This is a genomic window from Pseudomonas sp. R4-34-07 (assembly GCF_003852375.1).
In the GTDB taxonomy this organism is placed as follows: Bacteria; Pseudomonadota; Gammaproteobacteria; order Pseudomonadales; family Pseudomonadaceae; genus Aquipseudomonas.
The window spans coordinates 574,154-1,033,624 of sequence record NZ_CP027760.1 but is presented as its reverse complement, the minus strand read 5'-3'; the positions used below and the strand labels follow the sequence as shown (position 1 = coordinate 1,033,624).

The window sequence follows — 459,471 nt, the reverse complement described above, 5'->3', positions numbered from 1 at the left end:
GTTAACGGAAGACGGGTTGGCGTTGTAAGTGTCATCAATCACGCGCATGCCGTTGGTGGCCAATTGCGCGACGGTGCGTCCCTTGACCGGCTGCACCGCGCCCAAGCCTGTGGCGATGCCGAACAACGACACACCCAAGGCGTGGGCGGCAGCGGCAGCGGCCAAGGCGTTGGCGACGTTATGGTTGCCCAGCAGGTTCAGTTGCACGTGTTCACTGCCTTGCGGCGTGTGCAAGGTGAAGGACGGGCAACCACGCGCATCAACGGTGATGTCGCTGGCATGAAAATCGGCTGCGGCGTTGTGCACCGCAAAGGTCAGCACCTTGCGACCGGCAGCGCGTATGCGCCAGGTCTCGAAGGCCTTGTCGTCCAGATTCAGTACAGCGGTGCCCGAAGCGTCGAGGCCTTCAAGAATTTCACCCTTGGCTTCGACGATCTTTTCCGGGCCACCGAATTCACCGACATGGGCGGTACCGGCATTGTTGATAACCGCGACATGGGGCTTGGTCAGCGCCACGGTGTAGGCAATCTCGCCGACGCGGGAAGCGCCCAGCTCGATGACTGCCGCCGTGTGTTCCGGGGCCAGTTCGAGCAGGGTCAGCGGTGCGCCGAAATCATTGTTCAGGTTGCCCCGGGTGGCGAGTACCGGCCCGCGCGTGCGCAGTACGCCGGCCAACAGTTCCTTGACGGTGGTCTTGCCACTGGAGCCGGTGATCGCGGCAATCGGCTTGTCGAACGCGGCACGGTTCAGCGCGCCCAATTGGCCCAAGGCCAAGCGGGTATCGGCGACCAGCAACTGTGGCAGCGTGGCGTGCGCCACTTCACGTTGCACCAGGGCACCCACGGCGCCTTTGGCGGCGACGTCGTTCAGGTAGTCGTGACCGTCAAACCGCGGGCCTGTGAGTGCGATGAACAGCTGGCCGGGCTGGATGTTGCGACTGTCGATACTGACGCCGTCGAACGTGCAATCGCCCGACAGCACCCGGGCCGACAACGCCTGGGCCAGTTCGCTGAAGGTCATCGGCTTAAGCATGGGCGACCTCCCAGGCGGTCAGGGCGTGACCCGCCTCGACCAGATCGGAGAAGGCATGGCGCTCGCCATTGATTTCCTGGTAATCCTCATGCCCCTTGCCGGCCAGCACCACCACGTCATCCGCGCTGGCACTGGCGATCAATTGGGCAATGGCTGCGCCGCGACCCGCCACGAACGTGACGCTGGCAGTGTCTTTGAAGCCTTCGCGTATATCGTCGAAAATCCGGCTGGGGTCTTCGCTGCGCGGATTGTCGTCGGTCACCAGCACGCCGTCGGCCAAGCGCTCGACGATCTCGGCCATCAACGGACGCTTGCCGCGATCACGGTCGCCGCCGCAGCCGAACAGGCACAACAGCTTGCCCTTGGCGTGCGGGCGCAGGGCCAGCAGGACTTTTTCCAGTGCATCAGGGGTGTGGGCATAATCGACCACCACCAACGGTTGCGTGCCGCCACCCAGGCGCTGCATGCGGCCGGCCGGGCCTTCCAGTTTGGGCAGGACTTTCAGAATTTCGTCGAGGGCGTAATCCAGGCCGAGCAAGGCGCCAATGGCTGCCAATACGTTGCTCAGGTTGAAACGCCCAAGCAGCGTACTGCGCAAATGGTGCTCGCCTTGTGGCGTTACCAGGGTGGCGCGCACGCCCTCGTCGCTGAACTGGGCTTCGCGGCAGTACAGGTACGCACGGGTGTCTTCCAGGCTATAGCTGATCAAGCGCGCTTCGCTGTCTTGAGCCGCCAGTTGGCGACCGAAGGCGTCATCCAGGTTCACTACCCGGCACTTCAGGTGATTCCAGGCGAACAGCTTGGCCTTGGCCGCTGCATACGCGTCCATGGTGCCGTGGTAATCGAGGTGGTCGCGGGACAGGTTGGTCATCACCGCCACGTCAAACGCCAGGGCCGTGACACGGCCCTGGTCGAGACCATGGGACGACACTTCCATGGCAACCGCCTTGGCGCCGGCTTTTTTCAGGTCGGCCAGGGTCGCCTGCACGGCAATCGGGTTCGGCGTGGTGTGCAGGCCGCTTTGCAGCGCACCATAGAAGCCGGTGCCCAGGGTACCGACGATGCCGCAGTGCTGACCCAGCAGGTCCAGGGCCTGGGCGACCAGTTGAGTCACGCTGGTCTTGCCGTTGGTGCCGGTCACGCCCACCAGGTTCAGGTGGCGGCTCGGTTCACCGTAGAAGCGCCCGGCAATGTCGGACAACTGCGCAGCCAAGCCCTTGACTGGAATCAACGGCACATCGGTGATCGGCAACACAGTAGCGCCTTCCACTTCATAAGCAACAGCGGCAGCACCACGTTGCAGGGCGTCGGCAATATGCGCACGGCCATCGAACTTGCCACCGGGCACGGCCAGGAACAGGTCACCGGCGCGCACGTTGCGGCTGTCCAGGCTCAACTCGCGAATCAGCAGATCGCGGCCGGCATGGGCAAAAATCTTGTTCAGGCTAAGAGACATCAACCGCGCCCTCCATTGGCTTTGACAGCAGCGGCCGCCGGTGCGGCGTTCGCTTGCTGGGTTGGCGCAAGGTTGTCCGGCGTGATGTTCATCAGGCGCAGGGTGCCGGACATCACTTTGCTGAACACTGGCGCCGAGACCAGGCCACCGAAGTAACCGGCCTTGCTCGGTTCATCGATCACTACGACGATGGCGTAGCGCGGGTCGCTCATCGGGCCAAAACCGGCGAACAATGAACGGTAGGAATTTTCCGCATAACCCTTGGTGCCCACCGAGGTTTTACGCGCAGTACCGGACTTGCCGGCCACGTGATAGGCCGGCACCTGGGCGCGGAATACGCCACGCGGCGCCTCGATCACTTGTTGCAGCATGCCTTGCATGGTCTTGGCGACTTTTTCCGGGATCACCTGGGTGGCTTTCGGAGCTTCGTCCACATGGATCAGGCTCAGCGGAACCATTCGGCCATTATTCGCCAATACCGAGAAAGCATGGGCCAGTTGGATCGCGGTCACCGACAGGCCGTAGCCGTACGACAGCGTGGCGGTCTCGGCCTTTTTCCAGTCGCGGTAGTTCGGCAGGTTGCCGACGCGCTCACCCGGAAAATCGAGCCCGGTAGGCTGGCCCAGGCCGATTTTTTGCGCCAGGTGATAGATGGTTTCACCACCGATATCGAAGGCGACCTTGCTCATCCCTACGTTACTGGAGTTGATCAGGATGCCTGTCAGATCCAGCACCGGGCCCTCGGTGCGCGACACGTCGCGAATGGTGTATTTGCCCAACTGCAAGGTGCCTGGATACACCTCGACCTTGTCGCTGGGCTTCCAGCGTCCGGTTTCCAGGGCGGCACTCATGGAGATGGCTTTCATGGTCGAACCCGGCTCGAACACGTCGATCATTGCGCGGTTGCGCATCATCGCCGGCTGCAGGTTGCGACGGTTGTTCGGGTTGTAGGTCGGCTGGTTGACCATGGCGAGAATCTCGCCGGTCTTCACGTCCATGATCACCAGGCTGCCGGCTTTGGCGCCGTTCTCGATGATCGCGTTACGCAATTCACGGTTGGCCAGGTACTGCAGACGCAAGTCAATCGACAACGCCAAGGGCTTGCCGGCCTTGGCGTTCTTGGTGACCTGAACATCCTTGATCAGTCTGCCGCGCCGGTCCTTGATGACCTGGCGCTTGCCGGGAACGCCGGCCAGCCACTCGTCGTAGGCCAGCTCGACACCTTCGCGGCCATGGTCATCAATATCGGTAAAGCCGACCATGTGCGCGGTGGTTTCACCGGCCGGGTAGAAACGACGAAATTCCTCGATGCCATAGACACCCGGAATTTTCAGGTCGAGCACTTGCTGGCCCTGTTCCGGGGTGAGCCCGCGAACCAGATAGATAAATTCTTTATTGGCCTGGGCTTCCAGGCGTTCGGTCAGCGCTTTGCGGTCTTGCCCCAAGGCAGCCGCGAGTTCGGGCCACTTGTCCTTGGCCACCTGCAGTTCCTTGGCGTTGGCCCACAGGGTGGTCACCGGGGTACTCACGGCCAGAGGCTCGCCGTTGCGGTCGGTAATCAGGCCGCGGTGCGCAGGAATCGGAATATGCCGCAGGCTACGGGCATCGCCCTGGCCGATCAGGAAGTCACGGTCGACGACCTGCAGGTCGAAGATCCGCCAGACGATCGCACCCACCATCAATGCCAGCAAGCCGAGCATCAGGCGGAAGCGCCATGGGTAGAGTGCGCCTTCAAGTTTCATCATGGCGCCACCATGCGTACGTCGGCCGCGCCCGGAATGTGCATTTTCAGTTGTTCGGTGGCCAGCACTTCGATACGGCTATGGGCCGTCCACGTGCTCTGCTCCAGGATCAACCGGCCCCATTCCGCCTGCGCCTTGTCGCGCACGCTCAACTCCCCATAGAGGGTATTGAGCAATTGACGATTCCAATGCGCGCTGTAGGACACCGCAATCGCGGACACCAGCACGCCGATAAACAGCAGCAACATAAAGAAGCTGCCGCCCGGCAGGGGTTTGGCGAAAAGCTTGCTCACCGCAACTTCTCCGCGACGCGCATGACGGCGCTGCGCGAACGTGGGTTGGCCTTGAGTTCGGCTTCGGAGGCGAACTGCGCTTTGCCATGAATTTTGATTTTCGGCACAAAGGCTTCGAAACGCACCGGCAGATTGCGCGGCAGGTTGTCGGACTCGCCCTTGACCAGACGCCGCATGAACAGTTTGACGATACGGTCTTCCAGGGAATGGAAACTGATCACCACCAGGCGACCGCCCACTTCCAACGCGTCCAGGGCCGCCTCGAGGCCAGCCTCCAGATCGCCCAATTCGTTGTTGACGTGAATGCGCAGGCCCTGGAACGCACGGGTCGCCGGGTTCTTGCCCTTCTCCCATGCGGGGTTGGCGACCTTCAGCACTTCGGCCAGGTCAGCGGTGCGTTCGAACGGCTGGATTTCGCGGCGCTCGACCACGGCGCGGGCCATGCGACCGGCGAAGCGTTCTTCGCCGTACTCCTTGAACACCCGGGCAATTTCTTCCACCGGCGCGGTGGCGATGAACTGCGCGGCGCTGACGCCACGGGTAGGGTCCATGCGCATGTCGAGGGGGCCATCGTTCATGAAGCTGAAGCCGCGCTCCGGGTCATCGAGCTGCGGCGAAGACACGCCGAGATCGAGCAGAATCCCGGCCACCTTGCCCGCCATGCCGCGCTCGGCGACTTCGGCGCCCAGCTCGGCAAAGCTGCGCTGCACAACGACAAAGCGGCCGTCTTCGGCCGCTAGCGCTTGCCCGGTGGCAATCGCTTGAGGGTCTTTGTCGAACCCGAGGAGTTTACCGTTGGGCCCGAGCTGGCTGAGTATCAACCGACTGTGCCCGCCCCTGCCGAAGGTGCCATCCAAATAGCAGCCATCCGCGCGTACGGCGAGAGCCTCAACGGCTTCGTCAAGCAGTACGGTGATGTGGTTAAAGCCGCTATCAATAGTCACAGGATCAAATCACGCAGTTCATCAGGCATGGCGCCCGGTTGTTGAATAGCAGCCAGGTCAGCTGCAGAAACAGCATCCCAGGCATCTTCGTCCCACAATTGGAACTTGTTCAGTTGGCCTACCAGCATTGCGCGCTTGTCGAGCCTGGCGTATTCGCGCAAACGCGGCGGCACCAGGAAACGACCGCTGCCATCGAGTTCAAGGTCGACGGCATTACCGATCAGCAAACGCTGCAGGCGGCGGTTTTCTTCACGCAATGAAGGGAGAGCGCGCAATTTGGTTTCGATCAACTCCCACTCGTCGAGGGGGTAAACACACAAACAAGGGTCAACCGCGTCAATCGTGATGATTAACTGCCCCGAACTTCGCGAAATGAGCTCGTCACGATACCGGCTCGGCATGGCGAGACGGCCTTTTGCATCGAGACTGATAGCGTTAGCTCCGCGAAACACAGGTGCGTTTCTCCAATTTTTAGCGTTTTACGTTCAAAAAACCCACTTTGTGCCACTTTCCGCCACTTGCGCACACTATAGGAATGCGCCCACCACACCGTCAAGGCGCGGATACAAGGAAAAGCCTTACAGAACGGAGATTTACGAGCGTAACGGGAGGAGAAACCCGAGTTCAGCGTGGTTTTTGACTTAACAAGCACAGATAACTCAAAGCGCTATGGCCCAAAGTTAAAGTAATTTATTAAGAGTAAGATTTTTTTGGTATTACGAAGACGCATCTGCCAATGATTTGGCAGGGAGGGATTCTTGCGTTGCTACCGGTTTTCTGCCCGAGGTTCGGACGGAAGGAAAAAGGTGGAGAGTCGATCTATAAGCCGGGTTCTGTCTTGAACAGTCATTCGTCTACGATGGCCATCACTGGACATCTTTAGCAACCTACCCGGTCCCAGCGCGGGCCACGCCTTGGGACCCTATTTGGTCTTGCTCCAAGTGGGGTTTACCTAGCCACGAACTGTTGCCAGTCGTGCGGTGCGCTCTTACCGCACCTTTTCACCCTTACCGGCACCGAAGTGCTTAGGCGGTTATTTTCTGTGGCACTTTCCGTAGGCTCACGCCCCCCAGGCATTACCTGGCACTTCGCCCTATGGAGCCCGGACTTTCCTCCCCCCCCTAATTTTCATAGAGGGCAGCGACTGTCCAATCGACTCTCCGCCGCGCAGGTTAACGGCACGACGGCCTCAGGACAAGTATTAAAAGTGCAGCATTGCCATCACCATCGGACGAAACACCGGCCCGGCCCCGGAACTATTCGGCTTTCTGTTTATCCAGCGCCGCCTGATACAACACATTCTTGCGCACCCCGGTAATTTCCGCGGCGAGGGCGGCAGCCCGCTTGAGCGGCATCTCCTTGAGCAGCAGATCGAGGATGCGCATGGCTTCGCTACCGACCGCATCTTCATCCTCTGGAGGCGTCCAGCCGGCCACCAGCACGACGCACTCTCCGCGCTGCTGATTGCTGTCGCCTTCGACGAACCCGCGCAGTTCTTCCAACGGCAAGCCCTTGAGGGTTTCAAAGGTCTTGGTCAACTCGCGCGCGAGCAGCGCCAGGCGCGCGCCGCCGAATACCAACTCCATATCCTGCAGACATTCCAGGATGCGGTGCGGGGCTTCGTAGAAAATCAAGGTGCGCGGCTCTTCCTTCAGCGCCTGCAAGCGCGCGCGACGCCCTACCATCTTGGCGGGCAGGAAGCCTTCGAAGATAAAGCGGTCCGACGGCAAACCCGCTGCAGATAATGCTGCAATCAGCGCGCACGCGCCTGGAACAGGCACTACATTGATACCAGCGGCGCGCGCCTGGCGGACCAGATGGTAGCCCGGGTCGGAAATCAGCGGCGTGCCCGCATCGGAGATCAGCGCAACATCATCACCTGCCAGCAAACGGGTGATAAAACGGCTGCCCTCCTCGCGTTCGTTGTGTTCATGGCAGGCCGCCAGTGGCGTGGGGATTCCAAAATGCTGCATCAACCGCTGGGAGTGTCGCGTGTCTTCCGCCGCGATCAATTTAACCTCGCGCAACACTTTCAATGCCCGGGCACTGATGTCGTCCAGGTTGCCAATGGGCGTCGCCACGACAAAAAGCGAGCCTGCAGTGGAATTCAAAGGACCTGGAGCAGTCAAAACGCACACCTCGATGGTTGGCAAAAGCCACATTGTAGCGCGTCAACGCGCTGAAAATATGCCGTCACGGCGGATGTCGTTTCAGCCATTGTTAGTAAAACGCAACAATTGCACGACCTAAATCCACGGTTTCACGCCACGAACATCGCGCCTGGGCCAGTGCTTGGGTACACTTCCACGCTAATTTGATCGGTATCAGGAACACTTACATGATCGCTTGCCTGCGGCTGCTCTCCGCCCTTTGCCTCGCTGCCTTGCTGGCCGCTTGCGCCAGCTCGCCCTCGTCCAGCCTTGGCGACCTACCACGCACGCCCGACGCCAGTATCGAGCAACTGCTCGAACAGGCCACGGCTGCCAAGACGCCAGAAAAGGCCGCATTGCTGCGCTTGAGTGCGGCTGACCTGGCCTACCAGCAGAACAACCCTGGCCGTTCCTCGCAGATACTTGCGCAGGTGCCCCTGGATGTCCTGAAACCGGCCGCGCAAGTGTTTGCCAGCACCCTGGCCGCCGAGCTGGCGATGACCCGCAACCAGCCCAAGGCTGCATTGACGGCGCTGAACCACCCCAGCCTGCAAAGCCTGAAGGAGCTGCCGGTCGATCAACAAGTGCGCACCGGCACCGTGCATGCCCGCGCCTATGAAGCCGACGGCCAGACCCTGGCGGCAGCGCGGGAGCGTGTTGCCATGGCGCCGCTGCTCACCGGTGACGCCGCCAATAGCAACCACGAAGCGATCTGGGTGTTGATTGCCGCACTGCCCGCCGAGCAACTGCAAGCCACCGGCAACCCGACGCTGGACGGCTGGATCACCCTGGCCCAGGCGGTCAAGGGCGCCGGCACGCTGGAGCAGCAGCAAACCGCCATCGATACCTGGCGTGCGCGCAACCCGGGCCATCCGGCGGCCGTGCAATTACCAACGCCCTTGACCAAACTCAAGGAACTGGCCAGCCAGCCCCTGACCAAGATCGCCCTGCTACTTCCACAGGAAGGCGCCCTGGCGTCGGTCGGCAAGGCATTGCGTGAAGGCTTCATGGCCGCTCACTACCAGGCCGAACAGGCCGGGCAGAAGCCGCCGGTGATTGAGTTCTACGACAGCTCGCGCCTGACCTCCATCGACGACTTCTACGCCAAGGCCCAGGCCGCCGGCGTGCAGCTGGTGGTTGGCCCGCTGGAAAAGCCACTGGTCAAACAGCTCAGTGCACGCCCGCAATTGCCGATCACCACCCTGGCGCTGAACTACAGCGAGGGCGATCAAGCCCCGGCGCAGTTGTTCCAGTTCGGCCTGGCTGCTGAAGACGAAGCCCGTGAAGTGTCGCGCCGCGCCCGTGCCGACGGCCTGCATCGCGCCGCCGCCATGGTGCCCCGTGGCGAATGGGGCGAGCGTGTCTACAAGGCCTTCCGCCAGGACTGGGAAGCCAACGGCGGCACCGTCATGGGCGTCGAATATGTCGACCAGCCTGTGGCCCTGGCCCAGCAGATCGCCGACCTGTTCCAACTGCGCAAAAGCGAAGGCCGCGCCAAGAGCCTGCAAGACACCGTCGGCACTGACGTTGCCGCCCAGCCTTCGCGTCGCCAGGACATCGAGTTCATCTTCCTGGCCGTCACCCCGCAACTGGCCCAGCAGATCAAGCCGACCCTGAACTTCCAGTACGCCGGTGATGTGCCCGTCTATGCGACGTCCCACGTCTTCAGCGCCAGTGGCGACCGCAACCAGTACCTGGACATGACCAACGTGATGTTCTGCGAAACCCCTTGGTTGCTCAACACCACCGACCCGCTGCGCAACCAGGTCGCCGCACAATGGCCGCAGGCCAATGGCAGCCTGGGTCGCCTGTATGCGATGGGCGTCGATGCCTATCGCCTGGCGCCACGCCTGGGCCAGCTCAAGGCGTTGCCGGACACCCGTGTCGACGGCCTCTCCGGTAACCTGGGCATCAGCGCCAACCAGCGCGTTGACCGCCAGATGCCGTGGGCGAAGTTCGTGGGTGGCGAGATCCAACGCCTGCCGGATACCCCGCGCTGATGCCCGAACCGTCCAGCGCACAAAGCGGCAAGGATGCCGAACGCTACGCGCTGAACTATCTGCAACAACAGGGTCTGCGCCTTCTGGCGCAGAACTGGTTATGTAAACGCGGTGAGCTTGATCTGGTCATGCTTGACGGCGATACAGTAGTATTCGTCGAAGTCCGCTACAGAAAACACGCACAATGGGGTGGCGCGCTCGCCAGTATCGATGGGCGCAAGCGTCAAAAGCTGATACTCGCCGCGCAGTTTTTCCTGCACAAAGAGCATCGCTGGGCCGATAGCCCCTGCCGTTTCGATGTGGTTGCCATGGAAAGCACACCGTCGGGCCCATCTGACCTGAATTGGCTCAAAGATGCCTTCGACAGCTGACTCACCCGGCACCTTCACCCCACACTTTTGCTCTTTGCTTTGCGGGCTGCACATTTCTGTGCCAAACAGCCGCGCTCATTAAGGTCACACAGATGGACATGCAATCCCGAATTCGCCAGCTTTTCCAGGCCAGCATCGACACCAAGCAACAGGCGATGGACGTACTTGCACCGCACATCGAGCAAGCCAGTCAGGTCATGGTCAACGCCTTGCTCAACGAAGGCAAAATGCTTTCGTGCGGTAACGGCGGCTCGGCCGGTGACGCCCAGCATTTCTCCTCCGAGCTGCTCAACCGCTTTGAGCGCGAGCGCCCGAGCCTGCCGGCGATCGCCCTGACCACCGATTCGTCGACCATCACCTCGATCGCCAACGACTACAGCTACAACGAAATCTTCTCCAAACAGATCCGCGCCCTCGGCCAGCCGGGCGATGTGTTGCTGGCGATTTCCACCAGTGGCAACTCGGCGAACATCATTCAAGCGATCCAGGCCGCACATGATCGCGAAATGATTGTCGTAGCATTGACCGGGCGCGATGGCGGCGGCATGGCCTCGTTGCTGCTGCCTGAGGACGTGGAGATTCGCGTTCCGGCCAATGTCACTGCACGCATTCAAGAAGTCCACCTGCTGGCGATCCACTGCCTGTGCGATCTGATCGACAGCCAACTGTTCGGGAGTGAAGAATGACCGTTAATCGCCTCAGCCTTTTGGCCATCACGCTGTGCCTCGCCATCAGCGGCTGCAGTACGGCAATCACCGCTACACGGGACACCCCCATCCAGGACGACCGGGGCACACGTACCTTCGGCAGCACCATCGACGACTCGCTGATTGAAACCAAGGTCAAGGTCAACGTCGCCAAAGCGGCTACGGACCTGGGCAACGGCGCGTCGCGCATTGTGGTCACCAGCTTCAACGGCGTCGTGCTGCTGGCCGGGCAAACCCCGCGCGCCGAACTCAAGGCCCAGGCTGAACAGGCCGCCTCGGCGGTGCAACGGGTCAAGAAGGTGCACAACGAACTGCAGGTCATGGACCCGATCACGCTGCTGGCCATCAGCAACGATGCCTTGCTGACCACCAAGATCAAGGCGCAGATGCTCACCGACAGCGCCGTTCCGGGCTCGCGCATCAAGATCGTCACCGACAACGGTATCGTCTACATGATGGGCCTGTTGACCCAGGCGGAAGCCACTCGCGCGGCCAACCTGGTACAGGGTGTGTCCGGTGTGCAGAAAATCGTCAAGGTGTTCGAATACATCGACTGATGTAACCGAAAGCCAAAAAAAGGGCGCCGTGCAGTCAATGCACGGCGCCCTTTTTTGTGGCGGTGTTTACTGGTATTGCGAGTACGGGTTGCCCTGGAACTGGTTGTTCTGTTGTGGCACCTGTTGCTGGGCGCCCGGCTGGCCGTACTGCTGGCCGGGGATCGGGCCGAGGTTCACTTCCACGCGACGGTTCTGGGCACGGCCGTTGACGTCAGCGTTACTGGCGATCGGATTATCCGGGCCGGCGCCGCGTGCGCTCAGGTTGGCAGCACTGACGCCCTGGGAGGTCAGGTAGTTGGCCACGCTCTGCGCACGGCGCTGGGAAAGGTCCATGTTCAACTGACGGCTGCCGGTGCTGTCGGTGTAGCCAACGATCTGGATGGTGTTCTGGTTGAACTGCTTGAGGGAGTTGGCCAGGTTGTTCAGCGGCTGATAGAAGCTGCTGGAGATGGCGTCGGAGTTGGTGGCGAAGGTGATATTGCCGGGCATGATCAGCTTGATCTGGTCACCCTGGCGCTGCACTTCAACTCCGGTATTGGCCATGCTTTCGCGCAGTTTTTTCTCTTGCTGATCGGCGTAGTAGCCATAGCCGGCGGCGCCGGCACCCGCAACGACTGCGCCGATCAGCGCGCCCTTGCCACGGTTGTTATGGTCGATGGCCGCACCGGCCAATGCCCCGGCCAGCGCGCCGAGGCCGCCGTACTTGGCGGTCTTGCTCATGCCGCTTTCGGAACCATTGCCGGCCTGTCCCTGGCTGCCGTCATAAGGGTTGGGTGAAGCGCAGCCGGACAACAGGGCTACGGCGGTGGCGACAACAAGCAGACGACGCGGAGTGAACATGAAGGAAGCTCCTACTTTTGCATTCTGTGATGCAGAGGACATGGGCAACGGACCTGTGCCGGGTTTGGAACATGGCAAGCGGTAAAAATTCCGTGAGCGCGGCCCCGGCAGGATAAAAAGGCCAGACACTCTGGGCGCCAGGTAGACCGTAGCAGACCCCGGCTGAACGCGAGCAGGGGTTTTGTTGCAATGCTTGTTAGACAAACGCCGGCTGGCTACCACTTGGCGCATGAACACCAGAACTGATCGAGCCCGCCGTATGTTTAAGAAGGGTTAATGTTCAGTCCATAAACTTTGAATCTATGACGTTTGTCGTTAATGGTCTGCTATAGATATCGAGCCTCTAAAAGACGTACGGAAATGTCGACGATCCGAAAGGAAGATATCGATCGGGTGACCGCCGCACTACAACGCGCCGCTGATTAATATCACTTCTGACTATCAGACTTTTGATTCCACAAGGAAAGAATCCATGTCTTCACCATCGTCCGCGAGCCACGCAACTGGCAACGGGCTATTCGGCCTGTTTTGCCTGGGCAGCTATCTACTATCCCTGTCCTACGGCACTACGTTCTTATTGGCCATGAAGCTGCGGGACAGCGGCGGCAGTGAGTCCGACGCCGGTACGATTATCTCGGTTGCGATGCTCAGCACGTTCCTGGCAGTCATATTTTCAGGCCACTTGACCGATCTGATCGGTGCTCCCAGAGCCATCGCAGCGGGTGCTGTGCTGCTGGCAGCGGCTTGCCTGGGCTTCGCGACCGTGCCAGCTTTCGGCGTGGCACTGCTGGCCAGCGGCTTGATACTGGGGTTTGGATGGGGCGTTTTCTACACACTTGGGCCGATCATTGTGGCGATGATCATAGAGCCTGCCCGGCGCGTGAAGTATTTTGCATTGCTGTCGGGCAGTATGATGAGTGGCATCGGCACGGGGCCTCTGGTAGGGCGAGCCGCCGAGGCGCTGGGCCATTCGGTGGAGTCCGCATTTATCGTCGCCGCCATTGCCAGCCTGGCTGGAGGGGCATTGTTTTTCCTGCTCGCCCCCAACATCAAGCAGCAGCAAGCACGTCTTGGGCCGGTGACAGTGTGCAAGATCAGCGCCCGGGCGGCACAGGCGGTGCTGGGTTCCAAGGCGGTATTTGCCATCATCATGGTCGGCCTCGGCGGCGCAATCTTCGGCGGGCTTTCGAGCTTCCAAACCTCCTATGCCGCGCTTAACCATCTCGATTATTCCCTGTTTTTCCTGGGTTTCATGAGCGCGGCGATCTCCTGTCGCCTGCTGGTCGCGGGGTATATCGTCAAGCGCGATCCCTACCTGATGTCGAGCCTGTTAAGTGCGCTGATGGTGATTTCGGTATTGATGTTCACCTTCTTCGTACACTCTTCGGCGGCGTATTTGCTGGCCGCCATTGTGCTCGGGGTAGGTTACGGGCTGACTTACTCTGTAATAAACGGGCTGGCAGCCAATGAAGCCCCCGCGGGCCAGACCGCGCAATCATTGGTTTTATTCAGTCTTTCCTACTTTGTCGGCGTGTTCGGCTTTCCGTTATTGGCCGGTAAAATAATCGTCAACCATGGCATGTCGACGTTGCTCTCTATCATCCTGGTTGTCGCCTTGTGCAACTGGTCGATCACGTTGGCGCGTCTGATATGGCGACGCACAATGCTTGGCGCAACAGCGTAACCGTCAATGCCTTACAGAAAGGAGAGGATGCCGAGTAATAGGTAAAACGGTGGCATCGGCTGCTAAGCTACGCAAACGCGATTGGCTCTCCGGCAACGGCCAGCACCCTAGCCAGTCGCTTTTGGAGCAGCCCTATGGCGAATCAACAGGTCATCTGCGAACACTGCGACTGCGTTTATCAGAAAGTCACGCTCGCCAAACATCAGAAAGCCCTGTGCGTACGCTGCGAGGGAGTACTGCAGCGCTATAACGGCCTGTCGGTGCAGCAGCGCCTCGCACTGACGCTCACCGCAGCGGTGTTGTGGGCGTCCGCCAATTTTTATCCGGTGATGAGCATCAGCCTGCAGGGCCTGAAGAACAGCGCGACACTCTGGGATTCGGTGGTCGCGCTGAGCCAGGGGCCGATCACGTTTATCGCCTTGGTGGCAGCAATTTCCATGATTATCGCGCCGGTGTTTCAGCTGCTGCTGCTGATCTGGGTATTGAGTTTTGCCCTATCCGGCAGGCGCTCACCGGCCTTCAAGCTGTGCATGCGCTGGCTGGAAGCCCTCAGGCCCTGGAGCATGCTGGAGGTGTGCCTGTTGGGCGCGATGGTGGCAGTGTTCAAGCTGGCCGGCATGCTCGATGTGATACCCGGCATCGGCTTGTTCGCGCTGGCCGCCCTCAGCCTTTTGCTGATCCGCATCGCCGGGCGCGATGTGCGTGATCTGTGGGACACCCTATGAATTCGCCGCCCACCGCCCGCGAACTCAACCTGTGCCTGTGCCACACCTGCGGCCAGCCGTGCGACATGCGCAACGAACCCGCCGAGTGTGAGCGCTGCGGCGCCCCCTTGCACCGGCGCAAGGTTCAGTCCCTGACCCGCACCTGGGCCTACCTGCTCACGGCACTGGCATTTTATGTGCCGGCGAACATATTGCCGGTGATGAACACCACCATGCTCGGCTCCGGGGCGGACAGCACCATCATGAGCGGCGTGCTGGAATTCTGGCAGCATGGCGCCTGGGACATTGCGCTGATCATTTTCATCGCCAGCATTGCCGTGCCGGGCATCAAGTTCGTGTCCCTGGGGCTGCTGCTGATCACGGTGCAGCGCAATAGCCAGTGGGCGCGCAAGGAGCGCTCGAAGCTGTTCCGGTTTATCGAGCTGATCGGCTATTGGTCGATGCTGGATGTGATCGTGGTGGCACTGGTGGCCGCGCTGGTGAAGTTCCAGGCCCTGGGCGACATCGAGCCGCGCCTGGGCATTCTGTTTTTTGGCCTGGTGGTCGTGTTCACGATGCTCGCGGCCATGAGTTTCGATCCCCGGCTGATCTGGGAAAATCCACACAATGAGGAGACCTCGGATGAGCTCATCCAAGGCTGATGCTGACACCCCTGCGGGAACACCCGTAATCAAGACGCGTCGCTTCAGCGTTTCGCTGGTATGGATCGTGCCGATTGTCGCCGTGCTGGTGGGTATCTCCCTGGTGGTCCATAGCGTGCTGCAACAGGGCCCGACCATCACCCTCAACTTCAAGACCGGCAGCGGGCTGGTCGCCAACAAGACCGAGGTCAAGTACCGCAACGTGGTCATCGGCCAGGTCACCGGTGTCGCCTTGAGCGATGACCAGAAAAGCGTCAACGCCACCGTCGAGTTGGCCAAGCAGGCGCAGAGCTTCACCCGCGAAGACTCGAAGTTCTGGGTGGTGCGCCCGCGCATCGGCGCCGGCGGTGTGTCCGGCATCGACACCTTGCTGTCCGGCGACTACATCGGTGCCGATATCGGCCAGTCCGACACCCGCGCCAAACAATTCAAAGGCCTGGAAAACCCGCCGCCCATCACCTACGGCGAGCCAGGCAAACGCTTCACCCTGCATACCCAGGGCCTGGGGTCGCTGGATATCGGCTCGCCGGTCTATTACCGCAAGATCCCGGTCGGCCAGGTCGTTGCCTATGAATTGGACAGCGAGGGCAAGGGCGTGAATATCGAGGTGTTCGTGCATGCGCCCAATGACGCGTACGTCACCGAGAACACGCGCTTCTGGAACGCCAGCGGTGTCGACCTCAGCGTCGGCGCCAACGGCTTCGCGCTGAAGACCGAATCGTTGTCGTCCATGTTGATGGGCGGCGTCTCCTTCCAGGCACCGCCCTACAACCCCAACGACAAGCCCGCCGAGGAAAACCGCAACTTTGAACTGTTCGAAGACCAGCAAAGTGCCCTCGCCCCGCCCAATGGCAAGGGGCAATACATGGTGCTGCGCTTCGATCAAGCCCTGCGCGGGCTGAAAGTTGACGCCCCGGTGGAATTCCTCGGCGTCGAGTTTGGCAAAGTGGTCTCGATCAACCTGGATTTCGACGCCAAAAAGCGCAGCTTCCCGGTCAACGTCGGCATCGTGATCTACCCGCAACTGCTCGGCCAGGCGCACACCAAGCTGCTCAAGGCGATGAACAATAACCCTGACGATGAAGCGGCCGGCGTGCGCCTGATCGGCAGCTTCATCGAAAACGGCCTGCGCGCCCAGGCGCGCAGCGGCAACCTGCTGACCGGTCAGCTGTACATCGCCCTGGACTTCTACCCCAAGGCCGAGAAAGTCGCGTTTGACCCGAACCAGCGCCCCGTGGGTATCCCCACCCTTCCCGGCAACCTGGAACAATTGCAGGAGAAATTCGAAGGCATCGTCAACAAGATCAGCCAGCTGCCGGTCGAGCGTATCGCCGGCAATCTCGACGCCAGCCTGGTCGAGCTGCGCAAGGGCCTGGCGCAATTCAATGCCAAGACCCTGCCCGGCGTGCAGACGACCCTGGGCGACGTGAGCAAGACCCTGCAGTCGGCCAGTTCCACCCTGGCCGAAGACTCGCCGCAGCGCGAACAACTGACCCAGACCCTGGATGAACTGGCGCGCATGTCGCGCTCCCTGCGCGAGCTTTCGGATTACCTGGGCCGGCATCCGGAGTCGCTGATTCGCGGTCGCGCCGATAATGCCGCACCCCTGGACCTGCAAGGGCCACCCCGCAAATGACCATTGGAGCCGCCATGACAGTGCCGTTGAAAATCACCCTGGTGACTGCCCTGCTGTTGCTCGCGGCATGCCGCAGCGAGCCGATTGCATTCCACACCTTGACCCCGGCGCACTTGAATAACGCCACACGGGCGGATGCCGATTCAGTCCGCATTGAAAGCATCAGCGTGCCGCCCCAGGTCGACCGTGCGCAGATAGTGATCCGCCAGGGCGACAGCGGCCTGGCGATCCTCGAAACCCAGTGGTGGGCCGCCACCCTCGCCGATGAGCTGAGGAGCGCGCTGGTCGACCAGTTGGCCGGCAGCGATGCCCGGCAAGCCGTGTCGTTGCGCGTGGAAGTGCAGCGCTTCGATTCGGTGCCGGGGCAATACGCGCTGCTCGATGTGCGTTGGCGCCTCAGGCCGGCTGGCGGCGGTGATCGCCCTGCGCTGACCTGCCGCTCGACCTTGCAGTCACCGGCCGGCCCGAGCATCGATGACGTGGTGGTGGCGCACCAGAACAACCTCAAGCGCTTCGCCGCGCTGATCAACCACGCCGCAGGTTCTTCCCTGAAGCAGTGCCCGAGCGCGCCATGAACGGTTGTGCACTCAAGCCAGCAAGCCCATCGACTTGGCCCGCGCCACCGCCTGGGTGCGGCGCTCCACGCCCAGCTTGCTGTTGATATGGCTGGCGTGGGTTTTCACTGTGTGCAGGGAAATGAACAACTGGTTGCTGATTTCCTGGTTTGAACAGCCCTGGGCGATCAACTGCAGGACCGCCAGCTCCCGTGTACTCAGGGTTTCATGGTGAGGCGCGATCGCGACGACGGCGCTTGCCGGTAGCAGCGCCAGCAATGCCTGGTGCAACGGCTGATGGGGCGGCTTGCCCAACTGCTCGCGCAGCCAATCCGGATAGTCCTCGAGCAACCGCTGGAACGGTTGCAACGCGCCGCCCGCGCCGGCGTCGAGTGCGCGGGCCAATACCGGCCTGGCCTTGGCTTCCTGGCCACACGCCAGCAGAACATGGGCCTGCTGGGTCAGCGCCATCAGGGCAATCATCTGGCGGCCACTGCCGAGCGCCTGCTGCGCCAGGTCCTCAAGCCGTCGCAATGCCCTATCGGGCTGATGGCGAATGGCGTCCAGCGCGGCCTGTTGCAGCTCCACATGTTGTGGCAAGTGCGGATGAAACTCCGGTGCGGCGGCCGCCTGCTCGCCTGTGTAGGTCTGCCCCAGCCGCGTCAGCCAGGCATCGGCCAGGTCGGTACGGTCCTGGGCCAGCCACAGTTCGCATTTGATCAGGGTGATCATCGCCAGGTAGTAGATCGGCGGCACGTCCCAGATATGCATCAAGCGCTCAGCCTCGGCCAACTCGGCAAAGGCAGCAGAGAAATCGCCTCGCCGCCCTTCGAAGCTGGCGATCACGCAATGTCCGATCAGCACGCTGATATCCCGGCAGGCACGGGCTTCGGTCAGGCCGGCACGCAAACGCGCAAGCCCGGCTTCGGGCTGGTAACGCAGCAGCAGCAGGTAGCCTTCATACAACGACAACCGCGCGCGTACGGCGTACAGCCGCTGGGGTGCCAGCCCCTGCAGGCGCAGCAGGCCCTGGCGCACTTCGTCCAGGGCGCGCAGGATCTCGCCCCGCGCTTGCAGCACCCGGGCCCGGTCGTAATGAGCCAAGGCTTCAAACAGCGGGTTGCCGACGCGCTGCGCCAGTTCCAGGGATTCGCGGTTCAGGCCACGAGCCCGCCACAGATCGGCATCGACGATCGCCAGGTTGGAGAGGGTCGACAGGCACATCAAACGCTGGCCGTAACGCTTGTGCGGCAGGCTCTCCAGCGCCTCGTTGCAATAGCGCTGGGTCAATTCGCGGTCCCCTCGCCCACGGGCGATGATCCCGCTCAGTGCCAGCCATTGGGCCAGCATGGATTTTTGCGCGGTGGCCGACGGCGCCGGCAGGAAGCGACTGAGGTAGCCGGACAGCTCCTGCGCCGCATCCAACTGGCAGGCCAGCCCCAGCGCCCAGCTGTAGAGCACGATCAAGCGCGGGGTGCTGATCAACAGGCTGTCGGGCAAGTCCATCTTCCAGCGCAGCAGCATGCCGACATTCTGCTCGGCCAGCAGCTGTTCTTCGGAGAGGTTCTGCACCAGGTTCGCCGCCACATCCAGGTGCCCGGCCCGCAGCGCCTGCTCCACCGCCTCATCGATCAGGCCCTGGGCGTTGAACCAGCGACAGGCGCGCAGGTGCAGACTGGCCAACGGTAACGTGGCGCTCTTTTCGCGGCGGGCGCGCAGCAGGTCGGAAAACAAATGGTGATAACGGTACCAGTGACCGTGTTCATCCAGCGGCACCAGAAACACCTGATGGGCCTGCAGGTAGCGCAGGATTTCCGGGCTGTCATGGGCCTCGCGGACCGCATCGCACAGCTCGCTGCAAAAGCGCTCCTGGGGTGCGGTGTCGTACAGGAATGCTTGCACCTCCGCAGGCAGGCAATCGATGACTTCTTCCAGCAAGTAATCGCGAATCAGCCCTTCGCCACCGTTCAGACCCTGCGGCAGGGCGCCGTCATTGCCGGCTTCGGAGGCCGCCAGCAGCCAGAAGCGCAGGCCGGCGACCCAGCCCTCGCTGCGCCGAATCAGATTTTCCAGGGCCTCGCCACGTAACGAACTGCTGTGCCGGTCCAACACGGCCAGGGATTCGTCATGGGTCAGGCGCAGGTCTTGCTCATGCAATTCCAACAGGTGCCGCGACAGGCGCAGGCGCGCCAGGTGCCAATTCGGGCGCTGGCGGCTGGTGACCAGCACCACCAGGCCATCGGGCAAATGATTGAGGAAAAATTGCAGGCAACGGTCCAGCACCGGCCCCTGGGCCAAGTGGTAGTCATCCAGCACCAGCAACAGCGGCGCCTTGACGGACAGGTGCACCGTCAGCTCATCGAGCAGGCCATCGAGCCATTCTTCAAAGGCAAAGGGTTGGTGACGCTGACGCATTTTCAGCAGGCCCAGGGACTGGGCGCCGAGTTGCGGAAAATACTGGCGCAAGCCTTCGAGCAGGCGCTCGAGAAAACGGCCAGGGTCGCTGTCCCGTGGGCTCAGGCCCAGCCACAGGTTTTGCCAGTGGGCGGGCAGGCTCTGGCAGAACTCCACCGCCAGGGAGCTCTTGCCGAACCCCGCCGGCGCGCTGACCAGCAACAGTCGCCCTTCCAGGCCGGCACCAAGGCGTTCGCACAGGCGTGGGCGCAGCACGTAGCCATCAGGCAGCGGCGGCCTGTAGAAGCGGCCTTCCAGGGTCGGAATCACCGCGCTGGCAGGCCCTTGGATTCGGGACAGATCAGTCATCGCCGGGCTCTTGTGGAAGGCTGTTGTCGGCATTGCAGATGTCCGCAGACTAGCGGTAAAAGCGGCGGGATTGTAGATCTTTGCAACAAATGCCTGAAAAAGAACTGCGACAAAAAATATCCCCCACGGACACCCCAAACAAAAGTGGGAGGGGGCTTGCTCCCGATAGCGGCGGATCAGTCAATGCATGTGTCGACTGTCAGACCGCTATCGGGAGCAAGCCCCCTCCCACAGGGGTATCAACATAGGTTCAGGTTAGCGCACGCCATCCTGGCGCAGGGCCGCTGGAGTGAAGTCGCTGGTGGTGGCGGTGAAGCCGAAGTCATAGGCCTGTTTCTCTTCGTTCTTCATGCCCAGGGCCAGGTAGCGGCCGGACTGCAGGTCGTAGAGGGTTTCCAGGGCGTACCACGGCACTTGCTTGTCGTAGTAGTTCTCGGCATGGGCTTCGGCGACGCGCCACAGTTGGCCACGGCCGTCGTAGTGATCGATCACCGCTGCTTGCCAGGTGTCTTCGTCAATGAAGAAGTCACGCTTGGCGTAGATGTGGCGCTGGCCTTCCTTCAAGGTGGCGACCACATGCCAGACACGGCGCAGCTCATAGCGCGCCAGGTCCTGGTTGATATGGCCGGCCTTGATGATGTCGGCGTACTTGAGCTTCGGATCATCGATCTTGTAGCTGTTGGAGGCGATGTAGATTTCCTTCTTGCCTTCCAGTTTCCAGTCGTAGCGGTCCGGCGCGCCGTTGTACATGTCGAGGTTGTCGGAGGTACGCAGGCCATCGGCGGCGGTGCCCGGCCCGTCATAGGACACTTGCGGTGCCCGGCGCACACGGCGCTGGCCGGCGTTGTAGACCCACGCCGAACGCGGCTCCTTCACCTGGTCGAGGGTTTCGTGCACCAGCAGTACACCACCGGCCAGGCGCGCCGGCGCGGTGACTTGCTGCTTGAAGTAGAACAGCACGTTGCCTGGGTTTTTCGGGTCGAAGTCCTTCATCTTGTCGCGGAACACGAACTGGTCGCGGAAGTACACCAGGCTGTAGGAACCGTTGGTTTGCGGTGTGGCCTGGGTGACCAGGCGGGTGACGCTGCCACCGCGATAACGGGTGATGTGGTTCCAGATGACTTCCACACCGCTTTTCGGAATCGGGAACGGCACGGCCGTCTCGAAGTTTTCCAGGCCGTTACCGCCAGACACCAGGTTGGTGGTGGTGGCGTTTTTCTTGATCGCAGCGAACACCTCCGCCGGCACCGTGGCGCCGCGATGGGTCGGATAGACGGGCATCTTGAACGAGTCCGGGTAGCGCTTGAACATCGCGTACTGCCCCGGCGCCAGCTTGTCTTTGTATTGCTCGACGTTTTGCGCGGTGATGGTGAACTGCGGTTGTTCGCTGGCATAAGGGTTGGCCAGGAAGCCTTTGGCATCCACGGCGCCGGCGTTGGTCGGCATCGGCGTCCATTTCGGGATGGTGCCGGCCGCGTTACCGGCCATTTCGGCGCCCATTGGGGTCAGGCTGGTGCCGAGCTTGGCTGCTTCATCGGCCGAGACCGCCGCCATGACGTTGCTCGCCAGGATCGACAGCCCAAGCACACCCACGTGCAACAGACTTTTAGTTATTTTCATACTGGTCTTCCTGAATACATGCCACTTGAAAAGAGTGTGCTTAGAAGTTGGCGCCAAAGCTCAACGCGACAAAGTCACGGTCATCCACGGTGCTGAACCTGCCACCAAAGAAGTTGGTGTAGGCCAGGCTCGCGGTGTAGGTGTTCTGGTATTCGGCATCCAGGCCCAGACTGACCGCCTTGCGCCCTTCTTCGAAGTTGGCGCCAGGGCCCGGCGAGTAACCTTTGACGTCATGGGACCAGACCACGTTGGGCTTGAGGTTGACGCCAGCGAACACGTCCGGGTATTCCCAGATGGCACGGGCGCGATAACCCCAGGAGGTTGCGGTGGTGTAGCCGTCGTTGTTGCAGTTGGTGTTCAGGCCAGCCGCGTTGGGCAAGCCGGCGCCGTTGGCGGTGGAGTTGTTAAGCGCGTTGCAGAACCCACCTGGCAAGGTGCCGGGACCGAAGACCGGATCGCGGCCATAGCGCGCCTGGGATTTGCTTTCCAGCCCACCCACATGGGTCACGCCGATTTCACCCACGGTGGTCAGGCGGCTGGCGCCCATTACCTGGTCGAAGAAGTGCGTGAAGGTGGTCTGGAATTGGGTCACTTCCTTGCGGTTGTAACCGTGCAGGTCCTGGCCTGGCGAGCCCTTTAGCACCGACGCGTTGCCAAAGCCCGGAATCGGCGTGACGCCGGCAAACAGGATATCGGTGGTGCTCAACTGCACCGGCGCATTCGGACGGTAGCTCAACTCACCGCTCCAGGCGGTGCCGGTAGGCAGGGTGGTGGAGAAGCTCAAACCGTAGAGGCGGATATCTTCCGGGTACTCCACGAAGTAGTTGGAGCTGCCCGCCACGATCAACGGACGCAAGGCCCCCAGCGGACCCAGTGGACGGGTGTAGGCCGACGACGGCGCGCCCTGTGCACTGAAGATCGGCGCACGGCTGTGGTAGTTCATGAAGTAGGCGCCGAATTCGGTATCCAGCGGCTCGAAGTTGTAGTGCATGGCCATGCCGAACTGGCCGCTGTCGCGGGCATCGCGGTCGGGGCCACGGCGCACGAGCACGCCTTCGCTGTTCACGTCCACACCCAGGGCGCCCAACGTCGGCAATGCTGCGCCGGGGATGGTCGAGCGCTTGTTCAGTACCCGCAGGTTATTGCTGCAGCCATCGGAAATCACGTCCGGCTGGGAGAAGAAGGTGCCGCAGTTATCGGTGACGGTCTGGTCCCATTCCAACTGGTAAAACGCCTCGGCCGACAGGTTGTCGGTGAGCGTCTGGGACACGTAGAACATGTTGACCGGAATCAAGCCTTCCTTGATCTCGGCCCCTGGACGACGAAACGCCGACACGTCGATCGGGTTGATGGAGTTGATACCGCCGCCAATGAAGGTGCTTTCGCCCCAGCTCACCACCTGCTTGCCAAACCGCACGGAACCCGGCGCATCGGCGATCGAGTAGTTGTGGTAGACGAACGCATCGAGGATCTGCCCGCCCGACGACTTGGCGCCTTCCTTGCGGTTGTTGTCGCTGATGTCCTTGAACAGACGGCTTTCGTCCTTGAGCTCAAAGTCGTACCAGTACTTGCCACGCACAAACACACCGGTGTCGCCGTACTTCAGTTCCAGGTCGTGGATGCCCTTGAAGATCTTCGAGAACGTTTCTCCGCGCTTGAAGTTCAGGTGCCCGTCATCGGAGGTCTGGGACAAGCCCTTGCCGCCGTTGTTGGCGCCGATCAGGTCGCGATTGGCCTTGGACGTGCTCCAACTGGCGCCTACCGACAGGGATGAGTCAAAACTCCCTTCGATTTCACCGATGTTGAAACTGACGCCGAATGCGGGCCCGGCGAGCGTAGAAGCGAGACTGACGGCCAGGGGCAGTCGTGCCCGGCGCCAGAACTGGTTTACTGAGGTCATCGACGCTACTCCATGTGCATTTTATTGTTATGGCAGTGAGCTCTTTCGGAAGATGCATGTAACGGCCGGGATACAACGATTCCAATGCCGAGCGACAACCGGGCGACCCTCGCCCGAAGCGCAACATCCACGAAAAACTCTGGAAGGGACTATAGCCAGCAGGGGGTAGTGCTTGATCCCTCTAAAGTGTGATTTGCATCACCAACCCGTCTGCCACAACCCTTTCGCCACGCCGACGAAGGTCGACGCGGCAAGGATGGCTGAAATTCGGCAAATCACAAGTAAAGGCTTGAGATAGAGCAGCGCGCGCCCGAACGGGCGCGGCGAGCGGTGTCAGAGGGTCGACAGGAACGTGCTGTTGTTGGCCTGCCATTGGATGATGTCGATACGGATACGTTTTTTGTCGAGCTTGCCGACGCTGGTCTTGGGAATTTCCGTAACAACGGCGATCTGGCTCGGAATCGCCCACTTGCTCAAGTGGCCCAATTCAACGAACGGCTTGAGGTGCTCCTTGAGCTCACGGGCGCCTATCACATGGCCATCACGCAACACCAACAGGGCAAACGGGCGCTCGCCCCACTGCGGGTCGGCAATGCCCACCACCGCTACTTCGCGTACCGCCGGGTGACGGCTGACCAAGTCTTCCAGGGCCAGGGAGGAGATCCATTCGCCACCGGTCTTGATCACGTCCTTGATGCGGTCACGGATATCGATCACGCCGAACGCGTCCAGGGTGGCGACATCACCGGTGTGCATCCAGCCACCGGCCCACAGCTCGGCGCCCTTTTGCGGCTCGTTGTAATAGCCTTCGGTGAGCCAGGGCGCACGCAGTACCAGTTCGCCCTGGGATTCGCCGTCGGCCGGCAAAAAGTTGCCGTCAGTGTCCATGATCGCCGCTTCAACCAACGGGCCGGGCACGCCAGCCTTGATGCGGTAGGTGGTGCGTTCATCTTCGCTGCCGGCCATCAGCTCGGCATTGAGGTGGGCACAGGACACCAGCGGCCCGGTCTCGGACATCCCGTACGCGGCCGTCAATTGAATGCCACGGGCCTTGGCGGCTTCGTACAGCGAACGGTTGAGCGCGCTGCCGCCGATGACGATTTTCCAACCGCCGAAATCCACGCCCTGGGCGGCCTTGGCATTGAGCAGCATTTGCAGGATGGTCGGCACGCAGTGCGAAAAGGTGACCTTTTCCTGGCGCCACAGCGCCACCAGGTATTCGGGGTCGTATCGGCCGGGGTAGACCTGCTTCAGGCCGAGCATGGTCGCCACATACGGCAGGCCCCAGGCGTGTACGTGGAACATTGGCGTGATCGGCATGTACACGTCGTTGGTGCCAAGCAAACGCACGCTGTCGACGCTGCCCATGATGGTCGCCACGCCGATGGTGTGCAGCACCAGTTGGCGGTGGGTGAAGTACACGCCCTTGGGATTGCCGGTGGTACCGGTGGTGTAGAAGGTGGTGGCGACGGAATTCTCGTCGAAATCCTCGAAGGTGTACTTCGGGCTCGCTGCGGCCAGCAGGGTTTCGTACTCGCCCACCAGGTTGGGCAGGTCGGCGGTCTTGCTGTCGCCGTCGGTGATCAGCAAGGTCTTGTCGACGCTGGTGAGTTGCCCGGCGATGGCCTGGTAAAGCCCCACGAACTCGCTGTTGACCAGCACAAAGCGGTCGTCGGCGTGGTTCATGGTGTAGAGGATCTGTTCCGGCGACAGGCGCACGTTGATGGTGTGGATCACCGCGCCGATCATCGGGATGGCGAACATGCATTCCAGGTAGCGATGGCTGTCCCAGTCCATCACCGCCACCGTGTCACCGGCCTTGACCCCGGCTTCGGTCAGCACATTGGCCAGGCGCGCGACACGCTCGATCAAGGTCGGGTAGGTGTAGCGCAGTTTGTCGCGGTAGATGATTTCCCGGGTCTTTTCGTAACGGGTCCCGGACATCAACAGGCGTTTGATCAACAGCGGGTACTGGTAAGCGCCTTCGGCGGGGGGAATGACACGGGTCTGCAACATACGAATCCCTTTTATGACTGCGCGGTCTTGGCGTGAAGACCTGCACTGTAGAGACGTTATGTTTCAACCAAATCAGCCAAAGGAATGATTTGTAAAGCCCAGCAAATGCTAGCTTTGCGCCATCATTCTGGATTCATGAAGATCAAATGTGGGAGGGGGCTTGCTCCCGATAGCGGTGTGTCAGCCAAGTATTCATTAGCTGATCCACCGCTATCGGGAGCAAGCCCCCTCCCACACAGATCAGGTTTACTTCATGCTGGTAAACGCCAGCTTCACACCAATCGCAATCAGCACAGCGCCCATGGTGCGATCGAACCAATGCCCCATCTTCGCAAACCCGGCGCGCACGCGCTGCTGGCTGAACAGCATGGCCACCAGGCAAAACCACAGCGCCGTCGCCACCGCCAGGTACACGCCATAACCGGCCTGCACCGCCAACGGTGTGTGCGGGTTGATCACCACCGTGAACAGCGACAGGAAAAACAGCGTGGCCTTGGGATTCAAGCCGTTGGTCACAAAACCCGCCGTGAACGCGCCGCGTGGGGTGCGCTCGCCCGCCTCGCGATGCAGCTCGCCTTCGGCCACAGGCTTGGCCGGCTGCGCGCGCAGCGCCTTGAAGCCGATATACAGCAGGTACGCCGCTGCCGCCCATTTCAGCGCATTGAACAGCACGATGGACTGGGACACGATCAAGCCGATGCCCAGCAACGAGTAACCGACATGCAGAAAAATCGCCGAACCGACGCCCAGCGCGGTCCAGGTACCGGCGCGCCGGCCGTGGGTCACGCTTTCGCGCACCACCACGGCGAAGTCCGGCCCGGGACTGGCCACCGCCAACAAGTGAATCAAAGCTACGGTTAAAAACTCGGCGACGTACATGCGCGCTCCATGAAGTAACTGATTATTTCATCTGATAGGCTCAGCAGATTACGCCTTCGAACCTCGTCGCAAAAGGTACAGTTGATCATGAACAATCGCCGCGCCGTCTTCCTCGATCACCCCTCCCTGGACCTCGGCGACCTCGACCTCAGTGGGCTGCGCGACTGCTTCGGCGAGCTGCAGCTGTTCGAGCAGACCACGCCGCAGAATGTGCTCGAACGCTTGCAGGGCGCTCACGTCGCCATCAGCAACAAAATACCGCTCAACGCCGAGACTCTGGCCGCCTGCCCCGACCTCAAGCTGATCCTGGTGTCGGCCACCGGCACCAACAACATCGACCTCGACGCCGCCCGCACCCAAGGCATCACCGTGAGTAACTGTCAGGGCTACGGCACGCCGTCGGTGGCCCAGCACACACTCATGCTGCTGCTCAACCTCGCCACGCGCCTGAACGACTATCAACGGGATGTGGCCGCGGGCAAATGGCAGCAGGCCAGGCAGTTCTGCCTGCTGGACTACCCGATTGTCGAGCTGGAAGGCAAAACCCTCGGCCTGCTCGGGCATGGCGAGCTGGGCAGTGCCGTGGCGCGCCTGGCCGAAGCCTTCGGCATGCGCGTGGTGCTCGGCGCGATTCCCGGGCGCCCTGCCCGCGCCGACCGCGTGCCGCTGGATGAACTGCTGGCGCAGGTCGATGCACTGACCTTGCATTGCCCGCTCAACGAGCACACCCGCGACCTTATCGGCGCGCGCGAACTGGCGCTGCTCAAGCCCGGCGCGTTTATCGTCAACACTGCACGCGGTGGCTTGATCAACGAACAGGCGCTGGCCGATGCGCTGCGCAGCGGGCACCTGGGCGGTGCAGCCACGGATGTGCTGAGTGTCGAGCCTCCGGTCCAGGGCAATCCGCTGCTGGCCGGTGACATTCCTCGGCTGATCGTCACGCCCCATAACGCCTGGGGCAGCCGTGAAGCGCGGCAACGAATCGTCGGGCAATTGCGCGAAAACGCCCTGGGCTTTTTCAACTGTGCCCCGCTTCGCGTCGTCAGTTGATAAACTGCGCCCCTTTTCAAGGAGCAGACCATGGATCCGCGCAGTGAAGTACTGCTTCGCCAGGCCGAACTTTTTCAAGGCAACCTGCTGCTGGTCGGTTTGCCGGCCGACGATTTGCTCGGGCGCCTGCCCAATGCCCACGGTTGGTGCTGGCATGCCGGCGATCAGGCGGCGCTTGCGGCGCGTTTTCCCGAGCGCAGCCAGTTCGGCGTGACCGTGCCTGAGCGCGCATTCGATGCGGCGGTGATTTTCCTGCCCAAGTCCAAAGACCTCACCGACTACCTGCTCAACGCCGTGGCCGCGCGTCTGCCGGGTGCCGAGCTGTTTTTGGTCGGCGAGAAAAAAGCCGGTATCGAAAGCGCCGCCAAGCAGATGATCCCCTTCGGCAAACCGCGCAAACTGGATAACGCGCGGCATTGTCAGCTTTGGCAAGTCACGGTGGGCAACGCGCCGCAAGCGCGCGAACTCGATAGCCTGGCGCAGACCTTCGACGTGCCGCTGGCCGACGGGCCGCTCAAGGTGGTGAGCCTGCCGGGCGTGTTCAGCCATGGTCGCCTGGACCGGGGCACCGAACTGTTGCTGGCGCACCTGGACAAGCTGCCCAGCGGGCATTTGCTCGACTTTGGTTGCGGCGCCGGCGTATTGGGGGCAGCGGTAAAACGTCGCTACCCGCATAACACCGTGACGCTGCTCGATGTGGACGCCTTCGCCGCCGCCAGCAGTCGCCTGACCCTGGCTGCCAATGGCCTGGACGCAGAGGTGTTGACCGGTGACGGCATCGACGCCGCGCCGATGGGCTTGAACGCGATTTTGAGCAACCCACCGTTCCATGTCGGGGTGCACACCGATTACTTCGCTACGGAAAACCTGCTGCGAAAAGCGGCAAAACATCTGGCAAAAGGCGGCGAACTGCGCCTCGTCGCCAACAGCTTCCTGAAGTACCAGCCGCTGATCGAAGAGCATTTGGGCATCTGCGCCGTCAAAGCCGAAGGCAATGGTTTTCGCATCTACCGGGCCAAACGCCCCTGACGGGCGTTTGAAAAAGAAGGCTTGCCGAATGGGTTTTGCCTAGGCAGAATCCGCTCCGTCCTAGGGGAGTAGTCTCCTTTGAGCCCCACGCTCGTCCGGCATACGTCAACATACTTGGTCAGCAGACCATGGCGTATGCGACCCAGGAGTCCGCACAGACGGACCGGGGTTTGACAAGACCTATGACACGCACACCTTACCCGGGGCGGGAAGGCTGTACGTGTCATAGCCGTGTCGACCCGCCCCTGGAAACCTACCTGATGCTGGATTCACTGCTCGTTCCTACCGCAATCGTTGCCCTGGCCGAAATCGGCGACAAGACGCAACTGCTCGCGCTCATTCTCGCTGCTCGCTTTCGCAAGCCCTGGCCCATCATCGCCGGCATCGTCGCCGCGACCCTGGCCAACCATGCGGCGGCCGGTGCGGTAGGCGCCTGGTTCGGGAGTTTCTTCTCCGATGCGGTGCTGCACTGGATTCTCGCGGCCAGCTTCTGTGCCACGGCGCTGTGGACGCTGGTGCCGGACAAACTCGACGATGATGAAGCCAGCACCACGCGCAAGTTCGGGCCGTTCCTGACTACGCTGATTGCGTTCTTCATCGCGGAAATCGGCGACAAGACCCAGATCGCCACGGTGATGCTGGCCGCGCAATACCCGGAACTATGGCTGGTGATTATCGGCACTACGCTGGGGATGCTGATTGCCAACGTACCGGTGGTGCTGGCGGGGAATTTTGCGGCGGAGAAGCTGCCGTTGACGTTGATTCGTCGATTGGCGGCAACGGCGTTTTTCGTACTGGCAATCGTGGCGGTGTACAAGGCCATGCAAAGCAGTGGGTGGATCTAAATCTGCAAACCCAATCCAATGTGAGAGGGGGCAAGCCCTAATGCCAGTCAGTTAAGGCGACACCGAACCTGTGGCGAGGGAGCTTGCTCCCGCTGGACTGCGCAGCAGTCCTTGTTTGCGGCCGCTTCGCGCCCCAGCGGGAGCAAGCTCCCTCGCCACAAGTTATTTCTCGCTCCTGCTACTTCTTAACTGACTGGCATTAGGGCAAGCCCCCTCCCACATTTTGATCCCATCAGGCCTTAGGACTTCTTGGCCTGTTGGTACAGCGGCATGACCTTCGGAATCGCCGCCTGCAACGAAGCAATACGGCTGTCGGACGCCGGGTGCGTGCTCATGAACTCCGGCGGCGCGCCTTCCGAGGCCTTGGCCATCTTGTTCCACAGCGTGATGGCGGCGTTCGGGTTGTAGCCGGCGCGGGCGGCCAGCTCCAGGCCGATCAGGTCGGCTTCGTTCTCATTGCTGCGGCTGTTGGGCAAGGTCATGCCATAGTTAGCCACGGTATCGGCCAGCGCCAGGCTGTCCTGGCCCAGGCCGAACAATGCACCGGCGCCCTGCTTGGCCATCTCGATGCCGTAGGCCTTGGACATGGCTTCGCGGCCGTGTTCACGCAAGGCGTGGGCGATTTCATGGCCCATCACGGCGGCCAGTTCATCATCGGTGAGCTTGAGGTTGTCGATCAACGCGCTGTACACCAGGATCTTGCCACCCGGCCCGCAGTTGGCGTTCATCTCATCGCTCTTGATCAGGTTCACTTCCCACTTCCATTGCGCCGCATCCGGGCGGAAGGTCGGCGCCTGGGCGATCAGGCGATTGGCAATGGCCTGCACGCGCTTGGCGTTGGCGCTGGTCTTGTCCAACACGCCTTTGCCGCTCGCCTCACCCAGGGTCTGCTGATAGGACTGGGCGTACATCTGGTCGACTTCCTGGCTCGACAGCATGCTGAACATGTACTGCTTGCGCTCAACCCCAACCGCGCCGCCGCTGGTGGTATTGACCGACTGACACCCGGCCAGCAGCATCGCTGCCACCAACCCGCTTACCGCCAATGACTTCTTCATGAACACTCTCCCTGAAAACATGGCGCGTATCGTAGGCGTACATTTGTATCGGCGCCAGATACATCAGACATTTAACCGCTGAATGTCGACGGTTCAAGCCGGGGTCAGGCACTCCGGCCCATTGAGCTTGGGATCGTTGACCATATTGGCCAGGACCCGCTCGCGCAAAGCGGCGGGCTCACTGGCCAAAAGACCTTGCAGCACCGCCAGCGGTGTCGCGGGGTCCAGCCAGGCGGCCTGCCCTGCTTCATCCAGGATCAATGGCCGGCGCTGAGCCTGCGCCGCCTGAGTGACCACCGCCGTACTCAACCACACCTGCTCCTGCACCGGATACGCTTCCCAGATCGCCGCAAAAAACAACGTGGATCCCTCCCCCGGCGTCAGCCAGTACGGGCGTTTGCGCTGGGTGCCGCGCCATTCGTAAAACCCGTTGGCCGGCAGCAGGCAACGGCGTTGGCGAAACGCTTCGCGAAACATCGGTTGCTCGGCCAGGGTTTCGGCGCGGGCATGGGCCGGCGTGCGGGACAGGTCAGTGAGCCAGGGCGGCGTCAGGCCCCACCGTGCGCGCGCCAGGGTGAGCTGGCCGTCGAGGGCGCGCTGGATCAGCACCGAATCATTGGGGGAAATATTCCACTGGGCCTGCTGGTCGGCCGGGAACCCCGGCAAGGCAGCAAAAGCGGGGGTCCAGCGAAACAGGGCATAACGTCCACACATGGGGCAACACGACTCTTGGGTAAACCGACCGACAGCCTAACAGACCAATACGTCGGGGAAGCTGTCGGGTTCGTCGCCGGGCAAGGGTTGCGCGGCATTATAGGCGGTGATGAGTTCGCGGGCGTAGGCGGCCTGATCATTGTCGACCTCCAGCCCCAGCAAACCGAAGATCGGCAGTTCACCCGTGCCACCGAGCAAATGGCGCCCCACCAGGTGCGCCTCGATCCCTTCGCTGGCGAGCATCTGTTGCAGCAGCTCGCCTTCCATGAGGTTTTCCGGTTCGTAGATTCGCTGCATGGCGGTACCTGTTGTTTATTCGTTCTCGCTGCGGGTCTCGAGCATCCACTCGTCATCATGCACCTGCAGGTTGAAACTGATCGGCCTGCAGCACACCTGACAGTCCTCGATGTAAACCTGATCACCGCCGGACAAGTCCACCGTCGTTTCGACCGTTTCACCACAATAAGGACAATCGTACAGCGCAGTTTCCAGCATCGCGGTCTCCTGAGTGACTTGTGCGTATAATCGCCGGTCTATTGACAGGGCTATGTTCGGCCAGGCCCATTACCTGGACCGCACCCTGGTGTTTCCTCTACTTACCCTAGCCGTTTCTAACAAGAGAGCATGATGGGCGAATTCGATACCATCCGACCTTACAACGACAGCGAAGTCCCGGCGGTGCTGGACCGGCTGTTCCGTGACAAGGCCTTTCTGGACATCCTGACCCACTTCCGCTTCCCGCGCTTCGCTGGTGCGCTGGGCTGGCTGCTCAAGCCGATGATCGCACGCAAACTGCGTCGTGAATTCGCCGGTGTCACCACCGTGGCGACGCTGCAGGATAAAGTCGAGTATTACGTCGACCATACCATCGACCGCGCGACTGACGGCGTCACCTATACCGGCGTCGAGCAATTGAAATCCGGCAGCGCCTACCTGTTCCTGGCCAACCACCGCGATATCGTGATGGACCCGGCCTTCGTCAACTACGCCGTCTACCATGCCGGTCTGCCGACGCCGCGCATCGCCATCGGCGACAACCTGCTGCAAAAGCCGTTTGTCAGCGACCTGATGCGCTTGAACAAGAGCTTCATCGTGCACCGCTCGATCACCGGGCGAAAGGAAAAGATGGCGGCCTACCAGTTGCTGTCGGCCTACATCAACCATTCGATCCGCAACGACTGCCAGTCGATCTGGATCGCCCAGGCCGAAGGCCGGGCCAAGGATGGGGATGATCGCACCGAATCGGCGATCCTCAAGATGTTCCACGTCAGCCGCAAGGACGAGCCGTTCGCCGAAGTCATCCAGTCGCTGAACCTGACGCCGGTGTCGATCAGCTATGAGTACGACCCGTGCGACGCCGCCAAGGCCCGCGAGCTGTATATCCGCGCTACCACCGGCACCTACTGCAAGGCGCCGGGCGAGGATGACGTCAGCATTGCGCTGGGCATCACCGGCTACAAGGGCCGGGTGCACGTGAACTTCGCGCCGCCGATTACCGAGCGCTTCGAAGACACCAAGGTGCTGGCTGCCGAAATGGACCGGCAGATTCTGGGCGGTTATCGGCTGTTCCCGGTGCACTACCTAGCGTATGCCCAATGGAACGATGCCGACCCACAACTGCAAGTGCCCAAGGCTGCGGACGTATTCCCGGCCGACGAGCTGGCCAAGGCGAAGGCAGAGTGGGAGCGGCGCTTGCACGAATGCCCATCCGAGCACCGCCCGTACCTGGTGACGCAATATGCGATGCCGGTGCGTAATCAGTATCGGGTGAAGGCGGGGATCCCGTTGTAAACACAGGTCAAAAAATGTGGGAGGGGGCTTGCTCCCGATTACGGTGTGTCAGTGCAGGTATTTGCAACTGACCCACCGCTATCGGGAGCAAGCCCCCTCCCACATTTGTTTGGCGGCGTACTTACAAATGGGTACTGAGCCAGGACAACACCAGCGCCAGCCCCAGGCCCGCGAACCCGACGCGGTAAGCCTGGCGATAGGCCCGTTCGGTGCGCGTATCCAGGAACAGCATCGGTTGGTCGATGGCCCGCTCTTCGCTGCGTAGGGCGAGGTCGGCCATCGCACGTTGCGCGCGCAGACGGGTCAGGAACAGCACTACGGCGCCCGAGCAGGCAATCAATAGGGCTACAGCATTGATGAGCAGCGCGGACAACGCCATCGCAAACCTCGGCGAAACAGTATTCGGGTATCGGTCCAGATACAAACCTGAACGATAGTGGCTTCCTGCGCCGTTACTGCTCCCTCCCCGTTGACGGCTAATGTATCCAGTAATTTACAGCGTCACCTGAACGTCACCTTAACAAGCCACTCTGATGCCCTTCGACGTGAGGTGCTTGTCATGCTGCATGCGCAAAACCAGGACCGGCTGTATCTGATTGCCCCAAGCGATGAACAGGAGGCATTGGTCGGCGGCCTTGCGTTCAACGTCCAGGACCGCCACTGGCTGGTGTATTGCGCCCTCGCCGGGCAGGTGCATGCCGACCTGCCGGAGCTGGATTTACTCACTGGCGTGAGCATGTTGGATTTTTATGTCGACACGGCCGCGTGAAAGCGCCAGGCGAAAAAAAACCGGGCTCAGCGATGAGCCCGGTTTTTTTGAACAGCTTATTGCGAACTGAGCAACTGGCCGATGCTTGGGTCCTTGAACAGTCGGGTCAAGGCGTCGCTGAGCACATCGCTGACCAGCTTGGTGTTGGTTTCCTGGTTCGGTGACATACCGAAGCGCTGGTTGAGGGATGCAGCGTAGCGGCCGCTGTAGCGACGCGTACCGGCGCTGACGTCGGACTTGAAGGTTGCGCCGATGGACGCTTCGGTCACATACAGGCCTTCCTTGGGCGACTGGTATTTCAGTTCGGCCAGAGTGACGGTCAGTTGCGGCGCACCCGGCGTGTTGGTCGGCGTAAAGCCCAACAAGCGTACAGCGGCTTCAGCCTGGGCCTGCAGCTTGGGCAGCACGTCCTCGCCGGTCACCGAAATCAGCGCGGTCTCCGGATACAGGCCGCCACGCGAACCCAGCGTAGGTGACGGACGGCCATCCACCACACGCACCGACACCGGCTGGCCGTGACCGACCGGGGCCAACTGCGCCGTGACTTTGGGTTGCGGGCTGAGTTGTTGCGGGCTGTTGGCGCAGCCAACCAAAGCCAAACTGGTCACAGTGATCAAACCGAACAACAGGCGTTGCAACATACTCATTTCTCCAGGACTAGGCGCACACAGGCCGCCAGTATAACGGTGCACGCGCGTCACTCACCAGCAATCCTGAACCGCAGCTGAAGGCATGGGGCAAATTACAATTTCACATAAAAGCGTCATTCCAATGTCATGGCAGACTGAGAACCTTCAAGCATGTAACGCAACCGGTACATCGCCATGCGCCTTCTCAAGTCACTGTTCCTGTCACACGCCCGCCACCGCCACTTTGCCCTGCTCGACGCCCACGGCCATTGCCTGGCGTTCAAGCAATGCAGCCTGCCGCCCGTCGGTGAAGGCTGGGTGGAAGTTGCAGAGACACACCTGGGCTGGATGCACCGCCCGCTGCCGGCCAGTGCACGGGTCAGCCCTGAGTTTGTACGCGCATCTTCACGACAAGCGTTGGCCTCCTGACCAGCGCACTAATAAAAGTCATAAAACACGCCCATTTCCCCGGCGTTCTTCGCTACAATCTCCCCCCGATTATAAGGACGTCTCCTGATCGGGCCCCGCAGCATCGTTATTGCCTCGGCATTAACCTCCCAATTGCCCACAGAGAGCCGCCCACACAGATCGAGTGAAGCTGGCGTGCTTGCTGTTTCCTTTGCAAACCACCCGTCTTTATCGAATCTGCCAGAGCTGCCATTGCGCTCGGCCACTTGAGTTTGTTGCCCGTTTCACGGGCCAGGTGCCAGGCTGGGCAGCCCTTTTTTGAGGTTCACGTCTTCAAAAGAGCGTGAAAAAACGGGTTTTCACAACTTCACAAGAGTGTGGCGAGCAAATGAATAGTTTGGCGTTTGTACAAGCACCATCAGCGTCTGGAACAGCCCAACACAGGACCGAGTACTCCTCAACAACCGGAGCTTGAGCCTGTCCACTACGGATTGGTTGCACGAATCGCACGCTTTGACCATAAGTCGAATTGCCACAGGCGCACATGAATGCGTTCATAGGCAGATTAGCCGGGCAGGAAGCGTGCGCTGAAGTTGCAAAGAATTGCGAAACGGACATGGCGATCCTGGCCATGGGTAACCTGGGGCAACACGTGAACCGCCCCGTCACTCCTGGCAGCCATGCCGTCAATTTGGTGCTGCAGATTTTGGAGACGCGTTAAATGGCGCATAACGAAGCAGTCGACGTAGTTCTGGTAGGGGCCGGCATCATGAGTGCCACCCTGGCCGTACTGCTCAAGGAGCTCGACCCCGGCCTCAAGCTGGAAGTCGTTGAGCTGATGGATTCGGGTGCCGCGGAGAGTTCCAACCCGTGGAACAACGCCGGTACCGGCCACGCCGGGCTGTGTGAGCTGAACTACACGCCGCAGGCCGCCGATGGCTCCATCGACATCAAGAAAGCCGTGCACATCAACACCCAGTTCGAGGTGTCGAAACAGTTCTGGGCGTACCTGACCAAAAAAGGCACCTTTGGCTCGTCCAAATCCTTCATCAGCCCGGTCCCGCACCTGAGTTTCGTGCAGGGCGAAAACGGCGTTGCCTTCCTCAAGAAGCGTTTTGAAACCCTCAGCCAGCACCATGCGTTTTCGGACATGCGCTACACCGAAGACCGCAGCGAGATGGCCGAGTGGATGCCGCTGATGATGCCGGGCCGCCCGCTGGACGAAAAAATCGCCGCGACCCGCGTGATGAACGGTACTGACGTCAACTTCGGCGCCCTGACCAACCAACTGCTCAGCCACCTGACCAGTTCGGCGGACGCCCAGGTCAAGTACTGCAAGCGCGTCACCGGCCTCAAGCGCAATGGTGCCGGCTGGACCGTCAGCATCAAGGACGTCAACAGCGGCAACAGCCGCGACGTGGATGCCAAGTTCGTCTTCCTCGGCGCCGGCGGTGCGGCGTTGCCGCTGCTGCAGGCGTCGGGCATCGAAGAAAGCAAAGGCTTCGGCGGTTTCCCGGTCAGCGGCCAGTGGCTGCGTTGCGACAACCCAGAAGTGGTCAGACAGCATCAGGCCAAGGTCTATAGCCAGGCCGCCGTGGGCTCGCCACCGATGTCCGTACCGCACCTGGATACCCGCGTGGTGGATGGCAAGAAGTCCCTGCTGTTCGGGCCATACGCCGGGTTCACCACCAAATTCCTCAAGCACGGCTCGTTCCTGGACCTGCCGATGTCGATTCGTGCAGGCAACATCGGTCCGATGCTCGCCGTGGCACGCGACAACATGGACCTGACCAAGTACCTGGTCAGCGAAGTGCGCCAGTCCATGGAGCAGCGCCTGGAATCCCTGCGCCGCTTCTACCCCGAGGCGAAAGCCGAAGACTGGCGCCTGGAAGTGGCCGGCCAGCGGGTACAGATCATCAAGAAAGACCCGAAGAAAGGCGGCGTGCTGCAATTCGGCACCGAGCTGGTGGCGGCCAAGGATGGTTCGCTGGCGGCGCTGCTGGGCGCCTCGCCGGGCGCTTCGGTGACGGTGTCGATCATGCTTGACCTGATCGAGCGCTGCTTCCCGGAGAAAGCCAAGGGCGAATGGGCGACCAAGCTGCACGAGATTTTCCCGGCGCGCGAGAAAGTGCTGGAGACGGATGCCGAGCTGTATCGCAAGATCAATACGCAAAACAACATCAGCCTGGAGCTGGTAGATGGAGGTGCGAGCTCGCTCGCGAAAAACGATAACGATAACGCAGCGCATCTGGTTTGACGCGGCGCTCTCAGGTTCTTCGCGAGCAAGCTCGCTCCTACCGTTAAAAGCGAAACGCCCCGGACTCTTATGAGGTCGGGGCGTTTTTTTTTGCTCGGATAAATCAGCTGCGGGCTTTGTCGATCAGCTCGATGTACTCGGCGGCGTTGCGCTGGTCCTTGATCAGGTCGACAAAGGTCTGGCCATGCTCATCCTTGCCATCCAGGTCCAGACCGGCCTCCTTGAAGAAGCCCAGGAAGCGCTCGAAGTCGTCGATACGCAGGCCGCGATAGGCCTTGATCAGTTTGTGCAGGGACGGGGACGTCGCATCGACCGGCTCGAAGTTCAGGAACAATTTGATCTGGTCGTCGCCGATCTCGTCACCGATCACCTGTTTTTTATCTTTACGCATTACCGACTCCAGCCTGCAGACATTGATACGGGGGTTGAAGTCTACCTGTGGTGCACAGGCTTCGAAAGCGCTGAAGAGCCGGTGTTTTGGCTACAGCAGCACTGCAGCTCAATCGAACTGGGCGAGCATCCAGCGTTGGTAGTCAGCCACACCGGCATCGCCCTCGCGGGGCGCCCAATCGGCCAACTCACCCTCACCCACCGGTCGATAGGGCCCGGCCTTGCACTCGAACATCACCGTATCAGGCTCCAGCACGACCAGGCCGTGGAACACGCCCGGCGGCAGGTCGACGCCCGCGCACTCGCCCCCTGCCTGCATCACGCGCTTGGTGATGACCTCACCGGTGTCGCTGAATATCAGCAGGCCCAGTCGCCCCTGGAGCACCAGCAAGGTTTCCGCCTTGTCCGCGCTCAAGTGCCGATGCGGCGGTACATAGGTACTCGGCTGCAGGGCCACGGCGAGCCGATGACACGGCTCTTCCATCTGGTGGAAATTGTGATGGTGCCGGCCACGGGGGCTGGCGCCCGCTTTCTCGGCCAACTCTGCAAATAACGTCTGATCAAGAAAGCGGGCCATCGATTACATTCCTTTAACCGCGTAGATGCCATTGGCGTTGCGCCAGTAGCCCTTGTAGTCCATGCCATAACCGAAGATATAGCGGTCGATGCACGGCAGCCCGACAAAATCGGCTTTGAGCTCAGGGCGCGCCTTGCGGTCGTGGTCTTTGTCGATCAGCACGGCGGTGTGTACTTTGCGCGCGCCGGCATGCTTGCAGAAGTCGATGATCGCGCCCAGGGTGTGCCCTTCGTCGAGGATGTCATCGATGATCAGCACGTCACGGTCGATAAACGAAACTTCCGGCTTGGCCTTCCAGAACAGATCGCCGCCACTGGTTTCGTTGCGATAGCGGGTAGCGTGCAGATAAGAGGCTTCCAGCGGGAATTGCAGGTGAGTGAGCAATTTGCCGGCGAAGATCAGGCCACCGTTCATCACGCAGAACACAACCGGGTTGGTGTCAGCCATTTCGCGGGTGATGTGCGCGCCGACCTTGGCGATCGCTGCTTCGACTTGCGCTTCGGTGTACAGGCAGTCAGCCTCGTGCATGATTTGACGGATATGCTCGAGATCAGCGGACATGGCGCTCTCCAAGGGGTGCTGTGGCAAGAAAAGCGGGCGAAGTTACGCTTCTACTGCGCTCCAATCAAGCCTTTATGGACTAACGTACTTGATGTCTATAGGACAACACCCTCGGATAGATTAATCTAGGCCGGTTTTTTTGCCCGCCGCCGGAGCCTTTCCCATGCCCACTCGCGAGATCCGCCACCCGCTGATCCGACACAAACTCGGCCTTATGCGCCGTGCCGACATCAGCACGAAGAATTTCCGTGAGCTTGCTCAGGAAGTTGGAGCGCTGCTCACTTACGAAGCTACCAAGGATTTACCCTTGGAAACCTACGAGATCCCCGGTTGGGCCGGTCCCGTACAGGTCGAGAAAATCGCCGGTAAGAAAATTACCGTGGTACCGATCCTGCGCGCCGGTATCGGCATGCTCGAAGGCGTGCTCAGCCTGATCCCGGGCGCCAAGGTCAGCGCCGTCGGCGTGGCCCGCAACGAAGAAACATTGCAGGCCCACACGTACCTGGAAAAACTCGTCCCGGAAATCAACGAACGCCTGGCCATGATCATCGACCCGATGCTCGCCACCGGCAGTTCCATGGTCGCCACCATCGACCTGTTGAAAAGAGCCGGCTGCAAGGACATCCGCGCCATGGTGCTGGTCGCCGCGCCCGAAGGCATCGCCGCCGTCGAAAAAGCGCACCCTGACGTACAGATCTACACCGCCTCCATCGACGAGCGCCTGAATGAACACGGCTACATCATCCCAGGCCTGGGCGATGCCGGTGACAAGATCTTCGGCACCAAGCAGAAGGACGCGTGAGCATGCAGGATGATTTCAACGACCCGCTTTGGCGCCAGATCCTGTCTGGCGCACAAATGCTCTTCGTAGCATTTGGCGCGCTGGTGTTGATGCCGCTGATCACAGGCCTTGATCCAAACGTCGCACTGTTCACCGCAGGCTTAGGCACGTTGCTGTTCCAGGTGGTGACCGGGCGGCAGGTGCCGGTGTTCCTGGCCTCGAGCTTTGCATTCATCACCCCGATCATTCTCGCCAAGGGCCAATTCGGCCTGGCAGCGACCATGGGCGGAGTGATGGCGGCGGGTTTCGTCTATACCTTCCTGGGCCTTGCCGTGAAGGTCAAAGGCACCGGTTTCATCGACCGACTGCTGCCGCCGGTAGTGATCGGCCCGGTGATCATTTCCATCGGCCTGGCCATGGCGCCGATCGCCGCAAATATGGCGATGGGCAAGTCCGGCGACGGCGCCGAGCTGATCCACTACCAGACGGCCATGCTGATCTCGATGCCCGCACTGCTGACCACCTTGATCGTGGCGGTGTTCGGCAAGGGCATTTTCCGCCTGGTGCCGATCATCTCCGGCGTGCTGGTGGGGTTTGCCATGTCGTTCTACTTCGGCGTGGTCGACACGGCGAAGATCGCCGCCGCGCCGTGGTTCGCCCTGCCCCACTTCACCGCGCCGGAGTTCAACTGGCAGGCGATCCTGTTTATCGTGCCGGTGGCCCTGGCCCCTGCGATCGAACATATTGGTGGCGTGATAGCGGTCGGCAGCGTGACCGGTCGCGACTACCTGAAGAAGCCCGGCCTGCACCGCACATTGCTGGGTGACGGGATTGCCACCACGGCCGCCGGCCTGTTTGGCGGCCCGCCCAATACCACCTACGCCGAAGTGACGGGCGCGGTGATGCTGACCAAGAACTACAACCCGAAAATCATGACCTGGGCCGCGGTGTTCGCCATCAGCCTGGCGTTCATCGGCAAGTTCGGCGCGCTGTTGCAGAGCATTCCGGTACCGGTGATGGGCGGAATTCTGTGCCTGCTGTTCGGCTCGATTGCGGCGGTGGGGATGAATACGCTGATTCGCCACAGGATCGACCTGGGTGAAGCGCGCAATCTGGTGATTGTGTCGGTGACGCTGGTGTTCGGGATTGGCGGTGTACTGGTGGGTACCGGCACCGGCCCGGACGATTTCAGCCTCAAGGGCATCGCCCTGTGCGCGGTGGTAGCGATTGGCTTGAACCTGCTGCTGCCGGGCAATGATGGTTGGAAGCACAAGAAGCCTGACGAACCGCTGCTCTAACTAAATGTGGGAGGGGGCTTGCCCCCGATAGCGGAGTGTCAGTCACTGATGTATTGACTGAGACACTGCCATCGGGAGCAAGCCCCCTCCCACATTTTTTGATCTTCAGTGTGGCTTAGAGCTCGCCGAGCCCATCGATCAGCGCCTGGTTCTGCTCCGGCGTCCCGATGCTGATCCGCAGGAACTGGGCAATCCGCTCCTGCTTGAAGTGCCGCACGATCACCCCTTGCTCACGCAGCTTGGCCGCCAGGCCCGCCGCATCATGCTGTGGGTGGCGCGCAAAGATGAAGTTGGCTGCCGAAGGCAATACTTCAAACCCCTTGGCCTGCAACTGGCCGGTGAGTTTTTCACGGCTGTCTATCACCCACCCGCAGGTCTTCTCAAAGTATTCACGGTCCTCAAACGCCACGGCAGCGCCGACAATCGCCAGGCGATCCAGCGGGTAGGAGTTGAAGCTGTTCTTGACTCGCTCCAACGCTTCGATCAGGTCCGGATGTCCCACCGCCAGGCCAACCCGCAGACCCGCCAGCGAACGCGACTTGGACAACGTCTGGGTCACCAGCAGGTTCGGGTAATGATCCACCAGGGTGATTGCAGTTTCGCCACCGAAGTCGATATAAGCCTCGTCCACAACCACGACTGATTCCGGGTTGGCCTTGAGGATTTGCTCCACAGCGTCCAGCGCCAGCAGGCAACCGGTTGGCGCGTTAGGGTTGGGAAAGATGATCCCACCATTGGGCTTGGCGTAATCCGCCACGTTGATCTGGAACTGTTCGTCCAGCGGCACAGGATCAGACTTGATGCCATAAAGACCGCAGTAAACCGGATAGAAGCTGTAGCTGATATCCGGGAACAAAAGCGGCAACTCGTGCTGGAACAGGCCGTGAAAGATATGCGCCAGGACTTCGTCGGAGCCGTTACCGAGGAACACCTTGTTCGCCTCGACGCCGTAATACTTCGCCACCGCTTGCTTGAGTCGGTCGCTGTTAGGGTCCGAGTACAGACGCAGGTCGTCGTTCAACTCGGCCCGCATGGCCTCTAACGCTTTGGGCGAAGGGCCATACGGATTTTCGTTAGTATTGAGCTTGATCAGTTTGGTCAGCTTTGGCTGCTCGCCGGGCACGTAAGGCACCAGGTCCTTGACGAAAGGGCTCCAGAATTTGCTCATGCCTTACTCTCCCTTGAGGATGCGGTATTCAGCGCTACGCGCATGGGCGCTCAGCGATTCGCCACGGGCCAGCACCGAGGCGGTCTTGCCCAATTCGGACGCGCCCTGGGGCGAACAGAAGATGATCGACGAACGCTTCTGGAAGTCATACACCCCCAGCGGCGACGAGAAACGCGCGGTGCCGGAGGTCGGCAGTACGTGGTTGGGGCCGGCGCAGTAGTCGCCCAGGGCTTCACTGGTGTGACGGCCCATGAAGATCGCGCCGGCGTGGCGGATCAACGGCAGCCAGGCCTGTGGGTCCGCTACGGACAGCTCAAGGTGCTCCGGCGCGATCCGGTTGGCCACTTCGATGGCTTGCTCCATGTCGCTGACCAGAATCAGTGCGCCACGGCCATTGATCGATTTCTCGATGATCTCGGCGCGCTCCATGGTCGGTAACAGCTTGTTGATGCTGGCCGCGACCTGATCGAGGAACGCGGCGTCGGGGCTGACCAGGATCGCCTGGGCATCTTCGTCATGCTCGGCCTGGGAGAACAGGTCCATGGCAATCCAGTCCGGGTCGGTCTGGCCATCACACACCACGAGGATTTCCGAGGGGCCGGCGATCATGTCGATACCGACCTGGCCAAACACATGGCGCTTGGCGGTGGCGACATAGATATTGCCCGGCCCCACTACTTTGTCGACCTTTGGTACGCTTTCGGTGCCATAGGCCAACGCGGCAACCGCTTGGGCGCCACCGATGGTGAACACGCGGTCGACGCCGGCAATGCAGGCGGCAGCCAGCACCAGCTCGTTGATTTCACCACGCGGGGTCGGCACCACCATGACCACTTCGGTCACGCCTGCCACTTTGGCCGGAATCGCGTTCATCAACACCGACGACGGGTACGAAGCCTTGCCGCCCGGCACGTACAGGCCGGCGCGGTCCAGCGGCGTGACCTTCTGGCCCAGCACGGTACCGTCGGCCTCGGTGTAGCTCCACGAATCCTGCTTCTGTTTTTCGTGATAGCTGCGCACCCGCGCCGCCGCCACTTCCAGGGCTTCACGCTGGGGCGCGGTGATGCGCGTCAGGGCCAGTTCCAGGCGTTCTCGGGGCAGAATCAGGTCCGCCATGGACTTGACGTCCAGGCCGTCGAACTGACGGGTGAAATCCACCAGTGCCGCATCGCCGCGCTCGCGCACGGCTTTGATGATCTCGAGCACCCGCTGGTTGACCGAGTCATCGGACACGCTTTCCCAGCTCAGCAGATGATCCAGATGATCGGCGAAATCCGGGTCGGCAGCGTTGAGTCGGGCGATTGCAGTGGACGTGGTCATAGCGAGGGCCTCAATAGATTGGCAAAAACTCAGGCGCCCTAAACTACCGTTCGCTCCGCTTGGGCACCTGAGAATTCTGGCTATGAGGCGGATAGACGGGCGCAGCCTTTGGGCTACGCGGGTGAGTCAACCGCGGTGTCGCGACTCCACTGCCGTGCGCAGGGTGTCGATCAACGCCTGGATACGGGCATGTTGCATTTTCATCGAAGCTTTGTTGACGATCAGGCGCGAGCTGATGTCGGCAATGAAATCCTGGGGCTCGAGACCGTTGGCGCGCAGGGTGTTGCCGGTGTCGACCACGTCGATGATCTTGTCGGCCAGGCCAATCAGCGGCGCCAGCTCCATCGAGCCATAAAGCTTGATGATATCGACCTGACGGCCTTGTTCGGCGTAGTAGCGTTTGGCGACGTTGACGAACTTGGTCGCCACCCGCAGGCGGCCCTTGGGCTCGACATCGCCGACACGGCCGGCGGTCATCAGTTTGCACAGCGCGATCCGCAGGTCCAGGGGCTCGTAGAGACCCTGGCCGCCGTATTCCATCAGCACGTCCTTACCGGCCACACCGAGGTCGGCGGCGCCATGTTCAACGTAGGTCGGCACGTCGGTAGCCCGCACGATCAGCAGGCGAACATCGTCCTGGGTCGTGGGGATGATCAGCTTGCGGCTCTTGTCCGGATTCTCGGTCGGCACGATGCCCGCTTCAGCCAGAAGCGGCAGCGTGTCGTCAAGGATGCGGCCCTTGGACAGTGCGATGGTCAACATGGGAAATGTCAGTCCTTCATCAGGCTATTGCTGTCCGGTCGCAAACGGCGCCAGACACAGATCGAGGCCCTTACAGCCTCGATTTGAAACAAACCAGTGTGTGCAGGAGCGAGCTTGCTCGCGAAGAACTCATGGGCACCGCGTTGATTCTGGATAAACGCGTTATCGTTGACGTTTTTCGCGAGCAAGCTCGCTCCTACAGAACGTCGGGGGTTAGCCCGGCACGCGGCGGATTTTAGCGCCGAGCATCTGCAGCTTTTCTTCGATGCACTCGTAGCCACGGTCTATGTGGTAGATGCGGTCAATCAGCGTATCGCCTTCGGCGCAGAGTGCCGAGATCACCAGGCTGGCCGAAGCACGCAGGTCGGTCGCCATCACTGGCGCGCCCTTGAGCTTGTCGATGCCGGTAACGATGGCGGTGTTGCCCTCGACCTGGATCTTGGCGCCCATGCGGTGCAGTTCGTACACATGCATGAAACGGTTTTCGAAGATGGTCTCGATCACGGCGCCGGTGCCTTCAGCGATCGCGTTCAGGGAAATGAACTGCGCCTGCATGTCGGTCGGGAATGCCGGGTACGGGGCGGTACGCACGTTGACAGCTTTTGGCCGCTTGCCGTGCATGTTCAGCTCGATCCAGTCTTCACCGGTGGTGATTTCTGCGCCGGCTTCCTTGAGTTTTTCCAGGACGGCTTCGAGGATGGTCGGATCGGTGTCCTTGACCTTCACACGGCCACCGGTAACGGCGGCGGCGACGAGGTAGGTGCCGGTCTCGATGCGGTCCGGCATGACTTTGTAGGTAGCGGTGTGCAGACGTTCTACACCATCAATAGTGATGGTGTCGGTGCCAGCGCCGGAAACCTTCGCGCCCATGGCGTTGAGGAAGTTGGCCAGGTCGACCACTTCGGGCTCGCGCGCGGCGTTTTGCAGGACGCTGCGGCCTTTGGCCAGGGCAGCGGCCATCATGATGTTCTCGGTACCGGTCACGCTGACGGTATCGAAGAAGAAGTTCGCGCCACGCAAGCCGCCTTCCGGCGCCTTGGCCTTGATATAGCCGCCTTCCACGTCGATGACCGCGCCCATGGCTTCAAGGCCACGGATGTGCAGGTCGACCGGACGCGAACCAATGGCGCAACCGCCAGGCAGGGCCACTTCGGCTTCACCGAAACGCGCGACCATCGGGCCAAGCACCAGGATCGACGCACGCATGGTTTTCACCAGCTCGTACGGGGCAATCAGGGTCTTGATGGTGCGTGGGTCGATTTCGACAGACAACTTCTCGTCGATCACCGGCTCGATGCCCATGCGACCGAACAGCTCGATCATCGTGGTGATGTCGTGCAGGTGCGGCAGGTTGGCCACCGTGACAGGGCCGTCGCACAGCAGGGTCGCTGCCAGGATCGGCAAGGCGGAGTTTTTCGCACCGGAAATGCGGATCTCGCCATCGAGGCGGGCACCACCGGTAATAATCAATTTATCCATAAGAATCTCGACGCCTTGGGGGCTCAGGTGCGCTCGGCCCAGGCCGCGCGGCTGAAAAATTTCATAGTGACCGCATGGATGCTGCCATCGGTGATCCATGGGTTCAAATGGGCATAGATCTGCTGCTGACGCTTGACCGGGCTCAATGCCGCCAGTTCATCGCTGATCACGTTCAGCTGGAAATTGCAGCCTTCGCCTTCAACTTCTACAGCCGTGTCCGGCAGCTTTCCTTCAAGGAAGCTCTTAACTTCTAGGGCCTGCATGCTCAACCTCTATCGGCGCCCAGTGCGCACGGGTCGCACATCATACAAAAAAAGCCCCGCGCCTGCGAACCCCGCATAGCAGGACTCTGACGGAGGGCTTCTCTGATAAATGTGTATTACGGGTGTGCCAACAGCTCGGTCAATCCGGAAACCTCGGCGATCTCGCGCATGTCTTCAGGCAACGCACGGAGACTGACCGGCTTTTTTACCGCAGCGGCATCGCGCATGAAGCACAGCAGCAACGACAGACCGACGCTGCTGGACTTGGTTACCGCCGAGCAATCCAGCACCAGCGCAGGCGCGGTGCTGGCCTTGATCAGGGCCTGGCCCTGCTTGCGCAGGTCAGGCCCGGTGCGGTAATCGAGCACGCCGCTGAGGAACAGCTCGCCGGCATCGCCGATACGGACAGCCGACTCGGTCATGGCGCTGGTTTCCCGGCTTCCTTATCGGAAGTTTCCTTGGCCTTGGCCACTTCGCCGGCCCAACCATTGATGGTCTTGTCCAGGTCGTTGCCATTGCGCTGCATCGCGTCGGCGAACTGGTCACGGAACAGCTTGCCGATATTGATGCCGTTGATGATCACGTTACGCAGCTTCCACTCGCCATTGACCTTCTCCAGCGTGTACTGCACAGGGTACACGGCGCCATTGGTGCCTTTGACGGTCATGTTGACGCTGGTGCGATCACCCGACTCATCACCGGCCGGAGCGACGGTAATCCCCTGGTTGTTGTACTCAAGCAAGGCGTTACCGTAGAACTGGAACAGGCCGCGCTTGAAGTTTTCCTGGAAACGCTGCATCTGCGCAGGTGTGGCCTTGCGCGAATACTTGACGGTCATGATGCTTTTGGAGATGCCTTCGGCATCCACCACCGGACCGACAATGGTATTGAGCGCGTTGTAGAACTGGCTCGGGTCTTGTTTGTACTTTTCCTTGTTGGCCGACAGGTCAGCCAACATTTTGTTGGTGGTGTCCTGCACCAGTTCGTGGGCAGAACCGGCTGCGTTGGCCATCAACGGCAGCGCTGCAAGCAGAACCAGAAGGCCACGTCGCAAGGTAGAGAGCATGAACAGATTCCTCATTTGGCGTCTTTATTGACCGTGTTGAGCAGGAATTTACCGATCAGGTCTTCAAGCACCAACGACGACTGTGTGTCGTGGATGGTCGAGCCATCCTTGAGCAGGGCTGTTTCCCCACCTACGCTGACACCGATGTACTTCTCGCCCAGCAGGCCAGCAGTGAGGATAGATGCCGTGGAGTCAGTCGGCAGATTATCTACCTTCTTGTCCAACTGCATCGTCACTCGGCCGGTGAAGCTGTCGCGATCCAGATCGATTGCCGTGACCTTGCCGATGGTCACACCGGCCATGGTCACTTTAGCTCTGACCGTCAAACCGGCGATATTGTCGAAGTACGCATAAAGTTTATATGTGTCGGCGGTGGGGCTGGCCGACAGGCCACTGACCCGCAGGGCCAGCAACAGTAAAGCCAGGATGCCAGCCAGCAAGAAAAGGCCGACACCGATCTCCACAGTGCGGTTTTGCATCAGAAATCTCCAAACATCAAGGCGGTCAAAATGAAGTCAAGGCCCAGTACCGCCAGCGAGGCGTATACAACGGTCTTGGTGGTGGCGCGACTGATCCCTTCTGAAGTGGGCTCACAGTCATAGCCTTGGAATACGGCGATCCAGGTCACTACAAAGGCGAAGACGATGCTCTTTATGATGCCGTTGAGCACGTCACCCGTGAAGGTCACGCTGTTTTGCATGTTGGCCCAGTAGGAACCGTCGTAGACGCCCAACCAGTCCACCGCCACCCACGAACCGCCCCAGATCCCGACCACGCTGAAGATCATCGCCAGCAGCGGAAGGGAAATGAAGCCGGCCCACAGGCGCGGGGCAACAATGTACTTGAGCGGGTCCACGCCGATCATTTCCAGGCTGGACAGCTGTTCGGTGGACTTCATGTTACCGATTTCGGCGGTCAACGCAGAACCTGCACGCCCGGCGAACAGCAACGCGGTGACCACCGGCCCCAGTTCACGCAATAGCGTCAGGGCAACCATCTGCCCTACCGCCTGTTCTGAACCGTAGCTGGACAGAATGTTGAAGCCTTGCAGCGCCAGCACCATGCCGATGAACATCCCGGAGACCACGATGATCACCAGGGACATCACGCCGACCGCATGCAGTTGTTTGAGCAGCAAGCCAAAGCCGCCGCCGATGCCGCCGCGGCCGAGCAAGGCGTGAAACAGGAAAATAGTCGAACGCCCGAGGACTTCGACGATGTCGATGCCCGAGCGACCGAAAAGGCGAACCTTTTCGATAATAGATGTCTTGCGCATCAGCGCTTCCCCAGAAGATCTGCGCGGTAGTCCGCTGCCGGAAAGTGAAAAGGCACCGGGCCATCAGGATCGCCGGTCATGAATTGGCGAATGCGCGGGTTATCGGCGTTCATCAGCTCTTCTGGCGTCCCCTGCCCCAGCACCTGGCCATCACCCACTACATAGAGGTAGTCAGCGATGCTCGCGGTTTCGGCCAGATCGTGAGATACCACGATGCTGGTGATGCCCAAGGCATCGTTGAGCAGACGGATCAGGCGCACCAGTACGCCCATGGCGATGGGGTCCTGGCCTACGAAAGGCTCGTCATACATCAGGATCTGCGGGTCGAGGGCGATGGCTCGCGCCAGGGCGACACGACGCTTCATGCCACCGGACAATTCGTCAGGCATCAGGTCGATGGCCCCGCGAAGCCCTACGGCCTGCAGCTTGAGCAAAACAATGTCACGAATCATCTCGTCGGACAGCTGGGTATGCACCCGCAACGGGAACGCTACGTTTTCGAAAACATCGAGGTCGGTAAACAGCGCACCGCTCTGGAACAGTACCCCCATGTGCTTGCGCGCATCGAACAGATCGCTGCGCGACAGCGTCGGCAGGTTCTGGCCGTTGACCCACACTTCGCCGGCACTGGGGCGCAATTGCATGCCCATCAGGCGCAACAAGGTGGTCTTGCCGCAACCGGAAGGCCCCATGATGCCCGTGACTTTTCCGCGAGGAATGCGAATATCGACGTTATTGAAGATGCTGCGCGTACCGCGCTTGAAGGAAAGGCCCTTCAGCTCGACCGCGTAGGCGTTATCGGCACTCATCTAATCTCCTTGGGATGCAGCCTTTCACTCAGACACCATGTATGCGATTTTGGTTTGCAACGGATGTGCAATAGTTACGCCATGGGTTGGGCGGACCGAACTGGCCGCGAACTATATCACTGCTGGTGCAGAGCCCCCAAGGCCGGAACAGCGCTTGTTCAGATTCAGCACAGCGAAAAACGTTGCCGGCTATGTTATTCAGACGAATCCTGGAGACGCTCAGAATAAAGCCTGACGAACTTATGTGAGCGAATCGATCATTACCGCTATAATCGCCGCCTTTTCGTCAGGCTATACGACTTCAGACATGAGCCAATCCAGCGACCTCATCCAATCCGCACAACGCACCATCCGCCTCGAGCTGGAAGCCGTAGAAGGTTTGCTGGCGCATATCGACGCAGATTTCGTACGCGCCTGCGAGATGATTCTGGCCAGCAAAGGCCGCGTTGTCGTGGTTGGCATGGGCAAGTCCGGCCACGTCGGCAACAAGATCGCCGCTACGCTGGCCAGCACCGGAACCACAGCGTTCTTCGTGCACCCGGCCGAAGCCAGCCATGGTGATATGGGCATGATTACCAAGGATGACGTGATTCTGGCATTGTCCAACTCCGGCACCACCAACGAAATCGTCACCCTGCTGCCGCTGATCAAGCGCCTGGGCATCAAGATGATCAGCGTCACCGGCAACCCGGAATCGACACTGGCCAAGGCCGCCGAAGTGAACTTGAACGTTCATGTCGCCCATGAAGCCTGCCCGCTGAACCTGGCGCCCACCTCGTCGACGACTGCGGCACTGGTCATGGGCGACGCGCTGGCGGTGGCGCTGCTTGAGGCTCGTGGGTTCACCGCTGAAGATTTCGCATTTTCGCACCCCGGTGGCGCCCTGGGCCGTCGCTTGCTGTTGAAGGTGGAAAACGTCATGCATGCGGGCGATGAATTGCCCCACGTGCAACGCGGCACCTTGCTCAAGGACGCGCTGATGGAAATGACCCGCAAGGGCCTGGGCATGACCGTGATCCTGGAAGCCGACGGCCGACTGGCCGGAGTATTCACCGACGGTGATCTGCGGCGCACCCTGGACCGGGCCATCGACATCCATACCGCAACCATCGATGCCGTGATGACGCCCCACGGCAAGACCGCGCGCCCCGAGATGCTTGCAGCCGAAGCCCTGAAGATCATGGAAGACCACAAGATCGGCGCGCTGGTGGTGGTCGATGACCACGACCACCCTATCGGCGCCCTGAACATGCACGACTTGTTGCGTGCAGGAGTGATGTAAATGACCAGCGACCTGTTGCAACGCGGTAAAAACATCAAGTTGGCGATATTCGACGTCGATGGCGTGCTGACCGATGGCCGCCTGTACTTTCTCGAAGACGGCAGCGAATTCAAGACGTTCAACACCCTCGACGGCCAGGGCATCAAGATGCTGATGGCGGCAGGCGTGCAAACAGCGATTATCAGTGGTCGAAAGACCCCCGTTGTGGAACGTCGCGCACAAAACCTCGGAATTGCTCACCTGTATCAAGGCCGCGAGGATAAACTGGTGGTGCTGGACGAGCTTCTTGGCCAACTCAACCTAAGCTATGAACAAGTCGCCTATCTGGGTGACGATCTGCCTGACCTGCCGGTAATCCGTCGGGTAGGCCTGGGCATGGCCGTCGCCAATGCCGCAGCGTTTGTGCGTGAACACGCCCATGGCATTACCGCCGCCCGCGGTGGCGAAGGTGCCGCCCGCGAGTTCTGCGAGTTGATCCTGCGTGCCCAGGGCAGTCTTGAAGCGGCCCACGCCGCCTACTTATAGAGCGTTATATGCTGAGCAAAAAGATTCGCAACTTCCTGCTATTCGGGGTCATCGCCGCGCTGTTGCTCGCGGTGGGCTACTGGAATATCAGCCCGGAGCGCTTTCTCGACAAGCCTGTCGTGCAGGTGGATGAAAGCATCATCGACAACTTCGCCACCAACACCCATACCGTGCAGTTCCTGCCCGATGGCAAGGTGCAGTACGTATTGGTCTCCGACAAGGTCGAGCGCTTGAAAGCCTCGGAAGTCAGCCTGCTGACCAATCCGGACTTGAACATGTACCGTGGCACCGAACTGCCGTGGCACGTCACCAGCCTGCGTGGCGAGGTCAATCCGGACGGCACCGAAATCGAACTGATCGACTCGGTGCGCGTCGCACGTACAGACGCGCAGAACCGGGACACCATTATTACCAGCAGTCGCATGACGGTATTCCCACAACAGCAATATGCGCAGACCGAGCAAGACGTTAGAATCGACGGCGCTGGCGGTGTATCGACCGGCAAGGGAATGAAAGCGTATTTGAAAGAAAGCAGGATACACCTGCTATCGAACGTAAGAGGACAGTATGAGGCTCGTTAAAACCCTCCCTATTTTGCTCGGTCTGGGCGCAGCACTGGGAAGCGTGAGCGCCTGGGCTCTGCCGAACGATAGCCAGCAACCGATCCACATCTCGGCTGACGATGCGCAGCTGGATGACAAGCAAGGCGTCGCGACCTACACCGGTGGCGTGATCATCACCCAGGGTTCGATGAAGATCACCGGTAATACGGTGACACTGACTCGCACCCAGGCCGGCGATATCGACGTCGTGACCTCGGTGGGCAACCTGGCTTACTTCGAGCAGAAGCAAAAGGCAGAAGACCCAGGGCCGATGAAAGGCTACGGCAAGACCATCCAATACCATGCCCAGCAAAATCGCATCGTATTGATCGACCAGGCCAAGGTGCTCAGTGCTGACGGTAACTCCACCGAAGGCGAGAAGATCGTTTACAACACCCAGACCCAGGTCGCCCAGGCGGGTCGCGCCAATGGCAACAAGGTCACCGCGCCTCGCCCACGGATCGACATGGTCATCCAGCCGAAGAAGAAGGCCGAGTAATGGCAACCCTGAAAGCCCAGCATCTGGCCAAAGCCTATAAAAGCCGTCAGGTGGTACGCGATGTGAGCCTGTCGATCGACAGCGGCCAGATCGTCGGCCTGCTCGGCCCCAACGGCGCCGGCAAGACCACTTGCTTCTACATGATCGTCGGGCTGGTCCAGGCGGACCAGGGGCGCGTATTGATCGACGATCTGGACGTCAGCCACCAGCCGATGCATGGTCGTGCGCGCGCAGGTATCGGCTATCTTCCGCAGGAGGCGTCGATCTTCCGCAAACTGTCGGTAGCCGACAACATCATGGCAATCCTCGAGACCCGCAAGGAACTCGACCGCGACGGCCGCCGCAAGGAACTGGAAAGCCTGTTGCAGGAGTTCCACATCAACCACATTCGCGACAACCTCGGCATGAGCTTGTCCGGTGGTGAACGTCGCCGCGTGGAGATCGCCCGCGCCCTGGCGACCGCTCCCAAATTCATCTTGCTGGACGAACCGTTCGCTGGCGTTGACCCGATTTCGGTGGGCGACATCAAGCAGATCATTCACCACCTCAAGGCCAAGGGCATCGGTGTGCTGATCACCGACCACAACGTCCGTGAAACCCTCGATATCTGCGAAACCGCTTACATCGTCAACGATGGGCAGCTGATTGCCGAAGGTGATTCCGCGACTATCCTGGCCAACGAGCTGGTGAAAGAAGTTTATCTGGGTCACGAGTTCCGCCTGTAAACACGGTGATATCGGGCCCTTTGCGAGCGCGCGAGCGAGTCAATAAAAAACTCAGCTTTTTTATTGTTACCGCGCTCTAGGCAAAGGCCTCGATATCAGGCATATAATTTGCTTATGTTGGCGCTCACGCGCCCTGTCGTGGATGGCGCATTGCGCCGGCGAATAAGGTGTTAAGCCCCTGCCATGAAACCATCGCTAGTCCTGAGAATGGGCCAGCAGCTGACGATGACACCGCAGCTGCAACAGGCCATCCGCCTGCTCCAATTGTCGACCCTGGACCTGCAACAGGAAATCCAGGAGGCCCTGGAGTCCAATCCGATGCTCGAACGCCAGGAAGAAGGCGACGACTTCGACAATACCGACCCCTTGGCCGACAATATCGAGCAAAAGCCCAATCCCGATGTACAGGAACCGTCCTATCAGGAAACCGCCCCTACGGTGGACAACCTCGAGGACGGCGAATGGAACGAACGCATTCCCAACGAGCTGCCCGTGGACACCGCATGGGAAGACGTCTACCAGACCAGTGCCAGCAGCCTGCCCAGCAATGACGACGACGAATGGGACTTCACCACCCGTACGTCGGTCGGCGAGAGCCTGCAGAGCCACTTGCTGTGGCAACTGAACCTGGCGCCGATGTCCGACACCGATCGCTTGATCGCCGTCACCCTGATCGACTGCATCAATAACCAGGGTTATCTGGACGAGACGCTCGAAGAAATTCTTGAGGCCTTCGACCCGGAACTGGATATCGAGCTGGACGAGATCGAAGCCGTCCTGCATCGTATCCAGCAATTCGAGCCCGCCGGCATTGGCGCCCGTACGCTCAGCGAGTGCCTGCTGCTGCAATTGCGCCAGCTACCGGCCAAGACCCCCTGGCTCGCTGAAGCCAAGCGCCTGGTCAGCGATTACATCGACTTGCTCGGCAGCCGCGACTACAGCCAGCTGATGCGCCGCATGAAACTCAAGGAAGACGAGCTGCGCCAGGTCATCGAGCTGGTTCAGAGCCTCAATCCTCGGCCGGGCTCGCAGATCGAGTCCAGCGAAGCAGAATATGTCGTGCCTGATGTGATCGTGCGCAAGGACAACGAGCGCTGGCTGGTGGAACTGAACCAGGAGTCGGTGCCACGCCTGCGGGTCAACCCGCAATACGCCGGCTTCGTGCGCCGCGCCGATACCAGCGCCGACAACACCTTCATGCGCAACCAGCTGCAGGAAGCGCGCTGGTTCATCAAAAGCCTGCAGAGCCGCAACGAAACCCTGATGAAAGTGGCTACCCAGATCGTCGAGCACCAGCGCGGCTTCCTGGAATATGGCGACGAGGCGATGAAGCCGCTGGTACTGCACGACATCGCTGAAGCAGTCGGCATGCACGAATCGACGATTTCACGGGTGACCACGCAAAAATTCATGCATACCCCACGGGGTATTTATGAGCTGAAATACTTTTTCTCCAGCCATGTAAGCACCTCCGAAGGCGGCGAATGCTCGTCCACGGCGATCCGCGCGATCATCAAAAAACTGGTTGCCGCGGAAAATCAGAAAAAGCCGTTGAGTGACAGCAAGATCGCTGGTTTACTGGAGGCACAAGGCATTCAGGTCGCCCGTCGAACCGTCGCCAAGTACCGCGAGTCTCTCGGGATCGCGCCTTCCAGCGAGCGAAAGCGTTTGATGTGACGGGCGGGGCACAGCGTTCCAGTGGCAGGCGCTTTTCGCCTGCCGCTTTATGCACTGGCAACGAAGGAGAAGCTGTATGCAAGTCAACATCAGTGGACACCATGTAGAAGTCACCCCACCCATGCGCGAATACGTCGAACAGAAGCTGAAAAAGCTTGAAGGACATTTCGACAAGATCACCAACGTGCAGGTCATCATGAAGGTCGATAAGCTTCAGCAGAAAATTGAAGCGACCCTGCAGATACCCGGTGGCGAAGTGGTTGCTAACGCCGAGCATGAAGACATGTATGCATCGATCGACTTGCTCACCGACAAGCTTGACCGCCAACTCAAAAAGCATAAGGAAAAGAATCTGCACCTGATGCAAGGTACAGGTCGTTAACTCTCCCCCCATGATCCGACTTGAAACCATCCTGACCCCCGGCCGTTCCCTCGTGAACGTGCCGGGCGGCAGCAAGAAAAAAGCCCTCGAACACATCGCCAACCTGATCAGCCGTGAAGTGCCTGAGCTGGATGAGCAAGTTGTGTTCAAGGCCCTGATTGACCGTGAAAAACTGGGCTCCACTGGTTTTGGTAACGGCATCGCAATCCCACATTGCCGTCTTAAAGGCTGCGACACGCCCGTCAGTGCCCTACTGCACTTGGAAAAACCCATCGATTTCGATGCCATCGACGGCGCCCCGGTCGACCTGCTGTTCGTTCTGCTGGTCCCCCAAGCTGCCACCGATGCGCACCTGGAGCTGCTCCGGCAGATCGCCAGCATGCTCGACCGCAAGGAAGTACGCGATAAACTGCGCAGTGCCAAAAGTAATGAGGCGTTGTATCAGGTCGTCCTGGATGAGCAAAGCGGGCAATAATCATGCGTTTGATCATCGTCAGCGGCCGTTCCGGCTCGGGTAAGAGCACTGCCCTCAATGTGCTTGAAGACAGCGGCTTCTATTGCATCGACAACCTGCCCGCCGGGCTGCTGCCGGAATTGGCCGAGCGCGCCCTGATCCACACCGAACTGGCGCAACCGCTGGTCGCCGTGTCGATCGACGCCCGCAACCTGCCCAGCCATCTCTCGCGGTTCCCCGAACTGCTTGAGGAAGTGCGCGCCAAGCATATTCATTGCGACGTGCTGTACCTGGATGCCGACGAAGAAACCCTGCTCAAGCGTTTCTCCGAAACCCGTCGACGCCACCCGCTCAGCAGCGCCAACCGTTCCCTGGCGGAAGCCATCCAGGACGAGACCAAGCTGCTGGGGCCGATCATCGATCTGGCCGACCTCAAGATCAACACCACCAACCTGAACCTGTACCAGCTGCGCGATGCGATCAAACTGCGATTGCTGAACCAGCCGGAGCCTGGCACGGCGTTTCTGGTCGAGTCATTTGGTTTCAAGCGTGGCATGCCGGTGGACGCCGACTTGGTGTTCGACGTGCGCTGCCTGCCCAATCCTTATTGGAAGCCGGAGTTGCGCGATCAGTCCGGGCTCGATCAGCCCGTGATCGACTATCTGGCGGCACAAGCGGATGTGGAAGAGATGTTCCAGGACATCTCCACCTACCTGCTCAAATGGTTGCCGCGCTTTGCCGCGAGCAATCGCGCCTATGTCACCATTGCCATCGGCTGCACCGGTGGCCACCACCGCTCCGTCTACCTGACGGAACGGCTCGGCCAGGTGCTGCAACAAACCCTCAAGAATGTCCAGGTTCGCCACCGCGACCTTAGCTGAAAGGAACACCACTGCGATGCCGGCTCGGGAAATTGAAATCATCAACAAGCTGGGTTTGCACGCCCGAGCCTCAGCCAAGTTTGTCGGCGTTGCCGGGCAGTTCCCCTGCCAGATACGCGCCGGGCGCACGCCAGAATCGATGGTCGACGGTAAAAGCATCATGGCGATGATGATGCTTGCCGCAGGCAAGGGCACCAAAATCCACCTGAAAACCGAGGGTGAGCAGGAGCACGAAGCGATGGAAGCATTGGTGGCGTTGATCAATAACTACTTTGATGAAGGCGAATAAGCTCTTCCCTCCATCAGAGTAAGCTTTACCCTAACGCCGTATCCATCACCATCATCAAGCAAAACCCGATGCACAACCCCAGGCTGGCGAGCTTATCGTGACCGTTTCGGCGCGACTCGGGGATGACCTCATGGGTCACCACCAACAGCATCGCGCCAGCAGCCAGCGCCAGCCCCAGGGGCAACAGCACTTCGGCAAGGCTCACCAGCCACGCGCACAGCACTGCGAAGACCGGTTCGACCAAACCTGACGCAGCGCCGATCAGGAACGCCTTGATCCGCGACATTCCCGCCCCAGCCAGTACCAGCGCGATCACCAGGCCTTCCGGTACGTCCTGCAGGGCAATGCCCATGGCGAGGCTGTCTGCATCCGCCATGCCGCCACCCGCAGAAACCCCCACGGCCATGCCTTCCGGAATGTTGTGGGCAATGATGGCAAACACAAACAGCCAGATGCGCGGCGGGATAACCGGCTTATCCGGCGTGCCCACCAGCATTTCCGGGCTGGCGCCGGAGACCTTGCGGTCCACGAGATAGAGCCCGAATGCACCCAGCATAATGCCGAAGCTGATCAAACCAGCCGCGCCCCAGGGTGACAATCCCAGGCTTTCAGCGGCGGCAATGCCCGGCACGACCAGCGAAAAGGCGGTCGCCGCCAGCATTACCCCCGCCCCAAACCCCAGCAAGGTATCGCTCAGCGCCGCTGGCATTCGGCGGATCACCAGCACCGGCACCGCGCCCAAGGCGGTGCCGAGTGCGCAGATCGCCCCGCCTTGCAAGGCGCGCAAGATGCGCGGCTCCAGGTCGAGCCAGGCCAGCCCATGGGCCACCAGCAATGCCGTACCGACTAATACAAGCAGGGAGCCTAACGCGTAGCGAAATAATCGCACGCTGCTAATCGCCAGTGTTTCAGTACCCATAGTCGGCCTTAGATCTTGTTATAGGGTGAATATCAGGCCAAAGCGTCCTGGTAGCGCACGGCAACCTCCGGCCAATTGATGACGCTATAGAATGCATTGATGTACTCCGGTCGTCGGTTTTGATACAGCAAGTAATAGGCGTGCTCCCAAACGTCCAAACCGAGGATCGGCGTGTTGCCGCTCATCAGCGGGCTGTCCTGGTTGCCGCTGCTTTCCACCACCAAGGTCTTTTGCGGGGTGACGCTCAACCAGGCCCAGCCGCTGCCGAAACGGGTCAACGCCGCTTTGGTAAAGGCCTCCTTGAAACTGTCGAAGCCACCCAGTTGCTCGTCGATCGCCTTGCCCAGTTCCCCCTCAGGTATTCCGCCACCTGTGGGCGACATGACCGCCCAGAACAGCGAATGGTTGGCATGCCCGCCTCCTTGATTGACCACGGCAGCGCGTAATTGCTCCGGTAATTTTTCAACGCTGGAAACCAGCTTCTCCACCGGCCAGCCTGCGAACTCGGTGCCTTCGACGGCGGCATTAAGGTTATTGATGTAGGTTTGGTGATGCTTGGTGTAGTGAATTTCCATGGTTTGCGCATCGATATGGGGTTCGAGGGCGTCGTAGGCGTAAGGCAAAGCCGGCAGGGTGTAGGTCATATCAATGTGCTCCATAGTAAGAGGGGGTCGGTTGCGACGCGGCACCGCCCAGCAAGCGATGGGTGCGCGGGTACTCGCCGTGATCGCTGATGAAATTCAACAGTTCGACATAGGTTTTGCTGCTCTGGCGCAACGCGGCCTCGCGCAACTGCGAACTGAGCCGCGCGTCCTGCATGGCCTGCAGCAGGCGCTGGTGAATGGCGCAGAGGTATTCCGCGCTTTCCTCAGGCTGGTTCAGGCGCAGGTGCAGGTCTGCCAGGTTGTGATGGGAAATGACGCAAGCCGCCACGGCTTCGTCGGCATCCGCCCAGCGTTCGAACAACACCTGGGCGAGGGCCAGGGCTTGCAAGTAGGCCTCGCGGGCGTCTACCAGCTCGCCCGCCATAAAGCAGCGATTGGCCCGTTCGATCGTGCGTTTCCAGTGCTCCATGGTGAGCCTCCAAAGCAGGGTCGGTGATTACACGCCGCCGGCCGTGAGCTTTTCCGGGTCCAGCAGGACTTCCAGTTGGCTGCGCGGCAAGTCGGTGTGTTCGAGGGCGACATCGATCACCGGACGACCCTGCTGATAAGCCTGCTTGGCGATTTCAGCGGCCTTTTGGTAACCAATGATCGGATTGAGGGCAGTGACCAGAATCGGGTTGCGCGATAACGCCTCCTTGAGTTTGGCTTCGTTGACCTTGAAGCTGGCAATGGCCTTGTCCGCCAGCAAACGGCTGGCGTTGGCCAGCAACTCCAGGCTACTGAGCAGGTTCTGGGCGATGATCGGCAGCATCACGTTCAGCTCGAAGTTGCCGGACTGGCCAGCGACAGTGATCACCGTGTCGTTGCCGATGACCTGGGCGGCCACCATGGCCGTGGCTTCCGGAATCACAGGATTGACCTTGCCCGGCATGATCGACGACCCCGGCTGCAGACCTTCCAGCTCGATTTCGCCGAGGCCGGCCAACGGGCCGGAGTTCATCCAGCGCAGGTCATTGGCGATCTTCATCAGCGATACAGCGGTGGCTTTCAACTGGCCGGAGACGGCAACGGCGGTGTCCTGGGAGCCAATCAACGCAAACAGGTTCTTGCCCGGCGTGAACGTCACCTGGGTCAGGTGGCTCAGGTGCTGGCTGAAGCGTGCGGCAAACTCAGGGTGCGCGTTGATGCCAGTGCCCACCGCCGTGCCACCCTGGGCCAGCGCCTGCAGCGCCGGCAGCAGGTCTTGCAGGTGGCCGACATTGGCCTTGAGCTGCTGCGCCCAGCCATTGAGCACCTGGCTCATGCGCACCGGCATGGCATCCATCAAGTGGGTACGGCCGGTCTTGATAAACGGGTGGACCGCTTCGGCCTTTTGCTCGATCACCTGCACCAGGTGCAGCAAGGCCGGCAGTGTTTGCTCGTGCAGCACCAGCGCGGCGCTGACATGAATGGTGGTCGGGATGATGTCGTTGCTGCTTTGTCCGCAGTTGACGTGGTCATTGGGGTTTACCACCTCGCCCAGCAAGCGGCTGGCCAGGGTCGCAATCACTTCGTTGGCATTCATGTTGGAGCTTGTGCCGGAGCCGGTCTGGAAGATATCCACCGGAAAGTGCTGCATGTAGTCGCCTTCCAATAAACCTTGGGCGGCATCGACAATGGCCTTGCCCTGCCCTTCGCTGATTTGCTTGAGGTCGACGTTGGCCCTGGCGGCAGCGGCCTTGGCCAGGATAAGCGCGCGAATGAACTGCGCCGGCATGCGCTGATGGCTGATCGGAAAGTTGTTCACCGCGCGCTGGGTTTGCGCACCGTACAAGGCCTCGGCGGGGACTTGCAGTTCGCCCATGCTGTCGCGTTCGATACGGGTGTTACTCATCGTCAGATCCTTGCACCAAGTCGGCGTGAGAGAGGGATGGCAGCAATTGGCAGGTCGCCAATTGCCAGGCGAAGGCCTGCCAGCGCTTGAGGCGGCAGGCGCAGTGGGAGAGTTTTTCCAGGTCGCGCAGGGGGCGCCAGGCCTGGTCCAGGCACGAGGAGCGCCAATGCCAGGGCAGCGCGACATCATTGGCGGTGTCGATGAGCAATCGAAATGACGTTTCAGCGATCGTCCACGGGTGGGTCGCGGTGCAACACGCCAGATAGCGCCCCTCATTGAGGTAATGTTCGATCAGGCGAGGCTCATTGGGGTCGAGCCCGCAGCGAATCTGACGACTCATCCACCGCCAACTTTCCAGGTAAGGGTCCTCATGCAAGATAGAACTCATGATCCACACTCATTCGGTAATGATATTCATTATTAAATGATATTAAGAATCAAAACAACAACAGCAGATTAATCCTGTCCGCCAGCGGCACAAAAAAAGGCGCGCCATTATCGATATGGCGCGCCTTTTTGCTGAAGCGTCGCAGTTCAGCTACCGGCGACTGTCATCCGTTCGATCAACACGGAGCCCGTGCGAATATTGCTGCGCAATTCCAGGTCGTTACCCACGGCCACGATCTGCTTGAACATATCGCGCATGTTGCCGGCGATCGTCACCTCCTGGACGGCGAACTGAATCTCACCGTTTTCCACCCAGAACCCCGCCGCGCCACGGGAATAGTCACCCGTCACCATGTTCAGCCCTTGGCCCATCAATTCGGTCACCAGCAGGCCGCGCCCCATGCGACGTAACAGCGCCGCCTGGTCTTCATCGCCATGGGTCACGAACAGGTTGTGAACCCCGCCGGAGTTGGCGGTGCTTGGCAGGCCTAGCTTGCGTCCAGCGTAGGTGCCCAATACATAAGACACCAACTCGCCCTTCTCGACGAACGGCTTGGCATACGTGGCCAGGCCGTCGCCGTCGAACGAGGCGCTGCCCATGGCGCGCATCAGGTGCGGGCGCTCATCGATGGTCAACCACTCCGGGAATAGCTTCTGGCCGATTGCGCCTTCAAGGAATGAAGATTTGCGATACAGGTTGCCGCCGGAAATCGCCCCGAGAAAACTACCGAACAAACCACCGGCCAATTCGGCGGAAAACAATACCGGCACTTCGCACGTGGGCACCGGGCGTGCGCCCAAGCGACTGGCTGCACGCTGCGCCGCACGCTGACCAATGCTTACCGGGTCGGCCAGCAACTCGCCTTGGCGGTTCACGTCATACCAGTAATCACGCTGCATCTGGCCGCCGGCTTCGGCGATCATGACGCAACTCAGACTGTGACGCGTGGACGCATAGCCACCGATAAAACCATGGCTGTTACCGTAGACACGGCAGCCCTGATGCGTACTCAGGGTGGTGCCGTCGGCGTTCTTGATACGCGCATCGGCGTCGAACGCCGCGGCTTCGCAGGTCAGCGCCTGTTCGATGGCTTGCTCAGGCGTGATATCCCAGGCGTGGAACAGGTCGAAATCCTGCAGGTCCTTGGCCATCAGCGCTTTGTCGGCCAAGCCTGAACTTTCATCCTCGGAGGTGTGCTTGGCGATTGCCAACGCGGCGGCAACGGTCTCGCGGATCGCCTCCGGGCCACTGGCCGAGGTGCTGGCCGAACCTTTGCGCTGGCCCACATACAAGGTAATCCCAAACCCTTGGTCGCGATTGAATTCTACGGTCTCCACTTCCCGCTGACGCACCGAAGTCGACAGCCCCTGCTCCAGCGACACTGCTACCTCACAGGCGCTGGCCCCCTGGCGCTTGGCTTCGGCAAGGATCTGCTCGACTTGTTCCTGCAGTGCCGGTAACGCTTGCGGACCGACGCTTTGGGCTGCACTCATGGTTTTCTCCACTCAAATTCTGCTCTCGGTTAAGGCCATCGAGCGACCGGGCCGGACAAGCGGCCCCCGACTGGTTATCATGGCGGCGTTTCTTTGCGGACTGCCACCATGGTTGATTCTTACGACGACTCCCTCGATGGGGAGAAAAGCAAAACCCAGGTCAAACGTGAGCTGCATGCTCTGGTTGACCTTGGCGAGCGCCTTACGACGCTCAAAAAGGACTTGATTGCAAAACTGCCACTGACCGACGAAATGCGTCGGGCCTTGGCCGATGCGCCTAAGCACACCGCGAATATCGCGCGCAAACGGCACATCATGTTTATCGGCAAGCTGATGCGCGATCAGGATACTGACGCCATTCTGGCCTTGCTCGATCAAACCGATGCCTCCACTCGCCAGTACAACGAACGCTTCCATAACCTGGAGCGTTGGCGTGACCGCCTGATCGAGGGCGATGACGCCGTGCTGGAGAAATTCGTATTGGACTATCCGGAAGCGGACCGCCAGCAATTGCGCTCCCTGATCCGTCAAGCCCAACATGAAACGGCGCATAACAAGGCGCCGGCCACCAGCCGTAAAATCTTCAAATACATCCGTGAGCTGGACGAGACTCAACGCGGCCTGCGCTGATCCTCTTCCCCGGGTGGCGACCTTCGCCACCCGAAGCTTGCGGGCTTACGAGCCCGTGCCACCCACGGTTATCGCATCGATTTTCAAGGTTGGCTGGCCCACGCCCACCGGCACCGACTGCCCATCCTTCCCGCACGTGCCCACGCCGCTGTCCAGCGACAGGTCGTTACCGACCATCGACACCTTGCTCATGGCCTCCGGCCCATTACCAATCAACGTCGCTCCCTTGACCGGCGCGGTAATCTTGCCGTCTTCGATCAAGTACGCCTCGCTGGTGGAAAACACGAACTTGCCGCTGGTGATATCCACCTGCCCGCCGCCGAGGTTGGCGCAGTAGATGCCGCGCTTCACGGAAGCAATGATTTCTGCCGGATCGCTTTGGCCGCCGAGCATGTAGGTGTTGGTCATGCGTGGCATAGGCAGGTGGGCATAGGATTCGCGGCGACCGTTGCCGGTGCGCGCCACGCCCATCAGGCGGGCGTTGAGCTTGTCTTGCATATAGCCCTTGAGTACGCCGTTTTCGATCAGGGTGGTGCACTCCGTGGGCGTGCCCTCGTCATCCACACTCAACGAACCCCGGCGACCGGCCAAGGTACCGTCATCGACAATGGTGCACAGCTTGGAGGCGACCATCTCGCCCATACGCCCGCTGTAGGCGGAACTGCCCTTGCGGTTGAAGTCGCCTTCCAGCCCATGGCCCACGGCTTCGTGCAGCAGCACACCGGACCAACCCGAACCCAGCACCACCGGCAAGGTACCGGCCGGCGCCGGAATCGCTTCCAGGTTGACCAGCGCCTGGCGCAAGGCTTCACGGGCATAACCCATGGCGCGGTCTTCGGCGAGGAAATAACGGTAGTCGGTACGCCCGCCACCGCCATGGCCGCCGCGCTCGCGGCGGCCGTTCTGCTCGACGATCACACTCACGTTGAAACGCACCAGTGGCCGCACATCTGCCGCCAGCCCGCCGTCGGTAGACGCGACGAGGATGCGCTCCCACACGCCGGCCATGCTCACGGTGACCTGCTGGATACGCGGGTCCAGGGCGCGGGTCGCCGCGTCGACTCGTTTGAGCAACTCGACCTTCTCTGCGCGGCTGATCACTTCCAGCGGATTGTCCGGCGCATACAACTGCGCCACGTCCTGGGTGCTGAACGCCTGCACCGTGCCGTTCTGGCCTGCGCGGGAAATCGAGCGGGCCGCACGCGCAGCCAGCCCCAGGGCCTCCAACGTAATGGCGTTGCTGTAGGCAAAACCGGTTTTTTCCCCGGATTGCGCGCGAACGCCTACACCCTGATCAAGGTTGAAACTGCCTTCCTTGACGATGCCGTCTTCCAACGCCCAGGACTCGGAAATCTGCCCCTGGAAATACAGGTCGGCCGCGTCGATCCCGGGTCCGGCCAGATCGCCCAGCACGGTTTGCAGACTTTCGATGGTCACGCCACCGGGTGCCAGGAGATGTTCACTGACTGAGGACAACAACTCGCTCATAGGTTTGGCCTTAAATTCATCGTTCTGAAGCAGGTCGCTGTGCGCCCTGCGAGAAAAAGCGCCGGTGATTGACCACCGGCATGCGCGCCCGTATCGACGCCTGTTCTTTGCTGTCGCGTTCGGCCACCAACACCGCTTCGCCTTGATCCTGTTGGGCCAACACCCGCCCCCAGGGGTCGATAATTGCCGCGTGCCCGTGGGTTTCCCGTGGCCCCGGGTGCACACCGCCCTGGGCAGCCGCCAGCAGGTAACACTGGGTTTCGATGGCCCGTGCACGAATCAGCACATCCCAATGCGCCGCCCCGGTCACCGCCGTAAACGCCGAGGGCGCGCTGATCAACTCAGCCCCCGCCGCGCGCAGCTCACTGTACAGCTCGGGGAAGCGCAGGTCATAGCACACCGTCAGCCCCAAGCGCCCCACCGGCGTATCCGCCACCACCACGTTGCTTCCGAAAGCATAGTCGTCGGATTCGCGATAACGACCCCGGGCATCCGCCACATCCACATCGAACAAATGCAGCTTGTCGTAGCGAGCGACGATTTCACCGCGGTCATCGATCAACAGCGAACAGGCGTTAGGCTTGGCGTTCGGTTGGTCCTTGGGTGGCAACGGTAGTGTGCCGGCCACTATCCATAAGGTGAGGTCGCGGGCGGCCTGTTTCAACCATGGCAGGATCGGGCCTTCACCCAGGGCCTCGGCCCGACCGATGTCAGCCATGTCACGGCGGCCCATGGCGGCGAAATTTTCCGGCAGTACCGCAAGCCTGGCGCCATCCGCCGCCGCGCGTTCCAGCAGGCGGCGTGCCTGGGCCAGGTTCGCCAGCACATCACTCTGGCTGACCATTTGAATTACCGCAAAGGGCATGGGCCGACACTCCGTAAAGGGCATGGGGCCATGCTACTCCACAGCCTCTCAGTTTGGCTTTTCAAATGGCTTGTCGAAGGTAATTTTCGGGTCTTTCCACGGGCCTTGCACGGTGTACTGCACGCTGGCGAAGCGCGACACCCGATCACCGATCAGCTTGTCGATCAGAAACAATGCGCCGCCAATGGCCGGCGCGCCGACAATCAACGCCGCGATAGGCAGGTTGTTGGTGACCGGCAGCGTCACCAGCAACTTGGCATCGACGCGATCCGCCACCAGATCCAGGGTGCCGTTCAGCTCAAGGTTGGTGGACGGCCCGGTCATGGTGATGGGCTCACGGGTCACGAACACGCCGTTACTGGCTGCGAGCAAGCCCTTGACCCGGTCATAGCTCAGGCCTTTGCCGAGCAAGTCGGAAAAGTCCAGGCGCAAACGGCGGCCGATGGAATTGAAGTTAAGCAGGCCGAATACCCGCAATGCCTGGGCGCCACCTTCCACTTCCACGAACTGGCCTTTACGGAATGCTGCATCCAGGCTACCGGAGAACCGTTTGGGCCCGACCCAGGCGGGCGAACCGGGCCAGCGGCCATCCACGTCCAGGTGGAAGTCCTCGCTGGTTACCGTAGGCGCAAAGCCCCAGCCTTTGAGCACGTCGGCAATGTTCTTGCCGTCCAATCGCCCCTTGTACCAACTGCTGCTGGCCCCTGGCGCGCCTTCCCAACCACCGGCGCCGTTGAGTTGCATGCCCTTGAGGCCCAGGTCCAGGCTGTTGAAGGCCAGGCCCTTGGCGGTCGGCCGGACTTTCAGCGACCACGCGCCCACCAGGTCCGGGCCCTGGAAGAGTTGATCGATGGCGATATCCAATGCCGGAATATCCTTGGGATCGATATCGGCCAACGGGTCCGGCGCATTCTCGTCTGCCTGTACGGTGGGGTCGACCGCAGGCAGCTTCACGTACTGCAGATTGATTGCGATAGGTGCGCCCTTGGCGTCCGGCAGGTTGACCGTGCCCTTGGCTTGCTGGCTGTCGAACTGCAGGCCCCAGGCCACGGGCTTGCGATCCAGCTGCAGTTTGACCTGGTCGAACTGAGTACCGAAACCGGTCAGCTTGCCTACCTTGAAATCAGCGCCACTGAGCAGCTGCTTGGCATTGCCGCCCGGATCGTTACCGGCGTAGCGGTTGGCGAGTTGTTTCCACGGGTCGATGTCAAGTTCGGAGAGCACCCCGCGAATGCGCAAGCCCTTCGCGCCGGGCAACACTGCGTCGCCATCGCCAAGGAACAATTCGCCGCGGCCCTCATTGAAGTTGTCCGGCGGCGCCGCAAACGTGAAGTTCGCCAGCTCACCGTAATCAAACCAGTAACGCCGCTCAGCACCCTGCAAGGTCATGCGGAACGTGCTGTCACGGCCCTGGCTCGCCGGCATGCCAAACGGCGCCGGCAGGTCCACCGCGACGCCCTTGAGATTGGAGTTGACCATCAACTGACTGTCCGCGCCATCCAGGATCACTTGCAACTGGTACGGAATATCGCCGGACACCGGCAGCGGCTGGCTGATTTTCAACCAGTCGGTGAGCCGCTTGACCGTCACCTGCCCCTTGGCGATAACGCGGGTGTTGATATTGCCGGGTGTGCCCTCGGCAAAAATCTGCGCGGTGATCGGACGGTCGAACGCCTGGGCCGAAATATTCTGGCCGCTCAGGCCCTTGGCGCTGTCGAAACGGAAGTCACCCTTGAGCTGGGTCAGGTCCAGGGTAGGTTCCGCCAGTTGCAGGCGCGCTTTATCGGTCTTGAAGTCGACCACGATCTTAGGCTCGGTGCCTTTGGCCAGAGGCACGTCCAGGTCCAGACTGCCTTGCAGGTTGCCCTCGCCCTTCCAGCCCGCAAAGGTGGATGCGGTGCCGATGGGGGCTTCCTGGAGGATTTTCAAACCGTCGCCCAAACCACCGGAAAATCCGCCGGTGAGCAGCAGGTGGCTGTCCTTGCCGGCCGGCGCGTGAGGGATATTGACGTAGACGTCCTTGACCTGGGTATCGAGCAGTTGGCCCTTGCTGGCCAGGATACGCACGCCGCTTTCCTCGACGAACACCTCACCATTGACCTTGTTCACATGGGGCCAACCCGGCTGGAAGGCCAGCTCGGCATCATGCACCTTGAAGAACAGGCTGATATTGCGCGAAGCCGGCACCGCGTTATGGCTCAAGGAGCCCTGGTACTGGAAAAAACCTTCGTCTACCGCGCCTTTGAGGATCGCCGTGCGCAACCATTCATCCAGCGCCGGGCTCAGCACTGCCGGTAGATATTTGGGGGTAAAACGACCATCGCCATCGACCATGCCGACCCGCAGGTCCATGTAGTCCTCCTGGCTATGGTCGAAATGCAGGCGAATCAGGAAATCCGCGGCGACCTTGCCTTCCTCCCCCAGCACCTTGATATACGGCGCGATCAGAGTGAAGCCCTGCTTGTCCAGCGTCCAGGTCAGGCGCGCATTGGCCTGGATGTATTGCCATGGCTTGGCGAAGATCGGGAACAGGTGCAGGGAGAAGTCCTTGCTGTCCATGCGCAACTCGCCATGGCCCAGGTCGCCGCTGATGCTGCCGGACACGTTGCGCGCAGCCGGCGCGCCGAAGTACGCGTCAAAACCGACACGCTCGAGGTTGGCGGCAAAACTGACTTTTTGATCGGTGGTGTCCTGGGGGCGAAAGTCCACCAGCACATTGCGCAACAAGCCGGTGGCTTTCAGGTGCTCGACAGCCTTAGCGAACCCTTCCGGCAGCGGCGCCAGGGCATTGAGTAATGGCGTAATGGGGGTCAGGTCGAGCCGATCGGCCTGAAGCTTCCACACTTCCTGGGCGTCATCGGTGGCCAGACTCTGCTGCAGTTGCATGCGCGATTCCCAACGGGTTTCGCCGATGTTCATCGCCAGCGAATCCAACAGCACCTTGAGGCCGCTGTCGCTGCGTTGCACATACGCGGTCAGGGCCAGGTTTTCGATATGCACCGGCTGGCGCTCGGCGTAGCTGCCCTTTACCTGCGGCGAATTGAGGCGCACCACCGCGCTTTGCACGGTGCCGTTGGCCCAGTTGAGCCAGAACTCACCGCCGGCCTTGAGCTGGGTGAGCTTCCATTGTTGGGTCAGTCGGGACGGAATCCACTTGGCCCAGTCGCTTTGAGGCAGGCTCAGGTAGGCCTCGACCTCAGCGTCTTTCCATTGGCTGGCGCGTATACGGCTGCGCAGGCTCAGGGCGAGCGGTTGGCCGTCGGGTAACGTCAGGCGCGCGTCCAGGCGTTGCCGGGCCATACCGGTGTGCAGGCTCAGGCCCACATACGTCACGGTCACCGGCGCCCGGTCGAACGGTTGCAAGGTCACCTGGCTGTCGAGCACCGAGACGCGCTTGACCATTTGCATACGGGTGAGCAGTTGTTGCGGGTCCAGTGACGGGCTGTCCTGTAACGGCAAGCCCTGCAGCGTCCAGCGACCGTCCTGGTCTTCCTTGACGCTCAACTGCACGCCGCTGACTTGCAGATGGGCGATGCGCACTTCACGGGCCGTCAGGCTGGCCCAGAGGTCGGGCACCACCTCGACCTGGTCCAGGCGCAACGCACTGCTGCCCTCGCCGACCATCACGTCGTGGGCCAGCACTATCGGCGCAAAGCCACTCCAGCGGCCTTCGAGGCTGCCGATATGCACCGGCATCTGCAGCGCAGCCTGGGCCTTGGCCTGGACTTCAACGCGGTATTCGGCCACCAGCGGGGTCAATTCACGCCCCAGGCTCACGTACACCGCAGCCAATACCAGCAGCAAGGCACACAGGCCCAGCCCCCAACGGGTCAAAGCGGCAAAAAAGCGTATCAGACGCTCCATGTCAGGCGACCCTCAAAGCGGTAGTCGGACGACAGATCATTGCCTGTCGGTCTCGGAAAAGAAAAACGAATGGGGATCAGAGCAGCACCACGTCGTATTGTTCCTGGGAATACATGGTTTCGACCTGAAAACGAATAGTGCGCCCGATAAACCCCTCCAGTTCGGCGACGTTGCCCGACTCTTCGTCGAGCAGGCGGTCGACCACTTTCTGGTTGGCGAGCACTCTATAACCTTCGGCCTGATAGGCGCGTGCCTCCCGTAGGATTTCACGGAAAATTTCGTAGCAGACCGTTTCCGGGGTTTTCAATTTACCCCGGCCCTGGCAACTGCTGCAGGGTTCGCACAGCACTTGCTCAAGGCTCTCGCGGGTGCGCTTGCGGGTCATCTGCACCAGGCCCAGCTCAGTGATGCCGATGATGTTGGTCTTGGCGTGGTCGCGTTCCAGCTGTTTTTCGAGGGTGCGCAGTACCTGGCGCTGGTGCTCTGCGTCTTCCATGTCGATGAAGTCGATGATGATGATGCCGCCCAGGTTACGCAGGCGCAGTTGGCGCGCAATCGCCGTGGCAGCTTCGAGGTTGGTCTTGAAGATGGTCTCTTCGAGGTTGCGGTGCCCCACGAACGCGCCCGTGTTGACGTCGATGGTGGTCATGGCTTCTGCCGGGTCCACCACCAGGTAGCCACCGGACTTGAGCGGGACCTTGCGCTCCAGGGCTTTCTGGATTTCGTCTTCGACGCCATACAGGTCGAAGATCGGCCGCTCGCCCGGATAGTGCTCGAGGCGGTCGGCAATTTCCGGCATCAGCTCGGCGACAAATTGCGTGGTGCGCTGGAAGGTTTCCCGCGAGTCGATGCGAATTTTCTCAATTTTCGGGCTGACCAGATCGCGCAAGGTACGCAACGCCAGGCCGAGGTCTTCATAGATGACGCTTGGCGCGCCAATGGTCTGAATCTGCGCCGCGATTTGGTCCCACAGACGCCGCAGGTAGCGGATATCCATCAGGATTTCATCGGCGCCCGCGCCCTCGGCGGCGGTGCGCAGGATAAAACCACCGGCTTCCTTGATGCCCTCGGCGGCGACACAGTCGCTGACCACCTTCTTCAGGCGCTCGCGTTCGGCCTCATCCTCGATCTTGAGGGAAATACCGACATGGGCGGTGCGCGGCATATACACCAGGTACCGCGACGGAATCGACAGTTGGGTAGTCAGCCGGGCGCCCTTGGAACCGATGGGGTCCTTGGTGACCTGCACCACCAGGCTCTGCCCTTCGTGCACCAGGGCGCTGATACTTTCCACCGCCGGGCCTTCACGCAGCGAGATTTCCGAAGCATGGATGAAGGCGGCGCGGTCCAGGCCGATGTCGACGAACGCCGCCTGCATGCCCGGCAATACGCGCACCACCTTGCCTTTATAGATGTTGCCGACGATCCCGCGCTTCTGGGTGCGCTCCACATGCACTTCTTGCAGAACACCGTTCTCTACCACCGCCACGCGCGATTCCATCGGCGTGATATTGATCAGAATCTCTTCACTCATGGCTGGGTCTCGTTCAGGCGTTTTCACAATAGTGACCGATCGCTTATGGCTTGGCGCGCAAGTAGAGGCGTTCAGCGCGCGGTAAGGTTTTGCCAACAGGGTATGCCGAATTGGCCGAGCAGTTGCGCGGTTTCGCACACCGGCAGGCCGACCACGGCGGAATAGCTGCCATTGAGTCCGCTCACGAACACCGAGCCCAGCCCCTGGATAGCATAGCCGCCGGCTTTGTCCTGGGGTTCGCCACTGTGCCAGTAGGTCGTAGCCTCCTGGGCAGAAATCTCACGAAACCCCACGCGACTGCTTACACAGCGGGTTTCACAGCGCTGGCCGTCGGTAAGGGCGATGGCCGTGAGGACTTCATGCTCACGCCCTGCCAACGCCATCAACATCGCCAAGGCATCGGCTTGATCCACCGGTTTGCCAAGAATCTTGCCATCCACGATCACAGCGGTATCGGCACCCAACACGCAGATGCCTGCGCTGTGCTCGAGCGCAGCCAGACCCGCCGCTGCCTTGCTTCGAGCCAGGCGCTCGACATAGGCGACGGGGGTTTCGTCAATAAGAGGCGTTTCATCGATGGCGGCGCTGACCACGGTGAAAGGCACACCGATCTGGGTCAACAACTCACGTCGCCGCGGGGAGCCCGAGGCCAGATAAAGCACATTCATTGCAGACTCTCCCTGTAGGGTTCGGTAACCAGGCAGAGCCTCGCAATCCGTCAATTGATTTTGTAGCGACGACGTAGCCCGCGCAGGCCGAAGCTGACCCAAGGCCACAGCAGTGCACTGACCAGGGCCGGCAATACCAGCGCGAGAGTAGGCTGGCGATTGCCGGTCAGGGCGCTCAGCCAGAGCTGAACCAACTGCGCCAGGCCGAAGATCACCAGGATCACCAAGCACTGCTGCCACATCGGGAACATGCGCAAGCGCTGCTGCAACGACAGCACCAAAAAGGTGATCAGGGTGAGGATCAACGCGTTCTGGCCGAGCAAGGTGCCATAGAGCACATCCTCCGCCAAGCCCAGGCACATCGCCGTGACCATGCCTACCTTGTGCGGCAGGTTCAACGACCAGAACGCCAGCAACAGCGCCAGCCACAGCGGGCGCAGGATTTCCATGAATTGCGGCAGCGGTGAAACGCTGAGCAATAGGCCGATGGCGAAGGTCAGCCAGACAATCCAGCCATTGCGCGAATGAGTACTGGCCATTATTCCTCCCTCTGCCGAGTGGTGGCCGGGGCGGTTGTCGCAGGCCTGGCGGCAGGCGCGGTGGTCGCCGCCGGTTTCGCCGGGCGTGCACTGTGTGCAGCCGGCTTGGCCGGTGTGGCAACAGGCGCTGCGGTTGCGGGTACGGCCGCAGGCGCCGGTGGCCCCACGAACGCCGGTTTCGGCACGGTGGCGGGAATCACCGGCGCGGTGCCGTTCTGCTTGTCTTCCGCTTCCTGGGCCTGCGCGGCGTCATTGGCGCGCTCTTCCGGGGTGCGGTTATCGCTGAACACCAGCAGCAAATAGCGGCTGCGGTTCAGCGCGGCGGTCGGTACGGCACGCACAATGGCAAACGGCTGGCCGGAATCGTGGATGACCTCCTTGACCGTCGCCACCGGGTAGCCCGCCGGGAAGCGCTGACCCAGGCCGGAGCTGACCAGCAGGTCGCCTTCCTTGATGTCAGCGGTATCGGCCACGTGCCGCAACTCCAGGCGTTCCGGGTTACCGGTGCCGCTGGCAATCGCGCGCAAACCGTTGCGATTGACCTGCACCGGAATGCTGTGGGTGGTGTCGGTCAGCAGCAAGACGCGCGAGGTGTAGGGCATCAATTCAACCACCTGGCCCATCAGGCCACGGGCATCGAGCACCGGCTGGCCAAGGACCACGCCGTCGCGCTCACCCTTGTTGATGATGATGCGATGGGTAAAGGGGTTGGGGTCCATGCCGATCAACTCGGCCACTTCGACCTTTTCGTTGACCAATGCCGACGAGTTGAGCAACTCGCGCAGCCGCACGTTCTGCTCGGTGAGGGCCGCGAGCTTTTGCATGCGGCCCTGCAACAGCAGGTTTTCGGTCTTGAGTTTTTCGTTTTCGGCAATCAGCTCGGTGCGGCTGCCGAATTGGCTGGCCACGCCCTGGTAGAGACGTTGCGGCAGGTCGGTGATCCAGTAAGTCTGCATCAACACCAGCGACATCTGGCTACGCACAGGCTTGAGCAGCGCAAAACGGGCGTCGACCACCATCAGCGCGACCGAAAGCACGGTCAGCACCAACAAGCGCACGCCCAATGAGGGGCCTTTGGCGAAGAGCGGTTTAATAGGCCGCTCCTCCCAGGCAAATGTTCTCTTTATTCATACGGCATCAAACCGGCCTGGATGCAGATTGAAGAAGATAAACGCCAGCAGGCAGCACTGCAAAGTGCTGCCTGCCGGCCGAGCATGAACCATCCAGGCAAGCTTATTCGCTGGAGAGCAGGTCCATGGTGTGTTTATCCATCATTTCCAGTGCACGACCACCGCCACGCGCCACGCAGGTCAGCGGGTCTTCGGCGACGATCACCGGCAGGCCGGTTTCCTGGGCCAGCAACTTGTCGAGGTCGCGCAGCAAGGCGCCACCACCGGTCAGTACCAGGCCACGCTCGGCGATATCGGAAGCCAGCTCCGGCGGCGACTGCTCCAGGGCGCTCTTCACCGCCTGAACGATGGTGGCCAGGGACTCTTGCAGAGCCTCCAGCACTTCATTGGAGTTCAGGGTGAACGCACGTGGCACGCCTTCGGCCAGGTTGCGGCCGCGAACATCGACTTCGCGAACTTCGCCGCCCGGGTAAGCGGTGCCGATTTCCTGCTTGATGCGCTCGGCGGTGGATTCGCCGATCAGGCTGCCGTAGTTACGACGCACATAGGTGATGATCGCTTCGTCGAAGCGGTCGCCGCCGACACGCACGGATTCGGCATACACCACACCGTTCAGGGAAATCAGGGCGATCTCGGTGGTACCCCCACCGATATCCACCACCATCGAACCGCGGGCTTCTTCAACCGGCAGGCCGGCGCCGATTGCGGCGGCCATCGGCTCTTCAATCAGGAACACCTCGCGGGCACCGGCACCCAGGGCCGATTCACGGATGGCACGACGCTCCACCTGGGTGGATTTGCACGGGACGCAGATCAGCACACGAGGGCTGGGCTGCAGGAAACTGTTTTCGTGAACCTTGTTGATGAAGTACTGCAGCATCTTCTCGCAGACACTGAAGTCGGCGATCACGCCGTCTTTCATCGGACGAATGGCAGCAATATTGCCTGGTGTTCGGCCGAGCATCCGCTTGGCCTCGGTGCCAACGGCAACGACACTTTTCTGATTACCATGGGTCCGAATGGCCACAACCGATGGCTCATTCAGGACGATACCGCGCTCGCGCACGTAAATAAGGGTGTTGGCAGTGCCCAGGTCAATGGAAAGATCGCTGGAAAACATGCCACGCAGTTTCTTGAACATGGGAAAGGGACCCTAGGCAACGCGTGGGTAAAAAAGTGCGGCAAACTCTAACAACGACAGGGATTTTGGGCAAGGCGCCAATGTGCTAAATTGGCCGACTTTCTGTGCACCAACCCCCACAATCGCGGCCTTATGACCGTAGAAATGCGGTAGTGTTCCGACAATCTAACACACGGACGCCTTCCGTTCTGTTTTCCACTGGAGAATCCCATGGCGCTTGAACGCTCCGACGTGGAAAAAATCGCGCATCTGGCCTCGCTTGGCCTCAATGACGCCGATCTTCCACAGACCACCGCAGCCCTGAACAGCATTCTCGGGCTGGTTGACCAAATGCAGGCCGTCGACACCGACGGCATCGAGCCCCTGGCTCACCCGCTGGAAGCCAGTCAGCGCCTGCGCGCAGACGTCGTGACCGAGCGCAATAACCGCGAGGCCTACCAGTCCATCGCGCCAGCGGTCGAAAACGGCCTGTACCTGGTTCCGAAAGTCATCGACTAAAGGGAAAGAGCCTTTCATGCATCACATGACTCTGGCCGAGATCGCCCGCGGTCTCGCCGACAAAACGTTTTCTTCCGAAGAGCTGACCAAGACCCTGCTGGCGCGCATCGCCGCGCTGGACCCCAAGGTCAACAGCTTCATCAGCCTCACCGAAGAACTGGCCCTGAGCCAGGCCAAGGCCGCCGACGTGCGTCGCGCCAACGGTGAGAACGGCGCGCTGCTGGGCGCTCCGATCGCCCACAAGGACCTGTTCTGCACCCAGGGCATTCGCACCAGTTGCGGCTCAAAGATGCTCGACAACTTCAAGGCGCCCTACGACGCCACCGTGGTGTCCAAGCTGGCCACCGCCGGGGCCGTGACCCTGGGCAAGACCAACATGGACGAATTCGCCATGGGTTCGGCCAACGAGTCGAGTTACTACGGCGCGGTGAAAAACCCGTGGAACCTGGACCACGTACCCGGCGGTTCGTCCGGTGGCTCGGCCGCCGCCGTTGCCGCGCGCTTCCTGCCGGCCGCCACGGCCACCGACACCGGTGGCTCGATCCGCCAACCGGCAGCCTTCACCAACCTCACCGGTTTGAAGCCGACGTACGGTCGCGTATCCCGCTGGGGCATGATCGCCTACGCGTCGAGTCTCGATCAGGGCGGCCCTCTGGCCCGCACGGCTGAAGACTGCGCGATATTGTTACAAGGTATGGCCGGCTTCGATAAACAGGATTCCACCAGCATCGATGAGCCGGTGCCGGACTACAGCGCCAGCCTGAACACGTCGCTCAAGGGCCTGCGCATCGGCGTGCCCAAGGAATACTTCAGCGCCGGTCTCGACCCACGTATCGCCGACTTGGTGCACAACAGCATCAAGGAGCTGGAAAAGCTCGGCGCCGTGATCAAGGACATCAGCCTGCCGAACAACCAGCACGCGATTCCCGCCTACTACGTGATCGCCCCGGCTGAAGCTTCCTCCAACCTGTCGCGTTTCGACGGTGTGCGCTTCGGCTATCGCTGCGAAAACCCGAAAGACCTCACCGACCTGTACAAGCGCTCCCGTGGCGAAGGCTTCGGCGTGGAAGTACAACGCCGGATCATGGTCGGGGCCTACGCCCTGTCGGCTGGCTACTACGACGCGTACTACCTCAAGGCGCAGAAGATCCGCCGCCTGATCAAGAACGACTTCATGGCAGCCTTTGAAGAAGTCGACGTGATCCTCGGCCCAACCACGCCGAACCCGGCCTGGAAGATCGGCGCCAAGACCGGCGACCCGATCGCCGAGTACCTCGAAGACCTCTACACCATCACCGCCAACCTCGCGGGCTTGCCGGGCTTGTCCATGCCCGCCGGTTTCGTCGATGGCCTGCCGGTCGGCGTGCAATTGCTCGCCCCGTATTTCCAGGAAGGCCGCCTGCTCAATGTGGCGCACCAGTACCAGTTGAACACCGACTGGCACACCCGCACCCCTACCGGCTTCTGAGGAGAACACTATGCAATGGGAAGTTGTGATCGGGCTGGAGATTCATACCCAGCTCGCCACCCAATCGAAGATTTTCTCCGGTAGCGCCACCACGTTCGGCGCAGAACCCAACACCCAGGCCAGCCTGGTCGACCTGGGTATGCCCGGCGTGCTGCCGGTGCTGAACCAGGAAGCGGTGCGCATGGCGGTGATGTTCGGCCTGGCGATTGACGCCCAGATCGGCCAGCACAACGTGTTTGCGCGCAAGAACTACTTCTACCCGGACCTGCCCAAGGGCTACCAGATCAGCCAGATGGAACTGCCGATCGTCGGCAAGGGCTACCTGGACATCCCGCTGGAAGACGGCACCATCAAGCGTGTCGGCGTGACCCGTGCGCATCTTGAAGAAGACGCCGGCAAGAGCCTGCACGAAGAATTCCCCGGCGCCACCGGTATCGACCTGAACCGTGCCGGCACGCCGTTGCTGGAGATCGTCTCCGAGCCGGACATGCGCAGCGCCAAGGAAGCCGTGGCCTACGTCAAGACAATCCACGCGCTGGTGCGCTACCTGGGCATCTGCGACGGCAACATGGCCGAAGGCTCGCTGCGTTGCGACTGCAACGTGTCGATCCGCCCCAAGGGCCAGGTCGAGTTCGGCACCCGCTGCGAGATCAAGAACGTCAACTCGTTCCGCTTCATCGAGAAGGCGATCAACAGCGAAGTGCGTCGCCAGATCGAACTGATCGAGGACGGCGGCAAGGTGATCCAGCAAACGCGCCTGTACGACCCGAACAAAGACGAAACCCGCGCCATGCGCAGCAAGGAGGAAGCCAACGACTACCGTTACTTCCCCGATCCGGACCTGCTGCCGGTGGTGCTGGAGGACTCGTTCCTCAACGATATCCGCGCCACCCTGCCGGAATTGCCACAGCAAAAACGCGAACGTTTCCAGGCGCAGTTCGGCCTGTCGGTCTACGATGCCAGCGTCTTGGCGTCCAGCCGTGAGCAAGCCAACTACTTCGAAAAGGTCGTGAGCATTGCCGGCGACGCCAAGCTGGCGGCCAACTGGGTGATGGTCGAACTGGGCAGCCTGTTGAACAAACAGGGCCTGGAAATCGACGAAGCACCGGTGAGCGCCGAACAACTGGGCGGCATGCTGCTGCGCATCAAGGACAACACCATCTCCGGCAAAATCGCCAAGACCGTGTTCGAAGCGATGGCCGCCGGTGAAGGCAGTGCCGATGACATCATCGAGAAGCGTGGCCTCAAGCAAGTCACCGACAGCGGCGCTATTTCGGCCGTACTCGATGAAATGCTCACGGCGAACGCCGAGCAGGTCGAACAATACCGCGCAGCCGACGAAGCCAAGCGCGGCAAGATGTTCGGCTTCTTTGTCGGCCAGGCGATGAAAGCGTCCAAAGGCAAAGCCAACCCGCAACAAGTCAACGAATTGCTCAAAAGCAAGCTTGAGGGCTGATAGCGGTGAAGGAGCCGAGTGAGTGTTCATGCTCGACTCGGACCTCCTGTGGGAGGGGGCTTGCTCCCGATAGCGGTGATTCGGTCAACACACCAGTGACTGGCCCACCGCTATCGGGAGCGAGCCCCCTCCCACATTTGATACGGGAATACCTGGAATGAAGCGTCTACTCGGCCTCCTGGCTGTCTTTTCCCTGCTGACCGGTTGCGCCAACGGCCTCATCGACCCCAACGGCTACGACGAAACCGGCACCGCCTCCTATTACGGCGCCAAGCACCATGGCAAACGCACCGCCAGCGGTGAAGCGTTCAACCAGAACGGCCTGACCGCCGCCCACCGGCGCTTGCCCTTCGGTACCCAGGTCAAGGTCACCAATCTCGACAACAACCGCTCTGTGGTGGTGCGTATCAATGATCGCGGCCCCCATACCCGTGGACGCCTGATCGACCTTTCACGCAAGGCCGCCGAGCAACTGCGTATGCTCGGCAGCGGCACCGCGCGGGTTCGCCTGCAAGCCCTGAACAACTGATCGAGGCAGCCTTGAGCATTTTTGGATTGAACGCCCTCTCACCCTGGAGCCTGCTCGAACTGGTCAGCGGCTTGCTGCTGTTGATCGTCGGCGCCGAAATCCTGGTGCGGGCCGCAGTGCGCCTGGCCGCCAGCCTCAAGGTGCGGCCGTTGATCATCGGCCTGAGCATCGTGGCCTTCGGCAGCAGCGCGCCACAGATGGCCATCAGCCTGCAGGCCACCCTGGCCGGCAACACCGATATTGCCGTGGGCAGCGTGATCGGCAGCAGCATCTTCAATATCCTCGTCACCCTGGGCCTGTCCGCGCTGATCATTCCGTTACGGGTGTCGCGCCATTTGGTGCGCCTGGATATTCCGGTGATGATTGTCGCCGGCCTGCTGGTGTTCGTCCTGGCTGCCAACGAGGCGCTGACGCCGTTCGACGGCCTGGTGCTGCTGGTTGCGCTGTTGGCCTACCTCGGCGTGCTGCACTACCAGACGCGCCACTCGCGTCGCCCACGCACGCTGGCCAGCATGACCAAGGCACCCTGGCTGAGCAGCGTGCTGTTGATGCTCGGCGGGTTGTTGGTGCTGGTGCTGGCCGGGCATTTGCTGCTGGGTGCGGCCGTGGAGGTGGCGGGCGATTTGGGCTTGTCGGAGCGCGTCATCGGCCTGACGCTGATCGGCGTTGGCACCTCATTGCCCTGCCTCGCCACCTCGTTGATTGCCGCCCTGCGTGGCGAGCGCGAGATTGCCGTGGGCAATGTGATCGGCAGCAACCTGTTCAACCTGCTGGGCGTGCTGGGCTTCACCGCCCTGGTGGCGCCTGCGCCGCTGTCGGTCTCGCCCAACGCGCTGGACTTCGACCTGCCGGTCATGCTCGGCGCCATCGTCCTGTGCCTGCCGGTGTTCTATACCGGCTACCGCGTCACGCGGGCAGAAGGCCTGGTGTTGCTGGGGCTGTACCTGGCGTATGGCCTGCATGTCATGGCGTTTACCACCGGCATGCCCTTGGCCACCAAGCTTGAACACTTGATGCTGTTTTACGTCTTGCCGGCGTTAGGGGTGGGGCTGTTGTTCACGTCGTTGCGCGCCTGGCACCGCCAACACAAGAGGGAATCGCAATAACCGCTCAGAAAAGAGCTTAGATCCAGCCACCGGCCTGCAAGACGAAGATCCCGATATTGGTGGTCACCGCCGCCATCAGCGTGGTGATCACGATAATCGCCGCCGCCAGTTCATGATTGCCTTCGGCGGCCCTGGCCATCACGAAGCTCGCGGCCGCCGTGGGCGCGCCAAAGTACAGGAACAAAATCCCCAGCTCCGGCCCACGAAAGCCGAGCAGCCACGCGCCCCCTGTGGCGATCACCGGCAGCCAGACCATCTTCATCAGGCTCGCGCTCAATGCCATCTTGCCGCTCTTGCGCAGCGCCGCCAGGGACAAGGTGCCGCCAATGCAGATCAACGCCAACGGCAAGGTGGTGTCGGCCAGGTACTGCAAGGATTTTTCCAGCCAGCCGGGCAGGCCGATCTCGAAATAGGCGAACGGCGCCGCGACGAACACACTGATGATCAGCGGGTTGGCCACCACACTCTTGAAGATGCTCCATGGGTCGGACTTGATCACCGGGCTGTACACCGCCAGCACAATGGTCGACAGGGTGTTGTAGAACAGGATCACCAGTGCCGCGAGGATCGCCCCGAGGGAGATACCGTAGTCGCCGTACATGCTGGCAGCCAGCGCCAGGCCGATCACCCCGTTATTCCCACGAAACGCGCCCTGGGTGTAGATGCCCCGGTCTTCGCGCTTGCAGCGCAGAATCGCCCAGCCCCACGCCATGGCAAAGCTCACCAGCGTGGCCACGGCAAAGTAGATCAGCAAACCCGGCTTGAGCGCTGAATGCAGGTCGGCATGCAGGATGCCGAGAAACAACAGCGCCGGCATGGTGACGTTGAACACCAGGGACGAGGCGGTATGGATAAAGTTGTCGTTGATCCAGCGGATGCGCTTGAGCAGCACACCGAGGAACAGCATGGCGAACACCGGCGCGGTGATGGTGAGCGTCGTAAGAAAAATGGCGAGCATGCTGTATTAGCCTTGAGTCCTGTTATCAGGGAGTCGTAATAATAAAGCACTGGGTGCGCGGCTGACATTTCATTTAACAATAGGCCTGCAAATAAAATCCAGGATCGGAGAACTGCATCCATTTGTAGGATGTAACTCAGAGTTCTTGGCTAAGCTCAGCCCGTCCCACAAAACGCTACACAAACCCCTACACACTGATAAGAATCCGCGCCTCTGCATTATCGACATCTCCCCTGAAAATCCTCCCTGTAACATTTTAATTATCCGGTAGCGAACCATCATGTGTTCGAAACACAAGGGGTGACTATGCGTAGATCCTTCAGTCAATTGCACAATTTGCATATCAGGAGCTGGGACGATCAGGACATTGAAGGCTATGCCGGCCTGCTCGCTGATCCGGAGGCAATGAAGTTCATTTCGGCCGGTACTACACGGGGCAGAGACGCCGCCGCCAATGAAATTTCGGTATTCACAAAAGAACTTATCGATCAGGACTGGTCACGCTGGGCTGTAAGCCTGGGCGTGGAAGGATCATTTATCGGTTATGCAGGATTCGCAAAAAAAGAATATGGCATCAACTTTGGCAACCGTTTCCTCAGGAAATACTGGGGCACGCCCTACCCCTTTATTGCGATTCATCTGGCGCTCGAATACGGTTTCCAGCGCCTGGGATTTGAGCAGGTCTACACGCTTACCAATATCCACCATCACCGTGCGCTGGAAATGAACAAAGCATTTTTGCATATGCCCGCAGTGGCGGGAGAAGTCATAGATACCGCCTATGGTCCTCACATAAAAATTGATCTTACACGTGAGCGGTTCAAGGAAATAAGCCTGGCAAATCTCGAGCGAATCACACGGTTCTCGCGCCGCATGAAAAAGCCTGAACACACCCAGTCCGCTTAACGAAAATCACCATTGAGTATTCGCGCCCTTGAAAACACAACCGGCTCCCGCTTGCCCTTTGCAATCCGTAGCGGACCTCTGTAGTCGAGAAACCTGGGCTTATCCTAGTTTCCCCAGGCAACTGTATATGCTCTTCGGCTACATGCTGGCCGTCCTTCGCATGTTCTTGATAGTTGTACTAAGCCTGTTAGCCTGGCCATTTCCACTTGCCGTCAAGCGCGTCATATACCGAGGTATTCTCTGGATAATGGGCCTGAGGGTCAGGTGCGCACTTTCACCGCGACAAATCGCAACACTGACCGACGGTTGTGTGGTGGCCGCCAATCACGTAAGCGTTATTGATCCGTTCGCCATACTGGCGATGCCTGGCGCAACACTTGTGGCCTCGAGCGGCTACAACAGGGTTATCAGCGTCACTGCATTCCTTTTGATCAAGTGCGCGGGTGGCCGCGTCTGGAACGGCGCGGATAAAAAGACGTTTTCACGTAACCTGCGTAGTTTGCGAGACGCCCCCCAAGGCACCGCCCTTTACACCAATCCCGAAGCAACCATCAACAATGGCCGTGGCTTGTATCGCTTCCGCCCCGGGCTGCTAAGCCGCGGGTTGCCTGTGGTGCCACTTGCGGGACGCTTGATCCTGCCCTTTGGCCTGGTGGCGAGCCCGCTTCATGCGTCAGGCCTGGCGTGCTTCCTGCGCCTGCTGGCTATGCCTTGGATGACCGTCGAAATGACCTACCTGGAACCGCTGGAGCGCAATGAACACCAAAGCGGCCAGGCATTTTCGGACTTGATACAAGCACGTATCGCCGAGCACCTGGGCATCGCAGCAACCCAGTGGACCCGAGAAGACAAACACCACTACCGTCGCACAGATGCGCAGGCACACCCATGACAACGAACCGCGACACCCATGTCATTTTCGACTTCGACCAAACCCTGGTGAACCACGAAAGCACCCTGGAGATCGTCAAGTCGGCCATTGGCGAAAGCCCGAACGCCCAGCCAATGCTGGAGCAACTGCAACTGATCACGCCCAAGGCGTTGACGGGCAAGGCCAGCTTCTGGGAAATGCTGTGCGTGATGAAAATGATCCCGTATATCCGCAGGCATCATATTCAACGCTATGTCGATACCATCATTGGCAACCTCGACCCGTCCCTGGAGCAGACAGTGCACAACCTGCAACGCGAGGGCACGCACGTGTACATCCTCTCCGGAGGGTACACGGAGTGCATTACCCCAATTGCTCGATCACTGAACATCCAAGCCCATAATGTCATCGCCAACCGTCTTTTCTGGGCCGGTTCGCGCGCAATGTGCCCCAGGCCATCACCGTTGATAAACCCCGGCAGAGGGAAAAGTAGCATCGTGCAGCGATGGCGCAAGGAAGGCCGGCTGACGGGTCGAGCCCTGATAGTCGGAGACGCCAGATCCGACTATCAGGTGTATGCCGATGGTTGGGTCGACGGTTTCGTTTGCGCCGACTATTACACCAGGCAGCCGATGCCCGAGATGTCCGGGCACATCCTTCGAGCTGACGCGCCCATCCAGGTTCACGCGCACATCCAGACGTTGATGAACGAGCGTTGCTGACGGAAACGACAGCCCTAGGTGATTGGCGCGGGGTTGAACAACGTGATGTCGTTATGCAGCTTGTGCCGCTCCGCCCACGTCTGCTTCTTGCCGCTGGCCACATCCAGGTAGAAGTGAAACAACTCCCAGCCCAGCTCTTCGATACTCGCGCGCCCGGTGGCGATACGCCCGGCGTCGATATCGATCAGGTCTGGCCAGCGCTGCGCCAGCTCAGTGCGTGTCGACACCTTGACCACCGGCGCCATCGCCAAGCCGTAAGGTGTGCCGCGCCCGGTGGTGAACACGTGCAGGTTCATGCCCGCCGCCAGTTGCAAGGTGCCGCACACAAAGTCACTGGCCGGGGTCGCGCAGAAAATCAGGCCCTTGCCCTTGACGCGCTCGCCAGGGCCGAGCACGCCGTTGATCGCGCTGCTGCCGGATTTGACGATGGAGCCCAACGACTTCTCGACGATATTCGACAGCCCGCCCTTCTTGTTGCCCGGCGTGGTATTGGCGCTGCGATCCGCCTCGCCCTTGGCCAGGTAACGGTCGTACCAGTCCATTTCCCTGACCAGCTCCTGGGCAACTTCCTTGCTCTCGGCCCGAGACGTCAGCAGGTAAATAGCGTCACGGACTTCCGTCACTTCGGAAAACATCACCGTGGCCCCGGCACGCAACAACAGGTCTGAGGCATAACCCAGCGCCGGATTGGCGGTGATCCCGGAAAATGCATCACTGCCGCCGCATTGCATGCCCAGGATCAGCTCGGACGCAGGCACCGTTTCGCGGCGGCGCTGGTCGAGCTTCTTCAAGCGAACCTCGGCCAGCGCCATGATCTGCTCGATCATCTCGGTAAAGCCGTGGCTGGAATCCTGCAACCGGTACAGCCAGGGCTCGCTCAGGTCGACGGAGCTGTCGTTGTCGTGCATCACTTGCCCGGCCTGCAATTTCTCGCAGCCCAGGCTGATCACCAGGGCTTCGCCGCCCAGGTTCGGGTTGCGCGCCAGGTTGCGCACGGTGCGGATCGGGATGTAGGCATCCGTGGCCGTGATCGCCACGCCGCAGCCGTAGCTATGGGTCAGCGCCACCACGTCATCGACGTGCGGGTACTTGGGCAGCAATTCATCCTTGATGCGCTTGACGGCATGGTCCAGCACGCCGGTCACGCACTGCACCGTGGTGGTGATACCGAGGATATTGCGCGTGCCCACGGTGCCGTCGGCGTTGCGGTAGCCCTCAAAGGTAAAACCCTCCAGCGGCGCCTGGGTTTCAGGCACCTCGGTGGACAACGGCAGGCTGTCCAGCGGCGGCGCGGTGGGCATGCGCAACTGGTCTTCCTGCACCCAGCTGCCACGCGGGATCGGCGCCAGCGCGTAGCCAATGGTCTGGCCATAGCGAATGATCTGGCCGCCTTCGGGAATGTCTTCCAGGGTTACCTTGTGGCTCTGCGGGATGAACTCCACAGTGACCAGGCCGTCCGGAAACTCGGTGCCGGCCGGGACGCCCTGGTCGTTCACCACGATCACTACATTGTCGCGCTCGTGCAAACGAATCGAGCGCGGCGAGTCGGCATGTTCAATCAACTGCATCACACGAACCTCAGGAATGCGCTTCGGTTAGGTTGGTCAACTCAGGGCCCTTGGCTGGCGGCTCTTTGAGTACTACACGCTTGATCGGGCCGACGATGACCAGGTAGCTGAACACCGCCACCAGCGCGTTGGCGCCGACGAACACCAGCGCCCACTTGAACGAACCGGTGGTGGCGATGATGTAGCCGATGACAATCGGCGTGGTGATCGACGCCAGGTTACCGAAGGTGTTGAACAAGCCGCCACTGAGGCCGGCGATTTGTTTCGGCGAGGTGTCAGACACTACCGCCCAGCCCAGTGCGCCAACGCCCTTGCCGAAGAAGGCCAGTGCCATGAAGCCCACCACCATCCATTCAACGTCGACGTAGTTACACGCAATGATGCTGCTGGACACCAGCAGGCCGGCAATGATCGGCGCCTTGCGAGCGAAGGTCAGGGAATGGCCCTTGCGCAGCAGGTAGTCGGAAATCACCCCGCCCAGTACGCCGCCGATAAACCCGCAGATGGCCGGCAGCGAGGCGATGAAACCCGCCTTGAGAATGGTCATGCCCCGATCTTGCACCAGGTACACGGGGAACCAGGTCAGGAAGAAATAAGTGATGCCGTTGATGCAATACTGGCCCAGGTACACGCCAAGCATCATGCGGTTGGTCAGCAACTGGCGGATGTAATCCCACTTCGGGCCGTCGGTTTTCTTACCCTTGCCCTTGTCTTGGTCCATATCGACCATCGCGCCGTTGGCCGCGATGTAATCGAGCTCGGCTGTGTTGATCATCGGGTGCTGGCGCGGGCTGTGGATAACTTTCAGCCAGATCAGCGAGAACACGATGCCGATCGCGCCCATCACGATAAACACGTGCTGCCAGCCGAAGCGGTAAACGATCCAGCCCATCAGCGGTGCAAACAACACCGTGGCGAAGTACTGCGCCGAGTTGAAGATCGCCGACGCCGTACCGCGTTCGGCCGTGGGGAACCAGGCCGCCACAATCCGCGCGTTACCCGGGAAGGATGGCGCTTCGGCCAGGCCCACCATGAAGCGCAGCATGAACAGCGCAACCACGGCCGTGGAGATACCGAACTCACCGACGTAGCCTTGCAGCACGGTGAACAGTGACCAGGTGAAGATGCTCAGGGCATAGACTTTTTTCGAGCCGAACCGGTCGAGCAGCCAACCGCCGGGAATTTGCCCGGCGACATAGGCCCAACCGAATGCAGAGAAGATGTAACCGAGGGTGACCGCGTCGATGCCGAGGTCTTTTTGCAGGCTGGAGCCGGCGATGGCAATAGTTGCACGGTCGGCGTAGTTGATCGTGGTCACCAGGAACAGCATGAGCAGGATCAAATAGCGGACGTGGGTCGGCTTGGTCGCTTGCATAAAGAAGTACTCCCACTAATTATTTTTTTTGCGGGTAATTGTCTTGTTGTGTGCCGCCCCCTGTAGGAGCGAGCTTGCTCGCGAAAAGCGTCAACGAATACGCGGGCATTCAGGATGCACGCGGTGCCCTTGAGTTTTTCGCGAGCAAGCTCGCTCCTACAGGGATGCGAGTCTGTGTTGCGTATTACGAACCGATGTAGCTGGTTTTCACTACGGTGTAGAACTCTTGCGCATAGCGACCCTGCTCACGCGAACCGTAGGACGAACCCTTACGGCCACCGAACGGAACATGGTAATCCACGCCAGCGGTGGGCAAATTGACCATGACCATGCCGGCCTGGGAATGACGCTTGAAGTGGTTGGCATACTTCAACGACGTAGTGGCAATGCCCGCAGACAAACCGAATTCGGTGTCGTTGGCCATGGCCAGCGCCGCCTCGTAGTCGGCCACGCGCACCACGTTGGCCACTGGGCCGAAGATTTCTTCACGGCTGATGCGCATGGCGGCTTCGCTGTCGGCAAACAGCGTCGGCGCCAGGTAGTAGCCTTCGGTATCGCAGGTCACCAAACCGCCACCGCTGACCAGCCGCGCACCTTCGCTCTGGCCGATGTCGATGTACTTCATGTCCTGGTCCAACTGGGCCTGGGAGACCACCGGGCCAATGTCGGTACCGCTGTTGAGTGCGTGGCCGACTTTGATCGACTTCATGCGCTCGGCCATGGCCGCAACAAACTGGTCGTGGATGCCGGCGGTGACGATCAGGCGGCTGGATGCAGTGCAACGCTGGCCGGTGGAGTAGAACGCGCTCTGCACCGACAGCTCGACTGCCTGCTTGAGGTCGGCGTCGTCGAGAATGATCTGCGGGTTCTTGCCGCCCATTTCCAACTGCACCTTGGCCTGGCGCGACACGCAACTGACGGCGATCTGACGGCCCACGCCCACCGAACCGGTGAAGCTGATGCCATCGACTTTCGGGCTGTTGACCAACACATCGCCCACTACGCGGCCGCTGCCCATCACCAGGTTGAACACCCCGGCAGGGAAACCGGCGCGGGAAATGATGTCGGCCAGGGCCCAGGCACAGCCGGGCACCAGTTCGGCCGGCTTGATCACCACACAGTTGCCATAGGCCAGGGCCGGGGCGATTTTCCACGCCGGGATGGCGATCGGGAAGTTCCAGGGGGTGATCAGTCCGACCACGCCGAGGGCTTCGCGGGTAACTTCTACATTGACGCCCGGGCGCACCGACGGCACGTAGTCGCCGGACAGGCGCAGGCATTCACCGGCGAAGAATTTGAAGATGTTACCGGCGCGGGTCACCTCACCGATGGCTTCGGGCAGGGTCTTGCCCTCTTCCCGGGCCAGCAGGGTGCCAAGCTCTTCACGGCGGGCGAGGATTTCGCTGCCGACTTTGTCCAGCGCATCATGGCGCGCCTGGATGCCGGAGGTGGACCAGGCCGGAAATGCGGCGCGGGCGGCCTCGATAGCGGCGTTGACTTGGGCGACGTCGGCCTTGGCGTATTCGCCAATCACATCGGAAAGGTCCGATGGGTTGATATTGGTGCAGTAGTCGGTGCCGGTAACCCACTCACCGTTGATGTAGTTCTCGAAACGTTTTGCTTGGGACACGAATCTTCTCCTGACGCAAAAGGCCGCTGATTGCTCAGCGGCCTTGTTGATAAGTTATTGCGCGCCTTGCTTGTCGATCAGCGCGGCCAGGGCTTCGTATTCTTCCGGCAGCAGGTCGGTCAGCGGGGTGCGCACCGGGCCGGCGTCATAGCCGGCGATTTTCGCACCCGCCTTGACGATGCTCACGGCGTAACCGGCCTTGCGGTTACGGATGTCCAGGTAGGGCAGGAAGAAATCGTCGATGATCCTGGAGACAGTGGCGTGATCATCCTTGGCAATCGCGTGGTAGAAATCCATCGCGGTTTTCGGGATGAAGTTGAACACCGCCGAGGAGTACACCGGCACGCCCAGGGCCTTGTAGGCAGCGGCGTAAACCTCTGCGGTCGGCAGACCGCCGAGGTAGCTGAAACGGTCGCCGAGACGACGGCGGATCGACACCATCAACTCGATGTCACCCAGGCCATCCTTGTAGCCGATCAGGTTCGGGCAACGCTCGGCGAGGCGCTCGAGCAGCGGCGCGGTCAGGCGGCAGACATTGCGGTTGTACACCACCACGCCGATCTTGACCGATTTGCACACCGCTTCAACGTGGGCGGCAACCCCGTCCTGGCTGGCTTCAGTCAAGTAGTGCGGCAGCAGCAGCAAGCCCTTGGCACCCAGGCGCTCGGCCTCTTGAGCGTATTCGATGGCCTGGCGGGTCGCGCCCCCGACACCGGCAAGAATCGGCACGCTGGTGGCGCAGGTATCAACAGCGGTCTTCACCACTTGGGAATATTCGCTGGCGGCCAGGGAGAAAAACTCACCGGTGCCGCCCGCAGCGAACAGCGCGGTGGCGCCGTATGGGGCAAGCCATTCCAGACGCTTGATATAGCCCGCTTGGTGAAAGTCACCCTGGGCGTTGAAATCGGTCACCGGAAAAGACAGCAGACCGTGGGAGAGGATGGACTTCAGCTCTTGTGGATTCATTATTCGAACACCCTGGGGAAAGACTTTCTGTCGAAAGGTTATTGTTGGTTTTGGTGATGTCGTACGTCATCGTACAACTATAAAAAGATTCGTCAACTGCAAATCGTCAGTGTTCACTTAGGGAGGAGTTGAGTGGTGCCTGGTTGACGTGGGAAGTCAGTTGAGAGATCGAGCGGGCAATCCGTGACCTGTGGGCGCAGTACTGGAGGCAGCCCCAATTTTTATTCCAATGCCTCACACGGCATAAACCGTCCGTCGCCACTGTCAATTCTGACAGTAGTGCTCTACTCACTTTCAGTCATAACCTGGATTCGACTTCCCGATCGCCGTGTGAACGAGTCTAGAGACGGTGCGGTATTGGAGGCACGCTACTTCTCATAACGTTGGAGGTGACCCATGAGTAAGAATTTTAAAGTAAGCACCGCAGGTAAAACGCCACGCTCGCTGGATTACGAGCCCCAAATTGGCGACGAGGTCAACGATTCTATAGCTGGCTTACAAATTGTTACGCGCAAGGTTTTTGACGAGGTAAATAACCAAATTGTCATTTATCTGGAGCAGTCCCCTAATCCATTCCCGTAGCCCAACTTTACCCACGCTGCGCCTCTGCCTCTTCATGGGCATGGCGCAGCCGCTCCCGACTGTTCGTCAAGTGCAACCGCATCGCCGCACGCGCCGCGTCCGAATCCTGACGTGCGATAGCCTCATAAATCTCTTCATGTTCGCGGCTCAAACGTCCCATGTAATGCTGCTGGTCATCATGGGCCAGACGCGCCGAATTCAGGCGGGTACGCGGAATGATGCTGGTGCCCAGGTGGGTCATGATGTCGGTGAAATAACGGTTGCCGGTGGACAGCGCTATTTCCAGGTGGAACGCAAAGTCTGACGCCACCGCATCACCCGCATGGGCCGCGCTTTCATTCAAGGCATCGAGGGCCGCACGCATGGCTGCCAACTGCTCGTCACTGCGGCGCAAGGCAGCCAGGCCTGCCGATTCCACTTCCAGGCTGATACGCAACTCCAGAATCGCCAACACATCGCGCAACGTCACCACGGTGGCCGGATCGATCCGGAAACCGCTCGGGCTTGGCGTGTCCAATACAAACGTACCGATACCGTGACGCGTCTCCACCTGCCCCGCCGCCTGCAAGCGCGAGATGGCCTCGCGCACCACGGTACGACTCACACCATGGGCATCCATGATCGCCGACTCAGTGGGCAGCTTGTCGCCACGCTTGAGCTGGCCGTCGCGGATTTGTTCGGACAACACCGTGACCAATTCCTGGGCAAGGCTGCGGCGCTTGCGGGGCAGACGTGGGGCGGCGTTGGCGTTTTCCATGATGGATCATCTTTCTCGGCGAACTGAAGACGCATCATAGCCCATGGCGGTTGTACGATCACCGTTCCTGTCGAGACTTTCACTTCTGCGCGGCAGGCAAAAAAATGCCCCGGCAACCGCCGAGGCATTTTTCAGGCTCGCCCGAAGGCAACAGCCGCTTACTTCACCACTTTCAAGCTCGGCCGGCCCGTAGGACGCGGCGGCTCGTTATCGGGTGGCGGCACATCATCGCCGCCTTCGCCTTCGATCGTTTCGTCATCCTCGAAAGGCGACTCCAGATCGAACACCATGCCTTGGCCATTCTCACGGGCATAAATCCCGAGGATGGCGCCAATCGGCACGAACAGCGTATGCGGCACGCCGCCGAAACGCCCTTCGAAGCTGACCGCTTCGTTGTCCATGTGCAGGTGGCGCACGGCACTGGGCGATACGTTCAATACAATCTGTCCGTCACTGGCAAAACCCTGCGGAACCTGCACCGCAGGAAATTCGGAATTGACCAGCATGTGCGGGGTGCAATCGTTGTCCACAATCCACTCATAGAGCGCGCGGACCAGATAGGGTCGACTGGAGTTCATCAGCGGCTCCTTAAGCCTTAGCGCATATCGCGTTCGACACCAGACAGACTCGCCTGGAAAGCCTCACGCGCAAACTGGCGCTCCATGTAATCAAGCAGCGGCTTGGCAGGCCGCGGCAGTTCAATGCCCATAATCGGCAAGCGCCAGAGTATGGGTAATAGGCAGCAATCCACCAAGCTTTGTTCCTCACTGAGGAAAAAAGGCTTGTCGGCGAACAGCGGCGAAACGCCGGTCAGGCTTTCGCGCAATTCCTTGCGCGCCACGACACGGGCCGGCTCTTTGCTGCGTGAATCCAGAATCACATCCACCAGCCGGCACCAGTCACGCTGGATCCGATGGATCAGCAGGCGGCTGTTGGCGCGCGCCACCGGGTACACCGGCAGCAAGGGCGGATGCGGGTAACGCTCATCCAAGTATTCCATCACCACGGTTGACTCCCACAACGCCAGGTCACGATCGACCAGGGTGGGCAAGCTGCCGTAAGGGTTCACTTCGATCAGTTTCGGCGGCTGACGACCCGCTTCTACACTGATGATCTCGGCGCTGACACCCTTCTCTGCGAGCACGATGCGTACTCGGTGGGAATAGTGGTCGGCGGGGTCGGAGTAACAGGCCAACCGGTTGGTCACGCCCATGGCGGTCCTCCTCGCTTGTTGAAATTATCGAAAGCTCAAAAACGAGCGCGCCCAGGGAGCATCTCTGTAACGTCCGGAACAACCGACGCTACGTGTTCAGAGATGCCGCTGGGCGCGCAAGATTAACAGCAATTGCTTACGGTTGGATCAATGCACATCCTTCCAGTACTCGCGTTTGAGCAGATAGGCGAATACGAAGAAGAAAGCCAGGTACAGCAAGACGTAGGTACCGATGCGCTGGTGCTGCAGTTTGACCGGGTTGGCCGAGTAGGCCAGGAAAGTCACCAGGTTCTTGACCTTCTCGTCGAACTGCTCTTCATTCAGCGTACCGGTCTTGGGCACGATGGTCAGTTGATCGCACGCTTCATGGGTCAGCGGCGTGCCGGTCAACGGATCATATTGCTTCTTGCCGTCTTCAACGACCTGGACCTGCTTGCATCCTACCACTTGGCGCCCCTGCAGGCCGACCAGAACGTTAGGCATGCCGACGTTCGGGAACACTTTGTTGTTCACGCCCCAAGGGCGGGCGGGGTCTTCGTAGAAGGATTTAAGGTAGCCATAGAGCCAGTCGGTGCCACGCACGCGCGCCACCAGGGTCAGGTCGGGCGGTGCTGCGCCGAACCAGGCCTTGGCGTCTGCCGGTTTCATGCCGATGTTCATGTGGTCGCCGATCTTGGCTCCGGTGAACACCAGTTTCTCCAGCATCAACTCATGGGGGATGCCCAAGTCATCGGCAACCCGCTCGTAACGCTGGAACTTGGCGCTATGGCAGCCCATGCAGTAGTTGGCAAAGGTACGTGCACCATCTTGCAAAGCGGCTTTATCGGCGACGTCGATGTCGACTTTTTCCAGTTCCGCGCCATGCTCGGCAGCCAAAGACAGAAGCGGCAGGGCCGCAAGCACTAATGCAACAAATAATTTTTTCATCAGCCAGTCACCCTTTCCGGAACCGGTTTGGTCTTCTCGAGCCGGGTGTAGAACGGCATCAGAATGAAGTAGGCGAAGTACAGGAAGGTGCAGACCTGCGACAGCAACGTGCGCTCAGGGGTCGGCGCCAATACGCCCAGCACGCCCAGGATCACGAATGCAATGCAGAACACCCACAGCCAGATCTTGCTCAGCCAGCCCTTGTAGCGCATGGACTTGACCGGGCTGCGATCCAGCCACGGCAGCACGAACAGCACCGCGATCGCCGCGCCCATGGCGATCACGCCCATGAGTTTGTCGGGGATCGCACGCAGGATTGCGTAGAACGGCGTGAAGTACCAGACCGGGGCAATGTGCTCAGGCGTCTTGAACGCGTTGGCTTGTTCGAAGTTAGGCTTCTCGAGGAAATAACCCCCCATCTCCGGGAAAAAGAACACGATCGAGCAGAACACGAACAGGAACACGACCACGCCGACAATGTCTTTCACGGTGTAATAAGGGTGGAATGGAATGCCATCGAGCGGGATGCCGTTCTCGTCCTTATGCTTCTTGATGTCCACACCATCCGGGTTGTTGGAACCCACTTCATGCAGCGCCAGGATGTGCAACACCACCAGGCCCAGGATCACGATCGGCAAGGCGACGACGTGCAGGGCGAAGAAGCGGTTCAGGGTGATGCCGGAGATCAGGTAGTCGCCACGAATCCACTGGGTCAGGTCGTTGCCGATCACCGGGATCGCCCCGAACAACGAGATGATCACCTGGGCGCCCCAGTACGACATCTGGCCCCACGGCAGCAGATAGCCCATAAAGGCTTCGGCCATCAGCGCCAGGTAGATCAGCATGCCGAACACCCACACCAGTTCGCGCGGCTTCTGGTACGAGCCATAGAGCAAGCCACGGAACATGTGCAGGTAGACGACGATGAAGAACGCCGACGCGCCGGTGGAGTGCAGCAGGCGCAGGATCGAGCCGTACTCGACGTCACGCATGATGTATTCGACGGAGGCAAACGCCTCTTCCGCAGACGGCGTGTAGCTCATCGTCAACCACACACCGGTGACGATCTGGTTGACCAGCACCAGCAGTGCCAGGGAGCCGAAGAAGTAGAAGAAGTTGAAGTTTTTTGGCGCGTAATATTTGCTGAGATGGTCTTCCCACATTTTGGTGGCGGGGAAACGCGCATCCACCCAATCCATGAACTTGCTCATCACGCGTTCTCCTTATCGAGGCCAATGACAATGAGGTCGTCAGTTTCGTAGGTGTGCGGAGGAACCGGCAGGTTCAGGGGCGCGGGCTGAGACTTGTAGACACGGCCGGCAAGGTCGTAATGGGAACCGTGACACGGGCAGAAATAACCGCCGACCCAGTCCTTGCCCAAGTCGACAGGGGCGACTTCCGGGCGGAAGGTGGGTGAGCAACCCAGGTGGGTACACAGACCTACCAGTAACAGAATCTCTGGCTTGATCGAACGCACTTCGTTCTTGGCGTAGGCGGGCTGGTCGGAATTCTCGGATTTAGGGTCAGACAACTGGCCTTCGATCTTTTTCAGATTCCCCAGGATTTCCTCGGTACGACGAACAATGAATACCGGCTGGCCGCGCCATTCAGCAATCATCTGCTGCCCTGGCTCGATCTTGCTGACATTCACCTTCACCGGTGCACCTGCGGCTTTCGCCTTGGCACTGGGAAACCATGACCCCACGAACGGGACCGCAGCCCCCACCGCTCCTGCAGCACCCACCACGGATGTGGCTGCTACCAAGAAGCGACGCCGGCCTGCATTCACGCCGTCATTGCTCATTCAGTCCTCTCCCATCAGCTTTTTTGGCCTGTTAAATCAGGCGTCTACTAAGTGTTGAATCTTTACTTATAAAAATTTTGACGGATGGTAATGAAAAGCCCCACGGATGACAAGGGAATTGCCCGGGCCACCACCCCCAGGCCTTGTAGTATAGGGGGTCTGTGGATGTGGCAAGTTGTCACGGTGAAAAATGTGCATAAATCGCAGGCAATAAAAAACGCCCAGCTCCGTGAGGAGGCTGGGCGTTTTTGTGGAACGTAAAGCGAATTAACGCTTCGAGTACTGCGGACGCTTACGCGCTTTACGCAGACCGACTTTCTTACGTTCAACTTCACGAGCATCGCGAGTAACGAAGCCAGCTTTGCGCAGAGCGCCACGCAGGGTTTCGTCGTACTGCATCAGAGCGCGAGTGATACCGTGGCGGATTGCGCCAGCTTGACCACTTACACCGCCACCGATAACGGTGACGTAGATGTCGAACTTTTCAACAGTCTCGGTCAGTTCCAGCGGCTGACGAACTACCATGCGGGCAGTTTCGCGGCCGAAGAAGTTTTCCAGAGTGCGGTTGTTGATCGAGATGTTACCAGTGCCCGGACGCAGGAAAACGCGTGCGGTTGCGGTTTTGCGACGGCCAGTGCCGTAATTTTGAGTCGCCGACATAATGAACTATTCCGTTAAAACTTCAGTTCTTGGGGCTGCTGAGCAGCATGAGGGTGTACAGCGCCCGCATAGACTTTCAGCTTGCGAAACATATCGCGACCCAGTGGGCCCTTAGGCAGCATGCCTTTGACCGCGATTTCGATCGGGGCTTCAGGCTTCTTGGAGATCAGGCCTTCAAAGTTGGAAGACTTGATACCGCCTGGGAAACCGGAGTGACGGTAGTACATTTTGTCTTGCGCTTTGTTGCCGGTAACACGTACCTGCTCAGCGTTGATGATGACAATGTAGTCACCGGTATCAACGTGCGGGGTGTATTCAGGCTTGTGCTTGCCACGCAGACGGCTGGCGACTTCAGTGGCCAGACGACCCAGGGTCTGACCAGCGGCGTCGACGACAAACCAGTCGCGCTGAACTGTTTCCGGTTTTGCAGTAAAAGTTGTCATTCTTTAATAGCCTCAGGGGCCGCCCTGTAAATTAGACGGCGGATCTTACTGAATAGTGCGTACTTTGACAAGGTCAAAGGCAGCCGGATACAGACGCTATCGGGGGCTCGGGTCAGCGCGTCCGTTCAACGGCAAGATTCTTCGGCAGACGGCGCATCACTTCCACTGCAGAAAGAGGTGGGCAATTATGCAGATTGCGAAAAAAAATTCAACCTGCTTTTATGAATGTTTTCCCCTGAAGGAGTACCCGATGGATTATCGACAGCTGGGCCGGACCGATCTGAACGTGAGCGCGATTGCCTTGGGCACCATGACCTGGGGCGAGCAGAACAGCGAGCCAGAGGCCTTCGCACAGATCGAACGGGCCAAGGCCGCGGGCATCAACTTCCTCGACACGGCAGAAATGTACCCGGTACCGCCCAAGGCCGAGACCTACGCCACCACCGAGCGTTATATCGGTAATTACTTCAAGAGCCGTGGCGATCGCGCCGACTGGATCCTCGCCAGCAAGATCGCGGGCCCCGGCAACACCATCGACTATATCCGCGATGGCTACCTGCGCCACAACCGCAAGCATATCGTCGACGCCCTCGACGCCAGCCTCAAGCGCCTGCAGACCGACTGGATCGACCTCTACCAGCTGCACTGGCCGGAGCGCAGTACCAATTTCTTTGGCCAGTTGAGCTACAAACACAAGGACGAAGACGACCTCACCCCACTGGAGGAAACCCTTGAAGCGCTGGATGAGCAGGTCAAGGCCGGTAAGATCCGCCACATTGGCCTGTCCAACGAAACTCCGTGGGGCACCATGAAATTCCTGGCCCTTGCCGAAGCCCGTGGCTGGACCCGCGCGGTGTCGATCCAGAACCCCTACAACCTGCTCAACCGCAGCTTTGAAGTGGGCCTGGCTGAAATTGCCATCCGCGAACAATGCGGTTTGCTGGCCTACTCGCCACTGGCATTCGGCATGCTCAGCGGCAAGTACGAAGGCGGTGCGCGCCCGGCCAAGGCGCGTCTGACGGAGTACAGCCGTTTCAGTCGTTATTTCAACCCACAGTCGGAAGCGGCGTGCAGCCGTTATGTGGCACTGGCGCGGGAGCATGGGCTGGACCCGGCGCAGATGGCGTTGGCGTTTGTGACGCAACAGCCGTTTGTGACCAGCAATATTATCGGGGCCACGAGCCTGGAGCAGTTGGACAGCAACATTGCCAGTGCCGACCTGAAGCTGTCCAAAGAGGTGCTGGAAGGGATTGAGGCGATTCAGAAGGATCATCCAAATCCGGCGCCTTGATTGATCGTTCCCACGCTCTGCGTGGGAATGCCGGCTTGGACGCTCCGCGTCCGCTGCAAGAGCCATGACGCGGAGCGTCATCTGAGGCATTCCCACGCGGAGCGTGGGAACGAGCATCACAGCGCCCGCGCAATAATCTCCTTCATGATCTCATTGGTCCCCGCATAAATCCGCTGCACCCGCGCGTCCGCCCACGCCCGCGCAATCGGGTATTCCCACATGAAGCCGTAGCCGCCGTGCAGTTGCACGCACTCATCGAGCACCTTGCATTGCAGGTCCGTGGCCCAATACTTGGCCATCGCCGCCGTGGGCACATCCAGCTTGCCTTCCAGGTGCAGCGCCAGGCATTTGTCCACGAACACACGGCCGATCTGAATCTCGGTGGCCATCTCTGCCAGCTTGAAGCGGGTGTTTTGAAAGTCGGCTATTGCCTTGCCAAACGCCTTGCGCTCGCGGGTATATTCCAAGGTCCATTGCAACGCCGCCTCGGCTGACGACAGCGCACCAATCGCCACCGTCAGCCGCTCCTGGGGCAACTCCTGCATCAAATATGCGAAGCCCATGCCGGCCTGGCCCAGCAGGTTTTCCTTGGGCACACGCACGTCCTGGAAGAAAAGCTCAGAGGTGTCCTGGGCCTTCATGCCGACCTTCTCCAGGCGCTTGCCCTTGTCGAAGCCCGGCGTGTCGGCCTCGACCAGGAACAGGCTGGTGCCCTTGGCGCCGGCCTTGGGGTCGGTCTTGGCCACCACAATGACCAGGTCGGCCAGGTAGCCGTTGGTGATGAACGTCTTGGAGCCGTTGATCACATAGTCATCACCGTCCAGCACCGCCGTGGTCTTGACCCCTTGCAGGTCGGAACCGGCCCCAGGCTCGGTCATGGCGATGGCCGTGACCATCTCGCCGGAGATCAACTTGGGCAGGTACTTGTGCTTCAACGCCTCACTGCCGTAATGCAGGATATACGGCGCAACAATGTCCGAATGCAGGGAAAAGCCAATGCCGGTCAGGCCCAGGCGGCTGATCTCTTCGATCACGACCGCGCTGTAAAGGAAATCCGCGCCCAGCCCGCCGTATGCTTCCGGTACGTGCGAACACAGCATCCCCGCCTCCCCCGCCTTGTTCCAGAGGTTGCGGTCGATGTAACCCTGTTTCTCCCACTGCCCATGGAATGGCGCGGCGTCTTTTTCGAGGAAGGTACGCACGCTTTCGCGGAAGAGTTCGTGCTCCGGGCTAAACAAGGTTCTGGGAATCATGGGTCACCTGTGAGGATTGTCGGACAAGGACGGGCTCACAGAGCCTATGCCGCGAATGCGTCACGGGACACTGGACACATGCGACAAAAAATAAGACGATCCAGCCGTCTGGTGACCACTTTCCCCTATAAGAATAAATGAAATTATGTCTAACCAAATCTCCACGCCCTTGCGGCGCGTCAGCATCCTGGCCGTCGATCGGGTCTTCGCTTCAACCCTCATGCAAGCCAAGGATTTCTTCCATCTCGCCAGCCTGCGGTATGGCAAGCAACAGGGCCTGGGCCTGACGCCCGCATTCGAGACGCGCCTGGTCAGCCCCGACGGGCAATCGGTACGCAGCTTCAGCAATGTGATCATGCCGGTGGACGGCGGCCTGGAAGATGCCGACATCATCGTGCTGCCCGCCTTCTGGGACGACTTCGAGGCCTTGTGCACCCGCTATCCACAGGTACTGCCCTGGCTGCGCGAACAGCACGCACGCGGCGCCGTGCTGTGCGGGGAAGCCACCGGTGTGTTCTGGCTGGCCGAAGCCGGCCTGCTCGATGGCAAGGAAGCGACCACCTATTGGCGCTTCTTCACCGCCTTCAGCGAACGGTTCCCCAAGGTGCAGCTCAACCAGGAAAAGCACCTGACCGACGCCGATAACCTGTATTGCGCCGGCGGCACCACCTCCGCCTGCGACCTCTACATTTATTTGATCGAACGCTTCTGCGGCGCCAACATCGCCCAGGCCGTGGCCCGCGACATCCTGTATGAAGTGCAGCGCAGCTACTCGCCAGGGCGCATCGGTTTTGGCGGGCAGAAGCTGCACCAGGATGTGATCATCCTGCAGATCCAGCATTGGCTCGAAGAACACTTCGCCGACAAGTTCCGCTTTGAAGACGTCGCCCGCGAGCACGGCATGAGCATCCGCAACTTCATGCGACGCTTCCAGACCGCCACCGGCGACAAGCCGCTGCATTATCTGCAACGCCTGCGCATCGAGACGGCCAAGGGCCTGCTGTCGGGCAGCCGCAAGAGCATCAAGACCATCAGCTATGAGGTGGGTTATGACGATGCGAGTTTCTTTGCGCGGTTGTTCAGGCAGCACACGGAGTTGTCGCCGAATCAGTATCGCCAGCAGTTCCAGCAGGCGGCATAAGCAGCGGCTTATACGGGACCAATGTGGGAGGGGGCTTGCCCCCGATAGCGGTCTGTCAGTAACAGATGCACTGACTGATCCACCGCAATCGGGGGCAAGCCCCCTCCCACACTTTGATCTACATCGGCCTTACGGTTTGTGTCCGCGCGAAAGGAATTCGTGGGACTGCATTTCCAGCAAACGACTCAAGGTGCGTTGGAATTCGAAGTTCAAGCGACCGCCCGTGTAGAGGTCCTTGAGCTCGACTTCCGCCGAGATGATCAGCTTGACGTTACGGTCGTAGAACTCGTCGACCATGTTGATAAAACGTCGCGCGATGTCGTCGGTGGTCACGCCCATCTGTTCCACACCGCTCAAGATCACCGCATGGAAGATCTTGCCCAATTCGATGTAGTCGTTCTGGCTGCGCGGGCCGTCGCACAGTTGGCGGAATTCGAACCAGGCCACGTCATCGCAAGTACGTAAAGCGATGATTTCGCGGTTTTCGATCATCAATTTGTCGTTTTCCACGGCCTGGGTGCATTCCGGCGTCAATGCGCGGAAGCTTTTCTTCAGGCTGTCGTGGGCCGCCTCGTTGAGCGGAAAGTGGAACAGCTCCGCTTGCTCAAGGTGACGCAAACGATAGTCGACGCCGCTGTCGACGTTGACGATATCGGTGTGCTGCTTGATCAACGCAATGGCCGGCAGGAAGCGTGCGCGCTGCAGGCCATCCTTGTAGAGACCATCGGGCACAATGTTCGAGGTGGCGACCAGGGTCACGCCGTTCTTGAACAGCTCTTCCATCAAGGTGCCGAGGATCATGGCATCGGTGATGTCGGAGACGAAGAACTCATCGAAGCAGATCACCCGCGCTTCGTCGGAGAAACGCTTGGCGATGATCGTCAGCGGGTTCTTCTCCCCCGGCAGGGTCTTCATCTCTTCGTGCACGCGCTTCATGAAGCGGTGGAAGTGGGTGCGGACCTTTTCCTTGAACGGCAGCGCTTCGAAGAAGGTGTCCACCAGGTAAGTCTTGCCCCGGCCGACGCCACCCCAGAAGTACAGGCCCTTGACCGGCGTGCGGTCTTTCTTGCCAAACAGCTTGCTGAGCATGCCCTGCTTGCTTTGCGAAGCCGCGACCAGGTCTTCGTACAGGCGCTGCAAATGACGCACCGCATTTTCCTGGGCAGCGTCATGGAAGAAGTCAGGGCGTTTCAGATCAGCTTGATATCGTTCTAGGGGCGTCATAATTTCGTTAGCAAGGCAACAAAAACGGGCCGTCACTGTAACGACGGCCCTGGATAATGGCAATCAACCCTTGGTCGGGTTAATCCTCGGAGGGGGTCAGCGCGACGCGCAAGGCGGCGATGGCGGCGTCACGGGACGCGCTGTCGGCGAACTCAGCGCTGTCGGCCACGGCCGCGTCGCCCAGCCATACGCTGAAGCCCTGGGCTTGGGTGCGTATGTCCAAGGTACCGCCGCTTTGCAATTGCTTGGTCACCGCGCCCGCCGCCTTGCCGTCGGCGAAGGTGCGCGACAGCAGCAGTTGCTCGCCGTCGGCGGCCAACAGGCGGAAGCGGAAGCTGCCGTCGTCTTCACGAAAGCTCACGAAGCGCGCGGCCTTCGCCGCCTTTTTCTTGGTGGCAACCGGCGCCGCAGTCTGGTTGACGAACGAACGCAAGCCCACCGCTTCGCGCAGTTCGGCGAGGAACGGTGCCGCCACGGCACGGGCCTTCTTGGCGCCGACCAGCAGCAGATCTTCCATGTCTGACGGGCGCGACATCAGTTGGTGATAACGCTCGCGCGCTTCACCCAATTGACCGTCCAGCAACTGGAACAGACGATTCTTCGCCTCACCCCAGCCCAGGCCTTGCAGCAGTTCACTGCGCAGCTCTTGCTCCTGGGCCTTGCTCGCAAATGCCTGGTACAGCGTGAACAGGTGGGACGTGTCCGGGTCCTTCGCCTCGCCTGGCGCGCGCGAGTCGGTGACGATCCGCGAGATCGCCTCTTTCATGTCCTTGGCGCTGGTGAACAACGGGATGGTGTTGTCATAGCTCTTGGACATCTTGCGGCCATCCAGGCCCGGCAAGGTGGCGACGCTTTCTTCGATCAACGCCTCGGGCATGGTGAAGAATTCTTTACCGTTGCCGAACAGATGGTTGAAACGCTGGCCGATATCACGGGCCATTTCCACGTGCTGGATCTGGTCACGGCCCACCGGCACCTTGTGCGCGTTGAACATCAGGATGTCCGCTGCCATCAGCACCGGGTAGCTGTACAAGCCCATGGTGATGCCCGCATCCGGGTCTTCGCCGCCCTCTACGTTCTTGTCCACCGAGGCCTTGTAGGCATGGGCACGGTTGAGCAGGCCCTTGGCGGCCACGCAGGTCAGCAGCCAGGTCAGCTCGGGAATCTCGGGGATGTCGGACTGGCGATAGAACGTCACCCGGTTCACATCCAGGCCACCGGCCAGCCAGGTCGCGGCGATTTCCATACGCGAGCGCTGGATGCGCTGCGGGTCATCGCATTTGATCAGGGCGTGGTAGTCGGCCAGGAAGTAGAAGGAATCGGCATTGGCGTCCTGGCTGGCAAGGATCGCCGGGCGGATCGCACCGGCGTAGTTGCCCAGGTGCGGCGTGCCGGTGGTGGTGATGCCGGTGAGGATACGGGTACGCGTCGTCATGGGTAATCGCTTATCAGACTGCTATCAATTCGAGAGGCGCGGCAGCACCAGATCCTTCAGATCGGTGAGCTTGCCGTGAAAAAAGTGTCCGCATTCTGCCACTTTCAGCAGCTCATGGGGGCGTTTCAGGGCGCCAGACCAGTCGTAGACGACTTGCGGGTCGACCACTTCGTCGGTTTCCGGCTGGATTAGCGTCAACGGGCAATCATGTGGCAGCACATCCGTGTCACGCAGGCGCATCACTGCGGCAGCCACCATGAACAGGTGCGCCAGCTTCTCGCCCTTGGCTTCCAGGCGCCCGCCGAGGCTGGCGGCCACGTAGCCACCGAAGGAAAAGCCCAGCAGGGTGAGCGGTAGATCAGGGTGTTTTTCCCGCAGCCACGTGGCGGCCGCTTCGGCATCGTCAACTTCGCCGCTGGCCATGTCGTGGCTACCGGCACTCGCGCCGACGCCACGATAATTGAAACGCAACGTAATCAAGCCGGCGTCGCGGGCGGTGCGTTGCAGGGTCGAGACAACTTTATTGAGCATGGTCCCGCCCTGCACCGGATTAGGGTGGCAGATCAGCGCCAGGCCGCGTGGGGCGGGGTGATCCAGGTACAGGGCCTCCAATTGACCCACCGGGCCATCGATCAAAACGGGGGTTTCACGCATGAGCAAGGATGAACTCCGTGACCTCTCAAGGGGTCGACTCGTCTAGCTAAAAGTCTGTGCATGGCATCATTGCGAGCTTAATCGCGGTATACAGCGCAGGTTTGAGCCGTTAACGTAAAGCAAAGCCGTTTATAGAGGAAGGACTCGTGGAACACTCGCTCTTAGTTTGGTTGTTGCCGACTCTTGCCCTGGTTGCCGGTGTCGCCATTGGATTCCTGGTTGCTCGCCTGCTGCCGAATGCCGCGCCTAACCGCACGCAGCGTCAGTTGGATGACATTCAGGAACGTTTTGACAGTTATCAGAACGAGGTTGTTACCCACTTCAACAGCACCGCGACCCTGGTCAAGAAGCTCACCCAGAGCTACCAGGAAGTACAGGATCATCTCGCCGATGGCGCTAACCGCCTGGCCCTCGACGACATCACCCGCCAGCGCCTGCTGGCCGCGTTGCATTCCGATGCACCGCAGACCCCACGGGAACGCCTGACCCCGCCCCGGGAAAACCAGGAACCGCCACGGGACTACGCGCCAAAAACGCCGGACGCCCCAGGCATGCTGGATGAGCATTACGGCTTGAAGAAGTAAGTTAGCTTCCAGCAACACAAAGCCCGGCTGATCGATGATCAGCCGGGCTTTTTATTGGGCCTCATTCTCCAGAATAGTGAAGATCCAAATGTGGGAGGGGGCTTGCTCCCGATAGCGGTCGGCCAGTTGATACAGGTGCTGACTGACAGACTGCTATCGGGGGCAAGCCCCCTCCCACATTGATTTTAGGCTAGCTGCTGTTCCTGCAACCGCCCACCCTCGATCCGCACATGCCGCCCATGGAAACGCTTGAGGCTGCTGCGATGACCAACGCTGACGATGCTCAACCCCGGCAGTTCATCGATCAACGCCTGATACAGCGTCGCTTCATCCTCTTCATCCATGGCCGAGGTGGCTTCGTCCATGTACAGCCATTGCGGCGCGAACAACAACGCGCGGGCAAAGGCCAGGCGCTGCTGTTCGCCGGGCGAGAGCATGCGCTGCCAGTGGTTGGCTTCATCCAGACGGCTGACCAGATGCGGCAGGCGGCAGGTTTCCAGTACCTGTGCATAACGTTGCGCAGGGTAAGCGCTGTCCTCTTGTGGATAACTCAACACTGCCTTCAACGTGCCAATCGGTAAATAAGGCTTCTGCGGCAAAAACAGATAACGCGTTGCCGGCAGGCGAATGCTGCCATGCCCTGCTGGCCACAAATGGCCCATTGCGCGCAGCAGCGTACTTTTACCACTGCCGGAACGCCCACTGAGCATCACGCGCTGACCCGGCTCCACGATCATGTCGGCGTCGGTGAGCAAGTGACGACCATCGGCCAGGTCCATGCCCAGATTCTTGATCACCAGGTGTTCGCCTTCAGGGCGCACATCGATGGCCGGGGCGCGCTGCTCGTTGTCGCTCATGGCCTGCTGGAAACTCAGCAGACGGTCGCTGGTGGCACGCCACGCCGCCAGTTCCGAGTAGGCGTTGATGAACCAACTGAAGTTTTCCTGCACATTGCCAAACGCCGAGTTGATTTGCATCAGCTCGCCCAGTTCGATCTTGCCGGTGAAGTAGCGCGGCGCGGCGACGATAAACGGAAAGATAATCGCTATCTGGCTGTAGCCGGCGGTGAAGAAGGTCAGGCGCTTGGACACTTTCATGATGTCCCAGAAGTTGTGCCAGACCTTGCCGAAGCGCGAGCTCAGGCGCTGCTTTTCATTCGGCTCGCCGTTATAGAGGGCGATGCTTTCGGCATTTTCACGCACCCGCACCATGGAGAAACGCAGGTCCGCTTCGAAGCGCTGTTGCTGGTTGTTCAAGCCGATCAAGCGTCGCCCGATCAGGTGCGTCAGCCAACTGCCCACGGCGGCATACAGCAGCGCACACCAGAACATGTAGCCGGGAATGGTGATGCCAAACACTTCGATGCTGCCCGACACGCCCCACAGGATGATCGAGAACGACACCAGGCTGACCACGTTGCGCAGCAGTCCCAGGCCCAGGCTCAAGGTGCTGGTGGTAAAGGTATTGAGGTCTTCGGAGATCCGCTGGTCCGGGTTATCGGTGTAGCCGCCCTGCTCCAGCTGGTAGTAGTTCTTGTGGGCAAGCCAGCGCGCGAAGTGCTTTTCGGTCAGCCAGGCACGCCAGCGAATGGTGAGCATCTGGGTCAGGTACAAGCGATACACCGCGCCGAGGATCGCCACGGCCGCGATGCCGCCGAAGTAACCGATCAATTGCCAGAAGGCGGCCGTGTCCTTCTTTTCCAGGGCGTTGTAGAAATCCTTGTACCAGTGGTTGATCCACACCGAGATCGCCACGCTGAACAGCGACAAACCAATCACGGCAGCCAGCAGCAACCAGGCCCGGCCCTTCTCTTCACTGCGCCAATACGGCGTGATCATCGCCCAGGTTCGGCGGAAGAATTGCCCACGCACCGCATCATTGACCGCGGAGTATTCAGCGTTCTGATTCATCGTTCAGGCTCGGTAGGAAATTATGACAGGCGTTTGAACCGATCATAGGCGATCGGTTCACGGCTCCGTGCAGCCTGAGGCAGATTGTTCAGTCTTCGTTCAGCGCCGTACCGGGCGTTTCTGCAGTTTGCGCTGCAACGTACGCCGGTGCATGCCCAGGGCGCGGGCAGTGGCGGAGATGTTGCCTTCGTGCTCGGTCAGTACGCGCTGGATGTGTTCCCACTGCAGGCGGTCGACCGACATGGGGTTTTCCGGCACCAGGGTGTCGAGGTCGGCGTGCTCGGAAAGCAGCGCGGCGAGCACGTCATCGGCATCCGCCGGCTTGCACAGGTAATTGCACGCGCCACGCTTGATCGCTTCGACGGCGGTGGCGATGCTGGAATAACCGGTGAGGATCACCACGCGCATTTCCGGGTCGAGTTCGAGCAGCTTGGGCAACAGCACCAGGCCTGAGTCGCCGTCCATTTTCAGGTCGAGCGCGGCGTAGTCCGGCAGGTCGGCCTGGGCGATGGCCAGGCCTTCTTCGGCTGAGCCCGCAGTGCTGACGCGAAAACCGCGACGGCTCATGGCGCGGGCCATCACGCGGGTAAAGGTGGCGTCATCATCTACCAGCAACAGATGCGGCAGTTCTTCGCCTTCGACTTGGATCTCGTCACTCATCGATATCTCCTCGTGCGACACGGGGCAGGCGCAGCTCGGTGAGCGTGCCACCTTCCTCATGACTATAGAGCTTCACTGAGCCGCCCGCGCGGGTCACGCTGGCCTTGCTCAAAAACAGGCCGAGGCCGAAGCCTTTGCCCTTGGTGGTAAAGAACGGTTTGCCGATTTGCTCGGCAATGGCCAGCGGCACGCCCGCGCCGTGGTCACGAATGCTGATGGTGACGTTTTCCGCGTCCCAGTCCAACTGCACGCCCAGGCCTTCGGGGCAGGCGTCGGCCGCATTGTTCAGCAGGTTGAGCAAGGCCTGGGTGAGGTCCGGCGGCGGCGCCATGCGTGGCACGCTGCCCTGGCCCAACAGGCTGAACCGGTAACTGGCTTCGGGACGCATCAGGTGCCAACGGTTCAGCGCTTCGTCGAGCCACTGGGTGACATCCTGCATTTCTACCGCCAGGCGTCGATTGGCTTCGGCGGCGCGTACCAGCTGCTGCAGGGTCAATTTGCACTGCTTGACCTGTTCCTGCAGCACGCTGAGGTCATCCTGCAACGCCGGGTCGTGATGGTCCTGGGTCATCTCCTTGAGCAGCACGCTCATGGTCGCCAGCGGCGTCCCCAACTCGTGGGCGGCACCTGCGGCCTGCGTGGCGACGGCCAGCAATTGCTGGTCGCGCAGGCCTTCTTCACGGCGAATTGCGCGCAGTTCTTCCTGGCGGCGCAACTCTTCGGCCATGCGCGCGGCAAAAAAGGTGATCACGGCGGCGGACAGCGCGAAGCTCAGCCACATCCCGTAGATCTGCAGGTTTTCCCGGGCGATGGGAAACGTCTGCAAAGGATAGAACTGCGCCAGCAGCAAGGTGTACAACGTCAGCGCGATGCCCGACAGCACCACCGAATAGCGCCACGGCAACGTCACGGCGGCAATGGTCAGTGGCACCAGGTAATAAGAAACGAACGGGTTGGTGGAACCGCCGGAGAAATACAGCAACACACTGTGGATAAACAGGTCGCACGCCAATTGCAGGGCATATTCCAATTCGGTGACCGGCCATGTGGTGCGCAACCGAATCGCGGTAAACGCACACAACACGGTGGAGAAGCCGAGGGTCACCGCCAGTTGCAGCCAGGGCAGCGGCAACAGGTCGAACCAATAGGCGAGCCCGACGGAACCTGCCTGTGCGGCCAATACCAGGGTGCGAATGAACGTCAGGCGCCAGAGGTTCTGGCGGGTGGCGGAAGTCAGTTTTACGGCGGCGAGCATGAGCTCTCCCGATGAGCGCTGCAGGCGGATCGGCACGAGTATAAACGAAGCAGACCGCCTGGCACGGCGCGTGTGGCTCTTTGACGCAGGCGCGCAGATGACCGCTCGTCGGGGCTGCTGCAAGATGTAGGGAATGTGTAAACCCGAAGAACCCGATGCCACCGTCTACAGTCATACCGAACACGACAATCCCAAGGAGCTTTCATGTCTCGTTTCACTCGCAGTGCAGCGGTTCTCACCCTCGGCGCCAGCGCCCTGGCCAGCCTGCCGGCCATGGCCGCCGATGAACTGCATTACAACCAGATCTCCCTGCGCGCCGAGGTCAGCCAGGAAGTGGCGCGCGACAAGATGATCGTCACTCTTTACACCGAAGCGCAAAACGCCGACCCGGCCAAGCTGGCCGCTGAAATCACCACCACCATGAACCAGGCGTTGGGCCAGGCGCGTGAAGTCAAGGCCGTGACCCTGCGCCAAGGCAGCCGCAACAGCTACCCGATCTACGACAGCAAGAACCAAAAAATCACCGGCTGGCGCGAACGCGCCGAACTGCGCCTGGAAAGCGCGGACTTCCCGGCGCTGTCCAAACTCACCGGCGAGCTGTTGAACACCCTGAAAATGGACAACATGGACTTCGCCATCGCTGACAGCACGCGCAAGGCCAGCGAAGACGCGCTGCTCAAAGACGCGGTTGCCGCGTTCAAGGCTCGCGCGCAACTGGCCACCGATGCGCTGGGCGGCAAGGGCTACAAGATCGTCAACCTGAACTTCAACACCAATGGTTATCCACAGCCGTATGCGCGCGGCGGGATGATGATGAAAGCGGCCATGGCCGATTCAGCGCCCACGCCTGAAGTGGAGGCCGGCACCAGTCAGGTCAACATGAGCGCAGACGGTGTCATTGAAGTTTTGCAATAAGTTTTCGACATACCAACAAGGCGTAATCCTTTAAGGGTTACGCCTTTTTTATTGCCGCCTACGGAACACCAGGACCGTTACGACAAACTCAAGGCTTTAGACTACAGTCACTTTCTCCAACTCCCCTGTTACACCCTAGAGACTTCTCGTTAAAAAGCCTCGATATATGCTCGGAACTTAAGCCGCCTAATTATCCACCCACTGTAGCGACCACAATTACTTTGAAACAGAGCATCGAACAACCATCCAACTAACACACATCCCACCCACAGGACATTGCGCATAACGATTCTTTTGTTTTTCGGTCAACGGCGATTATTAATCCAATCATTAATGTGAGTTGATTATGAATATAGCGGCGGCTCTCGTTCCCACGCCTACCTCCTTCCCCACACCGCCCACGAACAATCGTCAGCAACGGGGAATAGATGACTCGCACACAATGCAAAAAAGGGCACTGGAAGAAAGGGTAGACCCACCCCCTGCTAAAAATTCGCTCGGACTGCATCCAGTTCCAGCACTGACACCCGAGCATGAGCTTGATACTTCCAAGACCGTCATCTACGGTTCAGTCAACGTTATTCCGCCAACGGCGAACTATACGCGGCACGAACGCGAGCAGCGTATCCAAGCCTACGCCGATCGTGTCGCCACACAAATCAAGCACATCGAAAGCGGCAGCGACGGTGAGCGCAATACCAAGTTCCAGCACACTCGCCCGTTCCTCGAACCTGCCGGTTACTTCAGCGGTGGGTTGTTGGCAGCTGGCTACGACCCCCACGAGAAAGTCACGGTCACCTTCTACTCCTATGTAGGAATGGGCGCACCCCAGGAGGAAACCAATAGGGACGTACGCACCTACTTTGCCTGGGAAATTGCAGCCGGAGCATTTGCCCATGACAAGGTTCCAAGGGGTGGCCCGCTGAACTTCCAGGGTATGCAAATCAGTGCGCAAGACAAAAACAAAATCGACGAACTGGAAGTGCTGGGCAGCCATTTGCAAGATCATTGGGAACATGATGTCGCCGCCCCCCTGCGCGACGCTTCGGGAGCACTTGCAAAACGCTCGGGCGAAGCAGACGCCTATGTGTTGCAGGGAACATTGCAAAGTCTACGTAACGACAAACACAGTTATGAACGTTTGTCCCCTGCTGCTCAGGCTGCCATTACTCGCACACTGGAAAACCGTGGAAACGCCGTCATTCCAAACCTATACGGCTATCCATTGGCCGGGTATGCCTTTATTCCCTACATCAATTATCACGGTGATTACGACCACCGCCCCAACAAAGGCCTGATGATCGATTTGAAGAACGGCACCGTCAGTGAAATAGACGGAGATGACAACTTCGCCAACTGGGCTAAACATAACCATGCCCAATTACTCAACCGTTTCAACGCCCGCGATAGGCAAGGCGGTCACGACGCTCACTGGGTAAGCGCCGGCTACGTACTCGACGCTTTGATTCTAGACAAGCATTCCACGTTTCCGGGGAGAAAGGGGCCCCTCTCGGATAAGGCCGTGCCGGTCCGAGAATTATTCAATTACGCACAATCGCGCGACAGCGATTACTACCTGAAATTCGGTGACCTCAAAAACGGCATTGCCCCTCACTATCAGGCGATGAATGCGAAAAATGCATTGTGGGCAGACCAAACCGAGGTATTTGGCGCCTCTCAGCAACACTGGAAAGAGGCAAAAGAGTTTTGGGGCAACACCTTTGGTTACTTACCCATCGTTGGCAATGCAGGCAATATCGTTTTCGGCGTGCACGATGGCCTCTATGGCCAGACTACAGAGGATCGGGTTGGCGGCAATGCCGCGGCAGTCATATCCGGCCTGCAACTGGCGCACGAACTTGCACCCATCGGAGTGCACGGGGCAGAAGAACCGCCGGTGAACTTCTCTAATGGCGCGTATTACAGGTGGCAGTCCGATGAGCAAACACATCAGTTGGAATTAGTGCGGGTGAGGCAGGCTTCAACCCAAACAGACCCCGTCGATGTCGGGCTAACGCCCTCGCCAGACAATGGCATCCCGCCCACACCCACGCTAACCGACGAAAAAATCGCCACCCTCAGACAACTGATTTCACGCCAGGGCTCGCCGAGCATTGATGAGTTATTCTCCGATAAAAACAATTTCAGCACGCTGGATGGAAAAATAAGCCAACTCAAGGAAATCGATGAGCAACTCTATACCTTTGTAGATAGCACCAAGCTGGGCAAGGACACTCGTTTGAACATACTGGTGCATGGCCTATCCGATCCCGCCACAGGTATCGCTAAAGTTATATATGACGGGGAACTTAATACCCCACAGGATTTACTCGACACCTTACGTTTTCAAGGCATAAACCCACAAGACTATGGAAACGTTCGCCTTCTATCATGCGGCTCTGCAGATGGCGGTACCGCATCCTTTGCCGCCGAGTTCCAGCGACTCATAGATCGCCCCGTAAAAGGTTATAAAGGCACGGTAACGGTGGGCGTGACGCCGGAAGCAATAAAGCGCTTCACCGACAAAATTGAAAACCACTATGTACACCAAGCCAAACAAAAAAACATCACGATGACGGACAGCCTCAGAAATGACATCAGGCTTCTCGCCGAACGCGATGTTAATGAAGATGTAATGAAGCACTTCAGAACCTTGAAGAAAAACCCATACTGGAACCCGTGGAAGTGGTGGACCTTTGAATACAACCCCGTTCGCTTCGACCAACGTAGCGCATCACGATGATGGTGGTGCCTCTTTCCATGTACCCCCTTACCTCGTCAAACTCTCGCTTTCCGTGCAATTTTTCATAAGCTGACCCTAAGCGCCTGACTAATACAAGTGCGCTGTCTGAACCGTGCAGACGGCAATTTAACCTATCGTCACTCCCCACATTGACGACAACCTCGGTTATCTTCGTTTGAGTTCGGGCAGCGCTTTATGTCTGTCACTTCAGGGGGAATCATGGAAAGAGTCATCTTCAAACCGCTACTTCTCGCCGTCGGCGTTCTGGCCTTCACGCCACTGGCCCAGGCGGCCACCACCCTGGTCTACTGCTCCGAAGCCAGCCCCGCCGGCTTCGACCCCAGCCAATACACCAGCGGCACCGAGTTCGACGCCTCCGCCGAAACCGTGTTCAACCGCCTTACCCAGTTCAAGCGCGGCGGTACCGAAGTCGAGCCCGGCCTCGCCACCCGCTGGGAGGTGTCCGAAGACGGTCTCACCTATACCTTCCACCTGCGGGACAGCGTCAAGTTCCACACCACCGATTTCTTCACCCCCACCCGCGACTTCAACGCCGATGACGTCGTGTTTACCTTCAACCGCCTGCTGGATGCCGAGAGCCCGTTTCGCAAGGCCTACCCCTCCGAATCGCCCTACTTCACCGACATGGGCTTGAACACCACGATCAAGAGCGTCGACAAACTCGACGAACACACCGTGCGCTTCAACCTGAACAACGTTGATGCATCGTTCGTGCAGAACCTGGCGATGAGTTTCGCTTCGGTGCAATCGGCCGAATATGCCGCCCAGCTCTTGAAGCAGGGCAAGGCCGAGGACATCAATCAGAAACCGGTCGGCACCGGCCCGTTCGTGTTCAAGCGCTACCAGAAAGACTCGCAGATCCGCTACGTTGCCAATAAGCAGTACTGGAAACCCGAGGACGTGAAGCTCGACAACCTGGTATTCGCCATCACCCCTGACGCCGCCGCGCGCGTGCAGAAACTCAAGGCGGGTGAATGTCAGGTCAGCGGCTACCCGCGCCCGTCCGACATCGAGGTGATCAAGCAGGACCCAAACCTGCGCGTGCAGCAGCAGGCCGGCTTCAATTTGGGTTTCCTGGCGTACAACGTCACCCACCCGCCGCTGGACCAACTCAAGGTGCGCCAGGCGCTGGATATGGCCATCGACAAACCGGCCATCATCAAGGCCGTTTACCAAAGCGCCGGACAATTGGCGCAGAACGCTCTCCCTCCCGCGCAATGGTCTTATGACCCGACGATCAAGGACGCCCCCTACGACCCGGCCAAGGCCCGGGCGCTACTAAAAGAAGCAGGGGTTGCACCAGGTACCACCATCAATCTGTGGGCAATGACCGTGCAACGCGCTTCCAACCCGAACGCGCGCATGTCGGCACAAATGATCCAGCAGGATTGGGCCAAGGTCGGCATCAAGGCCAACATCGTCAGCTATGAGTGGGGCGAATACATCAAGCGCGCCAAAAATGGCGAGCATGACGCCATGATCTACGGCTGGACCGGCGATAACGGCGACCCGGATAACTGGCTCGGCGTGCTCTACAGTTGTGCCGCGGTCAAAGGCAGCAATTACGCCAAATGGTGTAACCCGGCCTATGACAAGCTGGTGCAGCAGGCCAAGGTCAGCAACGACCGCGAGCAGCGCATCAAGTGGTATCAGCAGGCTCAACAAATCCTTAAGGAACAAGTACCTATAACGCCTATTGCGAACTCGACGGTTTTCCAGCCGCTGCGCAAGGAAGTTCGCGATTTCAAGATCAGCCCCTTTGGGCTGACACCGTTCTATGGCGTGAGTCTAGATAAGTAACAACAACGCCCCAACCGAGTGCACTAGACACGTCGGTTGGGCCTTTTCGGTGCGCGCGGCGCACCGAAAAAACCCGCCAAATAGATGCATTTATGTCGAAACTTTCATAAATGCGACATTCTTGTACGCCCGTCCCACTGTTTGGCGCTTGCAACCGTTCAACATCTTGCAATGGGTATGGCGCCTGCATAAGTATCCGCAGGCCGACTCACGAGGTCGCCCTCACCACCAAAAATGACAACAAATCATGAGGCCAACATGCTTAAACACGCAGTCCTTCCGTTCTTAGTGAGCGCTGGCCTTATGGCCGCAGCCCCGTTTGCCCAAGCGGCAACTAACCTGGTGTTCTGCTCCGAAGGGAGCCCGGCCGGTTTTGACCCAGGCCAGTACACCACCGGAACAGACTTCGATGCCTCGGCCGAAACCATGTTCAATCGCCTGAGCCAGTTCGAACGTGGCGGCACCGCCGTGATTCCTGGCCTCGCTACCAGCTGGGACGTGTCCCCGGACGGCCTGACGTATACCTTCCACCTTCGGGAAGGCGTCAAGTTCCACACCACTCCGTATTTCAAGCCGACGCGTGAATTCAATGCCGATGACGTGCTCTTCACGTTCAACCGCATGATCAACAAGGACGACCCGTTCCGCAAAGCCTACCCCACTGAGTTCCCGTACTTCTCCGACATGGAGATGGACAAGAACATCAAGAACATCGAAAAAGTCGATGATCACACCGTCAAGTTCACCCTTGGCACCGTGGACGCCGCCTTCATCCAGAACCTGGCGATGAGCTTCGCCTCGATCCAGTCGGCCGAATACGCCGCCCAGCTGTTGAAGGAAGGCAAGGCCAGCGACATCAACCAGAAGCCAATCGGCACTGGCCCGTTCGTGTTCAAGAGCTACCAGAAAGACTCCAATATTCGCTTCACCGGCAACAAGGAATACTGGAAGCCTGAAGACGTCAAGATCGACAACCTGATCTTCGCAATCTCCACGGACCCATCGGTCCGCATCCAGAAACTGAAGAAAAACGAGTGCCAGATCACGGCCTATCCTCGCCCGGCGGACATCAAGCCACTGGAAGCGGACAAGGACATGAAGATGCCGCACCAGGCCGGTTTCAACCTGGGTTACATCGCCTACAACGTGATGCCTGTGCTTAAAGGCCAGACCACGCCGAACCCACTGGCTGACCTGCGGGTTCGCCAGGCGCTGGACATGGCGGTGAACAAGCAGCAGATCATCGACTCCGTGTACCAGGGCGCTGGTCAACTGGCCGTCAACGCCATGCCGCCAACCCAGTGGTCGTATGACACCACTATCAAGGATGCCAAGTACGACCCGGCAAAAGCCAGGGAACTGCTCAAGGAAGCCGGCATCAAGGAAGGCACCGAGATCACCCTGTGGGCCATGCCAGTACAGCGTCCGTACAACCCGAACGCGAAGCTGATGGCCGAGATGCTGCAAAGCGACTGGAAACAGATCGGCCTGAAGGTCAACATCGTCAGCTACGAGTGGGGCGAGTACATCAAGCGTTCCAAAGGTGGTGAGAACCAGGCCATGATCATTGGCTGGAGCGGTGACAATGGTGACCCGGACAACTGGCTGGGCACGCTGTTTTCATCCCCGGCATTGAACGGCAACAACTTCTCCAAATTCGTCAACAAAGACTACGACGCCCTGATCAGCCAGGCCAAGGCGACCACAGACGTTGCCAAGCGCACCGAACTGTACAAACAGGCGCAACAACTGCTTAAACGTGAACTGCCTTACACACCTATCGCGCACTCGACGGTGTATCAACCCATGCGCAACACCGTGCAGGACTTCAAGATCAGCCCGTTTGGCTTGAACTCCTTCTATGGCGTCAGCGTAAGCGGCAAGTAAGGATCGATAGCGGCGACGCTCATAACGTCGCCGTTATTACATCTGCCAGACCCGTAGGAAACAGACCACACCCGCAAGCGTTGCCGCCTTACAGCAATGAACTGCGCTTCGTGCCTCCGTTGCCTACAGGGTCAATCCGATTTGGCGCATTTACTGTGAAGTCCGCGACCCATAACGTCGTAGGACTACAGAGGTACCAATTTGGGAAAGGCACTTACCGCATGTGGGACCAGTGATGTCCCCTTGGCTACAGGCCTGAGGGATTGCTCGCTGTTGATAACTACACACAAGGATCGGAATCGTCATGCGCCATACCACCGTTCTATCCGCAATGTTTGCCGCCAGCCTGCTGGCTGTGGCCACCACGGCTCAGGCCGCCGAAAAGAAGAGCCTGGTGTTCTGCTCCGAGGGCAGCCCGGCGGGCTTTGACACGGCGCAATACACCACCGCCACCGACAACGATGCCGCTGAGCCGTTATACAACCGCCTTGTCGAGTTCGAAAAAGGCGCGACTGACGTAGTGCCTGGGCTGGCAACCAAGTGGGATATTTCCGAAGACGGGCTGACCTACACCTTTCATCTGCGCGAAGGCGTGAAGTTCCACAGCAACAAGGAGTTCAAGCCGACACGCGACTTCAACGCCGACGACGTGCTGTTCACGTTCAACCGCATGCTTGACCCTGACCACCCGTTCCGCAAGGCCTACCCTACCGAGTTTCCGTACTTCAACGGCATGAGCTTGAACAAGAACATTGCCAAGGTTGAAAAAACCGACCCGCACACCGTGGTGATCACCCTGAATACGGTGGATGCCGCGTTCGTGCAAAACATCGCCATGAGCTTCGCCGCAATCCTCTCGGCCGAGTATGCCGAGCAATTGCTCAAGGAAGGCAAACCCAGCGATATCAACCAGAAGCCCATCGGCACTGGCCCGTTCGTGTTCCAGCGTTACCAGAAAGACTCGCAGATTCGCTATGTGGCCAACAAACAGTATTGGGACCCCAGCAAGGTCAAGCTCGACCAGTTGATCTTCGCCATCAATACCGACGCCTCGGTGCGCGTGCAGAAGCTCAAGGCCGGCGAATGCCAAGTCACCCTGCACCCGCGTCCCGCCGACGTCGACGCACTCAAGGCCGACCCGAACCTGCAACTGCTGACCAAGCCTGGTTTCAACCTTGGCTACATCGCCTACAACGTGCGCCACAAACCCTTCGACCAGCTCGAAGTGCGCCAGGCGCTGGACATGGCGGTGAACAAGCAGAGCATCCTCAATGCGGTGTATCAGGGCGCCGGGCAACTGGCGGTCAACGCCATGCCGCCGACCCAGTGGTCCTACGACGACAGCATCAAGGACGCCGCCTACAACCCGGAAAAAGCCAAGGAACTGCTCAAGGCCGCCGGCGTGAAGGAAGGCACTGAGATCACCCTGTGGGCGATGCCGGTGCAACGGCCGTACAACCCCAACGCCAAGCTGATGGCGGAAATGCTGCAGAACGATTGGGCCAAAATCGGCCTCAAAGTAAAAATCGTCAGCTACGAATGGGGCGAATACATCAAGCGCACCAAGAACGGCGAGCACGATGTCAGCCTGATCGGCTGGACCGGTGACAACGGTGACCCGGACAACTGGCTGGGTACCCTCTACAGCTGCGACGCCATCGGCGGGAACAACTACTCCATGTGGTGTGACCCGGCGTACGACAAGCTGGTCAAGCAAGCCAAGGTCGTGACCGACCGCGAACAAAGGACTGTTCTGTATAAACAGGCGCAGCAACTGCTCAAGCAGCAGGTGCCGATCACGCCAATCGCCCACTCGACGGTCAACCAGCCGTTAAGCGCCAAAGTCGAAGGCTTCAAGGTGAGCCCCTTCGGCCGCAACGTATTCTCGGGCGTCAGTATCACCCCATAAGAAAATAACCGGATGGCGAAGGGCCTGGCTGCCCTTCGGCAAACGTGCAGCCTTTTGTTGGGATTTTTCCTACGCCAAACGTTTGCAATAGCTTGAACGAGTTACACACCCAATAGCCGGTTCACCTAAAAAGACCGGCATAAAAAAGAGAACCAAAGGAGCTTCACCCATGAAACTGAGCAGCAAAGCGCTTCTGGCCCTGGCCATCAGCAGCATCACGGCCACCGCCTACGCTGAATCGCAGAGCCAGGACTTCGTTCCTACCACCCTGGCCGGCACCAGCGCGCAAAGCGAGGCCAAAGGCTTTATCGAAGATTTCAGCCTGGGCGGTACCACGCGTAACTGGTACTCCCATGAAAGCAAATACCGTGGGGGCACCTTCGCCTACCAGAAGCATGGCCAGACCCTGACCGACCGTAACCGTACCAACTGGGTACAGGGCACCATCCTCAACGCCAGCTCGGGTTTCACCCAGGGCACTGTTGGCGTCAAGACCGAAGTGGCGGTGTACAACGCGCTGGTGCTGGACCGCAGCAAGCGTGACATCAAAGGCGGCTCCAACCGCACCCTGGCCGACTCCAACGGTGACGCCGTAGACCAGTGGAGCAAACTGGGCCTGGCCAACGTGCAGTTCCGTGTGTCCAACACCACCTTGACCGCCGGTCGCCAGAACTTCAGCAGCGGCATCGTCGATACCATCGGCAACCGTGCGCTGCCTTCCAGCTTCCAGGGTGTGAGCTTCAACAGCGAAGAGTTCAGCAACCTGTCGTTCCAGGGCGGTGTCTTCGATCGCGTGTCACCGCGTAGCGAACAGAGCCTGTCGAAATTCCGCAGCGAATACGGCAATGGCGCAGAAACCGACAAAGTCTCCACCCTGGGTGTGAACTACCAGCCGCTCAAAAGCCTGAAGACCAGCTTCTTCGCCGCCAACGTGAAGGACTTCTGGAACCAGTACTACTTCGGTGCTACCCACGAATTGGGCGACGCCAAGCAACTGGGCCTGACCACCGGTTTCAACTACTACAAGACTGTCGATGAAGGCAAAAAAGAGATGGGGGAAATCGACAACGATACCTTCTCCCTGTCCCTGGGACTGACTCACCAGGCACACAGCCTGACCTTCGCTTACCAGCAAGTGAACGGTAACGAGTACTTCGACTACCTGCACGAAACCAACGGCATTTACCTGGCCAACTCCCTGACCTCGGACTTCAACGGCCCGAACGAGAAGTCCTTCCAGATCGCCTACGCCATCAACATGGCCGAATACGGCGTGCCAGGCCTGAAGTTCAACGCCTACTCGGCGCGCGGCTGGGACATCGACGGCACCCACTACACCGGCAACAACGGCCGGGCCAAGTTCGCCTACGACGGCATCCAGTCCCAGGACGGCGAGAAGCACCAGGAATACGGTGTAGGCGCCTCTTATGCCCTGCAAAGCGGCCCACTCAAAGCCACTACCGTGCGCGCAACCTATGTTGAGCACCGTGGCAGCGAGTTCCAGTCCGACGGCAGCATCAAGGAATTCCGTTTGGTCACCACCATTCCGTTCAACATTCTTTAATTAGCGCCAGGCAGGCGGTGGGCTCAGGACGAGCCCGCCGCCTACGCGTTTCTGGCTCCATCGATTGCAGAGGGCTCTGAATGAAAATGCTCCCGTTACAAGCTGCCATGGCCGCTGCGCTGCTGAGCGTGGCGATCGGCGTATCGGCCAAACCGCTGGTGGTCTGCACCGAAGCCAGCCCGGAAGGTTTTGACCCGGTCCTGTACACCACCGCCGTGACCGCTGACGCCGCTGCGGAAACCATGTTCAACCGCCTGGTGGACTTCAAGCCTGGCACCACCGAAGTCGTTCCCGCGCTGGCCAAAGACCTGCCCGAGATCAGCGCCGATGGCCTGACCTACACCTTTCACCTGCGTGACGACATCAAGTTCCACACCACCGACTATTTCAAACCCACGCGCAACCTGAACGCCGACGACGTGCTTTGGAGTTTCCAGCGTCAGCTGGACCCGAATCACCCTTGGCATAAAAAGTCCCTCGTGGGCTATCCGTATTTCGAAAGCATGGGCTTCAAGGAACTGCTCAAGAGCGTAGAGAAGACCGACGACTACACCGTTGTCTTTACCCTGACGCGTCCTGAAGCCCCCTTCCTGGCCGACCTGGGCATGGCATTCTCTTCAATCCATTCGAAGGAATACGCCGACCAGTTGCTCAAATCCGGCAAGACCGAAGACCTCAACGCCAAGCCTATCGGCACGGGCCCGTTCATCTTCACCCGGTATCAGAAAGACGCCCAGGCGCGCTTCAAGGCCAACCCCGACTACTTCCGTGGCAAACCGGCAGTCGACCCGCTGATCCTGGCGATCAGCACCGATAACAACGTGCGCCTGCAGAAGCTCAAGGCCAACGAATGTCAGATCGCGCTGTTCCCCAAGCCGGATGACATTCCAAGCATCAAGAAAGACCCGAACCTGAAAGTCGATGAACTGGCGGCGATGACCACCAGTTACACCGCGTTGAACACGACCCACAAATACATGAGCGATGCGCGGGTGCGTCACGCGATCAACATCGCGTTCGACAAGGCCGGCTATACCGAAGCGCTGTTCGGCAAAGGCAATGCGGTGGTAGGCACCGGCCCTTATCCGCCGACCTTGCTGGGTTTCAGCGACAAACTGAAGAACCCGCCCCGCGACCTGGACAAGGCCCGCGCCCTGCTCAAGGAAGCCGGCGTGCCGGAAGGCACCGAATTCACCCTGTTCACGCGTAACGGCGGCGGCCCGACCAACCCCAACCCGATGCTCGGCGCCCAGCGCATGCAGGCGGATCTGGCGCAGATTGGCCTGAAGGTGAATATCAAAGTCATGGAATGGGGCGAGATGCTCAAGCGCGCTAAAAACGGCGAGCACGACATGGTTTCGGCCGGCTGGGTCGGTGACAACGGCGACCCTGACAACTTCCTGACGCCAAACCTGAGTTGCGATGCAGCGAAAAACGGCGAAAACTACGCGCGCTGGTGTAACAAAGAGTTTCAAGACTTGATCGACAAAGCGCGCGCCACCGCTGAACCCGCCCAGCGCGCTGTACTCTATGAACAAGCCCAGGACGTTTTCGACAAGGACCAACCATGGCTACCCATGGCTTATCCGAAACTGTTCACCGCCATGCGCAAGAACGTAGAAGGCTTCACCCAAAGCCCTCTGGGGACTAATAACTTCGCCACCACCCAGGTGAAGTAAATAAGAAAAACGCTCGGCGCCGTCGACCCTGACGGCGCCGAACCTGCCTAACCGGCTGATTGAGGTACACACCAAGATGTTTAGTTTTATTGCCCGCCGACTGGGGTTATTGATCCCCACGTTCTTCGGCATCACGTTGCTGACCTTTGCGTTGATTCGCATGATTCCAGGCGACCCCGTAGAAGTCATGATGGGCGAGCGCCGGGTTGACCCCGAAATGCATGCCCAGGCAATGGAGCGCCTTGGCCTTAACAAGCCGCTGTATGCGCAATACCTGGATTACGTCGGCAAGCTCGCCCAGGGCGACCTTGGCGAATCGCTGCGTACCCGCACCAGCGTGTGGACCGAGTTCACCGCACTCTTTCCGGCGACCCTGGAACTGTCCATCGCCGCCCTGTTGTTCGCCGGTATCCTGGGCCTGTTGGCCGGGGTGATCGCGGCCTTGAAACGAGGATCCCTGTTCGACCATGGGGTGATGGGCATCTCCCTGGCGGGATATTCGATGCCGATCTTCTGGTGGGGCCTGATCCTGATCATGTTCTTCTCGGTAAGCCTGGGCTGGACCCCGGTTTCCGGGCGTATCGACCTGCTCTACGACATTGAGCCGCGCACCGGCTTCATGCTCATCGACACCCTGCTGGCCGACGAGCCGGACGCGTTCTGGGACGCACTGCACCACCTGATCCTGCCGGCCATCGTGCTGGGCACCATCCCGCTGGCGGTGATTGCGCGGATGACCCGTTCCTCGATGCTCGAAGTGCTGCGCGAAGACTACATCCGTACCGCCAAGGCCAAGGGCCTGTCGCCGGCGCGCGTGGTGTTCGTACACGGTCTGCGCAACGCGCTGATCCCGGTATTGACCGTGGTCGGCCTGCAAGTCGGCACGTTGCTGGCCGGTGCGGTACTGACCGAAACCATCTTCTCGTGGCCCGGCATCGGCAAATGGCTGATCGAAGCCATTGGCGCGCGGGACTACCCGGTGGTGCAAAACGGCATTCTGTTGATCGCCTGCCTGGTGATCCTGGTGAACTTCGTGGTGGATATCCTCTACGGCTTCGCCAACCCACGCATCCGTCACCAGCGCTGAGATCATGACCATGACTACCTCTACTCCAGTGTCAGCAGTCGATCAGAGCCTGCTGTACCCGTCTCCGTACAAAGAATTCTGGCAAGCCTTCTCCAAGAACAAAGGCGCGGTTGCCGGCCTGCTGTTCATGTTGCTGATCGTGTTCTGCGCGATCTTCGCCCCTTGGGTTGCGCCGCATAACCCGAGCGAGCAATACCGCGACTTCCTGCTCACCCCGCCATCATGGCTGGAAGGCGGGCAGATCCAGTTCCTGCTGGGCACCGATGAACTCGGCCGGGATTTGCTCTCGCGCCTGATTCAGGGTTCGCGCCTGTCGCTGTTGATCGGCTTGTCCTCCGTGGTGATGTCGCTGATCCCGGGCATCCTGCTCGGCCTGTTCGCCGGGTTCTTCCCGCGCCTGCTGGGCCCGACCATCATGCGCTTGATGGATATCATGCTGGCCCTGCCGTCGCTGCTGCTGGCCGTGGCGATTGTCGCCATCCTCGGCCCTGGCCTGATCAACACCGTGATCGCCATCGCCATTGTGTCGCTGCCGTCCTACGTGCGTCTGACCCGCGCCGCGGTGATGGGCGAACTGAACCGCGACTACGTGACCGCCGCGCGCCTGGCCGGTGCCGGCCTGCCCCGCCTGATGTTTATCACCGTGCTGCCCAACTGCATGGCGCCGCTGATCGTGCAGGCCACCTTGAGTTTCTCGTCGGCGATCCTCGATGCCGCCGCCCTGGGCTTCCTCGGCCTTGGCGTACAACCGCCAACGCCGGAGTGGGGCACCATGCTGGCATCGGCCCGCGACTATATCGAACGCGCCTGGTGGGTCGTGAGCTTGCCGGGCTTGACCATTTTGCTCAGCGTGCTGGCAATCAACTTGATGGGTGACGGCCTGCGCGACGCGCTGGACCCGAAACTCAAGAACGCCGCCTGAGGAGATTCCCATGTCACTGTTAGAAATCAAGAATCTCAACGTTCGCTTCGGCGACGAGACCGCCGTGCCAGTGGTCGATGGCCTCGACATTACCGTCGACAAAGGCGAAGTCCTGGCAATCGTTGGCGAGTCGGGCTCGGGTAAATCCGTGACCATGATGGCGCTGATGGGCCTGATCGAGCACCCCGGCATCGTCACCGCCGATGCCCTGAACTTCGACGGCAAGGACATGCTCAAGCTGAGCAACCGCCAGCGCCGCCAGATCGTCGGCAAAGACCTGGCAATGGTGTTTCAGGACCCGATGACCGCGCTGAACCCCAGCTACACCGTGGGTTTCCAGATTGAAGAAGTGCTGCGCCTGCACCTGAAAATGTCTGGCAAGCAAGCGCGCAAGCGCGCCATCGAACTGTTGGAAAAAGTGGAAATCCCTGGCGCTTCCAGCCGTATGGATGCCTACCCGCACCAACTATCCGGCGGTATGAGCCAGCGCGTGGCAATCGCCATGGCGATTGCCGGCGAGCCGAAACTGCTGATCGCCGACGAACCGACCACCGCGTTGGACGTCACGATTCAAGCGCAGATCATGGACCTGCTGCTGGCCCTGCAAAAAGAGCAGAACATGGGCCTGGTGCTGATCACTCACGACCTCGCGGTGGTGGCTGAAACCGCCCAGCGCGTGTGCGTGATGTATGCCGGCCAGGCCGTGGAAGTCGGCCAGGTGCCGCAACTGTTCGACATTCCGGCGCACCCTTACAGCGAAGCGCTGCTCAAGGCGATCCCCGAGCACAGCCTGGGCGCCACACGCCTAGCCACGCTGCCGGGGATCGTGCCCGGCCGCTATGACCGCCCGCAGGGTTGCCTGCTGTCGCCGCGCTGCCCGTATGTGCGTGAGAACTGCCGTACCGAGCGCCCTGCCCTCGACCCGAAAACCAACAGCCTTGCGCGCTGCTTCTACCCCTTGAACCAGGAGGTGGCGTAATGGCCGTCGTTCTTACCGCCCGCGACCTGACCCGTCACTACGAAGTGTCCCGTGGCCTGTTCAAGGGCCACGCTACGGTGCGTGCCCTCAATGGTGTGTCTTTCGAACTGGAAGCCGGCAAGACCCTCGCCGTCGTAGGCGAGTCGGGTTGCGGCAAGTCAACCCTGGCCCGCGCCCTCACGCTGATCGAAGAGCCATCGTCCGGCTCGCTTAAAATCGCCGGCCAGGAAGTGGCCGGTGCCGACAAGGCCCAGCGCAAGCAATTGCGCAAAGACGTGCAGATGGTGTTCCAGAGCCCGTACGCCTCGTTGAACCCACGGCAGAAGGTCGGTGATCAGCTCGGCGAGCCGCTGCTGATCAACACCAACCTGTCCGCCGCCGAACGCCGCGAGAAAGTGCAGGCGATGATGAAGCAAGTGGGCCTGCGCCCCGAGCATTATCAGCGCTACCCGCACATGTTCTCCGGTGGCCAGCGCCAGCGTATCGCCCTGGCCAGGGCGATGATGCTGCAACCCAAAGTGCTGGTGGCGGATGAGCCGACCTCGGCGCTGGACGTGTCGATCCAGGCCCAGGTGCTCAACCTGTTCATGGACCTGCAGCAGGAATTCAACACCGCCTACGTGTTCATCTCCCACAACCTGGCCGTGGTGCAGCACGTTGCCGATGACGTGATGGTGATGTACCTCGGCCGCCCGGTGGAAGTGGGCCCCAAGGAAGACATCTACGCCCGCCCCTTGCACCCGTACACCCAGGCGCTGCTGTCGGCCACGCCGACCATCCACCCAGACCCGAACAAACCGAAGATCAAGATCGTCGGCGAGCTGCCCAACCCACTGAACCCGCCGTCGGGTTGCGCGTTCCACAAGCGTTGCCCGTACGCGACGGCGCGGTGCAGCACCGAGGAGCCGCTGTTGCGGCCGTTGGATAATCGCCAGGTGGCTTGCCACTATGCGGAGCAGTTCGTGGCCTGACGATCGTTCCCACGCTCCGCGTGGGAATGCCGCCTAGGACGCTCCGCGTCCCGCCGTTGAGGTGACGCGGAGCGTCAGGGATGCATTCCCACGCGGAGCGTGGGAACGATCAAAGTCTGAGTTCTACGGCCCTTCCCGCCAGGTTGCGCATCAGCCGGGCGGGAGGGGCTTCTTTTTGCGCACGGTTTATGTCTGGCTGTCGCCTTCATCGTCCGAATCGTCGCTGTCCGGCTCGTGGGTTGTGGCGTCATCGTCATCTTCGCTGCCGCCCTGGCCCTGATCGCCAGGCTCAGCTTCAGACTTGGCCAACTGCAAGTCCATGCTCTGGACGCCCTGCGCGACCGTTGCGCCCTGCACCGGGTTATGCGCCCAGGCTGTCGACATCCCCAAGGACAACAGCACCAGCACCTTGATCAACAACACCCCGCGTTGAAAAATACTCATGGTCGATCTCCGTCCAGTCAGTAGCGAAATCCCGCACGACAGCGGTTACCGTCGCCAGGATAAAAGCTAGCCCCAATGCCCGGTTCGTGCCAGGTATCAGGTTTCGCCGTCGTCGAAGGTCACACTGTCTTCCCCTTCATTGATGGGGTTTTCCGGATCTTTGACATCTGTGGGCTGGGGCTGCGGTTTCCAACTGCCCGAGTTGACCTCGTTCTGCTTTTTCTTGGTGACCGGGCCGGTGTCTTTCCACTGGGGCGCCCCAGCGTCGGCCGATGCCGGAAGGCTCGTCAGACCCAGGGCGGCCAGCAATACCAGGGTGATGGCGCTTTGAGCATTTCGCACGGTCGTCTCCTTTGCAGTCGGTGGGTAAACGCTAGACCCGAAGCAGGATTCCCGCCAATTCATGGCGTTATGAAGATCAAATGCGGGAGGGGGCAAGCCCTCAATAATGTAGGAGCGAGCTTGCTCGCGAAGAACTCAGGGCCCCCGCGTTTATCCAGAATGAACGCGTTGCCTGGACGTTTTTCGCGAGCAAGCTCGCTCCTACAGTGAGCCCCCTCCCACATTTTGGCTTTGCAGCAGGCATAAAAAAGGGCGAAGCCATCACGGCTTCGCCCTGCTCTTTACCGCTTAGCCCTTAATGGTGCTCGCGAGTCGCACGGAATTTCACATCCGGCCAACGCTCTTCCATCAGCGCCAGGTTGACCCGTGTCGGCGCCAGGTAAGTCAGGTGACCACCGCCGTCGATGGCGAGGTTTTCCACGGCCTTGTTGGAGAATTCCTCCAGCTTCTTCTTGTCACTGCAATCGATCCAGCGCGCGGAGTACACGGTGATCGGCTCGTAGGAGCACTCGACCTTGTATTCCTCTTTCAGGCGGCTGGCGACCACGTCGAACTGCAGCACACCCACGGCGCCGAGGATGATGTCGTTGCTGCGCTCGGGGAAGAACACCTGGGTCGCGCCTTCTTCGGCGAGTTGCTGCAAACCTTGGCGCAGTTGCTTGGATTTCAGCGGATCGCGCAGGCGTACGCGGCGGAACAGTTCCGGGGCGAAGTGCGGGATGCCGGTGAAGCCCAGTGCTTCGCCCTCAGTGAAGGTGTCGCCGATCTGGATGGTGCCGTGGTTGTGCAGGCCGATGATGTCGCCGGCGTAGGCTTCTTCGAGCTGTTCACGCTCGGAGGAGAAGAACGTCAGGGCATCGCCGATGCGCACGTCCTTGCCGGTGCGCACGTGGCGCATCTTCATGCCTTTTTCGTAGCGGCCGGAGCAGATACGCATGAAGGCGATGCGGTCGCGGTGCTTGGGGTCCATGTTCGCCTGGATCTTGAACACGAAGCCGGTGAATTTCTCTTCGACCGGTTCCACGGTGCGCTCGTTGGCGACACGGGCAAGGGGCTTTGGCGCCCAGTTCACGACGGCGTCGAGTACGTGGTCGACGCCGAAGTTGCCCAAGGCCGTCCCGAAGAACACCGGGGTCAGTTGACCATCGAGGAACTCCTGCTGGTTGAACTCATGGCACGCGCCCTGTACCAGTTCGAGCTGGTCGACAAAGCGGTCGTACTCGTCGCCCAGGTGGGCGCGGGCTTCGTCGGAGTCGAGCTTTTCGATGATTTTCACATCGGTGCGCTCATGACCATGGCCGGCGGTGTAGACAATGATGTAGTCGTCGGCCAGGTGGTACACGCCCTTGAAGTCGCGGTAGCAACCGATCGGCCAGGTGATCGGCGCGGCCTTGATCTTCAGGACGGCTTCGATTTCATCCAGCAGCTCGATGGGGTCACGGATATCGCGGTCGAGTTTGTTGATGAAGCTGACAATCGGCGTGTCGCGCAAACGGCACACATCCATCAACGCGATGGTGCGTGGCTCGACGCCTTTACCGCCGTCGAGGACCATAAGCGCCGAGTCCACCGCAGTGAGGGTGCGGTAGGTGTCTTCGGAGAAGTCTTCGTGGCCCGGGGTGTCGAGCAGGTTGACCATGTGGTCGCGATACGGGAACTGCATGACCGACGTGGTAATGGAAATACCCCGTTGCTTCTCCATCTCCATCCAGTCGGATGTCGCATGGCGGTCGGATTTGCGGGATTTCACCGTGCCGGCCACCGCGATTGCCTTGCCCATCAGCAGGAGCTTTTCGGTGATGGTGGTTTTACCGGCATCGGGGTGGGAAATAATAGCGAAAGTGCGGCGTTTCGCGACTTCGGCGGCCTGGTGGGTCATGGGAAATCGCCTGGCAGGTGAGTCAAAAAAGGGCGGCGAGTATAGCGCAAACCCAGGGTTACAGACCACCGTTGAGCCCATTGGGGGTGGCTAAATGCTCCCAAGTGTGGAACCTTTTAAAAGGTAGAGACGTCCACTCCCCTGCTATCGCACTCGGAACAGGGGCTGAAAAATCAGCAAGTTAGCCTGACGAGGCTGCGCTCATGGCTCGATCGCATACTGCGTTGCCAGTATCGGCGAGCTGCTTTTCGCGAACTCATTCAGAGGCAGCCAGCCATGGCATTGCCACCGGAGAATGTGTTCGCCGACAAAAGAAAAAAAGGAGTCCGCCTGTGGCTATTCGCTATGGCAAAGGGCTGATAGGAGGCGCGGTTGTCGTCGCGCTCCTGGCCCTGCTGGTCCACTGGATCGGCATCAACACGATCGAACTGTACCGCGACGATTTGTTGTTTTACCTGCAAGCTCATCTGATTCTGGTTTTAGTTTCCATGCTGGCCGCCCTGATTGTGGGCCTCCCAGCCGGCATCCTGCTCAGCCGACCGAACATGGTCGGGCGTGCAGAACGCTTCATGCAGATCTTCAACATCGGCAACACCGTCCCTCCCCTGGCCGTACTGGCCATCGCCCTCGGCGTCCTCGGCATCGGCAGCGGCCCGGCCATTTTCGCGCTGTTCCTCGCCTCCCTCCTGCCCATCGTGCGCAACACGTACGAAGGCCTCAAAAACGTTCAAGGCTCGCTGAAAGAAGCCGCCACCGGCATCGGCATGACGCCACGCCAGGTGCTGTTTCGCGTGGAGTTGCCCAACGCCGTGCCGATCATCATCGGCGGCGTGCGTGTGGCCCTGGCGATCAACGTCGGCACCGCACCGCTGGCGTTCCTGATCGGCGCCAACAGCCTGGGCAGTCTGATCTTCCCCGGCATCGCCCTGAACAACCAGCCGCAACTGCTGCTCGGTGCCGCATGCACCGCACTGCTGGCATTGCTGCTCGACGGCCTGGTGACCATGGCCAGCCGTCTCTGGCTGGAACGCGGGTTGCGTCCGTCTTAAGGCTTGGCAAAGGAAATCACATGAAAAAACTAAGCTTGATATTAGGCTGCGTCCTGCTGTTTGCAGGTTTTGCGCAAGCCGCTGAAAAACCGCTGATCCGCATCGGCGCCCGGGTGTTCACCGAACAGACCCTGCTCGCCGAAATCACCTCCCAGTACCTGCGCACCAAGGGCTACGACGCCCGCGTGACGGGTGGCCTGGGCAGTAACCTGGCGCGCAGCGCCCAGGAAAGCGGGCAACTGGACCTGATCTGGGAATACACCGGCGTGTCGCTGGTGGCGTACAACCACATCGACGAGAAACTCGACAGCGCTCAGTCCTACGCTCGCGTGAAGGAACTCGACGCAAAAAAAGGCCTGGTCTGGCTCTCGCCGTCGCGCTTCAGCAACACCTACGCCCTGGCGTTGCCGGAGAAAGTCGCCAAGGAACATCCCGAAATCAACAGCATCAGTGACCTCACCCACGCCATGGCCGCAGACACCCAGGAACATCGCCTGGTCGCCCTGGACACCGAGTTCGCCAACCGCTCCGACGGCCTGGCCGGCATGGTCAAGCTGTACGACATGAACCTCACGCGCAAAAACACCCGGCAGATGGACGCAGGCCTGGTCTACACCGCGCTGCGCAACGGCCAGGTGTTTGCCGGCCTGGTCTACACCACCGACGGTCGCCTGAATGCCTTCAAACTCAAGCTGCTGGAAGACGACAAGCACTACTTCCCGGACTACACCGCCGCCCCGGTGATTCGCCAGGAATACCTCGACCAGCACCCGCAACTGGCGGCCGAACTCAAGCCACTGGCCGCTCTGTTCGATGACGCAACCATGCGCCAGCTGAATGCGCGGGTCGACGTCGACCATGAAAGCCCGTCCGCTGTTGCCGCAGATTTCCTGCGCCAGCATCCGATCAATCAATAAGAGGAAAAGACATGGAATTTCTCAACGCCTTTTCCCACCTTGATTGGGCCCAAGTCCTGCAACTGACCTGGCAGCACATCACCCTGGTCGGCGTCGCGGTTGTCCTCGCGATCTTGATCGGCGTGCCCCTGGGCATCCTGATGACGCGGTTCCCGACCCTGGCCGGCCCGCTGCAGGCCAGCGCCACGGTGCTGCTGACCGTACCGTCCATCGCGCTGTTCGGCCTGCTGCTGCCGTTCTACTCCAAGTTCGGCCAGGGCCTGGGGCCGATGCCGGCGATCACCGCCGTGTTTCTCTACTCCCTGTTGCCGATCATGCGTAACACCTACCTGGCGCTCACCGGTGTCGAACCGGGCATTCGCGAAGCCGCCAAGGGCATCGGCATGACCTTCGCCCAGCGCCTGCGCATGGTCGAGCTGCCGATTGCCGTGCCGGTGATCCTCGCCGGTGTGCGCACCGCCGTGGTGATGAACATCGGCGTGATGACCATCGCCGCCACCATCGGTGCCGGCGGCCTGGGTGTACTTATTCTGGCTTCCATCAGCCGCAGCGACATGTCGATGCTGATCGTCGGCGCCGTGCTGGTCAGTCTCCTGGCCATCTTCGCCGACCTGCTCTTGCAATGGCTGCAACGCTCGCTGACTCCAAAAGGATTGCTCAAATGATCGAACTTCAAAATCTGTCCAAGACTTTTCAAAGCAACGGCAAGACTGTCACCGCCGTCAACGATGTCAGCCTGACCGTCAACGAAGGCGAGATTTGTGTGTTCCTCGGCCCTTCGGGCTGCGGCAAGAGCACCACGCTGAAAATGATCAACCGCCTGATCAAGCCCACCTCGGGCAAGATCCTGATCAATGGCGAAGACACCACCGACCTCGATGAAGTGACCCTGCGGCGCAATATCGGCTACGTGATCCAGCAGATCGGCCTGTTCCCGAACATGACCATCGAAGAAAACATCGTCGTGGTGCCCAAGCTGCTCGGCTGGGACAAACAGAAATGCCACGACCGCGCCCGCGAGTTGATGAGCATGATCAAGCTGGAGCCCAAGCAGTATCTGCATCGCTATCCGCGTGAACTGTCGGGCGGGCAGCAACAGCGCATCGGCGTTATCCGCGCCCTGGCGGCGGATGCCCCGTTGCTGCTGATGGATGAACCGTTCGGCGCGGTCGACCCGATCAACCGCGAGATGATCCAGAACGAGTTCTTCGAGATGCAGCGTGCGCTGAACAAGACCGTGATCATGGTCAGCCACGACATCGACGAGGCCATCAAGCTGGGCGACAAGATTGCGATCTTCCGCGCCGGCAAGCTGCTGCAGATCGACCATCCCGATACGCTGCTGGCGCACCCGGCGGACGAGTTCGTGAGCAATTTCGTCGGCCAGGACAGCACCCTCAAGCGCCTGCTGCTGGTGAAGGCCGAAGATGCCGCGGACAATGCGCCGTCGGTGAGCCCGGAAACACCGGTGGCCGATGCACTGGAGCTGATGGACGAGCACGACCGCCGCTATGTGGTGGTCACCTGCGCCGAGAATAAGGCGCTGGGCTATGTACGCCGTCGCGACTTGCACCGTCAGACCGGCACCTGCGGCCAGTACCTGCGCGAGTTCAACGCCACGGCCGCGTATGACGAGCACTTGCGCATCCTGCTGTCGCGGATGTACGAGTTCAACCGTTCGTGGTTGCCGGTGATGGATGCGGAGCGGGTGTTTCTGGGCGAGGTGACGCAGGAGTCGATTGCCGAGTACCTGAGTTCCGGTAAGTCGCGTGGGGGCAAGACCAGCATTGTTTCCCCGGCCGAGACCGCACTGGCCTGACACAACGCGGTAAAAAATGTGGGAGGGGGCTTGCTCCCGATGAGGGTGGGTCAGTTGATAAATGTGTAACTGACACACCGCCATCGGGAGCAAGCCCCCTCCCACATTTGGCTCTGCAGGGTGTCAGGGAAATGCACTCAATTCGCCCATCCGGGGAACATCAATCCGTCACACCGGTCGGTTACATAGTAGCTGCACGGGGTCGCGCGACGAACGCGTGCAAAAACGCGACATTTTTAGTTGATCCCACGCCCATCAAGCCCTAAAGTTCGCGCCGAACGTCCATGCTGGAAACGATCCATCCGGCTCAAGTACTGACGACGAGACAGCAAGGCCAAGGGAAGCGTATCCCATGGCCTTTTTGCTTTCGGCGACATGCCTTGGGAAGTAGGCGAACCAAAGTGGGGATACGGAGGACGTTCAGTTGCACCCATTGATTACTACAGTTTGCCCTTAGGAGTTCCCAGCATGTCGATCAACGTCGAAGACTATTTCGCGCGCGCCACGTTTGACAAAATGAAGGCGTTCGCCGACAAGCAAGAAACCCCGTTCGTGGTGATCGACACCGCGATGATCAGCCAGGCCTACGATGACCTGCGCGCCGGTTTCGAATTCGCCAAGGTGTATTACGCGGTCAAGGCCAACCCGGCTGTCGAGATCATCGACCTGTTGAAAGACAAGGGTTCGAGCTTCGATATCGCGTCGATCTACGAGCTGGACAAGGTCATGGACCGCGGCGTCAGCGCCGACCGTATCAGCTACGGCAACACCATCAAGAAATCCAAGGACATTCGCTACTTCTATGAGAAAGGCGTGCGCCTGTTCTCCACCGACTCCGAAGCCGACCTGCGCAACATCGCCAAGGCCGCGCCGGGCTCGAAAGTCTATGTGCGTATCCTCACCGAAGGCTCCACCACGGCTGACTGGCCGTTGTCGCGCAAGTTCGGCTGCCAGACCGACATGGCCATGGACCTGCTGATCCTCGCCCGCGACCTGGGCCTGGTGCCTTACGGCATCTCGTTCCACGTCGGCTCGCAGCAGCGCGACATCAGCGTGTGGGACGCGGCGATCGCCAAGGTCAAGGTGATCTTCGAACGCCTGAAGGAAGAAGACGGCATTCACCTGAAGCTGATCAACATGGGCGGCGGCTTCCCGGCCAACTACATCACCCGCACCAACAGCCTGGAAACCTACGCCGAGGAAATCATCCGTTTCCTCAAGGAAGACTTCGGTGATGAGCTGCCGGAAATCATCCTCGAGCCCGGCCGCTCGTTGATCGCCAACGCCGGCATCCTGGTCAGCGAAGTGGTGCTGGTGGCGCGTAAATCGCGCACCGCCGTCGAGCGTTGGGTGTACACGGACGTGGGCAAATTCTCCGGCCTGATCGAAACCATGGACGAAGCCATCAAGTTCCCGATCTGGACCGAGAAGAAAGGCGAGATGGAAGAAGTGGTCATCGCCGGCCCGACCTGCGACAGCGCCGACATCATGTACGAAAACTACAAGTACGGCCTGCCGCTGAATCTGGCCATTGGTGACCGCATGTACTGGCTGTCGACCGGTGCCTATACCACCAGCTACAGCGCGGTTGAGTTCAATGGGTTTCCGCCGTTGAAGTCGTTTTACGTGTAAGCACGCTGCGTATAAAAAACCCATGACGTGTCATGGGTTTTTTTATGGCTGTCAGGTGGAATGTCGCGCATTGCGTCAGGCAGATAGCTCACGCAGCGCTGCCGTCGCCAGAAAACCTGACCGCGACGCATACCGATGATCCTTCAGCACCCGCTTTTTGTGCCCCGGTCTGGCTCAGATGAGCTAAGAGAGATTGGCAGCGCGTTGTCGAAAGGCTTCAGCCATCGCGCGAATCTGTGGATGGTTGGCCGCTGCCAGCGTCTGGTGTGCTATCCATAAGAACTTGAGATTCCCGCCTGCCAGCGCCTTGTGCAACCACTCCAGTGACGCTTCGATTTGGCCACCGTCTGCCAACACCGCCGCATAACTGAACTGCCCACGAAAATCCCCGGCTTCGGCTGAACGCCGGTACCACTCAACGGCCGCTTCAAAATCCCTCGGGCAATACTGTCCGTCTTCCAGATAACGCCCCACCAGGTTCATCGACTTGGCATGGCCCTGCTCTGCCGCCTGGCGATAAAGCATCAGCGCTTGGGCCTGATCTCGCACAACGCCACGGCCGGTCGCCAACAGGTTGGCATAGTTGTACTGCCCCCAATCCAACCCGGCCTCTGCTGCCAGCCGGTATTCACGCGCAGCCGCCGCCTCATCCACCGTGCAACCCCAACCATGCTCCAGACACCGCCCAATCATATTGCGCGCCATCAAATGCCCGCCCTCGGCGGCAATCCGGAACCAGCGCAACGCCAGTGCTTCATCCCGTGCGATGCCGCGTCCTTCCAGCAGGATCTGCCCGAGCAAGGCCTGGGCATCGACCACGCCTTCCCTGGCTGCGATCAGGATCGCCTGGGCCGCACGCACCGGGGAATCATCAAGCATCGATTGCAGCTGCTCGACGTTGAGCACTTCCTGGCGACGCAATAAAAAGCCCATCTCAGACCTCGACCCAGCGACGCAGCAGGTTGTGATAGGTGCCAGTGAGCTGGATCAGCGCCGGGTGGTCGGGCACGTCGCGGCTCAGTTGCTGGATGGCGCCGTCCATTTCGAACAGCAGGGTGCGCTGGCTGTCTTCGCGCACCAGGCTCTGGGTCCAGAAAAACGAGGCGTAGCGCGCGCCGCGTGTCACCGCGTTGACCTTGTGCAGGCTGGAGCCGGGGTACAGCACCATATCGCCGGCAGGGAGCTTGACGCGCTGCAGGCCGAAGGTGTCCTGGATTTCCAGTTCGCCGCCGTCGTATTCGTCGGGGTCGCTGAAAAACAGCGTGGACGACAGGTCAGTGCGCACGCGCTCGTGGCTGCCTTTGGGTTGGCGCACGGCGTTGTCGATATGGAAGTCGAAACTGCCACCGGCGGTGTAACAGTTGAGCAACGGCGGAAACACCTTGTGCGGTAACGCCGCTGACATAAACAAGGGGTTGCTCCACAAGCGCTCCAGCATCGCCGCGCCGATTTCCTTGGCCAACGGGTGGCCTTCGGGCAATTGCAGGTTGTGCTTGGCCTTGGCCGATTGATGGCCGGCGGTGGCTTTACCGTCGGCCCATTCGGCCGCTTCCAGGGCTTGGCGAATGCGCTGCACTTCCTCGCGCGAGAACAGGCCGGGAATATGCAGCAACATGGGGCAATACCTGCGATCAGAGGGGTGCCAATGGTATTGATTCTTATCCTCTGTGTAAAACATCAAGACGAACGAGACTGTAAAAACCGTAAGCAAAAAGTGTAAAGAATGTAAATTCGATGCGAATAGCAATGTATCGCAATTGATAGAAAGTCTTGTTAGCCCTATATTCCGCGACCTCACATCCTTGGGGAAAGGACACGTCATGTCGCGCATCACACCAACAACCACCGCCAGTTCACCACGCATGCTGGCTTCGGCCATCGGCGTTGCCCTCAGCGCCAGCTCTGCCGCCCACTTGGCGCAGGCGGCTGAGAACACCGAACAACAAGGCGAGCGCAACCCTATCTCCCTCGGCGCCACCAACATTACCGGTCAGGAGCAGGTCACCCCTTCCTATCAGGTAGAAAAAGCCGCTTCGCAGAAATACACCGCACCGCTGGTAGACACACCGCGCTCGGTCACCGTGGTCCCGCAGCAAGTGCTCAAAGACACCGCCGCCGCCTCGCTGCAGGATGCCCTGCGCACCGTACCGGGGATTACTTTCGGCGCCGGTGAAGGCGGCAACCCCCAGGGCGACCGTCCGTTCATCCGTGGTTTCGACGCCCAAGGCGACACCTACCTGGACGGCGTGCGCGATACCGGCGGCCAGAGCCGGGAGATCTTCGACATTGAATCGATCGAAGTCAGCAAGGGCCCCAACTCGTCCTTCGGCGGTCGCGGCTCAGCCGGTGGCAGCCTCAACCTGGTGAGCAAAACCCCACAAGCGCGGGACTTCACTAACGGCGGCTTCACCTACGGCTCCGACCAGACCCGCCGCTACGTGCTCGACGTGAACCGCCAGTTCCTCGACGACAGCGCGGCATTTCGCCTGAACCTGATGAGCCACGAACAAAACGTGGCCGGTCGCGATGCGATCAATTACGACCGTTGGGGTGTGGCGCCGTCGCTGACCTTTGGCCTGGGCACACCGACCCGCGTCAACCTCAGCTACTACCACATGGAAAGCGACGATCTGCCGGATTCGGGAATGCCGTATGGCTACGGTTCGTCGACCGCCACCGCCCACGCGCATGACAAACCCAACGACGGTGGCGACAGCAACAATTTCTATGGCTTGAAGAGCCGCGACTTCCGCAAGACCCGCGCCGACATCAGCACGTTCTCCATCGAGCATGACCTGAACGACAACATGACGCTGAAGAACACCCTGCGCCACGGCAGCACCGGCCAGGACTATGTGCTCACCCAGCCGGATGACAGCAAGCTCAACGTCAACAAATTCGGCACTGTGTGGCGCCGGGCCAACAGCCGCGTGTCCACCACCACCACGACCACCAACCAGACCGACCTGTTCGGCAGCTTCCAGGCGCTGGGCTTCAAGAACACCTACTCCACCGGCCTGGAATTCACCGGTGAAGAAACCCGTGTCAGCGGCTATACCGTCAGCCCCAACGCCAACCCGGTGTGCACCGTGGCAAAAGGCAGCCTGGGTGGTCAGTGCACCTCGCTGAGCAACCCGAACCCGGACGATGCCTGGAACGGCAGCGTCGCGCGCAACTACAACGGCACCAACACCAAGGCCACCAGCCGCGCCGCCTACGTGTTCGACACCATCGAGCTGGATCCGAAATGGCTGCTGAACGTCGGCCTGCGCTACGACACGTTCGATACCGAAGCCAACACCAACGCCACCGCCGGGCGCAGCAAAATCAAGGATGACAGCCAGTTCTTCAACTGGCAGGCGGGCCTGGTGTGGAAGCCGCTGGACAATGGCAGTATCTACGCTTCCTACGCGACGTCGGCCACCCCGGCCGGTGGTCTGGTGGGTGAAGGCGCCGATGGTAACCCGCTGTCAGCCGGTGCCGCCATCAGCGACCTGCAGCCGGAAGAGACGGTCAACTACGAGCTGGGCACCAAGTGGGACCTGTTCCACGACCGCCTGTCCCTGACCGCCGCCGTGTTCCGTACCGAGAAGAAAAACACCCGCGTCCTGGTCGATGCCCTCACCTACGAGAACGCCGGCGAATCACGGGTCGACGGCGTCGAGTTGTCCGCCAGCGGTAAGCTGACCGAGCACTGGCAAGTGTTCGCCGGGTACACCTACCTGGACAGCGAACTGGTCAAATCCGGCCTCAACGGGCGTAACGGCGTGGTGAGCGCCGGTTCCAACACTGGCAACCAGATGCCCAACACGCCGAAGAACTCGTTCAGTCTGTGGACCACCTACGACATCACGCCCAAGCTGACCATCGGCGGCGGCGCCTTCTACGTCGACGAGGTTTACGGCGATGCGGGCAACACGGTGTACGTGCCGTCTTACACCCGCTACGACGCCATGGCCAGCTACAAGCTGACTAAAAACGTCGACCTGCAATTGAACGTGCAGAACCTGACCGACAAAACCTACTACGACAAGGCTTACGCCTCGCACTTCGCCAACCAGGCGGCCGGTCGGACGGCGTTGCTGACCACCAGCTTCCACTTCTAAGCGCAAGCGCGCCAGCACTTGAGCCCCACGCATCGGATGCGTGGGGCTTTTGCATGCTAAACAGAATATTTCTCGATAAGCCACGGCATAATGCGCCCGTGACATTCATAACCAGTTGAGCGAGGCGGTCCGACGTGTTGAAGAAAACCCTGTTCCAGTTGCACTGGTTCTTCGGCGTCACTGCCGGGCTGGTGCTGGCCTTGATGGGGATCACCGGGGCTGCGTACTCCTTCCAGGATGAAATACTGCGGGCGCTGAACCCGCACGTCTTGCGTGTCGAAAAACGCGAAGCCGGGGTGCTGCCGCCCGCCGAACTGGTGCGCAAACTGGAAGCCACCGAAGGCAAGGCCGTGGCGATGCTCTGGGTGGAACGCGACAGCGGCAACGCCGGGCGCGTGTCCTTCACCCCACCACCGGGCGAGCGCCGGGGCCCGCTACGCTACTTCGACCCTTATACCGGCGACTACCTGGGCGATGCCGTCGGCCAGGATGTATTCGGCTTCATCCTGCAGTTGCACCGCTTTTTGGCGGCGGGCGACACCGGGCGCACGATCACCGGCGCCTGCACCCTGATCCTGCTGTTCTTCTGCCTCTCCGGCCTGTACCTGCGCTGGCCGCGCCAGGTGAAGAACTGGCGCGTGTGGTTGACCCTGGACTGGCGTAAAAAAGGCCGCAGCTTCAATTGGGACCTGCACTCGGTGTTCGGCACCTGGTGTCTGCTGTTTTATCTGCTGGCGGCACTGACCGGGCTGTATTGGTCGTACGACTGGTACAACCGTGGCGTGACCCAACTGCTGTCCGATGCGCCGCAGAACGAGCGCACGCTCAAGCGCGGCCCGCCACCGGCTGGCCCTGCGCCCGTGGCCAACTACGTGACCAACTATGAAGCCATCTGGAGCAGCATCTACAGCAACGCGGGGCCTGGCTTGAGCGCCTACAACATCCGTCTGCCGGCCGTCGCCGGGCAACCGGCCACCGTGTATTACCTGCTGGGAGACTCACCCCATGACCGTGCACTGAACCAGATCAACCTGGACCCGGCCACCGGCGAGGTCAAATCCCATGAGCGCTACGCCAGCAAAAGCTATAAGTCGCAGTTGTTGACCAGCGTCTATGCCCTGCACACCGGCAGCTATTGGGGGCTGGCAGGGCGGATCGTGCTCACCCTGAGCGCGTTATGCATGCCGCTGTTCTTCATTACCGGCTGGTTGCTGTACCTCGACCGGCGCCGCAAAAAACGCCAGGTAAGGGACGCACGCAAGGGTCTTGACGCCTACTCCAGCGATGCCCCGGCCTGGTTGATCGGCTTCGCCAGCCAGAGCGGTTTCGCCGAACAATTGGCCTGGCAGACGGCCGGGCAATTGCAGGCAGCAGGTCTGCCGGTCAAGGTGCAGCCCTTGGGCACGCTTAGCCAGCACGACCTGAGCCAGTCGGAAAATGCCTTGTTCGTGGTCAGCACGTTCGGCGACGGCGAAGCCCCCGACAGCGCCCGTGGCTTCGAACGCAGCGTGCTCGGCCAGGACGTGTCCCTCAAGGGCTTGAACTACTCGGTACTGGCCCTGGGTGACCGGCAGTACGAGCACTTTTGCGGCTTTGCCCGGCGCCTGCATTTCTGGCTGACCCACCAGGGCGGCAACCCGCTGTTTGCGCCGGTGGAAGTCGACAGCGGCGATACCGAGGCCTTGCTGACCTGGCAACAGCAGCTCGGCCAGCTCACCGGCCACACGCCGGCAGCGGCCTGGCAAACGGCCCAGTTCGAACACTGGACCCTGCGCCAACGCACCCTGCTCAACCCTGGCAGCGTCGGCGCGCCCGTCTACCTGCTCGGCCTCACACCGCCCTCGCCCCTCAGTTGGCAGGCCGGTGACCTGGTGGAAATCCTGCCGCGCAATAGCCCGCGAGCCGTTGAGCACTTCCTGGCAGGGCTGGGCCTGGCCGGCAGCGAGGGCGTGTTGATAGAAGGCCTGGCGCAAACGCTCAACCAGGCCCTGGCCACGCGCCAACTGCCGGATAACCGCACCCACTTGGTCGGCCTGCATGCCCAGGCACTGGTCGATGCGCTGATACCGCTGGGCCTGCGTGAATATTCGATCGCCTCGATTGCCAGCGACGGTGTGCTGGAGCTGATCGTGCGCCAGGAACGCCACCCGGATGGCAGCCTGGGCCTGGGTTCCGGCTGGCTGACTGAACACGCCGCCATTGGCGCGGGCATCAGCCTGCGCCTGCGGCGCAACAGCGGTTTCCATCTGCCCGAAGCGCCGGTGCCGCTGATCCTGCTGGGCAACGGCACGGGCCTGGCTGGCCTGCGCAGCTTGCTCAAGGCGCGCATCGCCGGCGGTCTGCAGCGTAACTGGCTGCTGTTCGGCGAACGCCATATCGCCCACGACTACCTGTGCCAGGCAGAACTGCAAGGCTGGCTGGCCAGTGGTGATCTGGCCCTGCTGGACCTGGCGTTCTCGCGGGACCAGGAGGAGAAAATCTACGTGCAGGACCGCCTGCGTGAATCGGCGGACGTGTTGTGCAAATGGCTGGCCGAGGGCGCAGCGATTTATGTGTGCGGCAGCTTGCAGGGGATGGCGACGGGGGTGGATCAGGCGCTGGTGGATATCCTCGGCAGTGAAACGGTGGAGCGCCTGATCGAGCAAGGCCGCTATCGCCGGGATGTGTACTGATCCCTCACAGACACTGAAGATCAAATGTGGGAGGGGGAAGGCTTTTTGTAGGAGCGAGCTTGCTCGCGAAAAACTCACAGGCACCGTGTTCATTCAGAAAACACGCGTTATCGTTGACGTTTTTCGCGAGCAAGCTCGCTCCTACAGATTGGCATTAGGGCAAGCCCCCTCCCACAGTTTTCAGACGGGTTGCAGTTTTTGCTCGAACACCGAGACTCCGTCCAAGTCCCGGAGGATCACCGTCAACTCCGCCGTCTGCCCATCAATCTGCACCTCGCCAAAAAACTGAAACCCGGCAAACGGCGAGGTGTTTTGCGCTGGCGGTGCCTTCTCGAACACCACCTCTGGCCCAAAGGTCTTATCCAGCGGATTCGGCCCGAAGCTGCCTGCATTCAACGGCCCCGCGACAAACTCCCAGAACGGTTCGAAATCCTGGAACGCCGCCCGATCCGGGTGGTAGTGATGCGCGGCGCAATAGTGCACATCAGCGGTCAGCCATATATGGTTACGCACCTGGTGTGCGCGCAGGAAGCCCAGCAGCTCGGCAATTTCCAGCTCACGCCCCTGGGCCGGGCCGGGATCACCGTTGGCGATCGCTTCCCAGCGCGGCACGCCAGGGCTGACTTCACCATCCGGCACACCCAGGCCGATGGGCATGTCGGCCGCGACCACTTTCCACTGCGCCTGGGAGGCCTTGAGTTCGCGCTTGAGCCAGTCCAACTGGTCGCGCCCCAGGAAGGGTTTTGCGCCGCCCAGGTTGTCGTCGTTGGGGCCGCGATAGCTGCGCATGTCCAGCACAAACACATCCAGCAGCGGCCCATAGCTGAGCTTGCGATAAATCCGCCCGCCGCCGTCGGCGCTTTGCCGGCGCATCGGTGAATATTCCAGCCAGGCCTGGCGCGCGCGGCCGACCAGGGTATTGATGTCGCGGGTCTGGTAGCGCTCGTCCAACTGCTTGCTTGATGACCAGTTGTTGATCACCTCGTGGTCGTCCCACTGCCAGATCTGCGGCACCTCGGCATTGAAGCGCCGCACGTTTTCATCCATCAAGTTGTAGCGGTAATTGCCGCGATATTCTTCGAGAGTTTCGGCAACCTTGCTCTTGGCCTCGGTGGTGATATTGCGCCAGATGCGCCCGCCCTCAGTGACCAGTTGCGCCGGCACCGGGCCGTCGGCGTAGATGGTGTCACCGCTGTGGATAAAGAAGTCCGGCAGGCGCAGGCGCATGGCTTCGTAGATGCGCATGCCGCCGATGTCCGGGTTGATACCGAAACCCTGGCCGACGGTGTCGCCGCTCCACACAAAGCGGATGTCGCGACGCTGTTGCGGCACGCTGCGCAAGTGGCCGAACCACGGCTCGCTGGCGATGCCGGTCTGGGCGTCTTCGAAATGCACGCGGTAGAAAATCGCCTGGTCGGCGGGCAGCCCGGTGAGTTCGACGCGGGCCGTAAAATCGCTGCGGTTATCGGCCAGGGGCGAGACGAACCGACGTGGGTTGCTGAACAGACTGCGGGTGTCCCACTCCACCACCATCCGCGCCGGGCGGTCGCTGCGGCTCCAGATCATCGCGCGGTCGCCCAGCAGATCACCGGACTGCACGCCATCGGTGAGCAGCGGACGGTCCTTTACCGACGCAATCACCGCCGGCGCCAGGCCCGGCAACAGCAGGCCGGCGCCGACAGCTTGCATCACGCGGCGACGGCCGAGATCGAAGTGGCTCATGCAGGTGCCCTCTTGAGTATCAAAAGGCCAACTTAAGCATGATGGGATGAAGCAGATATGACACCGCCCTCACAGACACTGAAGATCCAAATGTGGGAGGGGGCTTGCTCCCGATGGCGGCCTGACAGCCGACCGAGATGCTGGATCAGAGCGAGTACATATCCGTTGCTGCGGTAACGGCTGCTATGGGTTCCGCCCTTACGGCGTCTCACTTTTGAAAAGCGCAAAAGTAAGCAAAACGCTCTTGCCCCACCACTCGGCACCTCGCCTAGGCTCGGTGTGCCCGTAATCCGACATTGATTTGGGGGGCCGCCGCCACGCGCCATCCATGGCGCGGGGCGGCTAAACCGGCATCCCTGCCGGTTTACCCCCCAAATCACTATCGGATTACGGCCAGCGTGGTTTAACGGGGCGCCTAGATCAAGAGCAAGATCAAGAGCGGCTCGCTTCGCATCGTGGTTACCGTGGCGGCTACAAAGTTGTGTAGATGCCTATGGCTATCGGGGGCAAGCCCTAATGCCAGTCAGTTAAGCGTACACCGCCGTCTGTAGGAGCGAGCTTGCTCGCGAAAAACGTCAACGATAACGCGTGCTTTCTGAATGAACGCGGTGCCTGTGAGTTTTTCGCGAGCAAGGGCTAGCCGCCCGCCTCGTTCCTACAAAAAGCCTTAACTGACTGGCATTAGGGCTTGCCCCCTCCCACATTTTTAGCCCGCCGCCAACTCCGCCGCTTCCGGCCGCTTGATCAGCGCATACACCAACCCGGTCAGCACACTGCCGGCCACAATCGCCAGCAGGTACAGCAGCGCATGATTCATCGCGTTCGGAATCACCAGCACAAACAAGCCGCCGTGGGGCGCGGCCAGTTTGCACCCGAAGTACATCGACAGCGCCCCCGTCAGCGCGCCGCCGGCAATGCTGGCCGGGATCACCCGCAACGGGTCTTTGGCCGCAAACGGGATGGCCCCTTCGGAGATAAAACACAGGCCGAGAATCATCGCAGCCTTGCCGGCTTCGCGTTCGGTCTGGGCGAACTTGCGGCGGGCCAGGAAGGTCGCGATGCCCATGCCAATCGGCGGCACCATGCCGGCCGCCATGGTCGCGGCCATCGGCGCGCCGCTCGACGCCGCCAGCAGGCCGACGGAAAACGCATACGCCGCCTTGTTGATCGGCCCGCCCAGATCCACACACATCATGCCGCCCAACAGGATGCCCAACAGCACCGCGTTGGTGGTGCCCATGGTGCTGAGAAAATCCGTCAGCCCGGTCAGCAAGCGTGCCACCGGAGGGCCGACCAGATAGATCATCGCAAGGCCGGTGAACAAACTTGCCAGCAACGGGATGATCAGAATCGGCTTGAGGGCCTCCAGGCTTTGCGGCAAGCGCACCGCGCGTGAGATCAGCTTGACGCTGTAGCCGGCGAGGAAACCGGCGAAGATCCCGCCAATGAACCCGGCGCCCAGGGTGCCCGCGAGCAACCCGCCGATCATGCCCGGCGCCAGGCCGGGGCGGTCGGCAATCGAGTAGGCGATGTAGCCCGCCAGCAACGGCACCATCAGCATGAATGCCTGGTCGCCGACGGTTTTCAGCGCCGCCGCCAAGGTGCCCTTCTCTTCAAAGGCGTGGATGCCGAACACGAAGGACAAGGCGATCAACAGACCGCCCGCCACCACCATCGGCAACATGAACGACACCCCGGTGAGCAGGTGTTTGTACACGCCGGTTTTTTCCGACTTGGCCACCGCACCGCTGGCCGCGCTTTCCACCGCGCCCTCGGCCAGCGCCTTGTTGAGCGTGGCTTCCGATTGCTTGAGGGCAATGCCGGTGCCGCAGCGGTAGATCTTCTTGCCGGCGAAGCGCTCGGTGGCGACTTCGATATCCGCCGCCAGCAGCACCACGTCGGCGTTGGCGATGGCCTCAGGCGTCAATGGCGTGCGCGCACCGACCGAGCCCTGGGTCTCGACCTGCAAGTCGTAGCCCAGGCGCTTGGCGGTCTGCTGCAAGGCCTCGGCGGCCATGAACGTATGGGCCACGCCGGTGGGGCAAGCGGTAATCGCGACAATGCGCGGGACATTCCCGACCGGCGCCTCGGTCGCCACATACACCTGCGCCTCCTCGGCGCCCCGGCGCAGCACCGCGTCGACATCCGCCAACGCCTGGGCCGGCGTGCTCTGGAACACGCGCTTGCCGACAAAACGGTGCATATCCACCGGCGTGCTGCTGACCAGCAACACCCATTCGGCGTCATCGAGGGTCGCCTGGGACAGCTGGCTGTCCGGGCGTTGCACGTCCACCACTTCGACACTGGTGCTCCAGCCCTGGCGCTGTGCGGCGGCGTCCAGCAAACGAGCGCACAGCACACTGGTAACCATGCCGTTCGGGCAGGCGGTAACAATGGCTAACTTCATCACAAACCCTCTTATTGTTCTGTCAGCGCGTGTACATCGACACTGCTTTCAAGGCGCGCCAACTGCGCGTCATCGCTGATGCCGAAACCGATTTGCGTCACCGCCATCGCGGCAATCGCCGTGGCGCGGCGCAGGGTCTGCTCAGGCGCTTCGTCGCGCAGCAGGCCGTGGAGCATGCCGGCCAGCAGCGAATCGCCGGCGCCTACGGTGCTGGCAACCGTCACCTTGGGCGGCGTGGCCTGCAGGGTCGCGCCCGCGCTGTACCAGTTCACGCCGGCAGCACCGTCCGAGACCACCACATGCTCGACGCCCTGTTGATGCAGCTGGCTGATGGCATCGGTGGCGTTGTCCAGCGCTTCGGCGAGCTCTTCAGTATTGGGTTTGACCATCCACGGGCCCGCCCTCAAACCGGCGCGCAAGGCTTCGCCGCTGGTGTCCAAGGCGACTTTCAAACCGAGGCCTTTCAATTGCTCGAGCATGTGCTGAAACCATTGCGCGGTGACGCCACGCGGCAAGCTGCCGGCGACCACCACCGCGTCGAAGCCTGGCGCGATCCGCGCCAGTTTTTCGAGCAGCGCGTTCTGCGCCTGCACTGACACCTCAGGCCCCGGTGCGTTGATATCGGTGACGCGGCCATCGTGCTCGGCAATCTTGATGTTGCTGCGGGTGTCACCGGGCACGCGAACAAACGCGTCGGTAAAGCCACGTTGTGCAATCAGCGCCTCGAAGGCCTGCGGGTTGCCTTCACCCAGGAAGCCGCTCACGGTCAGCTCATGGCCCAGATCGGCCAGCACCTGCGCCACGTTCACGCCCTTGCCGGCGGCATGGGTGAGCAGGGTTTCACTGCGGTTGACTGCGCCGGGCGCCAGGTGCGCCAAGCGCACCGTCAGGTCCAACGCCGGGTTCAGCGTCAGGGTCAGAATCTTTGCCATCTACACGGCCTCCACAAGGGCACGCACTTCGGCGGGCGAACCCACCGCCAGTGCTTTTTGCGCCAGGCCCTGGGCCTCGCTCAAGCTGAATTCGCGCACGCGCGCCTTCACTTCGGGAATGCTGCGCGCCGACACGCTCAACTCATCCACCCCCAAGCCGACCAACACCGGCACCGCCAGCGGGTCGGCCGCCAACTCGCCGCACACGCCGACCCATTTGCCATGGGCATGGGCGGCGCGCACGGTGATGTCGATCAATTGCAGGACGGCCGGATGCAGGCCGTCGGCCTGGGCCGACAAGGTCGGGTGGCCACGGTCGATGGCCAGGGTGTATTGGGTCAGGTCGTTGGTGCCGACGCTGAAAAAGTCGACTTCCTTGGCGAGTACCGGTGCCAGCAGCGCGGCCGAAGGGACTTCGATCATGATCCCCAGTTGCAGGTCGGCCACCGGGATTTCCAGGCGCAGGCGCTCGGTCATATCCCGGGCGGCGCGCCATTCATCCACGCTGCCGACCATGGGAAACATGATGCGCAACGGCCGGTTGTCCGCCGAGCGTAACAACGCACGCAATTGCGCTTCCATGATCTGCGGGCGCTGCAAGGTCAGGCGAATACCGCGCACACCGAGGAAGGGATTTTCTTCTTCGGCGATCGGCCAGTACGGCAGCGGTTTATCGCCGCCCACGTCGAGGGTCCGCACCACCAGCGGACGCCCGTCGAGGCCGTCGAGCACGCGACGGTATTCGGCTTCCTGGGTGGCCTCGTCCGGCGCTTGCGGGTGGGCCATGAAAATCAGTTCAGTGCGCAACAGCCCGATGCCCTCGGCGCCCTGTTCCACCGCAGCGGCAACCCCGGCGCTTTCGCCGATATTGGCGAACACTTCCACCGCGTGGCCGTCGCGGGTCAGCGCCGGTTCATGGCGTTGCGCCGAGGCGGCTTGCAGGCGTTGTTCGCGGGTGTCGCGCTCGACTGTCGCGCGCTGCAGGGTGGCGGCGTCGGGGTCGACATGCAGGCGGCCGCGCTGGCCGTCGAGCAATAAAGGTGTACCGGCGCCAAGCAGCAACACCGCCGCCCCGGCGCCGACCAGCGCGGGAATGCCCAGGGCGCGAGCGACGATGGCGCTGTGGGCCGTAGCGCCACCACGGGCCGTGAGGATGCCGGCAACACGGGCCGGGTCCAGGCGCGCGACGTCCGAAGGGCCGACTTCGTCCATTACCAGGATGTAGGGCTCATTAGGTTCCTGAGCGGTGTCGACGCCGCACAGTTGCGCCAATACGCGGCGACCAATATCGCGCAGGTCAGCGGCGCGTTCGGCGAGCAAGGCGTCCTGCAACGATTCCTGCTGCTTGGCGGCGGCTTCAATCACGCTCATCCACGCGGCTTCGGCGCTTTCGCCTTGCTTGAGACGGGTGTCGACTTCGTCGGTGAGTTCCGGGTCGTCGAGCATTTCCTGGTGGGTGATGAAAATCTCGCGGATGGCCTTGGATTGGCTGCGTTCGATCAGGCCTTCGATATCGCGACGCACATCACTCAGCGCGGCGAGCAGACGCTGGCGTTCAACGGCGCAGGTTTCACCGCGCAACGGGTAGTCGAACACCTGTTGCACCTGGATATGCGCGGGGCCGATGGCGATACCGGGCGCGGCGGCAATTGCCTGGATCTGGCTGCCGGGCAGCGGCGCGCTGATGACCGGTTCGATGTCGACGGTGACGGGCTGGGCGCTGACCGTCGGCAACGGCTCGACTTCTTCGCCCAGGCCTTCTTCAATGGCAGCCAACAGCGCCGGCAGCGCATCGCCCGCGATCGTCGGCTCGGCGACAAATTCCAGCACCTGGCCACGCCGCGCGCCGAGGCTCAGCAACTTGCTCAGGCTTTTGACTGATACGGCGCCGACCGGGCCGTCGACAATGCGCACGCGGATATCGCCGTCAAACTGCTTGGCCAGTTGCGCCAGGATCTTCGCCGGACGCGCGTGCAGGCCGTGGGCGTTGGCCAGGGTGACGCGGGCGCTGGGCCAGTCGGGCGGCAGCTCGCCACCCAGCACTTCAAGCACGGCGCGACTGCTGGTGGCGCGGCCCAATTCCTGGCCGCGCCCTTCGATCAGCAAGGCGCACAGGCGCTCAAGCAGCGCCTGATGCGCTTCGCCCAGGCTGGCCAGGCAGAACAGGCCATTAAGCGGCTGGCCCAGGTAGCGCATGGGTTTATCCGGCGTGACGAATGCCAGGCCCGGGCGCTTGACCGTCTGTTCGCTGTGCAGCCACCACAGGCCATCCCCCAGGGGCAGCGCATCGACTTGCTGCAACACGGCGGCAAAGCCGTTGCTCACGCAATCGGCCTGGCGCAACAGGCGCGCGCCGCGCCACACCAATTCCTCGAAATCATCGGCCGATACGCCCAGGCTGATCATCTGTGCATCCAGCGCCAGTTCCTGCGGCGCGCCTTGCAACAATTTCAGCAAGACCTCGGCGGAACCGGCACGGCGCAGTGCCTGGCCGAGGTCGGTTTCACCCAGGGCGCGGGTCAGCAGTTGCAGCAGGCGCAGGTGTTCATCGGATTTGGCGGCGATGCCGATGGCCAAATAGACGACCTGGCCATCGCCCCAGTCCACGCCTTCGGGAAACTGCAACAGGCGCACGCCGGTGGAAAACACCTGATCGCGAGTTTCCGGGGTGCCGTGGGGAATGGCGATGCCTTGGCCGAGAAAGGTCGAGCCTTGGGCTTCACGGGCTTGTAAGCCACTGAGATAACCTTCGGCGACCAGGCCATCGGCCACCAGTTTTTCAGCGAGCAGGTGCAAGGCAGCAGATTTATCCACCGCCACCTGGCCCATGGATATCTGCTCTACAGTGAGCTCGAGCATGCCGTTCTCCTAGTTAGTGCGAGGTGCGCACTAGGTATTGTTTTGAATAAATCAGCTTAGCGGTGTTCGGAAACAACTGACTGAGCAGTCAATTGGCAGTAGCTACTCAGTGGCGAACATCGTAAAAATACGCTTGCTGAAACGTTTAATCTAGAATTTATGGCAGATTACGCGTTAATTGCGCAAGCTTGAAGGGCCACTCGGCGCCTGCTGTGGCACATTGGCCACAGGCTGGAATCGGTTAGGATTGAACAAAATGTCGGGGCACGCTCTAAAAAACAAGGAAATCCCGGTTTGAAACTCAGTGATATCGCACGTCTGGCCGGTGTGTCCGTGACCACCGCCAGCTATGTCATCAATGGCAAGGCCGAACAACAGCGCATCAGTCACGCGACTGTCGAGCGAGTGCGGGCCGTGGTCCAGGCCCATGGTTTTACGCCTAACCCACAAGCCGCCGGATTGCGCAGCCGGCACACACGCACCTTGGGCTTTATCCTGCCGGATCTGGAAAACCCCAGTTACGCACGTATTGCCAAGTTGCTTGAACAGGGGGCGCGGGCGCGCGGCTATCAATTGCTGATCGCCAGCTCCGATGACGAGGCCGACAGCGAGCGCCAACTGCTGCAACTGTTCCGCGCGCGGCGTTGCGATGCCTTGTTCGTCGCCAGTTGCTTGCCGGCCAGCGATGACAGCTATCGCGAGCTGCAGGCCAAAGGCTTGCCGGTGATCGCCATCGACCGGGTCATGGAGCCCAGCGAGTTCTGCTCGGTGGTCAGCGATGACCGCCAAGCCTGCCAGCAACTCACCAGCAGCCTGCTGCAACCGTTGCCCAAGCAAATCGCGCTGATCGGCGCGCGCCCGGAGCTGAGCATCAGCCAGGAACGCGCCGCGGGTTTTCGTGAAGCCCTGCACGGTTTTACTGGTGAGGTGATCATCGAACAGGGCGAAGCCTTCAGCCGAGACTGCGGGCGACAGCTGATGGAGCAATTACTGCAACGCCTGGGGCACTTGCCTGACGCCCTGGTGACCACGTCCTACGTACTGCTGCAAGGCGTGTTCGATGCACTGCACGACGTGCCACTCAAGTCACGGCCACTGCGCCTGGGCACCTTTGGCGATACTCAGTTGCTGGACTTCCTGCCGCTGCCGGTCAACGCCATGGCCCAGCAGCATCAACTGATCGCCGACACCGCCCTGCGCCTGGCGCTGGCCGCCATTGAAGAAGAACACTACCAGCCCGGCGTGCACGGGATCAGCCGCACCTTCAAGCAGCGCATTCACGAGGCCTGAGCGTGGAGCTGATCGACACCCACACCCACCTGGACTTTGCGGACTTCGATGGCGATCGCCACGAAGTCCTCGCCCGCAGCCGCGATCAGGGTGTGAGGCGCATGGTGCTGCTCGGTGTTTATCAGAAAAATTGGCAAAGGTTGTGGGATCTGGTGCTGGAGGATGAAGGCTTGTTCGCCGCCTTCGGCCTGCACCCGGTGTATCTCGATGAGCATCGCCCCGCCGACCTGTTGGAGTTGGGCGACTGGCTGACGCGACTGCAGGGCCATCGGCAGCTATGCGCCGTGGGTGAAATCGGCCTGGATTACTTTCTGGAGCACCTGGACCGCGAGCGCCAGCAAGCGCTGTTTGAGGCCCAGCTGCAACTGGCGGTGGACGTTCAACTGCCGGCCTTGCTGCATGTACGCCGCAGTCACGCGGCAGTGATCGCCACGCTCAAGCGCATCCGCCTACCGCGTGGCGGCATCATTCATGCGTTCGCCGGCAGCCAGGAAGAAGCCCGCGAGTACATCAAGCTCGGCTTCAAGCTCGGCTTGGGCGGCGCCGCCACCTGGCCGCAGGCCCTGCGCATGCACAAGGTGCTGGCCCAATTGCCCCTGGAAGCCGTGGTGCTGGAGACCGACGCCCCGGATATGGCCCCGGCCATGTACCCGGGCCAGCGCAACAGCCCCGCGCACTTGCCGGCTATCTGCCACGCCCTGGCCGAACGGATGGGTATCAGCGCTTCACGGCTGGCTGAGGCGAGCACACGCAACGCGTGCGAGTTGTTCAATTGGTAGCGGGCTGACGGCTTGCAGGTTCAAGGTCATCCTTTGTCGAGGACGGGCGTAGCGCAGCACCAGGCAATGGATCAACAGCGTCGTCAGGGAAATATTGAACTGCCCGATCACCGTGAGTAACCCCAGCCATTCAGCAAACAGTGCCGCCAGCAAGGTCACGCATGTCAGCATGATCATGCTCGGCCGCACCCGCGCCCATTGGTCCAGGGCGCGGAATTGGCGCAGCTGTTTCTGGCAACACAGCTGCAGGCACGCGTGGCAATACGTACAGATAAAGGGTTCGTCGATGGCAATGGCGTTCAGTCACGCCAGACAGCATCAAATCCGAACGAAAATTCCTACACGCGAAACGCGCCAATCAATTGCTTCAACTGCGTCACCTGCTGCGACAACTGGCGGCTGGCCGCTTCGGTCTGGTCGGCGCCCTGCGCCGCGTGTTCTCCCGCACGATGAATGGCGACGATATTCTGGTCGATCTCATGGGCGACGGCCGTTTGCTGCTCCACGGCGGCGGCGATCTGCTGGTTTTGATCGACGATCATTCCTACCGCACCAAGGATGTTTTCCAAAGCCTGCTGGACTTTTTCCGACTGCCCCACCGTGCCACTGGCTGTGTCATGGCTGGCGCCCATGGCCTTGACCGCTGCGCCGACGCCGCTGTGCAGGCGCCCGATCATCTGCTCGATTTCTTCGGTGGACTGCTGGGTACGCTGGGCCAGCGTACGCACCTCATCGGCCACCACCGCAAAACCACGCCCCTGCTCACCTGCGCGCGCGGCCTCGATAGCCGCGTTGAGCGCCAGCAAGTTGGTTTGCGCGGCGATGCTTTTGATGACTTCCAGGACGCTGCTGATGGCCTGGCTGTCGGCCGCCAACTGGTTGATCACCCGCACCGACTCATCGATCTCCGTGGCCAGGCGCGCGATGCTGCCTTGCTGGGATTGCACCAGCCCACGGCCGCTGACGGTTTCATCGTTGACACTGCGGGCGCTGCCGACGGCGGCTGCGGCGCTGCGCGCGACCTCCTGCGCAGTGGACGACATCTGGTTCATCGCGGTTGCCACTTGCTCGATCTGGCTGCGTTGGCCGGCCACTGCCTGGTTGCTCTGCGCCGACACCGTTTGTACCTGCCCGGCTTGCAGCTCGACCTGGGCGACCGTGTGCCCGACGCGTTCGATCAAGTCGTGGATCTTGGCCACGGTGCCATTGAATACCTGGCCCAGGTCCCCCAGCTCATCGCGACTGTCGGCAACGAAGGTGACTGTCATATCGCCCGCCGCCACCTTGTCCATCATCGCCCCGAGGCTGCGCAAGGTCATGCGCGTGGACGCATAGAAGCCCGCGTATAAATAGAAAATCAGCGCAAACACCGCCGCCAGCGCCGTGACCAGCAGCAGCATGTGCAGGCGCTTTTGTGCCAGGCGTTGCTCCAGTTGCTGCTTGAGGAATGCCAGGGTGGCGTCATCCAGTTGATAGGTCTTGGCCATCAGTTGGCTGACGCCGTCGTAAAAGCCCTGCCACGGTGTGTCGAGGGTTTCAGCCACCACCACTTGTTCTTCGAACAACTCCGCACCCTGCTTGAGGCTGGCCCGGCTGGCTTGCGCCGCAGTATCGAGCGCTGCCTGCGCGGCATGACTGGCGCCAAGCGCATCCTGCAGCTTCAAGGCATATTCGCCCTGGAGTTTTTCCAGCTGCTGCAGCAGTTCGTCGAAGCGTGTGCTGGAGGATGAATTGATAAAACCCTGGCCGAGGGAATACGCGCCCATCGCCCGGCCCTCCCCCAGCAGCTGAGTGACTTGTGGAGTGACGGCGGTGATCAGGTCGCTGAGCTGACGCAGATCGCTCTGGGGATCACGGCTCAAGCCGGATTGACTGGCAATGATCTGGCTGAGTATCTGGGCCTGGTTGAGCAATTTGCCGATCAACGCACTTTTGTTGAGCAGTGAGGTTTCCTGTTGCTGAGCCTTGAATGCGGCAATCAGTTCGTCACGCTTGGTGTCGAAGGCCGCAACCTGCTCAGGCTGGGTAGCCATCGCGCTGAGCCCCTGCACACGGCTGAGCACGCTCTGCTCCACGGCAGCGATCCTGGCTTCCAGGTCGCCGGCCTTGCCGGACTGGCCGAGGGTCGTATTAATCTGCACCTGGTTATTGAGCGCCTCCAGCTCGCGACGCACTATCAGGCTGCTGCCGAGTAGATCGAGGCTTTGCAGTTCGATGCGGGTGCCCTGGAATTCAGCCCAGGCGTCACGCACCAGAAAGTAATTGGTCGCCAGCATCGGCAGCAGGAACAGCACGCTGATCAGACTGAATTTCATGCCGAAACTCAGGCGATTCATCAACGCGACGGCGGGATAGAGCAAGCGCTTCACGGGTGATCCCCCTTTCTTTTATTTTTATTGAGGCGCAGGGCGGCGGCAGATAGCCACTATTTGGCGCTCTGTCTGTATAGCTCAATTTCAAAGGGAGTTTTGTAACGTAAGGTTAACGGCAGGGGGTTAACCCCTGCCGAGTGGCTCAGGGCAACACAGTCCAGATGGCAAAGCCGGCATACCACAGCACCGCCGCACGCAGCAGCAGTTCCCACAGGCGATCAAGGCTGTTGATGCCCTCGGCGCCCACCGCTGGCGGCGGTATTTCTGCGGCGGCCAGGCCGACTTTTTCCACCAACTGTGCTGCGCTGATATCCCAGTTCAGCAGCTCGTGGAGCATCACCCGACTGACCCCGACGAAATTGCCCACCAGGGCAAAGCTCGCCGCCAGCAGGCGCACCGGCAGCCAGTCGAAGGCATGACGCAATTGCGTGGCGCGCTCGGCCACCAGCGGGTTCCGGCTGTGCTCACTGGCCAGCGCCAGCAGGCGGTAGGCCAGAGCGGCCACCGGGCCCAACAGGAAATACCAGAAAATCACTGCGAAAAAGCTCTGGTAGGCCTGCCACAGCAAATAGCCCTGAACCCGCTCGAGCAACTGCTCGCCGTTGTCGGCACCCAGCGTCAGGTCACGCTCGGCCACATGCTCGGCGGCTTGCAGATCGCCCCGCCGCCAGGCATCACGAAACGGCCCCAGCGCGGCCAGCAGATCGCCACGGCCCAGGCTGTAGATCACCACCAGGACGTGCACCGGCAACGCCAACAAGCCATAGGCCACGGGTTCCAGCACCAACAGCAGCAAGCCCAGCAAGGCCACGGGCAGCACCACCAGCACCAGCAGGATCAGCCAGGGCCGCGTCCCCATGCGCGGGCTCGATTCAAGCTTGGCCAGCTCACGCAGCCAGCCGCCGTCGCGCTGCAACCGCTGGCGCAAGGCCGAGAACTTCTCGATCCACACCGCCAGCACCAGCACCAGGAAACTCATTGTTTATGTCCTCCATCCTGCAGCGCGCCGCGAAAGCGCATCCAATCAAAAGCCGGGCCCGGGTCGGTTTTGCGGCCGGGTGCGATGTCGCTGTGACCGCAGATACGCTGGGCAGTGATCCCAGGGTAGGCTGCGAGCAACTGGCGCGTCAGGTCAATCAGCGCCGCGTATTGGGCATCGGTGAATGGCAGCTCGTCGGTGCCTTCCAGCTCGATCCCCAGGGAGAAGTCATTACACACTTCACGCCCATCAAAGCTGGACACGCCTGCATGCCAGGCCCGGTCGCGGCACGCGACAAATTGCGTGACCGTGCCGTCGCGCTCAATCAGAAAATGCGCAGACACCCGTAGGCTGGCAATGCCTTCAAAGTAGGGGTGTTCCGAGACATCCAGGCGGTTCTGGAAAAACTCCTGCACTTTGCCCGTGGCGAACTGCGCCGGGGGCAGGCTGATGTTATGTATCACCAACAGCGATATCTCGCCGGCCGGGCGCTCGTTGAAGTTGGGCGAAGGGCAATGGCGAATGCCCTCGAACCAACCGCTGACGGGGTCCAACTGCATACAGGCTCCTTGAATGAGACGAAGTGTTACCAGTATGCCGCGTTCCGCCCTGCCGTTGCGATCACTTGCCGCGATTGAGTTGACGCAGGTTGCCAACCACCGCAGCCAGCGCGCGCTCGAACAGCAAACCCTCGTCCAGGCTGCGCAGGGCGCCCTGCTTGAACGCCATGGCCAATTGGCCGGCGGTTTGCTCCAGCACCTTGAGCCCCGCGCGACTGACGAAAATATAACGATTAGTTGGCGCCATGATCGCGGTGAGCTTGCACCGCAGCGCGGTGTCCGGGCCCTGCTGGAACTCTACCCAACCGCCGATCCGTAACTGGTGAACCTTGAGCAGGTCCGGGTCATCGTCGGGCGGGTCTTCCAAGGCGTCCGACAACTGGCTGCCGAGAACCAAGGGCTCGCGGACTTCAATCAGCCTGTCGTCGCCCTCGCCTTCGCAGGTTTGAACGTGGAAGGCCTGCAAGCGCAAAAAGAATTCACGCGTACTGAAAGGATCGAACGCCGCACTGGCCAACCCGTCGCGCAATGCCTTGAGCAACCCTGGCAATTGCTCGAGCAAATGCCGGCCGGCCTCGGTGTCTTCGCGCAGGCCGACGCTCCAGATCAAGTCGTCCATGGTGCGCAGTTCGGTCTGCCATTGCACCGATTGTTCGCCATGCTTGAGAGTGGCCAGCAACAGTACCTGGCTCCAGGTTTGTTGCAGGAATTGCACCACGAACGGCGGCAAGGCCTTGCCCAACAACCGCCGGTTGAGCGCCTGGGCCACACGCTGGCGGGCCACCTCGGTACGCAGGCGCCCTTGCTCGACGTCACGGGTGTGCTGTTCGAGCAACTCGCTGCGCTGACGCTCTTCTTCAATGAATGCGCTCAGTTGCGTCAACAACTGCGAAAAAATCGCCGGGTCTTCAACGAACTCAGTCAACAGGCGCTGGATGACCTGTTCGATACGCAGGTACAGGCTGTCGTTCTGATCGCCATTCTGCGGGCTGTAACCCAGGGCGGCACTGGCGATCTCGTTGAGCAAGCGGCGTGCCGGATGCCCGGCGCAGCTGAACAGGCTCTTGTCCAGCACGGCGACTTTCAATATCGGGATCTGCAGACGCGCGATCAGGGCCTTGAAGGCGTGGGGCAGACTGCGGTCATTGAGGATGAACTCAAACAGCAGGGCGACGAGGTTGATCACATCCTCGTCTGCCGTTTCCACCACCCGCGACTTGCCGCTCTTGACGCTGACTCGGGTCAGCAACTGTTCGAGCTGGTTGCGCAGGTCGAAATCGTCCTCCGCCGCAGGCTCCGGTACATATTGTTGCAAATGCGAAAGCAGACGCAGCAGGTCTCGGGTGGCGATGGGTTGCGGTTGTGCAGTGGCTTCAAGCGTCGGCGCTACGCTACCGCGCACCGCGACCAGCAGGGCTTGCAACGCGGCAAAGGCTTGTTGGCCGTTTTCGTCGCACGGCGGTTCGGCAGCCGGCACACGGGCCTGGTATTGAAGCTCACGCGCCGCACGCCCACCGGCACGACGGGACGGCACGCTCTTGAGTTCAGGCAGCACCCCGGTAGCGACCAGCAGTTGATTGGCGTCGCCATAGAGCTGGTCGGCATCGCTGAGTACATATTTCTCGAACAGCTTGAGCATGATCAGCTTGACCCGGATCTCCACCCCAAGGCTGCGGCCCGCCTGCAGAAAAAACTGACAAAGCCGTGCCGGGCCCAGTGGGTTCTCCTGATCGCTCATGCACCTGCCCAACACCTCACTCAACCGCGCGCTCAATTGCCCGAGCGCCAAGCCGTCACGGTGTTGCACGCGACCGAGCATCGCCTCCAGCGCCACGGCCTTTTCCCGCGCATCCGCCCGCGTACCGCTGGTCACCTCGTAGGACACCACCGGCACCGGATGCAACCCGACGCTATCGGCCTGGCCCAGGTTGGCGAAGCCCGCAAACAGCTGCTCCATGAACACGCGCTCGAAGTTCTTGCGCTTGAGGCGCAGGTCGCGCATGGCCTCGAAGAAAATATGCTGGTCGACGGTGCTACGGGCCTTGTCGGCCATTTCGAACAACGTGTCGTCGGCGTTATCGAACAGTTCCTGCAACCCCTGCTGCAGGTGTTGCGCGGCTTTGTCACGCACCTGCAACACCACCACCGGCAGGCGTGCGAGCGGCGATGGCGTGGCTTGAGCCTGCTTGATCGGCACCACCTTCCCGTCATTGTGCATCCTGGCCTCCTGAAACGGCGGGTGTTGAGATGGGCAAGGAACGCAGGCAAGCCCTCTGGGGCGTTGCCAATACCTGGCCACCATCAGGACGTCAAAGCTATGACGCCAATTGCAAGGCGCGAGATTATCTGGCAAATGAGGGCGGTTGCGCCAGCAAACTCTGCCCCTGCGCGCTAAATGACTGACCAGCCTGGGTTCCAATCCACACAACCCCTATAATCGCGACACTTTGTTTGTGGAGCCTGTTATGCCGAATCTGCGTCTTGCTGACCTCACCGCCGAAATCGAAGCCAACGTGCGCCGCGCACTGCTGGAAGACATCGGCAGTGGCGATATCACCGCACAGCTGATCCCGGCCGAACGGCTGGCCAAGGCCACGATCATTACCCGCGATGCCGCCGTTATCGCCGGTACCGCCTGGGTGGATACGGTATTCCGCCAACTGGACCCGCGCGTCGCGGTGCATTGGCAGGTCGCCGATGGTGAGCGTGTCAGTCCCAACCAGCCGCTGTTTCACCTTGAAGGCCCGGCGCGTTCGCTGCTCACCGGTGAACGCAGTGCGCTGAATTTCCTGCAGATGCTGTCCGGCGTCGCCACCCGTGCCCAATACCTGGCGGATTTCGTCGCCAGCACCCAGGTCAAGCTGCTGGACACCCGCAAGACCCTGCCGGGCCTGCGCCTGGCACAGAAATACGCCGTCACCTGCGGCGGCTGCCACAATCATCGCATCGGGTTGTATGACGCTTTCCTGATCAAGGAAAACCATATCGCCGCCTGCGGAGGCATTGCCCAGGCAATTGGCGCCGCCCACACGATTGCGCCGGGCAAACCGGTGGAAATCGAAGTGGAGAGTCTTGAGGAGTTGCGCGAAGCCTTGGCGGCGGGCGCCGACATCATCATGCTGGATGAGCTGAGCCTGGACGACATGCGCGAAGCCGTGCGGCTGAATGCGGGCAAGGCCAAGCTGGAAGCCAGCGGCGGGATCAATGAAAGCACCCTGCTGCCCATCGCCGAGACCGGCGTGGACTACATCTCCATTGGCGCGATGACCAAGGATGTGAAGGCGGTGGATTTGTCGATGCGGTTGAGTATCTAAAGCGCCCTGACTGTAGGAGCGAGCTTGCTCGCGAAAAACTCAAAGGCACCGCGTGCATTCAGAGTTCACGCGGTATCGTTAACGTTTTTCGCGAGCAAGCTCGCTCCTACAGGCTGCCTTCAAACTACGAGGTTGTTCATCTCGCAGTACTCTTCCCATTCGACGCCCAGCACTTCGGCGGCCTCCTTGTGCAAGACAAGGCGTGTGGCTTCGAACTCTTCCGGTGTAGAGGTGTATTTGAGGGTCAGTTCCCAAGGCTGGAGGCCCTGGCTTTCTGCCTCGTCCTCGAATGCCCACTGGACCTGATCACGCTGGTCATCCGCGCTCAGATCCTTGATCTCTTCTTTAAGCTGCGGCGTTGCCTCGAGGTATTTGTCGAGTGCTGCTTGGTGCCGAACTTCCTGGGTCATCTCAGTCGTGGTCATGTCGTTCTCTTAGATCGAGGAATGGGGATGCATCTGGGTCATCAAGGTTGCGCAGATACAAAAGAGTGGGCGCGAATACCCGCTCGTCTGGCCTTCAGAACCATTCTGGGATCATCTGAAAACATTGCCTTTGAAACAGGCCTTTGAAACAGGCCCTTGAAACAGTGCTGCCTTGGTGCCCGAGACAGGAATCGAACCTGCGACCTTCGCGTTACGAGTGCGCTGCTCTACCGGCTGAGCTACACGGGCGGTGGGCTAAAGCTAGCACCGCATTGAACATGCGGCAACCGGCTCGCTCACCGCCCGGTCGCCGTCATGCTCCGTTGGCGCCACAGCCCTTGGCGACGTATTGCGCATCGGCCGTGGTTACACAGGTCCAGCCGGTGTTGGCGCTGCGCGTCAAGGTGATGGTCTTGCCCTGCACGGGCGCAGGCGCATCAAGGATTTCACAGCTGATGGAGCCGCTACCCGTCGCAACATCGCCTGTCACGTCGATCTTGCAATTGGCGGTGGGACTGTTGCCGCCGATCAGATCAAGCTTGGGCACCGTGCCTTGGTTGATGACATCCTCGTAGCCGGCCTTCAACGCGCTGATTTCCGCCAACCCCGCCGTGAACTTGGCCTTGGCCTGGTGCTTGGTGTACATGGGCAAGCCAATCGTGGCCAAAATGCCGATGATCGCCACGACGATTAACAATTCGATCAAGGTAAAGCCTTTCTGACGCATCACTTTCACTCTCCAGAATAGAACCATGACAAGGCGCGTCCTGCGCCCCGTATTGTGCAGCGGCGCCAGTGTACTCATCCCTGCGTGGCCCATCGCGTACCAGACGCACAATCTGACATTTTATCGGCCAACGCCAGCCTGGCCTGCATCCGCCCTCTGACTAAGCTGTAAATTCTCAACCTGCATGTGCGAAGGCGACATGAACGACACCTCAACGGTCTACACCTGGCAAGGCATCAACCGCAAAGGCCGCCGGGTGAGCGGACAAACCACGGGGCATGACCTGGCGCTGATCAAGGCGCAACTGCGCCAGCAAGGCATCTGCCCCGAGCGTGTGCGCAGGAAATCGTCGGGCCTGCCAAGCCTGGCTCCGCCGATTCAACCCGCAGACATTGCCTTGTTCACCCGCCAGTTGGCGACGCTGTTGAAGGCTGGCATCCCCTTGTTGCAAGCTTTCGACATCATCCGCGAGGGCGTCGAGAACCGAGCGCTGCGCGAGTTGGTCGAGGGTTTGAAACAACACGTCGCCGCCGGTAACAGCCTGGCCAGCACGCTGCGCCAATACCCCCGTTATTTCGATGAGCTGTACTGCCACCTGATTGCCGCCGGTGAACAGGCAGGTGCCCTGGAAACGCTGCTGGAGCGAGTGGCCATTCATCTGGAAAAAAGCCAACGGCTCAAGACCAGAATCAAGAAAGCCATGACCTACCCTCTCGCCGTACTGGTGGTGGCCAGCCTGGTCAGCGCAGTGTTGCTGATGCAGGTGGTGCCGCAATTCCAGAACCTGTTCGCCGGGGTCGACAGCCCATTGCCCGGTTTTACCCTGGGGGTCATCGCCCTCTCCGACTTTCTGCGACAGGCCTGGTGGATGCTGGCGCTGAGCCTGGGCGTGGTAATAGGCGCCTGGCGCCACGCCTACCGTGTTTCGCCGGGTTTTCGCCACGGGCTGGAGGCGGGTTTGTTGAAAGTCCCCCTGGCAGGCAAACTGTTGAACAAAGCGGCCGTCGCCCGCTACGCCCGCACGCTTTCAACCACCTTTGCGGCAGGTGTTCCCCTGGTGCAGGCACTGGGCTCAGTGGCCGGCGCCGTCGGTAACGGCCCTTTCAAACAGGCAATCGAACATATGCGCCACGATGTATCAACGGGTATGCAGTTGAATCAATCCATGGCCGCCAGCGGGCTGTTTCCCGGCATGGCGATCCAGATGACAGCAATCGGCGAAGAGTCCGGCACGCTGGACCGCATGCTGGACAAGGTCGCGAGCCATTACGAAGCCGACGTAGAAACCCTCGTCGATAACCTTACCAGCCTGATGGAACCACTGATTATGGTCGTGCTGGGGAGCATTGTCGGTGCATTGGTGATTGCGATGTACCTGCCGGTGTTTCAATTAGGGTCGGCATTTTGAGTGCGTTGCTGGGCGAGCAGCCCTGGGTGTTTGTGGGCGTGGCGCTGCTGCTGGGCCTGATCGTTGGCAGTTTTCTCAATGTGCTGGTCTGGCGCCTGCCCAAAATGCTCGAGCGGGAATGGCGCGCCCAAGCCCATGAAATTCTCGGCCTGCCCGTCGTACCGGCGGGGCCGGTCTATAACCTGATGCACCCCGGCTCGTGCTGCCCGCGCTGCGACCAGCGGATTCGCCCCAGGGAAAACATCCCCGTGCTCAGCTACCTGATGCTCAAGGGGCGTTGCAGCCATTGCCATGCAACCATCAGCGCGCGTTACCCCCTCACCGAACTGGCATGCGCGCTGATCAGCGCCACTGTCGCCTGGCACTTCGGTTTGAGCTGGCAGGCGGGCGCGGTGCTGCTGCTGAGTTGGGGGTTGCTGGGCATGAGCCTGATCGATGTGGATCACCAGTTGCTGCCGGATGCATTGGTGCTGCCACTGCTGTGGCTGGGGCTTATGGTCAACAGCGCGGGCCTGCTGGCAACACTGCCCGATGCGTTATGGGGCGCGGTGTTTGGGTACATGAGCCTGTGGAGCGTGTTCTGGCTGTTCAAGCTGGTCACCGGCAAGGATGGCATGGGCCATGGTGACTTCAAGCTACTCGCATTGTTGGGTGCCTGGGGTGGCTGGCAAATCCTGCCGATGACGCTGTTGATGGCGTCGCTGCTCGGCGTGTTCGTCGGCGTGCTGCTGATGCGCTGGCGCAAGACCGGAGCGTCGGTGCCGATGCCATTTGGCCCCTGCTTGGCAATTGCCGGCTGGATTGCATTGCTCTGGGGTGGTCAAATAACCGACTTCTATTTGCAGTCTGTCGGTTTCAGATGACCACTCCTGTTGCAACACCCTGGATTCTCGGCCTTACGGGCGGGATCGGCAGCGGTAAAAGCGCTGCGGCCGAACACTTCACCAAGTTGGGTGTCGACCTGATCGACGCCGATCATGCAGCCCGCTGGGTGGTCGAGCCTGGCCGGCCGGCACTGGCACGCATTGCCGAACATTTCGGCAGCGGTGTGCTGCAGCCGGACGGCCAGCTGGACCGCGCCACGTTGCGAAAATTGATTTTTGACGTACCCGCCGAACGTCTCTGGCTGGAAGCCTTGTTGCATCCGCTGATCGCCGAAGAGATTCGCGACCACCTGGCGCGCGCCCGATCACCCTACGCGATTCTGGTCTCACCGCTGCTGATCGAATCCGGTCAATACAGCATGACCCAACGGATCCTGGTGATCGACGTGCCGCAATCCCTGCAGATTCAGCGTACCCTGCAGCGCGACGGCATCAGCGAGCAACAGGTGCAGGCCATTCTCAAGGCCCAGTCGAGCCGCGAAGACCGCCTGAACCATGCCGATGACGTATTGGTCAATGACCAGGACCTTGCCTGGCTGCACGGCGAGGTCGAGCGACTGCACCACTTTTATCTCACTTTGCGTGGAGGCCGATCATGAGCCAACCCTTGACCGTCGATTGCCCAACCTGCGGCGCCCCCGTGGAATGGAAACCCGACAACCTCAACCGGCCGTTCTGCTCGGACCGTTGCAAACTCATCGACCTGGGCGCCTGGGCTGCTGAAGAACACAAGATCCCGGTGGCCCCTGACGCCGAAGACGAATTGTTTTCCGAAGACCTGCCGCCGCGCCACTAAGGCCGCATAAAGGCGTATTCCTGCTGGTCGTCGAGGTTTTCCGCAAGGTATTGCAACTCGTCGGCCAGGTCTTCAAAGCTGCGCACGCCCTTGCTCTGCTCCACCACCGCGCTGAGCATGGCGCGCAGGGTCAGGCCCGGATCAAACCCGATTTCCTGTGCGGCATCCTGGCTCCTGCGCAACTCCTGCCGTGCCCATTCGTACACACTCATGATTCGTGCTCCTGAAATTTCGCCGAGCATGGGCCCCTGCGGCCATCCGGTGTTTGATCTGGATCAACCCCGCGAATCGTCATCCTTCCAGGGTGCCGAGAGATAGCGGGTGCGGTTGAACGTCTCCAGCCAGTCCGGACAGAACACCACCAGGGCACTGATCACCATGCCGTTGATAAACGCTTCGGGAAAGATGATCAGCCACAGGTAGCCTACAAAGTCTTCCAGCCATTCCGGCATCGCAAATCGTCCATCGAACCATAGCAGCCCCAGGCCGGCCAACAGGCACAGCAACGCCGACAAGGCGGCAGCCAAAAAGCCGGAACAGAAGATGTACACAAAAGGGTTTCGCGGTTGCGCCCGCTCTACCAGCGCCGCACAGGTTTCGGTCACCAGCACCGGTAGCCCAATCAACAGCAGGCCGTTCACACCGACTGCGGCGAAATCCTGACGCCCCAGCCAGACCAAACCCAACTGCGCGGCACACCCACCCACGATCGCCAACGGCCAGTCCAGCAGCAAGGTCACGGCGGTCATGCCGATAAAATGGTAAGACACCCCCGTATCGAAATCCCGCCGCACCAGCCATAACATGAACAGCGCGAACACCGTGCCGAACAGCAAATGCTGGCGCCGTCGGTCGGCAAACACCTCGACCCAAGGCGCACGCCAGATCGCCCAGACCACCAGCGGGGCATACAACAGCCAGCCGATGCCAAGGGTCTGCGGCATCAGTACCGCCGCGCCGATCACCGTTTCACCTGCCTAGCCGCCTCATAGCCCGTCATGGGCCTGGCCGCATTGATCCTGTACATGAACGCCTCGTTTCCAGAGTCGCTGCCGGATGGTCAGATTACATCGCCAGGTTACAGGGTAGCCAGCTGTAAGGATGAGCAACGCTGGGCCCACAACGAGTCTTCCTGCGGTCATCATTTGAACGCTAAGCTACGCCTATGGATGACTCAGATTATTTGCGCCTGCTCACCGTAGCAGCCGAACAAGCCAACGCGTTCCTGTCCAATGCCCGCAAATGGGAGCGTGAGCGTTGGGTCTGTCAGCGCCTGCTGCAAGGCTTGAACGTGCCCTATCGCGCCGAGGAGTTTCACGCCGCCGGACAGGAACCGCCGGACGTGCTGTTTCGCGACGCCAGTTTCGAGGTGTTCTTTGTATTGGACGAAGGCCGCCGGCTGAACGACGAATGGCGCGACGAATTGCTGCGCCGACGCAGCGCCTTTTCCTTGAGCCAGCTGGTGCGCCGCGAAGCCAAGCCAAGGCGCATCCCTGCCCATGAGTTCCTGCTGCGCCTGGCCCCGACCCTGCGCAAAAAAGCGCACAACTACAAGGAACGCGGAATGGACCTGGGGGAACTGGACCTCATCGCCTTCACCAGCCTCAAGCGCGAAGTGCTGGACCTTAACAGCCACTTCCCACCGCCTACCGAATATCTGCGCCAGGGCTGGCGCTCGCTGTCGCTGGTGGGGCCAACCTTTGCGCGGGTACTGTTCGCGCATCCGGACGCGCCGGATTTCTTGCGCAACAACCTGGGCCGCAGCATAGTGTTCGATGTGGGCATCAGCCTTTGATGCCCTGGCTGTAACGTGGCGCCCTTTTGCAACGTCTACCTGACGAGGCCTTTATGACCAGCCGCCTGAAACCCGATGACCAACAGCATGTCGAAGAGTACCTGCAACTCTCCCAGCACAGAGTCGAGCGCAAGCCTTTCAGGCCGTGGCTGCTCCTTGGTGTGGTGCTGGTGGTGGTGATCGGGCTCGGCTTGCTGAGCCGCCTTTTGAGTTACCTGACGCTATGAGCTGCCTGGCGCTCGCGGGGGTAACTGCTCCGATTTCTTTTAGCCTTGCGAGATATCCCCATGACCCATCGTATTATTGTCGTCGGCGGCGGTGCCGGCGGCCTGGAGCTAGCGACCCGCCTGGGTAAGACTCTGGGCAAACGCGGCAAAGCCAGCATCACGCTGGTGGACGCCAACCTGACGCATATCTGGAAACCGCTGCTGCATGAAGTCGCGGCCGGCTCGCTGAACTCTTCGGAAGACGAACTCAATTACGTCGCCCAGGCGAAATGGAACCACTTCGAGTTCCAGCTGGGGCGTATGAGCGGGCTTGACCGTGAACAGAAGAAAATCCAACTGGCCGCCACCCTCGACGAAGAGGGCCGGGAGCTGGTACCTGCGCGCGTACTGAGCTACGACAGCCTGGTGATTGCCGTGGGCAGCACCACTAACGATTTCGGCACCGAGGGCGCGGCGCAGCATTGCCTGTTCCTCGACACCCGCAAGCAGGCCGAGCGCTTCCATCAGCGGTTGCTCAACCATTACCTGCGCGCACACGCCGGGCAAACCGACACCATTGAACAGATCAGCGTCGCCATCGTCGGCGCCGGCGCCACCGGCGTCGAACTGGCCGCCGAACTGCATAACGCGGCCCATGAGCTGGCAGCGTACGGCCTGGACCGTATCAAGCCGGAAAACATGCACATCACCCTGATCGAAGCCGGCCCTCGGGTATTGCCCGCGCTGCCGGAGCGGATTGGCGGGCCTGTGCATAAAACCCTGGAAAAATTGGGGGTGACCGTGCTGACCAACTCGGCCGTCAGCGAAGTGACCGCCGACGCGCTGATCACCAGCAGCGGCCAGGTGATCCCGGCCAGCCTTAAAGTGTGGGCCGCCGGGATTCGCGCACCGGGCTTTCTCAAGGACCTCGATGGCCTGGAGACCAACCGCATCAACCAACTGCAGGTGCTGCCGACGCTGCAGACCACCCGCGACGAAAACATCTTTGCCTTTGGCGATTGCGCCGCCTGCCCGCAACCGGGCACCGACCGCAATGTTCCGCCACGCGCGCAAGCCGCTCACCAACAGGCTTCATTGCTCGCCAAATCGCTGAAGCTGCGGATTGAAGGCAAGGAGCTGCCGACCTACAAGTACACCGACTACGGCTCGCTGATCTCGCTGTCGCGATTCTCCGCCGTGGGCAACTTGATGGGCAACCTGACCGGCAGTGTGATGCTGGAGGGCTGGCTGGCGCGGATGTTCTACGTGTCGCTGTACCGTATGCACCAGATGGCGCTGTATGGCTTTTTCCGCACGGCGATGCTGATGCTGGGCAGCAAGATCGGTCGGGGGACTGAGCCGCGTCTGAAACTGCACTGAGACATGTGGGAGGGGGCTTGCTCCCGATAGCGGTGGGTCAGGTAAAAATACTTAACTGACCCACCGCTATCGGGAGCAAGCCCCCTCCCACATTGGTGCTGTGTTGAACTTGAGATAATTTTCAGACAAAAAAAATCCCCGTATCTTTCGATACGGGGATTTTTAATATGGTCGGGGTAGGGGGATTCGAACTCCCGACATCCTGCTCCCAAAGCAGGCGCGCTACCGGACTGCGCTATACCCCGGTAATAAAAAGGCGACCTTTCAGTCGCCTTCTTCGATCAGTGCTTTTGGCCTCTGATCTTAAGATCTGATTCCAGCGTTAACTGGTCTCAAAAATGGTGGGTCGTGTGGGATTCGAACCTACGACCAATTGGTTAAAAGCCAACTGCTCTACCAACTGAGCTAACGACCCAAATATGGTCGGGGTAGGGGGATTCGAACTCCCGACATCCTGCTCCCAAAGCAGGCGCGCTACCGGACTGCGCTATACCCCGGTTTGAAATTGGCTCCGTGACCAGGACTCGAACCTGGGACCCAATGATTAACAGTCATTTGCTCTACCGACTGAGCTATCACGGAACTACATATTTCAAAGTGCAACTTTTACTACGGTAAAACCTTCTCTTCGACCCTGTCCGTATCGCTACGTTAGCGTCTCTGAGGCGCGCTATTCTACAATCTTAAAAACCCCTGTCAACCCTTTAAATTGCTTTTAAGACAATGATTTGCGCTTCTTTCTGATTTCTTCTTGGGGAGAAGAAACCCGTGGGCTGACGTTGCTGCGGGGCGCACTTTACAAGCCTTTGCCTTACAGTTCAACGCCCTATCGAAAAAAAAGGCCCCGCAATGCGGGGCCTCCTCTTACAGCACTGGCTGCCGGGCTTAATGGAAGACGATTTCGTCGTTCTCCACCGTCGCCTTGACGGGGGTGCCGGGCATAAAGCTGCCCGACAGGATCAGCTGCGCCAGCGGGTTTTCAATCCAGCGCTGGATCGCACGCTTCAACGGCCGTGCGCCATACACCGGGTCGTAACCCACCGCGATCAGCTTGTCCAACGCCTCACTGCTCAGCTCCAGCGCCAGTTCGCGCTCGGCCAGGCGTGCCCGCAGGCGTCCCAACTGGATCTCGGTGATACCGGCAATCTGATCCCGGGCCAAAGGCTCGAAGATCACCACTTCATCCACCCGGTTGATAAATTCCGGGCGGAAGTGCGAGGTCAGCGCATCCATCACCGCTGCCCGCTGGGCCTCGCGATCGCCCATCAACTCCTGGATCTGCGCCGAGCCCAGGTTAGAGGTCATCACAATCACCGTGTTGCGGAAATCCACTGTACGGCCGTGGCTGTCGGTCAGGCGGCCGTCCTCGAGCACTTGCAACAGGATGTTGAACACATCCGGGTGCGCCTTCTCGACCTCGTCCAGCAAGATCACCGAGTAAGGCTTACGCCGCACGGCCTCGGTCAGGTAACCGCCCTCCTCGTAGCCCACATAGCCTGGTGGGGCGCCGATCAGGCGCGCCACCGAGTGTTTCTCCATGAACTCGGACATGTCGATGCGCACCATCGCCTCTTCAGTATCGAAGAGGAATTCGGCCAAGGCCTTGCACAGCTCGGTCTTACCCACTCCGGTCGGGCCGAGGAACATGAACGATCCACTCGGGCGATTCGGGTCGGACAACCCGGCGCGGGTACGCCGCACCGCATTGGACACCGCCACCACGGCCTCTTCCTGGCCAATGACGCGCTGGTGCAACAGGCTTTCCATCTTCAGCAGCTTGTCGCGTTCGCCCTCAAGCATTTTCGACACAGGAATGCCGGTCCACTTGGAGACCACCTCGGCTATTTCTTCCTCGGTCACCTTGCTGCGCAGTAACTGGTTCTCACTGTGCCCGTGCTGGTCGACCATCTGCAGGCTGCGTTCCAGGTCCGGGATCACCCCGTACTGCAACTCGGCCATGCGGTTCAGATCGCCCTTGCGGCGTGCGGCTTCCAGCTCCTGGCGCGACTGCTCGATTTTCTGCTGGATCTGCGCCGAACCCTGCACTTCGGCTTTTTCCGAGGTCCAGATTTCTTCGAGGTCCGAATACTCCCGCTCCAGGCGGACGATTTCTTCCTGGAGTTTTTCCAGACGTTTCTTCGCCGCCTCATCCTCTTCTTTCTTCAGCGCCTGGGATTCGACTTTCAGTTGAATCAGGCGGCGATCCAGGCGGTCGAGCACTTCCGGCTTGGAGTCGATCTCCATGCGAATCCGGCTGGCCGCTTCGTCGATCAAATCGATGGCCTTGTCGGGCAATTGACGATCGGTGATATAGCGATGGCTCAACTTGGCCGCCGCAATGATCGCGCCGTCAGTGATCGCGACTTTATGGTGGACCTCATAACGCTCTTTCAGGCCACGCAGGATGGCGATGGTGTCCTCTTCGCTGGGTTCTTCCACCAGCACTTTCTGGAAACGCCGCTCCAGAGCCGCGTCCTTTTCAATGTACTGACGGTATTCGTTGAGCGTGGTGGCACCGACGCAATGCAACTCGCCTCGCGCCAGGGCAGGCTTGAGCATATTGCCGGCATCCATGGAGCCCTCGCCTTTACCGGCACCGACCATGGTGTGCAGTTCGTCGATAAACAGAATGATCTGCCCTTCCTGCTTGGACAATTCATTGAGCAGGGATTTGAGGCGCTCTTCGAACTCGCCACGGAACTTGGCGCCGGCGATCAGCGAGCCCATGTCCAGGGACAGCAGGCGCTTGCCTTTAAGGCCGTCCGGCACTTCACCATTGATGATGCGCTGGGCCAAGCCCTCGGCGATGGCGGTTTTACCCACGCCAGGCTCACCGATCAGCACGGGGTTGTTCTTGGTACGGCGTTGCAGCACTTGGATGGTGCGACGAATTTCATCGTCACGGCCGATGACCGGGTCAAGCTTGCCCTCTTCGGCGCGCTTGGTCAGGTCAACGGTGTATTTATCAAGGGCTTGGCGCGACTCCTCGTGGTTGGGGTCATTCACCGCCTCGCCGCCGCGCAGATTGTTGATGGCGTTTTCCAGCGCTTTCTTGCTCACACCCTGGCCCAGCAACAATTTGCCGAGCTTGCTGTTGTCGTCCATGGCGGCGAGCAGCACGAGCTCGCTGGAGATGAACTGGTCACCTTTCTGTTGGGCCAGGCGGTCAGCCTGGTTCAGCAGGCGCGCCAAATCCTGGGACATATTCACGTCGCCGGTAGGATTCTGGATTTTCGGCAGTTGGTCGAGCTCTTTGCTCAACTCCTTGCGCAGGCTGTTAATGTCAAAGCCCACCTGCATCAACAAGGGCTTGATAGAACCACCTTGTTGCTCCAGGAGCGCCTGCATCAAGTGCGCAGGTTCAATTGCCGGGTGGTCGAGACCGACCGCCAGGGATTGGGAGTCCGATAAGGCCAACTGCAATTTGCTGGTTAAACGATCAATACGCATAAGTCACCTTCCTTTTGAGCAGGCCGGAGCTGTAGAAACATCCTGAATGAAGAAACCTGCCAGATACCCCTATAGATGGGGTGGATTCTGGGGGATTCAAGCAGCGGATGGTTGATACAGATCAGGACAGTCTAGCGTTCGAGCCAGATAAGGGAGGCGAACCGGCCCGTGCGTGGGCTGCGGCGATAAGAAAAGAAGCGCGGGTCGGTTACGGTGCACAAACCGCCACCATACACAGCGCTAATGCCCCGCGCAGACAGGCGCAGACGGGCGAGCTGATAGATATCGGCCATGAACTTGCCGGGATTACAGCTGGGCACGAAGGCCTGGGCAGTCGCAGGTAGTTGTTGCATGAAGGCTTCACGCACCTCGGGTCCGACTTCAAAGGCCTGCGGACCAATGGCCGGGCCGAGCCAGACCAGCACGTCGGCGGGGTCGCACCCCAGGCTGTCGAAGGCTGCCTCCAGCACCCCGGCCGCGAGCCCACGCCAACCGGCATGCGCCGCCGCCACACGGGTGCCCGCTCGATTGCAGAACAATGCAGGCAGGCAATCAGCCGTCATCGCAGTGCAGGCGATACCAGGGGTGCTGGTCCAACTGCCATCCGCTTCGGCGATACGACCCGGGTCGGCCTCGACCACAGTGGTCCCGTGGACTTGGCGCAACCAGGCCGGCTGGATACCGAAGGCATCGGTAAGACGGCGACGATTTTCCAGGACCGCCTCAAGGCTGTCCTCGACGTGATCGCCCAGGTTGAGGCTGTCGAACGGCGCCACGCTGACGCCGCCCGCACGGGTAGTGACGCAGGCTTTGACCTGAGACGGCGCGGGCCAGTCAGGTATCAGCCAGTCACTCATCCGATAAACGCCTCGCGATCCTGCTTGAGCAGCGACAACAACCAGACCAGATCGTCTGGAAGCGGCGATTCCCAGCTCATGCGCTTACCGCTCGTCGGATGATCCAGTTCCAGGAAGCGTGCATGCAGCGCCTGGCGCGGGAACGTCTTGAGCGATTCAACCATGGTCTGGCTGGCCGCCGGCGGAATACGGAAGCGACCACCGTAGGCCGGATCGCCGACCAACGGGAAGTTGATGTGGGCCATGTGCACGCGGATCTGGTGGGTACGACCGGTTTCCAGCTTGACCCGCACGTGCGTGTGGGAACGGAAACGCTCCAGCACGCGATAGTGGCTGACGGCCTGCTTGCCGCCCTCCATCACCGCCATGCGCTGGCGCTGCTGGCCGTGGCGACCGATAGGGGCGTTGATCTTGCCCCCGGCCACCACGACGCCGATCACGATGCACTCGTAGATCCGGCTGACGCTGCGACTCTGCAATTGAGTAACCAGTTGCGTCTGCGCCTGAATGGTCTTGGCCACCACCATCAGGCCGGTGGTGTCCTTGTCCAGACGGTGCACGATGCCGCAGCGCGGCACATTGATGATGTCCGGCACGTGGTGCAACAGGGCATTGAGCAAGGTGCCATCAGCGTGCCCGGCAGCCGGGTGAACCACCAGGCCTGCGGGTTTGTTGATGACCAGGATGTCGTCGTCTTCATAGACGATATCCAGCTCGATGTCCTGGGCAACCCATTCTCCCTGGGCTTCCTGCTCGGCAGTCAGCTCAAGAATCGCACCGCCATGCACTATGTCTCGCGGGCGGATAACCGCTCCATCCACAGTCAGGCGGCCGTCTTTGATCCAGGCGGAAAGGCGCGAGCGCGAGTGCTCAGCGAATAATTGTGCGGCGACTTGATCGAGGCGTTGGCCGCCCAATTCGGACGGCACCTCTGCGCGAAGTTCAATTTTATCGGACATGCTCAGACTAGGCGTGGCACAGCCTTTGGTTTCGGCTGCGCGCTTGTGGTTAAATACGGCGTCTTTTGCCCCGAGGCTTTCAACGGGGCGCTCATCATAACAGGACGGCCCCGCCCAAGACAGCGGCCGTCATAGGGACGCAAGCCGCCATGCAAGTGAAACACCTGCTGCTGATCGCCATCCTCGCCATGACTGCTGCTTGCTCGTCAACCAAGGACGTCGTCGACGAAAACCTGAGCGAAGTCGAGCTGTACCAGCAAGCTCAAACTGACTTGGACAATAATAGCTACACCAGCGCCACAGCGAAGCTGAAGGCCCTGGAGTCGCGCTATCCGTTCGGACGCTATGCCGACCAGGCGCAGCTCGAGCTGATCTACGCCAACTATAAAAACGCCGAGCCGGAAGCTGCCAAGTCCGCTGCCGAGCGTTTTATCCGCCTGCACCCGCAGCATCCGAACGTGGACTACGCCTACTACATGAAGGGCCTGACCTCGTTCGACCAGGACGTCGGCCTGCTGGCGCGCTTCCTGCCGCTGGACATGACCAAGCGTGACCCGGGCGCTGCCCGCGACTCCTACAACGAGTTCGCCCAGCTGACCAGCCGCTACCCGAACAGCCGCTACGCGCCGGACGCCAAGCAGCGCATGATCTACCTGCGCAACCTGCTGGCTTCCTACGAGATCCACGTGGCCCACTACTACCTGACCCGTCAGGCGTACGTGGCCGCCGCCAACCGTGGCCGCTACGTGGTGGAGAACTTCCAGGAAACCCCTTCGGTGGGCGACGGCCTGGCCGTGATGACCGAGGCTTACCAGCGCCTGCACCTGGACGAACTGGCAAGCACCAGCCTGGAAACCCTGAAGCTCAACTATCCGGACCACCCAAGCCTGAAAGACGGCCAGTTCGTGCCTCAGGTTGACGAAGCCGACAACCGTTCGTGGCTGAGCAAATACACCCTGGGCCTGATCGAGTCCCGCCCACCGCTGCCGCCGGGCGAAACACGCGCCAACCAGGACGTGATCAAGCAGTACCAGGACGCCAAGGACGCGATTCCTTCGGATCTCAAGCCGCACGACGAGAACGGCGACGTGATCGAAGAGGAAGAGCCGCAAGCCCTGGGCAACAACCAGGACCGCTCGTGGTTCAGCTACATGACCTTCGGTGTGTTCGACTGACCGTTCGACGCAACGCAAAAGGGAGCTCTCAGGAGCTCCCTTTTTCATGGGCGAGTATTTATTGCGCTGTGCGCCCATGGCGACCTTGGCTAAACTGGCGCATTCCTCATCGAGAAACTGCCCATCATGCTTCGTCTATTGTTCTGGATCGCCGTCATTGCCGCTGCGGTATGGCTCTGGCGCAAATTTAAAAGCCCAGCGTCCGGCCAACCCCGTACCGGCGAACCCAATGCCGCACTGATGGTGCGTTGCGCCCATTGCGGCGTGCATGTGCCGCAGGATCGTGCCCTGAGCTCGGGCCAGCAATGGTATTGCACCCAGGCGCACCTGCAGCAAGGGCCGAAGTCTATCCAGCGTTAAGTCGACCGGCGGGCGCGTAAGGTGCCGGGTCGATGATCGGCACATGCCCCAGCAACAAGTCGGCAAACAACTGGCAGGACGCCGGGGCAAGCACCAGGCCGTTGCGGTAGTGCCCGCAATTGAGCCACAGGCCTTTGAAGCCGGGCACCTCGCCGATATAAGGGATGCCTTCCGGCGAGCCGGGCCGCAACCCTGCCCAATGCCCCACCACCTCGGCGTCCGCCAGGGCGGGAAGCAGTTCCACCGCAGAAGCCTTGAGACTTTCCAGTGCGGTTTCGGTCGGCGTTTTATCGAACCCCTCATGCTCCAGGGTGCTGCCAATCAGAATGTGCCCATCCCGTCGCGGGATCGCATAGCGTCCTTTGGCCAGGACCATACTCGATAAAAAATCAGGCGCGCATTTGTAGAGGATCATCTGGCCCTTTACCGGCTCCACGGGCAGCGCCAAGCCCAGTTTTCCCAGCAACGCCCCGCTCCAGGCACCGGCCGCAAGCACCACCTGATCACCCGTGATGACGCCAGCAGACGTATTCACGCCCACCACAGTGCCGCCTTCCACGATAAATCCAGCGACCTCGCACTGCTCGTGAATCGTCACACCGGGCAGCGCCGACAACGCCGCCTTGAGTGATTTGACCAGGCGCGGAGTGCGCACATTGGCCACGTCGGCCATGTAGATCGCCCGCGAATAACCGCCGCCCAGCACCGGGACCGCGTCATGGGCGGCCGACACGTCCACTTTGCTCAAGGGCCGGCCTTCACGCGCAGCCCAGGCCAGAGCCTCGGCTTCGTCATCCAGGTCGAGCCAATACAGGCCCGTGGTGTGAACCTCAGGATCAACCCCGGTCGCGGCGAACAGCCGTTGCGCCAGTTGCGGGTAGAAATCCTGGGACCAGTGGGCTAAAGCGGTCACCGCCGGACTATAGCGCCACGGATACAACGGCGAAACAATTCCGCCGCCGGCCCAGGATGATTCCTGCCCAAGCCCGGCGCGCTCCAGCAATATGACCGCCAGCCCCCGGTTCGCCAGGTTGTATGCCGTCAACAAGCCAATCACTCCGCCGCCGACAATCACTACTCGCTGTTGCTTAGCCATCATTTGATCCAGCCGATAAAAAGGTAAAAGCGCGCCCGGCGCCCATTCATCCAGCACTCTCATCACTGCCCCCAGCATGCCTTGAGCGGCATCTCTGGCGCCGCTCCCGGATTGCTCCGCATGCCGGTGCTGGTCAAGCTGAACCGGCCACAGGCGTCGTCCGCCATGACAGAGCCCGTGGCAGGCGTGGCCAGCAAGGCAAAGTCCTGAGGGTTCAAGACTGAGCTGATTCTATAGTGATCGTTGCCTGTACTGACGCCGCTTGCATCAATATAAGTGCCGTTGCGCGTGTAAAAACGCTCCAGGTACTGAGCTTGCTCGGCCAGCAGCGCGACGATCTGCACCCGGTGGACCTTTTTCACCTGGACGGTATATGCGGGGTAAGCGATTCCGCCCAGCAACGCAATGATCGCCACGGCGATCAATAATTCGATCAGGGTAAAGCCCTGGCTATCCATGCCCATTCGATTGCTCCTTATTGAAGTTGCCGCCATAAGACTCGCCGAAACCGTTCGCCGTCGCCCTCCTCCACCCGCGCATACACAGCCTCCAGCACGGTGCGCGATTGGCCACCCAGCCCGACGGCCGTCACGCGGAAGAGCGCGGCTGGGGCATACGGCGGCAAATGTGTCTGGCCCGAACCCACGCCCAGGGATTGAACGCCATACACCCCGTCCTTGAACGCCACCCACGTCACCGCCGAGACCGGATTGTGTCCGGCGCCCACCACCGATGAAGCTTCATCGGGCGGCGCGCAACTGATGATCGACTGGCAAACCGGCATCACCTGCCCGCCCCTGCGCACCGCCGACTCCCCCAGCCGCAGGCCACTTTCAGCCGTCTGGAACGATTGATTACGCTGCCACAGGCTATTAGCCGCCTTCTGCTGAGCGAGCGCGCCCTGCATCGACGACAACCCCACCAGTGACAACAACAGCAGAAATACCAGGCTGATCAGCAATACCATCCCCGCCTGCCGCACCTGGCTACACCGCATCATTGTCATCGCCCTACTCCAGCCGGTTGCGCAGTGCCGCCACGACGGCGTAGGCCTGGTCTTTCACCCGCCCGGTGGGGTCTTGCAGGGTCATGAGGATGCGCACGCTGCGTATCAACGATGCGTCGGCCGGGTGGCTGTCGTAACGCACCACGCCGGTCGATTCAGGCCTGGCCGCCACACCAAAACTGATCTCGAAGGCCCGTACGTTATCCATCAGTACGGCTTTGGCCGGAGCTGACGGGGTACTGATCTTCAACTGACCCGTCTCATAGGTGTAGGTGAGCTCGCGTATAGCGAAACGAATCTGCCCGGGCGCAATCCCAGACGGCGTCCCGGTATAGGCCTGGGCGGCCTCTTTGCAGTCGGATACCACCGTCCAGTCAGGCTTGCCTGTACTGTCGCTGGCATTGGCGGTCACCAGAGTCAGTGACTTTGCGCTTGCCGAAGCTTCCCAGCCAATCGGCCGATCAAAGGCCGCCGGGGCGTTGTCGATAAAAGCCGTGGCCAGACACCCCAGCATGCCCGTCTGGCGAATATCCTGAGTCATCTTGCTCAGGACGAACCGCGCATCGTCCTGCAGCACCATGGCGGCCTGCTGGCTGGCCTGGGTCAACCGCGAACCGATCAGCACCTGGCTCGCCCCGAGCACTACCACCAGCCCGACGGCCAGCGCCAGCAGCAACTCCACCAGCCCGAAACCTCGCGCAGGACGGATCATTGCAACCGCCCTTGCCCATTGGCGATCCGACTGGTCAGGGTGAAGGTTTGCCGCTCACCCAGTCTGCTCCTGACATCCTCCCAACTGATGCTGACAGTGACCTCATCGCCGCTGGCCGCTATCGCACCCTTGGCGTCCTTGCCGGCAAAACCAGTGATATTGGCCTCGAAGTCACGCAGGTCCAGGTCACGCACGCTGGTAGCCGAGGTGCTGCCGGTGCGAGCCTGGGAGTAATCGACAGCGGCGTTGGCGCGAATACGGTCGAGCATGTCGTAGGCAATAAAACTGGCTTGGCTGGTCATCCTTGCGCTGTCGGTGGTCTTGAGCGCGTTGAGCTGGATCGCTGCGGCCCCCAGCAGTCCGAGCGCCAGGACCAGCACCGCGACCAGCACCTCGATCAGCGTCATGCCGGATTGGTGCCGATAAAAAGCGCGTAGAGAAAATGTATTCCGGCAGAAAGGCATACCGTCGTCATCCATGTCGAAGGCCTCAGGAAAACAGGAAAAACCTGCTGTGCGTCCCAAGACTAGCGTCGGTTTTCGACCGCTGCCGCTACCGGAACAAAGGGAAATACATTGGACGTAAAGGCCATCATTCAGCACCAGGGACCAAGCGCTATACCTATGCCTGCCACTTGACGATCACTCGCATCCACGGAGGGAGCACACATGACACAACGAGGTTTCACCCTGATCGAATTACTGCTGGGATTGATCTTGACGGGTGTTCTGGCGCAACTGGCCATACCCAACTTCAAAGGTTTGCTGGAATCGCAGCAGCGACAAAGCGTGGCCCAGGCACTGGCCGACGGGCTGCGTTACGCGCGCACCGAGGCGATTGCACGCAATCGTGCGGTGGTGATCCATGCGCGGGATGAGGACTGGAGCCAAGGATGGCGGGTGATACTGGATATCAGTGGGCGCGGCCACCTGGACGACGAGAATCCGGTGCTACTGGAGCGACAGGACAGCGGGCAAGTACCGGTTGCCGGCAACGGCCCGGTCAGCAGCCAGGTTCGTTTCAGCGGTTTGGGGGAGCCAGTGTTTGCGGGCGGGGGATTTCGTGCCGGCACCGTGCATGTGTGCGACACACAACCGGCCCAGAGTCTGTATCAGGTCGTGCTCGCTCCCAGCGGGCGTATCAGCCTGCGCAGTGACAAGACCGAGCAGGCGCTATGCCGAAGTTAAGGCAGCCTCCAGGGTTCAGAGCAGCGAGCGAACCCGTAATTCCTTGGGCATTGAGAACGTAATGTTTTCTTCCCGGCCCGCCAATTCGTCGGCGCCGGTGGCACCCCAGGCGTGCAATCGCTGGATCACGCCGCGCACCAAAACTTCCGGGGCCGAGGCGCCTGCCGTAATGCCGATGCGCTCTACGCCGTCGAACCAGCTACGCTGCATGTCCTCGGCGCCGTCGATCAGGTACGCCGGCGTCGCCATGCGCTCAGCCAACTCACGCAAACGGTTGGAGTTGGAGCTGTTGGGGCTGCCGACCACCAGCACCACATCACACTCATCGGCCAGTTGCTTGACTGCATCCTGGCGGTTTTGCGTGGCGTAGCAGATGTCGTCCTTGCGCGGGCCGCCGATGGCCGGGAATCGCGTGCGCAGGGCGTCGATAACGCGGCTGGTATCGTCCATGGACAAGGTGGTCTGGGTGACGAAGGCCAAGCGTTCAGGGTTTTGCACCTGCAAGCTGGCAACGTCTTTTTCGTCTTCTACCAGGTAGATCGCGCCGCCATTACTGGAGTCATACTGGCCCATGGTGCCTTCGACCTCCGGATGGCCGGCGTGGCCGATCAGGATGCATTCGCGGCCATCACGGCTGTAGCGCGCCACTTCGATGTGCACCTTGGTCACCAGCGGGCACGTGGCGTCGAACACTTTCAGGCCACGGCCGGCCGCTTCGGTGCGTACGGCCTGGGACACACCATGGGCACTGAAGATAACGATGACATCATCGGGCACCTGGTCGAGCTCTTCGACGAAGATGGCTCCGCGAGCACGCAGGTCTTCGACCACGAACTTGTTGTGGACGACTTCATGCCGCACATAAATCGGCGGGCCGAAGACTTCCAGGGCGCGGTTGACGATTTCGATCGCCCGGTCCACGCCGGCGCAGAAGCCACGGGGGTTGGCGAGTTTGATTTGCATGCTGTGCCTCGTGTCTTGCAGCCACTTTGGGCCAGGTTTGTGCTGACCTAAAGGACAATGGGGATCAAAGGTGGGAGGGGGTAAGCCCTAATGCCAGTCAGTTAAGCGTACACCGCCGTCTGTAGGAGCGAGCTTGCTCGCGAAAAACTCACAGGCACCGCGTTTATTCAGGAAGCACGCGTTATCGTTGACGTTTTTCGCGAGCAAGCTCGCTCCTACAAAAAGCCTTAGCTGACTGGCATTAGGGCAAGCCCCCTCCCACATTTTAGACCAGCGCTTTGACGTTGATGATCTCGACGTCAAAGGTCAGTGTCTTGCCGGCCAACGGGTGGTTGAAGTCGATGGTCACTTGCGCGTCATCGAAGGCTTTGACCACGCCGGGCAATTCCGTATTCGCCGCATCATTGAAGATCACCAGCAGGCCTTCCGACAGGTCCATGCCTTCGAACTGCGAACGCGGGATGATCTGCACGTTTTGCGGGTTGGGCTGGCCAAAGGCATTTTCCGGCGGGATCTGCAGGTTGCGCTTATCGCCAGCCTTGAATCCGAACAGCGCCGTTTCAAAACCCGGCAACAGGTTGCCATCGCCGACCTTGAAGGTCGCCGGGGCTTTGTCGAAAGTGCTGTCGACCGTGTCGCCATTCTCCAGGCGCAATGCAAAGTGCAAAGTGACTTCCGTGTTCTGGCCGATGCGTTGCTCAGCCAATACCTGATCAGTCATTGACGGTCTCTCCGGTTTTCTTGCTCTTGAACATATCCAGCGCCAGCATGATTGCACCAACGGTGATGGCGCTGTCGGCGAAGTTGAACGCCGGGAAATAATGGCGGTTCTGCCAGTGCACCAGGATGAAGTCGATCACATGGCCCAGGGCAATGCGGTCGTACAGGTTGCCCAGCGCGCCGCCCAGCACCAGGGCGAGGGCAATGGCCAACCAGGTGTCATCACGGCCCAGACGCTTGAGCCAGACCACCAGCACCGCACTGACCACCACGGCGATCAGTGCGAACAGCCAGCGCTGCCAGCCGCCGCCATCGGCGAGGAAGCTGAAGGCCGCGCCGGTGTTGTAGGCCAGGGTCCAGCTGAAGTAATCCGGGATCACCACGATTTGCTGGAACATTTCCAGGGTGCCTTCGAAATGAGCCTTGCTGACCTGGTCGATGACCAGGACCAGCACGCTCAATACGAGCCAGCCAAGACGTCCGAAACGACTGGTTGCATCAGGCATAGTGGCGAACCTCGCCTTCACCGCTGATGTTATCCACGCAGCGACCGCAGATTTCCGGATGCTCCGGGTTCACGCCGACATCTTCACGGCAGTGCCAGCAACGGGCGCACTTAGGGAAGGCCGACTTGACCACTTTGAGCTTCAGGCCCGGCACTTCGGTCGCCACGGCGTCTGCCGGAGCCTGGGCGAATGGCGCCAGGCTGGCGGTGGAGGTGATCAACACAAAGCGCAGTTCGTTGCTCAGCTTGGCCAGGTCGGCGGTCAGGCCGTCCTCGGCAAACAGGGTGACTTCGGCTTGCAGGTTGCCACCCACAGCCTTGGCCGCGCGCTGCACTTCCAGCTCCTTGTTCACCGCAACCTTCACGGCCATCACGCCTTCCCAGTACGCGCGCCCCAGTTCGAAGTCGGCCGGCAGTTCGGTCAGGCCTTCGTACCAGGTATTGAGCATGACGGACTCGTTACGCTCGCCCGGCAGGTACTCCCACAGCTCGTCGGCGGTGAACGCCAGGATCGGTGCGATCCAGCGCACCAGCGCTTCGCTGATATGGTAGAGCGCGGTCTGCGCCGAGCGGCGCGCCTTGCTGTTGGCGCCGGTGGTGTACTGGCGGTCCTTGATGATGTCGAGGTAGAACCCACCCAGCTCCTGCACGCAGAAGTTGTGGATCTTCGAATAGACGTTCCAGAAGCGGTACTCGCCGTAATGCTCCTGCAACTCGCGTTGCAACAACAGGGTACGGTCCACGGCCCAACGGTCGAGGGCGAGCATGTCCTCGGCCGGCAGCAGGTCGGTGGCCGGGTTGAAGCCGGTCAGGTTCGACAGCAGGAAGCGCGCGGTATTACGGATGCGACGGTAGGCATCGGCGCTGCGGGCCAGGATCTGGTCCGACACGGCGATTTCGCCCGAGTAATCGGTCGACGCTACCCACAAGCGCATGATGTCGGCGCCCAGGGTGTCGTTGATCTTTTTCGGCTCGATCACGTTCTTCAGCGACTTGGACATCTTGCGACCGTTCTCGTCGACAGTGAAGCCGTGGGTCAGCAGTTCGCGGTACGGCGCATGGCCGTCGATGGCGCAGCCGGTCAGCAGCGACGAGTGGAACCAGCCACGGTGCTGGTCGGAACCTTCCAGGTACAGGTCGGCACGCGGGCCGCTGTCGTGGCCCATCGGGTGCGAGCCGCGCAGTACGTGCCAGTGAGTGGTACCAGAGTCGAACCACACGTCGAGGGTGTCGCTGATCTTGTCGTACTGCGGCGCTTCATCGCCCAGCAGCTCGGCGGCGTCCAGCTTGAACCAGGCTTCGATGCCTTCCTGTTCAATGCGCTGGGCCACTTCTTCCATCAGTTCGACGGTGCGCGGGTGCAGTTCGCCGCTTTCCTTGTTCAGGAAGAACGGGATCGGCACGCCCCAGTTACGCTGGCGGGAGATGCACCAGTCCGGACGGTTGGCGATCATCGAGTGCAGGCGCGCCTGGCCCCAGGCCGGGACGAACTGAGTGTCTTCGATGGCTTTGAGCGAGCGTATGCGCAGGGTTTCGCCGCTGGCCGGCTCTTTGTCCATGCCGATAAACCACTGCGCGGTGGCGCGGTAGATCAACGGGGTCTTGTGGCGCCAGCAGTGCATGTAGCTGTGCTTGATGGTGTCGGCCTGCATCAGCGCGCCGACTTCACGCAGCTTGTCGATGATCGGCTGGTCGGCCTTGAAGACGAACTGCCCGCCGAAGAACTCCAGCGACGGCACATACACGCCGTTGCTCTGTACCGGGTTGATGATGTCGTCGTTGACCATGCCGTACTTCTTGCAGGTCACGAAGTCGTCCACGCCATAGGCAGGCGAGCAGTGAACGATGCCCGTGCCCGAACCCAGCTCGACGTAGTCAGCCATATATACCGGCGACAGGCGGTCATAGAACGGGTGACGGAAGTTGATCAATTCCAGCGCGGAGCCAGTGGTGGTGGCGATCACCGAACCTTGCAGCTCGTAGCGCGCCAGGCACGACTCAACCATTTCTTCGGCCAGCACCAACAGGCGATCGCCAACATCGACCAGCGCGTAGGTGAACTCAGGGTGCACGTTCAGTGCCTGGTTGGCGGGGATGGTCCATGGCGTGGTGGTCCAGATCACGATGGCAGCGGGCTTGGCCAGCGATGCCAGGCCAAAGGCCTCGGCCAGCTTGGCGTCGTCGGCGATCGGGAAGGCCACGTCGATGGTCGAGGATTTCTTTTCCTCGTACTCGACTTCCGCCTCGGCCAGGGCCGAGCCGCAGTCGAAGCACCAGTTCACGGGCTTGAGGCCCTTGAACACGAAACCGCCCTTGACGATTTCGGCCAAGGCGCGGATTTCACCGGCCTCGTTCTTGAAGTTCATGGTTTTGTACGGGTTGTCCCACTCGGCCAGCACACCCAGACGGATGAACTCGGACTTCTGCCCTTCGATCTGCTCGGTGGCGTAGGCACGGCACAGTTCGCGGGTTTTATCCGCGCCCAGGTTCTTGCCGTAGGTCACTTCGACTTTGTGTTCGATCGGCAGGCCGTGGCAGTCCCAACCCGGGACATACGGTGCGTCGAAGCCCGACAGGGTTTTCGAACGCAGGATCATGTCCTTGAGAATCTTGTTCAGCGCATGACCGATGTGAATCGTGCCGTTGGCATAAGGAGGGCCGTCGTGCAGGACGAATTTCGGACGATCCTTGCCAATTTCGCGCAACTTTCCGTACAGGCCAATACTGTCCCAGCGCTGCAGGATCTGCGGTTCGCGCTGTGGCAGGCCGGCCTTCATTGGGAAGGCGGTGTCCGGAAGGTTTAGCGTGGCTTTATAGTCGGTCATTTAAGGCTCTTCGGTTAGCGATGGGCGCTAGGTGCGGCTAGTGCACGGGCGGCGGCGACATCCGCATTGATCGCCGTTTTCAACGCCTCAAGGGAGGCGAAACGCTGCTCTTCACGCAGCTTCTGGTGGAAAACCACCGTTAAACGCCGGTCGTATAAATCACCGGCAAAATCCAGAAGGTGAACTTCCAGGTGGGCCTTGCCATCACCTGCAACCGTGGGCCTGACGCCTATGTTGGCGACTCCCGGCCACGATTGGCCATCGATGTCGACGCTCACCAGGTAAACCCCGGTCAGCGGCACACGACGGCGCTTGAGTTGCACGTTGGCGGTTGGCGTGCCCAGTTGGCGCGCCAGCTTCTGGCCGTGCAATACCCGCCCGGCGATGCGGAACGGGCGACCGAGCAAACGCTCGGCCAAGGCGAAGTCGGCAGCGGCCAGGGCGTTACGCACCTGGGTACTGCTCACGCGCAGGCCGTCCAGTTCGACGGTTTGCGCGGCTTCGACGGTAAACCCCTGGTTGACGCCGGCGTGTTGCAGGAAATCGAAATCTCCGACGCGGTCGCAACCAAAACGGAAGTCGTCGCCGACTTCCAAATGCTGCACGCCCAGGCCATCGACGAGGATGCGGTCGACGAACTCGGCGGCGCTCAGGCTTTGCAAGCGCTGGTTGAAGGCCAGGCAGAGCACGCGGTCGACGCCTTCTTCAGCCAGCAGTTGCAGCTTGTCGCGCAGGCGGGCCAGACGGGCCGGCGCGGTCTCGGGAGTGAAATATTCCCGCGGCTGCGGCTCGAAAATCACCACGCAGCTGGGCACGCCCAACTCGACCGCACGCTCGCGCAGCCTGGCCAGGATAGCCTGGTGGCCACGGTGAACACCGTCAAAGTTGCCAATAGTGGCGACGCAGCCCCGATGCTCGGGGCGCAGGTTGTGGAGACCTCGAACCAGCTGCATAACGCGCTTCTTGCTCATAAAGTGGTCGATTATAACCACACCCGGCCCCGGGCGACAGGCAACACCACAGGCCAAATGGATCGATTCGATAAAACAGCCGTTTTATCGGGGCAAACTCTCTACCCCCAGGGACTTGCGATTGAAATCGCGCAGGCGGAAACCCTGCAGCAGCAACATCCCGAAGTACACCATCACACCCGCCACCACCAGCACGCCAAGGCGCATGAAGCGCTCCAGCATATGGCCCTGGTCCCAGGCCGGCATGACATGCATCAGGCCCATCAACACGGCGGACATCGCGGCGACCGCCACGAGCAGCTTGAGGGTGAACACCCCCCAGCCTGGCTGCGGCTGATACATCTGTTGTTTGCGCAGTTGATAAAACAGCAGGCCGGCATTGATGCACGCACCGGCGCTGATTGCCAACGCCAGGCCGGCATGGGCCAGCGGGCCGATAAATACCAGGTTGAGCAGTTGCGTGACGATCAGCGTGAAAATCGCGATCTTCACCGGCGTGCGGATGTTTTGCTGGGCATAGAAGCCCGGCGCCAGCACCTTGATCACGATAATGCCAAGCAAGCCGACGGAGTAAGCCACCAGCGCGTGCTGGGTCATCAACGCGTCATGGGCGTCGAACTGGCCGTATTGAAACAGCGAGACCGTCAAGGGCTCAGCCAGGATTCCCAAGGCCAAGGCGCATGGCAGCACCAGCAGGAAGCACAGACGCAGGCCCCAGTCGAGAATGCGAGAATACTCCTGGCGGTCCTTGCTTGCGTAGGTGCGCGCCAGGGTCGGCAGCAGAATTGTCCCCAATGCCACCCCGAGCACGCCGGACGGCAATTCCATCAGGCGGTCGGCGTAGTACATCCACGACACCGAGCCGGACACCAGCAGCGAAGCGAACGCCGTATTGATGATCAGGGAAATCTGACTGACCGACACCCCGAGGATCGCTGGCAACATATTGCGCATCACACGCCAGACGCCGGTGTCCTTGACGTTCAGGCGCGGCAGCACGAGCATGCCGATTTTTTTCAGATGCGGCAGTTGGTAGAGCAACTGCGCCAGGCCGCCGGCCAGGACTGCCCAGCCGAGGGCCATCACCGGTGGGTCGAAGTACGGTGTGAGGAACAGCGCGAAGATAATCATGCTGACGTTGAGCAGCGTCGGCACGAAGGCCGGCACCGAGAAACGGTTCCAGGTATTGAGGATCGCCCCGGCGAGGGATGACAGCGAGATCAGCACTATATAAGGAAAGGTCACGCGCAGCAGGTCGGTGGTCAGCGCGAACTTTTCCGGGGTGTTGGCAAAGCCCGGCGCCGTGGCCCAGATCACCCAGGGCGCGGCGAGTATGCCGACCAGGGTCACCAGCATCAGCACCAGGGTCAGCAGGCCCGAAACGTAGGCAATGAACGTGCGGGTTGCCTCCTCGCCCTGCTGAGTCTTGTATTCGGCCAGGATCGGCACAAAGGCCTGGGAGAACGCGCCTTCGGCGAAGATTCTGCGCAGCAGGTTGGGCAATTTAAAGGCAATAAAGAAGGCATCCGTGGCCATACTGGCGCCAAAAATGCGCGCCAGCAGGGTGTCACGCACAAACCCCAAAACCCGGGAGATCATCGTGATAGAGCTGACGGCAGCCAACGATTTGAGCAGATTCATTGAAAGAGTTTGCGCCTATAGATAAAGAGCAGGCGAACAAAGCGCCTACTTATGCGATACTGCGCGCCTGCAACAGCACAGAGCCAAAGCTCGCGAGTTTACAGGTCAAGCGCCGGAAATAAATCACCCGCCTCTTCAGATCGACCACTCAGCAGTTCGCATCAGCCGCCCTTGACAACCCATCAAGTCATCGGCATGATTCGCGGCCTATTTTGTTTGCTATTTCCTAAAAAGTCTTTCGAGGAGCTCGACGGTGGCCAACACACCTTCCGCCAAAAAACGTGCAAAACAGGCTGAGAAGCGTCGCAGCCACAACGCCAGCCTGCGTTCCATGGTTCGTACCTACATCAAGAATGTAGTTAAGGCCATCGACACCAAAGACGCTGAAAAAGCTCAAGCTGCTTACGTTCTGGCCGTGCCAGTTATCGACCGTATGGCCGATAAAGGCATCATCCACAAGAACAAGGCCGCTCGTCATAAGAGCCGCCTGAATGGCCACATCAAGGCTCTGAGCGTTCCTGCTGCAGCCTAAGTGGTAACAACTGCTACGCAGCCCAGGTTGCGAATCAGTTAAGAAATGCCCCGTACCGAAAGGTGCGGGGCATTTTTGTTTTCTGGAGTGCATAAATCAAAATGTGGGAGGGGGCTTGCTCCCGATGGCTGAGGGTCTGCCACCGCATCTAGTGACTGATCCACCGCTATCGGGAGCAAGCCCCCTCCCACATTTGGATCGCGGTGAACTGCGGATAAAAAAACGCCCCGAACCAGTCGGGGCGTTTTTGCTACCGCTTGATCAAAACATCGATCAATGCTGATGACCGCCTTCACCGTGGACGTGACCGTGAGCCACTTCTTCCTGGGAAGCGTCGCGGATGGCAACGATCTTCACTTGGAAGTTCAGGCGCTGGCCAGCCAGCGGGTGGTTACCGTCAACGGTCACGTCGTCACCGTCCAGGTCGCGGATGGTCACGATCTGCATTTGGCCGTCCGGGGCGGAAGCGTGGAACTGCATGCCCACTTCCAGCTCATCGACACCTTCGAACATGCTGCGGCTCAAGGTGCTGACCAGTTCGGCGGAGTATTCGCCGTAGGCATCCTCAGGTTCTACGGCAACGGTCAGTTCGTCACCAACTGCCTTGCCTTCCAGAGCCTTTTCCAGGCCTGGGATGATATTACCCGCGCCTTGCAGGTAGACCAGCGGCGCGCCGCCGGCGGAGCTGTCGATGACCTCACCAGCGTCGTTGGTCAGGGTATAGTCGATGGAGACAGCCTTGTTAGCGGCGATCGTCATGGGGCGAGACCTTTTGCATAAGAATGAAGAACGGACAAGTCTAAACAAGGATTTGCCCGAAAGCGAACAGAACCCGGACAGACGGGGCCGACCAACGGTCTCGACGATCAGCGGATTCCACCAGGACGACGACCTGCACTGGGTCGTCGAGCTGTCCTGCGGCCACACCCAGCATCTGCGCCACCAGCCGCCATGGCAGTCGCGCGCCTGGGTGCTCGACCCCGCGCAGCGCCTTGAAAAAATCGGCCAGCCCTTTGCGTGCGGCTGGTGTGCGCAACACCCCGAATAACGATAACCTTGGCGCCTGATTCGCGGTAGGCACTCACGCATAGAGTGCCACCCCAGCCATGCACCTCCAGAGAATTCGCATGCAGACTTTTTTTATCGCGCCCACCGATTTTGGTGTGGGTCTGACCTCCATCAGCCTTGGGCTGGTGCGTACCCTGGAACGGGCCGGGCTGAAAGTCGGTTTCTTCAAACCGATTGCCCAGCCACATCCTGGCGATACCGGCCCCGAGCGTTCTACCGAACTGGTGGCGCGCACCCACGGCCTGAAGCCGCCGCAACCCCTGGGCCTGGCCCATGTTGAGCGCATGCTCGGCGACGGCCAGCTCGACGAGTTGCTCGAAGAAATCATCACGCTGTACCAGCAAGCCGCGGTGGGCAAGGACGTGCTGATCGTCGAAGGCATGGTGCCGACCCGCAGCGCCAGCTATGCGGCACGGGTCAACCTGCACCTGGCCAAAAGCCTGGATGCTGAAGTGATCCTGGTCTCGGCCCCGGAAAATGAAGTGCTCACCGAACTGTCCGGCCGCGTGGAACTGCAGGCCCAATTGTTCGGTGGCCCGAAAGACCCGAAAGTGCTGGGCGTAATCCTCAACAAGGTGCGCACCGACGAAAGCATGGAGGCCTTCTCGGCGCGCCTCAAGGAGCACTCGCCGTTATTGCGCAGCGGTGATTTCCGCCTGCTCGGCTGCATTCCCTACCAGCCCGAACTCAACGCGCCGCGTACCCGCGACGTGGCCGACCTGATGGGCGCGCAGATCCTCAATGCCGGCGACTATGAAACCCGGCGCATGACCAAGATCATCATCTGCGCGCGCACCATGCGCAACACCGTGGAGCTGCTCAAGCCCGGCGTGCTGGTGGTGACGCCGGGCGATCGCGACGACATCATCCTCGCCGTCAGCCTGGCCGCGATCAACGGCGTACCGCTGGCCGGCCTGTTGCTGACCAGCGACACCCTGCCCGACCCGCGCATCATGGATTTGTGCCGTGGCGCGTTCCAGGCCGGGTTGCCGGTACTGTCGGTGAGCACCGGTTCCTACGACACCGCCAACCAGCTCAACAGCCTCAACAAGGAAATCCCCATCGATGACCGCGAGCGCGCGGAGATCATCACCGACTTCGTCGCCAGCCACCTCGATGCGCGCTGGCTGCACCAGCGCTGCGGCACCCCACGGGAGATGCGCCTGTCACCGGCGGTCTTTCGCTACCAGTTGATCCAGCGCGCCCAGGCCGCCAACAAGCGCATCGTGCTGCCCGAAGGCAGCGAGCCGCTGACCGTGCAGGCCGCCGCGATCTGCCAGGCCCGCGGCATCGCCCGCTGTGTACTGCTGGCCAAGCCGGCGGACGTGGAAGCGGTGGCGCGGGCCCAGGGTATCGAACTGCCGGAAGGCCTGGAGATACTTGACCCGGACCTGATCCGCCAGCGCTACGTCGAACCGATGGTTGCACTGCGCAAGAGCAAGAGCCTGAACGCGCCAATGGCCGAGCAGCAATTGGAAGACACCGTGGTGATCGCCACCATGATGCTCGCCCTCGACGAGGTGGACGGCCTGGTGTCCGGGGTGATCCACTCCACCGCCAACACCATCCGCCCGGCCCTGCAGCTGATCAAGACGGCGCCGGGCTGCACCTTGGTATCGTCGGTGTTCTTCATGCTGTTCCCCGAGCAGGTGCTGGTGTATGGCGACTGCGTGATGAACCCGCACCCAAGCGCTGCGGAGCTGGCGGAAATCGCTCTGCAGAGCGCCGACTCGGCGGCGGCATTCGGCATTGTCCCGCGCGTGGCAATGATCAGCTATTCCAGCGGCGAGTCGGCCAGCGGTGAGGAAGTGGAAAAAGTCCGCGAAGCCACCCTGCTCGCCCACGAACAACAGAGCTCGTTGCTGATCGACGGCCCGCTGCAATACGACGCCGCCGCCAATGAAAGCGTGGCCCGGCAACTGGCGCCCAACAGCCAGGTCGCCGGCAAGGCTACGGTGTTCGTGTTTCCCGACCTGAATACCGGCAACACCACCTACAAAGCCGTGCAACGCAGCGCCGATTGCGTAAGCCTGGGGCCGATGCTCCAGGGCCTGCGCAAACCGGTCAACGACCTGCCGCGCGGCGCCCAGGTGGACGACATCGTGTACACCATCGCCCTGACCGCGATCCAAGCCGCCAACCGACCTATGGATATCTAAATGCTGGATTTTCTACCTGCCGCCGTACGCGGAGTAATCGCGTCCCTGCTGTTGGCGCTGAACACAATCCTGCTGTGCTCGTTCCTGTTTATCGTGGCGCTGTTCAAGGCCCTGCCGTTCGCCAAGCGCATGAGCGAAGGCTTGATGAACCACACGCACGAAGCCTGGGTCAGCAACAACAAGGGCTGGATGAACCTGGTACGGCGCACCCGCTGGCACTTGAGCGGCCTTGAAGGCCTGGACTATCAACACTCGTACCTGGTCACCAGCAACCACCAGAGCTGGGTGGACATCATGGTGCTGCAATACGTGCTCAATCGACGCATTCGCCCGCTGAAGTTCTTCCTCAAGCAGGAGCTGATCTGGGTGCCGGTGATTGGTTTGGCGTGGTGGGCGCTGGGCTTTCCGTTCATGAAGCGCTATAGCAAGGCGTACTTGGAAAAACACCCGGAAAAGAAAGGCAAGGACCTGGAAACCACCCGCAAGACCTGTGCGAAGTTTCGCAACAACCCGGTAGGGATTTTCAACTTTGCCGAAGGCACACGGTTTACACCGGGCAAGCATGCACAGCAGAAATCACCGTTTCGCTACTTGCTCAAACCCAAGGCCGGAGGGATTGCGTTCGTGCTGGATGCCATGGGTGAGCAGTTGAAGTCGCTGGTCAACGTGACCATTCACTACCCTGGCGGCCGTCCGGGCTATTGGGATTTGCTGTGCGGGAATGTGAAGGATGTGGTGGTGCAGTTTGAAGAGGTGCAGATTCCGGTCGAGTTTATCGGCAAGAATTATGAGCAGGACGGGGAATATCGGTTGGCGTTCCAGGGCTGGATCAACCGGTTGTGGGAAGAGAAGGATGTGTTGCTGGACAAGCTTCACACCGACTTCCCGGACAAGAGATGATCAAAATGTGGGAGGGGGCTTGCCCCCGATAGCGGTGGATCAGTGACAGATGTACTGACTGACACACCGCCATCGGGGGCAAGCCCTAATGCCAGTCAGTTAAGGCGACACCGAACCTGTGGCGAGGGAGCTTGCTCCCGCTGGACTGCGCAGCAGTCCCATTGTTTGGGGCCGCTTCGCGCCCCAGCGGGAGCAAGCTCCCTCGCCACAAGTTAGTTCTCGCTCCTGCTACTTCTTAACTGAGTGGCATTAGGGCAAGCCCCCTCCCACATTTGATTGCGGCGCGGTTTAGATCGCGCCACGCTGACGCAACAACTCCAGCACTTGCTTGACGCTGTCTTCCAGCGACAAAGTCTGGGTGTCGATCACCAAGTCGGCATTCAACGGCACGTCATACGGGAAGGATTCACCGGGGATGTTATCCCCGCCCGCCGCGTACAGCCCTTGGGGATCACGCTCGGCACACACCTGCGGCGACGCCTGCACGTACACGGTCAGCAAACGATCGCTGCCGATCAGCACCTTGGCCTGTTCGCGGCCTTCGGCATCCGGGGCGACGAACGCGGCCAGGGTCAGCAGGCCGGCTTCGTTGAACTGACGCGCCACGTGAGCGGCACGGCGCCAGTTCTCGGTACGCCCGGCGCGGTCCTGCGGCAGACCTTTGTTGAGGTCGTGACGCAAGTTCTGGCCGTCCAGCACAAACACCGCACGCCCCATGTCGAACAGCCTGCGCTCGACCGCATACGCCAAGGTGCTTTTGCCCGCGCCGGACAGGCCGCTGAACAGCACGGTGGCCGGTTGCTGGCCGAAACGCAGGGCGCGTTCCTCGGTGGCTACATGGGCCAACTTGCCATGCTGCGCCGCGCTGCCATGGGTGACTGGCGGGGCGATGATCATGCCCGCCGCGACGGTGCCATTGGTCAAGCGGTCGATGACGATAAACGCGCCAGTGGTGCGGTTGCTGTCGTAACCGTCCAACGCAATAGCCGCGTCAAGGCTGACCTTGACCCGGCCAATCTCGTTCAACTGCAGCGAACTCGCCGGGCCTTCGGCCAGGGTGTTCACGTCCACGCGGTGCACAATGCTGGTGATGGAGCCCGGCACATAGCTGGTGGCGCGCTTGATGTCGTACTTCTTGCCCGGCAGCATCGGTTCTTCGGCCATCCACACCAGCATGGCGTCGAAGGCGTCTGTCACTTGCGGCACGTTGTCGGCATGCACCAGCAGGTCGCCACGGGAGATGTCGATCTCGTCTTCCATGGTCAGGGTCACGGCCTGGCCCGGGCCCGCCTGTTCCAGCTCGCCCTCGAAGGTGACGATGGATTTGACGCGGCTGCTCTTGCCCGACGGCAGCACCACGACGTCGTCGCCCTTGTGCACGATGCCGCTGGCCAGGGTGCCGGCGAAACCACGGAAGTTCAGGTTCGGCCGGTTGACGTACTGCACCGGAAAACGCAGGTCGGTGTAGTTGCGGTCGTTGGCGATCTCGACGGTCTCGAGAATCTCCATCAGCGACTGCCCGGTGTACCACGGCGAACGCTCGCTCTTGTTCACCACGTTGTCGCCCTTGAGCGCCGACATCGGCACGAAGGCCAGGGTGCTCGGCTTGAACGCGATACCGTCGGCAAACTTCAGGTAATCGGCCTTGATCGACTCGAATACGCTCTGGTCAAAGCCGTTGATGTCCATCTTGTTGACGGCCACCACGATGTGTTTGATGCCCAGCAACGAGGCGATGAAGCTGTGGCGGCGGGTCTGGGTCTGCACGCCGTAGCGCGCGTCGATCAGGATAATCGCCAGGTCACAGGTGGACGCACCGGTGGCCATGTTGCGGGTGTACTGCTCATGGCCTGGGGTATCGGCAATGATGAATTTACGCTTGGCGGTGGAGAAGTAGCGGTAGGCGACATCGATGGTGATGCCCTGCTCACGCTCGGCCTGCAGGCCGTCAACGAGCAACGCCAGGTCGATGTCGTCACCGGTGGTGCCGGACTTCTTCGAATCGCGGGTGATAGCTTCCAAGTGATCTTCGTAGATCATCTTGGAGTCGTGCAGCAGTCGCCCGATCAGGGTGCTCTTGCCGTCATCGACGTTGCCGCAGGTCAGGAAGCGCAACATTTCCTTGCGCTCGTGCTGGCCCAGGTAGGCGAGGATGTCCTCGCTGATCAAATCAGATACGTGCGACATGACAACCCCTTAGAAATAACCCTGACGTTTTTTATCTTCCATGGAGCCGGCGCCATCATGGTCGATGACCCGGCCCTGGCGCTCGGAAGTTCGCGTCAGGAGCATTTCCTGAATGATGTCCGTCAGCGTTTCGGCTTCGGACTCCACCGCGCCCGTCAACGGGTAGCAGCCAAGGGTGCGGAAACGGACTTTCTTTTTGACGATACGGGCTTTGTCTTCGTCGGACAGGTGCTCGAGGATGCGGTCGTCGTCGATCATGATCAACGTGCCGTTCTTCTCGATCACGTCGCGCTCGGCGGCGAAGTACAGCGGCACGATCGGGATGCCTTCCAGGTAGATGTACTGCCAGATGTCCAGCTCGGTCCAGTTGGACAGCGGGAATACGCGGATCGATTCGCCCTTGTTGACGTTGCCGTTGTAGACGTTCCACAGCTCCGGGCGCTGGTTTTTCGGGTCCCAGCGGTGCTTGCTGTCGCGGAATGAGTACACGCGCTCTTTGGCGCGGGATTTCTCTTCATCGCGACGGGCGCCGCCGAAGGCTGCGTCGAAACCATGCTTGTCCAGGGCCTGCTTGAGGCCTTCGGTCTTCATGATGTCGGTGTGCTTGGCGCTACCGTGGGTAAACGGGTTGATGTTCTGCGCCACGCCATCGGGGTTGATGTGGGTGATCAGGTCCAGGCCCAGTTCCTCGACCATCTTGTCGCGGAACTTGTACATTTCCTGGAATTTCCAGCGGGTGTCGACGTGCATTACCGGAAACGGCAATTTGCCCGGGAAGAAGGCCTTGCGGGCCAGATGCAGCATCACGGCGGAGTCTTTACCGATCGAGTAGAGCATCACCGGGTTATCGAACTCGGCGGCGACCTCGCGGATAATGTGGATGCTTTCCGCCTCCAGCTGTTTCAGATGCGTCAGTTTGTCGACCATGGCTACTCACGGAAAAACGATCGTGTGGACGGCCAGCGGGCCGTGTTCGAGCGGGGCATGCTAGCACAGCACCTGCTTCTATTCAGGGCGCCAACTAGATCGAAACGGTATATGAATATACCGCCAAGTTTGGCCTGAAACTCGGTCAAGCCCCCTCCCACATTTGCCTCGGCTGTGTGACTCAGATCGGATTCGGGCAATCGATGAAGATATGCTCCAAGGCAAAGCGTCGTGCCAGGTAATCCCCCAACGCCTGCACGCCATAGCGCTCGGTGGCGTGATGGCCGGCGGCGATGAAACTGATGTCGTTTTCCCGCGCGCTGTGGAAGGTCTGCTCCGAGGCTTCGCCGCTCAGGTACAGGTCGACACCGGCAGCCACTGCCTGGTCGATATACCCCTGGCCGCCCCCGGTGCACCAGCCGACGCGGCGGATCATTTCACTGCCTTCGATCAGCAGCGGCTCTCGGCCCATCACGTCCTGCACGCGGCGGGCAAAGTCGCGCGGCGACAGCGGCTCGGCGAGCGAGCCGACCAGGCCGACGACTTTTGGGTTGCCTGGGTCGAGCGGGCCTTCGACGGTAATGTCCAGTTGCTTGGCAAGCTGCACGTTATTGCCTACGTCAGGGTGCAGATCCAGGGGCAGGTGGTAAGCCAGCAGGCTGATGTCATGCTTGAGCAAGGTTTTCAGGCGACGTTGCTTCATGCCGGTGATGCAGGGGTTTTCGCCCTTCCAGAAATACCCGTGGTGCACCAGGATCAGGTCGGCCCGGGCTTCGACGGCGGCGTCCAGCAGGGCTTGGCTGGCGGTGACGCCGCTGACGATGCGCATCACCTGCGGCCGGCCCTCCACTTGCAGGCCGTTGGGGCAATAATCGGCGATTTTCAAGCTGCCAAGGTAGCGGTCCGCTTCCTCGACGAGGGTGGTAAGGGGGACGGCCATAAAAGACTCCTAAATATCCCGTTCGCTGGCGTCGCAGCCTCGTATAATGCGCGTCATTATGGGCGCTCCCGCGCCCCCTGCAACCTGTCAGGACTTACTTGATGCTCAAGGCGCTGCGTTTTTTTGGATGGCCATTGCTGGCTGGCGTGCTGATCGCGATGCTGATCATTCAGCGTTATCCACAGTGGGTTGGCCTTCCCAGCCTTGATGTGAACCTGCAACAGGCCCCGCAAACCAGCACCGTGGTGCAAGGCCCGGTGACCTATGCGGACGCCGTGACCATCGCCGCCCCTGCCGTGGTCAACCTGTATACCACCAAGGTCATCAACAAGCCGGCGCATCCGTTGTTCGAAGACCCGCAGTTCCGCCGCTACTTCGGTGACAACGGGCCCAAGCAACGCCGCATGGAATCGAGCCTCGGTTCCGGGGTGATCATGAGCCCCGAAGGCTACATCCTCACCAACAATCACGTGACCACCGGCGCCGACCAGATCGTGGTAGCCCTGCGTGACGGCCGCGAGACCCTGGCCCGCGTGGTGGGCAGCGATCCGGAAACCGATCTTGCGGTACTGAAAATCGACCTGACGAACCTGCCCTCGATCACCCTCGGCCGCTCCGATGGCCTGCGCGTAGGCGACGTGGCGCTGGCCATCGGCAACCCGTTCGGCGTTGGCCAGACGGTAACCATGGGCATCATCAGCGCCACCGGGCGCAACCAGTTGGGCCTTAACAGCTACGAAGACTTCATCCAGACCGACGCGGCGATCAACCCCGGCAACTCCGGCGGCGCGCTGGTGGATGCCAATGGCAACCTCACGGGTATCAACACGGCGATTTTCTCCAAGTCCGGCGGCTCCCAGGGTATCGGTTTTGCGATCCCGGTGAAGCTGGCGATGGAGGTGATGAAGTCGATCATCGAGCACGGCCAAGTGATTCGTGGCTGGCTGGGCATTGAAGTGCAACCCTTGACCAAGGAACTGGCCGAGTCGTTCGGCCTGACCGGGCGCCCTGGCATCGTAGTCGCGGGGATCTTCCGCGACGGCCCGGCGCAGAAAGCCGGCCTGCAATTGGGCGATGTGATCCTCAGCATCGACGGCGCTCCAGCTGGCGACGGCCGCAAGTCGATGAACCAGGTGGCACGAATCAAGCCGACCGACAAGGTGGCGATCCAGGTGATGCGCAACGGCAAAGAGATCAAGCTGTCGGCGGAAATCGGCCTGCGCCCACCGCCAGCCACGGCGCCGGTAAAAGAAGAGGAATAAGCGGCATTGCCCAGGTGCCTGCTTGAGGGCACCTGCAAGATGATATTACATAACAATTCATCTCATTAGACATGTTATATTGTTTCAATACCGACATTGGAACGCTCTATCATGCCGTCTCGAAAGTTTGCGCCCCTGGCCGGCCTGGCCCTGGGCTTGCTGCTCGACCCCGCCTACGCCGAAGAAAACACCCTGGAACTGGACACCATCAGCGTCACCACCGACGCTTATGAGTCGGCGACCAGCCCGGTGCAGGGCTACCGCGCGACCCGCTCCGCCAGTGCCACCAAGACCGACACCGCCCTGCGCGACATCCCGCAATCGATCAGCGTGATTCCCGCCACGGTGCTCAAGGACCTGGGCAGTACCAGCGTGGAACGCGCTTTAGAGTTTGCGGGCGGCGTCTCCAAACAGAACAACTTCGGCGGCCTGACCCTCTACGAATACAGCGTACGCGGCTTCACCACTTCTGAGTTCTATCAAGATGGCTTCAGTGCCAACCGGGGCTACCCGAGCACGCCGGATGCCGCGAATATCGAACGCATCGAAGTACTCAAGGGGCCTGCCGCCAGTTTGTATGGGCGTGGCGATCCGGGCGGCACGGTAAATATCGTCACCAAGAAGCCCCAGCCGGAAGCCTTCACGACCCTGCAAACCAGTGCTGGCAGTTGGGACCGCTATCGCACAGCCCTCGACGTCAACACACCGCTGGACGCCGAGGGCAATGTGCTGTCACGGGTCAATCTGGCAGTGGAAGACAACCACAGCTTCCGTGATCACGTCGAGAGTAAGCGCGTGTTCGTCGCGCCTTCGTTCAGCTGGCAGCTGAACCCGGACACCAGCCTGCTGGTGGAAAGCGAATTCGTGCGCCACAGCTCGACCTTCGATCGCGGCATCGTCGACGCCCCTGGGGTATCACGCTCCACCTTCCTCGGCGAACCCAACGACGGCGACATCGACAACCACAACAATCGCATCCAGGCCACCCTGGAACATCACCTCAACGACGCCTGGACACTGCGCCTGGCCAGCCACTACAAACAAGGCAGCCTGTGGGGCGATGCGTCGGAAAGCCGTGCGCTGAACTCAGACGGCCACAGCGTCAATCGCCGCTACCGCGAGCGCTCCACCGGCTGGCACGACAGCATCACCCAGCTGGAACTGCGCGGCCTGTTCGACGTGGGCAGTTGGCAGCATGAACTGCTGATCGGCACGGAATACGAGGACTACCGCAAGAAGGAGCGCGTGACGACCATCGGCGGAGGCACTTACCCCATCGACCTCTACAAGCCGGTCTACGGCCAGCCAAAACCCAATGGCACGCGCTCCGGCACCGATATCTTCGAACAGACCCAAAGCCATGCGCTGAACCTGCAGGACCAGATCGTCTTCACCGACCGCCTGCGCGGCATGCTGGGCGCACGCTTCGAGCATTTCGAACAGAGCAACGACGATTTCGCCCGCAACCACGCCAAAAGCCGGCAAACCCACGACGCCCTTACCCAGCGTGCCGGCCTGCTCTATCAACTGACGCCGCAGGTGGGGGTATTCGCCAACGCCTCCACCTCGTTCAAGCCAAACAGCGGTGTGGATGCCGGCGGTCAGACCTTCAAACCCGAAGAAGGCGTGGGTTATGAAGTTGGAGTCAAGAGCGAGCTGTTCGACGACCGCCTCAGCGCCACCCTCGCCGCCTTTCATATCGAAAAGGAAAACGTGCTGACCCTGGACCCGTCGACCAACACCAACCGCGCCATGGGCAAGGCGCGCAGCCAGGGGTTCGATCTGCAACTGACCGGGCAAGTCACCGACGCCATCCGCGTGATCGGCGCTTTCGCCTACATCGACGCCGAAGTGACCAAGGGTGATAACACCATTCCAGCGGGCAGCCGCATCCTCGGCGTGGCCAAGCGCAGCGGCAGTCTGTTGGGGGTGTATGAGTTCCAGGACGGCGCGTTACGCGGTTCGGACCTGGGGGCGGCGTTTACCTATGTCGGTGATCGCTCCGGTGAAGCGGGCACAGGCTTCGAACTGCCCGCCTACCACACCGTCGATCTGCTCGCGCATTACAAGGCAACGGAGAACGTCACCGTGGGCCTGAACCTCAATAACCTGTTTGATGAAAAGTATTACGAGCGCTCCTACAGCAGCTACTGGGTCAGCCCTGGTGAGCCACGCAACCTCACGCTCAGCCTGACCCTCAATCTCTAAGCAAACGCCATACTAAATGTGGGAGGGGGCTTGCTCCCGATAGCGGTGTATCAATCAGCAATACTGAGACTGACACCCTGCTATCGGGAGCAAGCCCCCTCCCACATTTGGTTATTCGCACGGCTTAATTACAGCGACACAGGCGCGCGTTCACACAAGGTATTAAGCGCCGCCGCCCACTGCGGGTCATCATTCAGGCAAGGCACCAACACCAACTCCTCGCCCCCCGCTTCACGGAACTGTTCCAGCCCGCGATCACCGATTTCCTCCAGGGTCTCGATGCAATCGGCGACAAACGCCGGGCACATCACCAGCAGTTTCTTCACGCCTTGTTGCGCCAAGGCTTCAAGACGCGCCTCGGTGTAGGGTTCGATCCACTTGGCGCGGCCCAGGCGGGACTGGAACGCCACCGACCACTTGCCGTCCGGCAACCCCAGCCGCGCGGCCACATCCCGGGCGACGCTGAAACACTGCGCGCGGTAGCAGGTGGCAAGCACCTCCGGGGACGCGTTCCTGCAGCAGTCAGCGTCTTTGAAGCAATGCTGGCCCGTGGGGTCGAGCTTGGTCAGGTGACGCTCAGGCAAACCGTGGAAACTCAACAGCAGGTGGTCGTAATCCTGTTCTACATACGGCCGCACACTCGCCGCCAAGGCATCGAGGTACTCAGGCTGATCGTAGAACGGCTGCAGGATCGAGAATTGCACCTTGAGTTTCTTGTCGCGCACCACGCGCCTGGCTTCCTCGATCACCGTGGTCACGGTGCTGTCGGCAAACTGCGGGTACAGCGGCGCCAGGGTCACTTTCTGGATGCCTTGGGCGGCCAGGCGTGTCAGCACCGTTTCAAGCGAAGGCTCGCCATAACGCATCGCCAGTTCCACCGGGCCCTGGGTCCATTGCGTGGTCATCTGCTGCTGCAGGCGACGGCTGAGGACCACCAGCGGCGAGCCCTCCTCCCACCAGATGGACGCATAGGCATGCGCCGACTGCTCGGGGCGCTTGATCAGGATCAGCGACACCAGCAGGCGGCGCACCGGCCACGGCAGGTCGATCACATAAGGGTCCATCAGGAACTGATTGAGGTAGCTGCGCACATCGGCCACCGAAGTGGAGGCCGGTGAGCCCAGGTTGACCAGTAACAACGCGTGATCCGTCATGCAACATCCTATCTCTAGAGGCGGCTGGACAAGTCGTCCAGGGCCGCACGCAACTCAGTGAACTGGAAAGTGAAACCCGCCGCCAGCAGCCGCTCAGGCAGGGCCTTTTGCCCGCCCAGCAACAAGCCGGACAATTCGCCCAAGCCGACCTTCAGCGCAAAGGCCGGCATCGGCATGAACGCCGGCCGATGCAGCACCTGGCCCAACGTCTGGGCAAATTCGCGGTTACGCACCGGGTGTGGCGCGCAGGCATTATAAGGACCGCTGGCGTCAGCCTTGTGCAGAAGAAAATCAATCAGGGCGATTTGATCCTGGATATGCACCCACGGCATCCATTGCCGACCATTGCCGATCGGCCCGCCCAGCGCCAGTTTGAACGGCAGCAACAGGCGCGACAAAAAGCCGCCCTCGGCCGCCAGCACCAGGCCGGTACGCACCAGCACCACACGAATGCCCAGGGCCTCGGCCCGCACGGCGGTTTCTTCCCAGGCGATACACAACTGGCTGGGGAAATCGTCTTGCACCGGGCCGCACGCTTCAGTCAGTTCGCGCTCGCCGCCGTCGCCATACCAACCCACCGCAGACCCGGAGATCAGAACCGCCGGTTTGTGCTCGAGGCCTTCCAGCCATGCCAGCAGGCTTTCGGTCAGGCTGATGCGGCTGCTCCACAGCAAAGCCTTGCGTTTGTGGGTCCAGGGACGGTCGGCGATGGGCGCACCGGCGAGGTTGACCACCGCATCGACGCCGCCGATCACGTCCTGCAAGCGCCCGACAGCCGCCACTTGCGCGCCGCAGACCCGCGCAACGGCATCGGGTTTGCGGCTCAACACGGTCAAGCGATGGCCCTGGGCAAGCCAGTGCCGGCACAGTTGACGGCCGATCAAACCGGTACCGCCGGTCAGCAAAATATGCATGGGACGCTCCTCATGTAACGTTCGCCGCCGCTCACTGGTCTATTTTATAAGCAGGGATCAATTTAATAATCGAGCGTGGCGGCCATTCAGCCCTTAGCTTAACCATAGGTCACGCCACACAATCAGGCACGCCAAAACTTATACCAAAAAACAATATTGTACAGCTATTGGTGTCGGCGTAGTCTGTACCCAACGGTAAAACGAGGCCTCCCATGACTGTCCCCATTGCGATCATCGGTACCGGCATTGCCGGTCTCTCCGCCGCCCGAGCGTTACGAGACGCGGGGCACGTTGTACAACTCTTCGATAAAAGCCGCGGCAGCGGCGGCCGTATGTCCAGCAAGCGCAGCGATGCCGGTGCCCTGGACATGGGCGCACAGTACTTCACCGCGCGTGATCGGCGCTTCGTCAACGAAGTGCAGCGCTGGCAAAGCCATGGCTGGGCGCAACAGTGGAAACCCCAGCTGTACAACTTCAAGTCCGGCCAACTGACGCCCTCCCCCGACGAACAGATCCGCTGGGTCGGCACGCCACGCATGAGCGCCATTACCCGCGCACTGCTCGATGACCTGCCGGTGGAATTCGGTTGCCGCATCACCGAGGTGTTCCAGGGCACCCAGCACTGGAACCTGCTCGACGCCGATGGCGGCCATCACGGCCCGTTCAGCCATGTGATCATCGCCACGCCGGCGCCCCAGGCTACCACCCTGCTGGCCGCCGCACCGAAACTGGCGAGCGTCGTGGCCGGGGTGAAAATGGACCCCACCTGGGCCATCGCCCTGGCCTTCGACACGCCTCTGGATACACCGATGGAAGGCTGCTTCGTGCAAGACAGCGCCCTCGACTGGCTGGCGCGCAACCGCAGCAAACCGGGGCGTGACGTCACCGTCGACACCTGGGTGCTACATGCCACCAGCACCTGGAGCAAGGCGCACCTGGACCTGCCCAAAGAGGCCGTGATCGAACACTTGCACGGCGCCTTCGCCGAGTTGCTGCATTGCACCATGCCCGCGCCTTCATTCAGCCTGGCGCACCGCTGGCTCTACGCCCGACCGTCCAGCAGTCATGAATTCGGCGTGCTGGCCGATGCCGACCTGGGCCTGTTCGTCTGCGGCGACTGGTGTTTGTCGGGGCGTGTCGAAGGCGCCTGGCTCAGCGGCCAGGAGGCGGCGCGACGGTTGATCGAGCACCTGCAATGAATCGCATCAATCCGGCCAAATTGCTATTGTCGAAATGGACAGCCACCTTGCCGAAAAACAAGGAAAAACACTTCCTCGTCACCGAACTGTTTCGTGACGAGGAAGGCACCGTGCTGGAGATCGAGCTGCAAGCGGTGATGACCCGACGAACCGAGCGCGTTGGCTGGCAAACATTGCAGAATACGGATAGCTGGAAAATGGGATGGCAGTAAGCCCTGCGAAAAAACCTGTACAAAATAATTGACTTGTACAAGATCAAATCTATGATGAGATTAGTTGTACAGTAATTCGCACCTGTACAGGAATTTCACAGAGGTTTGCCCATGCCCCATTCCGTGAAACCCAAGATCGGCATCAGTGCCTGCCTGCTGGGCGAGAACGTGCGTTTCAACGGCGGGCATAAACAATCCCTATTGTGCAGCCAGACCCTGGCCGACTACTTCGACTACGTGCCGCTGTGCCCTGAAGTCGCAATCGGCCTGGGCATCCCCCGCGAAACCATTCGCCTGGTCGGCGACGCGAACAATCCCCAGGCCGTGGGCACCGTGCACCGCGAACTCAACGTGACCCAGCCGCTGGATGAATACGGGCAGGCGATGGCGCGTGAACATACCGACCTGTGCGGCTACATCTTTATGCAGAAATCGCCGTCCTGTGGCCTGGAGCGGGTCAAGGTTTACCGTGAAAATGGCGCACCGGTGGATGGCGGGGGGCGCGGTGTCTACGCCCAGGCATTCTGCGCGCGCCACCCCAACTTGCCGGTGGAAGAAGACGGCCGTCTGAATGACCCGGTATTGCGAGAAAATTTCCTCACCCGCGTGTTCGTCTACGCCAGTTGGCAGCAACTGCTCGCCGATGGCCTGACGCGTCATCGCCTGCTGGCCTTTCACTCGCGCTACAAATACTTGCTGATGGCCCACAGCCCGGCGCACTACAAAAGCCTCGGCCAGTTGCTCGGCACCATGGGCAAGGATGACAAACTCGACGAGTTGGCCACCTGCTACTTCTGCGAACTGATGACGGGTCTTAGGAGGTGCGCCACCCGCGGTACCCACACCAATGTGCTGCAACACATCAGCGGCTACCTCAAGGCGTCGATCAGCGCCGACGACAAGCAGGAAATGCAAACCATCATCGGCCAATACCACCAAGGCATCGTGCCTCTGGTGGTACCGCTTACCCTGCTCAAGCATCACTTTCGTCAACACCCGGACCGCTACATTGCGCAGCAGGCCTACCTGCAACCGCACCCGGAAAATCTCAGCCTGCGTAATGCGATCTAGCCATGAACGTTGCCCTGCAAGACGAAACCGGCGAAGACATCGCCCAAGCCCTGAAAAATGGCTGGCTACCGATCCGCGAGGTGGCGCGCCAGACCGGCGTCAACGCCGTGACCCTGCGCGCCTGGGAACGCCGCTACGGCCTGATCGTGCCCCAGCGCACGCCCAAAGGGCACCGGTTGTTCAGCGCCGAACATGTGCAACGCATCCACGCCATCCTCACCTGGCTCAATCGGGGCGTGCCGGTCAGCCAGGTAAAAGGCCTGATCGACTCCGCCCAGGCCAACCCCGAGCCGATGGAAAACGAATGGCACGCCCTGCGTCAAAACTTGGTCAATGCCATCGGCGAATTGGCCGAGCGCCGGGTCGACGATGCCTTCAACCAAGCCATGGCGCTCTACCCGCCACGCACCTTGTGCGAGCAGTTGATGCTGCCGCTGCTCAGCGAGCTTGAACAGAAATGGCAGGGTCAATTCGGCGCGCAGATGGAGCGGGTGTTTTTCCTGTCCTGGCTGCGCAGCAAGTTTGGCGCGCGGATTTACCACAACAATCGTCAACTCCACGGCGCCCCGTTGCTGCTGGTCAACCACTCCGACTTACCCCTGGAACCGCACTTGTGGCTCAGCGCCTGGCTGGCCAGCAGCGCCGACTGCCCGGTGGAAGTGTTCGATTGGCCGCTGCCCGCTGGCGAACTGGCCCTGGCGGTAGAACACCTGCAACCGCGCGCGGTGCTGCTGTATTCAAGCAAAGCGCTGCAGGTCCCGGCACTCACCAAACTGCTGGCCGGCGTTGGTTGCCCGATACTGATTGCCGGCCCCACGGTGTGCATCCACCACGCCGAGTTGGCCGCACTCACCCGTGACCTTCCCGACGTGTTCGTCGCCGAAGACCCATTGTCGGCCCATCAGATATTGCTCCAGCGTGGAATTGTCTAAATGCACTTGATCTGGCTGCGCACCGACCTGCGCCTTCACGACAACACCGCCCTGGCTGCCGCAAGCCAGCGAGGCCCGGTCGCCGCGGTTTACCTGATCACGCCGCAACAATGGCTGGCCCACGATGACGCGCCCTGCAAGGTCGACTTCTGGCTGCGCAACCTGCAAGCGCTGAGCCAGGCGCTGGCAGCCCTGAACATCCCGCTGTTGATCCGTCACGCCGACACCTGGGACCAGGTTCCCGGCGTATTGAGCCAGCTGTGTCGGGAGCTCAAGGTGCAATCGGTGCACGTCAACGACGAATACGGTATCCACGAGAGCCGGCGCGACGCCGCCGTGGCCCAGGCGTTGGAAGCCCAGGGCGTGACCTTCCAGCGTTACCTGGACCAGCTGTTTTTCCAGCCGGGCAGCGTGCTGACCCAGTCCGGCACCTACTTCCAGGTATTCAGCCAGTTCCGCAAGGTGTGTTACACCCGCCTGCACAGTGCCTTGCCGCGCCTGGTGGCAAGCCCCAAGGCCCAGGCCAGGCTCGACGTGAAAAGCGACGTCATCCCCACCCGCGTTGAAGGGTTCGCGCCACCCAGTGAAACCTTGCGTGCCCTGTGGCCCGCCGGTGAAGACGAAGCGCGCCGCCGCCTCGACGCATTTGCAGACGAGCAAATCAGCTATTACAAAGACGAGCGCGACTTTCCCGCCAAGCCCGGCACCAGCCAGCTGTCCGCCTACCTGGCCGCCGGAGTCGTGTCGCCACGCCAGTGCCTGCACGCGGCGTTGCAGTCCAACCAGGGCGAGTTCGAAAGCGGCGACATCGGCACGATCACCTGGATCAACGAGCTACTGTGGCGTGAGTTCTACAAACACATCCTGGTGGGTTACCCACGGGTCTCGCGCCATCGTGCGTTCCGCCCCGAAACCGAAGCCGTGGCCTGGCGCAACGCGCCCGAGGACCTGGCCGCCTGGCAGCAAGCACGCACCGGTTTGCCGATTATCGACGCGGCCATGCGCCAACTGCTGGAAACCGGCTGGATGCACAACCGCCTGCGCATGGTGGTGGCGATGTTCCTGACCAAGAACCTGCTGATCGACTGGCGCGAGGGCGAGCGCTTTTTCATGCGGCACCTGATCGACGGCGACTTGGCGGCCAACAACGGCGGCTGGCAGTGGAGTTCGTCGACGGGCACCGATTCGGCGCCGTATTTCCGGATTTTCAGCCCGCTGAGCCAGTCGGAAAAATTCGACAGCGAAGGCCTGTTCATCAAGCACTGGCTGCCGGAGCTGGCCGCGCTGAACAAGAAGGACGTGCACAACCCGCAAGCCGCCGTCGGTTTGTTCGGCATCGCCGATTACCCGCGCGCCATTGTCGACCTGAAACACTCCCGCGAGCGCGCCCTTGCCGCCTTTCGCAGCCTGCCCACGCGTCCAGAGAGGAGAATGGGATGAGCCTGACACCGCCCCGTCGTTATTGGTTGACCGGCGCCAGCAGTGGCATCGGCGCCGCGCTGGCCGTGGAGCTGCTCAACAGCGGCGCCCATGTGGCGCTCAGCTCGCGCACCAAAGGCCCATTGGCAGCACTCGCCCAGCGTTATCCGGGGCAAGTGCTGGTGGTGGCCGGCGACCTGACCAACAGCCAGACCGTACGCGAAATCGGTGAACGAATCGGCGAAGCCTGGGGCTCGCTGGATACGGTGATCCTCAACGCCGGCACCTGTGAGTACGTCGACGCCCGGCAGTTCGATGCGTCGATTGTCGAACACGTGGTGCGCACCAACCTGCTGGCCAGCAGTTATTGCATCGAAGCCGCGCTGCCGCTGTTGCGTGCCGGGCGTACGCCACACCTGGTGGGCGTGGCCAGCGCCGTGACCTACCTGCCCATGCCACGTGCCGAAGCCTACGGTGCCTCGAAAGCGGGGCTGCGCTACTTGTTCGAATCCCTGCGCATCAGCCTGTCGCCCGAGAACATCGACGTCACGGTGATCAGCCCGGGGTTTGTCGACACGCCCCTGACCGAACGCAATGATTTCCCCATGCCGTTGAGCTGGTCGGCCGACAAGGCGGCGAAGCATATCTTCGCCAAACTGGAAAAGCGCCCGCTGGAGATCGCCTTTCCGGCCATGTTCATCGCCACCTTGTGGCCGCTGTCGAAGCTGCCTAACCGGGCCCAATTGATCATCGGCAAACGCATGTTGCGCAGCCCGCCGCCGCACAAGGACGACCTGTGAAGATCGCCATTATCGGCAGCGGTATCGCCGGGCTGACCAGCGCCTACCTGCTCAGTCGGCGCCACGACACCACGCTGTTCGAAGCAGGTGCGTGCCTTGGCGGGCATACCCATACGGCCGACGTGACGGTCGAGGGCCAACGCTATGCGGTGGACACCGGCTTTATTGTGTTCAACGACTGGACCTATCCCAATTTCATCCGCCTGCTGGGGCAGATCGGCGTCAGGTTCAAACCCACCGAGATGAGTTTCTCGGTGTGCGACCCGAGCGCGGGGTTCGAATACAACGGCAATAACCTCAACAGCCTGTTTGCCCAGCGTAGCAACATGCTGTCGCCAGGCTTCTGGGGCATGCTGCGCGATATTCTGCGCTTCAATCGCCAGGCGCCGCAGGACCTGCAAGCGCAGCGCATCAGCGCCGACATGACCCTGGGTGATTATCTCGACGCCGGTGGTTATGGCCCGCGCTTTATTCGCCACTACATCGTGCCGATGGGCGCGGCGATCTGGTCGATGTCTTTGGCCGACATGCTCAAGTTTCCCTTGCAGTTCTTCGTGCGTTTCTTCAAGAATCACGGTTTGCTGTCGGTGAGCAATCGCCCGCAATGGTGCGTGATCGAAGGCGGCTCCAGCTGTTATATCGAACCGCTGGCCCGCAGTTTCCGCGATCACGTGCGCCTCAACTGCCCTGTGCATAACGTGCAACGCACCGACGACGGCGTGGTTATCCACAGCGCGGCCGGCAGCGAGACGTTCGATCGCGTGGTCTTCGCCTGCCACAGTGACCAGGCCCTGGCATTGCTCGCCGACCCCAGCCAAGCCGAACAGCAAATCCTTGGCGCCCTGCCCTATGCCGACAATGACGTGGTGCTGCACACCGACACCCGACTGCTGCCCGACCGCAAGCTGGCCTGGGCCAGTTGGAACTACCGGCTGAGCGGCAGTCAGCAGCATCAGGCCGCTGTCACCTACGACATGAACATCCTGCAAGGCATCGACAGCGCCACCACCTTTTGCGTGAGCCTCAACCAGACGTCGATGATCGATCCGCTGAAGATCCTGGCGCGCTACACCTATGCCCATCCGCAATACAGCCTGGCAGCGGTGGCCGCGCAAGCGCGCTGGGAAGAATTGCATGGCGCGCGCAACACGTTCTACTGCGGCGCCTACTGGGCCAACGGTTTCCATGAAGACGGCGTGGTCAGCGCCCTGCGCGTGGCCCAGGCCTTTGGGGAAACCCTGTGAACAGCGCCCTGTACAGCGGCTGGATCGCCCATCGTCGGTTTGCGCCCAAGGCCCATGCCTTTCGCTACCGCATCGGCCTGCTGTACCTGGACCTCAGCGAAGAGGACGCGGTGCTCGCGCTCTCCCCCCTGGCCGGCGGGAGCCGCCTGGCGCCGTTCGGCTTTCGCCAGCAGGACTACCTGCACCAATTCACGCGCCACGGCCTGGGTTTGAGCGACGCGGTGCGCCAGGAAGTCGGCAAGGCCCTGGGGCGCACCCCGCAGGGCGCTATCTGCCTGCTGACCCAGGCCCGCAGTTGGGGCCTGGCGTTCAACCCGGTGAGTTTCTTCTATTGTTTCGAGGCCGACGGGCAGCTGGCGGCGATCCTGTGCGAAGTCACCAACACCCCCTGGCGCGAGCGCTATCACTACGTGTTGCCGGCCCAGGCGATGGGCGCCGATGAGCATCAGCACTTCGCCGTGGCCAAGGCGTTCCATGTGTCGCCCTTCCTGCCGCGCGACCTGGAATACCGCATGAGCTTCAGCCCGCCGGCCGCCCGGCTCGGCGTGCACATGGCCGATTGGCAAGGCGCGCATAAAGTCTTCGACGCCACCTTGAGCCTGCAAAAAGAGGCCTTGAACCGCGCCAGCCTGCATCGCTATCTATGGCGCTTTCCCTGGATGACCGCCAAAACTTGCCTCGCGATTTACTGGCAGGCCCTGCGCCTGCTGCTCAAACGCACACCGATTTTCCCCCACCGAGCCGCCGATGGCGTCTCCAGCACCGCAGTCGGGTATACCAAGGACCGCCGCCATGAAATCCCCTAGCTTATCGGTCAAGACCAATCGCCTGAACGTCAACGGCATCAGCGCTGCGCTATTGCGCAAAGGCGTGTTGCGCCAACTCAGCCAATTGCGCCATGGGCAATTGGTGATCGTCGAGGACGGCGAGCGACAAGTGTTCGGCGCACGGGAAGCGCACCTGCTGGGGGAGATCCAGATCCTGGATTCGGCGGCGTGGGGCCTGGTGGCCGCCAACGGCTCTATCGGCGCCGGCGAGGCATTTATCCACGGTTATTGGAGCAGCCCGGACCTGACCGCCGTGGTGCGGGTGATGGTCAGCAACCTCGACGTGCTTGATGCGATGGAAGGTGGCCTGGCCCGCCTGGCGCGGCCGTTCACCCAGGGCCTGCACTGGCTCAACCGCAACACGCGCAAGGGCTCGCAGAAAAACATCGCGGCCCATTACGACCTGGGCAACGACCTGTTCGAGGCGTTTCTCGACCCGACCATGATGTATTCGGCAGCGCAATTTCTCAGCGCCGACGACACCCTGGAACAAGCGCAACTGAACAAGCTGGAACGCATCTGCCAGAAACTGTCGCTCAAGCCCACTGACCACCTGCTGGAAATCGGCACCGGCTGGGGCAGCATGGCGCTGTACGCGGCGCAGCATTATGGTTGCAAGGTCACCACGACCACCTTGTCCAAAGAGCAGTTTGCCTACACCGCGCAGCGCATCGCGGCGGCGGGCCTGCACAGTCAGGTGACGGTGCTGCTGCAGGACTACCGCGACCTCACGGGTGAGTACGACAAGCTGGTGTCCATCGAAATGATCGAAGCGGTAGGCCATCGCTTCCTGCCCACGTATTTCAAGCAGTGTGCGCATTTGCTCAAACCCGACGGCCTGATGCTGCTGCAAGCCATCACCATCCGCGAACAACGCTTTGAGCAGGCCAAGCACAGCGTCGACTTCATTCAACGCTACATCTTTCCCGGCGGCGCCCTGCCCAGTGTGCAGAACATGCTGCAGATCGTCTGCCGCGACACCGACATGAACCTGCTGCACATGGAAGATTTCGGCCTGCACTACGCACGAACCCTGCGCCTGTGGCATGAGAACTTTCGCCGTGCCCATGGCCGCCTCGCGGAGCTTGGCTACGACGAGTACTTCCTGCGCTTGTGGGAGTTCTACCTGTGCTACTGCGAGGGCGGCTTCATGGAGCGCACGATTGGCACCGCGCAGTTACTGCTGGCCAAGCCAGCGGCAATCAACCCGCCGTTGCTCGGGCGCTTCAGTGCTTAAATCCCTGGCGAATGCCGCGTTGTTCCAATGCGGCTGGTTTGCCTGTGTGCTCGGCGGCGACAGCCTGTGGTTGCTGGTGGGGTTGGCGGTACTGGTGATCAACCTGCTGTGGATAAGCCCGCTGGCGGATGACGGGGTGTTGATCATCGGCGTGACGCTCGCCGGCACGCTGCTCGACACGCTGTTGCGCACCCTGGGGGTATTCCACTTCAGCGAACCGGGGCCGTTGATTCCGTTCTGGTTGATGCTGCTGTGGGCATTACTGGCCACCACCCTGCGCCATTGCCTGGCCTGGAGCGCCCGGCCCTGGTGGCGTGCCGCCCTGTTGGGCGCGGTGGGTGGGCCGTTGTCGTATTACGCCGGCAGCCAATTGGCTGGCGTGCAGTTTGGCTATGGACTGGGGCCGACGATGGCCGGGCTGGCGGTACTTTGGGCCGCCGTGTTCGTCGGCATGCAGCGGTTGGCTCACTGACGTCCGTCGCGCATTCCTACACCCATGGCCTGCTTGGCTTACACTGCGCGCCTATGACCAACATCCCTCACATTCAAATCACCGAACCCGCCGTCACCTGCTCGACGTGTGCGGCCTGCTGTTGCCAGTTGGAAGTCATGCTGATCACCGACACCGGCGTGCCGCAGCGCTATATCGATACCGACGACTGGGGCGGCGAAGTGATGCTGCGCCTGGATGACGGCTGGTGTGCGGCGCTGGACCGGAACACGATGATGTGCACGATCTATGAGCTTCGGCCGTTGATATGCCGGGAATTCGAGATGGGGGCGCCGGAGTGCCTGGAAGAGCGTGCAGGTATTGCTACGGTCTATCGCTGATACTGAAATGCGTAGGGATCCAAATGTGGGAAGGGGCTTGCTCCCGATAGCGGCCTGTCAGTCAAATTAAGAGTGACTGACATGACGCTATCGGGAGCAAGCCCCCTCCCACATGGATTTGCTGTGTCTTTACAGCGGCATGGTGTAGTGCAGCGCGTAGCTCTCTACCCCATCGTTGTTGCTGCTGATTCCGGCGTTGGAATAATGCGTGGCGCGAATGCCCACTTCATGCCCGCCGGCAAACCGCAGGCCGAAACCCAGGCGGTCTTCGAACTGGAAGGACTGGCCGATGTTGTTGTCTTCCAGTTTGGTGCGGGAGAACAACGCCACGCCGATCCCGGCTTCGATATAAGGTTTGACCGACTCGCCGGCAAACTCATACACAAACACCGGCGAGAACGACAGGCTGCTGGCGCCTGCACGGTCATCACCTTCCCAATACGTATAAGCGCCGCTCCAGTAGCCTGTCAGGCGACCGACATTGCTCTGCATCCAGCTTTTGTCCCAATCCGAGGTCAGGCCCAGACGGTAGGTCAGCGTTGAATCGCTGGTGCTGCCCAGCCCGAACTCCAGGCCGGCGGCCTGGGTGGTAATAGAGTGTCCCACCATCACAGCCGCAATAGCAGCCATACAGAACAAGCGCTTCATAGAAACTACCTTTGCGAACGAAGTTGTTGGTTATTTACAGGCCATCTCGCTATAGAAGCTGACGTAGAGCCAGAAGTTCAGCGAGATTTCACGAAATTTTCACGAGGCGAAGCTTCGCACAACTCCAGGATGTTTCCAAAGTGTCGGTAGGATATTTCTTAGGTGATACACATCGCCGCTGGTCCAGAACTGCGCAGGCAGCGGTGAAGAGGCCGATGCGCCGCTGGCCAGCAAGCCGCGTTCGCCCAGTAAGCGCTTGAGCTGGCGCGCGACGGCGGCGCCGGTGTCGATCAGGATGATGCTCGGGGGCAGCATCTGCGCCAGCAGTGGCTTGAGGAAAGGGTAGTGGGTACAGCCGAGGATGATGGTGTCGCAGCCAGCGCTGAGCAGCGGTTCGAGGTAGCCCTGCAATAACTGGCGCAGCGCCGGGCTGTTCAGATCGCCGGTTTCAATCAGCTCTACCAGGCCCGGACAGGGTTGGGTAATTACCCGCACGTCGGTGGCGAAGCGGTCGAGCAAGGCGGCGAACTTGGCGCTTTGCAGGGTGCCGGTGGTGGCCAGCACGCCGACCACCCCGCTGCGCGTCGCGGCAGCCGCCGGTTTTACCGCAGGCTCCATGCCGACCAGGGGCCAGTCGGGGTAGTCCTGGCGCAAATCGGCAACAGCGGCGACCGTCGCGGTGTTACAGGCAATCACAAACGCCTTGGCCCCCTGCCCGCGAAAAAACTCGGCGACCCGGCGCGAGCGTTCGCGGATGAAGGCCGGGGTTTTCTCGCCATAGGGGATGTGCCCGCAATCGGCCACGTACAACAGTGACTCCTGGGGTAACAACTGCTGGATTTCCTCCAGTACCGACAAGCCGCCGACCCCGGAATCGAACACACCGATGGGCGCGTCGTTAACCATGTTGCGTCCCGCACACGCTGCAACCAGGGTCGCGTTTGACGCGCAACTCACGAAAGCGCGTGGTCAACGCGTCGATCAGCAACAAGCGCCCCACCAACGGTTCGCCGAACCCGGCCAGCAGCTTCAACGCTTCCAACGCTTGCAGGCTGCCGACCAGCCCCACCAGAGGGCCGACCACGCCGGCTTCACTGCAGGTCAGTTCGGTGTCGCTGCCATGCCCGTATAAGCAGTGGTAGCACGGGCTTTCGGGGCGACGTGGGTCGAAGACCGACAACTGCCCTTCAAGGCGAATCGCCGCGCCACTGATCAAGGGTTTGCCGGCCATCACACAGGCCGCGTTAACCGCCTCGCGAGTGGAAAAGTTGTCGCTGCAATCAAGCACCACGTCGACGGCAGCGACGGCTGCCGCCAACGAATCGGCATCCAGCGCGGAACGGTGGGCGAGCAGCGCGACCTCGGGGTTGAGGGCGCTCAGCCGCCCCATGGCCGAATCGACCTTGGCCTGCCCCACGCTGTCGGTATCGTGGATGATCTGGCGCTGCAGGTTGGTCAGGTCGACCGTGTCGAAATCCGCCAGATGCAACTCACCTACGCCAGCGGCGGCCAGGTACAGCGCAACCGGCGCACCCAGCCCGCCCAGGCCGACGATCAGGGCGCGGCTGTTTTTCAAGCGCAACTGGCCGTCGATGTCCACATGCTGCAACAGAATCTGTCGGCTGTAGCGCAACAGCTCCTGGTCGCTCAGCACGGGCGACGTCCCAAGGTGATGCGTTCATGGCCGCCGAGGTCAATGCGGCTGTGCACCTCTTCAAAGCCTTCACTGAGCAACAGCTCGCGCACGGCCGAAGCCTGGTCGTAACCATGCTCCAGCAACAGGCGGCCACCGGCATTCAAGTGAGCCGGGGCCTGTTTGATGATCAGGCGCAGGTCGTCCAGCCCATCATCACCAGCCACCAGCGCGCTGGCCGGCTCGAAGCGCACATCGCCGGCTGCCAGGTGTGGATCGTTGGCGGCGATATACGGCGGGTTGCTGATGATCAGGTCATAGGTATCGCCTTGCAACGCGCCGAACCAATGGCTAGTGAGCACCACGGCGTTATTGAGGTGCAACCGCTGGCGATTGCGCTCGGCCAAAGCCACCGCTTCGAGCACGCGGTCGACGGCCGTGACCTGCCACATCGGCCGTTCACTGGCCAGGGCCAGGGCGATGGCGCCGCTGCCGGTGCCCAAATCCAGGACCTGCGCGGGCGTGGCCGGCAACAATTCCAGGGCGGTTTCCACCAGCAGTTCGGTATCCGGACGCGGGATCAGCGTGTGAGGGGCGACCTCCAGGTCCAGCTTCCAGAAGCCTTGCTGGCCGAGGATATAAGCCACCGGCTCACCGCCGCGACGGCGTTGCAGGTAGCCGGCAAAGGTCAGGGCGTGCTCGCTGCTGACGATCTTTTCCGGCCAGGTGTGCAGGTAGCTGCGGGACTTGCCCAACGCAGCGGCCAGCAGCAATTCGGCATCCAGGCGCGCGGTGGGCGAGTCGGGCAGGTCGGCGGCGCGCAACAGGCTGGCGATGATGGTCATTTATTCACCTATCGCCGCCAATTGATCGGCTTGGTATTCGGCGAGCAGCGGCTCGATCACGGCATCGACGCCACCGGCGAGAATTTCATCCAGGGAATACAGGGTGAGGTTGACCCGGTGGTCGGTGACCCGGCCCTGGGCAAAGTTGTAGGTGCGGATGCGCTCGGAACGGTCGCCCGACCCCACCAGCAACTTGCGCTCGCTGGCAATCGCGTTGGCGGCGGCGCTGGTCTGCTGGTCATTGAGCTTGGCCGACAGCCAGGACATCGCCCGCGCACGGTTCTTGTGCTGGGAACGTTCTTCCTGGCATTCCACCACAATGCCGGACGGCAAGTGAGTGATGCGGATCGCCGAGTCGGTCTTGTTGACGTGCTGGCCGCCCGCGCCCGACGAGCGGTAGGTGTCGACGCGCAAGTCCGCCGGGTTGATCTCGATCGCTTCCTGCTCGTCCGGCTCGGGCAACACGGCCACGGTGCACGCCGAGGTATGGATACGGCCCTGGGACTCGGTCGCCGGAACACGCTGCACACGGTGCACGCCGGATTCGAACTTCAACTTGCCGTAGACGTTATCGCCCTCGACCCGCGCGATGACTTCTTTATAGCCGCCGTGCTCACCTTCGTTCTCGGACAGGATTTCCACGCGCCAGCCGCGGCGCTCGGCGTAACGCGAGTACATGCGGAACAGGTCGCCAGAGAAAATCGCCGCCTCGTCACCACCGGTGCCGGCGCGGATCTCGAGGAACACGTTGCGTCCGTCGTTAGGGTCTTTGGGCAGCAACATGCGCTGCAGGTCGCCTTCCAGCTCGACGAGCTTTTCCTTGGCCTCGCGCACTTCTTCCACGGCCATTTCGCGCATGTCCGGGTCGCTGTCTTTGAGCAGCGCCTGGGCGCCCTCGAGGTCGGCCTGCACCTTGAGCAGGTTTTTGTAGGTGGCCACGATGGGCTCGACTTCGGCGTATTCCTTGGAATAGGCACGGAACTTAGTTTGATCGGCAATGATCTCGCCATCGCCGAGCAAGGCGGTCAGTTCTTCGAAACGGTCCTGGAGCACATCCAGTTTATTGAGCAGTGACGCTTTCATTGCGGTTTTTTATCCGAAGAGCTGTCTGACGCGCCCTCACCGAGGGCAAAGAGTTCCTGGGCCATGGCCAGCGCATCGAGGCGGCCTTCGGCAGTCAATTTTTTAAGCTGTACGCTGGGGGCGTGGAGCAGCTTGTTGGTCAGGCCACGGGCCAACTGCATCAACACGTCTTCGGCGCTGCTGCCATTGGCCAACAAGCGCTGGGCCTTGATCAGCTCCTCATCGCGCAGGCGTTCGCCCTGCTGACGATACGCCTTGAGCACATCCACCGCCGCCAGTTCACGCAGGCGCACCATGAAATCTTCAGCGCCGGTGCTGACCATTTCTTCAGCGGCCTGGGCGGCGCCCTGGCGACTCTTGAGGTTTTCGGCGACCACTTCGTGCAGATCATCGACGCTGTAGAGGTAAACGTCGTCCAACTCGCCGACTTCTGGTTCGATATCCCGGGGGACGGCGATGTCCACCATAAAGATCGGCTTGTGCTTGCGCAGCTTCAACGCGCTCTCGACCGCGCCCTTGCCCAGGATCGGCAACTGGCTGGCGGTGGAGCTGATGACGATGTCACTGCGCACCAGCTCGGCCGGGATATCCGACAGCAGCACGGCATGCGCACCGAACTGCTCGGCGAGGGTGCTGGCGCGCTCAAGGGTGCGGTTGGCCACCACAATGCGCTTCACACCCAGCTCGTGCAGGTGACGAGCAACCAGTGTAATGGTTTCGCCGGCACCGATCAGCAATGCCTGGCTGCGCTGCAAGTCACTGAAAATCTGCTTGGCCAGGCTGACAGCGGCAAACGCCACGGAGACCGGGTTCTCGCCGATGGCTGTGTCGGTGCGCACCTGCTTGGCGGAATTGAAGGTGGCCTGGAACAGGCGACCCAGCAGCGGGCCGACCGTGCCGGCCTCGCGGGCCACGACATAGGCTGATTTCATCTGGCCAAGAATCTGCGGTTCGCCCAGCACCAGCGAATCGAGACCGGCCGCCACGCGCATCATGTGACGAACGGCCGCATCGTCTTCGTGCACGTAGGCACTGGCGCGCAGGTCATCGAGGCTCAAATGGTGGTAATCGGCCAGCCAGCGCAGCACGACATCGGCAGACAGGTGTTCCTGCTCTATATAAAGCTCACTGCGATTGCAGGTCGAAAGGATTGCAGCTTCGCGGCTGTCGGTAAGCCGGCAGAGCTGCTGCAAGGCCTCAACCAACTGCTCTGGCGTAAACGCTACGCGCTCGCGCACGTCTACCGAGGCAGTCTTGTGGTTAATACCGAGTGCGAGAAAGGCCATTCACTATCGCTGATGATGTCGGGAAGCCGACAATTGTCCTACTTCGAAAGATCCAGAACAACCACCGTCGTCTATTGTCCCTATACGTTGTGCCTATAAAGGCATCCATTGAGACTCGGTTATGTTTGGCCGAAGGCTTGTGTCATGATGATCCGACCGCAGGTTAGTCGTCCTCTTCCTATATGAATAGATCTTCCGCGTTGCTCCTTGCTTTTGTCTTCCTCAGCGGCTGCCAGGCCATGGCCCCCGTGTCGCCGGACGCTAGAGCGCCGGTGGAAGACAGCACCCCCGCCCCTGAAAAGCCCAAGGTTTATTCCTCGTTCAGCGAAGAAACGGTCTACAGCCTGCTGACCGCAGAACTGGCCGGCCAGCGTAATCGTTTCGATATTGCCCTGGATAACTACGTGACCCAGGCCATCAATACCCAGGACCCCGGTATCTCGGAACGCGCGTTTCGCATCGCCGAGTACCTGGGCGCCGACCAGGCCGCGCTGGACGCCTCGCTGATCTGGGCAAAAAATGCCTCGGACGACCTGGAAGCCCAACGGGCGGCAGCTGTGCAGCTGGCACGCGCCGGGCGCTATGACGATTCCATGGTCTACATGGAAAAAGTCTTGCAGGGCAAGGGCGACACGCATTTCGACTTCCTTGCGCTGTCGGCCGCCGATACCGATCAGGACACGCGCAATGGCCTGATGAAAAGTTTCGACCGCCTGCTGCAAAAGCATCCGAAGAACAGCCAGCTGATTTTTGGCAAAGCCTTGCTGCTGCAGCAGGACGATGAAGCCGACGCCGCCCTCAAGCTGCTGGAGCAGAACCCGCCGGAAGACGGTGAGATTGCACCGATCCTGCTACGCGCCCGCCTGCTGCAGAACCTCAACCGCGGCAAGGAAGCGATTCCACTGCTGGAAAAAAGCATCAAGAAATATCCGGACGACAAGCGCCTGCGCCTGACTTACGCGCGGATGCTGGTTGAGCAGGATCGAATGGAAGACGCCAAGGTGCAGTTCGCCAATCTGGTCCAGCAATACCCGGACGATGACGAACTGCGTTATTCCCTCGCGCTGGTGTGCCTGGAAGCCAAGGCCTGGGATGAGGCCAAGGGTTATCTTGAAGAGCTGGTCGCGCGCGAAAGCCATGTGGACTCGGCGCACCTGAACCTGGGCCGCATCGCTGAAGAACGCAACGACCCGCAAGCGGCCTTGCTCGAGTACGCCCAGGTCGGCCCGGGCAATGATTACCTGCCGGCCCAGTTGCGCCAGGCCGATATTCTGATGAGCAACGGTCGTACCGACGAAGCGGAGAAACGCCTGGCCGCGGCCCGCGATGCCGAACCGGACTACGCGATCCAGTTGTATCTGATCCAGGCCGAGACCTTGTCGGCCAACAACCAGGGCGAACGCGCCTGGAAATTGTTGCAACAAGCGTTGCTGCAATACCCCGACGACCTCAACCTGCTCTACACCCGCGCCATGCAGGCAGAAAAACGCAACGACCTGGCGCAGATGGAAAAAGACCTGCGCCTGATCATCAAGCGCGACCCGGACAACGCCATGGCCCTCAACGCCCTGGGCTACACCTTGTCCGACCGCACAACGCGCTACGCCGAAGCCAAGGTGCTGATCGAACAGGCCCACAAGCTCAACCCGGAAGACCCGGCCGTGCTCGACAGCCTGGGCTGGGTCAACTATCGCCTGGGCAACCTCGACGAGGCCGAGCGCCTGCTGCGCCAGGCACTGGAGCGCTTCCCCGACCAGGAGGTCGCCGCCCACCTGGGCGAAGTGCTGTGGGCCAACGGCAAGCAACGCGAAGCGCGACAAATCTGGGAAAAATTCCTCAAGGAACAACCCGAAAGCCCCATCCTGCGCGGCACCATCAAGCGCCTGACCGGATCCGAGACCCTATAAGCTTATGTTCTTGCGCCACGTTATCGTTTTCAGTTTCATCGCCCTGCTCGCCGGTTGCGCGGGCGTAGGCAACCGCGAATCCGTTGAAGGCCAGGGCAACCCGGCACAATGGCAACAGCACAAGGACCAGCTCAGCAGCATTGACGGCTGGCAGATCGAAGGCAAGGTCGGGGTGCGCGCACCGAAAGATTCCGGCAGCGGCACCTTGTTCTGGCTGCAACGCCAGGATTACTACGATATTCGTCTTTCAGGCCCGCTGGGTCGCGGTGCCGCTCGCCTGACCGGTCGACCGGGGCAAGTCAGCCTTGAAGTGGCCAACCAGGGCCGCTACGAAGCGACCTCGCCGGAAGAACTGCTGGAGCAGCAGATCGGTTGGAAGCTGCCTGTTTCACACCTGGTCTGGTGGGTGCGCGGCCTGCCCGCGCCGGACAGCAAAAGCCGCTTGAGCCTCAATGGTGACAGTCGCCTGGCCTCCCTGGAGCAGGACGGCTGGCAGGTCGAGTACCTGAGCTACGTGCAGCAGAACGGCTACTGGCTGCCCGAGCGCATCAAACTGCACGGCACCGACCTTGACGTCACGCTGGTGATCAAGGACTGGCAACCGCGTAAATTGGGGCAATAACGTGACTGTCGCAAAACTCACGCTGCCCTCTCCCGCCAAACTCAACCTGATGCTGCACATCCTGGGCCGTCGTGAAGACGGCTACCACGAGTTGCAGACGCTGTTTCAATTTCTCGACTACGGCGATGAACTGACCTTCGCCGTGCGTGACGATGGCGTGATCAAGCTGCACACCGCGTTCGAAGGCGTGCCACACGACAGCAACCTGATCGTGAAGGCCGCGAAGAAACTTCAGCAGCAATCCGGCTGCCCACTCGGCATCGATATCTGGATCGATAAGATCCTGCCCATGGGCGGCGGTATCGGTGGCGGCAGTTCAAATGCCGCGACCACCCTGCTCGGGCTCAACCACTTGTGGCAACTGGGCTGGGACCTTGATCGCCTGGCCGTACTGGGCCTCACACTCGGCGCCGACGTCCCGGTTTTCGTGCATGGGCATGCCGCATTTGCCGAGGGTGTGGGGGAGAAACTGACCCCCGTGGAGCCCGAAGAGCCGTGGTATATCGTGCTGGTGCCGCAAGTATCTGTAAGTACAGCAGAAATTTTTTCAGATCCGTTGTTGACACGTAACTCTTCTCCCATTAAAGTGCGCCCCGTTCCCAAGGGAAACAGTCGAAATGACTGCTTACCGGTTGTAGCAAGGCGTTATCCAGAAGTACGTAACGCTTTGAATTTGTTAGGTAAATTTACCGAAGCAAAATTAACCGGAACTGGAAGTTGTGTGTTTGGGGGCTTCCCAAGCAAAGCTGAAGCTGATAAAGTCTCGGCCCTTCTTACAGAGACCCTTACAGGGTTTGTAGCAAAAGGAAGCAACGTTTCGATGTTGCATCGCAAGCTGCAAAATCTGCTCTAAAAGGAATCGAGTGTTAGGCACTCGTTGCAACAGATACAGGGGCGTCGCCAAGCGGTAAGGCAGCAGGTTTTGATCCTGCCATGCGTTGGTTCGAATCCAGCCGCCCCTGCCATTTTCTAATACTCATCCAGGTTACCCTCAGCCTCTAGGTACTGCGCGTGTCCAAGATGATGGTCTTTACGGGGAATGCCAACCCCGATCTGGCTCGACGTGTCGTACGTCAGCTGCATATCCCTCTCGGTGACATCTCTGTCGGTAAATTCTCCGACGGCGAAATTACTGCCGAGATCAATGAAAACGTTCGCGGTAAAGACGTCTTCATTATTCAGCCGACCTGCGCTCCGACCAACGATAACCTGATGGAACTCGTCGTGATGGCTGATGCCTTCCGCCGCTCCTCAGCGACTCGAATCACAGCTGTAATCCCTTATTTTGGTTATGCCCGTCAGGATCGCCGTCCGCGCTCCGCACGTGTGGCCATCAGCGCGAAAGTCGTTGCTGACATGCTGACCGTGGTAGGTATCGACCGTGTTCTCACGGTTGACCTGCACGCTGACCAAATCCAGGGGTTCTTCGATATTCCTGTAGATAACATCTACGGCTCCCCCGTCCTGGTGGATGACATCGAAGACCAACGCTTTGAAAACCTGATGATCGTGTCCCCGGACATTGGTGGCGTCGTGCGTGCACGAGCTGTCGCCAAATCCCTGGGCGTGGACCTCGGTATCATCGACAAACGCCGCGAGAAAGCCAATCACTCTGAAGTGATGCATATCATCGGTGATGTCGAAGGGCGTACCTGTATTCTGGTTGATGACATGGTCGACACCGCCGGCACCCTGTGCCACGCGGCGAAAGCCTTGAAAGAGCACGGTGCCGCAAAAGTCTTCGCCTACTGCACACACCCTGTGCTGTCGGGCCGAGCGATCGAGAACATCGAGAACTCCATGCTGGACGAACTGGTGGTGACCAACACCATCCCGTTGTCCGCTGCAGCTCAAGCCTGTTCGCGTATCCGTCAACTGGATATCGCACCGGTAGTTGCCGAAGCGGTTCGCCGCATCAGCAACGAAGAATCGATCAGCGCGATGTTCCGCTAAGGGTCAAACCTGCGGACCATTTCACTGACGAAAAGCGCCCCGCCCCAGCATTCCGCTGGGGCGGGGCTTTTTTGCCCATATCGCCTTTAGCGCTGGTCGCAAACGCTGGGGCGAATGTGGTTATTTTGGAGATACAACATGAACGATTTTACTCTGAATGCTGAAGTGCGTTCCGACCTGGGGAAAGGTGCGAGCCGCCGCCTGCGTCGTCTCGCAAGCCTGGTTCCAGCTGTAGTTTACGGTGGCGACAAAGCCCCTGAATCCATCAGCATGCTGGCTAAAGAAGTTGCCAAACTGCTCGAAAACGATGCTGCCTACAGCCACGTTATCGAACTGAACGTTGGCGGCACCAAGCAGAACGTGATCATCAAAGCCCTGCAACGTCACCCGGCCAAAGGCCACGTGCTGCATGCTGACTTTGTACGCGTTATTGCCGGCCAGAAACTGACCGCCATCGTTCCAGTGCACTTTGTTGGTGAAGAAGCTCCGGTCAAGAAAGGTGGCGTTGTTTCCCACACTACTACCGAGCTGGAAGTAAGCTGCCTGCCGAAAGACCTGCCTGAGTTCATCGAAGTCGACCTGTCGGCTGCTGAAATCGGCACCATCATTCACCTGTCCGACCTCAAGGCCCCTAAAGGCGTTGAGTTCGTTGCACTGGCTCACAACGACGACAAGGCTGTTGCCAACGTCCACGCGCCACGTGTTGTAGCAGAAGATGAAGCAGGCGAAACCGCTGCCGAGTAATGCTCTGTGCAGCGTCGGGGCTTGAGGAAACATCGCGGACCGAAACGTAGCGAGAAAGCGGGCGATAACGCGAAGTTTATCTCTGGATAAGTGAGCTCCTGTCGTCCACTTTCGCCGCACGTTGGTTGCGGCGATGTTATCCACAACTCCAAAGGAAGGGCCCCTGTCGTGACCGCCATTAAACTGATCGTTGGCCTGGGAAATCCAGGCGCCGAATACGAACAGACCCGGCATAACGCGGGGGCCCTTTTTGTTGAGCGCATCGCCCACGCCCAAGGCATCAATCTTGTGGCCGATCGCAAATATTTTGGCCTGACCGGGCGCTTCTCGCACCAGGGTCAGGATGTTCGTCTGCTGATTCCCACCACCTACATGAACCGCAGCGGCCAGGCTGTCGCGGCGCTTGCGGGGTTCTTCCGGATCAAACCCGAGGAAATCCTGGTGGCCCATGACGAACTGGACCTGCCACCCGGCGTTGCCAAGCTCAAGCTGGGCGGCGGGCATGGCGGGCACAATGGCTTGCGCGACATCATCGCGCAGTTGGGTAATCAGAATAATTTCTACCGTCTGCGGCTCGGCATTGGCCACCCAGGCGTTGCCAGTATGGTTTCAAATTTCGTCCTGGGTCGTGCGCCACGCGCCGAACAGGAAAAACTCGATGCCAGCATCGACTTTGCCCTCGGCGTGCTGCCGGATATCTTCGCCGGTGAATGGAACCGTGCGATGAAAAACCTGCACAGCCAGAAGGCCTGACTTTTACCGAGGGGAAACACCATGGGATTCAATTGCGGCATCGTCGGCCTGCCCAACGTCGGCAAATCCACCCTGTTCAACGCCCTGACCAAGTCCGGTATTGCAGCGGAGAACTTCCCCTTCTGTACCATCGAGCCCAACAGCGGCATCGTGGCCATGCCCGACCCACGCCTGGCTGCACTGGCGGCCATCGTCAATCCCAAGCGCATCCTGCCGACTACCATGGAATTCGTCGACATCGCCGGCCTGGTAGCGGGCGCCTCGAAAGGTGAAGGCCTGGGCAACAAGTTCCTGGCCAACATCCGTGAGACCGATGCCATCGCCCACGTGGTCCGCTGCTTTGAAGACGAGAACGTGATTCACGTCTCCAACAGCGTTGACCCTAAGCGTGACATCGAGATCATCGACCTGGAACTGATCTTCGCCGACCTCGACAGCTGCGAGAAACAACTGCAGAAAGTCGCGCGCAACGCCAAGGGCGGTGACAAGGACGCAGTAGTCCAGAAAGGCCTGCTGGAGCAGTTGATCGCTCACTTCACCGAAGGCAAGCCGGCGCGTAGCCTCATGAAGAACATGAGCACCGACGAAAAAGCCGTGATCAAGGGTTTCCACCTGCTCACCACCAAGCCTGTGATGTACATCGCCAACGTCGCTGAAGACGGCTTTGAGAACAACCCGCTGCTGGACGTGGTCAAGGCCATCGCCGACGAAGAAGGCGCGATCGTGGTCCCCGTGTGCAACAAGATCGAAGCGGAAATCGCAGAGCTGGATGACGGCGAAGAAAAAGACATGTTCCTCGAGGCCCTGGGCCTGGAAGAGCCTGGCCTGAACCGCGTGATCCGCGCCGGCTACGAAATGCTGCACCTGCAGACCTACTTCACCGCCGGTGTCGAAGAAGTCCGCGCCTGGACCGTCAAGGTTGGCGCCACCGCGCCACAGGCCGCCGGCGTGATCCACACCGACTTCGAAAAAGGCTTTATCCGCGCTGAAGTGATCGCCTACAACGACTTCATCCAGTACAAGGGCGAAGCGGGTGCAAAGGAAGCCGGTAAATGGCGTCTTGAAGGTAAGGAATACATCGTCAAGGATGGTGATGTGATGCACTTCCGTTTCAACGTGTAAGAATTGCCTGCGGTTTTTGACGCCGCAAAAATGAGCCGATGCATTGCATCGGCTTTTTTGTGGGCGTTAGAGCGCCGCGCAAATAAAATACTTCCTATGAAGAAACAAACTTTGCAAGCATGACATCTGCTGATACGTTTTTAACTTCAAACGCTCGCCGCACATTAACCGTTATCCCTCGTTAAAAAACTCGCCATTTAAAATTAATCGCTATTAATTCAGGATTTCTCTTACACCCAACTTGCCTGACACTTCTAATCTTCACTTGAAATCCTTTATCGCTTGAGCATTCATACTTTTCATTTTGCCTGCTGCTTTAACAGGATCATGACAAGCCAAAAAAATCCTGTTTAACTAACGCTAATGGAGACAGCCCTTATCGAGTGGCTACCGCAATGGACCAAAGCATTTATGTCGACGCTCAGTCAGAATAAACCTATAACAGATATAACTTTTTCTGATTGCCCGAACATCGAAACGACTGTTAACAGCACAGCCGCTCTCGATATAGATATTCTGCTGATGGGAGAAACAGGTACCGGTAAAGATACACTGGCACAACGTATTCACCACCTGTCACGCCGCAAAGGAAACTTCGTTGCGGTCAACTGTGCGGCCATCCCGGAAAGCCTTGCCGAAAGCCAGTTGTTCGGCGTCAACAGCGGCGCCTACACGGGCGCCATGCAATCTCGAGCCGGATTCGTTGAAGCGGCACACTTGGGCACCTTATACCTCGATGAAATCGACAGCATGCCACTGACGTTGCAAGCCAAGCTGCTACGGGTATTGGAGTCTCGCGGGGTTGAGCGTTTGGGCTCGACCCGATTCATACCAGTGGACATGCGAGTGATCGCCTCTGCTCAGCACGCGCTGCACGACATGGTCGAGCAAGGTACCTTCCGGCGAGACCTGTACTTTCGCTTGAATGTTGTCAGCATTCATCTTCCGGCTTTACGGGAGCGGCGAGAGCGGATTATACCGATGTTCCTCGACATGATTGAGCATGAGGCTGAGCACTTCAAACTCCCCGCTCCGCCCCGTCCCGGCAAGTGGTTGTTACAACAGTTGCTGTGTCATTCCTGGAAGGGCAATGTGCGCGAGTTACGTTCTACGGCGAAGCGTTTTGTACTGGGCCTGCCACCGCTCTCAGCAACGGTGATAACGCGCCAGGAACGGGAAATGAGCCTGAAGGCCCGCTTGCATCAGATGGAGAAATCGCTGATTGAGGAGTCTCTTCGTCAAAACGACCGCTGTGTCGACAGTGTGGCGATAGAACTAGGAGTAGCCAAAAGAACGCTCTACCACCGGATGAAGCATCTGGGCGTTTCGCTGAGCTGAGAATCGCCACGACCTATACCGCTATCAACTTACATTTTTTGAAACATTCCGCTCGGAACCCCATGGAACGCAAAAATCTCTTGAACCACTTAAATGATGGAAAGGCACTACGGTTATACAAAAATTTTTTAGCGTATTGCTGACCCCAGTAAAAATAACGTTATCTACGGAGAAAATGATATGACTATTCCTAGTGGATCTTCCTATTCACCTTATGCGGGCGGTTTTGGCGCTGGCAGTGGCGGTATGTCTGCGCAGGATGCCGACGCTGGCTTGGAAGCCTCTGAACGCAAGAAACGCGCAGACGGTGTAAAAAACGCGTTCAAAGCGGCAGAGAACGCCAATACCAGTGGTATCAAATCGGCTGTCGACGCCCTGCGTTTGTAACCGCCTGAACGTATCTGGCCTTTCCGGCAGCCTCTGCCGGGAGGGCCATTTAAGTGCAGACTCCATTACCGACTATCAACACCGCATTGGCAACTACTCACCCACGGGGCTGCATGATGATAGAAGTTATAAAGCCTGCTGACGCCAGACTGCCGGGCGCCTACAGAACAGAAGAAGTGTTCGCCTCAAGCACAGATGTGAACTTTTTCAATTCGGCCATGACGCCATCTGCCTATACGAGCCCGACAGTTGATCAGCCAACGCCAAAAAACCTGTTGACCGACACCGCAGGCAAGCTAACCGGCGTAACTGAACGTATGTCCAAAAGTTTGCGTGCACTCGGCAGCACAGACAAACTTGACGAGGCCCGAAAATACCCAGGCCAACTCTCCGACGCATTATTGCTTCAGCTAATGTTGACGAAGTGTGTTGGTAAAACCGCGCAGTGCATTGATAAAATCAGCAACCTCCAGTAGGTCAACATGACGCGCACGTTGTTTACTGCATTAACCCTGTCTTTCACACTCATGCTAAGTGGCTGCAGTGAACGTGTCGAACTCCACCGGCAATTAACGGAACAAGAGGCCAACGAAGTTGTAGCAGAACTGGCGGACAAACATATTCGTGCGAGCAAGGTTCCCGCAAAAGACGGCGTTGTCGTAGTAGTCAATGCCATCGATATTGCAAGGGCCGTACGAACGCTGGAGGCCGTTGGACTACCTCGGGCAGCACGCGCTACGTTGGGCGACACTTTTCGTAAGGAAGGCGTCATCTCGACGCCACTGGAAGAACGAGCACGCTACATCTACGCCCTGTCCCAGGAGTTGGAAACCACCTTATCGAACATTGATGGGGTCATCGTGGCCAGGGTCCATGTGGTACTGCCTGAGCGAGTGGCGCCGGGCGAGCCTGTCCAACCGGCCTCCGCGTCGGTGTTTATCAAACATGATCCGCGGCTTGACCCCGACAATATCAGGGCCCGTGTGCGCAGGCTGGTTGCCAGTAGCATACCCGGCATGGCCACGGCGCTCGATAATCCGCAGAAACTGACCGTGGTATTCGTGCCAGCGACAGCTTATACGGAACAACAAAGCCTGGTTTACTTCGGGCCGTTTCTGGTCCCAGGCGACGACCTTGGTTTTTGGCGAGCCAGCGTGACGGTCTCGCTATTGGTCCTGGCGCTTATGGTGTCGGCCACCCTGTTCTGGCAGAAGCGAAAACAGCGAGCCACGCCCGAACCTGTCTTGCACGCTCAAACGCACGCGCGGTCCCCTGACATGCCCGCGCATTCAAACAATGAGTAACCTCGCATGGGCCCGATGGTGGGCAGCCCCCTGGTTATATGCGCACGCAGACTGGAAAAGCACGCATACCCATGCGGCGCTTGTAGACGTTCATCGCCGCGGGCTAGTCGCAACGGGTACACATTACGGTATAACTCCCTGCCTGCCGACAATGCCTGACCCCGCCTTACTCCAATTGGCAATTGCCTCATGCGAGCAACTTGAGCTGGGGCTGGCGCTGATCGACGGTATCTGCCGGCCCAGCTACGCAGCAGCATTGGATGAGCACCATCTTCTGTGGTGTAACAGCCTGTCCAAGGCGCTATGCCTGGATATCGTGCAACCGGATAAGGATCCGTTGCAGTTGTTGCGCGCTTGGATCCCACCCGCGGCCTGGCAACGGATAAGGCTACGCTTTGCACGCCGACGCGTGCTTGATCTGGAAGAAATGCCACTGGCGCTCAATGGATCGCACAGTCGGCTCGATACCCTCTGGCACGCCGTGGTGTGGCGTATAGGCACGCTGAACCTTAACAGCAGTGCTTGCGAGTCATGGCCGCAGCCGCAAGGAGATTAACGATGCTATGTCGACGTACGATCAACTCGCCTGGCGCTACGCCGCCTCTCCCGGGAAGCCTGATTTCCGGTGAAACCCTGGCCAGTTATACCCAGGCCAGTGATGTGATAGAGCAGGCAAAGGCTGGTGCCAGACAATTGCTGAGGGAAGCACACGAACAACGGGAACGCTCGCTTGAACAAGCAGGGTTTGAAATATGGCAGCGTGCCGATGCCCAACTCAAACGCTGGGAAGCAGAGCGTCAGGTCCTCTTTGAAAACCTCGAACGATGCGCCACTTCAATTGCCAACCAGGCTATTCACCTTTTGCTTGAGCAAACGTCCCCACCTCAACGTATCGGAGCCCTGATCAAGCAGTTGCTGGCGTGCCAAATCCCTGCAATCAAGGCGACATTACTTTGTAATCCACATGACCTCGAGACGGTGAGGCGATGCCTAGACAGCAGCGGTAGTCATCACTGGTCGCTGCGCGCAGCAAACTCGATCGAGCCTCAAACGCTGTTATTGAATACCGATGAGGGAGATTTCCGGATTGACTGGATCTCTATGGTCAAGGCCGTCATGAGCAACGATGAAAGCCCTTCGACAACGGACGACGGGGACATATTTCTTAACATATAAGACGCAACACATGGAACCATTTCGAAATAAAAGCCATAAAGGGTTACACACCCAGAAAGGCACCTCACATGAACTTTTTCGACAGCCTTAGAGATAGACTTGTCAGAGACGCAAAACACGTTAAACGTGAGGTCGACTCTGCGGTAAACAATTACTCCGGGTCAGAGCAGGACGCGGACTTGTTTTATGACCTTGTGGTAAAACACCGCAAGTCTGAATACCTCATCAATGAACAGACCCGCGTAAAGTTCATGCTAATGAAGTCTGCTCTGGACAGCGCCCAGTAACATGAAAGAGCTACTTGCCGAGTGTTTGAGAAGTGGCGGCGCAGAGTTGAGGTTATTCGAAAACGACGACGAAATCGTCTTGCGTCACCGTCCGGACACTCTTCTGCTAAGTGTCCAACTGACCCAACAACTCCCGAATAAATCAGTGCTGATGACGTGGATGCGACTGGGCGCAATAAGCCTGCACCACTTCCAGGGTGCTCTCGCTCAGCACCCAACCAGCGGTGAACTCTGGCTGGTTCATTGCCTGCATAAGCCCCACGGCGAACAGCCTCTGCAACGCTGTATAGAGTCCCTGCTCAACCAACGCGATACCTGGCGGGCAACCTTTGCACGCCTGAACAAGCCGACCCATCCGCTCAGCCCCACCTCGCTACGTTCGTTGTCGCACTAATCAGGGAAACAGCTATGTATAAGAACCTCTTCAAGCGCAACAGCTCGCGCGTTAACCCGCCTGAGACTTCGTTCAGACGTGCCCACTTCAGGTGCCTGATCGCGCTCGCCGGTTTGCTCGCTCCGGTGCTCAGCGCCTTTGCTGCCATCCCTCCCGAGTGGAAAAACACCGCCTACGCCTATGAGGCCGAACACAAGCCTCTACGCGAAGTGCTCGAGGACTTCGCCCAGACCTTCGGCACGCAACTGCAAATCGAGGGCCTGCTGGAGGGCGACGTCAATGGCAAGATCCGAGCGAACACACCGCAGTCGCTGCTGGACAGACTGGGCGTCGAACACCGCTTCCAGTGGTACATGTACAACAACACACTGTTTATCAGCACACTGGACCAACAAGAGTCCGCGCGCCTGGAAGTCTCTTCCGAGACGGTTTCCGACCTCAAGCAGGCGCTAACTGATATCGGTCTGCTCGACAGTCGCTTCGGCTGGGGCGAGTTGCCGGAAGACGGCATCGTTCTGGTATCCGGCCCCAAAAGCTACATCGAACAGATCAAGCAATTCAGCAGCCAGCGTCGCTCTGCGGATGAAAAACAGAGCGTGCTGACGTTCCCGCTGAAATTCGCCAATGCCGCAGACCGCCAGATAGAGTATCGCAGCGAAAAAATCGTTATCCCTGGCGTTGCCAGCATGCTGCGCGGGCTATTGGAGCCGCGCTCCGGCACGACGCTTTCCGGGCTGGCCCAACGTTCTCCGTCCCAGTCCCAGCCCGCACCGGTCACGCCCAGCTTTGCGCGCTTGGGCAACCCGCTGCTGGGGCAAATGCTCAGTGCACCTGCCCCGGATGCCGGCATGTCGATTACGCCTCGGGCGCCAGTGGGCACCAGCCGGATCCGCGTCGAGGCGGATGTGCGTAACAACGCCATCCTGATTTATGACTTGCCGGAGCGACAAGCGATGTATCGCGAGTTGATCAGCCAACTGGATGTCGCGCGCAAGCTGGTGGAAATCGATGCAATCATCCTCGACATCGAGCGCACGCAATTAAATGAATTCGGTATCAAGTGGGGCTTTCAGAACAGTCGCTTCCGTGGCGGCGTCAACATGGCGCCCGGTACCGCATCACAATTATCGATCGGACGTCTTGATCGCTTTTACGCCGATATCCGCGCGCTGGAGTCCCGCGGGCTGGCAACCATGGTCTCCAATCCCTCGGTGCTGACCCTGGAAAACCAACCGGCGATCATTGACTTCAACCGTACTCAATACCTGACTGCCGGCACCAGAAACGCGACGATCCTGCCCATCACCGTGGGCACCAGCTTCCAGGTGGTTCCCCGAGTGATCACCAGCCGGGGCGGTCATCAGATCCATCTGGCGATAGACATCGAAGACGGTAACTTTGACGAGTCCAACCCCGAACGTATTGGCCCGGATGTACGCCGAGGCAAGGTCAGCACCCAAGCCGTGATGGCAGAAAAGCGCTCGTTGGTGGTGGGCGGGTTCCACGTCACCGAAAGCACCGATAAACAAAACAAGGTCCCCGTGCTGGGGAACATACCGTTACTGGGCAAGGCGCTGTTCTCCTCGACCGAACGGCAGAATAACCGGCGTGAGCGGCTGTTCATCCTGACCCCGCGAGTGATCGGCGATCAGTCTGACCCTTCGCGCTATTTGCCTCAGGACGATCAGGTCGAACTGCAAGCTGCGCTCAAGCCATTGGCGCGGCGCTACGCCCCCCATCAGCCGGTGATTAACCGCAGCGATATCACCAGCACCCTGGCGCATCTGGTCAGCGGCGAAGTGCCCAAGGCGTTCAAGGCCGAACCTATGCCGCTGGGGCTGAACACGTTGTGCAGCACCCGCGACTTGCTGGCGCTGAATACTGAGCGCAGCCAATGGTATGCAGGCCCGCACTACAACGTGGCGGTGGTGGTGCTGCGCAATCAGTTCAAGCGCAATGTGCGCATCGATGAGAAGGAATGCAGCAATTCGCAAACGCTGGCAGTCACCGTCTGGCCGCGTGCCTGGCTCAAGCCTGGTGAAGAAGCTGAAGTGTTTATCGCCATGCGTCCGGTCATCAAGGATGAACATCTGAGTGTGCCACGCCCTTCCCTGATCACCCCACTCCCAACCCGGACACCTACACCATGAACCACAAACTGATGCATGCCGCGCTTATGGCTGCCGTACTGCTTGTTACCGGTTGCACATCGACCTGCAAAGGCGACTCCTGCTCACGTCCGCAATCGAGCAAAGACAAGATGGTGGTCTGGTGGCCCCCGCAGATGCGCGTCGAACCTGGCCCGGCCGGGGAGCGTTCGGACTATCAGACCGTGTCCTTGGAGCGATGAGCGTGGAGGCAGGCGCCCCTGTGAACCGCCAGATGCTCATTGACGACCTGGTGAGCGGCCGTCCCGCTCATCAGCAGTTGTGCAGGGGGATTACATTGCGCTCGTGCGATGCGGGCACACGCAAGGGCGTAGCCTTACACATTGCAGGCATGGCCCTGCAAGCTGGGCAGTTGGAACAGGTATTGGAGCGTCGTTTCCAACAGGCGCTGGCGTTTGACGGCTGTTACCTCTATGTGGACAACCAGGGCGCGCTGGTTATCTGGCACGCCCTGCCCGCACAACCCCAGGCGCTGGAAAAAATCCTCAGCCGGATGCTGTCTCTGGCCAACTTGCACGCTCTGGACCTTTCGGTCATACGCTGATCAGCGCTGCTCGAGCTCCGGCAATGTAAGGGTTTCACGCTTGGCCTCATCGTCAAGCTCACGCAAGGTACGGTAGATCAACGCCACGGCCTGCAACGTCTCACGAGGAATCGGCGCGCCGAGCTTTTTCTCGTAAATCGTGCGGGCCAGCCATACGCATTGAATGACCGGAACATCAGCCGCCTTGGCGCGATCGATCAGTTTGCGCGCCTGCGCATCCGTGCCCTTGGCCACCAACTGCGGCAACGGCGTCTTGCCGCGACGGTAATACAGGGCGACGGCAAAGTGGGTCGGGTTGACGACCAACATGTCCGACTCTTCCAGCTTGGGCAACTTGACCTTGGGTTCCTCCTGCGCCAACTGATACGCCAACGAGCGGCGCTGCCCCTTGACGTGCGGGTCACCCTCCATGTCCTTGTATTCCTTGACCACTTCGACCTGGGTCATGCGCATGCGCTTGGCGAAGAAGTACTTTTGCAGGGTCAGGTCGGTCAGTGCCAACACCAACAGCAATCCGAGACAGGCATGGAGCAGATAGCGGAACAGCGCAATCAGCGCCAGCAGGTAGCTTTGCAGATCGCTGTTGGCCAGATTAATCAGCGTGCCCAAAGAGGGCCAGACCACCAGATACACAATCAGGCCCAGGAGAAACGCTTTGGCCACGCTCATCAGCAGGTTCATCACCGACTGGGCGGAGAACATTTGCTTGAGTTGGCTCATGGGATTGACCCGATTGAAATCGAGCTTGAGTGCTTCCGGGGCGAACAGAAACCCGACTTGCAACCAACTGCTGATCAGCTTCGTGGCAATCGCCACCCCAACCATCAATAAGGCGAACGATAGAAACACCACCACCCCATCGAACAGCACTTCTTCCAGCGCTCGCACGAAGGGCTGATTCATGCGTGAAATCGGTAGCACCATCAATTGTTCGAAACGTTGCAAACTGCTTTGGGCGGTATACAGCGCGATTTCGCTGATGGCGGTCAGCGCCAGCAACTTGCCTACATCCTGGCTCTGGGAGACTTGGCCTTTCTTACGCTGGTCACGCAGCTTTTTAGCGGAGGCGGGGTGTTTTTTCTCTCCCGAGTCGCTCATGGCATCGCCACCTTGAACAGCAGCCCAAGGGAATGCTTGAGGTCACCCAGCAAACTCATACGCCCGACGATCAGATCCTGCAATAACGCAAAATACAGCAAGAGGATACCGATACCCGCGAGGCTCTTGAGTGGCGGAGCCAGTGTGCTCACCTGCAACTGCTGACTGTAAACACCCAGCAGTGCGATGCCGAACTCCAGCAACAGCAGCACGGCGATAAAGGGCGCCGCGTAGAGCATCATATGGGTGAACGTATCCCCGAGCAGCGCGATGAATACGCTGAACCCATTGGGCCCCGGCAGCGGGAACCACACCGTCGGCGGCCAGATCAGGTAGCTGTCCCAGATCACCTGGGTCAGTGCGCCAAGCCCCAGGGTGACCATCAACAGAAAAATCGCCAACTGCTTGAGCATATGCCCGATGGGCGTTGCGTCCGGGCCCAGCGACGGGTTGAGCTGGCCCCCGGCCAACGCGCCTCGCTGGTTATCCAGCAGCGCGCCCACCGACTCGAACATCCAGAACGGCATCGACAGCAACACGCCCAGTACTACCCCGAGGGCCAACTCCTTGAGCGCCAAGGCGACGAGCATGAGGCCCGAGTAATCCAGCCCCTCCAACGCTGCATGGATACCCGGCGCGGGGATCAATGCCATGACCATCACGATCGTGTGCCGGGGCATGCCACGTATATGTTGAAAACAGAATGCAGCGACCAGAAAGGCACAGGGATAAATGCGCGCCATGGCAATCACCAAGCTTGGCAGGTATTCAAGATACAGCAGCACAGAAGCAACCTCAGTGGAGGGCCGAACGGCCGATCATGTCGAACGTCAGGTTGATCAGTTGGATCAACTCCACGCCGATCCAGCGTCCGGTCATGATCAGGGTGACACCCACCGCCACCAGCTTGATGCCAAACGGCAGCGTCTGATCCTGCACCTGCATCAGCGCCTGAACCAGCGAGGTCAGCACGCCTACCACCACAGCCACGATCAGCGGCGGTGCGGTCAATACCACGACCAGTAACATGCCCTGCTTGAACAATACGATCGGTTCCATATTCAGCTCAGAGATAAGAAAGGAACAGGCTGTCGAGCAGCCGCGACCAGCCGGACACCATTACAAACAGCAGCAATTTGAGCGGCAGGGAAATGGTCATGGGTGAAACCATTTGCATGCCCAGCGCCAATAAGAGGTTGGAGACAATCAGGTCAATCACGATAAAGGGGATGTAAATCAGAAACCCGATCTCGAACCCCGCCTGCAGTTGCGACAATACATAGGCGGGAATCAGCAGGATCAGGTCTTCACGCTGCACCTCCTGCGCCATCTGCGCGGGCCAGAGGCGGTGGGTATTCTCCAACAGGTGGGTGAGCACGTCGGGGTCGAGATTGCGCAGCATGAATGCACGCAACGGCTTGATGGCCTCTGCGCCTGTCTGCAGCACCCCCTGCACGCTGCTCGTGTCCAGCGGAGAAATCTTGAGGCTTTCTGCGATCTGGTAACCCACCGGCGCCATGATAAACAGCGTCGCGGCCAATGCGATGCCGTTGATAGCCATGCTCGGCGGCACTTGCTGCACGCCGATGGCATTGCGGGTAATCATCAGCACAATCACGATTTTCAAAAACGATGTGCAGATAATCAACAGCATCGGCATCAGCGTCAGCGTCAGCGTGGCAATAAACAGTGCGAGAACGAGGGGGTCCAGCCCCTGAACTGTCATCGACCGAAAAGCACGCGGGACAGCTGCAACCCCAAGCGGCCATCGACTTCCACCAGTTGGCCCTGCCCAATGGGACGGTCGCCGTAATACAGGCCTGCCAGGCCAGGCGCGTAACCGGTAATGCCCAGCACCGAGCCAGGCCCCAGATTGCGCAACTCGCCCAGCGTGAGGTTCAGCGTGCCGCAGCGAACATTCAGCGCCATGCTCAACTCATCGAATGGCTCGTGGCCAAAGATATCCACCACAGGTTCATCCTGCGCATCCTCGGAGTAGGCGTGCGCCGCAAAATTCTCGTCCACAGACGTGTCCTCGATAGAAGAAAGGGTCAGGCACAGAGTCCCGTTTTCATCGTCAATACTGCCCCGCAGCCGATGCCTGCCAACCTGCACATAACCGCTGCCCTGCGCCTGGAACAGCGCGAGCTCGGGGACCAGCACATCACCGGCGCGCAGGCCGCGTACCTGTGCAATGGTCAGGCGCATGCGCCCCAGGGTGACGGCAATCGCCAGTTGAAACTGCCCCGGCAGGGGTGCAGCGACAGAGCGCCATGGGGCGGCCTCGCACAACGCGAGGAAGCTTCCAGCGCTCAGCCACAGGTAGCCCATGACCCGTGAGGCGCCCAGGGACACGCTGAGCCGGCAACCGAACCCCTCGGGCCGATCCGTCTCCAGCAGCCGCATATAGCCGAACAGGTCACGTATCTGGGGGCTCAAGTAGTGCTGAAACAATGCCCAGAACCAGGAGTCCGGATCGTTGCCGGCCTGGGCCAACGTCACCGGGCACTCACCCATCAAGCTCAATTGCGGCCCCGGTTCGCTGAACGCCAATACCCCACTGGTGGTTTCAAAGCACAGCGACTGAGCGCCAACCGGCTCAGTGCCAGGCTCCAGGCGTAATTCACCGCGCTGTTCGGCCACCTGGAACGGCATGTGCAACCCACGCCCCAGCCGTCGCCGGGCAGCCACTGCATCAGCCCTCACAGTGCGCAAGGCCAGAGAGGGCAACATCATGCCGGCGCCGAATTCGCCACGCACAGCGCCACCGGTAACGCCAGGCTCGCGGCGAGCCTGTGCTCACATTGGTGCCGTACGTCGTAAAGCCAGCGCGCTGTTGCGTCCTGCTGCGCCTCAAGCTCGATATTCCACCCCACCCCTTCTCGACGAACACGGGCATTGATCCGCCCCAGGCGTGGCAAGTACATGGCCACTGTCAGCGGCCACGTCGAGCCGCTTTGCAGCCGAGGTATCAACTGCTCCGACAACGCCTCGACCATGGCGACATCACCGCCGGCCCGGGTTCCGGGCTGAGACGCGCTACGGCCCGAATCCTGTTCGTCATCACCGAACAATTGGGTAAAGAGCTGCCGTTGCTCCCAAGGCACTGGGGCGCCCACCTCGTGGACACGGTCCTCGCGAGGGTCGCGTCGGCGTTGGCGTTCAGGCGTGTTGGCTGAAATAGCGTTCATAGCGGTTCCTGCGTGAGTAAATTGGCCAATTCCTGCAGTTTTTCTACTTGGCGAAGGCACTGGGAGACGTGCTTCTGCGCGATACCTACCTCCACCTCACGCTGTTCCTGCTGCCCTTGCAGCTGTTGCACCTGGCCTTCTTCCCGCCGGGTACCGGCAGACAGGCTTTGTTCCTTGCGATTCCACGACTTCAGCGCCTGAACGCTCACAACCTGCCCCTGGTGCTCGCTCAACAGTTGTGCACATTGGCGTTCCTCTTCCTGACGGGTTTTCTCCAGCAGGTCTTGGGCCTGCTGGATGTGCGCCACCAATGCCTGCTGTGATCGTTTGGCCTCGCGCAGCGCACGTTCGGCACGATCGGCCCGGTACCGACGCAACCGCCGCAGGGTTTCGATCTCACCGGGCAACGTTTCAGAATGGGACATAGGCAGTCAGCTCCGTCAGTTGGTCCATCGTCGTGTCGATCGCAGAAGGCTCACGCAAGTCTTGGCGCAGGAAGCTATCCACCGCCTGGCGGCTGCTTACCGCCATGTCGGTCAGGGCATCATTGCCTGCCTGGTACTCACCCAGCTTGAGCATCAGCTCGATCTGCTGGTAGGCCGACAACAGGCGTCGCAAAGCCGTACCGGCCTGGATATGCCTGGGCTCGCAGACATTGGTCAAAATCCGCGACAGGCTGGCCAGCACGTCCACGGCCGGATAATGGCCGCGCTCGGCCAACTTGCGTGACAGCACGATATGGCCGTCCAGCAGCGAGCGAACTTCGTCGGCCACCGGGTCATTCATCGAGTCCTGCTCGATCAACACCGTGTAGATGGCCGTGATCACGCCGTCACGCGTCAACCCCGCCCGTTCCACCAGGCGCGGCAACAGGCTGTACACCGAAGGCGGCAGACCGCCCCGCCCCAGCGGCTCGCCGGCAGCCAGGCCGATTTCACGCTGGGCTCGCGCAAAACGCGTCAAGGAATCGATCAACAAAAGCACCCGCTGGCCCTTGCGCCGGAAACCTTCGGCGAGCGCCGTCGCGGTGAAGGCGGCGCGGGCGCGCTCCATGCTGGAACGGTCAGAGGTGGAGCACACCAGCACCGCCTTGGCCCGCAGTTGGTCATCCAATTCATGGTCAAGAAACTCGCGCAACTCTCGGCCCCGTTCGCCGATCAAACCGAACACGATCACATCGCAGTCCACGTTACGGGCGATCTCGGCCAACAAGGTAGTCTTGCCACAGCCTGCCCCCGCGAACAGCCCGACGCGCTGGCCTTCTCCCAGCGTCATCAGGCCGTCGATCGATCGCACCCCCGTGGCCAATGCGCGGTTGATGCGCGGCCGCTCCGTGGGTAACGGCGCCTCGCACAACACCGGGGTTGCGTCGGGCGTATCCGCTTCGGCGAACGCACTGGGACCGTTGCCGGCAATCGGCCGGCCGAAACCGTCCAGCACCTGGCCCAGCAGGTCATCACCCACCCGTACCCTGTGCGGCACACCAAGACGCTCCACGCTGGCGCCCACACTCACGCCTTCCAGATTCCCCAGGGCACTGAGCACCGCATCCTGCTGATCGAAGCCAATGATCTCGGCGAGCATGTAATCGCCCGGTTGCTTTTCAACCTGGCACAGGTCGCCGATGCGCGCCTGGGGCAGCCGACACTGCATCAGCATGCCGTTGACGCGCTGTATGCGACCGCGCATCGTGACCGGCGCAAAGCTGTCCAACGCCGCCGACTGACTGCGTTGCCAAGCCTGGAGACGCTCTTGCCACGCGCCGCTCACCAACGCACCTCATAGCGCTGCGCACCGTCGAACACCACCTTGCTGTTATCGATCAGCACCAGGCGCAGGCCATTGACTTCGTCGCCCACAAACAACCGGGTGCCCTCTTCCAGCACAACGTGGCCGTTCGGTCCGCTGATGATCTGCACGATCTTGAACGGCAGTGCTCCGTCACGCGTGCGTACGCGGCTGATCACCGGCACAGCGGTTTCGAACTGCCCGGCAAAGCGGTCAAGCATGCGCGCGACCAAGTCCGCCTCTTCCTGGGAAACATCACCGCTCAGGGAAATCTGCCCATTGATGACTTGCAAGCTGACCCGTGAAGTCAGTTCCCGCTCGCTGAGCATCTTCAGCAATTGCTGGCGCACCTCAAAGGGCGAGCCCAGTTCGGGCTTCTGAACCACTACCGGCATCAGCGATGCCTGGGCCTTGCGCTCGCCGCTAAAGATGATGCCGGCTGCCGCAATGAGCACGGCGAACGCAAGTACCAGGCTAAGCAAACGCTTTTGTTGGGACGATGGAATTGATGACAGTTTCAACGCGAGCGGCGCCTGCTCCGCAGGCTCAGGCGCCGCAGGCGCGGGTGCCTGTGGCCAGGGCTGATCGGCAGGGCTGACGCACAAGCGAACGGGGCCGATCAAAAAGACCGTGTTCAGCGCAAGCTCGCCGATCTGCGCCAGCACTTGCCCATCGCTGTTTTTAAGCAGCCCCGCCTCGGCCTGCACCGACCACCGGCCATCGGCCAAGCGCAAACGTGCGTGATGCTTGGCAACCCCGGGATCGTTCAACAGAAGATCAGCGTCCGAATTGGCACCCACGCCCCACTGCTCACCAAACAACGGCAGCGCGGCGCCTTGATGCATACCATCCAGCACCCGCAGCTCGAACATCATGGGGCCACCCTCGATCCGGATAAAAATAACGCGCTCATGCCGCCGCCCCACGCATTGGTTCGTCCTGGCCCAGGTCGAAACGGCCCAATACCTTGACCTTGGAGTTGCTCCCCAGCTCGGCAAAAGACATCACCGGCACATGGTTGAACTCATCCAGCAAAAGCGCCCGTAACGGGCTGCGCAGATCCTGGGCAACCAGCAGCACGCTCTTGGTTTTCGGCCTTAGCACAAAGGCCTGGTTGAGCAGCCCGACCAAGGCCGCACTGCTGTCGTTATCGAGGGCGAAAAACACCCCGCTCTGGGTTTGGCGCAACGCTTCGCGCAGGATGTTCTCGGTCTGTGGCGACAGGAGCCACGCATGCAGGCCATCGGCTTCGCTGTACTGGTGAAAAATCTGCGACTTGAGGGCGATCCGTGCGTAATCGGCCAGGGCATCCGGTTCACGCTCATGCTGGCCGTACTCGATCAATGACTCGACGATCAAACGCACGGCGCGCAATGGCACACCCTCACTCGCCAGGCGCTGCAGCACCGACGAAAAGCGCGAAAGCGGCATGATGCGCTGCAGCTCCTGCACCAGCTCCGGCTGGTTGTGTTCAAGCCAACTGAGGATCGACTTGCATTCCTGAATGCCGAGAAACCGCGGTCCGCTAAGCAACATCGCCCGCTTCATCCGTTCGATGATCAGGCTCTGGGCGCTGAAACGCTCAATCTGGGGGTCATCGAGCAATGGATCATCAGGGTCGAGCCACAACCAGTCCGCCTCGTCCCGCTCAGCCAGGCCTCTATCGCCCCTGTCCGGGGGCTGCGCCAAGGAGGCGTATTCAACCGCAACACGGTCGCTGAGGGTTGCCGTCACGGTCGGAACTTCATGCACGCAAAAGCGCATCTCGTCGACGGCCAGCGCCTCACTGAACTCGGCTTCGAACGGGGGTAGCGTCAGCCCGATATTGGCGACCAGCGCATTTCGGGCCTGACGAATTTTTTGCACGATGTCGATGACCTCGGGGGCCCCGTACATCTGGCTGTTGAATTGCAGCAGATACGGCCGTGACGGGTCGAAGCCACGCAGGTCTTCACTGCCGTTCTCTTCCGGACGCACCGCTTTTTCGTCCGACGCCGCCGGGGAGTCCTCGCGCTGACGCTGGCGCATGAGGTAGTAACCCAGGGCGCCGGTCATCAGCGAAATCAGAATGAACACCACGGTAGGCATGCCGGGAAGCGTGGCGAAGGCCAACATGCCCACCGACGCGATCATCCAGCTCTTGGGTTCGCTGGTCATCTGCCGGGCAATTTCGGCGCCCATGTTGGTGACGCCCTTGCGTCCGTCCGGCGCCACTCGGGTAATGATCATGCCGGCCGTCAGGGAGATCAACAACGCGGGAATCTGTGCGATCAGGCCGTCGCCGATCGTCAGTACCGAATACAGCGCCATCGACTCGCCCGCGCTCATCCCGTGCTGGAACATGCCGGTAGAAAAGCCTCCCAGCAGGTTAATGACCACGATGATCAGACCGGCAACGGCATCGCCCTTGACGAACTTCATGGCCCCGTCCATCGCCCCGAAAAGCTGGCTTTCGCGGGATAACTGCTCGCGTTTGTCACGAGCCTGCATACCATCGATCAACCCGGCGCGCAGGTCACTGTCGATCGACATCTGCTTGCCCGGCATCGCATCCAGACTGAAGCGGGCAGCCACTTCGGCGACCCGCTCCGAACCTTTGGTGATCACCAGGAAGTTGACGATGGTCAGGATCATGAAGATCACCAGCCCCACCGCCAGGTTGCCGCCCACCACGAAATTACCGAACGCTTCCACAATGTCGCCCGCGTCCTGCTCCAGCAGAATCAAGCGTGTGGTGGCAATCGACAGGGCCAGACGAAACATGGTGGTCAACAGCAGGATCGATGGAAACGACGAGAACGCCAACGGCCCCGGCAAGTACAGCGCCAGTACGATCAACAAGCAGGAAATACAGATGTTCAACGCGATCAGGATGTCCACCAGCCAAGTGGGCAGCGGCACAATAAAGATAAACACGATGGCCAGGACCACCACCGCGCCGAGCACTTCGGCACGCCGCGCCACCTTGAGCAGCACGCCATTGACCGATGACAGCAGTGTCACCCGGACGTCCTCGTCTCGCCGGGAAATGTCTGATGACCGCGCTCTTCGCGCGCCCACTCAACCATGACGTCCTTGAACGCTTTCACGGCAGATGCCTGGGATTGCGCATCAAGCCACCAGTCCTTGGGCAGACTTTTTACTTCCGTGGCCAATTCATTAAGCGAGCGCAGACGAGCGGCAAGCAGCGTCCCCCCAAACTCAGTGGCCAGCCTTTGCACCTCGGCCGCATCGATACCGGTACTGGCATAACCCAGAAAACGCTGCAATAAATCCACCGCCTCCAGATCGACGTTCAGGCGCCGGATCAACGCATCACAGTTGCCCAGCACCGAGCGCAATTGACGACACTGCGCCAACCCCTTAAGCAGCAGGTGCAATTTTTCCGTGGGCACCGACTGGGTGTGCGCCGCGATATCGCTGTTCAGCGCCTGAGTCATCAGGTCGACGCCTTTGGGAAACGCCGTTAAGCCGTACATCTTCAACAGCGTCTGCAGCATCAACGCCAAGGATTGGCGAACGACCACGGAGGCGTAATAAAGCGCACGTACGTCCTGACGCTCCTGCGGGTCAGCGCTGGCCTCCTTCAATGCCAAGGCGATATTCAGGCCTGCCTGGATGTGCCCGCCGAAATCCTGCCTCAGCGCTTTCAAGGCCCCGCGCGCCAGGCCCTCTTCTACTGTCAGCCCATTGGTTTGCGCTTCGTTGGCGATGAATTGAAGCACCACGAAGGCACGCGCGGGGTCACCACCGGCATGGCTTACCAATTTTTCGACAGTGGGCTTGCGCAGCAACTCGAACCGAAGCCGACGAACAACGGTTTCCAGCGTGGCCAGGCCGGGGTGACCCAGTTGTTCATAGAGCTGCACGAACTCTGCGACAGGCGAAACTTTTGCGCCAATGGATCGCCGGCCCAGGGCCTGTGCGTTGAGTGCCACTTCTTCGCTGAAAATCTGCGCGATGTCATCTAAGCCCTGCGAACGGATTGGCACATCGACAGTGCTCACACTGGGCTTGTCCGCAGGTTGGATCTGCTGCACATCGTTGAAGGATTCGACTTTCATGGGCGGGCCAGAATGGGAAGTTTGTGTCCCTATGTGGCAAGCCGCTGCGGTTCAGTTCCATCAAAACATTTCACGGCGAGGGGTATGAAAATACCCGCACACCCAGATCGTCTTCTTTGCAAGTTACGGCACAAAAAACCCCTAACAAAAAATATATATCTATATAAATCAATAAGTTGTGTGTTTTTCCTATTTGGCACAGCCGGTGCAAAAGGGGTCCCTATCGAAACCATTTCGATCGAGCCTTCCCGGAGGAAAAACAACATGAAAATACCTATTGGCGATCTAGTTCACCTCGTCGGCAATTCGCCTCAGTTCATGGTCCAGCTGACGGACGACCAGCAAAAAAAACTGCGACGCTTCATTCATAAACGCGTGCTCAACCCTGAAGATGCTGACGATCTGCTGCAATTGACTTACCTGGAAGCATGGCGCAACAGAGAGCGTTTCAGCGGGCAGGCCACACTCAGCACCTGGATGTGCGGAATTGCGCAGAATTTGATCCGCAACCACTTCAGGCGCATGTATGCCAAACCGGTGCATTGCGAGTTCGATGAATCGTTGTGGCATGGCCAGGAAGAACACAACAGCCTGGACTGGGAGTTTGAAGTCAACCGACGGCTTGAAAAGACTCTGAACGCCATCGACCACCTGCCGATAGAAATGCGCAAAACGCTTTACGCTTCGCTCGAGACCGATGGTAGCTATCAGGACACCGCCGATGCGTTGGACATCCCCATCGGCACGGTACGCTCACGTTTGTCGCGAGCGCGCGAACAGCTCAAACGCGTGACGCGCAACCCGTTGCCGTAAGTCTCGCCACAGCAACACCGTTGGGCGAAAGGGATATCTGCCCAACACGATTGACGCTTGATGGGCGCGACCGCCCGAGAATCGCAGCCTGAAGAGCCCCCCGCCGCTCGTCGCCAATCAGCCTGTTTTTCGTTAAACAGTTGAAAGCGTAGAAAAAACTTAACAAAACCTCTTGACGCATTCCCGTTCTACGCGAATAATGCGCGCCACTTGGCTACATAGCTCAGTTGGTTAGAGCATAGCATTCATAATGCTGGGGTCCGGGGTTCAAGTCCCTGTGTAGCCACCAAGTACTAAAAACGGCTTACCGAAAGGTAGGCCGTTTTTTTATGCCCGCTGTTTACCTTTCAGGGGGTGGAAGCCGGCGTCCTTATGCGCAGGTCCCCCAGGTCAATCGTCAGGTCATGGCCAGGCTGGCTGCTCAGCGTATCGTTCAAGTTCATCCGCAGCGGTTTATCCGCATCCACCCCGTACTCGAAGTCGACGTTGACCTGTTTTTGCGTATAGCTGAGGGCCGCGCTGCTGGAAAAACTCAGATTCATCATGGCTGGCACCGACATGCCATGGGACTGGCTCGCGGTGTAGCTCATGCTCATGCTTTTGACGCGCAGGTTGTTCGGATCTCCCAGTGCCTGCTTGATCAGCGACTCGGTATCTGCGCCCGCAAGCAGGCTGCGCTCGATGGTACGTAGAACGTCTGGCTTGAGTTCCATGCCAAGCTTCACTGAAGTCCCTTCACCCCGCTGCAGTTGATCGATCACCTGAGCAAACTGCGGGTCATCCGTAAGCCACTGTCCGATGGCGGCCTTATTGGCCAGCGCCACATCGTCCAGCCAGGCATGCCGCCCGTTGTCACGTAACCCCACGCGCGTGACGGAAGACTCGACCGATGCCAACTGCTGCAGCCCCTTGTTCGTCAAGTCTTGTTGGGTCATCAACGTGTCCAGCGACTGACTGATGGCGTAATAAGCGTCCGGCTTTGTCGCCAACGCCGGATGAGTGGAAAGAAACTGCTGCAACTTGGCCAGTTGTTCTTTTGGGGAGCCCTGCGCGCCCAACGGGTCGGCGGCGGCCAAGTCCCGTTTGAACTGGGGGGAATACAGTGACAGCCTGCTGTGAATATCATCGACCTGAGATTGAGTCACTGGCTGCGGCGGCTTGAAAGAAAAGCTGAAGGCCTGTGACTGCCCACGGTCAAATTTCACCATGACCGATACGTCCGCCGAGGCCGCAACCACCGTCGCCGGCCCGCCGGCCCCGGCACTGCCCGCCAACGCCAACGTACTGATCGGCGCAAAGTTGGCCCCCACGCCGCCCTGCCTCAGCCACTGCGCGCTGCTTGCCTGGTCCCGGCTGGTGCCCGTCGCAGAGCGCGTGGTGGCTTGGCTTTTATCCATGTGCGCAAGGTTAAGGTTACCCATCACTCCAATCCCGGCGCGTATCACTGAGTCCAACTCGGCGATGTCTTCCTGCGGGCTGTACATCAAACGCAGTTGCGCGAGCCCATCCAGGTTAACGTCAGCACTGAGTTTCGAGCTTTCGCCAACTGCGCCTTTTTCTCCCAGCGCCAATAAGTCGTGGAAGCCCCCGGACTGCCCCATCAGTATCGACATCATCTTGCCGAAGTCCGACTCCTTCACATCGAAACTGATGTTCGATCCAGTGTTCTTCACAACGGCGGCCGTCAGCTCACCGGCAACCCTCAGGCCGGGCCCCACTGCACCGTCCCCGCGACCTAACGTCGCCCCCGTGGCCACGGAGCCGGCCAGGCGCCGCATATCGTCGCGGCTGATCTGGACCCTGGCTCCCTTGTCGGTACGGGTGATACTCACACCATGCGTATGAGACTTGGAGGCTCCCAGAAAAAACTCTACGGCTGGCGCAGGTTTTATACCGGTCACCATCAGCCCCAGGCTTTCGCCCTGGGTTCGGCTGGGGTTAAGGGTTTGACCACTTTCCATCTGCTGCACTTGGTGTGTCATTGCCTGCGTAATGGACGCATCGGCGGGCAACCCCAGCAGGCCCGAAAGATGCCAATGCAAGGCAGACCCCGGCGTGCCAAGGTCCTTGGCCAATAGCTTGAAATTGTCATACAGGGATTCCGCCTGGCTATAACTGGCGACTTTCTGGCTGGCCAGTTTATGGACAGGGCTGTCATCAAACCCTTTCATCACAGTGCCCATGGACGCTTCGATTCTTTTCAAGGCACTGGGGCTGTGGCCAGTAATGCTGTCGAGTTCCTTGGCCAGGTCGTTTAGTTGCTTGAGCGTATTGGCATGGTGAATAAGGTCGCCCTCTACGAGAGCCGAAGGGTGGTCGAGATCGCGTTTACGCTCAGGTTTCCACTTGGGCAGTGTCAAGCCTTGACCTTCGAAGTTGGCCAGCAGGCCTGCCGTTGAAGGCTCCGATGAAGGCGCAACCCGTTTGAATGCCTCATGCAGTTGGTGCAGCGTCGACTCAGGGCTCGTCAGCGCTCGGCTCAGCGTGGGCCGTGGGTCAAACGCCAGCCCGTGTACGTCTCCTAACAGGCGGGCGCTCGATTGGCTGCTTTCTGTTACCTGCGTCAACGCCTGGCTGATCCGCATGGCCAATGCCTGACGCGGCCCGGGCTCGCACAGGGCGGCGAGACGCGCATTCAGGTCAGCGGCAACCGGCTTGCTCTTGGAAAGCGATGCGAGCTGCTGGTGCAGTTGCTTATCGTCAGCGTAAACGTGCTCCAGCCCCCGGCGCCCGTTTACGTGATGTTGAATGGATTTGCCTTTCTCACTGATGGCTTCCAGAGGATGAAAGTGCGCGTTGAGTCCCTGGAAAAAATTGCGCTGGAGCGGCACGCCTTCACGGGTTTGCCCCACGACCGTGCTTGTAGCCGTCAGCGCGCCTCCTGCCATCGGCTTGCGCATCTGAGCGGCCGATAACGTATCGGCCAATGAGGGCCGCTGCACCGCCACTGCCAACGGCCCCCACGCCATTGCGCCCAAGGCCGCCTTATCGAGTCGATGGAACTGTTTATGCCATCCGCCAACCAGATGCTTATCAGCCCCCATCCGCAAGGAATCCAGCAATTGGCCCTGCGGCAATTCAACCTGGGTCCAGCTTGGCGCGGCACCGTCGCAGCCCTGCCAGGCGTGGTGATCCGCCTTGAACAATTCGCCCGCCTGGGTGTGCGCATAAAGACTTGCTTCATGATCGAGCGCCAGGGTTTGTATGGCGAGCGCGGGGGAAAGCCGTAACGAGTTGACCACCCCATCCACGCAGGCTTGGAGCTGATGGTTTTTATCGACGGTTACAAAGTTGCGACCGTCAGCGACAGCGAATCCAGTGACAGGGCGCTGAGGATCGCCCGCCAGCACCTCGTCAAGTGACACTTGAGGACGCGGCTTGGGCAGTGCGCTCAATTCATGGCTGGCCCCCTCGAAGACGGGGTCACGCACCTTTTGCAGGGTCACCGCTTTGAGCTGCCCTTCCTGCAGCACATAGGCACGTCCGTCCAACCCTCGCTCCAGCTGTGTGACGCCCTGCAGCCCCGAGTGATCCCAACGTTGCGCAGCCGCGTCCCAGCTCAACAACGCGCCTGCGTCAAACGCAACCTTGCCGCGAGGGCCCAGGTCGACTGCGGTCGTCAGCGCCTGCTGGCTGGGCAACGGCAGACCTTTCTCGATGCCCTTGACCCACACATCGCTCAGGTTCCACTGAGGGCGCGGCACGCTTGCGTTATCCACGGGGACACTGTGCAGTTGCTGCCGGGCATCGCGAACCTGGGCATTGAGCTGCCCGGCATCATCATGGAAGAAACCTTCGACACGCACAGCGCCCTTTAACGCCTGCTCCAATGATTCGAGCGATTGCGCAGCCATCGGCAACACGCCGTCCCGAGCCATGCGCACATCCGCGCGCAGCAGTTCGCCGTCGGCCGTGGCCCCATACAGCGTACTGCCGGCCAAACCGATTCGGGTAAGTTGTACAGGCGCGCCGGTCTCATCAACCGGACGTACATCCGCCGCCCCGGCACCTTGAATCTGCACCACCGGCGCACCCTGACCCTGACTCAATACAACCGAGCTGCGCCCCTGCGCACTGCTGTCCAGCGCCCCCTGGGGTGTTTTCGACAAGTGCCCCTCACCGGTCAGCCCAATACGGCTGTAGGCCTGGTTGTCGGGGTCGGGCAACCACGACAGGGTGAGAGGTTCGAAGCGATACAGGCGCTGTTCGTCCAGACGAAACTGCTTGCCGTCGACCGTCGTCTGTACACCGCTGACGCTTGCCAAATGCCCGCGACCAGGGCTGTCAAAAGACGAAACGCCCCCGTCGCCGCCGACAGGATCGGGCACGCTGCTTTTGAATACCGCCGCGACAGCGGGCGTAGACTGAATATGAAACAGGTAATCTCGCCCATCCCTGACACGCAAGGTGCCTGCGGCGCTGGCGCCATCGGCGACAAAGTGTTTGGTTGGCGCGTTGAGATGAAGAGCGATATCGCGTGCCACCCTGGTCGTGTCAGGTTCCAGTTGCCCGTCCTTGAGGCGGATATCGAACAGCATTGAGGTGGGGGTCAACGATTGATAGCGGGGTGACTGCTGGGTGGGCACCGCAGCCTTGCCGGGTGTGGAGGAGTGGTCGATAACACTGAGCTGCGCGTGGGGAAAATTGTCTAGTCTTCTGTGCATAACTGGCTCCAGAAATAGCTTAATACCAGTAATGCTGTGAGCGTTTACGGGGCTTTGGTTCCAGCGTCGTGGAATAAAACCAGGCCTCGACGGGCTCAGCCAGAAAAAACAGCCCGCCCGTCCCTCCCCGTCTTTAGTGCGTTAAAGTCTGCCGACAGGAAGACCAGATCATTCTCAAGATGAACGGAGTTCAGCGCGTGCTTTTTATTTCCCGCCGTCAACTGGCAATCGTTGCCACCACCCTCGCCCTGGCCGGCTGCCACACCGCAATCAATGAACCACCGCCCGCCCCGGAGCTGGGTTCGGGCTATCGCACCGACCTCACCCCCCGCCACGCCGAACGTCATATGGCCGCCGCCGCCAACCCGCTGGCCGCCCAAGCCGGGCGCGAGATGTTGCGCCAGGGCGGCTCGGCAATCGATGCGGCGATCGCCATGCAAGCGGTGCTGACGCTGGTGGAACCGCAGTCCTCCGGCATCGGCGGAGGCGCCTTTATCATGCTGTGGGACGGTGTAAACGTGCACGCCTATGATGGCCGTGAAACCGCCCCGGCCGGGGCGACAGAACGGTTGTTCCTGAACGCCGACGGTACGCCGATGGCATTCACCGATGCGCAGATTGGCGGGCGCTCGGTGGGCACGCCAGGGGTATTGCGGGCACTGGAAATGGCGCACAAGCAGCACGGCCATCTGCAATGGGCCAAGCTGTTCGAACCGGCGATTCGTTTGTCCGAACAGGGTTTCGCGATTTCCCCGCGCTTGCACAGCTTGATCGCGGCGGACCGTTTTATCGCGCAATCGCCGGACATGGCCGCTTACTTTCTGAACGCCGATGGGTCGCCAAAAGCCACCGGCACGCTGTTGAAGAATCCGGCGCTGGCGAAGGTGTTCAAACGCATCGCCAAGGAAGGGCCGGATGCGCTGTATCACGGCCCGATTGCCGATGAGATCGCGCGCAAGGTGCAAGGCAATCGCAATGCTGGCAGCCTGACTCAGGCCGACCTTACGGGCTACGCCGCCAAGCAACGCACACCGCTGTGTACCGACTACAAACACTGGAAGGTGTGTGGCATGCCGCCGCCATCGTCGGGTGGGATCGCCGTTGCGCAAATCCTCGGGACGTTGCAAGCGTTGGAGACCCGCGATCCACGCCTGGCCATCGCGCCGATGACGCCAATCCGGAGCACCTCGCCCGCCGGGCTTGAACCGACGCCCGAGGCCGTGCACCTGATCGCTGAAGCCGGGCGCCTGGCCTTCGCTGACCGTGCACTTTACGTGGCCGATGCGGACTTTACGCCGGTGCCGGTCGCAGGTCTCATCGCCCCCGATTACCTGGCCCACCGCGCCGCACTGATCGGTGAACGCAGCATGGGCGTGGCCAAGCCAGGCCAACCGGCGGGCATCCGGGTAGCCTACGCGCCAGACCGATCGCCGCTGCGTATCTCCACCTCACAAGTGGTGGCCGTGGATGACCAGGGCGGCGCCGTTTCGATGACCACCACAGTGGAAGCAGCGTTCGGCTCCCATGTGATGGTGCAGGGCTTTTTGCTCAATAACCAGATGACCGACTTCTCGTTCATTGCCCAAGAAAACGGCCAGCCCGTCGCCAACCGCGTGCAGCCCGGCAAGCGTCCGCGTTCGGCCATGGCACCGACGCTGGTGTTCGATCGTCAGAGCGGTGAATTGCTGGCCACGGTGGGTTCGCCGGGCGGCTCGCAGATCATCGAGTACGTGAGCAAATCACTGGTGGCCATGCTCGATTGGAAACTCGACCCGCAAGCTGCGATCAGCCTGCCCAATTTCGGTAGCCGCAACGGCGCCACCGAACTGGAAGCCGGGTTGTTCAGCCCGGGCGTGAAGCAGGCATTGAAGAGCAAGGGCCATGCGCTGAGCGAGATCGATATGACCAGCGGCGTCCAGGCGATCGTTCGCACACGGGATGCTCAGGGCAAGGTGTCACTCAGCGGTGGTGCAGACCCACGGCGCGAAGGCGAAGCACTGGGCGATTGACCCGCCCTGTGTGGCGCGGCGAGTTGAAAGCAAGGCTTCCTGCCAAGGCTCGCCAGCCTCTGCACGATCGTACAAGACCCCGGCAGACAAGGCATACAGACTGGGTTAACGTGTTTCCACCTCCTTTTGTGACAAGTCACCATGGGCAACCCTACCCACACCCTCGACTGGCTGCACCGCGCCCCGCACGCCAGCGGCCTGGACCGTATCGAGGCGTACTTTGCCGGTTTTGCGTTCGACCCCCATCGCCATGACACCTACGCCATCGGCCGCACGTTGTTCGGCGTGCAGAGTTTTCATTATCGCGGCGGCATGACCCACAGCTTGCCCGGCACCACCATGGTCATTCACCCCGATGAAGTCCATGACGGCCGCGCTGGCAGCACGGAAGGCTTCAAGTACCGGATGATTTATGTGCAGCCGGCGCTGATCCAGCAGATCCTCGGCGGTAAGCCGTTGCCCTTCATACCCGGCGGTGTGTCCACCGACCCTCGGCTGCATCGCGCCAGCGAGGTGTTGCTGCAAAGCCTGGATTGCCCGATCGACCCGATGCAGGAGCAGGACGCGATGTTCGACCTGGCCCAGGCGCTGAGCGAGGCTTGCGGCGCAATCGCCAACCGCAAATCCTTTGACTACATCGCCGCTGAGCGCGCCCGGGAATTTATCCACAGCGCCCTGGGCCGCAGCATCACCCTGGATGAAATGGCCGAGCATGCCGAGCGCGACCGTTGGGCATTGTCGCGGGATTTCCGCTTGCTGTTCGGCACCAGCCCCTACCGCTACCTGACCATGCGTCGCTTGGACCTGGTGCGCCAATTGTTGGCCCAGGGCCTGCCACTGGTGGATGCGGCAATGACCGCCGGCTTCACCGACCAAAGCCACATGACCCGGCAATTTCGCAGCGCCTACGGCATGCCGCCGTCGCGGTGGGTGAAGATGCTAGGGCGCTGATTAATCGTTCCCGCGCTCTGCGTGGGAATGCCTCCTGGGACGCTCCGCGTCCCGCCAGCGCACAGGTGACGCGGAGCGTCACGGGCTGCATTCCCACGCAGGAGCGTGGGAACGATCTTGACTTGGAATGCATTCAAAAATGTGGGAGGGGGCTTGCTCCCGATGGCGGTGTATCAGCGCCAGTTAGGCTGGCTGACGCACCGCTATCGGGAGCAAGCCCCCTCCCACACTTTGGATAAGGTGGCGTTGCTGGCATTTGGTCATGGTTTGTAAAGGGCCAGCAAGCCGTGTCCCTTTAAATTGCAGGACGTTTCCGAGACAATCCCCGCCGCCTTGTGCCTGTTGGAATCGATGGCTAGTCTTCGGTCCGTCACTGAATTTCAGTGATCGGGTTTAGCAGCCTGAGTTCAATAGGCACACGTTCACACTGCATTATGGCGGCTGTGCGTGGGGCACCTTCGGGTGCGCTGGTTTCCTATTGACCGGTCTGCTAACCCGCGTACAGCTGCCACCCTACGTTTAGCAGCGTTGGTGGTCGCTCCCTTGTTCAATAGGAGCCACACCATGACCAAAGCACTTCCCGATCCACCCATGGATTGCCTCGTCGTCAATGAAGAGCTCAGCTTCGAAGACGCCCAACTTTATATTTCCCATCTGATCCATAGCGCATCGGCAACCGTATGGGACTGTTGCGACCATCTGCAACCCCACGACCGAGCCAAGATCCACGCCGTGTGGCATTTGCTGGAGATCGCCAAGACCGTGCTAAATCGCACCATCGACTGCATGCCGCGTACCTGAAAACACCACGAACCGAATGTGGAGCTGGAGCGTGCTTTTGAGAGAGAAACCCTAATCAGTCAGTTCGTCAGTTGGTTGGCAAATTGCCCGACGGCGCTCACCACTTTTTGCGCGCCATCCTGAATCTCCACGATCACCGTGCCCGCTTCCGCCGCCAGCGCCAGGCCTTGTTCGGCTTGCTGGCGGCCGCCGACCATCAAGGCTACTGCGTCGCGGGCCATGTCCTGGTTCTGACGCACGACACCGACAATTTCTTCGGTGGCTTTGCTGGTCCGAGAAGCCAATTGCCGCACCTCATCGGCCACCACCGCAAAGCCACGTCCCTGCTCACCGGCCCGTGCGGCTTCAATGGCCGCGTTGAGCGCCAGCAGGTTGGTCTGTTCAGCGATGCCGCTGATGGTCTTGACGATGCTGCCGATCACTTGGGACTGGGCGTTCAAGGCCTCGATACCTTCGCCGGCCCGCTGCATATGCTCGGCCAGATCACGCATCACCTCCACCGCCTGGGTCACCACAGTGGTGCCGCGCTGGGCGCTGTCATCGGTTTGCCGGGAGGTGCTGTAGGCAATGTTGGCGGCCTCGGCCACCGCAAGCTCGCGGTTGACCTGGTCGGTGATCACCGTGGCGAACTTGACCACTTTGTACAGCCGCTCATTGGCGTCAACCACCGGATTATAGGTGGCTTCCAACCACACCAGGCGGCCATGACTGTCCACGCGTTTGAAGCGCGCCGCGACGAACTCGCCGGCGTTCAGGCGCTTCCAGAATTGTTGATACTCAGGGCTGTTGTATTCCTGCGGTTCACAGAACATACGGTGATGTTTACCCTGGATCTGCGCCAGGCTGTAACCCATGGCGTTGAGGAAGCGGTCGTTGGCGGTGAGCACCTGCCCGTCCAGGTCGAACTCGATCAACGCGGTGGAACGCATCAGCGCGGTGATCAGGTTTTCATGTTCACGCGAACTCTCGATGGTGCGCGTGAGGTCGCTGGAATACATCGCAAAATGCAGAAGGCGCCCGTCCGAACTGCGCACCGGCTGTAGGATCGAGCGTAGCCACGCCTCTTTGCCGCTACCGCGCATCAAGCGCACGGCACCCGCGAAGTGTTCGCCACGCGCCAGCGCATGCTTGAAGCGCAACTGGAATTCGTTCTGGCGGATGTGGGCCGGCGTCAGGTCTTCGATCGGCCGCCCCACAATCTCGCCCAACGGGTAGGCCAGCTCCCGCAGGAAGTTGGCATTCGCCCACTCCACCCGCCCATCAGGACCGAGCGTCAGACACAGCATTTCGTTTTCCAGGCTCTCTTTAACCTGGAGCAAGCTCGACAATTCTTCGCGAAGAGCCGACAGCTCCTGCTTCAGGCGGGTATTGAACATGGGGCACCGATGGCAAGTGAGGTGGGTGTCTAACCTGCATCGGCGCAGCTGGCCTTTTCTGAAGAGGGCTTGCGGCATTGGCCGAACTATATTCCGGTCTCGATGATGGTCGGCGCGTTGTTGCCCTGGCACTTTCTGACCTGAACCTCAGCCCGCCAAGGTGTGGCGCTTGCCGAACAGCGCCACGCTCCCCACTCCCACCGCCCCCATCACTACGCAATAGCCCACGCAAATCCACGGACTAGTGGGCATCAACGCAATCAGCAGCAGCGGCGTAGTACTCGCCCACAGCGCATAGGCGATGTTGTAGGTGAAGGAAATTCCCGATACGCGCACATGCGCCGGAAACAGTCCGACCATCACCGACGGCACCGCGCCCACCACCCCGCAGCTCAAGCCGGCCACGGCATACGCCGCGCCCAGCCAGACGCCGCCGTTGATCAGGCTGGCATACAGGATAAACACCCCCACCGGCAACAGCAGGCTGTAGACCAGCACCGCGCGCCAGGCGCCAATGCGGTCGACCAGCAGGCCAGCCAGCACGCAGCCGATGTTGAGGAACACAATCCCCAACGCGCTCAAGGCGAAGGTGTGGCTGGGGCTCATGCCGAAGGTTTTCTGCATCATGGTCGGGGTGATGACAACCAGGACCACCACCGCCGACGTGAGCACACAGGTGAGGATCATCGCCGGCAGCAACACGGCGCGGTGATCGCGCAATACGGTGCGCAGCGGCAGTTCGGCAGCCGCCTGGCGGCGGGCCTGCATTTCGAGGAACACCGGGGTTTCGCTGAGCCAGCGGCGCAGCCATACGCCGATCACGCCGAATACGCCGCCGAGCAGGAAGGGCAAGCGCCAGGCGTAGTCGAGAATCTCGGCCGGGGTGAAGACCTGTGCAAGCAGGGTGGCGGTGAGTGCGCCGAGCAAGTAGCCGAACGTCAGGCCGGCTTGCAGAAAACCCAGGGCATAACCGCGATGGCTGCGCGGCGCGTGTTCTGCGACGAAGGTCCAGGCGCTGGGCACTTCACCCCCCACCGCGGCGCCTTGTAATACACGCATCGCCAGCAGGATCAGCGGTGCGAAATAGCCGATTTGCGCGTAGGTCGGCATGATGCCGATCAGCAGGCAGGGCAAGGCCATCATCAGGATGCTCAGGCTGAACACGCGCTTGCGTCCCAGGTGATCGGCAAAGTGCGCCATCATAATGCCACCCAGCGGGCGCGCGAGATAGCCGGTGACGAAGATGCCAAAGCTTTGCAGCAGGCGTAGCCACTCGGGCATTTCCGGGGGGAAAAACAGTTGGCTGAGGGTGAGCGCGAAGAACACGAAGATAATGAAGTCGTAGATTTCCAAGGCGCCACCGAGGGCGGCCAGGCCCAGGGTTTTGTAGTCGGAGCGGGAAAAACGCTGCGCCTGTGACGAAAAGGTGGCAGTCATGTACGGGCTCGGCAGACAAACAAAATGGCGTGCAGGTTATGAGTTGAACCGGATGATGGCAATCGCGACGGATATATTTGTTTTACTCATTGATCAATGAAGATAACTACATTCCCAAATCAATGACCTTGGAGGAACATGCCGAAAAACTGCCATCCCCATAATAAATACAAGAGGAAAGACTCGTGGCCGATGCTATCGAAGAAAGCCGCTATGCCCGATTTGCCTTGCGTTGCTCCAACTTCGCCGAGCGCTGGTTCCCGGACTCCTGGGTGTTCGCCGCGCTTGCCGTGATCATCGTCGCCGTGGCGACCCTGGGCATGGGCGCTGCGCCCAGCGAAGCCGCCAAAGCCTTTGGTGACGGGTTCTGGAGCCTGATCCCGTTCACCATGCAGATGGCCTTTGTGGTGATCGGTGGTTATGTGGTCGCCAGTTCGCCGCCTGCGGTAAAGCTGATTGACCGCCTGGCGCGCATCCCGAAGAACGGCCGCTCGGCGGTGGCCTGGGTCGCGTTGATTTCCATGGTGGCCTCCTTGCTCAACTGGGGCCTGTCCCTGGTGTTTGGCGGTTTGCTGGTACGGGCGCTGGCCCGGCGCACGGATTTGCGCATGGACTACCGCGCCGCCGGCGCTGCGGCCTACCTGGGCCTGGGTGCCGTATGGGCGCTGGGGTTGTCGTCATCGGCCGCGCAGTTGCAGGCCAACCCGGCCAGCTTGCCGCCGTCGATCCTGGCGATCACCGGGATGATCCCATTTACCGAGACCATCTTCCTGTGGCAATCCGGCGTGCTGTTGCTGGCGCTGATCATTGTGTCGCTGATCATCGCCTACGCCACCGCGCCAGGCCCGAACAGTGCGCGGGATGCCAAGGCCTGCGGTGTCGACCCGGCATTCAACCTGCCCAAGCCGCAGGCGCCGACCCGACCCGGCGAATGGCTGGAGCACAGCCCGTTGCTGACTATTCTGCTGGCGCTGCTGGCGGCCGGCTGGTTGTTCCACGAGTTCTCGACCAAACCGGCGATCAGCGCCATCTCGGGGCTCAACACCTATAACTTCCTGTTCATCATGGTCGGTGCGCTCCTGCACTGGCGCCCGCGCAGCTTCCTCGATGCCGTGGCCCGCGCCGTGCCGACCACCACGGGCGTGCTGATCCAGTTCCCGCTGTACGGCTCGATCGCGGCGCTGATGACCGTGGTCAAAGGCGGCGACGGCCAGACCCTGGCGCACCATATCTCGCTGTTCTTCACCTCCATCGCGTCCCACGACACCTACGCGCTGCTGATGGGCGTGTACTCCGCAGTGCTGGGCTTCTTCATCCCCTCCGGCGGCGGCAAGTGGATCATCGAAGCGCCTTACGTGATGCAAGTGGCCAATGACTTGCAGTATCACCTGGGCTGGGCGGTACAGATCTACAACGCGGCCGAAGCGCTGCCGAACTTGATCAACCCGTTCTATATGCTGCCGTTGCTGGGCGTGTTGGGGCTGAAGGCGCGGGATTTGATCGGGTTTTCGTTCGTGCAATTGCTGGTGCACACGCCGTTGGTGTTGTTCTTGCTGTGGGCGTTGGGGACGACGTTGACGTATTTGCCGCCGGTGATGCCTTAAAAGCGGCTTCAAGCTGCGAGTTTTTAGCCTCAAGCTTGAAGCTTGAAATTTGCAGCTGCCTTAATTTCGTCACATTCCATTGCTACCGTCCTGCGAAACATCTTGCAACATTCGCCCAGGACTCCCGCACAATGAGTGACGAGCACGTAGACCGCCCCTCCACCGGTTCCGTAAGCCAACCGCCGGTCGACACCAGTCGTCGGCGCTTCCTCGGGGGCGCGGCGGTACTGGGCGTGGGCGCGACCTTGAGTGCGTGCGGCAATACCGGCGAAGCACCGGGGAAACCGATGCCGCGCCCACTCACCTCGCAGGAGCTGGATAAAGCCTTACGCGACAATGTGAAAACCGTCGTAGTGATCTACGCCGAGAACCGCAGCTTCAACAATCTGTTTGCAGACTTCCCCGGGCTGGAGAAACCTCTCTCGGCGCTTTCGGTGGCTGACGTTCAACAACGCGACCGCGATGGCAGCGTATTGGCCACCCTCCCCCCGACCTGGGGCGGCGTGTTGCAGGTAGGCCCGCAAAGCGTGGATGGCGTGACCTACCCGAGCGCCGTGCAATTCCAGGAGAACCTGCCCAACGCCCCGTTCGCCCTCAAGGGCCCGGATGCGCAGGACTTACCGCTGAGCCTGGTGACCCGTGACTTGTGGCATGTGTTCTACCAGAACCAGATGCAGATCAACGGCGGCAAGAATGACGGTTTCGTTGCCTGGGGCGATTCCGGTGGCCTGGTGATGGGCCATTACGCCCAGAGCCGCTATTCGCTGCGCCTGTGGGACGTGGCCAAAGAATTTGTGCTGTGCGATAACTTTTTCCAGGGTGCGTTTGGTGGCTCGTTCCTCAACCATCAGTACCTGATCAGCGCCACGGCACCGATCTACCCGAATGCCGCGCAATCGGTGGCCAAGGCGCAGATCGCCACGCTGCAAAGCGATGACCCCGCCGACACGCGCCTCAAGCCCTTGGACACCTCGCCGGCCAGCGCCATGGTCGGTCCGCCGCAGTTCGGCCCCAGCGCCTTGACGCCGGACGGTTACGCCGTCAACACGCTGGCTCCGCCCTACTGGCCGACCTGGATCCGCGACCCGCAGAACCCGGACTACGCCAAACCGGACCTGCCCAATGTGCTGGTGCCGCAAACCCATGAACACATTGGCGACAAGCTCTCGAAAAAGAACATCGACTGGGCCTGGTACGCTGGCGCCTGGCAAGCCACCCTGGAGCAATTCAAGGACTCGGGCGGTATTCCCAAGATTCCGAACTTCCAGTACCACCATCAGCCGTTCAATTACTTCAAGCAGCAGGGCCCCGAGAACCGTGCCGAGCGCGACAAACGCCTGCGCGACGGCGGGTTGGGCGATGAGTCGAGCACCAACAGGTTCTTCGCCGACGCCCAAGCGGGCAAGCTGCCCGCCGTGACCTTCTACAAGCCCCAGGGCAACCTGAATATGCACGCCGGCTATGCCGATGTGGCCTCGGGCGACCGCCATATCGTCCGCGCCTTGAAGCTGCTGCAGGAAAGCCCGCAGTGGAACAACATGGTGGTGGTCGTGACCGTCGATGAGAACGGCGGCTGGTGGGACCACGTGGCACCGCCCAAGGGCGACCGCTGGGGCCCGGGCACACGGGTTCCGGCCCTGGTGGTGTCGCCGTTCGCACGCAAAGGCACGGTTGACCACACGCTCTACGACACCGCGTCGATCCTGCGCTTGATCACCCGCGTGTTTCAGCTGGAGACCCTGGACGGCCTCAAGCAAAGGGATGCCGCAATGATCGCGCGCGGCCAGAAACCCATGGGGGATTTGAGCAATACCTTGCAGTTCAGCGTGTAGGTTCACTTATCCAATCGCGACACACGCGGCGATTTAGCACGCGGTTTTCCCGGTCAGCCGCTACTGTGTGAGGGTGGGCTTTCATCCCGCGCAGACGGGCTTTCGCTGACAAGGAACCAATTATGTTCAAACCGACCAGGCTGTGCTTGACCCTGGCCGCACTGCTGGCCAGTGCGGTCGTACAGGCCGACATCGAAGTGCCGTTGGGCAGTACACAGCGTGTCACCCAGTTGTTCGCGTTTCCCAATAACTGCAACGTGATCTGTTTTCGGCCCTGGACGCTGGAGCAGACCGCTGAGCACTATTTGAACCAGAGCCTGCAACGTGACGGCTACAGCCGCGCCAAGGTCAGCGTCAAGGTGCATGACGGCCAGGTTGCGGCAACCTTCAGCGGCGTGCCGGACGGTTACGGCCAGCCCCTGACCACGCTGCTCGATACCGCAGACCTGGCTTACCAAGGTGCCAGCCAGCTCAACAGCGACGGCAAGTGGGCCTATAACTGGTACTTGTTCCTGCCGCTGGGTATGGCCCTGGAAAACCGCAAAAGCATCGAGCTGCTGCACTTTCCGCCGGATTATTCGCTGACCCAGGCCCAGGATTACCTCGAATCGGCCACCACCGACCGCTGGGCGACCTTGCTCACCAGCAATGGCATTCCTGCCAGCGAAACCCCGGCCTACCAGACCATCATCGATATCGCCCCCATCGCCGCGCCGTCCAATGCGGGTAAAGACCTGGAAGCCGTCTACGGCTACTTCACCGACTACCAGACCCGCATGGTCAAGGAGCTGAGCCTGCGCCCCAGCGATTCGTTGCCGATGGTGGCCTTCGGCGCGCCGGTGCGCAGTTGGATCAAGCAACAATACGGGCAAACGGTGGCGGTGCTGGGCCTGGCGCAGATCAACCCGGAGCCGGGCAGGCCGGTCTCGGTGCTCGGCGCCAACCACCCAAGCTACATCTGGTACGCCGCCAGCCCGGACACGTACGACGGCAATGAGCAGAAGGCCGATGAGGCCGGCTTGAAAGTGATGGGCCAGGATCTGAGCGCAGCCTGCTGGCAAGCCGGCATGGGCCAGAAACCCGCCAGCGACGCGAATGTATTGCTCAAGGCGTGCATGAACACCTGGCAGGTCACGCGCAAGGAGCAGACCTGCGAACTGTTCTATACCTCGGTGCGCAACCTGAGTCCGGAGCAGGCCAACGCCAAATGCGCCACGCCCACCATCAAGGCCCAGCTGAAGCAACTGCGCGGTGCAGCGCCAACGCCCACCCTCGCGCCGCCCGCGCTATGAGGAGCACCCAGGATGGCTACTGTCAGATTTGACAGTAGCCATCGGCCCTGACTTCGGTGAGTCTTGCGCGGCGCCCATTTGCGCGAGCGTAAACGGACTTAGACTTCGCCCAACGGCCGCAGACGGTATTGCGGCGGCAATTGCTCAAAGCCACTGATGGTGGTGTTCAAGCTCTTCCAGCGGCCGTCCTTGATGCCATAGATGCAGCCATGGATCGACAGGCTCTGCCCGCGGTGCCAGGCGTTTTGCACTATGCTGGTATGGCCGACGTTGGCCACCTGCTGAATCACGTTCAACTCGCACATGCGGTCGACGCGCTCTTCTTCGGTGGGCAACTGGGCCAACACGTCGCGGTTTTCGTAGTAGAGATCACGAATGGTGCGCAGCCAGCCGTCGATCAGGCCGAACTGACGGTCCTGCATCGCGGCGCGCACGCCGCCGCAGCCATAGTGGCCGGTGACGAGGATATGTTTGACCTTGAGCACATCGACCGCGTACTGGATCACCGACAGGCAATTGAGGTCGGTGTGCAGCACCACGTTGGCCACGTTGCGGTGCACGAACAGATCACCGGGCAACATGCCGACGATCTCGTTGGCCGGTACACGCGCATCGGAGCAGCCGATCCACAGGTATTCCGGGGTTTGCTGGCGGGCGAGCTTGGCGAAGAATTCGGGATCTTCCTGTTTGATCGCATCCGCCCAGCGTTCGTTGTTATCTAGCAGGTCTTGTAGTTCGTTCATCAGGGAAAGCCTCAGGAATGATGCGCAGTTTTGTGACTGACAACCCCTCGTCCGGGTCACGCCTTGCGCAAATTAGCTTGAATCTTTGCGGCGCAAAGCCTGTCCACACACTATAAGCCCCACAGTATGAGGATTGGCCATGACTGAATCACGACGTCCCTACGGCGCTACGCAGCCCGAACCGATTGATGATAACGAAGACCGCATGGGTTCGATGCGCGAGCTGGATTTTGATGAAGAAGACCAGACCGCGGAAATCGGCGATGAACTTCCACCTGGCGAACGCGAGCACCTGATGCCCGACGAACGGGTACGCGAGGCCGGGCTGACCGGGGCTTCGACGGATGACCATGAGTCGACCGATGATGACATGAGCCCGGAAACGCTGATCCATGAGGATGGCGCGCGAGATGCACGGGAGGAAGGTGAAGATAGCCCGGCGGATTATGACCTGAGCATCGTTGATGAAGATGAGATTGGCGGTGGGAATGGGTTGGATGAGGCCGAACTGGCCGATCTGGACCCGCTCAACGGCAAACGCTGACCCAACTCGGGTCAAAATGTGGGAGGGGGTTTGCCCCCGATAGCGGTTTGTCAGTCAACTCATGTATTGGCTGAACCACTGCCATCGGGGGCAAGCCCTAATGCCAGTCAGTTAAGGCGACACCGAACCTGTGGCGAGGGAGCTTGCTCCCGCTGGACTGCGCAGCAGTCCTATTGTTTGCGGCCGCTTCGCGCCCCACCGGGAGCAAGCTCCCTCGCCACAAGTTATTTCTCGCTCCTGCTACTTCTTAACTGACTGGCATTAGGGCAAGCCCCCTCCCACATGGATTTCGGTGTTTAGTCGACCAGGGTGCAGGCCATCACGACTGCGTCTTCGCGGCCGCCCACGGCTGGGTAGTAATCGCGACGACGGCCAATCTCGTTGAAGCCATAGCGCTCATACAGGCGGAACGCACCGGTATTGCTGTCACGCACTTCCAGGAAACACTCACGAGCATTGGCCGCATACGCGCGGGACATCAGATGCTCGAGCAGTGCCAAGCCCAAACCTCGGCCCTGATTCTCCGGCTTCACGGTGATATTGAGCAGATGCGCCTCATCGAGGATGATCTGCACCACGCCATGGCCCACCTGCTGCTCACCTTCGAACATCAGCCAGATCTGGTACTTGCCCAGCCCGTCGAGAAAGATGCCACGGGTCCAGGGGTGGCTGAACGCTGCGTATTCGATCTTCAGCACGGCATCGAGGTCAGCCTCGGTCATCGGGCGGAAGGATAAAGCCTCACTCATCGGTTGTTTTCCAGCGCGCCATCAGCCGGCGCATGGCTTGCCAGATATCAGCCTTACGCTGTGGCTCTTCCATTAATAATTCCAGGCCCGGCAGGGCCCATACCGAACCCAGGCCTTCAACCTGCAGTTCGCGGCACCAGGCTTCGGCGTCCGCCTCACCGGCAAAGCGCACGGCGGGCAAGCCGATCAGCCACAGGCAGACGCACGGTTCGTCTTCCAGGCGTGCCGCAACAAAACTCTGTACAAAATCCCGCGCGGCGTCCGGGCCCTGGTCCATGGTGCCGCGCACCAGCAGTGGCCAGCGGACCGGGTCGCCGACAATTTGCGGACTGTCGGGCAGGCCGGCGGCGCGCAGCATGTCCTTGAGCAGCAGGTAGGCCGGGTCGCGCGACTGGAAACGTTCGCCGGTGGGCAATTCCACCAGCAGCAGGCAACGCCCGGCGCGCAGCAGTTGCAGGGCAAAGCGTGGCGGCGGCACGACCGGGGCCTTGGCCACCGGGGCAGTGTCTTCGGCGACCACTGCCTTGACCACCGGTGACGGGCGCGGCACCTCGATCTTCGTGCGCGCAACCGTCGGCCGCGTTTCGGGCACAGGCTTGATGACCGCCACCGGCGCGGCGGCTTCCTCGCCTGAAGGCGAGAACGCTTCATAGGGCTCCGGCGCCTGCAACAGCTCGGGCCGCGACGGCGCGGCAAACGGCAGTTCGGTGCGGGGCAGCCAGTTGACCACCTGCATGGCGCTCAAGTAAGCGCGACGTCGGGACTCGGTAAGCACAGCTCAGCCACTTGTGGATAACTAAAGAGCGGGGATTCTACCGCTGTTCGGCAACAATCGCCCACTGCACACTGACCGGCTGTGGATAAATCCCGCGCCCGATGCAGTACAATCGCGACTTTTAATCGCCAACCAGCCGGCCTTTCCCATGATCGAACCCAAGCGCGTCCTGCGCGCCCTCGCCGAACACTGGGCCTTACTTGAGCCACTGTGCGAACACTTCGACCAAGGCACCCTGAGCCTGGGCGAACTGCGCGCGCAACTGGCCGCCCAACAATTGGACAGCACGCCCCAGGACATCACCAGCCTGCTGGACGTGTGGATCCGCCTGGATATCCTGGTGCCGGTGGCCAAGAGCCCGAACCGCTTCGAGCTCAACGCGCAGATCCACGACTTCCTGGCGTATCTTCGCAAGGAGCACCGGCTTGGCCTGTGCCTGGAAATCGAAGCCTACCTGCGTCATCTCGAGCGCCTGGCCGGTTATATCCAGGACGCCTTCGACATCCGTGACGGCCACGACCTGGCCCGCCAACTGCGCCTGCTGGATATGCGCGTGCGCGACGTGCTGAAAAAACTCGCCAACGACGAACAGGCCCTCGCTGCCGTGGCCGACCGCGCCAAGACCAGCGACCGGCAGATCCCGTTGCGCCAGCGCTACGCCGAGGTGTTGGCCACCTGGGACGAATACGTCGAACCGATGATCCAACTGGTGAACGCCGACGGCGCGTTCGAGCAAGGCGTGCGCAAGGTGGAGAATGTGCTGCTGCGCATGCTCACCGAGCAACAGCGTCTGGGCCACCTAGTGGACGACGACATGCTGCTGCGCACCCACGCGCGCATCCTCGAGATGCAGACCAGCGCCCAGCTGACCCTGCGCCATGCGCGCGAGCTGCTGTTGCCGCTGCGCGAAGAAGCACGCCGGCACAACGCCGTGACCCGTGGCGCGGCGCTGGCCCTGTCGGCCATCCGCCGCAAAGGCCTGGACGCGGTGCCGCAGGCTGCCATGCCAATGTTCAGCCGGCCGCAAAGCACCTTCCTCGGCAGTGCCAGCCAAGTCGAGGCGTATGTGTACGCCCTGGCGAATTTCGAGCCGAAACCGGCGCGTTTCCCCAAGGCGCACAAGACCCACAAGGGCGAAGCCCCGCGCGCACCGCGAACGGTCAAGGAAATGCTCGAACGCTGCGAAGACGCGCTGCCGATGCCGGACCTGATGACCTGGCTGCTGGAGCAGGAGCCGGACGGCGCGACCGACGAATTGTTGTACTGGTTCTCGCGGCTCTCGCGAGAAAAACGCTTCAAGCGCGAGCGCCTGGAACGCCGCGATTACCACACCCACGAGCACCAGGTCAGCCTGCGCTCCTTCGCCCTGCTCCCGGCCAGCTCTGACGCGGCCGAGCACTCTGCGAGCATCCCAAATGCATCTTGATCTATCCGAACTGTCCCAGCTGGCGCCGATCTTTCGCGAGCTGTTCAAGGGCTACCACGTCAGCCGCCGCGACCCGGAGCTGTACGCGCAACTGTCGAACTTCCAGGACCAGTACCGCACGCTATTCAAGGCCCTGGGCTTTGAGCTGGTCTGCGATACCCGTGGCTTCTACTACTTCGTGCCGGACTCCGCGATTGCCAGCGCGCAGGTAAACAAGACCGCCCAGCGCCTGGCGTTGTTCACCTTCATTCTCGTCGAACACCTGGCCGACCAGGGCCGCGACCCGGTTGCCGTGCTCGATGGCGGCAGCCTGGGCCGCGATGAACTGCCGTCGTTACTGGAGAAATACCGCGACCTGTTTATCCAGGCCGAAGTGCAGACCCAGGAAGAACTCGAAGAAAAAATCATGCGCCGCATGACTCAGCTGGGTTTCGCCAGCGAAGACAACGGCATCTATCGCTTCCTGCCGCCGATGCATCGTTTCCTTGATGTGTGCCTGTCGGTCCAGCAGGACCGCGACCTCGCCGCCAGTGTGCACAGCGTCTTGCCGTTGCCGGCGCCGGTGATCATCGACGAAGACAGCGATGAAAAACTGCTGAAGACCGATGACCCGCTGGACTTGAGTGACTTCGCCGAAGACAGCGAAGAAGACGCCCTCGCCCGCGCCATTGCCGAAGAACAGGAGACCGACGCATGAGTAAGGAACGCTACGGCATACGCCGCTTCGCCCTGTTGAATACCGCCGGCTACAGCCTGGGTTTGTTCCCGCTGGAAGAACCGTTGTCGGTGTATGGCGCGAACAACCTGGGTAAATCCGCGTCGATCAACGCCTTGCAGTTCCCGATCCTGGCGCGCATGTCGGACATGAGTTTCGGCAAATACACCCTGGAGCAATCGCGACGCTTCTACTTTGCCACCGACACCAGCTACATCCTCGTGGAAGTCTCGCTGCCCCACGGCCCGCATGTGATTGGCGTGGTCGGACGCGGCCCGGGCGGTGGTTTCGGTCACCAGTTCTTCGCCTATGCCGGCAAGCTGGACCTGGCCCACTATCAGAAAAACGACACCTGCCTGCGCCAGAAAGAGCTGTTCACCAACCTTGAGCGCGAAGGCCTGAAGGCCTATGAACTCAAGCCCGACGAACTGCGGCGCCTGTTGGTGGGCGGCCACACCTCGATCCCGCTGGACCTGACGCTGATCCCACTGCGCTCCACCAGCGAACAGAGCCTGAAGACGTTCCGCGCGCTGTTCATCAACCTGCTGCACATGCGCGAAATCACCGCCGCCAAGCTCAAGCAATTGTTCCTCGATGCGTTTGAACACAGCCTGCGCTCCGGCAGCGTCGATTACATCGCCGCGTGCGAAGAAGCCTTCCGCGATGTACGGCGCATGGAGCAGGACTACAACTCCCTGGTGGCCGCCGGGCCGTTGGTCGAAGCACTCGCCAATGGCGTGAAACAGCGCGACATTTTGCGCGGCAAATTGCATCGCCTGTCGCCGTTGCTCGATTCGCTGTTGGGCACCTGGTCGGATTACGCCAGTGCGCGCAAGGAAGAGCTGACGATCCAGGCCGAACACTATCGCAACGAGCAGGATGCGCTGCAGAACGACCAGCGTGGCGGCACCCAGGAGCTGATGCGCCTGGAGCGCGAGATCAGTGGCATCCAACGCTGGTTGGGCGAGTTGTCGGTGCTCAAGCATCGCTTCGCGCTGGTCGATGATGTGCGGGTGCTGGAGCAGCAACTGCTCGCGGCCAAGGACGCTCACGACGAATTGGCGGGTGCGCTGGCGCAGTCGCGTCAGTTCAGCGCCGAGGACCTGGACGAGCGTCTGCGCGACCTGGAAAAACGCTTGAAGTCGGTCAAGCAGCAGCTCGATCACGCGGACAACAACAGCTACGCCAAGCTGCGCGAAGAATTCTCGCAACAGGATGTCGAACGCTTGATGCGCCTGTTCAACAGCGCGTTGTTCAGCCTGCCCCTGGGTGAACATGGCATCACGCTGGATGAGCAAGGCCAGTGGGTCAAATCCCTGGAACAGATCCTCGAGGGTTTCAAGGGCGAGCGTTTCGAAGTGCCGGGGCTGTCCATCGACCTCTCGCACATCGAACCACCGGCTTTGCAGGCCCTGGCGGATCGCGCGGCGTTGCGCGACCAGAAAGAGCGCCTGGAAAAAGAACTCAAGCAACTGAAAACCCAACATGCGGTCGCTTCCGACCGAGCGGCGAGCAAGACCCAGACCGAAGCGCTGTACCAGCAGGTATTGGACGCGCAGAAGGCGCTGGAAGATTTCCGCCGCACCCAGACTTTGAGCGCGGAGGAAGGCGAGAAGCTGGAACACCTCGCGCAGATGGAAGCGGCCCAGGATGAACTGAAGCGCTCCAGCGATGCGTTCACCGAGCGAGTCCAGCAGCTGTCGGCCAAGCTGCAACTGGTCGGCCGCCAGATCGGCGACATGGAAGCCAAGCAGCGTACGCTGGACGACGCGTTGCGCCGGCGCCAGCTATTGCCGGCGGACCTGCCGTTCGGCACGCCGTTCATGGACCCGGTCGACGACTCCATGGACAACCTGCTGCCGCTGCTCAACGACTATCAGGACAGCTGGCAAGGCTTGCTGCGTGCCGATGGCCAGATCGAAGCGCTGTATGCGCAGGTGCGCCTCAAGGGCGTGGCCAAGTTCGACAGCGAGGACGACATGGAGCGGCGTCTGCAACTGCTGATCAACGCCTATGCGCACCGTACCGATGAGGCATTGACCCTGGGCAAGGCGCGCCGCGCGGCCGTCACCGATATTGCGCGGACCTTGCGCAATATCCGTAGCGACTACGACAGCCTGGAACACCAACTGGCCTTGTTCAACCGCGAAATCAACAAGCGCCAGGTCTCCAACCTGCAGAGCTTTCGCATCGTGCTGGCGCCGAACAAGGAAGCCCTCAAGCATATCGACCAGATCATCCACAGCGCCGGTCAGTATGAGGAAGGCGAAACGCTGTCGGTGTTCGACCTCAGCCAGAGCGCCGAGCAGGACAACAAGAACGAAGAAGCCAAGGAATACCTGGCCCGCCTCGTGGCGGCCAACCATAACCAACTGGGCCTCAAGGACCTGTTCGAGCTGGCGTTCGAGATCACCAAGGTGAACGGCCAGCCGGTGATTCATACCGACATCGATGGCGCCGCGTCCAACGGCACCACCATGACCATCAAGGCGCTGACCAACATGTACTTGTTGCTGCACCTGATGGACCGCGACCAGGCCGGTCGCGTGCGCTTGCCGTACTACCTCGACGAAGCGGCGGACATCGATGAGAAGAACCAGGCAGCGCTGCTGGAAACCAGCCTGCAGTTGGGCTTCGTGCCGATCCTGGCCAGCGTGAAGCCGCAGGTGTCTGCCCAGGTAGCGATCGACCTGGAAGGCGGCAGCGGGCCGAACGGGATCTACATTGATGAGGCCGACTGGAAATATATCCGTCGTCACGATGCGGTGAAGGCCACCCTGAACATGCAGGCGGACGAGCCGGAGTTGGATGTCGTCTGACGTGTAGCGCTGAAAGGCAAAAGGCCGCGATCGTTTGGATCGCGGCCTTTTTTGTGGGTTTTGCAGTGATTTTCAAGGCCTCATCGGGGGCAAGCCCCCGATAGCCGCGCCTCTGTCTACTTGCCGAGTGGAATCTTCGGCGCCCAGGTCAGCCACTCATCCTCGAACTTGTCGAACAGTGCAAAGGTCTGCTGCGGCCGTGCCGGGTTGCCCATGCGCTCGCCTTCAGGCGTGGCAAAGGCGATACCGCCGGCAACCAACGTCTCCAGGGACTCGGTACGCACCGTCGCGCCCTTGAACAAGCCGAAGTCGAGCCCGAAGCCGCTGGTGTTCCAGAAGCGACTGCCACTGCGTACCAACGGCGCGTATTTGGGCTCGATCAGGATGTGCACCAGGACACGGTCGGCGGTCTGTCCCAGCTCATAGCCGGTAACTTTGCCCACGGTGACTTCACGGTAGGTGACCGGCACGCCCTCCTTGAGCGAACCGCGGCGTGCGGCGCTGAGTGTCAGGCTCAGGCCGGCCTCCTGATGCGCGACTTCTGGCGGCTGCGCAAGGGCGACAAAGCTCTTCTGCGGGCCGGCGTTTTTCGCGGCCGGTTGCACTTCGATGTATTGACCGGTGACCAGGGTTTCCAGATTTGCCGTCTTCATCAGGCCCAATTCGGGCTTGACCACCCAGAACTGGCTGCCAACCCGGGCAATACGGTCCGCAACCTGGGTGATACGCGCCTTGAGCAGCACCGATTGCATGTCGGCACTCAGGTCCACGCTCTCGAGCTTGCCCACTTCCAGGCCTTTGAAGCGCACCGGCGTGCCCGGGCTCAAGCCGTCGGCGCGATCGACCTTGATGGTGACCAGGGTGCCATGCTGATTGGCAGCGTCCCGATCAGCAAACAAGCGGAAACGGGGGATGCGTCGTTTCAGCGGCACATTCGGTTCCGGCGTTTCGAAGGCGATACCGCCGGCCATCAGACTGGCCAGGGATTCACTTTTCACCTGGATACCGCCGGTAAGCCCACCGGTGAGGGTGACACCGCTGGCATTCCAGAAACGTGTCGAACCGTTGACCAGGCTTTCATACTCTTTCTCGATATGAACGCCGATCACCAATTGTTTTTTCTTGCGTGAAAACTGGTAGCTCTGTACCGAACCGACTTTGACCTGCTTGTACAGAATCGGGCTGCCGACATCCAGCGAGCCGAGGTTGTCGGTGAGCAGCACCATGTGCAGGCCTGGGGAGCGCAGATCCAACGGTGGCGCCTTGGCGCGCGCCACGTATTCACGTTGTGGCGGGGTGCCTTTGTCGCCGGGGCGGATGGCGATGTAGTTACCTTTGACCAGGGCCTCCAACCCGGTAATGCCGGCCAGGGAGATGGACGGCTTGACCACCCAGAATTGCGTGTCCTGAACCAGGTAGTCTTCGGCCAATGGGTCGAGGGTCAATTCAGCGCTGGCGCTGGTCAGGTCCGGGTCGATCTTCAGGGTCTTCAGGCTGCCGACCTGGATACCTTTGTACATCACGGGAGTGCGTCCAGCCTGCAGGCCTTCGAAATCGGTGAGCTTGACCTTGACCTTGATGCCCGCGGCGGCGGCGTCGAAATCCTCGTACAAGCGGAAAGGCAGGCTCGGGTCGGTTGGCGGGCTGTCCTTGCGGTTTTCCGGGGTGGCAAAGGCAATACCACCGGCGACGATACTGGAGAGGGATTCACTGCGCACCTTCACACCGGACAGATTGGCGTCGATGCTTATGCCGCTGGCGTTCCAGAAACGGGTATGTTTGCGCACCAGGTTGGCGTAGGTTGGTTCGATATAGACCTTGATCTCAACCGTACTCTGGTCTTCAGACAGCAAGTAACTTTTGACCTGCCCCACCTGGATCTGCTTGTAGAACACCGGGCTGCCACGGTTCAGCGAACCCAGACGATCAGCCTTGAGGGTCAGGTGCAGGCCGGGCTTGGCGTCGGATAACGGCGGCTCCTCGGAAAGCGCCTTGAATTTGCGGGTGGGCTCACCATCCCCGGGGCTTGCGGCGATGTAGTTGCCCGAGACCAGGGTTTCCAGGCCAGTGATGCCGGCGAGGCTGACGCTCGGTTTGACCAGCCAGAAGCGGGTGTTGGTCTTGAGGTATTGTTCGACGTCCTTGTTCATCTCGATGGTGGCAATCACCCCGCGATTGCTGCCTTCGTCATCCAGCGCCAAGGCCTTGACCTTGCCCACCGTCATCCCTTTGTAGACCACTTCGGTCTTGTTGACTTGAATGCCTTCGCCGCTTTCAAAGCGGACCTGAATCTCGATACCTTGCTGGGAGTAGGCACGCCACCCCAGCCAGCCACCGATGATCAGGGCGATCAGGGGCAACACCCAGATGGCCGACCAGTTGGACGCAGGGCGGGTTTTAGCTTTAGGCAAATCACTCATGGTCGTCATCCGACTCCGTGTTATCCCAAATCAGTCGGGGATCGAAGGTTACTGCGGCAAACATCGTCAAGATCACCACACTGGCGAACGCTGCAGCGCCAAGATTGGCCTCGACACTGGCAAGCCGCCCAAAGTTTACGACCGCCACCAGGATGGCGATCACGAAGATATCCAGCATGGACCAGCGACCGATGAATTCGATAAAGCGGTACATGATAATGCGTTGTTGCGCAGACAGCGGTTGTCGGCGCTGCACCGAAAATAGCAGCAGGCCGATGCCCACAAGCTTGAACGTCGGCACCAGGATACTGGCGATGAACACCACGGCGGCAATCGGAAACATGCCGTGCTGTACCAGTTGGATCACGCCGGACATGATGGTGCTCGGGTCGCCTTGGCCGAGAGAGTTGACGGTCATGATCGGCAGCAGGTTGGCCGGGATGTACAGGATCGCCGCAGTCACCAGCAGTGCCCAGGTGCGTATGAGGCTATTGGGACGACGCGGGTGGATCAGCGCACCGCAACGGGTGCAGAGTTGCTCGTCGGCATCGGCTTGCTGCTTGTTCAATTCATGGCATTCGGTACAAATCAGAATGCCTGCATCAATTGCCCGCATGGTCATTCTCTCCTGACAGCGCTTGCCAGATCTGGTGGGGTGACATCACCACCTCGAGCAGAATCTGAACCATTAACAGACTGACGAAGCAGACCAGACCCAAGCCAAGCGTAATGGAGGCCATGTCAGCCAGCTTCACAAGTGCCACCAGTACGCCCATCAAGTAGACCTCCAGCATTCCCCAATCTTTCATATGGTGGTAGATGCGGTAGAACAGCAGTCCATAACTGCGACCGATGTTCCAGCGGATGCTGAGCAGCACAGCCAGCTGGCACAACAACTTGAGCAGGGGGATGCCCATGCTGCACAGGAAAACCACGACGGCAACGCCTTGCATTCCGGTGTTGAACAGGCCGACTACGCCGGTCCACACAGTGTCCTCCGAGGACTGCCCGAGTAGATTGAGCTGCATGATGGGTAGAAAATTCGCGGGGATATACAGCAGCAGTGCTGCCAGCACCAAGGCGAGGCTGCGCTCGACGACGTTGTGACGATGAGCGTAGAGCTCGTAACCGCAACGTGCGCATTCAGCCTTCTCACCGAGGGCGAGCGAGGGTTTGCGCATCAGCAAGTCGCACTCATGGCATGCCACCAAGTCGTCCAGGGGTAAATCCGACACCTCAAGGGCATCAACCGGATCGGGCATAAATAGGGCTCGGGCTCTAAAAAAGGTTAGGTGCCTATTCTAGTGGTCTGGTTCAGAAATAACTGTGCAAATTTGTCGGAGGTGGCGAGGGAGTGTTGGCGCTTTTCGACCGCCCAAAACAAAACCCCATCTGCTTTCGCAAATGGGGTTTCGGAATTTAATCTTGACGATGACCTACTCTCACATGGGGAAACCCCACACTACCATCGGCGATGCATCGTTTCACTACTGAGTTCGGGATGGGATCAGGTGGTTCCAATGCTCTATGGTCGTCAAGAAATTCGGGTACTGAGTCGTGGCAATGTGGCCTCGCTTCAGCAAATTGGGTATGGGATAGAAGTCGGTGTTTTGTGAGTATCGAACTTTCGGTTCATTGCGTCTTCACACACCGCAATCTGATGCTCTTTCGAGTAGTCAAATTGCTTGGGTGTTATATGGTCAAGCCTCACGGGCAATTAGTATTGGTTAGCTCAACGCCTCACAGCGCTTACACACCCAACCTATCAACGTCGTAGTCTTCGACGGCCCTTCAGGGGACTCAAGGTCCCAGTGAGATCTCATCTTGAGGCTAGTTTCCCGCTTAGATGCTTTCAGCGGTTATCTATTCCGAACATAGCTACCCGGCAATGCCACTGGCGTGACAACCGGAACACCAGAGGTTCGTCCACTCCGGTCCTCTCGTACTAGGAGCAGCCCCTCTCAAATCTCAAACGTCCACGGCAGATAGGGACCGAACTGTCTCACGACGTTCTAAACCCAGCTCGCGTACCACTTTAAATGGCGAACAGCCATACCCTTGGGACCGGCTTCAGCCCCAGGATGTGATGAGCCGACATCGAGGTGCCAAACACCGCCGTCGATATGAACTCTTGGGCGGTATCAGCCTGTTATCCCCGGAGTACCTTTTATCCGTTGAGCGATGGCCCTTCCATACAGAACCACCGGATCACTAAGACCTACTTTCGTACCTGCTCGACGTGTCTGTCTCGCAGTCAAGCGCGCTTTTGCCTTTATACTCTACGACCGATTTCCGACCGGTCTGAGCGCACCTTCGTACTCCTCCGTTACTCTTTAGGAGGAGACCGCCCCAGTCAAACTACCCACCATACACTGTCCTCGATCCGGATAACGGACCTGAGTTAGAACCTCAAAGTTGCCAGGGTGGTATTTCAAGGTTGGCTCCACGCGAACTGGCGTCCACGCTTCAAAGCCTCCCACCTATCCTACACAAGCAAATTCAAAGTCCAGTGCAAAGCTATAGTAAAGGTTCACGGGGTCTTTCCGTCTAGCCGCGGATACACTGCATCTTCACAGCGATTTCAATTTCACTGAGTCTCGGGTGGAGACAGCGCCGCCATCGTTACGCCATTCGTGCAGGTCGGAACTTACCCGACAAGGAATTTCGCTACCTTAGGACCGTTATAGTTACGGCCGCCGTTTACCGGGGCTTCGATCAAGAGCTTCGCGTTAGCTAACCCCATCAATTAACCTTCCGGCACCGGGCAGGCGTCACACCCTATACGTCCACTTTCGTGTTTGCAGAGTGCTGTGTTTTTAATAAACAGTCGCAGCGGCCTGGTATCTTCGACCGGCATGAGCTTACGGAGCAAGTCCTTCACCCTCACCGGCGCACCTTCTCCCGAAGTTACGGTGCCATTTTGCCTAGTTCCTTCACCCGAGTTCTCTCAAGCGCCTTGGTATTCTCTACCCAACCACCTGTGTCGGTTTGGGGTACGGTTCCTGGTTACCTGAAGCTTAGAAGCTTTTCTTGGAAGCATGGCATCAACCACTTCGTCATCTAAAAGACAACTCGTCATCAGCTCTCGGCCTTAGAATCCCGGATTTACCTAAGATTCCAGCCTACCACCTTAAACTTGGACAACCAACGCCAAGCTGGCCTAGCCTTCTCCGTCCCTCCATCGCAATAACCAGAAGTACAGGAATATTAACCTGTTTTCCATCGACTACGCTTTTCAGCCTCGCCTTAGGGACCGACTAACCCTGCGTCGATTAACGTTGCGCAGGAAACCTTGGTCTTTCGGCGTGGGTGTTTTTCACACCCATTGTCGTTACTCATGTCAGCATTCGCACTTCTGATACCTCCAGCAAGCTTCTCAACTCACCTTCACAGGCTTACAGAACGCTCCTCTACCGCATCACTTACGTGATACCCGTAGCTTCGGTGTATGGTTTGAGCCCCGTTACATCTTCCGCGCAGGCCGACTCGACTAGTGAGCTATTACGCTTTCTTTAAAGGGTGGCTGCTTCTAAGCCAACCTCCTAGCTGTCTAAGCCTTCCCACATCGTTTCCCACTTAACCATAACTTTGGGACCTTAGCTGACGGTCTGGGTTGTTTCCCTTTTCACGACGGACGTTAGCACCCGCCGTGTGTCTCCCATGCTCGGCACTTGTAGGTATTCGGAGTTTGCATCGGTTTGGTAAGTCGGGATGACCCCCTAGCCGAAACAGTGCTCTACCCCCTACAGTGATACATGAGGCGCTACCTAAATAGCTTTCGAGGAGAACCAGCTATCTCCGAGCTTGATTAGCCTTTCACTCCGATCCACAGGTCATCCGCTAACTTTTCAACGGTAGTCGGTTCGGTCCTCCAGTTAGTGTTACCCAACCTTCAACCTGCCCATGGATAGATCGCCCGGTTTCGGGTCTATTCCCAGCGACTAGACGCCCTATTAAGACTCGCTTTCGCTACGCCTCCCCTATTCGGTTAAGCTCGCCACTGAAAATAAGTCGCTGACCCATTATACAAAAGGTACGCAGTCACCTAACAAAGTAGGCTCCCACTGCTTGTACGCATACGGTTTCAGGATCTATTTCACTCCCCTCTCCGGGGTTCTTTTCGCCTTTCCCTCACGGTACTAGTTCACTATCGGTCAGTCAGTAGTATTTAGCCTTGGAGGATGGTCCCCCCATATTCAGACAAAGTTTCTCGTGCTCCGTCCTACTCGATTTCATGACTAAGAGATTTTCGCGTACAGGGCTATCACCCACTATGGCCGCACTTTCCAGAGCGTTCCGCTAATCTCAAAGCCACTTAAGGGCTAGTCCCCGTTCGCTCGCCACTACTAAGGGAATCTCGGTTGATTTCTTTTCCTCAGGGTACTTAGATGTTTCAGTTCCCCTGGTTCGCTCCATACACCTATGTATTCAGTGTAAGGTAACCATCTTATGATGGCTGGGTTCCCCCATTCAGACATCTCCGGATCAAAGTCTGTTTGCCGACTCCCCGAAGCTTTTCGCAGGCTACCACGTCTTTCATCGCCTCTGACTGCCAAGGCATCCACCGTATGCGCTTCTTCACTTGACCATATAACCCCAAGCAATCTGGTTATACTGTGAAGACAACATTCGCCGAAAATTCGATCATACTCAATTAAGAGCGACTCACAAATTTTACCTTAGCCTGAGCCGTTACCAGTGAAAGTAACGTCCAGTCTATCTTTCTATCACATACCCAAATTTTTAAAGAACGAACTAGTCAAAGACTAGAAATCAACATTCACCATCACAGCGATGGAATGCTCATTTCTAAGCTTTCTACAAACAGAAGCAGTAGTGGTGGAGCCAAACGGGATCGAACCGTTGACCTCCTGCGTGCAAGGCAGGCGCTCTCCCAGCTGAGCTATGGCCCCGTATTTCTACAGGCGTTTCCCACACAAAATTGGTGGGTCTGGGCAGATTCGAACTGCCGACCTCACCCTTATCAGGGGTGCGCTCTAACCAACTGAGCTACAGACCCAATTTCGAGCTGCTAAGGCCGACCTCACCCTGCTCTTTACCACAAAGCATGGGGTGCGCTCTAACCAACTAAGCTACAACCCTTTGGGCTGCTTCTTTTCGTCTTCTTCAATGAATCAAGCAATTCGTGTGGGAGCTCATGAAGCAGCTGATGTCGTCGATTAAGGAGGTGATCCAGCCGCAGGTTCCCCTACGGCTACCTTGTTACGACTTCACCCCAGTCATGAATCACACCGTGGTAACCGTCCTCCCGAAGGTTAGACTAGCTACTTCTGGTGCAACCCACTCCCATGGTGTGACGGGCGGTGTGTACAAGGCCCGGGAACGTATTCACCGCGACATTCTGATTCGCGATTACTAGCGATTCCGACTTCACGCAGTCGAGTTGCAGACTGCGATCCGGACTACGATCGGTTTTCTGGGATTAGCTCCACCTCGCGGCTTGGCAACCCTCTGTACCGACCATTGTAGCACGTGTGTAGCCCAGGCCGTAAGGGCCATGATGACTTGACGTCATCCCCACCTTCCTCCGGTTTGTCACCGGCAGTCTCCTTAGAGTGCCCACCATAACGTGCTGGTAACTAAGGACAAGGGTTGCGCTCGTTACGGGACTTAACCCAACATCTCACGACACGAGCTGACGACAGCCATGCAGCACCTGTCTCAATGTTCCCGAAGGCACCAATCCATCTCTGGAAAGTTCATTGGATGTCAAGGCCTGGTAAGGTTCTTCGCGTTGCTTCGAATTAAACCACATGCTCCACCGCTTGTGCGGGCCCCCGTCAATTCATTTGAGTTTTAACCTTGCGGCCGTACTCCCCAGGCGGTCAACTTAATGCGTTAGCTGCGCCACTAAGAGCTCAAGGCTCCCAACGGCTAGTTGACATCGTTTACGGCGTGGACTACCAGGGTATCTAATCCTGTTTGCTCCCCACGCTTTCGCACCTCAGTGTCAGTGTTGGTCCAGGTGGTCGCCTTCGCCACTGGTGTTCCTTCCTATATCTACGCATTTCACCGCTACACAGGAAATTCCACCACCCTCTACCACACTCTAGTCAGTCAGTTTTGAATGCAGTTCCCAGGTTGAGCCCGGGGATTTCACATCCAACTTAACAAACCACCTACGCGCGCTTTACGCCCAGTAATTCCGATTAACGCTTGCACCCTCTGTATTACCGCGGCTGCTGGCACAGAGTTAGCCGGTGCTTATTCTGTCGGTAACGTCAAAACAATCACGTATTAGGTAACTGCCCTTCCTCCCAACTTAAAGTGCTTTACAATCCGAAGACCTTCTTCACACACGCGGCATGGCTGGATCAGGCTTTCGCCCATTGTCCAATATTCCCCACTGCTGCCTCCCGTAGGAGTCTGGACCGTGTCTCAGTTCCAGTGTGACTGATCATCCTCTCAGACCAGTTACGGATCGTCGCCTTGGTGAGCCATTACCTCACCAACTAGCTAATCCGACCTAGGCTCATCTGATAGCGCAAGGCCCGAAGGTCCCCTGCTTTCTCCCGTAGGACGTATGCGGTATTAGCGTCCGTTTCCGAACGTTATCCCCCACTACCAGGCAGATTCCTAGGCATTACTCACCCGTCCGCCGCTCTCAAGAGAAGCAAGCTTCTCTCTACCGCTCGACTTGCATGTGTTAGGCCTGCCGCCAGCGTTCAATCTGAGCCATGATCAAACTCTTCAGTTCAAACATCTTTGGGTTTTTAAGAAACCCTAAACTTGGCTCAGCAATCGTTGGTTACATCTTTGATTTCTCGCGGAGTAACTTGTGATGCTGATAATCTTGTTGACTATCAGTCTGACCCCACAAGCACCCACACGAATTGCTTGATTCAGTTGTTAAAGAGCGGTTGGTTAAGAGCTATTCGTCTCAACCGAGGCGCGCATTCTACAGCAGCCTCATTTGCTGTCAAGTGGTTATTTTCAGAAGTTTTCGAAGATTTCTTCAACAACTTCAACCACTTGCGCTTGCGATCTCTCGTAAGCGGGAGGCGAATTCTACAGCGTTACACGCTGCTGTCAACACCTCTTTTTCAACTTCCTTTTGGCTTCGATGAACTGAAGCAACCTGCTGTCGAAAACTACTTAACTCATTGTTTGCCAAGGAGTTTTCCGTTTCGACTGCGCCGGAAGTGGGGCGAATTATAGGCGCACAGAATCTGCCGTCAACCTTCTTTTTCACATTTCTGTCATATAGGTCAAAAAACCCAGGAAACGGGCAGGCCGGCCCCAAGGGGCCGGCCTTCTATTCACCCAGCCTTACAGGCTCGGGAAAGCGAACTGCGATGCCTCATGGCTGGCTCGCTGCGGCCAACGCTGAGTGATCGCCTTGCGACGGGTATAGAACCGCACCCCATCCGGCCCATAGGCATGCAAGTCGCCAAACAGCGAACGCTTCCAGCCACCGAAGCTGTGATAAGCCACCGGCACCGGCAGCGGAACGTTGACCCCCACCATGCCCACTTCGATTTCATCGCAGAACAGACGCGCCGCCTCACCGTCACGGGTGAAGATGCAGGTGCCGTTGCCGTATTCATGATCGTTGATCAATTGCATCGCCGCTTCCAGGCTGTCCACCCGCACCACGCACAACACTGGCCCGAAGATCTCTTCTTTATAGATACGCATCTCGGGGGTCACGCGATCAAACAGGCTGCCACCGAGGAAGAACCCATGTTCATGCCCGGCAACACTCAAGCCGCGACCATCGACGACCAACTCGGCCCCCGCCGACACACCGTCCTCTATATAGCCGCTGACCTTGTCCCGCGCCTGCCCCGTCACCAGTGGCCCCATATCCAAGCCACAGGTGGTGCCCGCGCCGATCTTCAACGCCTTGACCTGCGGCACCAGCTTGGCGATCAACGCATCCGCCACCTGGTCACCCACGCACACCGCCACCGAGATCGCCATGCAACGCTCGCCGCAGGAACCATACGCCGCGCCCATCAAGGCGCTGACGGCGTTATCCAGATCCGCGTCCGGCATCAGCACCGCGTGGTTCTTCGCCCCGCCCAGTGCCTGCACGCGCTTACCGCGTTTGGTCGCTTCGGCATAGATGTATTCGGCAATCGGCGTCGATCCTACAAAGCTAAGTGCTTTTACCTCGGGCGCCTCGATCAAAGCGTCCACTGCACCCTTGTCACCGTGCACCACGCTCAGCACGCCTTTAGGCAGACCCGCTTCCTGCAACAATTGCGCGATCAACAACGTTGAACTCGGGTCACGCTCCGACGGTTTGAGGATGAAACAGTTACCGCACACAATCGCCAGCGGATACATCCACAACGGCACCATCGCCGGGAAGTTGAACGGCGTAATCCCCGCCACCACGCCCAGCGGCTGAAAATCCGACCATGCATCAATGTTCGGCCCCACATTGCGGCTGTATTCACCCTTGAGAATTTCCGGCGCCGAGCACGCGTACTCCACATTCTCGATGCCACGCTTCAACTCACCGGCGGCATCCTCCAACGTCTTGCCGTGCTCTTCGCTGATCAACTGCGAAATACGCGCTTCGTTCTGCTCCAGCAACTGCTTGAAACGGAACATCACCTGCGCACGTTTGGCCGGCGGCGTATTACGCCAGGCCGGGAACGCCGCCTTGGCCGCGTCGATCGCCTGTTGAATGGTTTCGCGACTGGCCAACGGCACTTGGTGAATCACCTGGCCAGTAGACGGGTTGTACACGTCGGCACTGCGACCGCTGTCGTTGACCAATTCACCGTTGATCAAATGCTGGATAAGGCTCATGCAGGGCTCCTGAAAAGTTGTTCTATATAGAAGGAGAAATCAGTCGATCTTGTTCAACACTTCACCGACCGCATCGAACAGGCGATCCAAGTCCTGCGGCTTGCTGTTGAAGGTTGGCCCGAACTGCAGGGTGTCACCACCGAAGCGCACATAGAAACCGGCTTTCCACAGCGCCATGCCGGCCTCGAACGGGCGCACGATCGCATCGCCGTCACGCGGGGCAATCTGGATGGCTCCGGCCAGGCCGTAGTTACGGATATCAACCACATTCTTGCTGCCCTTCAAGCCATGCAGCGCATTCTCAAAATGCGGTGCGACTTCGGCTACGCTCTGCACGAGGTTTTCCTTCTGCAGCAGGTCGAGTGCCGCGAGGCCGGCCGCGCAGGCCACCGGGTGCGCCGAATAGGTGTAGCCGTGGGGGAATTCCACAGCGTACTCGGGCGTCGCCTGGTTCATGAAGGTCTGATAGATCTCACTGCTGGCAATCACCGCGCCCATGGGAATCGCGCCATTGGTGACTTGCTTGGCGATGCACATCAGGTCCGGGGTCACGCCAAAGCTGTCGGCGCCGAACATCGAACCAGTGCGGCCGAAACCGGTGATCACTTCGTCGAACACCAGCAGGATGTTGTGCTGATCGCAGATTTCACGCAGGCGCTTGAGATAACCCTGTGGCGGCACCAGCACGCCTGCGGAACCGGCCATTGGTTCGACGAACACCGCAGCGATGTTCGAAGCATCATGCAACTCGATCAGTTTGAGCAACTCATCGGCCAACGCGATACCGCCCAGCTCCGGCATGCCACGGGAGAACGCATTGCTCGCCAGCAAGGTATGCGGCAGATGGTCAACGTCCATCATCGACTGACCAAACAGCTTACGGTTGCCGTTGACGCCGCCAAGGCTGGTGCCGGCAATGTTTACACCGTGGTACCCACGGGCGCGGCCGATCATCTTGGTCTTGGTGGCCTGGCCCTTCAGGCGCCAGTAGGCACGCACCATCTTCACCGCAGTGTCGGCACACTCGGAGCCGGAGTCGGTGAAGAACACATGGTTGAGGTTGCCAGGGGTCAGGTCGGTGATTTTTTCCGCCAGTTGAAAGGACAGCGGATGACCGTATTGGAAGCCCGGAGAGTAGTCCAGGGTGCCCAACTGCCGGGCCACCGCTTCCTGGATTTCCTTGCGCGTATGCCCGGCGCCGCACGTCCACAAGCCCGACAGCGAGTCGTAGACCTTGCGCCCCTTGTCATCGGTCAACCAACTGCCCTCGGCGGCCACGATCAGGCGCGGATCACGCTGAAAGTTGCGGTTGGCGGTATAGGGCATCCAGTGAGCATCCAGCTTGAGTTGGCTGGCCAGGGACGATGGGGCGTTTTCCGGCATGTTCATCAGCAAAACCTCGCAAGGCAAAAGGCAGCGTCGGGATTGAAAAAGCGTTGTTGCAGCTAAATTGCCACGGGGATAAAGTCGGTGAAATTCAACTCTTCTAACCTTCAGTCAGGACTTCACTAAACTATGAGCCGTCGTCCCGACCCCCTGGCCCAGGTCAGCGACTTTGATATCCGTCTGCTGCGCATCTTTCGCAGCGTGGTGGAGTGCGGCGGGTTTTCCGCAGCGGAAACCGTACTGGGGATTGGGCGTTCGGCCATCAGCCAGCAAATGAGCGACCTGGAACAGCGCCTCGGGCTGAGGCTCTGTCAACGCGGCCGCGCCGGATTCTCATTGACTGAAGAAGGCCGCGAGGTCTATCAGTCGGCGTTGCAACTGCTGAGTGCCCTGGAAAGTTTTCGCACCGAGGTCAATGGCCTGCACCAGCACTTGCGCGGAGAGCTGATCATCGGCCTCACCGACAACCTCGTCACCCTGCCCCATATGCGCATCACCCACGCCCTGGCGCAGTTGAAGGAGCGCGGCCCGGACGTGCAGATCCAGATCCGCATGATCGCCCCCAATGAAGTGGAGCAAGGCGTACTCGATGGCCGTCTGCACGTTGGCGTGGTGCCCCAGGCCAGCGCGTTGTCCGGCCTGGAATACCAACCGCTGTACAGCGAGCGCTCGCTGCTCTATTGCGCGGTCGGCCATCCGCTATTTTATGCCGACGACAAGCAACTGGACGACGCGCGCCTCGACGGCCAGGACGCCATCGCCCCGACCTTCCGCCTGCCCGCCGAAATCCAGGCCCACTACCAGGCGCTCAATTGCACGGCCAGTGCCTCGGACCGCGAAGGCATGGCATTCCTGATCCTCACCGGCCGCTATATCGGCTACCTGCCCGATCACTACGCCAGCCTGTGGGTACAACAAGGCCGACTCCGCGCGCTGAAGTCGGCCACACGGTTTTACGACTTAAGCCTGGCATCGGTCACGCGCAAGGGCCGCCGCCCCCATTTGGTGCTGGAAAGTTTCCTGGAAAGCTTGGCAACAACGCGCTAATTCGGGCCCCACACAAAAAGCTGAGCAGGTGGACAGTTTTTTGCAAGGCATAGGCACCTTGAACCGTCCGCCCCGAGTTGACCCGCCATGCCAGCAAAATCCTCCAGCCCCAACGACCTGATCTACGGCCTCGATGACCGTCCGAAACCACTGCCCGCCCTGCTGGCCGCCCTGCAACATGTGCTGGCCGCGTTCGTCGGCATCATCACGCCACCCTTGATCATCGGTTCCACCCTGGGCCTCACCGCGCACCTGCCCTACCTGATCAGCATGGCGCTGATGGTCTCCGGCGTCGGCACGTTCATCCAGGCGCGTAGGCCGTTCGGTATCGGCGCCGGGATGATTTGCCTGCAAGGCACCAGCTTCGCCTTCCTGGGGGCGGTATTGTCCGCCGGTTTTCTGGTCAAGCAACGCGGCGGCAGCCCTGAGGACATCCTGGCGATGATCTTCGGCGTGTGCTTTTTCGGCGCCTTGGTGCAAATCGTGCTGAGCCGCTGTATGGGCCAACTGCGCCGGGTCATCACGCCTCTGGTGACCGGGATCGTGATTACGCTGATCGGCATCAGCCTGATAAAAGTAGGCATCACCGATCTCGGCGGCGGCTTCAACGCCCCCGACTTTGGCGCCCCCACCAACCTGGCCCTGGGCCTGTTCGTGGTATTGACGATCATCCTGCTCAACCGCTCGAACACGCCCTGGGTACGCCTCTCGGCCATCATCATCGGCCTGGCCCTCGGCAGCCTGGCCGCCTGGTTCAGCGGCAAGCTGGTGCCCCATGCCTTGCCCGACCTGCCTCTGATCAGCCTGCCTACGCCGTTTCGCTTTGGTTTCAACTTCGACTGGAGCGCCTTCCTGCCAATCGCGCTGATTTATCTGATCAGCAGTATCGAAACCGTTGGTGACCTTACGGCCAACTGCATGATCGCCCGTCAGCCAATCAGCGGTGCGTCTTATATAAGCCGACTCAAAGGCGGCGTGCTGGGTGATGGGGTCAGTTGCATGATCGCCGCGACGTTCAGCGCCTTCCCCAATACCACCTTTGCGCAAAACAACGGGGTGATCCAACTCACCGGCGTGGCCAGCCGTTACGTCGGCTTGTACATCGGCGCCGTGTTGATTTGTCTCGGGTTGTTTCCCATGATCGGCGCGGTGTTGCAGCAAATCCCCAAACCGGTGCTGGGCGGCGCGACCCTGGTGATGTTCGGCAGCGTCGCTGCGGCAGGTGTGCGCATCCTGGCGCAGGCGCCGCTGGATCGACGCAGCATGCTGATCATCGCCACCTCCTTCGGTGTCGGCTTGGGCATCGCCGCCCAGCCCAACCTGCTGCACTTGATGCCAACCCTGGTGCAGAACCTGTTCGACTCCGCCATCACCAGCGGCGGCCTGACTGCCATTGTGTTGTGCCTGCTATTGCCCGAGGCCAAAACCACCGATGCCGTTGCAAACCACACGCCCGAAAGTGACTCCCTGGAATCGCTTTGACGGTTTTATTGCATCAACACTTGTCTGAGGCTTGAGGGTGGGTTATCTGTGCACACGTCGCCTCTATCGATCAGCACGGAAACCTCCATGAGCCTCGAAGTTCCTGCCCACAGCAACCACGCCGGTAAACCCGCCAGCCGCATTCGGCAAAAGAACGAACAAGCGATTCTCCAGGCTGCTGAAGATGAGTTCGCGCGCCACGGCTACAAGGGCACCAGCATGAACACCATCGCTGCCAGTGCCGGGTTGCCCAAAGCCAACTTGCATTATTACTTCACCAATAAGCTTGGCCTGTACATTGCCGTACTGAGCAATATCCTGGAATTGTGGGACAGCACGTTCAACGCGCTGACCGCCGAGGACGACCCGGCCGTGGCCCTTTCCCGTTACATCCGCACCAAGATGGAATTCTCACGACGCCAGCCACAGGCCTCACGAATCTTCGCCATGGAGATCATCAGCGGCGGCGAATGCCTTACCGAATATTTCAGCCAGGACTACCGCGCCTGGTTCAGCGGCCGGGCGGCCGTGTTCCAGGCCTGGATCGATGCTGGCAAGATGGACCCCATCGACCCGGTACACCTGATCTTCCTACTGTGGGGCAGCACCCAGCACTACGCCGACTTCGCCACCCAGATCTGCCGCGTCACGGGGCGCACCAAGCTGACCAAGCAGGATATGGAAGACGCCGGCACCAACCTGATCCACATCATTCTCAAAGGCTGTGGCATCAAGCCGGCCCAATAAACGAAGCGACTTATGCCATTCACGCTTACAGGCCTTTGCGAATTTCGTGAAGAAATCCGCAAAAGCCGCTTTATCACCCTGGCGGCGCCCATTACCAGCCCGCACGACGCCCAGGCGTTTTTCGAGCAGCACAGCGACCTCAACGCAACACACAACTGCTGGGCCTGGAAACTCGCCGACCAATACCGCAGCAACGACGACGGCGAACCCGGTGGCACCGCCGGGCGGCCAATCCTCGCGGCCATCGAAGCCCAGGGTTTCGATCAGGTCGCGGTGCTGGTGATTCGCTGGTACGGCGGCATTCAACTAGGCACCGGCGGGCTGGCCCGGGCCTATGGCGGTGGCGCCAACAAGTGCCTGCAGAATGCCGAGCGCATCGAGCTGATCAGCCGCATACCCTTGCGCTGCGCCTGTGCATTCGCCGAGCTGAACCTGGTAAAACTGCGCGTTGCCGACCTTGGCGGGTTGGTGGTGGAGGAAATCTTCACCGCCAACGGTGTCGAACTGCAACTGGCTTTAGGCGAAGAGCAGGTGGATACCCTGCAAGCCCAACTGGCCGACCTGAGCCGTGGACGTATCCTGCTGCAACGCTGAAAACTGTTACTGTTATTTGCTGAACTCCCTGAACCGCGACTCTAAAAGGAAGCTTTTCATGCCTACGCCAAAAACCGCACTGATCATCGGCGCCTCGCGCGGGCTGGGCCTTGGCCTGGTCAAGCAACTGCTCCAGGACGGCTGGGACGTGACCGCCACCGTGCGCGACCCGAACAAGGCTGACGCCCTGAAAGCCGTGGGCCCGGTGCAGATCGAGAAACTCGACATGGACGATCAGCAAGCCGTGATCGCCCTGGCCCAGCGCCTGAAAGACCGCACCTTCGACCTGCTGTTCGTCAACGCCGGCGTCAAGGGCCCGGCGAACCAGGAACCTGGCCACGCGACACTGGCGGAAGTCGGCCAACTGTTTTTCACTAACGCTGTGGCCCCGATCAACCTGGCCCAGCGTTTTGTCGGGCAGATCCGCAAGGACACCGGCGTGCTGGCCTTCATGAGTTCGGTGCTGGGCAGCGTCACCATTCCTGATGGTTCGGACATGGCGTTGTACAAAGCCAGCAAGGCGGCGCTCAACTCCATGACCAACAGCTTTGTCACCCAACTGGGCGAACACAAGCCGACAGTGTTATCGCTGCACCCAGGCTGGGTGAAAACCGACATGGGCGGCGAGAATGCGCACATCGACGTCGAAACCAGCGTGCGCGGCCTGGTGGATCAGGTAAATGCCTACACCGGCAAAGGCGGTCACCATTTCGTGGATTACAAAGGCGACACCATCGCCTGGTAGATACACCGATTAACCTGTGGGAGGGGGCTTGCTCCCGATGGCGGTATTTCAGTCATATATAAGTTGGCTGATCCACCGCTATCGGGAGCAAGCCCCCTCCCACACTGACCGCGTCCGCTTGCCTGCATGTGGACCAACACGTAATCTACCCGCCTCGCCTTCCCCGGCGACCCTGGATCAGCAGACAGGGCAACACTGAGCTGGCAAACCTGAACCCATCATTCAGAGGAGCCGGCCAATGCCTGCGACCCGTATCTGGTTAAAAAATCCCCTCGCGATCTTCACCGCCAATGGCCTCGATGCCCGTGGCGGCCTGGTGCTGCAAGACGGCGTCATCACCGAATTGCTGGCCCAAGGGCAAGCACCTGCACAACCCTGTGCGCAGGTGTTCGATGCCCACGAGCACGTGGTTCTGCCCGGACTGATCAACACCCACCATCACTTCTACCAAACCCTGACCCGCGCCTGGGCGCCGGTGGTCAACCAGCCGCTGTTTCCCTGGCTGAAAACCCTGTATCCGGTCTGGGCCCGACTGACTCCGGAAAAACTCGCCCTGGCGTCGAAGGTGGCACTCGCCGAATTGCTGCTCTCCGGCTGCACCACAGCGGCAGACCACCACTACCTGTTCCCCGACGGTTTGGAAAACGCCATCGATGTGCAGGTCGACAGCGTGCGTGAACTGGGCATGCGCGCCATGCTCACCCGCGGTTCCATGAGCCTGGGCGAAGCCGAGGGTGGCCTGCCGCCGCAGCAGACCGTGCAACAAGGCCAAGTGATCCTCGACGACAGCCAGCGCCTGATCCGCCAATACCACGAGCGCGGCGACGGTGCGCAGATCCAGATCGCCCTCGCACCCTGCTCGCCGTTTTCCGTCACCCCGGAGATCATGCAAGCCAGCGCCGAACTGGCCACCTCGCTCGACGTGCGCCTGCACACGCACTTGGCGGAAACCCTCGACGAGGAAGACTTCTGCCTGCAGCGCTTCGGCCTGCGCACCGTGGACTATCTCGACAGCGTAGGCTGGCTTGGCCCGCGCACTTGGCTGGCCCATGGCATTCATTTCAATCCGGATGAAATCGCCCGCCTGGGCGCTGCCGGCACGGGCATTTGCCACTGCCCGAGTTCGAATATGCGCCTGGCCTCCGGTATCTGCCCGACCCTCGACCTGCTCGCCGCCGGTGCCCCCATCGGCCTGGGCGTGGACGGTTCCGCTTCCAACGACGCCTCGAACATGATCCTCGAAACCCGCCAGGCCCTGTACATCCAGCGTCTGCGTTACGGGGCAGAAAAAATCACGCCCGAAGGTGTATTGGGCTGGGCGACCAAAGGCTCGGCGCAGCTACTGGGGCGTACGGATATTGGTGAACTGGCCGTAGGCAAACAGGCTGACTTGGCGCTGTTCAAACTCGATGAGCTGCGCTTCTCCGGCAGCCATGATCCGATTTCCGCACTGCTGCTGTGCGGCGCAGATCGGGCGGACCGGGTGATGATCGGCGGCAAGTGGCGGGTCATTGATGGGCAGGTGGAAGGCCTGGACCTGAAAGGCCTGATCGCCGATCACAGCCAGGCGGCGCGCCAGCTGATCGCCGGAAACTAAGCCAAACGAAGTTCAACATGTGGGAGGGGGCAAGCCCTAATGCCAGTCAGTTAAGAAGTAGAAAGGGTAAAAAGTAACCTGTGGCGAGGGAGCTTGCTCCCGCTGGACTGCGCAGCAGTCCCATTTTTGGGGCCGCTTCGCGGCCCAGCGGGAGCAAGCTCCCTCGCCACAGGTACAGTGTTCGTCCTTAACTGACTGGCATTAGGGCAAGCCCCCTCCCACATTTGGCTTTATGGTGTGCTTGAAATCGGGTTACAACCCCAACAGCGACAACATGATAAACGTCGCAAACAACACAAAATGCGTCATCCCCTCAATGGCATTGGTTTCACCATCATTGAGGTTGATCGCACTGACGATCAGCGTAATAAACACCATCACCGTCTGCACCGGCGTCATTGCCATCTGGAACGGCTGGCCGCTGTAGAGCGCCATCGCTTCCATGACCGGCACCGTCAGAATCACCGTCGACAACGAGGCACCCAGTGCGATGTTCACCACCGACTGCATGCGGTTGGCCAAGGCGGCGCGCAAGGCGGTGAGGATTTCCGGCGCGGCGGAAATAGCCGCCACTACAATCGCGGTGATCACCGGCGGCGCGCCCGTGCCTTCCAGGCCCAGGTCGAGGGTCTTGGACATCACCTCGGCCAACGCGCCAATCACAATCACGCCAAACACCAGGATGCCGATCGAGAACGCGAGGTTCACGGGCGGCGCTTGCTCGTCTTCCGGCAATTTCTTGCGGCGTTTTTCCGGGTAGCTGTAGCTGAAGAAATAACTGTGTGGGCCGACCTGCATTCTCAGAAACAGGGTGTAGAGCACTACCATGGCGCCGATGGTGAAGGCCGAGTAAATTTTCCAGTCGGCCTCGGGGATAAATTCCGGCACCACCATCGACACGCCCATGGCGGTGAGAATCATCACGCTGTAGGTGCGCGCAGAATCATCGTTGTAGGACTGCTCGCCATGCTTGATACCGCCCATCAGCGCGGCCAGGCCGAGGATGCCGTTGATATCGAGCATCACCGCCGAATAGATGGTGTCGCGCACCAGTGTGGGTGAAGGCTCGTTGCTCATCATGATCGCCAGGATCACCACCTCCACCAGCACGGCCGCCAAGGTCAGGATCATGGTGCCGTAAGGGTCGCCGACCTTTTCCGCCAGTTGCTCGGCATGATGGGCTACACGCATCGACGCCATCACGATAAACGCGATCAAACCGAGGCCCGCGAGCAATGCCACAATCTGCCCGCTGTGGAGCATCCAGTGTTCCAGCGGGTAGGCGGCAATGGCGGCAATCAGCGCCAGCAGCATGAATTTTTCTTGCTTGAGGGAAGTGAGCATGGGAGGCCTTTATGTGCAGCAAATCAGTCATCGTTGGGGTACAGACTGCGCCCAGCCGCTAACGTTTCGTTACACCTTAGTTCACGCCGCTCTTGCGCGAAAAAATCAAATACTCTCCTGCTGGTCAGGTTTTGCCGATTATTTCGGCCATGGCCTGTAGAATGCCGCCATTGCACCTGATGAGATTTTTAGACATGTACGATTGGCTCAACGCCCTGCCCAAGGCTGAACTGCACCTGCACCTGGAGGGCTCGCTGGAGCCCGAGCTGCTGTTCGCCCTGGCCGAACGCAACAAGATTGCACTGCCGTGGAACGACGTCGAAACCCTGCGCAAGGCTTACGCGTTCAATAACCTGCAAGAGTTTCTCGACCTGTACTACAAGGGCGCCGATGTGCTGCGCACGTCCCAGGATTTCTACGACCTGACCTGGGCCTACCTGCTGCGCTGCAAAGCCCAGAACGTGATCCACACCGAACCCTTCTTCGACCCGCAAACCCACACCGACCGTGGCGTGCCGTTCGAAGTGGTGCTCAACGGCATCGCTGCCGCCCTCAAAGACGGCGAGCAGCAACTGGGCATCACCAGCGGCTTGATCTTAAGCTTCCTGCGCCACCTGAGCGAAGCCGAAGCCGAGAAAACCCTCGACCAGGCGCTGCCGTTCCGTGACGCGTTCGTCGCCGTGGGCCTGGACAGTTCAGAAATGGGGCATCCGCCGAGCAAGTTCCAGCGTGTGTTCGACCGCGCCCGTCACGAAGGCTTCCTCACCGTGGCCCACGCCGGCGAAGAAGGCCCGCCCGAGTACATCTGGGAAGCCATCGACCTGCTGAAAATCCAGCGTATCGACCATGGCGTGCGCGCCATCGAAGACGAGCGCCTGATGCAGCGCATCATCGACGAGCAGATCCCGCTGACCGTGTGCCCACTGTCCAACACCAAGCTGTGCGTATTCGACGACATGGCCCAGCACAACATCCTCGACATGCTCGAGCGTGGCGTGAAGGTCACCGTGAACTCGGACGATCCGGCCTACTTCGGCGGTTATGTCACCGAGAACTTCCACGCGCTGCACACCTCCCTGGGCATGACCCAGGACCAGGCCAAACGCCTGGCGCAGAACAGCCTGGATGCGCGACTGGTAAAGCCTTGACCGTTATTCACTGAATAGCGAAGGCTGAATGTGGGAAGGGGCAAACCCTAATGCCAGTCAGTTAAGGCTTTTTGTAGGAGCGAGCTTGCTCGCGAAGAACTCAGGCCCCCCGCGTTTATTCAGAATGAACGCGTTGCCTGGGCGTCTTTCGCGAGCAAGCTCGCTCCTACAGTGGACTACGTTCGCTTGACCGGCTGCACTAGGGCCTTCCCCCACATCTACCCCACCAGTCTCAAGCCTGAGTGAGTTCTTCCAACGTCTTGCCCTTGGTCTCCATCCCGAACACCCACACTACCAGCGCCGCCACCGCAAAACACAGCGCGCCCAAGGCAAACACCCCGCCCTGTCCGGTAACCGGAAACACCAACCCGGTCACCAGTGGCCCCAGCAACGACCCCACCCGCCCGATCGCCGAAGCAAAGCCGGACCCGGTTGCGCGCGCCGAGGTGGGATATAGCTCGGGCGTATAGGTGTACAACACCGCCCACATGCCAAATAGAAAGAACTGCATCAACAAGCCGGACGTAATCAGCAGCCCGACGTTGCCGCCAAACACCGCACTCTGCCCATACAAAAATGCCATCACCCCGCCACCCAGCAATGTCACCACGCACACCGGCTTACGCCCCCAACGCTCGACCAGCCACGCGGCCATGAGGAAACCCGGTATTCCGCCCAGGGAAATGATCACCGTGTAATACACCGATTGCGTCACGGCAAAGCCTGACTGCTGCAACAACGCACTCAACCACGAGGTGAGCCCGTAGAACCCGAGCAGGGCAAAGAACCAAACACTCCAGATCATCAGTACTGCGCCGACCACAGTTGCTGGAAGGCCGAGAAGAACGTGCCTGGGGTACTCGCCACTCGCGGCAAGGCCACCGGCTCAGGTAAGTCGGCGCGCCCGAGGGAGTCGCGCACCTTTTGCTCGATGCCAAGCAATACCTTGTCCGCCGCCTCATGGCGCCCGGCCTGTTCCAGCCAACGTGGCGATTCCGGAATAAAGAACCGGATGGCCAGCACAAATACCGCCGGCACCGCCAACACCAGAAAGATGTCGCGCCAGCCCACCACCGGCAGCAGGAAATACGACAGCACCCCGGCGGCGACAAACCCCAGCGGCCAGAAACCATCCATCAACGCGATATACCGCCCGCGTCGCTTCGCCGGAATCAGCTCCGACAACATCGACTGTGCAATGGGAAATTCCATGCCCATGCCAATGCCCAGCAAGATGCGAAACAGCGTCAGCGTCTCGACCGTCTGCGCCGTGGAGCACAGGTAGCTGGCGACGCCCCACAACACGATGCTCCACTGGAACACCGGCTTGCGCCCGAAACGGTCCGCGAGCATCCCCGAGAGCGACGCACCGATCACCATGCCGAAAAAGCTCGAACTGGCGAGTAAGCCGGCCTGGGCCGTACTCAGGCCGAACTCGGCTTTGATCGAGCCCAATAGAAACGTCATCATCGCCAGGTCCATGGAGTCGAAGAAAAACGCCAGGGCAATGATGATGAAAATGATTCGGTGGTAACCACTGATGGGCAACCGTTCCAGCCGCTCCGCTGCGCTATAGCCTTGCATACCCATGCCGCCGCCCCTGTCTGAAAAGTCCCCCAAAGAGTGTGCGGCATCGTCTGCCCTGGCGTTTGCTGGATGCGACCTGACCGAAACCAGGAGCGACGCGCCTACGCTGTGGCCAGCCGGTTGATCTCCGCAAGCCCGGCGTCGCTGACCGCCAAGGCCCGGGATTCATCGATCGCACTGACCCAGTTCGACTGCAGGAACAGTTGCAACAACCCCGCGCCGAGCGCACCGCCCACATGCGGTTGCTGTTGGCTCCAGTCGAAACAGTCACACACCAACGGCGACGAGAATGCCTGGATAAAGATACCCAGGCTCGCCAAATGCTGGGTGCCCTTGACCGTGACTTCGGTACGTTGTTCGTAGCGCTGGATCCACCCTGCTTCCATCATCCGCTGGTACAGGCCGGCCGCCAGTTCACCGCCGAGGTGGTCCTGGCATACACGGGCGCGACGCAACAACGGTGGTACCCGCAACGCCGCTGGCTGAGTATCCGGCGTGCTGCGCCCGACACTGGCCATGGTCGTCGTCGCCAGGGCATCGATGGCGGCGCTGACGTCCGCAGCCGCCACACGAAACAGCCGCTTGCCCCGTCGCGCTTCGACCCGCAGCAGGCCGCTGCCGGTCAACCGCGCCAAATGGGCATTGGCCGACGCTGCAGACAACCCGGCGCACGTCGCCAACTCCTCTGAAGATTTTGCCGAACCGTCCATCAATGCCCACAGCATTGCGGTGCGCTTGGGCTCGGCAAGCAAGCTGGCGATATGACTGATGCATGGTGCCTGTTCCATCTCTCGACTCCCTGTTGACGCGTTTTTCTGCCGCAGTTGGCGCCAAAGTATAGGGGCCAAAACAGCCGGTTCCATGGCGTCTTACAGCCTGGACAGGGACAGCACTTGAGCGAAATTTCCTGCTTTTCTGCCGGCCATTACTTAGCAGCGAATCGCTCCGACCGTTGCGCCGTCAATGTCGCACAACGGGACACGAGCATCTCCCGCAGCAGGTTGACGGGTTTGCTCAACTGCGCACGATGCGCGCACAGCAGGTTAAGCGGCGTGCGCTCACCGCGCAGCTCCGGCAGGATCAAGCGCAAACGCCCAGCCACGACGTCGGTACTCACATCCAGCCAGGATTTATAGGCAATGCCCACACCCGCCACCGCCCAGCGGCGCACCACGTCGGCGTCGTCACTGACCCGGTCCCCCGTGACGGTCAGGCTGACCTCGCGCTTGCCATCAAAAAAACGCCAGTGGTCATGCACGCGACCGGCGAGCATATAGAGCAAGCAATTATGCTGGGCCAGTTGTTCAAGGTGTCGCGGCTCGCCATAACGGGCCAGATAACTGGGTGCTGCGCACAGCACCCGCACATTTTCCGGGGCGATGGGCAGCGCCACCAGGCTTGAATCCTCGGGTTCGCCATAGCGCAAAGCGATGTCTACCGGTTGCCGGAACAGGTCGGCTATGCGATCACCCAGCAACAGGCGCACGCTCAGTTGCGGGTATTCACGCTGGAAATCATCCAGCCAGGGCAACAGCTGATTGCGGCCGAAATCCGAAGGCGCCGACAGTTGCAGCAGGCCGCTCACGTGGTCCTGCCCACTGGCCAACAAGCGCCGCCCTTCATCCAGTGAACTCAACGCGGCGCGGGCGTAGGTGAGAAAACCTTCGCCCTCGGCGGTCAAGCGCAAACTGCGGGTGGAGCGTGCCAGCAAGCGCGTGCCCAGTTGCTGCTCTATACGCTTCAACGCGGCACTGGCCACTGCGGGGGACAGGTCCATCACCCGCGCGGCTGCGGACAAACTGCCCAGGTCCGCCGCCCGCACAAATAACTGCAAATCATCAAAGCGAAGCATGCATTCCCGCCAATATCAATTTTTTATTGAAACAGAACGCTGTTTTATCGGCTTTTATCTGCATTGGAAATAGCCAATCATCTGCCCACGCCGTACCTTTTCGACCAGGAGTTGAGTATGTCCACTGCTTTTAACGTCATCGCCACGCTGATCGCCAAGCCTGGCCAACAAGCCACTCTGGAAACCCTGCTGCGCGGCCTGCTCGAACCGACCCGCCTGGAACCCGGCTGTGAGCAGTACGACCTGCATCAGGATCTGCAACATCCCGAGACGTTCTACATGCTCGAGCGCTGGAGCGATGAGGCGGCCCTGGCCGACCACGATCAGAGCGCGCATATCCAGAGCTTCCGGGCCCAGGCCGCCGAGGTGATTGAACACTTCGACCTCAAGCGCCTGAAGTTTCTCGCCTGACCACCAACCCTTTACCCGGAGAAATCATGAAAGCCATCGCCTACTACAGCTGCCTGCCCATCAGCGACACGAACGCCCTGCAAGACATCGAACTGCCCGAGCCCGTGGCCGGGCCGCGCGACCTGTTGGTGGAAGTCAAAGCCATCTCGGTCAACCCGGTGGACACTAAGGTGCGCCAGAACGTCGCCCCGGAAAACGGCGCGGCCAAGGTGCTCGGTTGGGACGTGGCCGGTGTGGTCAAGGCGGTCGGCAGCGAAGTCACGCTGTTCAAGGCTGGTGACAAGGTGTTCTACGCCGGCTCCCTGGTGCGCCCGGGCGGCAACAGCCAATTGCACACTGTGGATGAACGCATCGTCGGCCATATGCCACAGACCCTGGGTTTTGCCGAAGCCGCCGCGCTGCCGTTGACCGCCATCACGGCCTGGGAGCTACTGTTCGAACGCCTGCAGGTCCCCGAGGGCAAAGCGGACCTGGGCCAGAGCCTGCTGATCGTCGGCGCAGCGGGCGGCGTGGGTTCGATCCTGACCCAGTTGGCCAGCCAGCTCACTGCACTGAAGGTCATCGGCACCGCCTCGCGCCCGGAGACTCAAGAATGGGCCAAGGCCCTCGGCGCCGACCTGGTGATCGACCATAGCCAGCCGCTGAGCGAAGCGCTGAAACACGCCGGCCACCCGCACGTGACCCACGTCGCCAGCCTGACCCAGACCGACCATCACCTCGACCAACTGGTGGAAGCCCTGCAGCCCCAAGGCAAGCTGGCGCTGATCGATGACCCCAAGGCGCTGGACGTCAGCAAGCTCAAGCGCAAGAGCCTGTCGCTGCATTGGGAGTTCATGTACACCCGCTCGATGTTCGAGACACCGGACATGATCGAGCAGCATCACTTGCTCAACCGCGTGGCCACGCTAATCGACGCCGGCACCCTGAAAACCACGGTAGGCGAGCACTTCGGCGTGATCAATGCGGCGAACCTGCGACGTGCGCACGCGCTGCTGGAAAGCGGCAAGGCCAAGGGCAAGATCGTTTTAGAAGGGTTCTAGAAAACGGCTGTCAGTGTCGTCTGTCATTGATGTAGGTAATGGGCGACACCATTAGTCCGAGAGTTGACGTTTGTCATATTTGTGCGCGCATACGGGTTTATATTGGCCGCCTTTGCCACGATTCTTTTACGTGAGGAAGTCAGCAATGAAGATCCTGATAAAAGCGTTAGCAAAATCGCAGTGGGAGGTCCGCCTGGACCAGAAGTCGATTATTTTCCACACCGAAGCCGAGGCCCGTGCTTTCGCCGACACCTTGCAAGCCCGCATCCAGGCTCCCCACCGTTTCCCACTCAGCCAGCAACGCGCCGCCGCTGGCTGATCGGTCCTTCAGATCAGACCTGCGCCTGCGCGGCCCTGGCCCGTTGCAGGCGCTGGGTCGACATCGCAATCGTCACCGCCAGTACACCGCACAGGCTGATGACCATCGCCATCGGCATCGCCGTGCCGTCATGCAACACGCCCACCAACGATGCCGCCCCCGCCGCCACGCCGAACTGAATGCAACCGAGCAACGCCGACGCGCTGCCGGCACGGGCGCCTTGCCCGTTCATGGCGCACGCCGAGGTGTTAGGCAAAATGCAGCCCAGGCTGGCGATGCAGATGAACAGCGGCACCAGCAACGGCCAAAGGGCTTCGGTGCGCAGCGCTGCAATGCCCAGCAGGGCCAACGCCGCCGCTACGTAAACCCACACCGTACGCGAGAGCAAAAACGCCGGGCCGCGCTTGGCCAGTAGCCGCGCATTCAACTGCGCCACCAGGATAAACCCGGCGGCGTTGGAGCCAAACAGCCAGCCGTAATGCTCGGCGGGGACGCCATACAGCTTGATGAACACGAACGGCGAACCGGCAATGTAGGCAAACATCCCGGCAATCGAGATGCCGCCGGTCAAGGCGTAGCCGAGGTAAACCCGGTCTGACAACAGCGCGCCGTAGCGGCGCAGCGAGCCGGACAACGGCTGGCGCGGCTGATGCGCCGGAAACGTTTCCGGCAAGCCCACCGCCACCGCAACCGCCGCCATCACGCTGAACAGCGACAGCGCCAGGAAAATCGACTGCCAGCCCCACACGCCTACCATTATCCCGCCCGCCAGCGGTGCGAGAATCGGCGCCAGGCCAGTCACCAACATCAGTTGCGAATACACCTTGGCCGAGCCCACGGCATCGCATTTGTCACTCACCACCGCCCGTGAGATCACCATGCCCGCACAACCGCCGAGGGCCTGCACGAAGCGCGCGCCGATCAGCCATTCCAGGGTGGGCGCGTACGCACAGGCGAAGGACGCAAGGGTAAACAGCGTGACGCCGCTGAGCAGCGGCACGCGCCGGCCAAAGCGGTCGGCCAAGGGGCCGTAGATCAATTGACCGATGGCCAGCCCACCGAAATACACCGCCAGAGTCAGCTGGATGTGTTTTTCATCGGTTGCAAAAGCGGCTGCCATCGCCGGGAAACCCGGCAGGTAAAAATCGATCGCCAACGGCGCGAAGGCGCTCAAGGCGCCCAGGATCAGAATTATGCGAAGGTTCATCAGACACCCAAGTGAGTCGGCAGCCCGACAGTCTAGCCGCGCTTGGGCGTCTTGAACATTAAGATAGCTCGCTAACTATCGAGAATCAGACGACTGTGTAGCCTTCTTCCTTGATCAGGCCCGCGATCGCTTCACGGTCCAGTTTGCTTTGGACACTGACTTGCTTGGCCGCAAGGTCCACCGTGACCTCGGCATCTGCATCCTGGCTGCGCACCGCCTGGGTCACCGCACGAACGCAATGGCCGCAGGTCATTCCTTGCACCTTGAATACTTGCATGACATGTCTCCTTTGATGAGGTTGAACGCAGTCTCGACCTTGCCACGATGGCAAGGTCAAGTTTCAGAAACGTCGGCCGGGCTGGTATTCGGTGGCGACGTCGGCCAAGCTTCACCTTCAATAGATGTGAACCACGGAGCATTCGCCATGCGCTGGTCGATTTTTGCCCTTGCCGGCCTGATGAGTTTTTCTGCCGTTGCGCCCGCCGCTGAAGACTATGCGGTGCTGATCATTTCCCGCGAGCGCCTGGAAGTGCCGACCAACTGTGAGATCGGCCTCTACATTCAGGACCAACTGGCCGGGCGCCTGTTCCAGGAACAAGCCACCTCCTTCAATTTGCCGCCGGGCGATGTGTCATTGCGCCTCAAGCTGCTGCCGGGCCAGACACCGGGCTGCTTGCCGGGCATGCTGGCACCGCCGGCACAGAACATCACACTCAAGGCCGGCGATGTACGCAAACTGCGTATCGCCCAAGGCCCGGACGGTATGTACCTCAAAGCCGCCACGCTGGAATACTGAAGCCGCCGATCGTCCCCACGCTCCGCGTGGGGACGCCTCATGGGGATGCATTCCCACGCAGAGCGTGGGAACGATCGCGCTTGACCTTCCCCACAGGTCAAGGTTGATCCTAGGAGCATCGTCTTCTGGAGGACTGCCCCATGAATGGACCCACCACGTTTGACCTGCCCATCAGCGGCATGACCTGTGCCAGTTGCGCCGGGCGCGTGGAGCGTGCGCTGGGCAAGGTGCCGGGGGTGCAACGGGTCAGCGTCAACCTGGCCAACGAACGCGCCCACATTGAAGTACTCGGCCAGATGGCCCCCGACGTACTGATCGCCGCGGTGGAAAAAGCCGGCTACGGCGCCACCCTGCCCCAGAGCGAAACCGCCACCCAGGCCAATCAAGCCCAACGCCTGCACCACGAGCGCTGGGCGCTGATGCTCGCGATCGTGCTGGCGTTGCCCCTGATACTGCCGATGCTGGTGGAACCCTTCGGCGTGCACTGGATGCTCCCCGCCTGGGTCCAGTTCGCCCTGGCGACGCCGGTGCAATTGATCCTCGGTGCGCGGTTCTACAGTGCCGCGTGGAAAGCCGTGCGCGCCGGTGCGGGGAATATGGACCTGTTGGTGGCGATCGGCACCAGCGCCGGTTACGGCTTGAGCGTCTATCAATGGCTCACCCAACCCGCGCCGCACTTGTACTTCGAAGCCTCAGCCGTGGTGATCGCCCTGGTGCTGCTGGGCAAATACCTGGAGAGCCGCGCCAAGCGCCAAACCGCCAGCGCCATACGCGCCCTCGAAGCCTTGCGCCCTGAGCGGGCGGTCCGCGTGTTGGAGGGGCGCGAGGAAGAGGTCGCCATCAACACGCTTACGCTCGGTGACCTGGTGCTGGTCAAGCCAGGCGAACGTTTTCCGGTGGATGGCGAAGTGGTCGACGGCCAAAGCCATGCCGACGAAGCACTGATCAGCGGCGAAAGCCTGCCGGTGCCGAAGCGGCCCGGCGATACGGTTACTGGCGGCGCGATCAACGGTGAAGGCCGCCTGTTGGTGCGTACCCGGGCCCTGGGAGCGGAAAGCGTGCTGGCACGGATCATCCGCCTGGTCGAAGACGCCCAGGCCGCCAAGGCACCGATCCAGAAATTGGTGGATAAAGTCAGCCAGGTATTCGTCCCGACCGTGCTGGTACTGGCATTGCTCACCCTGGCGGGCTGGTGGCTGTACGGCGCGCCGCTGGAGAGCGCAATCATCAATGCGGTCGCGGTACTGGTGATCGCCTGCCCATGTGCCTTGGGCCTGGCGACGCCGACGGCGATCATGGCCGGCACCGGCGTTGCCGCGCGCCACGGCATTCTGATCAAGGATGCCGAAGTCCTGGAGCATGCCCATGGGGTGAGCGCCGTAGTCTTCGATAAAACCGGCACCCTCACTTCGGGCACGCCGAAAATCACCCATTTGGCGGCGCTGGATGGCAACGAATCGTTACTGCTGCAACAGGCGGGGGCCTTGCAGCGCGGCAGCGAGCACCCGCTGGCCAAGGCCGTGCTGGACGCCTGTGACGAACGCGGGCTGAGCGTGGCCGATGTCAGCGCCAGCCAGTCCCTGACTGGGCGCGGCATCGCCGGTACCCTTGATGGTCGGCAATTGGCCCTGGGCAATCGGCGCCTGCTGGAAGAGGCAGGCCTCAGCGCGGGCCAGTTGAGTCAGCGCGCGACGGCATGGGAAGCCGAGGGGCGTACCTTGTCCTGGCTGATCGAGCAAGGCACAAGCCCTCGCGTGCTGGGGCTGTTCGCATTCGGCGACACGCTCAAGCCCGGCGCGCTGCAGGCCGTGCAGCAACTCAAGGCGCAGCACATCAGCAGCCACCTGCTTACCGGCGACAATCGCGGCAGCGCGCGGGTGGTTGCAGAGGCGCTGGGCATCGACGATGTACACGCCGAAGTGCTGCCCGCCGACAAAGCCGCCACCGTGACCGCACTGAAAAAAACCGGCGTGGTGGCCATGGTCGGCGACGGCATCAACGACGCACCGGCCCTGGCCGCCGCCGATATCGGCATCGCCATGGGCGGCGGCACCGACGTAGCCATGCACGCCGCCGGCATCACCCTGATGCGCGGCGACCCGCGCCTGGTGCCGGCGGCCCTGGAGATCAGCCGCAAGACCTACGCGAAAATCCGCCAGAACCTGTTCTGGGCGTTTGTGTATAACGTGATCGGCATTCCCCTGGCCGCCTTCGGCCTGCTCAACCCGGTGCTGGCAGGTGCGGCGATGGCGTTGTCCAGCGTCAGTGTGGTGAGCAATGCGTTGCTGTTGAAAACCTGGAAACCCAAGGACTTGGAGGATCAACGCCCATGAATATCGGCCAAGCCGCTCGCCAGAGCGGGCTGAGCGCGAAGATGATTCGCTACTACGAATCCATCGGTCTGCTCAAGGCAGCCCACCGTACCGACAGCGGTTATCGCATCTATGGCGCAGACGACCTGCACACCCTGGCGTTCATCAAGCGCTCGCGCGACCTGGGGTTTTCACTGGAAGAGGTCGGCAAACTGCTGACCTTGTGGCAGGACCGACAACGGGCCAGCGCCGACGTGAAAGCCTTGGCGCGCCAGCATATCGATGAGCTGAATCAAAAAATCCGCGAGTTGGCGCAACTGCGCGACACGTTGCAAGACCTGGTGGAGCACTGCCAGGGCGACCACCGACCGGATTGCCCGATCCTCAAGGAATTGGCCTCCGGCAGTTGCTGCACCTGATGCTCCAACTGACTCAACACACAACCAAATGTGGGAGGGGGCTTGCTCCCGATGGCGGTGTATCAGTCACTGTAAATATTGACTGAACCACCGCTATCGGGAGCAAGCCCCCTCCCACACTTCGATCTCCATGTGCCGGGAAATCACTGCATCCAAGGCGGCGGCGGTTCTTCGGCGGTCTTGGTGGGTGGGGCATCATCTGCCGCGCGATTCGCTTGCTTGCGCTCTTCATCCAGCCGCGCCGCTTCGATCTCGCGGATCACACCGCCCACATCCGCCAGTTCTTCCGGCTCGTCGAACTCACCGGTCAAGATGCTGGCCGGGTGCAGGATACCGGCTTCATACAGCGCCCACATTTCCTTGGCGTACTTGGTCTTCTTCAGCTCCGGGGCAAAGCGCCCGAAGTAGGAAGCCATGTTGCCCACATCCCGCTCCAGCATGCTGAATGCGTGGTTGTTGCCCGCTGCATCCACTGCCTGGGGCAGGTCGATGATCACCGGGCCCGTTGGCGTGAGCAGTACGTTGAACTCGGACAGGTCACCGTGCACCAGCCCGGTACACAGCATCAGCACGATCTGGGAAATCAGGAAGGCGTGGTATTCACGCGCCTGGTCCGGCTCCAAGGTCACGTCATTCAGGCGTGGCGCCGCATCGCCATACTCGTCGGCGACCAGTTCCATCAACAGCACGCCTTCAAGAAAGTCGTACGGCTTGGGCACGCGAACGCCCGCACCGGCCAGGCGGAACAACGCCGCTACTTCGGCGTTCTGCCAGGCATCTTCGGTTTCTTTCTTGCCGAACTTGGAGCCCTTGGCCATGGCCCGGGCCTGGCGGCTGTTACGGACCTTACGGCCTTCCTGGTATTCGGACGCCTGACGAAAGCTTCGTTTATTCGCCTCCTTGTAAACCTTGGCGCAACGCAATTCGTTGCCGCAGCGCACCACATAAACAGCTGCTTCTTTACCACTCATCAGTGGGCGCAGCACTTCGTCGACCAGACCGTCTTCGATCAGGGGTTCAATGCGTTTAGGAGTCTTCATCAGCTTTTATTGTGGGTCCTGTATTACCAAACACGCGTGTGGCACTCGTTATACGGCAATCGGCGCGCCGGTGGGAGAGGCTACCGACCTCTGGCCCACGAAGAATGCATTCAATATGCCAATTTTGCCCGGTAATCAACGTTCGATAATCGCCGTCACACCCTGCCCCCCCGCCGCACAGATCGAAATCAGCCCACGTCCTTTCCCGGCTGCATCCAGCAACTTGGCCAGGTTGGCGACGATGCGCCCACCAGTCGCGGCAAACGGGTGCCCGGCGGCCAGGGAGCTGCCCTTGACGTTCAGACGGCTGCGGTCGATGGCGCCCAGCGGCGCATCCAGGCCCAGGCGCGTGCGGCAATAGTCGGCATCTTCCCAGGCCTTGAGCGTGCACAACACCTGGGCGGCGAATGCTTCGTGGATCTCGTAGTAATCGAAGTCCTGCAGCGTCAGTCCGTTCCTGGCCAACAAACGCGGTACGGCGTACACCGGCGCCATCAGCAGGCCTTCGGCACCGTGGACGAAATCCACCGCCGCCGCTTCGCCATCGCGCAGGTACGCGAGGATCGGCAAGCCGCGCTCGTTGGCCCAGGCTTCACTGCCCAGCAGCACCAGCGAGGCGCCGTCAGTCAGCGGCGTCGAGTTGCCGGCGGTGAGCGTGCCCTTTTCACTGCGCTCGAAAGCGGGCTTGAGCGCGGCGAGTTTTTCCAGGGTCAGGTCAGGGCGCAAGTTGTTGTCGCGGGTCAGCCCCAGAAAAGGCGTCAGCAAATCGTTGTGCCAGCCCTCGGCGTAGGCGGCGGCCATTTTCTGATGGCTCTCCAGGGCAAGCTGGTCCTGCTCGGCGCGAGGAATCTGCCAGGTCTGCGCCATCAGCTCGCAGTGCTGGCCCATGGACAAGCCGGTGCGCGGCTCACCGTTGCGCGGCAGTTCCGGCTTGAGGTGCTGCGGACGAAGCTGTAACAAAACTTTTAGCTTATCCACCATGGACTTGCTGCGGTTGGCCTGCAGCAAAATCTTGCGCAGGCCCTCATTGACGCCAATCGGCGCATCGGAGGTGGTGTCCACCCCGCCGGCGATACCGCATTCGATCTGGCCCAGGGCAATCTTGTTGGCCACCAGCAATGCCGCCTCAAGCCCGGTGCCGCAGGCCTGCTGCACGTCGTAGGCCGGGGTTTGCGGCGACAGGCGCGAGCCGAGTACGCATTCGCGGGTGAGGTTGAAATCGCGCGAATGCTTGAGCACCGCGCCGGCGGCCACCTCGCCGAGGCGCAGGCCGTGCAGGTTGAAACGTTCGATCAGGCCTTCCAGGGCAGCAGTGAGCATCGCCTGGTTACTTGCCGTGGCGTAGGGGCCGTTGGAGCGGGCGAAAGGAATGCGATTACCGCCAATGATCGCCACACGGCGCAATTGAGTCATGGAAAGCTCCCTCTGTCTGTTATGGGCGTGATCAGTGAGCCTAGTCGAACGACTGCTACCCTGGAATGGTCCACCTTTTGAACCCCAGTCTTCGGAGAGCGTTCCATGTCAGACCGTTATATCGACTTCGCCAACTCCAGCCTCGGCCATCGCCTGGTCGCCGCCCTTGGCCTGCCGTCGCCGGTACGCCTGGAACGCTGGCAAGCCGGGCGCCTGCGCCCGGTGGAAGGTGCACTGCTGCTGGGCGGTGGCGCGCTGGTGACTAAAGTGTTGCCGTTTGCCAACAAACTCACCGATGCCGTCTACAGCTACGGTGCCGAAGCGCTGGACGCGCCGGCGTGGATTCCAGGCCACGGTCCCAAGCTCAAGGCCGTGGTCTTCGACGCCAGCGCCTTGCAGCACACCGATCAGCTCAAGCAGCTACGTGAATTTTTCCAGCCCCTGCTGAAAAACCTCGCTCACAGCGCCCACCTGGTGATCCTTGGCCGCGCGCCGGAAAGCCTCAGTGACCCGTTCGCCGCCAGCGCCCAGCGCGCCCTGGAAGGGTTCAGCCGTTCCCTGGCCAAGGAACTGCGCAGCGGCGGTGTGCTGCAGTTGCTGCAGGTGGACGAGGGTGCCGAGGACCAATTGGAAGGCGCGCTACGGTTTTTCCTGTCGCCCAAAAGTGCCTATATCTCCGGGCAGGTGATTCGCCTGCAGGCCTGCGCCACGCCGGTCGAAGACTGGACACGCCCGTTGGCCGGGCGCAAAGCCCTGGTGACCGGCGCTGCGCGTGGTATTGGCGCCTCCATCGCCGAGACCCTGGCCCGCGATGGCGCCGAGGTGATCCTGCTGGATGTGCCCCAAGCCAAGGCCGACCTCGACGCCCTGGCCGCCCGCTTGAATGCGCGCACCCTCACCCTGGATATCTGCGCCGAAGATGCCGCCGGCCAGTTGATCGAACACTTGCCGGACGGCCTCGATATCCTGGTGCACAACGCCGGTATCACCCGCGACAAGACTCTGGCCAACATGACCCCGGAATACTGGGACGCGGTGCTGGCGGTCAATCTCAATGCGCCGCAGGTGCTGACCAAGGCGCTGCTCGACAGCGGCACCCTGCGCGACAATGCCCGCGTGGTGCTGCTGGCTTCCATCAGCGGCATTGCCGGCAATCGCGGGCAAACCAACTATGCGGCGAGCAAGGCCGGGCTGATCGGTTTGGCCCAGGCATGGGCACCGCTGCTGCAAACGCGCGGGATCAGCATCAATGCCGTCGCCCCCGGCTTTATCGAAACCCAGATGACCGCACATATTCCGTTCGCCCTGCGCGAGGCCGGGCGCCGCATGAGTTCCCTGGGCCAGGGCGGTGTGCCGCAGGACGTGGCCGAAGCCGTGGCCTGGCTGAGCCAGCCGGGTTCGGGTGCCGTCAGCGGCCAGGCGCTGCGGGTGTGTGGGCAAAGTCTTCTGGGAGCGTGAATATGCAATGGCAGACACTGGACAGCACGCCGTTTCTACCGCCGCTGTACTGGCGTGCGGCGCTCAAGCGCAAGATCACCGGCAGCGCCCTGCCCGAGCACGGCCTGCGCTGCCAGGTTCGCGTCGACCCCAGGGCTGTGGCGGCGTACCGCAAGGTCTGCGGTTTCGCCGACAGCCCGATGCTGCCGGCGACCTATCCGCATATCCTCGCATTCGGCCTGCAGATGCAACTGCTGACCGACAAAGCGTTCCCGTTTCCGTTGCTGGGGTTGATCCACCTGAACAACCGCATTCGCCTGCATCGCCCCTTGGGTAGTGTGAGTGAGCTGAGCGTCGGGGTGTACACCGGCAACCTCAAGCCCCATGCCAAAGGTGCGACGTTCGATGTGGTGACCGTGGTCGAGGATGCCCTTGGGCTGCTCTGGGAAGCTGAAAGCACGATGTTGTGCCGGAGCGTAAAGCTTGAGGGCGAGGCCGAGGAACGCACGCTGGTAATTGACGCGGCCCTCACCGAGCTCACGCGTTGGAAAGCGCCTGCCGATATCGGTCGCCGCTATGCTCGCGCATCCGGCGATTACAATCCGATTCATCTCAGCGCAGTGACGGCCAAGCTATTCGGCTTTCCCCAGGCCATTGCCCACGGGTTGTGGAACAAGGCCCGCACATTGGCGGCCATGGGCGCGCAACTGCCGGTGGCCAATGTCGAAATAGCCGTTGAATTCAAGAAACCCGTACGCCTGCCCAGTGAAGTGATTCTGATGACCCGCGGCGCCGGTTCAACTGGCGAGTTCGTGTTGAACGGCGCGGGTGATATCCAGCATATGCTTGGGAAGTGGCGGCCGATTGCGTGAAACACAGCACTGTCCGTCAGCGCGGCGGGTAGTTAGCGAGGATTTTGCTCACGGTGTTGCGAATGGCCGCGCTGCGGTCCTGGGGGTTCGGCGAGCTGGCCATGATTTGTTCGTCACTGCCACGCCACACCAGCTTGCCGTCCTTGCCGTCGAGCAGGTCGATCTGCAGGGTCGCCACCTTGTAAGTGATGTTGCGCGTTTCGTTGTACATCGGCGCGCCCCAATAGCCGTTCCATGGCCCGCCCCAGGCACCGCCGTAGTTGGTGGAGACCTGCTGCTGGCGGTCTTCGACGATCAGGTAGGCCTGCACATTCAGGTCAGCCCTGGTGCCGGGCGCTGCTGGGCGCAGGCCGCGCTGGTCAAGCTGCTCGCCCACGGCCTGGCGGATACGTTGCTCGGTGAGGTCGCTCTTGATGCGCGGGTCATCCGGGCGGTATTGCAGCGCCGGTTCCTTCCAGGCCCAGTGACGGTAGGCGGCAAAGTCGCGGCTGGCGTCAAAATCGTGGTTGACCTGGTTGCTCTGGCAACCGCCCAGCAGCATGACAAAAGCAAGCGTAGCGATACGACGAAACATGATGGCTCTCCAACGTTCGGTCCAGGCGTTAAATCAGAATAGCGGTTAACGCGGAGGATACGCCGTCAGTGCCTTCTGCACCGCCTGGCGCAGCGCATCCGCACGCTCGCTCAGGCTGCCCTGGCTGCCCGTTTCCGCACTGGCGCTCCACACCGGCTGGCCGCTGCGGGCATCGAACAGGTTGACCCGCACCACCACGACCTGCACTTCATAGGTACGCACCATCGGCACCGAGTTGTACATGCCGTAACCATTGCCATAGCGGTTGTAGCCGCCATAGCCGTAGCCATAGTCATCCTGGACTTGCCGCAGGCGTTTCTCCAGGCGCACATCGGCGCTGACCAACAGGTCGGGCGCGCGATTGTCGTGCAACGGGCGCAGGCCGCGCTGGTCCAGTGCGCCGCTGACCGCTTCGGCCACCTGGGCTGAATCCGCCCACGCGGTGCCGGCCGGCAACTGGCCGTTACGCCAGGCCCAATTGCGGTAGGCACCATAGTCGCGCACCGGCGCCGGGTAGGCACTGGCATCGAAGGTCGTGGCCGCTTGCGCCGGGGCCGGCGGGATCGGCGCCGAAGCGGCCACATAAGGGTTAGGGCTGGAACAGGCGCCTAACCCGAGAGACAACAGGAGCAAACCGAGACGACGCATTTCGACCTCCGCAGACTGGGCCGCTTAAACCGGACGGCACACCCAGTGCAAATAACGCCCAAGTCCGGCAAAGCTTGGGTGACGACGGTGAGCGAGCTCCATCTCGAGCAAATCCTGCAGATCGGCGCGCGCCTGGAATTCCACCGGCATATAGTCGTGGAACACGCGCACGCCACTTTGGCTTTCGACCTGCCAGAGCCCTTCGAGTTGCGCCGCCAATTCCCGCGGGTCCAGCGGCTGCTGCGGTGTGAGGCTCTGCTTTTCGCCGGCCATATCGTTCTTGCGCATCTTGCGAAAGTGGCCCTTGAGCAGGTTGCGGTAGATCAGCGCGTCGCGGTTGTAAAACGCCAGGGACAGCCAGCCGCCGGGCAGCGTCAATTGGTGCAGCACCGGCAGGATCGCATGGGGTTCGGCCAGCCATTCGAGCACCGCATGGCACAGCACCAGGTCGTAGGGCTCGGTGAGTTGGCCGAGCAAGTCTTGCCAGGGCGCGTGGATGAACGTGGCGTTCTGCCCGGCCTCGGCGAAGCGCTGGCGTGCGCCTTCGAGCATGGGCTCGGCGGGCTCGGCCAGGGTCACCTGATGGCCGCGTTCGGCCAACCACAGCGACATATGCCCCAACCCCGCGCCGATATCCAGTACGCGCAACGGGCGGTCCGGCAAGGCTTCGGTAAGATCGGCCTGCAACACCGCCAGGCGAATCGCGCCCTTGGCGCCGCCATAGATCTTCTCGGCAAAACGCGTGGCCAACTGGTCGAAATGCCGATCACTCATGGGCAAACCGCCGCTCGCTGTCGGCCAGTTTGGCGCGCACCACCTCGTTCATGTCCAGGCCCAGCTCACTGCACAGCAACAGCAAGTACAGCACGATGTCGCCGACTTCCTGGCCGGCGTGAGCCAGCTTATCGGCGGGCAATTGGCGCGACTGGTCTTCGCTCAGCCACTGGAAGATCTCCACCAGTTCGGCCATTTCCACACTGGCGGCCATGGCCAGGTTTTTCGGGCTGTGGAACTGCTTCCAATCGTTGGTATCGCGGATGCGGTGCAGGCGTTCGGTGAGGTGTTCGAGGTTCATTGGGGGCTCCTGAATGGGTATAGCTTCAGGGGGATGGAGATTGAAGGCAAGTGAATAGCGGTGGTGGGCTTGAGGACGCCATCGGGGGCAAGCCCCCTCCCACATTTGTTTTGTGAACACGGTCCAGTGTGGGAGGGGGCTTGCCCCCGATGAGGCCCTAATCAACCACACTGAACTCAAGCCTGGCAGTTTGCCCCGCCTCATCCAGAACACTCAGTTGATAACGGCCCAATCGCTCGAAACTGGCATTGATGAAATCCTGGTTGGCACTGTCACCCAAAGGCGCCCCGTTAAGAAACCACCACCGCCGCCCGCTCCCGCCCAGGGCGGAGATTTTCAGGCGTAGCGCCTGTTGACTGGCAGCGGGCAGACGCAGTTGATCGCCCTCGCGCACGCCCACAATGGACAACGGCGAAGCGGCGGCCAGGGCCGGCGGCGGGCAATCCGGGTCGGCTGCCGGAATGCGCGCTTCGCGGCGCTCCGCCCTGGGCAACCAAGGCTCCAGCGGCGCCGGCCACAGGGCGATATTGTTCGCTTCTGCGCCGGGGCAATGGGCATCGACCCGCAGCCCCTTGGCGTTGACCCAAAGGTTTTCCATCAACCCCACGCTCAGGGGTTGGTCCAGCGCCTGCAAGGTCGGCGGCGTGGTGTTGTCCAGGGTCCAGGCAAAGCGCTGGCGACGGCAATTGGGATCGCTGCGACTCATCGGCTGGCCCAGCGGCCAACAGATGGCCGCCACGCCGACATTGGCCGGCACCGGCTTGACGGGTGCGCTGATGCCGCGCTGGCTGTCGCGGTTGGCCAGCACGTCATGCACCTGCAACATCAATGGCGCCGCCGACGCCAGGCCAAACTGCCCTGGCACAGGCGTGCCGTCTGGTCGACCGATCCAGACGCCGATCAGGTAACGCGGGCCGACACCAATCGCCCAGGCATCGCGAAAGCCATAGCTGGTGCCGGTTTTCCAGGCCAGCGTCGGGCGTTGCACGAGTTCGGCCCGTGGGTCGCGGTCGGGGCGCGCCTGGCCGCTGAGGATACGCCGCACGATCCAGGCCGCTCCCGGCGACAATAATGGCCGCTCCCTCAGCGCGTCATCCGGCTGCAAGCGCAGGGTGGCGCTCTTGCCGTCGCGGGCGAACGCACTGTAGCCGCTGACCAGGTCTTCCAGGCGGCTGCCCGCGCCGCCCAGGATCAACGCCAGGTTCGGTTCGGCCAACGCCGGCAACGCCAGCGGCATGCCGCCGATCCGCATCTGCGCGGCAAAGCGTTTCGGCCCGTAGGCTTCCAGCAATTGCACTGCCGGCAGGTTCAGTGAGCTGGACAGCGCCGTACTCGCCGGCACCGCCCCGGTAAAGCCCATGGAGAAATTGCCCGGCCGGTAATCACCGTAACGTCGCGGCACGTCCTGCAGCAGGGATTCGGAATGAATCAAGCCATCGTCCAGGGCCATGCCATAGAGAAAGGGTTTCAAGGTGGAACCGGGCGAGCGCAGCGCGCTGATCATGTCCACATGCCCATAGCGCTTGGCGTCATTGATATCCACCGAGCCGAGGTAGGCACGCACGGCCATGGTCTCCTCCTCGACCACCAGGATCGCGGCGGAGGTGTGTTCGGGCAAACGTGCGCGCCAGCCCAACAGCAGGTCTTCCAGACGGCGCTGCAACGTGGCATCCACCGTGGTGCGGATCAGCGGCGGGCTGTCGGGACGGTTCAAGCGCCGCGCGAGCAACGGCGCCAGGCTCGGTTCCAGGCGCGGCGCGAGCAGCAGCGGTTCTTCCAGCGCCTCATCCACCGCCGATTGCGGCCACACCTGGAACTCGGCGAGCCGGCGCAGCACTTTATCGCGGGCCTGCTGGGCGCGCTGCGGGTGACGGTCCGGGCGCAAGCGGCTCGGTGCCTGGGGCAATACCGCGAGCAGGGCCGCTTCGGCGTGGGTCAATTGCGCCGGGGATTTACCCAAATAGGCCCAACTGGCCGCCGCCACGCCCTGCAACGTGCCGCCGAACGGCGCGCGGTTCAGGTACAGGTTGAGGATCTGCTCCTTGGACAGGTGCCACTCCAATTGCGCGGTACGCCACAGCTGACGCAACTTGCCGAGGAAGGTACGCGAATGCGGATCGAGCAAACGCGCCACTTGCATAGATAACGTACTGCCGCCCGACACCACCCGTGCGCCGCTCAGGTTCTGCCACGTCGCCCGCGCCAACGCCAGCGGGTTCACGCCAGGGTGGCGATAGAACCAACGATCTTCGTAGGTCAGCAACGCGTCCAGGTAATACGGTGAGACTTCGCTGGTTTGCACTGGATAGCGCCACACGCCATTGGCATCGGCAAAGCGCCATAACGGCGTGCCATCCTCGGCCAACACTACCCGGGCCAGGTCGTCCTGGGGCAACGGCAACGGCCAGATACGGTCGGCCAGCCATAGCAGGGCAATGGCCAACAACAGGCTCAGCAGTATCCAGCGGGCAACAAAACGCAAATTCAAGCGGGCAAACCTCTATGCTTGTAGGGAACTCGCCTGTCGCTACAACGACCAAAGGCACAGTTACGCCCACCTTCTTATCAGGACACGCACATGCAGGTAGAAAGCTTTTTCGAGTGGTTGGGCCAGGCGCTCGGCTCCGTCATCCGCTTTATCGTCGACGGGCTGAGCGGCTTGTTCGGAGCCCTGACCCACGCCGGCGGCAACTTTATCGATGGCTTGTCACGCACCCTGGGCATGGACACCTCGATCATCAGCATCCTTACCCTGATCGTCGGGCTGTTGCTGCTGTACTCGGCCGTGCGGGCGTTCATGCGTGCGTCGATCATCATGGGGATTATCTGGTTGATCCTGGGGTTGTGGCTGCTCAGTTGGGTTGTGCACTAAGCCCAAGAATGTCCCCAATCCCATGTGGGAGGGGGCTTGCTCCCGATAGCGGTGAATCAGTCAAAACATCATTGGCTGACACTCAGCTATCGGGAGCAAGCCCCCTCCCACAATAGTCCCCATTTCAACTTCAGCGATCAGCGGCCCTTGATCACCATATCTGCCGGGGTTTCGCCCACCGCCTGCCAGTTCGGCCGGTACATCGACTCCACCTGCGGCGGCGGCACACGGTAGGTGCCCGGCGTTACAGCCCGCGCCAGATAGAGCAAGTGCGTCGTCCCATAGCCATCCAGGTTCATGGCCGCCACATAACGGTCATCACGAAACTCCTGATGCTTGAGCGAGGCGTTCTGCATCGATTCGCGCCATTCCTTCACCTGGCTGCTGGCGTTCTCCAGGCTGGCCGCGCTCTGCGCCAGGTTCTGGTTTTCCAGTTCCAGGCCGGCGGGCAGCAGGTCGACCACCAGGGCGTCCGGCACCCGTTGCTTGGCGCTGACCGCCAAGTGCACCAACACCAAATCACCGCTGTTGAGGCTGTGCAGGTTCAGCGGCTGGCCGTTCATGCCCAGGTATTCGCGACGGATGCTCAGATTCTCGCCGCCCGCTGCCGGTGGCACTTGTGGATAACCGGAAAGGGTCAGTTGCTGGTACACCGGCGTTTCGCCCTGGTTGCTCAGGGTCAAGTCGCTGGACAGCAGCTTGTCATCCAGTTGCAGCGTCGATTGCTGATTGTTCAGTTCGCGCACCGCACCACTGCCGGTCAGCGACACCTGCCAGCTCGCCTCTGGCTGGGCGAAACCAAGGCGCCCAGCGAGGAACAGTGAATTACGCTCCTGGGTCGACAGATACGGGCTGGCCGCCAACTGGTCCGCCAGGGTGAACAAACGTTCCTCGCGCTTGCCCTTGGCCAAGTCATTTTCTTCCAGCAAGGCCAGGATCATCGCCTGGTCGCGCAATGGGCTGCCGTAGTCGGCCAACCATTCCTTGGCGCTGCGCTGCGCCGCCAGGCCCGCGAGCAACGCCTGGTCCGCACGCGGCTGGTCGCCCATTTTCTGCAGGGCGATGGCCAGCTGCACCAGCGGCAAGCCGGAACGCGCATCACTGCGGCGTTCGAAGATGCTGCGCAAGGCCCCCAGCGGCGCCTGCTGACTGCGCGCCAGGACCATGCCGGCGTAGGCCTGCACGGCGAAACGGGTGTGGTCGGCGTTGTCGCTGTAGTCGACTTCGATCAGGTTGCGCTCCTGCACGTAGCGCAGCAGACGCTCACTGGCTTTCTTCAGCGCCTCGGCCGGTACGGCAAAACCCTGGTCGCGGGCGCGCAGCAGGAAGTCGGTGACGTAGGCGGTCAGCCAATATTCCTCCTCGCCGTCAGCGCCCCACAAACCGAAGCTGCCGTTGTAGCGCTGCATGCCCAACAGGCGTTCGATGCCCAGCTCGATCTTGCGTTTACGCTCGGCATCCGGCTCGCCCTTGATACTCAGGCGTTTGAGCAGCGCGTCGTCGGCATAGAGCGAGGGGTACAGACCGCTGGCGGTCTGTTCCAGGCAGCCGTAGGGGTAAGCCTTGAGCGCACTGATCTGCGCGCCGAGGTTCAACGGCGGCCGGCTGGATAGGCTCAACAACGCCTCGCGTCCCGAGCTGTCGAACTGCTCCAGGGTGCCTGCCGGCAAACTCCACGGCTGATCCTTGAGTACTGCGCGGAAATGCTTGAGCAACGCCGGGTAAGCAGGGCGCACGCCCAGGGTCCATTCACGGCTGAACGGCGGCAGGCTTTCACCGGGCAGGTCCAGGCCATTGACCGTGACCTTCACTTTGCCCTGCCCCAGGCCGCCCCAGGCTTTTACCGGGATACGCAGGGTGGTTCGCTGGCCTTGTTTCAGCTCGACGGTTTGCGCGCCGTTACCGGCCAGTTCAAGTTGCCCTTCGGCGGTCAGTTGCACCTCGAGTTTCTGCGCCTTGCCGGACAAGTTGGACAGGTCCAGCGCCAGGGTGGTCTGGTCACCCCCGGCCAGGAAGCGCGGTGCCGACAGCTCGGCAATCAGCGGCGCGGCGATGACCGTCTTGGCTTGCGCCATGCCATAGCGATCATCGCTCCAGGCCTGGGCCATCAGGCGCAGTTCGCCGTTGAAATCCGGAATATTGACGCTGACTTCACCCTCGCCCTTTTCGTTGAGGGTGACCGGCGCGCTTTGCAGGGCGACGATGGTCACGCTGGTGTCCGGGCGCTTGCCACCCTTGGCCAGTGCCGCATCGCCACCGAACGCCAGGCTGGCCAGACGGCCCTGCCCGGCTTCGATCAACTGGCCGTAGATGTCGAACTGGTCCACGCCGTAGGCCTTGCGGCCAAACAGGCTGGCGTACGGATCGGGTGTGGGATATTCGGTGATATTGAGAATGCCCACGTCTACTGCGGCCACCAGCACATGCACCTGCTTGGGCACACTGCCGTCGGCATTCCTGGCGGCAATCTTCACCGTCAGCGGTTGTTTGGGGCGCATTTTTTCCGGCGCGGTCAGCGTGAGGCCAAGCTTGCGCTGGGTACGATCCAACGGCAGGTGCAGCAGGCCCACAGCGCGTTTGGGGGTGATATTGGCTTTGCGCTCGCCAGGGCGGATTACCAGTGCACTCACGTACAAATCATGCCGCGACCATTTCGGATCGAGCTTCACGGCGAAGCTTTTACCTTCGGCCGGCACGTCGATTTCCTGCCACCACAGCGGCCCTTCGGCGGACTCCACCAGCAGGTAGCCTTTACCGGCAGCCGGCGGGGTGACGGTGACATTGGCGGTGTCGCCATCGCCATAGGCGGGTTTATCCAGCGCCAGTTTGACCTGGTCGGGGCGCACGGCGCCGCCTTCGGTGTTGTCCTGGGCCTGGTAGCCGGCCCAGAAGCGCAGGCTGCTGATCAGGCCGGTCTGCGGGTCTTCGACCTCCACGCGATAAGGGCCCCACTCCACCTGGAAGCTGACCTTGGCGGTATCTCCAGCCTTGATGTCGAGGGTCTGTTCGTCGAGGTTGAGGAATTTCTCGTTGTAGTGATAGCTCCAGCCATCGTTGTCGGAGTAGTTCCAGTAGTAGTCGCGGCGCTCACGCACCAGACGCACCTTGAGGTTCTGCGCGGCGAGTTTCTGCCCGTCCTGGTTGGCCACCACGACTTCAAATTCCGCCGGGCCGTCGCCGTTGGTTTCAGTGCCGTCAAACAGCCCGCGCAGGCCCGGCAACTGCTCGGCCGGCCAGATCGGCTGTACCAGGCGCCGGGTGATCGGCCGCCCGCCCGACTCTTGCAGGCTGGCTTGCACGATCAGTTGCAGCGGCGACTTGGCCTCGGCCCATTTGCTTTCCAGGGTCAGTTCTTCCTGGCCCTTCGCGTCGAGCGTGCTTTCGTCCAGTTCGAAATCCTGGCTCAGCTCTTCTTCGGTGACCGAACCGAACTGGAAGCCCGGCAGGGCTTTGACCGCCTCACGCAGCGGGCGCACATAAACCTGCCCGCTGACCCGATTGCCCGAGGCCGGCGCGCCGTACAGATAACGGCCGTTGACCTGGATGACCGGGTCATCCGCCGGGCTCAGCGCGGTGTCGCTGCCCTTGAGTTCCAGCGCCAGGCGCTCGGGCAGGAAGTCTTCGACGAGGAATTCATACAACTGCGGTTTGCCATCGCCCAGGTCGAACACCAACTGCCACCGCCCGGTCGGTGCTTCGCCGGCCAGTTGCAGCGCGTATTGATAGAGGCCGGAGGCGTCGGCGTCCCACACGAATTTTCGGCTGACCTGCTCATCCGGGCGCCGCACTTCGACGCTTACCGGTTGCGGCTTGACGACGTTGCCGTCCTTGTCGCGCAACAGCGCGTTGAGCAGCACGGTTTCACCGGGGCGGTACAAGTCACGCGGGCCGAACACAAAAAACTGCAGCGGATGGGACGGCTGGCCAGCGATATCGAACTCGGCCAGGTCCAGCGCGGCGCTGTCGAGGCGCAATAAGCTGGTCTGTTCGCCTTGTTTGGCCAGCAGCACCTGGGCTTTTTTCGGCAGCGGCAACTCGGCGTGGCCACCGTCTTCGGTCTTGCCCTGGCCGAGCACACGGCCTTCGGCATCGAGAATTTCCAGCTCGACGCCGTTCAGCGCCTTGCCACCTTCCAACGCCTGGGTAAACACGTCCAGGCGATTGGCGTAGCGGTGCACCGACAGGCCGATATCGCTCAAGGTGAACAACGTGGCCGGTTGCGAATAGTTGTAGGTGCCTGAGGCGCGCATCACCGCCAGGTACACACCGGGCTGCTGCAATTGCTTGAGGCCGGCGATCGGCAGCAGCAGGGTTTCGCGGGTGTTGCGCGCCGGGTTCAAGTCGAAACGCCCGCCGTAGACCAGATCGGCCATCGGCAGCAATTCGCGGGACTCGTAACTTTGCAGGCTGGTATTGCGCCCCCACTGCGCCAGGAACGACGGCAGGGACTCGGGCTTGATGCGGAAGAATTCGACGTCAATCTTGTCGACGTTCAGCGCGATCACCGGCAAGCCTTCGGCCAGGCGCGTGGGCAGCAACGTGCCGCGGCTGGCGAAGCCGACGGTGGCTTGCAGGTCACGGGTTTCCAGGCGGGCGCTGTACTCGGCGGGCAGCAGGTTGTTATTCACCGCTCTGACACCGGGGTCCACCGTGAGCACCAGCTTGCGCTGCGGCTCCAGGTGACGCAGGCGCAATTCCATCAAGTTGTCGGAGAGTTCCCAGGCGCCATCGACCTTGCCCGAGGTGCTGTCCACCAGATGGACTTTGTCGGCGAACTTCTGATCAGGGTCCAGGGGAATGGAGAAACTCACCGACAGGGTGCTGGCCCCGTCCAACTGCACCTCGGATACGTCCACCACACTCAACTCGCGCCCGGCGTAGCGCTGCTTCAACGCCGCCACATCCACTGCCGCCTTCGCCGGCTTGGGCGCCACGCTCGCCGCCGGGGCGGAGGGTGCAGACGGTTTATCGGAAGAATCGCAGGCGCTCAGCAGGGCCAGCGCGCAGGCCAGGAACAATCCTTTGTTAAGCATGGGGCACTCGTCGTCAGAGGAAACCGGGGGGGTGAACTATATATCAGCGCAAGCCAGGCCGCTGTGGCGGCGATCACATTGACCGACAGAGGGGTGAGCGGGCCTGAATCCAAGCCCGATGCCACAGCCATCGGGGATCGAAATGTGGGAGGGGGCTTGCTCCCGATAGCGGTGGGTCAGAACTGGATTCAACCACTGACACACCGCCATCGGGAGCAAGCCCCCTCCCACATTGGTTCTGCGGTGTGGCGGGTGGACGGTTACAATGCGCCACCTTCGAAGGAGCCTTCATGACCACCCTGCTCGCCGACTGGCGCCACCGCCCCACCCATCGCCGTGTCTGGGCCCTGGCCGCGCCGATGATCCTGTCGAATATCTCCGTGCCGCTGGTAGCCCTGGTCGACAGCATGGTCATCGGCCACCTGCCCCACGCTCACCAACTGGGCGCCGTGGCCGTCGGGGCCAGCCTGTATACCTTCCTCGCCTGGGCCATGGGTTTCCTGCGCATGGGCTCCACCGGTTTCGCCGCCCAGGCCGCCGGGCGTAATAACGGCGCGGCCTTGCGCCAGATTCTGCTGCAGGGTTTGTTGCTGGCGCTGGGGTTGGCGATGTTGCTGGGAACCGTCGGCATTCCGCTGAGCCACCTGGCCCTGGAGTGGATGCAGCCCTCCGCCGAACTGAACCAACTGACCCGCGAGTTCTTCCATACGCGCCTGTTTGGTTTGCCTGCCGCACTGGCCACTTATGCGCTGGTCGGCTGGTTCCTCGGCACCCAGAACGCCCGTGCGCCGCTGGCGATTCTGCTGACCACCAACCTGGTCAATATCGCGCTGAACCTGTGGTTCGTTCTCGGCCTGGACTGGGGCGTGGTCGGTTCGGCCCGCGCGTCGGTGATTGCCGAGTGGACCGGCGCCCTGCTCGGCCTGGCCCTCACGCAAAAAGCCCTGCGCGCCTACCCTGGGCATATCGCCTGGGGCGCATTGAAACTGTGGGAAAGCTGGCGCCCGCTGCTGGCGGTTAACCGTGACATCTTTATCCGCAGCCTGGCGTTGCAGTCGGTGTTTTTCATGATCACGGTACAAGGTGCCCGCCTGGGCGATGCCACCGTGGCGGCCAATGCGCTGTTGCTCAACGGCCTGCTGCTGACCGCTCACGCTTTGGACGGCCTGGCCCACGCGGTGGAAGCCCTGTGCGGCCACGCCATCGGTGCGCATGATCGCCAGGCGTTGAGACGTTCATTGGTGGTGGCCTGTGGCTGGTCATTGATCGCCAGCCTGGGCTTCGCATTGCTCTTTACCTTCGGCGGCCATGTGTTTATCGCCATGCAGACGGATATTCCCAGCGTGCGCGAAACCGCCGATATCTACCTGCCCTACCTTGCGGTATTGCCGTTGATTGCGGTGTGGAGTTATTTACTGGATGGGCTGTTTATCGGCGCAACGCGGGCGCGGGAAATGCGCAATGGGATGTTGCTGACGGTGCTGTTGGTGCTGCCGCTCGCCTGGGCACTGCAGGGGTTGGGCAACCACGGGTTGTGGATAACCTTCCTGGTGTTCATGGCGGTGCGCAGTCTAACCCTGTGGGCGATTGCGTGGCGGTTGAATCGGCAGGGCCTGTGGCTGGGCGCCAGCTGAAGAAACCCGATCCAAATGTGGGAGGGGGCTTGCTCCCGATTGCGGTGTGTCAGCCACTAATGTTCTGACTGATCCACTGCTATCGGGGGCAAGCCCCCTCCCACATTTTTAGAGCTGTATCAGTTGCTATTACGAGGACAGGTACGACGACCGCGTCAGGCCCAGGCGCAGCGCATCGAGGAACTGGGTGCGCTCCGACGCGGAGATCTTCGCGCTCGCGCATTTGTCACGGTAATGCGTCATCAACTCTTCCGGCGACAAGTGCACATAGCGCAGCATGTCTTCGATGGTGTCGTGGGTCTCGATACCGGCGCTGTACACCGAACCGTCTTCACGCTGGTAGATGTTCACCGAGTCGGTGTCGCCGAACAGGTTGTGCATGTCACCGAGGATTTCCTGGTAAGCCCCCACCAGGAAAATACCCAGCAGGTAGTCTTCGCCCTCGTTCAGGGCATGTACCGGCAGACTGGTCTCAATGCTCTGCTCGTCGACGTACTGCTTGATCTTGCCGTCGGAGTCGCAGGTCAGGTCTTGCAGCACGGCGCGGCGCAGCGGCTCTTCGTCCAGGCGATGCAGCGGCAGGATCGGCAATACCTGGCCGATGGCCCAGGTGTCCGGCAGGCTCTGGAACACCGAGAAGTTGCAGATGTACTTGTCGGCCAACTTGTCGTTGAGTTCGTCCAGCACCTGGCGGTGCGAGCGCTGGCGCGCCTTGAGCGAGTTGTGCAGGCGGCGGCACACGGCGAAGTAGCACTGTTCGGCCAGGGCTTTCTCGGCCAGGGTCAGTTTGCCGTCGGCATACTGGGTGGCCACGTCGCTCATGTAGTGGGTGGCGCGCCAGTAGGTTTCGGTGACCATCTCGATATCGGTCGGGCCGAGCAGGTCCACCAGCCATTGCACGGTTTCCGGCAGGCTTTCCTTGTTCTCGATGGTCGGGATTTCGTCGTTGTGTTTCTCGACGTCGGTCACCTGCACCACCAGCATGGCGTGGTGGGCGGTCAGGGAACGGCCGCTTTCGGAGAAGATGTGCGGGTGCGGCAGGCTCTGCGCGTCGCAGAATTCCTTGAGCATGCCCACCACCACGCCGGCGTAGTCGTCCATGTCGTAGTTGATCGAACTGGCGTTACGCGAGTGGGTACCGTCGTAGTCCACGCCCAGGCCACCGCCGACGTCGATGTGGTCCACCGGCAGGCCGAGGTTGCGCAGTTCGCCGTAGTAACGAATGGCTTCCTTGAACCCGTGCTGGTAGTCGGCCAGGTTGGCAATCTGCGAGCCCATGTGGAAGTGCAGCAGGCGGATGCCCTGGTCAAGGCCGGCCGCGCGGAAACGCTCGACCACCGACAGCAGTTGCGCCGCCGACAACCCGAACTTGGACTTTTCACCGCCGGTGTCAGCCCACTTGCTCGAAGCCAGCGACGACAGGCGCACACGCAAACCAACCTGCGGCTTGACCTTGAGGCTGGCAGCCTCTTCGATCACCAGCCCCACTTCGGATTCTTTCTCGATCACGATAAACACGTTGTGGCCGAGCTTCTGGCCCATCAGCGCCAGGCGGATGAACTCACGGTCCTTGTAACCGTTGCAGACGATGGTGCCGCCCTTCGGCGCCAGTGCCAATACGGCCAGCAGCTCAGGCTTGGAGCCGGCTTCCAGGCCGATGGAGACGTTCTGGGTGGCGATGATGTTCTCGATCACCGCTTCCTGCTGGTTCACCTTGATCGGATACAGCGCGGTGTATTGGCTCTGGTATTCCAGGCGCTCGATGTTCGAATCGAAGGCACCGGTGAGCTGGCGGACACGGTCTTGCAGGATATCGGGGAAGCGCACCAGCAGCGGCAACGACAGGCCGCTTTTGCGCAACGCGTCGACTTGCTCGTACAGATCAACAGGCGTGCTGTTCGGACCGTTCGGACGGACTTCTACGCGACCGGCTTCATTGATCGCGAAATAACCGGCCCCCCAATGGCGAATCCCATAAACGCTACGGCTGTCCGCAACTGTCCATTGGCTGCCATCGTCTTTGCGTGTGCGTCGTACGGACATCGAAGTCCCCTATAAATGAAGGCGAAGGCGCCACCTCAAGCGGAGGCTGGCGCAGTCTAAAGAATGAAAATGACGATTTGCCTGTGAGGGAGGTAGACCTCGCTTGCAGGACAGAGTTTAGACACAGGTTGGGAAGAGGCTTTCAGCCGCCGGACTTCTTGGCCTTGTAACCGAGCTTGATCAACTCGGCCAACAGCAGTTCGACGTGATCGCCCTGGATTTCGATGACCCCGTCTTTCAACGCGCCACCGGTGCCGCAGCGCTTTTTCAGCGCGGTGGCAAGCTCCTTGAGCGCCTCTTCGGCCAGCGGCACGCCGGTGATGGTGGTCACCGTCTTGCCGCCACGGCCTTTGCTCTCGCGGCGTACGCGGGCAATGCCGTCGCCTTCGGGAATCAGGGTGTGTTTGCAGGTGCACGAGTCCACGGGCTGACGACAGTCCGGGCAGTGTCGACCTGCGTCGGTGGAAAATACCAGGCCACCCAGGGCGGCGAAGGATGCGGCTTTCTTGGCCACCGGCAATCCTCTAGGGGATGAAAAGTGGCGCAGTGTAACGGCAAAAAGCCAAGTTGCTAAGGGCCAAATGGCGCCATTTCATGCAACTTTAGCGACGCAACGCCAGATAGCGCCGCAGGCCCTCTTGAGCGTCCGGGCAGTAAGACTTGTGTTTCGCCTCGCTCAACACCGTTTCAATCGGCAGGAAGCGCGCTTCCATGACTTCTTCGGGCTGCAGGCACAGTGGCCCGTCCCATACCGCAGAGTAGGAGGTGCACCAAAGCTTGCTGTCGCCGTCTTCGAAATAGAAATGGTCATGTTCGGTCAATTCCACGCCGCTGACGCCGAGTTCTTCTGCAAGCTCACGGGCCGCCGAATCGGCATAGGTTTCCCCTGCCGCGACCATCCCGCCCGCAGCCGTGTCCCAGAAACCTGGATACAGCGCTTTGCTCAGGGTGCGCCGATGCACGCACAACTCCCCCTTGGTATTGAACAGGAATATGAAGGTGCAACGGCCGATCAAGCCGCGCCGGCGAAGGTCGGACCTGACCAGGTGGCCGAGCAGGTTGTCCTGCTCGTCGACCCAGCAGATCAGTTCAGCATCGGAGGCCTCGCGGTGGGCGGCCTCCCTTTGAGTAGCGTCCATCATCAACCCTGGTTGAGGAGCTGACGCAAGTCGATCACTGCAGCGTTGGCCCGGGAAATGTAGTTGGCCATTACCAGCGAATGGTTCGCCAGTACCCCGAAACCACTGCCATTGAGAATCATCGGACTCCACACCGGTTCCTGCGAGGCCTCAAGCTCACGAATGATCTGCCGCACGCTGACGGTGGCGTTTTTCTTGGCCAGCACGTCGGCAAAATCGACTTCGATGGCGCGCAGCAGGTGGGACAGTGCCCACGCCTGGCCACGGGCCTCGTAGAACACGTTGTCGATCTGCATCCAGGGGGTTTCCACCACTTCCTCATCGACCTGCGGCACTTCACCCGGCGCCAGCGCTTCGGTTTTCAACGCGGTGTTCAGCTTGACCCGGCCCACGCTGGCCGACAGGCGTTGCGACAGCGAACCCAGGCGGGTGGCGACATCGCCCAGCCAGTTGTTCAGGTTGTCGGCGCGGGAATAGAACAGCGCGCCCTTCTGGTTCGGGTCGGACAGGCGTGCTTCATAGCGGTTCAGGGAGTTGATGCCTTCCTGGTATTCCGACTCGCTGGACGGCAGCACCCAGCTCTTGTTGTCGAAGTTGAAACGCGGCTCGGCCTTGGCCAGGTCAGCGTCTTCAGCCGACTGCGACTGGGAACGGGCGAAGTCTTTGCGCAAGGCACGGGTCAGGTCACGCACCTGCACCAGCACGCCGTACTCCCAGCTGGGCATGTTGTCCATCCACAGGCCTGGCGGGAAACGGTCGTTGGAAATGTAGCCACCTGGCTTGTTCAGCAAGGTGCCGACCACGGTTTTCAGGGTTTCGACGGTGGTGTAGCCGATCACCATCTGCTTGCCTTCCTTCTCGGCGGCCAGCTGGGCGTTTTGCTGGACCGGGAACAACGCCGGTTCCTGACTCCAATACCAACCCAGGCCACCGGCGACCAGCAAGTACAAGCAGATCACGCTGAGCAAGGCGCGGCTCATCAGCAGGTTGCGAACGTAGCTGCGGTTGGCCGACTTGGGCTCAGGGGCGGGGCCTTTGGCACTGCCTTCGCGGTTTTTCCAGTCCAGCATGGCGATATCCTTTCAATCACTTGAGTTCATGCACATCAATTGTCCGGGTGCGGTCAAACATTCCGACCACAACCCTACCCCATCGTGCCCATCGGTGCGGGGTTTTAAAGCAAATTGGCGCATACCGAAGGTTGGACTATAAAGGATGCACACTTTTTACACAGCGCGACCACGAGGTCAAAAAATGAATACCGCAGACACCTACTTAATTGACGTATGACACTCATTCGTCAGAAAAGAGATGCTAGCATAGAGCCATCAGTCGACCTCAGCATGCACCCGCACAGTAGTCAGGATATGACCGAGTCAGAAGACCCCAGCCGCGAGCGTCTCAAGCAGCACTTTGCCCAGCGGGTAATTCATCAGGCACGTCAAATCCTTGAGATCTGGCAGCGCCTGCAGCGTAGCGAATGGTCCAACGCGGATTTCTCCGAGCTCAATGAAGCCAATCTGCGCCTGCAGCGCTTTGCCGAGCGCTTCGAACAGCCCGAACACCGCCAACTGGCCCAGCACATTGGCGAGTCCCTCAAGGCGGTGGATGAAAACCGCGGGCGCTTGAGCAGCCAATTGATCACCGAGCTCAATCGCTTGATGCAGCGCTTATCGCGCACCGGGTTGCGCCAGGGCGATCAGCTGGAACAAACCCTGCTGCCGCCGATGCGCAAGCCGATCTACGTGATGCTGGCCGACCATAACCGCGCCGAGCGCCTGGCCAAGCAGTTGGAATTCTTCGGCATGAGCGCCCAGTCCCTGGACAGCGTCGCAGCCTTTCGCGCCGCCATGGCCGAGCGCCTGCCGTCGGCCATCGTGATGGACGTGGATTTCTGCGGCACCGGCCTGGGCCTGAAACTGGCTGCCGAAGCCCAGGAAGGCCTGGAGCAAAAGCTGCCGCTGCTGTTTTTCAGCCTGCATGAAACCGACACCCCGACCCGCCTGGCCGCCGTGCGCGCCGGCGGTGAAGAATTCCTGACCGGCACGCTGGAGGCCTCGAGCCTGCTGGAAAAGATCGAAGTGCTGACCTGCGTGGCTCAATATGAGCCGTATAAAGTGCTGATCATTGACGACTCCCGCGCCCAGGCGTTGCATACCGAGCGCCTGCTCAACAGCGCCGGCATCGTCACCCGCACGTTGATCGAGCCGATCCGGGCCATGGCCGAACTGGCCGACTTCCAGCCCGACCTGATCATCCTCGACATGTACATGCCCGCCTGCACCGGCACCGAGCTGGCCAAGGTGATTCGTCACAACGACCGTTATGTCAGCGTACCGATCATCTACCTATCGGCCGAAGACGATCTGGACAAACAGCTGGATGCGATGAGCGAAGGCGGTGACGATTTCCTGACCAAGCCGATCAAGCCGCGCCACCTGATCACCACCGTGCGCAACCGCGCGGCGCGTGCGCGCAATTTGAAGGCGCGGATGGTGCGCGACAGCCTGACCGGGCTGTACAACCACACGCATATCCTGCAACTGCTCGAAGATTGCAGCTTCCGCGCCCGCCGCGAGAACAAGCCGCTGAGCTTTGCCATGCTCGATATCGACCACTTCAAGCGGGTCAATGACAGCCACGGTCACCCCATGGGCGACCGTGTGATCAAAAGCCTGGCGTTGTTTCTCAAGCAGCGTTTGCGCAAAAGCGACTATATCGGCCGTTATGGCGGTGAGGAATTCGCCATTGTGATGCCCGACACCGACCTCGAATCGGCCTGCAAAGTGCTGGACGAGATTCGTGGGCGTTTTGCGGAAATCCACTACCCGGCCCAACCCCAGGATTTATGGTGCACCTTCAGCGCCGGGCTGGTGGAGCTGTGCGACGGTTCCGACAGCCTGACGATGGCCGCCCAGGCCGATGAGGCGCTGTACCGCGCCAAGCATGCCGGACGTAACCGCGTGCAAGCCGCTCGCACATCAAAGCAAAGTGCCATCTTTTCACCGGAATCCACTGATTCGGTCATAACTTTGTAATGTAAACGCAATAACTTCAGGCACTTATCTTTTGCTGTCGGTTGAAACCACGCATGCGCCTGAAGCTGCTGACCAATCTCAATACCCTTTTATTGGTGGCCGTGTGCCTGGCGCTCGGGGCGACGCTGTGGTGGTCGCAACGAGCACTGGAGCGCCCGTACCTGTTGATGGAGCGCTATCTGGGGCTGTCCCAGGCCTTCGAGAACCAGGCCGCACGCAATATCGACGACTACCTGGCCAGCGGCGATGCCCTGCGCTTGAGCAGCGCCGGCCAGAGCCTGGAAAGCCTGCTGCAGCAGCTCGATTCATTGCCGCCCGAGTTGGCGCAGAACCTGCGACCCAGCCTCACGGAGCTAGACACCTTCAGCAAAACCGACCTGCTCGCCGCCGGTAAACTGGCCGGTGACCCGCAAGCGCTGTTATTGCAGGCCGAACGCGAGCTGGGGGCGAACCTGGAGCAACTGAGCCAGTACGCCAGCGCCGTGAATGCCCCGGACGCGGCGCGCTATCTGCCGCCACTGCTGGCCGCCTCGCAACACCTGGGCAAGCTGTCCCTGGCCCGGGACAAACTGGTGAGCAGCGGTCGCGCCGAATTGGCCGATGATGTCGAGCGTGAAATCGCCAACATTCGTACCCAGGCCGACCTGTTGGCCCAGCTGCCTTTGCTGGGGGTGAAGGCCAGCGCCGAATCCAGCAGCGACGATTTTTCCGCGTTGATGGGCCTGGAAAACGCTGAAAAAACCGAAGCCCAGGACACCGGCGTCGACCTCAAGCGTGAACTCAACAGCCTGTTGACTCGCTACCCTGCCGAACTCAAGCGCACCCGCGAACAGATCCAGCAACGCACCGACCTCGCCGCCGCCACACACATCAAGATCACCCGCGTGCGACAAGCCATCGCCGGCCTGGAGCCGGTGGTGCGCGCGCAGCACGCCAACATCCAGGGCGAAGTGCGCCTGATGCAGGGGCTGATGATTGGCCTGATCCTGCTGATCGCACTGTTGATCGATACCCTGCAACGCCGCCTGGCGCGGGTGCTGACCCACCTCGCCCCGGCGCTGTCCACCTGGGCCGAAGGCAACTTCAGCCAGCCGATCGCCTTGGGCAGGACCAACCGCGAACTGCACGACATCGAAGCCTCGCTGAACCGCCTGCGCGCTTATCTGGTGGACCTCGTCGGCACGATCCGCGGCAATGCCGAAGAAGTCGCTGGCAGCAGCCGCACCCTGGCCGAGCTGAGCAGCGGTTTGCACGACGGCGCCGAACGCCAGGCCGGGGACACCGCGCAGATTCGTGACTCCCTGGGCGAACTGGAGGCGACCATCCAGCAAGTGGCGGGTGATGCCAGCCAGGCTGCAGGCGCCAGTCGCAGTGCCGGTGTCGCCGTGGAACAAGGTCAGCGGGTAATCGGCTTGAGCCTGGCCGGGTTGCATGCCCTGGTGGGTGAAGTGCAGCAAAATGCGCAAATGATCGAGAAACTCGCCGCAGAGTCCGCCACCATCGGCGGCGTACTCACGGTGATCCGCTCGATCGCCGAGCAGACCAACCTGCTGGCGCTCAACGCGGCGATCGAAGCGGCCCGCGCCGGTGAGGCCGGGCGCGGTTTTGCCGTGGTCGCCGATGAAGTGCGCTCCCTGGCCCAACGTACCGCCGGCGCCACCGCCGAAATCCAAGGCCTGATCGCCGGCCTGCAAACCGCCGCCCACCAATCGGTACAAGGCATGCGGGCCCAGGTCGAACACGCCGAAGCCACCGCCGAGCAAGCCCAGGCCGCCGATGGCGCGCTGGATGAAATCGTCGGGGCGATCCAGACCATCTCCGCGACCGCCGTACGCATCGCTGACGTGACGGCGCAGCAAAGCGGGGCCGTGAGTGAGATTCGCGACAACAGCGAAAGAATTCACCAACTGGGTGAAGACAACCTGCGGCGTATCGGCCAGGGACGCAGCCAGGGCGAGCATCTGCTGGTGCTGGGCGGGCAGCTCAATACGGCTGTAAAAGCCTTTCGGGTCTGACCCGACCTTGCGCCCAGTGAAGATCAAAATGTGGGAGGGGGCTTGCTCCCGATAGCGGTGGGTCAGTCGAAGCATTTATAACTGACACACCGCAATCGGGAGCAAGCCCCCTCCCACAGTGGATCCCCATTGAATTCATAACAGTGTTGCCAATGACCAGATCCTGAGCCACAGTCACAAATTTCGCGCAATCCTCGCTAATCGTGCTGGCTACTGCATAGAACTGGACAGTCACAAAGGCTTTGCGGCATAGTCGCCGGGTTCTGCCGTACCCCACCAATAACAAGGAACAGCCGATGGCGACCTTACTGGTTCTTCACGGACCCAACCTGAACCTGCTCGGCACCCGTGAACCGGGCGTCTACGGGGCAGTGACCCTGGATCAGATCAACCTCGATCTGGAACAGCGGGCCCGTGTCGCCGGCCACCATTTGCTCTACCTGCAAAGCAATGCCGAGTATGAATTGATTGATCGCATCCATGCCGCGCGTGGCGAAGGCGTGGATTTCATTCTGATCAATCCCGCCGCTTTTACGCACACAAGCGTTGCATTACGTGACGCGCTGCTGGCGGTGAGCATCCCATTCATCGAAGTGCATTTATCGAACGTGCACAAACGCGAAGCTTTCCGCCATCACTCTTACTTCTCCGATGTAGCGGTAGGAGTGATCTGCGGCCTTGGCGCCAGCGGTTACCGACTGGCCCTGGAGGCCGCCCTGGAACACGTTGAAGAACAGGCTAAACGCCCCTGACCGACCCTTGGGAGTTGATGATTCATGGATATCCGTAAAGTTAAGAAACTGATCGAACTGCTGGAAGAATCCGGTATCGACGAGCTGGAAATCAAGGAAGGCGAAGAGTCCGTACGGATCAGCCGCCACAGCAAGACCCCGGCTCAACAGTTCTACGCGCCACAGATGCAAGCGCCGGCTCCGGCCGCTGCCGCACCTGCAGCCGCTCCAGCCGCCGCCGCGCCTGCGGCGCCAGCAGCCCCTGCGCTGAACGGTTTCGTGGTCAAGTCGCCAATGGTCGGTACTTTCTACCGCACCCCGGCACCGACCTCGCCAGCCTTCGTTGAAGTGGGCAAGACCGTGAAAGTGGGCGACACCATCTGCATCGTTGAAGCGATGAAGATGATGAACCACATCACGGCTGAAAAAGCCGGCGTCATCGAATCCATCCTGGTAGAAAACGGTCAGCCGGTTGAGTACGACCAGCCGCTGTTCACCATCGTTTGAACCGCGGAGCGCCTTCGATGTTGAAACCTGCGAAGAAACTGCAAAAAGTCCTGATCGCCAACCGCGGCGAGATCGCGCTGCGTATCCTGCGCGCCTGTAAGGAAGAGGGCATCAAGACCGTCGCTGTTTACTCGACGGCCGATACCGAATTGATGCACGTGAAACTGGCGGACGAGAGCATCTGCATCGGCCCGCCCCTGGCGACCAACTCGTACCTGAAAGTCTCGAACATCATCGCTGCCGCCGAAGTGACCGGCGCCGATGGCATTCACCCAGGCTACGGTTTCCTCGCGGAAAACGCCGATTTCGCCGAACAGGTGGAAAAATCCGGGTTTGCCTTCATCGGCCCGAAAGCCGAAACCATTCGCCTGATGGGCGACAAGGTCTCGGCCAAGGACGCCATGATCGCGGCCGGCGTGCCTACCGTTCCCGGCTCCGACGGCCCGCTGCCGGAAGATGAGGAAACCGCTCTGCGCATTGGCCGTGAAGTCGGCTACCCGGTGATCATCAAGGCCGCCGGTGGCGGTGGTGGTCGCGGCATGCGCGTGGTGCACAAGGAAGAAGAACTGATCGAAGCCGCCAAGCAGACCCGCTCCGAAGCGGCTGCCTGGTTCGGCAACCCGATGGTCTACCTGGAGAAGTACCTGACCAACCCACGTCACGTGGAAGTGCAGGTACTGTCCGACGGCCAGGGCCATGCGATCCACCTGGGCGACCGCGATTGCTCGCTGCAGCGTCGTCACCAGAAGGTATTGGAAGAAGCCCCGGCACCGGGCCTGGACGAGAAAGCTCGCCAGGAAGTCCTGGCGCGCTGCGTCAAGGCGTGCATCGACATCAACTACCGTGGCGCCGGTACTTTCGAGTTCCTCTACGAGAACGGCCGTTTCTACTTCATCGAGATGAACACTCGCGTGCAGGTAGAGCACCCGGTGTCGGAGATGGTCACCGGTATCGACATCGTCAAGGAGATGCTCAGCATCGCCGCCGGCAACGTGCTGTCCTTCACCCAGGACGACGTGAAGATCCATGGCCACTCCCTGGAGTGCCGGATCAACGCCGAAGACCCGCAAACCTTTATGCCGAGCCCAGGCCTGGTCAAGCATTTCCACGCGCCCGGCGGCAACGGCGTACGCGTCGATTCGCACCTGTACAGCGGCTACAAGGTTCCGTCCAACTACGACTCGCTGATCGGCAAGCTGATCACCTGGGGCGCGACCCGCGATGAGGCCATGGCCCGCATGCGCAACGCCCTGGACGAAATCGTGGTCGACGGCATCAAGACCAATATCCCGCTGCATCGGGACCTGGTGCGTGATGAAGGCTTCTGCGAAGGTGGTGTGAACATTCACTACCTGGAACACAAGCTGGCCAACCAGTAAGTGCTCCACCCAACATAGCCGCCTTCGGGCGGCTTTGTTGTTTCTGGCAGGCACACACCAACCACCTGTGGGAGGGGGCTTGACTGATCGTTCCCACGCTCGGCGTGGGAACGCATCTTGTGACGCTCCGCGTCACGGACGCGGAGCGTCCAGAGCAGCATTCCCACGCGGAGCGTGGGAACGATCATCAGTAATGTCGTCTTCTGCTGTTCGCTCGCGTAAACTTGCGCGCTTTCGCAGCCCCATCCCCGCTGCACACTCATTTTTTCAAAGGTGCCCGCCATGCCTTGGCTGCAAGTCCGTCTCGCCATCAGCCCAGAACAAGCCGAAACCTACGAAGACGCTTTCCTCGAAGTCGGCGCCGTGTCGGTGACCTTCATGGACGCTGAAGACCAGCCGATCTTCGAACCGGAACTCAACACCACCCCGCTGTGGTCCCACACCCACTTGCTGGCCCTGTTCGAAGACGGTACCGGGGCCGCCAGCGTACTGGCCCATCTGGAATTGCTCACCGGCGCCCCGCTGCCGGAGCATCACAGCGAAGTGATCGAAGACCAGGATTGGGAACGCAGCTGGATGGACAACTTCCAGCCCATGCGTTTCGGCCAGCGCCTGTGGATCGTACCCAGCTGGCACGCCGCCCCCGAGCCGGATGCCGTCAACCTGCTGCTGGACCCGGGCCTGGCGTTCGGCACCGGCACTCACCCCACCACCGCGCTGTGCCTGGAATGGCTGGACGGCCAGGACCTGAGCGACTGCAACGTGCTCGACTTCGGCTGCGGCTCGGGGATCCTGGCCATCGCCGCGCTGCTTCTAGGCGCCAAGCAGGCCGTGGGCACCGATATCGACGTGCAGGCCCTGGAAGCTTCCCGCGATAACGCCGGGCGCAACCACATTCCTGAAGGCAAATTCCCACTCTATTTGCCTGAGGATTTGCCCCAGGTACAGGCCGATGTGCTGGTCGCCAACATCCTCGCCGGGCCGTTGGTGTCGCTGGCGCCGCAGTTGTCGAGCCTGGTCAAGCCAGGCGGGCGCCTGGCACTGTCGGGCATTCTCGCCGAGCAAGGTGAAGAGGTCGCCGCCGCCTACGCCAGGGATTTCGAGCTGGACCCCATCGCCAACCGTGACGGCTGGGTACGCATCAGCGGTCGTCGGCGCTAGAATGAGCGCTTGTCTGAATCGGATGGCCGCATGAGCGACAGTTTCGTCACCCAGTGCCCGCATTGCCAAGCACGCTTTCGCGTCAACCACGCTCAATTGAGCGTGGCCCGTGGCGTGGTGCGCTGCGGCTCTTGCCTGCAGGTGTTCAACGCCGCGCGCCAGTTACTGGAGCAGCGCGCCCAGGTGCCGGCAGTGCAACCTGAACAGTCCGGCGCTGATGAGCCCACGCCTGAGGCGCCGCGCGCAATCAGCCAGAAACAATGGACAGCCCAGGAGCTGGACCTGGACAACCTGGACCTGGACGAGGAACTGGCCAAGCTCGAGCGCCGTGAAATTCAGCACACCCAGCCCGTCGGCGCGGACCGCCGCCAGCCCGGTGCCGAGCGTCGGCACAAGGAAGAAGCCCTCAGCGCCAGCCGCAATACAGTCAAGGCCGAGGAAGAAAAGTGGGCCGCCAGCCTGTTCAGCGAGCCGCCGCAAGAGCGCGTCCTGCCGGCCGAAGCAGAACCGGAGCCGAGCGAGCGCACCGAGCCGTCCCTGTCGTTTCACCGCGACGATCTCGACGACGACGAACCGCCACTTCGCTCGACCCCGGACGACGATCCCGATCCACCCTTCACGCCCCTGACGCCAGCGGCGCAAGCCACCGACGACCGCCCCCACGCCCGGCGCAAGCGCGCGCGTGCCGAGGCCAATGTCGACGAGGTGTTCCAGGACCTGGAGGACGACCCGCTGCACCTGTATGCGCAGAAGCGTCCGTCAGGCTTGGGCCGCCGCCTGACCTGGATCGTGCTGGTACTGCTCGCCGCCGCCGGCCTGGCGGGCCAGTACATTGCCTACCAATTCGACGAACTGGCCCGCCAGGACGCCTATCGTCCGTGGTTCCAGCAACTGTGCCCGAAATTGGGCTGCACCGTGCCATCACGGGTCGACATCGCCCACATCAAGAGCAGCAACCTGGTGGTGCGCAGCCATCCGGAGTTCGCCGGGGCGCTGGTGGTGGATGCGATCATCTACAACCGCGCGACCTTCTCCCAGCCCTTTCCGCAGCTGGAGCTGCGCTTTGCCGACTTGAACGGCGGCCTGATCGCCAGTCGGCGCTTCAAGCCCGCCGAGTACCTCAGCGGCGAGTTGGCCGGGGTCAGTGAAATGCCGTCGCAGACACCGATCCACATTTCCCTGGACATCCTTGACCCCGGCAGCAAAGCGGTGAACTACAGCCTGAGCTTCCATTCGCCCGAGTGAAGCTGCGCCAGTACCGAGGTTTGACGGCGGTTTATTGACTGCGCCGACGTCAACCAAACCGCTGGCGATAAAAAAATAACTGTTCAGATTTTATCCAATTCAGCCTTTATCCAGTCATCGAGAGCGGGTATCATGCCAACCCTTTTTCGAACTCTAATGATCCGGCCCCACAACAGGGAAGTCCTATGTCGGCGGTACGCATCGGCCCATATACATTGCACAACGGCTTGATCCTCGCCCCAATGGCGGGCGTCACGGACCAGCCCTTTCGTCAGCTCTGCAAACGTTTGGGCGCGGGTCTAGTAGTCTCTGAAATGGTCACCAGCGACATGAGTTTGTGGAACACCCGCAAGTCGCGGATGCGCATGATCCACGAAGGTGATCCCGAGCCACGCTCGGTGCAGATCGCCGGGGGTGATGCGCAGATGCTGGCGGAGGCGGCCCGGGCCAATGTGGAGCTGGGCGCGCAGATCATTGATATCAACATGGGCTGCCCGGCCAAGAAGGTCTGCAACAAGGCCGCAGGCTCCGCCCTGCTGAAAGATGAGCAGTTGGTTGCCGAGATCCTGCAGGCCGTTGTCGCCGCAGTCGATGTGCCGGTGACCCTGAAGATTCGGACCGGCTGGGACCGGGACAACAAGAATGGCCTGACGGTGGCGAAGATCGCCGAACAGGCAGGTATTGCAGCGCTGGCGGTGCATGGCCGCACCCGCGCCGACCTTTACACCGGGGAAGCCGAGTACGACACCATCGCCGCGATCAAGCAGGCGGTGTCGATGCCGGTATTTGCCAATGGCGATATCGATTCAGCCGAGAAAGCCCGGCGCGTGCTGCACGCAACCGGCGCCGATGGCGTGTTGATTGGCCGGGCCGCCCAGGGGCGGCCATGGATTTTCCGCGAGATCGAGCACTTCCTGCGTACCGGCGACGTGTTGCCGGCACCGGGACTGACCGAGGTGGAACGTATTCTGCTAGAGCATCTGGCCGCCCTGCACACCTTCTATGGGGATGTGATGGGCGTACGCATTGCTCGCAAGCATGTCGGCTGGTACCTCGCCACCTTGCCGGGCGCCAGGGAATTTCGCGCTCAGTTCAACCGTTTGGATGAAACGCAGGCACAGGTCGCCACCGTTCGTGAGTTCTTCGCCGAACGTGACAAGAGCCTGGGAACAGGGGATGGAGAAGGGGTGGCCGCATGACGATGATGACCGAGACTTTAGTGAGTGGAACAGCACCCGTGAGCGACAACGTCAATTTGAAACAGCACCTCAACACGCCGAGCGAAGAAGGCCAGACCCTTCGCGGGAGTGTCGAGAAGGCGCTGCACAATTATTTCGCCCACCTCGAGGGCGCTTCCGTCACGGACGTGTACAACCTGGTGCTCTCCGAAGTCGAGGCGCCCCTGCTCGAAAGCGTGATGAACTACGTCAAGGGCAACCAGACCAAAGCCAGTGAGCTGCTGGGCCTCAACCGGGGCACGTTGCGCAAAAAGCTCAAGCAATACGATTTGCTGTAAGCATTCAATCAAACCAGAAAGGCGCCCGCGTAAAAACGGTCGCCTTTTTTGCTGACTCCTTTGCTTTTGATGGAAATTGAGATGACCGACCAGACTACCCGCCTGCCGATCCGCCGCGCCTTGATCAGTGTTTCCGACAAGACCGGGATCCTCGAATTTGCCCGGAGCTTGCAGCTCCTTGGCGTGGAAATCCTCTCCACGGGCGGGACCTTCAAACTGCTGCAGGACAACGGCGTGGCCGCAGTAGAAGTCGCGGACTACACCGGTTTCGCGGAAATGATGGACGGTCGGGTCAAGACCCTGCACCCGAAAATCCACGGCGGCATCCTGGGTCGTCGCGGTATCGACGACGCCATCATGAACGAGCACGGCATCAAGCCGATCGACCTGGTGGCGGTTAACCTCTACCCGTTCGAAGCTACCATCAACAAGCCAGGCTGCGACCTGCCGACCGCCATCGAAAACATCGATATCGGCGGGCCGACCATGGTTCGCTCGGCCGCCAAGAACCACAAAGACGTGGCCATCGTGGTCAATGCCAGCGACTACACCCAAGTGCTCGACAGCCTGAAAGCCGGTGGCCTGACCTACGCCCAGCGGTTTGACCTGATGCTCAAGGCGTTCGAACACACCGCCGCCTACGACGGCATGATCGCCAACTACATGGGCACCGTGAACCAGGCCGCCGACGTCCTGAGCACCGAAGGCCGCAGCCAGTTCCCACGCACCTTCAACAGCCAGTTCATCAAGGCCCAGGAAATGCGCTACGGCGAGAACCCGCACCAGAGCGCGGCGTTCTACGTGGAAGCCAAGCCGGCCGAAGTGGGCATCGCCACCGCGACCCAGTTGCAAGGCAAAGAACTGTCCTACAACAACGTGGCCGATACCGACGCCGCGCTGGAATGCGTGAAAAGCTTCGTCAAACCGGCCTGCGTGATCGTCAAGCACGCCAACCCGTGCGGCGTGGCCGTGAGCCCGGACGCTGAAGGCGGGATCCGCCAGGCGTACGAACTGGCCTACGCCACCGACACCGAATCGGCGTTCGGCGGCATCATTGCCTTCAACCGTGAACTGGATGCCGAGACGGCCAAGGCCATCGTCGAGCGTCAGTTCGTCGAAGTGATCATTGCGCCAAGCGTCAGTGAAGAAGCCCGAGCCATCGTCGCCGCCAAGGCCAACGTGCGTCTGCTGGCCTGCGGCGAATGGTCGGCTGAACGCGCAGCAGCCTGGGACTACAAGCGCGTCAATGGCGGCTTGCTGGTGCAGAGCCGCGACATCGGCATGATCGGCAGCCAAGACCTTAAGGTCGTGACCAAACGCGCGCCGACCGAGCAGGAGATCAACGACCTGATCTTCGCCTGGAAAGTCGCCAAGTACGTTAAGTCCAACGCCATCGTCTACGCCAAGAATCGCCAGACCATCGGTGTCGGCGCCGGCCAGATGAGCCGCGTGAACTCGGCACGTATTGCTGCGATCAAGGCCGAACACGCCGGTTTGCAGGTAGCCGGCTCGGTGATGGCTTCCGATGCGTTCTTCCCGTTCCGTGATGGTCTGGACAATGCCGCGAAAGCCGGTGTGACCGCCGTGATCCAACCGGGCGGTTCGATGCGTGATGCTGAAGTCATCGCTGCTGCCGACGAAGCTGGCATTGCGATGGTGTTCACCGGCATGCGCCACTTCCGCCACTGATCGATCGTTCCCACGCTCTGCGTGGGAATGCCTCTTGTGGCGCTCTGCGTCACGCTTTGGGACGCGGAGCGTCCCGTGTTGCATTCCCACGCAGAGCGTGGGAACGATCATGCTAAACGAGGTTTTTTGAAATGAATGTTTTGATCATTGGCAGCGGTGGCCGTGAACACGCCCTCGCCTGGAAAGTTGCCCAAGACCCACGCGTCCAGAAAGTTTTCGTTGCACCGGGTAACGCCGGTACCGCCATTGAAGCCAAGTGCGAGAACGTCGCTATCGACGTGCTGGCCCTTGAGCAACTGGCAGATTTCGCCGAGAACAATGTCTCCCTGACCATCGTCGGCCCGGAAGTGCCGCTGGTGGCCGGCGTTGTCGACCTGTTTCGCAGCCGTGGCCTGGATTGCTTCGGGCCGACCGCCGGCGCCGCTCAACTGGAAGGTTCGAAAGCTTTCACCAAGGATTTCCTGGCGCGCCACAAGATCCCGACTGCCGACTACCAGAACTTCACCGAGATCGAGCCGGCCCTGGCTTACCTGCGTGAAAAAGGCGCGCCGATCGTGATCAAGGCCGACGGCCTCGCTGCGGGTAAAGGCGTGATCGTCGCCATGACCCTGCAGGAAGCCGAGGACGCCGTGCGCGACATGCTCGCCGGCAATGCCTTTGGTGACGCCGGTTCGCGCGTGGTAATCGAAGAATTCCTCGACGGCGAAGAAGCCAGCTTCATCGTGATGGTCGACGGCAAGAACGTACTGCCAATGGCCACCAGCCAGGACCACAAGCGCGTCGGCAACGGCGACAGCGGCCCGAACACCGGCGGCATGGGGGCTTACTCCCCGGCGCCGGTGGTCACCGCCGACGTGCACCAGCGCGTCATGGACCTGGTGATCTGGCCGACCGTGCGCGGCATGGCCGACGAAGGCAACGTCTACACCGGCTTCCTCTACGCCGGCCTGATGATCGACAAAGCCGGTAACCCGAAAGTCATCGAGTTCAACTGCCGCTTTGGCGACCCGGAAACCCAACCGGTGATGCTGCGCCTGCAGTCGAGCCTGGTGCTGCTGGTGGAAGCCGCGCTGGCCCAGGCCCTGGACAAGGTCGAAGCGCAGTGGGACCCACGCCCGAGCGTCGGTATCGTGCTGGCGGCCGGTGGCTACCCTGCCGATTACGCCAAGGGCGATGTGATCGAGGGCCTGGAGGCGGCGGCAGCGCTGGAAGGCAAGGTGTTCCATGCTGGCACTGCGCTGAAGGACGGCCAGGTCGTCACCGCCGGTGGCCGCGTGCTGTGCGCCACCGCCATGGGCGCCAGTGTCGACGCCGCGCAGCAACAGGCGTACAAGCTGGCCGCGAAAATCGACTGGAAAGGCTGCTTCTATCGCACCGACATCGGTTACCGCGCCATTGCCCGTGAACGTGGCGAGAGCAACTGAGTAGCTATCCGTTCGGGTAGGTAAGGGCCTCTGGCCCTTGCCGTACTCATGCCCCCCGCGCATAGTTAACCCGTGCATTCACCTACGAAGGGACTTCGCCTTGCGCTGGCTCAGGATCGCCTTAGCTTTTACAGTCAGCCTGCTGACCTTGCTCTGCCTGGCCCCGGCTCAAGCCGCTGCGCAAGGCAGTGGTTGGGCAGTATTGCTCGATGAGCAGGCCGACCTGCAACTGAGCGATATCCGCTCCGCCCGCTACACCAATCAATTCAGCCCCATCGAACTGGACCGGATTACCGCCGCGCAGCCAGACGGTGCGTTGTGGGTACGCTTCAAGCTGCAACCCGGCAAGCATGAACAAGTGCTGCGGGTGTTCGCGCCGGACCTGTCGCACCTGAGCCTGTATGTGTTGGACGGCGATACCCTGGTGGAACAGCAGACCACCGGCACGCGCCAGCCCCAGGCCGAGCGCCCGCTGCCGAGCAGTGACTTCATGCTCCCGATGCCGCAGAGCCAGCGCCCGCTCGAGGTGTACCTGCGCCTGGTGTCGGAGCACGAGCTACGCCCTTACATCACGCTGGAACCCGCCGTACTGGCAGCCGCCAACCAGAACCAGACGCTGCTCTATGGCCTGTTGTTCGGCGTGCTGCTGATGCTGATTCTGCATAACCTCACACGCTTCGCCTACCACCGCTCGCGCAGCAGCCTGTGGCTGGCGGCCTGCGAAGTGCTGTTGATGCTCAGCCTGGCGCTGTTGCTCAACGTGGTGGGGCCATGGCTGCCGAACTGGCATGCGATCCAGACCCCAGGCGCCTACCTCGCGCTGCTGCTGACCGCGCCCTGCGGGCTGATGTTTGCCTATCGTTTCTTCATGCCCCTGGGCCCACACCCGCTGAACAAACTGTTGATGGCCGACATCTTGTTGATCGTGCTGTGTGGCCTGCTGCTGTTGTTCGTCAACACCCTGCCGCTGAACATCATCACCTACGCCCTGGTCGCGCTGGCCGGCCTGAGCATGCTGTTTGTCTCGGCCTATCACTGGCAAAGAGGCTATCGCCCGGCGCGCCTGTTCGTGGCCGGCATGGTGGTGTTCAACATCGGCACGCTGATCATTCTGCCCGCCCTGCTCGGCCTCACGCTGGTGGCGCCGCAAGGCCTGATCGTGACCCTGCTCACGTTTATCTGCCTCAGCGGCCTGTTGATGAGCCTGGCCCTCGGCGAGCGCCAGCGCGCCATTGTCGAAACCCGCTTCAGCCTCAGCCGCGACCTGGCCGCCAGCAACGCCGAAATTGCCGCCAAGGCCGAATTCCTGGCGAAGATCAGCCACGAAATCCGCACCCCCATGAACGGCGTGCTGGGCATGACTGAGTTGCTGCTGGGCACGCCGTTGTCGGTGAAACAACGCGACTATGTGCAGACCATCCACAGCGCCGGCAACGAGTTGCTCACGCTGATCAACGAAATCCTCGACATCTCCAAGCTCGAGTCGGGACAGATCGAACTCGATGATGTGCAGTTCGACCTCAACGCGCTGATCGACGACTGCCTGAGCATCTTCCGCGCCAAGGCCGAGCAGCAGAATGTCGAGCTGATCAGTTTCATCCAGCCCCAGGTGCCGCGCGTGATCAGCGGTGATCCGACACGCCTGCGCCAGGCGTTGCTGAGCCTGCTGGAAAACGCCCTGCACAAAACCGACGAGGGCGAAGTGCTGATCGTCGTGGCCCTCGACGAACGCAGCACCCAGCCACGCCTGCGCATCGCGGTACAAGACAGCGGCGTGCCGATGGAAGCCGCCGAACGCGACGCCCTGCTGCACAGCGAACTGCACAGCAAGAACTTCCTCTCGGCGACACGCTTGAGCGGCCACCTGGGCCTGGTTATCGCACGTCAGTTGATCCTGTTGATGAACGGCGAGTTCGGTATCAAGAGCGGCAGTCACCAAGGCAGCACGCTGTGGCTGACCCTGCCGCTGGACCCGGAACGCCTCGAGCATCCGACCTCCGATCTCGACGGCCCGCTCAAGGACGCACGCGTACTGGTGGTGGACGACAACGACACCTGCCGCAAGGTGCTGTTGCAGCAATGCTCGGCCTGGGGCCTGAACGTCAGCGCCGTGGCTTCCGGCAAAGAGGCCCTGGCCCTGCTGCGTACCAAGGCGCACCTGCGCGATTACTTCGACGTGGTGCTGCTGGACCAGAACATGCCCGGCATGACCGGCATGCAGCTGGCGGCGAAGATCAAGGAAGACCCGAGCCTGAACCACGATATCCTGCTGATCATGCTCACGGGCATCAGCAACGCACCGAGCAAGATCATCGCGCGCAACTGCGGGATCAAGCGCATCCTGGCCAAACCGGTGGCCGGCTATACGCTCAAGACCACCCTGGCCGACGAACTGGCCCAACGCAGCAAAGGCGTGACCCACCCTCGCCCCGCTCCAGCCGCCCCGGCAGTGATTACGGTGCCCAGCGACTTCCGCATCCTGGTGGCCGAAGACAACAGCATCTCTACCAAAGTGATCCGCGGCATGCTCGGCAAGCTCAACCTCAACCCGGACACCGCCAGCAACGGCGAAGAAGCGCTGGAGGCGATGAAAGCCCAGCGTTATGACCTGGTATTGATGGACTGTGAAATGCCGATCCTCGATGGTTTCTCCGCCACCCAGCAACTGCGCGCGTGGGAAGTCAGCCACCAACGTGTACGCACGCCGGTGGTGGCGCTGACCGCGCACATTCTTTCGGAACACAAGGAACGTGCGCGCCAGGCCGGGATGGATGGGCATATGGCCAAGCCGGTGGAGCTGTCGCAGTTGCGCGAGCTGGTGGAATTCTGGGTGGCGCAGCGCCAACAACGGCCAGAGCACGCCCCCTCCTGACTGATCGTTGACTGATCGTTCCCACGCTCCGCGTGGAAACGCCGCCTGGGACGCTCCGCGTCTTGCGCCTGGCGTGACGCGGAGCGTCACCGGATGCATTCCCACGCGGAGCGTGGGAACGATCAGCGCGTGGGAACGATCAGCCCCCTCCCACATTTGATCTCTGGCGCCTGATAGACTCCTCCACACTTCCACCACCCGCGAGCCGCCCCTCATGCTCCATGTGTTGTTCAGCGTTTACCTGAAGATGCTGGTGCTCTATAGCCCGTTCTTTGTGCTGTCCTGCTTTATCAGCCTGACCCGTGGTTATTCCAGCAAGGAGCGGCGGCGCCTGGCGTGGAAAGTCGCGCTGGCGACGCTGGTATCGAGCGTGCTGCTGTACCTGTTCGGCCGGGTGATTTTCAGTGTGTTCGGTATCACCGTGGATGCCTTCCGCATCGGTGCCGGCAGCGTGCTGTTTATCTCCGCCCTGGGCATGGCCCAGGGCAAGTCGGCGGTGCAGACCGATAACGTGCAGCAGGACGTGACCATCGTACCGCTGACCATCCCGCTGACGGTCGGCCCCGGCACCATCGGCGCGCTGCTGGTGATGGGGGTAAGCCAGCCCCACTGGGACGACAAGCTCACCGCCATCCTCAGCATCGCCCTGGCCAGCCTTACCGTGGGCGTGGTGCTGTACCTGTCCAATCGGATCGAACGAATTCTCGGCGACCAGGGCTTGCAGATTGTCAGCCGGTTGATGGGGTTGTTCGTGTGTGCCCTGGCCGCGCAAATTATCTTTACCGGGGTGCGCGGTTATCTGGTGACCTAGATCCGGTATTTGGCAATGGCCGACTGCACCTTGTCGCCCGCGCTGTCACGCATCAGCTGAAGGGTCTTCTCGTTGACCACCGAGGTATTCAGCACCAGGCAGGTCTGCCCGCTGAAGGCCTCGAACGATGAGCTGTCCCATTCAAGGAACGGCAAACCCACCTGTTTACTCACGCCATGGCTGCTGTAGGTCACCAGCACCATCATCACTTCGCCATTGGTTTGCGCGCAGGACGCCACGCCAAAGTCACCGCCCTGGTGCACGCTGCAGTTGCGCTTGAACAAATCGAACGACGCCGGCTGTTGCTTCAAGGCTTCCAGCGCATCCGCGGCCAGTTTCGGCAGCAGGCTGAGCAGCGGCCCCGACAACGACATCGAAGCGAGCATCGCGCCGATGATATTCAGTGCGGCCAGTTGCACCGTCAGCCCCTCGCCGACCCGTGAGACTCGCTCAAAACTGCTGCGCAACGGTAACCAGCCGAGGCTGACCATGACCTTGATAAATTCGTCGTACCAGGCCTCGGTGCCCCGATGAACATTCAATACATCGCTCACATAGCTGCTGGCCAACAGGTAGCTTTTGCGAATGTACTCGCGGTTAAGCCCGGACAACCCCTCGGCGAAAGAAATCACGCCGTTGTTGACCACCGCCGCATTGCAGTCATCTTCGGTGTCCAGCGGTGAAGCCGCGTGCGTGCCTGGCGCACCCGGCAATTTGTAGGCGGCAATCAACTTGCGCCTTTTGGTACTGTTGATCCTTCTGTGATGTCGCTCCATTTCCAATTCTCCACGTACACCCCGACTCGGGGCTTGTAACCACACTAGTCCACTGACCGGCGGGCTTTCCAGACGACAAACATCCCTTGGCGCGGCTCGGCCAAGCGCGCCGTCCAGCAATAGCGCGGCATGCACGAAGGGCTTCATGGTTTCGCCGTGAAAAAAAGAAAAAGCCCCGGACGACTACAGGAAAATCCTTGAGTCATTCGGAGCTTTCGGACCACCGCCGAGGTGTTTTCAGGAGGCGGGTTTACCGCCGTACCAGCGCGGTGTGTACACCCATTCCCCGCCGCCGGCACGCGCAAAGGTGCAGGTGGTGGACGAGCCGACCAGCACCATGGTGCGCATATCCACTTGGTCCGGGGTGAGCTGGCCCAGCGTGGTGACGCGCAGCGTCTGGCCGGGGCGACCGATATCACGGCCCAGTACCACCGGTGTTTCAGGCGTGCGGTGCTGCGCGACGATCTCCAGCGCACGCCCCAGTTGCCACGGACGCGCACGGGAAATCGGGTTATAGAACGCCAGCGCCAGGTCGGCCTGGGACGCGAGGTCCAGACGCTTTTCGATGATCGACCAGGGCTTGAGGTTATCCGACAGCGACATCACACAGAAATCATGCCCCAGCGGCGCGCCCGCCTGGGCAGCGGTGGCCAGGGAAGCCGAGACGCCAGGCAGGATTTGCAGCTCGACCTGATGCCAGGCCGGGTCGCTGGACTCATGCAACGCCTCGATCACCGCAGCGGCCATGGCGAATACACCGGGGTCGCCGGACGACACCACCACCACCGAGCGCCCTTGGGCGGCCAGTTCGAAGGCGTGACGTGCGCGCTGCATTTCTTCGCGGTTGTCCGTGCAGTGCTGCACCTGGTCATCACGGAACGGCCCGGCCATGCGCACGTAGGTTTCGTAGCCCAGCACATCGGTGCAGCGCGCCAACTCAGCCTTGACGGCCGGCACCATCAAGTCAGCGGCGCCGGGGCCGAGGCCGATCACGGCGAGACGGCCACGCGGGCGGCCTACCTGTGACACATCCACCGGCTGCTCGGCCACGCTGAGGGTGATGTCCGCGTGCGGCTCAAGCTTGGCAAAGCGCAGCGGTACACCCAGCTCCAACGCGGCCTCATGCAACGAGGCTTCGGCCATCTGCGTGTCGCTCGCCAGCAGGCACGCCAACGCTTGCACGGCAACGCCCGCCTCATGCAAGGCCGTGCGCACACGTGCCGCCAGGTGCGCACCGGGCTTGCAGGTGACGCACACCGTCTTCGGGTAGATCAGCAATTCGTTGGCGGCAGGCGTACGCTCGGCACTGCCCACATGAATCGCCAGGCGTGCCTGCGGATCCTGCGGCAAATTGGCCTGCTCGAGCCAGGGCGCCGCGCCTTCGATGCGCACGCTTTCACCGGCCAGCAGGTCCGAGACAAAGCGCTTGCCCAGCTCCAGGTCCGCCAACGCATAGCCCGTTGGCGGGTTGAGCAGGCAGGTGCCGAACCGCAACTCGCCGCTGGTGGTGATCGCCGCTGCCACGCCCAATGCGGCGGCAATCTCCCGCGCCATCACGTTCACGCCGCCCAGGCCGCCCAGCAGCGGCACCACGGCGCTGCCGTCTTCGGCGACGGCCAGCACGGCCGGCTCCTCGCCTTTTTCGAGCAAGAGCGGCGCGAGGGTGCGGATCACGATGCCGGCGGCGCACAGCGCAATCAGCGGCGTGCCTTGCTGGTAGAGCTGGCGCAGGGTGGCGCCGAATTCGCTGTAGCGTTGGTCTGCACCCTCAACCCGACCGTCCAGGCCATGGATCAGCGCAGCCGGGTAAAGCTGCTGGATCCTGCGCGCGGTCGCCAGGCTGCCCTGGCCCAGAATGACAATCGCCGGGCTCATCAACCTTGCCACCGTTCACCGGGTACGATGATCAACGAGAAATACGGCGACGACATCGGCTCCACCTGATCCAGCGGCACGATTTTCTGATTGGCCATGGTGGCTCGCTCCACATACAGCGCGCGCCCGGCCAGACCGAGTTCTTCCAATACCTGGCGCACCTTGGGAAAGTTGCGCCCCAGCTTCATGATCACCGCCGCATCCGCGTCCGCCAGTCGGCGCTTGAGGTCATCGTGGGGCAACACGCCAGAGAGCACCGACAGGCTCTGATTGCGATACACCAGCGGCGCGCCCAATACCGAAGCACCGCCCAGCATCGAACACACGCCCGGGATGACCTGCGCCTCATAGCGTTCGGCGAGGCGGTCGTGCAGGTACATATAAGAGCCGTAGAAGAACGGGTCGCCTTCGCAGATCACCGCCACATCGCGGCCGGCATCCAGGTGCGCGGCCACAGCGACACTGGCCGTGTCGTAGAAATCGCTGATCACTTGCTCATAGGACAGCGGCGCCGGCAGCGCCTCGGTGGTCACCGGGTACACCAGCGGCATCAGGGTTTGCTGGGGCACCAGGTGGTCTTCGATGATGCCGAAGGCATTGCCCTTCTTGCCCTTGGCCACGAAGTACGCCACCACCGGCGATTCGCGCAGCAGGCGCAGCGCCTTGAGGGTGATCAGTTCCGGGTCACCGGGCCCTACGCCCAGGCCGATCAGACGTCCGCGTGCAGGCATTATTCAACCTCCGTGGCGAGCGCATTGACGGCGGCAGCGGCCATGGCGCTGCCACCCAGGCGGCCCTGCATGATCACGAACGGCACGCCACGGCTATCGGCGGCGAGCATCGCCTTGGATTCGGCGGCACCAACAAAACCCACCGGAAAACCCAGGATCAACGCCGGTTTCGGCGCGCCGGCGTCGAGCATTTCCAACAGGTAGAACAAGGCGGTCGGCGCGTTGCCGATCACCACCACGCTGCCGGCCAAATGCGGACGCCAGAGTTCCAGGGCAGCGGCGGAGCGTGTGTTGCCAAGCTCGCGCGCCAGCTCTGGCACGCTGTCGTCACGCAGGGTGCAGATCACCTTGTTGTTGGCCGGCAGGCGCGCACGGGTCACGCCTTCGGAGACCATCCGCGCATCGCATAAAATCGGTGCGCCCGCCGCGAGCGCGTCGCGCCCGGCCTTGCCTGCGCCGTCGGAAAATTGCAGGCCGTCGATGGCCTCGACCATGCCGCATGCATGAATCACCCGCACCGCGAGTTTCTCCAGGTCCGCCGGGATACGCGCCAGGTTGGCCTCCGCGCGAATAATGGCGAAGGAGTTGCGATAGATCTCCTGACCGTCGCGGATGTAATCAATCATCGGTGTTGCTCCGTGGGCGAGCGCGCAGCAAGGCGCCCGCCGCGTCAATAGAAAGAGTGCGCGCGTGCAGCCGGCCAAAACCTGGATGAGCAGCGTCGCGAAAATAGAGGTCGTAGTGGCCGGGGCTCACCGCCAGCAAGGTGACCGGCGCGGTGTGCGCGGCGGCGCAGGAGCGCGGGCAGCCGGACAGGTGAACGTCGTGACCCGGTTGCAGGGCGGCCAATTGCACGGCGTCGGCCTTGGTATCCGACAAGCCCTTGCCGCAGCCGCTGGAACCGGTGCAGGCGATCATGCGCGCCAGGGGTTGGTCGGCTGCGCAGAGAAAGCCCAGTTGCGCCAACTGCTCGGTCACCACGCCTGGCTGCGTGAGGTTAGGCAGCAGCACGCCCTGCCAAGGGGTGAACCGCAAGGTGGCGTCGCCATACTCGCAGGCCAGCTGTGCAGCGCCCTTGAGCATCGCCGAATCCAGGCGGCCCAATGGCGCGGCGGCGGTGACATAGAACCGGCCTTGCTGGCGCTGTGGATAACTGCCCGGATGGCCTGAAGCGCCGCTGGCCGGGCGGTTGAAGCCATTCGCCGGCAGTAAAGGCAGGCTCAGGCGGCTCAGTAAGTTATCCACAACCAACTGGCGCATGCGCGTTTGTTCCGGCGTGGCCAGGTCGAGAAAGGCGTCGAGCACGGCCACCACCAGCGCATGGCCCTGGTCCAAGCGCACAGCGGCCAACGGTGCATTCAGGCCAGGACAGCCGGCCAGGCCGAACGCGAGCAGGGTTTCACCCGCCTGTTCGAAGGCCGACAGCCACAGATCGTGATGATGTTCGAGCATCGCCAAGGCCTCGAAGCCATCCAGCTGCACGGCGAATTTGGCCGACAGCTCATGAAAGCGTGGATGGTTTTCCAGGGTGGCGAGGATCTGCCCGGCCAGTGGGCGCGTGTCGAGCAGCATCTGCGGGTCGATGCCGGCGCTGGGGCTGAGCATCAGGTTGCGCACGTCATCACCGCCCGCATTGCTCGGGCCGAGGCCTGCCGCCAGCAACATCGCGATCAAGGCCTCCTGCTCGGCGCAGATCCCGCGAATCTGCAGGTTGGCGCGGTTGGTCGCCTCGATCACCCCGCCCGCGTACGCCTGGGCAGCGTCCGCCACGGCGTTGGCCTGGGCCGCGGTGATCGAGCCACCGGCCAGTTTGATCCGACAAATACCGCCGTCCAGCGCCTGGACGATGCGCAACAACCCCGGACAAGCCGAGGGGCGCAAGGTATTCAGAGCGGGCGTTGGCTTCACGGGGCTTCCGGTTGACGGGTAAAGGCGCGGTATTATGCCTGCTTTGTCCGACGGCATGAAAAGCCTGCCCGTCGGATGTCGTTCAAGGAATTGATATGTCGCCCTGGCTGACGGTAGTAGGCATCGGTGAAGACGGCTTCAAGGGCCTGGGCAGAAACGCCCGGCACGCCTTGCTGCGCGCCACACGGATTATAGGGGCGCAGCGCCAGTTGGACCTGTTGCCGGTGTGCATTCGCGGTGAGCGCGAGTTGTGGCCGAGCCCGTTCTCCCTGGAACCGGTACTGGCGCGGCGCGGTGAACCGGTGTGCGTATTGGCCAGCGGCGATCCGATGTTCTATGGCGTGGGCGCCAGCCTGGCGCGACAGATTGCGGCGCAAGAGTTGCTGATTGTGCCCGCGCCGTCGTCGGTATCCCTTGCAGCCGCGCGTTTGGGCTGGCCGTTACAGGACGTGGTGACGTTATCCGTGGTGGCGCGGCCCGTCGCGGCAATCAACGCGCATCTGGCCAGCGGTGTGCGCTTGTTGGTGCTGAGTAATGACGGTGGCAGCCCTGCGTTGATCGCGGCTGTGTTGACCGAGGCCGGGTTCGGGCCGAGCCGATTGAGCGTGTTTGAACACTTGGGCGGGGCGAATGAGCAACGTGTCGACGGCCTGGCCGAGGATTGGCAGCACCACTCGGCCGCCGATCTGAACCTGGTCGCCATCGAGTGCCTGGCCTCGCCCGACACGCCACGCCTGTCGCGCCTGGCAGGCCTGCCGGATAGCGCCTTTAAGCACGACGGCCAACTGACCAAGCGCGATGTGCGCGCCATGACCCTCGCGCGCCTGGCCCCCATGCCTGGCGAGCTGCTGTGGGACGTGGGCGCAGGCAGCGGTTCCATCGGTATCGAATGGATGCGCACTCATCCCAGTTGCCGCGCACTGGCGATTGAAGCCGACGCAGGCCGCCAAGACTTGATCGAACACAATCGCGACGCCCTCGGCGTGCCCGGCCTGCACCTGGTACGCGGCACCGCCCCGGACGCCTTGCATGGCCTGCCGACACCCGACGCCATCTTCATCGGCGGCGGCGTCACCCGCGACGGTGTACTCGACAGCTGCTGGCAACAGCTGCGCCCCGGCGGTCGACTCGTCGCCAACGCCGTAACCCTGCAAAGTGAAATGACCCTGATGAACTGGCGCGCCGAGCACGGCGGTGAACTGACGCGCATCCATGTGGCCCAGGCCCAGCCGCTGGGAGAGTTCGATACCTGGCGCCAGGCATTGCCGATCACCTTGCTGGAAGTGGTCAAGCCGCTATGAAACGGATTCTGCTGCTGGGCGGCGTGACCGAAGCGCTGGCCATCGCGCGGACGTTAGGGCCGCAGCATATCTACAGCCTGGCGGGCGTGGGACGTGTGCCGACCGATCTCACCTGCCAGGTACGGGTCGGCGGTTACGGTGGCGCTGAGGGCCTGGCGCAGTTTGTTCGGGATGCGGGGATCAGCCTGATCCTCGACGCGACCCATCCATATGCGGCGCAGATCAGCCAGAACGCGGCGCGGGCGGCGCAGTTGTGCGGTGTGCCCTGCTGGGCGTTGCGCCGACCGGCATGGCAGCCGCAGGCCGGTGACGATTGGCGTGAGGTCAGTGATTGGGCCGAGCTGATCGAAGCACTCAAACCGTTCAATCGTCCCCTCTTCACCTTGGGTCGCGAACCGTTGCAGCACCTCGACGAAATCCCCGCCAACCAATTCTGGACGCTGCGCGCGCTGGATGTGTATCCCGGCAATGATCGCTGTGAAGTGATTGGCGCGCGTGGGCCGTTCCTCATCGAAGAAGAACGCGCGTTGTTTGAACGATGCGGGATTGATGTGCTGATCAGCAAGAACAGTGGCAGCACAGCCACCGAGCCGAAGCTGGAAGTGGCGCGGGAACGGGGGGTGCCGGTGTTGGTGTTGAAGCGGCCGGTGTTGGCGGCGGTGGATCGAGAGTTCTCCACAGTGACAGCGGCCTTGGAGGCCATCCACGCTCACTGAACAACACCGGTCCAATGTGGGAGGGGGCCGCCCCCGATTGCGGCGTGTCAGTCAATGTCTTATTGGCTGATCCACTGCATCGGGGGCAAGCCCCCCCCCACATTTACGCCGAGTTGTCAGTTGCCTGCCACTATGGCCTGCCCGACACCATCATGAGCTCGTTCGGCTAACAACTGCGCAAGCTCAATCAACTGCGCGACGCCCAGCAATTCCTCTCTTTTCGATCCTTCCAGGTCAAAGGCAATGTCGCAACTCAGCGCATTGGCCGAGGCGAGTGTTTCGCTGAGGTTGACCAGCAGGTCTTCGGTGCTGACTCCATCGGCTACGGTGAACAGCCGGATGGGGGGATTGGGGGTGGGTTTGATCATTGTGAAGCTCCTTAATCTAAGTGGAGCTGCCAACTAATCGCCGCGACGCGATGGGGGTGGCAGCTGTGCGCAGGTTCGCGGACCGGAGATTAAGGAAGCCGGCATACCCGAAGGTATCCCGCGCACAGCCACCATAGCGCCGCACAGTAGACGATAAAAAAGCGTCAACTGAAAGGAGGCAATGCTTAATCAATCCGAGCCGCGACGCCCGACCGCTGCGTTTGCAGCGGTGTACGGAGACTAGAGATTGAGTTTCCTACCGGCAACCTCAAAGAGTTGTCGGAAATTTCTGTTTGATCGTTCCCACGCTCCGCGTGGCAACGCACCCCGTGACGCTCCGCGTCACAACCTCTAGAGCAGACGCAGAGCGTCCTGGGCGGCATTCCCACGCAGAGCGTGGGAACGATCGAAACCTCAAAGAGTTGTCGGACGTTTCTGGTCAGGTCTCACTCTTGATCGTTCCCACGCTCCGCGTGGTAACGCACTCCTTGACGCTCCGCGTCACAACTTGAGAAACGGACGCCGGCCGATATTGGCTCAAGTAGACAAAAAACTCCTGTCGCCTGAAGAAACACTCAGCTCGTTGGCAAATTTCATTTGATAAGTCAGGATCGCTCGCTTGCTTGATCAGTAACCTATTTGTTACCTTCAGGACGGCTAATGATTGAGATTGAAGAATACCGACGCGCTAACGAATCCAGTCCGTTCGATGAGTGGTTTTCATCTTTGAGTGTCCCAGCGGCAGCTCGAGTTTCAACCGCTTTGGTTCGACTTGAAACGGGCAACACCAGCAACATCAAGTGGTTCGATGGGCTAGGCGAATACCGCATCGATTGGGGACCAGGCCTGCGAATCTATCTGATACAAGAAGGCCACCGATTAATCATCCTGTTCGGTGGTGGCGACAAGTCCAGTCAAAAACGCGATATCAAAGTCGTAAATTCGCTGATCAATGAGCATCAGCGTGGCAAGAAATTGAAACAAAAGAGGTAACCAACATGGCGCTTACCCGCAGCTACAAACACACCATCGCCGAACGTGCTCAGCGCGACCCCGAATTTGCCCAAGCGCTCCTTGATGAGGCCGCTACGCTGTTTCTCAATGGTGAGCCGGAAATATCGCGCGTGATTCTACGTGATTTGGTCAACGCCACCGTTGGCTTTGAAGGCCTGGCGAAAGAAACCGCCAAACCGAGTAAAAGCCTGCACCGGATGCTGTCAGCCGGCGGCAATCCTAGTATGGATAACCTCGCGGCGATTTTTGCAGTGATTAGAAAAGCCTTAGGTGTCGATATGCAGGTCCACGGAGTTCCTATTGCATAATTCGCGATACCAAACGTCCAACGTGACTTGATCGTTCCCACGCTCCGCGTGGCAACGCATCCCGTGACGCTCCGCGTCACAATTACTAGAGCAGACGCAGAGCGTCCTGGGCTGCATTCCCACGCAGAGCGTGGGAACAATCGAAAAGCCCTCTCCAGCACTGGCAATCCCGAGTTCGCGACTATCATGAAGGTCATGAAGGCCTTGGGTCTCAAGCTTCACGCCACGGCAATCTGATAGCACTGCGACACCAAACCACACCGCCCCTTTTTACTTATCCCCCCCGATCAGGCTAAATACCCGCCTGATCGATTAACCCTACGGATTATCCGCCATGGCCCGTCAACGCTTTGCAATTGCCTGGATCGCCTGCCTTGCAGTGCTGTTCAATGCGTTTGCCATGCCGCTGGCCGGTGCGATGCAGCAGGCGGATGACCCGGTCAAGCGGTTGATGTGGGGCAGTTTCTGTTCGTCCAACGGCGCCAGTCTGAAGACGCTCGCCCTGGGCACGCTGGAGATTCCGGCGCCGCAGCAGGACGATCATTCCACCATGCAGCATTGCTGGTGTTGCTCAGGTTCGGCATCGTGGGTGGCGTTGCCGGGGCATGTGCCGCAGCTGTATGTCACACGGTTCGAAGCCCTGCGCGGCCTGCCGGCGCCTGCACTGCAAAACCCCACGCCACGCCAGCAATGGCCGAGCCTCAACCCCCGAGCCTCTCCAACGGTCTGATCTTCTTCGCAAGTGAACTGCGTTTAGAACTGTTCTGGAGAACTGCCATGCTCAAATCTTCCCTGCTTCTGGCGGCGTTGCTGCTGCCGGTGTTCAGTGCCGCCAATGCCGAGGACTACAAGGTCGGCGACCTGTTGGTCAGCGATCCCTGGTCCCAGGAATTGCCGCCGAATGCGCCCACCGTCGCAGCGTACTTCGTGATTCATAACACCGGCGCTTCCCCGGACCGCCTGCTCAGCGTCGAAACCAGCGTCGCCGAAAAAGCCGAGTTGCACGAACATGTGATGCAAGGCGACCTGATGAAGATGCGCCAAGTGCCCAGCGTCGCCGTGCCGGCCAAGGGCGAGCTGACCTTCGCGCCGATGGCTTACCACGTCATGCTGCTGGGCCTCAAAGACCGCAGCCTGTTGGCCGACGGCAAGCAGTTCCCGCTGACCCTGACCTTTGAAAAGGCCGGCAAGGTCGACGTGAACGTATCGGTTCAGAAAACGCCGCCTATGGCCGCCCACGCGCACCAGCACGCCCAATAGGCTGACGTCGATGGGCGCCTCTCGCGCCAGGTTGTCTCCACGCCCGCGCTTGATGCGTGGCAGTTGGATCAGCCTGTTCGCCATGTTGATGATCTTTATCGGCCCGCTGATTTCCCAAGCGATGCCGATGGATCATCACGCCGGTATGTCGATGGACATGCCGAGCTGCCATGGCGAGCCCAAGCCCACCAAGGCCCCCGACGAGCACCACGTACTCTGGGAAAAGTGCGGCTATTGCAGCCTGCTCTTCAGTTGCCCGGCCCTGCCCGGCGGCGTGTCCTTCATTGCCCTCGACGCCCCGCCGCCCGCCAACGCCCTTCCCCCCGCCCCGCGCCTGGGCCATGCCCGGCAAAGCATCTTCCCCGGCGCCCGCAGTCGTGCGCCGCCCATCGCCTCGTAAGCCCCACATCGCGCTACTTCACACCGGCCGACTTTAAACAGACAGCCGCAGGCTGCTGGCCGTGTCGTTTACGATTGATTGATGGAATTTTTCATGTCCAGGTTTTCTGCCGACACCCGTTTGGGGGTTGCCCCTGTTTTTGTCGTACTGTGCGGCGCACTGCTCGCTTCGCAGGCCCACGCGGAGGAACACGAGTTGAGCCCCACGGTGATCACCGCGATCGCCCCCAGCTCGCCACTCACCGTTGTCACCAACCCGAAAGACCCACGCCAGCCGGTGCCCGCCAGTGATGGAGGCGACTACCTAAAGACCATCCCCGGCTTCGCCCTGGTACGCAACGGCGGCACCAATGGCGACCCGGTGCTGCGCGGCATGTTCGGCTCGCGCCTGAATATCCTCACCAACGGCGGCATGATGCTCGGCGCCTGCCCCGGCCGGATGGATGCGCCCACCTCGTACATCTCGCCGGAAACCTACGACAAGCTCACCGTGATCAAGGGTCCGCAAACCGTACTGTGGGGCCCCGGTGCGTCAGCCGGCACCGTGCTGTTCGAGCGTGAACCGGAACACTTCGGCGAGCTGGGCACGCGGCTCAACGCCAGCGTATTGGCCGGTTCCAACGGCCGTTTCGACAAGGTCATCGATGCCGCTGCCGGCGGGCCGCTGGGCTATGTGCGGGTGATCGGCAACCAGGCCCACGCCGACGATTACAAGGACGGCAACAACGACACGGTCGCGTCGCGCTATGACAAATGGAACGGCGACGTCGCTGTCGGCTTCACCCCCGACGCGGATACGCTGCTCGAGCTCACCGCCGGCCGTGGCGATGGCGAGGCACGTTACGCCGGGCGCGGTATGGACGGGTCGCAGTTCCTGCGCGAAAGCCTGGGGCTGCGCTTCGAGAAGTCCAACCTCGGCGAGGTGCTGGATAAGCTTGAGGCCCAGGTCTACTACAACTACGCCGACCACGTGATGGACAACTACAGTCTGCGCGTACCGTCCGGCACCGGCATGATGGCCGGGCCCATGGCCTCCAACGTCGACCGCCGCGCCCTCGGCGCAAGGGTCAAGGCCACGTGGCGCTGGGCCGATGTGCAGTTGATCGGCGGCCTGGACGCGCAGACCAACGAACACCGCGCGCGCAGCAGCATGGGCGTCGACACCTACAAGGACCTGCCGCGCGACAAGGACGCCAACTTCCACAACTACGGCGTATTTGGCGAGCTGACCTGGTACGCCGCCGACCGCGACCGCCTGATCACCGGCGCACGCCTGGACCGCGCCTCGGCCAAGGATTTTCGCCAACGCACGGGCTCGGGAATGATGTCGCGCCCTAACCCGACCGCCGGCGACACCCGCGCCGATACCTTGCCGTCAGGCTTTGTGCGCTACGAGCACGACCTGGCGGACACCCCCACCACGCTGTATGCCGGCGTGGGTCACGCCGAACGCTTCCCGGATTACTGGGAGCTGTTTTCCCCCAACACCGGCGCGCTCGGCTCGGCCAATGCCTTCGACGGCGTAAAGCCCGAGAAGACCACCCAGCTGGATGTCGGCGCGCAATACAAAACCGCCGACCTGCAAGCCTGGGCCTCGGCTTACGTCGGCCAGGTGCGCGACTTCATCCTGTTCGACTACCGGCCCGGCATGATGGGCACCACCTCCCAGGCGCGCAATGTCGACGCGCGCATCATGGGCGGTGAACTGGGTGCGGCCTACACACTGACGCAACACTGGAAAGCCGACGCCAGCCTCGCCTACGCCTGGGGCAAGAACAGCAGCGACGGCAAGGCACTGCCACAGATGCCGCCGCTGGATGCGCGCCTGGGCCTGACCTACAGCGAGGCCGACTGGAGCGCCGGGGCCTTGTGGCGCGTGGTCGCGGCGCAAAACCGTATCGACCCGAACAAGGGCAATGTGGTCGGCAAGGACTTCGACAAGAGCGGCGGTTTTGGTGTGTTCTCACTGAACGCGGCGTACCGCATCAATAAAAACTTCAAGGTCAGTACCGGTGTCGACAACCTGTTCGGCAAGGCTTATGCCGAGCATTTGAACCTGGCCGGCAATGCCGGGTTCGGTTACCCGGCAAGCGACCCGCAGGCTATCAAGGAGCCGGGGCGCACCCTCTGGACCAAGGTGGATATGAGCTTCTAAAAGCATCGGGGGCAAGTCGAATCGTCGCACCGCCCCTCCCACATTGGATCGGGTTCACAGATTGAGCCTTGTGAACACAGTCAAGTGTGGGAGGGGGCTTGCCCCCGATAGCGGCCTGACCAACGACAAAAATTCAAGCTTTTGCGGAGCATCCCTGATGACCACTCAAAAAATCTCCTTCTACAACCTGGCCTGGCGCTGGCACTTCTACGCCGGGCTCTTCGTCGCCCCCTTCATGGTGCTGCTGGCCCTGACCGGCATCATCTACCTGTTCAAACCCCAGCTCGATCCCCTGATGTACGGCGACCTGCTCAAAGTACCCGCCGCCGCGCAGGCACTGAGCGCCGACGAGCAATTGCAACGGGCCAAGGCCGCTTACCCTCAGGCCGCGATCAGCAAATACCTGCCGCCCGCCGACGCCACCAGCAGCGCGCAGTTCGTGATGCAACACCAAGGCCGCGAAATCACTGTATTCGTTGACCCGTATCGCGGCACCGTCCTCGGTGAGCAGGACGCCAAGAACAACCTGCAAGCCATCGCCCGCGCCCTGCATGGCGAGCTGATGATCGGCACCACGGGTGACCGCCTGATTGAGCTCGCTGCCGGTTGGGGCGTGATGCTGGTGGTGTCCGGCCTGTACCTGTGGTGGCCGCGCGGTCAGTCATCGGCGGGTGTGTTATGGCCACGCCTGGGCAGCCGAGGGCGGTTGTTCTGGCGCGACCTGCACGCCGTCGCCGGCTTCTGGGGCGCGGCATTCCTGCTGGTGATGCTGCTCAGCGGCATGACCTGGACGGGGTTCTGGGGCAAGCAATACGCCGACCTGTGGAACACCTTCCCGGCGGCGATGTGGAACAACGTGCCGCAATCGGACCAGCAGGCGCGCAGCCTCAATACCGCCAGCCAGCAGACCGTGCCCTGGGCGATGGAAAACACACCGATGCCGATGTCCGGCGATCATGCCGAACACATGAACCACGGCGCCATGCATGCAGGCCCCGCCGCGCCCACAGTCAGCCTGCAACAGGTGGTCGACCTGGCCACGGCGCGCCAGGTCGAGCCCGGCTACAGCATCACCTTCCCCACCACGGCCACGGGCGTGTTCACTGTCGCGGTGTTCGCCGACGACCCACGCAACGACGCCACGCTGCATGTGGACCAGTACACCGGCAAGGTACTCGCCGACGTGCGCTGGGCAGATTACAACGGCGTCGCACGCGCCACCGAAACCGGCGTGATGCTGCACGAAGGCAAGATGTTCGGCTGGGTCAACCAGCTGATCGTGCTGGTGATCTGCCTGATGATCCTGCTCAGCGCGGTGAGTGGCGTGGTGATCTGGTGGAAGCGTCGGCCACAGGGCGGGTTGGGTGTGCCGCCGTTGCGTCATGACCTGCCTAGGTGGAAAACCGCCATGGCGATCATGCTCGGCCTGGCAATCATTTTCCCGTTGGTGGGCGCTTCGTTGATCGTTGTGTGGGTGCTGGACCGCCTACTCCTGTCACGGGTCAGCGTCACCGCTTAGTAGCGGATTGCGCAACGCCCCGTTTTGAAGCTTGCCGTGCACTCGCAACGGAATGTGGCGCCATGCTGGTGCGCCACTGTGCCGAGGCGCCTCCCGAACCCGCCTGTAATCCCGTGCCTCGCGTAGCAGGCACAGCCCTTGCAAAGTCGTGTGTATCTGCCCAACAAAAACTATCGGTTTTACGGAGATCGCACCATGAAGCGTCGCAGCTTGATCAAGGCTTTCACTTTGTCGGCATCCATTGCCGCCATGGGCATGACCTGGACACTCCAGGCCGCCGAGACCATCAAGGTCGGCATCCTGCACTCGTTGTCCGGGACCATGGCGATCTCCGAAACCTCGCTCAAGGACATGGCGCTGATGACCATCGACGAGATCAACGCCAAGGGCGGTGTGAACGGCAAGATGCTTGAGCCGGTGGTGGTCGACCCCGCGTCCAACTGGCCGCTGTTCGCTGAAAAAGGCCGCCAGTTACTGACCCAGGACAAGGTCGCCGTGGTGTTCGGTTGCTGGACCTCGGTGTCGCGTAAATCGGTCTTGCCGGTGTTCGAAGAGCTCAATGGCCTGCTGTTCTACCCGGTGCAATACGAAGGCGAAGAAATGTCGCCGAATGTGTTCTACACCGGCGCGGCGCCGAACCAGCAGGCGATCCCGGCGGTGGAGTACCTGATGAGCGAAGAAGGCGGCGGCGCCAAGCGCTTCTTCCTGCTGGGCACCGACTATGTGTACCCGCGCACCACCAACAAGATCCTGCGCTCGTTCCTGCATTCCAAAGGCGTCGCGGACAAAGACATCGAAGAGGTCTACACCCCGTTCGGCCACAGCGACTACCAGACCATCGTCGCCAACATCAAGAAGTTCTCCGCCGGCGGCAAGACCGCAGTGATTTCCACCGTGAACGGCGACTCCAACGTGCCTTTCTACAAGGAACTGGCCAACCAGGGCCTGAAGGCGACCGAGGTACCGGTAGTGGCGTTCTCCGTGGGTGAAGAGGAGCTGCGCGGCATCGACACCAAGCCACTGGTGGGCAACCTCGCGGCCTGGAACTACTTCCAGTCGGTGGAGAACCCGGTGAACCAGAAGTTCGTGGCCGACTGGAAAGCCTACGCCAAGAAACACAACCTGCCAGGCGCAGACAAGGCCGTGACCAATGACCCGATGGAAGCCACCTACGTGGGCATCCACATGTGGGCACAGGCGGCGCAGAAGGCCAAGTCCACCGACGTCGACAAAGTGCGTGAAGCCCTGGCCGGCCAGACCTTCGCCGCACCGTCCGGCTTCGCCCTGACCATGGACAAGACCAACCACCACCTGCACAAGCCGGTGATGATCGGCGAAATCCAGGCTGACGGGCAGTTCTCGGTGGTGTGGCAGACCAACGAGCCGATCCGTGCACAACCGTGGAGCCCTTACATTCCGGGCAATGACAAAAAGCCCGATTACGCCGTGAAGAGTAACTAAAGCCCCACCACAGGCCAAATGTGGGAGGGGGCTTGCTCCCGATTGCGGTGGCTCAGTAGCAACTGTGCTGGCTGACACACCGCTATCGGGGGCAAGCCCCCTCCCACACTGTCCGCGCATGATCAGGACATTTTGTTATGCCTACTGCCCTGCACCGCTATTTATTCGCACTGCTGTTGTGGCTGCCTTTGGCCGCACACGCCAGCGACGCCGAAGACTTCATCAACGCCAACCCGGCGCAGCAAGCCAAGCTCCTCCAGGACTGGGCCGCCCAGCCAGACCCGGCGCGCATCGAACTGGTGGACGCCCTGCAACAAGGCCAACTCACCGTCAACGGTGAAACCAAGACCGTACGCCTGAACAACCGCCTGCGCGGCCTGATCGATAATGTACAGGCCAGCCAGCGACTGCTCGCGGCCGACCCCAAGGTACGCCTTGATGCGGCGCGCACCCTGCAAAAAAGCGCGGTGCCGGCCCAGCTTAAATTCCTTGACCAACGGCTCGCCACCGAGCCCGATGAGCAAGTGCACAGCGCCCTCAGCCTGGCCCTGGCCAACCTGCAATTGGTCGACAGCGACCCGGTGGTGCGCCTGGCCGCCGTGCGCTTGCTCGGCAGCACGGGCGATCCGCTGGCCCGCACGCGCCTGGAGACGTTGCTCGCGCCCGGCGTCGAAACCGATGCCACCGTGCATACCGCCGCCGAGACCAGCCTGGCCCAGGTCAAACGCAAATTGATGGTCGGGGAGATCCTCGGCCAAGCCTTCAGCGGCATGTCGCTGGGCTCGATTCTGCTGCTCGCGGCCCTGGGCCTGGCGATCACCTTCGGCCTGCTGGGGGTGATCAATATGGCCCACGGCGAAATGCTGATGCTCGGTGCCTATTCCACCTACGTCGTGCAGTTGCTGATGCAGCGCTACGTGCCCCAGGCCATCGAGTTCTACCCGCTGATCGCGCTGCCGGTGGCGTTTTTTGTCACTGCCGCCATCGGCATGGCGCTGGAGCGTACGGTGATTCGTCACCTGTATGGCCGCCCGCTGGAAACCCTGCTCGCCACCTGGGGCATCAGCCTGATGCTGATCCAACTGGTGCGGTTGGTGTTCGGCGCACAGAACGTCGAAGTGTCCAACCCCGCCTGGCTGTCCGGGGGCATTCAGGTGCTGCCCAACCTGGTGCTGCCGTACAACCGCCTGGTGATCATTGCCTTTGCGCTGTTCGTGGTGGTGCTGACCTGGCTGTTGCTGAACAAGACGCGCCTGGGCCTGAACGTGCGCGCCGTCACCCAGAACCGCAACATGGCCGCCTGCTGCGGTGTGCCGACCGGGCGGGTAGACATGCTCGCCTTTGGCTTGGGGTCCGGCATCGCGGGGCTGGGCGGCGTCGCCCTGAGCCAGATCGGCAATGTCGGCCCGGATCTGGGCCAGAGCTACATCATCGACTCGTTCCTGGTGGTGGTGCTTGGCGGTGTCGGCCAGCTTGCCGGCAGCGTCACGGCGGCCTTCGGCCTGGGCATCGCCAACAAGATTCTTGAACCGCAGATCGGCGCCGTGCTCGGCAAGATCCTGATCCTCGCGCTGATCATTCTGTTTATCCAGAAACGCCCGCAAGGACTCTTTGCACTGAAAGGACGGGTGATCGACTGATGAACCAGCCATTGATGCTTACGGCCGCACAGAAAGCCGGCCCCAAGGTGACGATCACCGTCGGCGCGATCCTGCTCGCGGTGCTGCTGGCCCTGCCGTTGCTGTCGCTGTTGCCGGCGGAAAACGCCTTTCATATCTCCGCCTACACCTTGACGCTGGTGGGCAAGATCCTCTGCTATGCCATCGTCGCCCTGGCGCTCGACCTGGTGTGGGGCTACGCCGGGATGTTGTCCCTGGGCCACGGGCTGTTCTTCGCCCTGGGCGGCTATGCGATGGGCATGTACCTGATGCGCCAGGCGTCCGGCGATGCGTTGCCGGCGTTCATGACCTTTTTGTCGTGGACCGAATTGCCTTGGTACTGGGCGGGCACCCAACACTTCTGGTGGGCGCTGTGCCTGGTGGTGCTGGCGCCGGGGTTGCTGGCCCTGGTGTTCGGCTTCTTCGCCTTCCGCTCGCGGATCAAGGGCGTGTATTTCTCGATCATGACCCAGGCCCTGACCTTTGCCGGGATGCTGCTGTTCTTTCGCAACGAGACCGGGTTCGGCGGCAACAACGGCTTTACCAATTTCCGCAGCATCTTGGGCTTCGGCATCACCGAGCCGGGCACGCGGGCAGTGTTGTTCGTGGCCACGGTGCTGCTGCTGGTGACGAGCCTGTACCTCGGTTGGCGCCTGGCCCAGAGCAAGTTCGGCCGGGTGCTCACCGCCTTGCGTGATGCGGAAAACCGTCTGATGTTCTGCGGCTATGACCCGCGCGGCTTCAAGCTGTTCGTGTGGGTATTGAGCGCAGTGTTGTGCGGCTTGGCGGGGGCGTTGTATGTGCCGCAAGTGGGCATCATCAACCCCAGCGAAATGTCGCCGACCAACTCCATCGAAGCCGCCGTGTGGGTGGCCCTGGGCGGGCGCGGTACCTTGATCGGCCCGTTGCTCGGCGCCGGCGTGGTCAATGGCATGAAGAGCTGGTTCACCGTGGCCTTTCCGGAATACTGGCTGTTCTTCCTCGGGGCGTTGTTCATTCTCGTCACCCTGTACCTGCCCAAGGGCGTTATCGGCCTGCTGAAGAAATGAGGAACGTCATGCTTGAACCTATTTTCGACGCGGGCAGCGGCCGCGAGGCCATCGGTATCGGCCAGGCTGCGGGCAAGGGCCTGAACACCCGCCACGGCACCATCCTGACCCTGGAAGACATCAGCGTCAGCTTCGATGGCTTCAAGGCCTTGAACGACCTCAACCTCTACATCGGCGTCGGCGAGCTGCGCTGCATCATCGGCCCCAACGGCGCAGGCAAGACCACGCTGATGGACGTGATCACCGGTAAGACCCGGCCCAGCCACGGCAAGGCCTGGTTCGGTGAGACCCTGGACCTGACCGGCATGAGCGAAGTGCAGATCGCCCAGGCGGGTATCGGCCGCAAGTTCCAGAAACCCACGGTATTCGAAGCCCTCACGGTGTTCGAAAACCTCGAGCTGGCGCAGAAGACCGACAAGTCCGTCTGGGCCAGCCTGCGCGCACGCTTGAGCGGCGAGCAGAAAGACCGCATCGATGAAGTGCTCGACACCATCCGCCTCACGGCCTCGGCGCAGCGCCCGGCCGGGTTGCTGTCCCACGGGCAGAAGCAGTTCCTGGAGATCGGCATGCTGCTGATGCAGGACCCGCAACTGTTGCTGCTGGACGAACCGGTGGCGGGCATGACCGATGCCGAAACCGAATTCACCGCCGAACTGTTCAAGGGCCTGGCGGGCAAGCATTCGTTGATGGTGGTGGAGCATGACATGGGCTTTGTCGGCTCGATCGCCGACCACGTCACCGTGCTGCATCAGGGCAGCGTGCTGGCCGAGGGGTCGCTGGAACAGGTGCAGGAAAATGAGCGGGTGATCGAGGTCTACCTCGGTCGCTGATCGTTCCCACGCTCCGCGTGGGAATGCCGCCCTGGACGCTCCGCGTCCTTTCAACAGGAGGTTTGAGAATGCTGCAAGTCGACAAGCTGCACCAGTACTACGGCGGTAGCCATATCCTGCGCGGTCTGTCGTTTGACGTGCAGATCGGCGAAGTCACCTGCCTGCTCGGCCGTAATGGCGTGGGCAAGACCACCCTGCTCAAATGCCTGATGGGCCTGCTGCCGGCCAAGGAAGGCGCGGTGAAGTGGGAGGGCAAGCCGATCACCGGGTTCAAGCCGCATCAGCGCGTACACGCTGGCATTGCCTACGTGCCACAGGGCCGGGAAATTTTCGGCCGGCTGACGGTGGAAGAAAACCTGCTGATGGGCCTTTCGCGCTTCCCCGGTGCCCAAGCCAAGGAAGTGCCGGCCTTTATCTACGAGCTGTTCCCGGTGCTGCTGCAGATGAAGCACCGGCGCGGAGGGGATTTGTCCGGCGGCCAGCAGCAACAGTTGGCCATCGGCCGCGCCTTGGCGAGTCGCCCGCGGTTGTTGATTCTCGATGAGCCCACCGAAGGCATACAGCCCTCGGTGATCAAGGAAATCGGCGCGGTGATCAAGAAACTCGCGGCACGCGGTGACATGGCGATTCTCTTGGTGGAGCAGTTCTACGACTTCGCCGCTGAACTGGCCGACCAGTACCTGGTGATGTCCCGTGGCGAAATCGTGCAGCAGGGCCGGGGGGAAAATATGCAAAGCGAAGGTGTACGCGGGCTGGTAACCATCTAATCTGTAGCGTCCTAACGATAAGCACAAAACCATGAACCTGCCCGTTACCCCTGCCCTGTTCACCCCCAGCTGGCGCGCCGAGCTGGAACTGGGCTATGCGCGTTTCGGCGACACCACACGCCCGGTGCTGCGCCGCCACCTCGGCCCGCTGCGCGTGCAAAAACACCTGTACGCCGAAGGCCCCGAGGTGTGCCAGCACATCATCGTGCACCCGCCCGGCGGCATTGCCGGCGGTGATCGCCTCGACATCAGCGCGCAGGTTGCCCAAGGCGCCTGGGCACAGTTGACCAGCCCCGGCGCGGCCAAGTGGTACCGCGCCAGCGGCCCGGCGTTTCAGCAGTTGAATTTGAGCGTGGAGGCCGGCGCGACCCTGGAATGGCTGCCCCAGGAAACCATCGTATTCAGCGCCGCCCAGGCCGAACTGAGCACGCGCATCGACCTGCACGGCGATGCGCGGTTGTTCTACTGGGACGTGGTCGCCCTCGGGCGCCCGGCCAGTGGCGAGCGGTTCGACCTCGGCCACTTTCAATCGCACCTTGATATCCGCCGCGACGGCCAGTTGCTCTGGCATGAGCGCCAGCGCATTGTGGGCGGCGACGGGCTGCTGGACTCGCCTATCGGGCTGGATGGGCAACCGGTGTTTGCCACGTTGCTGGTGACCGGTGAAATCGATGCTCAATTGCTCGAACACTGCCGCTCACTGCCCCACGCGGTGCGCGGCGATTTGACCCAACTGCCCGGTTTGCTGGTTGCGCGCTGCCTGGCCAGCGAAGCGCTGCTGGCGCGGGGATGGTTGATTGAATTATGGAAACTGTTGCGCCCGGCGCTGCTTGGCCGCGAAGCAGTCGCACCAAGAATCTGGAGCACATGAAGATCAAAATTTGGGAGGTGGCAAGCCCCCTCCCACACTTGATCTGCATTGTATTTAAGAATGTATTTAAAGGACCTTGAACCATGGATTTGACCCCACGGGAAAAAGACAAACTGTTGATCTTCACCGCCGGCCTGGTAGCCGAACGCCGCCTGGCGCGTGGGGTGAAGCTCAACTACCCGGAAACCATCGCCTATATTTCCGCCGCGCTGATGGAAGGCGCCCGCGATGGCCGCACTGTGGCCGATCTGATGCACTACGGCACGACCCTGCTCAGCCGTGAGCAAGTGATGGAAGGCATTCCGGAAATGATCCCGGACATCCAGGTCGAAGCCACCTTCCCGGACGGCACCAAGCTGGTCACCGTTCATCAACCCATTGCGTGAGGCGCGGCAATGATTCGTGATGCTACCGAGCAAGACCTGCCGGCAATCCGCGATATCTACAACGACGCGGTGTTGAACACCACGGCGATCTGGAACGAACAGCCGGTCGACCTGGCTAACCGCCAGGCGTGGTTCAGCGCCCGCCAGGCCCAGGGCTATCCGATCCTGGTGGCGGTGGAAAACGCAGAAGTTACCGGCTACGCCTCGTTCGGCGACTGGCGGCCCTTCGAAGGCTTTCGCTACAGCGTCGAGCACTCGGTGTACGTGCGCAACGACCAGCGCGGCAAGGGCCTCGGCCCGCGGTTGCTGCAGGCCCTGATCGAACGCGCGCGCAGCGGCGGCAAACAGGTGATGGTCGCGGCCATCGAAAGCGGCAATCTGGCCTCGATCCGCCTGCATGAACGCCTGGGCTTCATCACCACCGGGCAGATGCCGCAAGTGGGTATCAAGTTCGGCCGCTGGCTCGACCTGACCTTTATGCAACTGGCCTTGAACCCGGGCGCCGAACCGCCCAAGGAGTGAGATCGATGAGCGCTGCGCAACTGCGTCGAGTCAATGCTGAAAGCTTTGCCCATTACCGCCTCGGCTTGATCGAGCTGTTGCTGGACGCGGTCCGACATGGCGCCTCGGTGGGCTTTATGGCCGACTTCGATGAGACCCAGGCCCGCGCGTACCTGACCGGTGTGCAAGCCGGCATCGAAGACGCCAGCCTGTTGCTGTGGGTGGTGGTGCGCGATGAACAGGTGGTCGCCAGTGTGCAGTTGGCGCTGTGCCAGAAAGCCAATGGCCTGAACCGTGCCGAGGTGCAGAAGCTGCTGGTGCACAGCCGTGCGCGGCGCCACGGCCTGGGGCAGCAATTGATGAACGCCCTGGAACTCGCCGCGCGCCAACACAAGCGCGGCCTGCTGTACCTCGACACCGAAGCCGGCTCCGACGCCGAGGCCTTCTACCAGTCGCTGCGCTACACCAAGGTCGGCGAATTGCCCGACTACTGCCAAAGCCCGGACGGGCGCTACAGCCCGACCGCCATTTACTTCAAGACCCTGGGGCAACCTGCATGATTCCTGGCGAATTCCAGATCCAGCCTGGCGAGATCGAACTGAACGTGGGCCGGCGCACCGTCAGCCTGAGCGTGGCCAACAGTGGCGACCGACCGATTCAGGTGGGCTCGCATTATCATTTTTTCGAGACCAATGATGCGCTGACCTTCGACCGCGCCGCGAGCCGTGGCATGCGCCTGAATATTCCGGCGGGGACGGCGGTGCGGTTTGAGCCGGGGCAAAGTCGGGAGGTCGAGCTGGTGGACTTGAGCGGTGGGCGCCGGGTGTTTGGGTTTGCCGGTCGGATCATGGGCGACCTCGACTGATCGTTCCCACGCTCCGCGTGGAAACGCCGCCATGGACGCTCCGCGTCCGCTCTTAACATCGTGACGCAGAGCGTCACAGGATGCATTCCCACGCAAAGCGTGGGAACGATCGAGGACACACACATGAAGATTTCCAGACAAGCCTACGCCGACATGTACGGCCCCACCGTTGGCGACAAGGTCCGCCTGGCCGACACCGAGTTGTTCGTCGAAGTGGAGCAGGACTTCACTGTGTATGGCGAAGAAGTGAAATTCGGCGGTGGCAAGGTGATCCGTGACGGTCAGGGCCAGAGCCAGTTACTCGCCCATGAAGTGGTCGACACCCTGATCACCAACGCGCTGATCATTGACCACTGGGGCATCGTCAAGGCCGATGTGGGCCTCAAGAACGGCCGCATCCACGCCATCGGCAAAGCCGGCAACCCCGACATCCAGCCCGGCGTGACCATGGCCATCGGCGCCAGCACCGAAGTGATCGCCGGCGAAGGCATGATCCTCACCGCCGGCGGTATCGACTCCCATGTGCATTTCATCTGCCCGCAGCAGATCGAAGAGGCGCTGACCAGTGGCGTCACCACCATGATCGGCGGCGGCACGGGACCTGCCACCGGCACCAACGCGACCACCTGCACATCAGGGCCTTGGCACCTGGCGCGCATGCTGCAGGCCAGTGATTCGTTCCCGATGAACATCGGCTTTACCGGCAAGGGCAACGCAAGCCTGCCCGAGCCGTTGATCGAACAGGTCAAGGCCGGCGCCATTGGCTTGAAGCTGCACGAAGACTGGGGCACCACGCCCGCCAGCATCGATAACTGCCTGAGCGTCGCCGATGCATACGATGTGCAGGTGGCAATCCACAGCGACACCCTCAACGAATCCGGCTTCGTCGAAACCACCCTCGCCGCGCTCAAGGGCCGCACCATTCACACCTACCACACCGAAGGGGCCGGTGGCGGGCATGCGCCGGACATCATCAAGGCCTGCGGCTTCCCGAACGTGCTGCCCAGTTCCACCAACCCGACGCGGCCGTTCACCCGCAACACCATCGACGAACACCTGGACATGCTGATGGTCTGCCACCACCTGGACCCGAGCATCGCCGAAGACGTGGCCTTCGCCGAAAGCCGCATCCGTCGCGAGACCATTGCCGCCGAAGATATCCTGCACGACCTCGGCGCGTTCTCGATGATCAGTTCCGACAGCCAGGCCATGGGCCGCGTCGGCGAAGTGATCACCCGCACCTGGCAGACCGCCGACAAGATGAAAAAACAGCGCGGCGCCCTGCCCGGTGACGGGCCGGGCAATGACAACTTTCGCGCCAAGCGCTATATCGCCAAGTACACCATCAACCCGGCGATCACCCATGGCATCAGCCATATCGTCGGCTCCATCGAAGTTGGCAAATGGGCCGATCTGGTGCTGTGGCGCCCGGCGTTCTTCGGGATCAAGCCCACGCTGATCCTCAAGGGCGGCGCGATTGCCTCCAGCCTGATGGGCGATGCCAACGCTTCGATTCCGACACCGCAGCCGGTGCACTACCGCCCGATGTTCGCCAGCTTCGGCAGCTCACTGCATGCCACCAGCCTGACCTTTATCAGCCAGGCAGCGCAGAAGGCCGGCCTGCCGGAAGCCCTGGGTTTGAAAAAACAGATTGCGGTGGTCAAGGGCTGTCGCGAGGTGCAGAAGAGCGACCTGATCCATAACGATTACCTGCCGGATATCGAAGTGGACCCGCAGACGTATCAGGTCAAGGCCGATGGTGTATTGCTGTGGTGTGAACCGGCTGAAGTACTGCCGATGGCGCAGCGCTATTTCCTGTTCTAACTCCCCCCTGTGGCGAGGGAGCTTGCTCCCGCTGGGTCGCGGAGCGGCCCCAAAATCCTGGGAGCGCTTCGCACTCCAGCGGGAGCAAGCTCCCTCGCCACGGGTACAGTGCCTTAGAAGTTCTCGCGCGGATTGAAGTTGGCTTTCTTGGCCAGCTCCTGCCACAACGCTTTCACCTCGTCGCTACCTGCCGGCGGCATCACCGCCTTGAGTTGCACGAACAGGAAACCTCGCTGGCCAGCCTTGTTCAGCAGCCCATGGCCCTTGGCGCGCATGCGCTGGCCATTCTGGCTGCCGGCGGGCACCTTGAGGTTGATCTTGCCGGTCAGCGTCGGCACCGTGACTTCCGTGCCCAGCGCCAATTCCCACGGCGCCAGCGGCAGGTTGATCACCAGGTTTTCGCCATCCACTTCGAACTTGGTGTGGGGCGCGAACTTGATGATCAGGTACAGATCACCGTTGGCGCCGCCGCCAATTCCGGGCGCGCCCTGGGCCTTGAGGCGGATGCGTTCACCGTCGGCCACACCGGCCGGGATCTTCACGTTCAGGTTCTTGACCGTATTGCTCACGTGCCGGCCAGAAGCGTCGTACTGAGGCACCTGGAAGCTGATCTGCTTGGACTCGGTGGACAGCGTCTCCTCGAGGGACACCGACAACTGCATCTCTACGTCCTGGCCCTTGCGTCCGGCAGGGCGGCGCTGGCCGCCGCCGAACCCGTCGTTGCGCGAGCCGAAGATCGAGCTGAAGAAGTCCGAGAAATCCTCAGTGCCCGCGCTACCGCCAAAGCCGCCACGGCTCTGCCAGCCAGGTGGCCCCTGGAACGGCTGACCGTGCTGGCCATATTTGCGCAGCTCGTCGTACTCGGCACGCTTGTCAGCGCTCTTGAGGGCTTCATAGGCTTCAGACGCGTCCTTGAACTTGGCTTCGGCGTCTTTTTCCTTGCTCACGTCCGGGTGATATTTGCGCGCGAGCTTGCGATAGGCGGCTTTGATTTCCTTGTCGTCGGCGCTCGGCTCGACACCCAGAATCTTGTAGTAGTCTTTGAAATCCATCGGTGGTTCACCATCCTTAAACGAGATCGCACAGCCCGGACACAAGGTGCGCTGGTTTGCACGTGTTGAGTCTTGCGGCCTGGGGTGCGTCGGAGTTTTACAGGCACTTGCCGTATGCACCAGATGTGGGGGCGAATCACGCGCTTTCAAGCGCTATTTAACGGATGGTCGGCCTACGCATCCGGCGTCGACTGGCATACACTGCGCGGCCGTTTTGCAACCGGAACCCGATCGACATGAAAAACCCATCCCCAGCCCGTGCCTGCGGCATCGACTTCGGCACGTCCAACTCCACCGTCGGCTGGATCCGCCCCGGCGAGGAGACGCTTATCGCGCTGGAGGACGACAAGATCACCCTGCCGTCAGTGGTGTTCTTCAACTTCGAGGAACGCCGCCCGGTGTACGGTCGCCTGGCGCTGCACGAATACCTGGAGAACTACGAAGGCCGCTTGATGCGCTCGCTCAAGAGCCTGCTGGGTTCCAAGCTGATCAAGCACGACACCAGCGTATTGGGCACGGCGATGCCGTTCACCGACCTGCTGGCGCTGTTCATCGGCCAGCTCAAGAGCCGCGCCGAAGCCACCGCCGGCCGCGAGTTCGAAGAAGTGGTGCTGGGGCGCCCGGTGTTTTTCGTCGATGACGACCCGATGGCCGACCAGGAAGCGGAAAACACCCTGGTCGACGTGGCCCGCAAGATCGGCTTCAAGGACATCTCGTTCCAGTACGAACCGATTGCCGCAGCGTTCGACTACGAGTCGACCATCGAAAAAGAAGAGCTGGTGCTGATCGTCGACATCGGCGGCGGTACCTCCGACTTCTCCCTGGTGCGCCTGTCACCGGACCGTCGTCATAACGACAACCGCCAGAGCGACATCCTCGCCACCGGTGGCGTACACATCGGCGGTACCGACTTCGACAAGCAGCTCAGCCTGCAAGGCATGATGCCGCTGTTCGGCTACGGCAGCCGCATGAAAAGCGGCGCCTACATGCCGACCAGCCACCACATGAACCTGGCTACCTGGCATACCATCAACTCGGTGTACTCGCAGAAATCCCAGCTGGCCCTGGGCAGCATGCGCTACGACATCGAAGACACTGGCGGCATCGACCGCCTGTTCAAGCTGATCGAACAGCGTGCCGGGCACTGGTTGGCGATGGAAGTGGAAGAGACCAAGATCCAGCTGACCCATGAAGACAGCCGCCTGGTGTTGCTGGACCGGGTTGAGCCTGGCTTGAGCGTGGAACTGAGCCGCAACCTGTTTGAATCGGCCATCGATGGCCTGCTCGAGCGCGTGCGCAACAGCGTGACCCAACTGCTCAACGACGCCTCGGTGGATGTGGCCCAGGTGGACACGGTGTTCTTCACCGGTGGCTCCAGCGGGATCCCGGCACTGCGCCACAGCATCTCGGCGATGCTGCCGAATGCGCGGCATGTGGAAGGGAATATCTTTGGCAGTATCGGCAGTGGGTTGGCGATTGAGGCCAGCAAACGTTACGGCAACTGAGTTGTAACTTGAATCTGCGGCGCCCCCATCGGGAGCAAGCCCCCTCCCACCTTTGATTTGTGAACACGGTCAAAATGTGGGAGGGGGCTTGCTCCCGATGGCGTCAGCCCAGGCAACACAAAACCTAAACCATCCCACCGAGCTTCAGCTCACTCTTCAAATACGCATAATAAATCGGCCCCGCCACCACCCCCGGCAAGCCGAACGCGGCCTCGAACACCAGCATCGCCAACAACAACTCCCACGACTTGGCACTGATCTGCCCGCCGACGATGCGCGCGTTGAGGAAGTACTCGACCTTGTGAATCACGATCAAATACCCCAGCGCCGCCACCGCGACCCAAATCGACAGCGACAACGCGACAATCGTGATCAGGGTGTTGGACATCAGGTTGCCGATTACCGGCAGCAGGCCGAGCAGGAAGGTCAGCACGATCAGGGTTTTGGTCAGCGGCAGGTGAATGCCGCACAGCGGCAGCACCACGGCGAGGAACACGGCGGTGAAGGCGGTGTTGAGCGCGGCGATCTTGATCTGGGCGAAGACGATGTTGCGAAACGCCTGGACCAACAGGTGCAGGCGGTCGAACAACGCGGCGGCCAGGGGTTTGCGCTTGGTCAGGTCGGGCACGCGCTGCAGGGCGATGATCGCGCCGAGCACCATGCCGATCAGCAAGGTGACGAACATATGAGCCGCGTCTTTGCCGACCAGTTGCAGTTCGCTCAGGTGTTTGCTCAGCCAGTCGCCGATGGCAACGCGGAATTCGGCGGCGCTGGCGGGCAGATAGGCATCGATGGACGGCGGTAACTGGCCGCGTGCGCGGTCGACCACATGCATGAATTTATCCAGCGAGGCGCCGGGGTTTTCCGCTTCGTGCAGCAGGAAGCTGATCGCGCCGGCGAAGATCAGCGTGAGCACGCTGACGATCAAGGTACCCAGCAAGGCCACCGCCAGCCAGCGCGCACGCCGCCCTTCGATCAGGCGCTGCAGCTGGGGCGTAAGCATGTTGACCAGTTCATAGACCAACAGGCCAGCCAGCAGGCTGGGCAGCAGTTTCAGCGGCAGCACCAGCAGCAACCCGCCGAAAATGATGATGTAGCTGGACAGCAACAACACATGACGCTGAGAAAACGTTGGCATACAGCCTCAAAACGAACGGCGTTAAAGGATGTGCAGGAGCGAGCTTGCTCGCGAAGGTCGCCAACGATAACGCGTTTATTCTGAATAAACGCGGGGGTAATTGAGTTCTTCGCGAGCAAGCTCGCTCCTACAGGGGGGCTGTGTACGAGTGTCGCAGCCTTCTATGGCCTGGGGCTATCAATTCTTCAGGCAAGTACTCATGAAGGTCTTGCGCGCATCACCGGCCAACGCCTTGGTTTTCGCCGACGCGTTGCAATCCTTCATCTTCTGCTGCTGCGGGGTCAGGGTCTTGGCGTCATTGGCCGCCGGGGCCGACAGGCAGGTCTTCATGAAGGCCTTGCGCTCGTCGCCCTTGAGGGTCTTGGTGGAGGCTTCGGCATTGCAGGTGGTCATTTTGTTTTGCTGGGCGGTGGCGGCAAAACCTTGGGAACACAGCAGCAGGCTCATCATGATCAACGGAATACGCAGCATCTTCATGGAGTTTTCTCCCGGTTACCGTGCCGAAGGGCGCGGCCTACAGCGCAGTGTAGTCAAAACTCGTTACAACTTCACCGGCCATGGATATTCCAGTCGCCGCGATGCCAGTACACGGAGTGCTCATGACACATCCGGTTAAATCCGATAAAACTTTTCGCCCTTTGCGCGACTCACAACCTGGAGCGATCACGCCGGCAGAGCGTGGCGTAAAACCGGATTAGCCCCAGGAGATTGAGATGACTGAAGCACACTTGACTGACGTTGCGACCCTGCGCAGCCGCGCCCGCCAGAACGTCGAAAACGGTGCCGTGACCGAAGGCTATAACGCCGACCGCGAAGAAATCATCCGCCTGCTCAACGAAGCGCTGGCCACAGAGCTGGTCTGCGTGTTGCGCTACAAGCGTCATTACTTCATGGCCAGCGGCCTGAAAGCCAGCGTCGCCGCCGACGAGTTCCTGGAGCACGCCACCCAGGAAGCCGAACACGCCGACAAACTCGCCGAACGCATCGTGCAACTGGGCGGCGAGCCGGAGTTCAACCCCGACCTGTTGTCGAAGAATTCCCACGCCCAATACGTGGCGGGCAATTCGCTGAAAGAAATGGTCTACGAAGACCTGGTGGCCGAGCGCATCGCGGTGGACAGCTATCGCGAGATCATTCAGTACATCGGCGATAAAGACCCGACTACCCGTCGCATCTTCGAAGAGATCCTGGCCCAGGAAGAAGAACACGCCGATGACATGGCGGATATTCTGCAGGGTCTGTAACCCGCAACACCGCAATACCCCTGTGGGAGGGGGCTTGCTCCCGATAGCATTGTTTCAGTCAAAGATTGATTGGCTGATACACCGCTATCGGGAGCAAGCCCCCTCCCACATTTCGTTATTACTTCACGGTTTTCGGCGCCTTGCCTTCTCGCATCTGTTGCAGCAACGGTGCGCACGCATTCGGCTCGCCGCCACTTGGGGCGACCAGTGCAAGCAACCCGGCAGCCGGGCCGGCGATCACACCCAGGGCGACCATGCCCGCGCCGCGCAGCGCCAGGGGGATGGCTTTCACCCCGGCATTGGGCTTGATGAACGGCCCGTTCACATATAACGGCGAGCGCAGGGAGAACAGACGAAAGCCCTTGGATTCCGGCGTGATGGTCAGGTCCAACTGCTCGGTCGCCATATTCGCTGTGCCATCGACGTAGATGATCGCGTTCTCGGTATCGAACACAAACAAGCGTGTCGTCGCCAAACCGGTCTTGATGCCGAAGTCCGCCGCCGCGCAGTTGATCTTCACTTCCTTGTCGCCAAACAGGCGCCCCACCACGTAGTTGCCCACGTTAAGGCCAGCGATTTCCATCAGGCCACGGCTGATGGCGCCGTCGTTGATCAGCATCTTCAAGTCACCGTTGGCCGTGCCCAGCAGCGCCGCCACGGAGTTGCCGCGCCCGGCAATATCGGCGTCGCCGTTGAGTTCACCAAAGCTGGTTTTCATCGGTTCAAAGGTCGGGAACAGCTGTTTGAGCTTGAAGTTACGCGCCGTGAGTTTCGCGCGGCCTTCCATCGGCGTGGTGCGGCCGTTCAAGCGGATCTGCGCATCGAGTTTGCCGCCGGCCACGCCGAAGCGCAGGGGCTCGAGGCTCAGCTCACCATCATTGAGCACCAGGTGCGTATAGAGGTCGGTGAAAGGCAGGTCGGCGCTGTGCACAATGCGTTTGCCGGTGAATTCCACGTCGGCATCCATCTCGCGCCAGCGCTCGGTGCGGAACTCTTCAACCGGCAAGACTTTGGTGGCCGGTTGTTTGCTTTCGCCGCCACGGGCTTTCTGCTTGGCGTTGGAGTCGGCGCCGATCAAGGGTGCCAGGTCATCCATCAGCAGTTGGTTGGACACCAGCGCGCCGCTGAGCTTGGGCCGTGGCTGGCTCGCAACGTAGGCCAGGTTGCCGTGGATGTCGCTGTTGCCGATCTTGCCGTTGAAGTTTTCATAACGAAATGAAGCGCCGCTGGCTTCGTGCAGCTTGGCGATCAAATGACCGTCGGTTGAGTACGCCGGCGAATCGGGCAATGTCACGCCAGTCAACGGGTAGAGGTTGCCGAGGCTGCTGCCCGACAGCTTCAGGCGCAGGTCGAGGGCGCCGAGGTTGAGCGGGTCGGTCAGGGTGCCGGCCAGGGCGATGCTGGTGTCGGCGATCTGGACCTGGGCCTGCAGCGGGAACGGCTTGGCCGCGTCCTGCAAGGCGAGCAACCCGCCGATCTTGCCGGTGCCGGCCAGCGCCTGGCCATGGTATTGGCCTTTGACCTTGAGGCCGAACGCATAGTCCTGCGGCGCCGAGCCTTTCTCCAAGGCCTTTTTGGCATCGGCGTCACCGACGATTTCACCGAAAGGAATCGGTTTGCCCAGCGGGTCGATGATCACATCGAGGCGGGTCTTGAGGGTCTGGTCGTCGAGGGTGACGTGGCCCTTGTCGAAGCCGATGGCGCCGATATCCACCACCCAGCTGGAAGGCTCGGCGTCGGGGTCCTTGGGGTCGAACTTGAAGGTCCAGTTGGCCCGGCCGTCCGCCAGGCGCTGCAGGTCGGCGCTCGGTTCGGTGAGGTCGATACGCGGGATCACCACACGTTGTGCCAGCAAGGCCAATGGCGAAATACGCAACTCGACTTTCTTCAGCGTGACCATCTGCGGCTGCTTGGACCAGTCGGGGTTGCCCAGGCTCAGGTCTTCGGCAATCACATGGGGCCACGGCACCCACGCCCGCCAGCCGCCTTCGTCGGGCTCGCGCTGCCACACCACCGCCAAGTTGCCATTGATGGCGAACGGGCGGTGCAACTCTTCGGAGACCTTGGCATTGAGGGGGGGCTTGATGCGGTTCCAGTCGAAGAACACCAGGACCAATACCACGATTGCAATCAACAGAACGAAGCTGGCGCAGCTCCAAGCGACAATTTTTCGAGTGCGCGTCATTGCACAGGGCTCCTGAATACGACTGGCTGGGCAACAGCCTTTGACACAGCTTATAGGACTACGACTGGCAAAGTGCCTGGGGGTTTAACGCAACGGTCGATTTAGCCGAAAAAACCGATTTTCCTGATCGAGCAGACAAGGTTGATCATCAACGACGCACCATTGTTACCCAGGTTCGTGTCGAAAATACCCACCCCGGTGCAAAACCGCGTGCTTGAGAGGCGCGTTCTAGAGCCTCCCGTGGGAACAATCAATTCTGTTGATTATTACCATTGTCTTTATGAACTTTTATATCGACTTATCAAGAGTAGCATTAGCCCTGTACCCACTTTATCGCCCTCCCAAGGAGCAACCCTCATGAAACGCCAAGTACTCGCTACCGTCCTGTTATCCATCCTGGCTTCCAGTGCCTTCGCCCTGCCAGCCGCCGAACAGGCCACCCCACAGAACAAAGCCCAAGCCGTGCAGTCCAGCCAGACCCTGGCGCGCAGCGGTTCGCAAGAAGACGAAAATCGTGATTACGCTAAAGGCGCTGTCGCTGAAAACGGTTCGGAACAGGCCAACAAACGCGCCTACACCGAAGGCCTGACCGAAGGTGGCAACGACCGCCTGCAAGAAAAAGGTCTGGTAGAAGGCGGCGCTGAACAAGCCAATGATCGCGCCTACACCCAAGGTCTTGCCGAAGGCGGTGCCGACCGTCTGGAAGAACTGCATCAAGCACAGAGCTAAGCCCATGGTGGCCCAGAAAAAAGCCCGGTCTGTCGATCGGGCTTTCGCTTTTATATAGACCGCGTCACGTCTCGCCCCCGCCAAGTTCGACGCCGGCAAAGCGGTTTTGCTAGAGTGCGTCGCTGTACTCGCCGACAAAGCCCATCCGCTCATGCTGCCCCGCGCCGAACAGAAGCAACAGACCCGCCTCGCCTTGATGGACGCTGCCCGCCATCTGATGGAGTGTGGCCGTGGGTTTGGCAGCCTGAGCCTGCGCGAAGTGGCGAAGGCCGCGGGTATTGTACCCACCGGGTTCTATCGCCATTTCGCCGACATGGACGAGCTTGGGCTCGTATTGGTCAGTGAAGTCGGCCAGACCTTCCGCGCCACGATTCGCCTGGTGCGCCACAACGAATTCGTGATGGGCGGGATCATCGATGCGTCTGTGCGGATCTTTCTCGATGTGGTCTCGGCCAACCGTTCCCAGTTCCTGTTCCTGGCCCGCGAACAATATGGCGGTTGCCTGGCAGTGCGCCAGGCCATCGGCGCCCTGCGCGAAGACATCACCCGCGACCTGGCGGCCGACCTCACGCTGATGCCCAAGCTGCAACACCTGGATGCCGAAGGTTTGCACGTAATGGCGGACCTCATCGTCAAAAGCGTGTTCGCCACCCTGCCCGACATCATCGACCCACCCGCCCACGCGTTGCCTGCCCATCTCACGCCCCAGGCGAAGATCACCCAGCAATTGCGATTCATCTTTATCGGCCTCAAGCATTGGCAAGGCCTGGGCAGTACCGAGTAATGCCTCAGCCGGCCGTATGAAAGCGCTTGGCCGTGGTGTAGTTCTTGCTCCAATAGGTATTGCTCAACGAATCGATACGCACATTTTTGCCGGTACGCGGTGAATGGATGAATTTGCCTTCGCCGATATACAGCCCGACGTGACTCACCCGCCCCTGCCCGTTGCCTTTGAAAAAGACCGCGTCGCCCGGCTTCAACGCAGTGCGCTTGATGGTCGCGGCGGTGGAACGGTGCATCGCAGCCGTGGTGCGCGGAAGCTGAATATTCGCTTCGGTCTTGAACAGATAGACCAGGAAACTGCTGCAATCGAACCCTTGCTCGGTAGACGTACCGCCCCACTTGTAGGGTGTGCCGAGCAATTGATGGGCCCGGTCGATCACATCGTCGACCGAGGACGATGCGGGCTTGGAAACAAAGGTGGGCGGCTGTTGAAGAGTGGCCGAGGCTGATGAGATAAGGCACGACAGGCTGACAATGACGGAACAGATAAGTGACTTGAACATGATGTACATCGCAGTGAATTAAACACGGCGCGAATCTTAAACAACCCCCGTGTAACTCCACGAAGGCCGATTCCCGTAGCCTTGTGGGAAAAATCCTTAAAAACGCCACGAAGAATTGGATGAAAGAAGTTTCATGCAACACACGGCCGTTCACCACGCAAAATGCCCTTTTATGGTGCTAAAACCCGCTCAAGCGCACCAAATTGCCACACAGATGCACTCAGCGAGTGCCCTGCCTTGTGGCGCTCGCGCCCTGCTGACAGGAAATTCCTACGCGCCTGCCGGGTTGGCAAGCCCCTTGCTCTAGCTCCCTTATCGCTCATAGCCGGAAGCTTTCTGATGCTGGTGATCCACCGCCGAATCGCCCCGCAAGCCCTCTGGGCCGCCGAACTGCTGCTGAACTTCGAAGCCCGCAGCAAAAGCCGCCTGCGCTGTTTCAGTGCCGAGGGTGAAGACGTCGGCCTGTTTCTGGAGCGTGGGCAACCGCCGCTGCATGATGGCGAATTCCTACAAGCTGAAGACGGACGCGTCGTACGTGTCTGCGCGCGCCCTGAACAGCTGCTGCATGTCACCTGCCGCAACGCGTTTGAACTGACCCGCGCCGCCTATCACCTTGGCAACCGCCATGTGGCCCTGCAGGTTGGCGATGGCTGGCTGCGCCTGCTCGATGACTATGTGCTCAAGGCCATGCTTGAGCAGCTGGGCGCCGACGTGCACACCATTGAGGCGCCCTTCCAGCCTGAACACGGGGCCTACGGTGGTGGCCATCATCATTCGCGGCATGGCGATGAAGCCTTCAACTACGCGCCCAAACTGCATCAGTTCGGCGTGCGTCTATGAACCCAGCCTGGGCGCTGTTGCGCCTGGCCAGTCCGCAGTTGCCGATTGGTGGTTACAGCTATTCCCAAGGCCTGGAAATGGCCGTGGACAACGGCCGCGTCAACGATGCCGCCAGCGCGCGGCGCTGGATCAGCGATCAATTGCTGCTCAACCTCGCGCGTTTCGAAGCGCCGTTGCTGCTCGCCCATTGCCGCGCGGCCACAGAACAGGCGTGGCCACGCCTGGCGCAGCTGTGTGAAGAACACCGTGCCAGCCGCGAAACCCGCGAGCTGTATCAGGAGAGCCGGCAGATGGGCTACTCCCTGCAGCAACTGCTCAATGGTTTGCCGGAACTGGACGCCGCCGCCCGCGACTTTCTTGCCCAACACCCTGAACCCCATCTCGCCCTCGGCTGGGCGCTGGCCGCGCGGGCCTGGGCAATCAGCCCCGAAGACGCGCTCGCCGCCTGGCTATGGAGCTGGCTGGAAAATCAACTGGCCGTGCTGATGAAAACCCTGCCCCTGGGCCAGCAAGCCGCGCAGCGCCTGACCAGCGAGCTGCTGCCGCTGTTGCAACAGGCCCAGCAGGAGGCCGACCGCATCGAACCCGATCATCTGGGCAGCGCCGCCTTTGGCCTGTCTTTGGCGTGCATGGCTCATGAACGCCAGTACAGCCGCCTGTTCCGTTCCTGAGACTGTTTTTGGAGAACCTGACATGAACACACAACCCCTGCGCGTCGGCATCGGCGGCCCGGTAGGCTCCGGCAAGACCGCCCTGACCCTGGCCCTGTGCCTGGCGCTGCGCGACCGCTACAACCTGGCGGTGGTCACCAACGACATCTACACCCGCGAAGACGCCGATTTCCTGGTGCGCAACCAGGCCCTGGCGCCGGAGCGCATCATCGGCGTGGAAACCGGCGGCTGCCCGCACACGGCCATCCGCGAAGATGCCTCGATCAACCTGGAGGCGGTGGACCAACTCAACCGGCGTTTTCCCGGCCTGGACCTGATTCTGGTGGAGTCCGGCGGCGACAACCTGTCGGCGACGTTCAGCCCCGAGCTGTCAGACCTGACCATCTATGTGATCGATGTGTCCGCCGGCGACAAACTCCCGCGCAAGGGCGGGCCCGGTATTTGCAAATCCGACCTGCTGGTGATCAACAAGATCGACCTCGCGCCGCTGGTGGGTGCCTCGCTGGAGTTGATGAACAGCGACACCCAACGCATGCGCAATGGCAAACCCTTTGTGTTCAGCAACCAGAAAACCGGCGTCGGCCTGGATGAAATCGTCGCCTTTATCGAACGCCAAGGCCTGCTGACCGCTGCCTGATCCCCCTACGGAGCCTGTGTATGAACCTCAAGAAACTGTTCGCCGCCGCCACGTTGCTGCTGGCCCCCGCCCTCGCGTTTGCTCACCCGGGTCACGGCGACAATGGCCTGGTTGCCGGCATCAGCCACCCCCTGGGCGGTCTCGATCACTTGCTGGCCATGGTTGCGGTCGGGTTGTGGGCGGCGCAGCAAAAAGGCAATGCACGCTGGGCCCTGCCTTGCGCCTTCGTCGGCACCATGTTGATTGGCGGCATGCTGGGGTTTGAAGGCCTGCAACTGCCGGCGCTGGAAAGCGGGATTGCCGCGTCGGTGCTGGCGCTGGGCCTGGCGGTGGCGCTGGCGGTACGGCCGCCGTTGTTCGTGGCGGTGGCGGCAACGGCGTTGTTTGCCCTGTTTCACGGCGTGGCCCATGGCTTGGAACTGCCGGACATGTCCAGCCCCTGGGCGTATGCGGCGGGGTTTGTCGGCGCAACTGCGGCGCTGCACGCGGCGGGCTATGCGGTGGTACGTTTGCTGCCAGCGGCGGCGGCACCGTTGGTGCGGTTGGCCGGGGCTGCTTCCGCTGCAACTGGGGTCTGGTTGCTGGCGGGCTGATAGATCATTCCCACGCTCCGCGTGAGAATGCAGCCGGGGACGCTCCGCGTTCCTACGCATGACGCGGAGCGTCATGAAAAGCATTCCCACGCAGAGCGTGGGAACGATCAGCCTGATACCATGCGCGCCACACCCCTGCCGTGACGACGCCAGCCGATGCCCCAACCTCTTTTGAACTCCGTGCTCACGCACTTCCACAACCTGATCGTGCCGCTCTGGCAGGGCCCAGGCTGGAATGCCGACCTGGCGCTGCCGTACGAGGCACTGGACGCCGATCACCAGCCGTTACCCCCACAACGCTACCGCGCCATGGCCTGCGCCCGGCAGTTGTACCTGTTCGCCAGCCTGATCGGCGAACCCGGTGCAGCCTTTGCCGAGGAACGCGCCGCCACACTGTTCCGCTCCTTGCAACGACACTTCCACGACGCCGAACACGGCGGCTGGTTCTACAGCATCGACCCGGCCGGGCAGCCGCTGGATAAACGCAAAGACCTCTACACCCACGCCTTCATCATCTTTGCCTGCGCCCATTACTGGGCCAAGGTGCGTGAACCGTTGGTGGAATCGGTGCTCAATGCCGCGCTTGCCGTGGTCGCCGAACGCTTCGCCAGCGGCGACGGCCTCTACGAAGCGGTGCTCGAGCGCAACTGGTCAAGCCTCAAGTCGGGCCCCTTGCAGAACCCGCTGATGCACCTGGCCGAAGGCTTTCTCGCCACACTGGCGGTGCGTGACGATCCCCTCACGCGTGACGCATTGCTGGACTTGGCCGGCGCCCTGCAAAAGCGCTTTATCGACCGCCAGCACGGCGTAATGATGGAAAAACCCCTGGGCGCTGTGGATAACTGGTTCGAGCCAGGGCATCAGTTCGAGTGGTTCTTTTTGCTCGAGTCGTCAGAGGTGCTGCGCGGTACAGCGCTGCATGCCTCACTGACGCGAGCGTTTGCCTATGCTGAGCAAAAGGGTGTGGATAAGTTAAGCGGTGCGGTCAGCGGCATGCTGTCTGTGGATGGCACGGTGCGCGACGGCACCCAGCGTATCTGGGCGCAGGCTGAATACCTGCGGGCGTTGACCCTGAGACCTGACAGCGAGGCAGTGCTGCAGCGTCAATTGCTGGCGCTGCAAGAGCATTTCCTGCATGGGAAGGGTTGGCATGAATGCCTGGATGCCGACGGTCAGGTGAGCCGCCGGGATATGCCTTCTACCACACCTTATCATTTGGCGACTTGCTATCAGGGTCTGACCCAGCATTTGGGCTGACCTTCAGGCCTCATCGGGAGCAAGCCCCCTCCCACATTTGTCCGCGTTTCATGTTGGAACCCGATCCAATGTGGGAGGGGGCTTGCTCCCGATAGCCTCACCTCGGTCTAACAGCCATCACGCAATCCACTTGCGATCCCCAGTAAAACTGATGGTCAGCCAACGAGCCGCATCCGGCGTGCCGAGCCCTGTGGATATCTCCTCGCGCAGCAGGTCGAGGGTCGCGACGTTATCCACCGGGTAATCCGCCGGCAACACCACATGGATTTCGATGAACCGCGCCCGCCCGTGCTTTTGCACATAGGAGACGTAGTCATCGAAGCCATGCCTGGCCTTGGCCGCGTCCATCACTTCGCGCACGGTGTCGTCCAGGTGATCCGGGGCGATCCCCAGCACCTCACGCAACGCCGGGCGCAGGATCTTGAACGCCGGTGCCAGCATGCTCAGGGCCAACAGGATCAGGATCAGCGGGTCGACATACACCGCCCATTCGCCATACCCCTGGGACTTGAGCAGCAGTGCCGCCAGAAAGCTGATCAACAGGCCTACCGACAGCATCGCGTCCACCAGCCAACTGATGTTGTCGAACTGGATCAGCGAGGATTTCAGCGTGCGATTGCGGTAGCGCACATAGAAGAAGTAGGCGAACTCCACCACGGTAAACACCGCCGCATAAATGATCACCAGCCCCAACTCGATCTCGCGCCCGCCGTTGATGATGCCGAACACGCCGTTGAGAAACGCATAGATGGCGATCAACAGCAGAAAGCTGCCTTCGATCAACAGCACCATGGGCTCCAGGTGCCAGTAGCCGAACTGGAAACGCTCGTTGCTTTTCTTGGCGATCAGCTTGGCCGTGATCAGCATCAACACCTTGATGGCGGTGGCAATCAGCGAGAAAAAGCCGTCGAACAGAATGGATTGGGCGCCGGATATCACACCCGTGACAATCCCGGCGATCGCGACTGCGAACATCAGGATGGTCGATTGTTTGAGCAGTGCCTGCTCACCTCGGTTACTCACATTTCCTCCCGTCAAAACCTTTAAACCGCACAGTGCGGAGGGTTTTCAGGAGCGGAGTGTACCTTTGATCGTTCCCACGCTCTGCGTGGGAATGCATGGTGTGACGCTCTGCGTCACCAGCAAAGCGCGACGCAGAGCGTCCCCGGCGGTATTCCCACGCGGAGCGTGGGAACAATCAGTTGAGCCTTACTTGGCCCTACGCTCAATCGCAAACCCAGCCCAGGTCTGACTCACCGGCATCAGCTCCAAGCGGTTGATATTCACGTGCGCCGGCGTATTCAGCACCCAGAAGATCGTGTCGGCAATATCCTGCGGCTGGATCGGCTCGGCGCCCGCGTAGGTCGCGTCATAACGCGCCTGATCACCGCCGAAACGCACCAGGGAAAATTCGCTCTCGCACAAGCCCGGCTCGATGTTGGTCACTCGCACACCGGTGCCTTGCAGATCGCAGCGCAGGTTCAGCGAGAATTGCTTCACGAACGCCTTGGACCCGCCATACACATGGCTGCCCGGGTAAGGGTAGTTACCGGCGATGGAACCCAGGTTGATGATCCCGGCGCCACGGCCATGGGCGATCAAGCGCGGCAGCAGCAGGCTGGTGGTGGTCAGCAACCCTTTGATATTGGTGTCGACCATGGTTTCCCAATCGTCGAGGTTGCACTTGGGCGCAGGGTCGGTGCCCACTGCCAGGCCGGCGTTGTTGATCAGCCCGCGCAACGTGGCGAACGATGGCGGCAGGTTGGCGATGGCGTCTTCCATGCCTTTGCGATCACGCACGTCCACCACCAGGCCATGCACTTCGGTTTGCTTGGAAAGTTCTTCGACCAGCGCATTCAAGCGCTCGGCACGCCGACCGGTGAGCACCAGTTTCCAGCCAGCTTCGGCAAAACGGCGGGCACAGGCTTCACCGAAACCTGAAGTGGCGCCAGTAATAAACAGCGTGTCGGACATGGTGGTCTCCTTGCGGGCAACGGGAAAAGTTGCCAGCAGAATGCCCTTACGCTGCCCTCGCGGCAACCGCTAAGCGCGCACCTTCATACTCGCCTGATCATTTTTTAACCACGCTTAGCAGAGCTATGCAGATCAAGGCCTGCAGCCACATACGCGCAGGTTATCCACAACTGCGCCCACAGTCTTTGGGGGCAAGTGCAAATCGCCTTGAGCCGCGTGATACAAGGCCTGCAGGAGCTTTTAGAAAGTTTTTTGCTTGACCTGGACAGAGGCGTATGTAGGCGTTTTACCCGGTGAACATCTAGGTGATGGCTCCAGGCCAGTCATTCCGGCCTCTGCGGCAGTCTTTCCAGAGTTTAGTCACAGACTTATCCACAGGCAGGAGTGACATGCAACGGTCATATACCTGTGTCTTTAAACAGGTTGACAAACCCCTCGAAGGGTCGCGAAAAAGTGGCTGATCAAATACTAACCACACCGCTACAAGCCACGGTTTCAGAGGCCTGCAGCCAGCTACTCCCACCTTACCCACAGCCGGTTCCACAGCGGATGGGGACAAGTCAAAACTGTGACAAAACAGGGATTTGCGGCGGCTATATGTCGCGCTTTGGAGGGGAGCTGAATTTGTTTTCCACAATTTGGCGCAGGCCTTGTGGATCACACAAAACAATGTGGGAGGGGGCTTGCTCCCGATAGCGTTTTGTCAGTCAGCACATCTGAAACTGACACTCCGCTATCGGGAGCAAGCCCCCTCCCACAGGGTACCGCGCAGTCAGTGACCGCCCAGGTAGGCGTTGCGCACTTCCTCATTCACCAGCAGTTCCTTGCCCGTACCGGTCAGGCGAATCTCGCCGTTGACCATCACATAGGCGCGGTCCGACAAGCGCAAGGCGTGGTTGGCGTTCTGCTCCACCAGGAAAATGGTCATCCCGGTGGAGGCCAGCTCGCGCAGGGTGGAAAAGATCTGCTTTACCACGATCGGCGCCAGGCCCAGGCTTGGCTCATCGAGCAGCAACAGCTTGGGCCGGCTCATCAGCGCGCGGGCGATGGCGAGCATTTGCTGCTCGCCACCGGACATGGTCATCGCGCGCTGGTTACGCCGCTCCTTGAGCCGTGGAAACAGCTCGAACATGCGCTGCATGTCTTCCTGCGCGAACTTGTCGCCAATGGGGATGGTGCCCATCAGCAGGTTTTCCTCGACGGTCATGTCGGGGAATACCCGCCGCCCTTCCGGCGATTGCGCGATGCCGTTGGAGGCGATGTAGTGGGACGACTTGTGGGTAATGTCCACGCCGTTGTAGAGAATCTGCCCCGACTCGGCCCGTGGCTGGCCGAAGATCGACATCAGCAGCGTGGATTTGCCCGCGCCATTGGAGCCGATCAGGCTGACGGTTTCGCCTTCGTTGATGTACAGCGAGACTTTTTTCAGGGCCTGGATCGGGCCGTAGAACACGTCCAGGTCCTTCATTTCGAGGATAGGCCCGTTCATACGAGTTCCTCTTCGTCTGCGCCCAGGTAGGCGGCGATCACTTTCGGGTCGTTGCGGATCGCGTCCGGCCCGCCTTCGGCGATCACGTTGCCGTGGTCCAGCACCACGATGTGGTCGGAAATACTCATCACCATGCCCATGTCGTGTTCGATCAGCACCACTGTGAGGTCGTGTTCGTCGCGCAGCAGGCGAATCATCGCGCTGAGGGCTTCGGTTTCCTGAGGGTTGAGGCCCGCCGCCGGTTCATCCAGGCAGATGATCTGCGGCCGCGTGCACATCGCGCGGGCGATTTCCAGGCGGCGCTGCTGGCCGTAGGAAAGCTCGCCGGCGAGGCGGTTGGCGCAGTCCACCAGGTCGACCACTTCCAGCCAGTAGAAGGCGTGGTCGAGGGCATCGCTTTCGGCCTTGCGGTAGCCCTTGGTGTTGAGGATACCGGCGAGCATGTTGCGGTTGACCCACATGTGCTGGGCCACCAGCAGGTTTTCCAGCACCGACATTTCCTTGAACAGGCGAATGTTCTGGAAGGTCCGCGCCAGGCCCGCGCGGTTCACCAAATGGGTGCCACCGAACATCTTGTAGTACACCCGGCTGAAAAAGCTTTTCGGCGAGACGAAATCGGTGGCCTGGAAGCGCTCACCCAATAACTGGATCACATTGGTCTGCTTGCCACGCACGTTGAGTTCGATCTTGCCGCCACTGGCCTTGTAGAAACCGGTGAGGCAGTTGAACACGGTGGTCTTGCCGGCGCCGTTGGGGCCGATCAGGGCAAAGATCGAGTTGCGCTTCACCTTGAGGCTCACATCGCTCAAGGCCTTGATGCCACCGAAGTGCATCATCAGGTGTTCAACGGAGAGGACGACTTCCTTGCTCATGGCGCCACTCCTTTACGTGGTGTCACACCGGTACGGCTGATGCGGATCAAGCCGCGCGGTCGCCAGATCATCATCACCACCATCAACACGCCAAACAGCAGCACGCGGTATTCAGAGAAGCTGCGCAGCAGTTCCGGCGCAACGGTCAACACGAACGCCGCGATCACCACACCGACCGTCGAGCCCATGCCGCCCAAGACCACGATGGCCAGGATCAACGCCGACTCGAAGAAGGTAAACGACGACGGGTTGACGAAGCCCTGGTAGCTGGCAAAGAACACCCCGGCCAAACCGGCCGTGGAGGCACCGATGGTGAACGCCGAGAGCTTGACCAGTACGTGGTTCAGGCCCATGGAGCGACAGGCGATTTCATCTTCGCGCAGGGCTTCCCAGGCACGCCCGACCGGCATGCGGGTCAAGCGATGCTTGATGTACAGCACGGCCAGAACCACCAGAAACAGCACGATGTAGATGAACATGAACTTGATATTGGGGTTGTAATCGATGCCGAAGAACTCGTGGAACGGGATGCCGCCGTCCTTGGCACGCTTGCCGAACTCCAGGCCGAGGAAGGTCGGCGAAGGCACCGGCATGCCGTTCGGGCCACCGGTGAACGACAGCCAGTTGTTGAGCACCAGGCGAATGATTTCACCGAAGCCCAGGGTCACGATGGCCAGGTAGTCACCGTGCATTCGCAATACCGGGAAGCCGAGTATGCACCCCGCCAACGCCGCCGCGATGGCGGCCAGCGGCAGCACCGTCCAGAAACCCAGGCCGAGGTATTGGTAACCCAGCGCCAGGCCGTAGGCGCCGATGGCGTAGAACGCCACATAACCCAGGTCGAGCAGACCGGCCAGGCCCACCACGATGTTCAGGCCCAGGCCGAGCAATACGTAGATCAGCCCGAGGATTACCACGGTCAGCAGGTACTTGTTGGCAAAGATCGGAAACACGATGGCGATCACGATCAGCGCCGGAATGATCCAGCGCAGCCGCGACTTGTAGTCCGGCGCCCGCACGTGCACGCCGGAGCCGCTGCTTTCGAAACCCTGCAGGATCTTCACACCCTTGGGGGTTTGCAGGAACAGGCTGAGGGCAAAGCGCCCGGCCATCACGATGGCGACCAGCATGGCCACGCGCGCCGGTTCCAGGTTGAAGCTGTAGCCGTCGAGCACCACGCCGACGATCGGGCCGAACACGATCAGCGAAATCAGCCCGGCGAGGACCGTATCGACCACACTTTTCTTGATATCGATAGATTTGGCAGCAGACATGTTTACACCTTCGCCACGAGTGGGCGACCAAGCAGGCCCTGGGGACGGAAAATCAGAATCACCACCAGCAAGGAGAAACTGAACACGTCTTTGTAGTCGGAGTTGATCAACCCCGAGAACAGCGACTCGGAGATACCGAGGATGATCCCGCCCAGCATCGCCCCAGGCAGGGAGCCGATGCCGCCGAGTACCGCTGCGGTAAACGCCTTGATGCCGATGATGAAGCCGGCATAGAAGTCGAAGGTGCCGTAATTGAGGGTGATCAGCACGCCGGCCAGGGCGGCCATGGCGGCGCCGATGACGAATACGTAAGAGATCACACGGTCGGTGTTGATGCCCAGGATCGAGGCCATCTTGCGGTCTTGCTGGGTGGCGCGGCACATGCGGCCGAGCTTGGTGTATTTGATGATGTAGGTGAGCAACGCCATGCCGGCGAATGCCGCCACGAGGATGAACACTTTGGTGTAGGTGAGTTGCACGAACCCGGTGCCGATATCGACGCGCCAGGCGCCGGCCAGCAGGGTGGGAATGCCTTGTTGCTTGGCGCCCTGGGCGATCTGCGCGTAGTTCTGCAGGATCAGCGAGATACCGATGGCGCTGATCAGCGGAGCCAGTCGGGTGGAGTTACGCAGCGGTTTGTAGGCGACACGTTCGATGACCCAACCGTACACGCCGGTGACGACGACGGTGAAGACCAGGGTACCGAGAATGAGCAGCGGGAAGGATTCGATGCCGAAGTAAGCCAGCAGTGCCAGACTGATCGCCGCGAGGTAAGCGGAAATCATATAAACCTCGCCGTGGGCGAAGTTGATCATGCCAATGATGCCATAGACCATTGTGTAGCCGATGGCGATCAGGCCATAGACCGACCCGAGGGTCAGGCCGTTGACCAGTTGCTGCAGGAAAATACCATCCATAACGCAATCTCACGCGGTGAGCACCTGCACACCGGTGAGTGTGCGGCGCTTCTGGAGGAAAACAGAGGCTTGGCAACATCCCCTGTAGGAGCGAGCTTGCTCGCGAAGAACGTCAACGATGACGCGGGCATCCTGAATGCCCGCGTCGCTCTCGGGTTTTTCGCGAGCAAGCTCGCTCCTACAGAGGTGCCGCATTCAGTTCGGCTTACTTCTGCTTTTCCAGCTGGTGGTATTTACCGTCTTTGTCCCACTGGTAAACCACATAGTCGGAGATTTTCAGGTCGCCCTTGGTATCCCAGGCCTTTTCGCCCATGACGGTTTTAACCGGGTGAGCCTTCAGCCACTTGGCCGCGTCCTCGCCCTTGTTCGACTTGGCGCCGTTGAACCCGGCGGCCAGGGCCTGGATCGAGGCGTAGGCGTACAGGGTGTAGCCTTCGGGCTCGGTGCCGTTTTTACGGAACTGCTCGACCACCGCCTTGCTGTCCGGCAGCAGGCGCGGGTCGGCGCCGAAGGTCATGTAGACGCCGTCCACGTACTGCGCACCACCGGCGGTCGCCACCAGTTCGTCGGTTACGATGCCGTCGTCGGACATGAACTTGACGTCTTTCAAACCGGCTTCACGAATCTGGCGAACCAGCGGGCCGGCTTCCGGGTGCAGGCCGCCGAAGTACACGACGTCGGCGCCCAGGGAGCGGATCTTGGTGACCAGGGCGCTGAAATCTTTCTCGCCACGGGTCAGGCCTTCTTCCAGCACCGGCTTCACGCCGCGTTTGGTCAACTGGGCAGCGGTGGCGTCGGCCAGGCCCTTGCCGTAGGTGTCCTTGTCGTTGATGACCGCGACTTTCTTGCCCTTGAGCACGTCGACGATGTAGTCGCCGGCGACGATGCCTTGCTGGTCGTCACGCCCGCACATGCGGAACATGGCGCCCAGGCCGCGCTCGGTCACCTGTGGGTTGGTGGAGCCTGGGGTGATTGCGATGATGCCCGCTTCGTCATACACCTCGGAGGCCGGGATGGTGTTGGAGGAGCAGAAGTGCCCGACCACGCCGATCACTTTGTCCTGGTCGGCCAGGCGGTTGGCCACGGCCACCGCTTGTTTCGGCTCGCAGGCGTCATCGCCGGACACCAGCACGATTTTCTCGCCGTTGACGCCACCCGCCTTGTTGACCTCATCGGCTGCCGCCTGGGCACCCTTCATGTACTGCTCACCGAAAGCGGCGTTGGCACCCGTCATCGGGCCTGCCACGCCAATTTTCACATCAGCTTGAACAAACGTAGAAACACCCAGCGCCGCTGCAACGGCGAGGGCCAGAAAACCTTTCTTGTAAAACGTCTGGGACATGAGTGGTGCTCCGATATTTTTGATTTTTGGCACGACAACTTGCATTCAAACTTTTCACTGAAAGCTCAGAGCAAGCCGCGTGCCATTACTTTTTTATTCTTCAAAAAGACACGGTGTCATTGTTATTGCTGGCGTTTCGAGTCCTTTCGCCAGGACGTGCAACCGTCTAGCTCCGACAGGTGCAACCGGCACACCAAAAAAGTACAACCCCGAACGGTGGCACCTGCAACCGGAGGGATAAACGACAGCTCCACTACTTGTAACCAGCTGCGTAACGGAACTGCACATTTACAGTGCGCGATTGCTACAACTTGCACCAATACAGATGGGTAGCCGGCTAAGAAAATGCCGGCTTCCGCGCGCTATTTCGCGGATCAGATCACGATCCGCAGGCATTGCCCGGCGTGATACAGCGAGAATCCCGCTTCATACAGGCAACTGCGCAGGCCTGCGCCCGCCAGCGGCTGCATCGGTGTAAAGGGAATCGGCAGCGCCTGGGGATTCTGGTGACACAAATAGTCGGCAAACGCTTTACCGACCACGCTGCCGGTGGTCACTCCACGCCCGTTATAGCCGGTGACCGCCACCAGCCCCGGCGCCGGCTCGAACAAACGCATCAGGTGATCGGGCGTAAAGGCGATGCAGCCGGTCCAGGTGTATTCCCACTGCACCGATTTGAGATACGGGAAGTAGTGCTGCTGCACCCGATCGGCCCACGCCTTGAGGAACCAGGCCGGCTTCTGGTTGCCGTTGCCCAGGCTGCCGAGCAACAGGCGGCCATCGGCATCGCGGCGGATGCTACTCAACACCTGGCGCGTGTCCCATGAACCCTGGCCACCGGGCAGGATGCGTGTGGCGGCGTCATCGGTGAGCGGTGCCGACGCGACCTGATAGTAATAACCGGGAAAGAAATTGCGGCGCAGCTCGGTCCATTCGCCTTCGGTGTAGGCATTGGAAGCGATCACCACTTGCGCGGCCCGCACCGCACCCTGGGCGGTCTGCACCAGCCAGTCTGCACCCTGGCGCTCAAGTTGGGTGACCGGGGAATGATCGAATAACTGCCCGCCCAACCCGGCCGCCGCATTCGCCAGGCCGCTGGTGTAGGCCATCGGGTTCAAGGTGCCGGCGCGTCGATCCAATAACGCGGCGGCTATTTTCGTGGTGCCGGTGGCCTGCTCGCACGCCTGCCCGGTCAGCAACTCGACCGGCGCACCGCGGCGCTTCCATTGCGCTTCACGGCTGCGCAAGTCCGCCTCGCCACGAGCGTTGTGCGCCATGTGCAAAGTGCCCTCGCGGCGCAGTTGGCAATCGATGGCGTATTTGTCGATCAGGCCGAACACCAGCGACGGCGCGGCACCCAACATGCGGTTGAGCTGACTGCCCACGGCTTCGCCGAAACCGGCTTCGATCTCGTCCGGCGGGATCCACATGCCGGCGTTGACCAGCCCGACGTTGCGCCCCGAACCGCCATGGCCGGTGCGGTGAGCCTCCAGCACCGCGACGCTTTTACCCTGTTCCAGCAAGTGAATGGCCGCCGACAAACCGGTGATGCCGGCACCGATCACGCACACATCCACCTTGATTTCGCCTTTGAGCGCAGCGCGATCCGGCCGGCTCGGGGTGAGGTGTTCCCACAAACATGTTTCGCGTAAAGGCATTGCCAGACTCCGATGAGACCTAACAAACAACTTTTCAGAATTGAAAATCCGGCCGAATGTGGGAGGGGGCTTGCTCCCGATAGCGGTGGGTCAGCTACAGATTCGCTGACTGAAGCACTGCTATCGGGAGCAAGCCCCCTCCCACATTTTTGCTCTCACTTCGACTTGAGGGGGCTTCAGTCGAAAGTGATGCCCTGAGCCAGCGGCAACTCCAGCGAGTAGTTCACGGTATTGGTCTGGCGCCGCATATACCCGCGCCACGCATCCGAGCCCGACTCACGCCCGCCGCCCGTCTCCTTCTCACCGCCAAACGCACCACCGATTTCCGCGCCACTCGGGCCGATGTTGACGTTAGCGATGCCGCAGTCACTGCCCACCGCCGACATGAACTGCTCGGCTTCGCGCACATCGGTGGTGAAGATGCATGAGGACAAGCCTTGTGGCACCGCGTTGTTCAGGCGCAGGGCCTCGGCAAAGTCGGTGTAGCCGATCACATACAGAATCGGCGCGAAGGTCTCGGTGCACACCACGTCGCTCTGCTCGGGCATTTCCACAATCGCCGGCGACACGTAGTAGGCGTTGGGGAACTGGTCTTCGAGCTGGCGCTTGCCACCGAACACCTTGCCGCCCTCGCTCAGGGCTTGCTCCAGGGCGTCCTGCATGTTGTCGAAGCCGTGCTTGTCGATCAGCGGGCCGACCAGGTTGCCTTCCAGCGGGTGGCCGATGCGCACCTTGGCGTAGGCGGCCTTGAGGCGGGTGACGATGTCGGCCTTGACCGATTCATGGGCGATCAGTCGGCGCAGGGTGGTGCACCGCTGGCCGGCGGTGCCGACCGCACTGAACAAAATGGCGCGCACCGCCATGTCCAGGTCAGCGCTGGGGCCGAGGATCATCGCATTATTGCCGCCCAGCTCAAGGATGCTGCGGGCAAAGCGCGCGGCGACTTTCGGCGCCACTTCGCGGCCCATGCGGGTGCTGCCGGTGGCGCTGATCAGCGCCACACGCGGGTCATCCACCAGCGCGGCGCCGGCATCGCGGCCGCCGATAATCACTTGGCTGAGGTACTGCGGTGCATCCTTGAAGTTCTTCAACACCCGTTCGAACAGCGCCTGGCAGGCCAGCGCGGTGAGCGGGGTCTTTTCCGACGGCTTCCAGATCACCGCATTGCCGCACACCAGCGCCAGCGCGGTGTTCCACGCCCACACGGCCACCGGGAAGTTGAACGCGCTGATCACGCCGACCACGCCCAGCGGGTGCCAGGTTTCACGCATATGGTGGCCGGGGCGCTCGGAGGCGATGGTCAAGCCGTAGAGCTGGCGCGACAAGCCGACGGCGAAGTCGCAGATGTCGATCATTTCCTGCACTTCCCCCAGGCCTTCCTGGGTGATCTTGCCGGCTTCCCAAGAGACCAGCTCGCCAAGGTCGGCCTTGTACTGGCGCAACATGTCGCCCAACTGACGCACCAGCTCGCCGCGACGCGGGGCCGGCACTTTGCGCCAGGCGTCGAATGCATGCTCGGCGCGACTGACCTGCTGCTCCACCTCGGCGGCGCCTTCCCAGTGCACACTGCCGATACGGCTGCCATCGATCGGCGAATGCACGGGCTGGGTACCCGCCTGGTACAGCGCCGGGTTTACCCCTAGACGGTCAAGCAATGCGGCAACCATGGGTCACTCCTTCAAACAAAAGCAGAAAAATGTGCGCCGCAACCGGCGCGGCGATCCAGGCCTCATTTGTAGCTGGCCCAAGACTTGCCAACAAACGACGATTAGGCGAGATATCATTCCGTTTATTCATGCAAAGAATAAAAAGAGGCATGCCGTGCTGAACAAAAGACATTTGCCCTCGATCACCGCCCTGCAGTGTTTCGAAGCCGCCACCCGCCACCTGAGCTTTACCCGCGCCGCCGAGGAACTGAACCTCACCCAAAGCGCGGTGAGCAAACAGGTAGCGCAGCTGGAAGAGTTACTGCAACACCTGCTGTTTCGCCGGGTGCGGCGCCGCTTGCAGATGACCCCGGCGGGCGATCTGTACCTGGTGGAAGTGCGCAAGATCCTCACCCAGGTGGAGATGTCTACCCACTACCTGCGTTCCTACGGCGGCGAAACCGAAGTACTGCGCGTGTCCACGCCCTACACCTTCGGTGCGCGCTGGCTGGTGCCGCGCCTCAAGGGCTGGCGCCTGCGCCACCCGCAGATTCATTTGGACCTGTGCAACGAACAGGAACCGGACGAACTGCTGCAAGGCAAGGCCGACATGGCGTTCTACTTCGGCCAGGGTTCACGCCCCGGCACCGAAAGCCTGAAGTTGTTCAGCGAAGAACTCATCCCTGTGTGCGCCCCGGAGAGCCTGCCGACAGCGCCGTTCACCGACCCCACCCAACTGAGCGAGCTGGTGCTTCTGCAAAACGCCTCACGCCCTCAAGGCTGGCATGACTGGTTCGCCAGCCAGGGCTTCCACACCGAGCACAGTTACCACGGGCCGCGCTTTGACACCTTTTATATGTGCATTCGCGCGGCGCAAGTCGGCTGCGGCGTGGCGCTGCTGCCACGCTTTCTGGTGGAAGAGGAACTGGCCGACGGCAAGCTGGTGATTCCCTGGCAGCATGCAATGCCGAGCCAGGATGCGTATTACCTCTCATATCCGGAGCATTCGGCGGAGGTGCCCAAGGTGCGCGAATTTGTGAAATGGATGCTGGAGCAGGTCTGATTCTGGAATGCATTTCAATGTGGGAGGGGGCTTGCCCCCGATGAGGCCAGTAGCCACACCAAAAAAATCACTGGCAAAACCCCACAGGTCTATGCGCCACTAGCCCCCTTCCTCAATTGAGCGTAAAGGCCGGCGCCCCTCGCCGACCCGTCTGGAGATTCCCGTTATGAGCGAGAGTGTGTTTGCCGATCGCATCGTGCAGAACCTGCTCGACACCGACTTCTACAAGCTGACCATGATGCAGGCGGTGCTGCACAACTACCCGAACGTGGAGGTTGAATGGGAGTTTCGTTGCCGCAACAGCGAAGACCTGCGCCCTTACCTGGCGGAGATTCGCTACCAGATCGAGCGCCTCGCCGAGCTGAGCCTGAGCCCGGACCAACTGGGCTTCCTGGAACGCATCAGCTTCATGAAGCCGGATTTTTTGCGTTTCCTCGGGCTGTTCCGCTTCAACCTGCGCTACGTGCAGACCGGTATCGAGAACGGCGAGCTGTTTATCCGCCTGCGCGGGCCGTGGCTGCATGTGATCCTGTTTGAAGTGCCGATGCTGGCCATCGTCAGCGAAGTGCGTAACCGCTACCGCTACCAGACCGTGATCCTGGAGCAGGCCCGCGAGCAGCTGTACCGCAAGTTCGACTGGCTGACCGCCAACGCCAGCAGCGATGAGCTGTCCGAGTTGCAAGTGGCCGACTTCGGCACGCGTCGGCGCTTCTCGTACCGGGTGCAGGAGGAAGTGGTCAGCGTGCTCAAGCACGACTTCCCTGGGCGTTTTGTCGGCACCAGCAACGTGCACCTGGCCCGCGAGTTCGATATGAAGCCGTTGGGCACCATGGCCCATGAGTGGATCATGGCCCACCAACAACTCGGCCCGCGCCTGATCGACAGCCAGATCGCCGCCCTCGATTGCTGGGTCCGCGAGTACCGTGGCCTGCTGGGCATCGCCCTGACCGACTGCATCACCACCGACGCGTTCCTCGGCGACTTCGATTTGTACTTCGCCAAGCTGTTCGATGGCCTGCGCCACGACTCCGGCGACCCGGTGCAGTGGGCAGAAAAAGCCATCGCCCACTATCACAAGCTCGGCATCGAGCCGATGAGCAAGACCCTGGTGTTCTCCGACAGCCTGACGTTGCCCAAGGCCCTGGAGATTTTCCGTGCGCTGCGCGGTCGCATCAATGTGAGCTTTGGCATCGGCACCAACCTGACCTGCGATATTCCAGGGGTGGAACCGATGAGCATCGTGCTTAAAATGACCGCCTGCAATGGCCAGCCCGTCGCGAAGATTTCCGATGAAGCGGGCAAGACCCACTGCACCGACCCCAATTTCGTTGCCTATTTGCGTCACGTTTTCAAAGTACCTGCCCTATCCAGCAAGGAGTGAATCATGCAAGCCGTACAGCGTGAGATTGCGCAGCAGCTCAAGGTGCAAGCGCCGTTCAAAGACCAGGCCGCCCTTGAGGCAGAAGTCGCCAGGCGCGTGGCCTTTATCCAGGACTGCCTGCGCAATTCCGGGCTCAAGTCGTTGGTACTGGGCATCAGTGGCGGTGTCGACTCCCTCACCGCAGGCCTGTTGGCCCAGCGCGCCGTGCAGGAACTGCGCTCCAGCAGCGGCGACGAGGCCTATCGGTTTATCGCCGTGCGCCTGCCCTACGAAACCCAGTTCGACGAACTCGAAGCCCAGGCGTCGGTGGACTTCATCGAGCCGGACGAGCGCCATACCGTCAACATCGGCCCGGCGGTCAAAGCCCTGGCCAATGAAGTCGCGGCGTTCGAGGGCAAACCGGTGGCCTCCCGCGACTTCGTGCTGGGCAACACCAAGGCGCGCATGCGCATGGTCGCGCAGTACACCATCGCGGGCGCGGCCGGTGGGCTGGTGATCGGTACCGACCATGCGGCGGAAGCGGTGATGGGCTTTTTCACCAAGTTCGGTGATGGTGCCTGCGACTTGGCGCCGCTGAGCGGGCTGGTGAAAAACCAGGTGCGGGCGATTGCGCGGCATTTCGGCGCGCCGGAGTCGTTGGTGGAGAAAGTGCCGACCGCCGACCTGGAAGACCTGTCGCCGGGCAAGCCGGACGAAGCGTCACATGGCGTGACCTATGCCGAGATCGATGCATTCCTGCACGGCGAGCCGGTGCGTGAGGAGGCGTTCAGGATTATTTGCGAGACGTACCGCAAGACTGAGCACAAGCGGGTGATGCCGTTTGCGCCTTGAGGTGAGGCAGAGGGTTTTGCGTTGATTGTCAGAATGCCATCGGGGGCAAGCCCCCTCCCACACTTTGATTTGTGAATACATTCAAATGTGGGAGGGGGCTTGCTCCCGATGAACGATAACGCGGTGTTACTTCAGGACCACGGCACCTTTCATCATCGAGATGTGGCCGGGGAACGAGCAGAAGAAGCTGTACTTCTCATCGGCTTTCAGCTTGGAGACGTCGAAGGTCACCGAATCTTTCTCGCCAGCACCAATGATCTTGGTGTGGGCGATGATGCGGTCATCACCGGCTTTCAGATAATCCTTATCGATACCTGCAGCCATACCGTCAGTAGCCACAGTCTGCATGTTGGCTTCAGTGGTCAGCACCCAGTTATGCCCCATCACGTTCTTGGGCAGGCTGCCAGAGTGAGTCAGCTCGACGGTGAACTGCTTGCAGCTCTTGTCGATTTCAATCGCTTTGGTGTTGAAAGACATCTGGTCGGTGGAGTCGACAGTGACCTTGCACTCTGCGGCAAGCAACTGGCCGCTAGCCAGAGTCAGCAGGGAAACAGCAACGAGTTTGGCGAACATGTGAATCTCCAAGGCAGGGTTGAATAACGCGTATTGCGACAAGGGTGCCTCATTCAGGCGTGAGTTCTTATGATCTGCATCAACAGATTGTATACAACTTTAGGCTATCAGACTGATCAATACAATCTACCAGCCACCGTCGCGGCAACCGAATATGATCGGCCCATCCCCCCTTGGAGCCTGAGCCATGCACCTCAATCAACTGTTCAACGGCCTGCTGGCCGCTTACGCCAGCGGTAAGTGAAGGCCAAGCGCGCTGCTAAGCTGCTACCATAGCGACCCAAGGCAGCCGCGCGCCGCCCACCCTCACCTTCGTACCCTAGAGGATCGCCCATGGCCAAACCTAATTACTCCTTCGCCAAACGTCAGAGAGACTTGGCCAAGGAACAGAAGAAAGAGGAAAAGCTGCAACGCAAGAAAGCCGCTGCAGATGAAGAAGCGGGTGCACTGAACCCGGATGCGGAAGGTGAAGTGGCAGCAGACGAGACTGAAACCCCGAAAGACCCGGCTGAATAATTGATCGTTCCCACGCTCTGCGTGGGAATGCAGCCTTGGACTTTTCGCGTCCCGGCGCACAGTGACGCTGAGCTTCACCGCAGGCGTTCCCACGCAGAGCGTGGGAACGATCCCGTTACATCAGCGGCATCACCGTCACCCGCACCTCCGGGTCATGGCTCCCTCCTCCCAGGATCACCCCTCGCAACGGCGACACATCGGAAAAATCCCGGCCCCACGCCAGGGTGATGTGCTCCAGCGCCGGCTGCACATTATTCGTTGGATCGAAGTCTACCCAGCCCGACTCCGGGCAGAACACCGACACCCATGCATGCGACGCATCGGCGCCGATCAGCCGTGGCTGGCCGGGCGGTGGCTGGGTCAGCAGGTAGCCGCTGATATAGCGTGCCGCCAGCCCCCGCGAACGCAGGCAGGCGAGCATCAGGTGGGCGAAGTCCTGGCACACGCCGCGACGGCGCTCCAGCACTTCCACCAGCGGCGTGGCGACCTGCGTGGCTTCGGCATCAAAGGTGAATTCGCTGAAGATCTTGTGCATCAACGCCTGCACGCCTATCAACAACGGCGCGCCAGGCGGGAAGCAGCTTTCGGAGAATTCGACGAAGGTTTTTTTCAGATGCACGTAGGGCGATTCGAAGCGGTAGCGGCAGGCTTCGATCACCTCCAGCGACAGCGGTTGGCTGCTGTAGGTGAGGCTGTCACGGGTGCGGTCCCACGGCGGCGATTGCCAAAAGTCCAACGCGGGTCGCGCCAGCACTTCCACGGTCAGCCCGGCATTGACCAGCAGTTCATCATGGGGCCGCTCGAACGCCACGCGCGTGATCGGGTTGCCGAACACGTCCAGTTCATCGCGGCGTGAAGAAGGCGGCGGGCTGATATCCAGGGTTTGCCAGGTGCAGCGTTGCCACGCACAGGGCCGTGGCCATAAATGCGCCAGCTGCTGGGCCAGGGACACCGGGCTGTCGTAGTGATAATGGGTGTCATGGAAAATCTGATAGCGCGCACTCATCACACCGACACCGTTTGCTGGCTGACATCATCCACATGGGCAAAGTGACGCAAGGCCAGGCGATCCGACACTTGCCCACTCTCATCGGCCACCGCTTGCAGCAGGTCGGCCAGGCCGTCCAACGCGGCGCGCACGCTGGCTTCGCCGAACAGCGGGTTCTCCAGGCACCCCAGGTCGAAGCGCGCCAACTGCTCCACCAACGGCCCCAGGCCGGTTTCCCGTGGCACGCCGAAATCATCGTTCAAGCGCCGCAAGGTACGGCTCACCAGTTTCAGCTGGAACAGCACCGCATGGGGGTTCTGCTCGTCGAGCAACAGCAGGTCGAGCACCGGAATCAGTTGCGGCACTGCGAGGTAACGCGAGCGGTAGGTGATGCTGCTGTTGCCCAGCTCCAGCAACCACTCCAACCCCGCCTGATCGAATACCGCCACACCGCGCAGGAACGCGGCAAGGCTGCTGCTGAGAAACTGCAGGCGCTCGATACGCCGCCCCATCATCAAGAAGCGCCAGCCTTCATCGCGGGTCATATCGTCCAGGGCAAACCCCGACAGCGCCGCCAGGGACATCACCAGGCGGTTGAGGAAATCCAGCAACTCGCCGAAGTCCGGGGTTTCGCTCTCCAATTGCAGGGCTTCGCGTTGCAGCTCCACCAGGGCCTGCCAGTTTTCCCGGGACAACTTGCCGCGCACCTGGGACGCCGCCCACTGCAAGCGCTGCAGATTGGCGCGCAGGCTCGACGGCCAATCATCGCCGAGCAACGCGGCCAGCAAGCGTTCGGGAAGCGCCCCTTCATCCGGCAACAATCGCAGGCTCTCACCCAGCTCCACCGCCGCCTGCAGCGCCAACGGATCGTCGCCGTCGACATAGCGCGCCAGCACGATACGCAGCCAGCGCGCGCTGTCATCACAGCGCTCGCAATAACGCCCAAACCAGAACAGGTTTTCTACCACGCGTGACGGCAGATACGGATCGCGGCGCACCAGGTCGTGTGCGCCGATCGCGCGCTGGGCGCGCCATTGCTCGCCACCGGGGGCACGCTCGCCGAGTACCCAGGTGTCCTTGCTCGCACCGCCGCGCTGCATCGACACCACTTCGGCGTCGGCGTCGGCGGCCACGCGGGTCAAGCCGCCGGGCAGTACGCGGTAGCCGTCGTCACTGGCCACGGCGTACACGCGCATGCCGATGGCGCGGTGTTGCAAGTGGTCATCCACGGTGTGCCACACCGGCGCCTGGGACAGCTGCGCCAACTCCTGGGCGACGTAGGCGTAGGGCCGCGCGCGCATGCGTTCGGCCAGGGCCTGGCGTTGTTCGGCGTTCAGGTCGCGCCCGAATACCGGGGCAAAACTCTGCGAGGGGAACGCCGGTTTGATCAGCAACTGCGGCAGCTTTTCCAGCGCCTCGGCCAGCACCGGCGCCTCACCGCACCACCAGGTGGCGATGGACGGCAGGATCAGTTGTTCACCAAATAAAAACTCGTTGATCTTCGGCAGGAAACCGAGCAGCCCCGGCGACTCCAGCACGCCGCTGCCCAGGGCATTGGCCACCAGCACATTGCCTTGGCGCACGGCATCGAGCAGGCCGGGTACGCCGAGGGCCGAATCGGTGCGCAGCTCCAGGGGGTCGCAAAAGTCGTCGTCCAGGCGACGCATGATCGCGTTGACGCGGCGCAGGCCACTGAGGGTCTTGAGGAACACCGTGCTGTCACGCACGGTGAGGTCGCCGCCTTCCACCAGCGGGTAACCGAGCTGACGGGCGAGGTAGAGATGTTCGAAATAGCTTTCGTTGAAGCGCCCCGGCGTGAGCAATACGATCAGCGGCGGCTGGTCATCGCCGGGCGCCTGGCGGGCCAGGGTGTCCTGGAGGGTGCGGAAGAAACCGGTGAGGTGTTGCACCTGCAGGTCACGGTACAGATCCGGGAAGGCGCGGGACACGATGGTACGGTTTTCCAGGGCGTAGCCGGCGCCCGACGGGGCTTGGGTTCGGTCGGCGGTCACCCACCAGCGACCATCCGGCGTGCGGGCCAGGTCCACGGCGAACAGGTGCAGAAAGGTCCCGTCCGGCGGCTGGATACCCTGGCACGGCCAGAGAAAGTTGTTGTGGCCAAAGACCAGCTCGGCGGGCAGCAGGCCTTCTTTGATCAGGCGCTGCGGGCCATAGAGGTCGGCGAGGACGGCATTGAGCAGACGCGCCCGCTGGGCGATACCGGCCGACAGGTGCTGCCACTCATCAGCAGCCAGCACATGGGGCAACAGGTCCAGTTCCCACGGACGATCGGCGCCCTTGGGGTCGGCGTAGACGTTGTAGGTCACGCCGTTTTCCTGAATCTGCCGGGTCAGCAATGCCTGGCGCTGGGCCAGTTGGGCCGGCGTGCTGCGTTGCAGGTGGTCGAGCAGGCGCTGCCAATGGGCACGCACTGCGCCGCTGTCATCCAGCAGTTCGTGATAGGTGCCTGGGGTCAGGGGGTAACGGTCGAGCAAATCGGACATGGAACGCTCGGCAGAGGCAAGGGAAGTCAGGTTAACTCAACAAACACTGCAAATCCCCTGTGGGAGGGGGCTTGCTCCCGATGGCGGTGAATCAGTCAACTCATGTATCGGCTGATGCTGCGCCATCGGGAGCAAGCCCCCTCCCACATTTGGATCGCATTCAATCATTTTTATTGGGGAAGCGGCGTAAATCCAGGGTCATTGGCAATTCATCGTTCACCACTACAGTTGGCACATCCAGCTTGCCTGGACTATGCCCCAAGCGGAAAAACCGCGCCATCCGCCGGCTCTCGGCTTCATTGGCATTCACCGGCAGGCTGTCGTAATTGCGCCCGCCCGGATGGGCCACATGATACTGGCAGCCGCCCAGCGAACGCTGCATCCAGGTGTCCAGCAGGTCGAACACCAGCGGCGCATGTACGGCGATGGTCGGTTGCAGGCAGTTGGACGGTTGCCAGGCGCGGTAACGCACGCCGGCGACGAACTCGCCGATGCGGCCGGTGGGCTGCAGCGGTACCGGGATGCCATTGCAGGTCAGCAGATAGCGTTGCGGCGGCAAGCCGCTCAATTTCACCTGCAGGCGTTCCAGGGACGAATCCACATACCGTACCGTGCCGCCCACCGCGCCCTCCTCGCCCAGCACATGCCAGGGTTCCAGGGCCTGGCGCAGTTCCAGCTCGATACCACTGACGGCATAGTCGCCGACCTTGGGGAAACGGAATTCCAGGTGCGCGGCAAACCACTCGGCGCGCAGCGGATAACCGGCGGCGTTGAGCTCGACGATCACATCCGCGAAATCCTGTTCGATAAAGTGCGGCAGCAAATAGCGGTCATGCAGTTCGGTGCCCCAGCGCGCCAGCTTCGGTGGCGCGTAAGGTTCACGCCAGAAACGAGCGACCAGCGCCCGCAACAGCAACTGCTGGGTGAGGCTCATGCGCGCATGGGGCGGCATTTCAAATGCGCGCAGTTCCAGCAAGCCCAGACGGCCGGTGGCGCCGTCGGGAGAATAGAGTTTGTCGATGCAGAACTCGGCACGATGGGTATTGCCCGTCACGTCGATCAGCAGGTTGCGCAGCAGCCGGTCGACCAGCCAGGGCGGGCATTCTTCGCCCGGCGCGGGCATTTGCGCAAAGGCGATTTCCAGCTCATACAGTGCGTCGTTGCGCGCTTCATCCACCCGGGGTGCCTGGGACGTCGGGCCGATAAACAGGCCGGAAAACAGATAGGACAGCGATGGATGGTTGTGCCAGTAACTGATCAGGCTGCGCAGCAGGTCGGGCCGGCGCAGGAACGGTGAGTCCTTGGGTGTCGCGCCGCCCAACACGAAATGGTTGCCGCCGCCGGTGCCGGTGTGGCGGCCGTCGATCATGAATTTCTCGGTGGTCAGGCGGGTTTGCCGCGCCTCTTCGTAAAGAAACTCGGTGCGTTCCACCAACTCGTCCCAGGTGGCGGACGGCTGTACGTTGACCTCGATCACGCCAGGGTCCGGCGTGACGCGAAAGTTGCTCAGGCGCGTATCGGCCGGCGGCTCATAGCCCTCCAGCAACACCGGGCAATGCAGTTCTTCAGCGGTGGCCTCGATGGCCGTCACCAGCTCCAGATAGTCTTCCACGCGCTCCAGCGGCGGCATGAACAGATAGAGGCGCCCTTCCCGTGCTTCGGCACACAGCGCGGTGCGGGTCAGCCAGTCGGCGGATTCATCCAGATGTGGCGCACGCTCTTCACTCGGCGCGGGCTCACCATGGCTTTGCAGTTGCGCGGTGGTCGGCAGTTGCGGTTGATCCTGATTCGGGTCGGTCGGATGCACGAACGGATATTCCGCCGCCGTCACCCAAGGCTGCGAGGCCAACGGCAGTCGATAACCCAACGGCGAATCGCCGGGCACCAGGCGGCAGTGATTGTCGCGCAGGTACCAGCGCCCGCTCTGCCAGCGATCATTGGCGGCAGTGCGCGCCAGCGGCAGCACCTGGCCGATGATTTTATCCAAGCCTTGGCCGAAGACTTTGCGCAGGCGTTCGCGCTCCAGGTCGTCGGTTAAACGCGGGTCCTGGGCAGTGACGTTTTGCGGCAGCGCGCCTTCGCGCCACAGGTAGTAGAAATTGTCTTCGAACGCCGGAAACACAAAGCGCGCCGGCAGCTTGAGGCGTTCGGCGACGCTGGCCAGGAAGCGCCCGGCCAACGGGCCATCCGCGCCATAGTCTGCTTGCTCATCGGCGATCAGCGCACTGTTGTGCCAGATCGGCACCCCGTCGCGGCGCCAGTAGCAGTTGAGCGACCAGCGCGGCAATTGCTCGCCGGGATACCACTTGCCCTGGCCGAAGTGCACCAGGCCCTGGGGCGCGTAGTGCTTGCGCAGGCGCTGGAAAAGTTCAGCGGACAAGCGGCGCTTGTCCGGCCCCAGGGCGGCGGTGTTCCACTCGGCGCCGTCGGGGTCGTCGATGGACACGAACGTCGGTTCGCCGCCCATGGTCAGGCGCACATCGTCCCTGAGCAGGTCACCATCGATCTGCCGACCCAGGGCCTGGATCGCCAGCCACTGCTCTTCGGTGTAGGGCTTGGTGACCCGTGGGGCCTCCCAAATTCGCTCTACCGACATTTCGTGCGTGAATTCGCACGCGCACGGTTCCACCAGCCCACTGATTGGTGCGGCGGATGACGGATCGGGACTGCAAGCCAAAGGAATATGCCCTTCACCGGCGAACAACCCGGAGGTGGCATCCAGGCCGATCCAGCCGGCGCCGGGTAGATACACCTCGCACCAGGCGTGCAGGTCAGTGAAGTCCACTTCGGTACCGGAGGGGCCGTCCAGGGCTTTGACGTCGGCGGTGAGCTGGATCAGGTAGCCAGAGACAAACCGCGCTGCCAGCCCCAGGTTGCGCAGCAGTTGCACCAGCAGCCAGGCCGAATCGCGGCACGAGCCCGAGGCGTTTTCCAGGGTGAATTCCGGGGTTTGCACGCCCGGTTCCATGCGGATCAGGTAGCCGATATCGGCGGCCAGGCGCTGGTTGAGCCCGACCAGGAAATCCACGGCCGGCAACGGTGTGCGGTCGATACCGGCCAGGTAGGCGGCAAACTTCGGCGTCAGCGGCAAGATTTCCAGGTAAGGCGCCAGCTCGCGCTGCTCATCGGCGGCGTAGCTGAAAGGGATGTTCTCGGCGTAGGGCTCGAGGAAAAAGTCGAAGGGGTTGAATACCGCCATCTCGGCGACCAGATCGACTTCGATGCGCAGCTGGTCAGTCTTTTCCGGAAACACCAGGCGTGCCAGGTAGTTGCCCTGGGGGTCTTGCTGCCAGTTGATGAAATGCTGCTCGGGCAGCACTTTCAGCGCATAGGACAAAATCCGCGTGCGGCTGTGGGCAGCCGGGCGCAAGCGCACAATCTGCGGGCCGAGTTCGACAGCGCGGTCGTAGCGGTAATGCGTAACGTGGTGCAACGCGACATGAATCGACACGGCGGCCTCCTGCGAGCCAGGGCATGGGCACAACGCGCGCAAGACTTATGCCAGGGCGGCAGTCATTGCGCTTTATCGTGGAGCCCGGTGCAGTACAGCACCAAAACAACGCCATCGTACGTGCCATGGTGCAACCGCCGCACATATTTGTGGCGAACCCTTGGAGGGAGGTGGCGAATCTACCCAGTCATGGGGCCTTGTGCCTGGCGCCGAGGGCTTGGCGCAGGTGGCGAATTTCAACGAGTTTGGCGCGCATCTCGCGCTGCCCCTTGCTGTTGAGTATCAGCAGCCCGAACAGTGGAAAAACCAGCGCCAACCCATAAAGAACACGATGAGGGCCGTATTGGATCATCGGCAACACAAACAGCAGGCAGGCGACGTAGATACCGACCATCACCCATGTCCAAGAGGGTTTGCCGCGCAAGATCATAAAGTTGCTATGCACCGTCAGCAGCGTAAACACCGCCCCGGCCAGCATGATCTTGAGCCCGACTTGAGCAAGGGGCGCATCATCAAAATAGGTGACGAACGCCAGCGCCACGGCCAACGCCAATGAAAAATACGCCGCAAATACGCCGCCCAGAAACGTCAGAAAGTAATGCCTGAAAAAGTCCCGGAGCGTCATCAATTCGCCCATTCTTTTACTTCCTCGTACAGCCCGATCGCGATGGTATTGACGTTTCCGGAGTAGGCGCTCCCGCCGAACCCTACGACTGCGCTCAGGGCGTCCTTGATCTGCCAATCGTTGACCTCGGGCCTGCCACCTCAAGCGTTGTGCGGGCAAGCCATTGATGCATTGCAGCGAACTCGCGCCCGCCGCCTACCCTATCACCACGACGACGGAACTAGCGACCGCACTGAACGGCACCAGGAGGGTACCGCTGGCAATCGCAGCCCAACTGATGACAGCACCCAGACAGGAGATCCCGGTGTTCACGGCCTCGCCGATCAGCCTGGACTCTCTGGGGTGCTCATCACATGTTGAGCGAATTGTGTCGGCCGATGCTGAACAGGGGGTTGCTCATGGGGGCTCGTCCTTGAAAGGGGGTGACTGAACTGACGCTATCGGGGGCAAGCCCCCTCCCACACTTGGATGTGTGAATACATTCAAAATGTGGGAGGGGACTTGCCCTCGATAGCCGTAGGTATCTACACACTTTGGCGTAGCCCTGAACCTGTGGCGAGGGAGCTTGCTCCCGTGGCGAGCTGGCGGCCTATAGCTATCTGACTGATGCCGCGCGATCCAAATGTGGGAGGGGCGGTGCGACGATTCGACTTGCTCCCGATAGCGGCCTGACAGCCGACCAAGATGTTGGATCAAGGCGAGTACATATCCGTTGCTGCGGTAACGGCTGCTATGGGTTCCGCCCTTACGGCGGCTCACTTTTGAAAAGCGCAAAAGTAAGCAAAACGCTCTTGCCCCACCACTCGGCACCTCGCCCAGGCTCGGTGTGCCCGTAATCCGACATTGATTTGGGGGGCCGCCGCCACGCGCCATCCATGGCGCGGGGCGGCTAAACCGGCATCCCTGCCGGTTTACCCCCCAAATCAATATCGAATTCCGGCCAGCGTGGTTTAACGGGGCGCCTAGATCAAAAGCAAGATCACAAGCAAGAGCGGCTCGCTTCGCATCGTGATTACCGTAGGCTGCTACACAGTTATGTAGATACCTATGCAGTCATGGGGCCTTGTGCCTGGCGCCGACGGCTTGTCGCAGGCGCCGTATTTCAAGTAGCCGCTGACGCATTTCGCGATGGCGCTTGCTGTTGAGCAACAGCAACCCCAGCAGAGGGAATAACACCGCCGAGCCGTACACCAGGCGATTGAGGTCGTACTGAATCATCGGCAAGACGAACAACAGGCATGCGCCTAGGTATCCCGCCACCAGCTTGGCCGCCCAGGGATAGCCACGCGCGATCATCACGTTGCCAAACACCAGCACCGCCACCAGCAGCAGGATCGCAGCCCCGGAATAATTGGACTTGAGCGCTGGCTCTACCCCACGCAAATAGGTCACGCCCGCCGTGGAAACGGCAACTGAGCCGGAGAAGATCGCCATGAAAACAGTCCCCATGAACACCGGGAAATAACGGGCGAGAAAACTGCGCATATCGGGGAAGCCGCTCATTCGGTCAAATCCTCGTACAAGCCGATCGCAATGGTGCTGGCCGTACCGACATGCCCTGTTCGATAGCTACCGGTGATGCCCAACAGGCCGCCCAGCGCATCTTTCAATTGGGTCAGGGTGGCGTGACGGATTTCGGTGGAGCTGTAGCTCTTGGTCAGCTTGCCGGCGCGCTGCTGCAGCTTGAGTAACTTGGGCGTCAGGCTCGGATCGCGCAGGCTGAGCAACTCCTTGGTCAACTTCTTGCGCTCCTGACGGCTCAGGCCCTTGAGCAGTTCATACCAACTCTTACCCAACGCGGCGGCCTTGTTGGCCTTGAGCAGCCTAACCGTGGTCAAGGCCCCCGTGCCAATACCCACCAGCGAGGCCGCATCCAGGATGGGTGAAACCGCGCCATACCATTCGGCGTCGTCCATGCGGTCGTTGGCATCTGGGTCAAGCACTTCGTTATAGGTACGCGCAACACCAAACCCGCATTGGGCGCTGCTGGCCAGCGCCGCCGTAATGCCAATGCCCACGACAAAAGCGCTGGCACCGGCTGTGAACGGAACGGCGACGCTGCCGCTGAACACCACGATCCAACCGATCACCGCTGCGCCGCAGGAAAGACCCATATCAAATGCCTCCTTCTGGAGGCGCCCTTCACGGGGATCTGTCTTCACCTGTTCCACAAACTGGGCAGGCGAAATGTACTTCTGCGCCTCCCGTAAAATGATGCGCTTGGGCTTGATACTGCAAATCGGCTTGAATTCGCGCAGGGTGACCACGTTAAGGTCGGCGTCGATATAGACGACGCCAGCGCCGACGATCCCGGGGTCGCCATCGATGGCCGCAAACAGGCGCGGCAGGTTGATCTGGCTTTCAATACGTTGGCGCGCCATGAACTGGGAGCGGTTGGAGTCCATGCCGATGGTGAGCAGGGGGTTGCTCATGGGGCGTTCTTCCTTGGTTTGGGTGGGGACTGGACGGGCGCTATCGGGAGCAAGCCCCCTCCCACATTTTGAATGTATTCACAGGTCAGAATGTGGGAGGGGGCTTGCTCCCGATAGCGATCCAATGCCCGCCACCTTACCAAACAGGCTCACCACCGGCCAGAAAGCAAAACGCCAGCACTAGGCTGGCGTTTGGCATTTCAAGCCGCAATCAACGCGGCACAACCGGCTTGCGCGCAGGCTTGCCGCCTTTGCCCTTCGCCGCATCGGTACGTTCCTTCGCCGCCTGCTTGTTCCTTGCCTGGGCCGCGGCCTTGGCTTGCTCACGCTTGTCCCACGGGTTGCTGCCGTCGCTGCCACGGGGTGGCAGGCCGGTGTGCTGGGTGAGAATTTTGGTGGTGGTTTCCTTGGCGACCTTATGGCTGCCGGCCGGCGTCGAGTTCTTGCGACGGGCGCTCTGGTAGCTGTCGGTGGACGGCTGGTGCAGCGGGATCAGTTGGTCCTTGCCCGGCCCGATCAGGTCGGCGCGACCCATGCGGGTCAGCGCTTCACGCAGCATCGGCCAGCCTTTCGGGTCGTGGTAGCGCAGGAACGCCTTGTGCAGACGGCGCTGCTCCTCGCTCTTGACGATGGTCACCGCGTCGCTCTTGTAGGTGACCTTGCGCAGCGGGTTCTTGCCCGAGTGGTACATCGCGGTGGCGGTAGCCATCGGCGACGGGTAGAACGCCTGCACCTGGTCGGCGCGGAAGCCGTTGCCCTTGAGCCACAGGGCCAGGTTCATCATGTCTTCATCGGTGGTGCCGGGGTGGGCGGCGATGAAGTACGGGATCAGGTACTGCTCCTTACCCGCTTCCTTGGTGTACTTCTCGAACATGCGCTTGAACTTGTCATAGCTGCCGATGCCCGGTTTCATCATCTGGTTGAGCGGACCTTCCTCGGTGTGTTCCGGGGCGATCTTCAGGTAGCCACCCACGTGGTGGGTGACCAGCTCTTTCACATATTCCGGCGACTCGACGGCCAGGTCATAGCGCAGGCCGGAGGCAATCAGGATTTTCTTCACACCCGGCAACGCACGGGCGCTGCGGTACAGCTGGATCAAGGAGGAGTGGTCGGTGTTCAGGTTCGGGCAGATACCGGGGAACACGCACGACGGCTTGCGGCACGCGGATTCGATTTCCGGGCTCTTGCAGGCGATGCGGTACATGTTCGCGGTCGGGCCGCCGAGGTCGGAAATCACCCCGGTAAAGCCCGGCACCTTGTCGCGGATCTCTTCGATCTCGCGAATGATCGACTCTTCGGAACGGTTCTGGATGATGCGGCCTTCGTGCTCGGTGATCGAGCAGAAGGTGCAGCCGCCGAAGCAGCCACGCATGATGTTCACCGAGAAACGGATCATGTCGTAGGCCGGAATCTTCTCCTTGCCATACGCCGGATGCGGTACGCGGGCGTACGGCATGCCGAACACGTAGTCCATTTCTTCAGTGGTCATGGGAATGGGCGGCGGGTTGAACCACACGTCCACTTCACCGTGCTTCTGCACCAGGGCGCGGGCGTTGCCTGGGTTGGTTTCTAGGTGCAACACGCGGTTGGCGTGGGCGTAGAGCACCGCGTCGCCACGGACTTTTTCCACCGACGGCAGGCGGATCACGGTCTTGTCGCGGGTCATGCGCGGGCTGGCCAGGATCTGCACGACCTTGGCTTCTTCCGGATCGTCGACAGGGCCTTTCTCTTGCTCGATAGCGCAAGCCTGGGTGTCCTGGGTATTGACGTACGGGTTGATGATCTTGTCGACCTTGCCCGGACGGTCGATGCGCGTGGAGTCCACTTCGTACCAGCCGGCCGGAGTATCACGACGAATGAACGCGGTGCCGCGCACATCGGTGATGTCTTCGATCTTGTGGCCCCACGACAGGCGCTGGGCGACTTCGACAATCGCGCGCTCGGCGTTGCCATACAGCAGGATATCGGCGGTGGCGTCGATCAGGATCGAGTTGCGCACGCGGTCCTGCCAGTAGTCGTAGTGGGCGATGCGGCGCAGGGACGCTTCGATGCCGCCGAGTACGATCGGCACGTTCTTGTAGGCTTCCTTGCAGCGCTGGCTGTACACCAGGCTCGCGCGGTCCGGGCGTTTGCCGGCCATGCCGCCTGGGGTGTAGGCGTCGTCGGAACGGATTTTCTTGTCGGCGGTGTAGCGGTTGATCATCGAGTCCATGTTGCCGGCCGCGACGCCGAAAAACAGGTTCGGCTCGCCGAGCTTCATGAAGTCGTCTTTGGACTGCCAGTTTGGCTGGGCAATGATCCCGACGCGAAAGCCTTGGGACTCCAGCAGCCGGCCGATGATCGCCATGCCGAACGACGGATGGTCAACGTAGGCATCACCGGTGACGATGATGATGTCGCATGAATCCCAGCCAAGCTGATCCATCTCCTCCCTGCTCATCGGCAGGAATGGCGCAGGACCGAAACATTCGGCCCAGTACTTGGGATAGTCAAATAACGGCTTGGCTGTTTGCATGACGGTGACCGGTGTTGAGATGAAAAATCGCGGGCGCGGAATATAGCACAAATTTTGACCAATTCCGACGATAGCGGTCGGCTTTTAAGCCAGAGGCTCACGGGGCTGCAGACCACGCTCCTTTAATAGAACGCGCGGGGGCTAATCCGTTAACCGTTGATCGAAAATTCCATGGGTAATCTGCGGCAGGTCAATCATCACTCCGGATGGCCTAGCCCATGAGCAGTCCCTTGCCACAATCGCCCCACAAGGCATTCATCAAATCCAACTTACCGGCCTGGCTGACCCAGGCGCCGGCTTCGCAGCTCGCCGATTTTCGCCGCGACCTGATCAGCAGCAATCAGGCCAGGCACGACCTCAAGGCCCTGATGGATGAACTGCAGAACCCCGAGGAGTTTGCCCGGCCTTTGTTACGCCAGACCCTGCGAACCGAGTTTTTCGGTTTGCAGGACGATGAAAACGCCATCCTGTCCCGCGAATGGAAAAACCATCACCTGTTGGGCCTGATCCGTACACACGCCCGCACCACCCGGCAGACGCTGCTGGAAGCGGCCCTGCAGAATTTCGAAGCGACCGAAGCCGAGACCGGCGGCATGGAAACCGGCAGCGCCATTTACAATCCCGGCCCCACCGGCGAAGTGCTGAGCATTATTGCTGCGACACGCTTCGCCAGCGTCTGCCGCAACCTGGATATCGGCAGCCAGTACCTCGCGCATATCGATAACGTGCTTGAACCCGCGCCCAACTCCGGCACGTCCCGTACCGCCGCCGAGGTCATGCAACTCTTGTCCAGTCAAGAGCAGCTTGCCTTTGGGGTCGCACTGCATATCGCCTACCTGCAAAATGCGTTCACCACCTGGCAGTTTCTGCAGCTGCGCAGCCTCCAGACCACTGGAAATAACATCGACATACGGTGCAGCCTTTTGACCCTCCAGGATGTTGTTCTGCCCAATGTCATGGTGATTCAGGCGTCGGCGATCGGGCTGCCGATGGTTCTCTACACACCCCAGGACCCCAGCGCGGCGTTTCGCCTGCATCCAACCTGGGAGGATCTCTACCACGGCCTGGCCGAACGCCTGGAACAGCCGCAGTACCTGGCTTTTTTCACTCGCCTGGTACCGTTGCAACATCAGGACAGCCTGTTGCATCTGGCCCCGCGACCGTCGCTGAATGCGCGCCCGAGCCTGGAGAGCACGCTCAGCCTGACCCCGGTCCGTATGCATGTGTTTCAGGACATGGCTACGCAACGCATCATCCAGATCAGGAATGACGCACGCATCCTGGCGGTGCCCACTGCCGACGTCGACCTGGTGAGCCGGCAGAAGCGTCTGCAGGGCTATCTGGAACTGGGTAAGTCACTGTTGTTTTTTGCCGCGTCATTCATTCCAATCGTCGGTGAAGTGCTGTTGGCCGTCAGCGCCTTGCAACTGCTCAATACCGTCTATGACGGCTTCGCCGCCTGGAGCCGCGGCGATAGCGAAGAGGCCTTGAACGACTTTCTCGACGCGGTGGACGACGTCGCGATGGCAGTCGCCACCGCAGGCGTGATCAAGACCGCCGGCTTCGGTGTAAAACTGCTGAAAGTGCACGTGGCCAACAAAGGCTTGCGCCTGTGGAACCCCGACCTGCCCCCCTATCGGCATCCCAAGATGCTGCCCGACGGCCTGGTCGCGGATAAGCAGGGTTTGTATAAACATGCGCAGCGGTATTACCTGAAGCTCGATGATCAGGTTCATGCCGTGCAACGGGCGCCCGATAGCCAGCAATGGCAGTTGTCCCACCCCACCGACCCCGACGCCTACGCGCCGCCCGTGCGGGGCAACTCTGTCGGCGGATGGCGCGTCGAGCATGAGACCCCCGCCGACTGGGACGACCTCAAGCTGATCCAACGCCTGGGCCCGGACGGGGCCACGATCAAACAGCCCGCCGTTGAGCCGATCCTGCTGCTCGGCGGCATGGACAGCGCCGGCCTGCGCGAACTCCATCAGGACATGCTGAGGCCGCCGCCGTTGCTGCGGGACACGATCAAGCACTTCAACCTGGACCAGGAGATCGCCGACTTCAACCTCGATCGCGCCGAAGGCACTAAGGTTACACCGCAGTCCCCCTTCATCCAGTTTCACTTGGTGTGTGCATTGCCGGAATGGCCCGCGACCCGGCGGCTGAAAATCGTCGACGAACGGCAACAGATACTGATCAGCCACGGTAACGGCGCCAACGCGATCGAGGTGAGCGCTTCACGCTTCAGAAAAGGCGAACTGCTGCATGCACTGGAGGAGCAAATGCCGCGGGCAGAATTCAATCAATTGCTACCTGCGCTGTACATCGACTATTTCACCCCGGTCGAAAACCTTGCCTCACGCCTGCAGGAAAGCGTTCCGGCACAACGCCAGCGCCTGTTTTCGTTGCTCGATAGCCACGGCGAGGAACCCGTTAGCCAGGTTGAACAGGACCTTCGCCCAACCATGCCCGAACTGTCCAAGCGTCACCTTGAAGAAATGGAAACCACCCTCAGCCCACAGGAACGGCAACGCCTGCACCAGGAGAAAAAACTGCCGTCAACACAAGAGTGGGAAGCCACCCAATACCGCGACGTGGCGCGCAGCGCACGCATCCACGAAGGCATTTTTCTCGATTCGATGAGCAGTAACGAGAGCGTGCCACTGGTGTTGCACACTCTGGAACAGTTGCCAGGCTGGCCAGGCGCACGCCGCATCGAGGTGTACGAGAATGATAACAGCGGCCCGCTGCTGGGACATATTGGCAGCGAACAGGACAGTGTGCGTCACATCCTGATCCGCCAGGGCGAACAGTACGCCGTGCAGGACGCCGAGGCGACAGAGCTGCATGCACCGAGCACGCTGTTCAGCGCGCTGGAACATACGCTGACCGAGGCCGAGCGCAGCGCGCTTTTGCGTGAGTCGAATGCAGGCGCGCTCAAACAAGCCATCCACCAGCATAGCCTGGCAATGATCGCCAAACCGCCGCTGCCGCCGCTCGCCAGGCTAGCCCCAACGGCGCCAGTGCAGGCCCTCGGGATTGCGCTTGATCCACTGTTCGCCACGCAAACCGCCCCGGCAGGCCTGACGCTGCGCGCTGATGGTATTCATCAGTCAGCCCCGCTGCCCAACGGTGGCTATCACTATTACGTCCTGGAGGGCGGGAACTACTTTCAGGTCAAAGCCGAAGGGCAGAAATGGCGACTGATCGATGCCCGCAGCCCGTTCAGGGCTTACCGGCCCTACCTGCGCGCAAAAACCGCCGGTGGCTGGGATATCGATCCGAGCAGCCAGGGGTTGATGGGTGGCATGCAAGCGGCTGTTTCGCCGTCGGGAGAGCCGACGGAGCTTAGCGACGAGTTTGAGTCGGCGCACTCATCCAGCGAATACGACTCAGCAGAAGAAGGCACGGTCAACAGCCTGTATACGCCGACGGAGATGGAGGCCATGCGGTCCACACGAAGCTATCAACACAGCCAGAACTATCGACGCATTTATGATCGCGCCAACAATGGCCGCTACCCCCTGCGCGATTTAACAGGTCGCCCATTGCGGATCAGAAGCATACAAATCCGCAGCAAATCGCTCACGTCCGATCAAACTTTCAGCAAGGAGCTGATCCTGCCTTTTTTGCAGTGGGAAGGGTATGAACGGGTTGCACGCCTCTATGAAGACAAACTAGAAGTGACACCCTTCACCGCGGCCCACCAAAAGTGTGTGCAGGAGGCAGTGATGATCGGCGAGCAGACCGTCATAAGCAGGAAGCCGCTGATAAAAGGTGAGGCGCTCGGCGTCTATGGCGGGGAACTGGTGCCGTATTATGTGGCGGCTTATCGGCAGGATCCCTATTTGATCGACGTCAAACCTTTTGAACCCATTCCCGCTGCACCACAGCCGGTCATTTTGTCGGGTGACAACGTACTTTCGCGAATAAATACGATTTTTGAGTACGAAGCAAATCTGCCGATCAGGCAGGCATCCACGGGCTATAACGTAGAGGTTGCGCGGTTCAACGTCACCACACAGATTGCCGAGCAACCCAGGGACAATTTTTTCCTCAGTGCATTCTTTGCCAGTGAAGATATCCCTGCCGGTACCGAGTTGCGTTGGAATTACCAATACAACGAGCCCACGGTGAGAGCGCTGTTCGGTGCGCTCCCTCAGGCAAACGCCTGAAGCCGATTACTCATCGTCATCGAAGTTGTAGCTGCCCGGCGCAAGGTTCTCAAAGCGTGTGTACTTACCGATGAACGCCAGGCGGATAAAGCCGATCGGCCCGTTCCGCTGCTTGCCGATGATGATTTCGGCAATGCCCTTGTGCTCGGTTTCGGGGTGATACACCTCGTCGCGGTACACGAACATGATCACGTCGGCATCCTGCTCGATCGCGCCGGACTCACGCAAGTCGGAGTTCACCGGACGTTTGTTGGGACGTTGTTCCAGGGAACGGTTGAGCTGGGACAGCGCCACCACCGGGCAGTTGAATTCCTTGGCCAGGGCCTTGAGGGATCGGGAGATTTCGGAAATCTCGTTGGTGCGGTTGTCGCCGCTGGAACCCGGAATCTGCATCAACTGCAGGTAGTCGATCATGATCAACGCAATGTCGCCGTGTTCACGCACCAGGCGACGGGTGCGCGCGCGCATTTCGGACGGGCTGATACCGGCAGTGTCATCGATGAACAGCTTACGGTCGTTGAGCAGGTTGACCGCCGAGGTCAGGCGCGGCCAATCGTCATCCTCGAGCTGGCCGGAACGCACTTTGGTCTGGTCGATACGGCCGAGTGACGAAAGCATACGCATGATCAGCGATTCGCCTGGCATCTCGAGGGAGTACACCAGCACCGCCTTGTCACTGCGCAGTACGGCGTTTTCCACCAGGTTCATCGCAAAGGTGGTCTTGCCCATCGACGGACGGCCGGCCACGATGATCAAGTCGGACGGCTGCAGGCCGCTGGTCTTCTCGTCGAGGTCGGTGTAGCCGGTGGAAATACCGGTAATCGCGGCATCGGTATTGAACAAGGTGTCGATGCGGTCGATGGCCTTGGTCAGCAGGTCGTTGACGCTGACCGGGCCGCCGGTTTTCGGGCGGGCTTCGGCGATCTGGAAGATCTGGCGCTCGGCTTCGTCGAGGATCTCGGCGGCGGTGCGGCCTTCGGGGTTGAAGGCGCTGTCGGCGATTTCAGTGCTGATGCCGATCAACTGGCGCAGGGTGGCGCGCTCGCGGACGATCTGCGCATAGGCCTTGATGTTGGCGACGGACGGCGTGTTTTTCGCCAGTTCGCCGAGGTAACCCAGGCCGCCGACTTGGGAGGTCTGGCCTTCCTTGTCCAGTTGCTCGGCCAGGGTCACCACGTCGATCGGTGAGTTCTGGTCGGCCAGCTTGGCGATGGCACGGAAGATCAGGCGGTGGTCATGACGATAGAAATCCCCGTCCGAGACTTGATCCAGCACGCGTTCCCAGGCGTTGTTGTCCAGCATCAAGCCACCGAGCACGGCCTGTTCGGCCTCGATGGAATGCGGCGGCACCTTCAGGGCAGCGGTTTGCAGATCGTATTGCTCAGGAGCGGAAATTTCGTTCATGGCCACTTGGAATTTAGGGGTGTGTAGAAAAACAAAAGGCACGACCTGTAAACAGGATCGTGCCCGATGTTAACTGGCTGACACGCGAGGTGCCAGTCAGTTAGGTGCGGCTTAAGCTGCTACCACGACAACGCGTACGGTGGCTTCAACTTCGGCGTGCAGGTGCACGGCTACGTCGAATTCGCCTACGTTGCGGATGGTGCCGTTCGGCAGACGAACTTCGCTCTTCTGCACTTCAACGCCGGAGGCGGTCAGTGCATCAGCGATGTCGTGGGTGCCGATCGAACCGAACAGCTTGCCTTCGTCACCGGCGGTGGCAGTGATAGTCACTTCCAGCTCAGCCAGTTGGGCAGCGCGAGTTTCGGCCGAAGCTTTTTTGTCTGCTGCTGCTTTTTCCAGCTCAGCACGACGCTCTTCAAACGCAGCCAGGTTGGCAGCGGTTGCAGCGGTGGCTTTGCCGTATGGCAGCAGGTAGTTACGACCGTAGCCGGCCTTAACGTTCACTTTGTCGCCCAGGTTGCCCAGGTTGGCGACTTTTTCCAGAAGGATCAGTTGCATGTGAAAATCCTCTAACTTTTAACCTTCACCGTTCGCGCTATCGGCATCTTTCGACGCCAGACGTCCGCGAAAATCAATCAGGCCGTCGACAATGGCCAAAACCACGAGTAACGGATAGATCAGCTGCATGAACAGCAACAGCGTGACGTACAACCCCACCAGCCAGAACCTGGCCAGGCGCTTGCGCGCAACCAGCCCATGAATCAGGGCCAGCCCGGCAAATACCAGCGGTACGCTGCAAATCGGCGCAAGCAAGGCCATCTGTGGACCGAAGTTCGGCCCGACAACCATGCACGCCAGCAGCAACATCGCTGGCCCCGCAGGAATTCTGATACTGCGAAACTCGCGACCAAAACCACCCGGGTTGTACAACAACGCCTGCCAATAACGCCCAAGAATCAGGCTCAGCACGCTGACAACCTGCAACAAAGCCGCAATCAGGCCGGTCAGGACCGGCGCAATCAGTGACGCAAACCGCGCTCGCTCATCTACCGACAACTGCTGGTAGAGATCCCCGAGGGCCAGCGGCAGGATCTTGACGATTTCCTGCGCCAGCGCCTCGATTTGCGGGCGGAAAGCCGCGCCAAGCATCACTGAGTACACCAATCCCAATGCCACGCTGACCAGCAGCGTGCGGACCCAGGACTCACTTGCGCGTAAAACCAACGCAAGGCTCGATGACCCCAGCAGTACCAGAAGTACCCGTGGATCACCCATTTGCAGCCACCAGATCAAGGCCGGCAACAAACCCAGGGCAAGAACGCCAAGGGCGTCCTTCAAACCGCGCCGCAGGAGCACAAGGCAACCTGCGGCAGCACCCAACCAATAAAGCAACGGCAATGCTGCACAGCCAGCCACTACCAGAGTGGCCTGCATACGACCGCGCATGATGAACTCAGCTAAGGCGCGCATGCATTCAATCCCTTACTACTTGTCGACTGCCCGGTCTCAGCGGCCGTGGCTGTCGGTGTAGGCCAGCAGGGCCAGGAAGCGGGCGCGCTTGATAGCGGTGGCCAGCTGACGCTGATAACGTGCTTTGGTACCGGTGATACGGCTTGGAACGATTTTGCCGGTCTCGGATACGTAGGCTTTCAGAGTGTTGAGATCTTTGTAATCGATCTCTTTCACGTCTTCAGCGGTGAAGCGGCAGAATTTACGACGACGGAAGAAACGTGCCATTTGATAGGCTCCTTAAAAGGTCCGTGGATTACTCGTCAGCGTTATCGCTGTTGTCGCTGTCATCACTATCAGCGCTATCAGCGCCTTCGTGCTCAGGACGGTCGCGACGCTCACGGCGCTCACTGCGGTTTTCTTCAGCCTTGAGCATCTCGGATTGGCCGGTAACGGCTTCTTCGCGACGGATGACCAGGTTACGGATCACTGCATCGTTGTAGCGGAAGTTGTCTTCCAGCTCGGCCAGGGCCTTGCCAGTGCATTCAACGTTCAGCATCACGTAGTGAGCCTTGTGAACATTGTTGATTGCGTAGGCCAGTTGACGACGGCCCCAATCTTCCAGACGGTGGATTTTGCCGCCGTCTTCTTCGATCAGCTTGGTGTAACGCTCAACCATGCCGCCGACTTGCTCGCTTTGATCCGGGTGGACCAAAAAGATGATTTCGTAATGACGCATGAATGCTCCTTACGGGTTGTAGCCTGCCGCTCAAAAACGGTCAGACAAGGAGTGAATGACACTTATGGATCTTGCCGCAGGGGAGGCACATGCGTGCCTGCCAGGTGGGCAAGGGGCGCAATTGTAGAGAAGGGGAAGGAGCGGCGCAAGGTGATTGGTGATTATTTGAACAATCCCCCAAACACTACAAAAACAAATGTGGGAGGGGGCTTGCTCCCGATAGCGGTGTTTCAGTTACAGATGTTGTGACTGACTCACCGCAATCGGGAGCAAGCCCCCTCCCACAGTTTGATCCGGGCCAGGCCTGGCTTACTTCTTGGGCTTGGCCTTCGCTTTCGCGCCGCGCTGACGCTGGGCTTCGAACAGGCACACGCCCGTCGCCACCGAAACGTTCAGGCTGCTGACGCTACCGGCCATCGGCAAGTGCACCAGGTAATCGCAATGCTCACGGGTCAAGCGGCGCATGCCCTTGCCTTCGGCGCCCATGATCAGGATGGTCGGGCCGGTGAGGTCCTGGTCATAGATGCTGACCTCAGCCTCCCCTGCCGTGCCGACAATCCACAAGCCACGTTGCTGGAGCTTTTCCAGGGTGCGCGCCAGGTTGGTCACGGCCACCAGCGGAATCACTTCCGCCGCGCCGCAGGCGACTTTACGCACGACCGGCGTGAGGGTCGCCGACTTGTCTTTAGGCACGATCACCGCCAGCGCGCCGGCGGCATCCGCCGAACGCAGGCAGGCGCCGAGGTTGTGCGGGTCGGTCACGCCGTCCAGCACCAGCAGCAACGGCGCGCCTTCGGTACGGTCGAGCAGCTCGTCGAGCATGGCCTCGCCCCACACCTGGCTCGGGCTGACGTCGGCAACCACGCCTTGGTGAACGCCTTCTACCCATACGTCCATTTCACGGCGTTCAGCCTGGCCGATGGCAACCTTGTTCTGGTTGGCCAGCTCGACCAGCGCCTGCACGCGTGGCTCGCTGCGACCTTCCGCCAACCACACTTGCTTGACGCGCTTGGGGTGGTGACGCAGCAGTGCTTCTACGGCATGCACGCCGTAGATTTTTTCCAGACTCATGGCTTGGCCTTAGGTTTGCGCGACCCGCCGCTTTTCGCGGGGGCCGAACCCGCTTTGGGCGGGCCTTTACGGTGTTTACTGGGTTTGCTCGACGGTTTTTCCGCCCCTTGGGACTTTCCCCCAGACGCCGCTTTACCACCGCTTTTGGCTTCGTTGAGCAACTGCTGCTTCAACTCGCGACTCTTGCGCAGCTCGGCATTTTTCGCCGCAGCATCGCTTGGGCGATAGGCTTCCGGGGCCTTTTCCTTGGTCGAAGAACGACGACCGGCCTTGGCTGGCGCAGGCTCGGCGGCCGCCGCTTTCGCAGGAGCCCCCTTGCCTTTGCTGGCCGGCGTGGTGGTTTCGCCGCCACGCTTTTTGCGACCCGCAGGCTCGGCCGGCTTGTCAGGCATACCGAAGTCGATCTTGCGTTCGTCGAGGTCGACGCGCATGACCTGCACTTCCACCGTGTCACCCAGGCGGAAACTGCGCCCGGTGCGCTCGCCCGCCAGGCGGTGATGCACTGGGTCGAAGTGATAGTAGTCGCCCGGCAAGGCGGTGACGTGCACCAGGCCCTCGACGTAGATGTCGGTCAGCTCGACGAACAGGCCGAAACCGGTCACGGCGGTGATCACACCCGGGAACGACTCGCCCACGCGATCCTTCATGAATTCGCACTTGAGCCAATTCACCACATCGCGGGTGGCTTCATCGGCGCGGCGCTCGCTCATGGAGCACTGCTCGCCCAACTGTTCCAGGGCCGCTTCGTCGTACGGATAGATCCGTGCCTTCGGAATGGTCATGGCACCGGCGCGCTTGACGTGCGGAGTGTTCTGCTTGGAATGGATCACGCTGCGGATCGCGCGGTGCGTGAGCAGGTCCGGGTAACGACGGATCGGCGAAGTGAAGTGGGTGTACGCCTCGTAATTCAGGCCGAAGTGGCCCTGGTTATCAGCGCTGTACACCGCCTGGCTCAACGAGCGCAGCATGACGGTCTGGATCACATGATAATCCGGACGGTCCTTGATGCTGGCCAACAGAGCCTGGTAGTCCTTCGGCGTCGGGCCGTCCTTGCCTTTGTGCAGGGACAGGCCGAGCTCACCGAGGAAGGCGCGCAGTTTTTCCAGGCGCTCCGGCGGCGGGCCGTCGTGCACCCGGTACAGGGCAGGAATCTCGTGCTTTTTCAGGAATTCAGCGGTGGCCACGTTGGCGGCCAGCATGCATTCCTCGATCAGCTTGTGCGCGTCGTTACGCGTCGTTGGGGTGATCGCGGCGATCTTGCGCTCGGAACCGAAGACAATCCGGGTTTCCTGGGTTTCAAAATCGATCGCGCCACGCACATGACGGGCACCCAGCAACACTTTGTACAACGAGTACAGCTGCTTGAGGTGCGGCACCACGTCGGCGTACTCGGTACGCAGGGCTTTGGCTTCGCTGGTCTTCGGCGTTTCCAGGATGGTGCTGACCTTGTTGTAGGTCAGGCGCGCCTGAGAATGGATCACCGCTTCGTAGAACTGGTAGTCGGTCATTTCGCCGGTTTTCGAGATGGTCATCTCGCACACCATGGCCAAACGGTCGACTTTCGGGTTCAGGGAGCACAGGCCGTTGGACAGCTGCTCGGGCAGCATCGGGATCACGCGCTCAGGGAAGTACACGGAGTTGCCGCGCACCTGGGCTTCGTTATCCAGGGCCGAACCGATCTTCACATAGCTGGACACGTCAGCAATCGCCACGTACAACTTCCAGCCGCCGGAGAACAGGCGCAGTTTGCCAGGCTTGGCTTCGCAGTAGACCGCATCGTCGAAGTCGCGGGCGTCTTCGCCGTCGATGGTGACGAACGGCAGATGGCGCAAGTCGATGCGCTTCTCTTTGTCCTTGTCTTCGACTTCCGGCTTGAGCTTGGCGGCTTCCTTGAGCACAGCGTCGGGCCAGACGTGAGGAATATCGTAGGTGCGCAGCGCGACGTCGATCTCCATGCCCGGCGCCATGTAGTTGCCGACCACTTCAACGATGTCGCCCTGGGGCTGGAAGCGCGCAGTTGGCCAGTGGGTGATTTTCACCTCGACGAACTGGCCGACCTTGGCGGCGCCATTGCGGCCCGGGGTGATCAGCACTTCCTGCTGGACCTTCGGGTTATCCGGCACGACGAAGCCGATACCGCCTTCTTCGAAGTAACGGCCAACGATGGACTCGTGGGCACGGGACACCACTTCGACGATCACGCCTTCACGACGACCACGACGGTCCAGCCCGGAAACACGCGCCAGCGCACGGTCGCCGTCAAACACCAGGCGCATTTGCGCAGGGCTCATGAACAGGTCGTCGCTGCCGTCATCCGGGATCAGGAAGCCGAAGCCGTCCCGGTGACCGGCGATGCGGCCGAGGATCAGGTCGAGCTTGTCGACCGGCGCATAGGTGCCACGGCGGGTGTAGATCAGCTGAGCGTCGCGCTCCATCGCACGCAAACGGCGGCGCAGGGCTTCGAGCTGGTCTTCGGTGGTCAGACCGAATTCTTCAACCAGCTGCTCACGGCTAGCAGGCGAACCCCGATCGGCGAGGTGCGCCAGGATCAGTTCGCGGCTAGGAATAGGGTTTTCATATTTTTCCGCTTCACGAGCGGCCTCGGGATCGAGGGACTGCCAATCGGCCATTAGAGAGTTTTCACCTTGTCTATATGCGGGTTAGTTTGGCATACGCGTATTGAAACGGGAAATTTCAGGCATCAACAAGTGTTTAAAAGCCCTTTGTAGCCCACCGACGCATACCTTGCACGACCATTGAGGGAATTTTCCAGGCTTTTTTCATACCGGGGGTTTACAGCTGAAAAAGGGCTCCGTATAGTGCGCGCCATCGACGACGGCAACGTTGTTGATGCTGCCCAGGTGGTGAAATTGGTAGACACGCCAGCTTCAGGTGCTGGTGATCGCAAGGTCGTGGAAGTTCGAGTCTTCTCCTGGGCACCAAATTCAGATCAAACCCGCGAAAGCGGGTTTTTTCGTTTCAGGTCTTTGATTCTTAACGTAAAACCTGATTTATTTTTTTGAATCAGGGGTTTACAGATCAAAAAGCCCGCCGTATAGTTCGCCCCATCAACAGCGGCAACGTTGCTTGATAATGCCCAGGTGGTGAAATTGGTAGACACGCCAGCTTCAGGTGCTGGTGATCGCAAGGTCGTGGAAGTTCGAGTCTTCTCCTGGGCACCAAATTCAGATCAAACCCGCGAAAGCGGGTTTTTTCGTTTCTGGGGTTTAAAACTTGGTGGTGGGGCCTGCTCATGCGCACTTGAGAAGGTTTATCGTTTATCCTTGTAAGAATTTGTAGCTTACAAGTGAGGAAAACCCCGGATGATGATCCGCGATACCCGTCTCAAGACCTCCCTTCTGCGTGGCCTGACCATCACTCTGCTCGGCCTGACCCTGCTCTCGCCCGCCGCCCATAGCGCCGAAAAGATCTCCCTGACCCTGTACAACGGCCAGCACAAGGAAGTCGGCGATGAACTCGCCAAAGCCTTCGAAGCCAAGACCGGCATTCACGTCAATGTACGCAAAGGCAGCAGCAATCAACTGGCCAGCCAAATCGTCGAAGAAGGCGACCGCTCGCCTGCCGACGTGATCTACACCGAAGAATCACCGCCGCTGAACAAGCTGGGCGAGCAAGGCCTGCTGGCCAGGATCGACGCCAGCACACTCGATGTATTGCCCAAGGACTATGTCGGCAGTAACGGTGACTGGATGGGCGTGACCGCACGCACCCGCGTCGTCGCTTTCAACCCCAAGCTGATTGCCGAAAAAGACCTGCCCAAATCGGTGCTAGATTTCGCCGGTCCCGAGTGGCAAGGCAAGGTTGGCTTCGTGCCCACCAGCGGTGCGTTCCAGGAGCAGGCGGTGGCTATCATCAAGCTGCACGGGCGTGAAGCCGCAGAAGAATGGCTGACCGGCCTGCGCGCATTCGGCAAGGTGTACAGCAACAATATGGTTGCGCTCAAAGCCGTGGAAAACGGCGAAGTCGCCACCGTGCTGGTGAACAACTATTACTGGTTTGCCTTGAAGAAAGAGAAAACCAACCTCGACTCCCAATTGCACTACTTCACCGACGGCGATGCCGGCGGCCTGATTACCGTGTCTTCGGCTGCCGCGCTGAAATCCAGCAAACACCCCAAGGAAGCCCAGCAACTGCTGGCGTTCATGGCCAGTGAAGAAGGCCAGCGCGTGATCACCAACACCTCGGCTGAATACCCGCTGCGCAAAGGCATGCAGTCCAATCGCGGCCTCAAGCCTTTCAACGAACTGCAGCCGCCGAAAGTCACCCCCGCCGACCTGGGCAATGCCGAAGAGGCCCTGGACCTGGAACGTGACGTTGGCTTGAACTGATGAACCCATCGCTCAGCGCCGCAGGTTTTCGCCCCCGGCGCAAACGCCCTTCGATCTGGCTGCTGTTGCCGGTGCTATTCCTGGTAGGCCTGAGTCTGTTGCCGCTGGCCTATGTCGGGCTCAAGACCTGGCAGGCTGGTTGGGCGCAGGCGGTGCATCTGCTGTGGCGACCTTATGTCTTCGGGCTGCTGCGCAACACCCTGGCGCTGATGGTGGGCGTGACGGTGGTGTGCGGCGTGGTCGGCCTGTCCCTGGCCTGGTTGCTGGAGCGCAGCAACCTGCCTGGACGGCGCCTCTGGGGGGTGATCCTGTGTCTGCCGTTTGCGGTGCCGGCGTTTGTCAGCAGCTTCACCTGGGTGTCGCTGAGCGCCAACTTCGAAGGCCTCGGCGGCGCGATCCTGGTGATGAGCCTGTCCAAATACCCGCTGGTGTTTCTGCCGGTGGCCGCGACACTGCGTAATCTTGATCCCGCCCTGGAAGAATCAGCGCGCACCCTGGGCCTGAATCGCTGGGGCGTGTTTCGACGCATCACCTTGCCGCTGTTGTGGCCCTCGCTGGTGGCCGGCGCGCTGCTGATTGCGCTGCACATGCTGGTGGAGTTCGGGGCTTTGTCGATCATCGGCTTGCAGACCTTCACGACCGCGATCTATCAGCAATTCGAGCTGGAGTTCAGCAACGCCAATGCGGCGATGCTCTCGGCGGTGCTCCTGGCGATGTGCCTGACCCTGCTGTGGCTGGAACTGCGCATGCGTGGCAAGGGCCGCCATGTACGTATTGGCCAGGGCGCGGCGCGGCATGCCGAACAGTTGAAATTGGGCAAGTGGGCGCCGCTCGGTCAGCTGTATTGCCTGGCGCTGGCAGTCATCGGCAGCGGCATTCCGCTGGGGATGCTCGGTTATTGGCTGGCCGTGGGCTCGTCGGCGGCGTTTCCGGTGGCCGAGATCAGTGAAGCGTTGTTATCGTCCCTGGCGCTGTCCCTGGGTGGCGCAGCGGTGTGCCTGGCGTTGGCGGTGCCGGTAGGCTTGCTGGTGGTGCGCTATAAAGGCCGACTGGCGATCTGGGCTGAACGCCTGCCCTACCTGCTGCACGCCCTGCCCGGCCTGGTAATTGCGCTGACCCTGGTGTATTTCGCCCTGCATTACGTGCCGGCGCTGTATCAAACGTCGGCGCTGCTGCTGATCGCCTACGCGCTGTTGTTTCTGCCGCTGGCCCAGGCGCCGATACGCACGGCATTGAACAAGGCCGCGCCCCAGCTGGAAGAGGCTGCGCGGACGCTGGGGGCATCGCCCTTCAATGCGTTTTGCCGGGTGACACTGCCGATCATCTTCCCGGCATTGGGTGCGGCGTTTGCCCTGGTGTTTCTGGATGCGATGAAGGAATTGACGGCGACCTTGCTGTTGAGTCCGACTGGGTTGAACACCTTGGCGACTGCCGTGTGGGCGCATACTTCGAATGTGGAGTTTGCGGCGGCGGCGCCTTATGCGGCGTTGTTGATCTTGGTGTCGGGGTTGCCGGTGTATCTGCTTACGACGCGGATGTATTTGAGCCGTTGAGATTGCTATCGGGGGCAAGCCCCCTCCCACATCAGAACGCATTCCAAATGTGGGAGGGGGCTTGCCCTAATGCCAGTCAGTTAAGGACGAACACTGTACCTGTGGCGAGGGAGCTTGCTCCCGCTGGGCCGCGAAGCGGCCCCAAAAATGGGACTGCTGCGCAGTCCAGCGGGAGCAAGCTCCCTCGCCACAGGTTACTTTTTACCCTTTCTACTTCTTAACTGACTGGCATTAGGGCTTGCCCCCGATAGCGCCAGTCCAGGCGGCGCTAAGCCCTGAACTGCCCCAAACTTGCCTTCAACTGCGCCGCCAACCCGTCCAGCACCTTGCCACTGGCCGTGGTTTCCACCACCGCCTGCGCAGCACGCTCAGCCTGGGCGTGGATCACCTCGACGCGCCCACGCACCGCATGCGCGCCCTGGGCCTGGTGCTCGGCCGCGCGGGTCGCCAGGCCGATTGCCGCATGAACCTGCTCCACCGAAGCCTGCACCGTCTGCTGCAAACGCACGCTCTCGCGCAGTACCAGCAAGCCCTCACTGGCCTGGCGCCCGGCTTTGCCGATGGTGTCCACCGCCTCACGCGCGCCCTGTTGCAACGCCACGATATGCGCCTGGATATCACCGGTGGAGCTTTGGGTTTTACTGGCCAGTGCGCGCACTTCGTCTGCAACCACCGCAAAACCGCGCCCCGTTTCACCGGCGCGCGCCGCTTCGATGGCGGCGTTCAGGGCGAGCAGGTTGGTTTGCTCGGCGATCCCATGGATCACCGTCAGCACCACTTCAATCTGCTCACTCTGTTGGGCCAGGCGCTCAATGACCTGGGACCCCGCCTGCACCTGCCCCGCCAACGCCTCGATCAAACTGCCAACTTCGGCCGACGTGCGTGAGTTCTCATCCGTCGCCTGGCGAATCTCCACCACCTGTTGCAGCGCCGCCTGCATGGCATGGCTTTCGGCCTGGGCCTCATCGGCCATCTGCGACAGTGCGCGCAGGCTCTCGGCGACTTCATCACGCTGCAAACCGGCAGCCTTGTCGGCACCCGCATTGCGCAAGGTCATCGCGCCGATTTCCACACCGGTGCGCTGGGCCACCTCACCCGCTTCGCGCACGATGGGCTGCAACTTATCCACAAAGCGATTGACCGCCGACGCCATGTCGCCGATCTCATCCTTGCTGCTGATTTGCACCCGCTTGGTAAGGTCGCCCTCGCCCGCCGCCAAATCATCCATGGCAGCGATCAGCAGCTTCAAGCGGTTGACGACGCGGCGACCGAGCACGATGGCGATCAGCAGTAATACGCCAAGACCGACCAGCGCCAGGCCCATGCCGATGCGCCAGCGCAGGGTGCCGGCGGCCTCTTGAACCGCGCTGGTGGTGTTGGCGGTCATTTGGGTGGCGGTGGCTTGCGCTGATTGCAGGCGCGCGCCCATAGCCGCAGCGCTATCCGCCGCTGCGCCTTTGAGGCTGTCACCGACCAGTTGATCACCGCTGGCAATCAGCGCGGCGAAGCGCTTGTCCAGTGCTTGCAGATCGGCTTCGACCGACGCGGTGGAAACCCCCATGCGGACCTTGCCGATCTCCACGCCGTTGGGGCTGATTGAGGCTTCGACGTAATACACCGCAGGATCAGTCTTGGCCGCGTCCAGCACTTTATCCAGGGCCCGCTCCCCCGCGCCCTTTGCCAACAGGGCCTGGTTGATCGGGTTTTCACGGTTCAGGTAACGGGTCAGGTGCTCGCCCGCCGCGTCGTCGTACACCACGAACAACACGTTGGGATTGCGCTGCGCGCGCCGGGCGAACTCCGACAAGGTTGGCACATCGCTGTCCCACATGGCTCGCGGCGCCACCGACGCCAGCAACTGCGCCATGTCATTGGCAGAGTCCTGCAAGTCTTTTTCCAGGGTCGCACGCAATTGCTTCTGCTCTTGCTGAAGGCGCGTGGAAAGCCCAGCGGTCAGACGCTGACGGGTGCTGGTGGACAAACTGTCCAGGCTGGACGTGACTTCCTTGCCGGCCTGGGCCAATTCGCCGGACAGCTTCTGGCTGTCGATGCCCAGGCGATTACCCAAATCTGCCTCCAAGGCGGTGACGGTGCTCCGCGTCAGCGCGACGGCCACCAGCACTTGCACCAAAAGAGCGATACCTAGGGTAACGAACACTGGTCGCAACAGACGACTTTGTAACAACGAGAGAACGGCAGACACTGGGAATCCCTCCACCACGGATGCCATTAAATTGATAGCACCTCGGAAAGAAGGAAACACAGCAAGGGTCGTGCCGCTTGCCAGACACAAACGACAAAGGGCTCCCGAAGGAGCCCTTTGCTTTTTACATCAACAGCTTATTAAGCGAACGGATGACGCAGAACGATGGTCTCGTTGCGGTCCGGGCCCGTCGAAATAATGTCGATCGGCGCGCCAATCAGTTCTTCAACGCGCTTGATGTAAGCACGGGCATTGGCTGGCAACTCTTCCAAAGTCTTGGCGCCCACGGTCGACTCGGTCCAGCCCGGCACTTCTTCGTACACAGGCTGCAGGCCCACGTAGCTGTCGGCGTCAGTAGGAGCGACGTCATTACCTGCGGCGTCTTTGTAACCGGTGCAGATGTTGATGGCTTCCAGACCGTCGAGTACGTCCAGCTTGGTCAGGCAGATGCCCGAGATGCTGTTCACGTCGATAGCGCGACGCAGGATAACGGCGTCGAACCAGCCACAACGACGGGCGCGGCCAGTGGTTGCGCCGAACTCGTGGCCTTGCTTGGCCAGGTGCGCGCCAACTTCGTCGAACAGCTCAGTCGGGAACGGGCCAGAACCTACGCGGGTGGTGTAAGCCTTGGTGATGCCCAGGATGTAGTCCAGGAACATCGGGCCAACGCCCGAACCGGTAGCAACGCCGCCAGCGGTGGTGTTGGAACTGGTCACGTACGGGTAGGTGCCGTGGTCGATGTCGAGCAACGAACCCTGGGCGCCTTCGAACATGATGTCTTTGCCGGCGCGACGCAGGTCGTGCAGTTCGGCCGTCACGTCCAGCATCAGCGGCTTGAGCAGCTCAGCGTATTCCTTGCACTCGGCTAGGGTCTTTTCGAACTCGATGGCCGGCTCTTTGTAGTAACCCACCAGCATGAAGTTGTGGTAATCCACCAATTCACGCAGCTTGTCTTCAAAGCGCGGCATGTTGAGCAGGTCGCCTACACGCAGGCCACGGCGCGCCACCTTGTCTTCGTAGGCCGGGCCGATGCCGCGACCGGTGGTGCCGATCTTCAGCTCGCCACGGGCCTTTTCACGGGCCTGGTCCAGCGCCACGTGGAAGGACAGGATCAGCGGGCAGGATGGGCTGATACGCAGGCGCTCACGCACCGGTACGCCTTTCTCTTCCAGCTTGGTGATCTCGCGCAACAGGGCGTCCGGTGCAACCACCACGCCGTTGCCGATCAGGCACTGCACGCCTTCGCGCAGTACGCCCGACGGGATCAGGTGCAAGACGGTTTTTTCGCCATCGATGACCAGGGTGTGACCCGCGTTGTGGCCACCTTGGTAGCGCACTACGGCGGCAGCATGTTCGGTCAGCAGATCAACGATCTTGCCTTTGCCCTCATCACCCCATTGGGTGCCCAGGACTACGACATTCTTACCCATAACACTTGTCCTCATTCGCGCAAACTTGGTGCCGGCGATGGCCGGCAGGAAAACTCAAGAAGCCAGTGGCGATACTTGCCAAAGCCCGTTCTGCTGAATCAATTGCCGGTCGCAGTCCGCTTCACGGGCGGCGGCCAATGGCTGCCCAGGCAAGGCCTGGACGACACGCTGACCCTCACTGCGCAACTGGCAAACCTGCTGCCAGAGTGCCGCGTCCGTACTGTCGGGCATCCAGATGCCACCAGACGGCAGCTCGACCTCAGCACGCCCCAGGGTCACCAGGGTTTTCAAATCGGTGGAAAAGCCAGTGGCCGGACGGGCGCGACCGAAGTCGGCGCCGATATCGTCGTAGCGACCGCCCTGGGCGATGGCCTGGCCAACACCCGGAACGAACACCGCGAACACCACACCGGTGTGGTAGTGGTAGCCGCGCAACTCGCCCAGGTCAAAATACAGCGGCAATTGCGGGAAGCGCGCCGACAACTGCTCGGCAATCGCCAGCACATCGTCCAGAGCCGCCAGCACCGGCGCTGGCGCATTGGCCAGGCGCTCACGCGCAGCCACCAGCACTTCACGGCCGCCGCACAGGTTGACCAACGCGCGCAACATCTGCGCGAGGTCAGCCGGCACGCCTTCGGTGAGGGCGATCACTTCGTCAATCGCCTTGCGTTGCAGGGCGTCGAACAGTTGTTGCTCGGCTTCACCGGACAAACCAGCGGCACGAGCGAGGCCACGGTAGATACCGACGTGGCCCAGGTCCATGTGCACATCCGGCACATCAGCCAGTTGCAGCATGGCCAGCATCAGGCTGATCACCTCGACGTCGCTGCTCGGGCTCGCATCGCCATACAGCTCGGCGCCCAACTGGATCGGGCTGCGGGACGATGACAAGGCACGTGGCTGGGCATGTAGCACGCTGCCGGCGTAGCACAGGCGGCTCGGGCCTTCGCGGCGCAGGGTGTGCGCATCGATACGCGCCACTTGCGGCGTGATGTCGGCACGAAACCCCATCTGCCGGCCCGATTGCGGGTCGATAACCTTGAAGGTGCGCAGATCCAGGTCCTGGCCCGCGCCGGTCAGCAGGGATTCCAGGTACTCGATATGGGGAGTCACGACAAACTCGTAACCCCAGCTCTGGAACAGATCCAACACCTGGCGACGCGCTATTTCAATGCGCGCAGCTTCTGGTGGCAGTACTTCTTCGATGCCATCTGGCAGCAGCCAGCGGTCTACCGTTGCCATTACGCCATTCCCCTATGATCCGGGCGGCCAGCCCTCGGCCGAGCCTTGAGTGAAGCAGAAAATACCCGCCGCCTGCATAAACCACGCGCAAGAGCGACGTGACGAACGACCTGTAACCGGCCTCGTCGGGCACTTTCCTCGAAAAACCTGTCACGCCTGCCGAATCGAACATGCAGACGCAAAAAAGCCGGGAATTTCCCGGCTGCCGCATCATACACCCGTTTTCTGAAAGGATCACCCCGCCAGGCATTTTAGCCGCCCGACGGAGTGATCCTGCAGAATCACAGGCCTGTTACTTGGACTTTTCCAGGTAGCGGAAGAAGTCGCTGCTTGGGTCCAGCACCAGCACGTCGGTCTTGTTCGCGAAGCTTTCACGGTAGGCACGCAGGCTACGGTAGAACGCGTAGAACTCCTGGTCCTGGCCGTAAGCCTTGGCGTAGATCGCCGCGGCTTGAGCATCACCATCACCACGGGCCTCTTCAGACTCGCGATAGGCTTCCGCCAGCAGTACACGGCGCTGACGATCGGCATCCGCACGGATACCTTCGGCCAGCTCGTTACCTTTGGCGCGGTGCTCACGGGCTTCACGCTCACGCTCGGTGCTCATGCGCTCGAACACGCTGCGGTTCACTTCCTTGGGCAGGTCAATGGCCTTGACGCGCACATCGACCACTTCGATACCCAGCTCTTTCTCCGCCATGGTGTTCAGCGAACGAGTGATGTCAGCCATCAGCGCATCACGTTCACCGGATACCACCTCATGCAGGGTGCGCTTACCAAACTGGTCGCGCAGGCCCGATTCCAGACGGCGCGACAAACGCTCGTCGGCAATCTGCTTGAGGCCGGAAGTCGCGGTGTAGAAGCGCTCGGCGTCCTTGACGCGCCACTTGGCGTAGGCGTCAACCATCACGGCTTTCTTTTCCAGGGTCAGGAAGCGCTGTGTCGGTGCATCCAGGGTCATCAGGCGGGCGTCGAACTTGCGCACCTGGTTGACGTAGGGGACTTTCACATGCAGGCCCGGCTGGACATCCGCCTGGACCACGCGACCGAATTGCAGCAGCACCGCACGCTCGGTCTGAGCCACGATGTAGAAGCAGTTCCAGGCAGCGATGACCACGACGACGCCCACAATCAGGGCGGTCAGCGATTTATTGCTCATCAACGGCTCTCCCTGGTACGTGTTTGCTGTTGCAGCAAGTCAGCGGCCGCACGGGCGCTCGCTTCGTTGGCAGCGGCATTCGAACCGGTGGACGGCGCGCTGGTGCCGCTACGACCACCTTCGATCATCTTGTCCAGCGGCAGGTACAGCAGGTTGTTCTGCCCACCCTTGCTGCCGGTCACGAGAACCTTGCTCGTATTGCTGAAGACTTCCTGCATGGTGTCCAGGTACAGACGCTCACGGGTCACTTCAGGTGCCTTGCGGTACTCGGCAACCAGCTTGGTAAAGCGGTCTGCCTCACCCTTGGCACGGGAGACCACTTCGTCGCGGTAGCCGTTGGCATCTTCGAGGATGCGCTGGGCTTGACCACGGGCTTCCGGCACCACGCCATTGGCGTAGGTTTCTGCCTGGTTGCGCGAACGCTGCTCGTCTTCACGGGCACGGATCACGTCGTCAAAGGCTTCCTGCACTTCACGCGGTGCGGCAGCGCTCTGTACGTTGACCTGGGTGACGGTGATACCGGTGCGATAGGTATCGAGGAACCGTTGCAGGCGCTCCTTGATTTCGCTGGCCATCAACTCACGCCCTTCGGTCAGCACTTGGTCCATGGCGGTGGAACCCACCACGTGGCGCAAGGCACTTTCGGTTGCGTGTTGCAGGCTGATTTCCGGCTGGTCGACGTTCAGCACGAAGTCCTGCAGGTTGGTGATCTTGTACTGCACGGTCAGCGGCACTTCGACGATGTTCTCGTCTTCGGTCAGCATCTGGCCCTGCTTGGTGTAGGCACGCTCACGCGTGACGTTCTCCATGTACTTCTTGTCGATCGGCGGGAAATAGATGTTCAGGCCTGGCCCGACAGTCTCGTAGTACTTGCCGAAGCGCAGCACCACGGCTTGCTCCTGCTCGTCCACTACATAGACCGCGCTGTACAGCCAGACGGCCGCAAGCACGACAAGGCCCAGGCCCAGCAGGCCATAGCCACCGCCCTTGCTCGTGCGACCACCCTCGTCACTACCGCGTTTTTTTCCACCACCGAACAACCCATTCAGGCTTTCCTGCAGCTTTCGGAAGGCCTCGTCGAGATCCGGTGGCCCCTTGCGGTCGCCATTATTGCGGCGCTTACCACCCCAAGGATCCTGATTATTCGAGTTGCCACCCGGCTCATTCCAAGCCATAGCGCTCTCCATCTGATAAAGCAAAGACGCACCCACGGCGCGCCGACCAATGCTACAGAATGCCTGCCACCGCGGCACAACCGCTTTCTCAGGCTTTTATTGCAAAGTGTGTTGCTCGATGAACTCTGCCGGTACAACACCCTCGCGACTGACCAGTCGATTGAGCTCCGAGCGCGGCAATCGAACGTCCAGCAAGCTGACACCTTCTTCGTCGTGTTCTTCTTTCTGTACCGCGCCCAGCTCGAAAAACTGTGCACGCAGTCGAGCAAAACGCTGCGGCAAGCGCAAGGTGCCCACGAACAAATCGCTGCCGAGCAACTCGGCAATGGCTTGTTCCAGCAGCTCCAGGCCACTGCCATCACGCGCCGACAGCCAGACCCGTTGAGGCTTGCCGTTCTCGTCGCGCTGAATTTGTGGCTCGACGCCTTCAAGCAAATCGAGTTTGTTATAGACCTCGAGGATCGGCAAGTCCTGTGCACCAATCTCGCCCAGCACTACCATCACCTGCTCGATCTGCAGCATGCGATCCGGTTCAGCCGCATCGATTACGTGCAACAGCAGGTCGGAATTGCTCGACTCTTCGAGCGTAGACCGAAATGCCTCGACCAGCTTGTGCGGCAAGTGCCGGATGAAACCCACGGTATCGGCCAGGACGATCGGCCCCAGGTCGCCGATATCCAGGCGGCGCAGGGTCGGGTCGAGCGTGGCGAACAGTTGGTCTGCCGCGTACACGTCCGATTTCGTCACGTTGTTGAAGAGTGTGGATTTGCCGGCGTTGGTGTACCCCACCAGTGACACGGTAGGGATATCCGCACGCGAACGGCCTCGACGCGATTGCTCGCGCTGGCTGCGCACTTTTTCCAGGCGGCCCTTGATCTGGCGCAGGCGAACCCGCAACAGGCGTCGGTCGGTTTCCAGCTGGGTTTCACCCGGGCCACGCATGCCGATGCCGCCGCCCTGGCGCTCAAGGTGAGTCCAACCGCGCACCAGGCGGGTGCTCATGTGGTCAAGCTGGGCCAGTTCGACCTGCAGTTTGCCTTCATGGGTACGCGCGCGTTGGGCGAAAATATCGAGAATCAGACCGGTGCGGTCGATCACGCGACACTCGAAGACACGTTCGAGGTTACGTTCCTGACTGGGCGTGAGGGTGTGATTGAAGATCACCAGATCGGCTTCTTCAGCGTGGACCAGGTCGCGCAATTCCTCGACCTTGCCGCTGCCGATCAGGTATTTGGCGGTTGGCCGATGACGCGGCACGTTAAAAAACGCAACGGTCTCGGCGCCGGCCGAATTTGCCAACTCCTGAAACTCCTGCGGATCTTCGCGCGCCTCAGGGTCCTGTCCATCCAAGTGAACGAGGATTACTCGCTCACCACCACCGTGGCGCTCAAAGAACAAAGGAGACTCCTATCAGGCGTTACCTGGCTCAGCGTCAGCTGCTTCATCACCTGCTGCGCTAGGCAGACGGATCGGACGAACAGGGACGACTGTAGAGATAGCGTGTTTGTAAACCATCTGGCTGACGGTGTTTTTCAGCAGGATCACGAACTGGTCGAACGACTCGATCGTACCTTGCAACTTGATACCGTTGACCAGATAGATGGAAACCCCCACTTTCTCTTTACGTAAAGTATTCAAGTAAGGGTCTTGTAGCGAATGCCCTTTTGACATGTGCCGCACTCCTTTAAGGATCAATAATAAAAATCGGAAAATAAATAGCTCATGGCCGTCACACCCCCAAGGATAGACGGCAATTGCAAGGACTCAGCTCAATATGGAGACCGTTCCCAAGTATTTCAAGGCGCGTGACAGATTGTCGCTGTCCAGGCTGTCCAGCCAGTGCAAATCGCTCCAGCTGCGCAGCCAGGTGAACTGGCGCTTCGCCAATTGGCGCGTGGCAATGATGCCGCGCTCCTGCATTTCGGCTGACGTCAGCTTGCCATCCAGATGATCCCAGACTTGGCGGTAGCCTACAGCACGTATCGAAGGCAATCCTGGATGCAGATCACCTCGGGAACGCAGTGCTACGACCTCCTCCACAAACCCCTGTTCCAACATAATTGTGAATCTTTGTGCAATTCGTTCATGCAGCACCTGGCGATTTGCCGGAGCGATGGCCAGATTCGCCACAGTATAGGGCAATTGTGACTGACCAGATGCGTCTGCATCAGCACTTTGCGCAGTTTGTCTCAGCCTGTGTTCAGTCATGGTCTGGCCGCTGACGCGCCAGACTTCCAGCGCACGGGTAAGTCGCTGGGGGTCGTTGGGGTGGATGCGCGCCGCAGACACCGGGTCTACCGCCGCCAGCTGGTCGTGCAGGGCCTGCCAGCCGAGGCGCGCGGCTTGATCTTCAAGCTCGGCGCGCACCTGGGCGTCAGCGGGCGGCATGTCCGCCAGGCCCTCCTGCAAAGCCTTGTAGTAGAGCATCGTGCCGCCGACCAACAGCGGGATGTTGCCCCGCGCGGTGATTTCAGCCATGGCGGCCAGGGCGTCGGTACGGAAATCTGCGGCCGAATAGCTTTCGGACGGGTCGATAATGTCGATCAACCGATGCGGATGCCGGGCCAACAGCTCTTTTGAAGGCTTGGCCGTGCCGATGTCCATGTCCCGGTAAACCAGGGCAGAGTCGACGCTGATCAGCTCGCACGGCAAGACCTTGGTCAGTTCGATGGCCAGGTCGGTCTTGCCCGCGGCCGTCGGGCCCATCAGGAAGATCGCGGGGGGCAAGGCACTCATCAGCGACCGCGCAGGAACAGTTTGTCCAGATCATCCAGGCCCATCTGGGTCCAGGTCGGTCGGCCATGGTTGCATTGGCCACTGCGCTCGGTGTTTTCCATGTCGCGCAGCAGGCCGTTCATTTCCGGCAGGGCCAGTCGGCGGTTGGCGCGGATGGCACCGTGGCAGGCCATGGTGCCGAGCAGTTCGTTGATATGCGCCTGGATACGGTCGCTGGTGCCGTATTCCATCAGGTCCGCCAGTACGTCGGACACCAGGCGATTGGCCTCGGCCTGCTTGAGCAGCGCAGGAATCTGACGGATCGCCAGGGTCTCCGGGCCCAGGCGTTGCAGTTCGAAGCCCAGCTTCTGGAACACACCGTGGTGTTCCTCGGCACAATCGGCTTCGCGCTGGCTGACTGCCAGGGATTCCGGCACCAGCAGCGGCTGACCACTGAGCCCTTCACTGGCCATGGCGATCTTCAGGCGCTCGTACATGATCCGCTCGTGGGCGGCGTGCATGTCCACCAGCACCAGGCCGTGGGCATTTTCCGCGAGGATGTAGATGCCCTTGAGTTGCGCCAGCGCGTAGCCCAGCGGCGGAATATCACCGCCGCCCTCGGGCAAGGCAACGGTGCCCGGCTCGGCACCCGGCAACGGCGCGAAGAATTCACGGTAAGCCGCCTGGGCCTCAGCCACCGGCACGGTCGATTGCGGCCGTGGCGTGTATTGATATTGATACCCTGCGCCGGCTCCCGAATTGGGCGCGGTGTAATTCGGCTGCGGCTGCGATGATTGCAGCAGGTTGCCAGCGAGGCTCATTTCGCCCTGGGGACCGAACTCGCCAGCCTCGGGGCCGCTCGGGCGGACCACCGCCGTTACGATTGGCGCGGATAACTGGTCATCCGGGCGCACATCACCCAAGGCACGGTGCAAGGTGCCGTACAAGAAGTCATGCACCATGCGCCCGTCACGGAAGCGCACTTCGTGCTTGGTCGGGTGCACGTTGACGTCGACCACCGAGGGGTCGACCTCGAAAAACAGCACAAACGTCGGATGCCGACCGTTGAACAATACGTCGCGGTACGCCTGGCGAACCGCATGGGCCACCAGTTTGTCGCGCACCGCACGGCCGTTGACGAAGAAATACTGCAAATCGGCCTGGCTGCGGGAGAAGGTCGGCAAACCGACCCAGCCCCATAGGCGCAAGCCATTGCGTTCGATTTCAATCGGCAGCGCCTGCTCCAGGAAGCCGGCACCGCACACGGCCGCCACTCGCCGAGCGCGCGCGGCGTCGTCATTGGCTTCGTGCAGGCTGAGGATGGTTTTGCCGTTGTGGCGCAGATGGAACGCCACATCGAAGCGCGCCAGGGCCAGGCGCTTGATCACTTCCTGCAGGTGGTCGAATTCGGTTTTCTCGGCCTTGAGGAATTTGCGCCGCGCCGGGGTGTTGAAGAACAGGTCGCGCACTTCCACCGAGGTGCCCACCGGATGGGCTGCCGGCTGGACCCGAGGCGCCATGTCGCGGCCTTCGGTTTCCACTTGCCAGGCCTGTTCGGCACCGCGCGTACGAGAAGTCAGGGTCAGGCGGGCCACGGAGCTGATGGAAGCCAGGGCCTCACCGCGAAAGCCCAGGCTCATCACCCTTTCAAGGTCTTCCAGGTCGCGAATCTTGCTGGTGGCGTGACGGGCCAGGGCCAGCGGCAGGTCATCCGAAGATATGCCGCTGCCATCGTCACGTACCCGCAGCAACTTGACGCCGCCCTGCTCCACGTCCACGTCGATGCGCCTGGCGCCGGAATCGATGCTGTTTTCCAGCAGTTCCTTGATCACCGACGCCGGGCGCTCGACCACCTCACCTGCGGCGATCTGGTTCGCCAGGCGCGGGCTGAGCAGTTCGATGCGCGAGCCACTATTCAACACAGATTCGCTCATTACTGCGCCGCCAATTCAGTGCCGGGGATGGTCAACATCTGGCCAATTCTCAACTCGTCGGTTTTCAGGTTGTTAGCGCTGCGCAAGGCGGCGGGGGTGACCTGGAAACGTACGGCCAGCATCGCCACGGTGTCGCCAGGCTGCACGCGGTGGTCACGCGGGCCCTGGGCGATTTTGCCGGAGTCACGCAACCAGGCGATGTAAGTGCCCGGTGGCGGGTTCTGTTGGAAGAACTGGCGCACGCCGGCGCTGATCGAGCGCGCCAACGCTTGCTGGTGGCTGGCACTGGCCAGCTTTGAGGCCTCGTTGGCGTTGGAAATGAAGCCGGTTTCGACCAGGATCGACGGGATATCCGGCGACTTCAACACCATGAACCCGGCCTGCTCCACGCGCTGCTTGTGCAGCGAGGTGACCCGGCCAATGTTACTCAGGACTTTCTGGCCGACGTTCAGGCTGGACGTCAGCGAGGCGGTCATCGACAAGTCGAGCAGTACGCCGGCGAGCATTTTGTCTTTGTCATCGAGGGAGACGTTGCCGGCCCCGCCGATCAAGTCGGAACGGTTTTCGCTGTCGGCCAGCCAACGGGCGGTCTCGGACGTGGCGCCACGATCGGACAAGGCAAACACCGACGCACCGAACGCCGCCGAGGAAGGGGCGGCGTCGGCGTGGATCGATACGAACAGGTCCGCGCCCTTCTTGCGGGCGATTTCGGTACGCCCGCGCAACGGGATGAAATAGTCACCGGTACGGGTCAGTTCGGCGCGATAGCCTTTCATGCCGTTGACCTGGCGTTGCAGTTCGCGGGCGATCGCCAGCACCACGTCTTTTTCATGCTGGCCGCGCGAGCCGGACGCGCCGGGGTCTTCGCCACCGTGGCCGGCATCGATCACCACGATAATGTCGCGCTTGCCTGCCGGAGCGGGCGGCGGCGGTGGCAGCTTGACCTGCGGCTGCGAGGGGTTGACCGGCACCGCCGGCACCGTCGCCACGCTGGGCGTCGGCGCAGGCGGCGGGGCGGCATCGGCGGGGTTGTCGAACAGGTCGACCACCAGGCGGTTGCCATATTGGGCGTTGGGCGCCAGGGAGAAGCTTTTGGGGGTGACCGCTTTTTTCAGGTCGATGACCACGCGCAAATCGGTCGGCGTACGCTGGGCCGAACGCATCATGGTAATCGGGGTGTTGGCGGTGGAGACTTTCAGCGGTGCGGCCAGGGTCGCACCGTTGATGTCGATCACCAGGCGATCAGGCGCCGTGAGGGTAAAGACGCTGTGCTGGACAGGGCCCGACAGGTCGAACACCAGTCGCGTGTTATCCGGCGCTCGCCACAGGCGGACACTCTTGACCTGTGAAGCAGCCACAGCATTGACAGTCATTGCCGCAAGCAACACCCCCACGACAGCAACCAACGCGCGAAAGCGCATACCTAACCCCACCAATTATTTGAATTCCAATGCCAGAGCATCACGCCACGCTTCACCGCGCGGGCTCTGGGGCAACAACTTCAGCTGACGTCCGTGCTCGTGCGGCGTAATGGTAATGGTCATGTCAGGCTTTGGCAAAAAGCCTGTGCCTTTATCTGGCCACTCGATCAGGCACAGCGCGTCTTCGTCGAAGTAATCACGAATGCCCATGAACTCCAGCTCTTCAGGGTCGACCAGGCGATAGAGGTCGAAGTGGAAGGCACGCACGTCACCGATCTCGTAGGGTTCGACCAGGGTGAACGTCGGGCTTTTTACCGCACCGGTATGGCCCAACCCGCGAATGATGCCCCGAGACAGCGTAGTCTTGCCCGCCCCCAGGTCACCTTCGAGAAACACCAGCCCCGCCCCGCCCGTCACTCGTGCAATAGCGTGACCGAACGCGACCATCGCGTCTTCATCGGCCAGGAAAAGATTTACTTCAGGCACGGCGACTGCTCCTCCAGCAATTGACGAATGGCAGGTATCAGGTCGCTCGCTGCCAGCCCGCGACCGAAGGTGCCCTGGCGATCCCCTGCCGTGGCGTGCAGCCACACGGCCAGGCAGCTGGCCTCATACGCCGGCATGCCCTGGGCGAGCAATGCGCCCACGAGGCCGGCCAATACGTCACCGAGCCCCGCCGTCGCCATGGCGGGATGGCCCTGGTCACAACGTGAAACGCGCCCGTCCGGGCTTGCAATCAAACTGCCGGCACCCTTGAGAATAGCCACTGCGTCGAATTTACGGCTCAACGCGCGCGCCACCTTAAGGCGGTCGGCCTGAACCTCGGCTGTCGAAATGCCCAGCAGCCGTGCGGCTTCGCCTGGATGCGGGGTGATCACGCAATTGGCGGGCAGGCTGACGCTGCCGGTCGCCAATTGATTCAAGGCATCGGCGTCCCAGACTTGCGGCAGGTGCGCGTTGGCGGCGACGGACAGCAGGCTTTTACCCCAGGACGCGTCACCGAGACCGGGGCCGATCACAATGACCGAGATTTTTTCCAGCAAGCCCATCAGCTGATTGGCCGAACTCACGCCTACGGTCATCACTTCCGGCAAGCGCGCCAGCGCGGCGGGAACATGCTCCACGCGGGTTGCTAGGGACACCATGCCGGCGCCACTGCGCAACGCGCTCTCGGCACTGAGCAGCGCGGCGCCGCCAAAGCCTCGGTCGCCGCCAATCACCAATAGATGGCCAAACTGCCCTTTATGGGCGTCCGGGGAGCGCGCAGCCAGTTGCGGCAAGTGGCCGGGCAACAGCGGCTGCACGTCGGTTATTTCGTGTTTTGTCTGAGGCATGCGTCTTCAAGCTCCGATGTCTGGCAGAATTATACGCATCTAACCTGTGGTTTCCCGTGTCTCATGCCCGCTATTACCTCCGATCTGCCCGCCCTCGCCCAATCGATCAAAGACTGGGGCCGCGAGCTGGGTTTCCAACAAGTCGGCATCAGCGGTCTCGACCTGGCTGAGCATGAACAGCACCTGCAACGCTGGCTCGACGCGGGCTACCACGGCGAGATGGACTACATGGGCGCCCATGGCAGCAAACGCTCCCACCCCGAAGAACTGGTGCCCGGCACCTTGCGCGTGGTGTCACTGCGCATGGATTACCTGCCCGGCGACACGCAAATGGCACAGCTACTGGCCGAGCCGGAAAAAGCCTATGTCTCGCGTTACGCCCTGGGCCGCGACTATCACAAGCTGATCCGCAAGCGCGTGCAGCAACTGGCCGACCGTATCCAGGCGCAGATCGGGCCGTTCGGCTTTCGAGCCTTTGTCGACAGCGCACCCGTACTGGAAAAAGCCATCGCCGAACAGGCCGGCCTCGGCTGGATCGGCAAGAACACCCTGGTACTCAATCGCAAGGCCGGCAGCTATTTCTTCCTGAGCGAACTGTTTGTCGATTTGCCGTTACCGATCGACCCACCCCATACCACCGAGCACTGTGGCCGCTGCACGGCGTGCCTGGACATCTGCCCCACCAACGCGTTCGTCGGCCCTTACGTGCTGGATGCCCGGCGCTGCATTTCCTACCTGACCATCGAGCTCAAGAGCGCCATTCCCGAGGACCTGCGCCCACTGATCGGCAACCGGGTATTTGGCTGCGATGACTGTCAGATCGTTTGCCCGTGGAATCGTTTCGCCCGACCCACTGGCGAAAGCGATTTCAAGCCACGGCACAATCTGGATAACGCGACCCTGGCCGAACTGTTTATGTGGGACGAGGATAAATTCCTCAGCAGCACCGAGGGCTCACCCTTGCGCCGGGCCGGATACGAGCGCTGGCTGCGCAACCTGGCGGTGGGCCTGGGCAATGCCCCCTCGAGCATTCCGGTGCTGGAAGCCTTGAAGGCGCGGCGCGACTACCCCTCGGAACTGGTGCGTGAGCATGTGGAATGGGCGCTGAACCAGCACGCCGCCCGCTAGTGGACGTCGTCGTTATAGACGAACTTGGGCATTTCCCAATGAAACCGGATCGCCAGCAGGCGCAGTAGAAAGCCGCTGAACAAGGTCAGCAGGATCGCCTGTTCGCTGGGCAATTCCAGATACAGGCACAGCAAGTAAAACCAGGCAGCGAGGAACGACACGCTGGCGTACAGCTCACGGCGGAAGATCAGCGGGATGTCGTTGCAAAAGATGTCGCGCAGGATGCCGCCAAAGACACCAGTGATTACGCCACTGACCGAGGCGACCAGCATGCCATGCCCCATTTCCAGGGCGGTCATGCAGCCGATCAAAGTGAACGCCACCAACCCCACGGCATCCAGCGCCAGGAACAGCGAGCGTAGATGGCGCATCAACGGTGCGATAAAGATAGTCACCAGTGCGGCGACGGAGGTCAGCACCAGGTATTCAGGGTGCTTGACCCAGGTCAGCGGGTAATGCCCCAGCAACATATCGCGCACAGAACCGCCACCCAGCGCCGTCACGCACGCGATCAGCACCACGCCAAACCAGTCCATACCACGCCGGCCGGCGGACAAGGCGCCCGTCATGGCTTCGGCGGTGATGGCGATGAGGTAGAGCATCAGCAGCATGATGGCGATCCTTGCAGAGAGGCCGGCAGTCTAATCATTTGCTGATGGCACCAAAAGGGGGCGCTTGGCGATAAACCGAGTCGCCTGCCATCGGGGGCCCCCCCCTCCCACATTGGGACGCAGAGCGTCCTGGGCTGCATTCCCACGCGGAGCGTGGGAACGATCCAAGGCGGAAGGTCTTCAAGCCTTGATGAAATGCTTGCGGTAATGCTGCAACTCGGCGATCGACTCGCGAATATCATCCAGCGCCAGGTGCGTGCTGCCTTTGTGGAAGCTGTCTTTGACCTCCGGGGCCCAGCGTGCAGCCAGCTCTTTCAAGGTGGACACGTCCAGGTTGCGATAGTGGAAGTAGCTTTCCAGTGTCTTCATATGCGTATAAAGGAAGCGACGGTCCTGGCAGATACTGTTACCGCAGATCGGCGATTTGCCCTTGGGCACCCATTTTTCCAGGAACGCGATGGTTTCGGCTTCGGCTTCGGCCATGCTGATGCGGCTGTCGCGTACACGCTGGGTCAGGCCGGAGTTGCCGTGGGTGCGGGTATTCCATTCGTCCATGGTGGCGAGCACGGCGTCGCTGTGATGGATGGCGATCACCGGACCTTCGGCCAAGGTGTTGAGGTTGCTGTCGGTGACGATCGTCGCCATCTCGATGATGACGTCGGTGTCGGGGTTCAGACCGGTCATTTCCAGATCGATCCATATCAGGTTCTGTGGGTTTTGCATGGCTTGATTCTCTTGGCACCTTGGCGTAGCCGGGCAGTTTAGCAGGCGGCGCCGTGCTAGACTCGCGACCGTTTCACCCAACTTTTGCATTATCGACACGGAACACCAATGGCCAAACGCCAGCTCAATCGTCGCCAAAACTGGCGCATCGAAAAGATTCAAGGTGAACGCGCAGCGCGCGCCGCCAAACGAGAGTCCTCCGCCGTGGAAGCGCTTGAGGGCGGCGACCTGGGTCCCGAACAAACGGGCCTGGTGATCGCGCACTTCGGCGTACAGGTCGAAGTCGAGGCGCTGGAAGGCGAGCTCGCCGGCTCGGTATCCCGCTGCCATTTGCGCGCCAACCTGCCTGCGCTGGTGACCGGCGACAAGGTCGTCTGGCGTGCCGGCAACCAGGGCATCGGCGTGATCGTCGCCCAGTTGCCCCGCAGCACCGAATTGCGCCGCCCCGACAGCCGCGGCCAGCTCAAGCCGGTGGCGGCCAACGTCGACATGATCGTGATTGTGTTCGCGCCGCTGCCCGAGCCCCACGCCAACCTGATCGACCGCTATCTGGTCGCCGCCGAGCATGCCGGTATCCGCCCGCTGCTGCTGCTGAACAAATTCGACTTGATCGACGAGCAGAACGCGCCGGCGCTTAACGCATTACTGGCGGTCTACCGCACCCTGGGTTATCCGGTACTGGAAGTCTCGGCACACCATGGCAACGGCATGGAACAACTGCAACAGCAGTTGGACGGGCGTATCAGCGTGTTTGTCGGCCAGTCCGGCGTGGGCAAGTCATCGCTGGTCAACAGCCTGCTGCCGGAAGTCGACACCCGTGTCGGCCCGCTGTCGGAGCTGTCCGGCCAGGGCACGCACACCACCACTACCGCACGGCTGTTCCACTTCCCCGGTGGCGGCGAGCTGATCGACTCCCCAGGCATTCGTGAATTCGGCCTCGGCCATGTCAGCCGCAGCGACGTGGAAGCGGGCTTCATCGAGTTCAACGACCTGATCGGCACCTGCCGCTTCCGCGACTGCAAACACGACCGCGAACCGGGTTGTGCATTGCTCAAGGCCCTGGAAGATGGCCGCGTGCAGCAGCAACGGATGAATAGCTATCGGTCGATTATTGCGAGTTTGCCTGAGAGCAGTTACTGACGGTCAATTTCTTGATACACATAAATCAGGACGCTGATCCTCATAATCCATTGATTTAATAGGTGCAGGCATCAAGAATTCAGGCCAACTCGGTGGCTTACCAACACAAGCTGGCTTGTATTCGGATTTTCTGATGCCCATAATTGCTCCGTCACCAGCGAAAGCTGGCAGGAGTCTGGATCCTTTTCGGAGTTGATCCAGCGGCGCAGAAGGGGCGAAGCAAGCTCCGCTGCGTGTCGAATGAAGCCGCCTTCGGGCGGCTTTGCTTTTTGTGGGGAATTAACATTTGGCTCTCTACTATCACCCCAAACAGGGCGATGTACTGCTGTGCGACTTCACGCGGGGCTTTGTGGCTCCGGAGATGCTGAAGATCCGTAAGGTCGTAGTGATATCCCCAACCTCTACGCACAATCGCAAACTGTGCACCGTGGTGCCGATTTCCTCTACCGCACCAGATATCCGGCACGACTGGCACCATCTGCTACGCGCCAACCCACTTCAATCCGACGGTTACAAAGAGCTGTGGGTAAAGTGCGACATGATTTACACCGTCAGCTTCGAACGCCTCGACAAACTGCACAGAAAGACCCGCTCCAAGGGTCGAGAGTACTTCGTACCGCGCCTGTGCGCGGATGATATGCGAGGCGTAATCGGTGGCGTCAAAGCGTACCTGCCACTCTGACCGCAAATGAAAACGCCCCGGCTGATCGGGGCGTTTTCATTTCTGGCTTATAGAGACCGCTTACGGCGCAGGCGCAGGCGCCGTCGGGTCCTTCACGCCACCATCATCAAACAGGTTCAGCTTCTGGCGCAGTTCATGGGCCGGCAGCGGCTCCTGCCCTGGTGGGAGCGCATTCGGGTCCGCCGGTACTTCACCGGGGGCGCCTTCACCCTGAGCCGGCTGTGGCGGTGGCGGTTGATCGCCCTCGATCGCACGCTGGGCCTTTTTGGTCAGCACGACGATGTCGATCCGACGGTTGATCGGGTTGAACGGTTCCTTGGGGTCAAACAGCTGCGATGACGCAAAGCCCACCACCCGCGCCACTTGTGGGTCCGGGTAGCTGCCAGCCACCAGCGCACGGCGGGCGGCGTTGGCGCGGTTGGCCGAGAGTTCCCAGTTGCCGAAGTCGCCCTGCCCCGCGTAGGGCTTGGCATCGGTGTGGCCGCTGATACTGATCTTGTTCGGTACCGCCTTGATGGTGTCGGCCATGGCCAGCAGGATGTCTTCGAAGTACGGCTTCAAGCGTGCGCTGCCGGAATCGAACATCGGCCGGTTGGCCGCGTCGGTGATCTGGATGCGCAAGCCTTCCGGGGTGATCTCGAAGGAAATCTGATCCTTGAACTTCAGCAGTTGCGGGTTTTCCTCAACCTTGGTCTGCAGCTCCTGCAACAGCAGCTCGAGGCGTTCTTTCTCGACCTGTTCGGCCATGGTTTCGACCTTATCGCGCTCGATCGGGATTTTTTCCTGGGGCGATTCGGTCTGCACTTCCGGGTTGATGGTGCGCTCCGGCGCCAACTGCGGCGAGCCACCCAGGTCGATCACGAAGGGCGTACCGCTTTCCGAAAAACCAATCGGGTCCTTGAAGTAACCCGCGATGGCAATCTTCTGTTCAGGGGTAGCGGTGGACATCAGCCACAGCACCAGGAAGAACGCCATCATTGCCGTCGCGAAGTCGGCAAAGGCGATTTTCCAGGCGCCGCCATGGTGCCCCGCTGCGAAGCGCTTGACGCGCTTGATGATGATCGGCTGGTTGTTTTCCATGGCTTAGCGACCGCGAACCGCTTGTTCCAGCTCGGCGAAACTTGGGCGATGTTTCGGGTACAGCACTTTGCGTCCGAACTCTACCGCCAGCGACGGCGGCATGCCGGATGCCGAAGCCACGAGGCACGCCTTGATCGCTTCGTAGAGGTTGATCTCTTCCTTGGCATCGTGGGCCAGCGACGTGGCAAGCGGGCCGAAGAAACCGTAGGCCGCGAGAATACCGAAGAAGGTACCGACCAACGCCGCGCCGACGTGCATGCCGATGGCCGCCTGGTCGCCCTCGCCCAGGGAAGCCATGGTCACCACGATACCCAGCACCGCCGCAACAATACCGAAACCGGGCATGCCGTCGGCAATGCCGGTCACCGCGTGGGAAGGATGCTCCAGCTCTTCCTTGAGGCTGAACAGCTCCATGTCGAACAAGCCTTCGAGCTCATGGGGGGCCATGTTGCCGGAGGACATGATGCGCAGGTAATCGCAGATATACGCGGTCATGCGCTCGTCCTTGAGCACGGCGGGGTACTTGGCGAAGATCGGGCTGGCGGCGGCGTCTTCGATGTCTCCTTCAATCGCCATCATGCCTTCGCGGCGGCTCTTGTTGAGGATCTCGTAGACCAGCCCCAGCACTTCCAGATAGAACGTGTGCGAGAAGCGCGAGCTGAACATGCCCAGCGACTTCTTGATCACATGCATGGTCATGTAGCCGGGGTTGGCCTGCAGGAAGGCGCCAAAGGCGGCGCCGCCAATGATCAACACTTCGAAAGGCTGAATCAGCGCGGCAATTTTACCGTGGGACAGGACGTACCCACCGAGCACACTTGCGAGGACGACAATGATGCCGATAATTTTAGCCATAGGGGATCTGTACTTGCGCCGTCGGGTTCATGGACATAGTGGGTGCAGCTGAAAAACTCTTGTTCTACTTATCGGCAAAACTGCGCCAGACTATAGCCCGTTAAGGCGAAAAGCCAATTCAGCCCGTTCCGGGCGTGTTGAACACAAGTGACGATCGCGCCCCAATCATGGCTAATGAAACGACAGTCCCAACTGCAAAACCCGCCACACTCGCCGCCTGGATCAAGTGCCTGGACGATGTGCTGCTGCCCGTTCCCCAGGCCAGCCACGAGCGCGTGTGCAAAGCCATTCGCGACAGCCGCAGCTCGTTAAGGGACATTGCCGAACTGATGCAAGACAGCCCGGCCCTGGTGCTCAGCGTGATGCGCGAGGCCAACAGCCACACTCACGGCAGCCTGGCGGAACCGGCGGAAAACCTCGAAGTGGCGCTCAATCGCCTCGGTCTCAAGCGCGCCGAGGAACTGCTGGCACGCCTGCCTTCGGTGCCGGCCCTTGAAATTCCCGTGGCGCTGCGCCAGCTGCTGTTGATCAGCCAACATGCCTCGCAGCAGGCCAACGGCTTGTTCGGCAACCGCCTGGCGCGTCTGTGGCAGGACATTCATTGGGGCAGCCTGTTGTTTCTGTCACCGTTGTGGCCGATGGCCGTCGCCTACCCCAAGCTCCTGGAGGAATGGGAACTGCGGGTGATCCACAAAGGCGAGTCGGCGCGCCAGGTCGAGCAGCAATTATTCGGCGTGCGCCTGCTGGACCTGTGCCTTGCTTTGACGGCAGCCTGGCACTTGCCGATCTGGGTGTCCCAGGGCTATCACCTGCTGCTGGGCGAGCGGCGCCTGCTGGTCAAGGCCTTGCGTATCGCCCGAGAAGACGACCCTCTGCGCCACCAGCAATTACTCGATGCCGAACCCAACCTGCGCCGCTGGCTGAACCAGCCGGCCAACACCGTACTGCTGGCCAACGGCCTAGCGATGTCGGCGCAGGAGTCCTGGGCCTGCCCGCACACTGAACGCTGGCAACACCTCACTGCGCTGTACCTGCAGGAACCACTGGGCGATGTGCAACAGCAGGTGCACCAGCAAGCGGTAACCAGTGCCCGCAGCACCCTGATGCCTGACCTCTGGCACCCGGCGCTGTCGCTGATCTGGCCGTGGCATGTGCAAAAAGTCCATCGTGGCCTGTTGCCCGCGCCGCCGCCCACGGCCGAATCGCTGGCCGTGTGGCGCAGCCGCTGCACCGAGCTGCTGGTCGAGCCGAGCCGCTTTGCCAATGCGATGCACCTGACCACTTGCGCCAAGGAAGCCCTGGTCGCCAGCGGTATGCAGCGCGTGTTGCTGTTCATGGCGGATCGTGCCTTGAGCACCTTGCGCGTGCATCAGGCCGACGGCTTGCCCAGGGACGCTGCCAACCTGAGCCTGGATGTGGTCAACAGTACATTGCTGCAACGCCTGCTGGAAAAGTCCGCCCAGGTGCGTCTCAGCCCTGACAACCATGCGCAGTTCTCCGCCCTGCTGCCACCGATCCTGCGGCGCCTGTTTACCGGCGAGCACCTGCTGTTGCGCTCGCTGAGCTGCAATGGCCGCGTGGTGATGCTGATGGTGGCGGACCAGGGTGGCGGGCCGTTCTCGGAAACCACCGTGCAAGCCTTTGGTAAAACCGCGCAATGCATCGAAAAGGCCCTGCACAGCTTTACCAACCGCAGCGCCTGATGCTTGCGCTACAATCGCCCTCCTTTATCGCCAATATTCGTGCCCAGGAGACCTCACATGCCTGACTTCTCTGGCTTGCCGCTGGTGATCGAATCCAGCGACCTGCAAGGTCGCCTGGATGCCGACCACCTGATTCTGGTGGACCTCACCAGTGCCGCCCGCTACGCCGAAGGGCATATCCCCGGCGCGCATTTCGTTGACCCCAAGCGCACCCAATTGGGCCAGCCACCCGCGCCAGGCCTGCTGCCGCACAAGGCCGACCTGGAAAAGCTGTTCGGCGAGCTGGGCCATACCCCCGACGCCACCTATGTGGTCTACGACGACGAGGGCGGCGGCTGGGCCGGGCGCTTTATCTGGATGCTCGATGTCATCGGCCACCAGAAATACCACTACCTCGACGGCGGCCTTCTGGCGTGGCTGGAGGAAAAACACCCGGTTTCCACCGAGGTACCCGCGCCCGCCGGCGGCCCGGTCAGCCTTACGCTGCACGACGGCCCCACCGCCACCCGCGAATACCTGCAAAGCCGGCTCGGCGCAGCCGACCTGGGTATCTGGGACGCACGCGGCCCGCTGGAGTATTCCGGCGAAAAAGTGCTCGCAGCCAAAGCCGGGCACATTCCCGGCGCGGTGAACTTCGAATGGACCGCCGGCATGGACAAGGCGCGTAGCCTGCGTATCCGCCGCGACATGCCGCAAATCCTCGAAGACCTCGGGCTGACCCGCGATAAAGAAATCATCACCCACTGCCAGACCCACCACCGCTCTGGCTTCACCTATCTGGTGGCCAAGGCGCTCGGTTATCCGCGAGTCAAAGGTTATGCCGGTTCCTGGGGCGAATGGGGCAACCACCCCGACACCCCCGTCGAGATTTGAAGCTTAAGGACACTTAATGAAAAAGCAGTTGTTTATCCTCAGTCAGTACTTGCTGCCGCACCACCTGCTGTCGCGCTTGGCCGGCTGCATTGCCGAGTGCCGCGTGCGCTGGTTCAAGAACGCCTTCACCCGCTGGTTCGCCAAGCGTTACCAGGTGGATATGTCCCAGGCGCTGGTTGAAGACGTGACCGCCTACGAGCATTTCAACGCCTTCTTTACCCGCGCATTGAAAGACGGTGCGCGCCCACTGGACCAAACTCCGGGCGCCGTACTGAGCCCGGCCGATGGTGCGGTCAGCCAGCTCGGCCCGATCGAGCATGGCCGTGTGTTTCAGGCCAAGGGCCACAGTTTCAGCGTGCTGGAATTGCTCGGCGGCGACGCCGCGCTGGCTGCGCCGTTCATGGGCGGTGACTTCGCCACTATCTACTTGTCGCCCAAAGACTATCACCGCGTACATATGCCACTGGCCGGTACCCTGCGTGAAATGGTCTATGTGCCGGGGCGAATTTTCTCGGTAAACCAGACCACCGCCGAGAACGTGCCGGAACTGTTTGCGCGTAACGAGCGGGTTGTCTGCCTGTTCGACACCGAACGCGGCCCGATGGCCGTGGTATTGGTGGGCGCGATGATCGTAGCCTCGATCGAGACGGTGTGGGCCGGGCTGGTAACACCACCGAAGCGCGAGCTGAAAACCTTCCGCTATGACGAAGCTGCTCGCGCACCGATTCACTTGGAGAAAGGTGCGGAGTTGGGTCGCTTCAAGTTGGGTTCTACTGCGATCGTGCTGTTTGGGCCGGACCAGGTGCAGTGGGCGCAGGAACTGGCGGCGGGCACGCCGGTGCAGATGGGCCAGGGTATCGGCTCACCTAAAGCCTGATGATCATTCCCACGCTCTGCGTGGGAATGCAGCGCAGGGCGCTCTGCGCCCCCAAAGCCTGACGCAGAGCGTCACAGAAGGCATTCCCACGCGAAGCGTGGGAATGATCTGTTCAGTCAGTCAGTTACAGCTGGCCATCACGGTCACGCAAGCCCAGCAGATACAGCACCCCATCCAACCCCAAGGTCGAAATCGCCTGTTTGGCCGATTGCTTGACCAACGGCTTGGCACGAAACGCCACACCCAACCCGGCAATCGCCAGCATCGGCAAGTCGTTCGCGCCGTCGCCGACCGCAATGGTCTGCTCCAAACGCAAGCCTTCCTTGTGCGCCAGCTCCTTGAGCAGGTCCGCCTTGCGTTGTGCATCGACAATCGGCTCCACCGCCACGCCGGTCACTTTGCCATCCACCACTTCCAGCTCGTTGGCGAATACATAGTCAATGCCCAGCTTGGCCTGCAGTTGCTTGGCGAAGTAGGTGAAGCCGCCAGACAGGATGGCCGTCTTGTAGCCCAGGCGCTTGAGCTCGGCGAACAAGGTTTCGGCGCCTTCGGTCAGGCGCAGGGACGCGCCGATTGAATCGAGCACGCTCACATCCAGGCCCTTGAGCAACGCCAGGCGCTCCTTGAAGCTGGCGCGAAAATCCAGCTCGCCGGCCATCGCGCGCTCGGTAATGGCCGAGACTTGCTCGCCCACACCGGCGGCCTTGGCCAGTTCGTCGATGACTTCGGCTTCGATTAGCGTGGAGTCCATGTCGAACACCGCCAGGCGACGGTTGCGTCGGAACAGCGAGTCCTCCTGGAAAGCGATGTCGACATTCAGCTCCTGGGCCACGCTCAGGAATTCAGCGCGCAGCGCCTGCGCATCGGCCGGCTCGCCCCGTACGGAGAACTCGATGCAGCCCTTGCCTTTGTCTGCGGGTGTGTCCAAAGGCATGCGACCCGACAGACGGTCGATATGGTCGATGTTCAAGCCGTAGTGCGCCGTGATCGAGCTGACGCGCTGCAACTGTTCGGCCGTGACCTTGCGGGTGAGCAAGGTCACGATATGGCGTTTTTTGCCCTGGCCTTCGACCCAATGCTGGTAATCGGCTTCTGACACCGGCGTGAAACGCACCTGCTGATCCAGCTTGTAGGCCGTAAACAGGATGTCCTTGAGTACCGACGAAGCCTGCTCGTTGCTGGGGATTTCCACCAGGATGCCGAACGACAGGGTGTCGTGGATCACCGCCTGGCCGATGTCGAGAATGTTCACACCACCCTGAGCCAGAACGCCGGTAATGGCAGCGGTGAGACCCGGTCGGTCAAGACCTGTGATGTTGATCAGGACAATTTCGCGCAAAGCGCACCCCCAGGCTGGAAAAAAACCGCATTCTACCCACTTTCAGTGATCATCGGGCACAGCCAGCGCTTTGCCGGTCATGGGCCTGTCGCTATACTGCGCGTCAACTTCACGGACCAAGAGCCGAGCGCAAGTGAACCGGCCCACGCCAGTAAAAACCGATAACTTCTTCCTGCTGATCTTCCGGGCACTGCGTCACCGCCGTGTACCGATCGCATTACGCATCGCCAGCCATAACGTGATCCTGGTCGCCCTGGCCCTGGTGATCTACGCCTGCGTGATGGGTTTGCAGTTCAAGCAGGCCATGCACGAGCAGGCCGACGCCCTCGGCGAGAGCCTGACCACCCAGACCGCCACCTCGGCGACTGAGTTGTTGGTGTCCAACGACATCCTCAGCCTCAACGTATTGCTCAACAACCTGACCAAGAACCCGCTGGTGGCCCACGCCGCCATTTATAGCGTGGACAACCGGATCATGGCCGAAGCCGGGCAGCGCCCGAAAAACGGCCTGCTGGGCGAAGCCGAGGGCCTGTATCAGAGCAATATCACGTTTCAGGATGTAAAAGCCGGCCAATTGCGCATCAGCCTGGACATGCAGCAATTCCAGCAGCCGATGACCATCAGCCTGCAGAGCATGGGCATCTTGAGCGCGATCCTGCTGGCCCTGGCCCTGGCGTTGAGCCTGCGCCTGGGACGGCATATCTCCACGCCGTTGATGCAACTGCGCATCTGGCTGCGCGATATCGACGAACACACCCCAGCCACCGACCGCCAGGACGAAATCGGCGACCTGGCGCGCCAGCTGCATGCCAGCTTCGCCCCGGAGCCGACCGTGCCTGAGGTCGAACCCGAACCCGAGTACGACGACGCCGACTACACCGACGAACCTGAGTTTGAAGTACGCGACCTGCGCGACCCAGGCTTCGACGAAAGCGCTCCGGTGGCGGGCTTGAAGCCTGCGCCGCGGCATGTAATCAGGGCCGAAGAAGACGAGCTGGACGACGAAGACCCGTTCGCCGACCTGCGTGATACCGCCGAGGCCGCGCCCGTCGTGGCGCCGAAGCCGCTTCCCGCCAAAAGCAGCGAACCTCAGTACAGCGCCGTACTCGCCGTGCAACTGGGTGCCCAGGACCAACTGCGCCGCTTGCCCCGCGCTCGCTTGACGGAACTGCTGGAACGCTACCGCGACTGTCTCGACCAGGCCGCCTCGCTCTACCAGAGCGAACTGCACACCCTGAACGACGGCAGCACGCTGATGCTATTCCACAGCGAAGACAGCGGCGAGGACTACCTGACCAACGCCATCTGCTGCGGCGAGTTGTTGCGCGCCCTGGGTCATGCCCTGCAGATTGAAGTGGCGGACAGCGGCATCACGTTGCAACTGCAACTGGGCTTGACGGTGGGTGATGACCTGTTCGGCATCAGCCAGATCGACCTGCTGCTGACCGAGATCGCCCAGGATGCCTTGGCCTTGTCGCAACACAGCCGCAACCTGCTGCTGGTAGAGCGCAAGATCAGTGAAGACACGTTGATCCGCCAACGCGCACGCATCCGCCCGATTGCCAGCCCTGAGGGCGCCAGCTGCGTGGAGCGCTTGATGGAACCTTATCCCTCAATGCTGGAACGGCAGCTGGCGCGGATGCATGAGACCCGCACAAGGACATAAGGCACGCAATTGCTCCCTGTGGGAGGGGGCTTGCCCCCGATAGCGGAGTATCAGTCAGCACATCACTCACTGAACCACCGCCATCGGGGGCAAGCCCCCTCCCACATTTGACTGCGCCATGGCTTCTATTTCAGATACAAAAAAGGCCCGCTTACTCAGCGGGCCTTTTGTTTGTCTGCTATTCAGATCAAAACCTGAACACTTCCAAATCCGTACGAATCGGTGTCGCCATCGGCATCTTGGGCTTTTCCGGCGCTGAGGGCTTGGCCTGTGCTGGCGTCTGTTTGCGCGGGGCCTCGGCAATCGGCGGCTGGTTGGCCAACGGCTTGATCGCGACCGACAACTGTTGCGCCAGGTGCTGCAACAATACGCCCTGGGCCTGGACCTGGGACGCCGTGGTGCCGGTATGTTCTTCCTGCAGGTGCACGATACGGTTGTCCCGGACCTGGCCGCGACGGTCGATCAGGCGCCACTGTGCATCCAGGATCGCCGGCTGCGAGGTACCGGAGTCAAGCCGCGTGATCGTCAGCAGCACCTGCACATCCGGGGTAAACCCGGATGGCCCCGGCGCCAGCACCACACGCTGGCTGTCCAACTGACCCGCCACCTGACGCAACATCAATTGATTGATATCGGAGGACAGGCTGCCCGCCCAACGACCATCGGTGGAACCTTGCAGGCTGCCGTCGTTCTGACGTTGCAGCAGGGTTTCGCGTTGCAGGTAATCGGCAACGATTACCGGCCCCAGCAGAACGGCCATGCCGGCGGTTTGTGCTGGCTGAGCCGGACTTCCGCTGTCCAGCTGGTACAGCGACACCGGCTGGTGCGTGCTGCAACCCGCCAGCCCCAACAGGCCAGCGAGCATCAAAAATAGAGGAAGGCGTGGAGCAGTCATCATCCCATCCAGGTGGCTGCCGCACGGCGAACCACAATGTAATACTAAAAATAACCTAAATACGCTCGGCCACGCCGGCGCTGGAAAGGCCATATCATCCGTGAATATGCGCCATGACTCCAGCGCCAAAGCGTCGATCTACGCGTTAAATCGTAGATCGAGGCCTCTAGTACGCCTTAAGCAGGCGTTTCTACCAACAAAGCATCCACTCTCTGGAAGCCGCGAGGCAGTTTGTTACCGCGTCGACCGCGCTCGCCCTTGTAATGTTCAAGGTCGTCGGGGCGCAAGGACAACGTGCGCTTGCCGGCCTGGAGCACCAGGGTTGAGCCTTCCGGGATGACGGCGATGTCGGTCACGTACTCCTCGCGACTGGCTACCCGCTCTCCGGGGATACCAATGATCTTGTTGCCCTTGCCCTTGCCCAACTGCGGCAGGTCGCTGATCTTGAACACCAGCAAACGCCCTTCGGTGGTCACCGAGGCCAGCCAGTTATGCTCGCGATCCTCCACCGGTCGCGGCAGGATCACCTTGGCGTTGTTCGGCAGGCTCAACAGCGCCTTGCCCGCCTTGTTCTTGGCCTGCAGGTCTTCACCCTTGACCACGAAACCATAGCCGGCGTCGGAGGCGATGACGTACAGCGAATCATCGTCCGGCAACAGCACGCACTCGAAATTCGCCCCCGGCGGCGGCGTGAGGCGCCCGGTCAGCGGCTCGCCCTGCCCGCGTGCTGAGGGCAGGGTGTGGGCCGGCACCGAATAACTGCGCCCCGTCGAATCGATAAACACCGCAAATTGGTTGGAACGCCCAGCCGCCGCAGTCTTGAAGCCATCACCCGCCTTGTAGGAAAGGCCAGTAGCGTCAATATCATGCCCTTTGGCGGAACGAACCCAACCCTTTTCCGACAGAACGACGGTAATTTTCTCGTTAGGCAACAGCTCGGTTTCTGTCAGAGCTTTCGCTTCTGCGCGCTCGACAATCGGCGAGCGGCGGTCATCGCCGTAGGTTTCGGCGTCTTTGATCAGTTCACTGCGCACCAGCTTCTTGAGCTTGGTTTCGCTGCCCAGCAGCGCCTGCAGCTTGGCTTGTTCCTTGAGCAGCGCGTCCTGCTCGTCGCGCAGCTTCATTTCTTCCAGGCGTGCCAACTGGCGCAAGCGGGTGTCGAGGATGTAGTCAGCCTGGATTTCGCTCAGCTCGAAGCGCGCGATCAGCTCGGCCTTCGGGTGCTCGGCGGTACGGATGATATGAATCACTTCATCCAGGTTGAGGTAGGCAATCAGCAAGCCGTCCAACAGGTGCAAGCGGCGCTCGACCTTGTCCAGGCGAAATTGCAGGCGGCGGCGCACGGTCTGCACGCGGAACTCCAGCCATTCCACCAGCAAATTGCGCAGGTTCTTGAGCTGTGGCTTGCCGTCCAGGCCGATGATGTTGACGTTGACCCGGTAGCTGGACTCAAGGTCGGTGCTGGCAAACAAATGCTGCATCAGCACTTCATGATCAACCCGGCTATTGGTCGGGATGATCACGATGCGGCAAGGGTTTTCGTGGTCGGACTCATCGCGCAGGTCGGCGACTTGCGGCAATTTCGACGGTTTGGCCTGCATCAACGCGGCGATCTGCTCCAGCATCTTGGCGCCGGATACCTGATGCGGCAACGCGGTCACAATAATGTCGCCGTCTTCGACGTGGTACACCGCGCGCATGCGCACCGAGCCCTTGCCGGTTTCGTACATCTTCAGCAGGTCGGCGCGCGGCGTGATGATTTCCGCCTCGGTCGGGTAGTCCGGGCCCTGGATATGCTCACACAGCTGCTCGACCGTGGCTTTTGGCTCATCCAACAGGCGCACGCAGGCCGTGGCGACTTCGCGCAGGTTGTGCGGCGGCACGTCGGTGGCCATGCCGACCGCGATGCCGGTGGTGCCATTTAGCAGGATGTTCGGCAAACGTGCCGGCAATACCAGGGGTTCGTCGAGGGTGCCGTCAAAGTTCGGCCCCCAGTTCGCGGTGCCTTGGCCCAGCTCGCTGAGCAGTACTTCCGAGTAGCGCGACAGGCGCGCCTCGGTATAACGCATGGCGGCGAAGGACTTGGGATCATCCGGCGCACCCCAGTTACCCTGGCCATCGACCAGGGTGTAGCGGTAGCTGAACGGCTGGGCCATCAGCACCATGGCTTCATAGCACGCCGAATCGCCGTGGGGGTGGAACTTACCGAGCACGTCACCGACGGTACGCGCCGACTTCTTGTGCTTGGAATCGGCGTCCAGGCCCAACTCACTCATGGCGTAGATAATGCGCCGTTGTACCGGCTTCAGGCCGTCGCCGATATGCGGCAGGGCACGGTCCATGATCACGTACATGGAGTAGTTGAGGTAGGCATTTTCGGTGAAGTCAGCCAGCGATCGGCGTTCTACGCCATCTAAGCTGTCTGCGAGGATGTCACTCATGCGGGCCTCATCATGGGGTAAGGCGCAACGGAATTGCCGCTGCGCTGATTCAATTCAAATTCGTGACGGCTCATGGCTGGGCACTCCAGCCACCGGCCGGGGCGGCGAAACGATAGACCACCGGGCGCTTTTCACCATCGGCACGCGCGCCGAAATTATTGTCGATGCCAATCCAGGCACCGTCGGCGTCCACCGCCAGGGCTTCGGCCAGGCCGTAAGGCTGGGGGTAACGCCGCTCGGGCGTCAGGGTTTCGTCGGCAAACGACCAGCACAGCTCAACCTTGGCCGTCACCGTATCGCGCCGGCAAATCTGGAACGCATTGCGCTCCAGGGTAAACAGCTTGCCGTTGAACAGCGCTAGGTCGGCAAAGTCCTTCGACACCGCCTTGGCGTTGGGGAACTGCGCCGGTTGCACTTCCAGGCCGGCCTCGCTCAACAACACGCAAGCACCGTCGCAATCCCACACGCTCTGCCCGCGCTTGATCGAAACCAGGCCGCGGCGCTCACGCTCGGCCGCCAGCCAGATCCGATCGCCTTGCGGGTTCACCGTCAGGCCCTCGAACAACGCATTGAAGTGCAGCAACATGCCGCTGGCCCGGGCCTCGCGCACCATGCCTGGGGCAATTTTCAGCCACTCGGGTGCGCCTGCTACCGGCACCTGCAACACCGCCGCGTGGGCTTCGCTGACGATGTAGCGGTTGCCTGCGGCATCACAGCTGATGCCTTCGAAATCCAGGTCGCCACCGCGAACGAACGAAGCCGCCTTGGTGCGCGAGCGCAAACCCCACGGCAGGCCGGATTCGGGCACGGGGGGTACGTCGATCTTCACCACTTCGGCGGTCCAGGTCGGCGCGCGGGTGTCCAGGCGATAAATCTGCTCATCATCACGGTCCGACACGGTCCACAATTGCTCGCCACATAGCGCCAGGCCCGACAGGTTCCCGCCGCGCATGCCGTCTACCGGGTGTTCCGACACCAGCTTGAGCTCAGCCACGGGCGCGGCAACCACTTCGGTGGTCGCCAACCCGCACACCATCAGGATCGCCAGGGCGACGCCTGTGCGCATCAGCCCAGAACCTCGGCCAGGTTGCCTTTGGATTCGAGCCAGGCTTTGCGATCCGGTGCGCGCTTTTTCGCCAGCAGCATGTCCATCATTTCCGACGTGCCGGCGAAGTCTTCCAGGGTCAACTGCACCAGGCGCCGGGTGTTCGGGTCCATGGTGGTTTCGCGCAGTTGCGGCGGGTTCATTTCGCCCAGGCCCTTGAATCGCGTGACCTGTGGCTTGCCGCGTTTCTTCTCGGCCACCAGGCGGTCGAGAATGCCATCGCGCTCGGCTTCGTCCAGGGCGTAGAAAATCTCCTTGCCCAGGTCGATCCGGTACAGCGGTGGCATGGCGACGTAGACGTGACCGGCATCCACCAACGGGCGGAAGTGCTGCACGAACAACGCACACAGCAGGGTCGCGATGTGCAGGCCGTCGGAGTCGGCGTCAGCGAGGATGCAGATCTTGCCGTAGCGCAACTGGCTGATGTCCGCCGCGCCCGGGTCGACGCCGATGGCCACGGCAATGTTGTGCACTTCCTGGCTGGCCAGGACTTCGCTGCCGTCGACTTCCCAGGTGTTGAGGATCTTGCCGCGCAACGGCAGGATCGCCTGGAACTCCTTGTCCCGCGCTTGCTTGGCGGAACCACCGGCGGAATCACCTTCCACCAGGAACAGCTCGGAACGCATCGGGTCCTGCCCGGCGCAATCGGCCAGCTTGCCGGGCAATGCCGGGCCCTGGGTGATGCGCTTGCGCTCGACCTTCTTGCTGGCCTTGAGGCGACGACCGGCGTTGTTGATCGCCAGTTCCGCCAGGGCCAGGCCCAGCTCCGGGTGCTCGTTGAGCCACAGGCTGAAGGCATCCTTGACCACACCGGAGACAAACGCCGCCGCCTCGCGGGACGACAGGCGCTCCTTGGTCTGGCCGGAAAATTGCGGCTCCTGCATTTTCATCGACAGCACGAAGGCGATGCGCTCCCACACGTCTTCCGGCGCCAGCTTCACGCCGCGTGGCAGCAGGCTGCGGTATTCGCAGAATTCGCGCATGGCATCCAGCAGGCCCTGGCGCAAGCCATTGACGTGGGTGCCGCCCTGGGCGGTGGGGATCAGGTTGACGTAGCTTTCCTGCACGCTGTCGCCGCCTTCGGGCAACCACAACAGCGCCCAGTCGACGGCTTCCTTGTTACCGGCCAGGCTGCCGCAGAACGGCGCGTTGGGCAGGCGCTCGAAGTCGCTGACGGAGTCTTCCAGGTAGGAGCGCAGGCCGTCTTCGTAGTGCCACTCGACCTTCTCCCCCGTGCCTTTGTCTTCAAAGCTCACCAGCAGGCCCGGGCACAGCACGGCCTTGGCCTTGAGCACGTGCTTGAGGCGGCTGATGGAGAATTTCGGCGAATCGAAGTATTTCGGGTCCGGCGCGAAGTACACGCTGGTGCCGGTATTGCGCTTGCCAACGGTGCCGATCACCTGCAGGTCGGTGGCTTTGTAGCCATCGGCGAAGGTCATCTCGTACTCGTTGCCGTCGCGCTTGACCTTGACCCGGACGTGGTTCGACAGCGCGTTGACCACCGAAATACCCACGCCGTGCAGGCCGCCGGAGAACTGGTAGTTCTTGTTGGAGAACTTGCCGCCGGCGTGCAGCTTGGTAAGGATCAGCTCGACGCCCGACACACCCTCTTCGGGGTGGATGTCCACTGGCATGCCGCGACCGTCATCGGACACTTCCAGGGAGTGATCGGCGTGGAGAATGACCTGCACCGACTTGGCGTGGCCGGCCAGGGCTTCGTCAACGCTGTTGTCGATGACTTCCTGGGCGAGGTGGTTCGGCCGACTGGTGTCGGTGTACATGCCGGGGCGTTTGCGCACCGGGTCGAGGCCCGAGAGGACTTCGATGGCGTCGGCGTTATAAGAGCTAGCGCTGGGAGTGGCCATGGGGTCTCGTCGTGAGTCGTTCGATTAAAAAAGTAACCCGCGATTTTTACAGTGACGAAAAATCGAAGGATTGATACTGATCTGCGCCAATGCCGGCAAAGCTCAACAGTGCCGGCAATTGCTGGGCGAACCCTTGGTAACCATGGTCGCCACCGGCCTGGATGCGCAAGGCACAGGCCCGGTAATACTGCTGGGCCAGGCGATAATCCAGGGTTTCATCCCCGGTCTGCAACCACACCTGATAACGCGCGGCGTCTTGAGGAGCCGGCACTTCCAGCTCGGCCAGCGCTGTGACGTGATCGTGGGTCAATTCCCAGGTTTCATCGGTGTAGAGGTTCTTCTGGGTGCCCAGGTAACCGTCAAACATCCGATGGGGGCTGACCGCCGGGTTGACCAGCAACGCCTTGAGGCCATGGCGTTCGGCAAGATGGGTTGCATAGTAGCCGCCGAGTGAGCTTCCCACCAGCAGTGGCCGACCCAGTTGCGCGATGGCTTCCTCCAATTGAGGAATCGCCTGACGCGGGTGGTGATGCAGGGCCGGTACACGCAACTGGTCGGCCAGGCCGAGGCTGTCCATCACGGTCATCAACTGGCTGGCCTTGTTGGACGCCGGCGCGCTGTTGAAACCGTGGATATACAAGATTGATGCGGACATGCCGGGCTCTCCATGCTTGCGCCAAAGAGGCGCAGTTTACAGGTAACAGCGGGGTCGTGGGTGCAGCCCATCGCCGCTGGCGTTACTATCCGTTCCACGCCCCTTAAGCACCTGATCGGCTGCAAACTGCTCATTTTTTGATCAGCGCACTCTTTCTTCATTGCTTGTGGAATTCGCCGGTACTGGCGGCGCGTTAAATAGGTTGCCGAGCGGGAAAACAGCATGCAACTGGAATGGCTTGAGGACTTTATTGAACTGACCCGCACCCGCAGCCTGTCGCGCGCGGCGGAAAATCGGTGCGTCACGCACCCCGCGTTCGGGCGCCGTATCCGGGCGCTGGAAGAATGGGTCGGCACGCCATTGATCGAACGTACACAACCGGTGTCACTGACCCCTTGCGGCGTACTGTTTCTGGATGCTGCAACCCAATCGCTGGAACTGCTGACCGCCGTCAGAGCGCAATTCAAAGGTGGCCCCCTGAGCCGCGATGAACCCGTGCGTATCGCCACCGGGCGAACCCTGGCCTGTGACTTCTTCCCCGACTGGTACGAGTCGCTGCACCCGCAATTGGGCAGTTTTGCGGTGTCACTGCTCACCAGCGGTGCGCAAGAGGCCATCAGCCGGCTGTCGGCTGGCGAAGTCGATCTGCTGCTGAGCTTTTCCAGCCCGCTGACCCAGTCATTGATCGACCCGCAGCGTTTTGACTCTCGAGTGCTGGCAAAGGAGCAATTGCTACCGGTCAGTGCGCCGGACGCTCAGGGCCAACCGCGCCAGCAGATAGCCGCAAGCAGTAACGCCCTCCCCATTCCCTGGCTGGCCTTTTCACCTTCCCTTGCGCTGCGCGGCGTGCTGGCGCAGCACCTGGAGCGACTGCCACAGCGCCTGGCGTTGCGGATGGTTTACCAAGCCGATTCCTATGATGCGATTCTGGAAATGGCCAAGCGTGGCAAGGGCCTTGCGTGGTTACCGCAGATGGTCGTCAACGATGCGCTGGCGTCGGGCGAACTGCTGATTGCAGGCGGCGCCGAGTTTTGCGTCAGCTTCGACGTCTCGCTGCATCGGTTACGCGATAACCAGAGCGAGATGGTGATGAAGATATGGGAAGCGTTGGCAGCGTTTGAAACGCTGCCGCCCCCCTCATAATCGCCCGTTTTTCCGCTTCACCACCGCTACCAGCCGCGGCTGGCCTGGCCCGTGCCAAAACAGCTCAAACCTGTGCCAAATCAGCAATTGCCGCTACACCGCTATTGATTCACTTTCATCCGGGCTTTCACCCATAACAATTAACGCTTTCGATCTCGCCAGGCCGCGTAGCAGCTTGGGCGAATCCGAATGCCAAACGTGAAATACACCCGGGGCACACCCATGACCGCTCAATCACCCGTCTTACCCTCGGCAACGACCCCAGCCCGACGAGGCCCATGGAAGGAAATCATCGCTGCCAGTTTCGGCAATGCGCTGGAGTTCTATGATTTGTTGATCTACGGCTATTTTGCAGTCGTCATCGGCAAACAGTTTTTCCCCTCCGATAACGAAACCACCTCACTGTTGCTGGCCGTGGGCTCATTCGGTATTTCCTTTCTGATGCGTCCGCTAGGCGCCATTGTGCTGGGTTCCTACACCGACAAAGCCGGGCGAAAAGCCTCGCTGACACTGTCGATCATGATCATGTTGCTCGGCACCGCAATAATCACTTTCGCACCCACCTATGAACAGATTGGCTTGGCCGCGCCGTTGTTGATCATCGTTGCGCGCATGCTTCAGGGGTTCTCCACAGGCGGTGAGTTCGGCGCCGCGACGGCGTTTATGGTCGAACACGCAGACGCCAAGCGCCGGGGTTTCTTTGCCAGCTGGCAACTGTCCACCCAAGGGCTGGCAACCGTCCTGGCAGCGGGGGTCAGCGCGATCCTCAGTTATGTACTGTCGGATGTGCAGTTGAACGAATGGGGCTGGCGCGTCGCATTCGGTTTCGGCCTGCTGATCGGGCCGGTGGGCTATTACATTCGTACACAAATCGATGAAACCCCGGACTTCAAGAAAACGCTGGCCAGCAGCACGGCCAAAACCCCGCTGCGAGACGTCTTGATCAAGGGGCATGTCAGCCTGCTGCTGGCTATCGGTGTAGTGGCCGGTGCGACCGCATTCAATTATGTCCATAAGTTGTACATGCCGATCTACGCGTTCAAGCAACTGAACATCGCCGCCACGTCTTCTTACCTCGGGGCGCTGATGACGGGCGTGACGTTAATGCTGATGGCGCCGGTATTTGGCGGGCTTTCAGACCGCTACGGACGATACCGGGTACTGACCATTGCGCTGTTGATTACCGGGTTTTCGTCTTACCCGATGTTCGTGCTGCTCAACACCTTCCCCAGCTTCACCACACTGCTGATCGTGCAAGCCCTTGTTGGCTTGTTGATCGCAGCCTGCCTGGGGCCGATTCCAGCGATGCTTTCCGACATTTTCCCGACCAGCATTCGCGGCACGGGCCTGGCGCTGAGCTACAACTTTTCCGTCACCCTGTTTGGTGGTTTTGCGCCATTGATCGTGACCGCGTTGATCGAAGCCAGCGGCAGCAAGCTCGCACCGAGCTTTTACGTGATGGGGACCATCTTGATCAGTGTCGTGTCGATCGTCTGCCTCGGCCGGCGCATGCGCGGTACGCAACCTTCGGCCAGTTGAGCCGGGCCCTTATAAAAGCCAGCTTCCCATGATTGTCGCGCCCTATCTGGCGACACGTCTAAACGTTGGTCTATCGGAGACAGAAATGAAAACCTTAGAGCAAGTGCGTGCATCCCTGAAGCCGTATCCGGTTGAGGTTAACTTCCCCGACCTCAGCCCATGGAAAAACGGTAATGGCGGGATCGACTACGTTTACAGCTTCGACAGCGGCGAACCGGGGCCGCATGTTTTGATCATGGCATTGACCCATGGGAATGAAGTCAGCGGAGCCATCGCGGTAGACACCCTGTTACGCAGCGGTATCCGTCCGCGCAAGGGCCGCTTGTCACTGGCGTTCGGCAACGTTGAGGCCTATCAACGCTTCGACCCGCAAAACATCGACGCGTCCCGCTTCATTGACGAGGACATGAACCGTGTCTGGCTGCCATCCGCACTGGACGGCGAGCGAGAGTCTGTCGAGTTGTGCCGCGCCCGTGAGCTGCGACCGCTGATCGACGACGTCGATTTTCTGCTCGATATCCATTCAATGCACGAAGAGTCCCCACCCCTGATGATGTGCGGGGCGTGCGCCAAAGGCTTGGCATTTGCAAAATCGTTGGGTGTACCGGCCACCGTCGTCGCCGACGCCGGCCACGCCAATGGTCGACGCATGCGTGACTACGGCGGGTTTGGTGACGCCAAAAGCACCAAAAACGCGCTGCTGATCGAAACAGGTCAGCACTTTTCAAAAAAGAGCGAACACGTCGCCCTCGATATAGCCGCTCGTTTCCTGGTGGCGACTGAAACCGTCACCGGGGCTGACGTTTCGAGGTTTCTAAGCCGGGACCAGCCCGTTGCCCAGCACTGTTTGCAGGTCACCGATCCGGTGATCGCGAACAGCATGGACTTCAGTTTTACCGATGACTTCCGTGGCCTGGAACGGATCGCTCACGCGGGAACAGTGATCGCCCGAGACGCCGAACGCGAGATCCTCACGCCGTATGACAACTGCGTGCTGATCCAACCCTCGCTGCGACACTTGGGGCAAGGCGTTACCGTGGTCAGGTTGGCGAAGGCGCTGGACCTATAGCCGCGCCGTCGATGGTCAATAGCCGTTGCTGCCGTAGTCCACCTGGAACGCGAAGCCTTGGAGCCTTTCTACGCCGGTATCCAACCGCCCGTCGGCATGCAGGCGCAGCCAGCGATAGCCCGGCGCTTGCTCGCTGACCTTGAAGTGCTCACTGCCGGGTGCGAACTGGATGCACGTGGACGGCGAAGCCAGCAGACGTACACCGTTGCGCTCGCGGTCGATTTCCTGGTGCACATGGCCCCAGAGCACCGCCTTGACCTGCGGGAAGCGGTCGAGCACGGCAAACAACGCATCGGGGTTGCGCAGGCCGATAGGCTCCATCCAGGCACAGTCGATCGACACCGGGTGATGATGGAAGCACACCAGATGATGCCGGTTCGGCGCTTCGCTCAAGGCCTGGGCGAGTAATTGCAGTTGCTGGTCTTGCAGGTAGCCGGGCACGGAGCCGGGTACGGCGGAGTCCAGCAGGACGATGCGCCAATTGCCGACATCGACCACCGGCTCCAGCAGGTCGCTGTGCACGGCAGCCTGGGCCATGACTTGCGGCTCATCGTGGTTGCCGGGAATCCAGCGCGCGGGAGCACCTAGCGGCGCAGTCATATCGCGAAATTGCTGGTATGACGCCAGCGTGCCGTCCTGGGACAGATCCCCGGTGGCCAGCACCAGATCGATAGACGGCTGCTGTTCGCGGACCAATTCGATCACCCGCTGCAGGCTCTCGCGGGTATTCATACCCAGCAGCGTTCCGTCGGCCTCGGCAAACAGATGGCTGTCGGTCAGTTGCACCAGCAGCACAGCGTCAGGGTTCACGGCGGATACGCTCGGCAAGGCGCTCTCCCTAGCAATCACAGGAATAGATAGTTGGGGCAATTATGCTAGGGCAGGACACAAAGAGGAAACCTGGACAAACGGACACCGTTCACATCTATCGCACGACTTCGAACTCATGGCCCAAGGCCAGGCAGTGGCTCAACCATTCGCCAAGGAACACATTGAGCTGGGCTTTCTCGTCGGGCTGGTGCATGAACACATTCGGGTAAGGATAGATGCTGCGAAAGCGCCGTGCATGTTCGGCGCTGATCACTTCGGCCATGCGCGCATCGTGATACACCTGCACTTCCAGCTGCGGCACCGGCAGCCACGGCAGGCTGTGTTCCTGGCGCACGCGCAGGGTGGTGGTGTACGGGCAATTGACGATGACTTCCAGGGCCAGCACACCGAGCATCTGGTCGCCGTGGGTCACGGCAATGCGCCGCGCCTCGGGCGCGTGGCGCATATCGGGGAGCAGGCGCATCAGCCGCGCATAGTTGGCCTCGCACGCGGCTTGCAGCCCGATCAGGTCAACTCGATATCGTTCCCGTGCCTTTACTGCCATAACCCCCTCACTTCCGCGCGATTAAGCGCAAGCCATTGCAGGGCGATAATGCTGGCTGCGTTGGAAATCTTACCGTCGCGTACCGCCTGCAAGGCATCTTCGAATGCCCAGGTGGTGACGCGGATGTCTTCTGCCTCTTCTTCCAATCCATGGATACCACCCGCCTGGGAGCTGTCGCAACGGCCCAGGTACAAGTGGACAAATTCGGTGCTGCCGCCAGGCGAGGGGAAATACTTGGTGATCGGCCACAGCGCGGAGAACGTCAGCCCAGCTTCCTCCTCGGCTTCGCGGTGTGCAACCTCCTCCGGCTGCTCGTCCTTGTCGATCAGGCCGGCGACCATTTCCACCAGCCAGGGGTTGTCGGTGCGGCCCATGGCGCCCACGCGGAACTGCTCGATCAGCACCACTTCATCGCGCTGCGGGTCGTAGGGCAGCACGCACACCGCATCATGGCGCACGAAAACTTCACGATTGATCACGCGGCTCATGCCGCCGTCGAACTTCTCGTGGCGCAACTGCACGCGATCGAGCTGGTAGAAGCCCTTGTAGGCAGAGTCGCGCTGAACAATCTCGATTTTATTCGGCGTCGACTTCGTAAAATCCGTCATATCCTTCCTCGTCATAAGCCGTGCAATGGGCGCCATCCTAACGCGCCCATGCAGGTCGGCGCAGCCCCTTTCCGGTTGCCGGGATAGACGGCGGGCGTCAAACTCACTCTAATCAGTCTAGTGGCGAACTGGCGGCCCTGTTGGCAGTCCAAGCGCTACTCTTTTCGCTTTCCATCGATTTACGAAGGACACACATGTCGCTTTTAAAAATCGCCTCCGTGGCTTGCATTGCCTTGACCCTGGGTGCCTGCCAGAGCCTGTTCCAACCCAGCCAGCTCAAGCCGCTGGACGTTACCACCGACAAATCGGAGCAAACCAAACCCGGCTGCGGCAGCCCTGACTGCCCGCTGGTGAACATCGATACCGTGCATTTCCCCGCCGACCCGCAACTCGACAGCCTGGTGGAGCAGCGTTTGCTGCAAATGACCCGCACCAGCCCCGGCGCCAGCGTACCGGCAACCCTGAATGCCTACCGGGACAAGTTCCTGCGCGAATCCCCCGACCGCCACAGCATGTATTTGCAAGCCAAGGTACGCGAGCAGCATGACGCCCTGGTGATCGTCGAAGTGTCCAGCTACCTGGACACCGGCGTGGCCCACGGTGAGCCTGGCCGCGGGTTCATCAACTATTCACGTGTGCTGCATAAAGAGCTGGGCCTGGCCGACATGCTGTTGCCCGGCCAGGAGCAGGCCTTCTGGAATACGGCAAAAGTTGCCCATAACAGCTGGTTGATCAACACCAAGATGGACCGCGATCCGGAGTTCGTGAAGAACTGGCCGTTCCAGAAAACCCCGAACGTGGCCTTGACCAGTGGCGGCGTGGTGCTCAAGTACAACGTGAGCACCATCGCCCCTTATGCACAGGGGTTGATCGAAATCACCATCCCCTATGCGCGCCTTACCGGTGTGATCAAGCCTGAGCTGATGCCCGCGCGCCACTGACCGCCCGCCCCAGGATGAACTGCAGCAGCCCCGCCAGCAGCAATGCCGGCAGGGTTGCGCCGATATCCGGATAGAGGTTGGCCAGCACATGATAGGTAGCGATGCCGCCCAGCCAGGCCACCAGCGCCGGCCAGTGCAGCAGGGTCACCGCGCCCTGGCGCCGATGGCGCAGGATGAAGTGATCCACCAGTACCACGCCGAACAGTGGCGCAAATACTGAACCGATCAGCAACAGGAAGTTCTGGTATTGCGCCAAGGGCGCAAAGCAGGCGATCAGGGTGCAGAGCACACCGATAGCCAACGCCAGGTGCTCGACCTTCAAGCGCAGCAGAATAGCGCTCGACACCGCCGCCGAGTGAATATCGGCAAACGCGTTTTCCGACTCGTCCAGCAGGATCAGCAACAGCGGAATACCCAGGCCGGCGCCGGCCAGGGCCAGCAGCAATGCATTGACCTCACCGCTTGGCGCAAATGCCAGGGTGTAGGCCACCCCCAGGCTCATCAGCCAGAAATTACCCACAAAGAACCCCAGCGCAGTGCCGCCGAACACGCTTTTGGCGCGCTTGCCGAAGCGTGAGTAGTCGGCAATCAACGGCAGCCAGGACAGCGGCATGGCGATGGCAATGTCGAAGCCCACCGCAAACGGCATCGAGCCATCACCGGCCTGGGCCCACAGGGCAGCGAGGTCGGCCTTGGCGAACAGGTTCCAGGTCAGCCACAGGCAGGCCGCAAGCAGCAGCCAGATACCCCATTTGCGCAGGATCTGGCGCACGAAGGTCAGCGGGCCGCTCACCGCCAGCAAGGTGGCAAGGCCGCCGAAGAACAGCGTCCACAGCAAGGGGCTCGCCAGCAGGCTGCCTTCGCTGAACGCTCTTGTGCCCAGCAGACTGGCGGCATCGCGCATCACGATGATTTCGAACGAGCCCCAGCCAATCAATTGCAACAGGTTCAACAGCGCCGGCAGGCTGGCGCCCTTGGCACCGAGGCTGAGCTTGAGTGCGGCCATGGCGGACAAGCCGGTGTCGCTGCCGATCACACCGACGGATGCCAGCAACAGCACGCCCACCAGGGTGCCAAGGAAGATGGCCAACAATGAGCCGGACAAACCCAGGCCAGGCGCCAACAGCGCGCCGGTTTGCAGGACCATCAGGCCGATGCCGAGGGAGAACCACAGGGAGAACAGGTCGCGGGCGCCGAAGACGCGCTTGTCGGTGGGCACCGCGATGTCGGGGGAGTAGGTACTCGGTTGAATGTTCAAGAGGGGTATCTCTGAGGGGCTGATCGTTCCCACGCTCTGCGTGGGAATGCCGCTTTGGACGCTCTGCGTCCGCCTTTGTGACGCGAGCGTCACGGGATGCATTCCCACGCGGAGCGTGGGAACGATCATGGGTTTCAGACTTTTTTGTACAGCTGACTGCCTTCCTGCTTGAACCGCTCCGCCTGCTCCGCCAGGCCCTTGGCCACGTCCACATCCACCGCTTCAATGCGCTGGTTAGCCGCGTACTCACGCACTTCCTGGGTAATTTTCATCGAGCAGAATTTCGGCCCGCACATCGAGCAGAAATGCGCGACCTTGGCCGAATCCTTCGGCAGGGTTTCGTCGTGATAGGAACGCGCGGTGTCCGGGTCCAGGCCGAGGTTGAACTGGTCTTCCCAGCGAAACTCGAAGCGTGCCTTGCTCAGCGCGTTGTCGCGTATCTGCGCACCCGGATGGCCCTTGGCAAGGTCGGCAGCATGCGCCGCGATCTTGTAGGTAATGATGCCGGTCTTCACGTCATCCTTGTTCGGCAAGCCCAGGTGCTCCTTGGGCGTGACGTAGCAGAGCATGGCGCAGCCGAACCAGCCGATCATCGCCGCGCCGATACCGGAGGTGATGTGGTCATAGCCTGGCGCAATATCGGTGGTCAGCGGCCCGAGGGTGTAGAACGGCGCTTCGTCGCAGCACTCCAGCTGCTTGTCCATGTTTTCCTTGATCAACTGCATCGGCACGTGGCCCGGGCCTTCGATCATGGTTTGCACGTCGTGCTTCCAGGCGATCTTGGTCAGCTCGCCAAGGGTTTCCAGTTCACCGAATTGCGCGGCGTCGTTGGCGTCGGCGATCGAGCCAGGGCGCAGGCCGTCGCCGAGGGAGAAGCTGACGTCATAGGCCTTCATGATTTCGCAGATCTCATCGAAATGCGTGTAGGTGAAGTTCTCTTTGTGGTGGGCGAGGCACCACTTGGCCATGATCGAGCCGCCACGGGAAACAATGCCGGTGACGCGCTTGGCGGTCAGCGGGACATAGCGCAACAACACGCCGGCGTGGATGGTGAAGTAGTCGACGCCCTGCTCGGCCTGTTCGATCAAGGTGTCACGGAACAGCTCCCAGGTCAGGTCTTCGGCGGCGCCGCCGACTTTTTCCAGGGCCTGGTAGATCGGCACAGTACCGATCGGCACCGGCGAGTTGCGGATGATCCACTCGCGGGTTTCGTGGATGTGCTTGCCGGTGGACAGGTCCATCACCGTGTCCGAACCCCAGCGAATACCCCAGGTCAGTTTCGCCACTTCTTCTTCAATGGACGAGCCCAGCGCGCTGTTGCCGATGTTGCCGTTGATCTTCACCAGGAAGTTACGGCCGATGATCATCGGTTCCAATTCGGTGTGGTTGATGTTGGCCGGGATGATCGCGCGACCACGGGCGATTTCTTCGCGCACAAATTCAGGGGTGATGATCTTCGGTACGCTGGCGCCGAAGCTGTGACCGGCGTGCTGCTGGTCAAGCAAGCCACTGGCACGGGCTTCTTCAAGCTTCATGTTTTCGCGGATGGCAACGTATTCCATCTCGGCGGTGATGATGCCCTTGCGCGCGTAGTGCATCTGCGTGACGTTAGCCCCGGCCTTGGCGCGGCGCGGGTTCTTTACATGGGCGAAACGCAGGGCGGTCAACTCGGCATCGCTCAGGCGCTGTTGACCGAAGTGCGAACTCAGGCCCGACAGGCGCTCGGTGTCGCCGCGAGATTCGATCCAGGGCGAGCGCACATCGCCCAAGCCTTTGCGCACGTCGATGATCACGTTGGGGTCGGTGTACGGACCGGAGGTGTCGTAGACCACCACGGGCGCGTTGATTTCGCCGCCGAAATCGGTGGGCGTCACATCCAGGCTGACTTCGCGCATCGGCACACGAATGTCCGGGCGAGTGCCTTGTACGTAGATTTTCTGCGAGCGGGTAAACGGCTGCACGGAGCCTGCGTCGACCTTGGCCGATTCACTCAGGTGCACGGTGTTTTTCAGTTTTGTACTTTTTATTTCTGTGCTCATCACGGGCTCTCCAACTCTCCAGGCGGTGGATGTTTGTCGGAGCGAACCTGTGACGGACGGAGGCACTGGAACCAGTGCTGTGCTTGGCGCGCGAGGGCTGTTCGATTGTCGAACAACTTCCCGGACGAAGCACAAGAGGACTCGCCGGGTGACGAGAAATCTTGTTCCCTACGCAGGCGCTAACCTGATCAGGTTCAACGGGATCCGGTATTTACCGATCTCAGCCTTCCAACAAGGCACCCCGACAAGAACGCGGCCAGTCTAGACCATGGCGTGGGCAAATTGCCAATGGCGCTGCATTGGGCATGACAAATGGCGTGATTGCAGGATTGTTGTGCCGCGGTCCGGCCACTACACTCCGGAGCTGCCTCAAGGCTTGACGCTCCAGTTGGGTCACCGTAGCCTTGGCCAACAAATTATTATCGTAATATTTACTCAGGGATCGACTCATGCTGCGCAAACTTTCACTGGCAGTTGCCGTGTCTTGTGCGACCCACACAATGGTCTGGGCAGCTGAAGCGCCCTTGTCTGCCAGGACCGACCTGGTCAGCGTCTATCAGGAAGCGGTGGACAACAACGCTGATCTGGCCGCCGCACGCGCCCAGTACGGCGCGCAGAAAGAAGTAGTGCCCCAGGCTCGCGCCGGGTTGCTGCCGAACCTGACCGGCGGCGCTGATATCAACAACGTACGCACCCAGATCGACACGCCGGCCGCCACCGCCAATCGCGATGCGCACTCCTGGCGTGCAACCCTGAGCCAGCCGCTGTTCCGTGCCGACCGCTGGTTCCAGTTGCAAGCCGCCGAAGCCACCAACGAACAGGCGGCGCTGCAGCTCTCGGCGACCGAACAGAACCTGATCCTGCAGAGCGCCGAAAGCTACTTCGCCGTGCTGCGCGCCCAAGACAACCTGGCCTCGACCAAGGCCGAAGAAAATGCCTTCAAGCGTCAGTTGGACCAATCCAATGAACGCTTCGATGTGGGCCTGTCGGACAAGACCGACGTGCTGCAATCCCAGGCCAGCTATGACACGGCACGGGCCAACCGTATCCTCGCCCAGCGCCAGGTGGAAGACGCTTTCGAGGCGCTGATCACCCTGACCAATCGCCAATACAATTCGATCCAGGGCATTGTCCACACGCTGCCGGTGTTGCCACCGCTGCCGAACGACGCCAAGGCCTGGGTCGAAACCGCCGGCCGCCAGAACCTGAACCTGCTGGCCAGCAACTATGCCGTCACCGCCGCCGAGGAAACCCTCAAGCAGCGCAAGGCCGGCCACGCGCCGACCCTGGACGCGGTGGCGCAGTACGAAAAAGGCGATAACGATGCCCTGGGTTTCAGCAACCCGAATGCGTTCGGCACGCCCTATCGCGGTGACGTCGAACAGCGCACCATCGGCCTGCGCCTGAACATCCCGATCTACAGCGGCGGGCTGACCAGTTCCCAGGTCCGTGAGTCCTACTCGCGCCTGGGCCAGACCGAGCAGCAACGCGAAGGCCTGCGCCGCCAGGTCGTGGAAAACACCCGCAACCTGCACCGCGCGGTGAACACCGACGTGGAGCAGGTACAGGCGCGCCGCCAGTCGATCATCTCCAACCAGAGCGCGGTGGAAGCCACGGAAATCGGCTATCAGGTGGGCACGCGCAATATCGTCGACGTGCTCGACGCCCAGCGCCAGCTCTACGCGTCGGTGCGCAACTACAACAATAGCCGCTACGACTACATCCTCGACAACCTGCGCTTGAAGCAGGCTGCGGGCACGTTGAATCCAGGGGATCTGCAGGACCTGACGCGCTACCTCAAGGCCGACTACAACCCGGACAAGGACTTCCTGCCACCGGACCTGGCCAAAGCCGCCGCCGAGCAACTGAAGGCCCGCCCAGGTTCTTGATAACACTGCAAAACCAATGTGGGAGGGGGCTTGCTCCCGATGAGGGAGTGTCAGTCAAGACAACTTGAACTGACAGACCGCTATCGGGAGCAAGCCCCCTCCCACAGTTGGTTCAGTGTTGAGTCAGTGATTTATCAGTCTACCCAGCCCATCCAGCAAGCGCTTAAGCGCGCCCTGGTTAGCCTGCATCACCTTCAATCCCGCCTGCGCCATCCTGCGCGCATCCTGTGGCAACTCGAACAGCTGCCGCACCGCCTCGGCCAAGCCTTCTGCATCATCCACCTCACGCAACGCCCCGGCGTTGCGCATCATCGCGGTGATTTCCAGGAAGTTGAACAGGTGCGGCCCCATGATCACCGGCTTGCCCAGCGCGGCCGGCTCCAGCGGGTTGTGCCCACCGGTCGGGACCAGGCTGCCGCCGACAAAGGCGCTGTCGGCCAAGGCGTAGAGAAACAGCAACTCGCCCATGGTGTCGCCGAGCAACACTGAGGTGTTTGCGGTGACCGGCTCGCCACTGGAACGACGTACCGTGGCAAAGCCCTGCTGCACGCAACGCTCAAAGGCCGGGTCAAAGCGTTCCTGGTGACGCGGTACCAGGATCAGCAAGGCGTTGGGATAGCTGGCGAGCAATTGGCGATGGGCCGCAAGCACGACTTCATCTTCACCTTCGTGGGTGCTGGCGGCGATCCACACCGGCCGCTCGCCGGCACCCCATTGTTCGCGCAGGGCGGCGGCGCGGGCCGGCAGTTGCGGGTCGACGGTCAGGTCGAACTTGATCGAGCCGGTGACTTCAACGGTTTCAGGACGCGCGCCGAGGCTGCGAAAGCGTTCGGCCTCGGTCTCGGTCTGCACCGCAATCAAGTTCATTTGCGCCAGCATCGGCGCGGTCAGCCTGGCAAACCGGGCGTAGCCCTTGGCCGAGCGCGCCGACAACCGCGCATTGGCCAGCGCCACCGGAATACCGCGCTGGGCGCAGGCGTGAATATGGTTAGGCCACAACTCGGTCTCCATGATCACCGCGAGCCTGGGCTGTACCCGGTCGAGGAAACGCTTGGCGGCGCAGGGCAAGTCGTACGGCAGATAACAATGTTGAATGCGCGGCTCATTGGCGAACAGCGCCTGGATGCGCTCGGAACCGGTGGGCGTCATGCAGGTGACGGTCATCGGCAACTGCGGATAACGCTCCAGCAGGGCGCGGATCATCGGCGCGGCGGCAATGCTTTCGCCCACCGACACCGCATGCACCCAGATGCCGCCGGGCTGCATCACCGGCAAGCCATAGGAAAACCGCTCGCCCACGCGCTTGGCATAGGCCGGCGCCTTGCGCGCGCGCAACCATAGACGTAAAGCCACCAACGGCAGCGCCAGGTAAAACAGACAGCTGTAGAGAGTTCTATTCATGGCGGCGGAGTTTATCGGCTTTTTCAGTCGATCGCCTGCAGACACTCGGCAAAACGTTCCGCCAAAAAACGCGCGGCGGGCCCAAGGTGCTCATCGCGGCGCCACACCAGTTCAACCACCAGCGCCGGCGGGGTCCATTCGCTGTCCAGTTCAACCATCTGTTGCTGGTAGGTCGGGTATTGCACGATATGCCGTGGCAACCACGCCCAACCAAGGCCGCTCATCAGCCATTCGGCCAATACGTAGAAGCTGTCGGCCCGCCACACCAGCGGGCTGGCGGCTTCACTGCCGGGGTAGACGCTGGTCTGGGTCGACATCAGCAACTGGCGAAACTGCGCCAGTCGTTGGCAATCCACGTACTTTTCCTTGGCCAATGGGTGATTCACTCCGCACACCGTGACCATTTCCACACTGCCCACCACCCGCCGTTCGAGGGCTTCGGGGATCTGGTCGTGGTAGAACAACAGGCCCAGGTCGGCCTGGCGTTCCACCAGCTTGCGCGCCACATCGCCCTGAGCGGCGCTGGACAACTGCACTTCAAGCAACGGATAGCGCACGGCCAGCGCTTCCAGGCTGTCGAGCACCGGCTGGAACAACATCGCCTCGTCCTGGGCCAGGCGCAGGCACGCTTCCTCGCCACGGGTCAACGACAATGCCCGCCCCGTCAGGCGCTCGCACTGGCGCAGCACTTCCCGCGCCTCCTCCAGCAGCACACTGCCGCCTTCGGTCAGGCGCGGCTGGCGGCCGCTGCTACGCTCGAACAGGCTGACGCCGAGATCTGCCTCCAGCATCGCAATAGCGTTGCTGATGGCCGATTGCGCCTTGCGTTGCCCGCGCGCTACGGCAGAGAACGAACGCTGCTCGGCTACGCTGACAAACAGGCGCATCTGTTCCAGATCCCACTGCACGCTCATGGCTGAACCTATCTTGAATTCGGATAGGTAATGACTTTACCCCATCTGTTGAACCTCTAGAATGCCGACCTTATCAAACGAGCTTCACCTTGAGGAACGCACCATGAACGCCGCCTACTGTTACCTGGCCATCGCCATCTGTTCGGAAGTGATCGCAACCGTTTCCATGAAAGCCATCAAGGGCTGGAGCACGCCGATTCCGCTGTTGCTGGTGATCGTCGGTTACGGCGTGGCGTTCTGGATGCTCACGCTGGTGGTGCGCACGGTGCCGGTGGGCGTGGCGTACGCGGTATGGGCCGGGATGGGCATCGTGATGGTCAGCGTTGCAGCGCTGTTCATCTACGGGCAGAAGCTGGACATCCCGGCCATGCTGGGGATGGGGCTGATTGTGCTGGGCGTGGTGGTGATTCAGCTGTTCTCGAAAACCGCCGGTCACTGACCGCCACTCAACAGCCTGTATACTGCGCCTCTTGTCTTGAACATTGAGGTCGCCGATGCCATCCGTTATTTCCACCGACGTTCTGATTGTCGGCGCCGGGGTTGCCGGCCTCTGGCTCAATGCGCGCCTGCGCCGCCAGGGGTTTTCCACGGTGCTGGTGGAAAGCGCGACCCTGGGTGGCGGGCAAAGCGTGAAGTCTCAGGGGATCATCCACGGCGGCGCGAAATACGCCCTGCACGGCGCCCTTACCGGCGCCTCCGAAGCGATTGCCGACATGCCGCGCCGCTGGCGTGAAGCCCTGGCCGGCACTGGCGAGCTGGACCTGTCCGGCGTGCGCCTGCTTTCTGAAGCCCACTACCTGTGGTCCCCCGGCACCCTCGCCGGTAATCTCACCAGCTTTTTCGCCAGCAAGGCCGTGCGTGGTCGCGTCGATCAGGTCAAGGGCGACGAACTGCCCCCGGCGCTGCAAGATCGCCGCTTCAAGGGCAGGGTCTATCGCCTGGCGGAATTGGTAGTGGACGTGCCAAGCCTGATTGAACGCCTGGCGCATCTGGCCGGTGACGGTTTGCTCGCAGGCCGGCAGATCGAACCGCTGCTCGACGGCGACACGCTGGTCGGCTTGACGGTTGATGGCCGCGACATCCGCGCCCAGCGCGTCGTACTGAGCGCCGGCGCCGGCACGGCGGAGCTGCTGGCGGCCCTGGGCTTGAGCCAGCCGGCGATGCAGACCCGCCCGCTGCACATGATCATCGCCAAAGGCCCGGGCCTCAAGCCGTTGTATGCCCACTGCCTGGGCGGCGGCACCAAGCCGCGCCTGACCGTGACCACCCACCCGGCCGCCGACGGTCGCTGGGTGTGGTACATCGGTGGCGATATCGCCGAGGCCGACGGCGTGGCGCGCACGCCGCAAGAGCAGATCGCTACCGCCCAGAAAGAACTTGCCCAGTTGTTGCCGTGGATCGACATGAGCCAGACCCAGTGGGCCACCCTGCGCGTCAACCGCGCCGAGCCACTGCAATCGGGCCTGACCCGTCCCGACAATGCCTTCGTGGCCGAACAGGGTCGCCTGTTGGTGGGGTGGCCGACCAAGCTGGCCCTGGCACCGGACTTCGCCGACCGCGTGATCAACAGCCTGGAACGCGATGGCATCCGCCCAAGCGCCAGCGCTCCCCTGCCCGAGCTGCCAAAGCCGGCTATCGGCCAACCCGCCTGGGAGCAACTGTTGCCATGAGCCTGCCAACCCTGCACGACCTGCATCGCCCCCTGGGCAGCACCGGCTTGCTGGTGTCGCCTTTGGGCCTGGGCACCGTCAAGCTGGGCCGTGACCAAGGGGTGAAATACCCCAGCGGCTTCAAGATTCCGGATGACGACGAGGCGCGGATGTTGCTGCGCCAGGCGCGCCAGCTGGGCATCAACCTGATCGACACCGCGCCCGCCTACGGCCGCAGCGAAGAGCGTCTCGGGCCTCTGCTGCGCGGCCAGCGCAAGGATTGGGTGATCGTCAGCAAGGTCGGTGAGGAATTCGAAGCGGGTGTATCCCGCCACGATTTCAGCGCTGCCCATACGCGGATGTCGATCGAGCGCAGCCTGAAAAGACTTGAAACGGATTTTATCGACCTGGTGCTGGTGCACTCCGACGGCAACGACTTGCATATCCTCAATGATTGCGAGGTGTACCAGACCCTGGCGGCGCTGAAAAAAGAGGGCAAAATTCGCGGTTTCGGCTTCTCCGGCAAGACCGTTGAAGGCGGCGTGAAGGCGCTGGAACAGGGTGATTGCGCAATGGTCACTTACAATTTGAACGAACAAGCTGAAAAAGCCGTCATTGAATACGCGGCGGCCCATGGCAAGGGCATCCTGGTGAAAAAAGCCCTGGCCAGCGGCCACGTGTGCCTGGAGCCTGGAATGGATCCAATTCAGGCCAGTTTCATGTTGTTGTTTGCGCAAACGGGTGTCGCCAGTGCTATTGTCGGGACCATTAATCCGCTGCACCTGGCCCATAACGTGGCAACCGCTGCCCGAGTCATCCGTCAACTCTGATGCCGCCCACGCGGCCGACCCCGTCGCAAAAAGGAGCCGACATGCCGCGTACGCTCATAAGAAAGAACCCCAGC

The 459,471-nt window shown here is 61.0% G+C and carries 412 protein-coding genes, 11 tRNA genes, 3 rRNA genes, 1 other RNA gene, 5 pseudogenes and 2 riboswitches (2 of these 434 only partly in view); of the genes and pseudogenes, 204 read left to right on the top strand and 228 right to left on the bottom strand.

Annotated features, from left to right (window positions below; all coding sequences use genetic code 11):
- From murF to rsmI, 8 genes are all read right to left on the bottom strand, one after another.
- A protein-coding gene (gene murF, locus C4J85_RS04595; RefSeq protein ID WP_124409074.1) for a UDP-N-acetylmuramoyl-tripeptide--D-alanyl-D-alanine ligase crosses the window boundary here: on the bottom strand, positions 1-1,032 show its 5' portion. Its footprint begins 339 nt before the window's first position; the window shows 1,032 of its 1,371 coding nt (coding positions 1-1,032); its start codon is at positions 1,030-1,032; the stop codon falls past the left edge of the window.
- Positions 1,025-2,488 (bottom strand): UDP-N-acetylmuramoyl-L-alanyl-D-glutamate--2,6-diaminopimelate ligase, encoded by a 1,464-nt coding sequence (locus C4J85_RS04590; protein ID WP_124365873.1) that lies wholly within the window; start codon positions 2,486-2,488, stop codon positions 1,025-1,027. Before C4J85_RS04590 ends, murF begins: the two co-directional genes overlap by 8 nt.
- Complete coding sequence (locus C4J85_RS04585; RefSeq protein ID WP_164487739.1) at positions 2,488-4,230, bottom strand: penicillin-binding protein 2; 1,743 nt, start codon at positions 4,228-4,230, stop codon at positions 2,488-2,490. Before C4J85_RS04585 ends, C4J85_RS04590 begins: the two co-directional genes overlap by 1 nt.
- Positions 4,230-4,523: a cell division protein FtsL gene (gene ftsL, locus C4J85_RS04580; RefSeq protein WP_124361353.1), complete on the bottom strand. Its 294-nt coding sequence runs from the start codon at positions 4,521-4,523 to the stop codon at positions 4,230-4,232. The genes C4J85_RS04585 and ftsL overlap by 1 nt, the downstream gene beginning before the upstream one ends.
- Complete coding sequence (gene rsmH, locus C4J85_RS04575; RefSeq protein WP_164484511.1) at positions 4,520-5,467, bottom strand: 16S rRNA (cytosine(1402)-N(4))-methyltransferase RsmH; 948 nt, start codon at positions 5,465-5,467, stop codon at positions 4,520-4,522. The genes ftsL and rsmH overlap by 4 nt, the downstream gene beginning before the upstream one ends.
- The gene (gene mraZ / locus C4J85_RS04570; protein ID WP_004371993.1) at positions 5,464-5,919 is read right to left on the bottom strand and encodes a division/cell wall cluster transcriptional repressor MraZ; all 456 of its coding nucleotides are present in this window, start codon (positions 5,917-5,919) and stop codon (positions 5,464-5,466) included. Before mraZ ends, rsmH begins: the two co-directional genes overlap by 4 nt.
- Positions 5,920-6,273: 354 nt before the next feature.
- Positions 6,274-6,627: RNase P RNA component class A (rnpB, locus tag C4J85_RS04565), an RNA gene on the bottom strand.
- A gap of 96 nt (positions 6,628-6,723) precedes the next feature.
- On the bottom strand, positions 6,724-7,629 hold the full coding sequence (gene rsmI / locus C4J85_RS04560; protein WP_164487849.1) for a 16S rRNA (cytidine(1402)-2'-O)-methyltransferase: 906 nt from the start codon (positions 7,627-7,629) through the stop codon (positions 6,724-6,726).
- A gap of 176 nt (positions 7,630-7,805) precedes the next feature.
- Between rsmI and C4J85_RS04555 the strand changes: the two genes are divergently transcribed.
- The 4 genes from C4J85_RS04555 to C4J85_RS04540 all read left to right on the top strand — a co-directional run bounded on the left by C4J85_RS04555 (position 7,806) and on the right by C4J85_RS04540 (position 11,252).
- The gene (locus C4J85_RS04555; RefSeq protein ID WP_124406304.1) at positions 7,806-9,617 is read left to right on the top strand and encodes a penicillin-binding protein activator; all 1,812 of its coding nucleotides are present in this window, start codon (positions 7,806-7,808) and stop codon (positions 9,615-9,617) included.
- Positions 9,617-9,988, top strand: a complete 372-nt coding sequence (locus C4J85_RS04550) for a YraN family protein (protein ID WP_124409072.1) — start codon at positions 9,617-9,619, stop codon at positions 9,986-9,988. The genes C4J85_RS04555 and C4J85_RS04550 overlap by 1 nt, the downstream gene beginning before the upstream one ends.
- Positions 9,989-10,080: 92 nt before the next feature.
- Complete coding sequence (locus C4J85_RS04545) at positions 10,081-10,674, top strand: phosphoheptose isomerase (RefSeq protein WP_007904374.1); 594 nt, start codon at positions 10,081-10,083, stop codon at positions 10,672-10,674.
- A complete protein-coding gene (locus tag C4J85_RS04540) occupies positions 10,671-11,252 on the top strand; it encodes a BON domain-containing protein (protein ID WP_124361348.1) in 582 nt (193 codons plus the stop codon). Before C4J85_RS04545 ends, C4J85_RS04540 begins: the two co-directional genes overlap by 4 nt.
- Positions 11,253-11,318: 66 nt before the next feature.
- On the opposite strand, the gene C4J85_RS04535 is transcribed toward C4J85_RS04540, so the two are convergent.
- On the bottom strand, positions 11,319-12,092 hold the full coding sequence (locus tag C4J85_RS04535) for an OmpA family protein (protein ID WP_124357087.1): 774 nt from the start codon (positions 12,090-12,092) through the stop codon (positions 11,319-11,321).
- Between the two features lie 472 nt (positions 12,093-12,564).
- On the opposite strand from C4J85_RS04535, the gene C4J85_RS04530 reads away from it, so the two are divergent.
- The 5 genes from C4J85_RS04530 to C4J85_RS04510 all read left to right on the top strand — a co-directional run bounded on the left by C4J85_RS04530 (position 12,565) and on the right by C4J85_RS04510 (position 17,353).
- Positions 12,565-13,776, top strand: a complete 1,212-nt coding sequence (locus tag C4J85_RS04530; protein WP_124409071.1) for an MFS transporter — start codon at positions 12,565-12,567, stop codon at positions 13,774-13,776.
- A gap of 134 nt (positions 13,777-13,910) precedes the next feature.
- The gene (locus C4J85_RS04525) at positions 13,911-14,501 is read left to right on the top strand and encodes a paraquat-inducible protein A (RefSeq protein WP_124409070.1); all 591 of its coding nucleotides are present in this window, start codon (positions 13,911-13,913) and stop codon (positions 14,499-14,501) included.
- On the top strand, positions 14,498-15,142 hold the full coding sequence (locus C4J85_RS04520) for a paraquat-inducible protein A (protein WP_124409069.1): 645 nt from the start codon (positions 14,498-14,500) through the stop codon (positions 15,140-15,142). Before C4J85_RS04525 ends, C4J85_RS04520 begins: the two co-directional genes overlap by 4 nt.
- Positions 15,123-16,778, top strand: a complete 1,656-nt coding sequence (locus tag C4J85_RS04515; RefSeq protein ID WP_124365866.1) for an intermembrane transport protein PqiB — start codon at positions 15,123-15,125, stop codon at positions 16,776-16,778. Before C4J85_RS04520 ends, C4J85_RS04515 begins: the two co-directional genes overlap by 20 nt.
- A gap of 14 nt (positions 16,779-16,792) precedes the next feature.
- Complete coding sequence (locus tag C4J85_RS04510; RefSeq protein ID WP_124409068.1) at positions 16,793-17,353, top strand: membrane integrity-associated transporter subunit PqiC; 561 nt, start codon at positions 16,793-16,795, stop codon at positions 17,351-17,353.
- Between the two features lie 12 nt (positions 17,354-17,365).
- Here the strand turns inward: C4J85_RS04510 and C4J85_RS04505 are convergent, their stop codons facing one another.
- The 5 genes from C4J85_RS04505 to C4J85_RS04485 form a co-directional block, all read right to left on the bottom strand.
- On the bottom strand, positions 17,366-20,095 hold the full coding sequence (locus C4J85_RS04505; protein ID WP_124409067.1) for a LuxR C-terminal-related transcriptional regulator: 2,730 nt from the start codon (positions 20,093-20,095) through the stop codon (positions 17,366-17,368).
- A gap of 255 nt (positions 20,096-20,350) precedes the next feature.
- Positions 20,351-21,715 carry a DUF1329 domain-containing protein gene (locus C4J85_RS04500; RefSeq protein WP_124365863.1) on the bottom strand — a complete coding sequence of 455 codons (1,365 nt, stop codon included), beginning with the start codon at positions 21,713-21,715 and terminating at the stop codon, positions 20,351-20,353.
- A 40-nt stretch (positions 21,716-21,755) separates the two neighbouring features.
- Complete coding sequence (locus C4J85_RS04495; RefSeq protein WP_124406298.1) at positions 21,756-23,615, bottom strand: DUF1302 domain-containing protein; 1,860 nt, start codon at positions 23,613-23,615, stop codon at positions 21,756-21,758.
- 333 nt (positions 23,616-23,948) lie between these two features.
- A complete protein-coding gene (locus C4J85_RS04490) occupies positions 23,949-25,631 on the bottom strand; it encodes a fatty acid--CoA ligase (RefSeq protein WP_124409066.1) in 1,683 nt (560 codons plus the stop codon).
- 246 nt (positions 25,632-25,877) lie between these two features.
- Positions 25,878-26,510: a LysE family translocator gene (locus C4J85_RS04485; protein ID WP_124365860.1), complete on the bottom strand. Its 633-nt coding sequence runs from the start codon at positions 26,508-26,510 to the stop codon at positions 25,878-25,880.
- Between the two features lie 84 nt (positions 26,511-26,594).
- Between C4J85_RS04485 and C4J85_RS04480 the strand changes: the two genes are divergently transcribed.
- From C4J85_RS04480 to C4J85_RS04470, 3 genes are all read left to right on the top strand, one after another.
- Positions 26,595-27,560, top strand: coding sequence for a 2-hydroxyacid dehydrogenase (locus C4J85_RS04480; protein WP_124411163.1), 966 nt, complete (start codon positions 26,595-26,597; stop codon positions 27,558-27,560).
- Between the two features lie 30 nt (positions 27,561-27,590).
- The gene (locus C4J85_RS04475; protein WP_124409065.1) at positions 27,591-28,589 is read left to right on the top strand and encodes a class I SAM-dependent methyltransferase; all 999 of its coding nucleotides are present in this window, start codon (positions 27,591-27,593) and stop codon (positions 28,587-28,589) included.
- A gap of 51 nt (positions 28,590-28,640) precedes the next feature.
- Positions 28,641-28,760: riboswitch (yybP-ykoY riboswitch) on the top strand.
- A gap of 89 nt (positions 28,761-28,849) precedes the next feature.
- Entirely contained in the window at positions 28,850-29,434 is a 585-nt protein-coding gene (locus tag C4J85_RS04470; protein WP_124361337.1) for a TMEM165/GDT1 family protein, read from the top strand.
- Positions 29,435-29,673: 239 nt separating this feature from the next.
- Here C4J85_RS04470 and C4J85_RS04460 read toward each other — a convergent pair whose 3' ends face one another.
- From C4J85_RS04460 to C4J85_RS04445, 4 genes are all read right to left on the bottom strand, one after another.
- The gene (locus tag C4J85_RS04460; RefSeq protein ID WP_124361336.1) at positions 29,674-30,492 is read right to left on the bottom strand and encodes a M48 family metallopeptidase; all 819 of its coding nucleotides are present in this window, start codon (positions 30,490-30,492) and stop codon (positions 29,674-29,676) included.
- 93 nt (positions 30,493-30,585) lie between these two features.
- Positions 30,586-31,206, bottom strand: a complete 621-nt coding sequence (locus C4J85_RS04455; protein ID WP_124365858.1) for an SOS response-associated peptidase — start codon at positions 31,204-31,206, stop codon at positions 30,586-30,588.
- Positions 31,207-31,242: 36 nt separating this feature from the next.
- Complete coding sequence (locus C4J85_RS04450) at positions 31,243-31,503, bottom strand: putative signal transducing protein (protein WP_124361334.1); 261 nt, start codon at positions 31,501-31,503, stop codon at positions 31,243-31,245.
- A 15-nt stretch (positions 31,504-31,518) separates the two neighbouring features.
- Positions 31,519-31,701 carry a CPXCG motif-containing cysteine-rich protein gene (locus C4J85_RS04445; RefSeq protein WP_124361333.1) on the bottom strand — a complete coding sequence of 61 codons (183 nt, stop codon included), beginning with the start codon at positions 31,699-31,701 and terminating at the stop codon, positions 31,519-31,521.
- 132 nt (positions 31,702-31,833) lie between these two features.
- Here C4J85_RS04445 and C4J85_RS04440 point away from each other — a divergent pair, with 132 nt between their 5' ends.
- On the top strand, positions 31,834-32,997 hold the full coding sequence (locus C4J85_RS04440; protein ID WP_177412739.1) for a 1-acyl-sn-glycerol-3-phosphate acyltransferase: 1,164 nt from the start codon (positions 31,834-31,836) through the stop codon (positions 32,995-32,997).
- A 121-nt stretch (positions 32,998-33,118) separates the two neighbouring features.
- Here the strand turns inward: C4J85_RS04440 and C4J85_RS04435 are convergent, their stop codons facing one another.
- Complete coding sequence (locus tag C4J85_RS04435) at positions 33,119-33,376, bottom strand: hypothetical protein (RefSeq protein ID WP_124365855.1); 258 nt, start codon at positions 33,374-33,376, stop codon at positions 33,119-33,121.
- Positions 33,377-33,556: 180 nt separating this feature from the next.
- Here C4J85_RS04435 and C4J85_RS04430 point away from each other — a divergent pair, with 180 nt between their 5' ends.
- Positions 33,557-33,766, top strand: a complete 210-nt coding sequence (locus tag C4J85_RS04430; protein WP_124361330.1) for a hypothetical protein — start codon at positions 33,557-33,559, stop codon at positions 33,764-33,766.
- 56 nt (positions 33,767-33,822) lie between these two features.
- Here C4J85_RS04430 and C4J85_RS04425 read toward each other — a convergent pair whose 3' ends face one another.
- Positions 33,823-34,407 carry a YajG family lipoprotein gene (locus C4J85_RS04425; protein ID WP_124361329.1) on the bottom strand — a complete coding sequence of 195 codons (585 nt, stop codon included), beginning with the start codon at positions 34,405-34,407 and terminating at the stop codon, positions 33,823-33,825.
- 183 nt (positions 34,408-34,590) lie between these two features.
- On the opposite strand from C4J85_RS04425, the gene C4J85_RS04420 reads away from it, so the two are divergent.
- The gene (locus tag C4J85_RS04420; protein WP_124365853.1) at positions 34,591-34,824 is read left to right on the top strand and encodes a hypothetical protein; all 234 of its coding nucleotides are present in this window, start codon (positions 34,591-34,593) and stop codon (positions 34,822-34,824) included.
- A 700-nt stretch (positions 34,825-35,524) separates the two neighbouring features.
- Entirely contained in the window at positions 35,525-37,060 is a 1,536-nt protein-coding gene (gene mqo / locus C4J85_RS04415; RefSeq protein ID WP_124406294.1) for a malate dehydrogenase (quinone), read from the top strand.
- Positions 37,061-37,163: 103 nt separating this feature from the next.
- On the opposite strand, the gene C4J85_RS04410 is transcribed toward mqo, so the two are convergent.
- The 3 genes from C4J85_RS04410 to C4J85_RS04400 all read right to left on the bottom strand — a co-directional run bounded on the left by C4J85_RS04410 (position 37,164) and on the right by C4J85_RS04400 (position 38,588).
- Complete coding sequence (locus C4J85_RS04410; protein WP_124365851.1) at positions 37,164-37,451, bottom strand: PA4642 family protein; 288 nt, start codon at positions 37,449-37,451, stop codon at positions 37,164-37,166.
- 108 nt (positions 37,452-37,559) lie between these two features.
- The gene (locus C4J85_RS04405; protein ID WP_124365850.1) at positions 37,560-38,027 is read right to left on the bottom strand and encodes a WbuC family cupin fold metalloprotein; all 468 of its coding nucleotides are present in this window, start codon (positions 38,025-38,027) and stop codon (positions 37,560-37,562) included.
- A gap of 3 nt (positions 38,028-38,030) precedes the next feature.
- Positions 38,031-38,588, bottom strand: a complete 558-nt coding sequence (locus C4J85_RS04400; RefSeq protein ID WP_065885799.1) for a hypoxanthine-guanine phosphoribosyltransferase — start codon at positions 38,586-38,588, stop codon at positions 38,031-38,033.
- Between the two features lie 163 nt (positions 38,589-38,751).
- Between C4J85_RS04400 and upp the strand changes: the two genes are divergently transcribed.
- Both upp and C4J85_RS04390 read left to right on the top strand, forming a co-directional pair.
- Positions 38,752-39,390: a uracil phosphoribosyltransferase gene (upp, locus tag C4J85_RS04395; protein WP_124409063.1), complete on the top strand. Its 639-nt coding sequence runs from the start codon at positions 38,752-38,754 to the stop codon at positions 39,388-39,390.
- Positions 39,391-39,392: 2 nt separating this feature from the next.
- A complete protein-coding gene (locus C4J85_RS04390) occupies positions 39,393-40,667 on the top strand; it encodes a uracil-xanthine permease family protein (RefSeq protein WP_124409062.1) in 1,275 nt (424 codons plus the stop codon).
- Positions 40,668-40,782: 115 nt separating this feature from the next.
- Here C4J85_RS04390 and hisC read toward each other — a convergent pair whose 3' ends face one another.
- From hisC to C4J85_RS04335, 10 genes are all read right to left on the bottom strand, one after another.
- Positions 40,783-41,835, bottom strand: coding sequence for a histidinol-phosphate transaminase (hisC, locus tag C4J85_RS04385; RefSeq protein WP_124409061.1), 1,053 nt, complete (start codon positions 41,833-41,835; stop codon positions 40,783-40,785).
- A gap of 3 nt (positions 41,836-41,838) precedes the next feature.
- A complete protein-coding gene (hisD, locus tag C4J85_RS04380; protein ID WP_124409060.1) occupies positions 41,839-43,155 on the bottom strand; it encodes a histidinol dehydrogenase in 1,317 nt (438 codons plus the stop codon).
- A 126-nt stretch (positions 43,156-43,281) separates the two neighbouring features.
- Positions 43,282-43,917, bottom strand: a complete 636-nt coding sequence (gene hisG, locus C4J85_RS04375; RefSeq protein WP_003171824.1) for an ATP phosphoribosyltransferase — start codon at positions 43,915-43,917, stop codon at positions 43,282-43,284.
- Between the two features lie 213 nt (positions 43,918-44,130).
- Positions 44,131-45,396: a UDP-N-acetylglucosamine 1-carboxyvinyltransferase gene (murA, locus tag C4J85_RS04365; RefSeq protein WP_043050767.1), complete on the bottom strand. Its 1,266-nt coding sequence runs from the start codon at positions 45,394-45,396 to the stop codon at positions 44,131-44,133.
- Between the two features lie 23 nt (positions 45,397-45,419).
- Complete coding sequence (locus tag C4J85_RS04360) at positions 45,420-45,659, bottom strand: BolA family protein (protein WP_124361320.1); 240 nt, start codon at positions 45,657-45,659, stop codon at positions 45,420-45,422.
- 116 nt (positions 45,660-45,775) lie between these two features.
- A complete protein-coding gene (locus C4J85_RS04355) occupies positions 45,776-46,081 on the bottom strand; it encodes a lipid asymmetry maintenance protein MlaB (protein WP_124361319.1) in 306 nt (101 codons plus the stop codon).
- Positions 46,078-46,725, bottom strand: coding sequence for a phospholipid-binding protein MlaC (locus tag C4J85_RS04350; RefSeq protein WP_124365847.1), 648 nt, complete (start codon positions 46,723-46,725; stop codon positions 46,078-46,080). The genes C4J85_RS04355 and C4J85_RS04350 overlap by 4 nt, the downstream gene beginning before the upstream one ends.
- 11 nt (positions 46,726-46,736) lie before the next feature.
- Positions 46,737-47,204 carry an outer membrane lipid asymmetry maintenance protein MlaD gene (mlaD, locus tag C4J85_RS04345; protein WP_003171814.1) on the bottom strand — a complete coding sequence of 156 codons (468 nt, stop codon included), beginning with the start codon at positions 47,202-47,204 and terminating at the stop codon, positions 46,737-46,739.
- Entirely contained in the window at positions 47,204-48,001 is a 798-nt protein-coding gene (mlaE, locus tag C4J85_RS04340; RefSeq protein ID WP_124365846.1) for a lipid asymmetry maintenance ABC transporter permease subunit MlaE, read from the bottom strand. The genes mlaD and mlaE overlap by 1 nt, the downstream gene beginning before the upstream one ends.
- Positions 48,001-48,810 carry an ATP-binding cassette domain-containing protein gene (locus C4J85_RS04335; protein ID WP_057724577.1) on the bottom strand — a complete coding sequence of 270 codons (810 nt, stop codon included), beginning with the start codon at positions 48,808-48,810 and terminating at the stop codon, positions 48,001-48,003. Before C4J85_RS04335 ends, mlaE begins: the two co-directional genes overlap by 1 nt.
- 307 nt (positions 48,811-49,117) lie before the next feature.
- Between C4J85_RS04335 and C4J85_RS04330 the strand changes: the two genes are divergently transcribed.
- The 10 genes from C4J85_RS04330 to C4J85_RS04285 all read left to right on the top strand — a co-directional run bounded on the left by C4J85_RS04330 (position 49,118) and on the right by C4J85_RS04285 (position 56,126).
- Positions 49,118-50,092 (top strand): KpsF/GutQ family sugar-phosphate isomerase, encoded by a 975-nt coding sequence (locus C4J85_RS04330; protein ID WP_124361317.1) that lies wholly within the window; start codon positions 49,118-49,120, stop codon positions 50,090-50,092.
- Positions 50,093-50,617: an HAD family hydrolase gene (locus C4J85_RS04325; RefSeq protein WP_124365844.1), complete on the top strand. Its 525-nt coding sequence runs from the start codon at positions 50,093-50,095 to the stop codon at positions 50,615-50,617.
- Positions 50,618-50,625: 8 nt separating this feature from the next.
- Entirely contained in the window at positions 50,626-51,198 is a 573-nt protein-coding gene (gene lptC, locus C4J85_RS04320) for an LPS export ABC transporter periplasmic protein LptC (protein WP_124409058.1), read from the top strand.
- Positions 51,185-51,718, top strand: a complete 534-nt coding sequence (lptA, locus tag C4J85_RS04315; protein ID WP_043050759.1) for a lipopolysaccharide transport periplasmic protein LptA — start codon at positions 51,185-51,187, stop codon at positions 51,716-51,718. Before lptC ends, lptA begins: the two co-directional genes overlap by 14 nt.
- The gene (lptB, locus tag C4J85_RS04310; RefSeq protein ID WP_003171806.1) at positions 51,718-52,443 is read left to right on the top strand and encodes an LPS export ABC transporter ATP-binding protein; all 726 of its coding nucleotides are present in this window, start codon (positions 51,718-51,720) and stop codon (positions 52,441-52,443) included. Before lptA ends, lptB begins: the two co-directional genes overlap by 1 nt.
- Before the next feature lie 183 nt (positions 52,444-52,626).
- Entirely contained in the window at positions 52,627-54,120 is a 1,494-nt protein-coding gene (locus C4J85_RS04305) for an RNA polymerase factor sigma-54 (protein ID WP_057724573.1), read from the top strand.
- A gap of 76 nt (positions 54,121-54,196) precedes the next feature.
- Positions 54,197-54,502, top strand: coding sequence for a ribosome hibernation-promoting factor, HPF/YfiA family (hpf, locus tag C4J85_RS04300; protein WP_057724572.1), 306 nt, complete (start codon positions 54,197-54,199; stop codon positions 54,500-54,502).
- Between the two features lie 10 nt (positions 54,503-54,512).
- Positions 54,513-54,977: a PTS IIA-like nitrogen regulatory protein PtsN gene (gene ptsN / locus C4J85_RS04295; RefSeq protein ID WP_124409057.1), complete on the top strand. Its 465-nt coding sequence runs from the start codon at positions 54,513-54,515 to the stop codon at positions 54,975-54,977.
- A 2-nt stretch (positions 54,978-54,979) separates the two neighbouring features.
- Complete coding sequence (gene rapZ, locus C4J85_RS04290) at positions 54,980-55,837, top strand: RNase adapter RapZ (RefSeq protein WP_124361313.1); 858 nt, start codon at positions 54,980-54,982, stop codon at positions 55,835-55,837.
- Between the two features lie 16 nt (positions 55,838-55,853).
- Positions 55,854-56,126 (top strand): HPr family phosphocarrier protein, encoded by a 273-nt coding sequence (locus tag C4J85_RS04285; RefSeq protein ID WP_124365841.1) that lies wholly within the window; start codon positions 55,854-55,856, stop codon positions 56,124-56,126.
- Between the two features lie 25 nt (positions 56,127-56,151).
- On the opposite strand, the gene C4J85_RS04280 is transcribed toward C4J85_RS04285, so the two are convergent.
- The 6 genes from C4J85_RS04280 to pmbA form a co-directional block, all read right to left on the bottom strand.
- A complete protein-coding gene (locus tag C4J85_RS04280; RefSeq protein ID WP_124365840.1) occupies positions 56,152-57,045 on the bottom strand; it encodes a ZIP family metal transporter in 894 nt (297 codons plus the stop codon).
- A 32-nt stretch (positions 57,046-57,077) separates the two neighbouring features.
- The gene (locus C4J85_RS04275; protein WP_124409056.1) at positions 57,078-57,689 is read right to left on the bottom strand and encodes a superoxide dismutase; all 612 of its coding nucleotides are present in this window, start codon (positions 57,687-57,689) and stop codon (positions 57,078-57,080) included.
- Between the two features lies 1 nt (position 57,690).
- Positions 57,691-58,119: a hypothetical protein gene (locus tag C4J85_RS04270; protein WP_124365838.1), complete on the bottom strand. Its 429-nt coding sequence runs from the start codon at positions 58,117-58,119 to the stop codon at positions 57,691-57,693.
- Between the two features lie 27 nt (positions 58,120-58,146).
- Complete coding sequence (locus C4J85_RS04265; protein ID WP_124409055.1) at positions 58,147-59,523, bottom strand: lyase family protein; 1,377 nt, start codon at positions 59,521-59,523, stop codon at positions 58,147-58,149.
- Positions 59,516-59,911, bottom strand: coding sequence for a FagA protein (locus C4J85_RS04260; RefSeq protein ID WP_124409054.1), 396 nt, complete (start codon positions 59,909-59,911; stop codon positions 59,516-59,518). The genes C4J85_RS04265 and C4J85_RS04260 overlap by 8 nt, the downstream gene beginning before the upstream one ends.
- A 146-nt stretch (positions 59,912-60,057) precedes the next feature.
- Positions 60,058-61,404: a metalloprotease PmbA gene (pmbA, locus tag C4J85_RS04255; RefSeq protein ID WP_124365835.1), complete on the bottom strand. Its 1,347-nt coding sequence runs from the start codon at positions 61,402-61,404 to the stop codon at positions 60,058-60,060.
- A 108-nt stretch (positions 61,405-61,512) separates the two neighbouring features.
- On the opposite strand from pmbA, the gene yjgA reads away from it, so the two are divergent.
- Complete coding sequence (gene yjgA, locus C4J85_RS04250) at positions 61,513-62,034, top strand: ribosome biogenesis factor YjgA (protein WP_124365834.1); 522 nt, start codon at positions 61,513-61,515, stop codon at positions 62,032-62,034.
- Between the two features lie 45 nt (positions 62,035-62,079).
- Here the strand turns inward: yjgA and tldD are convergent, their stop codons facing one another.
- From tldD to mreB, 8 genes are all read right to left on the bottom strand, one after another.
- Complete coding sequence (gene tldD, locus C4J85_RS04245; RefSeq protein WP_124361304.1) at positions 62,080-63,522, bottom strand: metalloprotease TldD; 1,443 nt, start codon at positions 63,520-63,522, stop codon at positions 62,080-62,082.
- Between the two features lie 16 nt (positions 63,523-63,538).
- A complete protein-coding gene (locus C4J85_RS04240) occupies positions 63,539-64,387 on the bottom strand; it encodes a carbon-nitrogen hydrolase family protein (RefSeq protein WP_124409053.1) in 849 nt (282 codons plus the stop codon).
- A 48-nt stretch (positions 64,388-64,435) separates the two neighbouring features.
- Positions 64,436-68,251: a YhdP family protein gene (locus C4J85_RS04235; protein WP_124409052.1), complete on the bottom strand. Its 3,816-nt coding sequence runs from the start codon at positions 68,249-68,251 to the stop codon at positions 64,436-64,438.
- A gap of 76 nt (positions 68,252-68,327) precedes the next feature.
- Positions 68,328-69,785 carry a ribonuclease G gene (gene rng, locus C4J85_RS04230; RefSeq protein ID WP_124361301.1) on the bottom strand — a complete coding sequence of 486 codons (1,458 nt, stop codon included), beginning with the start codon at positions 69,783-69,785 and terminating at the stop codon, positions 68,328-68,330.
- Between the two features lie 71 nt (positions 69,786-69,856).
- Complete coding sequence (locus C4J85_RS04225) at positions 69,857-70,453, bottom strand: nucleoside triphosphate pyrophosphatase (protein ID WP_124409051.1); 597 nt, start codon at positions 70,451-70,453, stop codon at positions 69,857-69,859.
- Positions 70,454-70,503: 50 nt separating this feature from the next.
- Entirely contained in the window at positions 70,504-70,992 is a 489-nt protein-coding gene (mreD, locus tag C4J85_RS04220; RefSeq protein WP_124361299.1) for a rod shape-determining protein MreD, read from the bottom strand.
- Entirely contained in the window at positions 70,992-72,086 is a 1,095-nt protein-coding gene (gene mreC, locus C4J85_RS04215) for a rod shape-determining protein MreC (RefSeq protein ID WP_124409050.1), read from the bottom strand. Before mreC ends, mreD begins: the two co-directional genes overlap by 1 nt.
- Positions 72,087-72,225: 139 nt before the next feature.
- Positions 72,226-73,263 (bottom strand): rod shape-determining protein MreB, encoded by a 1,038-nt coding sequence (gene mreB / locus C4J85_RS04210; protein ID WP_002555108.1) that lies wholly within the window; start codon positions 73,261-73,263, stop codon positions 72,226-72,228.
- Between the two features lie 210 nt (positions 73,264-73,473).
- Between mreB and gatC the strand changes: the two genes are divergently transcribed.
- From gatC to C4J85_RS04185, 5 genes are all read left to right on the top strand, one after another.
- Positions 73,474-73,761, top strand: a complete 288-nt coding sequence (gatC, locus tag C4J85_RS04205; RefSeq protein ID WP_005784804.1) for an Asp-tRNA(Asn)/Glu-tRNA(Gln) amidotransferase subunit GatC — start codon at positions 73,474-73,476, stop codon at positions 73,759-73,761.
- A gap of 16 nt (positions 73,762-73,777) precedes the next feature.
- On the top strand, positions 73,778-75,229 hold the full coding sequence (gene gatA, locus C4J85_RS04200) for an Asp-tRNA(Asn)/Glu-tRNA(Gln) amidotransferase subunit GatA (RefSeq protein WP_124406283.1): 1,452 nt from the start codon (positions 73,778-73,780) through the stop codon (positions 75,227-75,229).
- A 10-nt stretch (positions 75,230-75,239) separates the two neighbouring features.
- Entirely contained in the window at positions 75,240-76,685 is a 1,446-nt protein-coding gene (gene gatB / locus C4J85_RS04195) for an Asp-tRNA(Asn)/Glu-tRNA(Gln) amidotransferase subunit GatB (protein ID WP_124409049.1), read from the top strand.
- A gap of 157 nt (positions 76,686-76,842) precedes the next feature.
- Positions 76,843-77,214 carry a septal ring lytic transglycosylase RlpA family protein gene (locus tag C4J85_RS04190; protein WP_124361295.1) on the top strand — a complete coding sequence of 124 codons (372 nt, stop codon included), beginning with the start codon at positions 76,843-76,845 and terminating at the stop codon, positions 77,212-77,214.
- Positions 77,215-77,264: 50 nt separating this feature from the next.
- Complete coding sequence (locus C4J85_RS04185; RefSeq protein WP_164487681.1) at positions 77,265-78,320, top strand: calcium/sodium antiporter; 1,056 nt, start codon at positions 77,265-77,267, stop codon at positions 78,318-78,320.
- A 16-nt stretch (positions 78,321-78,336) separates the two neighbouring features.
- On the opposite strand, the gene C4J85_RS04180 is transcribed toward C4J85_RS04185, so the two are convergent.
- A complete protein-coding gene (locus C4J85_RS04180; RefSeq protein WP_124409048.1) occupies positions 78,337-79,278 on the bottom strand; it encodes an AEC family transporter in 942 nt (313 codons plus the stop codon).
- 306 nt (positions 79,279-79,584) lie between these two features.
- Here C4J85_RS04180 and C4J85_RS04175 point away from each other — a divergent pair, with 306 nt between their 5' ends.
- From C4J85_RS04175 to C4J85_RS04165, 3 genes are all read left to right on the top strand, one after another.
- Positions 79,585-80,184 (top strand): GNAT family N-acetyltransferase, encoded by a 600-nt coding sequence (locus C4J85_RS04175; RefSeq protein ID WP_124409047.1) that lies wholly within the window; start codon positions 79,585-79,587, stop codon positions 80,182-80,184.
- 127 nt (positions 80,185-80,311) lie between these two features.
- Positions 80,312-81,076 carry a hypothetical protein gene (locus C4J85_RS04170; RefSeq protein WP_124409046.1) on the top strand — a complete coding sequence of 255 codons (765 nt, stop codon included), beginning with the start codon at positions 80,312-80,314 and terminating at the stop codon, positions 81,074-81,076.
- The gene (locus C4J85_RS04165) at positions 81,073-81,777 is read left to right on the top strand and encodes an HAD-IB family phosphatase (protein WP_124409045.1); all 705 of its coding nucleotides are present in this window, start codon (positions 81,073-81,075) and stop codon (positions 81,775-81,777) included. The genes C4J85_RS04170 and C4J85_RS04165 overlap by 4 nt, the downstream gene beginning before the upstream one ends.
- Positions 81,778-81,791: 14 nt before the next feature.
- Here C4J85_RS04165 and garD read toward each other — a convergent pair whose 3' ends face one another.
- From garD to kdgD, 4 genes are all read right to left on the bottom strand, one after another.
- Positions 81,792-83,345: a galactarate dehydratase gene (garD, locus tag C4J85_RS04160; protein ID WP_124403082.1), complete on the bottom strand. Its 1,554-nt coding sequence runs from the start codon at positions 83,343-83,345 to the stop codon at positions 81,792-81,794.
- 10 nt (positions 83,346-83,355) lie between these two features.
- The gene (locus C4J85_RS04155) at positions 83,356-84,720 is read right to left on the bottom strand and encodes an MFS transporter (RefSeq protein ID WP_124406280.1); all 1,365 of its coding nucleotides are present in this window, start codon (positions 84,718-84,720) and stop codon (positions 83,356-83,358) included.
- 184 nt (positions 84,721-84,904) lie between these two features.
- Positions 84,905-86,350: an aldehyde dehydrogenase family protein gene (locus C4J85_RS04150; RefSeq protein WP_124369652.1), complete on the bottom strand. Its 1,446-nt coding sequence runs from the start codon at positions 86,348-86,350 to the stop codon at positions 84,905-84,907.
- A gap of 54 nt (positions 86,351-86,404) precedes the next feature.
- Complete coding sequence (kdgD, locus tag C4J85_RS04145) at positions 86,405-87,316, bottom strand: 5-dehydro-4-deoxyglucarate dehydratase (protein WP_057724545.1); 912 nt, start codon at positions 87,314-87,316, stop codon at positions 86,405-86,407.
- A 396-nt stretch (positions 87,317-87,712) separates the two neighbouring features.
- Here kdgD and C4J85_RS04140 point away from each other — a divergent pair, with 396 nt between their 5' ends.
- A complete protein-coding gene (locus tag C4J85_RS04140; RefSeq protein WP_124365823.1) occupies positions 87,713-87,898 on the top strand; it encodes a hypothetical protein in 186 nt (61 codons plus the stop codon).
- Between the two features lie 7 nt (positions 87,899-87,905).
- On the opposite strand, the gene C4J85_RS04135 is transcribed toward C4J85_RS04140, so the two are convergent.
- The 8 genes from C4J85_RS04135 to rplM form a co-directional block, all read right to left on the bottom strand.
- Complete coding sequence (locus C4J85_RS04135) at positions 87,906-88,655, bottom strand: FadR/GntR family transcriptional regulator (protein ID WP_016971564.1); 750 nt, start codon at positions 88,653-88,655, stop codon at positions 87,906-87,908.
- 158 nt (positions 88,656-88,813) lie between these two features.
- Positions 88,814-89,233: a ClpXP protease specificity-enhancing factor gene (locus C4J85_RS04130; protein ID WP_124361288.1), complete on the bottom strand. Its 420-nt coding sequence runs from the start codon at positions 89,231-89,233 to the stop codon at positions 88,814-88,816.
- Positions 89,234-89,250: 17 nt separating this feature from the next.
- Positions 89,251-89,868: a glutathione S-transferase N-terminal domain-containing protein gene (locus tag C4J85_RS04125; RefSeq protein ID WP_124361287.1), complete on the bottom strand. Its 618-nt coding sequence runs from the start codon at positions 89,866-89,868 to the stop codon at positions 89,251-89,253.
- Positions 89,869-90,015: 147 nt separating this feature from the next.
- Complete coding sequence (locus C4J85_RS04120; protein WP_057724540.1) at positions 90,016-90,795, bottom strand: cytochrome c1; 780 nt, start codon at positions 90,793-90,795, stop codon at positions 90,016-90,018.
- Entirely contained in the window at positions 90,795-92,006 is a 1,212-nt protein-coding gene (locus C4J85_RS04115; protein ID WP_003171746.1) for a cytochrome bc complex cytochrome b subunit, read from the bottom strand. Before C4J85_RS04115 ends, C4J85_RS04120 begins: the two co-directional genes overlap by 1 nt.
- Positions 92,006-92,599: a ubiquinol-cytochrome c reductase iron-sulfur subunit gene (gene petA, locus C4J85_RS04110; protein WP_034118089.1), complete on the bottom strand. Its 594-nt coding sequence runs from the start codon at positions 92,597-92,599 to the stop codon at positions 92,006-92,008. The genes C4J85_RS04115 and petA overlap by 1 nt, the downstream gene beginning before the upstream one ends.
- A 267-nt stretch (positions 92,600-92,866) precedes the next feature.
- Entirely contained in the window at positions 92,867-93,259 is a 393-nt protein-coding gene (gene rpsI / locus C4J85_RS04105; protein WP_003216038.1) for a 30S ribosomal protein S9, read from the bottom strand.
- 14 nt (positions 93,260-93,273) lie between these two features.
- Complete coding sequence (gene rplM, locus C4J85_RS04100) at positions 93,274-93,702, bottom strand: 50S ribosomal protein L13 (RefSeq protein ID WP_003171742.1); 429 nt, start codon at positions 93,700-93,702, stop codon at positions 93,274-93,276.
- A 250-nt stretch (positions 93,703-93,952) separates the two neighbouring features.
- Here rplM and C4J85_RS04095 point away from each other — a divergent pair, with 250 nt between their 5' ends.
- The gene (locus tag C4J85_RS04095; RefSeq protein ID WP_124365822.1) at positions 93,953-94,993 is read left to right on the top strand and encodes an NADP(H)-dependent aldo-keto reductase; all 1,041 of its coding nucleotides are present in this window, start codon (positions 93,953-93,955) and stop codon (positions 94,991-94,993) included.
- A gap of 116 nt (positions 94,994-95,109) precedes the next feature.
- Here C4J85_RS04095 and C4J85_RS04085 read toward each other — a convergent pair whose 3' ends face one another.
- Entirely contained in the window at positions 95,110-96,246 is a 1,137-nt protein-coding gene (locus C4J85_RS04085) for an acyl-CoA dehydrogenase family protein (protein WP_124406278.1), read from the bottom strand.
- Between the two features lie 220 nt (positions 96,247-96,466).
- Here C4J85_RS04085 and C4J85_RS04080 point away from each other — a divergent pair, with 220 nt between their 5' ends.
- Positions 96,467-97,387, top strand: coding sequence for a GlxA family transcriptional regulator (locus tag C4J85_RS04080; protein WP_177413577.1), 921 nt, complete (start codon positions 96,467-96,469; stop codon positions 97,385-97,387).
- A 129-nt stretch (positions 97,388-97,516) separates the two neighbouring features.
- On the opposite strand, the gene zapE is transcribed toward C4J85_RS04080, so the two are convergent.
- From zapE to C4J85_RS04065, 3 genes are all read right to left on the bottom strand, one after another.
- Positions 97,517-98,611: a cell division protein ZapE gene (zapE, locus tag C4J85_RS04075; RefSeq protein ID WP_124365820.1), complete on the bottom strand. Its 1,095-nt coding sequence runs from the start codon at positions 98,609-98,611 to the stop codon at positions 97,517-97,519.
- A gap of 79 nt (positions 98,612-98,690) precedes the next feature.
- On the bottom strand, positions 98,691-100,046 hold the full coding sequence (locus tag C4J85_RS04070; protein WP_124409043.1) for a tryptophan--tRNA ligase: 1,356 nt from the start codon (positions 100,044-100,046) through the stop codon (positions 98,691-98,693).
- 24 nt (positions 100,047-100,070) lie between these two features.
- On the bottom strand, positions 100,071-100,700 hold the full coding sequence (locus tag C4J85_RS04065) for an alpha/beta hydrolase (protein ID WP_124361281.1): 630 nt from the start codon (positions 100,698-100,700) through the stop codon (positions 100,071-100,073).
- A gap of 146 nt (positions 100,701-100,846) precedes the next feature.
- Here C4J85_RS04065 and C4J85_RS04060 point away from each other — a divergent pair, with 146 nt between their 5' ends.
- Positions 100,847-101,284, top strand: coding sequence for a YhcB family protein (locus C4J85_RS04060; RefSeq protein WP_057724532.1), 438 nt, complete (start codon positions 100,847-100,849; stop codon positions 101,282-101,284).
- Between the two features lie 185 nt (positions 101,285-101,469).
- Here the strand turns inward: C4J85_RS04060 and C4J85_RS04055 are convergent, their stop codons facing one another.
- The 3 genes from C4J85_RS04055 to C4J85_RS04045 form a co-directional block, all read right to left on the bottom strand.
- Complete coding sequence (locus C4J85_RS04055; protein ID WP_124409042.1) at positions 101,470-103,194, bottom strand: ABC transporter ATP-binding protein/permease; 1,725 nt, start codon at positions 103,192-103,194, stop codon at positions 101,470-101,472.
- A gap of 99 nt (positions 103,195-103,293) precedes the next feature.
- Complete coding sequence (locus tag C4J85_RS04050; RefSeq protein WP_010565532.1) at positions 103,294-103,854, bottom strand: response regulator transcription factor; 561 nt, start codon at positions 103,852-103,854, stop codon at positions 103,294-103,296.
- Positions 103,847-105,109, bottom strand: a complete 1,263-nt coding sequence (locus C4J85_RS04045) for an ATP-binding protein (RefSeq protein ID WP_057724530.1) — start codon at positions 105,107-105,109, stop codon at positions 103,847-103,849. Before C4J85_RS04045 ends, C4J85_RS04050 begins: the two co-directional genes overlap by 8 nt.
- A gap of 204 nt (positions 105,110-105,313) precedes the next feature.
- Between C4J85_RS04045 and C4J85_RS04040 the strand changes: the two genes are divergently transcribed.
- From C4J85_RS04040 to C4J85_RS03990, 11 genes are all read left to right on the top strand, one after another.
- Positions 105,314-106,024: an SIMPL domain-containing protein gene (locus C4J85_RS04040; protein ID WP_124365817.1), complete on the top strand. Its 711-nt coding sequence runs from the start codon at positions 105,314-105,316 to the stop codon at positions 106,022-106,024.
- A gap of 346 nt (positions 106,025-106,370) precedes the next feature.
- The gene (locus C4J85_RS04035; protein ID WP_124409041.1) at positions 106,371-108,767 is read left to right on the top strand and encodes a hypothetical protein; all 2,397 of its coding nucleotides are present in this window, start codon (positions 106,371-106,373) and stop codon (positions 108,765-108,767) included.
- 219 nt (positions 108,768-108,986) lie between these two features.
- Positions 108,987-110,588: an ABC transporter substrate-binding protein gene (locus C4J85_RS04030; protein WP_124409040.1), complete on the top strand. Its 1,602-nt coding sequence runs from the start codon at positions 108,987-108,989 to the stop codon at positions 110,586-110,588.
- 258 nt (positions 110,589-110,846) lie between these two features.
- Positions 110,847-112,475: an ABC transporter substrate-binding protein gene (locus C4J85_RS04025; RefSeq protein WP_124365814.1), complete on the top strand. Its 1,629-nt coding sequence runs from the start codon at positions 110,847-110,849 to the stop codon at positions 112,473-112,475.
- A 304-nt stretch (positions 112,476-112,779) separates the two neighbouring features.
- Positions 112,780-114,384, top strand: coding sequence for an ABC transporter substrate-binding protein (locus tag C4J85_RS04020; protein WP_124369641.1), 1,605 nt, complete (start codon positions 112,780-112,782; stop codon positions 114,382-114,384).
- A gap of 169 nt (positions 114,385-114,553) precedes the next feature.
- A complete protein-coding gene (locus tag C4J85_RS04015) occupies positions 114,554-115,948 on the top strand; it encodes an OprD family outer membrane porin (protein ID WP_124409039.1) in 1,395 nt (464 codons plus the stop codon).
- 80 nt (positions 115,949-116,028) lie between these two features.
- On the top strand, positions 116,029-117,627 hold the full coding sequence (locus tag C4J85_RS04010; protein ID WP_124409038.1) for an ABC transporter substrate-binding protein: 1,599 nt from the start codon (positions 116,029-116,031) through the stop codon (positions 117,625-117,627).
- 76 nt (positions 117,628-117,703) lie between these two features.
- Complete coding sequence (locus C4J85_RS04005; RefSeq protein WP_124361271.1) at positions 117,704-118,714, top strand: ABC transporter permease subunit; 1,011 nt, start codon at positions 117,704-117,706, stop codon at positions 118,712-118,714.
- A 10-nt stretch (positions 118,715-118,724) separates the two neighbouring features.
- Positions 118,725-119,636 (top strand): ABC transporter permease subunit, encoded by a 912-nt coding sequence (locus C4J85_RS04000; protein ID WP_057724524.1) that lies wholly within the window; start codon positions 118,725-118,727, stop codon positions 119,634-119,636.
- Between the two features lie 10 nt (positions 119,637-119,646).
- A complete protein-coding gene (locus C4J85_RS03995; RefSeq protein ID WP_124361270.1) occupies positions 119,647-120,615 on the top strand; it encodes an ABC transporter ATP-binding protein in 969 nt (322 codons plus the stop codon).
- The gene (locus tag C4J85_RS03990; RefSeq protein WP_124361269.1) at positions 120,615-121,586 is read left to right on the top strand and encodes a peptide ABC transporter ATP-binding protein; all 972 of its coding nucleotides are present in this window, start codon (positions 120,615-120,617) and stop codon (positions 121,584-121,586) included. The genes C4J85_RS03995 and C4J85_RS03990 overlap by 1 nt, the downstream gene beginning before the upstream one ends.
- Before the next feature lie 186 nt (positions 121,587-121,772).
- On the opposite strand, the gene C4J85_RS03985 is transcribed toward C4J85_RS03990, so the two are convergent.
- From C4J85_RS03985 to C4J85_RS03975, 3 genes are all read right to left on the bottom strand, one after another.
- On the bottom strand, positions 121,773-122,030 hold the full coding sequence (locus C4J85_RS03985) for a hypothetical protein (RefSeq protein ID WP_124365809.1): 258 nt from the start codon (positions 122,028-122,030) through the stop codon (positions 121,773-121,775).
- A 96-nt stretch (positions 122,031-122,126) separates the two neighbouring features.
- Complete coding sequence (locus tag C4J85_RS03980) at positions 122,127-122,372, bottom strand: hypothetical protein (protein ID WP_124365808.1); 246 nt, start codon at positions 122,370-122,372, stop codon at positions 122,127-122,129.
- A 295-nt stretch (positions 122,373-122,667) separates the two neighbouring features.
- Positions 122,668-124,251, bottom strand: coding sequence for a peptide chain release factor 3 (locus tag C4J85_RS03975; protein WP_073524000.1), 1,584 nt, complete (start codon positions 124,249-124,251; stop codon positions 122,668-122,670).
- Positions 124,252-124,583: 332 nt separating this feature from the next.
- Between C4J85_RS03975 and C4J85_RS03970 the strand changes: the two genes are divergently transcribed.
- The 5 genes from C4J85_RS03970 to C4J85_RS03950 all read left to right on the top strand — a co-directional run bounded on the left by C4J85_RS03970 (position 124,584) and on the right by C4J85_RS03950 (position 129,668).
- Positions 124,584-125,300, top strand: coding sequence for an ABC transporter permease (locus C4J85_RS03970; protein WP_124365807.1), 717 nt, complete (start codon positions 124,584-124,586; stop codon positions 125,298-125,300).
- A 20-nt stretch (positions 125,301-125,320) separates the two neighbouring features.
- Entirely contained in the window at positions 125,321-126,217 is an 897-nt protein-coding gene (locus C4J85_RS03965; RefSeq protein WP_124409037.1) for a glycine betaine ABC transporter substrate-binding protein, read from the top strand.
- Between the two features lie 11 nt (positions 126,218-126,228).
- Positions 126,229-126,882, top strand: coding sequence for an ABC transporter permease (locus C4J85_RS03960; RefSeq protein ID WP_124361264.1), 654 nt, complete (start codon positions 126,229-126,231; stop codon positions 126,880-126,882).
- Positions 126,879-128,036 (top strand): betaine/proline/choline family ABC transporter ATP-binding protein, encoded by a 1,158-nt coding sequence (locus tag C4J85_RS03955; protein ID WP_003171711.1) that lies wholly within the window; start codon positions 126,879-126,881, stop codon positions 128,034-128,036. The genes C4J85_RS03960 and C4J85_RS03955 overlap by 4 nt, the downstream gene beginning before the upstream one ends.
- Positions 128,037-128,504: 468 nt before the next feature.
- Complete coding sequence (locus C4J85_RS03950) at positions 128,505-129,668, top strand: type III PLP-dependent enzyme (RefSeq protein WP_124361263.1); 1,164 nt, start codon at positions 128,505-128,507, stop codon at positions 129,666-129,668.
- Positions 129,669-129,743: 75 nt separating this feature from the next.
- Here C4J85_RS03950 and C4J85_RS27620 read toward each other — a convergent pair.
- The 3 genes and pseudogenes from C4J85_RS27620 to C4J85_RS03935 all read right to left on the bottom strand — a co-directional run.
- Positions 129,744-129,824: pseudogene (locus C4J85_RS27620) on the bottom strand (type II toxin-antitoxin system HicB family antitoxin); the annotation flags it as partial.
- 27 nt (positions 129,825-129,851) lie between these two features.
- Positions 129,852-130,601, bottom strand: coding sequence for a tetratricopeptide repeat protein (locus tag C4J85_RS03940; RefSeq protein WP_124409036.1), 750 nt, complete (start codon positions 130,599-130,601; stop codon positions 129,852-129,854).
- Position 130,602: 1 nt separating this feature from the next.
- Entirely contained in the window at positions 130,603-131,283 is a 681-nt protein-coding gene (locus tag C4J85_RS03935; RefSeq protein WP_124406269.1) for a Fe2+-dependent dioxygenase, read from the bottom strand.
- A gap of 205 nt (positions 131,284-131,488) precedes the next feature.
- Here C4J85_RS03935 and C4J85_RS03930 point away from each other — a divergent pair, with 205 nt between their 5' ends.
- The gene (locus C4J85_RS03930; RefSeq protein WP_124409035.1) at positions 131,489-133,774 is read left to right on the top strand and encodes a TonB-dependent siderophore receptor; all 2,286 of its coding nucleotides are present in this window, start codon (positions 131,489-131,491) and stop codon (positions 133,772-133,774) included.
- Positions 133,775-133,908: 134 nt separating this feature from the next.
- A complete protein-coding gene (locus tag C4J85_RS03925) occupies positions 133,909-136,446 on the top strand; it encodes a sulfite reductase flavoprotein subunit alpha (protein ID WP_124409034.1) in 2,538 nt (845 codons plus the stop codon).
- Positions 136,447-136,626: 180 nt separating this feature from the next.
- Here C4J85_RS03925 and C4J85_RS03920 read toward each other — a convergent pair whose 3' ends face one another.
- The 4 genes from C4J85_RS03920 to ptsP all read right to left on the bottom strand — a co-directional run bounded on the left by C4J85_RS03920 (position 136,627) and on the right by ptsP (position 144,366).
- Positions 136,627-138,168, bottom strand: coding sequence for an alkaline phosphatase (locus tag C4J85_RS03920; RefSeq protein WP_124409033.1), 1,542 nt, complete (start codon positions 138,166-138,168; stop codon positions 136,627-136,629).
- Positions 138,169-138,874: 706 nt separating this feature from the next.
- A complete protein-coding gene (locus tag C4J85_RS03915) occupies positions 138,875-140,575 on the bottom strand; it encodes a PTS fructose-like transporter subunit IIB (RefSeq protein ID WP_124365799.1) in 1,701 nt (566 codons plus the stop codon).
- A gap of 11 nt (positions 140,576-140,586) precedes the next feature.
- Positions 140,587-141,507 (bottom strand): 1-phosphofructokinase, encoded by a 921-nt coding sequence (gene pfkB, locus C4J85_RS03910; RefSeq protein WP_124409032.1) that lies wholly within the window; start codon positions 141,505-141,507, stop codon positions 140,587-140,589.
- Positions 141,508-144,366, bottom strand: coding sequence for a phosphoenolpyruvate--protein phosphotransferase (gene ptsP, locus C4J85_RS03905; RefSeq protein WP_124409031.1), 2,859 nt, complete (start codon positions 144,364-144,366; stop codon positions 141,508-141,510). It abuts the gene before it with no gap.
- Positions 144,367-144,660: 294 nt separating this feature from the next.
- Here ptsP and cra point away from each other — a divergent pair, with 294 nt between their 5' ends.
- Complete coding sequence (cra, locus tag C4J85_RS03900; RefSeq protein WP_124361254.1) at positions 144,661-145,656, top strand: catabolite repressor/activator; 996 nt, start codon at positions 144,661-144,663, stop codon at positions 145,654-145,656.
- Positions 145,657-145,658: 2 nt separating this feature from the next.
- Entirely contained in the window at positions 145,659-146,435 is a 777-nt protein-coding gene (locus tag C4J85_RS03895; RefSeq protein WP_124409030.1) for a TatD family hydrolase, read from the top strand.
- Here the strand turns inward: C4J85_RS03895 and C4J85_RS03890 are convergent.
- The 5 genes from C4J85_RS03890 to C4J85_RS03870 all read right to left on the bottom strand — a co-directional run bounded on the left by C4J85_RS03890 (position 146,382) and on the right by C4J85_RS03870 (position 152,564).
- The gene (locus C4J85_RS03890) at positions 146,382-146,738 is read right to left on the bottom strand and encodes a hypothetical protein (RefSeq protein WP_124409029.1); all 357 of its coding nucleotides are present in this window, start codon (positions 146,736-146,738) and stop codon (positions 146,382-146,384) included. The genes C4J85_RS03895 and C4J85_RS03890 overlap by 54 nt on opposite strands.
- A gap of 35 nt (positions 146,739-146,773) precedes the next feature.
- Positions 146,774-148,804, bottom strand: coding sequence for a methyl-accepting chemotaxis protein (locus tag C4J85_RS03885; RefSeq protein ID WP_124409028.1), 2,031 nt, complete (start codon positions 148,802-148,804; stop codon positions 146,774-146,776).
- A gap of 145 nt (positions 148,805-148,949) precedes the next feature.
- Positions 148,950-149,786, bottom strand: a complete 837-nt coding sequence (gene ampE / locus C4J85_RS03880) for a regulatory signaling modulator protein AmpE (protein WP_124409027.1) — start codon at positions 149,784-149,786, stop codon at positions 148,950-148,952.
- Positions 149,783-150,346: a 1,6-anhydro-N-acetylmuramyl-L-alanine amidase AmpD gene (gene ampD / locus C4J85_RS03875; RefSeq protein WP_124365791.1), complete on the bottom strand. Its 564-nt coding sequence runs from the start codon at positions 150,344-150,346 to the stop codon at positions 149,783-149,785. The genes ampE and ampD overlap by 4 nt, the downstream gene beginning before the upstream one ends.
- A gap of 61 nt (positions 150,347-150,407) precedes the next feature.
- The gene (locus C4J85_RS03870) at positions 150,408-152,564 is read right to left on the bottom strand and encodes a DUF1631 domain-containing protein (protein ID WP_124409026.1); all 2,157 of its coding nucleotides are present in this window, start codon (positions 152,562-152,564) and stop codon (positions 150,408-150,410) included.
- A gap of 247 nt (positions 152,565-152,811) precedes the next feature.
- Here C4J85_RS03870 and nadC point away from each other — a divergent pair, with 247 nt between their 5' ends.
- Positions 152,812-153,660, top strand: a complete 849-nt coding sequence (gene nadC, locus C4J85_RS03865; RefSeq protein ID WP_124409025.1) for a carboxylating nicotinate-nucleotide diphosphorylase — start codon at positions 152,812-152,814, stop codon at positions 153,658-153,660.
- A gap of 119 nt (positions 153,661-153,779) precedes the next feature.
- Here the strand turns inward: nadC and C4J85_RS03860 are convergent, their stop codons facing one another.
- From C4J85_RS03860 to C4J85_RS03850, 3 genes are all read right to left on the bottom strand, one after another.
- Complete coding sequence (locus tag C4J85_RS03860; protein WP_124361246.1) at positions 153,780-154,085, bottom strand: DUF6388 family protein; 306 nt, start codon at positions 154,083-154,085, stop codon at positions 153,780-153,782.
- Between the two features lie 173 nt (positions 154,086-154,258).
- A tRNA-Thr gene (locus C4J85_RS03855) sits at positions 154,259-154,334 on the bottom strand.
- A 64-nt stretch (positions 154,335-154,398) separates the two neighbouring features.
- The gene (locus C4J85_RS03850; RefSeq protein ID WP_124411162.1) at positions 154,399-154,812 is read right to left on the bottom strand and encodes a pilin; all 414 of its coding nucleotides are present in this window, start codon (positions 154,810-154,812) and stop codon (positions 154,399-154,401) included.
- Between the two features lie 199 nt (positions 154,813-155,011).
- On the opposite strand from C4J85_RS03850, the gene C4J85_RS03845 reads away from it, so the two are divergent.
- From C4J85_RS03845 to yacG, 4 genes are read left to right on the top strand one after another with little or no spacing between them, the layout of a single operon-like run.
- Positions 155,012-156,220, top strand: a complete 1,209-nt coding sequence (locus C4J85_RS03845) for a type II secretion system F family protein (RefSeq protein WP_124409024.1) — start codon at positions 155,012-155,014, stop codon at positions 156,218-156,220.
- Positions 156,217-157,083: an A24 family peptidase gene (locus C4J85_RS03840; RefSeq protein ID WP_124409023.1), complete on the top strand. Its 867-nt coding sequence runs from the start codon at positions 156,217-156,219 to the stop codon at positions 157,081-157,083. The genes C4J85_RS03845 and C4J85_RS03840 overlap by 4 nt, the downstream gene beginning before the upstream one ends.
- Positions 157,080-157,703: a dephospho-CoA kinase gene (coaE, locus tag C4J85_RS03835; RefSeq protein ID WP_124409022.1), complete on the top strand. Its 624-nt coding sequence runs from the start codon at positions 157,080-157,082 to the stop codon at positions 157,701-157,703. Before C4J85_RS03840 ends, coaE begins: the two co-directional genes overlap by 4 nt.
- Entirely contained in the window at positions 157,700-157,900 is a 201-nt protein-coding gene (gene yacG, locus C4J85_RS03830; RefSeq protein ID WP_065887991.1) for a DNA gyrase inhibitor YacG, read from the top strand. Before coaE ends, yacG begins: the two co-directional genes overlap by 4 nt.
- Here the strand turns inward: yacG and C4J85_RS03825 are convergent.
- Together C4J85_RS03825 and C4J85_RS03820 are read right to left on the bottom strand one after the other, a co-directional pair.
- A complete protein-coding gene (locus C4J85_RS03825) occupies positions 157,897-158,112 on the bottom strand; it encodes a hypothetical protein (RefSeq protein ID WP_124361242.1) in 216 nt (71 codons plus the stop codon). The two genes, yacG and C4J85_RS03825, sit on opposite strands and share 4 nt — an antisense overlap.
- A gap of 63 nt (positions 158,113-158,175) precedes the next feature.
- The gene (locus C4J85_RS03820) at positions 158,176-158,865 is read right to left on the bottom strand and encodes an energy-coupling factor ABC transporter permease (protein WP_124409021.1); all 690 of its coding nucleotides are present in this window, start codon (positions 158,863-158,865) and stop codon (positions 158,176-158,178) included.
- Positions 158,866-159,065: 200 nt separating this feature from the next.
- Between C4J85_RS03820 and C4J85_RS03815 the strand changes: the two genes are divergently transcribed.
- From C4J85_RS03815 to C4J85_RS03805, 3 genes are read left to right on the top strand one after another with little or no spacing between them, the layout of a single operon-like run.
- Positions 159,066-159,695 carry a DUF1780 domain-containing protein gene (locus tag C4J85_RS03815; protein ID WP_083360208.1) on the top strand — a complete coding sequence of 210 codons (630 nt, stop codon included), beginning with the start codon at positions 159,066-159,068 and terminating at the stop codon, positions 159,693-159,695.
- Between the two features lie 53 nt (positions 159,696-159,748).
- The gene (locus C4J85_RS03810) at positions 159,749-159,922 is read left to right on the top strand and encodes a DUF3094 family protein (RefSeq protein WP_124361240.1); all 174 of its coding nucleotides are present in this window, start codon (positions 159,749-159,751) and stop codon (positions 159,920-159,922) included.
- Positions 159,923-159,982: 60 nt separating this feature from the next.
- On the top strand, positions 159,983-161,281 hold the full coding sequence (locus C4J85_RS03805; protein WP_124361239.1) for an NAD(P)/FAD-dependent oxidoreductase: 1,299 nt from the start codon (positions 159,983-159,985) through the stop codon (positions 161,279-161,281).
- A gap of 168 nt (positions 161,282-161,449) precedes the next feature.
- Here C4J85_RS03805 and C4J85_RS03800 read toward each other — a convergent pair.
- From C4J85_RS03800 to rluD, 7 genes are all read right to left on the bottom strand, one after another.
- Positions 161,450-161,526, bottom strand: a tRNA-Pro gene (locus tag C4J85_RS03800).
- Positions 161,527-161,620: 94 nt separating this feature from the next.
- Positions 161,621-161,696: transfer RNA gene (locus C4J85_RS03795), tRNA-Lys, on the bottom strand.
- Between the two features lie 5 nt (positions 161,697-161,701).
- Positions 161,702-161,778 (bottom strand) — tRNA-Pro (locus C4J85_RS03790).
- Between the two features lie 9 nt (positions 161,779-161,787).
- Positions 161,788-161,863: transfer RNA gene (locus tag C4J85_RS03785), tRNA-Asn, on the bottom strand.
- A gap of 303 nt (positions 161,864-162,166) precedes the next feature.
- On the bottom strand, positions 162,167-164,731 hold the full coding sequence (gene clpB / locus C4J85_RS03780) for an ATP-dependent chaperone ClpB (RefSeq protein WP_124409020.1): 2,565 nt from the start codon (positions 164,729-164,731) through the stop codon (positions 162,167-162,169).
- A gap of 131 nt (positions 164,732-164,862) precedes the next feature.
- Positions 164,863-165,588: a peptidoglycan editing factor PgeF gene (gene pgeF, locus C4J85_RS03775; RefSeq protein WP_124365783.1), complete on the bottom strand. Its 726-nt coding sequence runs from the start codon at positions 165,586-165,588 to the stop codon at positions 164,863-164,865.
- Complete coding sequence (gene rluD / locus C4J85_RS03770) at positions 165,585-166,547, bottom strand: 23S rRNA pseudouridine(1911/1915/1917) synthase RluD (RefSeq protein WP_016976299.1); 963 nt, start codon at positions 166,545-166,547, stop codon at positions 165,585-165,587. Before rluD ends, pgeF begins: the two co-directional genes overlap by 4 nt.
- 149 nt (positions 166,548-166,696) lie before the next feature.
- Here rluD and C4J85_RS03765 point away from each other — a divergent pair, with 149 nt between their 5' ends.
- A complete protein-coding gene (locus tag C4J85_RS03765; RefSeq protein ID WP_124356980.1) occupies positions 166,697-167,722 on the top strand; it encodes an outer membrane protein assembly factor BamD in 1,026 nt (341 codons plus the stop codon).
- A 126-nt stretch (positions 167,723-167,848) separates the two neighbouring features.
- Positions 167,849-168,082: a PP0621 family protein gene (locus tag C4J85_RS03760; RefSeq protein ID WP_124406254.1), complete on the top strand. Its 234-nt coding sequence runs from the start codon at positions 167,849-167,851 to the stop codon at positions 168,080-168,082.
- Here C4J85_RS03760 and thiO read toward each other — a convergent pair.
- From thiO to pilV, 5 genes are all read right to left on the bottom strand, one after another.
- Positions 168,069-169,178: a glycine oxidase ThiO gene (gene thiO, locus C4J85_RS03755; RefSeq protein ID WP_124409019.1), complete on the bottom strand. Its 1,110-nt coding sequence runs from the start codon at positions 169,176-169,178 to the stop codon at positions 168,069-168,071. The two genes, C4J85_RS03760 and thiO, sit on opposite strands and share 14 nt — an antisense overlap.
- A 62-nt stretch (positions 169,179-169,240) precedes the next feature.
- The gene (locus tag C4J85_RS03750) at positions 169,241-169,642 is read right to left on the bottom strand and encodes a type IV pilin protein (RefSeq protein WP_124365780.1); all 402 of its coding nucleotides are present in this window, start codon (positions 169,640-169,642) and stop codon (positions 169,241-169,243) included.
- An 11-nt stretch (positions 169,643-169,653) separates the two neighbouring features.
- Positions 169,654-170,184 carry a PilX N-terminal domain-containing pilus assembly protein gene (locus C4J85_RS03745; protein ID WP_256657867.1) on the bottom strand — a complete coding sequence of 177 codons (531 nt, stop codon included), beginning with the start codon at positions 170,182-170,184 and terminating at the stop codon, positions 169,654-169,656.
- Positions 170,185-170,188: 4 nt separating this feature from the next.
- Positions 170,189-170,896 (bottom strand): prepilin-type N-terminal cleavage/methylation domain-containing protein, encoded by a 708-nt coding sequence (locus C4J85_RS03740; protein ID WP_124406251.1) that lies wholly within the window; start codon positions 170,894-170,896, stop codon positions 170,189-170,191.
- Entirely contained in the window at positions 170,893-171,360 is a 468-nt protein-coding gene (gene pilV, locus C4J85_RS03735) for a type IV pilus modification protein PilV (protein ID WP_124408586.1), read from the bottom strand. Before pilV ends, C4J85_RS03740 begins: the two co-directional genes overlap by 4 nt.
- A gap of 204 nt (positions 171,361-171,564) precedes the next feature.
- On the opposite strand from pilV, the pseudogene C4J85_RS03730 reads away from it, so the two are divergent.
- A pseudogene (locus C4J85_RS03730) lies at positions 171,565-172,145 on the top strand (GspH/FimT family pseudopilin).
- On the opposite strand, the gene ispH reads toward C4J85_RS03730, so the two are convergent.
- From ispH to murJ, 6 genes are all read right to left on the bottom strand, one after another.
- Positions 172,099-173,046 carry a 4-hydroxy-3-methylbut-2-enyl diphosphate reductase gene (gene ispH, locus C4J85_RS03725; RefSeq protein ID WP_124409018.1) on the bottom strand — a complete coding sequence of 316 codons (948 nt, stop codon included), beginning with the start codon at positions 173,044-173,046 and terminating at the stop codon, positions 172,099-172,101. The pseudogene C4J85_RS03730 and the gene ispH overlap by 47 nt on opposite strands.
- A gap of 265 nt (positions 173,047-173,311) precedes the next feature.
- Complete coding sequence (locus C4J85_RS03720; RefSeq protein WP_177412767.1) at positions 173,312-173,752, bottom strand: peptidylprolyl isomerase; 441 nt, start codon at positions 173,750-173,752, stop codon at positions 173,312-173,314.
- Positions 173,753-173,759: 7 nt separating this feature from the next.
- Entirely contained in the window at positions 173,760-174,272 is a 513-nt protein-coding gene (gene lspA / locus C4J85_RS03715; protein WP_124365775.1) for a signal peptidase II, read from the bottom strand.
- Positions 174,265-177,096: an isoleucine--tRNA ligase gene (gene ileS, locus C4J85_RS03710; RefSeq protein ID WP_124365774.1), complete on the bottom strand. Its 2,832-nt coding sequence runs from the start codon at positions 177,094-177,096 to the stop codon at positions 174,265-174,267. The genes lspA and ileS overlap by 8 nt, the downstream gene beginning before the upstream one ends.
- A gap of 14 nt (positions 177,097-177,110) precedes the next feature.
- The gene (ribF, locus tag C4J85_RS03705; protein ID WP_010213269.1) at positions 177,111-178,049 is read right to left on the bottom strand and encodes a bifunctional riboflavin kinase/FAD synthetase; all 939 of its coding nucleotides are present in this window, start codon (positions 178,047-178,049) and stop codon (positions 177,111-177,113) included.
- A 102-nt stretch (positions 178,050-178,151) separates the two neighbouring features.
- The gene (gene murJ / locus C4J85_RS03700) at positions 178,152-179,708 is read right to left on the bottom strand and encodes a murein biosynthesis integral membrane protein MurJ (RefSeq protein ID WP_124409017.1); all 1,557 of its coding nucleotides are present in this window, start codon (positions 179,706-179,708) and stop codon (positions 178,152-178,154) included.
- A 253-nt stretch (positions 179,709-179,961) separates the two neighbouring features.
- Here murJ and rpsT point away from each other — a divergent pair, with 253 nt between their 5' ends.
- On the top strand, positions 179,962-180,240 hold the full coding sequence (gene rpsT, locus C4J85_RS03695; protein ID WP_003188401.1) for a 30S ribosomal protein S20: 279 nt from the start codon (positions 179,962-179,964) through the stop codon (positions 180,238-180,240).
- A gap of 273 nt (positions 180,241-180,513) precedes the next feature.
- Here the strand turns inward: rpsT and C4J85_RS03690 are convergent, their stop codons facing one another.
- Positions 180,514-180,999, bottom strand: a complete 486-nt coding sequence (locus C4J85_RS03690) for a peptidylprolyl isomerase (protein ID WP_032886172.1) — start codon at positions 180,997-180,999, stop codon at positions 180,514-180,516.
- Between C4J85_RS03690 and C4J85_RS03685 the strand changes: the two genes are divergently transcribed.
- The 3 genes from C4J85_RS03685 to C4J85_RS03675 all read left to right on the top strand — a co-directional run bounded on the left by C4J85_RS03685 (position 180,998) and on the right by C4J85_RS03675 (position 184,367).
- The gene (locus C4J85_RS03685; protein WP_164485281.1) at positions 180,998-181,288 is read left to right on the top strand and encodes a DUF3565 domain-containing protein; all 291 of its coding nucleotides are present in this window, start codon (positions 180,998-181,000) and stop codon (positions 181,286-181,288) included. The two genes, C4J85_RS03690 and C4J85_RS03685, sit on opposite strands and share 2 nt — an antisense overlap.
- A gap of 79 nt (positions 181,289-181,367) precedes the next feature.
- The gene (gene pta, locus C4J85_RS03680; RefSeq protein ID WP_124365770.1) at positions 181,368-183,467 is read left to right on the top strand and encodes a phosphate acetyltransferase; all 2,100 of its coding nucleotides are present in this window, start codon (positions 181,368-181,370) and stop codon (positions 183,465-183,467) included.
- Positions 183,468-184,367, top strand: coding sequence for an acyltransferase (locus C4J85_RS03675; RefSeq protein ID WP_124409016.1), 900 nt, complete (start codon positions 183,468-183,470; stop codon positions 184,365-184,367).
- A gap of 288 nt (positions 184,368-184,655) precedes the next feature.
- On the opposite strand, the gene cysN is transcribed toward C4J85_RS03675, so the two are convergent.
- The 3 genes from cysN to C4J85_RS03660 all read right to left on the bottom strand — a co-directional run bounded on the left by cysN (position 184,656) and on the right by C4J85_RS03660 (position 188,421).
- Positions 184,656-186,554, bottom strand: a complete 1,899-nt coding sequence (cysN, locus tag C4J85_RS03670) for a sulfate adenylyltransferase subunit CysN (protein ID WP_124365768.1) — start codon at positions 186,552-186,554, stop codon at positions 184,656-184,658.
- Positions 186,555-186,563: 9 nt separating this feature from the next.
- Complete coding sequence (cysD, locus tag C4J85_RS03665; RefSeq protein WP_003171640.1) at positions 186,564-187,481, bottom strand: sulfate adenylyltransferase subunit CysD; 918 nt, start codon at positions 187,479-187,481, stop codon at positions 186,564-186,566.
- Between the two features lie 181 nt (positions 187,482-187,662).
- Complete coding sequence (locus tag C4J85_RS03660) at positions 187,663-188,421, bottom strand: Nif3-like dinuclear metal center hexameric protein (protein WP_124365767.1); 759 nt, start codon at positions 188,419-188,421, stop codon at positions 187,663-187,665.
- A gap of 101 nt (positions 188,422-188,522) precedes the next feature.
- Here C4J85_RS03660 and algW point away from each other — a divergent pair, with 101 nt between their 5' ends.
- Positions 188,523-189,683 (top strand): Do family serine endopeptidase AlgW, encoded by a 1,161-nt coding sequence (gene algW, locus C4J85_RS03655; RefSeq protein WP_124361218.1) that lies wholly within the window; start codon positions 188,523-188,525, stop codon positions 189,681-189,683.
- Between the two features lie 111 nt (positions 189,684-189,794).
- On the top strand, positions 189,795-191,891 hold the full coding sequence (locus C4J85_RS03650) for a TonB-dependent siderophore receptor (protein ID WP_124409015.1): 2,097 nt from the start codon (positions 189,795-189,797) through the stop codon (positions 191,889-191,891).
- Positions 191,892-192,019: 128 nt separating this feature from the next.
- On the opposite strand, the gene hemH is transcribed toward C4J85_RS03650, so the two are convergent.
- Both hemH and C4J85_RS03640 read right to left on the bottom strand, forming a co-directional pair.
- Positions 192,020-193,045: a ferrochelatase gene (hemH, locus tag C4J85_RS03645; RefSeq protein ID WP_124409014.1), complete on the bottom strand. Its 1,026-nt coding sequence runs from the start codon at positions 193,043-193,045 to the stop codon at positions 192,020-192,022.
- Between the two features lie 14 nt (positions 193,046-193,059).
- Positions 193,060-193,959, bottom strand: coding sequence for a TIGR01777 family oxidoreductase (locus tag C4J85_RS03640; protein WP_124409013.1), 900 nt, complete (start codon positions 193,957-193,959; stop codon positions 193,060-193,062).
- Between the two features lie 212 nt (positions 193,960-194,171).
- Here C4J85_RS03640 and C4J85_RS03635 point away from each other — a divergent pair, with 212 nt between their 5' ends.
- The 11 genes from C4J85_RS03635 (at position 194,172) to C4J85_RS03585 (ending at position 203,731) form a co-directional block, all read left to right on the top strand.
- On the top strand, positions 194,172-195,158 hold the full coding sequence (locus tag C4J85_RS03635; RefSeq protein WP_124365763.1) for an NAD(P)/FAD-dependent oxidoreductase: 987 nt from the start codon (positions 194,172-194,174) through the stop codon (positions 195,156-195,158).
- Positions 195,155-195,370, top strand: coding sequence for a TIGR02450 family Trp-rich protein (locus C4J85_RS03630; RefSeq protein WP_124365762.1), 216 nt, complete (start codon positions 195,155-195,157; stop codon positions 195,368-195,370). Before C4J85_RS03635 ends, C4J85_RS03630 begins: the two co-directional genes overlap by 4 nt.
- Before the next feature lie 111 nt (positions 195,371-195,481).
- Positions 195,482-196,441, top strand: coding sequence for a DUF523 and DUF1722 domain-containing protein (locus tag C4J85_RS03625; protein WP_124409012.1), 960 nt, complete (start codon positions 195,482-195,484; stop codon positions 196,439-196,441).
- A gap of 2 nt (positions 196,442-196,443) precedes the next feature.
- Positions 196,444-197,373, top strand: coding sequence for a MerR family transcriptional regulator (locus C4J85_RS03620; RefSeq protein ID WP_124409011.1), 930 nt, complete (start codon positions 196,444-196,446; stop codon positions 197,371-197,373).
- On the top strand, positions 197,374-198,813 hold the full coding sequence (phrB, locus tag C4J85_RS03615; protein ID WP_124409010.1) for a deoxyribodipyrimidine photo-lyase: 1,440 nt from the start codon (positions 197,374-197,376) through the stop codon (positions 198,811-198,813). It abuts the gene before it with no gap.
- Entirely contained in the window at positions 198,810-199,592 is a 783-nt protein-coding gene (locus tag C4J85_RS03610; RefSeq protein ID WP_124369522.1) for an SDR family oxidoreductase, read from the top strand. Before phrB ends, C4J85_RS03610 begins: the two co-directional genes overlap by 4 nt.
- Positions 199,589-200,836, top strand: a complete 1,248-nt coding sequence (locus C4J85_RS03605; protein WP_124409009.1) for an NAD(P)/FAD-dependent oxidoreductase — start codon at positions 199,589-199,591, stop codon at positions 200,834-200,836. The genes C4J85_RS03610 and C4J85_RS03605 overlap by 4 nt, the downstream gene beginning before the upstream one ends.
- Positions 200,833-201,642 (top strand): DUF1365 domain-containing protein, encoded by an 810-nt coding sequence (locus C4J85_RS03600; protein WP_124409008.1) that lies wholly within the window; start codon positions 200,833-200,835, stop codon positions 201,640-201,642. The genes C4J85_RS03605 and C4J85_RS03600 overlap by 4 nt, the downstream gene beginning before the upstream one ends.
- Positions 201,629-202,900: a cyclopropane-fatty-acyl-phospholipid synthase family protein gene (locus tag C4J85_RS03595; protein WP_124365755.1), complete on the top strand. Its 1,272-nt coding sequence runs from the start codon at positions 201,629-201,631 to the stop codon at positions 202,898-202,900. Before C4J85_RS03600 ends, C4J85_RS03595 begins: the two co-directional genes overlap by 14 nt.
- The gene (locus C4J85_RS03590; protein WP_124361205.1) at positions 202,893-203,372 is read left to right on the top strand and encodes a DUF2878 domain-containing protein; all 480 of its coding nucleotides are present in this window, start codon (positions 202,893-202,895) and stop codon (positions 203,370-203,372) included. The genes C4J85_RS03595 and C4J85_RS03590 overlap by 8 nt, the downstream gene beginning before the upstream one ends.
- A 53-nt stretch (positions 203,373-203,425) precedes the next feature.
- The gene (locus tag C4J85_RS03585) at positions 203,426-203,731 is read left to right on the top strand and encodes a YkgJ family cysteine cluster protein (RefSeq protein ID WP_124361204.1); all 306 of its coding nucleotides are present in this window, start codon (positions 203,426-203,428) and stop codon (positions 203,729-203,731) included.
- Positions 203,732-203,860: 129 nt separating this feature from the next.
- Here C4J85_RS03585 and C4J85_RS03580 read toward each other — a convergent pair whose 3' ends face one another.
- From C4J85_RS03580 to hemA, 6 genes are all read right to left on the bottom strand, one after another.
- The gene (locus tag C4J85_RS03580; RefSeq protein WP_065888032.1) at positions 203,861-204,379 is read right to left on the bottom strand and encodes an acyloxyacyl hydrolase; all 519 of its coding nucleotides are present in this window, start codon (positions 204,377-204,379) and stop codon (positions 203,861-203,863) included.
- Between the two features lie 99 nt (positions 204,380-204,478).
- On the bottom strand, positions 204,479-205,285 hold the full coding sequence (murI, locus tag C4J85_RS03575) for a glutamate racemase (RefSeq protein WP_124365754.1): 807 nt from the start codon (positions 205,283-205,285) through the stop codon (positions 204,479-204,481).
- Positions 205,278-206,033, bottom strand: coding sequence for a molybdopterin-synthase adenylyltransferase MoeB (locus tag C4J85_RS03570; protein WP_124365753.1), 756 nt, complete (start codon positions 206,031-206,033; stop codon positions 205,278-205,280). The genes murI and C4J85_RS03570 overlap by 8 nt, the downstream gene beginning before the upstream one ends.
- Positions 206,027-206,857: a peptide chain release factor N(5)-glutamine methyltransferase gene (gene prmC, locus C4J85_RS03565; protein WP_124409007.1), complete on the bottom strand. Its 831-nt coding sequence runs from the start codon at positions 206,855-206,857 to the stop codon at positions 206,027-206,029. Before prmC ends, C4J85_RS03570 begins: the two co-directional genes overlap by 7 nt.
- On the bottom strand, positions 206,858-207,940 hold the full coding sequence (prfA, locus tag C4J85_RS03560) for a peptide chain release factor 1 (RefSeq protein WP_124361199.1): 1,083 nt from the start codon (positions 207,938-207,940) through the stop codon (positions 206,858-206,860).
- Positions 207,937-209,226 (bottom strand): glutamyl-tRNA reductase, encoded by a 1,290-nt coding sequence (gene hemA / locus C4J85_RS03555; RefSeq protein ID WP_124409006.1) that lies wholly within the window; start codon positions 209,224-209,226, stop codon positions 207,937-207,939. Before hemA ends, prfA begins: the two co-directional genes overlap by 4 nt.
- 182 nt (positions 209,227-209,408) lie before the next feature.
- Between hemA and C4J85_RS03550 the strand changes: the two genes are divergently transcribed.
- From C4J85_RS03550 to C4J85_RS03465, 18 genes are all read left to right on the top strand, one after another.
- Positions 209,409-211,133, top strand: coding sequence for a tetratricopeptide repeat protein (locus C4J85_RS03550; protein WP_124409005.1), 1,725 nt, complete (start codon positions 209,409-209,411; stop codon positions 211,131-211,133).
- 4 nt (positions 211,134-211,137) lie between these two features.
- Complete coding sequence (lolB, locus tag C4J85_RS03545; RefSeq protein ID WP_124365751.1) at positions 211,138-211,755, top strand: lipoprotein insertase outer membrane protein LolB; 618 nt, start codon at positions 211,138-211,140, stop codon at positions 211,753-211,755.
- Between the two features lie 49 nt (positions 211,756-211,804).
- Positions 211,805-212,608: a 4-(cytidine 5'-diphospho)-2-C-methyl-D-erythritol kinase gene (gene ispE / locus C4J85_RS03540; RefSeq protein ID WP_256657915.1), complete on the top strand. Its 804-nt coding sequence runs from the start codon at positions 211,805-211,807 to the stop codon at positions 212,606-212,608.
- 37 nt (positions 212,609-212,645) lie between these two features.
- Positions 212,646-212,720 (top strand) — tRNA-Gln (locus tag C4J85_RS03535).
- Between the two features lie 46 nt (positions 212,721-212,766).
- Complete coding sequence (locus C4J85_RS03530) at positions 212,767-213,708, top strand: ribose-phosphate pyrophosphokinase (protein ID WP_003208392.1); 942 nt, start codon at positions 212,767-212,769, stop codon at positions 213,706-213,708.
- 138 nt (positions 213,709-213,846) lie between these two features.
- Entirely contained in the window at positions 213,847-214,452 is a 606-nt protein-coding gene (locus C4J85_RS03525; RefSeq protein ID WP_124361194.1) for a 50S ribosomal protein L25/general stress protein Ctc, read from the top strand.
- A gap of 168 nt (positions 214,453-214,620) precedes the next feature.
- The gene (gene pth, locus C4J85_RS03520; RefSeq protein WP_003188350.1) at positions 214,621-215,205 is read left to right on the top strand and encodes an aminoacyl-tRNA hydrolase; all 585 of its coding nucleotides are present in this window, start codon (positions 214,621-214,623) and stop codon (positions 215,203-215,205) included.
- Positions 215,206-215,226: 21 nt separating this feature from the next.
- The gene (gene ychF / locus C4J85_RS03515; RefSeq protein WP_057725888.1) at positions 215,227-216,327 is read left to right on the top strand and encodes a redox-regulated ATPase YchF; all 1,101 of its coding nucleotides are present in this window, start codon (positions 215,227-215,229) and stop codon (positions 216,325-216,327) included.
- 411 nt (positions 216,328-216,738) lie between these two features.
- Complete coding sequence (locus C4J85_RS03510; RefSeq protein WP_124365749.1) at positions 216,739-217,665, top strand: sigma 54-interacting transcriptional regulator; 927 nt, start codon at positions 216,739-216,741, stop codon at positions 217,663-217,665.
- Positions 217,666-217,845: 180 nt separating this feature from the next.
- The gene (locus tag C4J85_RS03505) at positions 217,846-218,052 is read left to right on the top strand and encodes a hypothetical protein (protein WP_124409003.1); all 207 of its coding nucleotides are present in this window, start codon (positions 217,846-217,848) and stop codon (positions 218,050-218,052) included.
- Between the two features lie 113 nt (positions 218,053-218,165).
- The gene (locus tag C4J85_RS27615; protein WP_256657863.1) at positions 218,166-218,528 is read left to right on the top strand and encodes an EscI/YscI/HrpB family type III secretion system inner rod protein; all 363 of its coding nucleotides are present in this window, start codon (positions 218,166-218,168) and stop codon (positions 218,526-218,528) included.
- A gap of 6 nt (positions 218,529-218,534) precedes the next feature.
- Positions 218,535-219,356, top strand: a complete 822-nt coding sequence (gene sctJ, locus C4J85_RS03495; protein ID WP_124369510.1) for a type III secretion system inner membrane ring lipoprotein SctJ — start codon at positions 218,535-218,537, stop codon at positions 219,354-219,356.
- A 151-nt stretch (positions 219,357-219,507) separates the two neighbouring features.
- The gene (locus tag C4J85_RS03490) at positions 219,508-219,912 is read left to right on the top strand and encodes a type III secretion protein (protein WP_256657451.1); all 405 of its coding nucleotides are present in this window, start codon (positions 219,508-219,510) and stop codon (positions 219,910-219,912) included.
- 2 nt (positions 219,913-219,914) lie between these two features.
- The gene (gene sctL, locus C4J85_RS03485) at positions 219,915-220,532 is read left to right on the top strand and encodes a type III secretion system stator protein SctL (protein WP_124409001.1); all 618 of its coding nucleotides are present in this window, start codon (positions 219,915-219,917) and stop codon (positions 220,530-220,532) included.
- Between the two features lie 438 nt (positions 220,533-220,970).
- A complete protein-coding gene (locus tag C4J85_RS27610) occupies positions 220,971-221,213 on the top strand; it encodes a hypothetical protein (protein ID WP_256657862.1) in 243 nt (80 codons plus the stop codon).
- Positions 221,214-221,227: 14 nt separating this feature from the next.
- The gene (sctC, locus tag C4J85_RS03475; protein ID WP_124408999.1) at positions 221,228-223,363 is read left to right on the top strand and encodes a type III secretion system outer membrane ring subunit SctC; all 2,136 of its coding nucleotides are present in this window, start codon (positions 221,228-221,230) and stop codon (positions 223,361-223,363) included.
- Positions 223,360-223,563, top strand: a complete 204-nt coding sequence (gene hrpT / locus C4J85_RS03470) for an HrpT family type III secretion system protein (protein ID WP_124369505.1) — start codon at positions 223,360-223,362, stop codon at positions 223,561-223,563. The genes sctC and hrpT overlap by 4 nt, the downstream gene beginning before the upstream one ends.
- A gap of 32 nt (positions 223,564-223,595) precedes the next feature.
- Positions 223,596-223,925 (top strand): transcriptional regulator, encoded by a 330-nt coding sequence (locus C4J85_RS03465; RefSeq protein WP_256657861.1) that lies wholly within the window; start codon positions 223,596-223,598, stop codon positions 223,923-223,925.
- On the opposite strand, the gene sctU is transcribed toward C4J85_RS03465, so the two are convergent.
- From sctU to C4J85_RS03410, 11 genes are read right to left on the bottom strand one after another with little or no spacing between them, the layout of a single operon-like run.
- Positions 223,926-225,023, bottom strand: coding sequence for a type III secretion system export apparatus subunit SctU (sctU, locus tag C4J85_RS03460; RefSeq protein ID WP_124406228.1), 1,098 nt, complete (start codon positions 225,021-225,023; stop codon positions 223,926-223,928).
- Positions 225,020-225,808: a type III secretion system export apparatus subunit SctT gene (gene sctT / locus C4J85_RS03455; protein ID WP_124406227.1), complete on the bottom strand. Its 789-nt coding sequence runs from the start codon at positions 225,806-225,808 to the stop codon at positions 225,020-225,022. The genes sctU and sctT overlap by 4 nt, the downstream gene beginning before the upstream one ends.
- A 10-nt stretch (positions 225,809-225,818) precedes the next feature.
- On the bottom strand, positions 225,819-226,082 hold the full coding sequence (gene sctS / locus C4J85_RS03450) for a type III secretion system export apparatus subunit SctS (RefSeq protein WP_104501569.1): 264 nt from the start codon (positions 226,080-226,082) through the stop codon (positions 225,819-225,821).
- A gap of 7 nt (positions 226,083-226,089) precedes the next feature.
- Positions 226,090-226,749: a type III secretion system export apparatus subunit SctR gene (gene sctR / locus C4J85_RS03445; RefSeq protein WP_124408998.1), complete on the bottom strand. Its 660-nt coding sequence runs from the start codon at positions 226,747-226,749 to the stop codon at positions 226,090-226,092.
- Positions 226,746-227,759: a FliM/FliN family flagellar motor switch protein gene (locus C4J85_RS03440; protein ID WP_124408997.1), complete on the bottom strand. Its 1,014-nt coding sequence runs from the start codon at positions 227,757-227,759 to the stop codon at positions 226,746-226,748. Before C4J85_RS03440 ends, sctR begins: the two co-directional genes overlap by 4 nt.
- On the bottom strand, positions 227,756-228,214 hold the full coding sequence (locus C4J85_RS03435) for a type III secretion system HrpP C-terminal domain-containing protein (protein ID WP_124408996.1): 459 nt from the start codon (positions 228,212-228,214) through the stop codon (positions 227,756-227,758). Before C4J85_RS03435 ends, C4J85_RS03440 begins: the two co-directional genes overlap by 4 nt.
- Positions 228,211-228,639 (bottom strand): YscO family type III secretion system apparatus protein, encoded by a 429-nt coding sequence (locus C4J85_RS03430; protein WP_124365735.1) that lies wholly within the window; start codon positions 228,637-228,639, stop codon positions 228,211-228,213. The genes C4J85_RS03435 and C4J85_RS03430 overlap by 4 nt, the downstream gene beginning before the upstream one ends.
- Positions 228,626-229,984 (bottom strand): FliI/YscN family ATPase, encoded by a 1,359-nt coding sequence (locus C4J85_RS03425; RefSeq protein ID WP_124365734.1) that lies wholly within the window; start codon positions 229,982-229,984, stop codon positions 228,626-228,628. Before C4J85_RS03425 ends, C4J85_RS03430 begins: the two co-directional genes overlap by 14 nt.
- Positions 229,981-230,874: an FHA domain-containing protein gene (locus C4J85_RS03420; protein ID WP_164487680.1), complete on the bottom strand. Its 894-nt coding sequence runs from the start codon at positions 230,872-230,874 to the stop codon at positions 229,981-229,983. Before C4J85_RS03420 ends, C4J85_RS03425 begins: the two co-directional genes overlap by 4 nt.
- 37 nt (positions 230,875-230,911) lie before the next feature.
- The gene (gene sctV, locus C4J85_RS03415) at positions 230,912-233,005 is read right to left on the bottom strand and encodes a type III secretion system export apparatus subunit SctV (protein WP_124408995.1); all 2,094 of its coding nucleotides are present in this window, start codon (positions 233,003-233,005) and stop codon (positions 230,912-230,914) included.
- A complete protein-coding gene (locus C4J85_RS03410) occupies positions 233,002-234,066 on the bottom strand; it encodes an HrpJ domain-containing protein (protein ID WP_124365731.1) in 1,065 nt (354 codons plus the stop codon). The genes sctV and C4J85_RS03410 overlap by 4 nt, the downstream gene beginning before the upstream one ends.
- Positions 234,067-234,330: 264 nt before the next feature.
- On the opposite strand from C4J85_RS03410, the gene C4J85_RS03405 reads away from it, so the two are divergent.
- Together C4J85_RS03405 and C4J85_RS03400 are read left to right on the top strand one after the other, a co-directional pair.
- Complete coding sequence (locus tag C4J85_RS03405; protein ID WP_124361172.1) at positions 234,331-234,879, top strand: RNA polymerase sigma factor; 549 nt, start codon at positions 234,331-234,333, stop codon at positions 234,877-234,879.
- Positions 234,880-235,091: 212 nt separating this feature from the next.
- Positions 235,092-235,168: transfer RNA gene (locus C4J85_RS03400), tRNA-Met, on the top strand.
- Positions 235,169-235,226: 58 nt separating this feature from the next.
- Here the strand turns inward: C4J85_RS03400 and C4J85_RS03395 are convergent.
- Positions 235,227-239,543: an AvrE-family type 3 secretion system effector gene (locus C4J85_RS03395; protein WP_124408994.1), complete on the bottom strand. Its 4,317-nt coding sequence runs from the start codon at positions 239,541-239,543 to the stop codon at positions 235,227-235,229.
- 197 nt (positions 239,544-239,740) lie between these two features.
- Here C4J85_RS03395 and ggt point away from each other — a divergent pair, with 197 nt between their 5' ends.
- The 3 genes from ggt to C4J85_RS03380 all read left to right on the top strand — a co-directional run bounded on the left by ggt (position 239,741) and on the right by C4J85_RS03380 (position 243,304).
- Positions 239,741-241,552 (top strand): gamma-glutamyltransferase, encoded by a 1,812-nt coding sequence (gene ggt / locus C4J85_RS03390; RefSeq protein WP_372240603.1) that lies wholly within the window; start codon positions 239,741-239,743, stop codon positions 241,550-241,552.
- Between the two features lie 141 nt (positions 241,553-241,693).
- The gene (locus tag C4J85_RS03385; RefSeq protein WP_124365728.1) at positions 241,694-242,503 is read left to right on the top strand and encodes an AraC family transcriptional regulator; all 810 of its coding nucleotides are present in this window, start codon (positions 241,694-241,696) and stop codon (positions 242,501-242,503) included.
- Between the two features lie 564 nt (positions 242,504-243,067).
- A complete protein-coding gene (locus C4J85_RS03380; protein ID WP_124365727.1) occupies positions 243,068-243,304 on the top strand; it encodes a hypothetical protein in 237 nt (78 codons plus the stop codon).
- 59 nt (positions 243,305-243,363) lie between these two features.
- On the opposite strand, the gene C4J85_RS03375 is transcribed toward C4J85_RS03380, so the two are convergent.
- Complete coding sequence (locus C4J85_RS03375; protein ID WP_124365726.1) at positions 243,364-244,680, bottom strand: PAS domain-containing methyl-accepting chemotaxis protein; 1,317 nt, start codon at positions 244,678-244,680, stop codon at positions 243,364-243,366.
- 147 nt (positions 244,681-244,827) lie between these two features.
- Positions 244,828-246,117 (bottom strand): MFS transporter, encoded by a 1,290-nt coding sequence (locus tag C4J85_RS03370; RefSeq protein WP_124408992.1) that lies wholly within the window; start codon positions 246,115-246,117, stop codon positions 244,828-244,830.
- A gap of 185 nt (positions 246,118-246,302) precedes the next feature.
- On the opposite strand from C4J85_RS03370, the gene C4J85_RS03365 reads away from it, so the two are divergent.
- From C4J85_RS03365 to C4J85_RS03355, 3 genes are all read left to right on the top strand, one after another.
- Positions 246,303-247,721 carry a short-chain fatty acid transporter gene (locus C4J85_RS03365; protein ID WP_124361165.1) on the top strand — a complete coding sequence of 473 codons (1,419 nt, stop codon included), beginning with the start codon at positions 246,303-246,305 and terminating at the stop codon, positions 247,719-247,721.
- Positions 247,722-247,852: 131 nt separating this feature from the next.
- The gene (acpA, locus tag C4J85_RS03360; RefSeq protein ID WP_124408991.1) at positions 247,853-249,553 is read left to right on the top strand and encodes an acid phosphatase; all 1,701 of its coding nucleotides are present in this window, start codon (positions 247,853-247,855) and stop codon (positions 249,551-249,553) included.
- A 122-nt stretch (positions 249,554-249,675) separates the two neighbouring features.
- Positions 249,676-250,845, top strand: coding sequence for a hypothetical protein (locus tag C4J85_RS03355; RefSeq protein WP_124408990.1), 1,170 nt, complete (start codon positions 249,676-249,678; stop codon positions 250,843-250,845).
- A gap of 98 nt (positions 250,846-250,943) precedes the next feature.
- Here C4J85_RS03355 and can read toward each other — a convergent pair whose 3' ends face one another.
- The gene (gene can, locus C4J85_RS03350) at positions 250,944-251,588 is read right to left on the bottom strand and encodes a carbonate dehydratase (RefSeq protein WP_124361159.1); all 645 of its coding nucleotides are present in this window, start codon (positions 251,586-251,588) and stop codon (positions 250,944-250,946) included.
- Between the two features lie 139 nt (positions 251,589-251,727).
- Here can and C4J85_RS03345 point away from each other — a divergent pair, with 139 nt between their 5' ends.
- Positions 251,728-252,132 carry a serine kinase/phosphatase gene (locus tag C4J85_RS03345; RefSeq protein ID WP_124408989.1) on the top strand — a complete coding sequence of 135 codons (405 nt, stop codon included), beginning with the start codon at positions 251,728-251,730 and terminating at the stop codon, positions 252,130-252,132.
- Between the two features lie 296 nt (positions 252,133-252,428).
- Here the strand turns inward: C4J85_RS03345 and rimI are convergent, their stop codons facing one another.
- Positions 252,429-252,881 (bottom strand): ribosomal protein S18-alanine N-acetyltransferase, encoded by a 453-nt coding sequence (gene rimI / locus C4J85_RS03340; RefSeq protein ID WP_003188286.1) that lies wholly within the window; start codon positions 252,879-252,881, stop codon positions 252,429-252,431.
- Positions 252,874-253,617 (bottom strand): energy transducer TonB, encoded by a 744-nt coding sequence (locus C4J85_RS03335; protein WP_124411161.1) that lies wholly within the window; start codon positions 253,615-253,617, stop codon positions 252,874-252,876. Before C4J85_RS03335 ends, rimI begins: the two co-directional genes overlap by 8 nt.
- Positions 253,618-253,804: 187 nt before the next feature.
- Here C4J85_RS03335 and mksB point away from each other — a divergent pair, with 187 nt between their 5' ends.
- From mksB to mksF, 3 genes are read left to right on the top strand one after another with little or no spacing between them, the layout of a single operon-like run.
- Complete coding sequence (gene mksB / locus C4J85_RS03330) at positions 253,805-255,082, top strand: Mks condensin complex protein MksB (protein WP_124361157.1); 1,278 nt, start codon at positions 253,805-253,807, stop codon at positions 255,080-255,082.
- Complete coding sequence (gene mksE / locus C4J85_RS03325) at positions 255,072-255,779, top strand: Mks condensin complex protein MksE (protein ID WP_124365719.1); 708 nt, start codon at positions 255,072-255,074, stop codon at positions 255,777-255,779. The genes mksB and mksE overlap by 11 nt, the downstream gene beginning before the upstream one ends.
- On the top strand, positions 255,776-258,616 hold the full coding sequence (gene mksF, locus C4J85_RS03320; protein WP_124408988.1) for an Mks condensin complex protein MksF: 2,841 nt from the start codon (positions 255,776-255,778) through the stop codon (positions 258,614-258,616). Before mksE ends, mksF begins: the two co-directional genes overlap by 4 nt.
- 116 nt (positions 258,617-258,732) lie before the next feature.
- On the opposite strand, the gene C4J85_RS03315 is transcribed toward mksF, so the two are convergent.
- From C4J85_RS03315 to C4J85_RS03265, 10 genes are all read right to left on the bottom strand, one after another.
- A complete protein-coding gene (locus C4J85_RS03315) occupies positions 258,733-261,036 on the bottom strand; it encodes a PqiB family protein (RefSeq protein WP_124408987.1) in 2,304 nt (767 codons plus the stop codon).
- Positions 261,029-261,652: a paraquat-inducible protein A gene (locus C4J85_RS03310; protein ID WP_124361153.1), complete on the bottom strand. Its 624-nt coding sequence runs from the start codon at positions 261,650-261,652 to the stop codon at positions 261,029-261,031. The genes C4J85_RS03315 and C4J85_RS03310 overlap by 8 nt, the downstream gene beginning before the upstream one ends.
- Complete coding sequence (locus tag C4J85_RS03305; RefSeq protein ID WP_124365716.1) at positions 261,639-262,298, bottom strand: paraquat-inducible protein A; 660 nt, start codon at positions 262,296-262,298, stop codon at positions 261,639-261,641. Before C4J85_RS03305 ends, C4J85_RS03310 begins: the two co-directional genes overlap by 14 nt.
- 161 nt (positions 262,299-262,459) lie before the next feature.
- Positions 262,460-262,575, bottom strand: a 5S ribosomal RNA gene (gene rrf, locus C4J85_RS03300).
- A gap of 157 nt (positions 262,576-262,732) precedes the next feature.
- A 23S ribosomal RNA gene (locus tag C4J85_RS03295) occupies positions 262,733-265,624 on the bottom strand.
- Positions 265,625-265,873: 249 nt separating this feature from the next.
- Positions 265,874-265,949 (bottom strand) — tRNA-Ala (locus C4J85_RS03290).
- A gap of 30 nt (positions 265,950-265,979) precedes the next feature.
- Positions 265,980-266,056 (bottom strand) — tRNA-Ile (locus C4J85_RS03285).
- A 161-nt stretch (positions 266,057-266,217) separates the two neighbouring features.
- Positions 266,218-267,754: ribosomal RNA gene (locus C4J85_RS03280) — 16S ribosomal RNA — on the bottom strand.
- The 16S, 23S and 5S rRNA genes sit together here with 2 tRNA genes alongside, the layout of an rRNA operon.
- 572 nt (positions 267,755-268,326) lie before the next feature.
- Positions 268,327-269,820, bottom strand: a complete 1,494-nt coding sequence (locus C4J85_RS03270) for a CoA-acylating methylmalonate-semialdehyde dehydrogenase (protein ID WP_124369482.1) — start codon at positions 269,818-269,820, stop codon at positions 268,327-268,329.
- A 39-nt stretch (positions 269,821-269,859) separates the two neighbouring features.
- Positions 269,860-271,209 (bottom strand): aspartate aminotransferase family protein, encoded by a 1,350-nt coding sequence (locus tag C4J85_RS03265; RefSeq protein WP_124408986.1) that lies wholly within the window; start codon positions 271,207-271,209, stop codon positions 269,860-269,862.
- A 126-nt stretch (positions 271,210-271,335) separates the two neighbouring features.
- Here C4J85_RS03265 and C4J85_RS03260 point away from each other — a divergent pair, with 126 nt between their 5' ends.
- From C4J85_RS03260 to C4J85_RS03235, 6 genes are all read left to right on the top strand, one after another.
- A complete protein-coding gene (locus tag C4J85_RS03260) occupies positions 271,336-272,253 on the top strand; it encodes a LysR family transcriptional regulator (protein WP_124408985.1) in 918 nt (305 codons plus the stop codon).
- Positions 272,254-272,340: 87 nt separating this feature from the next.
- Positions 272,341-273,735 (top strand): uracil-xanthine permease family protein, encoded by a 1,395-nt coding sequence (locus tag C4J85_RS03255; protein WP_124408984.1) that lies wholly within the window; start codon positions 272,341-272,343, stop codon positions 273,733-273,735.
- Positions 273,736-273,822: 87 nt separating this feature from the next.
- Complete coding sequence (locus tag C4J85_RS03250; protein ID WP_124361147.1) at positions 273,823-274,482, top strand: TetR/AcrR family transcriptional regulator; 660 nt, start codon at positions 273,823-273,825, stop codon at positions 274,480-274,482.
- A gap of 12 nt (positions 274,483-274,494) precedes the next feature.
- Positions 274,495-275,076 (top strand): YigZ family protein, encoded by a 582-nt coding sequence (locus C4J85_RS03245; RefSeq protein WP_124408983.1) that lies wholly within the window; start codon positions 274,495-274,497, stop codon positions 275,074-275,076.
- A gap of 58 nt (positions 275,077-275,134) precedes the next feature.
- Positions 275,135-275,821 (top strand): SDR family oxidoreductase, encoded by a 687-nt coding sequence (locus tag C4J85_RS03240; protein WP_124361145.1) that lies wholly within the window; start codon positions 275,135-275,137, stop codon positions 275,819-275,821.
- 238 nt (positions 275,822-276,059) lie between these two features.
- Positions 276,060-277,418 (top strand): 8-oxoguanine deaminase, encoded by a 1,359-nt coding sequence (locus C4J85_RS03235; protein WP_124408982.1) that lies wholly within the window; start codon positions 276,060-276,062, stop codon positions 277,416-277,418.
- A 252-nt stretch (positions 277,419-277,670) separates the two neighbouring features.
- Here the strand turns inward: C4J85_RS03235 and C4J85_RS03230 are convergent, their stop codons facing one another.
- Positions 277,671-278,762 carry a calcium:proton antiporter gene (locus tag C4J85_RS03230; RefSeq protein ID WP_124408981.1) on the bottom strand — a complete coding sequence of 364 codons (1,092 nt, stop codon included), beginning with the start codon at positions 278,760-278,762 and terminating at the stop codon, positions 277,671-277,673.
- A 194-nt stretch (positions 278,763-278,956) separates the two neighbouring features.
- Between C4J85_RS03230 and C4J85_RS03225 the strand changes: the two genes are divergently transcribed.
- Positions 278,957-279,910 carry an adenosine deaminase gene (locus tag C4J85_RS03225; protein WP_124365708.1) on the top strand — a complete coding sequence of 318 codons (954 nt, stop codon included), beginning with the start codon at positions 278,957-278,959 and terminating at the stop codon, positions 279,908-279,910.
- A 232-nt stretch (positions 279,911-280,142) separates the two neighbouring features.
- Here C4J85_RS03225 and C4J85_RS03220 read toward each other — a convergent pair.
- From C4J85_RS03220 to C4J85_RS03210, 3 genes and pseudogenes are all read right to left on the bottom strand, one after another.
- Positions 280,143-281,500 (bottom strand): annotated as a pseudogene (locus tag C4J85_RS03220) (MFS transporter).
- A 98-nt stretch (positions 281,501-281,598) separates the two neighbouring features.
- Positions 281,599-282,285: a helix-turn-helix transcriptional regulator gene (locus C4J85_RS03215; protein ID WP_124408980.1), complete on the bottom strand. Its 687-nt coding sequence runs from the start codon at positions 282,283-282,285 to the stop codon at positions 281,599-281,601.
- A gap of 137 nt (positions 282,286-282,422) precedes the next feature.
- Positions 282,423-283,349 (bottom strand): LysR family transcriptional regulator, encoded by a 927-nt coding sequence (locus C4J85_RS03210; protein WP_124408979.1) that lies wholly within the window; start codon positions 283,347-283,349, stop codon positions 282,423-282,425.
- Positions 283,350-283,466: 117 nt separating this feature from the next.
- On the opposite strand from C4J85_RS03210, the gene C4J85_RS03205 reads away from it, so the two are divergent.
- The 3 genes from C4J85_RS03205 to C4J85_RS27430 all read left to right on the top strand — a co-directional run bounded on the left by C4J85_RS03205 (position 283,467) and on the right by C4J85_RS27430 (position 285,119).
- Positions 283,467-283,760, top strand: a complete 294-nt coding sequence (locus C4J85_RS03205) for a putative quinol monooxygenase (protein ID WP_124365704.1) — start codon at positions 283,467-283,469, stop codon at positions 283,758-283,760.
- A 26-nt stretch (positions 283,761-283,786) separates the two neighbouring features.
- A complete protein-coding gene (locus C4J85_RS03200) occupies positions 283,787-284,800 on the top strand; it encodes a zinc-binding alcohol dehydrogenase family protein (protein WP_124408978.1) in 1,014 nt (337 codons plus the stop codon).
- A gap of 145 nt (positions 284,801-284,945) precedes the next feature.
- Complete coding sequence (locus C4J85_RS27430; RefSeq protein WP_164484509.1) at positions 284,946-285,119, top strand: hypothetical protein; 174 nt, start codon at positions 284,946-284,948, stop codon at positions 285,117-285,119.
- A 13-nt stretch (positions 285,120-285,132) separates the two neighbouring features.
- On the opposite strand, the gene C4J85_RS03195 is transcribed toward C4J85_RS27430, so the two are convergent.
- Positions 285,133-286,326 (bottom strand): multidrug effflux MFS transporter, encoded by a 1,194-nt coding sequence (locus tag C4J85_RS03195; RefSeq protein ID WP_124365702.1) that lies wholly within the window; start codon positions 286,324-286,326, stop codon positions 285,133-285,135.
- 85 nt (positions 286,327-286,411) lie between these two features.
- Positions 286,412-286,603 (bottom strand): heavy-metal-associated domain-containing protein, encoded by a 192-nt coding sequence (locus C4J85_RS03190; RefSeq protein WP_124361135.1) that lies wholly within the window; start codon positions 286,601-286,603, stop codon positions 286,412-286,414.
- A 147-nt stretch (positions 286,604-286,750) separates the two neighbouring features.
- On the opposite strand from C4J85_RS03190, the gene C4J85_RS03185 reads away from it, so the two are divergent.
- The 3 genes from C4J85_RS03185 (at position 286,751) to cueR (ending at position 289,853) form a co-directional block, all read left to right on the top strand.
- Positions 286,751-287,122, top strand: a complete 372-nt coding sequence (locus C4J85_RS03185) for a hypothetical protein (RefSeq protein ID WP_124361134.1) — start codon at positions 286,751-286,753, stop codon at positions 287,120-287,122.
- A gap of 140 nt (positions 287,123-287,262) precedes the next feature.
- Entirely contained in the window at positions 287,263-289,455 is a 2,193-nt protein-coding gene (locus C4J85_RS03180; RefSeq protein ID WP_124408977.1) for a cation-translocating P-type ATPase, read from the top strand.
- Positions 289,452-289,853: a Cu(I)-responsive transcriptional regulator gene (gene cueR, locus C4J85_RS03175; RefSeq protein ID WP_124361131.1), complete on the top strand. Its 402-nt coding sequence runs from the start codon at positions 289,452-289,454 to the stop codon at positions 289,851-289,853. Before C4J85_RS03180 ends, cueR begins: the two co-directional genes overlap by 4 nt.
- 143 nt (positions 289,854-289,996) lie before the next feature.
- Here cueR and C4J85_RS03170 read toward each other — a convergent pair whose 3' ends face one another.
- Both C4J85_RS03170 and C4J85_RS03165 read right to left on the bottom strand, forming a co-directional pair.
- Positions 289,997-290,893, bottom strand: coding sequence for a PA4780 family RIO1-like protein kinase (locus C4J85_RS03170; protein WP_124361130.1), 897 nt, complete (start codon positions 290,891-290,893; stop codon positions 289,997-289,999).
- Positions 290,894-291,028: 135 nt separating this feature from the next.
- A complete protein-coding gene (locus C4J85_RS03165) occupies positions 291,029-292,306 on the bottom strand; it encodes an acetyl-CoA C-acetyltransferase (RefSeq protein ID WP_124365699.1) in 1,278 nt (425 codons plus the stop codon).
- A gap of 105 nt (positions 292,307-292,411) precedes the next feature.
- Here C4J85_RS03165 and C4J85_RS03160 point away from each other — a divergent pair, with 105 nt between their 5' ends.
- Both C4J85_RS03160 and C4J85_RS03155 read left to right on the top strand, forming a co-directional pair.
- Complete coding sequence (locus tag C4J85_RS03160) at positions 292,412-293,764, top strand: 3-oxoacyl-ACP reductase (protein ID WP_124408976.1); 1,353 nt, start codon at positions 292,412-292,414, stop codon at positions 293,762-293,764.
- 2 nt (positions 293,765-293,766) lie between these two features.
- On the top strand, positions 293,767-294,615 hold the full coding sequence (locus C4J85_RS03155) for a MaoC/PaaZ C-terminal domain-containing protein (protein ID WP_124408975.1): 849 nt from the start codon (positions 293,767-293,769) through the stop codon (positions 294,613-294,615).
- Between the two features lie 16 nt (positions 294,616-294,631).
- On the opposite strand, the gene C4J85_RS03150 is transcribed toward C4J85_RS03155, so the two are convergent.
- From C4J85_RS03150 to pbpC, 5 genes are all read right to left on the bottom strand, one after another.
- Complete coding sequence (locus tag C4J85_RS03150; protein WP_124408974.1) at positions 294,632-295,189, bottom strand: DUF4136 domain-containing protein; 558 nt, start codon at positions 295,187-295,189, stop codon at positions 294,632-294,634.
- Between the two features lie 45 nt (positions 295,190-295,234).
- Complete coding sequence (locus C4J85_RS03145) at positions 295,235-295,837, bottom strand: DUF4136 domain-containing protein (protein ID WP_124361108.1); 603 nt, start codon at positions 295,835-295,837, stop codon at positions 295,235-295,237.
- A 24-nt stretch (positions 295,838-295,861) separates the two neighbouring features.
- A complete protein-coding gene (locus tag C4J85_RS03140; RefSeq protein WP_124365695.1) occupies positions 295,862-296,611 on the bottom strand; it encodes a methyltransferase in 750 nt (249 codons plus the stop codon).
- A complete protein-coding gene (locus C4J85_RS03135; RefSeq protein ID WP_048723087.1) occupies positions 296,604-296,912 on the bottom strand; it encodes a MazG-like family protein in 309 nt (102 codons plus the stop codon). The genes C4J85_RS03140 and C4J85_RS03135 overlap by 8 nt, the downstream gene beginning before the upstream one ends.
- A gap of 157 nt (positions 296,913-297,069) precedes the next feature.
- Entirely contained in the window at positions 297,070-299,400 is a 2,331-nt protein-coding gene (gene pbpC / locus C4J85_RS03130; RefSeq protein WP_124408973.1) for a peptidoglycan glycosyltransferase PbpC, read from the bottom strand.
- 90 nt (positions 299,401-299,490) lie between these two features.
- Between pbpC and C4J85_RS03125 the strand changes: the two genes are divergently transcribed.
- Positions 299,491-299,784, top strand: a complete 294-nt coding sequence (locus C4J85_RS03125; protein WP_124365693.1) for a hypothetical protein — start codon at positions 299,491-299,493, stop codon at positions 299,782-299,784.
- A gap of 137 nt (positions 299,785-299,921) precedes the next feature.
- Here C4J85_RS03125 and C4J85_RS03120 read toward each other — a convergent pair whose 3' ends face one another.
- Entirely contained in the window at positions 299,922-304,817 is a 4,896-nt protein-coding gene (locus C4J85_RS03120; RefSeq protein WP_124408972.1) for an alpha-2-macroglobulin, read from the bottom strand.
- A gap of 290 nt (positions 304,818-305,107) precedes the next feature.
- Between C4J85_RS03120 and C4J85_RS03115 the strand changes: the two genes are divergently transcribed.
- Positions 305,108-306,451 (top strand): MATE family efflux transporter, encoded by a 1,344-nt coding sequence (locus C4J85_RS03115; protein WP_124408971.1) that lies wholly within the window; start codon positions 305,108-305,110, stop codon positions 306,449-306,451.
- A 129-nt stretch (positions 306,452-306,580) separates the two neighbouring features.
- Here C4J85_RS03115 and speA read toward each other — a convergent pair whose 3' ends face one another.
- From speA to C4J85_RS03095, 4 genes are all read right to left on the bottom strand, one after another.
- Complete coding sequence (gene speA / locus C4J85_RS03110; protein ID WP_124361102.1) at positions 306,581-308,494, bottom strand: arginine decarboxylase; 1,914 nt, start codon at positions 308,492-308,494, stop codon at positions 306,581-306,583.
- 142 nt (positions 308,495-308,636) lie between these two features.
- Complete coding sequence (locus tag C4J85_RS03105; RefSeq protein WP_124365690.1) at positions 308,637-309,008, bottom strand: translation initiation factor Sui1; 372 nt, start codon at positions 309,006-309,008, stop codon at positions 308,637-308,639.
- A gap of 88 nt (positions 309,009-309,096) precedes the next feature.
- Positions 309,097-309,633, bottom strand: a complete 537-nt coding sequence (locus tag C4J85_RS03100; protein ID WP_124408970.1) for an NUDIX hydrolase — start codon at positions 309,631-309,633, stop codon at positions 309,097-309,099.
- A gap of 2 nt (positions 309,634-309,635) precedes the next feature.
- Entirely contained in the window at positions 309,636-310,703 is a 1,068-nt protein-coding gene (locus C4J85_RS03095; RefSeq protein WP_124369442.1) for a DUF2333 family protein, read from the bottom strand.
- 297 nt (positions 310,704-311,000) lie between these two features.
- Between C4J85_RS03095 and C4J85_RS03090 the strand changes: the two genes are divergently transcribed.
- From C4J85_RS03090 to C4J85_RS03020, 13 genes are all read left to right on the top strand, one after another.
- Entirely contained in the window at positions 311,001-312,671 is a 1,671-nt protein-coding gene (locus C4J85_RS03090; RefSeq protein WP_124361098.1) for a PleD family two-component system response regulator, read from the top strand.
- A gap of 53 nt (positions 312,672-312,724) precedes the next feature.
- A complete protein-coding gene (locus C4J85_RS03085; protein ID WP_124369440.1) occupies positions 312,725-314,686 on the top strand; it encodes a methyl-accepting chemotaxis protein in 1,962 nt (653 codons plus the stop codon).
- A gap of 296 nt (positions 314,687-314,982) precedes the next feature.
- Positions 314,983-315,438, top strand: a complete 456-nt coding sequence (gene aroQ, locus C4J85_RS03080; protein ID WP_065951442.1) for a type II 3-dehydroquinate dehydratase — start codon at positions 314,983-314,985, stop codon at positions 315,436-315,438.
- Positions 315,439-315,462: 24 nt separating this feature from the next.
- Complete coding sequence (gene accB / locus C4J85_RS03075) at positions 315,463-315,924, top strand: acetyl-CoA carboxylase biotin carboxyl carrier protein (RefSeq protein ID WP_012721998.1); 462 nt, start codon at positions 315,463-315,465, stop codon at positions 315,922-315,924.
- 17 nt (positions 315,925-315,941) lie between these two features.
- Complete coding sequence (gene accC / locus C4J85_RS03070; protein WP_124365687.1) at positions 315,942-317,303, top strand: acetyl-CoA carboxylase biotin carboxylase subunit; 1,362 nt, start codon at positions 315,942-315,944, stop codon at positions 317,301-317,303.
- A 282-nt stretch (positions 317,304-317,585) separates the two neighbouring features.
- Complete coding sequence (gene prmA, locus C4J85_RS03060; RefSeq protein WP_124408968.1) at positions 317,586-318,464, top strand: 50S ribosomal protein L11 methyltransferase; 879 nt, start codon at positions 317,586-317,588, stop codon at positions 318,462-318,464.
- A 30-nt stretch (positions 318,465-318,494) separates the two neighbouring features.
- Positions 318,495-319,709 carry a DUF3426 domain-containing protein gene (locus C4J85_RS03055; protein ID WP_124408967.1) on the top strand — a complete coding sequence of 405 codons (1,215 nt, stop codon included), beginning with the start codon at positions 318,495-318,497 and terminating at the stop codon, positions 319,707-319,709.
- A gap of 185 nt (positions 319,710-319,894) precedes the next feature.
- The gene (gene dusB, locus C4J85_RS03045) at positions 319,895-320,908 is read left to right on the top strand and encodes a tRNA dihydrouridine synthase DusB (protein ID WP_124406186.1); all 1,014 of its coding nucleotides are present in this window, start codon (positions 319,895-319,897) and stop codon (positions 320,906-320,908) included.
- Entirely contained in the window at positions 320,905-321,225 is a 321-nt protein-coding gene (fis, locus tag C4J85_RS03040; protein ID WP_003221275.1) for a DNA-binding transcriptional regulator Fis, read from the top strand. Before dusB ends, fis begins: the two co-directional genes overlap by 4 nt.
- Positions 321,226-321,306: 81 nt before the next feature.
- Positions 321,307-322,914 carry a bifunctional phosphoribosylaminoimidazolecarboxamide formyltransferase/IMP cyclohydrolase gene (purH, locus tag C4J85_RS03035; RefSeq protein WP_124408966.1) on the top strand — a complete coding sequence of 536 codons (1,608 nt, stop codon included), beginning with the start codon at positions 321,307-321,309 and terminating at the stop codon, positions 322,912-322,914.
- Between the two features lie 131 nt (positions 322,915-323,045).
- Entirely contained in the window at positions 323,046-324,338 is a 1,293-nt protein-coding gene (purD, locus tag C4J85_RS03030; RefSeq protein ID WP_124408965.1) for a phosphoribosylamine--glycine ligase, read from the top strand.
- Positions 324,339-324,438: 100 nt separating this feature from the next.
- Positions 324,439-327,210: a hybrid sensor histidine kinase/response regulator gene (locus C4J85_RS03025; RefSeq protein ID WP_124369433.1), complete on the top strand. Its 2,772-nt coding sequence runs from the start codon at positions 324,439-324,441 to the stop codon at positions 327,208-327,210.
- A 214-nt stretch (positions 327,211-327,424) separates the two neighbouring features.
- Positions 327,425-328,021, top strand: coding sequence for a MarC family protein (locus C4J85_RS03020; protein ID WP_065883442.1), 597 nt, complete (start codon positions 327,425-327,427; stop codon positions 328,019-328,021).
- Here C4J85_RS03020 and C4J85_RS03015 read toward each other — a convergent pair.
- From C4J85_RS03015 to cobG, 5 genes are all read right to left on the bottom strand, one after another.
- Positions 328,018-328,797, bottom strand: coding sequence for a hypothetical protein (locus tag C4J85_RS03015; RefSeq protein ID WP_124408964.1), 780 nt, complete (start codon positions 328,795-328,797; stop codon positions 328,018-328,020). The genes C4J85_RS03020 and C4J85_RS03015 overlap by 4 nt on opposite strands.
- A 237-nt stretch (positions 328,798-329,034) precedes the next feature.
- Positions 329,035-330,672, bottom strand: a complete 1,638-nt coding sequence (gene cobJ, locus C4J85_RS03010) for a precorrin-3B C(17)-methyltransferase (RefSeq protein ID WP_124408963.1) — start codon at positions 330,670-330,672, stop codon at positions 329,035-329,037.
- Positions 330,672-331,403: a precorrin-2 C(20)-methyltransferase gene (locus C4J85_RS03005; RefSeq protein ID WP_124365677.1), complete on the bottom strand. Its 732-nt coding sequence runs from the start codon at positions 331,401-331,403 to the stop codon at positions 330,672-330,674. The genes cobJ and C4J85_RS03005 overlap by 1 nt, the downstream gene beginning before the upstream one ends.
- Positions 331,403-332,029, bottom strand: coding sequence for a precorrin-8X methylmutase (locus C4J85_RS03000; RefSeq protein WP_124361086.1), 627 nt, complete (start codon positions 332,027-332,029; stop codon positions 331,403-331,405). The genes C4J85_RS03005 and C4J85_RS03000 overlap by 1 nt, the downstream gene beginning before the upstream one ends.
- Complete coding sequence (cobG, locus tag C4J85_RS02995; protein ID WP_124408962.1) at positions 332,022-333,368, bottom strand: precorrin-3B synthase; 1,347 nt, start codon at positions 333,366-333,368, stop codon at positions 332,022-332,024. Before cobG ends, C4J85_RS03000 begins: the two co-directional genes overlap by 8 nt.
- Positions 333,369-333,406: 38 nt before the next feature.
- Between cobG and cbiE the strand changes: the two genes are divergently transcribed.
- Both cbiE and C4J85_RS02985 read left to right on the top strand, forming a co-directional pair.
- The gene (gene cbiE / locus C4J85_RS02990) at positions 333,407-334,612 is read left to right on the top strand and encodes a precorrin-6y C5,15-methyltransferase (decarboxylating) subunit CbiE (protein WP_124408961.1); all 1,206 of its coding nucleotides are present in this window, start codon (positions 333,407-333,409) and stop codon (positions 334,610-334,612) included.
- Positions 334,609-335,328 carry a cobalt-precorrin-6A reductase gene (locus C4J85_RS02985; RefSeq protein WP_124365674.1) on the top strand — a complete coding sequence of 240 codons (720 nt, stop codon included), beginning with the start codon at positions 334,609-334,611 and terminating at the stop codon, positions 335,326-335,328. Before cbiE ends, C4J85_RS02985 begins: the two co-directional genes overlap by 4 nt.
- Positions 335,329-335,444: 116 nt before the next feature.
- On the opposite strand, the gene C4J85_RS02980 is transcribed toward C4J85_RS02985, so the two are convergent.
- Complete coding sequence (locus C4J85_RS02980) at positions 335,445-335,696, bottom strand: DUF6124 family protein (RefSeq protein WP_124365673.1); 252 nt, start codon at positions 335,694-335,696, stop codon at positions 335,445-335,447.
- A 660-nt stretch (positions 335,697-336,356) separates the two neighbouring features.
- Between C4J85_RS02980 and C4J85_RS02965 the strand changes: the two genes are divergently transcribed.
- The 19 genes and pseudogenes from C4J85_RS02965 (at position 336,357) to ureC (ending at position 352,563) form a co-directional block, all read left to right on the top strand.
- A complete protein-coding gene (locus tag C4J85_RS02965) occupies positions 336,357-336,689 on the top strand; it encodes a type II toxin-antitoxin system RelE/ParE family toxin (protein ID WP_124406178.1) in 333 nt (110 codons plus the stop codon).
- Between the two features lie 5 nt (positions 336,690-336,694).
- Entirely contained in the window at positions 336,695-337,018 is a 324-nt protein-coding gene (locus C4J85_RS02960; protein ID WP_124365671.1) for a DNA-binding protein, read from the top strand.
- A gap of 144 nt (positions 337,019-337,162) precedes the next feature.
- Positions 337,163-337,255: pseudogene (locus C4J85_RS27605) on the top strand (DNA-binding protein); the annotation flags it as partial.
- Positions 337,256-337,352: 97 nt separating this feature from the next.
- Positions 337,353-337,748 carry a DUF2946 domain-containing protein gene (locus C4J85_RS02950; protein ID WP_124408960.1) on the top strand — a complete coding sequence of 132 codons (396 nt, stop codon included), beginning with the start codon at positions 337,353-337,355 and terminating at the stop codon, positions 337,746-337,748.
- Positions 337,749-337,795: 47 nt separating this feature from the next.
- On the top strand, positions 337,796-338,278 hold the full coding sequence (locus C4J85_RS02945; RefSeq protein WP_124408959.1) for a copper chaperone PCu(A)C: 483 nt from the start codon (positions 337,796-337,798) through the stop codon (positions 338,276-338,278).
- A 10-nt stretch (positions 338,279-338,288) separates the two neighbouring features.
- Positions 338,289-338,678, top strand: a complete 390-nt coding sequence (locus tag C4J85_RS02940) for a DUF2946 domain-containing protein (protein ID WP_124406175.1) — start codon at positions 338,289-338,291, stop codon at positions 338,676-338,678.
- Positions 338,679-338,771: 93 nt separating this feature from the next.
- Positions 338,772-340,832 (top strand): TonB-dependent copper receptor, encoded by a 2,061-nt coding sequence (locus C4J85_RS02935; RefSeq protein WP_124408958.1) that lies wholly within the window; start codon positions 338,772-338,774, stop codon positions 340,830-340,832.
- A gap of 157 nt (positions 340,833-340,989) precedes the next feature.
- Entirely contained in the window at positions 340,990-342,351 is a 1,362-nt protein-coding gene (locus C4J85_RS02930) for a PepSY domain-containing protein (protein WP_124408957.1), read from the top strand.
- A 195-nt stretch (positions 342,352-342,546) separates the two neighbouring features.
- Positions 342,547-343,812 carry an urea ABC transporter substrate-binding protein gene (urtA, locus tag C4J85_RS02925; RefSeq protein ID WP_124408956.1) on the top strand — a complete coding sequence of 422 codons (1,266 nt, stop codon included), beginning with the start codon at positions 342,547-342,549 and terminating at the stop codon, positions 343,810-343,812.
- A gap of 137 nt (positions 343,813-343,949) precedes the next feature.
- Positions 343,950-345,452 (top strand): urea ABC transporter permease subunit UrtB, encoded by a 1,503-nt coding sequence (gene urtB / locus C4J85_RS02920; protein ID WP_124408955.1) that lies wholly within the window; start codon positions 343,950-343,952, stop codon positions 345,450-345,452.
- Complete coding sequence (gene urtC, locus C4J85_RS02915; RefSeq protein ID WP_124365664.1) at positions 345,452-346,519, top strand: urea ABC transporter permease subunit UrtC; 1,068 nt, start codon at positions 345,452-345,454, stop codon at positions 346,517-346,519. Before urtB ends, urtC begins: the two co-directional genes overlap by 1 nt.
- Positions 346,516-347,349, top strand: a complete 834-nt coding sequence (gene urtD / locus C4J85_RS02910; RefSeq protein ID WP_164484508.1) for an urea ABC transporter ATP-binding protein UrtD — start codon at positions 346,516-346,518, stop codon at positions 347,347-347,349. Before urtC ends, urtD begins: the two co-directional genes overlap by 4 nt.
- Before the next feature lie 68 nt (positions 347,350-347,417).
- The gene (gene urtE, locus C4J85_RS02905; RefSeq protein WP_124408954.1) at positions 347,418-348,116 is read left to right on the top strand and encodes an urea ABC transporter ATP-binding subunit UrtE; all 699 of its coding nucleotides are present in this window, start codon (positions 347,418-347,420) and stop codon (positions 348,114-348,116) included.
- Positions 348,117-348,147: 31 nt separating this feature from the next.
- The gene (locus tag C4J85_RS02900) at positions 348,148-348,987 is read left to right on the top strand and encodes an urease accessory protein UreD (protein WP_124408953.1); all 840 of its coding nucleotides are present in this window, start codon (positions 348,148-348,150) and stop codon (positions 348,985-348,987) included.
- A gap of 83 nt (positions 348,988-349,070) precedes the next feature.
- The gene (gene ureA, locus C4J85_RS02895; protein WP_003171437.1) at positions 349,071-349,373 is read left to right on the top strand and encodes an urease subunit gamma; all 303 of its coding nucleotides are present in this window, start codon (positions 349,071-349,073) and stop codon (positions 349,371-349,373) included.
- Positions 349,374-349,382: 9 nt separating this feature from the next.
- Positions 349,383-349,895 (top strand): GNAT family N-acetyltransferase, encoded by a 513-nt coding sequence (locus tag C4J85_RS02890; RefSeq protein WP_124408952.1) that lies wholly within the window; start codon positions 349,383-349,385, stop codon positions 349,893-349,895.
- Positions 349,896-349,900: 5 nt separating this feature from the next.
- Complete coding sequence (locus C4J85_RS02885; protein WP_124369415.1) at positions 349,901-350,434, top strand: GNAT family N-acetyltransferase; 534 nt, start codon at positions 349,901-349,903, stop codon at positions 350,432-350,434.
- Positions 350,431-350,739, top strand: a complete 309-nt coding sequence (locus C4J85_RS02880) for an urease subunit beta (protein WP_124408951.1) — start codon at positions 350,431-350,433, stop codon at positions 350,737-350,739. Before C4J85_RS02885 ends, C4J85_RS02880 begins: the two co-directional genes overlap by 4 nt.
- A 123-nt stretch (positions 350,740-350,862) precedes the next feature.
- On the top strand, positions 350,863-352,563 hold the full coding sequence (ureC, locus tag C4J85_RS02875) for an urease subunit alpha (protein ID WP_124408950.1): 1,701 nt from the start codon (positions 350,863-350,865) through the stop codon (positions 352,561-352,563).
- Positions 352,564-352,676: 113 nt separating this feature from the next.
- Here the strand turns inward: ureC and C4J85_RS02870 are convergent, their stop codons facing one another.
- Positions 352,677-353,615 (bottom strand): DnaJ C-terminal domain-containing protein, encoded by a 939-nt coding sequence (locus C4J85_RS02870; RefSeq protein ID WP_124408949.1) that lies wholly within the window; start codon positions 353,613-353,615, stop codon positions 352,677-352,679.
- 236 nt (positions 353,616-353,851) lie between these two features.
- On the opposite strand from C4J85_RS02870, the gene C4J85_RS02865 reads away from it, so the two are divergent.
- A complete protein-coding gene (locus C4J85_RS02865) occupies positions 353,852-355,120 on the top strand; it encodes an Hsp70 family protein (protein ID WP_124406168.1) in 1,269 nt (422 codons plus the stop codon).
- 124 nt (positions 355,121-355,244) lie between these two features.
- Here the strand turns inward: C4J85_RS02865 and C4J85_RS02860 are convergent, their stop codons facing one another.
- Together C4J85_RS02860 and C4J85_RS02855 are read right to left on the bottom strand one after the other, a co-directional pair.
- Complete coding sequence (locus C4J85_RS02860) at positions 355,245-356,258, bottom strand: AI-2E family transporter (RefSeq protein ID WP_124361062.1); 1,014 nt, start codon at positions 356,256-356,258, stop codon at positions 355,245-355,247.
- Positions 356,259-356,435: 177 nt separating this feature from the next.
- Positions 356,436-356,735: a PsiF family protein gene (locus C4J85_RS02855; protein WP_124361061.1), complete on the bottom strand. Its 300-nt coding sequence runs from the start codon at positions 356,733-356,735 to the stop codon at positions 356,436-356,438.
- A 236-nt stretch (positions 356,736-356,971) separates the two neighbouring features.
- On the opposite strand from C4J85_RS02855, the gene C4J85_RS02850 reads away from it, so the two are divergent.
- Positions 356,972-357,502: a bacterioferritin gene (locus C4J85_RS02850; RefSeq protein ID WP_124365656.1), complete on the top strand. Its 531-nt coding sequence runs from the start codon at positions 356,972-356,974 to the stop codon at positions 357,500-357,502.
- A gap of 118 nt (positions 357,503-357,620) precedes the next feature.
- Here C4J85_RS02850 and C4J85_RS02845 read toward each other — a convergent pair whose 3' ends face one another.
- Positions 357,621-359,687, bottom strand: coding sequence for an AsmA family protein (locus C4J85_RS02845; RefSeq protein WP_124408948.1), 2,067 nt, complete (start codon positions 359,685-359,687; stop codon positions 357,621-357,623).
- Positions 359,688-360,044: 357 nt separating this feature from the next.
- Here C4J85_RS02845 and C4J85_RS02840 point away from each other — a divergent pair, with 357 nt between their 5' ends.
- Complete coding sequence (locus C4J85_RS02840) at positions 360,045-360,416, top strand: hypothetical protein (protein WP_124361058.1); 372 nt, start codon at positions 360,045-360,047, stop codon at positions 360,414-360,416.
- Between the two features lie 151 nt (positions 360,417-360,567).
- Positions 360,568-361,200, top strand: coding sequence for a TetR family transcriptional regulator (locus C4J85_RS02835; RefSeq protein ID WP_124361057.1), 633 nt, complete (start codon positions 360,568-360,570; stop codon positions 361,198-361,200).
- A 4-nt stretch (positions 361,201-361,204) separates the two neighbouring features.
- On the opposite strand, the gene C4J85_RS02830 is transcribed toward C4J85_RS02835, so the two are convergent.
- Positions 361,205-361,702, bottom strand: a complete 498-nt coding sequence (locus C4J85_RS02830; protein WP_124361056.1) for a C40 family peptidase — start codon at positions 361,700-361,702, stop codon at positions 361,205-361,207.
- Positions 361,703-362,041: 339 nt separating this feature from the next.
- On the opposite strand from C4J85_RS02830, the gene ureE reads away from it, so the two are divergent.
- The 5 genes from ureE (at position 362,042) to C4J85_RS02805 (ending at position 365,700) form a co-directional block, all read left to right on the top strand.
- Complete coding sequence (gene ureE, locus C4J85_RS02825) at positions 362,042-362,542, top strand: urease accessory protein UreE (protein ID WP_124365654.1); 501 nt, start codon at positions 362,042-362,044, stop codon at positions 362,540-362,542.
- Positions 362,539-363,213, top strand: coding sequence for an urease accessory protein UreF (locus tag C4J85_RS02820; RefSeq protein WP_124365653.1), 675 nt, complete (start codon positions 362,539-362,541; stop codon positions 363,211-363,213). Before ureE ends, C4J85_RS02820 begins: the two co-directional genes overlap by 4 nt.
- A gap of 22 nt (positions 363,214-363,235) precedes the next feature.
- A complete protein-coding gene (gene ureG, locus C4J85_RS02815) occupies positions 363,236-363,850 on the top strand; it encodes an urease accessory protein UreG (RefSeq protein ID WP_017849719.1) in 615 nt (204 codons plus the stop codon).
- 20 nt (positions 363,851-363,870) lie between these two features.
- Positions 363,871-364,443, top strand: a complete 573-nt coding sequence (locus tag C4J85_RS02810; protein WP_124408947.1) for a HupE/UreJ family protein — start codon at positions 363,871-363,873, stop codon at positions 364,441-364,443.
- Positions 364,444-364,599: 156 nt separating this feature from the next.
- On the top strand, positions 364,600-365,700 hold the full coding sequence (locus C4J85_RS02805) for an AGE family epimerase/isomerase (RefSeq protein WP_124408946.1): 1,101 nt from the start codon (positions 364,600-364,602) through the stop codon (positions 365,698-365,700).
- A gap of 117 nt (positions 365,701-365,817) precedes the next feature.
- Here the strand turns inward: C4J85_RS02805 and C4J85_RS02800 are convergent, their stop codons facing one another.
- The 9 genes from C4J85_RS02800 to C4J85_RS02750 all read right to left on the bottom strand — a co-directional run bounded on the left by C4J85_RS02800 (position 365,818) and on the right by C4J85_RS02750 (position 376,893).
- Positions 365,818-366,723 (bottom strand): cation diffusion facilitator family transporter, encoded by a 906-nt coding sequence (locus tag C4J85_RS02800; RefSeq protein WP_124408945.1) that lies wholly within the window; start codon positions 366,721-366,723, stop codon positions 365,818-365,820.
- Between the two features lie 186 nt (positions 366,724-366,909).
- Entirely contained in the window at positions 366,910-367,674 is a 765-nt protein-coding gene (locus C4J85_RS02795; protein ID WP_124408944.1) for an SDR family oxidoreductase, read from the bottom strand.
- Between the two features lie 772 nt (positions 367,675-368,446).
- Positions 368,447-369,163: an ABC transporter ATP-binding protein gene (locus C4J85_RS02785; protein ID WP_124361049.1), complete on the bottom strand. Its 717-nt coding sequence runs from the start codon at positions 369,161-369,163 to the stop codon at positions 368,447-368,449.
- Positions 369,160-370,035 carry an ABC transporter ATP-binding protein gene (locus C4J85_RS02780; RefSeq protein ID WP_124361048.1) on the bottom strand — a complete coding sequence of 292 codons (876 nt, stop codon included), beginning with the start codon at positions 370,033-370,035 and terminating at the stop codon, positions 369,160-369,162. The genes C4J85_RS02785 and C4J85_RS02780 overlap by 4 nt, the downstream gene beginning before the upstream one ends.
- Positions 370,032-371,309 carry a high-affinity branched-chain amino acid ABC transporter permease LivM gene (gene livM, locus C4J85_RS02775; protein ID WP_124408942.1) on the bottom strand — a complete coding sequence of 426 codons (1,278 nt, stop codon included), beginning with the start codon at positions 371,307-371,309 and terminating at the stop codon, positions 370,032-370,034. Before livM ends, C4J85_RS02780 begins: the two co-directional genes overlap by 4 nt.
- A gap of 2 nt (positions 371,310-371,311) precedes the next feature.
- The gene (locus tag C4J85_RS02770) at positions 371,312-372,226 is read right to left on the bottom strand and encodes a branched-chain amino acid ABC transporter permease (protein WP_048727385.1); all 915 of its coding nucleotides are present in this window, start codon (positions 372,224-372,226) and stop codon (positions 371,312-371,314) included.
- Between the two features lie 205 nt (positions 372,227-372,431).
- Positions 372,432-373,568: a branched-chain amino acid ABC transporter substrate-binding protein gene (locus C4J85_RS02760; protein ID WP_124408940.1), complete on the bottom strand. Its 1,137-nt coding sequence runs from the start codon at positions 373,566-373,568 to the stop codon at positions 372,432-372,434.
- Between the two features lie 374 nt (positions 373,569-373,942).
- Positions 373,943-375,226, bottom strand: coding sequence for an FAD-binding oxidoreductase (locus C4J85_RS02755; protein ID WP_124408939.1), 1,284 nt, complete (start codon positions 375,224-375,226; stop codon positions 373,943-373,945).
- Positions 375,227-375,402: 176 nt separating this feature from the next.
- A complete protein-coding gene (locus C4J85_RS02750; RefSeq protein ID WP_124408938.1) occupies positions 375,403-376,893 on the bottom strand; it encodes an aldehyde dehydrogenase family protein in 1,491 nt (496 codons plus the stop codon).
- Between the two features lie 154 nt (positions 376,894-377,047).
- On the opposite strand from C4J85_RS02750, the gene C4J85_RS02745 reads away from it, so the two are divergent.
- The 3 genes from C4J85_RS02745 to nadE all read left to right on the top strand — a co-directional run bounded on the left by C4J85_RS02745 (position 377,048) and on the right by nadE (position 380,147).
- The gene (locus C4J85_RS02745; RefSeq protein ID WP_124365643.1) at positions 377,048-377,935 is read left to right on the top strand and encodes a LysR family transcriptional regulator; all 888 of its coding nucleotides are present in this window, start codon (positions 377,048-377,050) and stop codon (positions 377,933-377,935) included.
- A gap of 166 nt (positions 377,936-378,101) precedes the next feature.
- Positions 378,102-379,316 (top strand): nicotinate phosphoribosyltransferase, encoded by a 1,215-nt coding sequence (gene pncB / locus C4J85_RS02740; protein WP_124361042.1) that lies wholly within the window; start codon positions 378,102-378,104, stop codon positions 379,314-379,316.
- Between the two features lie 3 nt (positions 379,317-379,319).
- A complete protein-coding gene (gene nadE, locus C4J85_RS02735) occupies positions 379,320-380,147 on the top strand; it encodes an ammonia-dependent NAD(+) synthetase (RefSeq protein WP_124408937.1) in 828 nt (275 codons plus the stop codon).
- Between the two features lie 126 nt (positions 380,148-380,273).
- Here the strand turns inward: nadE and azu are convergent, their stop codons facing one another.
- Positions 380,274-380,720, bottom strand: coding sequence for an azurin (gene azu / locus C4J85_RS02730; protein WP_124408936.1), 447 nt, complete (start codon positions 380,718-380,720; stop codon positions 380,274-380,276).
- A 333-nt stretch (positions 380,721-381,053) separates the two neighbouring features.
- Here azu and C4J85_RS02725 point away from each other — a divergent pair, with 333 nt between their 5' ends.
- Positions 381,054-381,236 (top strand): hypothetical protein, encoded by a 183-nt coding sequence (locus C4J85_RS02725; RefSeq protein ID WP_057724239.1) that lies wholly within the window; start codon positions 381,054-381,056, stop codon positions 381,234-381,236.
- 115 nt (positions 381,237-381,351) lie between these two features.
- Here the strand turns inward: C4J85_RS02725 and C4J85_RS02720 are convergent, their stop codons facing one another.
- From C4J85_RS02720 to C4J85_RS02685, 7 genes are all read right to left on the bottom strand, one after another.
- Entirely contained in the window at positions 381,352-382,242 is an 891-nt protein-coding gene (locus tag C4J85_RS02720; RefSeq protein WP_124408935.1) for a transglutaminase family protein, read from the bottom strand.
- Entirely contained in the window at positions 382,242-384,728 is a 2,487-nt protein-coding gene (locus tag C4J85_RS02715; protein ID WP_124408934.1) for a circularly permuted type 2 ATP-grasp protein, read from the bottom strand. Before C4J85_RS02715 ends, C4J85_RS02720 begins: the two co-directional genes overlap by 1 nt.
- Positions 384,729-384,888: 160 nt before the next feature.
- Complete coding sequence (locus tag C4J85_RS02710) at positions 384,889-388,179, bottom strand: DUF2126 domain-containing protein (protein ID WP_124408933.1); 3,291 nt, start codon at positions 388,177-388,179, stop codon at positions 384,889-384,891.
- 187 nt (positions 388,180-388,366) lie between these two features.
- Positions 388,367-388,816, bottom strand: coding sequence for a hypothetical protein (locus tag C4J85_RS02705; protein ID WP_124408932.1), 450 nt, complete (start codon positions 388,814-388,816; stop codon positions 388,367-388,369).
- Positions 388,817-389,857: 1,041 nt separating this feature from the next.
- Positions 389,858-390,307: a hypothetical protein gene (locus tag C4J85_RS02695; protein WP_124365635.1), complete on the bottom strand. Its 450-nt coding sequence runs from the start codon at positions 390,305-390,307 to the stop codon at positions 389,858-389,860.
- The gene (locus C4J85_RS02690) at positions 390,304-391,236 is read right to left on the bottom strand and encodes an NAD synthetase (RefSeq protein ID WP_124408931.1); all 933 of its coding nucleotides are present in this window, start codon (positions 391,234-391,236) and stop codon (positions 390,304-390,306) included. The genes C4J85_RS02695 and C4J85_RS02690 overlap by 4 nt, the downstream gene beginning before the upstream one ends.
- A 211-nt stretch (positions 391,237-391,447) precedes the next feature.
- Positions 391,448-393,751 (bottom strand): YgiQ family radical SAM protein, encoded by a 2,304-nt coding sequence (locus tag C4J85_RS02685; protein ID WP_012721927.1) that lies wholly within the window; start codon positions 393,749-393,751, stop codon positions 391,448-391,450.
- Between the two features lie 218 nt (positions 393,752-393,969).
- Here C4J85_RS02685 and C4J85_RS02680 point away from each other — a divergent pair, with 218 nt between their 5' ends.
- Positions 393,970-397,926, top strand: coding sequence for a dermonecrotic toxin domain-containing protein (locus C4J85_RS02680; RefSeq protein WP_124408930.1), 3,957 nt, complete (start codon positions 393,970-393,972; stop codon positions 397,924-397,926).
- A gap of 6 nt (positions 397,927-397,932) precedes the next feature.
- Here C4J85_RS02680 and dnaB read toward each other — a convergent pair whose 3' ends face one another.
- From dnaB to rnr, 7 genes are all read right to left on the bottom strand, one after another.
- Positions 397,933-399,330, bottom strand: a complete 1,398-nt coding sequence (gene dnaB, locus C4J85_RS02675; RefSeq protein ID WP_003188079.1) for a replicative DNA helicase — start codon at positions 399,328-399,330, stop codon at positions 397,933-397,935.
- Between the two features lie 111 nt (positions 399,331-399,441).
- Positions 399,442-399,888 (bottom strand): 50S ribosomal protein L9, encoded by a 447-nt coding sequence (gene rplI / locus C4J85_RS02670; RefSeq protein ID WP_003171376.1) that lies wholly within the window; start codon positions 399,886-399,888, stop codon positions 399,442-399,444.
- A gap of 18 nt (positions 399,889-399,906) precedes the next feature.
- Entirely contained in the window at positions 399,907-400,800 is an 894-nt protein-coding gene (locus tag C4J85_RS02665) for a hypothetical protein (RefSeq protein ID WP_124361031.1), read from the bottom strand.
- Between the two features lie 36 nt (positions 400,801-400,836).
- Entirely contained in the window at positions 400,837-401,067 is a 231-nt protein-coding gene (rpsR, locus tag C4J85_RS02660) for a 30S ribosomal protein S18 (RefSeq protein WP_002551829.1), read from the bottom strand.
- A gap of 28 nt (positions 401,068-401,095) precedes the next feature.
- Positions 401,096-401,518, bottom strand: coding sequence for a 30S ribosomal protein S6 (rpsF, locus tag C4J85_RS02655; protein WP_003236224.1), 423 nt, complete (start codon positions 401,516-401,518; stop codon positions 401,096-401,098).
- Between the two features lie 309 nt (positions 401,519-401,827).
- On the bottom strand, positions 401,828-402,589 hold the full coding sequence (rlmB, locus tag C4J85_RS02650) for a 23S rRNA (guanosine(2251)-2'-O)-methyltransferase RlmB (protein WP_124365632.1): 762 nt from the start codon (positions 402,587-402,589) through the stop codon (positions 401,828-401,830).
- On the bottom strand, positions 402,586-405,219 hold the full coding sequence (gene rnr, locus C4J85_RS02645; protein WP_124408929.1) for a ribonuclease R: 2,634 nt from the start codon (positions 405,217-405,219) through the stop codon (positions 402,586-402,588). Before rnr ends, rlmB begins: the two co-directional genes overlap by 4 nt.
- 225 nt (positions 405,220-405,444) lie before the next feature.
- On the opposite strand from rnr, the gene C4J85_RS02640 reads away from it, so the two are divergent.
- A tRNA-Leu gene (locus C4J85_RS02640) sits at positions 405,445-405,531 on the top strand.
- An 8-nt stretch (positions 405,532-405,539) separates the two neighbouring features.
- Here C4J85_RS02640 and C4J85_RS27425 read toward each other — a convergent pair.
- Positions 405,540-405,710 (bottom strand): hypothetical protein, encoded by a 171-nt coding sequence (locus tag C4J85_RS27425; protein ID WP_164485227.1) that lies wholly within the window; start codon positions 405,708-405,710, stop codon positions 405,540-405,542.
- Between C4J85_RS27425 and C4J85_RS02635 the strand changes: the two genes are divergently transcribed.
- From C4J85_RS02635 to C4J85_RS02625, 3 genes are all read left to right on the top strand, one after another.
- Positions 405,685-405,771: transfer RNA gene (locus tag C4J85_RS02635), tRNA-Leu, on the top strand. The genes C4J85_RS27425 and C4J85_RS02635 overlap by 26 nt on opposite strands.
- Before the next feature lie 141 nt (positions 405,772-405,912).
- On the top strand, positions 405,913-406,938 hold the full coding sequence (locus C4J85_RS02630; protein ID WP_124369395.1) for an iron ABC transporter substrate-binding protein: 1,026 nt from the start codon (positions 405,913-405,915) through the stop codon (positions 406,936-406,938).
- Complete coding sequence (locus tag C4J85_RS02625) at positions 406,938-408,491, top strand: iron ABC transporter permease (protein ID WP_124408928.1); 1,554 nt, start codon at positions 406,938-406,940, stop codon at positions 408,489-408,491. The genes C4J85_RS02630 and C4J85_RS02625 overlap by 1 nt, the downstream gene beginning before the upstream one ends.
- 268 nt (positions 408,492-408,759) lie before the next feature.
- Here the strand turns inward: C4J85_RS02625 and C4J85_RS27890 are convergent, their stop codons facing one another.
- The 13 genes and pseudogenes from C4J85_RS27890 to C4J85_RS02565 form a co-directional block, all read right to left on the bottom strand.
- Positions 408,760-409,464, bottom strand: coding sequence for a methyl-accepting chemotaxis protein (locus C4J85_RS27890; protein WP_372238008.1), 705 nt, complete (start codon positions 409,462-409,464; stop codon positions 408,760-408,762).
- Positions 409,465-409,665: 201 nt separating this feature from the next.
- Positions 409,666-409,719: pseudogene (locus C4J85_RS27885) on the bottom strand (hypothetical protein); the annotation flags it as partial.
- A 1,115-nt stretch (positions 409,720-410,834) separates the two neighbouring features.
- Positions 410,835-412,124 (bottom strand): adenylosuccinate synthase, encoded by a 1,290-nt coding sequence (locus C4J85_RS02615; protein WP_124365627.1) that lies wholly within the window; start codon positions 412,122-412,124, stop codon positions 410,835-410,837.
- A gap of 54 nt (positions 412,125-412,178) precedes the next feature.
- On the bottom strand, positions 412,179-413,366 hold the full coding sequence (locus tag C4J85_RS02610) for an ATP phosphoribosyltransferase regulatory subunit (protein ID WP_124369391.1): 1,188 nt from the start codon (positions 413,364-413,366) through the stop codon (positions 412,179-412,181).
- Positions 413,367-413,658: 292 nt separating this feature from the next.
- Entirely contained in the window at positions 413,659-414,525 is an 867-nt protein-coding gene (gene hflC / locus C4J85_RS02605; protein WP_003188064.1) for a protease modulator HflC, read from the bottom strand.
- The gene (gene hflK, locus C4J85_RS02600) at positions 414,525-415,700 is read right to left on the bottom strand and encodes an FtsH protease activity modulator HflK (protein WP_124406147.1); all 1,176 of its coding nucleotides are present in this window, start codon (positions 415,698-415,700) and stop codon (positions 414,525-414,527) included. Before hflK ends, hflC begins: the two co-directional genes overlap by 1 nt.
- Positions 415,701-415,796: 96 nt before the next feature.
- Positions 415,797-417,098 carry a ribosome rescue GTPase HflX gene (hflX, locus tag C4J85_RS02595; protein ID WP_124361023.1) on the bottom strand — a complete coding sequence of 434 codons (1,302 nt, stop codon included), beginning with the start codon at positions 417,096-417,098 and terminating at the stop codon, positions 415,797-415,799.
- 12 nt (positions 417,099-417,110) lie between these two features.
- Positions 417,111-417,371 carry an RNA chaperone Hfq gene (hfq, locus tag C4J85_RS02590; protein ID WP_016976904.1) on the bottom strand — a complete coding sequence of 87 codons (261 nt, stop codon included), beginning with the start codon at positions 417,369-417,371 and terminating at the stop codon, positions 417,111-417,113.
- Positions 417,372-417,464: 93 nt separating this feature from the next.
- Positions 417,465-418,436: a tRNA (adenosine(37)-N6)-dimethylallyltransferase MiaA gene (miaA, locus tag C4J85_RS02585; protein WP_124408927.1), complete on the bottom strand. Its 972-nt coding sequence runs from the start codon at positions 418,434-418,436 to the stop codon at positions 417,465-417,467.
- A complete protein-coding gene (gene mutL / locus C4J85_RS02580; protein ID WP_124408926.1) occupies positions 418,436-420,349 on the bottom strand; it encodes a DNA mismatch repair endonuclease MutL in 1,914 nt (637 codons plus the stop codon). Before mutL ends, miaA begins: the two co-directional genes overlap by 1 nt.
- Positions 420,349-421,770, bottom strand: coding sequence for an N-acetylmuramoyl-L-alanine amidase (locus C4J85_RS02575; RefSeq protein WP_124365623.1), 1,422 nt, complete (start codon positions 421,768-421,770; stop codon positions 420,349-420,351). The genes mutL and C4J85_RS02575 overlap by 1 nt, the downstream gene beginning before the upstream one ends.
- Positions 421,771-421,785: 15 nt before the next feature.
- Entirely contained in the window at positions 421,786-422,256 is a 471-nt protein-coding gene (gene tsaE / locus C4J85_RS02570; RefSeq protein ID WP_124361019.1) for a tRNA (adenosine(37)-N6)-threonylcarbamoyltransferase complex ATPase subunit type 1 TsaE, read from the bottom strand.
- On the bottom strand, positions 422,244-423,104 hold the full coding sequence (locus C4J85_RS02565; RefSeq protein WP_124408925.1) for an NAD(P)H-hydrate dehydratase: 861 nt from the start codon (positions 423,102-423,104) through the stop codon (positions 422,244-422,246). The genes tsaE and C4J85_RS02565 overlap by 13 nt, the downstream gene beginning before the upstream one ends.
- Before the next feature lie 63 nt (positions 423,105-423,167).
- Here C4J85_RS02565 and queG point away from each other — a divergent pair, with 63 nt between their 5' ends.
- On the top strand, positions 423,168-424,232 hold the full coding sequence (queG, locus tag C4J85_RS02560) for a tRNA epoxyqueuosine(34) reductase QueG (protein ID WP_124406144.1): 1,065 nt from the start codon (positions 423,168-423,170) through the stop codon (positions 424,230-424,232).
- On the opposite strand, the gene C4J85_RS02555 is transcribed toward queG, so the two are convergent.
- Positions 424,229-424,846, bottom strand: coding sequence for a trimeric intracellular cation channel family protein (locus C4J85_RS02555; protein ID WP_177412764.1), 618 nt, complete (start codon positions 424,844-424,846; stop codon positions 424,229-424,231). The two genes, queG and C4J85_RS02555, sit on opposite strands and share 4 nt — an antisense overlap.
- A 177-nt stretch (positions 424,847-425,023) precedes the next feature.
- The gene (orn, locus tag C4J85_RS02550; protein WP_124408924.1) at positions 425,024-425,566 is read right to left on the bottom strand and encodes an oligoribonuclease; all 543 of its coding nucleotides are present in this window, start codon (positions 425,564-425,566) and stop codon (positions 425,024-425,026) included.
- Between the two features lie 108 nt (positions 425,567-425,674).
- On the opposite strand from orn, the gene rsgA reads away from it, so the two are divergent.
- Both rsgA and C4J85_RS02540 read left to right on the top strand, forming a co-directional pair.
- A complete protein-coding gene (rsgA, locus tag C4J85_RS02545; protein ID WP_005784215.1) occupies positions 425,675-426,706 on the top strand; it encodes a small ribosomal subunit biogenesis GTPase RsgA in 1,032 nt (343 codons plus the stop codon).
- Between the two features lie 286 nt (positions 426,707-426,992).
- On the top strand, positions 426,993-427,388 hold the full coding sequence (locus C4J85_RS02540; protein WP_124365619.1) for a type II toxin-antitoxin system PemK/MazF family toxin: 396 nt from the start codon (positions 426,993-426,995) through the stop codon (positions 427,386-427,388).
- A gap of 60 nt (positions 427,389-427,448) precedes the next feature.
- Here the strand turns inward: C4J85_RS02540 and motB are convergent, their stop codons facing one another.
- Positions 427,449-428,468 carry a flagellar motor protein MotB gene (gene motB, locus C4J85_RS02535; protein WP_124365618.1) on the bottom strand — a complete coding sequence of 340 codons (1,020 nt, stop codon included), beginning with the start codon at positions 428,466-428,468 and terminating at the stop codon, positions 427,449-427,451.
- 3 nt (positions 428,469-428,471) lie between these two features.
- Entirely contained in the window at positions 428,472-429,323 is an 852-nt protein-coding gene (gene motA, locus C4J85_RS02530) for a flagellar motor stator protein MotA (protein ID WP_124365617.1), read from the bottom strand.
- A gap of 167 nt (positions 429,324-429,490) precedes the next feature.
- Here motA and C4J85_RS02525 point away from each other — a divergent pair, with 167 nt between their 5' ends.
- From C4J85_RS02525 to asd, 3 genes are read left to right on the top strand one after another with little or no spacing between them, the layout of a single operon-like run.
- Complete coding sequence (locus C4J85_RS02525; protein WP_124408923.1) at positions 429,491-431,026, top strand: HDOD domain-containing protein; 1,536 nt, start codon at positions 429,491-429,493, stop codon at positions 431,024-431,026.
- 57 nt (positions 431,027-431,083) lie between these two features.
- Positions 431,084-431,899, top strand: coding sequence for a thiosulfate sulfurtransferase (gene rhdA, locus C4J85_RS02520; protein WP_124369381.1), 816 nt, complete (start codon positions 431,084-431,086; stop codon positions 431,897-431,899).
- 16 nt (positions 431,900-431,915) lie between these two features.
- Positions 431,916-432,776 carry an archaetidylserine decarboxylase gene (asd, locus tag C4J85_RS02515; RefSeq protein ID WP_124365614.1) on the top strand — a complete coding sequence of 287 codons (861 nt, stop codon included), beginning with the start codon at positions 431,916-431,918 and terminating at the stop codon, positions 432,774-432,776.
- Positions 432,777-432,900: 124 nt separating this feature from the next.
- On the opposite strand, the gene serB is transcribed toward asd, so the two are convergent.
- On the bottom strand, positions 432,901-434,115 hold the full coding sequence (gene serB, locus C4J85_RS02510) for a phosphoserine phosphatase SerB (protein ID WP_124361009.1): 1,215 nt from the start codon (positions 434,113-434,115) through the stop codon (positions 432,901-432,903).
- Between the two features lie 133 nt (positions 434,116-434,248).
- On the opposite strand from serB, the gene C4J85_RS02505 reads away from it, so the two are divergent.
- Complete coding sequence (locus tag C4J85_RS02505; protein ID WP_124408922.1) at positions 434,249-435,781, top strand: AhpA/YtjB family protein; 1,533 nt, start codon at positions 434,249-434,251, stop codon at positions 435,779-435,781.
- 187 nt (positions 435,782-435,968) lie between these two features.
- Here the strand turns inward: C4J85_RS02505 and C4J85_RS02500 are convergent, their stop codons facing one another.
- From C4J85_RS02500 to C4J85_RS02480, 5 genes are all read right to left on the bottom strand, one after another.
- Positions 435,969-436,679: a membrane integrity-associated transporter subunit PqiC gene (locus C4J85_RS02500; protein WP_124406139.1), complete on the bottom strand. Its 711-nt coding sequence runs from the start codon at positions 436,677-436,679 to the stop codon at positions 435,969-435,971.
- A gap of 173 nt (positions 436,680-436,852) precedes the next feature.
- Positions 436,853-439,117 (bottom strand): DNA topoisomerase IV subunit A, encoded by a 2,265-nt coding sequence (gene parC, locus C4J85_RS02495; protein WP_124408921.1) that lies wholly within the window; start codon positions 439,115-439,117, stop codon positions 436,853-436,855.
- 70 nt (positions 439,118-439,187) lie between these two features.
- Positions 439,188-440,183 carry an esterase-like activity of phytase family protein gene (locus C4J85_RS02490; protein WP_124365610.1) on the bottom strand — a complete coding sequence of 332 codons (996 nt, stop codon included), beginning with the start codon at positions 440,181-440,183 and terminating at the stop codon, positions 439,188-439,190.
- Entirely contained in the window at positions 440,183-442,087 is a 1,905-nt protein-coding gene (parE, locus tag C4J85_RS02485; RefSeq protein WP_124406137.1) for a DNA topoisomerase IV subunit B, read from the bottom strand. The genes C4J85_RS02490 and parE overlap by 1 nt, the downstream gene beginning before the upstream one ends.
- Before the next feature lie 46 nt (positions 442,088-442,133).
- On the bottom strand, positions 442,134-442,742 hold the full coding sequence (locus tag C4J85_RS02480) for a YqiA/YcfP family alpha/beta fold hydrolase (protein WP_124361003.1): 609 nt from the start codon (positions 442,740-442,742) through the stop codon (positions 442,134-442,136).
- Positions 442,743-442,964: 222 nt separating this feature from the next.
- Here C4J85_RS02480 and C4J85_RS02475 point away from each other — a divergent pair, with 222 nt between their 5' ends.
- The 3 genes from C4J85_RS02475 to C4J85_RS02465 all read left to right on the top strand — a co-directional run bounded on the left by C4J85_RS02475 (position 442,965) and on the right by C4J85_RS02465 (position 446,493).
- A complete protein-coding gene (locus tag C4J85_RS02475) occupies positions 442,965-443,885 on the top strand; it encodes a LysR family transcriptional regulator (RefSeq protein WP_124365608.1) in 921 nt (306 codons plus the stop codon).
- A gap of 222 nt (positions 443,886-444,107) precedes the next feature.
- Entirely contained in the window at positions 444,108-445,424 is a 1,317-nt protein-coding gene (locus C4J85_RS02470) for an MFS transporter (RefSeq protein WP_124406136.1), read from the top strand.
- An 85-nt stretch (positions 445,425-445,509) separates the two neighbouring features.
- Positions 445,510-446,493: a M14 family metallopeptidase gene (locus tag C4J85_RS02465; RefSeq protein WP_124406135.1), complete on the top strand. Its 984-nt coding sequence runs from the start codon at positions 445,510-445,512 to the stop codon at positions 446,491-446,493.
- A 15-nt stretch (positions 446,494-446,508) separates the two neighbouring features.
- Here C4J85_RS02465 and cpdA read toward each other — a convergent pair whose 3' ends face one another.
- The 3 genes from cpdA to C4J85_RS02450 form a co-directional block, all read right to left on the bottom strand.
- Complete coding sequence (cpdA, locus tag C4J85_RS02460) at positions 446,509-447,321, bottom strand: 3',5'-cyclic-AMP phosphodiesterase (protein ID WP_124408920.1); 813 nt, start codon at positions 447,319-447,321, stop codon at positions 446,509-446,511.
- Positions 447,322-447,418: 97 nt separating this feature from the next.
- Positions 447,419-447,868, bottom strand: a complete 450-nt coding sequence (locus tag C4J85_RS02455; RefSeq protein ID WP_124360998.1) for a DUF1249 domain-containing protein — start codon at positions 447,866-447,868, stop codon at positions 447,419-447,421.
- Positions 447,859-448,476, bottom strand: coding sequence for an NUDIX domain-containing protein (locus tag C4J85_RS02450; RefSeq protein WP_124360997.1), 618 nt, complete (start codon positions 448,474-448,476; stop codon positions 447,859-447,861). Before C4J85_RS02450 ends, C4J85_RS02455 begins: the two co-directional genes overlap by 10 nt.
- Positions 448,477-448,670: 194 nt before the next feature.
- On the opposite strand from C4J85_RS02450, the gene C4J85_RS02445 reads away from it, so the two are divergent.
- A complete protein-coding gene (locus tag C4J85_RS02445) occupies positions 448,671-449,417 on the top strand; it encodes an RsiV family protein (RefSeq protein WP_124360996.1) in 747 nt (248 codons plus the stop codon).
- On the opposite strand, the gene cytX is transcribed toward C4J85_RS02445, so the two are convergent.
- Together cytX and thiC are read right to left on the bottom strand one after the other, a co-directional pair.
- Entirely contained in the window at positions 449,386-450,675 is a 1,290-nt protein-coding gene (gene cytX / locus C4J85_RS02440) for a putative hydroxymethylpyrimidine transporter CytX (RefSeq protein WP_124408919.1), read from the bottom strand. The two genes, C4J85_RS02445 and cytX, sit on opposite strands and share 32 nt — an antisense overlap.
- Before the next feature lie 134 nt (positions 450,676-450,809).
- A complete protein-coding gene (gene thiC, locus C4J85_RS02435) occupies positions 450,810-452,714 on the bottom strand; it encodes a phosphomethylpyrimidine synthase ThiC (RefSeq protein WP_124408918.1) in 1,905 nt (634 codons plus the stop codon).
- Positions 452,715-452,862: 148 nt separating this feature from the next.
- Positions 452,863-452,968: riboswitch (TPP riboswitch) on the bottom strand.
- Positions 452,969-453,163: 195 nt separating this feature from the next.
- Between thiC and C4J85_RS02430 the strand changes: the two genes are divergently transcribed.
- Positions 453,164-454,603, top strand: coding sequence for a TolC family outer membrane protein (locus tag C4J85_RS02430; RefSeq protein WP_124360993.1), 1,440 nt, complete (start codon positions 453,164-453,166; stop codon positions 454,601-454,603).
- Between the two features lie 123 nt (positions 454,604-454,726).
- Here the strand turns inward: C4J85_RS02430 and waaA are convergent, their stop codons facing one another.
- Together waaA and C4J85_RS02420 are read right to left on the bottom strand one after the other, a co-directional pair.
- Entirely contained in the window at positions 454,727-456,004 is a 1,278-nt protein-coding gene (gene waaA / locus C4J85_RS02425) for a lipid IV(A) 3-deoxy-D-manno-octulosonic acid transferase (RefSeq protein ID WP_124408917.1), read from the bottom strand.
- 23 nt (positions 456,005-456,027) lie between these two features.
- Entirely contained in the window at positions 456,028-456,918 is an 891-nt protein-coding gene (locus tag C4J85_RS02420) for a LysR family transcriptional regulator (protein WP_124408916.1), read from the bottom strand.
- Between the two features lie 103 nt (positions 456,919-457,021).
- Here C4J85_RS02420 and C4J85_RS02415 point away from each other — a divergent pair, with 103 nt between their 5' ends.
- The 4 genes in view from C4J85_RS02415 to C4J85_RS02400 are tightly spaced (at most 55 nt apart) and all read left to right on the top strand, a layout consistent with a single transcriptional unit that may run on beyond the window.
- The gene (locus C4J85_RS02415; RefSeq protein WP_124369364.1) at positions 457,022-457,357 is read left to right on the top strand and encodes a multidrug efflux SMR transporter; all 336 of its coding nucleotides are present in this window, start codon (positions 457,022-457,024) and stop codon (positions 457,355-457,357) included.
- A gap of 55 nt (positions 457,358-457,412) precedes the next feature.
- On the top strand, positions 457,413-458,588 hold the full coding sequence (locus C4J85_RS02410) for an FAD-binding oxidoreductase (RefSeq protein WP_124408915.1): 1,176 nt from the start codon (positions 457,413-457,415) through the stop codon (positions 458,586-458,588).
- Positions 458,585-459,397, top strand: coding sequence for an aldo/keto reductase (locus C4J85_RS02405; RefSeq protein WP_124365598.1), 813 nt, complete (start codon positions 458,585-458,587; stop codon positions 459,395-459,397). Before C4J85_RS02410 ends, C4J85_RS02405 begins: the two co-directional genes overlap by 4 nt.
- A 41-nt stretch (positions 459,398-459,438) precedes the next feature.
- Positions 459,439-459,471, top strand: partial view of a metal ABC transporter ATPase gene (locus tag C4J85_RS02400; protein WP_124408914.1) — the 5' end (the start) only. 933 nt of this gene lie beyond the right edge of the window; 33 of the gene's 966 nt are visible here — the first part of the coding sequence; its start codon is at positions 459,439-459,441; its stop codon lies off the right edge, out of view.

Coding starts and splice junctions, on each gene's coding strand:
- C4J85_RS04590 (WP_124365873.1), bottom strand. CDS start 2,488: ATGTCTCTTAGCCTGAACAAGATTTTTGCCCATGCCGGCCGCGATCTG.
- C4J85_RS04585 (WP_164487739.1), bottom strand. CDS start 4,230: ATGAAACTTGAAGGCGCACTCTACCCATGGCGCTTCCGCCTGATGCTC.
- rsmI (WP_164487849.1), bottom strand. CDS start 7,629: ATGTGGCTTTTGCCAACCATCGAGGTGTGCGTTTTGACTGCTCCAGGT.
- C4J85_RS04555 (WP_124406304.1), top strand. CDS start 7,806: ATGATCGCTTGCCTGCGGCTGCTCTCCGCCCTTTGCCTCGCTGCCTTG.
- C4J85_RS04550 (WP_124409072.1), top strand. CDS start 9,617: ATGCCCGAACCGTCCAGCGCACAAAGCGGCAAGGATGCCGAACGCTAC.
- C4J85_RS04545 (WP_007904374.1), top strand. CDS start 10,081: ATGGACATGCAATCCCGAATTCGCCAGCTTTTCCAGGCCAGCATCGAC.
- C4J85_RS04540 (WP_124361348.1), top strand. CDS start 10,671: ATGACCGTTAATCGCCTCAGCCTTTTGGCCATCACGCTGTGCCTCGCC.
- C4J85_RS04535 (WP_124357087.1), bottom strand. CDS start 12,092: ATGTTCACTCCGCGTCGTCTGCTTGTTGTCGCCACCGCCGTAGCCCTG.
- C4J85_RS04530 (WP_124409071.1), top strand. CDS start 12,565: ATGTCTTCACCATCGTCCGCGAGCCACGCAACTGGCAACGGGCTATTC.
- C4J85_RS04525 (WP_124409070.1), top strand. CDS start 13,911: ATGGCGAATCAACAGGTCATCTGCGAACACTGCGACTGCGTTTATCAG.
- C4J85_RS04520 (WP_124409069.1), top strand. CDS start 14,498: ATGAATTCGCCGCCCACCGCCCGCGAACTCAACCTGTGCCTGTGCCAC.
- C4J85_RS04515 (WP_124365866.1), top strand. CDS start 15,123: ATGAGCTCATCCAAGGCTGATGCTGACACCCCTGCGGGAACACCCGTA.
- C4J85_RS04510 (WP_124409068.1), top strand. CDS start 16,793: ATGACAGTGCCGTTGAAAATCACCCTGGTGACTGCCCTGCTGTTGCTC.
- C4J85_RS04505 (WP_124409067.1), bottom strand. CDS start 20,095: ATGACTGATCTGTCCCGAATCCAAGGGCCTGCCAGCGCGGTGATTCCG.
- C4J85_RS04500 (WP_124365863.1), bottom strand. CDS start 21,715: ATGAAAATAACTAAAAGTCTGTTGCACGTGGGTGTGCTTGGGCTGTCG.
- C4J85_RS04495 (WP_124406298.1), bottom strand. CDS start 23,615: ATGACCTCAGTAAACCAGTTCTGGCGCCGGGCACGACTGCCCCTGGCC.
- C4J85_RS04490 (WP_124409066.1), bottom strand. CDS start 25,631: ATGTTGCAGACCCGTGTCATTCCCCCCGCCGAAGGCGCTTACCAGTAC.
- C4J85_RS04485 (WP_124365860.1), bottom strand. CDS start 26,510: ATGTACGTCGCCGAGTTTTTAACCGTAGCTTTGATTCACTTGTTGGCG.
- C4J85_RS04475 (WP_124409065.1), top strand. CDS start 27,591: ATGGATCCGCGCAGTGAAGTACTGCTTCGCCAGGCCGAACTTTTTCAA.
- C4J85_RS04470 (WP_124361337.1), top strand. CDS start 28,850: ATGCTGGATTCACTGCTCGTTCCTACCGCAATCGTTGCCCTGGCCGAA.
- C4J85_RS04460 (WP_124361336.1), bottom strand. CDS start 30,492: ATGAAGAAGTCATTGGCGGTAAGCGGGTTGGTGGCAGCGATGCTGCTG.
- C4J85_RS04455 (WP_124365858.1), bottom strand. CDS start 31,206: ATGTGTGGACGTTATGCCCTGTTTCGCTGGACCCCCGCTTTTGCTGCC.
- C4J85_RS04450 (WP_124361334.1), bottom strand. CDS start 31,503: ATGCAGCGAATCTACGAACCGGAAAACCTCATGGAAGGCGAGCTGCTG.
- C4J85_RS04445 (WP_124361333.1), bottom strand. CDS start 31,701: ATGCTGGAAACTGCGCTGTACGATTGTCCTTATTGTGGTGAAACGGTC.
- C4J85_RS04440 (WP_177412739.1), top strand. CDS start 31,834: ATGGGCGAATTCGATACCATCCGACCTTACAACGACAGCGAAGTCCCG.
- C4J85_RS04435 (WP_124365855.1), bottom strand. CDS start 33,376: ATGGCGTTGTCCGCGCTGCTCATCAATGCTGTAGCCCTATTGATTGCC.
- C4J85_RS04430 (WP_124361330.1), top strand. CDS start 33,557: ATGCTGCATGCGCAAAACCAGGACCGGCTGTATCTGATTGCCCCAAGC.
- C4J85_RS04425 (WP_124361329.1), bottom strand. CDS start 34,407: ATGTTGCAACGCCTGTTGTTCGGTTTGATCACTGTGACCAGTTTGGCT.
- C4J85_RS04420 (WP_124365853.1), top strand. CDS start 34,591: ATGCGCCTTCTCAAGTCACTGTTCCTGTCACACGCCCGCCACCGCCAC.
- mqo (WP_124406294.1), top strand. CDS start 35,525: ATGGCGCATAACGAAGCAGTCGACGTAGTTCTGGTAGGGGCCGGCATC.
- C4J85_RS04410 (WP_124365851.1), bottom strand. CDS start 37,451: ATGCGTAAAGATAAAAAACAGGTGATCGGTGACGAGATCGGCGACGAC.
- C4J85_RS04405 (WP_124365850.1), bottom strand. CDS start 38,027: ATGGCCCGCTTTCTTGATCAGACGTTATTTGCAGAGTTGGCCGAGAAA.
- C4J85_RS04400 (WP_065885799.1), bottom strand. CDS start 38,588: ATGTCCGCTGATCTCGAGCATATCCGTCAAATCATGCACGAGGCTGAC.
- upp (WP_124409063.1), top strand. CDS start 38,752: ATGCCCACTCGCGAGATCCGCCACCCGCTGATCCGACACAAACTCGGC.
- C4J85_RS04390 (WP_124409062.1), top strand. CDS start 39,393: ATGCAGGATGATTTCAACGACCCGCTTTGGCGCCAGATCCTGTCTGGC.
- hisC (WP_124409061.1), bottom strand. CDS start 41,835: ATGAGCAAATTCTGGAGCCCTTTCGTCAAGGACCTGGTGCCTTACGTG.
- hisD (WP_124409060.1), bottom strand. CDS start 43,155: ATGACCACGTCCACTGCAATCGCCCGACTCAACGCTGCCGACCCGGAT.
- hisG (WP_003171824.1), bottom strand. CDS start 43,917: ATGTTGACCATCGCACTGTCCAAGGGCCGCATCCTTGACGACACGCTG.
- murA (WP_043050767.1), bottom strand. CDS start 45,396: ATGGATAAATTGATTATTACCGGTGGTGCCCGCCTCGATGGCGAGATC.
- C4J85_RS04360 (WP_124361320.1), bottom strand. CDS start 45,659: ATGCAGGCCCTAGAAGTTAAGAGCTTCCTTGAAGGAAAGCTGCCGGAC.
- C4J85_RS04355 (WP_124361319.1), bottom strand. CDS start 46,081: ATGACCGAGTCGGCTGTCCGTATCGGCGATGCCGGCGAGCTGTTCCTC.
- C4J85_RS04350 (WP_124365847.1), bottom strand. CDS start 46,725: ATGCTCTCTACCTTGCGACGTGGCCTTCTGGTTCTGCTTGCAGCGCTG.
- mlaD (WP_003171814.1), bottom strand. CDS start 47,204: ATGCAAAACCGCACTGTGGAGATCGGTGTCGGCCTTTTCTTGCTGGCT.
- mlaE (WP_124365846.1), bottom strand. CDS start 48,001: ATGCGCAAGACATCTATTATCGAAAAGGTTCGCCTTTTCGGTCGCTCG.
- C4J85_RS04335 (WP_057724577.1), bottom strand. CDS start 48,810: ATGAGTGCCGATAACGCCTACGCGGTCGAGCTGAAGGGCCTTTCCTTC.
- C4J85_RS04330 (WP_124361317.1), top strand. CDS start 49,118: ATGAGCCAATCCAGCGACCTCATCCAATCCGCACAACGCACCATCCGC.
- C4J85_RS04325 (WP_124365844.1), top strand. CDS start 50,093: ATGACCAGCGACCTGTTGCAACGCGGTAAAAACATCAAGTTGGCGATA.
- lptC (WP_124409058.1), top strand. CDS start 50,626: ATGCTGAGCAAAAAGATTCGCAACTTCCTGCTATTCGGGGTCATCGCC.
- lptA (WP_043050759.1), top strand. CDS start 51,185: ATGAGGCTCGTTAAAACCCTCCCTATTTTGCTCGGTCTGGGCGCAGCA.
- lptB (WP_003171806.1), top strand. CDS start 51,718: ATGGCAACCCTGAAAGCCCAGCATCTGGCCAAAGCCTATAAAAGCCGT.
- C4J85_RS04305 (WP_057724573.1), top strand. CDS start 52,627: ATGAAACCATCGCTAGTCCTGAGAATGGGCCAGCAGCTGACGATGACA.
- hpf (WP_057724572.1), top strand. CDS start 54,197: ATGCAAGTCAACATCAGTGGACACCATGTAGAAGTCACCCCACCCATG.
- ptsN (WP_124409057.1), top strand. CDS start 54,513: ATGATCCGACTTGAAACCATCCTGACCCCCGGCCGTTCCCTCGTGAAC.
- rapZ (WP_124361313.1), top strand. CDS start 54,980: ATGCGTTTGATCATCGTCAGCGGCCGTTCCGGCTCGGGTAAGAGCACT.
- C4J85_RS04285 (WP_124365841.1), top strand. CDS start 55,854: ATGCCGGCTCGGGAAATTGAAATCATCAACAAGCTGGGTTTGCACGCC.
- C4J85_RS04280 (WP_124365840.1), bottom strand. CDS start 57,045: ATGGGTACTGAAACACTGGCGATTAGCAGCGTGCGATTATTTCGCTAC.
- C4J85_RS04275 (WP_124409056.1), bottom strand. CDS start 57,689: ATGACCTACACCCTGCCGGCTTTGCCTTACGCCTACGACGCCCTCGAA.
- C4J85_RS04270 (WP_124365838.1), bottom strand. CDS start 58,119: ATGGAGCACTGGAAACGCACGATCGAACGGGCCAATCGCTGCTTTATG.
- C4J85_RS04265 (WP_124409055.1), bottom strand. CDS start 59,523: ATGAGTAACACCCGTATCGAACGCGACAGCATGGGCGAACTGCAAGTC.
- C4J85_RS04260 (WP_124409054.1), bottom strand. CDS start 59,911: ATGAGTTCTATCTTGCATGAGGACCCTTACCTGGAAAGTTGGCGGTGG.
- pmbA (WP_124365835.1), bottom strand. CDS start 61,404: ATGAGTGCAGCCCAAAGCGTCGGTCCGCAAGCGTTACCGGCACTGCAG.
- yjgA (WP_124365834.1), top strand. CDS start 61,513: ATGGTTGATTCTTACGACGACTCCCTCGATGGGGAGAAAAGCAAAACC.
- tldD (WP_124361304.1), bottom strand. CDS start 63,522: ATGAGCGAGTTGTTGTCCTCAGTCAGTGAACATCTCCTGGCACCCGGT.
- C4J85_RS04240 (WP_124409053.1), bottom strand. CDS start 64,387: ATGCCCTTTGCGGTAATTCAAATGGTCAGCCAGAGTGATGTGCTGGCG.
- C4J85_RS04235 (WP_124409052.1), bottom strand. CDS start 68,251: ATGGAGCGTCTGATACGCTTTTTTGCCGCTTTGACCCGTTGGGGGCTG.
- rng (WP_124361301.1), bottom strand. CDS start 69,785: ATGAGTGAAGAGATTCTGATCAATATCACGCCGATGGAATCGCGCGTG.
- C4J85_RS04225 (WP_124409051.1), bottom strand. CDS start 70,453: ATGAATGTGCTTTATCTGGCCTCGGGCTCCCCGCGGCGACGTGAGTTG.
- mreD (WP_124361299.1), bottom strand. CDS start 70,992: ATGGCCAGTACTCATTCGCGCAATGGCTGGATTGTCTGGCTGACCTTC.
- mreB (WP_002555108.1), bottom strand. CDS start 73,263: ATGTTCAAGAAACTGCGTGGCATGTTTTCCAGCGATCTTTCCATTGAC.
- gatC (WP_005784804.1), top strand. CDS start 73,474: ATGGCGCTTGAACGCTCCGACGTGGAAAAAATCGCGCATCTGGCCTCG.
- gatA (WP_124406283.1), top strand. CDS start 73,778: ATGCATCACATGACTCTGGCCGAGATCGCCCGCGGTCTCGCCGACAAA.
- gatB (WP_124409049.1), top strand. CDS start 75,240: ATGCAATGGGAAGTTGTGATCGGGCTGGAGATTCATACCCAGCTCGCC.
- C4J85_RS04190 (WP_124361295.1), top strand. CDS start 76,843: ATGAAGCGTCTACTCGGCCTCCTGGCTGTCTTTTCCCTGCTGACCGGT.
- C4J85_RS04180 (WP_124409048.1), bottom strand. CDS start 79,278: ATGCTCGCCATTTTTCTTACGACGCTCACCATCACCGCGCCGGTGTTC.
- C4J85_RS04175 (WP_124409047.1), top strand. CDS start 79,585: ATGCGTAGATCCTTCAGTCAATTGCACAATTTGCATATCAGGAGCTGG.
- C4J85_RS04170 (WP_124409046.1), top strand. CDS start 80,312: ATGCTCTTCGGCTACATGCTGGCCGTCCTTCGCATGTTCTTGATAGTT.
- C4J85_RS04165 (WP_124409045.1), top strand. CDS start 81,073: ATGACAACGAACCGCGACACCCATGTCATTTTCGACTTCGACCAAACC.
- garD (WP_124403082.1), bottom strand. CDS start 83,345: ATGCAGTTGATTGAACATGCCGACTCGCCGCGCTCGATTCGTTTGCAC.
- C4J85_RS04155 (WP_124406280.1), bottom strand. CDS start 84,720: ATGCAAGCGACCAAGCCGACCCACGTCCGCTATTTGATCCTGCTCATG.
- kdgD (WP_057724545.1), bottom strand. CDS start 87,316: ATGAATCCACAAGAGCTGAAGTCCATCCTCTCCCACGGTCTGCTGTCT.
- C4J85_RS04140 (WP_124365823.1), top strand. CDS start 87,713: ATGAGTAAGAATTTTAAAGTAAGCACCGCAGGTAAAACGCCACGCTCG.
- C4J85_RS04135 (WP_016971564.1), bottom strand. CDS start 88,655: ATGGAAAACGCCAACGCCGCCCCACGTCTGCCCCGCAAGCGCCGCAGC.
- C4J85_RS04130 (WP_124361288.1), bottom strand. CDS start 89,233: ATGAACTCCAGTCGACCCTATCTGGTCCGCGCGCTCTATGAGTGGATT.
- C4J85_RS04125 (WP_124361287.1), bottom strand. CDS start 89,868: ATGGGCGTGACCAACCGGTTGGCCTGTTACTCCGACCCCGCCGACCAC.
- C4J85_RS04120 (WP_057724540.1), bottom strand. CDS start 90,795: ATGAAAAAATTATTTGTTGCATTAGTGCTTGCGGCCCTGCCGCTTCTG.
- C4J85_RS04115 (WP_003171746.1), bottom strand. CDS start 92,006: ATGAGCAAGTTCATGGATTGGGTGGATGCGCGTTTCCCCGCCACCAAA.
- petA (WP_034118089.1), bottom strand. CDS start 92,599: ATGAGCAATGACGGCGTGAATGCAGGCCGGCGTCGCTTCTTGGTAGCA.
- rpsI (WP_003216038.1), bottom strand. CDS start 93,259: ATGTCGGCGACTCAAAATTACGGCACTGGCCGTCGCAAAACCGCAACC.
- rplM (WP_003171742.1), bottom strand. CDS start 93,702: ATGACAACTTTTACTGCAAAACCGGAAACAGTTCAGCGCGACTGGTTT.
- C4J85_RS04095 (WP_124365822.1), top strand. CDS start 93,953: ATGGATTATCGACAGCTGGGCCGGACCGATCTGAACGTGAGCGCGATT.
- C4J85_RS04085 (WP_124406278.1), bottom strand. CDS start 96,246: ATGATTCCCAGAACCTTGTTTAGCCCGGAGCACGAACTCTTCCGCGAA.
- C4J85_RS04080 (WP_177413577.1), top strand. CDS start 96,467: ATGCAAGCCAAGGATTTCTTCCATCTCGCCAGCCTGCGGTATGGCAAG.
- zapE (WP_124365820.1), bottom strand. CDS start 98,611: ATGACGCCCCTAGAACGATATCAAGCTGATCTGAAACGCCCTGACTTC.
- C4J85_RS04070 (WP_124409043.1), bottom strand. CDS start 100,046: ATGACGACGCGTACCCGTATCCTCACCGGCATCACCACCACCGGCACG.
- C4J85_RS04065 (WP_124361281.1), bottom strand. CDS start 100,700: ATGCGTGAAACCCCCGTTTTGATCGATGGCCCGGTGGGTCAATTGGAG.
- C4J85_RS04055 (WP_124409042.1), bottom strand. CDS start 103,194: ATGAATCAGAACGCTGAATACTCCGCGGTCAATGATGCGGTGCGTGGG.
- C4J85_RS04050 (WP_010565532.1), bottom strand. CDS start 103,854: ATGAGTGACGAGATCCAAGTCGAAGGCGAAGAACTGCCGCATCTGTTG.
- C4J85_RS04045 (WP_057724530.1), bottom strand. CDS start 105,109: ATGCTCGCCGCCGTAAAACTGACTTCCGCCACCCGCCAGAACCTCTGG.
- C4J85_RS04040 (WP_124365817.1), top strand. CDS start 105,314: ATGTCTCGTTTCACTCGCAGTGCAGCGGTTCTCACCCTCGGCGCCAGC.
- C4J85_RS04035 (WP_124409041.1), top strand. CDS start 106,371: ATGAATATAGCGGCGGCTCTCGTTCCCACGCCTACCTCCTTCCCCACA.
- C4J85_RS04030 (WP_124409040.1), top strand. CDS start 108,987: ATGGAAAGAGTCATCTTCAAACCGCTACTTCTCGCCGTCGGCGTTCTG.
- C4J85_RS04025 (WP_124365814.1), top strand. CDS start 110,847: ATGCTTAAACACGCAGTCCTTCCGTTCTTAGTGAGCGCTGGCCTTATG.
- C4J85_RS04020 (WP_124369641.1), top strand. CDS start 112,780: ATGCGCCATACCACCGTTCTATCCGCAATGTTTGCCGCCAGCCTGCTG.
- C4J85_RS04015 (WP_124409039.1), top strand. CDS start 114,554: ATGAAACTGAGCAGCAAAGCGCTTCTGGCCCTGGCCATCAGCAGCATC.
- C4J85_RS04010 (WP_124409038.1), top strand. CDS start 116,029: ATGAAAATGCTCCCGTTACAAGCTGCCATGGCCGCTGCGCTGCTGAGC.
- C4J85_RS04005 (WP_124361271.1), top strand. CDS start 117,704: ATGTTTAGTTTTATTGCCCGCCGACTGGGGTTATTGATCCCCACGTTC.
- C4J85_RS04000 (WP_057724524.1), top strand. CDS start 118,725: ATGACTACCTCTACTCCAGTGTCAGCAGTCGATCAGAGCCTGCTGTAC.
- C4J85_RS03995 (WP_124361270.1), top strand. CDS start 119,647: ATGTCACTGTTAGAAATCAAGAATCTCAACGTTCGCTTCGGCGACGAG.
- C4J85_RS03990 (WP_124361269.1), top strand. CDS start 120,615: ATGGCCGTCGTTCTTACCGCCCGCGACCTGACCCGTCACTACGAAGTG.
- C4J85_RS03985 (WP_124365809.1), bottom strand. CDS start 122,030: ATGAGTATTTTTCAACGCGGGGTGTTGTTGATCAAGGTGCTGGTGCTG.
- C4J85_RS03975 (WP_073524000.1), bottom strand. CDS start 124,251: ATGACCCACCAGGCCGCCGAAGTCGCGAAACGCCGCACTTTCGCTATT.
- C4J85_RS03965 (WP_124409037.1), top strand. CDS start 125,321: ATGAAAAAACTAAGCTTGATATTAGGCTGCGTCCTGCTGTTTGCAGGT.
- C4J85_RS03960 (WP_124361264.1), top strand. CDS start 126,229: ATGGAATTTCTCAACGCCTTTTCCCACCTTGATTGGGCCCAAGTCCTG.
- C4J85_RS03955 (WP_003171711.1), top strand. CDS start 126,879: ATGATCGAACTTCAAAATCTGTCCAAGACTTTTCAAAGCAACGGCAAG.
- C4J85_RS03950 (WP_124361263.1), top strand. CDS start 128,505: ATGTCGATCAACGTCGAAGACTATTTCGCGCGCGCCACGTTTGACAAA.
- C4J85_RS03940 (WP_124409036.1), bottom strand. CDS start 130,601: ATGGGCTTTTTATTGCGTCGCCAGGAAGTGCTCAACGTCGAGCAGCTG.
- C4J85_RS03935 (WP_124406269.1), bottom strand. CDS start 131,283: ATGTTGCTGCATATTCCCGGCCTGTTCTCGCGCGAGGAAGTGCAGCGC.
- C4J85_RS03930 (WP_124409035.1), top strand. CDS start 131,489: ATGTCGCGCATCACACCAACAACCACCGCCAGTTCACCACGCATGCTG.
- C4J85_RS03920 (WP_124409033.1), bottom strand. CDS start 138,168: ATGAGCCACTTCGATCTCGGCCGTCGCCGCGTGATGCAAGCTGTCGGC.
- C4J85_RS03915 (WP_124365799.1), bottom strand. CDS start 140,575: ATGAAGTTAGCCATTGTTACCGCCTGCCCGAACGGCATGGTTACCAGT.
- pfkB (WP_124409032.1), bottom strand. CDS start 141,507: ATGGCAAAGATTCTGACCCTGACGCTGAACCCGGCGTTGGACCTGACG.
- ptsP (WP_124409031.1), bottom strand. CDS start 144,366: ATGCTCGAGCTCACTGTAGAGCAGATATCCATGGGCCAGGTGGCGGTG.
- ampE (WP_124409027.1), bottom strand. CDS start 149,786: ATGAGTTTCCTGGTGCTGGTGCTGGCGGTGTGGATCGAGAAGTTCTCG.
- ampD (WP_124365791.1), bottom strand. CDS start 150,346: ATGCAGTTGGACCCCGTCAGCGGTTGGTTCGAGGGCATTCGCCATTGC.
- C4J85_RS03870 (WP_124409026.1), bottom strand. CDS start 152,564: ATGCACAATGACGGGAAGGTGGTGCCGATCAAGCAGGCTCAAGCCACG.
- nadC (WP_124409025.1), top strand. CDS start 152,812: ATGCCGAATCTGCGTCTTGCTGACCTCACCGCCGAAATCGAAGCCAAC.
- C4J85_RS03860 (WP_124361246.1), bottom strand. CDS start 154,085: ATGACCACGACTGAGATGACCCAGGAAGTTCGGCACCAAGCAGCACTC.
- C4J85_RS03850 (WP_124411162.1), bottom strand. CDS start 154,812: ATGCGTCAGAAAGGCTTTACCTTGATCGAATTGTTAATCGTCGTGGCG.
- C4J85_RS03845 (WP_124409024.1), top strand. CDS start 155,012: ATGAACGACACCTCAACGGTCTACACCTGGCAAGGCATCAACCGCAAA.
- coaE (WP_124409022.1), top strand. CDS start 157,080: ATGACCACTCCTGTTGCAACACCCTGGATTCTCGGCCTTACGGGCGGG.
- yacG (WP_065887991.1), top strand. CDS start 157,700: ATGAGCCAACCCTTGACCGTCGATTGCCCAACCTGCGGCGCCCCCGTG.
- C4J85_RS03825 (WP_124361242.1), bottom strand. CDS start 158,112: ATGAGTGTGTACGAATGGGCACGGCAGGAGTTGCGCAGGAGCCAGGAT.
- C4J85_RS03815 (WP_083360208.1), top strand. CDS start 159,066: ATGGATGACTCAGATTATTTGCGCCTGCTCACCGTAGCAGCCGAACAA.
- C4J85_RS03810 (WP_124361240.1), top strand. CDS start 159,749: ATGACCAGCCGCCTGAAACCCGATGACCAACAGCATGTCGAAGAGTAC.
- C4J85_RS03805 (WP_124361239.1), top strand. CDS start 159,983: ATGACCCATCGTATTATTGTCGTCGGCGGCGGTGCCGGCGGCCTGGAG.
- clpB (WP_124409020.1), bottom strand. CDS start 164,731: ATGCGTATTGATCGTTTAACCAGCAAATTGCAGTTGGCCTTATCGGAC.
- pgeF (WP_124365783.1), bottom strand. CDS start 165,588: ATGAGTGACTGGCTGATACCTGACTGGCCCGCGCCGTCTCAGGTCAAA.
- rluD (WP_016976299.1), bottom strand. CDS start 166,547: ATGTCCGATAAAATTGAACTTCGCGCAGAGGTGCCGTCCGAATTGGGC.
- C4J85_RS03765 (WP_124356980.1), top strand. CDS start 166,697: ATGCAAGTGAAACACCTGCTGCTGATCGCCATCCTCGCCATGACTGCT.
- C4J85_RS03760 (WP_124406254.1), top strand. CDS start 167,849: ATGCTTCGTCTATTGTTCTGGATCGCCGTCATTGCCGCTGCGGTATGG.
- thiO (WP_124409019.1), bottom strand. CDS start 169,178: ATGGCTAAGCAACAGCGAGTAGTGATTGTCGGCGGCGGAGTGATTGGC.
- C4J85_RS03750 (WP_124365780.1), bottom strand. CDS start 169,642: ATGGGCATGGATAGCCAGGGCTTTACCCTGATCGAATTATTGATCGCC.
- C4J85_RS03745 (WP_256657867.1), bottom strand. CDS start 170,184: ATGACAATGATGCGGTGTAGCCAGGTGCGGCAGGCGGGGATGGTATTG.
- C4J85_RS03740 (WP_124406251.1), bottom strand. CDS start 170,896: ATGATCCGTCCTGCGCGAGGTTTCGGGCTGGTGGAGTTGCTGCTGGCG.
- pilV (WP_124408586.1), bottom strand. CDS start 171,360: ATGCCTTTCTGCCGGAATACATTTTCTCTACGCGCTTTTTATCGGCAC.
- ispH (WP_124409018.1), bottom strand. CDS start 173,046: ATGCAAATCAAACTCGCCAACCCCCGTGGCTTCTGCGCCGGCGTGGAC.
- lspA (WP_124365775.1), bottom strand. CDS start 174,272: ATGCCTGATGCAACCAGTCGTTTCGGACGTCTTGGCTGGCTCGTATTG.
- ileS (WP_124365774.1), bottom strand. CDS start 177,096: ATGACCGACTATAAAGCCACGCTAAACCTTCCGGACACCGCCTTCCCA.
- ribF (WP_010213269.1), bottom strand. CDS start 178,049: ATGCAGCTGGTTCGAGGTCTCCACAACCTGCGCCCCGAGCATCGGGGC.
- murJ (WP_124409017.1), bottom strand. CDS start 179,708: ATGAATCTGCTCAAATCGTTGGCTGCCGTCAGCTCTATCACGATGATC.
- C4J85_RS03685 (WP_164485281.1), top strand. CDS start 180,998: ATGGGGCGAGACCTTTTGCATAAGAATGAAGAACGGACAAGTCTAAAC.
- C4J85_RS03690 (WP_032886172.1), bottom strand. CDS start 180,999: ATGACGATCGCCGCTAACAAGGCTGTCTCCATCGACTATACCCTGACC.
- pta (WP_124365770.1), top strand. CDS start 181,368: ATGCAGACTTTTTTTATCGCGCCCACCGATTTTGGTGTGGGTCTGACC.
- C4J85_RS03675 (WP_124409016.1), top strand. CDS start 183,468: ATGCTGGATTTTCTACCTGCCGCCGTACGCGGAGTAATCGCGTCCCTG.
- cysN (WP_124365768.1), bottom strand. CDS start 186,554: ATGTCGCACGTATCTGATTTGATCAGCGAGGACATCCTCGCCTACCTG.
- cysD (WP_003171640.1), bottom strand. CDS start 187,481: ATGGTCGACAAACTGACGCATCTGAAACAGCTGGAGGCGGAAAGCATC.
- C4J85_RS03660 (WP_124365767.1), bottom strand. CDS start 188,421: ATGGCCGTCCCCCTTACCACCCTCGTCGAGGAAGCGGACCGCTACCTT.
- algW (WP_124361218.1), top strand. CDS start 188,523: ATGCTCAAGGCGCTGCGTTTTTTTGGATGGCCATTGCTGGCTGGCGTG.
- C4J85_RS03650 (WP_124409015.1), top strand. CDS start 189,795: ATGCCGTCTCGAAAGTTTGCGCCCCTGGCCGGCCTGGCCCTGGGCTTG.
- hemH (WP_124409014.1), bottom strand. CDS start 193,045: ATGACGGATCACGCGTTGTTACTGGTCAACCTGGGCTCACCGGCCTCC.
- C4J85_RS03640 (WP_124409013.1), bottom strand. CDS start 193,959: ATGCATATTTTGCTGACCGGCGGTACCGGTTTGATCGGCCGTCAACTG.
- C4J85_RS03635 (WP_124365763.1), top strand. CDS start 194,172: ATGACTGTCCCCATTGCGATCATCGGTACCGGCATTGCCGGTCTCTCC.
- C4J85_RS03630 (WP_124365762.1), top strand. CDS start 195,155: ATGAATCGCATCAATCCGGCCAAATTGCTATTGTCGAAATGGACAGCC.
- C4J85_RS03625 (WP_124409012.1), top strand. CDS start 195,482: ATGCCCCATTCCGTGAAACCCAAGATCGGCATCAGTGCCTGCCTGCTG.
- C4J85_RS03620 (WP_124409011.1), top strand. CDS start 196,444: ATGAACGTTGCCCTGCAAGACGAAACCGGCGAAGACATCGCCCAAGCC.
- phrB (WP_124409010.1), top strand. CDS start 197,374: ATGCACTTGATCTGGCTGCGCACCGACCTGCGCCTTCACGACAACACC.
- C4J85_RS03610 (WP_124369522.1), top strand. CDS start 198,810: ATGAGCCTGACACCGCCCCGTCGTTATTGGTTGACCGGCGCCAGCAGT.
- C4J85_RS03595 (WP_124365755.1), top strand. CDS start 201,629: ATGAAATCCCCTAGCTTATCGGTCAAGACCAATCGCCTGAACGTCAAC.
- C4J85_RS03585 (WP_124361204.1), top strand. CDS start 203,426: ATGACCAACATCCCTCACATTCAAATCACCGAACCCGCCGTCACCTGC.
- C4J85_RS03580 (WP_065888032.1), bottom strand. CDS start 204,379: ATGAAGCGCTTGTTCTGTATGGCTGCTATTGCGGCTGTGATGGTGGGA.
- murI (WP_124365754.1), bottom strand. CDS start 205,285: ATGGTTAACGACGCGCCCATCGGTGTGTTCGATTCCGGGGTCGGCGGC.
- prmC (WP_124409007.1), bottom strand. CDS start 206,857: ATGACCATCATCGCCAGCCTGTTGCGCGCCGCCGACCTGCCCGACTCG.
- prfA (WP_124361199.1), bottom strand. CDS start 207,940: ATGAAAGCGTCACTGCTCAATAAACTGGATGTGCTCCAGGACCGTTTC.
- hemA (WP_124409006.1), bottom strand. CDS start 209,226: ATGGCCTTTCTCGCACTCGGTATTAACCACAAGACTGCCTCGGTAGAC.
- C4J85_RS03550 (WP_124409005.1), top strand. CDS start 209,409: ATGAATAGATCTTCCGCGTTGCTCCTTGCTTTTGTCTTCCTCAGCGGC.
- lolB (WP_124365751.1), top strand. CDS start 211,138: ATGTTCTTGCGCCACGTTATCGTTTTCAGTTTCATCGCCCTGCTCGCC.
- ispE (WP_256657915.1), top strand. CDS start 211,805: ATGCTGCACATCCTGGGCCGTCGTGAAGACGGCTACCACGAGTTGCAG.
- C4J85_RS03525 (WP_124361194.1), top strand. CDS start 213,847: ATGAACGATTTTACTCTGAATGCTGAAGTGCGTTCCGACCTGGGGAAA.
- ychF (WP_057725888.1), top strand. CDS start 215,227: ATGGGATTCAATTGCGGCATCGTCGGCCTGCCCAACGTCGGCAAATCC.
- C4J85_RS03510 (WP_124365749.1), top strand. CDS start 216,739: ATGTCGACGCTCAGTCAGAATAAACCTATAACAGATATAACTTTTTCT.
- C4J85_RS03505 (WP_124409003.1), top strand. CDS start 217,846: ATGACTATTCCTAGTGGATCTTCCTATTCACCTTATGCGGGCGGTTTT.
- C4J85_RS27615 (WP_256657863.1), top strand. CDS start 218,166: ATGATGATAGAAGTTATAAAGCCTGCTGACGCCAGACTGCCGGGCGCC.
- sctJ (WP_124369510.1), top strand. CDS start 218,535: ATGACGCGCACGTTGTTTACTGCATTAACCCTGTCTTTCACACTCATG.
- C4J85_RS03490 (WP_256657451.1), top strand. CDS start 219,508: ATGCCTGACCCCGCCTTACTCCAATTGGCAATTGCCTCATGCGAGCAA.
- sctL (WP_124409001.1), top strand. CDS start 219,915: ATGCTATGTCGACGTACGATCAACTCGCCTGGCGCTACGCCGCCTCTC.
- C4J85_RS27610 (WP_256657862.1), top strand. CDS start 220,971: ATGACGTGGATGCGACTGGGCGCAATAAGCCTGCACCACTTCCAGGGT.
- sctC (WP_124408999.1), top strand. CDS start 221,228: ATGTATAAGAACCTCTTCAAGCGCAACAGCTCGCGCGTTAACCCGCCT.
- hrpT (WP_124369505.1), top strand. CDS start 223,360: ATGAACCACAAACTGATGCATGCCGCGCTTATGGCTGCCGTACTGCTT.
- C4J85_RS03465 (WP_256657861.1), top strand. CDS start 223,596: ATGCTCATTGACGACCTGGTGAGCGGCCGTCCCGCTCATCAGCAGTTG.
- sctU (WP_124406228.1), bottom strand. CDS start 225,023: ATGAGCGACTCGGGAGAGAAAAAACACCCCGCCTCCGCTAAAAAGCTG.
- sctS (WP_104501569.1), bottom strand. CDS start 226,082: ATGGAACCGATCGTATTGTTCAAGCAGGGCATGTTACTGGTCGTGGTA.
- sctR (WP_124408998.1), bottom strand. CDS start 226,749: ATGACAGTTCAGGGGCTGGACCCCCTCGTTCTCGCACTGTTTATTGCC.
- C4J85_RS03440 (WP_124408997.1), bottom strand. CDS start 227,759: ATGATGTTGCCCTCTCTGGCCTTGCGCACTGTGAGGGCTGATGCAGTG.
- C4J85_RS03435 (WP_124408996.1), bottom strand. CDS start 228,214: ATGAACGCTATTTCAGCCAACACGCCTGAACGCCAACGCCGACGCGAC.
- C4J85_RS03430 (WP_124365735.1), bottom strand. CDS start 228,639: ATGTCCCATTCTGAAACGTTGCCCGGTGAGATCGAAACCCTGCGGCGG.
- C4J85_RS03420 (WP_164487680.1), bottom strand. CDS start 230,874: ATGTTCGAGCTGCGGGTGCTGGATGGTATGCATCAAGGCGCCGCGCTG.
- C4J85_RS03410 (WP_124365731.1), bottom strand. CDS start 234,066: ATGAAAGTCGAATCCTTCAACGATGTGCAGCAGATCCAACCTGCGGAC.
- C4J85_RS03405 (WP_124361172.1), top strand. CDS start 234,331: ATGAAAATACCTATTGGCGATCTAGTTCACCTCGTCGGCAATTCGCCT.
- C4J85_RS03395 (WP_124408994.1), bottom strand. CDS start 239,543: ATGCACAGAAGACTAGACAATTTTCCCCACGCGCAGCTCAGTGTTATC.
- C4J85_RS03385 (WP_124365728.1), top strand. CDS start 241,694: ATGGGCAACCCTACCCACACCCTCGACTGGCTGCACCGCGCCCCGCAC.
- C4J85_RS03380 (WP_124365727.1), top strand. CDS start 243,068: ATGACCAAAGCACTTCCCGATCCACCCATGGATTGCCTCGTCGTCAAT.
- C4J85_RS03375 (WP_124365726.1), bottom strand. CDS start 244,680: ATGTTCAATACCCGCCTGAAGCAGGAGCTGTCGGCTCTTCGCGAAGAA.
- C4J85_RS03370 (WP_124408992.1), bottom strand. CDS start 246,117: ATGACTGCCACCTTTTCGTCACAGGCGCAGCGTTTTTCCCGCTCCGAC.
- acpA (WP_124408991.1), top strand. CDS start 247,853: ATGAGTGACGAGCACGTAGACCGCCCCTCCACCGGTTCCGTAAGCCAA.
- C4J85_RS03355 (WP_124408990.1), top strand. CDS start 249,676: ATGTTCAAACCGACCAGGCTGTGCTTGACCCTGGCCGCACTGCTGGCC.
- can (WP_124361159.1), bottom strand. CDS start 251,588: ATGAACGAACTACAAGACCTGCTAGATAACAACGAACGCTGGGCGGAT.
- C4J85_RS03345 (WP_124408989.1), top strand. CDS start 251,728: ATGACTGAATCACGACGTCCCTACGGCGCTACGCAGCCCGAACCGATT.
- rimI (WP_003188286.1), bottom strand. CDS start 252,881: ATGAGTGAGGCTTTATCCTTCCGCCCGATGACCGAGGCTGACCTCGAT.
- C4J85_RS03335 (WP_124411161.1), bottom strand. CDS start 253,617: ATGCAGGTGGTCAACTGGCTGCCCCGCACCGAACTGCCGTTTGCCGCG.
- mksB (WP_124361157.1), top strand. CDS start 253,805: ATGATCGAACCCAAGCGCGTCCTGCGCGCCCTCGCCGAACACTGGGCC.
- mksE (WP_124365719.1), top strand. CDS start 255,072: ATGCATCTTGATCTATCCGAACTGTCCCAGCTGGCGCCGATCTTTCGC.
- mksF (WP_124408988.1), top strand. CDS start 255,776: ATGAGTAAGGAACGCTACGGCATACGCCGCTTCGCCCTGTTGAATACC.
- C4J85_RS03315 (WP_124408987.1), bottom strand. CDS start 261,036: ATGAGTGATTTGCCTAAAGCTAAAACCCGCCCTGCGTCCAACTGGTCG.
- C4J85_RS03310 (WP_124361153.1), bottom strand. CDS start 261,652: ATGCGGGCAATTGATGCAGGCATTCTGATTTGTACCGAATGCCATGAA.
- C4J85_RS03305 (WP_124365716.1), bottom strand. CDS start 262,298: ATGCCCGATCCGGTTGATGCCCTTGAGGTGTCGGATTTACCCCTGGAC.
- C4J85_RS03270 (WP_124369482.1), bottom strand. CDS start 269,820: ATGAGCCTTATCCAGCATTTGATCAACGGTGAATTGGTCAACGACAGC.
- C4J85_RS03265 (WP_124408986.1), bottom strand. CDS start 271,209: ATGAACATGCCGGAAAACGCCCCATCGTCCCTGGCCAGCCAACTCAAG.
- C4J85_RS03260 (WP_124408985.1), top strand. CDS start 271,336: ATGAGCCGTCGTCCCGACCCCCTGGCCCAGGTCAGCGACTTTGATATC.
- C4J85_RS03255 (WP_124408984.1), top strand. CDS start 272,341: ATGCCAGCAAAATCCTCCAGCCCCAACGACCTGATCTACGGCCTCGAT.
- C4J85_RS03250 (WP_124361147.1), top strand. CDS start 273,823: ATGAGCCTCGAAGTTCCTGCCCACAGCAACCACGCCGGTAAACCCGCC.
- C4J85_RS03245 (WP_124408983.1), top strand. CDS start 274,495: ATGCCATTCACGCTTACAGGCCTTTGCGAATTTCGTGAAGAAATCCGC.
- C4J85_RS03240 (WP_124361145.1), top strand. CDS start 275,135: ATGCCTACGCCAAAAACCGCACTGATCATCGGCGCCTCGCGCGGGCTG.
- C4J85_RS03235 (WP_124408982.1), top strand. CDS start 276,060: ATGCCTGCGACCCGTATCTGGTTAAAAAATCCCCTCGCGATCTTCACC.
- C4J85_RS03230 (WP_124408981.1), bottom strand. CDS start 278,762: ATGCTCACTTCCCTCAAGCAAGAAAAATTCATGCTGCTGGCGCTGATT.
- C4J85_RS03225 (WP_124365708.1), top strand. CDS start 278,957: ATGTACGATTGGCTCAACGCCCTGCCCAAGGCTGAACTGCACCTGCAC.
- C4J85_RS03215 (WP_124408980.1), bottom strand. CDS start 282,285: ATGGAACAGGCACCATGCATCAGTCATATCGCCAGCTTGCTTGCCGAG.
- C4J85_RS03210 (WP_124408979.1), bottom strand. CDS start 283,349: ATGCTTCGCTTTGATGATTTGCAGTTATTTGTGCGGGCGGCGGACCTG.
- C4J85_RS03205 (WP_124365704.1), top strand. CDS start 283,467: ATGTCCACTGCTTTTAACGTCATCGCCACGCTGATCGCCAAGCCTGGC.
- C4J85_RS03200 (WP_124408978.1), top strand. CDS start 283,787: ATGAAAGCCATCGCCTACTACAGCTGCCTGCCCATCAGCGACACGAAC.
- C4J85_RS27430 (WP_164484509.1), top strand. CDS start 284,946: ATGAAGATCCTGATAAAAGCGTTAGCAAAATCGCAGTGGGAGGTCCGC.
- C4J85_RS03195 (WP_124365702.1), bottom strand. CDS start 286,326: ATGAACCTTCGCATAATTCTGATCCTGGGCGCCTTGAGCGCCTTCGCG.
- C4J85_RS03190 (WP_124361135.1), bottom strand. CDS start 286,603: ATGCAAGTATTCAAGGTGCAAGGAATGACCTGCGGCCATTGCGTTCGT.
- C4J85_RS03185 (WP_124361134.1), top strand. CDS start 286,751: ATGCGCTGGTCGATTTTTGCCCTTGCCGGCCTGATGAGTTTTTCTGCC.
- C4J85_RS03180 (WP_124408977.1), top strand. CDS start 287,263: ATGAATGGACCCACCACGTTTGACCTGCCCATCAGCGGCATGACCTGT.
- cueR (WP_124361131.1), top strand. CDS start 289,452: ATGAATATCGGCCAAGCCGCTCGCCAGAGCGGGCTGAGCGCGAAGATG.
- C4J85_RS03170 (WP_124361130.1), bottom strand. CDS start 290,893: ATGAAGACTCCTAAACGCATTGAACCCCTGATCGAAGACGGTCTGGTC.
- C4J85_RS03165 (WP_124365699.1), bottom strand. CDS start 292,306: ATGACTCAATTGCGCCGTGTGGCGATCATTGGCGGTAATCGCATTCCT.
- C4J85_RS03160 (WP_124408976.1), top strand. CDS start 292,412: ATGTCAGACCGTTATATCGACTTCGCCAACTCCAGCCTCGGCCATCGC.
- C4J85_RS03155 (WP_124408975.1), top strand. CDS start 293,767: ATGCAATGGCAGACACTGGACAGCACGCCGTTTCTACCGCCGCTGTAC.
- C4J85_RS03150 (WP_124408974.1), bottom strand. CDS start 295,189: ATGTTTCGTCGTATCGCTACGCTTGCTTTTGTCATGCTGCTGGGCGGT.
- C4J85_RS03145 (WP_124361108.1), bottom strand. CDS start 295,837: ATGCGTCGTCTCGGTTTGCTCCTGTTGTCTCTCGGGTTAGGCGCCTGT.
- C4J85_RS03140 (WP_124365695.1), bottom strand. CDS start 296,611: ATGAGTGATCGGCATTTCGACCAGTTGGCCACGCGTTTTGCCGAGAAG.
- C4J85_RS03135 (WP_048723087.1), bottom strand. CDS start 296,912: ATGAACCTCGAACACCTCACCGAACGCCTGCACCGCATCCGCGATACC.
- C4J85_RS03125 (WP_124365693.1), top strand. CDS start 299,491: ATGCAGGTAGAAAGCTTTTTCGAGTGGTTGGGCCAGGCGCTCGGCTCC.
- C4J85_RS03120 (WP_124408972.1), bottom strand. CDS start 304,817: ATGCTTAACAAAGGATTGTTCCTGGCCTGCGCGCTGGCCCTGCTGAGC.
- C4J85_RS03115 (WP_124408971.1), top strand. CDS start 305,108: ATGACCACCCTGCTCGCCGACTGGCGCCACCGCCCCACCCATCGCCGT.
- speA (WP_124361102.1), bottom strand. CDS start 308,494: ATGTCCGTACGACGCACACGCAAAGACGATGGCAGCCAATGGACAGTT.
- C4J85_RS03100 (WP_124408970.1), bottom strand. CDS start 309,633: ATGGACGCTACTCAAAGGGAGGCCGCCCACCGCGAGGCCTCCGATGCT.
- C4J85_RS03095 (WP_124369442.1), bottom strand. CDS start 310,703: ATGCTGGACTGGAAAAACCGCGAAGGCAGTGCCAAAGGCCCCGCCCCT.
- C4J85_RS03090 (WP_124361098.1), top strand. CDS start 311,001: ATGACCGAGTCAGAAGACCCCAGCCGCGAGCGTCTCAAGCAGCACTTT.
- C4J85_RS03085 (WP_124369440.1), top strand. CDS start 312,725: ATGCGCCTGAAGCTGCTGACCAATCTCAATACCCTTTTATTGGTGGCC.
- aroQ (WP_065951442.1), top strand. CDS start 314,983: ATGGCGACCTTACTGGTTCTTCACGGACCCAACCTGAACCTGCTCGGC.
- accB (WP_012721998.1), top strand. CDS start 315,463: ATGGATATCCGTAAAGTTAAGAAACTGATCGAACTGCTGGAAGAATCC.
- accC (WP_124365687.1), top strand. CDS start 315,942: ATGTTGAAACCTGCGAAGAAACTGCAAAAAGTCCTGATCGCCAACCGC.
- prmA (WP_124408968.1), top strand. CDS start 317,586: ATGCCTTGGCTGCAAGTCCGTCTCGCCATCAGCCCAGAACAAGCCGAA.
- C4J85_RS03055 (WP_124408967.1), top strand. CDS start 318,495: ATGAGCGACAGTTTCGTCACCCAGTGCCCGCATTGCCAAGCACGCTTT.
- dusB (WP_124406186.1), top strand. CDS start 319,895: ATGTCGGCGGTACGCATCGGCCCATATACATTGCACAACGGCTTGATC.
- fis (WP_003221275.1), top strand. CDS start 320,905: ATGACGATGATGACCGAGACTTTAGTGAGTGGAACAGCACCCGTGAGC.
- purH (WP_124408966.1), top strand. CDS start 321,307: ATGACCGACCAGACTACCCGCCTGCCGATCCGCCGCGCCTTGATCAGT.
- purD (WP_124408965.1), top strand. CDS start 323,046: ATGAATGTTTTGATCATTGGCAGCGGTGGCCGTGAACACGCCCTCGCC.
- C4J85_RS03020 (WP_065883442.1), top strand. CDS start 327,425: ATGCTCCATGTGTTGTTCAGCGTTTACCTGAAGATGCTGGTGCTCTAT.
- C4J85_RS03015 (WP_124408964.1), bottom strand. CDS start 328,797: ATGGAGCGACATCACAGAAGGATCAACAGTACCAAAAGGCGCAAGTTG.
- cobJ (WP_124408963.1), bottom strand. CDS start 330,672: ATGAGCCCGGCGATTGTCATTCTGGGCCAGGGCAGCCTGGCGACCGCG.
- C4J85_RS03005 (WP_124365677.1), bottom strand. CDS start 331,403: ATGCCTGCACGCGGACGTCTGATCGGCCTGGGCGTAGGGCCCGGTGAC.
- C4J85_RS03000 (WP_124361086.1), bottom strand. CDS start 332,029: ATGATTGATTACATCCGCGACGGTCAGGAGATCTATCGCAACTCCTTC.
- cobG (WP_124408962.1), bottom strand. CDS start 333,368: ATGCCGTCGGACAAAGCAGGCATAATACCGCGCCTTTACCCGTCAACC.
- cbiE (WP_124408961.1), top strand. CDS start 333,407: ATGTCGCCCTGGCTGACGGTAGTAGGCATCGGTGAAGACGGCTTCAAG.
- C4J85_RS02985 (WP_124365674.1), top strand. CDS start 334,609: ATGAAACGGATTCTGCTGCTGGGCGGCGTGACCGAAGCGCTGGCCATC.
- C4J85_RS02980 (WP_124365673.1), bottom strand. CDS start 335,696: ATGATCAAACCCACCCCCAATCCCCCCATCCGGCTGTTCACCGTAGCC.
- C4J85_RS02965 (WP_124406178.1), top strand. CDS start 336,357: ATGATTGAGATTGAAGAATACCGACGCGCTAACGAATCCAGTCCGTTC.
- C4J85_RS02960 (WP_124365671.1), top strand. CDS start 336,695: ATGGCGCTTACCCGCAGCTACAAACACACCATCGCCGAACGTGCTCAG.
- C4J85_RS02950 (WP_124408960.1), top strand. CDS start 337,353: ATGGCCCGTCAACGCTTTGCAATTGCCTGGATCGCCTGCCTTGCAGTG.
- C4J85_RS02945 (WP_124408959.1), top strand. CDS start 337,796: ATGCTCAAATCTTCCCTGCTTCTGGCGGCGTTGCTGCTGCCGGTGTTC.
- C4J85_RS02940 (WP_124406175.1), top strand. CDS start 338,289: ATGGGCGCCTCTCGCGCCAGGTTGTCTCCACGCCCGCGCTTGATGCGT.
- C4J85_RS02935 (WP_124408958.1), top strand. CDS start 338,772: ATGTCCAGGTTTTCTGCCGACACCCGTTTGGGGGTTGCCCCTGTTTTT.
- C4J85_RS02930 (WP_124408957.1), top strand. CDS start 340,990: ATGACCACTCAAAAAATCTCCTTCTACAACCTGGCCTGGCGCTGGCAC.
- urtA (WP_124408956.1), top strand. CDS start 342,547: ATGAAGCGTCGCAGCTTGATCAAGGCTTTCACTTTGTCGGCATCCATT.
- urtB (WP_124408955.1), top strand. CDS start 343,950: ATGCCTACTGCCCTGCACCGCTATTTATTCGCACTGCTGTTGTGGCTG.
- urtC (WP_124365664.1), top strand. CDS start 345,452: ATGAACCAGCCATTGATGCTTACGGCCGCACAGAAAGCCGGCCCCAAG.
- urtD (WP_164484508.1), top strand. CDS start 346,516: ATGAGGAACGTCATGCTTGAACCTATTTTCGACGCGGGCAGCGGCCGC.
- urtE (WP_124408954.1), top strand. CDS start 347,418: ATGCTGCAAGTCGACAAGCTGCACCAGTACTACGGCGGTAGCCATATC.
- C4J85_RS02900 (WP_124408953.1), top strand. CDS start 348,148: ATGAACCTGCCCGTTACCCCTGCCCTGTTCACCCCCAGCTGGCGCGCC.
- ureA (WP_003171437.1), top strand. CDS start 349,071: ATGGATTTGACCCCACGGGAAAAAGACAAACTGTTGATCTTCACCGCC.
- C4J85_RS02890 (WP_124408952.1), top strand. CDS start 349,383: ATGATTCGTGATGCTACCGAGCAAGACCTGCCGGCAATCCGCGATATC.
- C4J85_RS02885 (WP_124369415.1), top strand. CDS start 349,901: ATGAGCGCTGCGCAACTGCGTCGAGTCAATGCTGAAAGCTTTGCCCAT.
- C4J85_RS02880 (WP_124408951.1), top strand. CDS start 350,431: ATGATTCCTGGCGAATTCCAGATCCAGCCTGGCGAGATCGAACTGAAC.
- ureC (WP_124408950.1), top strand. CDS start 350,863: ATGAAGATTTCCAGACAAGCCTACGCCGACATGTACGGCCCCACCGTT.
- C4J85_RS02870 (WP_124408949.1), bottom strand. CDS start 353,615: ATGGATTTCAAAGACTACTACAAGATTCTGGGTGTCGAGCCGAGCGCC.
- C4J85_RS02865 (WP_124406168.1), top strand. CDS start 353,852: ATGAAAAACCCATCCCCAGCCCGTGCCTGCGGCATCGACTTCGGCACG.
- C4J85_RS02860 (WP_124361062.1), bottom strand. CDS start 356,258: ATGCCAACGTTTTCTCAGCGTCATGTGTTGTTGCTGTCCAGCTACATC.
- C4J85_RS02855 (WP_124361061.1), bottom strand. CDS start 356,735: ATGAAGATGCTGCGTATTCCGTTGATCATGATGAGCCTGCTGCTGTGT.
- C4J85_RS02850 (WP_124365656.1), top strand. CDS start 356,972: ATGACTGAAGCACACTTGACTGACGTTGCGACCCTGCGCAGCCGCGCC.
- C4J85_RS02845 (WP_124408948.1), bottom strand. CDS start 359,687: ATGACGCGCACTCGAAAAATTGTCGCTTGGAGCTGCGCCAGCTTCGTT.
- C4J85_RS02840 (WP_124361058.1), top strand. CDS start 360,045: ATGAAACGCCAAGTACTCGCTACCGTCCTGTTATCCATCCTGGCTTCC.
- C4J85_RS02835 (WP_124361057.1), top strand. CDS start 360,568: ATGCTGCCCCGCGCCGAACAGAAGCAACAGACCCGCCTCGCCTTGATG.
- C4J85_RS02830 (WP_124361056.1), bottom strand. CDS start 361,702: ATGTTCAAGTCACTTATCTGTTCCGTCATTGTCAGCCTGTCGTGCCTT.
- ureE (WP_124365654.1), top strand. CDS start 362,042: ATGCTGGTGATCCACCGCCGAATCGCCCCGCAAGCCCTCTGGGCCGCC.
- C4J85_RS02820 (WP_124365653.1), top strand. CDS start 362,539: ATGAACCCAGCCTGGGCGCTGTTGCGCCTGGCCAGTCCGCAGTTGCCG.
- ureG (WP_017849719.1), top strand. CDS start 363,236: ATGAACACACAACCCCTGCGCGTCGGCATCGGCGGCCCGGTAGGCTCC.
- C4J85_RS02810 (WP_124408947.1), top strand. CDS start 363,871: ATGAACCTCAAGAAACTGTTCGCCGCCGCCACGTTGCTGCTGGCCCCC.
- C4J85_RS02805 (WP_124408946.1), top strand. CDS start 364,600: ATGCCCCAACCTCTTTTGAACTCCGTGCTCACGCACTTCCACAACCTG.
- C4J85_RS02795 (WP_124408944.1), bottom strand. CDS start 367,674: ATGTCCGACACGCTGTTTATTACTGGCGCCACTTCAGGTTTCGGTGAA.
- C4J85_RS02785 (WP_124361049.1), bottom strand. CDS start 369,163: ATGAACGGGCCTATCCTCGAAATGAAGGACCTGGACGTGTTCTACGGC.
- C4J85_RS02780 (WP_124361048.1), bottom strand. CDS start 370,035: ATGAGCAAGGAAGTCGTCCTCTCCGTTGAACACCTGATGATGCACTTC.
- livM (WP_124408942.1), bottom strand. CDS start 371,309: ATGTCTGCTGCCAAATCTATCGATATCAAGAAAAGTGTGGTCGATACG.
- C4J85_RS02770 (WP_048727385.1), bottom strand. CDS start 372,226: ATGGATGGTATTTTCCTGCAGCAACTGGTCAACGGCCTGACCCTCGGG.
- C4J85_RS02760 (WP_124408940.1), bottom strand. CDS start 373,568: ATGTCCCAGACGTTTTACAAGAAAGGTTTTCTGGCCCTCGCCGTTGCA.
- C4J85_RS02755 (WP_124408939.1), bottom strand. CDS start 375,226: ATGCCTTTACGCGAAACATGTTTGTGGGAACACCTCACCCCGAGCCGG.
- C4J85_RS02750 (WP_124408938.1), bottom strand. CDS start 376,893: ATGGTTGCCGCATTGCTTGACCGTCTAGGGGTAAACCCGGCGCTGTAC.
- pncB (WP_124361042.1), top strand. CDS start 378,102: ATGAGCGAGAGTGTGTTTGCCGATCGCATCGTGCAGAACCTGCTCGAC.
- nadE (WP_124408937.1), top strand. CDS start 379,320: ATGCAAGCCGTACAGCGTGAGATTGCGCAGCAGCTCAAGGTGCAAGCG.
- azu (WP_124408936.1), bottom strand. CDS start 380,720: ATGTTCGCCAAACTCGTTGCTGTTTCCCTGCTGACTCTGGCTAGCGGC.
- C4J85_RS02725 (WP_057724239.1), top strand. CDS start 381,054: ATGGCCAAACCTAATTACTCCTTCGCCAAACGTCAGAGAGACTTGGCC.
- C4J85_RS02720 (WP_124408935.1), bottom strand. CDS start 382,242: ATGAGTGCGCGCTATCAGATTTTCCATGACACCCATTATCACTACGAC.
- C4J85_RS02715 (WP_124408934.1), bottom strand. CDS start 384,728: ATGTCCGATTTGCTCGACCGTTACCCCCTGACCCCAGGCACCTATCAC.
- C4J85_RS02705 (WP_124408932.1), bottom strand. CDS start 388,816: ATGGGCGAATTGATGACGCTCCGGGACTTTTTCAGGCATTACTTTCTG.
- C4J85_RS02695 (WP_124365635.1), bottom strand. CDS start 390,307: ATGAGCGGCTTCCCCGATATGCGCAGTTTTCTCGCCCGTTATTTCCCG.
- C4J85_RS02690 (WP_124408931.1), bottom strand. CDS start 391,236: ATGAGCAACCCCCTGCTCACCATCGGCATGGACTCCAACCGCTCCCAG.
- C4J85_RS02685 (WP_012721927.1), bottom strand. CDS start 393,751: ATGCAAACAGCCAAGCCGTTATTTGACTATCCCAAGTACTGGGCCGAA.
- C4J85_RS02680 (WP_124408930.1), top strand. CDS start 393,970: ATGAGCAGTCCCTTGCCACAATCGCCCCACAAGGCATTCATCAAATCC.
- dnaB (WP_003188079.1), bottom strand. CDS start 399,330: ATGAACGAAATTTCCGCTCCTGAGCAATACGATCTGCAAACCGCTGCC.
- rplI (WP_003171376.1), bottom strand. CDS start 399,888: ATGCAACTGATCCTTCTGGAAAAAGTCGCCAACCTGGGCAACCTGGGC.
- C4J85_RS02665 (WP_124361031.1), bottom strand. CDS start 400,800: ATGCGCGCCTTAGCTGAGTTCATCATGCGCGGTCGTATGCAGGCCACT.
- rpsR (WP_002551829.1), bottom strand. CDS start 401,067: ATGGCACGTTTCTTCCGTCGTCGTAAATTCTGCCGCTTCACCGCTGAA.
- rpsF (WP_003236224.1), bottom strand. CDS start 401,518: ATGCGTCATTACGAAATCATCTTTTTGGTCCACCCGGATCAAAGCGAG.
- rlmB (WP_124365632.1), bottom strand. CDS start 402,589: ATGAGTCTGGAAAAAATCTACGGCGTGCATGCCGTAGAAGCACTGCTG.
- rnr (WP_124408929.1), bottom strand. CDS start 405,219: ATGGCCGATTGGCAGTCCCTCGATCCCGAGGCCGCTCGTGAAGCGGAA.
- C4J85_RS02630 (WP_124369395.1), top strand. CDS start 405,913: ATGATGATCCGCGATACCCGTCTCAAGACCTCCCTTCTGCGTGGCCTG.
- C4J85_RS02625 (WP_124408928.1), top strand. CDS start 406,938: ATGAACCCATCGCTCAGCGCCGCAGGTTTTCGCCCCCGGCGCAAACGC.
- C4J85_RS27890 (WP_372238008.1), bottom strand. CDS start 409,464: ATGGCCGATGAGGCCCAGGCCGAAAGCCATGCCATGCAGGCGGCGCTG.
- C4J85_RS02615 (WP_124365627.1), bottom strand. CDS start 412,124: ATGGGTAAGAATGTCGTAGTCCTGGGCACCCAATGGGGTGATGAGGGC.
- C4J85_RS02610 (WP_124369391.1), bottom strand. CDS start 413,366: ATGGCAACGGTAGACCGCTGGCTGCTGCCAGATGGCATCGAAGAAGTA.
- hflC (WP_003188064.1), bottom strand. CDS start 414,525: ATGAGCAATAAATCGCTGACCGCCCTGATTGTGGGCGTCGTCGTGGTC.
- hflK (WP_124406147.1), bottom strand. CDS start 415,700: ATGGCTTGGAATGAGCCGGGTGGCAACTCGAATAATCAGGATCCTTGG.
- hfq (WP_016976904.1), bottom strand. CDS start 417,371: ATGTCAAAAGGGCATTCGCTACAAGACCCTTACTTGAATACTTTACGT.
- miaA (WP_124408927.1), bottom strand. CDS start 418,436: ATGAGTGCCTTGCCCCCCGCGATCTTCCTGATGGGCCCGACGGCCGCG.
- mutL (WP_124408926.1), bottom strand. CDS start 420,349: ATGAGCGAATCTGTGTTGAATAGTGGCTCGCGCATCGAACTGCTCAGC.
- C4J85_RS02575 (WP_124365623.1), bottom strand. CDS start 421,770: ATGCGCTTTCGCGCGTTGGTTGCTGTCGTGGGGGTGTTGCTTGCGGCA.
- C4J85_RS02565 (WP_124408925.1), bottom strand. CDS start 423,104: ATGCCTCAGACAAAACACGAAATAACCGACGTGCAGCCGCTGTTGCCC.
- queG (WP_124406144.1), top strand. CDS start 423,168: ATGCCCGCTATTACCTCCGATCTGCCCGCCCTCGCCCAATCGATCAAA.
- orn (WP_124408924.1), bottom strand. CDS start 425,566: ATGCAAAACCCACAGAACCTGATATGGATCGATCTGGAAATGACCGGT.
- rsgA (WP_005784215.1), top strand. CDS start 425,675: ATGGCCAAACGCCAGCTCAATCGTCGCCAAAACTGGCGCATCGAAAAG.
- motB (WP_124365618.1), bottom strand. CDS start 428,468: ATGGAAAACAACCAGCCGATCATCATCAAGCGCGTCAAGCGCTTCGCA.
- motA (WP_124365617.1), bottom strand. CDS start 429,323: ATGGCTAAAATTATCGGCATCATTGTCGTCCTCGCAAGTGTGCTCGGT.
- C4J85_RS02525 (WP_124408923.1), top strand. CDS start 429,491: ATGGCTAATGAAACGACAGTCCCAACTGCAAAACCCGCCACACTCGCC.
- rhdA (WP_124369381.1), top strand. CDS start 431,084: ATGCCTGACTTCTCTGGCTTGCCGCTGGTGATCGAATCCAGCGACCTG.
- asd (WP_124365614.1), top strand. CDS start 431,916: ATGAAAAAGCAGTTGTTTATCCTCAGTCAGTACTTGCTGCCGCACCAC.
- C4J85_RS02500 (WP_124406139.1), bottom strand. CDS start 436,679: ATGATGACTGCTCCACGCCTTCCTCTATTTTTGATGCTCGCTGGCCTG.
- parC (WP_124408921.1), bottom strand. CDS start 439,117: ATGAGTGACATCCTCGCAGACAGCTTAGATGGCGTAGAACGCCGATCG.
- C4J85_RS02490 (WP_124365610.1), bottom strand. CDS start 440,183: ATGCGCACAGGCGTCGCCCTGGCGATCCTGATGGTGTGCGGGTTGGCG.
- parE (WP_124406137.1), bottom strand. CDS start 442,087: ATGGCCACTCCCAGCGCTAGCTCTTATAACGCCGACGCCATCGAAGTC.
- C4J85_RS02480 (WP_124361003.1), bottom strand. CDS start 442,742: ATGTCCGCATCAATCTTGTATATCCACGGTTTCAACAGCGCGCCGGCG.
- C4J85_RS02475 (WP_124365608.1), top strand. CDS start 442,965: ATGCAACTGGAATGGCTTGAGGACTTTATTGAACTGACCCGCACCCGC.
- C4J85_RS02470 (WP_124406136.1), top strand. CDS start 444,108: ATGACCGCTCAATCACCCGTCTTACCCTCGGCAACGACCCCAGCCCGA.
- C4J85_RS02465 (WP_124406135.1), top strand. CDS start 445,510: ATGAAAACCTTAGAGCAAGTGCGTGCATCCCTGAAGCCGTATCCGGTT.
- C4J85_RS02455 (WP_124360998.1), bottom strand. CDS start 447,868: ATGGCAGTAAAGGCACGGGAACGATATCGAGTTGACCTGATCGGGCTG.
- C4J85_RS02450 (WP_124360997.1), bottom strand. CDS start 448,476: ATGACGGATTTTACGAAGTCGACGCCGAATAAAATCGAGATTGTTCAG.
- C4J85_RS02445 (WP_124360996.1), top strand. CDS start 448,671: ATGTCGCTTTTAAAAATCGCCTCCGTGGCTTGCATTGCCTTGACCCTG.
- thiC (WP_124408918.1), bottom strand. CDS start 452,714: ATGAGCACAGAAATAAAAAGTACAAAACTGAAAAACACCGTGCACCTG.
- C4J85_RS02430 (WP_124360993.1), top strand. CDS start 453,164: ATGCTGCGCAAACTTTCACTGGCAGTTGCCGTGTCTTGTGCGACCCAC.
- waaA (WP_124408917.1), bottom strand. CDS start 456,004: ATGAATAGAACTCTCTACAGCTGTCTGTTTTACCTGGCGCTGCCGTTG.
- C4J85_RS02420 (WP_124408916.1), bottom strand. CDS start 456,918: ATGAGCGTGCAGTGGGATCTGGAACAGATGCGCCTGTTTGTCAGCGTA.
- C4J85_RS02415 (WP_124369364.1), top strand. CDS start 457,022: ATGAACGCCGCCTACTGTTACCTGGCCATCGCCATCTGTTCGGAAGTG.
- C4J85_RS02410 (WP_124408915.1), top strand. CDS start 457,413: ATGCCATCCGTTATTTCCACCGACGTTCTGATTGTCGGCGCCGGGGTT.
- C4J85_RS02405 (WP_124365598.1), top strand. CDS start 458,585: ATGAGCCTGCCAACCCTGCACGACCTGCATCGCCCCCTGGGCAGCACC.